At 71.6% G+C, this 336,540-nt stretch carries 310 protein-coding genes, 8 tRNA genes, 4 pseudogenes and 1 riboswitch; of the genes and pseudogenes, 179 read left to right on the top strand and 143 right to left on the bottom strand.

Features of this window, described 5'->3' with window-relative positions:
* Positions 1 to 118: 118 nt before the first annotated feature.
* Positions 119 to 3,451, bottom strand: a complete 3,333-nt coding sequence (locus ACFYM0_RS13400) for a S8 family serine peptidase (protein ID WP_388500342.1) — start codon at positions 3,449 to 3,451, stop codon at positions 119 to 121.
* A gap of 273 nt (positions 3,452 to 3,724) precedes the next feature.
* Positions 3,725 to 4,285 (bottom strand): CGNR zinc finger domain-containing protein, encoded by a 561-nt coding sequence (locus ACFYM0_RS13405; protein ID WP_388500344.1) that lies wholly within the window; start codon positions 4,283 to 4,285, stop codon positions 3,725 to 3,727.
* A gap of 121 nt (positions 4,286 to 4,406) precedes the next feature.
* On the opposite strand from ACFYM0_RS13405, the gene ACFYM0_RS13410 reads away from it, so the two are divergent.
* Positions 4,407 to 4,865 carry a VOC family protein gene (locus ACFYM0_RS13410; protein ID WP_388500347.1) on the top strand — a complete coding sequence of 153 codons (459 nt, stop codon included), beginning with the start codon at positions 4,407 to 4,409 and terminating at the stop codon, positions 4,863 to 4,865.
* A complete protein-coding gene (locus ACFYM0_RS13415) occupies positions 4,865 to 5,770 on the top strand; it encodes a pyridoxamine 5'-phosphate oxidase family protein (RefSeq protein WP_388500350.1) in 906 nt (301 codons plus the stop codon). Before ACFYM0_RS13410 ends, ACFYM0_RS13415 begins: the two co-directional genes overlap by 1 nt.
* Before the next feature lie 20 nt (positions 5,771 to 5,790).
* Here ACFYM0_RS13415 and ACFYM0_RS13420 read toward each other — a convergent pair whose 3' ends face one another.
* Both ACFYM0_RS13420 and pepN read right to left on the bottom strand, forming a co-directional pair.
* Positions 5,791 to 6,750, bottom strand: a complete 960-nt coding sequence (locus tag ACFYM0_RS13420) for a hypothetical protein (protein WP_388500352.1) — start codon at positions 6,748 to 6,750, stop codon at positions 5,791 to 5,793.
* Positions 6,751 to 6,981: 231 nt separating this feature from the next.
* The gene (gene pepN / locus ACFYM0_RS13425) at positions 6,982 to 9,537 is read right to left on the bottom strand and encodes an aminopeptidase N (RefSeq protein WP_388500354.1); all 2,556 of its coding nucleotides are present in this window, start codon (positions 9,535 to 9,537) and stop codon (positions 6,982 to 6,984) included.
* A 110-nt stretch (positions 9,538 to 9,647) separates the two neighbouring features.
* Here pepN and ACFYM0_RS13430 point away from each other — a divergent pair, with 110 nt between their 5' ends.
* Positions 9,648 to 10,295, top strand: coding sequence for a DsbA family protein (locus tag ACFYM0_RS13430; protein WP_388500357.1), 648 nt, complete (start codon positions 9,648 to 9,650; stop codon positions 10,293 to 10,295).
* Positions 10,296 to 10,345: 50 nt separating this feature from the next.
* Positions 10,346 to 11,062 (top strand): hypothetical protein, encoded by a 717-nt coding sequence (locus ACFYM0_RS13435; protein ID WP_388500359.1) that lies wholly within the window; start codon positions 10,346 to 10,348, stop codon positions 11,060 to 11,062.
* Positions 11,063 to 11,104: 42 nt separating this feature from the next.
* Here ACFYM0_RS13435 and ACFYM0_RS13440 read toward each other — a convergent pair whose 3' ends face one another.
* Positions 11,105 to 11,761 (bottom strand): superoxide dismutase, encoded by a 657-nt coding sequence (locus tag ACFYM0_RS13440; protein ID WP_388500362.1) that lies wholly within the window; start codon positions 11,759 to 11,761, stop codon positions 11,105 to 11,107.
* Between the two features lie 183 nt (positions 11,762 to 11,944).
* A complete protein-coding gene (locus tag ACFYM0_RS13445; RefSeq protein ID WP_388500364.1) occupies positions 11,945 to 13,357 on the bottom strand; it encodes an amino acid permease in 1,413 nt (470 codons plus the stop codon).
* Between the two features lie 163 nt (positions 13,358 to 13,520).
* On the opposite strand from ACFYM0_RS13445, the gene ACFYM0_RS13450 reads away from it, so the two are divergent.
* Positions 13,521 to 14,303 carry an SDR family NAD(P)-dependent oxidoreductase gene (locus ACFYM0_RS13450; RefSeq protein WP_388500367.1) on the top strand — a complete coding sequence of 261 codons (783 nt, stop codon included), beginning with the start codon at positions 13,521 to 13,523 and terminating at the stop codon, positions 14,301 to 14,303.
* A gap of 54 nt (positions 14,304 to 14,357) precedes the next feature.
* Here the strand turns inward: ACFYM0_RS13450 and ACFYM0_RS13455 are convergent, their stop codons facing one another.
* Positions 14,358 to 15,755, bottom strand: a complete 1,398-nt coding sequence (locus ACFYM0_RS13455; RefSeq protein ID WP_388500369.1) for an amino acid permease — start codon at positions 15,753 to 15,755, stop codon at positions 14,358 to 14,360.
* A gap of 284 nt (positions 15,756 to 16,039) precedes the next feature.
* On the opposite strand from ACFYM0_RS13455, the gene ACFYM0_RS13460 reads away from it, so the two are divergent.
* Positions 16,040 to 16,621 (top strand): biotin transporter BioY, encoded by a 582-nt coding sequence (locus ACFYM0_RS13460; protein WP_388500372.1) that lies wholly within the window; start codon positions 16,040 to 16,042, stop codon positions 16,619 to 16,621.
* A gap of 78 nt (positions 16,622 to 16,699) precedes the next feature.
* Here ACFYM0_RS13460 and ACFYM0_RS13465 read toward each other — a convergent pair whose 3' ends face one another.
* Entirely contained in the window at positions 16,700 to 18,139 is a 1,440-nt protein-coding gene (locus tag ACFYM0_RS13465; RefSeq protein ID WP_388500375.1) for an amino acid permease, read from the bottom strand.
* Between the two features lie 220 nt (positions 18,140 to 18,359).
* On the opposite strand from ACFYM0_RS13465, the gene ACFYM0_RS13470 reads away from it, so the two are divergent.
* Positions 18,360 to 18,845, top strand: a complete 486-nt coding sequence (locus tag ACFYM0_RS13470; RefSeq protein WP_388500378.1) for a ribose-5-phosphate isomerase — start codon at positions 18,360 to 18,362, stop codon at positions 18,843 to 18,845.
* An 82-nt stretch (positions 18,846 to 18,927) separates the two neighbouring features.
* The gene (locus tag ACFYM0_RS13475) at positions 18,928 to 19,734 is read left to right on the top strand and encodes an Fpg/Nei family DNA glycosylase (RefSeq protein ID WP_388500380.1); all 807 of its coding nucleotides are present in this window, start codon (positions 18,928 to 18,930) and stop codon (positions 19,732 to 19,734) included.
* 67 nt (positions 19,735 to 19,801) lie between these two features.
* Here ACFYM0_RS13475 and ACFYM0_RS13480 read toward each other — a convergent pair whose 3' ends face one another.
* Positions 19,802 to 21,037: a GNAT family N-acetyltransferase gene (locus tag ACFYM0_RS13480; protein ID WP_388500382.1), complete on the bottom strand. Its 1,236-nt coding sequence runs from the start codon at positions 21,035 to 21,037 to the stop codon at positions 19,802 to 19,804.
* Positions 21,038 to 21,154: 117 nt separating this feature from the next.
* Between ACFYM0_RS13480 and ACFYM0_RS13485 the strand changes: the two genes are divergently transcribed.
* The 6 genes from ACFYM0_RS13485 (at position 21,155) to ACFYM0_RS13510 (ending at position 28,555) form a co-directional block, all read left to right on the top strand.
* Positions 21,155 to 22,303, top strand: a complete 1,149-nt coding sequence (locus ACFYM0_RS13485) for a PP2C family protein-serine/threonine phosphatase (protein ID WP_388500384.1) — start codon at positions 21,155 to 21,157, stop codon at positions 22,301 to 22,303.
* Positions 22,304 to 23,005: 702 nt separating this feature from the next.
* Positions 23,006 to 23,875: an ABC transporter ATP-binding protein gene (locus tag ACFYM0_RS13490; RefSeq protein ID WP_388500387.1), complete on the top strand. Its 870-nt coding sequence runs from the start codon at positions 23,006 to 23,008 to the stop codon at positions 23,873 to 23,875.
* The gene (locus ACFYM0_RS13495; RefSeq protein ID WP_388500389.1) at positions 23,875 to 26,250 is read left to right on the top strand and encodes an FtsX-like permease family protein; all 2,376 of its coding nucleotides are present in this window, start codon (positions 23,875 to 23,877) and stop codon (positions 26,248 to 26,250) included. Before ACFYM0_RS13490 ends, ACFYM0_RS13495 begins: the two co-directional genes overlap by 1 nt.
* A gap of 133 nt (positions 26,251 to 26,383) precedes the next feature.
* A complete protein-coding gene (locus ACFYM0_RS13500; RefSeq protein WP_388500392.1) occupies positions 26,384 to 27,778 on the top strand; it encodes a pyridoxal phosphate-dependent decarboxylase family protein in 1,395 nt (464 codons plus the stop codon).
* Positions 27,775 to 28,230 (top strand): HD domain-containing protein, encoded by a 456-nt coding sequence (locus ACFYM0_RS13505; protein WP_327252751.1) that lies wholly within the window; start codon positions 27,775 to 27,777, stop codon positions 28,228 to 28,230. The genes ACFYM0_RS13500 and ACFYM0_RS13505 overlap by 4 nt, the downstream gene beginning before the upstream one ends.
* A 130-nt stretch (positions 28,231 to 28,360) precedes the next feature.
* A complete protein-coding gene (locus ACFYM0_RS13510; RefSeq protein ID WP_250739483.1) occupies positions 28,361 to 28,555 on the top strand; it encodes a hypothetical protein in 195 nt (64 codons plus the stop codon).
* Between the two features lie 276 nt (positions 28,556 to 28,831).
* On the opposite strand, the gene ACFYM0_RS13515 is transcribed toward ACFYM0_RS13510, so the two are convergent.
* The 3 genes from ACFYM0_RS13515 to ACFYM0_RS13525 all read right to left on the bottom strand — a co-directional run bounded on the left by ACFYM0_RS13515 (position 28,832) and on the right by ACFYM0_RS13525 (position 30,309).
* A complete protein-coding gene (locus ACFYM0_RS13515) occupies positions 28,832 to 29,065 on the bottom strand; it encodes a hypothetical protein (protein WP_388500395.1) in 234 nt (77 codons plus the stop codon).
* 164 nt (positions 29,066 to 29,229) lie between these two features.
* Positions 29,230 to 29,499, bottom strand: coding sequence for a hypothetical protein (locus ACFYM0_RS13520; protein ID WP_388500398.1), 270 nt, complete (start codon positions 29,497 to 29,499; stop codon positions 29,230 to 29,232).
* Positions 29,500 to 29,553: 54 nt separating this feature from the next.
* A complete protein-coding gene (locus tag ACFYM0_RS13525; protein WP_388500401.1) occupies positions 29,554 to 30,309 on the bottom strand; it encodes a GntR family transcriptional regulator in 756 nt (251 codons plus the stop codon).
* A gap of 78 nt (positions 30,310 to 30,387) precedes the next feature.
* On the opposite strand from ACFYM0_RS13525, the gene ACFYM0_RS13530 reads away from it, so the two are divergent.
* The 3 genes from ACFYM0_RS13530 (at position 30,388) to ACFYM0_RS13540 (ending at position 31,867) form a co-directional block, all read left to right on the top strand.
* Positions 30,388 to 30,666: a hypothetical protein gene (locus tag ACFYM0_RS13530; protein WP_388500404.1), complete on the top strand. Its 279-nt coding sequence runs from the start codon at positions 30,388 to 30,390 to the stop codon at positions 30,664 to 30,666.
* Between the two features lie 251 nt (positions 30,667 to 30,917).
* Entirely contained in the window at positions 30,918 to 31,142 is a 225-nt protein-coding gene (locus tag ACFYM0_RS13535; RefSeq protein WP_328298637.1) for a hypothetical protein, read from the top strand.
* Complete coding sequence (locus tag ACFYM0_RS13540; protein WP_388500406.1) at positions 31,139 to 31,867, top strand: GntR family transcriptional regulator; 729 nt, start codon at positions 31,139 to 31,141, stop codon at positions 31,865 to 31,867. The genes ACFYM0_RS13535 and ACFYM0_RS13540 overlap by 4 nt, the downstream gene beginning before the upstream one ends.
* A 143-nt stretch (positions 31,868 to 32,010) precedes the next feature.
* On the opposite strand, the gene ACFYM0_RS13545 is transcribed toward ACFYM0_RS13540, so the two are convergent.
* From ACFYM0_RS13545 to ACFYM0_RS13555, 3 genes are all read right to left on the bottom strand, one after another.
* Entirely contained in the window at positions 32,011 to 32,133 is a 123-nt protein-coding gene (locus ACFYM0_RS13545; protein ID WP_388500409.1) for a hypothetical protein, read from the bottom strand.
* A 1,177-nt stretch (positions 32,134 to 33,310) separates the two neighbouring features.
* Complete coding sequence (locus ACFYM0_RS13550) at positions 33,311 to 33,601, bottom strand: hypothetical protein (protein ID WP_388500411.1); 291 nt, start codon at positions 33,599 to 33,601, stop codon at positions 33,311 to 33,313.
* A gap of 66 nt (positions 33,602 to 33,667) precedes the next feature.
* On the bottom strand, positions 33,668 to 34,225 hold the full coding sequence (locus ACFYM0_RS13555) for a hypothetical protein (RefSeq protein ID WP_388500413.1): 558 nt from the start codon (positions 34,223 to 34,225) through the stop codon (positions 33,668 to 33,670).
* 163 nt (positions 34,226 to 34,388) lie between these two features.
* Between ACFYM0_RS13555 and ACFYM0_RS13560 the strand changes: the two genes are divergently transcribed.
* Positions 34,389 to 34,919, top strand: a complete 531-nt coding sequence (locus tag ACFYM0_RS13560; RefSeq protein ID WP_388500415.1) for a Pycsar system effector family protein — start codon at positions 34,389 to 34,391, stop codon at positions 34,917 to 34,919.
* 13 nt (positions 34,920 to 34,932) lie between these two features.
* On the opposite strand, the gene ACFYM0_RS13565 is transcribed toward ACFYM0_RS13560, so the two are convergent.
* The 3 genes from ACFYM0_RS13565 to ACFYM0_RS13575 all read right to left on the bottom strand — a co-directional run bounded on the left by ACFYM0_RS13565 (position 34,933) and on the right by ACFYM0_RS13575 (position 37,188).
* Positions 34,933 to 35,841, bottom strand: coding sequence for a hypothetical protein (locus tag ACFYM0_RS13565; RefSeq protein ID WP_388500418.1), 909 nt, complete (start codon positions 35,839 to 35,841; stop codon positions 34,933 to 34,935).
* A gap of 673 nt (positions 35,842 to 36,514) precedes the next feature.
* Positions 36,515 to 36,727: a bacteriocin immunity protein gene (locus ACFYM0_RS13570; protein ID WP_388500421.1), complete on the bottom strand. Its 213-nt coding sequence runs from the start codon at positions 36,725 to 36,727 to the stop codon at positions 36,515 to 36,517.
* Complete coding sequence (locus tag ACFYM0_RS13575; RefSeq protein WP_388500422.1) at positions 36,724 to 37,188, bottom strand: NUDIX hydrolase; 465 nt, start codon at positions 37,186 to 37,188, stop codon at positions 36,724 to 36,726. Before ACFYM0_RS13575 ends, ACFYM0_RS13570 begins: the two co-directional genes overlap by 4 nt.
* Positions 37,189 to 37,206: 18 nt before the next feature.
* Between ACFYM0_RS13575 and ACFYM0_RS13580 the strand changes: the two genes are divergently transcribed.
* From ACFYM0_RS13580 to ACFYM0_RS13630, 11 genes are all read left to right on the top strand, one after another.
* Complete coding sequence (locus tag ACFYM0_RS13580) at positions 37,207 to 37,989, top strand: GntR family transcriptional regulator (protein ID WP_388500425.1); 783 nt, start codon at positions 37,207 to 37,209, stop codon at positions 37,987 to 37,989.
* Positions 37,990 to 38,128: 139 nt separating this feature from the next.
* Positions 38,129 to 38,470, top strand: a complete 342-nt coding sequence (locus ACFYM0_RS13585; protein ID WP_052871649.1) for a hypothetical protein — start codon at positions 38,129 to 38,131, stop codon at positions 38,468 to 38,470.
* 2 nt (positions 38,471 to 38,472) lie between these two features.
* Positions 38,473 to 39,828 carry an FtsK/SpoIIIE domain-containing protein gene (locus ACFYM0_RS13590; protein WP_388500428.1) on the top strand — a complete coding sequence of 452 codons (1,356 nt, stop codon included), beginning with the start codon at positions 38,473 to 38,475 and terminating at the stop codon, positions 39,826 to 39,828.
* A gap of 78 nt (positions 39,829 to 39,906) precedes the next feature.
* Positions 39,907 to 40,557 carry a DUF2637 domain-containing protein gene (locus ACFYM0_RS13595; protein ID WP_388500431.1) on the top strand — a complete coding sequence of 217 codons (651 nt, stop codon included), beginning with the start codon at positions 39,907 to 39,909 and terminating at the stop codon, positions 40,555 to 40,557.
* Between the two features lie 9 nt (positions 40,558 to 40,566).
* On the top strand, positions 40,567 to 40,758 hold the full coding sequence (locus ACFYM0_RS13600; protein ID WP_052871652.1) for a mobile element transfer protein: 192 nt from the start codon (positions 40,567 to 40,569) through the stop codon (positions 40,756 to 40,758).
* A 17-nt stretch (positions 40,759 to 40,775) separates the two neighbouring features.
* Entirely contained in the window at positions 40,776 to 40,934 is a 159-nt protein-coding gene (locus ACFYM0_RS13605) for a hypothetical protein (RefSeq protein WP_106983073.1), read from the top strand.
* A 24-nt stretch (positions 40,935 to 40,958) separates the two neighbouring features.
* Positions 40,959 to 41,279: a SpdD protein gene (locus ACFYM0_RS13610; protein WP_388500434.1), complete on the top strand. Its 321-nt coding sequence runs from the start codon at positions 40,959 to 40,961 to the stop codon at positions 41,277 to 41,279.
* Positions 41,280 to 41,368: 89 nt separating this feature from the next.
* Complete coding sequence (locus tag ACFYM0_RS13615; protein WP_388500437.1) at positions 41,369 to 41,551, top strand: hypothetical protein; 183 nt, start codon at positions 41,369 to 41,371, stop codon at positions 41,549 to 41,551.
* A gap of 47 nt (positions 41,552 to 41,598) precedes the next feature.
* Positions 41,599 to 42,924, top strand: a complete 1,326-nt coding sequence (gene repSA, locus ACFYM0_RS13620; protein ID WP_388500964.1) for a replication initiator protein RepSA — start codon at positions 41,599 to 41,601, stop codon at positions 42,922 to 42,924.
* On the top strand, positions 42,917 to 43,120 hold the full coding sequence (locus ACFYM0_RS13625) for an excisionase family DNA-binding protein (protein ID WP_388500439.1): 204 nt from the start codon (positions 42,917 to 42,919) through the stop codon (positions 43,118 to 43,120). The genes repSA and ACFYM0_RS13625 overlap by 8 nt, the downstream gene beginning before the upstream one ends.
* Complete coding sequence (locus ACFYM0_RS13630) at positions 43,120 to 44,328, top strand: tyrosine-type recombinase/integrase (protein WP_388500442.1); 1,209 nt, start codon at positions 43,120 to 43,122, stop codon at positions 44,326 to 44,328. Before ACFYM0_RS13625 ends, ACFYM0_RS13630 begins: the two co-directional genes overlap by 1 nt.
* A gap of 69 nt (positions 44,329 to 44,397) precedes the next feature.
* Here the strand turns inward: ACFYM0_RS13630 and ACFYM0_RS13635 are convergent.
* A tRNA-Gly gene (locus ACFYM0_RS13635) sits at positions 44,398 to 44,468 on the bottom strand.
* A gap of 189 nt (positions 44,469 to 44,657) precedes the next feature.
* Here ACFYM0_RS13635 and ACFYM0_RS13640 point away from each other — a divergent pair.
* From ACFYM0_RS13640 to clpX, 5 genes are all read left to right on the top strand, one after another.
* Positions 44,658 to 44,734: transfer RNA gene (locus ACFYM0_RS13640), tRNA-Pro, on the top strand.
* A 191-nt stretch (positions 44,735 to 44,925) separates the two neighbouring features.
* The gene (tig, locus tag ACFYM0_RS13645; protein WP_388500445.1) at positions 44,926 to 46,320 is read left to right on the top strand and encodes a trigger factor; all 1,395 of its coding nucleotides are present in this window, start codon (positions 44,926 to 44,928) and stop codon (positions 46,318 to 46,320) included.
* Positions 46,321 to 46,641: 321 nt separating this feature from the next.
* Positions 46,642 to 47,259 carry an ATP-dependent Clp protease proteolytic subunit gene (locus ACFYM0_RS13650; protein WP_250739480.1) on the top strand — a complete coding sequence of 206 codons (618 nt, stop codon included), beginning with the start codon at positions 46,642 to 46,644 and terminating at the stop codon, positions 47,257 to 47,259.
* Positions 47,260 to 47,374: 115 nt separating this feature from the next.
* The gene (locus ACFYM0_RS13655) at positions 47,375 to 48,025 is read left to right on the top strand and encodes an ATP-dependent Clp protease proteolytic subunit (RefSeq protein ID WP_243334852.1); all 651 of its coding nucleotides are present in this window, start codon (positions 47,375 to 47,377) and stop codon (positions 48,023 to 48,025) included.
* A gap of 153 nt (positions 48,026 to 48,178) precedes the next feature.
* Positions 48,179 to 49,465, top strand: coding sequence for an ATP-dependent Clp protease ATP-binding subunit ClpX (gene clpX, locus ACFYM0_RS13660; protein WP_250739478.1), 1,287 nt, complete (start codon positions 48,179 to 48,181; stop codon positions 49,463 to 49,465).
* Positions 49,466 to 49,975: 510 nt separating this feature from the next.
* Here the strand turns inward: clpX and ACFYM0_RS13665 are convergent.
* Complete coding sequence (locus ACFYM0_RS13665; RefSeq protein ID WP_388500449.1) at positions 49,976 to 50,926, bottom strand: hypothetical protein; 951 nt, start codon at positions 50,924 to 50,926, stop codon at positions 49,976 to 49,978.
* A gap of 127 nt (positions 50,927 to 51,053) precedes the next feature.
* On the opposite strand from ACFYM0_RS13665, the gene ACFYM0_RS13670 reads away from it, so the two are divergent.
* Positions 51,054 to 53,675 (top strand): valine--tRNA ligase, encoded by a 2,622-nt coding sequence (locus ACFYM0_RS13670; RefSeq protein ID WP_388500451.1) that lies wholly within the window; start codon positions 51,054 to 51,056, stop codon positions 53,673 to 53,675.
* A gap of 90 nt (positions 53,676 to 53,765) precedes the next feature.
* Here the strand turns inward: ACFYM0_RS13670 and ACFYM0_RS13675 are convergent, their stop codons facing one another.
* The gene (locus ACFYM0_RS13675) at positions 53,766 to 54,383 is read right to left on the bottom strand and encodes a vitamin K epoxide reductase family protein (RefSeq protein ID WP_388500454.1); all 618 of its coding nucleotides are present in this window, start codon (positions 54,381 to 54,383) and stop codon (positions 53,766 to 53,768) included.
* Positions 54,384 to 54,536: 153 nt separating this feature from the next.
* Between ACFYM0_RS13675 and ACFYM0_RS13680 the strand changes: the two genes are divergently transcribed.
* Positions 54,537 to 55,688 (top strand): sensor histidine kinase, encoded by a 1,152-nt coding sequence (locus ACFYM0_RS13680; RefSeq protein ID WP_388500456.1) that lies wholly within the window; start codon positions 54,537 to 54,539, stop codon positions 55,686 to 55,688.
* Positions 55,689 to 55,762: 74 nt separating this feature from the next.
* Here the strand turns inward: ACFYM0_RS13680 and ACFYM0_RS13685 are convergent, their stop codons facing one another.
* Entirely contained in the window at positions 55,763 to 56,827 is a 1,065-nt protein-coding gene (locus ACFYM0_RS13685) for a rod shape-determining protein (protein ID WP_388500458.1), read from the bottom strand.
* A gap of 117 nt (positions 56,828 to 56,944) precedes the next feature.
* On the opposite strand from ACFYM0_RS13685, the gene ACFYM0_RS13690 reads away from it, so the two are divergent.
* From ACFYM0_RS13690 to galE, 18 genes are all read left to right on the top strand, one after another.
* Positions 56,945 to 58,459: a bifunctional folylpolyglutamate synthase/dihydrofolate synthase gene (locus ACFYM0_RS13690; RefSeq protein WP_388500461.1), complete on the top strand. Its 1,515-nt coding sequence runs from the start codon at positions 56,945 to 56,947 to the stop codon at positions 58,457 to 58,459.
* Between the two features lie 3 nt (positions 58,460 to 58,462).
* On the top strand, positions 58,463 to 58,822 hold the full coding sequence (locus ACFYM0_RS13695) for a DUF4233 domain-containing protein (protein WP_388500463.1): 360 nt from the start codon (positions 58,463 to 58,465) through the stop codon (positions 58,820 to 58,822).
* A gap of 105 nt (positions 58,823 to 58,927) precedes the next feature.
* On the top strand, positions 58,928 to 59,338 hold the full coding sequence (gene ndk, locus ACFYM0_RS13700; RefSeq protein WP_388500466.1) for a nucleoside-diphosphate kinase: 411 nt from the start codon (positions 58,928 to 58,930) through the stop codon (positions 59,336 to 59,338).
* Between the two features lie 296 nt (positions 59,339 to 59,634).
* Complete coding sequence (locus tag ACFYM0_RS13705; RefSeq protein WP_069923827.1) at positions 59,635 to 60,654, top strand: rod shape-determining protein; 1,020 nt, start codon at positions 59,635 to 59,637, stop codon at positions 60,652 to 60,654.
* 208 nt (positions 60,655 to 60,862) lie between these two features.
* Entirely contained in the window at positions 60,863 to 61,810 is a 948-nt protein-coding gene (mreC, locus tag ACFYM0_RS13710) for a rod shape-determining protein MreC (protein ID WP_388500468.1), read from the top strand.
* A gap of 12 nt (positions 61,811 to 61,822) precedes the next feature.
* Positions 61,823 to 62,527 (top strand): rod shape-determining protein MreD, encoded by a 705-nt coding sequence (gene mreD, locus ACFYM0_RS13715; RefSeq protein ID WP_327252738.1) that lies wholly within the window; start codon positions 61,823 to 61,825, stop codon positions 62,525 to 62,527.
* 13 nt (positions 62,528 to 62,540) lie between these two features.
* Positions 62,541 to 64,721 (top strand): penicillin-binding protein 2, encoded by a 2,181-nt coding sequence (mrdA, locus tag ACFYM0_RS13720; RefSeq protein WP_388500471.1) that lies wholly within the window; start codon positions 62,541 to 62,543, stop codon positions 64,719 to 64,721.
* Between the two features lie 15 nt (positions 64,722 to 64,736).
* Positions 64,737 to 65,939, top strand: coding sequence for a rod shape-determining protein RodA (gene rodA, locus ACFYM0_RS13725; protein ID WP_388500474.1), 1,203 nt, complete (start codon positions 64,737 to 64,739; stop codon positions 65,937 to 65,939).
* 108 nt (positions 65,940 to 66,047) lie between these two features.
* Complete coding sequence (locus ACFYM0_RS13730) at positions 66,048 to 67,574, top strand: CHAD domain-containing protein (protein WP_388500477.1); 1,527 nt, start codon at positions 66,048 to 66,050, stop codon at positions 67,572 to 67,574.
* A 73-nt stretch (positions 67,575 to 67,647) separates the two neighbouring features.
* Positions 67,648 to 69,573 carry a TIGR03960 family B12-binding radical SAM protein gene (locus ACFYM0_RS13735; RefSeq protein WP_327252734.1) on the top strand — a complete coding sequence of 642 codons (1,926 nt, stop codon included), beginning with the start codon at positions 67,648 to 67,650 and terminating at the stop codon, positions 69,571 to 69,573.
* Between the two features lie 114 nt (positions 69,574 to 69,687).
* On the top strand, positions 69,688 to 70,773 hold the full coding sequence (locus ACFYM0_RS13740; protein WP_388500480.1) for a hypothetical protein: 1,086 nt from the start codon (positions 69,688 to 69,690) through the stop codon (positions 70,771 to 70,773).
* A gap of 130 nt (positions 70,774 to 70,903) precedes the next feature.
* On the top strand, positions 70,904 to 71,695 hold the full coding sequence (locus ACFYM0_RS13745; RefSeq protein ID WP_388500482.1) for a TIGR03936 family radical SAM-associated protein: 792 nt from the start codon (positions 70,904 to 70,906) through the stop codon (positions 71,693 to 71,695).
* Between the two features lie 244 nt (positions 71,696 to 71,939).
* Complete coding sequence (locus ACFYM0_RS13750) at positions 71,940 to 75,758, top strand: ribonuclease E/G (RefSeq protein ID WP_388500485.1); 3,819 nt, start codon at positions 71,940 to 71,942, stop codon at positions 75,756 to 75,758.
* Between the two features lie 493 nt (positions 75,759 to 76,251).
* On the top strand, positions 76,252 to 76,572 hold the full coding sequence (rplU, locus tag ACFYM0_RS13755; RefSeq protein WP_214950890.1) for a 50S ribosomal protein L21: 321 nt from the start codon (positions 76,252 to 76,254) through the stop codon (positions 76,570 to 76,572).
* Between the two features lie 13 nt (positions 76,573 to 76,585).
* The gene (gene rpmA, locus ACFYM0_RS13760; RefSeq protein ID WP_030013081.1) at positions 76,586 to 76,840 is read left to right on the top strand and encodes a 50S ribosomal protein L27; all 255 of its coding nucleotides are present in this window, start codon (positions 76,586 to 76,588) and stop codon (positions 76,838 to 76,840) included.
* 180 nt (positions 76,841 to 77,020) lie between these two features.
* Entirely contained in the window at positions 77,021 to 78,463 is a 1,443-nt protein-coding gene (obgE, locus tag ACFYM0_RS13765) for a GTPase ObgE (RefSeq protein WP_388500488.1), read from the top strand.
* A 131-nt stretch (positions 78,464 to 78,594) separates the two neighbouring features.
* Positions 78,595 to 80,217 (top strand): glycosyltransferase family 2 protein, encoded by a 1,623-nt coding sequence (locus ACFYM0_RS13770; protein WP_388500490.1) that lies wholly within the window; start codon positions 78,595 to 78,597, stop codon positions 80,215 to 80,217.
* A 95-nt stretch (positions 80,218 to 80,312) separates the two neighbouring features.
* Positions 80,313 to 81,302: a UDP-glucose 4-epimerase GalE gene (gene galE, locus ACFYM0_RS13775; RefSeq protein WP_388500493.1), complete on the top strand. Its 990-nt coding sequence runs from the start codon at positions 80,313 to 80,315 to the stop codon at positions 81,300 to 81,302.
* Positions 81,303 to 81,411: 109 nt separating this feature from the next.
* Here galE and ACFYM0_RS13780 read toward each other — a convergent pair whose 3' ends face one another.
* Positions 81,412 to 82,608: a glycosyltransferase gene (locus ACFYM0_RS13780; protein ID WP_388500494.1), complete on the bottom strand. Its 1,197-nt coding sequence runs from the start codon at positions 82,606 to 82,608 to the stop codon at positions 81,412 to 81,414.
* On the bottom strand, positions 82,605 to 85,484 hold the full coding sequence (locus tag ACFYM0_RS13785) for a CDP-glycerol glycerophosphotransferase family protein (protein WP_388500497.1): 2,880 nt from the start codon (positions 85,482 to 85,484) through the stop codon (positions 82,605 to 82,607). The genes ACFYM0_RS13780 and ACFYM0_RS13785 overlap by 4 nt, the downstream gene beginning before the upstream one ends.
* Before the next feature lie 154 nt (positions 85,485 to 85,638).
* Between ACFYM0_RS13785 and ACFYM0_RS13790 the strand changes: the two genes are divergently transcribed.
* From ACFYM0_RS13790 to ACFYM0_RS13820, 7 genes are all read left to right on the top strand, one after another.
* The gene (locus ACFYM0_RS13790) at positions 85,639 to 86,640 is read left to right on the top strand and encodes a glycosyltransferase family 2 protein (protein ID WP_327252723.1); all 1,002 of its coding nucleotides are present in this window, start codon (positions 85,639 to 85,641) and stop codon (positions 86,638 to 86,640) included.
* Positions 86,640 to 87,098, top strand: coding sequence for a GtrA family protein (locus ACFYM0_RS13795; protein ID WP_388500500.1), 459 nt, complete (start codon positions 86,640 to 86,642; stop codon positions 87,096 to 87,098). The genes ACFYM0_RS13790 and ACFYM0_RS13795 overlap by 1 nt, the downstream gene beginning before the upstream one ends.
* A 107-nt stretch (positions 87,099 to 87,205) precedes the next feature.
* The gene (proB, locus tag ACFYM0_RS13800; protein ID WP_388500502.1) at positions 87,206 to 88,333 is read left to right on the top strand and encodes a glutamate 5-kinase; all 1,128 of its coding nucleotides are present in this window, start codon (positions 87,206 to 87,208) and stop codon (positions 88,331 to 88,333) included.
* Between the two features lie 98 nt (positions 88,334 to 88,431).
* The gene (locus ACFYM0_RS13805; RefSeq protein WP_388500968.1) at positions 88,432 to 88,830 is read left to right on the top strand and encodes a hypothetical protein; all 399 of its coding nucleotides are present in this window, start codon (positions 88,432 to 88,434) and stop codon (positions 88,828 to 88,830) included.
* Between the two features lie 137 nt (positions 88,831 to 88,967).
* Positions 88,968 to 90,245, top strand: coding sequence for a glutamate-5-semialdehyde dehydrogenase (locus ACFYM0_RS13810; protein ID WP_388500505.1), 1,278 nt, complete (start codon positions 88,968 to 88,970; stop codon positions 90,243 to 90,245).
* Positions 90,246 to 90,322: 77 nt separating this feature from the next.
* Positions 90,323 to 90,883 carry a hypothetical protein gene (locus tag ACFYM0_RS13815; protein WP_388500507.1) on the top strand — a complete coding sequence of 187 codons (561 nt, stop codon included), beginning with the start codon at positions 90,323 to 90,325 and terminating at the stop codon, positions 90,881 to 90,883.
* A gap of 68 nt (positions 90,884 to 90,951) precedes the next feature.
* Entirely contained in the window at positions 90,952 to 92,151 is a 1,200-nt protein-coding gene (locus tag ACFYM0_RS13820; protein WP_388500510.1) for a hypothetical protein, read from the top strand.
* On the opposite strand, the gene ACFYM0_RS13825 is transcribed toward ACFYM0_RS13820, so the two are convergent.
* Entirely contained in the window at positions 92,135 to 93,247 is a 1,113-nt protein-coding gene (locus ACFYM0_RS13825) for a M48 family metallopeptidase (protein ID WP_388500513.1), read from the bottom strand. The genes ACFYM0_RS13820 and ACFYM0_RS13825 overlap by 17 nt on opposite strands.
* Positions 93,248 to 93,388: 141 nt before the next feature.
* On the opposite strand from ACFYM0_RS13825, the gene ACFYM0_RS13830 reads away from it, so the two are divergent.
* The 14 genes and pseudogenes from ACFYM0_RS13830 (at position 93,389) to ACFYM0_RS13895 (ending at position 108,083) form a co-directional block, all read left to right on the top strand.
* Positions 93,389 to 93,556, top strand: a complete 168-nt coding sequence (locus ACFYM0_RS13830) for a hypothetical protein (RefSeq protein WP_266877591.1) — start codon at positions 93,389 to 93,391, stop codon at positions 93,554 to 93,556.
* Positions 93,557 to 93,636: 80 nt separating this feature from the next.
* Entirely contained in the window at positions 93,637 to 94,254 is a 618-nt protein-coding gene (gene nadD / locus ACFYM0_RS13835; RefSeq protein WP_243334788.1) for a nicotinate-nucleotide adenylyltransferase, read from the top strand.
* Between the two features lie 24 nt (positions 94,255 to 94,278).
* Positions 94,279 to 96,021, top strand: coding sequence for an LCP family protein (locus ACFYM0_RS13840; RefSeq protein ID WP_388500515.1), 1,743 nt, complete (start codon positions 94,279 to 94,281; stop codon positions 96,019 to 96,021).
* 140 nt (positions 96,022 to 96,161) lie between these two features.
* Complete coding sequence (rsfS, locus tag ACFYM0_RS13845) at positions 96,162 to 96,608, top strand: ribosome silencing factor (protein WP_388500518.1); 447 nt, start codon at positions 96,162 to 96,164, stop codon at positions 96,606 to 96,608.
* Positions 96,609 to 96,640: 32 nt separating this feature from the next.
* Entirely contained in the window at positions 96,641 to 97,339 is a 699-nt protein-coding gene (locus tag ACFYM0_RS13850) for a histidine phosphatase family protein (RefSeq protein ID WP_388500521.1), read from the top strand.
* Positions 97,340 to 97,451: 112 nt separating this feature from the next.
* Positions 97,452 to 97,524 (top strand) — tRNA-Ala (locus ACFYM0_RS13855).
* Positions 97,525 to 97,660: 136 nt separating this feature from the next.
* Positions 97,661 to 97,894 (top strand): hypothetical protein, encoded by a 234-nt coding sequence (locus tag ACFYM0_RS13860; RefSeq protein WP_007264019.1) that lies wholly within the window; start codon positions 97,661 to 97,663, stop codon positions 97,892 to 97,894.
* 229 nt (positions 97,895 to 98,123) lie between these two features.
* A tRNA-Ala gene (locus ACFYM0_RS13865) sits at positions 98,124 to 98,196 on the top strand.
* Positions 98,197 to 98,453: 257 nt separating this feature from the next.
* Positions 98,454 to 101,327, top strand: coding sequence for a leucine--tRNA ligase (gene leuS / locus ACFYM0_RS13870; RefSeq protein ID WP_388500524.1), 2,874 nt, complete (start codon positions 98,454 to 98,456; stop codon positions 101,325 to 101,327).
* 149 nt (positions 101,328 to 101,476) lie between these two features.
* A complete protein-coding gene (locus ACFYM0_RS13875) occupies positions 101,477 to 102,151 on the top strand; it encodes a hypothetical protein (RefSeq protein WP_388500527.1) in 675 nt (224 codons plus the stop codon).
* Positions 102,152 to 102,588: 437 nt separating this feature from the next.
* Positions 102,589 to 103,434 (top strand): DegV family protein, encoded by an 846-nt coding sequence (locus tag ACFYM0_RS13880; protein WP_388500529.1) that lies wholly within the window; start codon positions 102,589 to 102,591, stop codon positions 103,432 to 103,434.
* A gap of 98 nt (positions 103,435 to 103,532) precedes the next feature.
* Positions 103,533 to 104,558, top strand: a complete 1,026-nt coding sequence (locus tag ACFYM0_RS13885) for a helix-hairpin-helix domain-containing protein (RefSeq protein WP_388500531.1) — start codon at positions 103,533 to 103,535, stop codon at positions 104,556 to 104,558.
* 293 nt (positions 104,559 to 104,851) lie between these two features.
* Positions 104,852 to 107,065, top strand: a pseudogene (locus tag ACFYM0_RS13890) (ComEC/Rec2 family competence protein); the annotation flags it as partial.
* Between the two features lie 136 nt (positions 107,066 to 107,201).
* A complete protein-coding gene (locus ACFYM0_RS13895; protein ID WP_388500533.1) occupies positions 107,202 to 108,083 on the top strand; it encodes a YceI family protein in 882 nt (293 codons plus the stop codon).
* Positions 108,084 to 108,101: 18 nt separating this feature from the next.
* Here the strand turns inward: ACFYM0_RS13895 and ACFYM0_RS13900 are convergent, their stop codons facing one another.
* Positions 108,102 to 108,344 (bottom strand): hypothetical protein, encoded by a 243-nt coding sequence (locus tag ACFYM0_RS13900; protein ID WP_243334774.1) that lies wholly within the window; start codon positions 108,342 to 108,344, stop codon positions 108,102 to 108,104.
* A gap of 74 nt (positions 108,345 to 108,418) precedes the next feature.
* On the opposite strand from ACFYM0_RS13900, the gene holA reads away from it, so the two are divergent.
* On the top strand, positions 108,419 to 109,411 hold the full coding sequence (gene holA / locus ACFYM0_RS13905) for a DNA polymerase III subunit delta (RefSeq protein ID WP_388500971.1): 993 nt from the start codon (positions 108,419 to 108,421) through the stop codon (positions 109,409 to 109,411).
* A 223-nt stretch (positions 109,412 to 109,634) separates the two neighbouring features.
* Here holA and ACFYM0_RS13910 read toward each other — a convergent pair whose 3' ends face one another.
* Positions 109,635 to 111,050 carry an MFS transporter gene (locus tag ACFYM0_RS13910; protein ID WP_388500536.1) on the bottom strand — a complete coding sequence of 472 codons (1,416 nt, stop codon included), beginning with the start codon at positions 111,048 to 111,050 and terminating at the stop codon, positions 109,635 to 109,637.
* Between the two features lie 92 nt (positions 111,051 to 111,142).
* Here ACFYM0_RS13910 and ACFYM0_RS13915 point away from each other — a divergent pair, with 92 nt between their 5' ends.
* Positions 111,143 to 111,769 (top strand): TetR/AcrR family transcriptional regulator, encoded by a 627-nt coding sequence (locus ACFYM0_RS13915; RefSeq protein WP_388500539.1) that lies wholly within the window; start codon positions 111,143 to 111,145, stop codon positions 111,767 to 111,769.
* Between the two features lie 474 nt (positions 111,770 to 112,243).
* On the opposite strand, the gene rpsT is transcribed toward ACFYM0_RS13915, so the two are convergent.
* Positions 112,244 to 112,510 (bottom strand): 30S ribosomal protein S20, encoded by a 267-nt coding sequence (rpsT, locus tag ACFYM0_RS13920; protein WP_243334768.1) that lies wholly within the window; start codon positions 112,508 to 112,510, stop codon positions 112,244 to 112,246.
* Positions 112,511 to 112,744: 234 nt separating this feature from the next.
* Here rpsT and lepA point away from each other — a divergent pair, with 234 nt between their 5' ends.
* The 3 genes from lepA to hemW all read left to right on the top strand — a co-directional run bounded on the left by lepA (position 112,745) and on the right by hemW (position 118,048).
* A complete protein-coding gene (gene lepA, locus ACFYM0_RS13925) occupies positions 112,745 to 114,610 on the top strand; it encodes a translation elongation factor 4 (protein WP_388500542.1) in 1,866 nt (621 codons plus the stop codon).
* 255 nt (positions 114,611 to 114,865) lie between these two features.
* Positions 114,866 to 116,758 (top strand): AMP-dependent synthetase/ligase, encoded by a 1,893-nt coding sequence (locus ACFYM0_RS13930; RefSeq protein ID WP_388500545.1) that lies wholly within the window; start codon positions 114,866 to 114,868, stop codon positions 116,756 to 116,758.
* A 57-nt stretch (positions 116,759 to 116,815) separates the two neighbouring features.
* Entirely contained in the window at positions 116,816 to 118,048 is a 1,233-nt protein-coding gene (gene hemW / locus ACFYM0_RS13935; RefSeq protein WP_388500548.1) for a radical SAM family heme chaperone HemW, read from the top strand.
* 177 nt (positions 118,049 to 118,225) lie between these two features.
* Here hemW and ACFYM0_RS13940 read toward each other — a convergent pair whose 3' ends face one another.
* Complete coding sequence (locus ACFYM0_RS13940; RefSeq protein WP_388500550.1) at positions 118,226 to 119,023, bottom strand: DUF3097 domain-containing protein; 798 nt, start codon at positions 119,021 to 119,023, stop codon at positions 118,226 to 118,228.
* Between the two features lie 28 nt (positions 119,024 to 119,051).
* Entirely contained in the window at positions 119,052 to 119,777 is a 726-nt protein-coding gene (locus tag ACFYM0_RS13945; protein WP_388500553.1) for an MBL fold metallo-hydrolase, read from the bottom strand.
* 151 nt (positions 119,778 to 119,928) lie between these two features.
* Here ACFYM0_RS13945 and hrcA point away from each other — a divergent pair, with 151 nt between their 5' ends.
* The 6 genes from hrcA (at position 119,929) to ACFYM0_RS13975 (ending at position 125,438) form a co-directional block, all read left to right on the top strand.
* The gene (gene hrcA / locus ACFYM0_RS13950) at positions 119,929 to 120,945 is read left to right on the top strand and encodes a heat-inducible transcriptional repressor HrcA (RefSeq protein WP_388500555.1); all 1,017 of its coding nucleotides are present in this window, start codon (positions 119,929 to 119,931) and stop codon (positions 120,943 to 120,945) included.
* On the top strand, positions 120,946 to 122,082 hold the full coding sequence (dnaJ, locus tag ACFYM0_RS13955) for a molecular chaperone DnaJ (RefSeq protein ID WP_388500559.1): 1,137 nt from the start codon (positions 120,946 to 120,948) through the stop codon (positions 122,080 to 122,082). It abuts the gene before it with no gap.
* 191 nt (positions 122,083 to 122,273) lie between these two features.
* Positions 122,274 to 123,365, top strand: coding sequence for a nitronate monooxygenase (locus tag ACFYM0_RS13960; protein ID WP_388500562.1), 1,092 nt, complete (start codon positions 122,274 to 122,276; stop codon positions 123,363 to 123,365).
* Positions 123,362 to 124,105, top strand: coding sequence for a 16S rRNA (uracil(1498)-N(3))-methyltransferase (locus ACFYM0_RS13965; RefSeq protein ID WP_388500564.1), 744 nt, complete (start codon positions 123,362 to 123,364; stop codon positions 124,103 to 124,105). Before ACFYM0_RS13960 ends, ACFYM0_RS13965 begins: the two co-directional genes overlap by 4 nt.
* Positions 124,106 to 124,169: 64 nt before the next feature.
* Complete coding sequence (locus tag ACFYM0_RS13970) at positions 124,170 to 124,529, top strand: histidine triad nucleotide-binding protein (protein WP_388500567.1); 360 nt, start codon at positions 124,170 to 124,172, stop codon at positions 124,527 to 124,529.
* A gap of 3 nt (positions 124,530 to 124,532) precedes the next feature.
* On the top strand, positions 124,533 to 125,438 hold the full coding sequence (locus ACFYM0_RS13975) for a ribonuclease Z (RefSeq protein ID WP_388500570.1): 906 nt from the start codon (positions 124,533 to 124,535) through the stop codon (positions 125,436 to 125,438).
* Between the two features lie 88 nt (positions 125,439 to 125,526).
* Here ACFYM0_RS13975 and ACFYM0_RS13980 read toward each other — a convergent pair whose 3' ends face one another.
* On the bottom strand, positions 125,527 to 126,927 hold the full coding sequence (locus tag ACFYM0_RS13980; RefSeq protein WP_388500572.1) for an MFS transporter: 1,401 nt from the start codon (positions 126,925 to 126,927) through the stop codon (positions 125,527 to 125,529).
* 243 nt (positions 126,928 to 127,170) lie between these two features.
* Between ACFYM0_RS13980 and ACFYM0_RS13985 the strand changes: the two genes are divergently transcribed.
* From ACFYM0_RS13985 to ACFYM0_RS14010, 6 genes are all read left to right on the top strand, one after another.
* Complete coding sequence (locus ACFYM0_RS13985; RefSeq protein ID WP_388500574.1) at positions 127,171 to 128,268, top strand: carbohydrate kinase family protein; 1,098 nt, start codon at positions 127,171 to 127,173, stop codon at positions 128,266 to 128,268.
* 374 nt (positions 128,269 to 128,642) lie between these two features.
* Complete coding sequence (locus tag ACFYM0_RS13990) at positions 128,643 to 129,689, top strand: PhoH family protein (protein WP_382971137.1); 1,047 nt, start codon at positions 128,643 to 128,645, stop codon at positions 129,687 to 129,689.
* Between the two features lie 13 nt (positions 129,690 to 129,702).
* Positions 129,703 to 130,200, top strand: a complete 498-nt coding sequence (gene ybeY, locus ACFYM0_RS13995; RefSeq protein WP_266877564.1) for an rRNA maturation RNase YbeY — start codon at positions 129,703 to 129,705, stop codon at positions 130,198 to 130,200.
* The gene (locus tag ACFYM0_RS14000; RefSeq protein WP_388500578.1) at positions 130,197 to 131,504 is read left to right on the top strand and encodes a hemolysin family protein; all 1,308 of its coding nucleotides are present in this window, start codon (positions 130,197 to 130,199) and stop codon (positions 131,502 to 131,504) included. Before ybeY ends, ACFYM0_RS14000 begins: the two co-directional genes overlap by 4 nt.
* A complete protein-coding gene (locus ACFYM0_RS14005; protein ID WP_388500581.1) occupies positions 131,501 to 131,863 on the top strand; it encodes an MmcQ/YjbR family DNA-binding protein in 363 nt (120 codons plus the stop codon). Before ACFYM0_RS14000 ends, ACFYM0_RS14005 begins: the two co-directional genes overlap by 4 nt.
* A 307-nt stretch (positions 131,864 to 132,170) precedes the next feature.
* Positions 132,171 to 132,527 (top strand): cytidine deaminase, encoded by a 357-nt coding sequence (locus ACFYM0_RS14010; RefSeq protein WP_243334727.1) that lies wholly within the window; start codon positions 132,171 to 132,173, stop codon positions 132,525 to 132,527.
* Here ACFYM0_RS14010 and ACFYM0_RS14015 read toward each other — a convergent pair.
* Together ACFYM0_RS14015 and ACFYM0_RS14020 are read right to left on the bottom strand one after the other, a co-directional pair.
* Positions 132,524 to 133,051 carry an ankyrin repeat domain-containing protein gene (locus tag ACFYM0_RS14015; protein ID WP_388500584.1) on the bottom strand — a complete coding sequence of 176 codons (528 nt, stop codon included), beginning with the start codon at positions 133,049 to 133,051 and terminating at the stop codon, positions 132,524 to 132,526. The two genes, ACFYM0_RS14010 and ACFYM0_RS14015, sit on opposite strands and share 4 nt — an antisense overlap.
* Before the next feature lie 52 nt (positions 133,052 to 133,103).
* On the bottom strand, positions 133,104 to 134,354 hold the full coding sequence (locus tag ACFYM0_RS14020; protein WP_388500974.1) for an MFS transporter: 1,251 nt from the start codon (positions 134,352 to 134,354) through the stop codon (positions 133,104 to 133,106).
* Positions 134,355 to 134,542: 188 nt separating this feature from the next.
* Between ACFYM0_RS14020 and ACFYM0_RS14025 the strand changes: the two genes are divergently transcribed.
* From ACFYM0_RS14025 to era, 4 genes and pseudogenes are all read left to right on the top strand, one after another.
* Positions 134,543 to 135,583, top strand: a complete 1,041-nt coding sequence (locus ACFYM0_RS14025) for a GlxA family transcriptional regulator (RefSeq protein ID WP_388500586.1) — start codon at positions 134,543 to 134,545, stop codon at positions 135,581 to 135,583.
* Positions 135,584 to 135,715: 132 nt separating this feature from the next.
* On the top strand, positions 135,716 to 137,155 hold the full coding sequence (locus ACFYM0_RS14030) for a beta-xylosidase (protein ID WP_388500588.1): 1,440 nt from the start codon (positions 135,716 to 135,718) through the stop codon (positions 137,153 to 137,155).
* 518 nt (positions 137,156 to 137,673) lie between these two features.
* Positions 137,674 to 137,985 (top strand): annotated as a pseudogene (locus ACFYM0_RS14035) (WxL protein peptidoglycan domain-containing protein); the annotation flags it as partial.
* Positions 137,986 to 138,504: 519 nt separating this feature from the next.
* The gene (era, locus tag ACFYM0_RS14040) at positions 138,505 to 139,455 is read left to right on the top strand and encodes a GTPase Era (RefSeq protein ID WP_374213701.1); all 951 of its coding nucleotides are present in this window, start codon (positions 138,505 to 138,507) and stop codon (positions 139,453 to 139,455) included.
* A gap of 27 nt (positions 139,456 to 139,482) precedes the next feature.
* On the opposite strand, the gene ACFYM0_RS14045 is transcribed toward era, so the two are convergent.
* The 4 genes from ACFYM0_RS14045 to ACFYM0_RS14060 form a co-directional block, all read right to left on the bottom strand.
* A complete protein-coding gene (locus ACFYM0_RS14045) occupies positions 139,483 to 140,163 on the bottom strand; it encodes a class I SAM-dependent methyltransferase (protein ID WP_388500591.1) in 681 nt (226 codons plus the stop codon).
* A gap of 180 nt (positions 140,164 to 140,343) precedes the next feature.
* Entirely contained in the window at positions 140,344 to 141,201 is an 858-nt protein-coding gene (locus tag ACFYM0_RS14050; protein WP_388500593.1) for a GNAT family N-acetyltransferase, read from the bottom strand.
* Positions 141,202 to 141,228: 27 nt separating this feature from the next.
* The gene (locus ACFYM0_RS14055; RefSeq protein ID WP_388500595.1) at positions 141,229 to 141,498 is read right to left on the bottom strand and encodes a protealysin inhibitor emfourin; all 270 of its coding nucleotides are present in this window, start codon (positions 141,496 to 141,498) and stop codon (positions 141,229 to 141,231) included.
* Positions 141,499 to 141,508: 10 nt separating this feature from the next.
* The gene (locus ACFYM0_RS14060; RefSeq protein ID WP_388500597.1) at positions 141,509 to 142,564 is read right to left on the bottom strand and encodes a M4 family metallopeptidase; all 1,056 of its coding nucleotides are present in this window, start codon (positions 142,562 to 142,564) and stop codon (positions 141,509 to 141,511) included.
* Between the two features lie 376 nt (positions 142,565 to 142,940).
* On the opposite strand from ACFYM0_RS14060, the gene leuA reads away from it, so the two are divergent.
* Positions 142,941 to 144,704, top strand: coding sequence for a 2-isopropylmalate synthase (gene leuA / locus ACFYM0_RS14065; protein ID WP_388500599.1), 1,764 nt, complete (start codon positions 142,941 to 142,943; stop codon positions 144,702 to 144,704).
* A 67-nt stretch (positions 144,705 to 144,771) separates the two neighbouring features.
* Here the strand turns inward: leuA and ACFYM0_RS14070 are convergent, their stop codons facing one another.
* Positions 144,772 to 145,530, bottom strand: coding sequence for an SDR family NAD(P)-dependent oxidoreductase (locus ACFYM0_RS14070; protein WP_388500601.1), 759 nt, complete (start codon positions 145,528 to 145,530; stop codon positions 144,772 to 144,774).
* Positions 145,531 to 145,749: 219 nt separating this feature from the next.
* Between ACFYM0_RS14070 and ACFYM0_RS14075 the strand changes: the two genes are divergently transcribed.
* Positions 145,750 to 146,445: a TerB family tellurite resistance protein gene (locus ACFYM0_RS14075; RefSeq protein ID WP_388500604.1), complete on the top strand. Its 696-nt coding sequence runs from the start codon at positions 145,750 to 145,752 to the stop codon at positions 146,443 to 146,445.
* Positions 146,446 to 146,461: 16 nt separating this feature from the next.
* On the opposite strand, the gene ACFYM0_RS14080 is transcribed toward ACFYM0_RS14075, so the two are convergent.
* Entirely contained in the window at positions 146,462 to 147,373 is a 912-nt protein-coding gene (locus tag ACFYM0_RS14080) for an alpha/beta fold hydrolase (protein ID WP_388500606.1), read from the bottom strand.
* Between the two features lie 17 nt (positions 147,374 to 147,390).
* Here ACFYM0_RS14080 and ACFYM0_RS14085 point away from each other — a divergent pair, with 17 nt between their 5' ends.
* From ACFYM0_RS14085 to ACFYM0_RS14105, 5 genes are all read left to right on the top strand, one after another.
* Positions 147,391 to 147,738, top strand: coding sequence for a hypothetical protein (locus tag ACFYM0_RS14085; protein ID WP_388500977.1), 348 nt, complete (start codon positions 147,391 to 147,393; stop codon positions 147,736 to 147,738).
* Positions 147,739 to 148,213: 475 nt separating this feature from the next.
* Positions 148,214 to 149,713: a nucleobase:cation symporter-2 family protein gene (locus ACFYM0_RS14090; protein ID WP_388500609.1), complete on the top strand. Its 1,500-nt coding sequence runs from the start codon at positions 148,214 to 148,216 to the stop codon at positions 149,711 to 149,713.
* Positions 149,714 to 149,827: 114 nt separating this feature from the next.
* Positions 149,828 to 150,574 (top strand): DNA repair protein RecO, encoded by a 747-nt coding sequence (recO, locus tag ACFYM0_RS14095; protein ID WP_388500611.1) that lies wholly within the window; start codon positions 149,828 to 149,830, stop codon positions 150,572 to 150,574.
* An 11-nt stretch (positions 150,575 to 150,585) separates the two neighbouring features.
* Positions 150,586 to 151,404 carry an isoprenyl transferase gene (locus tag ACFYM0_RS14100; protein ID WP_388500614.1) on the top strand — a complete coding sequence of 273 codons (819 nt, stop codon included), beginning with the start codon at positions 150,586 to 150,588 and terminating at the stop codon, positions 151,402 to 151,404.
* 22 nt (positions 151,405 to 151,426) lie between these two features.
* Positions 151,427 to 151,990, top strand: a complete 564-nt coding sequence (locus tag ACFYM0_RS14105) for a YcxB family protein (protein WP_388500616.1) — start codon at positions 151,427 to 151,429, stop codon at positions 151,988 to 151,990.
* 34 nt (positions 151,991 to 152,024) lie between these two features.
* On the opposite strand, the gene ACFYM0_RS14110 is transcribed toward ACFYM0_RS14105, so the two are convergent.
* Genes ACFYM0_RS14110 through ACFYM0_RS14125 form a run of 4 tightly spaced genes read right to left on the bottom strand, consistent with a single transcriptional unit; the run spans position 152,025 to position 155,192 of the window.
* Positions 152,025 to 152,456, bottom strand: a complete 432-nt coding sequence (locus ACFYM0_RS14110) for a Fur family transcriptional regulator (protein WP_388500618.1) — start codon at positions 152,454 to 152,456, stop codon at positions 152,025 to 152,027.
* A gap of 59 nt (positions 152,457 to 152,515) precedes the next feature.
* A complete protein-coding gene (locus tag ACFYM0_RS14115; protein WP_388500621.1) occupies positions 152,516 to 153,382 on the bottom strand; it encodes a metal ABC transporter permease in 867 nt (288 codons plus the stop codon).
* Positions 153,382 to 154,173, bottom strand: a complete 792-nt coding sequence (locus tag ACFYM0_RS14120) for a metal ABC transporter ATP-binding protein (protein ID WP_388500623.1) — start codon at positions 154,171 to 154,173, stop codon at positions 153,382 to 153,384. The genes ACFYM0_RS14115 and ACFYM0_RS14120 overlap by 1 nt, the downstream gene beginning before the upstream one ends.
* A 35-nt stretch (positions 154,174 to 154,208) precedes the next feature.
* Entirely contained in the window at positions 154,209 to 155,192 is a 984-nt protein-coding gene (locus ACFYM0_RS14125) for a metal ABC transporter substrate-binding protein (RefSeq protein ID WP_388500626.1), read from the bottom strand.
* A 156-nt stretch (positions 155,193 to 155,348) separates the two neighbouring features.
* Between ACFYM0_RS14125 and ACFYM0_RS14130 the strand changes: the two genes are divergently transcribed.
* The gene (locus ACFYM0_RS14130) at positions 155,349 to 156,731 is read left to right on the top strand and encodes a glycine--tRNA ligase (protein WP_327252677.1); all 1,383 of its coding nucleotides are present in this window, start codon (positions 155,349 to 155,351) and stop codon (positions 156,729 to 156,731) included.
* A 70-nt stretch (positions 156,732 to 156,801) separates the two neighbouring features.
* Here the strand turns inward: ACFYM0_RS14130 and ACFYM0_RS14135 are convergent, their stop codons facing one another.
* The 6 genes from ACFYM0_RS14135 to ACFYM0_RS14160 all read right to left on the bottom strand — a co-directional run bounded on the left by ACFYM0_RS14135 (position 156,802) and on the right by ACFYM0_RS14160 (position 160,748).
* Positions 156,802 to 157,521: a VC0807 family protein gene (locus tag ACFYM0_RS14135; protein ID WP_388500629.1), complete on the bottom strand. Its 720-nt coding sequence runs from the start codon at positions 157,519 to 157,521 to the stop codon at positions 156,802 to 156,804.
* 123 nt (positions 157,522 to 157,644) lie between these two features.
* Positions 157,645 to 158,238, bottom strand: coding sequence for a TetR family transcriptional regulator (locus tag ACFYM0_RS14140; RefSeq protein WP_388500632.1), 594 nt, complete (start codon positions 158,236 to 158,238; stop codon positions 157,645 to 157,647).
* Between the two features lie 21 nt (positions 158,239 to 158,259).
* The gene (locus tag ACFYM0_RS14145) at positions 158,260 to 159,291 is read right to left on the bottom strand and encodes an aldo/keto reductase (protein WP_388500635.1); all 1,032 of its coding nucleotides are present in this window, start codon (positions 159,289 to 159,291) and stop codon (positions 158,260 to 158,262) included.
* Positions 159,292 to 159,433: 142 nt separating this feature from the next.
* Entirely contained in the window at positions 159,434 to 159,862 is a 429-nt protein-coding gene (locus ACFYM0_RS14150; protein WP_388500637.1) for a MarR family winged helix-turn-helix transcriptional regulator, read from the bottom strand.
* Entirely contained in the window at positions 159,862 to 160,278 is a 417-nt protein-coding gene (locus ACFYM0_RS14155) for a polyketide cyclase (RefSeq protein WP_388500639.1), read from the bottom strand. The genes ACFYM0_RS14150 and ACFYM0_RS14155 overlap by 1 nt, the downstream gene beginning before the upstream one ends.
* A gap of 125 nt (positions 160,279 to 160,403) precedes the next feature.
* On the bottom strand, positions 160,404 to 160,748 hold the full coding sequence (locus ACFYM0_RS14160) for a DoxX family protein (protein ID WP_388500641.1): 345 nt from the start codon (positions 160,746 to 160,748) through the stop codon (positions 160,404 to 160,406).
* Positions 160,749 to 160,838: 90 nt separating this feature from the next.
* Between ACFYM0_RS14160 and ACFYM0_RS14165 the strand changes: the two genes are divergently transcribed.
* Entirely contained in the window at positions 160,839 to 161,294 is a 456-nt protein-coding gene (locus ACFYM0_RS14165; protein WP_388500642.1) for a MarR family winged helix-turn-helix transcriptional regulator, read from the top strand.
* Between the two features lie 54 nt (positions 161,295 to 161,348).
* Here the strand turns inward: ACFYM0_RS14165 and ACFYM0_RS14170 are convergent, their stop codons facing one another.
* On the bottom strand, positions 161,349 to 162,809 hold the full coding sequence (locus ACFYM0_RS14170) for an MFS transporter (protein WP_388500644.1): 1,461 nt from the start codon (positions 162,807 to 162,809) through the stop codon (positions 161,349 to 161,351).
* 64 nt (positions 162,810 to 162,873) lie between these two features.
* Here ACFYM0_RS14170 and dusB point away from each other — a divergent pair, with 64 nt between their 5' ends.
* The 3 genes from dusB to ACFYM0_RS14185 all read left to right on the top strand — a co-directional run bounded on the left by dusB (position 162,874) and on the right by ACFYM0_RS14185 (position 168,703).
* Positions 162,874 to 164,016 carry a tRNA dihydrouridine synthase DusB gene (gene dusB, locus ACFYM0_RS14175; protein WP_388500646.1) on the top strand — a complete coding sequence of 381 codons (1,143 nt, stop codon included), beginning with the start codon at positions 162,874 to 162,876 and terminating at the stop codon, positions 164,014 to 164,016.
* 375 nt (positions 164,017 to 164,391) lie between these two features.
* On the top strand, positions 164,392 to 167,100 hold the full coding sequence (gene ppdK / locus ACFYM0_RS14180; RefSeq protein WP_388500648.1) for a pyruvate, phosphate dikinase: 2,709 nt from the start codon (positions 164,392 to 164,394) through the stop codon (positions 167,098 to 167,100).
* 517 nt (positions 167,101 to 167,617) lie between these two features.
* Positions 167,618 to 168,703 carry a helix-turn-helix domain-containing protein gene (locus tag ACFYM0_RS14185; RefSeq protein WP_388500650.1) on the top strand — a complete coding sequence of 362 codons (1,086 nt, stop codon included), beginning with the start codon at positions 167,618 to 167,620 and terminating at the stop codon, positions 168,701 to 168,703.
* A 116-nt stretch (positions 168,704 to 168,819) separates the two neighbouring features.
* On the opposite strand, the gene ACFYM0_RS14190 is transcribed toward ACFYM0_RS14185, so the two are convergent.
* Positions 168,820 to 169,980: an alkaline phosphatase PhoX gene (locus ACFYM0_RS14190; RefSeq protein WP_388500652.1), complete on the bottom strand. Its 1,161-nt coding sequence runs from the start codon at positions 169,978 to 169,980 to the stop codon at positions 168,820 to 168,822.
* 299 nt (positions 169,981 to 170,279) lie between these two features.
* On the opposite strand from ACFYM0_RS14190, the gene ACFYM0_RS14195 reads away from it, so the two are divergent.
* Both ACFYM0_RS14195 and ACFYM0_RS14200 read left to right on the top strand, forming a co-directional pair.
* The gene (locus tag ACFYM0_RS14195) at positions 170,280 to 170,801 is read left to right on the top strand and encodes a group III truncated hemoglobin (RefSeq protein ID WP_388500654.1); all 522 of its coding nucleotides are present in this window, start codon (positions 170,280 to 170,282) and stop codon (positions 170,799 to 170,801) included.
* Positions 170,802 to 170,951: 150 nt separating this feature from the next.
* Positions 170,952 to 171,359 carry a VOC family protein gene (locus ACFYM0_RS14200; protein WP_388500657.1) on the top strand — a complete coding sequence of 136 codons (408 nt, stop codon included), beginning with the start codon at positions 170,952 to 170,954 and terminating at the stop codon, positions 171,357 to 171,359.
* Here ACFYM0_RS14200 and nirD read toward each other — a convergent pair whose 3' ends face one another.
* From nirD to ACFYM0_RS14215, 3 genes are all read right to left on the bottom strand, one after another.
* Entirely contained in the window at positions 171,360 to 171,704 is a 345-nt protein-coding gene (gene nirD / locus ACFYM0_RS14205) for a nitrite reductase small subunit NirD (protein ID WP_388500659.1), read from the bottom strand. It lies immediately after the preceding gene.
* Positions 171,701 to 174,190: a nitrite reductase large subunit NirB gene (gene nirB, locus ACFYM0_RS14210; protein WP_388500980.1), complete on the bottom strand. Its 2,490-nt coding sequence runs from the start codon at positions 174,188 to 174,190 to the stop codon at positions 171,701 to 171,703. Before nirB ends, nirD begins: the two co-directional genes overlap by 4 nt.
* Before the next feature lie 110 nt (positions 174,191 to 174,300).
* The gene (locus ACFYM0_RS14215) at positions 174,301 to 175,770 is read right to left on the bottom strand and encodes an NAD(P)/FAD-dependent oxidoreductase (protein WP_388500661.1); all 1,470 of its coding nucleotides are present in this window, start codon (positions 175,768 to 175,770) and stop codon (positions 174,301 to 174,303) included.
* Between the two features lie 167 nt (positions 175,771 to 175,937).
* Here ACFYM0_RS14215 and ACFYM0_RS14220 point away from each other — a divergent pair, with 167 nt between their 5' ends.
* The 4 genes from ACFYM0_RS14220 (at position 175,938) to ACFYM0_RS14235 (ending at position 180,133) form a co-directional block, all read left to right on the top strand.
* The gene (locus ACFYM0_RS14220) at positions 175,938 to 177,239 is read left to right on the top strand and encodes a ferric reductase-like transmembrane domain-containing protein (RefSeq protein WP_388500663.1); all 1,302 of its coding nucleotides are present in this window, start codon (positions 175,938 to 175,940) and stop codon (positions 177,237 to 177,239) included.
* A gap of 566 nt (positions 177,240 to 177,805) precedes the next feature.
* Positions 177,806 to 178,582 carry a sulfite exporter TauE/SafE family protein gene (locus ACFYM0_RS14225; protein ID WP_388500664.1) on the top strand — a complete coding sequence of 259 codons (777 nt, stop codon included), beginning with the start codon at positions 177,806 to 177,808 and terminating at the stop codon, positions 178,580 to 178,582.
* Positions 178,583 to 178,631: 49 nt separating this feature from the next.
* The gene (locus ACFYM0_RS14230) at positions 178,632 to 179,624 is read left to right on the top strand and encodes a class I SAM-dependent methyltransferase (protein ID WP_388500666.1); all 993 of its coding nucleotides are present in this window, start codon (positions 178,632 to 178,634) and stop codon (positions 179,622 to 179,624) included.
* On the top strand, positions 179,621 to 180,133 hold the full coding sequence (locus ACFYM0_RS14235; RefSeq protein WP_388500668.1) for a hypothetical protein: 513 nt from the start codon (positions 179,621 to 179,623) through the stop codon (positions 180,131 to 180,133). Before ACFYM0_RS14230 ends, ACFYM0_RS14235 begins: the two co-directional genes overlap by 4 nt.
* Before the next feature lie 42 nt (positions 180,134 to 180,175).
* Here ACFYM0_RS14235 and ACFYM0_RS14240 read toward each other — a convergent pair whose 3' ends face one another.
* Entirely contained in the window at positions 180,176 to 181,594 is a 1,419-nt protein-coding gene (locus tag ACFYM0_RS14240; RefSeq protein ID WP_388500670.1) for an MFS transporter, read from the bottom strand.
* Positions 181,595 to 181,709: 115 nt separating this feature from the next.
* On the opposite strand from ACFYM0_RS14240, the gene ACFYM0_RS14245 reads away from it, so the two are divergent.
* Positions 181,710 to 182,357, top strand: a complete 648-nt coding sequence (locus ACFYM0_RS14245) for a helix-turn-helix domain-containing protein (RefSeq protein WP_388500672.1) — start codon at positions 181,710 to 181,712, stop codon at positions 182,355 to 182,357.
* Here ACFYM0_RS14245 and ACFYM0_RS14250 read toward each other — a convergent pair.
* The 4 genes from ACFYM0_RS14250 to ACFYM0_RS14265 all read right to left on the bottom strand — a co-directional run bounded on the left by ACFYM0_RS14250 (position 182,354) and on the right by ACFYM0_RS14265 (position 185,981).
* Positions 182,354 to 182,986 (bottom strand): class F sortase, encoded by a 633-nt coding sequence (locus tag ACFYM0_RS14250; RefSeq protein ID WP_327252655.1) that lies wholly within the window; start codon positions 182,984 to 182,986, stop codon positions 182,354 to 182,356. The genes ACFYM0_RS14245 and ACFYM0_RS14250 overlap by 4 nt on opposite strands.
* Before the next feature lie 128 nt (positions 182,987 to 183,114).
* Positions 183,115 to 183,663 (bottom strand): hypothetical protein, encoded by a 549-nt coding sequence (locus ACFYM0_RS14255; RefSeq protein WP_388500675.1) that lies wholly within the window; start codon positions 183,661 to 183,663, stop codon positions 183,115 to 183,117.
* A 333-nt stretch (positions 183,664 to 183,996) separates the two neighbouring features.
* The gene (locus ACFYM0_RS14260; RefSeq protein WP_388500677.1) at positions 183,997 to 185,274 is read right to left on the bottom strand and encodes an ATP-binding protein; all 1,278 of its coding nucleotides are present in this window, start codon (positions 185,272 to 185,274) and stop codon (positions 183,997 to 183,999) included.
* Positions 185,271 to 185,981 carry a hypothetical protein gene (locus ACFYM0_RS14265; protein ID WP_388500680.1) on the bottom strand — a complete coding sequence of 237 codons (711 nt, stop codon included), beginning with the start codon at positions 185,979 to 185,981 and terminating at the stop codon, positions 185,271 to 185,273. Before ACFYM0_RS14265 ends, ACFYM0_RS14260 begins: the two co-directional genes overlap by 4 nt.
* A gap of 202 nt (positions 185,982 to 186,183) precedes the next feature.
* Between ACFYM0_RS14265 and ACFYM0_RS14270 the strand changes: the two genes are divergently transcribed.
* Both ACFYM0_RS14270 and ACFYM0_RS14275 read left to right on the top strand, forming a co-directional pair.
* Positions 186,184 to 186,648: a gamma-glutamylcyclotransferase family protein gene (locus tag ACFYM0_RS14270; RefSeq protein WP_388500683.1), complete on the top strand. Its 465-nt coding sequence runs from the start codon at positions 186,184 to 186,186 to the stop codon at positions 186,646 to 186,648.
* Positions 186,645 to 186,791 (top strand): hypothetical protein, encoded by a 147-nt coding sequence (locus tag ACFYM0_RS14275; RefSeq protein ID WP_388500684.1) that lies wholly within the window; start codon positions 186,645 to 186,647, stop codon positions 186,789 to 186,791. The genes ACFYM0_RS14270 and ACFYM0_RS14275 overlap by 4 nt, the downstream gene beginning before the upstream one ends.
* A gap of 14 nt (positions 186,792 to 186,805) precedes the next feature.
* On the opposite strand, the gene dnaG is transcribed toward ACFYM0_RS14275, so the two are convergent.
* The 4 genes and pseudogenes from dnaG to ACFYM0_RS14295 form a co-directional block, all read right to left on the bottom strand.
* Positions 186,806 to 188,737, bottom strand: a complete 1,932-nt coding sequence (dnaG, locus tag ACFYM0_RS14280; RefSeq protein ID WP_388500687.1) for a DNA primase — start codon at positions 188,735 to 188,737, stop codon at positions 186,806 to 186,808.
* A 35-nt stretch (positions 188,738 to 188,772) separates the two neighbouring features.
* Positions 188,773 to 190,047, bottom strand: a complete 1,275-nt coding sequence (locus ACFYM0_RS14285) for an NAD(P)/FAD-dependent oxidoreductase (protein WP_388500690.1) — start codon at positions 190,045 to 190,047, stop codon at positions 188,773 to 188,775.
* 93 nt (positions 190,048 to 190,140) lie between these two features.
* Positions 190,141 to 191,484, bottom strand: a complete 1,344-nt coding sequence (locus tag ACFYM0_RS14290) for a deoxyguanosinetriphosphate triphosphohydrolase (protein ID WP_388500693.1) — start codon at positions 191,482 to 191,484, stop codon at positions 190,141 to 190,143.
* 77 nt (positions 191,485 to 191,561) lie between these two features.
* Positions 191,562 to 192,478 (bottom strand): annotated as a pseudogene (locus ACFYM0_RS14295) (sirohydrochlorin chelatase).
* 585 nt (positions 192,479 to 193,063) lie between these two features.
* On the opposite strand from ACFYM0_RS14295, the gene ACFYM0_RS14300 reads away from it, so the two are divergent.
* From ACFYM0_RS14300 to ACFYM0_RS14310, 3 genes are all read left to right on the top strand, one after another.
* The gene (locus ACFYM0_RS14300) at positions 193,064 to 193,678 is read left to right on the top strand and encodes a vancomycin high temperature exclusion protein (protein WP_250752247.1); all 615 of its coding nucleotides are present in this window, start codon (positions 193,064 to 193,066) and stop codon (positions 193,676 to 193,678) included.
* A 129-nt stretch (positions 193,679 to 193,807) separates the two neighbouring features.
* Positions 193,808 to 194,578: a glucose 1-dehydrogenase gene (locus ACFYM0_RS14305; RefSeq protein ID WP_388500695.1), complete on the top strand. Its 771-nt coding sequence runs from the start codon at positions 193,808 to 193,810 to the stop codon at positions 194,576 to 194,578.
* A 254-nt stretch (positions 194,579 to 194,832) separates the two neighbouring features.
* The gene (locus ACFYM0_RS14310) at positions 194,833 to 196,986 is read left to right on the top strand and encodes a molybdopterin oxidoreductase family protein (protein ID WP_388500697.1); all 2,154 of its coding nucleotides are present in this window, start codon (positions 194,833 to 194,835) and stop codon (positions 196,984 to 196,986) included.
* A gap of 69 nt (positions 196,987 to 197,055) precedes the next feature.
* Here the strand turns inward: ACFYM0_RS14310 and ACFYM0_RS14315 are convergent, their stop codons facing one another.
* The gene (locus tag ACFYM0_RS14315; protein WP_388500700.1) at positions 197,056 to 197,547 is read right to left on the bottom strand and encodes a hypothetical protein; all 492 of its coding nucleotides are present in this window, start codon (positions 197,545 to 197,547) and stop codon (positions 197,056 to 197,058) included.
* Positions 197,548 to 197,913: 366 nt separating this feature from the next.
* On the opposite strand from ACFYM0_RS14315, the gene ACFYM0_RS14320 reads away from it, so the two are divergent.
* Positions 197,914 to 199,020 (top strand): RNA polymerase sigma factor, encoded by a 1,107-nt coding sequence (locus ACFYM0_RS14320; RefSeq protein WP_388500703.1) that lies wholly within the window; start codon positions 197,914 to 197,916, stop codon positions 199,018 to 199,020.
* A gap of 73 nt (positions 199,021 to 199,093) precedes the next feature.
* On the opposite strand, the gene ACFYM0_RS14325 is transcribed toward ACFYM0_RS14320, so the two are convergent.
* Positions 199,094 to 201,019 (bottom strand): ABC transporter ATP-binding protein, encoded by a 1,926-nt coding sequence (locus tag ACFYM0_RS14325; protein ID WP_388500706.1) that lies wholly within the window; start codon positions 201,017 to 201,019, stop codon positions 199,094 to 199,096.
* Entirely contained in the window at positions 201,016 to 202,749 is a 1,734-nt protein-coding gene (locus ACFYM0_RS14330) for an ABC transporter ATP-binding protein (protein WP_388500708.1), read from the bottom strand. The genes ACFYM0_RS14325 and ACFYM0_RS14330 overlap by 4 nt, the downstream gene beginning before the upstream one ends.
* A 207-nt stretch (positions 202,750 to 202,956) precedes the next feature.
* Between ACFYM0_RS14330 and ACFYM0_RS14335 the strand changes: the two genes are divergently transcribed.
* Positions 202,957 to 203,322, top strand: coding sequence for a hypothetical protein (locus ACFYM0_RS14335; protein WP_388500711.1), 366 nt, complete (start codon positions 202,957 to 202,959; stop codon positions 203,320 to 203,322).
* Between the two features lie 14 nt (positions 203,323 to 203,336).
* Here ACFYM0_RS14335 and ACFYM0_RS14340 read toward each other — a convergent pair whose 3' ends face one another.
* Positions 203,337 to 204,776 (bottom strand): FGGY family carbohydrate kinase, encoded by a 1,440-nt coding sequence (locus ACFYM0_RS14340; protein WP_388500714.1) that lies wholly within the window; start codon positions 204,774 to 204,776, stop codon positions 203,337 to 203,339.
* A 160-nt stretch (positions 204,777 to 204,936) separates the two neighbouring features.
* On the bottom strand, positions 204,937 to 205,245 hold the full coding sequence (locus ACFYM0_RS14345; protein WP_388500716.1) for a YtxH domain-containing protein: 309 nt from the start codon (positions 205,243 to 205,245) through the stop codon (positions 204,937 to 204,939).
* A 146-nt stretch (positions 205,246 to 205,391) separates the two neighbouring features.
* On the opposite strand from ACFYM0_RS14345, the gene ACFYM0_RS14350 reads away from it, so the two are divergent.
* From ACFYM0_RS14350 to ACFYM0_RS14360, 3 genes are all read left to right on the top strand, one after another.
* Positions 205,392 to 205,464: transfer RNA gene (locus tag ACFYM0_RS14350), tRNA-Asn, on the top strand.
* 5 nt (positions 205,465 to 205,469) lie between these two features.
* A tRNA-Asn gene (locus ACFYM0_RS14355) sits at positions 205,470 to 205,542 on the top strand.
* Between the two features lie 189 nt (positions 205,543 to 205,731).
* Positions 205,732 to 205,808, top strand: a tRNA-Ile gene (locus tag ACFYM0_RS14360).
* Between the two features lie 288 nt (positions 205,809 to 206,096).
* On the opposite strand, the gene ACFYM0_RS14365 is transcribed toward ACFYM0_RS14360, so the two are convergent.
* Positions 206,097 to 206,828, bottom strand: coding sequence for a LuxR C-terminal-related transcriptional regulator (locus ACFYM0_RS14365; RefSeq protein ID WP_388500719.1), 732 nt, complete (start codon positions 206,826 to 206,828; stop codon positions 206,097 to 206,099).
* A gap of 343 nt (positions 206,829 to 207,171) precedes the next feature.
* Between ACFYM0_RS14365 and ACFYM0_RS14370 the strand changes: the two genes are divergently transcribed.
* From ACFYM0_RS14370 to ACFYM0_RS14390, 5 genes are all read left to right on the top strand, one after another.
* Entirely contained in the window at positions 207,172 to 207,495 is a 324-nt protein-coding gene (locus tag ACFYM0_RS14370) for a hypothetical protein (protein ID WP_327252613.1), read from the top strand.
* Positions 207,496 to 207,580: 85 nt separating this feature from the next.
* Positions 207,581 to 207,853, top strand: coding sequence for a hypothetical protein (locus ACFYM0_RS14375; RefSeq protein ID WP_388500722.1), 273 nt, complete (start codon positions 207,581 to 207,583; stop codon positions 207,851 to 207,853).
* Positions 207,840 to 208,739 (top strand): ABC transporter ATP-binding protein, encoded by a 900-nt coding sequence (locus ACFYM0_RS14380; protein ID WP_388500984.1) that lies wholly within the window; start codon positions 207,840 to 207,842, stop codon positions 208,737 to 208,739. Before ACFYM0_RS14375 ends, ACFYM0_RS14380 begins: the two co-directional genes overlap by 14 nt.
* Positions 208,736 to 210,319, top strand: coding sequence for a hypothetical protein (locus ACFYM0_RS14385; RefSeq protein WP_388500725.1), 1,584 nt, complete (start codon positions 208,736 to 208,738; stop codon positions 210,317 to 210,319). Before ACFYM0_RS14380 ends, ACFYM0_RS14385 begins: the two co-directional genes overlap by 4 nt.
* On the top strand, positions 210,316 to 210,822 hold the full coding sequence (locus ACFYM0_RS14390) for a hypothetical protein (RefSeq protein WP_388500726.1): 507 nt from the start codon (positions 210,316 to 210,318) through the stop codon (positions 210,820 to 210,822). Before ACFYM0_RS14385 ends, ACFYM0_RS14390 begins: the two co-directional genes overlap by 4 nt.
* A 25-nt stretch (positions 210,823 to 210,847) precedes the next feature.
* Here ACFYM0_RS14390 and ACFYM0_RS14395 read toward each other — a convergent pair whose 3' ends face one another.
* The gene (locus ACFYM0_RS14395; protein ID WP_388500728.1) at positions 210,848 to 212,017 is read right to left on the bottom strand and encodes a glutamate--cysteine ligase; all 1,170 of its coding nucleotides are present in this window, start codon (positions 212,015 to 212,017) and stop codon (positions 210,848 to 210,850) included.
* Between the two features lie 303 nt (positions 212,018 to 212,320).
* Between ACFYM0_RS14395 and ACFYM0_RS14400 the strand changes: the two genes are divergently transcribed.
* Positions 212,321 to 213,592: an MFS transporter gene (locus ACFYM0_RS14400; protein ID WP_388500731.1), complete on the top strand. Its 1,272-nt coding sequence runs from the start codon at positions 212,321 to 212,323 to the stop codon at positions 213,590 to 213,592.
* A 52-nt stretch (positions 213,593 to 213,644) separates the two neighbouring features.
* On the opposite strand, the gene ACFYM0_RS14405 is transcribed toward ACFYM0_RS14400, so the two are convergent.
* A complete protein-coding gene (locus ACFYM0_RS14405; RefSeq protein ID WP_388500733.1) occupies positions 213,645 to 214,043 on the bottom strand; it encodes a cupin domain-containing protein in 399 nt (132 codons plus the stop codon).
* Positions 214,044 to 214,092: 49 nt separating this feature from the next.
* Here ACFYM0_RS14405 and ACFYM0_RS14410 point away from each other — a divergent pair, with 49 nt between their 5' ends.
* Positions 214,093 to 214,929 carry a helix-turn-helix domain-containing protein gene (locus ACFYM0_RS14410; RefSeq protein WP_388500735.1) on the top strand — a complete coding sequence of 279 codons (837 nt, stop codon included), beginning with the start codon at positions 214,093 to 214,095 and terminating at the stop codon, positions 214,927 to 214,929.
* Between the two features lie 136 nt (positions 214,930 to 215,065).
* The gene (locus ACFYM0_RS14415) at positions 215,066 to 216,166 is read left to right on the top strand and encodes an esterase-like activity of phytase family protein (RefSeq protein ID WP_388500738.1); all 1,101 of its coding nucleotides are present in this window, start codon (positions 215,066 to 215,068) and stop codon (positions 216,164 to 216,166) included.
* Here the strand turns inward: ACFYM0_RS14415 and ACFYM0_RS14420 are convergent.
* From ACFYM0_RS14420 to ACFYM0_RS14430, 3 genes are all read right to left on the bottom strand, one after another.
* Positions 216,163 to 217,533 carry a carboxyl transferase domain-containing protein gene (locus ACFYM0_RS14420; protein ID WP_388500741.1) on the bottom strand — a complete coding sequence of 457 codons (1,371 nt, stop codon included), beginning with the start codon at positions 217,531 to 217,533 and terminating at the stop codon, positions 216,163 to 216,165. The genes ACFYM0_RS14415 and ACFYM0_RS14420 overlap by 4 nt on opposite strands.
* Before the next feature lie 311 nt (positions 217,534 to 217,844).
* Positions 217,845 to 219,470 (bottom strand): GAF domain-containing protein, encoded by a 1,626-nt coding sequence (locus ACFYM0_RS14425; RefSeq protein ID WP_388500743.1) that lies wholly within the window; start codon positions 219,468 to 219,470, stop codon positions 217,845 to 217,847.
* The gene (locus ACFYM0_RS14430; protein WP_388500746.1) at positions 219,467 to 220,504 is read right to left on the bottom strand and encodes a rod shape-determining protein; all 1,038 of its coding nucleotides are present in this window, start codon (positions 220,502 to 220,504) and stop codon (positions 219,467 to 219,469) included. Before ACFYM0_RS14430 ends, ACFYM0_RS14425 begins: the two co-directional genes overlap by 4 nt.
* Positions 220,505 to 220,746: 242 nt before the next feature.
* On the opposite strand from ACFYM0_RS14430, the gene ACFYM0_RS14435 reads away from it, so the two are divergent.
* Complete coding sequence (locus tag ACFYM0_RS14435) at positions 220,747 to 221,439, top strand: esterase/lipase family protein (RefSeq protein WP_388500748.1); 693 nt, start codon at positions 220,747 to 220,749, stop codon at positions 221,437 to 221,439.
* Here ACFYM0_RS14435 and ACFYM0_RS14440 read toward each other — a convergent pair.
* Entirely contained in the window at positions 221,436 to 222,035 is a 600-nt protein-coding gene (locus tag ACFYM0_RS14440) for a hypothetical protein (RefSeq protein WP_388500751.1), read from the bottom strand. The two genes, ACFYM0_RS14435 and ACFYM0_RS14440, sit on opposite strands and share 4 nt — an antisense overlap.
* 80 nt (positions 222,036 to 222,115) lie before the next feature.
* Between ACFYM0_RS14440 and ACFYM0_RS14445 the strand changes: the two genes are divergently transcribed.
* Positions 222,116 to 222,928 carry a hypothetical protein gene (locus ACFYM0_RS14445; protein ID WP_388500753.1) on the top strand — a complete coding sequence of 271 codons (813 nt, stop codon included), beginning with the start codon at positions 222,116 to 222,118 and terminating at the stop codon, positions 222,926 to 222,928.
* A gap of 9 nt (positions 222,929 to 222,937) precedes the next feature.
* On the opposite strand, the gene ACFYM0_RS14450 is transcribed toward ACFYM0_RS14445, so the two are convergent.
* The gene (locus ACFYM0_RS14450; protein ID WP_327252591.1) at positions 222,938 to 223,360 is read right to left on the bottom strand and encodes a MarR family transcriptional regulator; all 423 of its coding nucleotides are present in this window, start codon (positions 223,358 to 223,360) and stop codon (positions 222,938 to 222,940) included.
* A gap of 104 nt (positions 223,361 to 223,464) precedes the next feature.
* On the opposite strand from ACFYM0_RS14450, the gene ACFYM0_RS14455 reads away from it, so the two are divergent.
* The 3 genes from ACFYM0_RS14455 to ACFYM0_RS14465 all read left to right on the top strand — a co-directional run bounded on the left by ACFYM0_RS14455 (position 223,465) and on the right by ACFYM0_RS14465 (position 225,972).
* Positions 223,465 to 224,487, top strand: coding sequence for an NADP-dependent oxidoreductase (locus ACFYM0_RS14455; protein ID WP_388500755.1), 1,023 nt, complete (start codon positions 223,465 to 223,467; stop codon positions 224,485 to 224,487).
* A 66-nt stretch (positions 224,488 to 224,553) separates the two neighbouring features.
* A complete protein-coding gene (locus ACFYM0_RS14460; protein WP_266909067.1) occupies positions 224,554 to 224,976 on the top strand; it encodes an organic hydroperoxide resistance protein in 423 nt (140 codons plus the stop codon).
* 144 nt (positions 224,977 to 225,120) lie between these two features.
* Positions 225,121 to 225,972 (top strand): EI24 domain-containing protein, encoded by an 852-nt coding sequence (locus tag ACFYM0_RS14465; RefSeq protein WP_388500759.1) that lies wholly within the window; start codon positions 225,121 to 225,123, stop codon positions 225,970 to 225,972.
* On the opposite strand, the gene ACFYM0_RS14470 is transcribed toward ACFYM0_RS14465, so the two are convergent.
* Positions 225,962 to 226,873, bottom strand: a complete 912-nt coding sequence (locus ACFYM0_RS14470) for an NAD(P)-dependent oxidoreductase (RefSeq protein ID WP_388500760.1) — start codon at positions 226,871 to 226,873, stop codon at positions 225,962 to 225,964. The genes ACFYM0_RS14465 and ACFYM0_RS14470 overlap by 11 nt on opposite strands.
* A gap of 96 nt (positions 226,874 to 226,969) precedes the next feature.
* Between ACFYM0_RS14470 and ACFYM0_RS14475 the strand changes: the two genes are divergently transcribed.
* Positions 226,970 to 227,335 carry a winged helix-turn-helix transcriptional regulator gene (locus tag ACFYM0_RS14475; protein WP_388500762.1) on the top strand — a complete coding sequence of 122 codons (366 nt, stop codon included), beginning with the start codon at positions 226,970 to 226,972 and terminating at the stop codon, positions 227,333 to 227,335.
* Positions 227,336 to 227,339: 4 nt separating this feature from the next.
* Here the strand turns inward: ACFYM0_RS14475 and ACFYM0_RS14480 are convergent, their stop codons facing one another.
* The 3 genes from ACFYM0_RS14480 to ACFYM0_RS14490 form a co-directional block, all read right to left on the bottom strand.
* Positions 227,340 to 228,074, bottom strand: a complete 735-nt coding sequence (locus tag ACFYM0_RS14480; protein ID WP_388500764.1) for a class I SAM-dependent methyltransferase — start codon at positions 228,072 to 228,074, stop codon at positions 227,340 to 227,342.
* Positions 228,075 to 228,348: 274 nt separating this feature from the next.
* Complete coding sequence (locus tag ACFYM0_RS14485; RefSeq protein WP_388500767.1) at positions 228,349 to 229,158, bottom strand: carbon-nitrogen hydrolase family protein; 810 nt, start codon at positions 229,156 to 229,158, stop codon at positions 228,349 to 228,351.
* A gap of 70 nt (positions 229,159 to 229,228) precedes the next feature.
* Positions 229,229 to 229,804 carry a TetR/AcrR family transcriptional regulator gene (locus tag ACFYM0_RS14490; RefSeq protein WP_327252584.1) on the bottom strand — a complete coding sequence of 192 codons (576 nt, stop codon included), beginning with the start codon at positions 229,802 to 229,804 and terminating at the stop codon, positions 229,229 to 229,231.
* Between the two features lie 171 nt (positions 229,805 to 229,975).
* On the opposite strand from ACFYM0_RS14490, the gene ACFYM0_RS14495 reads away from it, so the two are divergent.
* The gene (locus ACFYM0_RS14495) at positions 229,976 to 232,429 is read left to right on the top strand and encodes a beta-glucosidase (protein ID WP_388500769.1); all 2,454 of its coding nucleotides are present in this window, start codon (positions 229,976 to 229,978) and stop codon (positions 232,427 to 232,429) included.
* Positions 232,430 to 232,531: 102 nt separating this feature from the next.
* Here ACFYM0_RS14495 and ACFYM0_RS14500 read toward each other — a convergent pair whose 3' ends face one another.
* A complete protein-coding gene (locus ACFYM0_RS14500) occupies positions 232,532 to 233,443 on the bottom strand; it encodes an SGNH/GDSL hydrolase family protein (RefSeq protein ID WP_388500772.1) in 912 nt (303 codons plus the stop codon).
* A gap of 250 nt (positions 233,444 to 233,693) precedes the next feature.
* On the opposite strand from ACFYM0_RS14500, the gene ACFYM0_RS14505 reads away from it, so the two are divergent.
* Entirely contained in the window at positions 233,694 to 234,188 is a 495-nt protein-coding gene (locus ACFYM0_RS14505; RefSeq protein WP_243329390.1) for a DUF3145 domain-containing protein, read from the top strand.
* 58 nt (positions 234,189 to 234,246) lie between these two features.
* Here the strand turns inward: ACFYM0_RS14505 and fabF are convergent, their stop codons facing one another.
* From fabF to ACFYM0_RS14530, 5 genes are all read right to left on the bottom strand, one after another.
* Complete coding sequence (gene fabF / locus ACFYM0_RS14510) at positions 234,247 to 235,512, bottom strand: beta-ketoacyl-ACP synthase II (RefSeq protein WP_327252581.1); 1,266 nt, start codon at positions 235,510 to 235,512, stop codon at positions 234,247 to 234,249.
* 76 nt (positions 235,513 to 235,588) lie between these two features.
* Entirely contained in the window at positions 235,589 to 235,837 is a 249-nt protein-coding gene (locus ACFYM0_RS14515) for an acyl carrier protein (RefSeq protein ID WP_327252580.1), read from the bottom strand.
* A 62-nt stretch (positions 235,838 to 235,899) separates the two neighbouring features.
* On the bottom strand, positions 235,900 to 236,904 hold the full coding sequence (locus ACFYM0_RS14520) for a ketoacyl-ACP synthase III (protein WP_243329396.1): 1,005 nt from the start codon (positions 236,902 to 236,904) through the stop codon (positions 235,900 to 235,902).
* 19 nt (positions 236,905 to 236,923) lie between these two features.
* Positions 236,924 to 237,850 carry an ACP S-malonyltransferase gene (locus tag ACFYM0_RS14525; RefSeq protein ID WP_388500777.1) on the bottom strand — a complete coding sequence of 309 codons (927 nt, stop codon included), beginning with the start codon at positions 237,848 to 237,850 and terminating at the stop codon, positions 236,924 to 236,926.
* 89 nt (positions 237,851 to 237,939) lie between these two features.
* Entirely contained in the window at positions 237,940 to 239,157 is a 1,218-nt protein-coding gene (locus ACFYM0_RS14530; RefSeq protein WP_243329400.1) for a CdaR family transcriptional regulator, read from the bottom strand.
* Positions 239,158 to 239,238: 81 nt separating this feature from the next.
* Between ACFYM0_RS14530 and ACFYM0_RS14535 the strand changes: the two genes are divergently transcribed.
* Positions 239,239 to 239,919 carry a pirin family protein gene (locus ACFYM0_RS14535; protein WP_388500779.1) on the top strand — a complete coding sequence of 227 codons (681 nt, stop codon included), beginning with the start codon at positions 239,239 to 239,241 and terminating at the stop codon, positions 239,917 to 239,919.
* A gap of 45 nt (positions 239,920 to 239,964) precedes the next feature.
* Here ACFYM0_RS14535 and ACFYM0_RS14540 read toward each other — a convergent pair whose 3' ends face one another.
* Positions 239,965 to 240,798, bottom strand: a complete 834-nt coding sequence (locus tag ACFYM0_RS14540; RefSeq protein WP_388500781.1) for a serine hydrolase domain-containing protein — start codon at positions 240,796 to 240,798, stop codon at positions 239,965 to 239,967.
* A gap of 51 nt (positions 240,799 to 240,849) precedes the next feature.
* Between ACFYM0_RS14540 and ACFYM0_RS14545 the strand changes: the two genes are divergently transcribed.
* Positions 240,850 to 241,266: a MerR family transcriptional regulator gene (locus tag ACFYM0_RS14545; protein WP_388500784.1), complete on the top strand. Its 417-nt coding sequence runs from the start codon at positions 240,850 to 240,852 to the stop codon at positions 241,264 to 241,266.
* Positions 241,263 to 242,303, top strand: coding sequence for an aldo/keto reductase (locus tag ACFYM0_RS14550; protein WP_388500787.1), 1,041 nt, complete (start codon positions 241,263 to 241,265; stop codon positions 242,301 to 242,303). Before ACFYM0_RS14545 ends, ACFYM0_RS14550 begins: the two co-directional genes overlap by 4 nt.
* 15 nt (positions 242,304 to 242,318) lie before the next feature.
* Here ACFYM0_RS14550 and ACFYM0_RS14555 read toward each other — a convergent pair whose 3' ends face one another.
* The 3 genes from ACFYM0_RS14555 to ACFYM0_RS14565 all read right to left on the bottom strand — a co-directional run bounded on the left by ACFYM0_RS14555 (position 242,319) and on the right by ACFYM0_RS14565 (position 245,287).
* Positions 242,319 to 243,155, bottom strand: a complete 837-nt coding sequence (locus ACFYM0_RS14555; RefSeq protein WP_388500790.1) for a DUF4429 domain-containing protein — start codon at positions 243,153 to 243,155, stop codon at positions 242,319 to 242,321.
* 74 nt (positions 243,156 to 243,229) lie between these two features.
* Positions 243,230 to 244,381, bottom strand: a complete 1,152-nt coding sequence (locus tag ACFYM0_RS14560; RefSeq protein ID WP_388500987.1) for an alpha/beta hydrolase — start codon at positions 244,379 to 244,381, stop codon at positions 243,230 to 243,232.
* Positions 244,382 to 244,627: 246 nt separating this feature from the next.
* A complete protein-coding gene (locus ACFYM0_RS14565; protein WP_388500990.1) occupies positions 244,628 to 245,287 on the bottom strand; it encodes a TetR family transcriptional regulator in 660 nt (219 codons plus the stop codon).
* Between the two features lie 91 nt (positions 245,288 to 245,378).
* Here ACFYM0_RS14565 and ACFYM0_RS14570 point away from each other — a divergent pair, with 91 nt between their 5' ends.
* Positions 245,379 to 246,995: an MFS transporter gene (locus ACFYM0_RS14570; RefSeq protein WP_388500793.1), complete on the top strand. Its 1,617-nt coding sequence runs from the start codon at positions 245,379 to 245,381 to the stop codon at positions 246,993 to 246,995.
* Between the two features lie 392 nt (positions 246,996 to 247,387).
* Positions 247,388 to 247,807: a peptidase inhibitor family I36 protein gene (locus ACFYM0_RS14575; RefSeq protein ID WP_388500992.1), complete on the top strand. Its 420-nt coding sequence runs from the start codon at positions 247,388 to 247,390 to the stop codon at positions 247,805 to 247,807.
* Here the strand turns inward: ACFYM0_RS14575 and ACFYM0_RS14580 are convergent.
* A complete protein-coding gene (locus tag ACFYM0_RS14580; RefSeq protein WP_388500795.1) occupies positions 247,788 to 248,615 on the bottom strand; it encodes a potassium channel family protein in 828 nt (275 codons plus the stop codon). The two genes, ACFYM0_RS14575 and ACFYM0_RS14580, sit on opposite strands and share 20 nt — an antisense overlap.
* Positions 248,616 to 248,685: 70 nt before the next feature.
* Positions 248,686 to 251,418, bottom strand: coding sequence for a pyruvate dehydrogenase (acetyl-transferring), homodimeric type (gene aceE / locus ACFYM0_RS14585; protein WP_388500796.1), 2,733 nt, complete (start codon positions 251,416 to 251,418; stop codon positions 248,686 to 248,688).
* Positions 251,419 to 251,854: 436 nt separating this feature from the next.
* Here aceE and ACFYM0_RS14590 point away from each other — a divergent pair, with 436 nt between their 5' ends.
* The 6 genes from ACFYM0_RS14590 to ACFYM0_RS14615 all read left to right on the top strand — a co-directional run bounded on the left by ACFYM0_RS14590 (position 251,855) and on the right by ACFYM0_RS14615 (position 256,473).
* Positions 251,855 to 252,280: a DUF3052 domain-containing protein gene (locus ACFYM0_RS14590; RefSeq protein ID WP_243329420.1), complete on the top strand. Its 426-nt coding sequence runs from the start codon at positions 251,855 to 251,857 to the stop codon at positions 252,278 to 252,280.
* Positions 252,281 to 252,496: 216 nt separating this feature from the next.
* On the top strand, positions 252,497 to 252,955 hold the full coding sequence (locus ACFYM0_RS14595; RefSeq protein ID WP_388500798.1) for a peroxiredoxin: 459 nt from the start codon (positions 252,497 to 252,499) through the stop codon (positions 252,953 to 252,955).
* A gap of 160 nt (positions 252,956 to 253,115) precedes the next feature.
* Positions 253,116 to 253,691, top strand: coding sequence for a TerD family protein (locus ACFYM0_RS14600; protein WP_327252569.1), 576 nt, complete (start codon positions 253,116 to 253,118; stop codon positions 253,689 to 253,691).
* Positions 253,692 to 253,858: 167 nt separating this feature from the next.
* Positions 253,859 to 254,434: a TerD family protein gene (locus ACFYM0_RS14605; protein WP_327252568.1), complete on the top strand. Its 576-nt coding sequence runs from the start codon at positions 253,859 to 253,861 to the stop codon at positions 254,432 to 254,434.
* A 25-nt stretch (positions 254,435 to 254,459) separates the two neighbouring features.
* Positions 254,460 to 255,575 (top strand): DUF475 domain-containing protein, encoded by a 1,116-nt coding sequence (locus ACFYM0_RS14610; RefSeq protein ID WP_388500994.1) that lies wholly within the window; start codon positions 254,460 to 254,462, stop codon positions 255,573 to 255,575.
* Positions 255,576 to 255,732: 157 nt separating this feature from the next.
* Positions 255,733 to 256,473: a Tellurium resistance gene (locus ACFYM0_RS14615; RefSeq protein WP_267039314.1), complete on the top strand. Its 741-nt coding sequence runs from the start codon at positions 255,733 to 255,735 to the stop codon at positions 256,471 to 256,473.
* A 39-nt stretch (positions 256,474 to 256,512) separates the two neighbouring features.
* On the opposite strand, the gene ACFYM0_RS14620 is transcribed toward ACFYM0_RS14615, so the two are convergent.
* Positions 256,513 to 257,277, bottom strand: a complete 765-nt coding sequence (locus ACFYM0_RS14620; RefSeq protein WP_388500997.1) for a TerD family protein — start codon at positions 257,275 to 257,277, stop codon at positions 256,513 to 256,515.
* A 193-nt stretch (positions 257,278 to 257,470) separates the two neighbouring features.
* Here ACFYM0_RS14620 and ACFYM0_RS14625 point away from each other — a divergent pair, with 193 nt between their 5' ends.
* The 4 genes from ACFYM0_RS14625 to ACFYM0_RS14640 are packed head-to-tail and all read left to right on the top strand — an operon-like array spanning position 257,471 to position 262,677.
* Positions 257,471 to 258,637 carry an HpcH/HpaI aldolase/citrate lyase family protein gene (locus ACFYM0_RS14625; protein WP_388500802.1) on the top strand — a complete coding sequence of 389 codons (1,167 nt, stop codon included), beginning with the start codon at positions 257,471 to 257,473 and terminating at the stop codon, positions 258,635 to 258,637.
* 8 nt (positions 258,638 to 258,645) lie between these two features.
* Entirely contained in the window at positions 258,646 to 261,171 is a 2,526-nt protein-coding gene (locus ACFYM0_RS14630) for a phosphoribosyltransferase (RefSeq protein ID WP_388500803.1), read from the top strand.
* Positions 261,168 to 261,998, top strand: a complete 831-nt coding sequence (locus ACFYM0_RS14635) for an HAD family hydrolase (RefSeq protein ID WP_388500806.1) — start codon at positions 261,168 to 261,170, stop codon at positions 261,996 to 261,998. Before ACFYM0_RS14630 ends, ACFYM0_RS14635 begins: the two co-directional genes overlap by 4 nt.
* 19 nt (positions 261,999 to 262,017) lie before the next feature.
* On the top strand, positions 262,018 to 262,677 hold the full coding sequence (locus ACFYM0_RS14640; protein WP_388500807.1) for an O-methyltransferase: 660 nt from the start codon (positions 262,018 to 262,020) through the stop codon (positions 262,675 to 262,677).
* On the opposite strand, the gene ACFYM0_RS14645 is transcribed toward ACFYM0_RS14640, so the two are convergent.
* The 5 genes from ACFYM0_RS14645 to ACFYM0_RS14665 form a co-directional block, all read right to left on the bottom strand.
* Positions 262,674 to 262,892 (bottom strand): zinc ribbon domain-containing protein, encoded by a 219-nt coding sequence (locus ACFYM0_RS14645; RefSeq protein WP_327252563.1) that lies wholly within the window; start codon positions 262,890 to 262,892, stop codon positions 262,674 to 262,676. The genes ACFYM0_RS14640 and ACFYM0_RS14645 overlap by 4 nt on opposite strands.
* Before the next feature lie 185 nt (positions 262,893 to 263,077).
* Complete coding sequence (locus tag ACFYM0_RS14650; protein ID WP_388500809.1) at positions 263,078 to 264,055, bottom strand: sugar kinase; 978 nt, start codon at positions 264,053 to 264,055, stop codon at positions 263,078 to 263,080.
* A complete protein-coding gene (locus ACFYM0_RS14655) occupies positions 264,052 to 264,669 on the bottom strand; it encodes a bifunctional 4-hydroxy-2-oxoglutarate aldolase/2-dehydro-3-deoxy-phosphogluconate aldolase (RefSeq protein WP_388500812.1) in 618 nt (205 codons plus the stop codon). The genes ACFYM0_RS14650 and ACFYM0_RS14655 overlap by 4 nt, the downstream gene beginning before the upstream one ends.
* A 59-nt stretch (positions 264,670 to 264,728) precedes the next feature.
* On the bottom strand, positions 264,729 to 265,874 hold the full coding sequence (gene dgoD, locus ACFYM0_RS14660; protein WP_388500815.1) for a galactonate dehydratase: 1,146 nt from the start codon (positions 265,872 to 265,874) through the stop codon (positions 264,729 to 264,731).
* A 151-nt stretch (positions 265,875 to 266,025) separates the two neighbouring features.
* Positions 266,026 to 266,745 carry a FadR/GntR family transcriptional regulator gene (locus ACFYM0_RS14665; RefSeq protein WP_388500817.1) on the bottom strand — a complete coding sequence of 240 codons (720 nt, stop codon included), beginning with the start codon at positions 266,743 to 266,745 and terminating at the stop codon, positions 266,026 to 266,028.
* Positions 266,746 to 266,998: 253 nt separating this feature from the next.
* On the opposite strand from ACFYM0_RS14665, the gene ACFYM0_RS14670 reads away from it, so the two are divergent.
* Entirely contained in the window at positions 266,999 to 268,357 is a 1,359-nt protein-coding gene (locus ACFYM0_RS14670; RefSeq protein ID WP_388500820.1) for an MFS transporter, read from the top strand.
* A gap of 40 nt (positions 268,358 to 268,397) precedes the next feature.
* On the opposite strand, the gene ACFYM0_RS14675 is transcribed toward ACFYM0_RS14670, so the two are convergent.
* Both ACFYM0_RS14675 and ACFYM0_RS14680 read right to left on the bottom strand, forming a co-directional pair.
* Entirely contained in the window at positions 268,398 to 268,946 is a 549-nt protein-coding gene (locus tag ACFYM0_RS14675) for a DUF4383 domain-containing protein (RefSeq protein ID WP_388501000.1), read from the bottom strand.
* A 291-nt stretch (positions 268,947 to 269,237) separates the two neighbouring features.
* Positions 269,238 to 270,485: a hypothetical protein gene (locus ACFYM0_RS14680; RefSeq protein ID WP_388500823.1), complete on the bottom strand. Its 1,248-nt coding sequence runs from the start codon at positions 270,483 to 270,485 to the stop codon at positions 269,238 to 269,240.
* Positions 270,486 to 270,601: 116 nt separating this feature from the next.
* Between ACFYM0_RS14680 and ACFYM0_RS14685 the strand changes: the two genes are divergently transcribed.
* Both ACFYM0_RS14685 and ACFYM0_RS14690 read left to right on the top strand, forming a co-directional pair.
* Positions 270,602 to 270,676 (top strand) — tRNA-Val (locus ACFYM0_RS14685).
* Between the two features lie 199 nt (positions 270,677 to 270,875).
* The gene (locus ACFYM0_RS14690; protein ID WP_388500826.1) at positions 270,876 to 271,733 is read left to right on the top strand and encodes a hypothetical protein; all 858 of its coding nucleotides are present in this window, start codon (positions 270,876 to 270,878) and stop codon (positions 271,731 to 271,733) included.
* A 67-nt stretch (positions 271,734 to 271,800) separates the two neighbouring features.
* Here the strand turns inward: ACFYM0_RS14690 and ACFYM0_RS14695 are convergent, their stop codons facing one another.
* From ACFYM0_RS14695 to ACFYM0_RS14750, 12 genes are all read right to left on the bottom strand, one after another.
* On the bottom strand, positions 271,801 to 272,943 hold the full coding sequence (locus ACFYM0_RS14695) for a tyrosine-type recombinase/integrase (protein ID WP_388500828.1): 1,143 nt from the start codon (positions 272,941 to 272,943) through the stop codon (positions 271,801 to 271,803).
* On the bottom strand, positions 272,943 to 273,140 hold the full coding sequence (locus tag ACFYM0_RS14700; RefSeq protein ID WP_362123495.1) for a helix-turn-helix domain-containing protein: 198 nt from the start codon (positions 273,138 to 273,140) through the stop codon (positions 272,943 to 272,945). The genes ACFYM0_RS14695 and ACFYM0_RS14700 overlap by 1 nt, the downstream gene beginning before the upstream one ends.
* 455 nt (positions 273,141 to 273,595) lie before the next feature.
* Positions 273,596 to 275,071 (bottom strand): ATP-binding protein, encoded by a 1,476-nt coding sequence (locus ACFYM0_RS14705; protein WP_388501002.1) that lies wholly within the window; start codon positions 275,069 to 275,071, stop codon positions 273,596 to 273,598.
* A gap of 2 nt (positions 275,072 to 275,073) precedes the next feature.
* Positions 275,074 to 275,952 carry a bifunctional DNA primase/polymerase gene (locus ACFYM0_RS14710; RefSeq protein WP_388500830.1) on the bottom strand — a complete coding sequence of 293 codons (879 nt, stop codon included), beginning with the start codon at positions 275,950 to 275,952 and terminating at the stop codon, positions 275,074 to 275,076.
* An 88-nt stretch (positions 275,953 to 276,040) separates the two neighbouring features.
* The gene (locus tag ACFYM0_RS14715) at positions 276,041 to 276,196 is read right to left on the bottom strand and encodes a hypothetical protein (protein WP_388500833.1); all 156 of its coding nucleotides are present in this window, start codon (positions 276,194 to 276,196) and stop codon (positions 276,041 to 276,043) included.
* Between the two features lie 234 nt (positions 276,197 to 276,430).
* Positions 276,431 to 278,551 (bottom strand): FtsK/SpoIIIE domain-containing protein, encoded by a 2,121-nt coding sequence (locus tag ACFYM0_RS14720; protein WP_388500836.1) that lies wholly within the window; start codon positions 278,549 to 278,551, stop codon positions 276,431 to 276,433.
* A 96-nt stretch (positions 278,552 to 278,647) separates the two neighbouring features.
* The gene (locus tag ACFYM0_RS14725; RefSeq protein ID WP_388501005.1) at positions 278,648 to 278,881 is read right to left on the bottom strand and encodes a DUF6257 family protein; all 234 of its coding nucleotides are present in this window, start codon (positions 278,879 to 278,881) and stop codon (positions 278,648 to 278,650) included.
* A gap of 74 nt (positions 278,882 to 278,955) precedes the next feature.
* Positions 278,956 to 279,123 carry a hypothetical protein gene (locus ACFYM0_RS14730; RefSeq protein ID WP_388500838.1) on the bottom strand — a complete coding sequence of 56 codons (168 nt, stop codon included), beginning with the start codon at positions 279,121 to 279,123 and terminating at the stop codon, positions 278,956 to 278,958.
* A 33-nt stretch (positions 279,124 to 279,156) separates the two neighbouring features.
* Complete coding sequence (locus ACFYM0_RS14735; RefSeq protein WP_388500841.1) at positions 279,157 to 279,540, bottom strand: DUF6251 family protein; 384 nt, start codon at positions 279,538 to 279,540, stop codon at positions 279,157 to 279,159.
* 2 nt (positions 279,541 to 279,542) lie between these two features.
* The gene (locus tag ACFYM0_RS14740) at positions 279,543 to 279,914 is read right to left on the bottom strand and encodes an RRQRL motif-containing zinc-binding protein (protein ID WP_388500844.1); all 372 of its coding nucleotides are present in this window, start codon (positions 279,912 to 279,914) and stop codon (positions 279,543 to 279,545) included.
* Positions 279,911 to 280,747, bottom strand: coding sequence for a DUF2637 domain-containing protein (locus tag ACFYM0_RS14745; protein WP_388500847.1), 837 nt, complete (start codon positions 280,745 to 280,747; stop codon positions 279,911 to 279,913). Before ACFYM0_RS14745 ends, ACFYM0_RS14740 begins: the two co-directional genes overlap by 4 nt.
* On the bottom strand, positions 280,744 to 281,013 hold the full coding sequence (locus tag ACFYM0_RS14750) for a DUF6284 family protein (protein ID WP_388500849.1): 270 nt from the start codon (positions 281,011 to 281,013) through the stop codon (positions 280,744 to 280,746). Before ACFYM0_RS14750 ends, ACFYM0_RS14745 begins: the two co-directional genes overlap by 4 nt.
* A 458-nt stretch (positions 281,014 to 281,471) precedes the next feature.
* Here ACFYM0_RS14750 and ACFYM0_RS14755 point away from each other — a divergent pair, with 458 nt between their 5' ends.
* Positions 281,472 to 282,338, top strand: coding sequence for a GntR family transcriptional regulator (locus ACFYM0_RS14755; protein WP_388500851.1), 867 nt, complete (start codon positions 281,472 to 281,474; stop codon positions 282,336 to 282,338).
* A gap of 13 nt (positions 282,339 to 282,351) precedes the next feature.
* A complete protein-coding gene (locus ACFYM0_RS14760; protein WP_388500854.1) occupies positions 282,352 to 283,029 on the top strand; it encodes an HAD family hydrolase in 678 nt (225 codons plus the stop codon).
* Here ACFYM0_RS14760 and ACFYM0_RS14765 read toward each other — a convergent pair.
* Both ACFYM0_RS14765 and ACFYM0_RS14770 read right to left on the bottom strand, forming a co-directional pair.
* On the bottom strand, positions 283,026 to 283,973 hold the full coding sequence (locus ACFYM0_RS14765; protein ID WP_388500857.1) for a hypothetical protein: 948 nt from the start codon (positions 283,971 to 283,973) through the stop codon (positions 283,026 to 283,028). The two genes, ACFYM0_RS14760 and ACFYM0_RS14765, sit on opposite strands and share 4 nt — an antisense overlap.
* 867 nt (positions 283,974 to 284,840) lie before the next feature.
* The gene (locus ACFYM0_RS14770; protein WP_388500860.1) at positions 284,841 to 285,650 is read right to left on the bottom strand and encodes a DUF6551 family protein; all 810 of its coding nucleotides are present in this window, start codon (positions 285,648 to 285,650) and stop codon (positions 284,841 to 284,843) included.
* 210 nt (positions 285,651 to 285,860) lie between these two features.
* Here ACFYM0_RS14770 and ACFYM0_RS14775 point away from each other — a divergent pair, with 210 nt between their 5' ends.
* Positions 285,861 to 286,091 (top strand): DUF2277 family protein, encoded by a 231-nt coding sequence (locus tag ACFYM0_RS14775; protein ID WP_327252556.1) that lies wholly within the window; start codon positions 285,861 to 285,863, stop codon positions 286,089 to 286,091.
* Between the two features lie 18 nt (positions 286,092 to 286,109).
* On the opposite strand, the gene ACFYM0_RS14780 is transcribed toward ACFYM0_RS14775, so the two are convergent.
* From ACFYM0_RS14780 to ACFYM0_RS14805, 6 genes are all read right to left on the bottom strand, one after another.
* Positions 286,110 to 287,012, bottom strand: coding sequence for a universal stress protein (locus ACFYM0_RS14780; RefSeq protein ID WP_388500863.1), 903 nt, complete (start codon positions 287,010 to 287,012; stop codon positions 286,110 to 286,112).
* Positions 287,013 to 287,152: 140 nt separating this feature from the next.
* A complete protein-coding gene (locus tag ACFYM0_RS14785) occupies positions 287,153 to 287,695 on the bottom strand; it encodes a hypothetical protein (protein ID WP_388500865.1) in 543 nt (180 codons plus the stop codon).
* A gap of 911 nt (positions 287,696 to 288,606) precedes the next feature.
* Positions 288,607 to 289,233, bottom strand: coding sequence for a VTT domain-containing protein (locus ACFYM0_RS14790; RefSeq protein ID WP_327252552.1), 627 nt, complete (start codon positions 289,231 to 289,233; stop codon positions 288,607 to 288,609).
* Between the two features lie 136 nt (positions 289,234 to 289,369).
* Complete coding sequence (locus tag ACFYM0_RS14795) at positions 289,370 to 291,022, bottom strand: alkaline phosphatase D family protein (protein WP_388500868.1); 1,653 nt, start codon at positions 291,020 to 291,022, stop codon at positions 289,370 to 289,372.
* Positions 291,023 to 291,162: 140 nt separating this feature from the next.
* Positions 291,163 to 291,828, bottom strand: coding sequence for an HNH endonuclease family protein (locus tag ACFYM0_RS14800; protein WP_388500869.1), 666 nt, complete (start codon positions 291,826 to 291,828; stop codon positions 291,163 to 291,165).
* A 315-nt stretch (positions 291,829 to 292,143) separates the two neighbouring features.
* Entirely contained in the window at positions 292,144 to 292,350 is a 207-nt protein-coding gene (locus ACFYM0_RS14805) for a hypothetical protein (RefSeq protein WP_388500872.1), read from the bottom strand.
* Between the two features lie 110 nt (positions 292,351 to 292,460).
* On the opposite strand from ACFYM0_RS14805, the gene ACFYM0_RS14810 reads away from it, so the two are divergent.
* Positions 292,461 to 292,913: a VOC family protein gene (locus tag ACFYM0_RS14810; protein WP_388500874.1), complete on the top strand. Its 453-nt coding sequence runs from the start codon at positions 292,461 to 292,463 to the stop codon at positions 292,911 to 292,913.
* 642 nt (positions 292,914 to 293,555) lie between these two features.
* Here ACFYM0_RS14810 and ACFYM0_RS14815 read toward each other — a convergent pair.
* Together ACFYM0_RS14815 and ACFYM0_RS14820 are read right to left on the bottom strand one after the other, a co-directional pair.
* Positions 293,556 to 294,236: an HAD-IA family hydrolase gene (locus ACFYM0_RS14815; protein WP_388500877.1), complete on the bottom strand. Its 681-nt coding sequence runs from the start codon at positions 294,234 to 294,236 to the stop codon at positions 293,556 to 293,558.
* A gap of 132 nt (positions 294,237 to 294,368) precedes the next feature.
* Entirely contained in the window at positions 294,369 to 295,100 is a 732-nt protein-coding gene (locus ACFYM0_RS14820; protein ID WP_388500879.1) for a peptidoglycan-binding protein, read from the bottom strand.
* A gap of 815 nt (positions 295,101 to 295,915) precedes the next feature.
* Here ACFYM0_RS14820 and ACFYM0_RS14825 point away from each other — a divergent pair.
* Entirely contained in the window at positions 295,916 to 297,976 is a 2,061-nt protein-coding gene (locus ACFYM0_RS14825) for a DHA2 family efflux MFS transporter permease subunit (RefSeq protein WP_388500882.1), read from the top strand.
* A 21-nt stretch (positions 297,977 to 297,997) separates the two neighbouring features.
* Here the strand turns inward: ACFYM0_RS14825 and ACFYM0_RS14830 are convergent, their stop codons facing one another.
* Complete coding sequence (locus ACFYM0_RS14830; protein WP_388501008.1) at positions 297,998 to 298,489, bottom strand: GNAT family N-acetyltransferase; 492 nt, start codon at positions 298,487 to 298,489, stop codon at positions 297,998 to 298,000.
* Positions 298,490 to 298,720: 231 nt separating this feature from the next.
* On the opposite strand from ACFYM0_RS14830, the gene ACFYM0_RS14835 reads away from it, so the two are divergent.
* Positions 298,721 to 299,116, top strand: a complete 396-nt coding sequence (locus ACFYM0_RS14835) for a nuclear transport factor 2 family protein (RefSeq protein ID WP_388500883.1) — start codon at positions 298,721 to 298,723, stop codon at positions 299,114 to 299,116.
* A 61-nt stretch (positions 299,117 to 299,177) separates the two neighbouring features.
* Here ACFYM0_RS14835 and ACFYM0_RS14840 read toward each other — a convergent pair whose 3' ends face one another.
* Positions 299,178 to 299,540, bottom strand: a complete 363-nt coding sequence (locus ACFYM0_RS14840; protein WP_388500886.1) for an antibiotic biosynthesis monooxygenase family protein — start codon at positions 299,538 to 299,540, stop codon at positions 299,178 to 299,180.
* Positions 299,541 to 299,761: 221 nt separating this feature from the next.
* Here ACFYM0_RS14840 and ACFYM0_RS14845 point away from each other — a divergent pair, with 221 nt between their 5' ends.
* Positions 299,762 to 301,702, top strand: coding sequence for a bifunctional glycosyltransferase 87/phosphatase PAP2 family protein (locus tag ACFYM0_RS14845; RefSeq protein WP_388501010.1), 1,941 nt, complete (start codon positions 299,762 to 299,764; stop codon positions 301,700 to 301,702).
* A gap of 300 nt (positions 301,703 to 302,002) precedes the next feature.
* On the opposite strand, the gene ACFYM0_RS14850 is transcribed toward ACFYM0_RS14845, so the two are convergent.
* Together ACFYM0_RS14850 and ACFYM0_RS14855 are read right to left on the bottom strand one after the other, a co-directional pair.
* The gene (locus ACFYM0_RS14850) at positions 302,003 to 302,353 is read right to left on the bottom strand and encodes a DUF6193 family natural product biosynthesis protein (protein WP_327252541.1); all 351 of its coding nucleotides are present in this window, start codon (positions 302,351 to 302,353) and stop codon (positions 302,003 to 302,005) included.
* Positions 302,354 to 302,511: 158 nt separating this feature from the next.
* Positions 302,512 to 303,756: a cytochrome P450 gene (locus ACFYM0_RS14855; RefSeq protein ID WP_388500888.1), complete on the bottom strand. Its 1,245-nt coding sequence runs from the start codon at positions 303,754 to 303,756 to the stop codon at positions 302,512 to 302,514.
* A gap of 275 nt (positions 303,757 to 304,031) precedes the next feature.
* On the opposite strand from ACFYM0_RS14855, the gene ACFYM0_RS14860 reads away from it, so the two are divergent.
* Positions 304,032 to 305,201: a steroid 3-ketoacyl-CoA thiolase gene (locus ACFYM0_RS14860; RefSeq protein WP_388500891.1), complete on the top strand. Its 1,170-nt coding sequence runs from the start codon at positions 304,032 to 304,034 to the stop codon at positions 305,199 to 305,201.
* Between the two features lie 163 nt (positions 305,202 to 305,364).
* Here ACFYM0_RS14860 and ACFYM0_RS14865 read toward each other — a convergent pair whose 3' ends face one another.
* From ACFYM0_RS14865 to ACFYM0_RS14895, 7 genes are all read right to left on the bottom strand, one after another.
* Positions 305,365 to 305,769, bottom strand: coding sequence for a transglycosylase SLT domain-containing protein (locus ACFYM0_RS14865; RefSeq protein WP_388500893.1), 405 nt, complete (start codon positions 305,767 to 305,769; stop codon positions 305,365 to 305,367).
* A gap of 357 nt (positions 305,770 to 306,126) precedes the next feature.
* Positions 306,127 to 307,050, bottom strand: a complete 924-nt coding sequence (locus tag ACFYM0_RS14870) for an ECF transporter S component (RefSeq protein WP_388500894.1) — start codon at positions 307,048 to 307,050, stop codon at positions 306,127 to 306,129.
* Complete coding sequence (locus tag ACFYM0_RS14875; protein ID WP_388500896.1) at positions 307,047 to 308,981, bottom strand: ATP-binding cassette domain-containing protein; 1,935 nt, start codon at positions 308,979 to 308,981, stop codon at positions 307,047 to 307,049. Before ACFYM0_RS14875 ends, ACFYM0_RS14870 begins: the two co-directional genes overlap by 4 nt.
* 6 nt (positions 308,982 to 308,987) lie before the next feature.
* Positions 308,988 to 310,406, bottom strand: coding sequence for an energy-coupling factor transporter transmembrane protein EcfT (locus ACFYM0_RS14880; RefSeq protein WP_388500898.1), 1,419 nt, complete (start codon positions 310,404 to 310,406; stop codon positions 308,988 to 308,990).
* The gene (locus ACFYM0_RS14885) at positions 310,403 to 311,104 is read right to left on the bottom strand and encodes an SCO2322 family protein (RefSeq protein ID WP_388500899.1); all 702 of its coding nucleotides are present in this window, start codon (positions 311,102 to 311,104) and stop codon (positions 310,403 to 310,405) included. Before ACFYM0_RS14885 ends, ACFYM0_RS14880 begins: the two co-directional genes overlap by 4 nt.
* Entirely contained in the window at positions 311,104 to 312,372 is a 1,269-nt protein-coding gene (locus ACFYM0_RS14890; protein WP_388500901.1) for a prenyltransferase/squalene oxidase repeat-containing protein, read from the bottom strand. Before ACFYM0_RS14890 ends, ACFYM0_RS14885 begins: the two co-directional genes overlap by 1 nt.
* 141 nt (positions 312,373 to 312,513) lie before the next feature.
* A riboswitch (cobalamin riboswitch) is annotated at positions 312,514 to 312,593 on the bottom strand.
* Between the two features lie 79 nt (positions 312,594 to 312,672).
* Positions 312,673 to 313,737, bottom strand: a complete 1,065-nt coding sequence (locus ACFYM0_RS14895) for an MBL fold metallo-hydrolase (protein WP_388500903.1) — start codon at positions 313,735 to 313,737, stop codon at positions 312,673 to 312,675.
* A gap of 202 nt (positions 313,738 to 313,939) precedes the next feature.
* Between ACFYM0_RS14895 and ACFYM0_RS14900 the strand changes: the two genes are divergently transcribed.
* Complete coding sequence (locus tag ACFYM0_RS14900; RefSeq protein WP_388500906.1) at positions 313,940 to 315,418, top strand: aldehyde dehydrogenase; 1,479 nt, start codon at positions 313,940 to 313,942, stop codon at positions 315,416 to 315,418.
* Entirely contained in the window at positions 315,418 to 315,651 is a 234-nt protein-coding gene (locus ACFYM0_RS14905) for a ferredoxin (RefSeq protein WP_266877329.1), read from the top strand. The genes ACFYM0_RS14900 and ACFYM0_RS14905 overlap by 1 nt, the downstream gene beginning before the upstream one ends.
* A 237-nt stretch (positions 315,652 to 315,888) precedes the next feature.
* Here ACFYM0_RS14905 and ACFYM0_RS14910 read toward each other — a convergent pair whose 3' ends face one another.
* A complete protein-coding gene (locus ACFYM0_RS14910; RefSeq protein ID WP_388500908.1) occupies positions 315,889 to 316,563 on the bottom strand; it encodes a TetR family transcriptional regulator in 675 nt (224 codons plus the stop codon).
* Between the two features lie 247 nt (positions 316,564 to 316,810).
* Here ACFYM0_RS14910 and ACFYM0_RS14915 point away from each other — a divergent pair, with 247 nt between their 5' ends.
* From ACFYM0_RS14915 to ACFYM0_RS14925, 3 genes are all read left to right on the top strand, one after another.
* Positions 316,811 to 318,148 carry a glycosyltransferase family 4 protein gene (locus ACFYM0_RS14915; protein WP_388500910.1) on the top strand — a complete coding sequence of 446 codons (1,338 nt, stop codon included), beginning with the start codon at positions 316,811 to 316,813 and terminating at the stop codon, positions 318,146 to 318,148.
* A 61-nt stretch (positions 318,149 to 318,209) separates the two neighbouring features.
* Complete coding sequence (locus tag ACFYM0_RS14920) at positions 318,210 to 318,992, top strand: class I SAM-dependent methyltransferase (protein ID WP_388500913.1); 783 nt, start codon at positions 318,210 to 318,212, stop codon at positions 318,990 to 318,992.
* Positions 318,989 to 320,089: a prenyltransferase gene (locus ACFYM0_RS14925; protein ID WP_388500916.1), complete on the top strand. Its 1,101-nt coding sequence runs from the start codon at positions 318,989 to 318,991 to the stop codon at positions 320,087 to 320,089. The genes ACFYM0_RS14920 and ACFYM0_RS14925 overlap by 4 nt, the downstream gene beginning before the upstream one ends.
* Positions 320,090 to 320,147: 58 nt before the next feature.
* On the opposite strand, the gene ACFYM0_RS14930 is transcribed toward ACFYM0_RS14925, so the two are convergent.
* A complete protein-coding gene (locus ACFYM0_RS14930; RefSeq protein WP_388500919.1) occupies positions 320,148 to 320,450 on the bottom strand; it encodes a hypothetical protein in 303 nt (100 codons plus the stop codon).
* Positions 320,451 to 320,710: 260 nt separating this feature from the next.
* Between ACFYM0_RS14930 and ACFYM0_RS14935 the strand changes: the two genes are divergently transcribed.
* Complete coding sequence (locus tag ACFYM0_RS14935) at positions 320,711 to 321,208, top strand: hypothetical protein (RefSeq protein ID WP_388501013.1); 498 nt, start codon at positions 320,711 to 320,713, stop codon at positions 321,206 to 321,208.
* A 91-nt stretch (positions 321,209 to 321,299) separates the two neighbouring features.
* Positions 321,300 to 321,800, top strand: coding sequence for a hypothetical protein (locus tag ACFYM0_RS14940; RefSeq protein ID WP_388500922.1), 501 nt, complete (start codon positions 321,300 to 321,302; stop codon positions 321,798 to 321,800).
* Here ACFYM0_RS14940 and ACFYM0_RS14945 read toward each other — a convergent pair.
* The 6 genes from ACFYM0_RS14945 to ACFYM0_RS14970 all read right to left on the bottom strand — a co-directional run bounded on the left by ACFYM0_RS14945 (position 321,797) and on the right by ACFYM0_RS14970 (position 327,951).
* Positions 321,797 to 322,807 (bottom strand): LLM class F420-dependent oxidoreductase, encoded by a 1,011-nt coding sequence (locus ACFYM0_RS14945; protein WP_388500925.1) that lies wholly within the window; start codon positions 322,805 to 322,807, stop codon positions 321,797 to 321,799. The two genes, ACFYM0_RS14940 and ACFYM0_RS14945, sit on opposite strands and share 4 nt — an antisense overlap.
* 107 nt (positions 322,808 to 322,914) lie before the next feature.
* Positions 322,915 to 323,733, bottom strand: a complete 819-nt coding sequence (locus ACFYM0_RS14950) for a hypothetical protein (protein ID WP_388500927.1) — start codon at positions 323,731 to 323,733, stop codon at positions 322,915 to 322,917.
* Between the two features lie 148 nt (positions 323,734 to 323,881).
* Complete coding sequence (locus ACFYM0_RS14955) at positions 323,882 to 324,871, bottom strand: N-acetylmuramoyl-L-alanine amidase (RefSeq protein ID WP_388500930.1); 990 nt, start codon at positions 324,869 to 324,871, stop codon at positions 323,882 to 323,884.
* Between the two features lie 145 nt (positions 324,872 to 325,016).
* Complete coding sequence (locus tag ACFYM0_RS14960; RefSeq protein WP_327252521.1) at positions 325,017 to 325,658, bottom strand: class I SAM-dependent methyltransferase; 642 nt, start codon at positions 325,656 to 325,658, stop codon at positions 325,017 to 325,019.
* A gap of 270 nt (positions 325,659 to 325,928) precedes the next feature.
* Positions 325,929 to 326,732: a hypothetical protein gene (locus ACFYM0_RS14965; RefSeq protein ID WP_388500932.1), complete on the bottom strand. Its 804-nt coding sequence runs from the start codon at positions 326,730 to 326,732 to the stop codon at positions 325,929 to 325,931.
* A 334-nt stretch (positions 326,733 to 327,066) separates the two neighbouring features.
* Positions 327,067 to 327,951 carry a LysR family transcriptional regulator gene (locus ACFYM0_RS14970; protein ID WP_388500935.1) on the bottom strand — a complete coding sequence of 295 codons (885 nt, stop codon included), beginning with the start codon at positions 327,949 to 327,951 and terminating at the stop codon, positions 327,067 to 327,069.
* A gap of 80 nt (positions 327,952 to 328,031) precedes the next feature.
* Between ACFYM0_RS14970 and ACFYM0_RS14975 the strand changes: the two genes are divergently transcribed.
* Positions 328,032 to 328,763 carry a hypothetical protein gene (locus ACFYM0_RS14975; RefSeq protein ID WP_388501016.1) on the top strand — a complete coding sequence of 244 codons (732 nt, stop codon included), beginning with the start codon at positions 328,032 to 328,034 and terminating at the stop codon, positions 328,761 to 328,763.
* Between the two features lie 89 nt (positions 328,764 to 328,852).
* Here the strand turns inward: ACFYM0_RS14975 and ACFYM0_RS14980 are convergent, their stop codons facing one another.
* Entirely contained in the window at positions 328,853 to 329,704 is an 852-nt protein-coding gene (locus ACFYM0_RS14980; RefSeq protein WP_388500938.1) for a hypothetical protein, read from the bottom strand.
* Positions 329,705 to 329,896: 192 nt separating this feature from the next.
* Here ACFYM0_RS14980 and ACFYM0_RS14985 point away from each other — a divergent pair, with 192 nt between their 5' ends.
* Positions 329,897 to 330,283 carry a hypothetical protein gene (locus tag ACFYM0_RS14985; protein ID WP_388500941.1) on the top strand — a complete coding sequence of 129 codons (387 nt, stop codon included), beginning with the start codon at positions 329,897 to 329,899 and terminating at the stop codon, positions 330,281 to 330,283.
* A 195-nt stretch (positions 330,284 to 330,478) separates the two neighbouring features.
* Positions 330,479 to 332,539, top strand: coding sequence for a serine/threonine-protein kinase (locus ACFYM0_RS14990; RefSeq protein ID WP_388500943.1), 2,061 nt, complete (start codon positions 330,479 to 330,481; stop codon positions 332,537 to 332,539).
* Positions 332,540 to 332,552: 13 nt separating this feature from the next.
* Here the strand turns inward: ACFYM0_RS14990 and ACFYM0_RS14995 are convergent.
* Positions 332,553 to 332,750, bottom strand: a pseudogene (locus ACFYM0_RS14995) (response regulator transcription factor); the annotation flags it as partial.
* A gap of 301 nt (positions 332,751 to 333,051) precedes the next feature.
* On the opposite strand from ACFYM0_RS14995, the gene ACFYM0_RS15000 reads away from it, so the two are divergent.
* The gene (locus tag ACFYM0_RS15000) at positions 333,052 to 335,181 is read left to right on the top strand and encodes an acyl-CoA dehydrogenase (RefSeq protein ID WP_388500946.1); all 2,130 of its coding nucleotides are present in this window, start codon (positions 333,052 to 333,054) and stop codon (positions 335,179 to 335,181) included.
* Between the two features lie 21 nt (positions 335,182 to 335,202).
* On the top strand, positions 335,203 to 336,390 hold the full coding sequence (locus ACFYM0_RS15005; protein ID WP_388500948.1) for a beta-ketoacyl synthase N-terminal-like domain-containing protein: 1,188 nt from the start codon (positions 335,203 to 335,205) through the stop codon (positions 336,388 to 336,390).
* Positions 336,391 to 336,540 lie beyond the last annotated feature (150 nt).

A 336,540-nucleotide genomic window follows, 5' to 3' on the forward strand; every position in this document is an offset into this window, starting at 1 on the left:
GCCCCCGGGGGCCCCCTCCCCCCCCCCCGCGCCCCCGCGCCCCCCCCCCGCGGGCCCCCCCCCGGGGGGGCCGGCGCCCCCACCCCCCCCGCCCCCGCTGTTTCAGGCTTCTACCGGGTTACGGCAGGACCTTCTCGATCTGCACGCTGCCGGTGCCGGCGGCGGTGCCGCGGGCGTTGAGCAGCTTGACCTCGCCGAAGAACTGGCGGCCTTCCGGAGCGGCGCTGTTGACCAGCACGTTCGCGGAGACGGTCGCCGAGGCGCCGTTGGCGAGGTTGACCGCGGCGGCCTCGTCGACCTGGACGGTGCCCAGGGCGGCCGAGTAGTAGACGTCGCGGTAGTCGTACGTGGTGGAGCCGGACGGGATCGCGTAGCCGAGCACCTCGATGGTGTAGGTGCCCGCGGCCGGGTTGACGAGGCTCACGGCCTCCTCGGAGTCGCCGTCGGCGGAGGTGCCGACCTTGACGCCGTCCTTGTACACGTCGAGGTCGAGGTCGGCGGCGGTGTCGGACACCTTGCCGATCGCGATGTCGAGGCGGGAGACGCCCTCGCCGATCGTGACCTCGGTGGTGTGGGTCTCACCGGTGGCGATGGTCGGCTTGGCGACCTTCGCGGAGCCGAGCGGACCACCCTGGAGCTTGCCGCCGGTGATGGCGGCCCCGTCGTTCTTCACGGTCCACTGGACCGGCGCCGGGGTGCCCTGCTTGACCTCGGGCAGGACCTTGACCGCGGGGTCGAAGGCCGCGCCGAGCACGGAGACGTCCAGCTTGTACGGGTTGTCGAGCAGCGGCGACGTACGGCGCGACTCGACCTCGATCTCCCAGACGCCCGGCTGCGGGTTCGGGTACGAACGCAGGTCGGGGCGGCACTGGTTGGCCGGGTTGTCGTAGTTCGGGTAGCACTGGGTCGTCGCGCTGTCCTCGACGCCCACGCCGTACGGGTGGATCGAGATGAAGCGCGTCTGGCTGCCCGCCGCGAGTCCGCCGAGGGAGACCTCGAGGGTCTTCGCGCCCGCCGGGACGGTCACGAAGTACGACTTGTGGCTGTTGCGCTGCACGGAGGAGGTGTCCGAGTAGCTGTACGCGGGCTTCGCCAGCGGGGTCGAGACGACGACCGTGGAGAGGATCTGCTTGTCGATGCCCTCGGTGGTCTCGTCGTCGAGCTGCAGGATGCCGCTGTGGACGCCGGCCGTCTTGGGCTTGGCCTCGACCTTGATGGTGACGGGCTTGTTCAGGGGCAGGGTGACGTAGTCGTAGCCGCCGATGACCTTGAACGTGCCGTCGTTGTTGCGCCAGCTGAGCTGGTGCGGGGTGCCGTACTTGACGCCCGTGGTGCGGGTGACGACGACGTCGTAGACCTTCTTCTGGCCGACCTTCAGGCCGCCCTCACGGTCGTAGACGCCGGTGCCGAAGCCCGGGGTCTTCAGGAACTGGTCGATCGCGGTGTCGACCGGAGCCTTGACGGTGAACTCGTTGGCCTTCGCGCCGCGCTGGATGGACTCCCACGCGCCGGGGATGTTGATCAGGCCCGCGCCCTGGGCGTGCGCCGGAACGTCCGCGATCTTCTTCGCGCTGCTGGTGAGCGCGATGCGCAGGTTCGCCGGGGTGAGGGCGATCTTCTGCTGCTTGGCGGCCGAGATGAGCAGGGCGCTGGCGCCCGTCGCCTGCGGCGAGGACATCGAGGTGCCCTGGAGCATGCCGTAACCGGCCGGCAGGTTGTAACCGGCCTCCTTCACCGGTGCGCCGGGCAGCCAGGTCTGGATGGTGTTGATCGACGCGCCGGGGGCGGTGATCGTCGGCGTGAAGCCGCCGTCCTCACGCGGACCGCGCGAGGAGAAGGGGAACATGTTGTACGCCTTGGACACGCCGGAGCCGTAGTTGGCCGCCCAGGTCTCCTTGGAGACCGACGCACCCACGGAGATGACCTTGTCCGCGAGACCGGGGTCGCCGATGGTGTTGATGCCGGGGCCCTCGTTGCCCGCCGAGATGACGAGCTGGACACCGTAGGTGTCGATGAGGTTCTTGTAGAGCTCGGAGCGCGCGTTGTTGCCGTCGTTCAGGGCCGGCAGGCCGCCGATCGACATGTTGACGATGTCCACGCCGCGGTTGACGACGAGGTCGATCATGCCCTCGGTCAGCGCGATGTTGGTGCAGCCGCCGGACCAGGAGCAGGCGCGCGAGGAGACGAGCTTGGCGCCGGGCGCCTCGCCGTTCATCGCGCCGCCGAAGAGGCCGTTGGCGGCGGTGATGCCCGCGACGTGCGTGCCGTGCTCGGACTCGATGATGCCGACGTTGACGAAGTCGGCCTTCTTGCCGACCCAGTCACCGCCCAGCGGGTCCATCGGGACGTCCTTGCGGATCTCGATCACGAACGGGATGCGCTCGGCGACCTCGGTCGCCGGGTCGTCCGTGCCGAAGTAGCCGATCTGGTAGCCGTCCTTGTACGGCTTCATCGGCTCGTTGTTCGTGAAGTCGTTGTCCTGGTCGGTGTCGACGCGGACGGTCCCGGCGACCGGGTCGTAGAGCAGGCCGAACCGGTCGGTGGTGTCCCCGTCCCGGTTGACGTCGCCCTTCATGTCACCGGTGGCGGTGATCGACTCGGTGAAACGGCTCCACTGGAACGAGCCCTCGGGAGCCTTCCAGCTGCCGCCGCCCGCGGTGAAGGTGCCACCGGCGACCGGGGTGATCTGGGCACGCCAGGTGGCGTCGCCGTCGGTGATCGGGTCGGTCGCGGTGACCCAGTCGACGATCTTGCGCTCGCCGGTGGTGGTCTTCTGGAGCGCCGGGTGGCCGAGGTCGACGCCCGAGTCCATGATGCCGATGGTCACGCCGCGGCCGTCGGCCTTCGGGTTCTTCTTGATGAAGTCCAGCGCACCCGTCTCGAAGGACGGGTTGTACGGGTTCTTCGCCGGGGTGTTCTTGTCCGGCCCGGGGTAGGTCTCGGCGGCGGTCCGCTTCACCGTCCCCGTCTCGCGGTCCGCGTCCGGACGGGGGTCCGGCAGCTGGATCTCGTGCCGCAGGTCGATGCCGTGCACGGAGGACAGCTTGGCGGCCGCCTTCAGCGCGGCCTCCGCCTTGTCGGTCGGCAGGGTGGCGCGCACGTAGCCGAGCTTGTCGTACGTCTGGCCCACCGAGGCGCCCTGGACGTCGTCGAGCTGCTTGGCGACCTGCTGGGTCTCGCCGGGGGCCGTCGCGACCATGACCGTGACGGTCTTCTCGCCCTTGGTCTTGGCTTCCTGGAGCAGTTCGGCGTCGGCCGATCCGAGCTTCTGGTCGGCCGACTTCACCGCGGGGTTGGGCGCGGGGGTATTCGTGCCGGTCGCCGCGAAGACCGGCATGGCGCCGGTGGCCGCGAGGGCGGCCACCAGGCCGGCCGCGGCCGCGACGCGTGAGACGCGCCGGGTCGCGGATATGCCGCCCTGATTTGAACGAGCGGGGGAGTCGAGGGTCATCAGCATCCCTGGCTAAGTGAAAGGTACGGTCCGGATTTCGGTGCCGGATGACCGGTCAGCCTCGCCTAAGTGACAGCTCTTTGGGGAGAGTTGTCACGGACCGATACCTGCCGTGGCGGACTCCCGCCAGCTCGGGGCATACGCCAGAAGGCTCGTACCGGATCGAACCGGTACGAACCTTCGGGGTGGAACATGGATTTGTAGACTTCCCGACCGTGCGTCAGGGGCGGGGCGGGCCCCGGTCTCAGATCAGGTGTGACAACTTCCCGGCATTCAGCGCTCGCGCGTGCGCGCGTAGTGGCGGGAGGCTTTCGCCCGGTTTCCGCAGGCCGACATCGAGCACCAGCGCCGGGTGCCGTTGCGCGAGGTGTCGTGGAAGCGCAGCACGCAGGTCTCGGAGGCGCACTTGCGGATCCGGCCGGGGTCGGAGCCCAGCAGCTCCAGGTAGTCGCGGGCCGCCGTCCAGGCCGGACCCCAGGTCGGATCGTCGAATTCGGTCCGCTCGCCGGGCCCTTCGGCGGTCAGGGTGGCCCGGATCCGGCCGTGCTCCAGAACGGCGTCGACCAGCGTACGGGCGCTCTCGTCGGCGGGGTCCGCGACCGCGCGGGCCAGCGCCTCGCGGGCGGTGAGCAGGTGGACCAGGGTCGCGGGGTCGGCGCGGAAGCGGCCGGCCAGCCCCGTGCTCTCCAGCCAGAGGGCGAGCCCTTCGACGCGGGTGAGTCCGAAGGCCCCCGCGAAGAGGTCGGCGGGTTCACCGTCCTGGACCCACCGGGTGTTCAGCAGGTCCAGGGCCACTGGTTCCCCGGTCAGGGGTCGTGGGTCCGCCGTCGTCATGTCCGCCTCCTCATGGCACTAACCCCTCAAGGGTACGTGAGCGGTTGACTCCTCCACCCCTAACCATTAATCTCAATTTAGAAGGTTAGAAATTATCCAGTTCCGGGGAAAGGGAACCGTTGTGACGACCGTCATCAGCAAGCTGCGCACCGGCCACGTGGGCCTGAACGTCACCGATCTCGCCCGGTCGCTCGTCTTCTACCGCGACGGCCTCGGCTTCGAGCTGCTCGGCGAGGGCGAGGAGGAGGACCGGCGCTTCGCCTTCCTCGGCCAGGACGGCGAGCTCGTGCTCACCCTGTGGCAGCAGGCGGAGGGGGCCTACGCACCCGGCGCGGCCGGACTGCACCACCTCGCGCTCTCCGCGGACGCCATCGAGGAGGTCAGGGCGTACGAGAAGCGGCTGCGCGGCCTGGGCGTCGACTTCGCCTACGAAGGGGTCGTCGCCCACGGCGAAGGGGCGGCCTCCGGCGGGATCTTCTTCCACGACCCCGACGGGACCCGTCTGGAGATCTCCGTGCCGAGCGGCGCCGAAGGTGCCGAGGCTCCCACCACGGGCGCCCCGACCTGCGGGTTCTTCTAATGTCCGGGTACCACTGGGGCTCGCTGGCCGTCCAGGAGAGGGTGGGGGTCCGGGAGCACGCCGTGCACGTCGGCCGGTCCGTCACCCCGCACATCAAGGACGTGGCCGCGGCCTTCCTGGGGCTGCAGCCGCACCTGGTCGTCGGCGCGGCCGATCCCGGAGGCATGCTCTGGGCCTCACTGCTGACCGGCGCCCCCGGTTTCGTACGGGCCACCGGGCCGGACCGGATCGCGGTCAAAGGGGGGATCCCCGAGGGCGATCCGCTCGCCGGGGCGCTGGCCACCGCCGGCACCCGGGTCGGGACCATCTCGCTCGACCCGCGCACCCGGCGCCGGATGCGGTTGGGCGGAACCCTGGAGGTGACCCCCGGCGGGTTCGCGCTGGCGGCCGAACGGGTCTTCGCCAACTGCCCCAAGTACCTCCAGAAGCGGCAGCCTGTCCAGCTCGTCGCCGAAGGGGCCGGTGTCGTGCGGCGCGGGGACGCGCTCACCCCCGACCAGGAACGGGCCGTCCGCGCCGCCGACACCTTCTTCGTCGCCACCTCCGCGGGGGCGGACGGGGCGGACGCGAGCCACCGGGGCGGAATGCCGGGCTTCGTCGAGGTGCTGTCCCCGGCCGAACTGGCCTGGCCGGACTACGCGGGCAACGCGATGTTCCTGACGCTGGGGAACCTGCTGGCGGACCCGCGGGCGGGGCTGCTGTTCCCGGACTGGGAGAGCGGGGCCCTGCTCCAGCTCAGCGGGCGGGCGGAGCCCGAGTTCGGGGCGGGCGGGGAGCGGCGGGTCCGTTTCCGGATCGAGTCGGTGGTGGAGAGCGTGCACCCGGGGCGGCTTCGGTGGAGCGCCCCGGAGTACTCGCCGGCCAATCCGGCGCTGCCCGCGCCGCCTTGGCAGCCTGCGGGGTAGGGGCTGCCGCGGTCGGGCCCTCACCTGGGCAGGACGACGACGTAGGCGGCGGGCTCGCGGTCGGCGGACGCCGTCAGGGCGGTCCGTACGACCGCGGCCTGCTGCTCGGGCCAGTCGCGGAGCTTGCGCGGGGTGATGTGCAGGACGGTGATTCCGCACCGCTCCAGGGTCTCCCGCTTGCGGACGGACTCCGACCACTGCTCGTCCTCGCCCTGGCGCGGGGCCCGGGTGTCGATCTCCACGGCCACGGCCTGCTCCGGCCAGTACGCGTCGACCCCGCCCAGGTGCGGGCCTCCGGGCAGCCGCAGGTCCACGTTCCAGACGGGCTCGGGGAGCTCGTGGCCGCGTACGAGCTGGTACAGCCGGTCCTCGGCGATGGCCCGGCCCTCGGCGAGCAGCGATTCGACGGCGTCCACCACGTGCGGGCGGTTCAGCAACCGGGCCACCGTCAGCTCCCGCACCACGGCGGCCGGTTCGCAGTGGCCGCCGCGGACGGCTTCGCTGAGCAGGCGCCGGACCGTACCGGCGTCGGAGAGGTGGGCGACGGCGTCGGCGACGGCGCGGGCCACGGGGGCGACGGGCAGCCCGGTGACCTCCACCGGCCGGGGCGGGGTGTGCGTCCGGACGATGCGGACCTGTCCGGCGGAGCGCAGTCGGCGGGTGTTCGGGACGAGCACGTCGATCTGGGGGAGGCCGAGCAGGGCGGGGGCGGAGGAGAACCGGTACAGGGCGAGGGCCGCCAGCCCCGTGATCATGACCTCGTCGCCGCGGCGCCCCGCGTAGAGGAGCGCCGCGTGCAGCCGCTCCTCGCTGGTCGCGGGACCGGCGTGGAGCAGGAACACCCCGGGCAGGATCTGCTGCCAGGACCGCTCGGCGGCATCGGAGGCGGTGACCCCGTGCTCGCGGAGCTGGGTCAGCGACAGCACGCGGGGGCGGTTGTCGGTGAGGTGGGCGAGGGGGAGGGGTGCGTTGTGGTTCATGACGCTGAGATTCCCTCAGGCCATGGCCTCGCTAACCCCTGTTACACATCCGTCGGCAAATCGGGACAAGACGGGGCTAAAGTACGGACGTTCGACTGCCGATGGGCTGCGCAGCGCATCCCCCTCCACCTGGGGTTCCGCACGTGAACGCCGGCGGGGCCGGAAAATCCGGCCCCGCCGGCGTTTGAGGCGGGGGGCACACCCGGAGGTGGCCGGGGGTGCCCCGCAGGGCTAGCCCGCCGCCACGTCGCAGGCCTGGGCGCGAAGGGCGCGGGCCAAGTCGTCGCGGGACTCCAGGACCAGCCGCCGCAGCGCCGGAGCCGCATCGGCGTGCGCCGACAGCCACGCGTCGGTGGCGTCCAGGGTCTCCTGGGAGTCCTGGAGGGACGGGTACAGCCCCCGCACCACATCCATGCCGATCTGGATCGACCGGTCGGCCCAGATCCGCTCGATGACGTCGAAGTAGCGCCCGGTGTACGGCGCGAGCAGGGCCCGCTGCGAAGACCGCTGCATCCCCGCGATCGTCGCCTCGACCAGCGCGTTCGACAGCGCGTCCGACTCCACCACCGCGGCCCACGCCTGGTCCTTGACCGCCGCGGACGGCCGTGCCGCCAGGCACCGCACCTGGTGCCGCTTGCCCGACGCCGTGTCGTCCCGCGCCAGTTCCGCCGCGATGACCTCCTCGCCGATCGCCCCGTGCGCGGCCAGCGGCAGCAGGAAGTCCCAGCGCAGCTCCTGGTCCACCTCCAGCCCGTCGATGCGCGCCGATCCCTCCAGCAGCCCCAGCAGCAGCTGGAAGTCGCCCTCGGTCGCCGCGCCCGCCGCGAAGAAGCGGGCCCAGGTCAGCTGGTGCTCCGACCCCGGCTCCGCGAACCGCAGCTCCTGCAGCGCGCAGGCCGCCAGTACCTTGCCGCCCTGCTCCCGCCAGTCGGGCGCCGCGTAGTGCGTGACCGCGGTCTGCGCCTGCGCGTGCAGCATCTGGAGGACGCCGACGTCCGTCTCCCGGCCCGCGTGGGCCAGTACGAGGGAGACGAAGTCCCGCGCCGGCATCAGCCCGTCACGCGTCAGGTTCCACAGCGCCGACCAGCACAGCGCGCGGCTCAGCGGGTCCGTCACCGAGCCCAGGTGCGAGCGCAGCGCGCCCAGCGACGCCTCGTCGAAGCGGATCTTGCAGTAGGTGAGGTCCTCGTCGTTGACGAGCACCAGGGCCGGCTGCTCCTGCCCGGCCAGTTCGGCGACGACCGTGCGGGGTCCCGCGACGTCCGCCTCGGCCCGCGCGTAGCGCACCAGCGCGCCGTCCGGGTCCAGCCGGTACAGGCCCACCGCGACCCGGTGCGGGCGCAGCTCGTCGCCGTCCTGGACCACGGCCAGCTCGGTCACCCGGCCGCCCGCGTCGCAGGTCACCACCGGGGTCAGCGCGTTCACGCCGGCCGTCTGCAGCCAGGCCCGCGACCACTCGGCCATGTCCCGCCCGGAGACCTCCGCGAGCACCGACAGCAGGTCGTCCAGGGTGGTGTTCCCGTAGGCGTTCGCCTTGAAGTAGCGACGCGCGCCCTCCAGGAAGGCGTCGCGGCCCACGTACGCCACGAGCTGCTTGAGCACCGCCGCGCCCTTGGCGTAGGTGATGCCGTCGAAGTTCAGCTTCGCGTCCTCCAGGTCACGGATGTCGGCCGTGATCGGGTGCGTGGAGGGCAGCTGGTCGGCCCGGTAGGCCCAGGCCTTGCGGCTGTTGGCGAAGGTGACCCAGGCCTGGTCGAAGCGGGTGGCCTCGACCAGCGCGAAGGAGCCCATGAAGTCCGCGAAGGACTCCTTCAGCCACAGGTCGTCCCACCACTTCATGGTGACGAGGTCGCCGAACCACATGTGGGCCATCTCGTGGAGGATCGTGTTCGCGCGCCGCTCGTACGAGGCCTGCGTGACCTTCCCGCGGAAGATGTACTCCTCCCGGAAGGTCACCATCCCCGGGTTCTCCATGGCGCCCAGGTTGTACTCCGGCACGAAGGCCTGGTCGTACTTCCCGAAGGGGTACGGGTAGTCGAAGATCTCGTGGAAGAGGTCGAAGCCCTGCTTCGTGACGAGGAACACCTCGTCCGCGTCGAAGTGCTTCGCCAGCCCCTTGCGGCAGATCGCGCCGAGCGGGATCGTCAGGTCCCCGCGCGTGTAGGAGTCCGTGACGTAGTGGTACGGCCCCGCCACCACGCAGGTGATGTACGTGGAGATCGGCGCGGTCCGCGCGAAGCGCCGGGTCTGCCCCTCACGGGACTCCTCTGCGCCGTTGCTCCAGACCTGCCAGCCCTCGGGCGCCGTCACCTCGAAGCGGTACGGGGCCTTGAGGTCGGGCTGCTCGAAGTTCGCGTACACCCGCCGGGCGTCGGCCGGCTCGTACTGGGTGTAGAGGTAGACCTCGCCGTCCTCCGGGTCCACGAAGCGGTGCATGCCCTCGCCGGTCCGGCTGTACGCGCAGTCGGCGTCGACCACGAGCACGTTCTCGGAGGCCAGCTCGTCCAGGGCGATCCGCGCGCCGTCGAAGACGACGGCCGGGTCCAGCGCGCGCCCGTTGAGGGTCACGGCATTCACCTTGGGCGCGATGAGGTCCGCGAAGCTCGATGCTCCCGGAGCGGCGGCGCGGAAGCGGACGGTGGTCACCGAGCGGAAGGTCCTGGGGCCGTCGGCCGGTTCGGCCTCGTCCACCGCGGACCTCAAGTCGAGGACCACCTCGTACCCGTCGACGGACAGCAGCTCGGCCCGCTCGCGGGCCTCGTCACGGGACAGATTCTCTCCGGGCACGTGCACTCCTTCGTGCGTGATCGCGATACCTGACCGAATCCTCCCACGGGGGAATGCGTGTGCGGTCGGAGCGGTTGGGCAGGGAGGAACGTTCCGATCTGAGGAGAGACATGGCTGACACCCAGGTGCGCGAGAAGACCGCCGTCGACTTCTGGTTCGACCCGCTCTGCCCCTGGGCCTGGATGACGTCCCGCTGGATGCTGGAGGTCGAGAAGGTCCGTGACGTGGAGGTCCGCTGGCACGTGATGAGCCTCGCGGTCCTGAACGAGAACAAGCTCGACGAACTGCCCGAGGTCTACCGCGACCTGCTCGGCCCCAAGGGCTGGGCCCCCGTGCGCGTGGTCGTCGCCGCCCAGCAGAAGTTCGGCGACGAGATCACCGGCAAGCTCTACACCGCGCTCGGCACCCGCTTCCACAACGGCGGTACCGGCCCGACCCGCGAGGCGATCGCCGAGGCCCTGAACGAGGTGGGCCTGCCCGCCGAACTGATCCACTACGCGGACTCCGACGAGTACGACGAGGTCCTGCGCGACTCCCACAACGACGGCATCAACCGGGTCGGCCAGGAGGTCGGCACCCCGGTCATCTCGGTGCCCGGCGCCGACGGCTCCGAGGTCGCCTTCTTCGGCCCGGTCGTCACTCCCGCCCCGCGCGGCGAGGCCGCGGCCCGGCTCTGGGACGGCACCCTGCTCGTCGCCTCCACCCCGGGCTTCTACGAGATCAAGCGCACCCGCACGCAGGGCCCGATCTTCGACTAGCTCGACCGGCTCGACTAGCAGGGGTCCGGTTCCTCCCTTAACGTCCCCCTATGGGGATTTGCCCGACACGGGAGGAACCGCTCGGCCGCAGCGGCGGCCGGGCGGAGCCCGCGATACCGAACGACAACGCCGCGCACGCCAGCCTGCCCGCACGCCCCCGAGACCGGGTGCTGCGGGCAGCCTGCGTTGCGGTGCCCCCGCTGTGGACGGCCCTCGGGGTCCGCCAGGCCGCCGGCACCCTGCGCCACTACCTCCGGGGCACGGGCCGCCCGTACCGGGTCGACGCGCGGGCCCTGCTCGCCGTGCCCGCCGTACGGGAGGACGTGGACCGCCGGCTGGCCGAGTGGCGCCGGGACGCGCGGTCGCTCGGTGAGCCCGGCGCTTATGCGGCGGACAGCGGCTGGCGCGGGGTGCTGATCACCCGGCGCGCCCGTGAGGGAGGCAGCGCGGACTGGTGGCTGGCGCTGCGCGGGGCCCAGTACCGGATCAGCGGCACGGTGCGGGTCCACGAGGACGGCTCCGTGGTGAGCGACTACCGCTTCCAGGTGCACAAGAGCTGGAACTTCGACCGGGGCGAGTCGGAGTTCGGCGTCCCCTTCACCCCGTTCGCGCGGCTCCACGAGACCGGGCTGGCCCGGGAGTTCACGGTGGTCGGCGAGGTGGACGGCCTTGTCGACGCCGCAGACCGGGCGAGAGGCGCAGAAGGCCCCCGCGAGTCACGTCCTCGCGGGGGCCTTCTGGTGGACACGCCCGCACGTGAAGGTTGAGAAGACGATCACGAGGCGGACGGGCTCTTCGGGTGGCGCCGATCAGCCCTTGACGGGGATCAGCAGCGGGGTGTTCGCCTTGGCGTCGGCGTAGCGCTGGGCGACGTCGCGCCAGTTGACGACGTTCCACATCGCCTCGATGAAGTCCACCTTCTGGTTCTTGTACTGAAGGTAGAAGGCGTGCTCCCAGGCGTCGAACACGAGGACCGGGGTGCTGGCCACGCCGACGTTGCCCTGGTGGTCGTAGATCTGCTCGACGATCAGGCGGCCGCTGACGGGCTCGTACGCGAGCACGCCCCAGCCGGAGCCCTGGGTCGCGGAGGACGCGAAGGTCAGCTGCTTCTTGAACTTCGCGAAGGAGCCGAAGGATTCGGTGATCGCGTCGGCCAGCTCGCCCAGGCCGTCGGCGGCGGTGGGCTCGCCGCCGCCCTCGCCGGTCTTCGGGCTGGCCATGTTGTGCCAGTAGATGCTGTGCAGGATGTGGCCGGAGAGGTGGAACGCCAGGTTCTTCTCCAGGCCGTTCAGCGCGCCCCAGTTCTCCTTGTCGCGCGCCTCCGCCAGCTGTTCCAGCGTGGTGTTGGCGCCCGCGACGTAGGCCGCGTGGTGCTTGTCGTGGTGCAGTTCGATGATCTGCGGGTTGATCACCGGCTCGAGAGCCGCGTAGTCGTAAGGAAGCTCAGGAAGCGTGTAAATGGCCATGCGTGTATCCGGTCCCCTCGGCGTGCCAACTGCTTATTGCAATTAATGCGCAACTGCACGCTAGCAGTATCTATTCCAGGCTTCCCATAAGGGTTGCCTCACTTGTCGGGACCTCCGCAACGCCGAAGGCCGGGCCCATGCGATCGCATGAGTCCGGCCTTCGGGGCGGTGGTCCGGCGTGTGTTACGCGGCTTCGCGCACCGCCCGGCGCTGGATGACGTAGCCGGTGACGGCGAGGGCCACGGTCAGACCGCCGGTGAAGACGAGCTGGACCCGGGTGTCGTCGCCCATGGCCATCAGGACCAGGACCCCGGCGAGTCCGGCCAGGGCGACCCAGGTGAGATAGGGGAAGCCCCACATCTTCACGACCAGCTTCCCGGGGGCCTCGCGCTCCAGGCGGCGCCGCAGCACGAACTGCGAGACGGCGATGAAGCCCCAGACGACGAGGATGACTCCGCCGACCATGTTCAGCAGCCAGGCGAAGAGGGTGTCCGGGTACCAGTACGACAGCAGCACGGTGACGAATCCGAAGCCGGAAGAGGCCAGCACCGCCCGGCGCGGCACCCGGCCGGAGAGCTTGCCCAGCGCCTTGGGGCCCTGGCCGCGGGAGACCAGGGAGTAGGCCATGCGGGAGGAGCCGTAGATGTTCGCGTTCATCGCGGACAGCAGGGCGATCAGGATGACCACGTTCATGACCTGCCCGGCGTGCGGGATGCCCAGGTGGTCCAGGGTGGCCGCGTACGGGCCGTCGGTGGTGACGGCGGGGTCGTTCCAGGGCAGCAGCGTGACGATGACCAGCATCGAGCCGACGTAGACGATGGCGATCCGCCACATGGTGGTCTTCACGGCCTTGGCGACGCCCCGGACCGGGTTGTCGGACTCGGCGGCCGCGATGGTCACCGTCTCCAGGCCGCCGTACGCGACCACGGAGGCGAGCAGGCCGACCAGCAGCCCGTCCACGCCGTTGGGGAGGAAGCCGCCGTCGTGCAGCAGGTTGGCGGTGCCGGGGGAGTCGGTGCCGGGCAGTACGCCGAGGACGGCCAGCACGCCCAGGCCCAGGAAGAGGCCGATCGCGCCGATCTTCAGCGCGGCGAACCAGAACTCGAACTCGCCGAAGTTGGAGACGGCGGCCAGGTTGGAGCCGCAGAACATCGCCATGAACACCAGCACCCACATCCACGAGGGCGTGCCCGGGAACCAGCCCGTCATGATGTGCGCCGCGCCGATGGCCTCGATGGCCACGCCCACGCACAGCAGGGTCCAGAACATCCAGCCGGCGGTGAAACCGGCCCACGGGCCGATGGCCCGCTCGGCGTGCACCGAGAAGGAGCCGGAGGAGGGGTTCGCGGCGGACATCTCGCCGAGCATCCGCATCACGAACATCACGAGGAGCCCCGAAGCGGCGTACGCGAGCACGATCGAGGGACCGGCGGCCGCGATGCCGGCGCCGGAGCCGACGAAGAGGCCCGCGCCGATGACCCCGCCGAGGGCGATCATCGAGAGGTGGCGCTGCTTGAGGCCGTTGCCGAGGGGGGACCCGGCGTCGCCGGCGGGCGGCGCGTCCTGTTCGCGGGGAGCGGCGGTCGTGTGGCTCATGGGTGGTGCCTGTCCGTTGTGCGGGGGGACGGGGTGGAGTGCCCCAGTCTCAACCGTGTCCGCTCATCGGACGGATTGCGTCCGATATCCGGACAGTCGGATGACCGGCCGTGATCATCCCCGTACGCTGGCGAACCGGACCGAACGTACGACGGAGGCTCGAATGGACCACGGCATACGGGAATTGACCGCGACGGGCCGGGGAGTGCTGGTCACCGGAGCCTCCCGGGGCATCGGACGGGCGATCGCCACCGCGTTCGCCGAGCAGGGCGACCGGGTCGCGGTGCACAGCACGGTCGGCGGGCCCGGCGCCGAGCGGACCCTCGCGGACCTGCCGGGCGAGGGCCACGTCCTGGTCTCCGGCGACCTCACGGACGCGGCGCGCGTGGAAGCCCTCGCCGCCGAGGCTGAGGAGGCGCTCGGCGGGATCGACGTGCTCGTGAACAACGCCGCCGTGATGGTCGCGCACCCGCTGCCAACGACCTCCTACGCCGACTGGCAGGCCGCCTGGCAGCACACGGCCGCGGTCAACCTGTTCGGTACGGCCAACCTGTCCCACTGCGCGGCCCGCCACATGATCGACGGCCGCCGCGAGGGGCGCATCGTCAACATCGGCTCGCGCGGCGCCTTCCGGGGCGAGCCCGATCACCCCGCCTACGGCGCCACCAAGGCGGCGGTGCACGCGCTCGGCCAGTCGCTCGCCGTCTCCCTCGCCCCGCACGGCATCGCGGTGGCCTCCGTCGCACCCGGCTTCGTGGCCACCGAACGGGTCGCCGACCGGCTCGCCGGGGAGGAGGGCGAGCGGATCCGGGCGCAGAGCCCCTTCGGCCGCGCGGGGACCCCGCAGGAGATCGCCGCCGCCGTGCTCCACCTGGCCTCGCCCGCGGCGCGCTGGAGCTCGGGCGCGGTCCTCGACGTCAACGGGGCCTCCTACCTGCGCACCTGACGCGCGAAGACCCCCGCGCGGTGTGCGCGGGGGTCTTCGCGAGGTCCGGCGGGGTCAGGACTTCGGGGTGCGCAGCTCCCGGATCCACGCCACCAGCAGCACCGCGGCCGCGGCCCCCGAAGACCACAGCAACTGCGGCCGTGCCGCATCGTCGAACAGCATCAGGACCAGCACCGTGGCCATCCCGATCAGCGCCGCCCACGTCGCGTACGGGAACAGCCACATCGGCAGCGTCAGCCGCTCCGGCATGTCCCGCTCGATCTTCGCGCGCAGCTTCAGCTGCGAGACCGCGATCAGGGCCCACACGAAGATCAGCACCGCGCCGACCGCGTTGAGCATGTAGAGGAAGATGGTGTCCGGCCACAGCAGGTTCAGCACCACCGAGACGAACCCGAAGGCCACCGACGCGAAGACCGCCCGGCGCGGCACCCCTCCGCCCGACACCTTCAGCAGGGACTTCGGCGCCTCGCCCCGCTCCGCGAGCGAGAACACCATCCGCGAGGACCCGTACAGGTTCGCGTTGAGCGCCGACAGCAGTGCCACGAAGATGACGACGTCCATGATCTGGCCGGCGTGCGCGATGCCGATCGAGTCGAGGACGGCCACGTACGGGCTCTGCCCCGGCGTCAGCGAGTCCCACGGCAGCAGGGTCACGATGACCAGCATCGAGCCGACGTAGAAGAAGAGGATGCGCCACACGGCGCTGCGCACCGCGCGGGACACCGACCGGGCCGGGTCGTCCGACTCGGCGGCCGCGATGGTGACGACCTCCAGCCCGCCGAAGGCGAAGACGACGGCCAGCATGCCGGCGACCACACCGCTCGCGCCGTTCGGGAAGAAGCCGCCCTGCCCGGTCAGGTTGGCCATGCCGACCGGATCCGTGTCGGGGAGCAGGCCGAAGACGGCCAGCGTGCCGAGGATCAGGAACAGCACGATCGCGCCGACCTTGAGGGCCGCGAACCAGAACTCGAACTCGCCGAAGTTCCGTACGGCGGCCAGGTTGCTCACGGTGAAGACCACCATGAAGACGAACACCCAGACCCACTGGTCCACCGAGGGCAGCCAGCCGTTCGCGATCTTCGCGGCGGCCGTGGCCTCCACGGCCAGCACCACGACCAGCAGGAACCAGTACAGCCAGCCCGCCGAGAAGCCGGCCCAGCGGCCGAGCGCCTTCTCCGCGTAGACGGAGAAGGAGCCGGAGGCGGGCATCGCCGCCGACATCTCGCCGAGCGCCCGCATCACCAGCATCGCGAGGACGCCCGCGAGCAGGTACGAGCAGATGATCGCGGGACCGGCGATGGTGATGCCGGCGCCGGAGCCGACGAACAGCCCGGCGCCGATCACGCCGCCGAGGCCCAGCATGGTCAGGTGGCGCTGTTTGAGGCTGTGGCTCAGGGGCTCCGGTGGGAGCTCGTCCGTGGTGCCGGGAGGGGCGGACGGGAGGTCGCGCATGAGGAGTGCTCGTACTCTCTATGGCCTGGCGGCGGTGGGGGCTCCGCGACAGTTGGAGGGACCCTACAGTCTCTCCGGAGAGCGCCCATCCGCGCAAAACGGACTTGATGTCTTTCATTGCCCGTGATGTGGATCACTGCACGTCGGGCGCGGGGCGAGGTCTTTGTGAACTCCCCACCAAACCAGGGAGTACGGCTTTGTCCCGGGCGACCCCGATGAGGCCCCGGACCCGGGACTAACGTCGGTGATCGTCCCTGTCGACCCCACCTCCCGCGGAGTCCCCGATGAGCACTGCTTCCGTCTCCTTCCGGCCCGGCGCCGTCCTCGCCGACCTGCTGCCCGCGAGCCGCGTCCGCGACATCGCGCTCGTGGCCGGCGGAGCCGCGCTCACCGGCCTCGCCGCGCAGATCGCCGTCCAGGTCGACGGCCTGGCCGCACCGATCACCGGGCAGACCTTCGCCGCGCTGCTCGTGGGCACCGCGCTGGGAGCCGGCCGGGGCTTCCTTTCCCTGGCCCTCTACACCCTGGCCGGCATGGCGGGCGTGCCGTGGTTCGCGGGCGGTTCCTCCGGCGCGGGCGGCGCGACCTTCGGGTACGTCCTCGGCATGCTCCTGGCCTCCACGGTCGTCGGCGCCCTCGCGCGGCGCGGCGCCGACCGCTCCGTGCTGCGTACGGCGGGCACGATGGTGCTGGGCTCCGCGGTCGTCTACGCGGTCGGCGTCCCCTACCTCGCGCTGTCCACCGGGATGTCCTTCGGTGCGGCCGTCGCGGGCGGGCTGACGCCGTTCCTGATCGGCGACGCGCTCAAGGCGGCGCTGGCGATGGGCCTGCTGCCGGCCGCCTGGAAGCTCCTCGGCCGCGCGTGAGCGCCCGTACCCCCACGTTCCACACGGCAGCCCCGGACCGCGCAGTGCGGTCCGGGGCTGCCGTCATGTGGGCAAGGCCTACGCGGAGGCCTTCAGGGCGGCCTTGCGGCGCAGCTCACGTGCCACGCCGATCGCGATCACCACGGCCGCGACCAGCAGCGACAGCAGGACGGTCTCGCGGTTGTCCTTGTCGTAGACCATGTAGCCGAGGACGAAGGTGATCATCGCGGCGGTGGCCCAGGTCAGGTACGGGAAGAGCCACATCTTCACCGTCACCTTCTCCGGGGCCTCGCGCATGAGGATCCCGCGCATCCGCAGCTGGGTCAGGCAGATGACCAGCCACACGAACAGCGCGATCGCGCCCGAGGCGTTCAGCAGGAAGCTGAAGACCGTGTCCTTGAAGGCGTAGTTGAAGTAGACGGCGACGAAGCCGAAGACGACCGAGCCCAGGATGGCGGCCATCGGCACGCCCCGCTTGTTCACCTTGGCGAAGGCCTTCGGGGCGTCACCGCGCTCGCCCAGCGAGAAGGCCATGCGGGAGGCGGTGTAGAGGCCCGAGTTGAGGCAGGACAGCACGGCCGTCAGGACGATCACGTTCATGATCTGACCGGCGTGCGCGATGCCGATCGAGTCCAGGGCGGCGACGTACGAGCCCTTCTCGACGATCGACTTGTCGTTCCACGGCAGCAGGGTCAGCACGATGAAGATCGAGCCCAAGTAGAAGACGCCGATGCGCCAGATCACCGAGTTGGTGGCCTTGGTGACCGCGCGCCGCGGGTCCTCGGACTCTCCGGCGGCCAGCGTGACGATCTCGCTGCCCATGAAGGAGAAGACGACCATCAGCACACCGGTGAGGACCGACCCCCAGCCGTTCGGCATGAAGCCGCCCGTGTCGGTGAGGTGGGCGAAGCCCGCGCCCGGGTTGTCCGAGCCCGGCAGCACGCCGAAGACGGCCAGCAGGCCGATGATCACGAAGCCGCCGATGGCGACCACCTTGATGCCGGCGAACCAGAACTCGAACTCGCCGTACGAGGCGACCGAGCCGAGGTTGGTGACCGTCAGCACGGCCATCACGATCAGCGCCCAGGCCCACTGCGGGACGGCCGGGACCCAGCTCTCGAGGATGACGGCGCCGGCGGTGGCCTCCACGGCCAGGACGACGACCCAGAAGAACCAGTACAGCCAGCCGATGGAGAAACCGGCCCAGCGGCCGAGCGCGCGGTCGGCGTACGCGGAGAAGGAGCCGGAGTTCGGGCTGGCGGCCGCCATCTCGCCCAGCATCCGCATGACGAAGACGACCATCGCGCCGACCAGCGCGTAGGACAGCAGGATGGCGGGACCGGTCTTGGCGATACCGCCGCCGGAGCCGACGAAGAGCCCGGCACCGATGACGCCGCCGATGGCGATCATGGACAGGTGACGGTTCTTGAGACCGGCCTTCAGGCCGTCGGAGGGCTGGCCTTCACCGGGATTGCCGGTGGGGGAGCCTTCCTTCTGAAGGGTCGTCGTGGAGCTCATGAACGGATCCTTAGGTTCTCGGGTGGCGAGCCCCGGCATTCAAACCTGAGATGAACGCAGGGCGGAAGACCCCAATCCGGATCGTTGCGTCGGGACGAACGTCCAGGACCTTGGTCCTGCGGTGTCCCATCTGCGTTCTTTGGGTTTACTTGAGCTTTAGAAGTGACTTACGCGACACCCCGCGGCGGGTCCCCGGCCCGGCTCGTGCCACACTCGGACCATGCGCGTGTACCTCGGATCCGACCATGCCGGCTTTGAGCTCAAGAACCACCTGGTGGACTGGCTCAAGAACAACGGCCACGAGCCCGTCGACTGCGGGCCCCACATCTACGACGCGGTGGACGACTACCCGCCGTTCTGCCTCCGCGCCGCGGAGAAGACGGCCGCGGACGCCGGCAGCCTCGGCATCGTGATCGGCGGCTCCGGCAACGGCGAGCAGATCGCCGCGAACAAGGTCAAGGGCATCCGCGCCATCCTCGCGTGGAGCGTCCAGACCGCCGAGCTCGGCCGTGAGCACAACAACGCCAACGTCATCTCCGTCGGCGGCCGGATGCACACCGAGGACGAGGTCGTCAGCTTCATCGACGCGTTCCTGAAGACCCCGTACTCCGACGAGGAGCGCCACACCCGCCGGATCGACATGCTCACCGCCTACGAGACCACCGGCGAGCTCCCCCCGATCCCGGCCCACCACCCGCAGGGCTGATCCCGCTTCCGGCCGCGACGCCCTCCGGGGCGGCGCGGCCGGTTTTTCATGTCCCGGTTTTCCGTTCGCGAGGAGTACTGCCGTGCCCGAGGGGCATACGATCCACCGCCTCGCCGAGGACCACACCGAGCGCTTCGCCGCCCGCCCGGTCCGGGTGAGCAGTCCGCAGGGCCGGTTCGCCGAGAGCGCGGCCCTGCTCGACGGCCGCGAGCTGGAATCCGCCGAGGCGCACGGAAAGCACCTGTTCCTCGAACTCGGCGACGCCTGGATCCACATCCACCTCGGCCTCTTCGGGAAGCTCGGCTTCGGCCCCGCCCCGGCCCCGCCCGCCACCGACACGGTCCGGCTCCGGCTGCTGAACGAGGACCACTACGCCGACCTGCGCGGGCCCACCGCGTGCGCGCTCATCGGCGACGGCGAGAAGAAGGCGATACACGACCGGCTCGGCCCGGACCCGCTGCGTCCCGCCGACGACCCCGACCGCGCCTGGGCCCGGATCTCCCGCTCCCGCACCACCGTGGCCGCCCTGCTCATGGACCAGAAGATCGTCTCCGGCGTCGGCAACGTCTACCGCGCCGAGGTCCTCTTCCGGCACGGCATCGACCCCTACCGCGCCGGCAAGGACCTCACCCGCCGCGAGTGGGACGCGATCTGGGCCGACCTCGTCCTGCTCATGCGCGAAGGCGTGCGCAACAACCGCATCGACACCGTTCGCGACGAGCACCTGCCCGAGGCCATGGGCCGCCCGCCGAGGGTGGACGACCACGGCGGTGAGGTGTACGTCTACCGCAGGGCCAACATGCCCTGCCACATCTGCGGGGGCGAGATCCGCACCGCCGGTCTCGCCGCCCGCAACCTCTTCTGGTGCCCGGGGTGCCAGGCCCGCTAGCCGGGCCCGCCGCCCAGGTCCGGTCGCCGGGCCCGTTGGCCGGGCGCCCGGGCGGGGCGCTCCCCGGCTAGAACCCGTGCGGCAGCCACGGGGCCACGTCGCCGGCGAAGGCGCGCGAGAGCGCGGCCAGCGTTCCCGCGCGGACCTCGCGCACCAGGCCGGCCAGGCCCAGCGAGTTCAGGGAGACCCCGCCCAGGTACGCCGCGCCGAGCTCCCGTACCGACAGCTCCAGGTCGGCCGGGTCCTCCGTCCGGGTACAGACCGCGGCCCCGTCCGCGCCGACGGCCAGCCGCCAGCGCCCCGCGTTCCACGGACAGAACGCGTCCTCCACCTCCAGCACCACGTCCAGCGGAGCCCCGTAGGCCCGCGCGGCCAGCGCCGCCGGCAGGTCCACGAGCCGTACGTGCAGCGAGTCCCGCAGCCGCGCCTGCGTCCGGCGGACATCGCTGACCAGGTGCAGCACCGCATCGTCCGCCGGGCGCTTGACGGCCCGTACGGTCCAGGTCAGGTCGATGGAGAACACGTACCGCCACAGCGCCGCGTACGCCGCCGGATCGAGCGCGTCGAGATCCGCCACGTCCACCCGGCCGCCCGAACCGGTCAGGTCCCACTCGGGCTTGACCCGGTAGCGGGCGTACCCGACCACCTCGCCGTCCGCCCGCTCGGCGACCACGCACTTCAGGGGAGAGGCCCCGCCCCTCGTCGCCTCCGGGTCGAACACCGCCTGCAGCTCCCAGCCCGGCTGCCGGGCCGGCATCCCGGGCCGGCCCGCGACCAGCGCCGCGTAGACCCGCTCACAGTCGGCCAGGGACTTGCGCGGATCGACCAGCCGCAGCCGTACGTCGTCGGTCCCCGGCGGCACGGAGAGCCGTACGCGGGTCTTGTCGATCTCCACGGACAGCGAGTACGCGGCGGTGCCGTAGCCGAAGCGCCCGTAGATCGCCGGATCCGAGGCCGTCAGCACGGCGATCGGTTCACCACCCGCCCGGACGTCGTCCAGTTGGCGGCGCATCAGCGAGGTGAGCACGCCCCGCCTGCGGTGCGTGGGGGAGACGCCCACCATCGTGATCCCGGCGGCGGGCACGAGCGCCCCGCCCGGCACCGAGAGCCGGAAGGAGAAGGCCCCCGCCGTGCCGACGCAGGCCCCGCCGTCCCAGACGCCGAGGGAGCGCTCCGTCTCGGTGAGCGACCGGTAGAGCTCGCGCTCCTCGGGCGATTCGGGCACTCCACCGAATGCCAGTTCCAGCTGGTCGTACCAGACATCCCACTCATCGGCCTGCAATACGCGCGTCTCAAGAGGCATACGGCCATCCCTATCAGGGCAATCCGTCCCCGGTCGATCTCTTTTCGGTTGCCGATGGGCCCATCTCAGGGGGTACCCCTGCGCGCGCACAGCCAGGATGGATAGGGTCCCGAAGCAATGGCCGGAGCACACGTGGAGTCCCTCCTGGCCCGGACCCGCATGGCGTGGCACCGGGCGCGCACCGTGCTGCGCAAATCAGCCGTCGACTACTTCCGCGGCGACGCCTCCGACTGGCTGGCCTTCGGCGGCCTGATCCTCACGATCCCGGCCATCGCCTGCGGCACGCTCATGCTGCCCGTGTGGTTCTCGCCCGCCGCGCTCGTGCTGCCCATCGTCGCCGGCGGCCTGCTGCTGCGCCCCGCCAGCCTGCTCGCCCTCTACGCGGCCTCCGCGGCCGCGCTCATCGTCGAGGCCCTCGTCCTCGGCCCGTACACCCAGGGCCCGGCACGGGTCACCCCCGGCACCGTCCTCGTCGTCGCGGCCTGCGGGTTCTTCGGCCTGGTCATCGCCCAGTTCCGCAGCCGCGTCGGCGTGCCCTGGCGGCGCGGCGGCACCATGCTCTTCGACCTGCGCGAACGCATCCGGGTCCAGAGCAAGCTGCCCTCCCTGCCGCGCGGCTGGCACCGGGAGATGGCCCTGCGCCCGGCCGGCGGCCAGTCCTTCTCCGGCGACTTCGTGGTCGCCGCCCGCACGAACGGCGGCCGCACCCTGGAGATCGTCCTCACCGACGTCTCCGGCAAGGGCATGGAAGCGGGCTCCCGCGCCCTCCTCCTCTCGGGCGCCTTCGGTGGCCTCCTGGGAGCGCTGCCCCCACACGGCTTCCTGCCCGCCGCCAACGGCTACCTGCTCCGCCAGGACTGGGACGAGGGCTTCGCCACCTCCATCCACCTCGTCCTGGACCTGGAGACCGGCGACTACGAACTCCTCTCAGCCGGCCACCTGCCCGCCCTCCAGCTCTCCGCCGGGACCGGCCGCTGGCAGGAGATGACCGGCGAGGGCCCGCTCCTCGGCGTCTACGACGGCGCCGAGTTCACCCCCGCCCGCGGCAACCTCCGCCCCGGCGACGTCCTGATGCTCTTCACCGACGGCCTGGTCGAAACGGCCGACCGCGACATCAGCGAGGGCATCGACCGCCTCACCGGCGAGGCCGACCGCTACGTCGCCGCCGGCTGGGAGGGCGCGACCTGGCACCTCATCGAAAAGGTGGCCAAGGACGTCAACGACGACAGGGCCCTCCTCCTGATCCGCCGCGCGACCTTCTCCTGACGCCCCCTCGCACCGCCGGAGTGGATGGTGGGCGGGTGCGGCTGGTTGGGCCCCGAGGGGCCGGGTCACCTACCTGCCCTTCGCCCGTTACCCGGTGCCGGGGTCTTTCAGCCGTCGGGCGTTCGAGGACGGGGGCCCGGGGCGGAGCCCTTGGGGGTCTGGGCGCAGCCCGGCGCCCCTCTCAGCCCGTCGGGCGTTCGAGGACGGGGGTCCGGGGCGGAGCCCTAGGGGGTCTGGGCGCAGCCCGGCGCCCCTCTCAGCCCGTCCGGCGTTCGAGGACGGGGGTCCGGGGCGGAGCCCTAGGGGGTCTGGGCGCAGCCCGGTGCCCCTCTCAGCCCGTCGGGCGTTCGAGGACGGGGGTCCGGGGCGGAGCCCTAGGGGGTCTGGGCGCAGCCCGGCGCCCCTCTCAGCCCGTCCGGCGCTTGAGGACCGGGGTCCGGGCAGCGCCCGGGGAACGGTGGAAGGGCGGGTAGGGGACCTCGCCCCGCAGGGCACCCCGCCCCGCAGGGGCAGCCCACCCCGCCCCGCCCCGCAGGGGCAGGGCATTCGCCTCGGCCCCCGCCGCCCACCCCCGCCCCGATGGTCGGGTTTACCCCACCCCCGGTCCGCCTGCCTCCGCCATGGCCGCAGGCCACCCGCCCTCCGTAGCGTCGAAGACACGATCACCACGAGGCGGTCGACCGGCACGGAAGGCGGCACACCATGGGGCTCCGGCGCAGCAAGCGGCAGACCGAGCAGCGAACGGCGCCGCCCGGGCCGGCCGGGCAGCCGGGGGCGTCCCACGACGCCACCGCCGCAGTCGAGCTGCGCGCGGTCCGCCGCCAGTACGGCCGCGGCCAGGCCACCGTGCACGCCCTCCGCGGCATCGACCTCAGCCTCCCCCGCGGCAGCTTCACCGCGGTGATGGGCCCCTCCGGCTCCGGAAAGTCGACCTTCCTCCAGTGCGCAGCCGGCCTGGACCTCCCGACAGCGGGCTCCGTCCGCCTCGGTGGCACCGAGATCACCGGCATGAACGAGAACGAGCTCACCGAACTCCGCCGCAGCCGCCTCGGCTTCGTCTTCCAGGCCTTCAACCTCCTCCCCTCCCTCACGGTCGAGCAGAACGTCCTGCTCCCCATGCGCCTGGCCGGCGGCCGCACCCGCACCCGCACCGCCTCCCAGGGGCAGGCCCGCGCCGCCGACTTGCTCGCCCGCGTCGGCCTGGAGGGCAAGGGCCGCCGCCGCCCCGCCGAACTCTCCGGCGGCCAGCAGCAGCGCGTGGCCATCGCCCGCGCCCTGGTCACCCGCCCCGACGTGATCTTCGCCGACGAGCCCACCGGCGCCCTCGACACCACCACGGCCACCGAGGTCCTCTGCCTGCTCCGCAGTGCCGTGGACACCCTCGGAGCCACCGTCGTCATGGTCACCCACGACCCGGCCGCAGCCGCCCACGCCGACCAGGTGCTCTTCCTCGCCGACGGCCTCATCGCCGATCGGCTCCCGCGCAGCTGCGCCGCCACGATCGCCACCCGCATGACGGCCCTGACCGCGCCCGCTCCCGCCGCCGCGCGCCATGCAGGGGCGGCCGCCTGATGCCGCTCCGCCCCCGTACCAACGGTCTGGCCCGCGCCGTGCTCCGGTTCCGGCCCGCCGCCTTCGTCGGCACCTTCGTCGCGCTGTTGATGACCGTCACCATCGTCTCCGCCTGCGGGATCCTGCTGGAGACCGGCATCCGGGCGAGCGCCCCGCCGACGCGCTATGCCGCGGCCCCCGTCGTCGTCGCCGCCGACCAGCAGGTCACCCTGCGGGTGGGCAGTGGCGAGGGCGCCTACGACGTCTCCGCGCAGGTACCCGAACACGCCCGGGTGGACGCCGCTCTCCTGGACCTGCTGGCCCCGCTGGGGCGGGCCGTGCCCGACGTGAGCTTCCCCGTACGGGACCGGGCCGGCCGCGCCTTCGACGCGTACGGCTGGGGCTCCACCGCCTTCAGCCCCGCCGGGCTGCGTTCGGGGCGGGCCCCGGACGCTCCGGGCGAAGTGGTCCTCGGCGGCGCGGAGGGGACCGGCCGGATCACGCTCGACACCCCCGCCGGACAGCGGGAGTTCCGAGTCGTCGGGCATACCGACCGCCCCGGCGCCTGGTTCTCCGACGCCGAAGCGCGCGCCCTGTCCGGACACCCCCGCACCCTCGATGCCATCGCCGTCTTCGGGGCCGACGCGGCAACGGTCCGGGCCGCCGTGGACGGTCGTGCCCAGGTCCTGACCGGCGCCGACCGCGCCATGGACCCGCAGCTCGCGGGCGCCAAGGAGATGCTGGCCGGCCTCGGCGGTTCCTTCGGCGGCATCGCCACCCTCGTCGCCGTCTTCACCGCCGCCGGCACCGTCGCCCTCTCCGTCGGGCAGCGTTCCCGCGAGTTCGCACTGCTGCGCGCCGTCGGAGCCACCCCGCGCCAGATCCGCCGTACGGTCGCCACCGAAGCCCTCCTCGTCGCACCGGTCGCGGGCGCGCTGGGCTGCGTACCCGGCATCGCGCTGGCCTCCTGGTGGTTCGGCCGGCTCAAGGAGAAGGGCGCCGTCCCGGCCGCCGTCGACCTGACCACCGGCTGGATCCCGCTCGTCTCCGCCGCCGGCATCGGACTCGTCACCGCCCTGCTCGCCGGCTGGGCAGCCGCCCGCCGGCCGGCCCGCATCCGCCCCGGCCGGGCCCTCGCCGAGTCCGCCGTGGAACGCCTGCGGCCCGGGTGGATCCGTACCCCCCTCGGCCTCGCCGCCCTGGCCGGCGGCACCGCCTGCGCGACGCTGGCCGCCGGCAGCAGCGGGCCGGACGCCGCCAACGCGGCCCTCGGCGTCGTCATGCTCTTCATGCTCGCCGTCGCCCTGCTCGGCCCGCTGATCGCCCGCGCCTGCGCCACCCTCTTCGGGCTCCCGCTGCGCGCCACCGGAGCCGCGGGCTCCCTGGCCGCCGCCAACTCCCGCACCAACGCCCGCCGGCTCGCCTCCGCGATCACCCCGATCGTGCTCGCCATGGCCTTCTCCTCCACCCTGGTCTTCCTCCACACCAGTGAGGACCGGGCCGTGATCCGGCAGCAGCAGACCGGGATGCTCGCCGACCACGTCGTCACCGACCCGCACGACCCGGACCGGGCGGTCGCGGCCGGGGCGGTCGCGCTCACCCGCACCACCGTCCTCGCCGTCGTCGGATCCGGACCGGAGCGCCTGATCCAAAGCGCCTCCGCCCAGGGGGTCGCCGGGGACATCACCACCGTCCAGGACCTGGGCGTGCTCTCCGGGGACCTCGCCCGGCTGGCCCCGGGCAAGGTCGCCGTCGACCGGACCCTCGCCGCCGCCGACCGCGCTGCCGTCGGCGACCGCATCGAGCTGCGCCTCCCCGACGGCACCCGGGCCGACCCCGAGATCGTCGCCGTCTACTCCCGCGGCCTCGGCCTCGGCGAGGTCACCCTCCCCGCCGCAGATCTGGCCGGCCACACCACCGCCGGCCGCCCGACCGAACTCCTGGTCCGCGGCCCGGCCCCCGAGGGCGTCGGTCCGGTGCTGACCGCCAAGGCCTGGACCTCCGCGCGGAGCGTGGACCGCGAGGTCAACGCCTGGGCCAACACCACCATGGCGGCCGTCCTCGGCGGCTTCGCGGCCGTCGCCGCGGCCAACACCCTGGTCATGACCGTCCTGGACCGCCGCCGCGAACTGCACCTGCTCCGCCTCGTCGGCTCCACCCGCCGCCAGGTCCTGCGGATGCTCTACGGGGAAGCCCTCCTGGTCAGCGGCGCGGGCGTCGCCCTCGGCTCGGCGATCGCCCTGACCACGCTGATCCCGCTGACGAAGGCGGTGACGGGCAGCGCCCCGTACATCCCGCCCACCGTCTACGGCTCCTTCGTCGTGGCCGCCACGACCCTGACCCTCGCGGCCACGGCCCTCCCGGCCCGCAGAGCCCTGAGACTCGGCCGAACCTGATGCGCCGACCCCCGACCAGCGCGCGCCGCAACCGCCGCCGGGGCCGCCCCGCAGGGCGGCCCCACCCCCGCCACCAGCCACTCACCCCGGATTGGCCCGCCCGGCGCGGCCCGCCGGACCATACCGTGCCCCCATGGACCGCACCCTCGCCGCCGACCTGGCCCGCCTCCCCGAGCTCCTCGACGCCACCCGCGACGCCGCCGCCGCGACGCTCGCAGCGCTGGACGCGCGTCCCGTCGTACCTCCCCGTACGGAGGGGAGCCCGACACCGCAGCGCCTCCCCGAGCACGGCTCCGGCACCGAGGCCGCCCTCGCGGCCTTCGCGGAGCGCTGGGCGCCGCGGCTGTCGGCCTCCGCCGGCCCCCGCTACCTCGGCTTCGTCACCGGCGGCGCCACCCCCGCCGCCCTCGCGGGCGACTGGCTCACCGCGGCCCACGACCAGAACTCCAACTCCGCCCTGGACGGCGGGGGCCAGGAGCTCGAACGCGAAACCATCACCTGGCTGCGTGACCTCTTCCACCTCTCCGCCGCCCACACCGGCACCTTCGTCAGCGGCGCGACGATGTCCAACACCACCGGCCTGGCCATCGCCCGCGAATGGCTCGGCGAACGCCTCGGCGTCTCCCCGGCCGAGGACGGCGCGGCCGCGCTCGGCCCGGTCCGGGTCCTGTCCGGCGCCCCGCACTCCTCCATCGCCAAGGCCCTCTCCGTCCTCGGACTCGGCCGCGCGGCCCTGGTCCGCGTACCGACCCTCCCCGGCCGTGAGGCCGTCGACCCGGCCGCCCTGGACCGCGCCCTCGCCGACACGCCGGGCCGGCCCGCCGTGGTCGTCGCCAACGCGGGCACCGTCAACACCGTGGACTTCGACGACCTCCGCGCCATCGCCGCACTGCGCGAACGCCACGACTTCTGGCTGCACACGGACGCCGCTTTCGGCGCCTTCGCCGCGCTCTCCCCAGCCCACGCCCACCTCACCGAAGGCCTGGACGCCTCGGATTCCGTCTGCGTCGACCTGCACAAGTGGCTCAACGTCCCCTACGACAGCGCCGTCCAGTTCACCCGCCGCCGCGACCTCCAGGCCCGCGTCTTCCAGAACGCCGCCACCTACCTCGGCCCCCTGTCCGAGGACCCCGACCTGGTCCACCTCACCCCGGAGAACTCCCACCGGCTGCGCGCACTCGCCGCCTGGTTCACCTTGCGCGCCTACGGCCGCGAAGGCCACCGCGAGATCGTGGAACGGGACATCGCCTGCGCCCGCTCGCTCGGCGAATCCCTCACGCAGGACCCCCACTTCACGGTCCTCGCCCCCGTCCGCCTGAACGTCGTCTGCTTCACCCTCACCCATTCCCCCACCCCGGCCCGCCTCACGGCCCTGCGCGAAGCGGCCGGACCCGAGGTGTTCGTCACCCCCACGACCTACGCGGGAACCCCCGCCCTGCGCGCCGCGTTCTCCAACTGGCGCACCACACCTGCAGACGTACGCCGGATCACGCAGGCACTCCACACGGCGGCGAAGGAGCTCGGATGACCAGCGGCCCACTCACCCTCATCGAGGTCGAGGCCCTCGCCCGCACCGCGCACGAGGGCCAGACCGACAAGGCCGGCCGGCCGTACGCGGAACACCTCGCCGCCGTCGCCGAGGGCGTCCGCGCCCGCGGCGGCACCGCCGAACAGCAGGCGGCGGCCTGGCTCCACGACGCGATCGAGGACGAGGCCCTCACTCCGGCCTGGCTGGAATCGGCCGGACTCCCGCAGTCCGTCAAGGACATGGTCCTGGCCGTCACCAAACGCCCCGGAGAACCGGTCGAGGCGTACACGGCCCGCATCCTCGCCACCCCCGGCGCCCTCCTGATCAAGGAAGCCGACCTGGCCCACAACGCGGACCCCGCCCGCCTGGCGGTCCTCGACGCCCCCACCCGCGACCGACTGACCGGAAAGTATGCATACGTCCGCTCCCTCCTCGGCCTCGCCACCCCCTGACGCAAAAGCAACACTGTCTCTTCGTCACGAGACGGATAGCCGGGGCGCGTTGGTGGGAGGATGGACCATGTGGGGGTGCGCACGGCCGCGCCCCGGGCCGACCAGGGGACGACCGAAGGTGTGATCAGAAGTGGCCATTTCGCTGTCAGTGGTAGTCCTGTTGGCGATCATCCTCGTGGTGCTCGTCCGCGGAGGCCACCTCAAGGCCGGCCCCGCGATCGTCGCGGTCCTCTTCGGCTTCTTCCTCGCGTCCAGCTCCATCGCCCCGGACGTGAACCGCTTCCTGAACTCCCTCGCGGACACGATCGCGGGCATCAAACTCTGAGCCGGCGCTTCCCGCGGCAACCCGGGAAACGCATCAGGGCCAGGCCCGAGGAAACATCCTCTGACCTGGCCCTGAGCCATCTGGAGCGGGTGACGGGAATCGAACCCGCGTAGCTAGTTTGGAAGATCGCGTACGCGCCCCCGCCCTCACCAGCCAACCCACTGACCAGCAGCTTCCCAGCCCCCACACCGTCATTCCCCGCGACTCCCCGCGCATCACTCCGCCATCAGACACGCAGAAGACACGCCGTCGATGCCCGGCGCGAGGCCTGCTCGGCTACAGGTAGCCCTCGGACGGCTGTGGTTGCGGCGGCGGTGCCGGCTGTGCCTGGCCGCTGTTCGCCTTCCACTTCACCGACTCGCGCCCGTAGCGAGCCGCCCCCACGAGGATTGCGGTCGCCAGCAAGGCGCGCGAGATCGGGTTTTCTTCTGCGATCACGAAGATCAGCAGCGGTATCAAGATCACCAGGTGCCAGCGCGGGTGGTTCCGCCAGTCGCTCTTGCCTGCCATTCGATCTCCCCCCGGGACCCTGAGGCGCGAGTAGCCCGGGGATCTCATGTATGCCGCTCTCGACCGGTTCGGCGAGACGCTCGTCCTCACCGGAAGCTGACAGCTTAAAACGCACGCCTCGCGGCCCGACGGGCGCCTACCCCAGCAGGACTTCGACCGGCGGGCTAGACGTCGTCCTGGGACCGCCCAAGGCCCTCGATGAACGCGTTGTGGAAGGCGAGCTCGGAGGCCCGACAGGCGGCGGTGATGAACATTGTCTGAGCCTCGCCGAGGCTGCACCCGACCACCTGCCTAGTCACCATGACCGCGTCCACGCCGTGACAGCCGATCTCCTTCAGGAAAACCTGTAGAGCCCCACTGTCGCGGCTCTCGTCCCAGACGGGCTGCGCCGTCACGGCCAAGTCGGCTATCCGGGCCTTTCGCTCCGCGTCCACAGCGGGTTGCCCTCTCTCGTGCTCGCCAGGTGCTCGGGATGGTGCTGGGTCGGGCTAGCGACCGACAGGGATCTCGTAGACGATCTCGCACAGCGCGGCAGGGATGACGATGTCCGCGGTCTCCACGGGCTGCCCCTGGTCGCTGTAGTACGTCCGCCGGATGTGCGTCACCAGAGCGGCCTTCTGAATTCCGAGAAGCGATGCCTCCTCGGCGGTCGCCTGCCGAGGCTCCGGCTGCTCCACGGCGTGGCTGACCGTGATCCCAATAACGGCCATCCGGTTCACCACACCGACGCCGGCATGCGGCCCACCCTCGGGCAGGACAACGAGCGTGCCGGCGGTGAGCTCGTACGGCTCCCAACTCGTCGACAGCTGCACAGGCCTGCCATCGGCAAGGAACTCGTACACCGTGCGCACGCACAGCTCCCCAACCGAGATCCCGAGACGCGCGGCGATCTCGACCGGCGCGGGAACCTTCGCCTCGGTCCGACTCTCCCAGTTCCCCTGCCTGCCCAAGGCCTGCATGTCCGCACGGAAGGGAGAACTACCCGGCTGCTCACGAGCGGACGACCGAACAATTCGCACCCGCTGCCGTGGCTCCGCGACGTACGTACCCGAGCCCGCTCGCCCCTCCAGCACACCCTGGGAGATCAAGAGCTCCTGCGCGCGACGAACGACGTTCTCGCCAACGCCACACTCCTCGGCGATCTGCGTCCGCGAGGGGAGCCGGTCACCAACGTTCCAGTCATGCTCCGCGATCCGCTGCCGGAGTACGTCGGCGATACGGAGATAAGGCGGCTGCTCAGGCATGTAGAAAATCTAGTCCACTAGCTCTAATCTAGTTAACTAGCTTCACTCAACGTGTTCACTTGGCGACGGAGGCCCTCGGTGCCCGCTTCGGAATCAACAGCCGAGAGCATCGCCGCCCGACTGTCCGCCCTGGGCCTGACCACGCGAGTGGAGGAGCACACCCGCTACACGTCGATCGAAGCGGAGGTCCCGGAAGCCCTGCCCGCCTCCGCATGGCGGGAGGTCTTGGAAGTGGTTGCGGAGGCCGACCGATTCGGGCTCCTAGCCAGCAGCTTGACCGGCCGCACCCTATGGGCCGCCGTACGCAAAGCGGTCCCCGCGACGGGCGACGTCCGGGGACCTGGCCGTCAGCGATAGGAGCTGATCAGCATGTCGAACCGTATGGTCCCCACAACCGCCCGCACCAGGGGGCGCCCCCTTCGGCCGGCATTACCGCCCGCCGCGGACCCCAACCCCTACCGGTCGAGCTCGTGCGCCATCGGCACCCACCACGAGTGCGCGCAGTCGTCCCCCACCACGGCTCCGGTAGGCGTCCCCGTGATCTACGAGGCCTGCGACTGCCCCTGCCACACCCCAACCAACCGGCCCGAGCCGCGGCAGGTGGCCCAGTGAGCGGATGGACCCCAAGCGGCGCCCTCGCCACAAATGTGGAGATCACCTCGACCACCGTCCAACGCGGCGACGTAATCCAGATCGGCGGCCAGCCATGCCGCGTCATCGACCTGATCCAACTTCCCGCCAGCGCGAAGCGACTCTGCTTCGAGTCTGGCGAACTCCTGACCATGCACGCCCGAACCCGGTTCATCGCCCTCCGGATGCGGAGGAACTGGTGACCCAACCCGCACCGTCCCGCCGCCACGCCATCGCCGACGACCTCCGGAAGCAAATCTCGAAGGGTCACTTGAAGCCCGGCGAACGCCTCCCCTCAGAATCCAAACTGGCCGTCCGTTACGCAGTCAGCACACCCACCCTGCGCAACGCCCTCGCGCTCCTCCAGGGCGAAGGCCTCGTAGAGAAGATCCACGGCAGCGGCAACTTCGTCCGCCACCCGCTCCGCAGGGTCACGTACGTCGGCGGCGGATACCCGCCGAGCGCACTCATCCCGACCGAGGAAGCCCTCCACACCACCGTCCGCGCCACCAATCTCGGAGCGCACGGCCATCTGGCCGCCCTCCTCAAGGTCTCGCCCCGCAGCCCTCTGACGGAATTCCTCTGCCTCAGCCACGAGGGCAAAACACCGCACAGCCTGGCCCGCATCTACGTGCCCCGCGACCTGGCGCCGGCCGACGTCCCGGAAGGACTTCTAACCGCACGACTGCCAGGCCAGCGCCCACCGCTGGCCGTGGTCCAGGAAACGGTCAGCACCCGCCTCCCGACTCCTTGCGAAGCGACGACCCTTCGCATCAGCCCGACCCTGCCCATCCTCTCGATCACACGCGTGGCAACCGACACTGTCGGCCGTGTGGTCGAGGCGGCCCTTCTGGTACTCCCCGGCGACCGAGCCGACGCAGTCTTCACCACGCACCACACGGCCGAAGCCAGGAGGGCGGAACGATGACACCCCACAGCGAGCTGCGACTCCTGCCGTGGCCGGGCCTCGACGGCAAACCCTGCTTCCTCAGCGCCGACGACACCGCCGGCTACCTGTCGCGACTCGCCGACAACGCCGAGTCGGCGCAACTCGGCCTGGGCTCGGAACTCCTAGACCACGCCCACGAAGTCCTCGCGGACGATGAGGCGGACACTGATGAACTCCGCCTCCTGGCAGCGGACCTGACTGGAGCCCTGGGGGACGCGGTCCGCGTAGCAACTAGCCGCGGCCACCGCCTAGCGATACCAACCCCCTACACCCGTGAAGATCGCATCGAAGCTTCTAGCCGGCCAGTAGCCTCGAACTAGTGGCACCGCACCCCAACGACATTGAGGCCCCCAGCCGATCGCTGGGGGCTTCACTGTTTGTGTGTCACTGCGACTAGCAAAGGGCTCCGGAGGGCCCGTGTGCGCCACGCGTATAGCGAGGTCAAGGGCCTGGATGCGACATCCGCCGCCTCGCCAGTCCACGAATAGGCCGCAGAGCTGGCGGGGTAGGAGTGTTGGCCGCCGGTCTGTGCCCCGACTGCCCCACGGCGGCCGGGGAGTCCCGATTCTGATGTTCGGCTGCACCGGTAGGCCAAGGTTTGGTGTGATCTGAGGGTGAGTGGAGTAGTAGAGACCATCGTCCCCTCGGCTTCGTCATTTGCGGCTGCGGGCCTTGCCGCCTGGTTGGCCGTGCGAGGGGTACGCCATCAGGCGAACACCCAGCAGGCGCTAGCGGCAGGTACCCAAGCCGCGCAACGAGACTCTGAGGCCCGTGCAGCGAGGCGAGAGGCGTACGCGAAGTTCATTTCCGCTGCTCTGCGCACAGCAGGGCTGCTTGTCCGCGTGAGCGAGGCGGGCATCACCGAGGATGAGTACCGAGATCGCCGTGAGAGTGCGCAACAAGCTCTGCACGAGGTCATCGAGCATGAGGCGATCGTCAGCGTCGAAGGACCGGAAGGCGTCGCTCTTGCGGCTCATCAAGCGCGCCGAAGCCTCGACCACGAGTTGGCTGTGATCTTGGCGCACCGTCAGGCTCAGGGATCTTGGGAAGCCGTTGGGCAAGCTGGGCGTGCTCGACTGGAGGCGGTCGGGAGAATGACCACAGCCGCACGCCGCGTCTTCAACGGGGAGAGCACCTTTGCGGCTCCGGCTCCGTGCACGACGGGATAGCCGCTCCCGTTGATGTCAGATTTGGATGCAGAAGCCCCCACCGGGATCGGCGGGGGCTTCGCTCTGGTGGGCGCGGACGGTTTCGAACCGCCGACGTCTGCTTTGTAAGCTCGCCCGGACACGCCTCCGGCCCTGAGCTCCAACGGTCAGCCACCCCCTGGAGGGACGCAGACAACTACTGCTATCCGCCATCGTTGATGTCAGCCGTGGACGTCAGCTCTACCCTCAGCCGCGCTACGACCGTCGGACTCCCTCACTCCTCGTCGCACCGCTCCAGGACCAGGCTGAGGGAACCCTCCTCCAACCCGTTGCTGTCTTCGAGGTGCAGGTGACTCCCATCGGGAACACCCTCCGCGGCAAGCACCAGCAGATGTCCAGCGAGCGTCCTGAGGCCTGCGGCGTTCGCCTCAATCACGATCTCTCCCCCCATGCCCCGCACCTCGATGCGCGCGTCCGCCTCCCAAGTGAAGACTTGCGCGACACCATCGGTCACGGCCGTAAGTCGGGTGCTCTCAACGGGGGCGCTGCTGGATTCAGGGGTCATGGAGCCATCATGCCGCCCAGCGCACTCGGCTCCGGAGGCCCCGTGCATCTCGACGATTGGACCAGGTCAGAGGTCCAGAGCCTGTTTGAGCTGCCGCGCCCGTCCACGAATAGGCCGTGGCTCTCGGGTTGGCGGTCTCGGTCGTCCCGCGGTGATGTGGGGGCAGAGGCGGCGTTGTTGGTACCCGCCGGGGACATCGGCACCAACGGCGGCCCAGAAGGCCTTGGACTCTGCGAGGTGGCCACCGAGGGTGTGCCACGTCAGGTCGGGGTGCTCGATCCGCAGCGCGGCGAGGCCGGCCGAAGCCAGGCCGCATCGCTCGTACTCGCGCATGGTGTAAGGCTGCTCGACCCAGGCGAGTCGGCAACGGCGGCAGAGCTGGTAGTCGACGCTTAACGCGAACTCGCCGTCAAGGTTGGCCGCACGCTGACGCCATCCGATGCGCTCCGCTGAGACCGTGCCCTGCCAGGGCGTGTCCAGCTCCGGTACGTCAGGCGGGCTGTGCCGCACACCGAGGCGCCCTCCGCTCACCTGCTGCAGCACCTCCCGCCCGGATACTCGTCCTACCTCTTGCACGCGACCAGCCAGGTACCGAGCTGCCTTCTTGCCGTCATCGCTCGTCATACCGCTAACACTTCCCAAACTGCTAGAAGGGGAGCCGTGCTGTGTCGGCCATGATGAGGGAAGCTCACCGCGAGGCTCTGACTGGTTCAGTCGCTGCGTCTGGGCGGCGTGGGAGTTTGGGATACGCGGGTCCGGATCCGCCAGCGCGGTGGAAGATGACTGCATGACGGATACCCCTTCGGCACCTGAAGCTGAGTCGCCCCCAAATCCCGACCACGCTTGGAAGGGGCTGAGTCTTGTCATCGACTGGATCAAGCACGCTGAGGCGAAGGCCGGAGCTACCCTCGCTGCCAGCGGAGTTACCGGTGGAGTGCTCTACAACCTCATAAAGGACGTTCAGACCCCATCAACCTGGCTGATCGTCAGCTCTATTCTGTGCGGGCTCACTGTTCTTTCTGCGGGCTTCTGCTCTGGTTTGGTGATCTGGCCCCGACTGAAGATGAATGAGGACCCCACTAGCCTTCTCTACTTCCATCACATCGCTCGCGCTCATGCCACTAGCGATTCCTATGCGAGCTCCATGGCCGCTCTGACGAACGATTTGGAATCTCTCGTTATGGAGATCGCTAGCCAGAGTTGGGCGAATTCCAAGGTGGCGCGTGAAAAATACATCTGGGGTGGTCGAGCAATCCGCCTTCTATTGGTCGCAATTGCCGCACTTTCGGTGACTGCCGGACTCCGCGTGGTCGACTAACAAGCTCCCCGGGTCAGCCGCTGATGCCGCGCCTGATCTGACGGGCGTTATTCTCGCGGTGCTTAATCACCTGTTGGTATGCTCCGAAGGCCAGATGGTTGCGCTTCGAATCCAAGTCTGGCCTCCGCCAGGAGCCCGAGCAGATCGCGTCACAGTACGAGTCTCCGCAAGTGCTACACCAGCCGCTTGTTAGAATCAGGCCCTCAGAGTCCTTCCCTGAAACCTTTTCTACATGCTGATCTGACCAAAGCGTAGTGGATGTGTCACCACACGCGCACGAATACCACAGATATTCGTTCCGGCGAATTGTATTCGCTACCGGCTTCGTTACGATCATCTGGTGTGCAGTGGCCTGTTGGGAGCATTTTGCCGCGTAGTTCACCGCCCTACCAGCCCAAACGGGGGCATGGTGATCGGTGCGTGAGATTCCGATTTTCTTGGCTAGGATATCGCTGATAGCGCAGCCAATCTTGAACCCAGTCTCTGGCGTATTAGTGGGCCACTTCTCTGTCAGAGCGGGCATTAGGACGCGCTCACCAAAAGTCTTGATTGTGATTCCTGCGCAAATGGCGCGCTTCTGTGAATGCTTCCCTGTAAATAGGCCGAACGCGGCGTCCCCTTGAACGTCGATAAATTCGGCACCAAAATCTGAAAGAATGCGCACTGCAGGTTTGATCGCAGCGTCATAGATGGAGGCAGTGGATGCTTCCCATCGGCCATTTCGCAGGCTCGTAGATCCCGCCAGGTCGGCGAACACGCATGAGACCTGTTCGTATTTACGCCACTTCGGTGCGTCGATGAAAAGGTCCGTCGCGTCGATAGGTCCGCTGGTATCGATTACCTCTGGAGTTTGCTTCAATTGCGAGGTGACATGCTCCTCGAAAAGGCTCAGCAGCTCAGATACAGGCAATCTCTCGGCCATGAGTTCCCCATTCGTTCGAAGTGTCAGTATGACGACGTGTGGGGCTCGCGGCTACTGTTTTGAGTAAGTCGAGCGTTCGTGCGAAGGTGCGCCAGGTTGATGGAGTACTTTGGCCGGCACCTTGCCCGGATTGGGCTGAGGCTGATAAGGGGGCCGTGTGCTGGTCGTTTTTTCGGGCGTGTGTTGAGCCTGACGCAACAGGGTTGAGTGCAGGTGGCCCCCGGCCGAAGCCACCCCCGCTGTCATCCCGTCTGCCGTCGTCCCACACGTAGTGGTAGCGGGGCAGTCGTCAGGGGCCCAGGTGGAGCGCCCTGCCGGACGAACGACCTGGGCCCCTGGCGGCTGGTCTGCTACGGCTTGCCCTGGGACGACGGCAGGCGGGATGACAGCCCCCACACCCCGAACCACAACGGAGCCGCGGTCGCACGACTGGCCCCCGCATCCCAGAGTCAGAGCGCCCCCGCCGGAGGCATCTGTCCTGACGGGCGGCTCACCGATCAGGCCGGGCTCATTCAGCCCATCAAGTCCTTAGCCATTGGCGCGCGGCCGGCGCCCCGGGCTGGAGCGGGGCGCAGACAGGAGCGCAGGCCCGGGACGACGGGCGCGCGACGCCGCCTTGGCGGCGGAAGCGCCCTTGATGAAGTAGGGAAACTCTTACCGCATGGCCTCGGGATCAGAGAGCGATCGGGCGGTACGCCAAGGCTCGTTCCACGACCTGCTCGGCGGAAGGGTGCTGCCCCGGGCCCGGGTAGAAGATGTAGTCACTGACGTGCGGGCACCGTAGGCCCAGTTCCAGGGCTTCGATGATCTCGCTGCCCTCGTCCTCGGTTGCTATGTCGCCATCCATGAGTTGCTGGACCAGGCGAACGGCCTCCTCGTGAGTCATGAGGTGACGAGCTGGCGGCCGTCGTGGCTGCGGACGTGGGGGCCTGCGTCGTCTAGGGCGTCCAAGAGGCGGATCGCGTAGACCTCGGACATCTGGGCAGTGACCTCTTCTGGGGTGAGCCAGGCGACCGCGGTCGATTCCTCCGACGTGCGCTCGGTGCCGCCTGACGGCTTGCAGCGGAAGACCAGGGAGACGATGCCTCGGGTGGTGTTCTTGTAGACCCCGGTGAGCTCGTCCACCTCGACCTCGATGCCCGTCTCCTCCAGGACCTCGCGGCGGACGCCGGCCTCCGGGGACTCGGCGAGTTCGAGCACTCCGCCCGGCAGTTCCCAATTCCCGTTGTCCGCGCGACGGATCGCCAGGAGTCGGCCGTCCTCGCGCAGCACTGCCCCGGCTACGGACACGGAGTGCAGTGGCGTTGACTTGGCCTGCGGGGAACCCGTACTCATGTACAGGAGCATAGGAGGAAGAGAAAGACTATGGGAACCGCAGCAGGAGGTGGCAGGGCCGCCGTGCCTCGGTACGTGCAGATCGCCGAAGACATCGTTCGGCAGATCCGGGCCGGGGTGCTGAGTGCCGGCGACATGGTGCCGAGCGAGTCGGAGCTCGTGGAGCGCTACGGCGTCGCGGGCGGGACGATCCGCAAGGCCATGGTGGAGGTTCGAGCGAGCGGGCTCGTGGAGACGCGGCACGGCAAGGGCTCGCTGGTGAAGGCCCGCCCGCCCGTGCGGCACCGGTCCTCCGACCGCTTCCGGCGTACGCATCGGCAGGAGGGCCGGGCGGCGTATCTCGCTGAGTCCGCGCAGTCCGGGGCCGAGGCCAAGGTGAGCGTGCTGTTCATCGGGCCCATGGAGGCGCCGGAGGAGATCGCGTCGCGGCTCGGTGTCTCCGCGGGGACTCAGGTGCTGGCCCGGCGTCGGCTGTACTTCCGGAATGGGACGCCCGTGGAGACGGCTACCTCGTATCTGCCTTGGGACGTCGTGAAGGACATCCCGGAGCTGTTTGCCGAGAATCCGGGGCCTGGCGGCATCTATGCCCGGCTGGAGGATCACGGCCACGTCTTCGCCGAGTACGTGGAGACCCTCCAGGCCCGGCCGGCCGCCAAGGCTGAGGCGACCGAGCTGTCGCTGACTCCCGGCGCACCCGTGGTGCATCTGCTCCGCGATGCGGTCACGGAGGAAGGCCGTGTGGTCGAGGTCTGCGACACCCTCATGGCCGCTGACCAGTTCGTCTTCGAATACCGGATCCCCGCACGCGACTGACGCTCGCTCAACTCCCCGCAACCCGCTACGAGTTTCTCTTCGTAGCGGGTTGACTCATGTATAGGAGTCAGGCACTCTTCTTCATGTCACTCCTATACATGAGTGACGGAGTTCAGCATCTATAGAGGAGTGATCCGCTGTGCGTCAGATTCCCGTCGACACCTCGGCCGCCATGGTGATGGTCGCCCAGCCCCCGGCTGTGAAGATCAAGGACCGTCGGACCGGCGAGATCGCCACCGACCCCGAGACCGGGTCCCAGATGATGACCGTGGACGTGCTGTTCGCCTCGTACGGGGAGGCGGAAGTCCTGTCGGTGGTCGTGCCGGCGCCCGGGATCTCGGGTGAGCTGGTCATGGGTACCCCCGTCGCGCTGACCGGTCTCGTCGCCCGCCCGTGGGAGAACGAGTTCAACGGCCAGAAGCGCCATGGCATCAGCTTCCGCGCCGTCGCCGTCACCTCGCTCACCGCCAAGGCGGGCTGAGCATGAACGCCTTATGGGTCACGCTGGTGGTGGTCCTCGCCCTGGCGCTCGTACTGCGCTGGCGGCGGCCCACCTGGTATTGGATGACCTTCGGGGTCACCTTCGCGACGATCCGCGTCTTGATCCGCTACCGCTCGGTGATGGACGCATGCGGGCTCACTGTCCCGGCCTCCCGCTGGCGACTGGCACTAGCTCGGGTCGCGAGCAGGATCGCCCCTGAGGCCCGTTCGCCGCGCATCCTGCGGCTACGGCCCACCTCGACCGGCCTGGTCCTACGGCTGAAACTCCGGCCCGGACAGGACGCGTTCGACTTCTCCGCCTCGTCGGACCGGCTCCGCCACTCCTTCGCCCTCCACAACGTGGTCTCGCGCGAGATCCGCTCCAGCGTCGTCGAGCTGAGGATGACTGGGTACGACGTACTCAAGCGGGTACGCATGCCGGCCGTGCCCGATGAACCGCTTCGGGTGCCGGTGGCCCTGCGCGAGGACGGGCAGGTTCATCATCGGGACTACCGGCAGGTCCCGCACGCCTTGAACGTCGGCGCGACCAAGTCCGGGGAGTCCGTCTACCAACGCACGCTCGTCTCCGGCCTGGCCTCGCAGAACGTCGCCCTCGTCGGCATCGACTGCAAGAACGGCGTGGAACTCTCGCCGATGGCCCGGCGGTTCACCGCTCTCGCCGACAACCCGGACGTTGCAGCGGAGCTGCTCGCCGCGCTCGTCCAGTACATGGGCCGCGTCTACCAGGTCATCCGGGCCGAGCAGCGGATCAGCATCGACCTGCCGGATGCGGAGATCACCGCCGACATCTGGGATCTACCCGCGCATCTTCGCCCCGTACCGGTCGTGCTGCTGGTGGATGAGGTTGCGGAGCTCGCCCTCGCCGCAGGTAAAGCAGAGGAGGCTCGACGGGACCAGATCGTCACCGACTTGGTCCGCCTCGCCCAGCTCGGCCGCGCCGCCGGCATTCACCTGGAGATCTGCGGTCAGCGCTTCGGATCCGAACTCGGCAAGGGCATCACGATGCTCCGTGCCCAGCTCACCGGCCGTACCGCCCACCGCGTCAACGACGAGACCTCGGCCAACATGGCCTTCGGGGACATCTCCCCGGACGCCGTCCTCGCCGCCGTCCAGATCGACAAAGACCGCCCCGGTACCGCCGTGGCCGGCGACTCCTCCGGCGGCTGGTCCCGCATCCGGGCCCCGCACACCACGCTCCGCCAGGCCGTGAACACCTGCAACGCCCAGGCACACCGCACCCCGAGCATCCCGGAGCTGGAGCCCTTCCGGCCCGCGCTCCCGGTACGCGTCCTGGTCGGCAAGGTCCAGCCGAAGACCGCCTCGGCACCTGCCTTCTGATCACTCGCCCCACCCGGTCGGCGCGGCCTCATCGCGCCAAGTCCCTACCCCACCCATGCCCGAAACGAGGTGAACACCATGACCCGCCTGGTCCGCCCGGACGCCGTCCTCGTCCAGGCCGTCATCGCCGGAGCCCTCTCCTTCGCCCACCTCCACGACCTCGCCGAAGCCGCCGGCCAGGACGGCTGGAAGGCCTGGGCCTACCCGGTCAGCGTGGACCTGCTCCTCGTCGCCGCCTGGCACCGCCTCCGGTCGCTCCGGGATGCGGGGGAGCCCTCCCGGTCTGCCTGGTCCTGGTTCGCCGTAGCCTTGGCGGCCTCGCTCGGCGCGAACGTCGCGACCGCCGGCCTACTCGACCTCCGCGACGTCCCGGACTGGCTCCGCATCCTCGTCGCCGGATGGCCGGCACTCGCCTTCCTCGGCGGCACGCTCTTGGTCCACCGGCCTACGCCGTCCAGCGCGCCGGAACCCGACCCTGACCCGGCGCCCCTGCCCGTAGTTGAGCGGGAGACCGGCTCCGGCGAGGCCGACGAGCTCTCCGCCATGCCCGCTCCAGCCCCGGTGCCCGCAACGGCGGTCACCGCTCCGCCCGCCCTCGTCGCCCATGCCCAGAAGATCGCCGCCGACCACCGCACGCGTACCGGCTCGGACATCGACATCGAGACCCTGCGCGCCCGGCTCGGCGTCCCGTCGCCGATGGCCGAAGCCATCGCCGCCCAGCTCGCCTGAGGAGATCCCATGCCCGCCCGGATCAACTTCCGCTCGCTCATGAAGATCGGCCCCGTCCAGATAGGCACCTACCGCGACAACCGCGGCCGCAACAAGGACACCGCGGTCTGCACCACCGACGGCTGCGGCTGGTCCTCGGACTACAGCTCCTCGACCGCCGCACAGCTCGCCGCCCGCTCCCACCGCTGCCGCGTCAGCTGATCCGAAAGGCCACCGCCATGGACGTCCCGCTCTGGTTCGCCCTGCTGGTCGTCGGTGTCCTCGGCTACAAGCTCGTCCGCCCGCCGCTCTGGCTCGTCGCCGTGATCCTCATCGGCGGCTTCCTCCTCGCGGACAGCTTCCTCGCCCCGGCCATCGACACCGCGATCAACAAGTAGCCCCGCCCCGGAAGGAGAACAGCCATGTTCAAGCCCAAGTACCCCAGCCCCGACACCTACACCCCGTCGACCATCCGCCCGACCCCCGTGCCCGTCGAGTACTCGGAGCCCGGTCCGGCGCCCGTCCCCGCGAAGTCCCCGAGCGCCTTCGGCGGCCTGGTCCAGAGCTCGCCCGGAACCGCCCTCGCCCTCGCCGCCGGCGGAGTCGCCGGAGTCCTCGCGCTGGCCTCGGTCGCCGTCTCGCTGCTCCTGGCCGTCGCGGTCACCGCCGTCGCCCTGTCCATCAGCGCCGTCGTCATGCTCTTCCTCGTCCGCGCCCTGCGCCAGGAGTTCAAGAGCCGCTGATCGGCCCCGGGACGGCCTCAACCGCCAAGTCTCCGCCGTCCCGGCGCCGCATTCCTGCCCGATCCAACGAACCGGACGGAAACACCATCATGAAGCAGAACGCCCCGGGAGAGCTCTGCCCGAACTGCGACGGCCACGCCTCCGTCGCCATCACCCTCGGCGGCCGCGACCACAACGGCCACCTCCGCACGATCACCGCCCACTGCTTCATCTGCCACGGCACCGGTACCCGCCGCTCCATCCGCCGTCCCCACCGGACGGTGACCGCGTGACCCACACCGCGACCATCGCGGGCCTGGACCCGGCCACCCTCGGGGACATGCTGAAGGTGGCCGGGGACCCCGGTTACGCACGCTGGGAAGACCAGATCCACCGCACGGGCGGCTGCTCCGACCCGATCCACATCACCGGATGGACGGTGGCCAAGGACAAGTCCTCGGGCGAGATCCTCCACCGCTACTCCACCGAGAACGAGCCCGGTTCCCGCCTCCGCATCGCTTGCGGCAACCGCCGCGCCTCCCGCTGCCCGGCCTGCGCCTGGACCTACGCCGGAGACACCTACCACCTCATCCGGGCCGGCCTCGCTGGAGACGACCGCCGAGACATCCCCGCCACCGTCCGCGAACACCCCCGCGTCTTCGCCACCCTCACCGCCCCGTCCTTCGGCCCGGTCCACAACCGCCCCACCGGCCGCCCTTGCCGCTGCGGCACGCACCACCAGGAGGACGCGCCCGAACTCGGCACCGCCCTCGACCCGGCCACATACGACTACGCCGCCGCTGTCCTCTTCAACAACCACGCGGGACAGCTCTGGCAGCGCTTCACCACTCGCCTGCGCCGTGAGATCGCCGCCTCCGCCGGCCTCACCCAACGCGAGCTGAAGGAGGAAGCCCGGATCTCCTACGGCAAGGTCGCCGAGTTCCAGAAGCGCGGCGCCATCCACTTCCACGCCGTGGTCAGGATCGACGGACCCGCAGGCCCGCTCAGCCCTCTGCCGTCCTGGGCCACCACGGAGCTCCTCGACCGCTCGATCCGGGCCGCCGTAGCCCACGCGTACACCTCAATCACCGTCCCGGCCGCTGCTGACCAACCCGGCCGCACCTTCCGGTGGGGAACCCAGCTCGACGTACGCCCCATCAAGGCCTTCGGCGACGGCTCCGACATCACCGAACAGGTAGTCGCTTCGTACGTTGCGAAGTACGCCACCAAGGCCGCAGAGAACACAGGCACCCTCGACCGCCGCATCGGCAACCGCGAGGCGCTGGTCCTCCTAGACGTCCCTGACCACACCGCCCGCCTGATCGGCGCCTGCCTCGACCTCGACGCGCTCTACCCGGACCGTCGCCTCGCCGCCTGGTCGCACATGCTCGGCTTCCGCGGGCACTTCTCCACCAAGTCGCGTCAGTACTCGACCACCCTCGGCGCCCTCCGCCAGACCCGCGCCGACTACCGCGCTGCCCAAGAACGCGAAGCCCGCGGCCTCACCGACACCGAGCCGGACACTGTGCTCGTCCTCGCCTCCTGGCAGTACGCCGGCCACGGCCACAGCCCGGGGGAGTCCGTCCTCGCCGCCACCATCGCCCGGCACATCCAACTTAACCGCCAGACCGCCCGCGAAGCCCTGCAAGGAGAGCTGCATGAATGAGCGCTACCTCAGCGTCGTCCAGGTCGCCGAACTGCTCGGCACCACCGTGCGGTTCCCCCGCCGGCTCGTGGAGGAGCGTCGGATCACCTACGTGAAGGTCGGCCGACACGTCCGCATCCCCGAGAGCGCCGTCCGGGCCTACATCGATGCCCACACGGTCGAGCCGCGTCTCCGTCGTCTGGGGGTGGCTGCCTGATGGCCGGGAAGCGTCGTCAGTTCGGCAGGGTCCGCAAACTGCCCTCCGGCCGGTATCAGGCCCGGTACCTCGGTCCGGACGGGGAGCTCCGCCCCGCGCCCGAGACGTTCCGCACCAAGAAGGATGCGGACGCCTGGCTCGCCGACGTGCAGACCGAGATGAGGAAGGGGGAGTGGCACGACCCGGACGCCGGAAAGGTCGCCTTCGGCCCGTACGCCGTTGCCTGGATCAAGGAGCGCGAGCTGACCAGCACCACGCGACAGCTCTACGGCTCGCTCCTCAAGCACCACTTGGAGCCGGTGCTCGGTGCCGTCAACCTGGGCGAGTTCTCGCCACCCCTCGTACGGCGCTGGCGTGCCGACAAGCTCGCCGCCGGTACCGGGCCCACCACCGTTGCCAAGGCCTACGCCCTGCTCCGGGCCATCCTGGGGACGGCCGTGTCCGACGAGCTGATCCGGCGGAACCCCTGCCAGGTCAAGGGCGCCAGCAGCGTGCACACCCCGGAACGCCCGACCGCCACGGTCAAGGAGGTCTACGCGCTGGCCGAAGAGATCCAGCCGCGCTACCGGGCCCTCGTGCTCATGGCCGGATTCCTCGGGCTGCGCTGGGGCGAGCTCATCGGCCTCCACCGGCGGGATGTGGATCTGGAGCAACGGACCGTACGAGTGCGGCGGGCTGTGGCCGAACTGAGCAACGGGCAGCGGGAGATCAAAGCGCCGAAGAGTGCCGCGGGCAAGAGGACGGTCTCCATCCCCGGCGTGATCCTCCCGGACCTTCACGAACACCTGAAGCGGTACGCGGAGGCCGGCGCCGATGGGCGTGTCTTCGTCGGGGCCAAGGGGGCGACCCCGCGCCGGAACCACTTCAACCTGCTGTGGCACAAGGCGTGTCGGGAAGCGGGGATCAAGGGGCTGCACTTCCACGATCTCCGGCACACGGGCAACACGCTGGCCGCGTCAACGGGTGCCAGCACCCGGGAGTTGATGACGCGCATGGGTCACAGCACCGCCCGTGCCGCGCTGATCTACCAGCACGCCAGCGCCGATCGGGACCGGCTGATCGCCGATGCCCTGAGCGGGCTTGTGAAGAAGAGCCGCAAGATCGAGAAGCCCAAGTTCTCCAAGGCTTCCAAGAAGCCAGTGAGGGCCGCCAAGGGCACGAAGGAAGATCCACAGCGGAAGGGGCACGCAGGGGGCACGGCGGGCTGATCGAAGCCCCGGGAACGACGAAGGGCCAGGTCGAGGAAACGTCCTCTGACCTGGCCCTTTGCGTCTCTGAGCGGGTGACGGGAATCGAACCCGCGTAGCTAGTTTGGAAGACTAGTGCTCTACCATTGAGCTACACCCGCAGCACGTGCGACGCAGGTCCGGGGACCGCGGCACGAACAGCATCCTAGCGGGTTCCGGCGGGGGATCGCACACGCCATTTCGCGCCCGCGTGTGGTCGCGGCCACGCCGCGGCGGCGCCCCGGCTCCCCTTTCGCCGAAACTCCGCACGGCGGAGGGTCTTCGGGCATGTACCCTACGTGTCGCACCGACGGGGTGTGGCGCAGCTTGGTAGCGCGTCCGCTTTGGGAGCGGAAGGTCGTCGGTTCGAATCCGGCCACCCCGACCAGTAGTAGGAGGATCGCGCGATCCCCTCTCCGGGACCGCGTTGATGATCGCGTTGTGGGCTGATTGCCGCTTGCGGCTACTATGCAAGCTGCGTGCCCGTGTGTCTGATGTACCGGGCCCGATCCGCTGAGAACCGCTAGACCGCGGCGATGAGCAGAGACCCCCAGCAGTCAGCCACAAGGAGACCGAACCGTGAAGAGCGCCGTGGAGACCCTGAACCCGACTCGGGTTCGGCTCACTGTTGAGGTGCCCTTCGAGGAGCTCAAGGACAGCCTCGACGCGGCCTACAAGAAGATCAACCAGCAGGTCACGGTGAAGGGCTTCCGCAAGGGCAAGATCCCGGCCCGCGTCATCGACCAGCGCTTCGGCCGCGGTGCGGTGCTGGAGGAGGCCGTCAACGACGCCCTCCCGAAGTTCTACACCGAGGCCGTCAACGAGGCCGACCTGAACCCGCTGGGCCAGCCCGACGTCGACATCACCGAGCTGAAGGACGGCGAGCTGCTGGCCTTCACCGCCGAGGTCGACATCCGTCCCGCGATCGAGATCCCGGACTACTCCGGCATCGAGGTCACCGTGGACGCCGTCGAGGTCTCGGACGAGGACGTCGAGAAGTCCGTCGAGCAGCTGCGCGGCCGCTTCGCGTCCACCAAGGACGTCGAGCGCGCGGCTGAGGACGGCGACGTCGTCACCATCGACCTCGAGGCCAAGGTCGACGGCGAGGTGCTGGAGGACGGTGTCGCCCAGGACGTCTCCTACACCATCGGCTCGGGCGAGCTTCTCGAAGGCATCGACGAGGCCGTCAAGGGCCTGGAGGCCGGTGGCGAGGCCACCTTCACCTCCCAGCTGAAGGGCGGCTCCGCCGAGGGCAAGGACGCCGAGGTCACCGTCAAGGTCACCAAGGTCTCCGCCCGTGAGCTGCCGGAGCTGGACGACGAGTTCGCCGGCATGGCCAGCGAGTTCGACACCCTCGAGGAGCTGAAGGCCGACAGCCGCAAGCGCCTCGAGAACATGAAGCAGTACGACCAGGCCACGCAGGCCCAGGAGCGCGTCCTGGAGAAGCTGCTGGAGCTCGTCGAGGTCCCGATCCCCGAGAAGCTCCTCGCGGACGAGGTCCAGACCCGCAAGCACAACCTCGAGCACCACCAGCTCGGCCAGATGGGCCTCACCATCGAGAAGTACCTGGAGATCCAGGGCAAGACGGTCGAGGAGTTCGACGCCGAGACCGCCGAGCAGGCGATCAAGGGCATCAAGACCCAGTTCGTCCTCGACGAGCTGGTCAACAAGGAGAAGCTGAACGTGAACCAGGAGGAGCTCACCGAGCACCTCATGCGTCGCGCCGCCTCCTCCGGCATGTCCCCCGACCAGTTCGCCCAGGCCGTCGTCGAGGGTGGCCAGGTTCCGATGCTCGTCGGCGAGGTCGCCCGCGGCAAGGCCCTCGCGGCCGTCGTCGAGGCCGCCAAGGTCACCGACACCAACGGTGAGGTCGTCGACCTCTCCGACGACGAGGACGAGCTCGAGACGGCCGCCGAGACCGTCGAGAACGTCGTCGAGGCCGACGGCGAGATCGCGGCCGACGAAGCCAAGTAACACCCGGGGCCACCCCCGCTGAGCAGCACCAGAGCACGGCCCGGAGGGCCCGTACGCCATCGCGTCCGGGCCCTTCGGCCTTCCCGTGGGATGCCCTCGGGGAGACCCTCCCCGAGACCCTCCGTGAGGGGCCTCTGACCTTGCGCTCCGAGCGAACAGTTCGGGAAGCGGGATGGCGTTGTCGTAGCTGCGCGTTAGGGTCCATGAATACGAGGGCACGGGAGTACCCGACGCCGGCGGACATCGTCCGCACGGCAGGTCCGCGCCCCAGAACGAGACGCTGAGACGGCACATGGCCGTCGGAGACGAGCAGGTGGATACGTGACGAATCTGAAGCCTTACGCCGCGGGTGAGCCGTCCATCGGTGGCGGCCTCGGCGACCATGTCTACAACCGGCTGCTCGGCGAGCGCATCATCTTCCTCGGCCAGCAGGTCGACGACGACATCGCCAACAAGATCACCGCGCAGCTCCTGCTCCTGGCCGCCGAGCCGGAGAAGGACATCTACCTGTACATCAACAGCCCCGGTGGTTCGGTGACGGCGGGCATGGCGGTCTACGACACCATGCAGTACATCCCGAACGACGTGGTCACCATCGGTATGGGCATGGCGGCCTCCATGGGCCAGTTCCTGCTCACCGGCGGCACCCCGGGCAAGCGCTTCGCGCTCCCGAACACCGACATCCTGATGCACCAGGGCTCCGCCGGCATCGGCGGCACCGCCTCGGACATCAAGATCCAGGCCCAGTACCTGCTGCGCACCAAGCAGCGCATGGCTGAGATCACCGCGCACCACTCCGGCCAGACCGTGGAGACGATCATCCGCGACGGCGACCGCGACCGCTGGTACACGGCGGAAGAGGCCAAGGCCTACGGCCTCATCGACGAGATCATCTCCGCCGCGTCGCTGGTCCCGGGCGGCGGCGGCACCGGGGCCTGATCCCGGCCCCGGCCCGGCGTACGGGAATCCCGTACGGGGACCCGTACGCCCGCCCCGCACCAGGCAAAGCCTCAGCCCGCAGAACGCCACCAGGACGGTGAACACTCAGATGCACATGAACAATCTTTCTCCCGCGAGCGGCCTCTACACCGGCGCTCCGGTCGACAACCGTTACGTCGTGCCGCGCTTCGTGGAGCGCACCTCGCAGGGCGTCCGCGAGTACGACCCGTACGCGAAGCTCTTCGAGGAGCGCATCATCTTCCTCGGCGTGCAGATTGACGACGCCTCCGCCAACGACGTCATGGCGCAGCTGCTGTGCCTGGAGTCGATGGACCCGGACCGCGACATCTACCTGTACATCAACAGCCCCGGCGGCTCCTTCACGGCGCTGACGGCGATCTACGACACGATGCAGTTCGTGAAGCCGGACATCTCGACGGTCTGCATGGGCCAGGCGGCCTCCGCCGCCGCGGTCCTGCTCGCCGCCGGAGCGCCCGGCAAGCGCATGGCGCTGCCGAACGCCCGCGTGCTGATCCACCAGCCCTCGGGCGGCACCGGCCGTGAGCAGCTCTCCGACCTGGAGATCGCGGCCAATGAGATCCTGCGCATGCGCGACCAGCTGGAGAACATGCTGGCCACGCACTCCTCGACGCCGATCGAGAAGATCCGCGACGACATCGAGCGCGACAAGATCCTCACGGCCCAGGACGCGCTGGCGTACGGCCTGATCGACCAGGTCGTCGCGACCCGCAAGACTTCGAACTGAACCTTGCCGCCAGTTGACGCGGGCACCTCGCCGGATTGGGCGATGTGAACCACGTCAAGGGGGCCCCGCACGGGGCCCCCGGCAAGGTACCGTCGGATATGAGGCACCAGGAGCGCTGAACCAGGCGTCTCCCAGGCGAAGGGGAAGCACCTCGTGGCACGCATCGGTGACGGCGGCGACCTGCTCAAGTGCTCGTTCTGCGGAAAGAGCCAGAAGCAGGTGAAGAAGCTCATCGCGGGACCCGGTGTGTACATCTGCGACGAGTGCATCGACCTCTGCAACGAGATCATCGAAGAGGAACTCGCGGAGACCTCCGAGGTTCGCTGGGAAGAACTTCCCAAGCCCCGTGAGATCTACGAGTTCCTGGAGAGCTACGTCGTCGGCCAGGAGCCGGCGAAGAAGGCGCTCTCCGTCGCGGTGTACAACCACTACAAGCGCGTCCAGGCCGGCGAGAACGGCGGCGGGACGGGCCGTGACGACGCGATCGAGCTCGCGAAGTCCAACATCCTCCTGCTCGGCCCCACGGGCTCGGGCAAGACGCTGCTGGCCCAGACGCTCGCCCGCATGCTCAACGTCCCGTTCGCCATCGCGGACGCGACGGCGCTGACGGAGGCCGGGTACGTCGGCGAGGACGTCGAGAACATCCTGCTCAAGCTGATCCAGGCGGCCGACTACGACGTCAAGAAGGCCGAAACCGGGATCATCTACATCGACGAGATCGACAAGGTCGCCCGCAAGAGCGAGAACCCGTCGATCACGCGCGACGTGAGCGGCGAGGGCGTGCAGCAGGCCCTCCTGAAGATCCTGGAAGGCACCACCGCTTCCGTACCGCCGCAGGGCGGCCGCAAGCACCCGCACCAGGAATTCATCCAGATCGACACGACGAACGTGCTGTTCATCGTGGGCGGCGCCTTCTCCGGCCTGGAGCGGATCATCGAATCCCGCGCCGGCGCCAAGGGCATCGGCTTCGGGGCGACCATCCGCTCGAAGCGCGAGATCGAGGCGAGCAACCAGTTCCAGGAGGTCATGCCGGAGGACCTGGTGAAGTTCGGGATGATCCCCGAGTTCATCGGCCGTCTGCCCGTCATCACCTCGGTCCACAACCTGGACCGCGAGGCCCTGCTCCAGATCCTCATCGAGCCGCGCAACGCCCTGGTGAAGCAGTACCAGCGGCTGTTCGAACTCGACGGCGTCGAGCTGGACTTCGAGCGCGAGGCCCTCGAAGCCATCGCCGACCAGGCGATCCTCCGCCAGACCGGCGCGCGCGGCCTGCGCGCCATCATGGAAGAGGTCCTGATGTCGGTGATGTACGAGGTCCCGTCCCGCAAGGACGTGGCCCGCGTGGTCATCACCTCGGACGTGGTCCGCTCCAACGTCAACCCGACGCTGGTCCCGCGGATCGTCCCGAAGGACCAGGGGCCGCACGAGAAGTCGGCGTAGCTGGCTGGCAGGTAGGCCGATCGTCGAAGGGGCGCCCCCGACCGGGGCGCCCCTTCGACGATCGGCCTACCTTGCGTGGTAATCGGACGCAGGTTCGCGATGGCCTTGTGTGGCGCCCATCTACTTGATCGTCTTTGCCTCGAACCGTTTCGATCGAGAGGTGAGGGTGTGAAGTTGAACCGTGTCTTGGGGGGTCATGGCGGTAGCTGTCGCCGCTACTGTGCTGCCGATGGTGGCGGCCACTCCGGCGTCGGCCGACCAGGGTGACTGTCAGTATTACCTGCACACGCAGGGTTATAAAAACATAGGGCCGAAGATGCAGGCTGCCTGCAAGGCGGGTAGCGTCGACCTCATGGTCAATCCAGGACGCTGGGGTGTGTGCTACTACGGGCTGAGAGGCGTTGGGGTCTGGCAGGAGCATGCCGTCACGGCGTGCAACCGCGCGGCCTGGTAGCTGTCTTGCCGCGGCGGGCCTGCATGGAGACGAGTACCCATGCAGGCCGCTGACGATCAGGCCTTAGAGCGCGCCGTGTTGTAGAGCTTCGCGGTGTAGCCCGCGGTCTGTTCCAGGGTGAAGCTCGGGGTGCCTCCCATGACGGAGGCGAAGTCCGCCATGCTCACGACGGACAGGGTGCTGTAGTCACCCCAGATGCAGACCGGGATGGTGAAGGGCTTCGTGAGCGGGTTGCCCGCGGACTTCTTCGGAGTCATCTTGAGCTCCTGGCACTTCATCACCGCACCCTTGAACCCGGCCGGGCTCATCACCTTGGGGGAGCCGACGAGTTCCGCCTCCCCGTCGTCATCGCCCTTCATCGAATTGGCCTTGGCCATGGCGAAGTAGGCGTCCACTGCTTTCTCCGGGTCGGCGATCTCGCCGTACACGCCCTGGAAGTTGAGCGCCTTGGCGGCCAGCGGGTTCGTCGGGTCACCGGACTGGTAGGCCTCGGTGACCTGGGTCGGGTTCTTCACGCCGACCGCTTCGACTTCCTTGCGGTCCTTGTCGGAGAACTCTTCCTTCGAGCTCTTCGGGTTCTTCTTGTAGTCGTCCACCGCTGCCGGAGCCACAAGCTTGTAGCCCTTGGTGTCCGCGGAGATCGACGCCGAGGCGCCGCCGCCCTGCGTGAAGTACCAGCCGCCGCCGCCGATCACGGCCACCGCCAGGACCACCGCGATGATCACGCCGGCCTTCGACTTCTTCGGGGGCGTGCCGCCGCCGTACGGAGGCTGCTGCTGGTAGCCGCCGTACGGGGGCTGCTGCTGGGGGAAGCCGGGCTGCTGCTGCGGGTAGCCCTGCTGCGGGACTCCCTGGGGGGCCTGCTGCGGATAGCCGTAGCCGGGCTGCTGTCCGTAGGGGCCGGGCTGCTGGCCGCCGTACGGGTTCGGCTGCTGCGGCTGCTGTCCGTAGGGCCCCGGCTGCTGCGGCTGCTGGCCTCCGTACGGTCCCGGCTGGTTGTAGCTCATCCCGCGTCCCCCCATGAGGTTGTTTATGCGTCCCACACATCCTGGCGGAAGCCGGGGCGGCGAAAGGCCCCGGGCCCCCGGAAACCCGGTTTCATGACCGGACCGTTACGGCCCTAAACTGTGGCTCGTGACCGAGAACACGCAGACACCCAGCAGCCCCTACTCCGAACTGCCGACTTCGTACGCGCCGGCCGATGTAGAGGGGAAGCTCTACGAGCGCTGGGTAGAGCGTGGGTACTTCGAGGCGGACGAGAAGAGCGACAAGCCCCCCTTCGCCATCGTCATCCCGCCGCCGAACGTCACCGGAAGCCTCCACCTGGGGCACGCCTTCGAGCACACGCTGATCGACGCCATCACCCGCCGCAAGCGCATGCAGGGCTACGAGACCCTGTGGCAGCCCGGCATGGACCACGCGGGCATCGCCACCCAGAACGTCGTCGAGCGCGAGCTCGCCAAGGAGGGCAAGTCCCGCCACGACCTGGGCCGCGAGGCCTTCGTCGAGCGCGTCTGGCAGTGGAAGGGTGAGTCCGGCGGCCAGATCTCCGGCCAGATGCGCCGCCTCGGCGACGGCGTCGACTGGTCGCGCGAGCGGTTCACCATGGACGAGGGCCTGTCCGAGGCCGTCCAGACCATCTTCAAGAAGCTCTACGACGACGAGCTGATCTACCGGGCCGAGCGCATCATCAACTGGTGCCCCCGCTGCCTCACCGCGATCTCCGACATCGAGGTCGAGTACCAGGACGACGAGGGCGAGCTCGTCTCCATCCGGTACGGCGAGGGCGACGCCTCCATCGTCGTCGCGACGACCCGCGCCGAAACGATGCTGGGTGACACGGCGGTTGCCGTCCACCCCGACGACGAGCGCTACAAGCACCTCGTCGGCACCGAGATCGAGCTGCCGCTCACCGGCCGCCGCATCCCGGTCGTCGCCGACGAGCACGTCGACCCCGAGTTCGGCACCGGCGCCGTCAAGGTGACCCCGGCGCACGACCCCAACGACTTCGAGATCGGTCAGCGCCACGGCCTGCCCAACCTCGCCGTCATGGACGAGCACGCCGTCATCACCGTCCACGGCCCCTTCCAGGGCCTGGACCGCCTGGAGGCCCGCTCCGCCATCGTCGCCGCGCTGCGCGCCGAGGGTCGGATCGTCGCCGAGAAGCGCCCGTACACGCACTCCGTCGGCCACTGCTCGCGCTGCAAGACCACCATCGAGCCGCGCCTCTCGCTCCAGTGGTGGGTCAAGGTCGGCCCGCTCGCCAAGGCCGCCGGTGACGCGGTCCGCGACGGCCAGGTCAAGATCCACCCCCAGGAGATGGAGAAGCGCTACTTCGACTGGGTCGACAACCTCCACGACTGGTGCATCTCGCGCCAGCTCTGGTGGGGCCACCGCATCCCCGTCTGGTACGGCCCGAACGGCGAGATCGTCTGCGTCGGCCCCGACGAGCAGCCGCCGACCGGCGAGGGCTGGACCCAGGACACGGACGTCCTGGACACCTGGTTCTCCTCCGGCCTGTGGCCGTTCTCCACGCTCGGCTGGCCGCAGCAGACCGACAGCCTGGCGAAGTTCTACCCGAACGCCGTCCTGGTCACCGGCTACGACATCCTCTTCTTCTGGGTCGCCCGGATGATGATGTTCGGCCTGTACGCGATGGACGGCACCCCGCCGTTCCACACCATCGCCCTGCACGGCATGGTCCGCGACGAGCGCGGCAAGAAGATGTCGAAGTCCTTCGGCAACGCGGTCAACCCGCTGGACTGGATGGACAAGTACGGCTCCGACGCGGTCCGCTTCACCCTGGCGCGCGGCGCCAACCCGGGTGTCGACGTCCCGATCGGCGAGGACTGGGTCCAGGCCTCCAGCAAGTTCGCCAACAAGATCTGGAACGCCACCCGCTTCGCGATGATGAACGGCGCCACGATCGAGGGCGACCTGCCGTCGGTCGAGGAGATGTCGGCGACCGACCGCTGGATCCTGTCCCGGCTGAACGAGACGGTCGCGCAGGCCGACGCCTTCTACGAGGACTACCAGTTCTCGAAGCTCAGCGAGGCGCTCTACCACTTCGCGTGGGACGAGGTCTTCGACTGGTACGTCGAGCTGTCGAAGACGACCTTCTTCGCGGGCGGTGAGCCGGCCAAGGCCTCGGCACGGGTCCTCGGCGAGGTCCTCGACGTCATGCTGCGCCTGCTGCACCCGGTGGTCCCCTTCGTCACCGAGACCCTGTGGACCACGCTGACCGGCGGCGAGTCCCTGGTGATCGCCGAATGGCCCAAGGACAGCGGTTTCCGCGACGCGGCCGCCGAGGCCGAGATCGAGGGCATCCAGACCCTGGTCCGCGAGGTCCGCCGGTTCCGCAAGGAGCAGGGCCTCGACGACAAGCAGAAGGTCCCGGCCCGCCTGGACCTGTCCGCCACCACACTGGCCGCCCACGAGGCCGCCATCCGCCAGGTGCTGCGCCTCCAGCCGGAGGGCGATGCCTTCAGCGCCACCGCGACCCTGCCGGTCGCCGGAGCCACCGTCGCGCTCGACCTGTCGGGCACCATCGACATCCCGGCGGAGCGCAAGCGGCTGAGCAAGGACCTGGCCGCCGCCGAGAAGGAGAAGCAGCAGGCCGAGGCGAAGCTCGGGAACGAGGCGTTCATCGCAAAGGCCCCGGACAACGTCGTGGACAAGATCAAGGGCCGGCTGGCCAAGGCGGAAGGCGACATCGCCCGCCTGAAGGCCCAGCTGGAGGCCCTGCCCGAGGGCTGACGGCTCGGTCAAGGACACAAGCGAAGGCCCCCACGCCGTCGGTCGACGTGGGGGCCTTCGCGGTATCTGTTCCCCGCGAGGGGGCCGGTATCACAGCAGCTGTGCGCCGAACCTCGTCAGGATCAGCGCCGCGACCACCCCGTACGCGGCCAGTGGCACCACCCAGTGGGGGAGCGCCCGCAGCCGGGAGCCGGCCGGGGCCAGGTGGCGGGTGACGTACCAGAACAGCGGGATCATCACCGCCCAGACGACCATGCACCACGGGCACAGTGCCCCGATCACGTACAGGCACTGGATGATCAGCCACACCGTGAAGGCGAACCCGGCCGCGATCCCGGCCCACAGGCCGAGCCAGAGCCGGCGGGGGAGTACCGCCCCGGCGACCAGGGCCGTACCCAGCCCGGCGAGGGCCGCGAAGCCGGCGAGGCCGAGCAGCATGTTGGGGAAGCCGAGCAGGTTGCCCTGCCAGGTGGTCATCACGTCGCCGCAGCTGAGCACCGCGTTGACGTTGCAGCCCGGGGTGAAGAGCGGATCCTCCAGGGTGCGGATGCGGTCGTAGGTGAGGACACCGGAGGACACGGTGCCGACGAGGCCGCCGATCAGCAGGAGCAGGGCGGTGCCACGGGGCGTGGCCGTTCGCCGGCGGGCGGCTGTTCCCTTGTGGGCGGCTGCTCCCTTGTGGGTGGTCGTTCCCCGGTGGGTGGTCATTCTCCCGACGCTACGAGCCCGCGTGCGGCCCCGGATAGAGCGGAAGGGCTCCCGGGCGCAAGGACCTCCGGCCTGTCCGAAGTGCCCTAAATCACGCGTTCTCGGGTCCCGGCGGCCCGGATCCGGGGGTGCCGAGCACGGATGATGGAGGGCATGCACGTCACGCCCGCCCCCTCGGCGCCCCACCGGCTCCTGGCCCTCGGCCGCCGGCTCGCGCAGGGCTGGGCCGGGTCGCCGCGCGCGATGGACCTGTTCGCGGCCCTCATGTGCCTGGGCCTGATGGCGCTCGACCTGCCGGGCCTGGCGGCCGCCGACAACTCCCTGAGCGGACCCCGGGCGGCGGTCGTCCTGGCGCTCGGCTGCTCCACGCTGCTGGTGCGGCGCCGCCTGCCCTGGGTCTCGTACCTCGCCGCGCTGCTGTTCATCGGCTGGCTGCACGAGCTGACCCTGATCCAGTTCGCGCTGTACTCGGTGGGCCGCTTCCGCGGGCGCCGGGCCGGTGTCCTCGCCACCCTCGGCTACCTCGCCTTCGCGGTGTGCCTGTTCTGGTGCGTGCCGGGCTGGCCGATGGCCCGTGCCGAGACCCTCAGCTCCTTCCTCAGCCTCGTCGTGCCCATCGGGGTCCTCGCCTCGGCAGTCGGCATCGCCGCCTACCGTCACGACCTCGTGCGCGAGCTCGACACCCGGCGCGCCGAGTCCGCCGTCCTGCAGGCCGTCCAGCAGGAGCGGACCTCCGTCGCCCGCGACGTCCACGACTTCGTCGGGCGCGAGCTGACCCTGCTGACGGTCCGCTCCGAGGTGCTGTCGATGCGCTCGCGCGAGACGGCGTACGCGAAGGACTTCGAAGAGCTCGCCGACACCGCCCGCCGGGCCCACCTGGTGCTCAACGAGATCATCGTGCAGCGCGGGGAGCGGGCGGCCACCCCGGGCGTGGAAGGGCTGGAGGCGCTCGCGGAGGAGAGCGGGCGCGCGGGTTCGCCCGTACGGCTCGCCCTGGATCCGGACGTGCACGCCCTGTCGCCGCTGCGCCAGGCGGCGGTCTACCGGGTGGTGCAGGAATGCCTGACCAACGCCGCAAAGCACGCGCGCGGCGAGACGATCGAGGTGTCCATCGCGGCGGACGGGCCGCAGTTGCGGATCGCCGTCCGCAACGGGCTGGCGCAGCGCAATCCGACCCGGGCCCCCGTCTCGGCGGGCTCGGGCACGGCGAGCATGTGCGAGCGCGTGCGCAGCCTGGGCGGCACCCTGACGGCCACGCGCACGCGGGACGCGTACGAGGTCCTCGCGACCCTCCCGAAGGGCTGAGCCCACGGGCGCCCGCCGCGGCCGGGCCGTCTCTTTCGGATCGTCCCCGGCCCGCGAGATCCGACAGGGCCGACCTAGCCCCTCGCCGGTGCCAGCAGGCTGCCGAGGGTGTCCATGTCCTCCACGCAGCGGCCCGACCCCAGCGCCACGCAGTCCAGCGGGTCGTCCGCGACGAAGACCGGGATGCCCGTCGAGGAGGCCATCCGCAGGTCCAGTCCGGGCAGCAGCGCGCCGCCGCCGGTCAGGACGATGCCGTGTTCCATGACGTCGCCGGACAGTTCGGGCGGGCACTCCTCCAGGGTGGTGCGGACCGCCGCGATGATCGCCTCGACCGGCTCGTCGAGGGCGGCCCGGATGTCGCGCGCGTCGAGCCGGAGCGTCTGGGGCATGCCGCCGACCTTCTCCCGGCCCCGCACCGTGAAGGTGGCGCTCTCCAGCTCCGGCCGGTCCGGCACCGGCCACGCCGAGCCGATGGCGATCTTGACGTCCTCGGCGGTGCGGTCGCCGATGAGCAGGGAGTGCTCCTTGCGGACCCATTCGGTGATCGCCGCGTCCATCCGGTCGCCGGCGACCCGGAGCGACTGCGAGGTGACGATGCCGCCCAGCGAGATGACCGCGACCTCGGAGGTGCCGCCGCCGATGTCGACGACCATCGAGCCGCGCGGCTCGGAGACCGGGAGCCCGGCGCCGATCGCCGCGGCCATCGGCTCCTCGATCAGGTGCACGGCCTTGGCGCCGGCCCGGGTGGAGGCGTGGATGATGGCCCGCCGTTCCACCTGGGTGACCCCGGACGGTACGCAGACCACCATGCGGGTACGGACCCGCCGTCCGGGGACGGCCTTGCGGACGAAGTGCCGGATCATCTCCTCGGCGGCCTCGTAGTCGCAGATCACGCCGTCCTTGAGGGGGCGGATCGCGGTGATGGATCCCGGGGTGCGGCCGATGGTCTCCTTGGCCTCGGTCCCCACGGCCAGCGCGGTGGTGGTGCCCGCCCTGACGGCCACCACGGACGGCTCATTGAGGACGATGCCGTGCCCCCGTGCGTAGACGAGGGTGTTGGCGGTTCCCAGGTCTATCCCTATGTCGCGGCTGGAAGCCGTCTTGTCGGGCCCTGGCTTTTCAGTGCGCGCCTGCGGCATTTGTTCCCCAATCTCCTGCCGCAAGGCTTGCATAACGATCCGGTCGCACTCGAAGCCGAAGGTCCCGATACGACCGGGCCGAAAGTCCCCCCGGTCCTCGTCCGTAGACTGGGTCCCGTGAGTGAGCAGCAGCCCGAGAGCCACGATGACAGCTTCGACGCCTTCGACAAGATCGTGGCGGAAGAGTCCGACCGCGACCCCGACCTGGCGGTGATCGAGGCGGGCAGCCGCACCCTGCGCACGCAGGCCGGTCCGCCCCAGGGCGACCCGGTACCCGAAGAGCCCGCCGACCCCGAGGTGGCCAAGGCGCTGCGGGAGGTGGAGCAGGAACTGGCCGGCCGCTGGGGCGAGACCAAGCTGGAGCCGTCCGTCACGCGCATCTCCGCGCTGATGGACGTCCTGGGCGAGCCGCAGCGCGCGTACCCCTCCATCCACGTCACCGGAACCAACGGCAAGACGAGCACCTCGCGCATGATCGAGGCCCTGCTGAACGCCTTCGAGCTGCGCACCGGCCGCTACACCAGCCCGCACGTGCAGTCGATCACCGAGCGGATCAGCCTGGACGGCGCCCCGATCACCGCCGAGCGGTTCGTCGAGGCCTACGAGGACATCAAGCCCTACGTGGACATGGTGGACGCGGCCGAGGAGATCCGGCTGTCGTTCTTCGAGGTCCTCACCGGGATGGCCTACGCGGCCTTCGCGGACGCGCCCGTGGACGCGGCCGTGGTCGAGGTGGGCATGGGCGGCACCTGGGACGCCACCAACGTCATCGACGGTGCGGTCGCCGTGGTCACCCCGATCAGCCTGGACCACACGGACCGGCTCGGCTCCACCACCGGCGAGATCGCGCAGGAGAAGGGCGGCATCATCAAGCAGGGCGCCACCGTGATCCTGGCGCAGCAGCCGGTGGACGCGGCGCAGGTGCTGCTGAAGAAGGCCGTGGAGGTCGACGCGACCGTGGCCCGCGCGGGCATGGAGTTCGGCGTCGTCACCCGCGAGGTCGCGGTGGGCGGGCAGCAGCTGACGCTGCGCGGACTGGGCGGCGAGTACGACGGCATCTTCCTGCCGCTGTACGGCGCCCACATGGCGCACAACGCGGCGGTGGCCCTGGCGGCGGTCGAGGCCTTCTTCGGGATCGGCGCCGACCACGCGCGGGCCCTGGACGTGGAGACCGTACGGAAGGCCTTCGCCTCGGTGACCTCGCCCGGCCGCATGGAGGTCGTGCGGCGCAGCCCGACGGTGGTCCTGGACGCGGCGCACAACCCGGCCGGCGCGCAGGTCACGGCGGAGGCGGTGACCGAGGCCTTCGGCTTCAGCCGGCTGGTCGGGGTCGTGGGCGCGAGCGAGGGCAAGGACGCGCGCGGGATCCTCGAGGCCTTCGAGCCGATCTTCGCCGAGGTCGTGATCACGGAGAACACCAGCCACCGGGCGAGCTCCGCCGACGAACTGGCGGCCATCGCGGTCGAGGTCTTCGGCGCCGAGCGCGTGCAGGTGGAGCCGCGGCTGGACGACGCCCTGGAGGCGGCGATCACCCTGGCGGAGGAAGAGGCGGAATACGGAGGGGCCGGGGTCCTGGTGACCGGGTCCGTGATCACGGTGGGCGAGGCCCGCCTGCTGCTGAAGAGGGGCTGAGGGATGCGCACGCTGTGTGCTTCGACGCTGATCGGCGAGTTCTTCGTGATCGGCTTCGCCGGGCTGGTGGCGATGAAGGGGGACCTGAGCCAGGCCACGGTCTGGACGGTCTGCGGGATCGCGATGCTGGTGTCGGTGCTGCTGTGCGGGATGCTCTCGCGCCCCGGGGCCGTCCAGATCGGCTGGGCCCTGCAGATCGGGCTCGTGCTGAGCGGCCTGGTCGTGCCGATGATGTTCATCCTGGGCGCGGTGTTCGCCGGTCTGTGGTGGTGCTCCATCCACTACGGCCGCCGCATCGACCAGATCAAGGCCCGCTGGGCCGCCCAGGCGGAGTCCCAGGCCGCCGCCCCCACCGAGGCGTAGTCCGCCGGGCGGCCGCGGCGCGGCCCGGGAAGGCCCCGTACGACGGGGGCCCGGGCCCCTGTAGCCTCGTCGGACCGCACCCGTTTGCCGCAAGGAGTTACCCACATGACCCAGCGCACGCTCGTCCTCCTCAAGCCCGACGCCGTCCGTCGAGGCCTGATCGGCGAGATCGTCGGCCGCATCGAGCGGAAGGCCGGCTGGACCATTCCCGCGCTGGAGCTGCGCACGCTGGACCAGGAGACCCTGGAAGCGCACTACGGCGAGCACAAGGGCAAGCCCTTCTACGAGCCCCTCATGGGCTTCATGGCCGGCGGGCCGGTCGTGGCCCTGGTCGTCGAAGGGGAGCGCGTGATCGAGGGTGTCCGCCAGTTGGCCGGACCCACTGACCCGATTGCCGCCGCGCCCGGCTCCATCCGGGGTGACTTCGGTACCGTCACCCGGGAGAACCTGATCCACGCCTCGGACTCCGAGGAGTCCGCGGAGCGGGAGCTGAAGCTGTTCTTCCCGGCGCTGTGATCACTCTTTTCTGACGCAACATCAGCCGAATAGCGCTCATGACCTGGGGCGACCGAAGTAATTTCGGTCGCCCTCCGGTATTACCGGGCACATTCGGGAACGCATGGACAGGACACGACGTCACCACTAAGGGGGCGGGTATCCGTTCCGGCGGGCTTGCCGGAGTCCCGTCGCGCGGTGGCCGTACTTGCGGCACTACGATGGGGCCTCCACCCACACACCCACCTCGCCGACCTGACAGCAGCCGCTATCAACTGGAAGGCCAGACGCTCCTCATGGGGAACAAGGGGAACAACATGTCGTTCATCGGCCGTGACATGGCGATCGACCTCGGGACCGCCAACACGCTGGTGTACGTGAGGGGCCGGGGAATCGTCCTGAACGAGCCGTCCGTGGTCGCCATCAACACGAACACCGGTGGCATCCTGGCGGTCGGCTCCGAAGCCAAGAAGATGATCGGGCGCACGCCCGGCAACATCGTCGCCGTGCGGCCCCTCAAGGACGGCGTCATCGCCGACTTCGAGATCACCGAGCGGATGCTCCGGTACTTCATCCTCAAGATCCACAAGCGCCGTTACCTGGCCCGCCCGCGCGTCGTGGTCTGCGTCCCCTCCGGCATCACGGGAGTGGAGCGCCGCGCCGTCATCGAGGCGTCCACGCAGGCCGGTGCCCGTCAGGTGCACATCATCGAAGAGCCGATGGCCGCCGCCATCGGAGCGGGCCTGCCCGTCCACGAGGCCACCGGCAACATGGTCGTGGACATCGGCGGCGGCACCACCGAGGTGGCCGTCATCTCCCTCGGCGGAATCGTCACGGCACAGTCCATCCGGGTGGCCGGCGACGAGCTCGACAACGCGATCATCCAGCACATCAAGAAGGAGTACTCGCTCCTCCTCGGTGAGCGCACCGCCGAGCAGATCAAGATCACCATCGGGTCGGCCTACGACCTCGACAAGGACGAGCACACCGAGATCCGCGGCCGCGACCTGGTCTCGGGCCTGCCCAAGACCGTCGTGATCTCGGCCGCCGAGGTCCGCAAGGCGATCGAGGAGCCGGTCAACGCCATCGTCGACGCCGTCAAGACCACCCTCGACAAGTGCCCGCCGGAGCTCTCCGGCGACATCATGGACCGCGGCATCGTCCTGACCGGAGGCGGCGCCCTGCTCCGCGGCCTCGACGAGCGGCTGCGCCGCGAGACGGGCATGCCGATCCACATCGCCGAGGACCCGCTCGACTCCGTCGCGCTCGGATCCGGCAAGTGCGTGGAGGAGTTCGAGGCGCTCCAGCAGGTGCTGGACGCCCAGCCGAGGCGCTGATCCGGCCCGCCGCGCGGCGGTGGAACACAAATGATCCGCCGTACGGGTGCTACCGGGCCCGTGCGGCGGATCGTTGATATACAGGCAAGGTCCGGTGCGAGCCCCGGCTCCACCGGAGCGGCTTCGCCGCACTGCCCGGTGCGAGCCCCGGCTCCGCCGGAGCGGCTTCGCCGCACAGGTATCTATGAGGAAGGCACGGCCGCCGCACGTGAGGGACACACGAGAGAGCCGGCTGCTCCTGGTGCTTCTGATCGCCATCGCGTTCGCTTTGATCACGGTGGACATCAGGACGGGTGAGGAGTCTCCGGTCGACGGTGCCCGACAGGCCGCCGCAGCGGTCTTCGGACCGGTCGAGAAGGGCGTGGCGAAGGGGGTCGACCCGGTCGCCAACGCCATAGGGGCGGTACGGGACTCCGGCGAGCGGCACAACCGCATCGCGACGCTGGAGCGCGAGAACGCGGCGCTCAAGGCCAAGCTCGGCAGCGACGACCAGACCCGCAGCCGGATCCGCGAGCTCGACGAGATGCTCAAGCGGGCGGGCGCGGGCCAGTACGGCATCAAGGGCGCCGAGGTCATCGCCATAGGAGCGGCCCAGGGCTTCTCCTGGACCGTCACCATCGACGCGGGCAGCAAGGACGGCATCGAGCGCGACATGACCGTCCTCAACGGGGACGGCCTCGTCGGCCGCGTCGCCACCGTCGGCCCCGACACCGCCACCGTGGTCCTCGCCAACGACCCCGACTTCACCGTCGGCACGCGCCTGGAGAAGACCGGCGAACTCGGCTTCGCCACCGGCCAGGGCGACCGGGAGCTCTCCGTGCAGATGCTCAACGGCAAGGCCAAGATCAACACCGGCGACCGGCTCGTCACCTTCGGCTCGCGCGGCAACAAGCCCTTCGTGCCCGGCGTCCCGATCGGCGAGGTGATCAAGGTCGACCCCTCGCGCGGCGACCTGACCCGCACCGTCTGGGTCCGCCCCTTCGTCGGCTTCTCCCGCCTGGACATCGTCGGCGTCGTGGTCATGCCCCCGCGCCAGGACCCGCGCGACGCCGTCCTGCCGCCCAAGCCCGAGGCGCCCAAGCCCACCCCGACGGTCACCGTCACGGTCACCCCGTCGCCCGGCGCGTCCGCGTCCGGCAAGCCGGCCGAGGACTAGGAGCCGATCATCATGCGTTTCAACCGGATCCTGCTCTCGGGCACGCTCGTCGTCGTCGCCCTGGTCGTCCAGGTCTCCATCCTGGGCCGCCTCCAACTCCCCGGAGCCGTCCCCGACCTGGTCCTGCTCACGGTCGTCGCCCTCGCCCTGGTGTACGGGTGCGTCAGCGGCGCCCTCATCGGCTTCGCCGCCGGACTCCTCACCGACCTGGCCCCGCCCGCCGACCACGCCGCCGGCCGCTACGCGCTCGTGCTGTGCCTCATCGGCTACGTCGCCGGCCTGGTCCGCCCCGACACCGGGCGGTTCCGCTCCGCCTGGGGCCCGATGCTCACCGTCGTCGGTGCCGCCTTCGCCTCCACCCTGCTCTACGCGAGCGTCGGGGCCCTGGTCGGCGACACCGCCGCCCGCCACGTGGGGCTGACCGGACTGCTGTTCACCGCGGTCCTCTACGACCTGCTGCTCGCCCCCTTCACCGTGCCGTTCATCATGGCCCTGGCCCGCCGCGCGGAGAACGACCCGATGGCCGTCGAGGCCAACGGCGGCCCGCCCGCGGGCAAGGACATCGCGTCCGGCTGGCTGGCCGGCGGCACCGGGCTGCGGATCGGCAGCCAGCGCGGCGGCCTGCGGATGAAGACGGCCCGCAGCCGTGCCAACCGGGCCGGCCGGATAAAGGGCGTCAAGGGAATCAAGGGTGTGAAGAGCGTCAAGAAGCTGTGAGGGAGGAGTCCACGTGACCAACATTCCGGAGACCGGCCGTACCTCCCGGGTGCAGATCCGGCTCGTGATCATCCAGATTCTCGTCTGCTCGATGTTCCTCACCCTCGGCGGCCGGCTCTGGTACCTCCAGATCCGCAACGGCGCCGAGTACTACCACGAGGCGAAGAGCAACCACGTCCAGCGGGTCGTCCAGCCCGCCGTGCGCGGGACGATCCTCGACGCCAGGGGCGTCGCCCTCGCCGACAACGAGACCCGCCTGGTCGTCTCCACCAGCCGCACCGCGCTGATGAAGATGAAGGACCGCGGCCGGGGCGTCATGACCCGCCTCGCCGGCGTCCTGGACATGACCCCCAAGGCGGTCATGGAGAAGGTCCGCCTCTGTGACTCGCAGACCCCGGCGCCCTGCTGGAACGGCTCCCCGTACCAGCCGATCCCGATCACCCTCGACGCCACCACGCAGCAGGCGCTGCAGCTGCGCGAACGCCCCGAGGAGTTCCCGGGTATCACCGCCGCGCCCGTGGCCGTCCGCCGCTACCCGGCCCCCGGCGGGGCCCGTACCGCGCAGGTGCTCGGCTACCTCTCGCCGGTCACCGACGAGGAGATCCAGAAGGCCAAGGACACCGACTCGCCGCACCTGCGCTCCGACCAGGTCGGCCGCTCCGGGATCGAGCGCACCTACGACAAGTACCTGCGCGGCAAGGCGATGGTCACCTCCTACGAGGTCGACAACCTGGGCCGGGTCATGCACCAGACCGAATCCGACGCGGGCGTGCCCGGCTCCACCCTCGTCACCAGCATCGACGCCCGGGTCCAGTCCGTCGCCGAGTACGAGCTCCAGCAGGCGATGAAGACGGTCCGCAACGAGACCGACAACATCACCAACCGCAAGTACGAGGCGGACTCGGGCGCCGTCGTCGTCATGGAGGCCAAGACCGGCCGGGTCGTCGCGATGGCCTCCCAGCCCGACTACGACCCCAACGCCTGGGTCGGCGGCATCGCCGCAAAGGACTACGCCTCCCTCACCAGCGAGGGCTCCAACTATCCGCTGCTCAACCGGGCCATCCAGGGCCAGGCCCCCGCGGGCTCCATCTTCAAGGTGGTGTCGGCGAGCGCGGCCGTCCGGGCCGGATACGCCTTCGACGACAAGTACAACTGCAGCGCCTCCTACAGCATGGGCAACCGGAGCTTCGCGAACTTCGAGTCCAAGGGCCACGGCCCCATCACCCTCGGCGAGGCCCTCAAGTTCTCCTGCAACACCGTCTTCTACGCCCTCGGGCACAAGGAGTGGCAGCGCGACGGAGGCCTCAAGCCCAAGAAGGACGCCCACGACTGGTTCTACCGGACCGCCCGCGAGTTCGGCCTCGGCTCCGAGACCGGGATCGACCTGCCGAACGAGGTCAAGGGCCGCATCCCCGACCGCAGGTGGAAGCAGAGCTTCTGGGCGGCCAACAAGGACGCCTGGTGCAAGCAGGGCAAGAAGGGCGGCACCTACGTCGAGCTGGTCGCCTACGAGAGCTGCCTCGAAGGCAACCAGCTCAAGGCCTACGACAGCATCAACTTCGCCATCGGCCAGGGCGACGTCCTCGTCACCCCCATCCAGATGGCCACCGCCTACGCCGCCATCAGCAACGGCGGCACCCTCTTCGACCCGACCGTCGGTAAGGCCGTGATCAGCGCCGACGGCAAGCACGTCGAGTGGATCAAGCCCAAGCCCCATGGCCGGCTGCCGATCGACGCCAAGACCGTCAAGGACCTCGACAAGGGCCTGCGCATGGTCGTCGAGCCCGGCGGCACCGCGGCCTGGCGCTTCGGCGGCTGGCCGATGGACAAGATCCCGATGCACGCCAAGACCGGCACCGCCCAGGTCTACGGCAAGCAGACCACCTCGTGGCTGGCGACCTACACCAGCGACTTCGTCATCGTCATGACCATCTCCCAGGGCGGCACCGGCTCCGGCGCCGCCGGCCCCGCGGTCCGCAACCTGTACAACGCCATCTACGGCCTCGACATGGAGGGCAACCAGGACCCGAAGAAGGCGCTCCTGCTGGGACCGGAGAAGAAGCTGCCCAAGATCCGCCCCGACGGCGGCATCGATTCCCCCGAGATCCGGCCGTACGTACCCCCGTCCCCGGAAGAACCGGCGCCGCCCGCGCTTGCCGGCCCGCCCGCCCAGCGCCCCGCGCAGCACGACTGAGTACCGAGGACCGACATGCAGACCGCCAACAAATTCTCCGTGGCCCGGTACGCGCCGGAGCAGCGGGGAGCGATGGCCAAACTCACCGCGCGCGACTCCGTGGTGCGCCGGCTCGACTGGCCGATACTCCTCTCGGCGCTCGCCCTCTCCCTCATCGGCGCCCTGCTGGTGTGGTCGGCGACCCGCAACCGGACCTCGCTGAACAACGGGGACCCGTACTACTTCCTCTTCCGGCACGCCATGAACACCGGCATCGGCCTCGTGCTGATGATCGGCACCATCTGGCTCGGCCACCGCACCCTGCGCGGCGCCGTACCGATCCTCTACGGGCTCTCCGTCGTCCTGATCCTGGCCGTGCTCACCCCGCTCGGCGCCACCATCAACGGCGCCCACGCCTGGATCGTGGTCGGCGGCGGCTTCTCGCTGCAGCCCTCCGAGTTCGTCAAGATCACGATCATCCTGGTCATGGCGATGCTGCTGGCCACCCGGGTGGACGCGGGAGACCTCGCCCACCCCGACCACCGCACCGTCGTCAAGGCGCTCTGCCTGGCCGCCTTCCCCATGGGCATCATCATGCTGATGCCCGACCTCGGCTCCGTCATGGTCATGGTCGTCATCGTGCTCGGCGTCCTGCTGGCCTCCGGTGCCTCCAACCGCTGGGTCCTGGGCCTGCTCGGCTCGGGCGCCGGCGGGGCCATCCTGATCTGGCAGCTCGGCGTCCTCGACGAGTACCAGATCAACCGCTTCGCGGCCTTCGCCAACCCCGAGCTCGACCCGGCCGGCGTCGGCTACAACACCAACCAGGCGCGCATCGCCATCGGCTCCGGCGGCCTGACCGGCTCCGGGCTCTTCAAGGGCTCGCAGACCACCGGCCAGTTCGTGCCGGAGCAGCAGACCGACTTCGTCTTCACGGTGGCGGGGGAGGAGCTCGGCTTCGTCGGGGCCGGGCTGATCCTGGTGCTGCTCGGGGTCATCCTGTGGCGCGCCTGCATGATCGCCCGCGAGACGACCGAGCTGTACGGCACGATCGTGTGCGCCGGAATCATCGCCTGGTTCGCCTTCCAGTCCTTCGAGAACATCGGCATGACCCTCGGGATCATGCCCGTGGCCGGTCTCCCGCTGCCGTTCGTGTCCTACGGAGGATCCTCGATGTTCGCCGTGTGGGTGGCCATCGGGCTGCTCCAGTCGATCAGGGTGCAGCGGCCGATGTCGGCTTGACGCGGTGTCGGCCCGGGGGCGGCCTGATCCGTCGGTTCCCGGGCCGGTTTTCCGCCGCACCCGCCGTTTCCCTTCCCGCCGTCTTCCGTTCAGGACTACGTTCGATCCATGGCGGACACGAAGCGCGAGATCGAGCGCAAATTCGAGTTCAGGACCACCAAGGCCGGACGGCGCGGGGTACCCGACCTGACGGGCACGGCCGCCATCGCGGCCGTCACCGACCAGGGCACGGCCGAGCTCGACGCCGTCTACTACGACACCCCCGACCAGCGCCTCGCCGCGGACGGGCTCACCCTGCGCCGCCGCACCGGCGGCAAGGACGCCGGCTGGCACCTCAAACTGCCCGTCGCCCCCGGCGTGCGCGACGAGATCACCGCCCCCCTCGGCGACACCGTCCCGGACGCGCTGAGCGCACTGCTGCGCTCCCGCGTCCGCGACACCCCGCTGGAACCGCAGGTCAGGCTCCAGTCCTCGCGCAAGCTCAGCCACCTCCTCGACGCCGACGGAGCCCTCCTCGCGGAGCTGTCCACCGACGCCGTGCGGGCTGAGCGCGCCGACGCCAGCGCAGCCTGGACCGAAGTGGAGGTCGAGCTCGCCGACGGCGCCGACCCGGCGTTGCTCGACGCCGTGGAGAAGACCTTCCGCAAGGCCGGACTCCGGGTCAGCGACGCCCCGTCCAAGCTCGCCCGGGCGCTGACCGAGACCGGCGGGGAACCCCCGGCCCGGGCGACCGGCCCCGACATCGGCCCCGCCGAGGACACGGTGGGCGCGCACGTGCTCGCGTACCTGCGCGAACAGCGCGACACCCTCATCACCCAGGACCCCGCCGTCCGCCGGGGCCTGCCCGACTCCGTCCACCAGATGCGGGTCGCCACCCGGCGCCTGCGCAGCGCCTTCAAGACCTACCGCCGGGTCCTGGACCCCGCCGAGACCGGCCCGATCGGCGAGGAGCTCCGCTGGCTCGCCGCCGAGCTCGGCGTGGACCGCGACCAGGAAGTCCTGCTGGAGCGGATCCAGACCCGGCTCGACGAACTCCCGCGCACCCTGGTGCTGGGCCCGGTCCGCGGCCGCCTCAAGATCTGGAACGTCGCACGCCGCACCGGTTCGCGCCGCGCGGCGCTGGCCGCGCTCGACAGCCGGCGCCACCTCGCCCTGCTCGACGCCCTCGACGCCCTGCTGGCCGACCCGCCCCTGCTGAAGGCCGCGGCCCGGCCCGCCCGGTCGGCCCTGCCCGCAGCGGTCCTCGGGGACTACGAACGCCTCGCCGGCCGGATCGGGGGCGCCCTGTCCATGGACCCGGGCCAAGACCGCGACGTGGCCCTGCACGAGGCCCGCAAGGCCGCGAAGCGCGCCCGGTACGCGGCCGAGGCGGCGGCCCCGGCCCTCGGCAAACCCGCACGCAAACTGGCCAAGGCGGTGAAGGCCGTCCAGAGTCTGCTCGGCGACCACCAGGACGGGGTCGTCGCCAGGGAAGCCCTGCGCGGGCTGGCGATCCAGGCGGCGGGCGCCGGGGAATCCGCCTTCACCTGGGGCGTGCTCTACGCCCGCGAGGAGGCCCTGGCCGAGCGCCGCGAGCGGGAGCTGCCACAGGTGTGGGCGGCGACCGAGGGGCCGGCGGCGGCGGTGCGCGGCTGATCTTGCGGGCGGGGGTGCTCCGGGCCCCGGGGTACGCTTGAGAGTCGCCCCCTGCCCGCTTCACGAAAGTCGCGTGATGACCGAGTCGGTCTTCCCTCAGCTTGAGGCCCTGCTTCCGCACGTCCAGAAGCCGATCCAGTACGTCGGCGGTGAGCTCAACTCCACGGTCAAGCCGTGGGAGAGCGCCGACGTCCGCTGGGCGCTGATGTACCCGGACGCGTACGAGGTCGGGCTCCCCAACCAGGGCGTCATGATTCTTTACGAGGTGCTCAACGAGCGCGAGGGCGTGCTCGCGGAGCGCACGTACAGCGTGTGGCCGGACCTCGAAGAGCTGATGCGCGAGCACAAGGTGCCCCAGTTCACCGTCGATTCCCACCGTCCGGTCGGGGCCTTCGACGTCTTCGGGCTCTCCTTCTCCACCGAGCTCGGCTACACCAACATGCTGACGGCGCTGGACCTCGCGGGCATCCCGCTGGAGGCGAAGAACCGTACGGTCGACCACCCCATCGTGCTCGCGGGCGGCCACGCGGCCTTCAACCCCGAGCCGATCGCGGAGTTCATCGACTGCGCGATCATCGGCGACGGCGAGCAGGCCGTCCTCGACATGACCGAGATCATCCGCGCGTGGAAGGCCGAGGGCCGCCCGGGCGGGCGCGAGGAGGTCCTCCTGCGCCTCGCGAAGACCGGCGGCGTCTACGTGCCGGGCTTCTACGACGTGGAGTACCTGCCCGACGGCCGCATCGGCCGCGTCGTCCCGAACCGCTCCGGCGTGCCGTGGCGCGTGTCCAAGCACACCGTCATGGACCTCGACGAGTGGCCCTACCCCAAGCAGCCCCTGGTCCCGCTCGCCGAGACCGTCCACGAGCGGATGTCCGTGGAGATCTTCCGCGGCTGCACCCGCGGCTGCCGCTTCTGCCAGGCCGGCATGATCACGCGCCCCGTACGGGAGCGAAGCATCACCGGCATCGGCGAAATGGTGGAGCGCGGCCTCAAGGCCACGGGCTTCGAAGAGGTGGGTCTCCTCTCCCTCTCCTCCGCGGACCACACCGAGATCGCGGACATCGCCAAGGGCCTGGCCGACCGCTACACGGACGACAAGGTGGGCCTGTCCCTCCCGTCGACCCGCGTGGACGCCTTCAACGTGGACCTGGCCAACGAGCTGACCCGCAACGGCCGCCGCTCCGGCCTGACCTTCGCCCCCGAGGGCGGCTCCGAGCGCATGCGCAAGGTCATCAACAAGATGGTCTCGGAAGAGGACCTGATCCGTACGGTCGCGACGGCCTACGGCAACGGCTGGCGCCAGGTCAAGCTGTACTTCATGGTCGGCCTGCCCACCGAGACCGACGAGGACGTGCTCCAGATCGGCGACATGGCGGTCAACGTCATCGCCAAGGGCCGCGAGGTCTCCGGGCAGAACGACATCCGCTGCACCGTCTCGATCGGCGGCTTCGTCCCCAAGCCGCACACCCCCTTCCAGTGGGCCCCGCAGCTGTCGGCCGAGGAGACGGACGCCCGCCTCGGCAAGCTCCGCGACAAGCTCCGCGGCGACAAGAAGTACGGCCGCTCCATCGGCTTCCGCTACCACGACGGCAAGCCCGGCATCGTCGAGGGCCTGCTGTCCCGCGGCGACCGCCGCATCGGCGACGTCATCCGCGCCGTGTACGAGTCGGGCGGCCGCTTCGACGGCTGGCGCGAGCACTTCAGTTACGACCGCTGGATGCAGGCGGCGGAGAAGACCCTCCCCGCCTACGGCGTCGACGTGGCCTGGTACACGACCCGCGAGCGCACCTACGAGGAGGTCCTCCCCTGGGACCACCTCGACTCCGGCCTGGACAAGGACTGGCTCTGGGAGGACTGGCAGGACGCCCTCGACGAAACCGAGGTCGAGGACTGCCGCTGGACCCCGTGCTTCGACTGCGGCGTGTGTCCTCAGCTCGACACCAGCATCCAGATCGGCCCGACGGGCAAGAAGCTGCTTCCGCTGTCGGTCGTGAAGTGACCTGCGGCTGAGGCCGCCCCGTCCATGCCCCCCACCGGGAACGGTGGGGGGCATGTTCATGCCCGGCTTCAGGCCCGGCGCAACGGTCCCGGGCCATGGTGTGTCCTTAGCGGTATGGAACTGGAGAAGGCGCTGCCGGCGCCGCAGGGCGACGGCTGCCTGGTGGGGGTCGTACGGATTCCCGTGAAGATCGTGGCGGTGCTGGTCGTGCTGCCCCTGCGGGTGGTCTGGGATCTGCTCGTCGCCTTCGCGCGGATGCTGAACCGGAGCGTCCTGGGGCCGCTGGGGCAGGGGTTGCGCTGGTTCCACGAGCGGGTCGTGCTGCCGGTGCTGCGGGGGACCGGGTGGCTGATCGGGGCCCTGTTCAAGCTGGTCTTCTACTGGCCCTGGGCGGCTCTCTGGCGGTACGCCGTGTTCCCGGTGGGGCAGGCCGCGTACAGGCATCTGCTGCGGCCGGCCGGTGTGGGGATCCGGCGGTACCTGCTGGTCCCGCTCTGGGAGTACGGGGTGCTGCCCGCCGGCCGGGGCATCGCCCGGCTGCTGTCGGGAGCCGTCCGGTACCTGCTCGTACTGCCGGGCGGCGCGCTGTACCGGTACGTCCTCGCCCCCGCCGGGCACGGACTGCGGTGGCTGGCCCGGGGGTTCGCGGCCGGTGTGGCCTGGCTGGCCAGGGCCCTGTTCGTCTGGCCGTGGGTCGCGCTGTGGCGGTATCTCGTACGGCCCGTGGTGGTGGGGGCCTGGCGGTACCTGCTGGCGCCGGTCGGCCGGGGGCTGTGGTCGTACCTGCTCGTGCCGCTCTGGCAGCTGCTCGCCGGGGCCTGGCACCTCGCCGGGCGGGTGAGCCGTGCGCTCGGGCGCGGGCTCGTGTGGCTGTGGCGGTGGGCCGTCGTGCGGCCCGCCGGATGGCTGCGCCGGCACGCGGTCACCCCGGTCGGAAACGCCCTGCGCGCGGGGTGGGCCGTCGGCCGCCGGGGCGCCCGGTCGGTGCACCGGCAGGCGATCGCTCCCGTCGGCCACACCCTGCGCGCACTGTGGCAGACCTCCCGCATCGCGGTGCGCGAGGTGCGGGACGACATGCGGAAGGTGCTGTTCGGGGGGCCGGCCCGGGAACCGGGAAGGTCACGGGCGCGTACTCTGGGTAGTAACACAGCCGTAGGCGACGCGCCCGGCCCCGATGTCTCCCTGAACAAGCAGGGATGAACCCGGCGGCCATCGGGCGCCGCCCGCAGGCCCCACAGACCTCAGGGCGACGCGCGAGCCGCGGAGCCCCGCACAAGGAGATGAACCACTGGGCAAGCGACAGCCCGAAGGCCCGCCTCCCGCACCGGTAGTGCAGCGCATCCGTCTGCGCTACACCAAGCGCGGCCGCCTCCGGTTCACCAGCCACCGGGACTTCCAGCGCGCCTTCGAGCGGGCCCTGCGCCGCTCCGAGGTGCCCATGGCGTACTCGGCGGGCTTCACCCCGCACCCGCGCGTCTCGTACGCGAACGCCGCCCCGACCGGGACCGGCAGCGAGGCCGAGTACCTGGAGATCGCCCTCGCCGAGCCCCGCGATCCCGCGGTCCTGCGCGAGCTGCTCGACGAGTCGATGCCCGTCGGCCTCGACATCATCGACGCCGTCGAGGCGCACACCTCCGGTCTGGCCGAGCGGCTGACGGCCTCCGTGTGGGAGCTGCGCCTGGACGGTGTGGAGCCCGGGGACGTCCAGAAGGCCGTCGAGGCCTTCCTCGCGGCCGAGGCCGTGGAGGTCCAGCGCCGCACCAAGAACGGCATGCGGACCTTCGACACGCGCGGCGCCGTGGTCAGTCTGGAAGTGGTTCCGGTTACGGCCACCGCAGAGGCTGATAGGCCCCTGGACAATGCTTGTGCGATACTGCGCCTGGTTGTTCGGCATCTGACACCTGCCGTCCGACCCGACGACGTCCTGTCCGGTCTCCGAGCTGTGGCCGACCTAACGCCGCCGGTCCCCGCTGCGGTGACCAGGCTGGCGCAGGGGCTCTTCGACGAGGAGTCCGGCACGGTGACCGACCCGCTCGCGCCCGACCGCGAGGCTGTCACGACCGCCCCACCCACGGCGGCCGTAACCGCCGACGCGAAGGCGCCGGAAGGTCCCGCCGCGTAGGGATCGTCGTCGTCGCGCAGCCCTGGGACTCGGGAGCCACCTGGGTCGGGCCGCGCACGGACAGACCTGAAGACTTGAAGACTTCCGCCAGGCCGTACGACTACCCGTACGGAACCGGCGGCCATTGAACTGAGCTCCCGTGTGGCGAACGCGCCCCGGAGGCCGGCTCCGCGCTCATTACGCGGAGCCGTGCCGGACCGGAAGTCAGCCGCGGCGCCCGGGAGCGTGACGGGAGAAACCCCGCATGCTCAACAACGAAAACGACACCACCGCCAACGCCGCCGACAGTGGCAGCCCGAGTGACAACCTGCCGCCGCGCAGGCGCCGACGCGCCGCGTCCCGGCCGGCCGGCCCGCCCGGTGGCGCCGTAGCCGCCGCCGAAGCCGCTCCCGCGCCCGTGGTGGCCGCAGCTCCCGCCGAGGAGGCCGCCCCGGCCGCCGCCCCGGCCCGTACCCGCCGCCGTGCCACCCGCGCCGTGGCCGCCCCCGAGGCGTCCGCCGCCGAGGTCGTGGCCGAGGTCCCCGTGGCCGCCCCGGTGGCTCCGGTCGCCGAGGTCGTCGAGGAGCCTGCTGCTCCGGCGCCGCGTGCCCGTCGCCGTGCGACCCGTGCCGTGACCGCTCCCGAGGCGCCGGTCGCCGAGGCTCCCGTGGCCGAGGTCCCCGTGGCCGCTCCGGTCGCCGAGGCCGTCGAGGAGTCCGCAGCCCCCGCGCCGCGTGCCCGTCGCCGTGCGACCCGCGCTGTGACCGCTCCCGAGGCGCCCGTCGCCGAGGCCCCCGTCGCCCCTGTGGCCGAGGCTCCGGTCGCCGCCGCCAAGGCCACCGTCACCGTCGCCGACGCCGTGGACTCCCCCAAGCGCGGCGGCCGCCGCCGCGCCACCCGTTCCACCACCGCTCCGGCCGCAGCCGCGCAGCCGGTGGCTCCGGCCGCAGCGCAGGCGGCTCCCGCCGCCGAGGCTCCGGCCCGTGGCCGCCGCGCCGGGCGTCCCGCCGTCGCGGTGTTCCAGGCCCCGGTGTTCGCCGAGCCGATGTTCCAGACCCCGGAGACCGCAGCCATGATGGCCGCGGCCGCCGCTGCCGCCGCCCCGGCCGAGGAGGTCGAGGAGGAGGAGCTCGACCTCGTCGACGCCGAGGCCGAGGCCGCCCCCGCCCCGCAGCCGGCCGGCCGTCGCCGCCGCCGTGGCCGCGGAGCCGCCGCCGAGACCGCCGCGCCCGTGGCCCCGGCTCCGGCCGCCGCCGCGCCGTCCGGCCCGGTCACGCTGGCCGACGTAGAGCTGGTCGAGGAAGAGACCGAGACCGAGGCTTACGAGGACGAGACCGACGAGTCGGGCGACCGCCCGTCGCGGCGTCGTCGCCGCGGTGGCCGTCGTCGCCGCCGCGGTGAGGCCGCCGACCTCGACGAGTCCGCCGAGGAAGAGGCCGAGGCCGAGTCCGGCGAAGAGGCCGAGTCCGCCGAAGAGGGGGACACCGAGGACGCGGAGGACGACGAGGAGAACGGGGCCCTCGGCTCCAGCTCCAGCCGTCGCCGCCGGCGTCGTCGCCGTCGCAGCGGTGACGGCGGTACGGACGCCGACGCGGCCGAGGACGACGGTGTGCGCACGGTCGTCAAGGTCCGCGAGCCGCGCCCGGCGCGCGAGCGCGCGGAGTTCGTCGCCGGCTCCGGCTCCACCTCCTCCGACGAGGTCCAGTCCATCAAGGGCTCGACCCGCCTGGAGGCCAAGAAGCAGCGCCGCCGCGAGGGCCGCGAGCAGGGCCGCCGCCGCGTCCCGATCATCACCGAGGCCGAGTTCCTGGCCCGCCGCGAGGCCGTCGAGCGCGTGATGGTCGTCCGCCAGTCGGGCGAGCGCACCCAGATCGGCGTCCTCGAGGACAACGTGCTCGTCGAGCACTACGTCAACAAGGAAGAAGCCACCTCGTACGTCGGCAACGTCTACCTGGGCAAGGTCCAGAACGTGCTGCCGTCCATGGAGGCCGCCTTCATCGACATCGGCAAGGGCCGCAACGCGGTCCTGTACGCCGGTGAGGTCAACTTCGAGGCGCTCGGCATGGCCAACGGGCCGCGCCGCATCGAGGCCGCCCTCAAGTCCGGCCAGTCGGTCCTGGTGCAGGTCACCAAGGACCCGATCGGCCACAAGGGCGCCCGCCTGACCAGCCAGGTCTCGCTGCCCGGCCGGTACCTGGTCTACGTGCCCGAGGGCTCGATGACCGGCATCAGCCGCAAGCTGCCCGACACCGAGCGCGCGCGCCTGAAGACCATCCTCAAGAAGATCGTCCCCGAGGACGCGGGCGTCATCGTGCGCACCGCCGCCGAGGGTGCGAGCGAGGACGAGCTGCGCCGCGACGTCGAGCGCCTGCAGGCCCAGTGGGAGGACATCCAGAAGAAGTCGAAGCAGATCTCGACCTCTTCGCCGAGCCTCCTGTACGGCGAGCCGGACATGACCGTCCGCGTCGTGCGCGACATCTTCAACGAGGACTTCACCAAGGTCATCGTCAGCGGTGACAGCGCCTGGGAGACCATCCACGGCTACGTGAACCACGTGGCCCCGGACCTGGCCGACCGGCTGAAGCGCTGGACCTCCGAGGTGGACGTCTTCGCGACGTACCGGATCGACGAGCAGCTCGCCAAGGCGCTCGACCGCAAGGTGTGGCTGCCCTCGGGCGGTTCGCTTGTGATCGACAAGACCGAAGCGATGATCGTCATCGACGTCAACACCGGCAAGTTCACCGGTCAGGGCGGCAACCTCGAGGAGACCGTCACCAGGAACAACCTGGAGGCGGCCGAGGAGATCGTGCGCCAGCTGCGGCTGCGCGACCTCGGCGGCATCGTGGTCATCGACTTCATCGACATGGTCCTGGAGTCCAACCGCGACCTGGTCCTGCGGCGCATGCTGGAGTGCCTGGGCCGTGACCGCACCAAGCACCAGGTCGCCGAGGTGACCTCGCTGGGTCTGGTCCAGATGACCCGCAAGCGGGTGGGCCAGGGTCTGCTGGAGTCCTTCTCCGAGACCTGCGTCCACTGCAACGGCCGCGGCGTCATCGTGCACATGGAGACCCCGACCGTGGTCGGCGGCGGTGGCAACGGCAAGCGCTCCAAGCGCCGCGGCGGCCAGGGCGGGCACGAGCACGACCACGAGATCGAGGCCGTGGACACCGCCGAGGGCGATGTCTACGAGATCGAGTCCGAAGAGGAGGTGGCTGCCGAGGCAGCCGCCCCCGTGGCGCTGCCCGAGCCCCCCTTCGTCGCCGACGAGGAGCTCTACAGCAGCCCGGCCGAGGCCGAGGCCGCTGCCGGAGTGAGCGGGCGCCGCAACCGCCGCCGCGCCACCCGCAAGGCGACCGCTCCGGCGGGCGCCCCGCGCGGTGCGGCTGCCCAGGCTCCGGCCCCGGTGGCCGAGCCGGAGCCGGTGGTCGAGCCGGAGCCGGTGGTCGAGGTCGTCGAGGTCATCGAGCCCGAGGTCGTCGTCGAGGCGGTCGTCGCGGAGCCGGTCGTCGAGGAGGCCCCCAAGGGCCGCACCCGCCGCCGTGCCACCCGCAAGGCGACCGCTCCGGCGGGCGCCCCGGCCGAGGCCGTCCAGGCCGCGGAGCCGGTTGCCGAGGCCCCCGCGGCCCCGGTGGCCGAGCCGGAGCCGGAGCCCGAGGTCGTCGTCGAGGCCGCGCCGGTCGTCGTGGAGACCCCGGCCGAGGCCGCGCCGGCCCGTCCGCGTCGCCGTGCCACCCGCAAGGCCACCGCTCCGGCCGGTTCCCCGGCGGGCGCGGAGGCGGCCGTACTGGTCGTCGAGGCTCCGGCCGAGACGCCGGTGCAGACCCCGGCCGAGTCCGCCGAGGAGGCCGCCCCGGCGGCTCCCGCCAAGAAGGCGGTCCGCAAGACGGCCGCCAAGAAGGCGACCACGACCGCGGCGAAGAAGGCCCCGGCCAAGAAGGCGGCGGCCGTGAAGAAGACCGCCGCCAAGAAGACGACGACGGCCAAGACCGCCGCGAAGAAGACGGTCGCGAAGCGGGCGACGAAGAAGACCGCGGCGGCGGAGCAGCAGACGCTGCCCTCCGTCTCGGCTCCGACCGAAGCCTGATCCGCGGATCGCGCTCCACCCCGCTCCACCCCGCTTCACCCGGCCCCGCCCGGCACCGCACTCGGTGCCGGGCGGGGCCGTTTCCCCACGCCGTACGTCCACGGCGACTGCACGCCGCCACAGGGGCCCGGCGCCTGCCGGGCGCGGAACGGGCCGACGCCGGTCCGCGACACGACGACGTACGCGTACACGGCCGTCGGGAGGCCTCGGGCGGGTCACCGACCGGGCGGGCGACGTGGGATCGGCCCCGGCGCGGAGCCCGCGGACAGCGCTGCGCGGGGGCCGGCCCGCTCGGCGGGAGCCCGCTCCGAGCCCCGGTTTGACCCCTCCGACCGGGCCCCGTAACCTAGGTCGCTGGCGTGTCTATGCGCACGCCAATCCACTGAGCACCTCACCTCCCGTACCGCCTCGCGGCTCGGGGGAGGCCGGCCTGCGGTTCCGCGGGGCCGGCTGGCTTCAGGGGTTCCCGAACTCGAGTGAGAGAGAGATCCGCGTGTACGCCATCGTGCGCAGCGGTGGTCGCCAGCACAAGGTTGCTGTCGGCGACATCGTTGAAGTTGACAAGATTCCCACTGCCAAGGTTGGCGACACGGTCGAGCTCTCGACCCTGCTCGTTGTCGACGGCGAAGCCGTGACCAGCGACCCGTGGGTCCTGGCCGGCATCAAGGTCCAGGCCGAGATCGTGGACCACCACAAGGGTGCCAAGATCGACATCCTTCGGTACAAGAACAAGACCGGCTACCGCCGTCGCCAGGGTCACCGCCAGCAGTACACGGCGATCAAGGTCACCGGTATCCCCGCGGCTGCGAAGTAAGAGGGACTGAGACATGGCACACAAGAAGGGCGCATCGTCCACCCGGAACGGGCGCGATTCCAACGCTCAGCGGCTCGGCGTGAAGCGCTTCGGCGGTCAGGTCGTTTCCGCTGGTGAGATCCTCGTCCGCCAGCGCGGCACCCACTTCCACCCGGGTTCGGGTGTCGGTCGTGGTGGCGACGACACGCTGTTCGCGCTGCAGGCCGGTTCGGTCGAGTTCGGCACGCACCGTGGCCGCAAGGTCGTCAACATCGTTCCGGCTGCCTGATTTCAGCTCCTGCTGAATCGGTAGTCCGAAGCATCCCGAGGGCGGATCTCAACTCTTCCCGGCGCGAGCCGGGAAGAGAGGTCCGCCCTCGGCGCGTTGTCACTTAGACACGTTTAATGGGTAGCAAGGCCTACCCCCCGGGCTTTCCGGGATATTCCCGCTGTATCTGGAGGAACAACCATGACCACCTTCGTGGACCGCGTCGAGCTGCACGTCGCCGCGGGTAACGGGGGCCACGGCTGCGCCTCCGTTCACCGGGAGAAGTTCAAGCCGCTCGGCGGCCCCGACGGCGGCAACGGCGGCCGTGGCGGCGACGTCATCCTGGTGGTGGAGCAGTCGGTGACCACCCTGCTCGAGTACCACCACAGCCCCCACCGCAAGGCCACCAACGGCCAGCCCGGCGCGGGCGACAACCGCTCCGGCAAGGACGGCCAGGACGTCATCCTGCCCGTGCCGGACGGCACCGTCGTCCTCGACAAGGAGGGCAACGTCCTCGCCGACCTCGTCGGCCAGGGCACCACCTACGTGGCTGCCGAAGGCGGCCGCGGCGGCCTCGGCAACGCGGCGCTCTCCTCCGCCCGCCGCAAGGCGCCCGGCTTCGCCCTCCTCGGTGTCCCCGGCACCGGCGGAGACGTCATCCTGGAGCTCAAGACCGTCGCCGACGTGGCGCTGGTCGGCTTCCCGAGCGCCGGCAAGTCCTCGCTGATCTCGGTGCTCTCCGCGGCCAAGCCGAAGATCGCCGACTACCCCTTCACCACCCTCGTCCCGAACCTGGGCGTCGTCACCGCCGGCTCGACGGTCTACACGATCGCCGACGTCCCGGGCCTCATCCCGGGCGCCAGCCAGGGCAAGGGCCTCGGCCTGGAGTTCCTGCGCCACGTCGAGCGCTGCTCGATCCTGGTGCACGTCCTGGACACCGCGACCCTGGAGTCCGACCGCGACCCGCTCGCCGACCTCGACGCCATCGAGGAGGAGCTGAAGCTCTACGGCGGCGGTCTGGAGAAGCGCCCGCGCCTCGTCGTCCTCAACAAGGTCGACATCCCCGACGGCAAGGACCTCGCCGACATGGTCCGCCCGGACCTGGAGGCCCGCGGCTACAAGGTCTTCGAGGTCTCCGCGGTCGACCGCACGGGCCTGAAGGAACTGTCCTACTTCCTCGCCGAGGTCATCGCGAAGTTCCGCGCCCGCAAGCCGAAGGAGGAGGCGACCCGCATCGTCATCCGTCCGAAGGCCGTGGACGACTCGGGCTTCACCATCACCTACGACGAGGCCGAGGACGTGTACCGCGTGCGCGGCGAGAAGCCGGAGCGCTGGGTCCGCCAGACCGACTTCAACATCGACGAGGCCGTCGGCTACCTCGCCGACCGGCTCAACCGCCTCGGCGTCGAAACCGCGCTGCGCAAGGCCGGTGCCAAGGCCGGTGACGGCGTCGCCATCGGTTCCGACGAGAACGCGGTCGTGTTCGACTGGGAGCCGACCATGATGGCCGGCGCCGAGATGCTGGGCCGCCGCGGTGAGGACCACCGTCTGGAGGCGCCGCGTCCGGCAACCACGCGCCGCAAGGAGAAGGAAGCCGAGCGGGATTCCGCCCAGAAGGAATACGACGAGTTCCGTCCCTTCTGACAGGGCCCGTAGCCAAGGGCGACGGCCGGGTCTCCGGCCGTCGTCACAGGCACGTCACAGGATTCCGGTTATCCCCCGTTCGGGTGGCCCGTCTTAAGGCCGCGTTTACCCAGGTGGCCTAGGATCCATGGGTGACGAGCACCCATACCCCCACAGTCGCCGTCGTCGTGATCGCGTACAACGATGCCGAGCTCGTCGGTCAGGCCGTCTCCTCGGCGCTCGCCCAGGGGCCGGTGGTCGCCGAGGTCATCGCGGTCAACGACGCGTCCAGCGACGGCACCGCCCAGGTGCTGGACGAGCTGGCGGCCCGCCACCCCCGCGTGAAGGTCGTGCACCGCACGGAGAACAGCGGCGGCTGCGGCACCCCCCGCAACGACGGGATCGCGGTCGCGACCGCCCCGTACGTCATGTTCCTGGACAGCGACGACGTCCTGCCCGCCGGGGCGATCGACGCCCTCGTGCGCGCGGCCGGCGAGCACCGGTCGCCGGTCACGGTCGGCTCCTGCGTCCGCCGCGAACTGCCCGAGAGCCGCGACGTGCCCTGGGTGCCCGGCCTGTACACGCCCGGCGAGGTCATCGACCGCCCGGCGGACCGGCCGGAGCTGGTCCGCGACACCCTCTGCGTCAACAAGCTGTACGAGCGGGCCTTCCTGGACATGTACGGGATCCGCTTCCCGGACGGCCGGTTCATCTACGAGGACTTCGTCTTCACCGCCCGCGTGCTGGCGGCCCGACCCCGCATCGCGGTGATCGGCGACCTCGTCTACGTGTGGCACGTGCGCCGCAACGCCGCCCAGGTCTCCATCTCCCTGGACCGCAAGGACGTCGGCAACTGGAGTGCCCGCGTGGAGGCCCACCGCGTGGCCTCCCGCCTCATGGCCGCCTCCTCGCCCGAGCTGGGCCGGGCCTGCCAGGTCAAGTTCCTGGAGTACGACCTGCGCATGTACCTGCGCGAGCTCGGCCAGGACCCCGGCTACCAGGCCGCCTGGTGGACGCTGACCCGTGACTACGTCGCCGGGTTCTCCGAAGCCGACATCGAGGCCGCCGGGGCGCACGCCCGCTGGATCGTCCGGGTGCTGCTCGCCACCGAGGCGCCGCCCGCCCCCGCCGACCTGCTGCGGCTGACCCGCTTCGCCGCCGACCCGCCCCGCCTGCTGCCCCCGTACGCGACCGGCCCCTCCGGAGCGCCGGTCTGGAGCGACACGCTCCCGGTGGAGCTGGACGGGCTGGACAAGCTGGAGACGGCCGAGCTGCCCCTCACCATCGATGCCGAGCCGAGCGGCTTCGCCGGGCTCAGGATCCGGGTGAACGACCTGTACGGGCGGCTCGCCGCGGCCGGCCCGCGCACCGTCCAGCTGCGTTTCCAGCCCCGGGGCGACCTGGGCGAGCTGCTGGTCGCCGAGCCCGTGGAGCTCGTCCCCGCCGCGGACGGCGACGGGTGGACCGCGGAGCTGCCCTTCCGGCTCACCACGCTGGCGAGCCTCGGGCGGGGCGAGGGCCGGCGGGGCCTGCAGGCGTGGGACGTGAAGCTGAGCGTGGAGTGCGCCGACGGCAGCTCCGTCCTCACCTCCCCGCGCCCCCTGCGCCGCCTGCTCCACCGGCGGGTGCTGCCCAGCAGCCGGTACGGTGTGCTGTTGGCGCAGCCCTACCGCACGACCGGCGGATCGCTCGCGCTGAGGCTCGCGCCCGGTGCCACGGGCGTCATGAGCCTGGCCCGCCACCGGTTCAACCGGGCCCGCATAGTCCGCGGCTAGAGGGACCCGGCCGCCCCGGCAGGCGGGACCGGAAGCCGGTCGAGAGCCGGACAAGAGCCGGACGAGAAGCACGAAAGAGAACTGAGGAGACACGCATGACGTTTCTGATCACTGGTGGTGCCGGTTACATCGGGGCGCACGTCGTCCGCGCGATGCTGCTCGCGGGTGAGGAGGTCGTGGTGCTGGACGACCTCTCCACCGGCAACGCCGACCGCGTCCCGGAGGGTGTCCCGCTGGTGGTCGGTTCCGTGCTCGACCGGCAGGTCCTGGACGAGACCTTCGCCCGGCACCGGATCACCGGCGTGGTCCACCTCGCGGGCAAGAAGCAGGTCGGCGAGTCCGTCGAGAAGCCGCTGCACTACTACGAGGAGAACGTGGGCGGCCTCACCGTCCTGCTCCAGGCCGTCGCCGCCGCGGGCGTGCGCAACTTCCTCTTCTCCTCCTCCGCCTCCGTGTACGGGATGCCGGACGTGGACCTCGTCACCGAGGACACCCCGTGCCTGCCGCTGAGCCCCTACGGCGAGACGAAGCTGGCGGGCGAATGGCTGGTCCGTGCCGCGGGCAAGGCCCACGGCATCTCCACCGCGTGCCTGCGCTACTTCAACGTGGCCGGCGCCGCGACCCCCGAGCTCGCCGACACCGGTGTCTTCAACCTGGTTCCGATGATCTTCGAGCGGTTCGACAAGGGCGAGGGCGCCCGGATCTTCGGCGACGACTACGCGACCCCGGACGGCACCTGCATCCGCGACTACATCCACGTCGCAGACCTCGCGGAGGCCCACGTGGTGGCCGCCCGCAAGCTCGTCGAGTGGGGCGCGCAGGGCGAGTACAAGGACCTCACCGTCAACATCGGCCGCGGCGAGGGCGTCTCCGTCCGCGAGATGGTCGAGCTGGTGAACGAGGCCACCGGGCACACCGATCCCGCCTACGCGCCCGCGGTCTCCCCGCGCCGCGCCGGCGACCCGGCGAAGGTCGTCGCCTCCGCCGACCGGATCTCGGCGGAGCTGGGCTGGAAGGCCCGCCACGACGTGCGCGAGATGATCACCTCGGCCTGGGAGGGCTGGGAGGCCCACCGCAAGGCCTGAAACAGGGACGACGTACGAAGCCGCCCGCCCCGGTCGATTCCGGGGCGGGCGGCTTCTTTCGTACGTACCACCGCGCCGGGCTCGGCGAGCGGTGCGCTGGGAGTGGTGCTCAGCGCTCCAGGAAGGAGAACAGCTCCTCCCACCGGTCGGTGATCTCGACGCTGGAGAACCGCTGCACATTGTGGAAGGCGGCGTCGCCGAGCCGGTCGCGCAGCTCGCGGCCCGCCATCAGCCGGTCCAGCTGCCCGCCCAGCTCCATCGTGTTGCCGAGCCGGGCCAGCAGCCCGTCCTCGCCGTGCGTCACGATCTCCCGGACACCCGGCGCGCAGTCGAAGGCGGCCACCGGCACGCCCGCGGCCATCGCCTCCAGCAGCGTGATCGGGAACCCTTCGGCGCGCGAGGCCTGAGCGAAGACGGAGGCCCCGTTCAGCGCGCCCAGCACGTCGCTGGTGCTGCCCATCCACTCCACGGAGTCCTCCAGGCCGAGCCCGGCGGCGTGTGCCCGCAGGGCCGGCTCCTCCACGCCGGCCCCGTAGATCCGCAGGACCCAGTCGGGGTGGTGCGGGGAGGCGTCCGCCCACGCGTCGAGCAGCAGGTCCAGGCCCTTCTCGAAGGCGAGGCGGCCGACGCTCGCCACGACCTTCTCGGTGCGCGGGGCGGGGGAGTCGGGCATGAACGGCAGCGGGTTCGGCATGCTGGAGACGTTCTCCATGCCCGAGCGGATCCAGAGGTCCGCGTCCTCGGGGGTCAGCACGAGCATGCGGTCGACCTCCCGGTAGTACCGGCGGACCCGCTGGCCCCGGGAGGACTTGTTGCTGGCCTCGAAGGACTCGTGGCTCATGCCGATGAGCGTGCACCCCTTGGTGTCGGCGAGGGCCACCCACTCCATCGCCCAGACCTGTGTGACGATCACCACGGCGCCGGGGCGAGCCGCTTGCATCAGCTCGCCCAGCCGGTCCGCCTTGGCTTGCATCGTCGCCCGGCGGGCCGCCTGGCGGCGCCGTTCGGGCGCGTTCAGCCGGCCCTTGATGCCGTGCAGCGCGCGGGCCGCCGCCGGGTGGGACTCGTACAGCGTGGTCACCGCGTAGGGAAGGTCCGCCGGGAGCTGCTGGCGGAGCTCCTCGGCGACGGGGGTGATGCCGATGACGTGGACCCGGTGTCCGCGGTCGCTGAACAGCCTGGCCATCTGGTGCGACCAGGTGGTCACGCCACCGAGCTCGTCCACGCTGTTGGAGACGAGGAAGATGTCACGGCCGCCGGCGGCCTCGCCGGGGCCCTGCGGTGCGGTGGAAGTCTGCTGGCTCACTTGCCGCTCCTGGTGAAGAACTTCTCGACGATCCGGCGGGCCGCGTCCCCGCGGTCGTACTCGCCGAACTCGGCGAGGAAACGCTGGCGCGCCTCGGCGTACTTGGCATCCGCCTCGTCGAAGGCGGCGAGGGCCTGGAGCAGCTCGTCCGCGGTGGCGACCACGGGGCCCGGGGCCTTCTCCTTGAGGTCGAAGTACGTGCCGCGGATGTCGTTCGCGTACTTCTCGTAGTCGTACGCGAAGAACAGCATCGGCCGGTCCAGGACCGCGTAGTCGAACATCACGGACGAGTAGTCGGTGATCAGCCCGTCGGCGAGCGCCAGCAGCGGCGTGATGTCGTGGTGGCGGGACACGTCGATGACCCGGCCCGCGACCGACGGCGGCAGCGTGACGCTGTTGAGGTAGTGGGTGCGCACCAGCAGCGTGAAGCGGTCGCCGAGCCGGTCGGCGAACTCCTCCACGTCGAAGGGGAACTTGAAGCCCTCCACCGTGCCGTCCGCCTTCGCCCGGAAGGTCGGTGCGTACAGCAGCACCTTCTTCTCCGGGTCGATCCCGAACTCGCCCGCCAGGGCACTGCGGACCCGCTCGCCGCTGTTCGCCTCGGCACGGTGGGCCGCGACCAGGGCGTCGTTGCGCGGGTAGCCGGTGCGCAGCAGCACCTCGTCACGCAGCCGGAAACCCTTGGCGAGGGTGCGGGCGTCGTGCTCGGAGCGGATCAGGAAGTGGTCGAAGCGGTCGATGGCCGCCTGGAACCGGCCCTGGCCGGCACGGTCCTGCGCCTTGGTGCGGGGCTCGTGGAAGCCCATGCGCTTGAGCGCCGAGCCGTGCCAGGTCTGGATGTACGTGGTCCCGGGGCGCTTGGTCAGCGCCAGCGGGAAGCCCTGGTTGTCGATCCAGTACTCGGCCTGCGCCAGTGCCCGCAGGTAGGCCCAGCTCCAGCGCCGCACCAGGGTGGCCTCCGGGGGGAAGCCGGTGGGCTTGGCGCCCGCGTAGGACCAGATCGCCTCGATCTGAGCGCCGGAGCGCACCAGCTCCTCGTAGATCGCCCTCGGGCTGTCGCTGTACTGCTTGCCCATGTGGCTCTCGAAGACGACCGTGCCCTTCTTGATGGGCAGCTTCGAGAAGACCTCGTGGTAGACCTTCACCTTCTGCTCGCCCGAGCCGAAGTTGCGGCGGGCCCGCAGGGCCTTGCGCAGGCTCCGCTTGACCACTCCGGCGGCCTTGCCGTGCATCGCGCCGTCGATCAGCGTCTGGGTGCGCACGGCGGCGGCGCCCTCGGCGGTCAGGACGTAGGAGAGGTTGCCCTTCTTGGTCATCTCCGGCTCGAAGCGGTCGGAGACCAGCCGGGTCAGCCTCGGGCGCACGCGCAGCCGTGCCGCCTTCTCCAGGTCGACGCCGCCGACGGAGACGCGGGTGGAGAGCCGGTCGGCGCCGGCCGTCAGCTTCAGGCGTACGTCCCAGACCGCGTCGATGATGCCGAGCGGGCGGACGGTGCTGCCGATGTCCGCCGTGGTCTGCCACTCGATCGTGTCGCCGGCGTGCCGAACGGTTGCCACCGGGAAGCTGAAGGAGCGGACGCCGATCTGCCGGCGCGCGCGGAACTCCAGCGAGGCCTTCAGCTCCACGTCCGGGCGGATCCGGCCGAGCGGGTTCACCACGGCACCCGACAGGGTCACGGTGCCTCGGCCGTCGTCCTCGTACGCGGTGAGGCGGTTGCCCAGCGTGAGCGAGGAGAGCGGCGCACCGGCGTAGGGCTGGTTGGTGACGTCCAGTATCCGGCGGGCCGTGTCCGCGTCGGGGCCGTCGATGTGCTGTTCGCACCAGTAGACGCGCCCGTACCGCTCGGCGAGCGCGGAGGTGAGCCGGCCCTGGTTGGTCATGGCGTCGGCGGCGGGCAGGAGGTTGTCCCAGTCCTCCTTGCCGAGCAGGTAGGCACAGATGGCCTGGAGGTTGCTGACGCTGTCGTAGGCCGCCGGGTCGATGCCGGCCAGGTAGCCGTTGGCGAGCCGGGCGAACTCGTGGCGGTAGGCGTCGTCGAGCAGGGGCAGGTCCCGCAGGTGGAGCACCAGGTCGTGCTTGAGGAACTTGATGTCCTTCGCGGACTTGATCTCCGAGTGGCCCTTGGCCGCCAGCAGTTCGTCGACGCGGCGGTGGATCTCCATCCGGTGGACGAAGTTCTCGATCTCGTGGCGCCGGTTGCTGATCGACTTCGCCGAGGCCTTCTCGATCACGTTCCAGTAGTAAACGTGGTTCGGGATGAGCGTGATGCGGCTGGCGGCGACGTAGGCCTGTGCGGAGAAGAGCAGGTCCTCGTAGTGGATGCCGACCGGGAACTCGAGGCCCTGCTCCAGCAGGAACGCGCGCCGGTAGCACTTGTTCGTGGAGAGGGTGTCGTAGACCAGCAGGTCGGGGTACTCGGTGATCGACTCCAGCGTGCGGGTGCGCGCGTAGATCCACGGGTACCACTCGGTGGTCTTGCCCGAACGGCTGTCGAGGTGGACCCTGACGCACATGCCCGAGACCAGGTCGGACCCGGTCCGCTCGGCGGCGTCCAGCATGTTGCGGCAGGCGTTGCGTTCCAGCACGTCATCGCTGTCCAGGAACATGACGTACGTTCCGGTGGCCTGCTGGATGCCGTGATTGCGCGGGGCGCCGCAGCCCCCGCTGTTCTCCGGCAGCTGGAAGGCGCGCACCCTCCCCGGATGCGCGGTCTCGAGCTTCCGGGCGACCGCGTAGGACCCGTCCTTGCTGCAGTCGTCGACGATCACGACTTCGACCCCGTGCAGGGTCTGGTCCAACACCGACTGGACTGCTGCCGGAAGACGCTCTGCGTCGTTGTAGACGATGACGACCACGGAGACGTCAGGCACGTGCACCTCGATCCCTCTGTTTCATTGCGCTTATCCCGTTAAAGCTACCGTGTGCCGCACTCACCCCCGGCAGCGCTCCCATCGGCGTGCATACTTCTATGAGAGGTGAGTGGCAGGTCCGGTCGCCGTAATCCACCCGTTCGGACCGCAGGAAGTGTTCATGAAGCTGTCGGTAGTAGTCCCTTGCTACAACGAGGAAGCTGTCATCGACAGCTTCGACACGGAGATCCGCAAGGTTCTGGATGCTCTGCCCGTCGAGTACGAGGTCTGCTACGTCGACGACGGCAGCCGTGACGGAACCCTCGAAAAGCTCCGCAAGATCGCGGCGCAGCACACGGACCGGACCCGCTACGTCTCCTTCAGCCGGAACTTCGGCAAGGAGGCCGGCATGCTCGCGGGCCTGCGCGAGGCCACCGGCGACGCCGTGGTCATCATGGACGCGGACCTCCAGCACCCGCCGGAGCTCATCGCCACCATGCTCGACTACTACCGGCAGGGCCACGACCAGATCATCGCCCGCCGCACCCGCGAAGGGGACAAGAAGCTCCGCTCCGCGCTGAGCCGCCTCTACTACCGGGGCGTCAACCGCTGGGTCGACGTGGAGCTCACCGACGGCGTCGGCGACTTCCGGCTGCTGTCCCGCCCGGCCGTGGACGCGCTGCTGTCGCTGCCCGAGTACAACCGCTTCTCCAAGGGCCTGTTCTCCTGGATCGGCTTCGACACGGTCCACTTCGACTACCGCAACGCGCAGCGCGAGGCCGGCGAGACGAAGTGGAAGTTCGGCGCCCTGCTGAACTACGGCATGGACGGGCTCATCTCGTTCAACAACCGGCCGCTGCGCATCGGCATCTGGTCGGGCGTGTCGCTGGTGGCCCTGACGGTGCTCTACGCCCTGTTCATCACCGTCATGGCGATGACCAACGGGGTGGAGTCCCCGGGTTACGTCACGATCGTGGCGCTCATCGCGGGCCTGGGCGGCGTGCAGATGATCATGCTGGGCCTGATCGGCGAGTACATCGGGCGCATCTACTACGAGACCAAGCGCCGGCCGCACTTCCTGGTGAAGGAGTCGCACGGCACCGACCGGACGGGCAACCCCACGGACATCCGCGACGCGCAGCTGCCGGAGGCCGAGGCCGTGATCGCCGAGCGAAGCAACTGATGTCCCGCACGACGAACGGGCGGCCCGCCGACGACCGGAAGACCCAGCTCGGCCAGATCGTCCGGTTCGGTCTGGTCGGCGCGGTCAACACCGGAACCTTCTACGTCCTCTACCTGCTCCTGCACCCGTGGATGCCGTACTTCGCCGCCTACTCCCTCGCCTTCGTGCTGGCGATGGTCGGCTCGTTCTTCATGAACACCTACTTCACCTACCGGACCCGGCCGACCTGGAAGAAGTTCCTGCTCTTCCCGCTGACCAACATCACGAACTTCGTGGTCCAGTCCGTCGGCCTGTACGCCCTGGTGAGCTGGGCCGGCATGAACACCAAGATCGCGCCGCTGGTCGCGGCCGTCGTGGCGATCCCCTTCACCTTCGTCATCTCCCGCAAGATCCTCATTCCCGGGACGGCCGACGCGGCCGGAGAACCGGAGCAGGCCCAGAGCGCGTCCACGGTCTGAAACCGGAGGGCGGCTCCGCCCGGCCACCCCGTAGATTGGGCGGGCAGGTGCGCAGGTTCCTGTTCGGCGAGGGTCATTCGACGAGGGTCAAGGGTCAGGGGACAGAAGTGTCAGCGGCTAGGCAGGACGTGCTCGACGCGCGCAGGATCGTGGTCAAGGTCGGCTCCTCCTCCCTGACGACGGCGGCCGGCGGACTCGACGCCGACCGGGTGGACGCGCTGGTCGACGTACTGGCCAAGGCGCGCAGCGGCGGCGAGAAGGAGATCGTCCTGGTCTCCAGCGGAGCCATCGCCGCCGGACTCTCCCCGCTCGGCCTGCGCCGCCGCCCCACCGACCTGGCCCGCCAGCAGGCCGCCGCGAGCGTCGGCCAGGGCCTCCTCGTCGCCCGCTACACCGCTTCCTTCGCCCGGTACGGCGTACGCGTCGGCCAGGTGCTCCTCACCACCGACGACACGAGCCGGCGCGCGCACTACCGCAACGCCTACCGGACCCTGGACCAGCTCCTGGCCATGGGGGCGCTGCCCGTCGTCAACGAGAACGACACCGTCGCCACCGACGAGATCCGCTTCGGCGACAACGACCGCCTCGCCGCACTCGTGGCCCACCTGGTCCGCGCCGACCTCCTCGTCCTGCTCTCGGACGTCGACGGCCTCTACGACGGCGACCCGTCCCAGCCCGGCACCAGCCGCATCGACGAGGTGCGCGGCCCCGAGGACATCGCCCACGTCACCATCGGCAGCGTCGGCAAGGCGGGCGTCGGCACCGGCGGCATGGCCACCAAGGTCGAGGCGGCGCGCATCGCCGCGGCCGCCGGCATCCCGGTCGTCCTCACCTCGGCAAGCCAGGCCGCGGACGCCCTGGCCGGACGGGCCACCGGCACCCTCTTCCACTCCACCGGACGCCGCTCGACGGACCGGCTCCTGTGGCTCCAGCACGCCTCGACCCCGCAGGGACACCTCGTCCTGGACGAAGGAGCCGTCCGCGCGGTGACCGAACGCGGAAGCTCGCTCCTGCCCGCAGGCATCGCCTCGGTCGAGGGCGACTTCGTCGCCGGGGACCCCGTGGAACTGCGCTCGGCCGACGGCCGGGCAGTGGCGCGCGGCCTCGTCAACTTCGACGCCAAGGAGCTCCCGCAGCTCCTCGGCCGCTCCACGCGCGAGCTCGCGCGGGAACTCGGACCCGAGTACGAGCGGGAGGTCGTCCACCGCGACGATCTGGTCCTGCTGCAGGGCTGAGGTTCGGTAAAACCGCCGCGCGGTGAGCCGAGGACTGGTCAACTGTGAGGGGCGGACACGCGTAGCGCAGACCAAGGAGGCGGCTGGTGAGACGAGCGCTGACCAGCGTCGGCACCGGGGACGGTGACATCGGCGGGACCGGGGAGGACCGGGACGCCTCCCGTCTGTGGCACATCACCCTGAGCGTCTCCGGGAAGCCCGCGCCGCTGTCCGACGTACGCCGCGGACTGGAGCAGCTCGCCCATGACCACCCCTTCCTGCTGACCAGCCGCTACGCCGACGACCACGCGGAAATCCGCTACTGGGAGGAAGCCCGCGACCTCCACGACGCGGCCGCCGTCGCGCTGCGGCTCTGGGGGGAACACCGGTCCTCGGCGAACCTCCCGCCCTGGGAGATCGTCGGCCTCGAAGTCATCGACCGCGCCACCTACCACCAACGCGTGGCCGAAGGCTACGGCCCGCCCCCGGCCCACCCCATGGGCGTGCACCCCTACTAGACGCGGCACTCGGCCCCGGCGGGCCGGGGGTGGCGGAAGCCCCGCCAGGGCCGAGTGGCGCGAGGGGTGCGTCGTAAAGGTGTCTCGCGGGGTGGAACCCCATCGGCCCGGGGGTGGGCGGGGATTACCCTGGCGGCATGACCTCGCTCGATGCCACGACCTCGCCCGTGATCGCCACCGCGCAAGCCGCCCGGACCGCCGCCGCGGCCATCGCCCCCCTCCCGCGGTCCGCCAAGGACAAGGCCCTGCTGGCCATCGCGGACGCGCTGGAGGCCCGTACGGCCGAGATCGTCGAGGCCAACGCCGTCGACACGGCGAAGGCGGCCGCCGCCGGGACCAGCGAGACCGTCATCGACCGTCTCACCCTCACCCCCGACCGCATCGCGGCCATCGCCTCCGACGTCCGTGACGTCGCGGCCCTGCCCGACCCCGTCGGCGAGGTCGTCCGCGGCTCGACCCTCCCCAACGGGATCGACCTCCGCCAGATCCGCGTCCCGCTCGGCGTCGTCGGCATCATCTACGAGGCCCGCCCCAACGTCACCGTCGACGCCGCCGCCCTCTGCCTGAAGTCCGGCAACGCCGTCCTCCTGCGCGGCTCCTCCTCGGCCTACGCCTCCAACACCGCCCTCGTGGCCATCCTGCGCGACGCCGTCGAATCGGTCGGCCTCCCCGCCGACGCCATCCAGCTCGTCCCCGGCGAGTCCCGCGACTCCGTCCGCGAGCTGATGCGCGCCCGCGGCCTCGTCGACGTCCTCATCCCGCGCGGCGGCGCCTCGCTCATCAAGACCGTCGTCGAGGAATCCATCGTCCCGGTCATCGAGACCGGTACCGGCAACTGCCACGTCTACGTGGACGCCCAGGCCGACCTGGCCATGGCCGTGGACATCCTCGTCAACTCCAAGGCCCAGCGCCCCTCCGTCTGCAACTCCGCGGAGACCCTGCTCGTCCACCGGGACATCGCCGACGCCTTCCTGCCGCTCGCCCTGGACGCCCTCGCCGACGCCGGGGTGACCGTGCACGGAGACGAGCGGGTCCTCGCGTACGCGCAGGACTCCAAGGTCACCGCGCTCCCCGCCACCGACGAGGACTGGGCCGCCGAGTACCTCTCGTACGACATCGCCGCCGGTGTCGTCGACTCCCTCGACGAGGCCGTCGCCCACATCCGCCGCTGGACCTCCGGCCACACCGAGGCGATCGTGACCACCTCGCAGGCCGCGGCGCGCCTCTTCACCCAGCTGGTCGACTCGACCACGGTTGCCGTGAATGCCTCCACCCGGTTCACGGACGGTGGCCAGTTCGGGTTCGGCGCGGAGATCGGCATCTCCACGCAGAAGCTGCACGCCCGGGGCCCGATGGGGCTTCCCGAGCTCACCTCGACCAAGTACATCGTCACCGGCGACGGTCACGTACGGTAGTTGCCGTCTGAACACGGTGTGGCCGGATTTCGGCGTATGCCCTGCCCAAAGGTGTCCCTCAGGTCTACGCTGGTCTCGTGCCGGACGACGTGGGGGGCAAACCGTTCCCGGACGACGGGGAGCCCGACGACGACCGCGGAGGCGCGGACAAGGACTTCGCCTCCGTGGTGTTCGACGAGGACTTCGTCCGGAACGCCGAGATCCGTGAACCGAGCGCCGCGGAGCGCCAGCGGGCCGGCGAGCGGGCGCGCGCCGAGGCGGCCGAGGCCGCCCGCGCCGCCTTCGCGGGCGGCTGGACGGGCGACGAGGACTACGACGCTTACGCCTACGGCGGCGCCGACGGGTACCAGCACGAGGACTCCGGATGGGAACACAGCCCCGGAGCCGCCTCCTCCGAGGGCCCCTACGGCGCGTACGGCGGCAGCCTGCGCCCCTATCGCGGCCGCTCGCCGTGGCTGCGCCCGGTCGCCTGGGTGCTCGCCTTCGTGATGGGCCTCGGCATGATCGCGCTCGCTTTCAGCGCCGTGTACCGCAGCGCGGCGAGCGACGCGGAACAGGCTCCGGCCCCCGCCAGCACCCCGTTGGGCGAAGTCACCGGCGCCGGAGCGTTTATGGACCGCGCCATCCGCCAACCCTGAAGGTACGACCCCGCTCCCCATCGCCGGAGCCGGGGGCTTCTCTGGAGCGGGGACAGCGGGGAGAAGCGATGGCCATGCCAGGAGATCCGCCGAACGGCACCCCCGAGGGTGCCGGCGGGGCCGACGACGAGTTCCGGGCCGACGAATACCGGTCGGTGGTGTTCGACGAGGACTTCGTCCGGGCTGCCCGGCTCCAGGAGTTCTCCGCACAGGAGCGCATGGGCGAGCACGCCCGCGCCGTACGGAGCCGGTCGATCTGGTCGAGCGGCGGCGGCCATCCGGGACCCCGGACCGGCTCCCGCGGCGGGGCGGCCCGGCAGGGCCGGATCATCGTGCTCTGCATCGCCCTGGCGCTCGCCGGCGCCGTCTACATGGGGCTGCGCAATCCCTACGTGCCGCCCGCCGGGCACCCGGCCGAGGCGATGAGCAGCACCGTCGTCCCGCTCGCGCCCTCCGAGCCCGTGCCGGGCGGCCGGCCCGCCGACCTGTACGCGCAGAGTCCGGCGGCCCAGTACCGCATCGGGGCGGCCGGGATCACCTTTCCCGGCGTGCGCCGTACCCGCCACTTCAGCGACGAGCAGGTCCAAACCGCGCTGACCATCGCCAAGGACTACCTGGTGCAGTCCTCACTGGACCCCGACGTCCTGTCCGGCGAGGCCTCCCGGCCGGTGCGCGTGCTGCTCGACCCCGACCAGCTGACGCAGTTCGACCAGAGCATGCTCGCGCCGTCCGGTAACGGGCGGCACGCCGTCACCGGCTGGCTGGTGCGCTTCGACCCGGCGACCGCCGTGGTGGCCGACACCCGGGTCCGGGTCAGCGGGGTCCTCGCCGCCGCGGAGACCGCCCCGAACGCGCTGGAGGTCACCTCCGACCACACCTTCGTCTACGCGGTGCGCCCGGCCACCGGCCAGCCGGCAGCGGCGGACGGGGCCTCGCTCTTCACCGTCCGCCGGGAGCTGCGGCTGCGCTTCGACCGCGACGACCTCACGGCCCGGCGGGCGGAGCTCGTCTCGGCCTACGTGATGGCGGGCCCGCAGGCCTGCTCGGCCGACCCGGCCGGAGGCTTCCGCCCGCTGACGGCGGGCGCCGGGCCGACCACCACCGGCCCGGCGGCGACCGACCCGTACGCCAGCGGCAGTCCGCGCCGCACGGCCGGGCTGTGCGGGGTGCTCGCGCCGACGGCCACCGCGGAGCCGCCGGAGCCGCAGCGGTCGCAGTCCCCGGCGTCCCCGGCCGCCCCGGGGCAGGGCCTCAGCCCTGCTCCGTAGCCCCGCCCTTGCCGGTGTCCTTGTTCTCGCCGGCGCCGCTGCTGGTGCCGGAAGCGCCGCCCGCACCCGCGGTGCCCATGCCCGAGAACTTGTCCCGCAGCTTGCCCCCCAGGTCCGCCGTACCGCCGGCGATGTCGCCGACCAGCTTCAGCAGCGGGTCCTTGCTCGTGCGCACCGTGTCGGCGTAGTGCGCGGCGGACTGCCGGAAGGAGTCGGTCACCGAGGTGTCCTTGTCGTCCTCGCGCCGCGGGTAGTGGCCGTCCATGATCCGCTGGTGGTCCCGGTTCTGCGACCACTTCTTCAGCTCGGCCGCCCGCACCGTGGTGAAGGGGTGCGTCCGGGGCAGCACGTTGAGGATCTTCAGGACGGAGTCGCGCAGATCGCCGCTCTTCTCGTACTCCTCGGCCTGGGCGAGGAACGCGTCGACGTTCATCTCGTGGAGGTGGTTGCCGCCCGCGAGCTTCATCAGCCCGCGCATCGAGGCGTGCACGTCCTGTCCCACCAGCAGCCCGGCCCGGTCCGCGGACAGCTCCGACTTGCGGAACCACTCGCGCAGCGCCGTCACGAGCCCCATGATCGCCACATTGCCCAGCGGGATCCACGCGACCTTGAGCGCCAGGGTCGTCAGGAACAGCAGGATCGTGCGGTACACGGCGTGCCCCGACAGCGCGTGGCCCACCTCGTGGCCCACCACCGCCCGCATCTCCTCCTCGTCGAGGAGCTCGACGAGGGCCGTGGTGACCACGATGATCGGCTCGTCCAGCCCGATGCACATGGCATTGGGCTTCGGGTCCTGCTGGACGTACATCTGCGGGACCTTCTCCAGGTCCAGGATGTAGCAGGCGTCCAGGAGCATCGCGTGCAGATGCGGGAACTGCGTCTCGCCCACCCGGACGGAGTCCGAGAGGAAGAGCAATCTCAGACTGCGCTCGGGCAGCAGCCCGCTCAGCGTTTTGAAGACCGTGTCGAAGCCGGTCAGCTTGCGCAGGGCCACGAGTGCGGACCGGTCCGCCGGATGCTCGTACGCCCGTGAGGAAATACCGGGGAACCTCTTGCGGTCCCGCGCCGGTGCCTTCTCGAATCCCGTCCCCGTCATAGCGCCCTCCCCGTTGATGTGTGCGGCTGGCCGCCCGTCTATCCTCTCCAACGCCTGAGTCGGCGTGAGCGTGCCCCAGGCCCCCGCATACGATGTGAGCGAAATCTCCGCCCGCTCCCCGACCCGATAGGTACCTGCCTGATGAGCCTCGCCTCCACCGCCCACAACCTGGTCGTCCTCGCCTCCGAGGGAGCCGAGAAGCACGGCGGCAACCACGACAGCCTGAGCCCGTACCTGACCGGCGGCGCCGCCTTCGGCATCCTCCTGCTGATGCTGTGGGTCACCACGCGCCTGAACCGGGACCGCTGAACCCCCGAGCGCCCAGTCCGTCGAGTACGCACCCGTAGGCGGGTCCCTGCCGCGCCACCGGGCCAGTAGGCTCTGCGCTCATGGGAGAGCAGGAAATGCCTACCGGCCCGGTCAAGCGCAGGCTCGGGGTGATGGGCGGGACATTCGATCCGATCCACCACGGACACCTGGTGGCCGCCAGTGAGGTGGCCGCGCTGTTCCACCTCGACGAGGTGATGTTCGTACCGACCGGCGAGCCGTGGCAGAAGTCGCAGCGGGCCGTGTCGTCCGCCGAGGACCGGTACCTGATGACGGTCATCGCGACCGCCTCGAACCCGCAGTTCTCGGTGAGCCGCATCGACATCGACCGCGGCGGCCCGACGTACACGATCGACACCCTGAGGGACCTCAGCGCCCTCAACGACGACGCCGACCTCTTCTTCATCACCGGCGCCGACGCCCTCGCACAGATCCTGACCTGGCGGAACGCCGAGGAGCTCTTCGCCCTCGCGCACTTCATCGGCGTCACCCGGCCGGGCCACGTGCTCACCGACGACGGCCTGCCCGAGGGCGGCGTCTCGCTCGTCGAGGTCCCGGCGCTGGCCATTTCGTCCACGGACTGCCGTGCCCGCGTGGCCAAGGGGGATCCTGTCTGGTACCTCGTGCCCGACGGCGTGGTCCGCTACATCGACAAGCGTGAGCTGTACCGGGGAGCCTGAGCTTCCGGAGAGAGGGGCCCCGCGGTGAACGACCGACACGAGCCGTACGACCCGTATGCCGGCCAGGAGCAGCAGCTCGTCGGCTACGACGCGTACGGGCGGCCGATGTACGGCCAGGTGCCCGCGCAGCCCGCACCCGAGCCCGCGACCTCCTACGAGCAGCAGCAGTACGAGCAGGGCTACGGCTACGACTACCAGGGGTACGGCGGACCGCAGCCCCCGCAGCAGCAGCCCCAGCAGCCCGCACAGCCCCAGCAGTACTACCCGCAGCAGACGCAGCAGCAGTACCCGCAGGCCTCCCAGGCCCCGCAGTACGGGTACGACACGCAGTCCACGCCGCAGTACGACACGCAGGCCACCCAGCAGTGGATCCCGCAGCAGGTCGCTCCGGAGGCCCCGGCGCAGGCGCCCCTCAGGAGCCCCGCGCCCGAGCCGGAGTTCCGCCCCGGCGCACAGGTGCCGGAGCCCCGCCGGGCCGACGGGCCGGGCGCGCAGGGGCAGGGGCCCTCGTACCAGACCGAACAGTTCGCCTTCATCGACCAGCCGGACGAGGACTCCGAGGACGTCATCGACTGGCTCGCCTTCACCGAGAGCCGGACCGAGCGCCGCGAAGAGGCCCGCCGGCGCGGCCGCAACCGGGTCGTGGCGCTGATCGTCGTCCTGGCGCTCTTCGTCGTCGCGGGCCTGGGCTACCTCTGGTACGCGGGCAAGCTGCCGTTCCTGGAGGGCCCCGGCAAGGCCTCGAACGGCGCGACCGCCTCGGGCCCGCAGAAGCGCGACATGATCGTCGTGCACCTGCACAACACCAAGAAGGGCGGCACCTCCACGGCGCTGCTCGTCGACAACGTCACCACCAAGCGGGGCGCCACCGTCCTGGTGCCGAACACGCTGACCGTCTCCAAGGACGACGGCACCACGGCCCAGCTGGGCAAGGCCGTCGAGGACGGAGGTCTGGGCGTACGGGAATCCCTCGACTCGGTCTTCGGCACCCACATCGGCGGCACCTGGCGACTCGACACCCCCTTCCTGGAAAACTTCGTGGAGCTGGTCGGCGGCATCGAGGTGGACACCGACGTGGCCGTCCCGGCGGACGACGCCGCGAAGGTGCCCGCCGTCGGCAAGGGCCCGAAGCAGAGCCTCAGCGGTGCGATGGCCGTCGCGTACGCCACGTACCGGGCGCAGGGCGAGCCGGAGGCCAAGCAGCTGGACCGGTTCGGCAAGGTCCTGCTGGGCCTGCTGCGCAAGGTGCCCGGCGACCCGAAGTCGGCGGCGATGACGGTGGAGACCACCGGTCAGATCCTGGACCCGGCGCTGAACGCGCAGACGCTCGGCGCGCTGCTGTCCAAGCTCGGCGAGCACGCCAAGGTGGGCGCGTACCGCACCGACGTGCTCGGGGTGAAGCCGGACGGCGGCCTCACGGACGAGGCCAACAAGAAGGTGGTCAAGGAGGTCCTCGGCGGCTCCGTCGCAGAGGCCCAGCCCGGAGCACTGCCGAGGGTCGGTCTGAAGGACGCGACCGGCGACGCCAAGACGAACACGGCGGCGAAGGCGGCCCTGCTCAACGGCGGCTACACCCTGGTGGACGGCGGCAAGGCCGACAAGACGGTGCCCACGTCGCAGATCACGTACCAGGACGACGCGCAGCGGGACAAGGCGATCGAGGTCGCCAAGACGCTGGGACTGCCCGAGACGGCCGTGAAGAAGGCCGAGAACGCGGTGAACGCGGACGTCGTGGTGACGCTGGGCAAGGATTACAAACCGTCCTGAGCCGTCCGAGGCCTACTGCGGCCTGCTCCGGCGGGGCCCTTCGGGCACGGTCCCGCCCGCGCGCCACGCTGCGCGCGGGCGGTGTCGGCGGTACATGAGACCCTTGTAAGGATCTGCCCGCCAACCCGAAAGCATGGCCAGTGACCGCCACGGACCGCTCCATCGAGCTCATCACCGCCGCCGCCCAGGCCGCGGCCGACCGGCTCGCGCACGACATCATCGCGTACGACGTCAGCGACGTGCTGTCGATCACCGACGCCTTCCTCCTCGCTTCGGCTCCCAACGACCGCCAGGTCAAGTCGATCGTCGACGAGATCGAGGAGAAGCTCCTGAAGGAGCTGGGCGCCAAGCCGGTGCGCCGCGAAGGCGACCGCGACGCCCGCTGGATCCTGCTCGACTACATCGACATCGTCGTCCACGTGCAGCACAGCGAGGAGCGCGTCTTCTACGCGCTGGAGCGCCTGTGGAAGGACTGCCCCGAGATCGAGCTCCCCGAGGACGCCAAGCTCACCAAGGGCAAGGCCGAGGAGCACGCCGCGCTGCGCGCCGCGCAGGGCGACGACGAACTGGACGGTGATCTGTTCTGAGCGCGACCCACGACGGCACGACCCCTGAGGGTGTGACCCGCGAAGGCACGGCCGGCGACGGCAGGGCCGGCGGCGGTACGACCAGCGGCAACGGCCGGACCAGCCGCAAGATCGTCCTGTGGCGGCACGGCCAGACCTCGTGGAACCTGGAGCGCCGCTTCCAGGGCTCCACGGACATCGAGCTGACCGAGGCCGGTGTGGCGCAGGCGCGCCGTGCCGCCCGGCTGCTCGCCTCGCTGAAGCCCGACGCCATCGTCGCCTCGGACCTGATGCGAGCCGCCGCCACGGCTGCCGAGCTGGCGGCCGTCACGGGTCTGGCGGTGACGCACGACGAGGCGCTGCGCGAGACGTACGCCGGCGAATGGCAGGGCCTCACGCACGACGAGATCCTGGGCAAGTACGGCGACCAGTACGCGGCGTGGAAGCGCGGCGAGGCGGTCCGCCGCGGTGGCGGCGAGCTGGAGACCGAGGTCGCCGACCGGGCGGCGCCGGTCGTGCTGGAACACGCCGACCGGCTGCCCCCCGGCGGCACGCTCGTGGTGGTCAGCCACGGCGGCACCATCCGTACGACGATCGGCCGCCTGCTGGGCCTGGACTCGTACTACTGGGAGGGCCTGGGCGGGCTCTCCAACTGCTGCTGGTCGGTCCTCGGCGAGGGTGCGCGAGGCTGGCGGCTGATGGAACACAACGCCGGCACGCTGCCCGAACCGGTGCTCGGCGACGACGACTGAGCCCACCTCGGAGCGGCTCCCACCCGGATTTCACTTTCCGGCTGGTCACAGGCTAGAGTTCTTCTTGTTCGCAGCGCAGAACACCGGAAACGGGGGGAGCGTCGCGGAGAGCGGGGCTATAGCTCAGTTGGTAGAGCGCCTGCATGGCATGCAGGAGGTCTGGAGTTCAATTCTCCATAGCTCCACAATCAAGATCCCGTCCCCAACTGGGGGCGGGATCTTTGCTTTTGTCCACAGCTGCCCGAGCGAGCACCGGCATGGCAGAATCGGACGGCCGGAGGGGGACGACGACGGCCCGACGCGGGAGGGAGTCGCTGACGGATGGGTGCACACCGGCGGCGGTGCGACTGGTGCAACAACGGCACGCCGATCGTGCGGGACATGGAGCCGGTCAACCCCGACTACCAGTACTGGTGCGAGGAATGCGCACGGGCACTGATCATAAAAGGCGACCCGATCGAGACGTACCGCGAGCTGGAGGGCGAGCCGATCTACGGGCGGCTGCTCGACGAGCACTGCACGCTGAAGCGGTTCTACCAGTTCGCGCGGGCGTGACGCGGGGACGCGGGACGGTGTGACCGGCAACGAGCCGTGACCGGCAACGAGCCGTGACCGGCAGCGAGCCAGGGCACGTGACGAGCCGGGGCATGTGACGAATCGCCATGAAACGGACATGGCCCGGGGCTCGTGGAAACCGATTTTTGGACCAGGGCCATCACCGTGTAATGTTTGGGATGTCGCCAAGGGGGACCGGAAACGGGCCGCGAAGCGGCAGGCGAGACGAGGGGCTATAGCTCAGTTGGTAGAGCGCCTGCATGGCATGCAGGAGGTCTGGAGTTCAATTCTCCATAGCTCCACAGTGAAGAAGCGGGCCACCGGAAACGGTGGCCCGCTTCTCGTTGTGCGTCCACCGGCCGGAAGGGCAGAGCGCCCCTCGGGGCCGCTGCGGTACCCTGACGCCATGCGTGCCGTACGCCTTCTGCTTACCGAGCCGCGCTGAACAGTTCCGACCCCACGAAGCGGTCGGCCCCGGCGCGGCGCCCCCTCCTGTGCGAGGGGTTTTTTCGTTTGGGCAGCAGAGACGGCAGAGACGATCGATGGAGCTTCAGGAATCATGAGCGAGACGAACACCCCGGCCCCCGAGGCGGCCGAGGCGCACCGTTACACGGCTGCCATGGCCGCCGACATCGAGGCACGCTGGCAGGACGTATGGGACGCGCAGGGTACGTACGAGGCCCCGAACCCGACCGGTGACCTGGCCGGCGACGCTGCCGTCGTGGCGCGCCCCAAGAAGTTCATCATGGACATGTTCCCGTACCCCTCGGGCGCGGGCCTGCACGTCGGCCACCCGCTCGGGTACATCGCCACCGACGTCTTCGCCCGCCACCAGCGGATGAGCGGCCACAACGTCCTGCACACCCTGGGCTTCGACGCCTTCGGCCTGCCGGCCGAGCAGTACGCCGTGCAGACCGGCACGCACCCGCGCGTCTCGACCGAGGCGAACATCGAGAACATGAAGGTCCAGCTGCGCCGGCTGGGTCTGGGTCACGACAAGCGCCGCTCGTTCGCGACGATCGACCCGGACTACTACAAGTGGACCCAGTGGATCTTCCTGCAGATCTACAACTCCTGGTACGACGCGGACGCCGCGAAGGCCCGGCCCATCGCCGAGCTGGTCGCCGCCTTCGAGGACGGCTCGCGCGAGCTGCCCGGCGGAGCCTCCTGGGCCGCGCTGAGCGCGGGCGAGCGGGCCGACGTACTGAACGGGTACCGGCTGGCGTACGCCTCGGACGCGCCCGTCAACTGGTGTCCCGGGCTGGGCACCGTACTGGCCAACGAGGAAGTCACCGCCGACAACCGGTCCGAGCGCGGCAACTTCCCTGTCTTCAAGTCCAAGCTGAGCCAGTGGAACATGCGGATCACGGCCTACGCCGACCGCCTGATCGACGACCTGGACGCGCTGGACTGGCCCGAGGCCATCAAGCTGCAGCAGCGCAACTGGATCGGCCGCAGCGAGGGCGCGCGCGTCGACTTCGCCGTCGGCGACGGCGACGCCATCACCGTCTTCACCACCCGTCCCGACACGCTGTTCGGCGCCACCTACATGGTGCTGGCGCCCGAGCACGAGCTGGTCGCGAAGATCGTCCCGGCCGAGTGGCCCGAGGGCACCCACCAGCTGTGGACCGGCGGCAACGCGACCCCCGCCGAGGCCGTGGACTCGTACCGCAAGCAGGCCGCCGCGAAGTCGGACGTCGAGCGGCAGGCCGAGGCCAAGGACAAGACCGGCGTCTTCACCGGCGCCTACGCGACCAACCCGGTCAGCGGCGACCAGGTGCCCGTCTTCATCGCGGACTACGTGCTGATGGGCTACGGCACCGGCGCGATCATGGCCGTCCCGGCGCACGACAGCCGTGACTTCGAGTTCGCGCGCGCCTTCGAGCTGCCGATGCGCTGCGTCGTCCAGCCCACGGACGACCGCGACGCCGACCCGCTGGAGTGGGAGGACGCGTTCTCCTCGTACGACGGCACCATCGTCAACTCGACGGGCGAGGGCATCTCGCTGGACGGTCTGGGCGTGGTCGAGGCCAAGGCCGCGATCACCGACTGGATGGCCGGGCGCGGCATCGGCGAGGGCACCGTCAACTTCCGCCTGCGCGACTGGCTGTTCAGCCGCCAGCGCTACTGGGGCGAGCCCTTCCCGATCGTCTACGACGAGGACGGCGTCGCCTACCCGCTGCCCGAGTCGATGCTGCCGCTGGAACTGCCGGAGGTCGAGGACTACTCGCCGCGCACCTTCGAGCCGGACGACGCCACCTCCAAGCCCGAGACCCCGCTGTCGCGCAACCAGGCGTGGGTCAATGTGGAGCTGGACCTGGGCGACGGGCGCGGGGTGCGCCCGTTCCGGCGCGAGACCAACACCATGCCGAACTGGGCCGGCTCCTGCTGGTACGAGCTGCGCTACCTGGACCCGAACAACGGCTCGGCCCTGGTCGACCCGGAGATCGAGCAGTACTGGATGGGCCCGCGCGAGGGCCAGCCGCACGGCGGCGTCGACCTGTACGTGGGCGGCGCCGAGCACGCGGTGCTGCACCTGCTGTACGCGCGCTTCTGGTCCAAGGTGCTGTTCGACCTGGGTCACGTCTCCTCGGTGGAGCCGTTCCACAAGCTGTTCAACCAGGGCATGATCCAGGCGTACGCGTACACCGACTCGCGCGGTGTGTACGTCCCGGCGGCCGAGGTCGAGGAGCGGGACGGCGGCTACTTCTACCAGGGCGAGCCGGTCAAGCGTGAGCACGGCAAGATGGGCAAGTCCCTGAAGAACGCCGTCACGCCGGACGAGATCTGCGAGGAGTACGGCGCGGACACCCTGCGCCTGTACGAGATGGCGATGGGCCCCCTGGACGTCTCGCGCCCCTGGGACACCCGGGCCGTCGTCGGCCAGTACCGGCTGCTGCAGCGCCTGTGGCGCAACGTGGTGGACGAGGAGACGGGCGTCGTCACGGTCGTCGACGCGGAGCCGGACGAGGCCACCCTGCGCGCGCTGCACAAGGCGATCGACGGGGTCGGCGCCGATATGGCCGGACTGCGCTTCAACACCGCCATCGCGAAGATCACCGAGCTGAACAACACCCTGACGAAGGCGGGCCGGCCGCTGGAGCGCTCGGTCGCGGAGCGGCTGGTGCTGCTGGTGGCCCCGCTGGCGCCGCACATCGCGGAGGAGCTGTGGCAGCGCCTGGGCCACGGCGAGTCGGTCGTCCACCAGGACTTCCCGGTCGCGGACCCGGCGTACGTCGTCGACGAGAGCGTCACGTGCGTCGTCCAGATCAAGGGCAAGGTCAAGGCCCGCCTGGAGGTGTCTCCGGCGATCTCCGACGCCGAGCTGGAGCAGCTGGCGCTGGGTGACGAGGCGGTCGTGGCGGCGCTGGGCGGGGCTGAGATCCGCAAGGTGATCGTGCGCGCGCCGAAGCTGGTGAACATCGTCGTCTGACGTCTCCGTCTGACGTCTCCGTCTGACGGCGCTGTCTGACGCGTCTAGGGGTATTCCCGTACGGGCAGGTTGGGGGTTCGATTGGAACCCGCGGCCTGCCCGTGGCGTTTACGGTGGAAGGGACGTAATCGGCTGGGGAAGGGACCCTCATGGAGGCGGCTTTTATCATCGTGGCCCTGGTGCTGCTGTTCGCCTTTCTGGGGCTCGGTGCCTACGTGACGACGAAGGTGGTCAAGGCCGCCGCGCGCGGCGTGGACCGGACCATCACCCAGGCCCGCCGCACCGTGGAGGACACCACCCTGAAGGCCCGCAGCTTCGGCCAGGTCGGTGTCGCGGGCGCGCTGGCCACACTGCGGCTGGACCTGCGGAACTCGATGCGGGCGACGCAGCAGGCGCTGTACCAGGGCGTCCAGACGGACGCCTCGCTGAAGGAGTCGATCGGGCTGTTCGAGCGGCTGAGCGCGCACGGACACGAGCTCGACGACGAACTGAAGCGCCTGGAGGCGGAGCCCGACCGCCAGCGGATCGCGGCGGTCCTGCCGGACCTGCGGGAGCGCACGGCGCAGATCACGCAGGCGTCGGACTCCCTGCGCTGGGCGGCGCGCGACCGCGCCCGGCGCTTCGCGGAGGACGACCTGTCGTACCTGTCGGCCCAGATCGACGTCGAGTCGGGCGCCCTGCGGGACTGGTCCCGCGCACCGGCCGACGACGTCCCCCACTCGACTCCCACATGGAACACCCCCGAGCCCGCGGCCCTCTCCGAACCCACCCCGCCCCCCCAGTACCCCTGGCAGAAGACCCGCCGCCCGGAAGCGACGACCTGATCCGGACCGCATCCGCCTCCAGGCCGGTCCCACCTCCGGCCCCGCCGGTGTTCGAGGTCCGGGGTCTGGGGTTGAGGCGGCGTCCGGCCTGGCCGGTGTTCGAGGTCCGGGTCCGGGCGCAGCCCCCATCCAGCCTCGCCGGCGTTTGAGGCGCGGGTCCGGGCGGAGCCCGGGGAACGGTGGAAGGGCGGGTAGGGGACCCAGCCCCGCAGGGCCGACCACCTGCTGCCGGATTCGTCCGAAGCCGGGGGCAGCAGGTCCGTGGACTGATCACAGCCCGGAGGGGCGGGGCGGCGGCCTGGCGGGGGTGGCGGCCCGGATGGGACCGGGCGGGGGCCCGGATGGGGCCCGGTGGGAGCCCCCTCGGAGCCGGGGCCCGAGCCGCACCGGCGGACCCGGGCTGCCGGAACACCCCCACTGCCGGTAACCTCCGCCTCATGTCCCGCCATGTCGCGATCGTCACGGATTCCACGGCCTACCTGCCCCAACCGGCCATGGCGCGGCACGGAATCACCTCCGTCCCGCTGACCGTGGTCCTCGGCGACGAGGCCCTGGAAGAGGGCACCGAGATTTCGGCCAGGAGCCTCGCCCTGGCCCTGCAGAAGCGCCGCTCGGTCACCACGTCCCGCCCCAGCCCCGAGGACTTCGTCCGGGCCTACCGGGCGGCCGTGGAGGCCGGTGCGACCGGCATCGTCAGCCTGCACCTGTCCGCGGAGTTCTCCGGCACCTACGACGCCGCCGTCCTCGCCGCGAAGACCGCCACGGTGCCCGTCCGCGTCGTCGACACCGGCATGGTCGCCATGGCCCTGGGCTTCTGCGCCCTGGCCGCGGCTGAGGTGTCCGAGGCCGGGGGGTCCCTCGACGAAGTCGTCGCGGCAGCCGAGAAGCGGGCCGCCGGGATGTCCGCGTACTTCTACGTCGACACCCTCGACTACCTCCGCCGCGGAGGCCGCATCGGGGCCGCGCAGGCCCTCCTCGGTTCGGCGCTCGCGGTGAAACCGCTGCTGACGCTGGACGGCGGGCGGATCGAGATGCTGGAGAAGGTGCGTACGGCCTCCAAGGCCATAGCCCGCCTGGAGGAGCTGGCCGTCGAGCGGGCCGGATCCGGCCCCGTCGACGTGGCGGTGCACCACCTCTCGGCCCCGGAACGCGCGGAGAAGCTGGCGCAGAGGCTTCGCGAGCGGATTCCCGGGCTGGTCGAGCTGCACGTCAGCGAGGTCGGCGCGGTGATCGGCGCACACACCGGACCGGGGTTGCTGGCGGCGGTCGTCTCCCCGCGCTGATCACCGGACCGAGTGAGGGAGATATCCACAACGGTCCGGTCATCCACCGGAATTGAGGCTTCCGAACGCGTGTCGCGGCACGGCCCTACCGTCGTGCCATGACTCTTCGTACGCGCACCCCAGGTCCCGCCGGCGCCACCAGTGGCCCCGGCCGTCCCCGCCTCTCCGACAGCCGCCTGCGGCATCGCCACGGCCGGCGATCAGGCCGCCCCGATCCCGCGGTGGTGCGACGCCGGGCCGAGGCCCTGCTCGGAGCGGGCCGACCCCCGGGCGATCCGCCGCCGGCGGGCACCCCGGCCGGGACAGCGCCGCCGGGGATCCGCTCCGTCGGGGTGGCTCCGGAAGCCGGGGCCGGGGTTCGGCCGGAGCCGCTGGTCGGGCCGGATCTGCTGGTCGGGCCCGGGCCGGTGGCTCGTCTCGAGGAGCCCGCCCGGGGCGGGGCGGCGGCTCCGCCCGAGGGCCGGGAGGTGCCCGCCGGGGCTTTGCGGTGGCTCGCGGTGCGGGAGCGGCTGCCCCTGTGGCTGCAAACCCGCTGTGGGGTGGAGCCGCGCACGGTGGCCGCCGTCTCGGTGGTACTGGTGGTCGCGGTCGGGTTCGCAGCTCAGCAGTACAGGGCGGACCGGCCTCGGCCGGTGACCGCACCCGCCCTGGTGGCGCCCGCGGCGGCAGCCCTGCCGGCCCCGACCGCGGCCCGGGCGGGCCCCGGCTCCGGCCCCATCCTGGTGGACGTCAGCGGCAAGGTCCGTGACCCGGGAGTGCGCAAACTGCCGCCCGGTTCGCGGGTGGAGGATGCCTTGGCCGCCGCCGGGGGAGTGCGGCCCGGGACGGACACCACCGGGCTGAACCGGGCCCGCGTCCTGATGGACGGCGAGCAGGTACTGGTGGGCGCTCCGGCCCCGCCGCCGCCGACGGGCCGGGGAGGTCCCGCCTCGGGGCCGCTGAGCCTCGGCACGGCCACGGCCGAGCAACTGGACGGCCTGCCGGGAGTCGGACCGGTCCTCGCGCAGCACATCGTGGACTTCCGTACGGTCCGCGGGGGCTTCCGCTCAGTCGAGGAGCTCCGGCAGGTCAACGGGATCGGTGAGCGCCGATTCGCCGATCTGCGCGAGCTGGTGCGGCCGTGAGCCGGGCCGGCGGCGCCGGGCCGCGACCGGCCGGGCGGGGTCCGAGCGTGCGGGGTGCGCGTGTGCGGGGTCCGAGCTTGCCGGGTCCGGCCGGGCGGGATGCGGCCGGGCGGGAAGGGGCGGGGAGCGAAGCGGCGGGGCAAGGTTCCGCCGGGCGGGAGTCGGGGCCGGTGGATCTGCGGCTGGTGGGGCCGGCTCTGGCCGTTTGGGGGGCTGCTGCCGTGGGCCTCGGGGTGCCAGTCGGCCGGAGTGCCGTGGCGGCGGGGCTGGGAGTGGGTGCGGCCGGGCTGCTGATGCTGGCGGGCCGGAGGCGCTCCGTGCCGTTCCGGACGGCCGTGGCGGCGGTCCTGCTGTGCGCGGCCGCCGGAGCCGGGGTGGCGGGTCTCCAGCGGGCCGAGGCGCGGGCCGGGCCGGTCCCGGAGCTGGCCCGGGAGCATGCCCGGGTGCTGGCGGACCTTACCGTGGGCTCCGATCCGCGGACGGCCCGCACCGGGAGCGGGCCGCCCGTGGTGCTGCTCGACGCCGTGGTGACCCGGCTGACCGGGCCCGACGGAGCCCGGACCCGGGTGTCGACCCCGGTACGGGTGCTGGCGGGGCATCCGGGGTGGGCCCGGTTGCAGCCCTCGACACGGATCGAGGTGGTGGCCCGGCTGGCCCCGGCGCGGGAGGGGGAGCGGGCCGTCGCCCTGCTCCGTCCGGCCGGAGACGCCCCGCCACGGGTGACCGGCGGTCCGGACACCGTGCAGCGGATCGCCGGGCGGCTGCGGGCCGGGCTGCGCGAGGTCACCGACGGGCTGGCCCCGGACGCCAGGGCCCTGCTGCCGGGACTGGTGGTCGGGGACACCTCCCGGGTGGAGCCCGATCTGCACGACGCGTTCCGCGCCACCGATCTGCTGCACCTGCTGGCCGTCTCCGGCTCCAACCTGACCGTCGTGCTCTTCCTGCTCATCGGGGCCCCGGCCCGCGCGCAGCAGGCCGAGCGGGGAGGGCTCGCCCCGCGCCTGGGGCTCTCGCTGCGGGCGACGGCCGTGTGCGGGGTGGCCCTGACCCTGGCGTTCGTGGTGGTGTGCCGGCCCGAGCCCAGCGTCCTGCGGGCGGCGGCCTGCGGCTCGGTCACCCTGCTGGCCATCGCCACCGGGCGGCGCAGGTCCCTGATCCCGGCGCTGGCCGCCGCCGTCCTGCTGCTGGTGCTGTACGACCCATGGCTGGCCCGGAGCTACGGCTTCCTGCTCTCCGTCCTGGCCACCGGGGCCCTGCTGACGCTGGCTCCGCGGTGGAGCGAGGCCCTGCAGCGGCGCGGCATGCGGCCCCGCCTGGCCGAGGCGCTGGCGGCCGCGGCGGCGGCCCAGGCGGTGTGCGCGCCGGTCGTAGCGGTGCTGTCGGCCCGGGTGAGCCTGGTGGCGGTGCCCTGCAACCTGCTGGCCGAGCTGGCGGCGGGGCCCGCGACCGTCCTGGGGTTCGCCGCGCTGGCAGCGGCCCCGGTGTGCCCACCGGTGGCCGAGGTGCTCGCCTGGTGCGCGGGCGTGCCCGCCGGGTGGATCGCCGCCGTGGCCCGGGGCGGGGCGGAAGTGCCCGGGGCGGAGCTGGGCTGGCCCGGCGGGGTGGGCGGAGGGTTGCTGCTCGCCGCGGCCACCTTGGCGGCGGTGCTGCTCGTCAGGCGGTTCGGCCGGGGGCGATGGCTCGCCCCCGCCCTGGCCGTGGTGCTGCTCCTCGCCGTACTGAGGCCGCCACTGGTCACTCGTACGGTCAAGGGCTGGCCGCCGCCCGACTGGGTCTACACCCAGTGCTCGGTCGGTCAGGGGGACGCCGCCGTACTCGCCGTGGGCCCGGGTACGGCCGTGGTGGTGGACGCGGGCCCCGAGCCGGGGCCGGTCGACGTCTGCCTGAGGGAGCTGGGTGTGACCCGGGTCCCGATGCTCCTGCTGACGCACTTTCACGCCGACCACGTGGGCGGACTGGCAGGGGTGCTCAAGGGCCGCTCGGTGGGTGTGGTGGAAGTCACCGGACTGGAAGAACCGCCCGGGCAGGCCGCGTTCGTACGGCGGATGGCAGCCGCTGCCGGGGTTCCCCTCGTCCGCGCCGTGGAGGGGGAGCGGCGGCGGGCCGGGCCGCTGGAGTGGCAGGTGCTGTGGCCGCCGGCCGGGGGCGCTCCCCCCGAGGGTCCCAACGATGCGAGCGTGGCCCTGCTGGTGCGCGGCGCGGGCCTGACCCTGGTCCTGCTCGGCGACCTCGAACCGGGCTCCCAGCAGGCCTTGTTGAGGAACCATCCGGAACTGGGGCCGGTCGACGTGCTCAAGGTCGCGCACCACGGCAGCGCCCATCAGGATCCCGGGCTGTACGAGCGGATCCGGCCGCGGCTCGCGATCGTCCCGGTGGGCGCCGGGAACAGGTACGGGCACCCCGCGGCGGGTACGCTCGCCCGGCTGCGGGAGTCGGGCGCGGCCGTACTGCGGACGGATGAGGACGGTTCGGTCGCCGTCACCGGCAGCGGCCCGCGGCTGCGGGCGTTCCCGGCCATCCGGCGACGGGCGCGGCACGGGCATACCAGGAGTGACCACTCCGTTTGCCCACAACCCGGCAGCATGATCGAATGCGTTTTCGCCAGAGCGGTGCAAGGCCACACAGCACGGGGGTGCATAAACCATGTTCAGTCGCAGACGGGGGATGGAGACGGCGGGAAGCGCCAGTCCCCAGACATCCGCGACACTGACGCTTCCTCATGCCGCGCGGCTGCTCAGCTGCCGGGTCCTCGACACGGTCCACCAGCCTGTACGGCAGGCCAAGTTCGAGGTGACCGACCCGATAGGCCGACGGATCGTCAGCGGGGAGACCGACCCGTTCGGCGGGTTCACGGCTGCGGTGCCGGCAGGCGAGTACCGGCTGACCGTCACGGCCGAGGGCTATGCACCCTTCCACGGGGCGACGCTGGTGGGGGACCCGGCGCAGCCGGGCACCGGGGAGATCGTCCTGGACTCGGTGGATCCGCCGCTGCTGCCGCAGCCGGGCCACTGGGAGCTCGATCCGGGGCATTCGTCGATCGGGTTCTCGGCCCGGCACATCGGCTTCGCCCGGATCAACGGCCGGTTCAACACCTTCGCCGGCGCGGTGCGGATAGCCGAGCGCATGGAGGACTCCTCCATGCACGTGATCATCGACGCGGCGAGCATCGACACCGGGCTGCGGATGCGGGACGACCACCTGCGCTCCGCGGACTTCCTGGACGCAGCCCGCCACCCGACGGTGGAGTTCTACAGCGAGCGGTTCATCCACCGCAGCGGCAGCCGGTGGTCCGTGGCGGGCGCTCTCACCCTCCACGGGGTCAGCCGGCACGTCACCCTGGACACCGGCTACCTGGGTCTGGGTACGGGCCTGGAGGGCGAGCCGAGGGCGGCCTGCAGGGCGACGGCCGAACTGAACCGCGAAGACTTCACGCTGAACTGGCAGTCGATGCTGGCGCACGGGATCGCGGCGATCGGTTCGAACGTGGACGTGACCCTGGACATGCAGGTCGTGCACAAGGCCTGACCGGGTGGGGTCCGGTGGCTACGGGGCTTCGAGCCAGCCGTCGTACTCGGCGGCGAGCTCGTCCAGGGCGGTGGCGTCCAGCCGTTCGCGCGGGTCCTCGACGACCACCAGCCACTGGGCGTCCTCGGCGTCGTCCTCGCCGGCGAGGGCGTCGCGGACCAGCTGCGGTTCCTCCGGGAGGCCGAAGCGGTCGACCACCTCCCGCGCCACCTCCTCGGCGGTGTCGCGGTCGGGCAGGACCAGTACATGTCGCACGTTCACCCGGCCATTCTCGGGCACGGGGGAGGTGGCCGGGGCGCGAGGGTCTGTCAGTGCGGCGTGGGATGCTGGAGGCGATGGCCACCAGGAAGAATTCCACCGACGATCCGCTCGCCCCGATCACCCTCGCGGTGGGGCAGGAGGACCTGCTGCTCGACCGCGCCGTGCGGGAGGTCGTGACGGCGGCGCGAGCCGCCGATGCCGACACGGACGTGCGTGACCTCGCCTCCGAGCAGCTCCAGCCGGGCACGCTGGCCGAGTTGACCAGCCCCTCGCTCTTCTCGGAGCGCAAGGTGCTCGTCGTGCGCAATGCGCAGGACCTCTCGGCCGACACGGTCAAGGAGGTCAAGGCGTACCTCGCCGCGCCGTTCGAGGAGATTGCCCTCGTCCTCCTGCACGCGGGTGGAGTCAAGGGCAAGGGCCTGCTGGACGCCGCGCGCAAGGCGGGTGCCCGCGAGATCGCCTGCCCGAAGATGACGAAGCCGGCGGACCGGATGGCGTTCGTGCGGGGAGAGTTCCGGACCCTGGGCCGTTCGGCCACGCCCGAGGCCTGCCAGACGCTGGTCGACGCGATCGGCAGCGACCTGAGGGAGCTGGCGAGTGCGGCGGCGCAGCTGTGCGCGGACGTCGAGGGCACGATCGACGAGGCCGTGGTCGGCCGTTACTACACCGGCCGCGCCGAGGCCTCGAGCTTCACCGTCGCCGACCGGGCGGTGGAAGGTCGCGCCGCGGAGGCCCTGGAGGCCCTGCGCTGGTCCCTGTCCACCGGGGTGGCCCCGGTGCTGATCACCAGCGCGCTGGCCCAGGCGGTACGGGCGATCGGGAAGCTGGCCTCGGCCCCGCGGGGGGCCCGCCCCGGGGACCTCGCGCGTGACCTCGGGATGCCGCCGTGGAAGATCGACCGGGTTCGGCAGCAGATGCGGGGGTGGTCGGCGGATGGTGTCGCGGACGCGCTGCGGGCCGTGGCCGATGCCGATGCGGGTGTGAAGGGCGGGGGTGACGACCCGGAGTACGCGCTCGAGAAGGCGGTCGTCGCGGTCGCCCGGGCGGCGCGGACCCGCCGGGGCTAGCCCAGGGTCCCAGAGCCTGGCTGCCGGCCGGTGCTCCCTGCCCCTCGCACCTCGGAGCCTGGCGCCCGGGCGCTGGAGCCGAGCCGTCTGGTCCAGGGCTGGGCCCCTGAGCCCAGGGTTCCGGGACCCTGCGGGGCTGTTCTCTACCTGCCCTTCTCCCGTTCCGCGGGCGCTGCCCGGATCCGGTCCTCGAATGCCGGACGGGCTGGATCGGGGCCCGGCTTCAGTGGGCCATTGCGTGGGGGGAGGCGGGGTCGGGGTGGCCCGGGGGCAGGAGGAAGGGCGCGGCCAGGGTCAGGGTCAGGGCCGGGTAGGCGAGGGTGGTGAAGTCGGCTGAGGCCAGGGCGGCGATGGCGAGGGCCGCGCCCAGTTCGTGCGAGGTGCCGACCAGGCCGGAGGCCAGGCCGGTGTGGGCCGGGGCCACTTCGGAGAGGGCCGAGGTCGTGGCGCACACGAACGCCGCTCCGAGCCCGAGGGCCAGCAGGGCGAAGCCGGGGACCAGGCCCGACCAGAGGCTGCCCAGGGAGGTGACGGCCGCGCCCGCGGCGGCAAGGGTGAACGCCGCCGCGCCGACCGGTCGCCAGCCGAAGCGGGGGAGCAGCCGGGAGCCGAGGTGTGCGCCCGCGGTGGCGGCCACCGCCGCCGGGAGGAAGGCCAGCCCGGTGACCAAGGGGCTCCGCCCGAGGGATTGCTGGATGTGCAGGGAGCTCAGGTAGAACGCGGTCACGAGCAGCCCGGCCGCCCCCAGCATCACCGCGCTGCCGCCCAGCAGGGAGCGCAGGCCCGGCATGGCGGGGGGCATCAGCGGGTTCGTGGAGCGGCGTTGCGTCGCCACCAGGAGGGCCACCGCGGCCAGGGCGCCGATGGTCGGGAGCCAGGAGCGTTCGGTCAGCCCGTAGACGAGTGCGGCCGCGGCCAGGGTCGGCAGGAGGATCGCGGGCACGTTCACCGGTGTCCGGCGGCCGGCGTCCGCGGCGTCGGAGGCGCGGCGGAGCGAGCGGCCGAGCAGGAGCGGGACCCCGAGCAGCGCGAGTGCGCCGACGGGCAGGTTGAGGTAGAAGATCCAGCGCCAGCCGGGTCCGTCGGTGAGGATCCCGCCGAGCAGGACCCCGAGGGCCGCACCGGTGCCGCCGATCGCCGCCCAGGCGCCGAGGGCCCGGTGCCGGGCCGGACCCTGGAACAGGGTCGTGACCAGGGACAGGGCGGCCGGCGAGAGCAGGGCCGCACCGACACCTTGTGCGGAGCGGGCCGCGACCAGTGTGGCGGTGTCCGCCGCGAGCCCGGAGGCCGCCGAGGCGGCGGTGAAGAGGGCCAGCCCGGCCAGGAACGTCCGCACCGCACCGAAGCGGTCCGCGAGCCGGCCGCCGGCCAGCAGGAGGGCGCCGAAGAACAGGGTGTACGCCGTGACCACCCAGGTCAGGCCGGAGCCGGAGAGGGAGAGGTCGGCGCCGATGGCGGGGAGGGCGACGTTCACGACGGTGACGTCGGCGATGAGCATGAACTGGGCCAGGCAGAGGAGGACGAGGAGGACACCGCGGTGAGGGTGGGGAGCCGGGTGGGGGTCCGGATCGGGGGCCGGGTGGGGGTGTACGTCCTTGTCCCGGTTCTGGTCATGGGTGTGCGGGGCGTGCGGAGGCATGGCGAAGCCGCTCCTAAAGTTAACAGGGGTGTTAGGGATTGAGTATGCGGCTCCGCATGGGGAATGTGAACAGTGGTGTTAAGTTTGCCGGCATGGCCTCCGACTCACCCCGCCCCCGCCGCGCCGACGCCGAGCGCAACGCCGCCGCGATCGTCGATGCGGGCCTGGACTGTTTTCTCGCCGACCCGCAGGCGAGCATGGCCGCCGTCGCCCGCGCGGCGGGAGTCAGCCGCGTCACGCTCTACTCGCACTTCGCGACCAGGGAAGCCCTCCTCGACGCCGCGCTCGACCGGGCCGTCGACGAGGCCGCGGCCACGCTGGAGGCGCTCGAGGGTGAGGGCGGGGGGGCCGAGATGGGCGCCGAGGAGGCCCTCGGGCTCCTCGTCCGCAGCTCGTGGCGGATCCTCGACCGGCACTCCGCGGTGTTCGCGGCCGTCTCCGCGGCGCTGCCGCCCGAGCGGCTGCGCGAGCGCCACGACCGGATCCTCGCTCCCGTGCGCCGGCTGATCGGCCGCGGCCGGGAGAGCGGCGAGCTGCGCGCCGACCTGTCCGCGGACTGGCTCGTCACGGTCGTCTACAGCCTGGTCCACGCGGCCGCCGCCGAGGTCCAGGCCGGGCGGATGGCGCCCGACGATGCTCCGGAGATCCTCACGGCCACCGTCCTCGCCGCCGTCACGGCCCGGCCCGCCGCACCCGGAAAGCCCCCGGTGCCGGCCTGAGGGGCCCCGGGCCATGCCCGAGCCCCGTGTGGCCCGGAGTTCCCGTAACGGCCCGGTGCGGCGTGCGGCCGGTGGGCCCCGGGGCCTTGACGGCCCGGGGTCATGAGCGGTCCGGAGCCCTGAGCGGCCCGGGAGGTCAGGGCGCCCCGGAGGTCAGGGCGGCCCCGGGTTCAGGGCAACCCCGGAGGTCAGGGCGGTCCGGGGCGCGGAGCGGTTCGGGCTCGGGCTGCCCGGGGGCCAGGCGGCCGGCCCGTGGGCCCGTACGCCTGGCCTCGCCGCCCCCGGGGTCCGGGGGGTCCCCGCATGCCGAAGGCCCCGGTCGCTGCCCTGGGGAAGGGAGGCGATCGGGGCCTTCGGTTACTTCTGGGGTTGCACCGCACCCGCGTGGCGAACGCTTCGTGTGCGGCGCGGAGTGCCGGTCGGGAGCGGGAGAGAGGGCCCGCTGGATCCTTGCCCGGCTATCACATCAGGGGCTCAGCCCTGAAGGGAGGCAACCTTGATCGCCAGCGCCGACTTCTTGTTGGCGGCGGCGTTCTTGTGGATGACACCCTTCGAAACGGCCTTGTCGAGCGCGCGGGAAGCGGCGCGGGAAGCCACGGTGGCCTTCTCGACGTCACCGGCGACGACGGCCTCACGGGCCTTGCGGATGGCGGTCTTGAGCGAGGACTTGACGGCCTTGTTGCGAAGGCGAGCCTTCTCGTTCGTCTTGTTGCGCTTGACCTGGGACTTGATGTTCGCCACGAAAGAGCCTTTGCAGGTTCAGAGATTTGATCTTCGGATTGCGTCCCGTAGAGCTAGAGGGCACACGAGACACAGCTGCTCAGGCTACCAGCTGCCTTCCGACCGGCCCAAACCGAGCGCACTCCCAGGTTCATGGGACCATGGGAGTCTGCGTATAGAGCCGAGCAGATCCGACTTCGCGCAGACCGACGCCCACACTTCGTTCCGACTGCGACCCGAGAATCAGGACACTGCGTGCCCGCGATCCCCAGCCACGTGCCCGAGCCGAGCCGTACCGACCCGGCGCTGATCCGCAATTTCTGCATCATCGCGCACATCGACCACGGCAAGTCGACCCTTGCCGACCGGATGCTCCAGCTCACCGGTGTGGTGGACTCGCGGCAGATGCGCGCCCAGTACCTCGACCGCATGGACATCGAGCGTGAGCGCGGCATCACGATCAAGTCCCAGGCCGTCCGGCTGCCCTGGGCGCCGAACACGGGCGAGGACATGGGCAAGACCCACGTCCTCAACATGATCGACACCCCCGGGCACGTCGACTTCACCTACGAGGTCTCGCGCTCCCTGGCGGCGTGCGAGGGCACGGTCCTCCTGGTGGACGCGGCCCAGGGCATCGAGGCGCAGACCCTCGCCAACCTGTACCTGGCGATGGAGAAGGACCTCGCGATCGTCCCGGTCCTGAACAAGATCGACCTGCCGGCCGCCCAGCCGGAGAAGTTCGCCGAGGAGCTCGCGAACCTGGTCGGCTGCCAGCCCGAGGACGTCCTGCGCGTCTCGGCGAAGACCGGTCTCGGCGTGGACGTGCTGCTCGACAAGATCGTCGCCACCGTCCCGGCCCCGGTCGGTCCCAAGGACGCTCCGGCCCGCGCGATGATCTTCGACTCCGTCTACGACTCGTACCGCGGCGTCGTGACGTACGTGCGTGTGGTCGACGGCCAGCTCAACAAGCGCGAGCGCATCCGGATGATGTCGACCGGCGCCACGCACGAGCTGCTGGAGATCGGCGTCTCCTCGCCGGAGATGACCCCGGCCGACGGCATCGGCGTCGGCGAGGTGGGCTACATCATCACCGGCGTGAAGGACGTCCGTCAGTCCAAGGTCGGTGACACCATCACCAGCCTGCACAACGGCGCGACCGAAGCCCTCGGCGGCTACAAGGACCCGCGCCCGATGGTCTTCTCGGGTCTGTACCCGCTCGACGGCTCGGACTACCCCGACCTGCGCGAGGCCCTGGACAAGCTCCAGCTCAACGACGCCGCGCTGGTCTACGAGCCGGAGACCTCGGCCGCGCTCGGCTTCGGCTTCCGCGTCGGCTTCCTCGGCCTGCTCCACCTGGACGTGGTGCGCGAGCGCCTGGAGCGCGAGTTCGGTCTCGATCTGATCGCCACCGCGCCGAACGTGGTCTACCGCGTCGTCATGGAAGACGGCAAGGAAGTCTCCGTCACCAACCCGAGCGAGTTCCCCGAGGGCAAGATCTCGGACGTGTTCGAGCCGGTCGTACGGGCCACCCTGCTCGCGCCCTCCGAGTTCATCGGCGCGATCATGGAGCTCTGCCAGCAGCGCCGCGGCACCCTCCTCGGGATGGACTACCTCTCCGAGGACCGGGTCGAGATCCGCTACACGCTGCCGCTCGCGGAGATCGTCTTCGACTTCTTCGACCAGCTGAAGTCCAAGACGCGCGGCTACGCCTCCCTCGACTACGAGCCCACCGGCGAGCAGTCCGGCAGCCTGGTCAAGGTCGACATCCTGCTGCACGGCGACAAGGTCGACGCCTTCTCCGCCGTCTGCCACAAGGACGCGGCCTACGCCTACGGCGTGCGCCTGGTCGCCAAGCTGCGCGAGCTCATCCCGCGGCAGGCCTTCGAGATCCCGATCCAGGCGGCCGTCGGCTCCCGCGTCATCGCCCGCGAGACCATCCGCGCCATCCGCAAGGACGTCCTCGCCAAGTGCTACGGCGGTGACATCTCCCGTAAGCGGAAGCTGCTGGAGAAGCAGAAGGAAGGCAAGAAGCGCATGAAGATGGTCGGCTCCGTGGAGGTCCCGCAGGAGGCCTTCATCGCCGTCCTCTCCAGTGACGAGTCCGGCGGCAAGAAGAAGTAGCCGCCGCGAACGTCATCGGACGAGAAGCAGGCCCCCGTGCTCCGGCGCGGGGGCCTGTTTCGTTATGAATCGGCGCCCCAGGGCCTCTTACGCGCCAGACGGAGGGCCCCTAGTCTGATCAATGCTCGTTGGTTACTCGCCAGTTTTTTTGGTCGGATGCGGCCAAGCCCTGACTCAGCCACCCACCCTGACCCACCACCCAGTCAGTCCGCCCCTGTGATGAACAGGCCCTGCCGAGTGGTCCGGAGGATGTCCGTGAGCGACACACAGACCTTGATCGAGAACCGCCCGCCCACCGTGGCGACCCTCTTCCTGGAGCGTGTCGCCGCCACGCCGAACGGCGAGGCCTACCGCTATCCGGTGCCCGCAGCCGACGGCCGGGGCGGCCCGGACGACTGGAAGTCGCTCAGCTGGGGCCAGGCCGCCGAGCGGGTCTTCGCCATCGCGGCCGGAATCATCGACCTCGGGATCCAGCCGGAGCAGCGCGTGGCGCTGTCCTCCAACACCCGGGTGGAGTGGATCCTCGCCGACCTCGGCGTGATGTGCGCCGGCGGCGCCGTGACCACCATCTACCCGAGCACGAACGCCGAGGAATCTGCGTTCATCCTCTCCGACTCCGAGAGCCGGATCCTGATCGCGGAGGACGCCGCGCAGCTGGCCAAGGCCCGCGAGCGCCGCGCCGACCTGCCCGAGCTCGCCCACGTGGTGGTCCTGCAGGCCGCCGACGCCGTCGCGGCCGACGGGGACCCCGAGGGCTGGGTGCTCTCCCTCGCCGATCTGGAGGCGCGCGGCCGGGAGTACCTCGCCAAGCACCCCGAAGCGGTGAAGGAGCGGATCGCGGCGATCACCGCCGACCAGCTCGCCACCCTCATCTACACCTCCGGCACCACCGGGCGTCCCAAGGGCGTGCGCCTGCCGCACGACAACTGGTCGTACATGGCCAAGGCCACCGTCGCCACCGGGCTGATCACCAAGGACGACGTCCAGTACCTCTGGCTGCCGCTCGCGCACGTCTTCGGCAAGGTGCTCACCTCCGGCCAGATCGAGGTCGGCCACGTCACCGCCGTCGACGGCCGCATCGACAAGATCATCGAGAACCTGCCGATCGTGCAGCCGACCTACATGGCGGCCGTCCCGCGCATCTTCGAGAAGGTCTACAACGGAGTGGCCGCCAAGGCCCGGGCCGGCGGCGGCGCCAAGTACAAGATCTTCCAGTGGTCCGTCGGCGTGGCCCGCGAGTACGCCAAGGTCACCCAGGACAACTTCCGCCGCACCGGCCGGGCCAGCGCCCCCTTCGGCCTCGCCACCAAGCACAAGGTCGCCGACGCGCTCGTCTACTCCAAGCTCCGCGAGGCCTTCGGCGGCAACCTGCGCGCCGCCGTCTCCGGCGCCTCCGCCCTCGCCCCCGACATCGGCTACTTCTTCTCCGGCGCGGGCATCCACATCCTGGAGGGCTACGGGCTCACCGAGTCCAGCGCCGCCTCCTTCGTCAACCCCGGCGAGGCCTACCGCACCGGCACCGTCGGCAAGCCGCTCCCCGGCACCGAGGTCCGCATCGCCGACGACGGCGAGGTGCTGCTGCGCGGCCCCGGCATCATGCAGGGCTACCACGGGCAGCCCGAGAAGACCGCCGAGGTTCTCGAGGCCGACGGCTGGCTGCACACCGGTGACATCGGCGAGCTCTCCGCGGACGGCTACCTGCGCATCACCGACCGCAAGAAGGACCTGATCAAGACCTCGGGCGGCAAGTACGTCGCCCCGGCGGAGATCGAGGGCCAGTTCAAGGCGCTGTGCCCCTACGTCTCCAGCATCGTCGTCCACGGCGCCGACCGGAACTTCTGCTCCGCCCTCATCGCCCTCGACGAGCCCTCCATCCTCGTCTGGGCCGCCGAGAACGGCCTGGAGGGCAAGACGTACTCCCAGGTCCTGGCCGCCCCCGAGACGAACCGGCTCATCGAGACCTACGTCCAGACCCTCAACGAGGGCCTCCAGCGCTGGCAGACGGTCAAGAAGTTCCGCCTCCTGCCGCGCGACCTCGACGTGGAGCACGGGGACCTCACCCCGAGCCTCAAGCTGAAGCGGCCGGTCGTCGAGCGCGAGTTCAAGCACCTCATCGAGGAGATGTACGAGGGGTCGCGCGAGGCGTAGCCGGGGGCGCGGCGCGAGCCCGTAAACGACCTTGGGGCAGTGCGGGACAATGGGCGCATGCCTTCCGCACTGCCCGACGGTGAACCCATGCCCGAAGACGGCTCGCTGCCGCTCCACGCCCTGGCGGGAGCGGGGGAGCGGCCGCTCGGGTTCTACCTGCACGTTCCGTATTGCGCCACGCGCTGCGGGTACTGCGACTTCAACACCTACACGGCCACCGAGCTGCGGGGCACCGGCGGTGTGCTCGCCTCCCGGGAGAACTACGCCGACACCCTGATCGACGAGGTCAGGCTGGCCCGCAAGGTCCTCGGGGACGACCCCAGGGCCGTACGGACCGTCTTCGTGGGCGGCGGCACGCCCACGCTGCTGCCCGCCGGCGACCTCGTACGGATGCTCGCGGCGATCCGCGAGGAATTCGGTCTGGCCGAGGACGCCGAGGTCACCACCGAGGCCAATCCGGAGTCGGTGAACCCGGAGTACCTGGCGGAACTGCGCGCGGGCGGCTTCAACCGGATCTCCTTCGGCATGCAGAGCGCCAAACAGCACGTCCTGAAGGTGCTGGACCGGACGCACACCCCCGGACGCCCGGAGGCCTGCGTCGCGGAGGCGCGGGCGGCGGGCTTCGAGCACGTGAACCTGGACCTGATCTACGGGACGCCGGGGGAATCGGACGAGGACTGGCGGGCGTCGCTGACGGCGGCGCTCGGCGCCGGGCCCGACCACATCAGTGCCTACGCGCTGATCGTGGAGGAGGGCACCCAGCTCGCGCGGCGGATCCGGCGGGGCGAGGTCCCCATGACGGACGACGACGTCCACGCGGACCGGTACCTGATCCTCGACGCGGTGATGGCCGAGGCGGGGTACTCCTGGTACGAGGTCTCGAACTGGGCCACCTCCGAGGCCGGGCGCTGCCTGCACAACGAGCTGTACTGGCGCGGGGCCGACTGGTGGGGGGCCGGGCCCGGAGCGCACTCGCACGTGGGCGGGGTGCGGTGGTGGAACGTGAAGCACCCCGGCGCGTATGCCGCCGCGCTGGCGGAGGGGCGGTCGCCGGGGGCGGGGCGGGAGCTCCTCTCGGAGGAGGACCGGCGGGTGGAGCGGATCCTGCTGGAGCTCCGGCTGGTGGACGGGGTGCCGCTGTCGTTGCTGGCGCCCGCGGGGCTGGCCGCGTCCGTCCGTGCCCTGTCCGAGGGGCTCCTCGAAGCAGGCCCGTACGCGGCCGGGCGGGCCGTCCTGACGCTGCGGGGGCGGCTGCTGGCCGACGCGGTGGTCCGCGACCTGGTCGACTAGCCCCGTCGGGGGTGCGGTGGCCCTGCGGGGCTGTCCCCTGCCCGCCCTTCGCCCGTTCCCCGGGGCTGCGCCCCGCCCCCCTGGCTGCTCCGCCCCAGACCCCGCTCCTCAAACGCCGGAGGGGCTGGAATGGCGGAAGGGTGGGTAGAGGACGCCCCGCAGGGCTGTCGTGCCCCGCTACGCCGTCACGTGGTCGATCAAGTGCTCCACCGCGCCCAGGAGGGTGGGCTCCAGGTCCTTGTACGAGGTCACGCGGGACAGGATGTGCTGCCAGGCGGCCCCGGTGTTCTCCGGCCAGCCCAGGGCGCGGCAGATGCCCGTCTTCCAGTCCTGGCCGGGCGGGATCACCGGCCAGGAGCGGATGCCGAGGGCCGAGGGCTTCACGGCCTGCCAGACGTCCACGTACGGGTGTCCCACGATCAGGACGTGCGGGGAGGTCACGGAGGCGGCGATGCGGGACTCCTTGGAGCCCGGGACCAGGTGGTCCACCAGGATGCCCAGCCGGGCGTCGGCCGCGGGGGCGAAGTCGGCGACGACGGCCGGGAGGTCGTCGATGCCCTCCAGGTACTCCACCACGACGCCCTCGATCCGCAGGTCGTCGCCCCAGACCCGTTCGACCAGTTCGGCGTCGTGGCGGCCCTCCACGTAGATCCGGCCCGCCCGGGCCACCCGCGCCCGGGCCCCGGGGACGGCGAGGGAGCCCGAAGCCGTACGGGCCGGGGCGGCGGGCCCCCGGGCCGGGCGGGTCAGGGTCACCACCGCGCCGTCCAGGAGGAAGGCGCGGGGTTCGAGGGGGAAGACGCGGCGCTTGCCGAAGCGGTCCTCCAGGGTGACGGTGCCCGCCTCGCAGGCCACCACCGCGCCGCAGAAGTCCGTACCCGCCACCTCGACCACCAGATCGGGATCGGCCGGCACCTCCGGGACGGGCTTGGCTCGCTTCCACTGCGGGGTCAGGTCGGGGGAGTACTCACGCATCCGGCCGAGGGTAGGAGAGCGGGCCGCCTCAGGTGCCCGACACGCCGAAACGAGCGGCCAGTGTGTCGCGTTGGGCACGGACGAAGGCCGCGTCGACCACCGCTCCGTGACCCGGCACGTACAGAGCGTCTTCCCCGCCCAGGGCGAGGAGCCGGTCCAGGGCCGCCGGCCACTGCCCGGGCACCGCGTCCGGACCCGCCTGCGGCTCGCCCGATTCCTCGACCAGGTCGCCGCAGAAGACCACCTCGCGGGCTCCGGGCACGAAGGCGGCCAGATCGTGCCGGGTGTGCCCCGGGCCCACGTTCGCCAACAGCACCTGCACTCCGCCCAGGTCGAGGGTCCACTCGCCCGACACCAGGTGCCGGGGGACCACCAGCAGGTCCGCCGCCTCGGCGGCCTCGGCCTCCGCGAGGCCGTGGCGGACCGCGTCGGACCGCAGCTCGTCCCGGGTCACGGAGAGCAGGGCGTCCAGTCCGACCGGGCCGTAGACCTCCGCCCCCGCGAACGCCGCACCGCCCAGTACGTGGTCGAAATGTCCGTGTGTGAATGCGAGATGGGTCACGCGCCGGCCCGCCAGCCGCTCCGCCTCGGACCGCACCAGCGCGCCTTCCCGCAGGGAGGACCCGGGGTCGATCAGGAGGGCCGAATCCTCGCCCACCACCAGTCCCACGGTGCAGTCCCACACGGGCAGGCGCTTGCGGCCGGCCCGTTCGGTGAGCCGTTCCCAGCCTGCCTCTTCCCAACGCACGTCCATGCCGCGACGCTACCTTGGCGGGCCGCCCTTGCTAGGGGTGTACCACCCCGCCGTACACTGACCGGGGGATCTCTGGCACTCGAACGCTCAGAGTGCCAGCAGGCAGGGCCTGCCGAAGCCGCGAACGACGGAAACGATGGAGGTGTGCGCGATGCTCAGCGAACGCAGACTCGAAGTGCTGCGCGCCATCGTCCAGGACTACGTCGGGACGGAGGAGCCGGTCGGCTCCAAGGCGCTCACCGAGCGGCACCGGCTCGGCGTCTCGCCCGCCACCGTGCGCAACGACATGGCCGTGCTGGAGGACGAGGGCTACATCGCCCAGCCCCACACCAGCGCCGGCCGGATCCCCACCGACAAGGGCTACCGCCTCTTCGTCGACAAGCTGGCGGGGGTCAAACCCCTGTCGACGCCCGAACGCCGGGCCATCCAGAACTTCCTCGACGGGGCCGTGGACCTCGACGACGTCGTCGGCCGTACGGTGCGGCTGCTCGCGCAGCTCACCCGGCAGGTCGCCGTCGTCCAGTACCCGTCGCTGACCCGGTCCACCGTCCGGCACGTGGAACTGCTCGCGCTGGCGCCGGCCCGCCTGATGCTCGTCCTCATCACGGACACCGGCCGGGTCGAGCAGCGGCTCGTCGACTGCCAGACCCCCTTCGGGGAGGCCTCGCTCGCGGACCTGCGGGCCCGCCTCAACAGCCGTGTCGTCGGCCGCCGGTTCACCGACGTGCCGCCGCTGGTGCAGGACCTTCCGGAATCCTTCGAGACCGAGGACCGGGTGACGGTGAAGGCCGTCCTCGACACCCTTCTCGAAACGCTGGTCGAGGAGGCGGAGGAGCGGCTGATGATCGGCGGCACCGCCAACCTCACCCGCTTCGGACACGATTTTCCCCTGACGATCAGGCCGGTGCTCGAAGCGCTGGAGGAGCAGGTCGTGCTCCTCAAGCTGCTGGGCGAGGCGAGTGAGTCGGGAATGGCCGTAAAGATCGGGCATGAGAACGCCTACGAGGGACTGAACTCCACGTCCGTCGTCTCGGTCGGCTACGGTTCGGGCGGCGAAGCAGTCGCCAAACTCGGCGTGGTCGGACCGACCCGCATGGACTACCCCGGAACGATGGGAGCGGTACGCGCAGTGGCACGTTACGTCGGACAGATCCTGGCGGAGTCGTAAGTGGCCACGGACTACTACGCCGTTCTCGGCGTGCGCCGCGACGCATCGCAGGACGAGATCAAGAAGGCATTCCGGCGGCTCGCGCGCGAGCTGCACCCGGATGTGAACCCCGATCCCAAGACGCAAGAGCGTTTCAAGGAGATCAACGCGGCCTACGAGGTCCTCTCGGACCCGCAGAAGAAGCAGGTCTTCGACCTCGGCGGCGACCCGCTGTCCTCCTCGGGCGGTGGCGGAGCCGGCGGGTTCGGGGCGGGTGGCTTCGGCAACTTCTCCGACATCATGGACGCCTTCTTCGGCCAGTCCTCGCAGCGCGGACCGCGCTCGCGGACCCGCCGCGGCCAGGACGCCATGATCCGCCTCGACCTGGAACTGGACGAGGCCGCCTTCGGCACGACCAAGGACATCCAGGTCGACACGGCCATCGTCTGCACCACCTGCTCCGGCGAAGGCGCCGCCCCCGGCACCTCGGCGCAGACCTGTGACATGTGCCGCGGCCGCGGTGAGGTCTCGCAGGTCACCCGGTCCTTCCTGGGCCAGGTCATGACCTCGCGGCCCTGCCCGCAGTGCCAGGGCTTCGGCACCGTGGTCCCGACCCCGTGCCCCGAGTGCGCGGGCGACGGCCGGGTCCGCTCCCGCCGCAGCCTCACCGTCAAGATTCCGGCGGGCGTCGAGAACGGCACCCGGATCCAGCTCGCGGGCGAGGGCGAGGTCGGCCCCGGCGGCGGCCCCGCCGGCGACCTGTACGTGGAGATCCACGAGCTGCCGCACCCGACCTTCCAGCGGCGCGGGGACGACCTGCACTGCACGGTCACCATCCCGATGACCGCGGCCTCCCTCGGCACCAAGTGCCCGCTGGAGACCCTGGACGGCCTGGAGGAGATCGACATCCGGCCCGGCACCCAGTCCGGCCAGGCGATCCCCCTGCACGGCCGGGGCGTCACGCACCTGCGCGGCGGCGGCCGCGGCGACCTGATCGTCCACGTCGAGGTCACCACCCCGAGCAAGCTGGACCCGGCGCAGGAGGACCTGCTGCGCCAGCTGGCGAAGCTGCGCGGCGAGGAGCGCCCGCTCGGCCAGTTCGCTCCGGGCCAGCAAGGCCTGTTCAGCCGCCTGAAGGACGCCTTCAACGGGCGCTGAGCCGCGCGCGGAGCAGCGTACCGGCAGCGTACGAGAACACCTGCGAGCCCGGTCCGGGGATGCCCCGGACCGGGCTCGCGGCATGCGGGACGGCAGGGCGGCGGCGGTATTCGGGCACCCCGGTGAAGGGGACTATGCCAGGCGAATGCCGTGATTCGGTCCCGTGAGCGGGACATGGCACGATGCAGCTCATGTCCTCCGCACCGAACGGTCTCTTCACGTACCCGATCGTGCAGGCGCCCATGGCGGGCGGCGCGTCCTGCCCGCCGCTCGCGGCCGCCGTGTGCGAAGCGGGCGGACTGGGCTTCCTCGCCGGCGGCTACAAAACCGCCGACGGCATGTACCAGGAGATCAAGCGGCTGCGCGCGCTCACCCGCCGCCCCTTCGGCGTCAACCTCTTCCTGCCGCAGACCGGGCACGTGGACCCGGCCGCCGTGGAGGCCTACCGCGGGCACCTCGCCAGTGAGGCCTCCTGGTACGAGATCTCCCTCGCCGACGAGGACATCATCGGCACCAGCGACGACGGCTACGACGCCAAACTGGCCATTCTCATCGAAGACCCGGTACCCGTGGTCTCGTTCACCTTCGGCCTGCCCTCACCCGCGGCCTTCACCTGCCTGCGCAAGGTCGGTACGTACACGATCGCCACCGTCACCTCCGTCGAGGAGGCCCGCGCCGCGCAGGCGGCCGGCGCCGACGCCGTCTGCGTCCAGGGCGTGGAGGCGGGCGGCCACCAGGGCACTCACCGCGACGACCCGCAGGGCGACGGCACGGCCGGGGTCGGCCTGCTCGCGCTCGTCGCGCAGGTCCGCGAGGCCGTGGCCCTCCCGATCATCGCGGCCGGCGGCCTGATGCGCGGCTCGCAGATCGCCGCGCTGCTCGCCGCGGGCGCGGAGGCCGCGCAGCTCGGCACGGCCTTCCTGGCCTGCCCGGAGTCCGGCGCGCACGCCCTGCACAAGAAGGCGCTGACCGACCCGCTGTTCGTCCGGACGGAGCTGACCCGGGCCTTCTCGGGCCGGCCGGCCCGCGGGCTGGTCAACCGTTTCATGCGCGAGCACGGCCCGTACGCCCCGGCCGCGTACCCGCAGGTCCACCACCTGACCGCGCCGCTGCGCAAGGCCGCCGCCGCGGCCGGGGACCCGCAGGGCATGGCCCTGTGGGCGGGCCAGGGGCACCGGCTGGCGCGGGCCCTGCCGGCCGGTGAACTGGTGGAGGTGCTCGCGGCGGAACTCGGCGCGGCGCAGGACGTGTTGAAGGCAATGCAGATGAGGAGTGCGTCATGACCGCCCCGGTGTTCGTGGTCGAAAAGGTTCCCGCGGGGCCGGAGTTCGTGCTGGACGGACCCGAAGGTCGCCACGCGGTCTCCGTGAAGCGGCTGGCCCCGGGTGAGGCCCTCGTGCTGACCGACGGACGGGGCGGCTGGGCCGAGGCCGTCGTGGCGGCCGCCGAGGGCAAGGACCGCCTCGTCGTCTCCGTGACCGGAGTCTTCGAGGAGCCGGAGCCCGCCGTCCGGATCACCGTCGTCCAGGCCCTGCCCAAGGGCGACCGGGGCGAGGTGGCCGTCGAGACCATGACGGAGACCGGCGTCGACGCGATCGTGCCCTGGCAGGCTTCGCGCTGCATCACCCAGTGGCGCGGCGAGCGGGGCGCCAAATCCCTCGCGAAGTGGCGGGCCACCGCCCGGGAGTCGGGCAAGCAGTCCCGCCGGGTCCGCTTCCCCGAGGTCGAGGAGGCGCTGTCGACCAAGCAGGTCGCGACGCTGCTCGCCGGGGCCGACCTCGCGGTGGTCCTGCACGAGGACCGGGACGCCCCCTCGGGCGCGCTGGCCACCGCGGAACTGCCCGCCGCCGGCTCCATCGTCCTGGTCGTCGGACCCGAGGGCGGGGTCTCCCCGGACGAACTCGCCGCCTTCGCCGCGGCCGGGGCGCACCCGTACCGGCTGGGCCCCTCGGTGCTGCGCACCTCCACGGCGGGCACGGCCGCGGCGGCGGTCCTGCTGGCGAGGACGGGCCGCTGGTCCTGATCGGTCCGGCGGCGGCGGTGGATACGATGCCCGAATCGATCACCCGTCACGAAGGGCTCAGCACATGGCCGGGGAACCGCAGGCCGACTGCCTGTTCTGCAAGATCGTCGCGGGGAACATCCCCGCGACGGTCGTCCGGGAGACGGACACCACCGTCGCCTTCCGCGACATCAACCCGCAGGCGCCCATCCACGTCCTCGTCATCCCGAAGGTGCACTACCCCGACGCCGCCTCCCTCGCGGCCGCGGAGCCCGGGATCGCCGCCGACGTCCTGAGCGAGGCCGGCCGCGTCGCCGCCGACGAGAAGATCGTCGAGCACGGCTACCGCGTCGTCTTCAACACCGGCGCCGGCGCCGGTCAGACCGTCTTCCACGCCCACGCGCACGTCCTCGGCGGGCGCGGGCTTCAGTGGCCCCCCGGTTAAGACGTGTCCGTACGAGAACTCGTGGTCCTCGGCACCGCCAGCCAGGTGCCCACCCGCCACCGCAACCACAACGGCTACCTGCTGCGCTGGGACGGCGAGGGCATCCTCTTCGATCCCGGCGAGGGCACCCAGCGCCAGATGCTCCGCGCCGGGGTGGCCGCGCACGACATCAACCGCATCTGTGTCACCCACTTCCACGGGGACCACAGCCTCGGCCTCGCCGGGGTCATCCAGCGGATCAACCTCGACCGGGTCCCGCACCCCGTCACCGCCCACTACCCGGCCTCCGGGCAGAAGTTCTTCGACCGGCTGCGGTACGCCACGGCCTACCGCGAGACCGTGCAGCTCGCCGAGGAGCCGGTGGCCGGGGACGGGATCCTGGCGCGCGGGGACGCGTACACCCTGGACGCCGTACGGCTCTCCCACCCGGTGGAGTCCTTCGGCTACCGGGTCACCGAGCCCGACGGACGCCGGATACGGCCCGAACTGCTCGCGCTCCACGGGATCAAGGGGCCGGACGTGGGCCGGATCCAGCGCGAGGGCAGCCTCGGCGGGGTCACCCTCGACGAGGTCAGCGAGGCGCGTCCCGGACAGCGGTTCGCCTTCGTCATGGACACCCGGCTCTGCGAGGGCGTCGAGGTGCTCGCGGCGGGCTGCGACATGCTGGTGATCGAGTCGACCTTCCTCGACGAGGACGTCCAACTGGCCACCGACCACGGGCACCTCACCGCCGGGCAGGCGGCGCGGGTGGCCCGGGACGGGGGAGTGCGGCACCTCGTGCTGACGCACTTCTCGCAGCGGTACGGCGACCCGTCGGAGTTCGAACGCCAGGCCCGCGCGGCCGGCTTCGAGGGGGAGCTGACGATCGCAGCCGACCTCGTACGGGTCCCCGTCCCGAAGCGGGCCTGAGAGATAGCGGCCCGGGAGGGCGGTGGAGCCCCGCGGGGCAGCCCCGCCCGGCCCCCGACGCGCCGGCGGAACCCCGTCCGCCAGTGGCCTAGGCGCTGGTGCGGATCCGCTTGCGGGTGCGCTCCCGGGCCCGGCGGGCCGCCGCGGGGGAGAGCAGCAGGACCCGGAGCGGCGGCAGCCGCAGCGGGCGGGCGCGGAGCGGCGCGAGTTCCACGACCTCCAGCTCCTGCGCGCCGACCCTCGGCACCGAACCGGCCGGCGTCCCGGCCCCGGCGGCGAGCACGGCCGCCGGGGCCCCGCCGCGCCGGCGCACCGAGCCGGGGGTCAGCGGGCGTCCGCCGACGTGCAGGGCGACCGCGGTCATCGGCCCGGCCACCGCCAGCAGCAGCCCGCCGAGGACCAGGCCCATGCCGGGGAAGCCCGCACCCTCGGCGAGCAGGCTCCCGGTGACGGGCCCGCAGGCGACACCGAGCGAGGACGCGGAACCGACCAGGACGGCCCAGCGCCCGCGCGGGTCGAGGGCGGCGGCGAGGCCGATGGCGTAGGAGAGCACGACGGGGTAGACCGCGTTCCACAGGATCTCCCCGGCCGCGAAGGACCCCAGGTCGCGGGCGTGCGAGGCCAGCACCACGCAGCACGCGATGACCGCCGTGCCCACGCCCACCGGGACCGCCCGGCCGAGCCGTGCCCCCAGTGCGGAGGCGGCGGTGACCCCGAGCAGCCCGGCGCCGAGCGCGGCCGCGAAGACGATCCCGAGGGTGACCTCGGACAGGCCCGCCTGCTGTGCGCCGATGCGGCCGCTGACGCCCCACAGGGCGTTCTGCGCCAGCGACCACAGCATCAGGGCCACGGCGAGCACCACGCCGGCGCGCGGGTACGGCAGCCGCCCGGAGACCCGTACCGCGCTGTCCGTGCGGTCTGTGCGATCCGTGCGGTCCGCGCGGGCGGCCCCTTCGAGGCGGCCCGTCGCCGGCCAGCACGCCAGCGCGACCAGGGCGATCGCCGCGAACGGCAGCCAGTGCCCTCCGCCGAGCCGGGGCAGGGTCAGGTACAGGGCCCCTGCGGTGGCCGACACCGACAGCAGCCCCAGCGAGGAGGTCCGGTGCGGGTCGCGCTGCGCCGCGATCCCGGAGGCGGCCACGGCGGTGGCCGTGCCCGAGCCGAAGCCGCCGAGGACGGCGCCCGCGATGACGAGGGGGAGCTGCGCGGTGGCGGCCGCCGTGCCGTACCCGAGGGCGGCGAGCAGCAGTCCGAGCCGGGCCAGCGGACGCGGTCCGTGGCGCGGGATGCGCGAGGCGAGGGTGAATCCCGCGGCGGCCGAGCCGAGCAGCAGGACCGAGCCGATCAGTCCGGCCTGCGCGGGGCTCAGCGGGAGGTGTGCGTCGAGCCGGCCGACGACGGTCGGCAGCAGGTACGGGGCGACGTAACCGGAGGTGAAGAGCGCGACGAGCGGCCAGGCGGCGGGCGGCGCGGGGGTGCGGTCGAGCACGGATGTTCCAGGTGATGCAGGTGGAGCATGAGATTCCGCAAGAGCGCGGGGCTCATATCTATCAAGCGGCCGGAGGCTCCGAGAAGAGCGTTCAGGCGGTGATCTGCGTCACACTATAGGCCGGGTCCTCCCGGTCGGGAGGGCCTCAAGGCGGACTCGGGTTGTGCTCAACGAGGAGTTGAGCCCAATGCAGGAACGACTCGCCAAGATCAGAACACGCGCCGACCGAACGGGGAGTACATCGTGACCAGTCGCAGCAGCCGGGACAGCCTCGATTCCGCCGTGGACCCCCTCGGTCCGCTGCGCGACCCCCAAGAACCCGGCTGCGACGTCTTCCTGACGGGCACGGTCTTCCTCGACATCATCTTCACCGGCCTCGACTCGGCCCCCGTGCGCGGCACGGAGTCCTGGGCGCGCGGCATGGGGTCCAGCCCCGGCGGCGTCGCCAACATGGCCACCGCCCTCGCCCGGCTCGGCCTGCGCACCTCCCTGGCCGCCGCCTTCGGGGACGACCACTACGGGGAGTACTGCTGGGACGCCCTCGAACAGGGCGAGGGCATCGACCTGTCGATGTCGCGGACCGTGCCCGGCTGGCACAGCCCCGTCACCGTCTCGATGGCGTACGAGGGCGAGCGCACGATGGTCTCCCACGGCCACGAGGCCCCGCTCCCGGCGGGCCCCGGCCCCTTCCCCCAGTGCCCGCCCCGCGCCCGCGCGGCCGTGGCCTCGCTCGGCCCCGGCGGCGGCGAGGCCTGGGTCGCCGAGGCGGCCCGGCGCGGGGCCAGGGTCTTCGCCGACGTCGGCTGGGACGACAGCGGGCGCTGGGACCTGGGGGCGCTGGCCGACCTGGAACACTGCGAGGCCTTCCTGCCCAACGCGGGGGAGGCGATGGCCTACACGCGCACCGACTGCCCGCGCGCGGCGGCCCGGGCACTGGCCGAGAAGGTGCCGATCGCGGTGGTGACGATGGGCTCCGAGGGCTCGTACGCGGTGGACGGGCGGACCGGGGAGACGGCCGAGGTCCCCGCGATCGCGGTCGACGCCCTGGACCCGACCGGCGCGGGCGACGTGTACGTGGCGGGCTTCCTGACCGGCACCCTCGCCGAGTGGCCGCTCGCGGACCGGCTCGCCTTCGCGGGCCTGACGGCCGCCCTGTCGGTGCAGGAGTTCGGCGGCTCCCTCTCGGCCCCGGGCTGGCCGGAGGTGGCCCACTGGTGGCGCGCCGCCCCGGAGGCCCTGCGCGGCCGGTACGGATTCCTGGACGACCTCGTTCCGCGGGCCGCCGCCCCGGCCAGCAGGCGCCGGGCGGTCCCGACGATCGGCTTCCGCCAGTCGGCGTAGGGCCTGGCCGGGCCGGGGAACGGGGGCCGGTGGCCGCGCCCCCGACGGGCCCCCCGGGGCCGCGCCCCTTGCCGCCCCCGGGCAAGGGGCCTCCTGGCCCCGGGCCCCGGCGGACGTGTGGCCCCGCCCTGGCCGGACGGTGCCGGTTCGGGAGGGGCGCGACCGGCCCGTGCGGGCTCCCCGGCCGCGTGGCGTCCGCGGGGGTGCCGGGGCCGACGCGTCCCGTACGGGGCCGGGGCTCCGCGCAGGTCCCGTAGGGGACCGCGTAAAACCCCTCGGGGATGCCCGGGCGGCGACGTAGGCTTGGAAGTCCGGTGGCCGTCGATCGGCGCGGCCCCTCAGTGGGAGGTATGCGCAGGCCACAGTGCCGGCCCATGACTCAGACACCGACAGCCAAGACCCCCGCGCCGGGGCAGGCGCGAGCCCACTTCTCCGTACCGGCCACCCATCCGATGGTGTCCGTCCTCGGCTCGGGCGACGCCCTGTTGCGCGTGATCGAGAAGGCCTTCCCGAGGGCCGACATCCATGTTCGGGGCAATCAGGTCAGCGCGATCGGCGCGGCGGCGGAAGTCGCTCTGATCCAGCGCCTGTTCGACGAGATGATGCTGGTGCTCCGCACCGGGCAGCCGATGACGGAGGACGCAGTGGAACGCTCGATCGCCATGCTCAAGTCGAGCGGCAACGGCCAGGGCCCGGACGAGACGCCCGCCGAGGTGCTCACCCAGAACATCCTCTCCAGCCGCGGCCGCACCATCCGCCCCAAGACGCTCAACCAGAAGCGGTACGTCGACGCGATCGACAAGCACACGATCGTCTTCGGCATCGGCCCCGCCGGTACCGGAAAGACCTACCTCGCCATGGCCAAGGCGGTCCAGGCCCTGCAGTCAAAGCAGGTCAGCAGGATCATCCTGACCCGCCCCGCGGTCGAGGCGGGCGAGCGCCTCGGCTTCCTCCCCGGCACCCTCTTCGACAAGATCGACCCGTACCTGCGGCCGCTCTACGACGCCCTGCACGACATGATCGACCCGGACTCGATCCCGCGGCTGATGGCGGCCGGGACCATCGAGGTGGCGCCGCTGGCCTACATGCGCGGCCGCACCCTCAACGAGGCGTTCGTCGTGCTCGACGAGGCGCAGAACACCACCCCCGAGCAGATGAAGATGTTCCTGACCCGGCTCGGGTTCGACTCGAAGATCGTCGTCACCGGTGACGTGACCCAGGTCGACCTGCCGGGCGGCGCCAAGAGCGGTCTGCGGCAGGTGCAGGACATCCTCGAAGGCGTGCCGGACATCGCCTTCTCGCGGCTCACGTCCGAGGATGTCGTCCGGCACAAGCTGGTCGGCCGTATCGTCGACGCGTACGAGAAGTACGACGACAGCCAGGACGCGAAGCAGTCGCGGAACGGCTTCCAGCGGAAGTAGAAATCAGCGCACCATGTCGATCGACGTCAACAACGAGTCCGGAACCGAGGTCGACGAGCGGGCGATCCTCGACATCGCCCGCTACGCGCTCGCCCGCATGCGGATCCACCCGCTCTCGGAGCTCTCCGTCATCGTCGTCGACGAGGACGCGATGGAGCAGCTCCACATCCAGTGGATGGACCTGCCCGGACCCACCGACGTCATGTCCTTCCCGATGGACGAGCTGCGTCCGCCGAAGAAGGACGAGGAGGAGCCCCCGCAGGGGCTCCTCGGTGACATCGTGCTCTGCCCCGAAGTCGCCAAGAAGCAGGGCGAGGACGCGCCGACGCAGCACTCCATGGACGAGGAGCTCCAGCTCCTGACCGTCCACGGGGTGCTGCACCTGCTCGGGTACGACCACGAGGAGCCGGACGAGAAGGCCGAGATGTTCGGCCTCCAGGCGGCCATCGTCGACGGCTGGCGCGGCGAGAACGGCGTGACCGGCCCGTCCCCGGCGCCGACCGTCTCATGACCGGTGATCTCCAGCTGATCACCGGGGCCGTCCTGCTGGTCGTGGTGGCCTGGTTCGCCGCGTGCGCCGAGTCCGGGATCGCCCGGATCTCGGCCTTCCGCGCCGAACAGGCGGTACGGGAGGGCCGGCGCGGCAGCGCGAAGCTGGCCCAGGTCGCCGGAGACCCCACCCGCTACGTCAATGTCGCGCTGCTGGTCCGGGTCACCTGCGAGATGGCGGCGGGCGTGCTCGTCACGTACGTCTGCCTCGACGAGTTCGGGGAGAACTGGACCGCACTGCTCGTGGCCATCGCCGTGATGGTGCTCGTGTCCTACGTGGCCGTCGGGGTGTCCCCGCGCACCATCGGCCGGCAGCACCCGCTGAACACGGCGACCGCCGCGTCCTACGTCCTCGTACCGCTCGCCCGGATCATGGGGCCGATCCCGCAACTGCTGATCCTCCTCGGCAACGCGCTCACGCCCGGGAAGGGCTTCCGCAAGGGGCCCTTCGCATCCGAGGCGGAGCTGCGCGCGATGGTCGACCTCGCGGAGAAGGAATCGCTGATCGAGGACGACGAGCGCCGCATGGTGCACCAGGTCTTCGAGCTGGGCGACACCCTCGTGCGCGAGGTCATGGTGCCGCGCACCGACCTGGTCTGCATCGAGCGGTACAAGACGGTCCGTCAGGCGACCACGCTCGCACTGCGGTCCGGCTTCTCGCGGATCCCTGTGACCGGGGAGAACGAGGACGACATCGTCGGCATCGTGTACCTGAAGGACCTGGTCCGCAAGACGCACATCAGCCGGGACGCCGAGAGCGACCTGGTCTCCACGGCGATAAGGCCCGCGGTGTTCGTGCCGGACACCAAGAACGCGGGCGACCTGCTGCGCGAGATGCAGTCGGTGCGCAACCACGTGGCGGTCGTCATCGACGAGTACGGCGGCACCGCCGGCATCGTCACCATCGAGGACATCCTGGAGGAGATCGTCGGCGAGATCACCGACGAGTACGACCGGGAGATCCCGCCCGTGGAGGAGCTGGGCGGGGACCGCTACCGGGTGACCGCACGGCTGGACATCACCGACCTCGGCGAGCTGTTCAAGGTGGACTCCTTCGACGACGAGGACGTGGAGACGGTCGGCGGCCTGCTCGCCAAGGCGCTCGGCCGGGTGCCGATCGCCGGAGCCTCGGCGGTCGTGGACCTGCCGGACGGGCGGCCGCTGCGGCTGACGGCGGAGTCCCCGGCGGGACGGCGGAACAAGATCGTGACGGTGCTGGTGGAGCCGGTGGTTGCGGTGGAGGCCCAGGAAGGGGAGACGGAGTGACGCCGGCGGAGCTGCGCGCCTTCTGTCTGGGGTTCAACGCGGCGGTGGAGGAGTTCCCCTTCACCCCGGAGACCTCGGTGTTCAAGGTGCTGGGGAAGATGTTCGCGCTGAGCGCGCTGGACGCCGACCCGCTGAAGGTCAACCTCAAGTGCGACCCGGAGCAGGCGGTGCGGCTGCGTTCGGAGCACGATGCGGTCGTGCCGGGCTGGCACATGAACAAGCGGCACTGGAACACGGTGACCGCGGGCGGGCCGGGCGCGCTGCCCGACGCGCTGGTCCGGGAGCTGGTCGAGGATTCGTACGACCTGGTGGTCGCGGGTCTGCCGAGGGCGGAGCGGCTGCGGCTCGACAGGCCGTAGCGACGGGGTTGGCCGGGGTCGGCCGGGGTCGGCCGGGGTCGGCCGGGGGCTGGGTTTCCGGCTCCCGGCTTTCCTGCTCCCGGGCTTCCCCGCCCCGGCATTCCGGCGCTCCGGCGTTCCGGGTCGTGGAATCCGGGAAGGGTCCAAGGTCATGGATCACAGGACCTTCGGGGCCGCGCCTCCGCTTACACAGCGCTTAGTTTTATCCCTGCCGCCAAGATCCCGGGGGGACACCGGGGGTGGAGGGGAGAGCGCGTCCGCGGGGTCGTCGTGCGGCCCCGCGGACGCGCTCCATATGCTTCGGGCTATGACCGACAGCACCGGGATCGACCCCGAAGACACCAAGATCATCACGTTGGCGCGCAGCGCCCGGGCCCGCAACGGCGTGCCCGAGGGGGCGGCGGTCCGGGACGAGACCGGCCGTACCTACGTCGCCGGAACCGTGGCGCTGGACTCCCTGAAGCTGAGCGCGCTCCAGACGGCCGTCGCGATGGCCGTGGCCAGCGGCGCCCAGTCCCTGGAGGCGGCAGCCGTGGTCAGCGCGGCCGAGGCCCCCTCCGACGCCGACCGCGCGGCGGTCCGTGACCTCGGCGGGCCGGACACCCCGGTCCTCCTGGCGGGCCCGGACGGCACCCTGAAGTCGACCACTCCGGCCGGCGCCTAAGCCGTAGCCGCCGGGCCGTCCGGGCCTGCGGCCCAGGTGCGCAGGAACTCCGCCGTCTCGGTACGGCCGAAGCGGGTCGCCCACTCGGCGGGGGTCAGGGCCTTCCAGCGGAGGTGCGGATCCGCTCCGTGCTCCAGCAGGACCCGGGCCGTTTCCGTGTGGCCCTCGGCCCCCGAACGGCCCAGAGGAGTGGCGCGCAGCCCATTGGCGCGGTCGGGGTCGGCGCCGGCGGCGAGCAGCTGCCGCACGATGCCGGTGTGCCCCCGGGTGGCCGCCTGCACCAGCGGCAGTTCCTCGTCGTACGGGCCCGTGATCTGCTCGGGGTCGGCGCCGGCCGCCAGCAGCATGCGGACCACGCCGTCGCGGCCCCGGTGCACGGCGATGTCCAGTCCCGTACGCCCCTCGGCGTCCCGCGCGTCAACGTCGGGGCCCCGGCTCAGCAGCCGTGCCACGGTCGCCTCGTCCCCGGCCCCCGCCGCCCGTACCAGCTCGTCCGCCACCGTTGTCCCACCCGTGTCGTCCACGGGCCCATCCTGGCAGCCCGGACCGGGCTGGCCTTCAGGGTCGGGCGGGCCGTCAGGGGCGGGCGGCGGAGGTCCGCCGGCGGATGACCATCGCCATCAGGGCGGCCATCGCGCACAGGGCGCCCGAGGCGTACCAGACGGGGTCGTACGAGCCGAAGGCGTCGCGGGCCAGCCCGCCGAGGAAGGCCACCGCCGCCGCGCCGATCTGGTGCGAGGCCAGGACCCAGCCGAAGACGATGGCGCCGTCCTCGCCGTAGTGCTCGCGGCACAGGGCGATCGTCGGCGGGACCGTCGCGACCCAGTCCAGGCCGTAGAAGACGATGAAGAACACCATCGGCGGGTGCACGGTCGGGGCCAGCAGCATCGGGAGGAAGAGCAGCGAGACCCCGCGCAGGGCGTAGTAGACGGCGAGGAGGCGGCGCGATTCGAAGCGGTCCGTGAGCCAGCCGGAGAACACCGTGCCGATCACGTCGAACACGCCGATCACGGCGAGGAGCCCGGCCGCGGCCGTCACCGGCATGCCGTGGTCGTGGGCGGACGGGACGAAGTGGGTCTTCACCAGCCCGTTGGTCGAGGCCCCGCAGATCGCGAAGGTGCCCGCCAGCAGCCAGAAGGGGCCGGTCCGGGCCGCCTTGGCCAGGACGCCCAGGGCCCGGCGGGCGGCGCCGGGGACGGGTGCGGGCTTGGGCGTGTACGGGCCCCCGTACGGGGTGGTCCCGATGTCCGCCGGGTGGTCGCGCAGCAGCAGCCAGACGAAGGGCACGACGGCGAGGGCCGCCAGCGAGACGGTGACCGCCGCGGGGCGCCAGCCGTGGTTCTCGACCAGCCAGGCCAGCAGCGGCAGGAACACCAGCTGGCCGGAGGCTCCGGCGGCGGTCAGGATGCCGGTGACCAGGCCGCGCCGGGCGGTGAACCAGCGGTTGGTCACCGTCGCGGCGAAGGCCAGGGCCATCGAGCCGCTGCCGAGACCGACCAGGACGCCCCAGTACAGGATCAGTTGCCAGGAGGTGGTCATCCACACGGTGGCCACCGATCCGGCGGCTATGACGGTCAGCGCGAGGGCGACGACCCTGCGGATGCCGAAGCGGTCCATCAGTGCGGCGGCGAACGGCGCGGTGAGCCCGTACAGCGCGAGGTTCACGGAGACGGCGAGGCCGATCGTGCCGCGCGACCAGTCGAACTCCTCGTGCAGCGGCTCGATGAGCAGTCCGGGGAGCGAGGCGAAGGCGGCGGCGCCGATGATCGTCACGAAGGAGACGGCCGCGACGAACCAGGCGCGGTGGACGCGGTGCGGCCCCCGCAGCGGTGCACCGGTCGTGGAGTCGGGGCCGGCCGCCGGGCCGGAGGCGGGCGTGGGTGCGGGGGAGGTGCCGGGGGAAGTGCCTGGGGAGGGGCCGGGGCCCGGGTCTGTCTGCGTCACGTCGACAGTTTCCGGCCGCCCGGGACCCGTACGACAGTGGCCTGACCGACACCCTTCGATATGATCGGGCCATGGAGACCCGTGCGCACCGTGTCCACCGTGTCGTCGTACTCGCCCTCGCCGGTCTGCTGCCCTTCGAGCTCGGGATCCCGCACCGCATCTTCGGCCGGGCGAAGGATCCCGCCGGACAGCCGCTGTACGAGATCCTCACCTGCGGGCTCCACCCCGGCCGGGTCCCCACGGACGCCGACTTCGACATCCACGTCGAGCACGGTCCCGAACTGCTGGCCACGGCCGACACGGTGGTGGTCCCCGCCTCCTACGAGCTCGGCCCGGTCCACGACGAGGGCCGGCTCACCCCCGAACTGGCCGCCGCCCTCGCGCACATCAGGCCCGGCACCCGGCTCGTCTCCATCTGCACCGGCGGCTACGTCCTGGCCGCCGCCGGGTACCTGGACGGCCGCCGGGCCACCACCCACTGGTCCGCCGCCGGGCACTTCCAGCAGATGTTCCCGGCCGTCCTGGTCGACCCGGGCGTGCTCTACACCGACGACGGGGACGTGCTCACCTCCGCCGGAGTCGCCGCCGGGATCGATCTGTGCCTGCACATCGTGCGCCGCGACCACGGCGCGGCCGTCGCCAACGACGTGGCCCGGCGCACCGTCGTACCGCCGCACCGAGAGGGCGGGCAGGCCCAGTTCATCGAGCGCCCGGTGCCGCAGCCGCAGCGGTCGGCCACCACCGCGGCCCGCGCCTGGGTACTGGACCGGCTGCACGAACCGCTGCGGCTGACCGACCTGGCCCGGCAGGAGGCGATGTCCGTACGGACCTTCACGCGCAGGTTCCGCGAGGAATCGGGGCTCAGCCCGGGCGAATGGATCGTCGGGCAGCGGGTGGAGCGGGCCCGGGCGCTGCTGGAGCGGACCGACCTGCCGATGGAACACGTGGCCCGGGAGGCGGGCTTCGGGACCGCGCAGTCCCTGCGCAAACACGTCCAGGCGGCGCTCGGCGTGAGCCCGACGGCATACCGGCGGACCTTCCGGGAGGCCGCACCCGGCACCATGCTGCCATCTCCTGATGGGACATCAGTTGCTGCCGGGTCCGTGCATTGACTTATCCCCCCGCCCGCTCGTGAATGGCCCCCTGGCGGGGTACGGGATCCCAGGGGGCGGTCAGTGCGGACTTCGGCGCGAACGACGGCGCGGACAACGGCGCGGCACAGAGGGTGGTCGGCGGCCGTCGGCATGGCGGTCCTGGCCGCCGCGACCGGGGGAGCGCTGAGCGCGCCCGCCGCCGCGGAGGGGGAGACGCCTCCGGGGCAGGTCGAGTTCCCGACGCACTGCCTGCCGCCGCAGGAAGCCGGGCTGCCGCCGGCCGACGGGCCCACCACCGCACGGATCACCGTCGACGACCCCACACCGCGCGTGGGCGACACCGTCACCGTCACCTACCAGGTCACCCGGACCCCCGCGCTGAACCCGCTCTCCGTCGCCCTGCCCGCCGACGTCCTCACCCCGACCGGCCGGATCGTGCTCGGGGGCGTGCAGCAGGGTGAGGTCACGGTCGTCGGGGCCAAGCGCAACGACCCCGTCGGGCCGGGCGGGGCGCTGCCCGCCGTCACCATGACCGGCACCTTCACCGTCACCGCCCCCGGCGAGATCACCCTGGCCCCGGGCGGCTACACCCTGCACACAGGCCACCTGCTCGAACTGGACACCGTCTGCGCGGGCGCCTTCGGGAGCGTGCCGCCGGGAGCGGACCCGACACCGTCCGCGGAGCCCTCCGGGTCCGCCTCCGGGGCCGTGTCCCCGGGGCCGTCTCCGGTGTCCCCGTCCCCGCCCGCCTCTCCGTCCCCGTCCGTGCCCCCGTCCACGTTGCCGCTGCCGGCCGGGCCGCCGGTCGCGCAGCGGATCACCGCGAGCCCGCTGCCGACGGCCAACCTGCGCGCCGTCGCGCTCGGTACGGCGGCGGGAGCCCCGGGCGCCAAGGTCAAGGTCACCGGAGCCGGCTTCGTCCCCGGCGCGGAGGTCACCGTGGCCGGCCGGGCGGGTACGGCCGAGACCGCCGACCGGGTCACCGCGAAGGCCGACGAGCTCGGCGTGGTCCTCGCGGAGCTGCCGGTCACGGACCGGGCGACCACCGCGGTCGTGGCGTACGAGGGGCCCGCCTGGACCCCGGAGCGGGGCTCGGGCCCGTCCGCGTACACGGTGATCGCCGCCGCCCCGCTGCCGCCGGGCAGCCAGACGGTGACGGCGATCGTGCAGCCGGGCGAGCTCGGCATGACCCAGGAGGGCGACGCCGTGACCCTGGCCGCGGTCCCGTACGGGGACGGCGGAGCTGCGGCCGGCCGGATCGGCACCGTCACCGTGAAGGACGCCCGCGGCGGGCCGGCCGGGTGGTCCCTGATCGGCAAGGTCACCGATTTCACCGGCTCCGGCGGTGTCCGCATCCCGGGCGCCTCCCTGAGCTGGACCCCGACGTGCACGGCCGCCCCGGGCAGCCCCAGCGCGTGTACGCCGGGCAGCGCGGGCACCGTCGGGCCGGACGGTGCGGTGCTGGCCTCCACCGGTGACGCCGCGCTCGTCGGCGGCACCTTCACCGTCGATGCCGCCGTCACCCTCCAGGTGCCCCCGTACACCCCGCCGGGCGCCTACACGGCGGTGCTGACGCTGACGTTGTCGTGACCCGGCCCGGCCGAGCCGGCCCCCCTGACCCGCTGCGCGGGGCGAAGTCCCCTACCCGCCCCTCCACCGTTCCCCGGACTCCGCCCGGACCCCGGTCCTCAAAGGCCGGCCGGGCTGCGGAGGGGGTCCCGGGCTGCGCCCGCACCCCCTGGGGCTCCGCCCCGGACCCCGCGCCTCACACGCCGGTGAGGCCGGATGTGCCCGGCCTCCGGCCCGCACGGGCAGGCTCGCGCCGGGAAAACCCGGCCCTTCCGGCGTTCGAGGAGCGGGGGTTCGGGGGCAGGCCCCCGGGAACGGCGCCGCACCCGGCAACGGGTCCGGGGCGGAGCCCCGGGGAACGGGGGAAGGGCGGGGCGGGGAGAGGGACCCTCCGGGACCGCCCCGCACGGGCGGCACTGGCCAGGCGGGCGCGGCAGCGCCTGGCCGGGGCGACGGCCGCCGCTGTGCTCGTCGGGCTCGGCATCCTTCTGCTCGCCGGAGCAGGACCCGCCGCGGCCGCCGACAACGGGCAGTGGTCCGTGCTGCCCGCCGCCAACAAGCTCGGGCAGCGCCCGTACTTCTACCTCGCCGCCGCCCCCGGCCAGGCCGTCACCGACTCCGTCACCATCGCCAACCGCACCGACCGGCCCCGCACCTTCCGTCTGTACGCCGCCGACGCCTACAACACCGCCCGCGACGGCGGCTTCGCCCTGCGCGGGCCCGGGGAACCGCGCACCGCGACGGGCGCCTGGACGGCGCTGGCGCGGGAGCGGATCACCGTCCCGGCGAAGACCGCGGTCGACGTCGGCTTCACCCTCACCGTCCCCGACCGGGCCGAACCGGGGGACCACCCCGGAGCCGTCGTCGCCCTGGAGGACCGGCCGGCCGACGCCGCGGTGCGCGGGACCGCCGGACAGGGGATAGGGATTCAGCAGGCCGTCGCCGCCCGCCTCTACCTCCGGGTCACCGGTCCCACCGCCCCCGCCCTGGCCGTCGAGGACCTCCGCACCGACCGCCGCGGCGCCGCCGGCGCGGAGATCTCGTACACGCTCCACAACCTCGGCAACGTCACCCTCCGGCCCCGAGCCACCCTGACCGCCTCCGGGGCCCTCGGCCGGGGCCTCCTTTTCCGCCCTCTCACCGGCCTGCCCGCCGAGCTCCTGCCCGGGCAGCGGGTCCGGCTCACCGCACCCTGGGCCGACCCGCCCGGCGTGGAATGGGCCGAGGTCACGGTGGTGGCGCGGGCCGACGGCGCGGCCGCCACCGCCACCGCCGGACACGCCGCGCACCCCGCCCTGAACGGCCTGCTGGCGGCCGCTCTCGCCCTCGTGGCGGCGGTCTGGTCGGCGCTGGGACCCGCATCGGGGAGAATGGCCCGTATGAGCGATCGTTCCCCCGAGACCACCAGCCCGCACCGTGCGGGCTTCGCATGCTTCGTCGGCCGTCCCAACGCGGGGAAGTCGACCCTGACCAACGCGCTCGTGGGTACCAAGGTCGCGATCACCTCCAACCGGCCGCAGACCACCCGCCACACGGTCCGCGGCATCGTGCACCGCCCCGACGCCCAGCTCGTCCTGGTCGACACGCCAGGCCTCCACAAGCCGCGCACCCTGCTCGGCGAGCGGCTGAACGACGTCGTGCGCGCGACCTGGTCCGAGGTCGACGTGATCGGCTTCTGCCTGCCCGCGGACCAGAAGCTCGGCCCCGGTGACAAGTTCATCGTCAAGGAGCTCGCGGGGATCAAGAAGACCCCCAAGATCGCCATCATCACCAAGACCGACCTCGTCGAGTCGAAGGTGGTGGGCGAGCAGCTCATCGCCGTGCACCAGCTCGCCGAGGAGCTGGGCTTCGAGTGGGCCGAGATCGTCCCCGTCTCGGCGGTCGGCGACACCCAGGTCCAGCTGCTGGCGGACCTGATCGCGCCGATGCTGCCGAAGAGCCCGCCGCTGTACCCGGAGGGCGACCTCACCGACGAGCCCGAGATGGTCATGGTCGCGGAGCTGATCCGCGAGGCCGCGCTGGAAGGCGTACGGGACGAGCTCCCGCACTCCATCGCCGTGGTCGTCGAGGAGATGATCCCCCGGGAGAACCGCCCGGCGGACCGTCCGCTGCTGGACATCCACGCCAACCTCTACATCGAGCGGCCGAGCCAGAAGGGCATCATCATCGGCCCGAAGGGCGCCCGCCTGAAGGAGGTCGGGATGAAGTCGCGCAAGCACATCGAGGCCCTGCTCGGCACCCCGGTCTTCCTCGACCTGCACGTGAAGGTCGCCAAGGACTGGCAGCGCGACCCCAAGCAGCTCCGCAAGCTGGGGTTCTAGCCGGTCCCGTCCGGTGCGGGGGGCGCATCAAGAAGAGAGCCGCCGCACCTTCACCGCGTTGTCCGTACGGGTCCCGGGCCGGCCGTCAGGCTGGTTCTGGACCCGTACGTGTTCCTCCGCCAGCAGGACCTCCCAGGCGCCGGCCTGCAGTTCCAGCTGGGCGAGTACCTGGCCCGGGGTCGGGAAGTCCACCTCCGGGCGGTCCTCCTGCCAGGACGGCCAGCCCGCGTGGCCGACGACGAGCAGGATCCCGCCGGGGGCCACGGCCGCGGCGGCCCGGCGCAGGATCCGCTCGCGCGGGAATTCCCCGAAGGTGTGCAGGAAGCACGCGGAGACCAGGTCGTACTCCCCGGCGGGGAAGGACTCCGCGAGGTCGTGCCGCTCCCAGGCGGTGCGGTCCGCGACGCCGGCTTCCGCGGCGTGGGCCGCCGCCCGCTCCAGGGCCACCCCGGAGATGTCCGTCCCGGTGACGTACCAGCCCTGCCGCGCGAGCCAGACGGCGTCGCCGCCTTCTCCGCAGCCGAGGTCCAGGGCCCGGCCGGGAGCGAGCGGGGCGGTTTCCCGGGCCAGCACGGCGTTGGCCTCGCCGCTCCAGATCCTTTCGCTCTCGCGGTAGCGGGAGTCCCAGAACTCCTCGCCCGCGAAGCCGGTCTCGGGGGACTCGGCGGAGTCGGCGGAGTGGGGGGCGTGGTCGTGCGCGTGCGCCATGGCGGCCTCTTTCCGGTCGGTACGGGTACGGGTGCCCGCGCCTCCGATGCTCCGCCCGGACCACGCCCCGGCCAAGGGATCTTGCCGTTCCGGCAAAACAACGGGAGCTGAGTTGCGCGGGACGCCCCCGGACCGGGCGACAGCGGCACGATCAGCCGGACACGGTGATCAGCCGGCCGATCACAGCGGCCGGTCCGCGATCAGGGCCGTGCCCACGGAGCGGAAGCCGAGGCGGGCGTAGAGGCGGGCCACGTCCTCGTCGCCCGCCGACAGGAAGATCGTGCGGGCTCCGCGGGCCAGGGCGTCGGCGACCAGGGCCGCCGTCACCGCGAGGGCCAGGCCCTGGCGGCGGGCCGAGGGGAGAGTGCCGACACCGACCACCTCGGCGACGTCGCCGACCGGGACGTACTGGCCGGAGCAGAGGACCACTCCGTCCCGGACGGCAGCGGCCAGGGCGGTCCGGCCCGACTCGATCATCCCCGCGACCCGGACCCGGCGGCCTTCCGAGGCCGGATCCTTCTCCGCCACCGCGAGTTCCGCCGGACCCGCCTCGCCCACCGCCGTGCCGGGCGCGGCGAAGGCCAGCATCGGTACGGTCACCGCGGGGCGCAGGAGCGGGTCGGCCGCGCCGAGCACGCGTACGTCGGGATGCACGGGGAGCCGTACCGCCGTGGGGTCGAGCACCATCAGCGGATGCGCATGGACGGTCAGCCCGGCGGCCTCGGCGGCGGACCGCAGGGAGGGGGTGGTTTCGGCCACCCACTCGAAGGCCTCGGGGACCTTCAGCTCCCGCTGCCGGGACAGCACCCGCTCCACGTCGGCCACCGAGACGCCTTCGGCCACCGAGACGCCTTCGGTCACGGAGACGCCCTCGGCCGAGGGAGCGGCGAGCGTGGGCCGCGCGTAGTACGGCCAGCCGTCGCTCTCCTGGACGAAGAGGGTCAGCGGGCCGAAGTCCTCGGCCCGCGCCCCTCCCGCCCGGGGAGCCGTGTCGTAGTAGCGCTCGAGCTCGGGCAGACGATCGGAAGTCGTGGTCATCCGGCCATCCAAGCAAGTGGGACCAGGTCAGGCACCCTCTTTGAGGACGCGGGAGATCAGCGAGCGCTGCGCGTCCGAGAGGTTCGGGTCCTGGCAGAGCACCGTGCGCCCGTCCACGGTGATCCGGTACGAGAAACCGTCCCTGATCCGGTCCGCCGGATCCCCCGGCGGACCGGGCCGCAGGGCCAGCATGGCCAGCGCCTGCCACTCCTCCTCGTCGGGCAGGCCCGAGGTGTCCACCTCGCCCCGCCGTTCGATCCCCGCGAAGCCGCCCGTCCGCACCACCTGAATCCGCATGACCGCCCTCCTACCCCAACCCGACCGTCGACCACGCCTTCTGCAGGGCCTGGTGTTCCGCGCCGCCGGCGCCGTACCGGGTGACGGCCGCGGCGGTCGTCAGGGCGGCGAACCGGGCGAAGTCCGCCTTCGGGCCCAGCTCCCCGCCGGTCAGGGTGTCGTACCAGATCCGTCCGGCCCGCTCCCAGGCCTTGCCGCCGAGCTCGGTCGCGACGAGGTAGAAGGCGTGGTTGGGGATGCCGGAGTTGATGTGCACCCCGCCGTTGTCGCGGGAGGTGCGGACGTAGTCGTCCATGGTCGCGGGCTGCGGGTCCTTGCCGAGTTCGTCGTCCTCGTACGCGGTCCCGGGCGCCTTCATCGACCGCAGGGCGAAGCCGCTGTCCACCGAGGGCCCGAGCAGACCGGCGCCGATCAGCCAGTCGGCTTCCCCGGCCGTCTGGTCGAGGGAGTACTGCTTGATGAGGGAGCCGAAGACATCGGACATCGACTCGTTGAGCGCGCCGGACTGGCCGTAGTACTCCAGGTCGGCGGTGTGCTGGGTGACCCCGTGGGTCAGCTCGTGCCCGATGACGTCCACGGACACGGTGAAGTCGAGGAAGAGGTCGCCGTCACCGTCGCCGAACACCATCTGGCTGCCGTCCCAGAAGGCGTTGTTGTACAGCCGGTCGTAGTGGACGGTGGCGTCCAGCGGCAGCCCGGCATCGTCGATGGAGTGGCGGCCGAAGCCCTTGAAGAACAGCTCGAAGGTGGCCCCGAGCCCGGCGTAGGCACGGTTGACACTGGCGTCCGGGCCGGCGTCCTCGCCCTCGCCGCGGACCTTCTTCCCGGGCAGCCGGGTCTGGTGCTGCGCGTCGTAGATGGTCCGCTCGGGGCTGTCGGAGGGCGCGTCGCCGGCGGGCGGCAGCACCGCCATCAGCCGCCGGACCCGGTGGGAGGCGTCCAGCTCGAGGGTCCGGCGGGCGGCGGCGGCCCGGGCGGGATCCGCGGACCGGGCGATCTTGTTCAGGAGGTGCGGCGGCACCACGGTGCAGAAGACGGGGTGGCGGGGGGTGAGGAAGGCATCCATGCCCGGCAATGTGGCAGTGGGTGATGGTGGTGTCACTAGGGGCGACCATGATTCATTCGGTTGTCTGAAAGCGCTCGCGTCGCGTTGACGGAACAACCGGACATCGAGCCGGACCGACAAGAGGTAAAGAGGCTTAGCTCACAAAGGGTGCAAAACGGACCTGCCGGTCTTGCATACTGAAACAGGTCCCGCATTACGGGGCGGCTCGGTTAGGCTCGGCCCATCATGCGTTTCGGGCTGCTCCTCCTTAGCTGCCGCGGCGAGGGCCTGTAGTCGTAGGCCGACCCCCTCCCCGCGGAGTTTGGTGTTGCGGTTTTGCGACCGTCCGTCGGCCGTCCCAGCGAACTACACGCGGACACGCGAGGAGCCCTACGTCATGAGCCAGCACACTTTTGTCGGTCGCCCCACGCCCATCACGAACGCGACCCACACCCAGAAGCCCTCCGGGATGCCCATCCACAAGTACGGCTCGTACGAGCAGGTGGACATCCCCGACCGCACCTGGCCCGAGGCCCGCGTCACCAAGGCGCCCCGCTGGCTCTCCACGGACCTGCGCGACGGCAACCAGTCGCTGATCGACCCGATGACCCCCGCCCGCAAGCGCGAGATGTTCGACCTGCTGGTGCGCATGGGCTACAAGGAGATCGAGGTCGGCTTCCCGTCCTCCGGTGAGACCGACTTCAATTTCGTGCGCTCCATCATCGAAGAGGGCGCGATCCCGGACGACGTGACCATCTCCGTACTGACCCAGGCCCGCGAGGACCTGATCGAGCGGACCGTCGAGTCGCTGGTCGGCGCCAAGCGCGCCACCGTGCACCTCTACAACGCGACCGCCCCGACCTTCCGCCGGGTCGTCTTCCGCGGCTCCAAGGAGCAGATCAAGCAGATCGCCGTCGACGGCACCCGCCTGGTCATGGAGTACGCCGACAAGCTGCTGGGCGCCGACACCGTCTTCGGCTACCAGTACAGCCCGGAGATCTTCACCGACACCGAGCTGGACTTCGCCCTGGAGGTCTGCGAGGCCGTCTGTGACGTCTGGCAGCCGTCCGAGGGCCGCGAGATCATCCTGAACCTGCCCGCCACGGTGGAGCGCTCCACGCCGTCCACCCACGCGGACCGCTTCGAGTGGATGGCCCGCAACCTGACCCGCCGCGCGCACATCTGCATCTCCGTGCACCCGCACAACGACCGCGGCACCGCTGTGGCGGCCGCCGAGCTGGCCCTGATGGCCGGCGCCGACCGCATCGAGGGCTGCCTGTTCGGGCAGGGCGAGCGCACCGGCAACGTCGACCTGATCACGCTGGGCATGAACCTGTTCTCCCAGGGCATCGACCCGCAGATCGACTTCTCGCAGATCGACGAGATCCGTCGCACCAGCGAGTACTGCAACCAGATGGAAGTACACCCGCGCCACCCCTACGCGGGCGATCTGGTCTACACCGCCTTCTCCGGCTCCCACCAGGACGCCATCAAGAAGGGCTTCGACGCCATGGAGGCCGACGCGGCCGCCCAGGGCAAGACGGTCGACGACATCGAGTGGGCGGTCCCGTACCTGCCGATCGACCCGAAGGACGTCGGCCGCTCCTACGAGGCGGTCATCCGGGTCAACTCGCAGTCCGGCAAGGGCGGCATCGCGTACGTCCTGAAGAACGACCACAAGCTGGACCTGCCGCGCCGCATGCAGATCGAGTTCTCGCGGATCATCCAGGCCAAGACCGACTCCGAGGGCGGCGAGGTCACCCCGACCGCGATCTGGAACGTCTTCCAGGACGAGTACCTGCCCAACCCGGAAAACCCGTGGGGTCGCATCCAGCTGCGCTCCGGCTCGACCGCCACCGACAAGGACGGCACCGACACGCTGACCGTCGAGGCGGTCGTGGACGGCGTCGAGGCCGTGCTGAACGGCACCGGCAACGGCCCGATCTCGGCCTTCTTCGACGCGCTGGCCGCCATCGGCATCGACGCCCGCCTGCTGGACTACACCGAGCACACGATGAGCGAGGGCGCCTCCGCCGTCGCCGCCTCGTACATCGAGTGCGCGATCGACGGCCGCGTCCTGTGGGGCATCGGCATCGACGCGAACACCACCCGCGCCTCCCTGAAGGCGGTCATCTCCGCCGTCAACCGCGCGGGCCGCTGACCCGTACGCGAGCGAACCCCGTCCCTCCCCTTCCGGGAGGGGCGGGGTTCCGCCGTTCCCGGGGGCCTCAGCGGGCCAGGTAGCCGCCGTCCACCGGCAGGACGGCGCCCGTCACGAACGAGGCCGCGTCGGAGGCGAGGAAAGCGATGACGCGGGCCACCTCCTCCGGTTCGCCGAGCCGGCCCATCGGGTGGGCCGCCGTGACCTCCTCGAGGTACTCCGGCCCGCCCGGCTCGTCCGTCAGCGCGAGCACCCGCTCCGTACGGATGGTCCCGGGAGCCACGGCGTTGACCCGGATCCCCCGCGCGGCCCACTCCACCGCGAGGTGCTTGGTCAGCCCCGAGGCCACGAACTTCGCCGGCCCGTACGCGGCCTGGCGCGCCTGCCCGGCCACCCCCGAGATCGAGGACACGCAGACCAGCGCCCCGCCGGGCCGCGGCTGCGCGGTCATCGCCTCGATGGCGTACTTGCAGGTCAGGAACATGCCCCGGCCGTCGATGGACATGACGTGGTCCCAGTCCTCCGGGGTGGTCTCCCGTACATCCGAAAGAGGGAGCACTCCGGCGTTCGCCACGGCGACGTCGAGCCGCCCGTACGCGCCGACCGCGGCCTCCACCATCGCGCGGTTGGCCCGTGGATCGGACACGTCACCGGTCACCACGGTGACCTCGCGGCCCTCGCCGGCCAGCTGGGCGGCGAGGGCCCGCAGGCCGGGGCCGTTGACATCGGACGCGGTCACCCGGGCCCCGGAGCGGGCCAGCAGCAGGGCCGTGGCCCGGCCGATGCCGCTCGCGGCTCCGGTCACCAGACAGGACTTCTCGTTCATGCGGCCGAGGGTAGGGAAGCCGGGGCCGCCCCGGGGACCGGCCGCCGGGACGGGCGGGCAGGTGGGACGGGGTGCGGGGCGGTCCGCGGGCAGGGGCGCAGATCGGCCAAGTACGGCGGCCGGAGGATGTTGTCTTGTCACACGACTGACGCATCCTCACCGATGTGGCTAACATCACGCCAACCCGGCGATGTTGCCGGAAGGTTACGGAGGTGCGACGTGCTGCCAGTTCGGGGTGGGGACGGCCGGAAGCTGACGGTCTGGGGTATCCGCACCACCTGGAGCACCGTGGGGGACGGGGAGTTCTTCTGTCCCGACTGCGGTGGCGACCGCAACTACCGCCGGCGCACGGGGCGCCGCCGGTTCACCGTCCTCGGCGTGCCGCTGGTGCCCCGTGGCCACGCGGGTCCCGTCGTCGAGTGCCAGGGCTGCCGCGAGCGGTTCGGCACCGAGGTCCTGGACCACCTCACCACCACCCGCTTCTCCACGCTGCTGCGCGACGCGGTGCACACCGTGACCCTGGCCGTGCTGGCCGCCGGCGGGACGGCCTCGCGCAGCGCGCTGGAGGCCGCCGTGGGCGCCGTACGGTCCGCGGGGTTCCAGGACTGCACCGAGGAGCAGCTGGAGTCCCTCGTCGAGGGGCTGGCCGCCGAGGAGGGCCGGCTCGGGCTCTACGACGGCCCCGACTGCTACGGCGCCGCGCTCTCGATCGAGCTGCACGAGGCCCTGGAGCCGCTGGCCCCGCACCTGGCCGGCCCGGGCCGCGAATCGATCCTGCTGCAGGGCGCGCGCGTCGCGCTGGCGGACGGCCCGTACATCCCCGCGGAGCGCGAGGTGCTGGCGACCGTCGGCGCGGCGCTGCGGATCGACATGGACGAGGTCGCGCGGCTGCTGTCGGCGGTCCGGGCGCCCTGAGGGGCCCGTACGGGCCTCAGGCCCCGCCCCGCACCACCGGGGCGGGGTGGGCCGCGATGAAGCGGCGCAAGGCCTCGCACAGCCCCTGAGGGTTGTCGAAGGGGATCAGCGTGCGGGCGTCCGGGACCTCCTCGTACACGCCGTACGGAAGCAGTCCGGCGAGCCGGCGACCCGTCCGCGGGGGCATCATCCGGTCCTCCGCCCCCCAGAGGACGAGGGCGGGCCGGTCGAAGGAGCGCAGCCGCTCGGCGGCCCGGACGTAGGTGTCCTTGCGGGTGGCGTGCAGGAACGCGCCGAGATCGCGGCGGATGGCCGGGTCGGTGAGCAGCGGGCCGTACCAGCGCAGCACCAGATCGTGCGGGATCGGCCGTTTGGCCATGCCGCCGAGGGAGCTCCGCATTCCGGCGAGGAAGGGCGAGCGGAAGGACCTCAGCAGCAGCCGGAGCGCTCCGGGGATCTTGCTCGCGGTGTGCAGGGCCTTGCCCTGGAGGCCCGGCGGGTGGTTGTCGAGGGCCTCGCAGGAGGCGAGGACGAGGCGTGCGATCCGCTCGTCGTTCACCCCCACGAGGAGCTGGGCTATGCCGGCGTCGTTCTGGACGAGGGTGACCTCGCGCAGGTCGAGGCGGTCGAGGAACTCGGCGAGCAGGCCCGCGACCCCGTGGGCGGAGAGGTCGGCGCCGGGGTCCATGGGGAGGCGGTGGCCGCCGATGGGGAGGACCGGGACGAGAACGCGGAAGTCGGGGCGCAGTGCGTCGGCGACGGGCTGCCAGAGGGAGGCGCCGAAGCCGAGGCCGGGTACGAGGACGAGCGTCTCGCGGGCGGGTCCGCCCGCCGCCGCGGCGCCGGTCCCGCCGCCGGCGCCACGGTCGGGGTCGGCGTCCGTGTCGGTGTACTCGATGGTGCCGGAGCTGAGCGCGATGGCGAGCATGGGTTCCCCCTGGCCGGATCGACCCCTGCCCGGTCGCCACGGTCGCGCTGGAGGTGGCGAGCACCCACGAGGGGCTGCGGCTGACCACCTCCGAGGTCTTCAGTTCCTGGACCGACGCGCTGGCCGCGTACTACGCGGGCCACGGCATCGGAGCCGCGCACGACACGGCCGGATCGGTGATCGCGCTGCTGGAAGGCGCCTTCATGCTGGGCCGTGCGCACCGCCGGACGGATCCGGTGCTCGCCGCGGCGACGGCGGCGCAGGCGATCGTTTCGGCCGCGCTGGCGGTTTCGGACGTGGCCGCGTCTCGCGGTGTGGGCGAAAACGGCACAATCCGAGATAACGATCGGGCCTCGCAGCCCTGATTCGGAGATCCTTCCGCGTGCCGTGAACCGCGGAGGCGTGCCATCCGTACGGGGTGTTTCCACCAGGTGGACGGGTGGAGCGGCGCCTTCTTCTTTGCGTGGCCGAACGGCCTGAGGAGTGTGAACCCGCACGTCACCACGTACGGCCTTCGCGTTCGTGCAGCGGGAAGCACTGATTTCGCGAAGCGTTGGCCATAGACGACACCGAGGGTCTCCGCCACTGGAGAAATCTCCAGATCCTGCACGCCGGAAGGTCAACATTTTGTAGAAGTCGACGATATCTGTGAGCGGCCCCACAGGCGTTCAATTCCGGTCACACGAGGAGACGCCGCCGGTAACACCGCGGAGCTTCGATTCACGTGGACGCAATGACAACCCTGTCGGATCAACGGGCTAACGACCCACTTCGGCCAGGGGCAACCAGCTTCCAATCGCTTCCTCTCGTTTACCTACCTCATTGAAGGGCAAGGCAGAGATGGCACGTGTCGCCGCACCGCTTTCCGCCACCGGAAAGCAGAGCACGCACCCGGTCGACGAGGTGCTCCCCCTCCCCAAGCTCGCGCTGTACGGCTTCCAGCACGTACTCGCGTTCTACGCCGGTGCGGTGATCGTTCCGATCATCGTCGGTGGCGCCCTCGGGCTCACCACCGAGCAGCTGGTCTACCTGATCAATGCCGACCTCTTCACCTGCGGTATCGCCTCGATCATCCAGGCGTGGGGCATCGGCAGGATCGGAGCGCGGCTGCCCCTGATCCAGGGCGTCACCTTCACGGCGGTGTCCCCGATGATCGCCATCGGTCTCGGGGCCGGCGGCGGGACGGCGGGCCTGCTCGTCATCTACGGCGCGGTCATCACGGCCGGCATCGCCACCTTCGCCTTCGCCTGGCTGCCCCCCAAGGCCTTCCGCACGATCATGCGGCTCTTCCCGCCGGTCGTCACCGGCACGGTGATCACCGTCCTCGGCATCGTGCTGATCCCGGTCGGCCTGAACGACGCCGCGGGCGGCCTCGGCAGCCCCGACTTCGGTGACCCGAAGCACTTCGCCTACGCCGGCGGCACGATGCTCTTCATCCTCATCCTGATGAAGCTCGGCAAGCCCTTCCTCAACAGCATCTCCATCCTGCTCGGCCTGGTCGGCGGCACCGCCGTCGCCTTCCTGCTCGGCGACGCCAAGTTCGGCAACGTGAGCAACTCGGACTGGATCGGCATCACCACGCCCTTCTACTACGGTGCCCCGAAGTTCGAGTGGTTCCCGATCGTCCTGATGCTCATCGTCATGCTGATCACCATGGTCGAGACCACGGGTGACACCTACGCCGTCGGTGACATCGTCGGCAAGGACATCGACAGCGAGACCGTGGCCCGCGCCCTGCGTGCCGACGGCGCCGCGACCGCCCTCGGCGGTGTCCTCAACTCCTTCCCGTACGTGGCCTTCGCCGAGAACGTCGGCCTGGTCCGCATGACCAAGGTCAAGAGCCGCTTCGTCGTGGTCGCCGCGGGCGTCTTCATGATCGTGCTCGGCATGATCCCCAAGGCCGCCGCGATCGTCGCCGCCGTTCCGCACGGAGTGCTCGGCGGCGCCGCGACCGTGATGTTCGCGATGGTCGCCCTGGCGGGCATCCAGACCCTGGCCAAGGTCGACCTCAAGGAGGAGAAGAACGCGCTCGTCGTGGGTGTCTCCCTGGCCTTCGCGCTGCTCCCCGCCACCGTCCCGGTCCTCTTCAAGGACCACATGGACCCGGACCTCTCCTCGCTCCTCAACAGCGGTGTGACACTTGGTGCCACGGCCGCCATCGTCCTGAACCTGATCTTCAACGGTCTGGGCAAGGACGGTGCGCACGACGCCCCGCTGGCAGATTCCCTGCTGGCCGACGCCCCCGCGGACGCCGCCCCGGCGGCGGACGACGACGAGCCGACGGCAGCCATCCCGGCCCAGTCGGGCGAGGGCGAGCCGGCCCCGGCACCGACCGCCTGATCCTCCCAAGGGGTGTCCCCCGCCGGGCCTCGCGCCCGGCGGGGGTCGCTGCCGTCCGGGAGCCGCTGCCGTACGGGAGTCCGCCCTGTCGGTGGGGTACGGGACAATGGGCCCATGAGTCTGTTCCGCGACGACGGCATCGTGCTGCGCACCCAGAAGCTGGGTGAGGCGGACCGCATCATCACGCTCCTGACCCGGGGCCACGGCCGGGTCCGGGCCGTCGCCCGCGGCGTCCGGCGCACCAAGTCCAAGTTCGGCGCCGGGCTGGAACCTTTCTCCCACGCCGACGTGCAGTTCTTCTCGCGCGCAGGCGAACTGGTCGGCCGCAGCCTGCCGCTCTGCACGCAGACCCAGATCATCGCCCCGTACGGCAACGGCATCGTCACCGACTACGCCCGCTACACCGCCGGCACCGCGATGCTGGAGACCGCCGAGCGGTTCACCGACCACGAGGGCGAGCCCGCCGTACAGCAGTACCTGCTGCTCGTCGGCGCCCTGCGCACCCTCTCGCGCGGCGAACACGCGCCGAACCTCATCCTCGACGCCTTCCTGCTGCGCTCCCTCGCCGTCAACGGCTACGCGCCCAGCTTCGACGACTGCGCGAAGTGCGGACTCCACGGCCCCAACCGGCACTTCTCCGTCGCCGCGGGCGGGGTCATATGCGGCGACTGCCGCGTTCCCGGCAGCGTCGTACCCTCGTCGGAGGCCATCGCCCTGCTCAGCGCCCTGCTGACGGGGGACTGGGGACATGCCGACGCGTGCGAGGCGCGTCACGTGCGGGAGGGCAGCGGGCTGGTATCCGCCTACTTGCACTGGCATCTGGAGCGCGGGCTACGCTCCCTTCGATACGTCGAGAAATAGGAGCTGGGCACATGGCACGACGCGGGATTCTGGGGCGCTCTCGCCGGGAGTACAAGGTTCCCGAGCCGCACCCCTCCGGTGAGCGCCCGCCGAAGATCCCCGGCGAGCTCGTCCCGAACCACGTCGCGATCGTCATGGACGGCAACGGCCGCTGGGCCAAGGAGCGCGGGCTGCCGCGCACCGAGGGCCACAAGGTGGGCGAGGGCGTCGTGCTCGACGTGCTCAAGGGCTGCCTGGAGATGGGCGTCAAGAACCTCTCCCTGTACGCCTTCTCGACGGAGAACTGGAAGCGCTCGCCCGACGAGGTGCGCTTCCTCATGAACTTCAACCGCGACGTCATCCGGCGCCGCCGCGACGAGATGAACGAGCTGGGCATCCGCATCCGCTGGGTCGGCCGCATGCCGAAGATGTGGAAGTCGGTCGTCCAGGAGCTCCAGGTCGCACAGGAGCAGACCGTCGACAACGACGCGATGACCCTCTACTTCTGCGTCAACTACGGCGGCCGCGCCGAGATCGCGGACGCGGCGCAGGCCATCGCGCGCGATGTGGCGGCGGGCAAGCTGGACCCGTCGAAGGTCAACGAGAAGACCTTCGCGAAGTACATCTACTACCCGGACATGCCGGACGTGGACCTCTTCCTGCGCCCGAGCGGCGAGCAGCGCACCTCCAACTACCTGCTCTGGCAGAGCGCGTACGCCGAGATGGTGTTCCAGGACGTCCTGTGGCCCGACTTCGACCGCCGCAACCTCTGGCAGGCCTGCTACGAGTACGCCCAGCGCGACCGCCGCTTCGGCGGAGCCGTCCCGAACCAGGGCGAGGGCTCCGCCTGAGCTGCCGCTAGGATCCCCGCTCATGGACGACACGGGCGGGGGCCAGCTGTACCGGATACACGAGTCGGCATCGGCGGGGCGGGTGGTCGAGCTCCGCTACACGCCGACCGTCGCCGACATGGCGGAGGGCCTGCGGGCCCGCGGCCGGTCGAAGGCGGGCCGCCGCCAGCGTCTGCCGTTCTTCCTCATCGGCCTGGTGGGGCCCGGGTACGCCGCAGTCCTCGTCGCGCAGGACGGTGAGTCGGCCGGGTCCCCCGTGGCACTGACCGTGGTGGGCCTCCTCGGCTGGGCCTTCGCGCTGTTCGGCCACCGGTTCATGGCCTGGTCGACCCGCGGACCGATGGCGGCGGCGGGGGAGTGCCGGGCGCTCGTCGACGGTCAGGGCATCACAGTCGACTCGGCGCAGGGCTCCGCCCACCTGCGCTGGAGCGTGCTGTCGGGCTATGCGGAGACCCCCGCGACCTTCATGGTCTTCACCGGCGGCAAGCCGGTCATCGGCGGGGCACTGCTCCCCAAGCGGGGCCTCGCGCCCGGGCAGCAGGACGTGCTGCGGGCGCTCTTGGACGGGAAGCTGAAGGGGATCTAGGTCTGTGGCCGGCGCCGGCCGCAGGCGGCCCCCGCTACGGCTGGGCGGCCGCGCAGTCCGAGCAGGTGCCGAAGATCTCCACCGTGTGGGCGACGTTCACGAAGCCGTGCTCCGCCGCGATCGCCTCCGCCCACTTCTCCACCGCGGGGCCCTCCACCTCGACGGCCTTGCCGCATTTGCGGCAGACCAGGTGGTGGTGGTGGTCCCCGGTGGAGCAGCGGCGGTAGACGGACTCGCCGTCGCTGGTCCGCAGTACGTCCACCTCGCCGGCGTCCGCGAGCGACTGCAGGGTCCGGTAGACGGTGGTCAGACCCACGGAATCGCCGCGGTGCTTGAGCATGTCGTGGAGTTCCTGGGCACTGCGGAACTCGTCCACCTCGTCCAGCGCCGCCGCCACCGCGGCCCGCTGTCGGGTGGATCGTCCTCGTACTGGCGCGGTATTCATCTCGCCAGGCGCAGTCGCCACCGGTTCCTCCTCGTCTAGGCCTCGGCCCATTGTGCCAGGCGGCCGACTGCCCGAGGTCGTCAGACCGTTACGCCGTCCCGCGTGCAGACTTCTTCGGCCGCGCGGGCGGCCCTGGCCCGGCGCCGGGCCAGGGGGGTGGACACCGCCGTCATGACGACGAACACGGCGATGGCGAGCAGCACGATGGCGCCCCCGGAGGGCGCGTTGACGTAGTAGGTCGCGGCCGTTCCGGAGAGCGAGACCAGGACGCCGATCAGCATGGCCAGGCTCAGGGTGGCGGTGAAGCCCCGGGTGACGCGCTGGGCGGCGGCCACGGGGATCACCATCATGGCGCTGACCAGGAGCAGGCCGACGATGCGCATCGCGACGGTGACGGTGACCGCGGCGGTGACCGCCATCAGCAGGTTCAGGAAGCGCACCGGCAGGCCGGTGACCCGGGCGAACTCCTCGTCCTGGCAGACCGCGAACAGCTGGCGGCGCAGACCGACGGTGACCGCGATGACGAACACGGCGAGGACCGCGGCGGTGACGGTGTCCTCGGCCGAGACGGTCGTGATGGACCCGAACAGGTAGCTGGTCAGGTTGGCCGTGGAGCCGCCCGGGGCCAGATTGATGATCATGACGCCGCCGGCCATGCCGCCGTAGAAGAGCATGGCGAGCGCGATGTCCCCGCTGGTCTTGCCGCGGGAGCGGATCAGCTCCATGCCGACCGCGCCGACGACCGCGACCAGCGTGGCCATCCAGACCGGGCTGGTATTGAGCAGGAAGCCGAGCGCGACACCGGTCATGGCGACGTGCCCGATGCCGTCGCCCATGATGGCCTGCCGGCGCTGCACGAGGTACGTGCCGATCGCGGGGGCCGTGATGCCGACGAGGGCGGCGGCGATGAGGGCCCGCTGCATGAAGGCGTAGTCGAGGAGGTCCATCAGCTCAGCAGTCCCGTCCGGAGGGGCTCGGCGTCGTGCGCGGAGTGGGGGTGTACGTGGTCGTGGCCCGGCAGCGCGTGCTGCCCCAGGGCCTCCGGGGGCGGGCCGTCGTGCGTGACGCAGCCGTCGCGCAGGACGACGGCGCGGTCGATGAGCGGCTCCAGCGGGCCCAGCTCGTGCAGGACCAGCAGCACGGTGGTGCCGGCGGCGACCTGGCTGCGCAGGGCGTTCGCGAGGACCTCCTGGTTGGCCAGGTCCACGCCGGCCATCGGCTCGTCCATGATCAGCAGCTCGGGTTCGCCGGCGAGCGCGCGGGCGATCAGGACCCGCTGGTGCTGGCCGCCGGAGAGGGCGTTGACCGAGGCGTCGGCGTAGGAGCCCATGTCGACGAGGTCCAGCGCGTGCTCGACGGCGGCCTTGTCGGCCTTGCGCAGGAGCCCGAAGCGGGTGCGGGCGAGCCGGCCGGCGGAGACGACCTCGCGGACGGTGGCGGGTACCCCGCTGGCGGCGGTGGTGCGCTGGGGCACGTACCCGATGCGCGACCAGTCGCGGAAACGCTTGAACTCGGTGCCGAAGAGGGACAGGCCGCCGTCGCTCAGCGGAACCTGGCCGACCACGGCGCGGACGGCCGTGGACTTGCCGGAGCCGTTGGCGCCGAGCAGCGCGACGACCTCACCGCTGCGGACGGTGAGGTCGATGCCGCGCAGCACGGGGCGCGAGCCGAGCGAGGCCGTGGCCCCGCGCAGGGATATGACGGGCTGGTCCAGGGCCTGGCCGGGCTTGGACTCCATGGCTCGCGCCTCCGATGCCGCTACTGCTGTTGCCATTACTTGCTGCCGAGTGCCTTCTGGAGGTTCTTCAGGTTGGCCCGCATGACCTCGAAGTAGTCAGCGCCCTGGGACTTGTCCGTGATTCCCTCCAGGGGATCGAGGACGTCGGTCTTCAGGCCGGTGTCCGCGGCGAGGGTCTTGGCCGTCTTGTCGCTGGCCAGGGTCTCGAAGAACACGGTCGACACATTGTCCTGCTTCGCGAGGGACTGCAGGTCCTTCATCCGGGCCGGGCTCGGCTCGGACTCGGGGTCGACGCCGGAGATGCCCTCCTGGTCGAGGCCGTAGCGCTCGGCGAGGTACCCGAAGGCGGAGTGGGTGGTGATGAAGGTCTTGGAGGCCGTGTTCTTCAGGCCGTCCTTGAACTCGGTGTCGAGCGCGCCCAGTTTGGCGACGAACTCGTCGGTGTTCTTCTTGTAGTCCGCAGCGTGGCCGGGGTCGGACTTCCCCAGGGCCGCGCCGACGCCCTTGGCGATCTCGGCGTACTTGACCGGGTCGAGCCAGACGTGCGGGTCCTCGCCGGCTTCGCCGTGGCTGTGGTCGTGGCCGTCGGCCGCGCCCTCTTCGGCGGCAGCGTCGTGACCGTCGTGGCCGGACGTGCCGTGCACCTCGAGCTTGGTGAGGGTGGCGGCGTCGACGACGTTCTTCACGCCGGACTGGGCGACGGCCTTGTCGACGGCGGGCTGCAGCGTCTTGAGGTAGAGGACGACATCGGCCTCGCCGAGCTGTGCGGTCTGCTTCGGGGTGATCTCCAGGTCGTGCGGCTCGACCCCGGGCTTGGTGAGGGTGTCGACCTTCACGTGCTCCTTGCCGATCTGCTCGGCGAGGAACTGCATCGGATAGAACGACGCCATCACGTCGAGCTTGCCGTCCTCGGCTCCGGCGGCTCCGGCCGTGCCCGAGCAGGCGGTGAGGGCCGTGGCGGCGAGGGCCACGGCTCCGGCGAGGGCGGCGGTCGGTATGAGGCGTCGTCGTACGTTCATGACATCCATTTTCATCAAAGATGGAAACGATTGTCAAAAACCCAGGTGGGAGGGGCGTGGAGGGCCTGGAGAGGGGGGTCCCGATTTGAAAGGGGGGGTGCGGGCGCCGGTAACCTTGAGGCTTCGCCGTTCGTCCTCGTAAATGAAGAGAGCACCGTGGCCGCCGACAAGATCGAAACCATCGTCAGCCTGAGCAAGCGCCGTGGCTTCGTTTTCCCGTGCAGTGACATCTACGGCGGCTCTCGGGCTGCCTGGGATTACGGTCCGCTCGGTGTCGAGCTCAAGGAGAACATCAAGCGCCAGTGGTGGAAGGCGATGGTCACCGGGCGTGAGGACATCGTCGGCCTCGACTCGTCCGTGATCCTGGCCCCCGAGGTCTGGGTGGCCTCCGGCCACGTCGGCACCTTCTCGGACCCGCTGACCGAGTGCACCTCCTGTCACAAGCGCCACCGCGCGGACCACCTGGAAGAGGCGTACGAGGCCAAGCACGGCCGCGTGCCCGCCAACGGTCTCGCCGACATCAACTGCCCCAACTGCGGTGTGAAGGGCCAGTTCACCGAGCCCAAGCAGTTCTCCGGCATGCTGGAGACGCACCTCGGACCGACCCAGGACACTGGCTCCAAGGCGTACCTGCGCCCCGAGACCGCCCAGGGCATCTTCACCAACTTCGCCCACGTGATGACCACCTCGCGCAAGAAGCCCCCCTTCGGCATCGCGCAGATGGGCAAGTCCTTCCGCAACGAGATCACCCCCGGCAACTTCATCTTCCGCACCCGCGAGTTCGAGCAGATGGAGATGGAATTCTTCGTCAAGCCGGGCGAGGACGAGCAGTGGCAGGAGTACTGGATGCAGGAGCGGTGGAACTGGTACCGCGACCTCGGCATCCGCGAGGAGAACATCCGCTGGTACGACCACCCGAAGGAGAAGCTGTCCCACTACTCGAAGCGCACCGCCGACATCGAGTACCGCTTCAACTTCGGTGGCAATGAGTTCTCCGAGCTCGAAGGCGTGGCCAACCGCACCGACTTCGACCTCAAGGCCCACTCCGCCGCCTCCGGCCAGGAGCTCGTGTACTTCGACCAGGAGTCCAAGGAGCGCTACACCCCGTACGTCATCGAGCCGGCGGCCGGCGTCAACCGCGCCATGCTCGCCTTCATGCTCGACGCGTTCAACGAGGACGAGGCCCCGAACGCCAAGGGCGTCATGGAGAAGCGCACCGTGATGCGCTTCGACCCGCGCCTGGCCCCGGTCAAGGTCGCCGTCCTGCCGCTGTCCCGCAACGCGCAGCTGTCGCCGAAGGCCAAGGGCCTCGCCGCCGACCTGCGCAAGCACTGGAACATCGAGTTCGACGACGCGGGCGCCATCGGCCGCCGCTACCGCCGCCAGGACGAGATCGGCACGCCGTTCTGCGTCACCGTCGACTTCGACACCCTCGACGACAACGCGGTGACCGTGCGCGAGCGCGACACCATGAAGCAGGAGCGCGTCTCCCTGGACCAGATCCAGAGCTACCTCGGCAGCCGCCTGCTCGGCTGCTAGGTTCCGCCGCGGAAGACGGCTGTGGCCCGGTGCGCGATGCGCACCGGGCCACAGCCGTCTTCCGGGCCGCTTACGCCGGCGCCGGACTGCCGGCGGCCGCTGCCGCCGCGGCCGCGGCCCTCGCCTGGCCCTCGGCCTGGGTGCGCTTGGAGAAGCGGACGGTCCAGACGATCAGCGAAACCAGGAAGCCGTAGATCAGGACGGGGCTGACCCAGACCATCGTGCCGACGCTCAGCGTGTACGCCAGCACCACCCGCAGCGCTGCCTCCACCAGGTACGCCACGCCCCAGACGGTGGTCATCCGCCGCATCGCGCTGCGGAAGTCGGGGTACTGCCAGAGCCCGTTGAAGTACGCCACGCCCTCCTTGGTCCCGTCGGTCCCGAACTTGCGGCCGAAGTAGAACATCAGCGGCCGGGGAGCGAACAGGGTGGCGACGCACAGCGCGCCGAACAGACCCGTCACCCCCGAGTCCTTGATGAGCAGGGCGCGCGCCGAGTGCGCGCCGATCAGGGTGACGAGAGCGGTGATCACCAGGAAGAACAGGGTGACCACGGCGAACTCGTCGACCTTGCGGCGCCAGGCGAGGTGGACGAGGGAGTCGACCACCGGCCAGCCGCCGCTGACCAGGAGTGCGGCGAACTCGCTCCAGCCCCGCTCGGTCAGCATGTTGTACGTGAGGATCGGCGCGACCACGTTGAACCCGATGGTCAGGATCCAGCCGATCGCCGCGGAGGCTCCGGACCGGGCCGGCGGCCCGGTCTGTGCTGCCGGTTCTTGCTGAGTGGACAAGGTTCCCCCTGGAACAGACCTGATGGTGTGCGGTAAGGGGAACGTAGGAACACGGCAGGTGCGCGGCAAGGGCCCGCCGCCCCAAATGATGATCAAGCTGTCCGGAGTGGCCTGTTCCGGGGCTCAGGTGCGCAGGCCCCGGATGACCAGAGCGGTGACCGCCTCGAACTCGGCGGTGATGGTCGGCGTCAGCCAGTCCGCCGCGTACTGCGGATCGTGGAAGCGGCCGGTGGCATCGAACACCGCACGGGCGGCGGCCGGTACGTCGGGCGCGGTGAGCGATCCCGCCGCGACCCCCTCGCCGATGATCCGGGACAGCTGCTCGATCAGCTCGGTGATGTGGTGCTCCACCACGCCGCTGCTCTCGCCGAGCAGTGCGATGTACGTCGCGAACAGCTCGGGGTCGTCACCGGCCTTGTGGCGCTTGGCCTCGAACAGCGCCTCCAGCCACGATTCCAGCTTGGAGGGGGCCGGCTCGGCCGGGGCCGAGGTGATCTCCTCCAGCACGACCACGCTCTTGGCGAGCCAGCGGTCCGTGACGGCCTCGCGCAGCGCGGCCTTCGAGGGGAAGTGCCGGTACACGCTGCCGTGGCTGACGCCCAGGGCGCGCGCCACGTCCACCACGGTCGCCTTGGTCGGGCCGAAGCGGCGCAGCACCTCCTCGGTGGTTTCGAGGATGCGCTCGGGGGTGAGGGGCTCGGCGGCTGCGGGTGGCATGAGTACGACCGTACAGCCGGATCAGTGCTCGCTGTCCAGGTGGGCCATCTGCGCTGCCGGGTACCGGTCTCCGGCGGCGGCGCCGGCTGGGACCGCGTCCTCGATGGCCGCGAGATCGGCGGGGGTCAGGGAGACCTGAAGGGCACCCAGTGCCTCGCCGAGCCGCTCGCGGCTGCGGGCGCCGACCAGCGGCACGATGTCCTCGCCCTGTGCGAGCACCCAGGCGATGGCCGTCTGGGCGACGGTGACGCCCTTCTCCTCGGCGACCTTGCGCAGGGCGTCGACCAGGTCGAGGTTCCGGTCGAGGTTGCCGCCCTGGAAGCGCGGGCTCATTCCTCGGAAGTCGCCCGGGGCCAGCGCCCGGTCCCGGGTGAAGTGGCCGCTGATCAGGCCGCGGGACAGCACTCCGTACGCCGTGACGCCTATGCCGAGCTCTCGGGCGGTCGGCAGGATCTCCTCCTCGATTCCGCGCGAGATCAGGGAGTACTCGATCTGGAGGTCGGCGATGGAAGCCACGGCGGCGGCCCGCCGCAGGGTGTCCGCGCCCACCTCGGAGAGCCCGATGTGCCGGACGTGCCCGGCGGCGACGGCCTCGGCGATGGCGCCGACGGTCTCCTCGATCGGGACCTCGGGGTCCACGCGGGCGATGCGGTAGATGTCGATGTGGTCCCGGCCGAGCCGCTGGAGCGAATAGGCCAGGAAGTTCTTGACGGCCTCCGGGCGTCCGTCATACCCGGTGAAGCCGCCCTCGACCGTGCGCAGCGCACCGAACTTCACGCTGGTCAGCGCCTTCTCGCGCGCCGCGGCGGGGGCGGTGCGCAGGGCTTCGTTGATGAGGAGCTCGTTGTGCCCCATGCCGTAGAAGTCGCCCGTGTCGAGGAGGGTGACTCCGGCATCGAGGGCGGCGTGGATGGTCGCGAGGGATTCCGCCCGGTCGGCCTCGCCGTAGAGGGCGGACATCCCCATGCAGCCCAGCCCCAGCGGGAAGACGCGGGGTCCGGTGCTGCCGAGGGTGCGGGTGCCGGTCTCTGAGGTGCTCTGGTTTGTCGTCATGGAACGAGAATGACATGACGGCTGACAGATTTCAATATCTGTCACTCGTTCGGGCAAGGGAGCCCCGCCCGCAAGGCGGACGGGGCTGAAGGGGGAGAGGCGGGGGCGGGTGAAGGGGCGTAAGGGGCGGAAGGGATGGGATTCAGGACTCGGGACGGGCCAGGCGTCCCAGCAGGGTGATGGCGTCCTCACGCGCGACCGGCCGGAAGAACTCCTCGTCGACCCCCTCGACGGCGGCGATCGCCCGCGGCGCCAGCTCGGCCCCGGCCGTGGTGACGCGCAGCCGCTTGGCTCGGGTGTCCGCCGGATCGACCTCGCGCGCGAGGAGCCCCTTCTGTTCCAGGGTGCGCACCACCTGGGAGGTCATCTTCACGTCGGTGCCCGCCTGGCGCGCCAGCGCCTGCTGGTTGGGCCGCTCGCCCTGTTCGTTCAGCCACCAGGTGCAGGCGAGGAGGACGAACTGCACGTGGGTCAGGCCCAGCGGGCCCAGTGCCGCGGCGATGCCCCGCTGCCAGCGCAGGGTGGCGTGCCAGAGCAGGAAGCCGGGACTCTCGCCGGGGGTCAGGGCCATCAGCCCTGGGCCGTCCGGACCAGCGCGGCCATCGTGTCGGGCCAGTCGGCCGTGATGGCCGGGCCGATCCCGGGGCCCGCTTCGGCGGCGCCCTCGCCGCTGATCTCCATCCGGTACACCACCCGGCTGCGCGCGTGGTCGAGCCGGTCGATGCGGTGGGTGGTCCGCAGGACCAGGCCGGCGAAGCGTGCCTCGTCGGTGAACATCTCGCCCTCGGCGGCCTCGGCGACGAGCAGTTCCACCGGGTCCTGGCCGGCCGGGGTCATGGTGATCTCCGCGCCCGCCGCGAAGGGGCCCCGGAGCTCGATCTTCTCGATGTCGGCGTTCCAGGTGCCCCAGTTCTCGACGTCGGCCCACAGGGCCCAGATCGCCTCGGGTGCGGCGGTGGTCTCGATGCCGTGCTCGTACTCCCACATGGGGGCCTCCTAGAGATTGTCTTCGCACAGACTATCTCTGCGCAGATTAACTGTCCAGGAGGCTGCCCGGGGGCTGCCCGGGAGGCCGTCAAGAGGGCCCGGGCGGAGTTGCGGCGCAGGGTGCGTCAGGCTGCCGCGCGCAGGATCAGGGCGGCCGCCGCGACCAGGGTGAGGACGGCCGCGGGGGCGAAGGCGTAGTCCTTCGCGCGCAGGTGGAAGACGATCGCGCCGAGGAAGTAGAGGGTCACGCCGATGGCGGCGGCCATGCCCAGCGGGGTCAGCCACAGGCCCGCGACCAGGCCGATGGCGCCGGCCGCCTTGAGGGTGGCCAGGCGGGGGAGCCAGGAGTCCGGCACTCCGACCTTCGTCATGCTCTCCGTGATCGCGGGGTTCCGCTGGAGCGTGAAGGTCGCGGACGCGGTGAGGACGAGGGCGAGCAGTCCGGCGACGACGGCGTAGGCGATGAACATGGTGGACTCCAACGATCGGCAATGGTGAATCATTGAATACCATCAACGATCGGCAGGGCGCAATCATTTCCCGGTTGTTACGATGTGGACATGACGGCGCCTCAGGACACCACGCACCCGCCGCAGCGGTTGGGCATGCTGCTGGCCTGGCACGGATCGGTCACCCAGACCCGCATGAAGCAGGCGCTCAGCGCCGCCGGACTCACCCCGCGCCACGCGATGACCCTGACCCACCTGGACGGCGGGCCCATCGGCCAGCGCGCGCTGGCGGAGCGGCTGGAAGTGGACCCGAGCGTGCTCGTCGGGATCCTGAACGACCTGGAGGGCGACGGACTCGTCGAGCGGCGCCGGGACCCGGCCGACCGCCGCCGCCACAACGTGGCCATCACCGACGCCGGCACCGCGGCCCTGGCGAAGACGAACGCGGCCCTCGACGCGGTGGAACTCGCACTGTTCGCCGGCCTCTCGGACCGTGACCAGGACACGCTGCGCGGCCTGCTGGACCGCATCGATTCGCACAGCGAGGACTTCACCTGCGGCGAGTAGCCGGCCGGCCGAGTGGCCCGCCGGGGCCGGTCCGGCAGCCGCGCGGCTCCCGCCTCAGTGCCGCGGCGCGGCGCCCGTACGCGGGGGGCCGGCCTTCGGCTCCAGGGCGCGGGCCGTGCGCAGGGCCGTCTCCCGGGCCCAGCTGCCGCTGGTGGCGAGGCCGACGCACAGGACGAGCAGTCCGCAGACCGTGATGATCCACCAGGCAGGCCGGGCCGCGGCAACGAACGCGGCGGCGGAACCGGATCCGCCCGCCATCCCGGCGGCCAGGACCGCGCCCACGACCGCGACGCCCAGCGCCCCGCCGGTCTGCCGGCTGGTGGAGGCCACCGCGGCGGCCACCCCGGCCTGGGCGCGCGGCATCCCGGAGACGGCGGTGTTGGTGATCGGGGCGTTCACCAGGCCGAACCCGATGCCGAAGAGCACGTACCCGCAGAACAGCGTCGGCGTCGAGCTCTCGGCCGAGAAGGCGGCGAACAGCAGCCCGCTCGCGCTCATCGTCACGCCCGCGAGCAGCAGCGGCAGCCGCGGTCCCCGGGTGGCGACGAGCCGCCCCGACACGGGGGCGCAGAGGAAGGCGAAGGCCGCCATCGGCAGCATGTAGAGGCCGGCGTCCAGGGCGTCCAGGCCCCGTACGTCCTGGAGGTACAGGGTGTTCAGGAACAGGAACCCGGACAGCGCGGCGAAGGCGCTGACCGCGATCACCGTGGCCCCGCTGAAGGGGGCGCTACGGAAGAACCGCGGGTCGATCAGGGGCTCCGCCCGCCGTGACTCGTAGGTCAGCAGCCCGGCCAGGGACAGGACGGCGACGAGCGCGCAGCCCAGGATCAGCGGGGAGAGCAGTCCGGCGGCGGGGGCCTCGATGATCCCGAACGTCACCGAGCCGAGCAGCCCCATGACCAGCAGCTGCCCGACCGGGTCCGGGCGGCGCGGGTGGTCGGCCCGGGACTCCGGGATGTAGCGCAGGGTCAGGACCAGGGCGAGGAGGCCGACGGGGAGGTTGATCCAGAAGATGGACCGCCAGCCGACGGAGTCCACGAGCAGGCCGCCGATCAGCGGGCCCGCGGCCATGGAGATGCCGACGACGGCCCCCCAGACGCCGATGGCGCGGGCACGCTCGCGCGGTTCGGTGAAGGTGTTGGTGATGATCGACATGGCGACCGGGTTGAGCATCGAGCCGCCGACGGCCTGGATCATCCGGAACGCGACCAGCCAGCCCAGGCTCGGCGCGAGCGAGCAGAGGACCGAGCCGGCGGTGAAGAGCATGACGCCGGCGATGAAGACCTTGCGGCGGCCGATCCGGTCCGCGGTGGAGCCGGCCAGCATCAGCAGCGAGGCCAGGACCAGCGTGTACGCGTCGATCGTCCACTGCATGCCGGCCACGGAGGCGTCCAGATCGCGGCGCATGGCGGGGAGGGCGACGTTCAGGACGGTGTTGTCCAGACTGACGATGAGCAGGCTCATGCAGCAGATCGACAGGATCAGCAGGCGCCGCCGCTGGGTCAGCTCGTCCATGGGGCCGATAGTACGCCTAACTAACGACATGCGATCAACGGCACGACTGAGCCACAATGGTGGGATGACCACGCTCCCCCCGCCTCTCGCGATCGGCCCGCACACCGTGCAGCCCCCGGTGGTGCTCGCGCCGATGGCCGGCATCACCAACGCCCCGTTCCGTACCCTGTGCCGCGAGTTCTCGGGCGGCAAGGGGCTGTTCGTGAGCGAGATGATCACGACTCGGGCGCTGGTCGAGCGCAACGAGAAGACCATGCAGCTGATCCACTTCGACGAGACCGAGAAACCCCGCTCGATCCAGCTGTACGGAGTCGACCCCGCGACGGTCGGCAAGGCGGTCCGCATGATCGTCGAAGAGGACCGCGCCGACCACATCGACCTCAACTTCGGCTGCCCGGTGCCCAAGGTCACCCGCAAGGGCGGCGGCTCGGCCCTTCCGTACAAGCGGAACCTGCTGCGCGCGATCCTGCGCGAGGCCGTCGCCGGCGCCGGCGACCTGCCGGTGACGATGAAGATGCGCAAGGGCATCAACGACGACCACCTCACCTACCTCGACGCCGGCCGGATCGCCGTCGAGGAGGGCATCACCGCCATAGCCCTGCACGGCCGCACCACCGCGCAGCACTACGGCGGCACCGCCGACTGGGAGGCCATCGCACGGCTCAAGGAGCACGTGCCGGAGATCCCGGTGCTGGGCAACGGCGACATCTGGTGCGCGCAGGACGCGCTGCGGATGGTCCGGGAGACCGGCTGCGACGGTGTCGTCGTCGGGCGCGGCTGCCTGGGGCGCCCGTGGCTGTTCAACGACCTGGTGGCTGCCTTCGAAGGGCGTCCCGAGGACTTCCACAAGCCCACCCTGCGGGAGGTCGGGCAGACGATGCTCCGCCACGCCCAGCTGCTGGGGGAGTGGATCGGCGACGAGGCGCGCGGGGTGATCGACTTCCGTAAGCACGTGGCCTGGTACACCAAGGGCTTCTCGGTGGGTTCGGAGATGCGGCAGAAGCTCGCCGTCACCTCCTCCCTGGCCGAGCTGGACGCTCATCTGAGCGAGCTGGATTTGGATCAGCCGTGGCCGGACAGCGCGGACGGCCCTCGGGGTCGTACGTCCGGAAACAACCGGGTTGTCCTGCCCGAGGGCTGGCTGAAGGATCCGTACGACTGCGCGGGCGTGAGCGAGGAAGCCGAACTGGACACGTCCGGAGGTTGAGAACTCGCTGGCAAAGCGTGCCATGTGTGGCGTGACATACGCCACGCATGGGTGAGGTTTCGCTCAGATGAGCGTATTGGTCACGGGTAAGACTTTCAAAGGGTGGCACTGGGTGCCACCCTTTGTGCGTTCAAGTCTTGAACGCAAATGTATCGATGATCGCTCATCGGAGCGGCGGCAAGCCTCAGTGGGCACCTCACCCTTCGGGATCTGAAGGGTCTTCGTAGGTTTTGGCTACTCATCAGTTACATTCGATTGGCTGGCACCCAGGTGGTTACGGCCACATGACCGCCAAGTGGACGTACCCATAGGCCTTCGATCTGGGTATGTTCCTGGCCGTCAGGGCAGCCACCGAGCCTCGAGGAGTCGAGACCCGTGTCGGAAAACAAAGATCAGAAGTTCGTCTACGACTTCACGGAGGGCAACCGCGACCTCAAGGACCTTCTCGGCGGCAAGGGTGCCAACCTCGCCGAGATGACCAACCTGGGTCTGCCGGTCCCTCCCGGCTTCACCATCACCACCGAGGCCTGCAAGGTCTACCTCGACAGCGGCGAGGCCCCGGCCGAGCTGCGCGAAGAGGTCAGCGCGCACCTCGCCGCCCTCGAGGCGAAGATGGGCAAGAAGCTCGGCCAGTCGGACGACCCGCTGCTGGTCTCCGTGCGTTCCGGCGCCAAGTTCTCGATGCCCGGCATGATGGACACGGTCCTCAACATCGGCCTCTCCGACGAGTCCGTCGCCGGCCTCGCCACCCAGGCGGGCAACGAGCGCTTCGCGTGGGACTCGTACCGCCGCCTGATCCAGATGTTCGGCAAGACCGTCCTCGACGTGGACGGCGAGCTGTTCGAGGAGGCCCTCGACGAGGCCAAGGCCGCCAAGAAGGTCACCGTCGACACCGACCTCGACGCCGCCGATCTGAAGAAGCTGGTCACCCGCTTCAAGAAGATCGTCGCCAAGCAGGCCGGCCGCGAGTTCCCGCAGGACGCCCGCGAGCAGCTCGACCTCGCCGTCGAAGCGGTCTTCAACTCCTGGAACACCGACCGCGCCAAGCTCTACCGCCGCCAGGAGCGCATCCCGAGCGACCTGGGCACCGCGGTCAACATCTGCTCCATGGTCTTCGGCAACCTCGGCCCCGACTCGGGCACCGGAGTCGCCTTCACCCGTGACCCGGCCACCGGCCACGCGGGCGTCTACGGCGACTACCTCCAGAACGCCCAGGGCGAGGACGTGGTCGCGGGCATCCGCAACACCGTGCCGCTCGCGGACCTGGAGACCATCGACAAGGTCTCGTACGACCAGCTCATGACGATCATGACGACGCTGGAGACCCACTACAAGGATCTCTGCGACATCGAGTTCACCATCGAGCGCGGCCAGCTGTGGATGCTCCAGACCCGCGTCGGCAAGCGCACCGCCGGTGCCGCCTTCCGCATCGCCACCCAGCTCGTCGACCAGGGCCTCATCGACGAGGCCGAGGCCCTCCAGCGCGTCAACGGCGCCCAGCTCGCGCAGCTGATGTTCCCGCGCTTCGACGAGGACGCGAAGACGACGCTGCTGGGCCGCGGCATCGCCGCCTCCCCGGGCGCGGCCGTCGGCAAGGCCGTCTTCGACTCCTACACGGCCGTCAAGTGGTCCCGCTCCGGCGAGAAGGTCATCCTGATCCGCCGCGAGACCAACCCCGACGACCTGGACGGCATGATCGCCTCCGAGGGCATCCTGACCTCGCGCGGCGGCAAGACCTCGCACGCGGCCGTCGTCGCCCGCGGCATGGGCAAGACCTGCGTCTGCGGCGCCGAGGACCTCGAGGTCGACACCAAGCGCCGCCGCATGACGGTCGGCGGAACGGTCGTCGAAGAGGGCGACGTCGTCTCCATCGACGGCTCCACCGGCAAGGTCTACCTCGGTGAGGTACCCGTCGTACCGTCCCCGGTCGTCGAGTACTTCGAGGGCCGCATGCACGCCGGCGCCGACGACGCCGACGAGCTCGTCGCCGCCGTGCACCGGATCATGGCCTACGCCGACCGCGTACGCCGCCTGCGGGTGCGCGCCAACGCCGACAACGCCGAGGACGCGCTGCGCGCCCGCCGCTTCGGCGCCCAGGGCATCGGCCTGTGCCGCACCGAGCACATGTTCCTCGGCGAGCGCCGTGAACTGGTGGAGCGACTGATCCTCGCGGACACCGACGACGAGCGCGAGGAGGCCCTCAGCGCCCTCCTGCCGCTGCAGAAGAAGGACTTCGTTGAGCTGTTCGAGGCGATGGACGGACTGCCCGTCACCGTCCGCCTGCTCGACCCGCCGCTGCACGAGTTCCTGCCCGACATCACCGAGCTGTCGGTGCGCGTCGCCCTCGCCGAGTCCCGCAAGGACGCCAACGAGAACGACCTGCGCCTGCTCCAGGCCGTGCACAAGCTGCACGAGCAGAACCCGATGCTGGGTCTGCGCGGAGTCCGCCTCGGCCTGGTCATCCCCGGCCTGTTCAAGATGCAGGTCCGGGCGATCGCCGAGGCCGCGGCCGAGCGCAAGAACGCCAAGGGCGACCCGCGCGCCGAGATCATGGTCCCGCTCGTGGGCACCGTGCAGGAGCTGGAGATCGTCCGCGAGGAGGCCGACGCGGTCATCGCCGAGGTCGAGGCCGCCACCGGCACCGACCTCAAGCTGACCATCGGCACCATGATCGAGCTGCCCCGCGCCGCCCTCACGGCCGGCCAGATCGCCGAGGCCGCGCAGTTCTTCTCCTTCGGCACGAACGACCTGACCCAGACCGTGTGGGGCTTCTCCCGCGACGACGTCGAGGCCAGCTTCTTCACCGCCTACCTGGAGAAGGGCATCTTCGGGGTCTCTCCCTTCGAGACCATCGACCGGGACGGCGTCGGCACGCTGGTCCGCAGCGCCGTCGAGGCCGGCCGGGCCACTCGCCCCGACCTCAAGCTCGGCGTCTGCGGAGAGCACGGCGGCGACCCCGAGTCCGTCCACTTCTTCCACGAGGTCGGCCTGGACTACGTCTCCTGCTCGCCGTTCCGGATCCCGGTCGCGCGCCTGGAGGCCGGCCGCGCCGCCGCCGAGGCGAAGGGCAGCGACAGCCGCTGACCGCCCCACGGCCCCGTTGCGGGGCCCCATCGACCGCGCCTGCCCCCGGGTTCCCTGACGTCCGGTGGCAGGCGCGCTCTATTTCCCCGGCGTTCCCCGGTGTTCCTCGGCGTTCCCCGTCCTTCTCTGACGTTCGAGGGCGTTCCCCGGCCTTCCCGGGCGCCGTTCCCCGGCGTTCCCCGGTGTTCCCGGGGCTCAGTATTGGTTCAATGTTGTTCCAGATGCCTTAACGGCAACAGGCGGTGGACGGATCCCCACCCGTCCACCGCCTGTCGCCAATCCGCCGGACACGTCGGCGCTTCCCGGTGCGACCGACCGCCAGGCCCCGCAAAGCCCCCCACGGCCTTCGCGGAGCGTTTCGGTCGCGCCGGAGTGTGCCCGGCGGAGTACAGGATTTCGGTTGTCACACCTTCGCCGAAAGGGGTTTCAACTGTGGCTGAAAGGCCATGGTGACCACGTGTGACGGCGTGCATACTCGAGGGGCGGGGGGATTGCGGTTGCACAGGTGGGGGTTCGGGTGCTGCGTATCCATTTCACTGGAGTGGACCTCGCGCGCGTAAGGATGGCAGGGCGTCCGGATGCGTTGTGGGAAACGATTCTGAGTTTTCACCGTTTACGGGACCGGCGGGATACGCGACTCTTCGGCGATTGGCGTGCGGAAACACGCACCAGGTTGAATGGTGAAACACGACTTCTCGGTGCGCTGATACCGAGCCGCGGGTATTTCCCCGATTTCCTGACCCCCGTGGAGGGGCAGTACGGGTGGGACGTGGGCCTCGACGCACTGCGCGGGATCCGCCCCGAGCGGCTGCGGCGCGAGCTCACCCTGCTCGGCCGGGGCGTGGAGGCGGGCTCCGGCATGGCCGCCGCCTTCGGGATGCCCGCGGCGGCCGGCGGGGGCGCGTACCGGGGCTCCGAGGTCCTGGTCCCCAGGCGGCTGCGGGACTTCATGGAGGGGGACACCGCGCACCTGCCCCGGCTGATGGGCGAGCTGCGCGGGTACCACCGGGCGGCCGTGGAGCCGTACTGGAGCCACATCCAGGCGCAGATCGAGGCCGAGCGGGCCGCGCGGGGGCGGGCGCTGCTCGACGGGGGAGCGGACGAGCTGCTGGCCTCCCTGCCGCCGATGCTGCGGTGGCGGGCGCCGGTGCTGGAGTGCGACTACCCCGTGGACCGGGACGTACGGCTACGGGGGCGCGGGCTGCTGCTCCAGCCCTCCTTCTTCTGCCGGCGCACGGCGGTGACCCTGCACGATCCCGAGCTGCCGCCCGTGCTGGTGTATCCGGCGGCGGCCGAGCTGTCCTCGGCGCAGCCCGGCGGCGAGGGGGCCCGCCCGGCGGAGGAGCGGCGCCGGCACCGCCAGCACACCCTGGGCAAGCTCGTCGGGCACACCCGGTCGGTGGTGCTCCAGGCGATCGGCGACGGGGCCACCACGAGCGAGCTGGCCCGGCGGGCCGGGGTGTCGCTGGCCTCCGCGAGCCAGCACGCGGGGGTCATGCGGGAGGCCGGGCTGGTCACCACGCTGCGGCGGGGCAACGCCGTGTTGCACACGGTGACGCCGCTGGGAGCCGCGCTGCTCAAGGGCGGGGCAGTGATGTCGTGAGCGGCCGCGCCCCGGCGGGTTCGTGACCCGTCGGGGCGCGGCCGGTGGCGGGGCCGGATGCGACCCCGGCCCCGGTCCCGGCCGCGGCCGGGGCCGGTGGCGGGGCCGGAGCGGTGTCAGACGCGGAACGGGCCCGTGACCTCGTACGTGATGCCGCCCGTGGAGCTGCCGCTCGTGCCGCGCTGGCTGCTGAAGTAGAGGCGGTTGCCGGCGGGGGAGAAGGCCGGGCCGGTGATCTCCGAGGAGGACTGGCCGGTGACCCGCAGGAAGGGTGCGACGACGTCGTCCGGGGTGATGACGCAGATCTCCAGGTTGCCGCCGTCCTCGGCGACGTACAGGTCGCCGTACGAGGACCCCGTGACGTTGTCGACGCCCGTCAGGGGGGCGCCGCCGCCGGAGACCAGGGAGTCGTCGTAGGCGAGCTCGTAGGTGCTGTTCGCGAGGTTGAGCTGCCAGACGCGGTTGTCGCCCTTGGTGGTGAACCAGACCGTGTCGTTGGCGTAGTGGCAGCCCTCGCCGCCGTTGAACTTCTTCGAGCCCGAGACCTGGGTCCGCGTGCTGGTCGGCGAGCCGTCCGGGTCGGGGACGTTGGCCCAGGTGAAGGAGCCGGAGGTGGCGGTGCCGGCCTTGAGGACCTGGAGGGTGCCGGAGGAGAGGTTGCCCCAGGTGGTGGGGATGAAGCGGTAGAAGCAGCCGCTGGTCTCGTCCTCGGTCAGGTAGACGACCTGGCGCACCGGGTCGGCGGCGGCCGCCTCGTGCTTGAAGCGGCCCATCGCGGGGCGCTGCACCGAGGCGTTCACCCCGTACGGGTCGGTCTCGTAGACGTAGCCGCGGTCGACCTCCTCGCAGGACAGCCAGGTGTTCCACGGGGTCTTGCCGCCCGCGCAGTTCTGCCGGGTGCCGGAGAGGATGCGGTAGGCGCCGGTGACGGTGCCCGAGGAGTCGAACTTCACCGCGCTCGCACCGCCGGAGGGGTTGATCTCCGAGTTCGACACGTAGATCCAGCCCGTGCCGTCGGCGAAACAGGCGCCGCCGTCGGGGGCGCTGTGCCAGGCGTACGAGGTGCCGGGGACCGTCTGGCCGGAGCGGGCTATCACCCGGCTGCTGAAGCCGGCGGGCAGCATGATGCCGTTGGCGTCGGCGGCGCCGAGCGCCCCGTAGGGTCCGGCGCCCGGCTGGGCGGGGGCCGCGTAGGCCGCGCCGTGCATCAGCGTGCCGCCGAAGGCGGCGGCGGAGGAGCCGATGACGGCCCCGCGAAGGAAGGTACGACGTTCCACGGTCACTCCTGTGGGAGGAGAGGCTCCGCGCCCGGTCGGGCGAGGAGTCACGCACGCGTCGAGGAACTTAGAACCGCTGAGTTGACGTGACGTCAATTCCATATGACGCGGGAGCGACCGGCGCGAGGTCAATCCTCCCGGGGGGATTTCCCGAAGAATCGGAGAGGAAGTGGAGAGCGGTCGGAGAGCGACCGGAGATGCAGCCGAGAGGCGCCGAAGCGGTATCGAAGCGTCCGGGACGGCGTAATGCAGGACTTTCTGCCCTGGGGAGGGGAGTGGTGCGGGAGGATGGTGGGGTGATGAGCCACACCGCTGCCGACACCGCCGACACCGCCGACACCGCCGACACCGCCGACACCGCGAACGCCGGGACCGCCGACTCCGACATCGCCGGCCGCGCCGACCTCGACGTCGTGCTGCGCCGCTTCTACACGGCGGCCTTCGCCGACCCGCGGATCGGGCCCTTCTTCACCGAGATCGCCGGCACCGACCTCGACGTGCACCTGCCCCGGATCACCGACTTCTGGGAGCGGGCCCTCTTCCGCAGTGCCGACTACCGGCGCAACGCCTTCGCCCCGCACGCGGCCCTCCAGTCGGCCCGCGAGATGACCGCCGAGGACTTCGGCCGCTGGGTGCAGCTGTGGCGGGCCACGATCGACGGACTGCACCGCGGGCCGAACGCCGAGCGGGCCAAGGCCCAGGGCGAGCGGATCGCGCTGACCCTGCACAAGCGGCTGGCCGGCGCCGGTGCCTCGATGGAGAGCGCCGACGGGCTGGGCTTCGTACCGCTGGCGGCCCTGGAACTGCGCTCGTTCGCCTGACCTGTCCGGCCCACCTGACCCTGCCTGACCTGCGAGTTCGTCCCTCGTCGAAAAAATCCGAAAAACTTCGCCGGGAGCGATGAGTTCCCCGGGGCCCCGCGGTCTACCTCTCGAAAGCAACGCCGACGCACCGAGAGAAGAGAGACCGCGATGTCCTCCACCATGATCTTCGTCAACCTGCCGGTCAAGGACCTCGAGGCCACCAAGACCTTCTGGGGCAAGCTCGGTTACACCTTCAACGCCCAGTTCACCGACGAGAACTGCGCCTCGATGCCCATCACCGACTCGATCGTGGCCATGTTCCTGACCGAGGCCCGGTACAAGGACTTCACCCACAAGTCCATCGCGGACGCCACCACCACCTCCGAGGTGCTGCTCTGTCTGAGCGCCGAGAGCCGCACCGCCGTCGACGAGTTCGTCGACGGGGCCCTGGCGGCCGGCGCCACCGAGCCCCGCCCCGCCCAGGACCACGGCGTCATGTACGGCCGGGCCTTCGACGACCTCGAGGGCCACACCTGGGAGATCATGTGGATGGACCCGGCGATCGTCCAGGGCTGATCAGACGGAGGCCGGGGAGGTCGCGGCGGTCCGTACCGGGTACGTCCGGACCGTCACCTCCTCGTCGTCCAGACAGTGCCCCGACTCCAGGTCGAAGCGCTGCTTGAGCAGCGGCGAGGCCACGAAGAGCCGTCCCGCGGCCGAACCGACCAGCCCGCGCGAGAGCACCTGCGCCCCGGTGAAGGGGTCCCGGTTGGCGATGGCGTACGGGCGTCCCGCGCGGTCGACGAACACGGCGGCCTGGCTCCCGTCGGGCAGCAGCGCCGCCACCCCGCGCCCGGGGATCAGCGCCGACAGCTCGCACACGGTGAGCCAACCCTCCGTCACCTGCAGTTCCACGGTCATCGGGTGCCTCCCAGGGGTTCCAGGGTGAGGACGGTCAGGTCGGGCTTGACCTGACCGCGTTCGGGGACGAACTTCACGCTCGGGTCGGGTGCGCCGGGGGCGTTGACGAAGGACACGAACCGGCGAAGCCGCTCCGGGTCGTCCAGGGTCTCGGCCCACTCGTCGCGGTAGTGCGCCACGTGGTCGGCCATCAGCGACTCCAGCTCCGCGCACAGCCCGAGCGAATCGCGCACGATCACGTCCCGCAGGTGCTCCAGGCCGCCCTCCAGCCGGTCCAGCCAGGTGGAGGTCCGCTCCAGCCGGTCGGCGGTGCGGATGTAGAACATCAGGAACCGGTCGATGAGCCGGACCAGTTCGGCGTCGGACAGGTCCTGTGCCAGCAGGTCGGCGTGGCGCGGAGTGGCGCCGCCGTTGCCGCCGACGTAGAGGTTCCAGCCGCTCGCCGTCGCGATGATCCCGAAGTCCTTGCTCTGCGCCTCGGCGCACTCGCGGGCGCAGCCGGAGACCGCCGACTTGAGCTTGTGCGGGGCGCGCAGGCCGCGGTAGCGCAGCTCCAGGTCGATGGCCATCCGTACGGAGTCCTGGACCCCGTAGCGGCACCAGGTCTGGCCCACGCAGGACTTCACCGTCCGCAGGGCCTTGCCGTACGCGTGCCCGGACTCGAACCCGGCCTCGACGAGCCGGGCCCAGATGAGGGGGAGCTGGTCGATGGCGGCGCCGAAGAGGTCGATGCGCTGCCCGCCGGTGATCTTCGTGTAGAGACCGAAGTCGCGGGCCACCTCGCCGATCACGATGAGCTTGTCGGGGGTGATCTCGCCGCCCGGGATGCGCGGGACGACCGAGTACGAGCCGTTGCGCTGCATGTTGGCGAGGAAGTGGTCGTTGGTGTCCTGGAGGGCGGCCTGCTCCCCGTCGAGGACGTAGCCGCTCGCGCCGAGGGTGGGAGCGAGGGAGGCGATGATCGAACCGACGGTGGGCTTGCAGACCTCGCAGCCCTCGCCGCCGCGCGCCTCCTCGCGGCCGTGGCTGTCGAGGAGCCGCTCGTACGAGGTCACCTGCAGGGTGCGGACGATCTCGTAGAGCTCGGCGCGGGTGAAGGGGAAGCAGTCGCAGAGCCCTTTGTCGGCGGCGGGCGGCATCAGCTGGCCGATCACCTTGAGGCAGCTGCCGCAGCCGGTGCCGGCCTTGGTGCACTTCTTGACCTCGGGCACCGTGCTGTGGGCGGTGATCGCCTTCTTGGTGACGTTGTGGCAGGAACAGATCACCGCGCTGTCGGGCAGCGAGGAGGGGCCGAGGGCGACGGGCGCGCCGGCACCGGCCGGCAGCACCAGCTGCTCGGGGGTGACGGGCGGTACGGAGCCGGTGAGCGGGCGCAGCAGACCGTAGGAGTCGGCGTCGCCGACCAGGACGCCGCCGAGCAGGACGCCTTCGGCGGAGACGACCACCTTCTTGTAGACGCCGGAGCGGGAGTCGGAGTAGACGACGTCGAGGCTGCCGGCGGTGGCGCCGTGGGCGTCGCCGAAGGAGGCCACGTCCACGCCGAGGAGCTTGAGCTTGGTGGAGAGGTCGGCGCCGGTGAACTCCTTCTCCCGGCCCAGCAGGTCGGCCGCGGCCGTCTCCGCCATCTCGTAGCCGGGGGCGACGAGCCCGTACACGCGGCCGTCGGAGGCGAGCGCGCACTCCCCGATGGCGTAGACGTGCGGGTCGGAGGTGCGGCAGCGGGCGTCGACGGAGATGCCTCCGCGTTCGCCGACGGTCAGGCCGCTCTCGCGGGCCAGCTGGTCGCGGGGGCGGACACCGGCGGAGAAGACGACCAGGTCGGTGGCGACGGTGGAGCCGTCGGACAGCTTCATGCCGCTGACCGCGCCGTCCTCGCCGGTGAGGACCTCCTGGGTGCCGACGCCCGTGTGGACGGTGAGCCCCATGTTCTGGATCGTGCGGAGCAGGGCCGCGCCGCCGCCCTCGTCGACCTGGACGGGCATCAGGCGGGGCGCGAACTCCACGATGCTGGACGTGAGTCCGAGGCCCTGGAGCGCGCCGGCGGCCTCCAGCCCGAGCAGGCCGCCGCCGACCACGGCGCCGGTGGTCCGGGTCTTGGCGTACTCCTCGATCGCGAGGAGGTCCTCGATGGTGCGGTAGACGAAACAGCCCGGGGCGTCCTTGCCGGGGACGGGCGGCACGAAGGGGTAGCTGCCGGTCGCGAGCACGAGCACGTCGTACGGGAACACCTGCCCCGTGCGGGAGGTGACGGTGCGGGCCTCGCGGTCGATGGTCTCGGCGGGGTCGTCGAGGTGCAGGGTGATCCCGTGCTCCTCCATGAAGGAGGCGGGGGTGAGGGAGAGGTCCTCGGGGGTGCTGCCGGAGAAGTACGAGGTCAGGTGCACGCGGTCGTAGGCGGGGCGGGGCTCCTCGCAGAGCACGGTGATCCGGTGCGTGGCGGTGGCGCCGAGTTCGGCGAGCGCCTCCAGGTAGCGCTGGCCGACCATGCCGTGGCCGATGAGCACGAGGGCGGGACGGATACCGGGGGTCGTGGCGATGGCCTGGGCGGTGGCCTGGGCGGTGCCCGGAGCGGGCTGGGGCGTGGCTGCGGCCATGATCAGGAGCCTCCGTCGTCGGTGAGCAGGTGGTGCAGGTCGATCAGACCGTGCTGGTCGGTGAGGGGGGCGCCGTCCTCCCAGCTGCGGGCGAGGGCGCCCACGCTGGAGAGTTCGCCGAGCAGGACCCCGCCGACGAGGCGGTCGCCGCGGACGACGACCTTGCGGTAGGTGCGGCGGGTGGCGTCGGTGAGCCGGACCACGTCGTCGCCGGGGAGCGGGGTGGTCTCGCCGAAGGCGGCGAGGTCGAGGGGCCGGTCGCCGCCGGCGGTGAGGGTGAGGCGGGTCAGGGCGCGGGTTCCGCCGTAGGCGGGGTCCGCGGCGAGTCCCCCGCCGGTCCCGAGGAGGACGCCGGCGAGGGCGTCGGCCTGTTCCAGGGCGGGGCCGGCCAGGCCGTACACCCGGCCCGCGTGCTCGGCGCAGTCGCCGACGGCGTGGATGCGGGGGTCGCTGGTGCGGAGCTCGTCGTCGACGAGGATGCCGGTGCGGACGTCGAGGCCGGCGGCCTGGGCGAGGCCCGTGCGGGGGCGGACGCCGCAGGCGAGGACGACGAGGTCGGCGTCGAGGCGGTAGCCGACGGCGAGGTCCACGCCGGTGACCCGGCGGGGCCCCTGGGTGGGGGTGGCGCCCGGCCGCCGGGCGGGGGCTTCGGGAGCGGCGGCCCTGCCGGGCGCTCCGGGCTCTGCCCGGACCCGCTCCTCGAACGCCGGTGGGGCTGGATTCGGGCTGATGCCGCCGGCAGGGTGCGGCCGGGTTGCCCGCAGGGGCGGCGTCGGACTCGAGGCCACCGCGGGCACGGGGCCCGTCCAGGCCCCCGCCGGCGGGGCCTCGGCCGTCGTGGAGAGGCCCCGGACGCGGCATTCCGTGTGGATTTCCACGCCCAGGTCGGTCAGGTGGGTGCGCAGGAGCTCCGAGGCTTCCGCGTCGAGTTGGCGTTCCATGAGGCGCTCGCCCTGCTGGGCCAGGACGACCTGGGCGCCCCGCTCGGCCAGGGCGCGGGCCGCCGAGACGCCGAGGAGGCCGCCGCCGATCACCACCGCTCGCACGCCGGGACGTACGGCCGCCGACAGGGCCAGGCAGTCGTCCATGGTGCGGAACGCGTGGACTCCGGCGGGGAGTTCCCGCCCTTCGGGTTCGAAGAGGCCGCGCAGCGGAGGGAGGACCGGGTTCGATCCCGTGGCCAGGACGAGGGTGCCGTACGGCTCGACCGTGCCGTCGTCGCAGTGCACCACCTGCTCCGCCCGGTCGATCCGTACCGCCCGCACGCCCCGGCGCAGCGCCGGACCGGGGGCGGGGAGGGAGGTCACCTCCGGTGCGTACCGGCCGGCCAGGACCTCCGCGAGGAGGACCCGGTTGTAGGGGGCGTGCGCCTCCTCGCCGAGGACGCGTACGTCCCCGCCCAGCCGGGCGGCGAGCCGCAGGCCGGCGAGGCCGCCGCCGATCACCACCACGCGTTGCTGTTCCGAGGTCATGACACGAGAGTGCGCGGCTGCTGTTTCCCCACGACATCGCCACTGTTTCCCCGACGGAACGCCGACCTCAGCGTGCGGGTTAAGCCTCAGTGAGGCGTCCCTCAAGGCCGCCTTAAGGATCACCGGGAGGGCCGGGGAGCCCGCCGGACCGCCCGTAGCGTGGCCGTATGCGAGAGCGAGACATGGCGGTTCGGGTCAAGGGCGGGATGCTCGGCGGGGCGGGGATCATGGCCCTGCTGTGGGCCGCCCAGGTGCGGCCCTCGGCCCGGCTCGACGCGCTGTTCGCCACCGCCGCGCACTTGTCCGGCCTGCTCGCCGGGTACGGGGTGCTCGTCCTGCTGTTCCTCATGGCCCGGGTCCCCGCCGTCGAGCACGGGGTGGGCGCGGCCCGGATCGCCCGCTGGCACGCGCTGGGCGGCCGCCACGTCCTGCTGCTCTGTTTCGGGCACGCGCTCTTCGCGCTCTGCGGCTACGCCGTGCACGAGGGGGTCGACGTGCTCTCGGCGGTCCGGGAGCTGCTCGGATATCCGGCCCTGGCCGCCGCGGCGATCGGGACCGCCCTCCTGGTCGCCGTCGGCATCACCTCCGCCCGCTCCGTACGCCGCCGGGTCAGCCACGAAACCTGGCGGGGGGTCCACCTCCTGGTGTACCTCGCCGCCGCCCTCGCCTTCGGGCACCAGCTCGCCGGGCCCGACCTGGGTCCCGTCGCCTGGTTCTGGGCCCTCGCCCACGCGGTGGTCGCCGTCCTGCTGCTCTGGTACCGCGCCGTGGTCCCCGTACGCCAGGCCCTGCGGCACGCGCTGCGCGTCGCCGAGGTCCGCGTGGAGGGTCCCGGGGTGGTCTCCGTCCTCGTCTACGGGGAGCACCTCGCGGAACTGCGCGCGGAGCCGGGGCAGTTCCTGCGCTGGCGGTTCCTCCAGCGGCGGCTGTGGCACACCGCGCTGCCGTTCTCGCTGTCGGCGCCGGTCCGCGGGAACACCCTGCGCATCACCGTGAAGGCCCTCGGCGGCCACTCCCGCCGGATCCGCCGGCTGCGCCCCGGCACCCGGGTCCTCGCCACCGGCCCCTTCGGGGCGCTCACCGCCGCCCGGCGGACCCGGACCAAGGTGCTGCTGATCGCCGGCGGGGTCGGGATCACCCCGATGAGGGCGCTGTTCGAGACCCTGCCGGGCGGGCCGGGGGACATCACCCTGCTCTACCGGGCGGGCGCCGAGGAGCACCTCGTCCTGCGCTCCGAACTCGAGGCCATCGCCGCCGAACGGCAGGCCGGGCTGCACTACCTGCTCGGGCCGTCGGGCGCCGCCTTCGACCCGCTGGCCCCGCAGGCGCTGGCCGCGCTGGTCCCGGAGCTGGCCGAGCACGACGTGTACCTGTGCGGGCCGCCCGGGATGGCGGACGCGACCCAGTCCGCGCTGCTGCGGGCCGGGGTGCCGGCGGGGCGGATCCACGCCGAGTGCTTCGGGCTCTGAGGCCGGGCCCGATTCCGTCTCCGCCCCGCTCCGCCCCGTCCCCCTCCCCGAGAGGTCGCCGCCCCGTGCGTCACCCGCTGCACGTCGCCCTGCCCGTGTCACTTGCCGCTGCGCGGGGTTCGTCCCCTACCCGCCCTTCGCCCGTTCCCCGGGGCTCCGCCCCGGACCCCGGTCCTCAAACGCCGGACGGGCTGGATTTGGCTGGGCTCGGGGTTGGTCTCCAAGCGCCGGAGGGGCTGGGTTTGGCTGGGTTCGGGGTCGGTCTTCGAGCGCCGGACCGGCCGCAGGGTCCGCCGTCCGCTCCCGCGGCCGCGGCACGGCACCGCAGGCCCCGTAGTTCCCCGGCTCGGGCGGTGCTGGCCGCGCTGGGAGCCGTACCGCCCGCCCGGCGGCTGGCGGCCGGGCTCGGGCTGGCCAGTGTGCTGGCGGCGAGCGTGCTGACGGCGGCGGTGGATCCGTCGGCTCCCGTGGCCCCGGACCGGGTTCCGGCCGGCCGAAGCTCAACCTTTGCGCAAGTTTCCGGGGATTGATGGCCGCTGCACCCAACCGCTCCATAGGGTCGGGCCGTGCCTGACATATCGACAACCATGATCATCATGCTGTGCGTGGCCGCCGCCGCGGCCGGCTGGATCGACGCCGTCGTGGGCGGCGGCGGCCTGCTGCTCCTGCCCGCCCTGCTGCTCGGCCTGCCGCACGCCCATCCCGCCACCGTCCTCGGCACCAACAAGGCCGTGTCCATCGTGGGGACCTCGGGCGCGGCCGTGTCGTACCTGCGCAAGACCTCGGTGGACGTGAAGCTCGCCGTCCGCATCGGCCTGGCCGCACTCGCCGGCTCGATGGGCGGGGCCGCCCTGGCCGGCGGCATCAGCAAGGACGCGCTGCGCCCGCTGATCATGGTGGTCCTGGTGGTCGTCGCGGCCTTCGTCCTCTTCCGCCCCGGCTTCGGAGTCGCTCCCGGAGCCGCCCCCGTCAGCCGTCGGCGCGTCCTGCTCACCATCGCCCTGGCCGGGCTCGGCATCGGCTTCTACGACGGGTTCATCGGCCCCGGCACCGGCACCTTCCTGGTGCTGGCCCTGACGGCCCTGCTCCACCTCGACCTGGTCACCGCCTCCGCCACGGCGAAGATCGTCAACGTCTGCACCAACGGCGGGGCGCTCGCGATGTTCGCCTACCAGGGCATGGTGCTGTGGCAACTGGCGGCGCTGATGGCCGTGTTCAACCTGGCGGGCGGCATGATCGGCGCCCGGATGGCACTGAAGAAGGGCAGCGGTTTCGTCCGCGGAGTGCTCCTGACGGTCGTCGGCGGCCTGGTGCTGAAGCTGGGTTTCGAACAGTGGGGCTGACCTGGGACGCGCATGGGCAGGGCCGCGGCGGCGGGATAAAGTTGCCGACGTGCCCCACCTTGAGATATCCGACCTGATCACCGTCACCGATCCGCTCAGCGGGGCGCGACTGCCGGTGCGCCGGGGTGACGTGGTCCGCCGGCTCGACGAGGCGGGGGATCCGCGCGCGGCCCGGATCGTCGCCGGGCTGCCGGCCGGCCCGGACGACGTGCTCGACCCGCTCGCCGTGGACCGGCTGATGATCGGCGTCCACACCGAGCTGCAGCGGCTCAGCGAGGAACTGCGCATCGGGGAACGGCTGGTGCACGTACTGGACCCGCTGTTCGAGGCCATCCGTGAGATCGCGGGCCGCCGGGGCCGGTTCCGCCTGGTCGACATCGGATCAGGGCTCGGCTACCTCGTCCGCTGGCTGGCGTCCACCGGAGCCCTCGGCCCGAACGTCGAGCTGATCGGCGTCGACCTCGACGCCGCCCTCGTCGCCGAGGCCGACCGGCTGGCCCGCGCCGAGGGTCTCGACTGCCGGTTCGTCCACGGCAATGCCTTCGACCTCCCGGAAGTCGCCACCGTCTACGTCTCCACCGGGCTGCTCCACCACTTCCGCGGCCCCGCGCTCGCGGAGTTCTTCGAGGCGCAGGCCGACTCCCAGGCACTGGCCTTCTGCCACTTCGACATCGCCGCCACCCGGCTGGCACCCGTGGGCGCCTGGATGTTCCACCGCGCCCGGATGCGCCATCCGCTCGGCCGCCACGACGGGGTCGTCTCCGCCCGGCGCGCCCACTCGGACGAAACCCTGCTGCACGCCGCGACCGTACCGGGCATCCGGGCGCTGCTCTACGAGCCCCGGGGCCTGTCCAACCCCTTCTGCACCACCCTGCGCCCGGTCCTCGGCATCCGCCCCTACTTGGAGGACCCGCTGCGCCAGGCCCTCGGCCGCGCCTCCCGCAGGCTCGTGGGCGCGGAGGACCTGACCCGCGGCGGACCACCGAGGCACGACGCCGCGTCCTGGTCCGCCTCCGCCTCCGGGTCCGGGGCCGCGCGATGAACCCGGTCCTGCCCCTCGCCGTCCTCGGCCTCGTGGACGCGGCGTTCAGCGGCTTCCGTGCCTACGCCGGCCGGGACGCCCGGATCCGCAAGCACCGTGCCGTCCTGCGCGCCTCCCTGCGCGGGCTGGCGGTCGGCTCCGTCCTGCTGCTGGCGCCCGCCCTCGCGGCGGGCTCCGTCCTGCTGCTCGCCGAGGACACCGACCGGGCGTACGGGGCCCTCGCCGACGGTGGGACCGGCTTCCTCGTCCCGCTCGGGGCCTACGCCCTCGCCGTCGGGCTCTCGCTCGCCGCCTACTTCGCGCTGCCGTACCGGGCGAGCACCCTCGCCATGGTCGTCGGGCTCGGCCCGCTGACGCTGGCCCGGCCGCTGGTCGTGGCCGGAGCCTGCGCCGGTGCGCTCGTGGCCGGGGGCGGCTGGACCTCGCTCCTGGTGGGAGCCGTGGCGGGCGCCGCGGTCCTGTGCGTCGAGCCGTACGTCCACCGCCGCTGGTACGCGTTTCCCGCATAGACCGCCGAGGTGCCCGGCCCGACAGGCCCGCCCGGGCAACGCCTAAGCCGTCCCTTTCGGATCCGGCCGGACCACGGAGGCCCGGGCCACCACGAAGAGGAACAGTCCGCAGGCCGTCACGAGCAGCCAGCCCGGCCGGGACGCCCGGGCGAGGCCGTCCGGGCCGGCGTCCGCGGCCAGGGCCCCCGCGACGGCGATGCCGACCGCCGATCCGACCTGGCGGGCGGTGGAGGTGACGGCCCCGGCCACACCGGCGCGGGACGGCGGCAGTCCGCCGACCGCGGTGTGGGTGAGCGGGGCGTTGGCGAAGCCGAACCCGATGCCGATGAGCAGCTGGGCCGACAGGAGCAGCGGCACAGCGGTGTCGGGGCCCAGGTCCAGCATGCAGAGCCCGCCCGCCGCGGTGAAGCCGCCCGCGAGGAGCAGCGGACGCCGCGGTCCGAGGCGCCCCGTCAGGCTGCCGGACCACGGAGCGCACACCGTCGCCCCGAGCGCCATGGGCAGGGTCGCCGCACCGGCCTCGAGCGGGGTCCAGCCGCGGGCGTCCTGCAGGTACAGGGTGGTGAGCAGCAGGCCCACGCTCAGCGCGGCGAACACCGCCACCGCGCCCAGTACCGCCGAGGCGAAGGGCGGCCGCCGGAACAGCCCGAGGTCGATCAGGGGCTCGGACCGGCGGAGCTCGACCCGGACGAAGGCCGTCGCCGCCGCCGCGACGACGCCGTAGCAGGCCAGGGCCGCGGGGGAGGTCCAGCCGATGCCGGGGCCTTCGATGAGGACGCCGACCGAGACGCACAGGGCCGTCGTCAGGAGCAGCTGGCCGGGCGGATCCAGCCGCCGGGCGCGCTGACCGCGGGACTCCGGCACGAACACCGAGACCAGGACGAGCGTGCCGGCGACCACCGGGGCGTTGATCCAGAACACCGACCGCCAGCCGAAGGCCCCGATGAGGGCCCCGCCGACGACCGGGCCCGCGGCCATGCTCAGTCCGAAGACGGAGGCCCATGTGCCGATGGCCCGGGCCCGCTCCCGCGGGTCGGGCATCGCGTTGACCACGATCGCCAGGGCCACCGGGCTCAGCATCGAGGCCCCGACCCCCTGGACGGCCCGCGCCGCGACGAGGAAACCGAGCGACGGGGCCAGGGCGCAGGCGAGGGAGGCGAGTCCGAAGACGGCCAGCCCGCACCGGAACACGCGACGGCGTCCGAAGCGGTCCGCGAGGGCGCCGGAGGCGATGAGGAGGCTGGCCAGGACCACGGTGTAGGCGTCCACGACCCATTCCAGACCGCGGGTGCCCGCCTCCAGACCCCGTCCGATCGCGGGCAGCCCCACGTTGACGATGGTGGTGTCCACTCCGATGAGGAACATGCTCAGCGCGCAGACGGCCAGTACCGTCCACCGGCGGCGCGCGCCGAGGAGGGGCCCGGGCCCCGCTGCCGCCCCTGCCGGGATCGTCGTGGTCATGGGTCCGCCTTCGGTCCGCGACGGCCTGTCGGCCGCCGGCTTCGGATGTCGGCCCATGCTCGGACCGGGCGGTGACGGCGGACCAGGAAATTTGCCGATACCGCAAAATGGGCCCATGAACAGGGACGCCGAATCCGCCGAGACCCCCGAATCCGCCGAGACCCCCGGAGCCGGTGAACCCCCCGGACCCGCGGAACCGGCCGAGCTCGCGCGGACCCTCGACGCCATCGGCCCGCGCCTGCGGGCGCTGCGGCGCGAGCGCGGCCTCACCCTGGAGGCGCTCGCACGGGCCACGGGGATTTCCGTGAGCACGCTCTCCCGCCTGGAGTCGGGCAAACGGCGTCCCGCGCTCGAACTGCTCATCCCGCTCGCGCGGGCCCACCGCGTGGCCCTGGACCAGCTCGTGGCCGCCCCGGCCACCGGTGACGCGCGCGTCCACCTGAAGCCCCGCCGCCGGGACGGGAGCGTCCTGGTCCCCCTGACGACGTACCCGGGCCGGGTCCGGGTGTTCAAGCAGGTGCTCGCGTACCGGGAGCCGAAACGGGTGACCCACGCCGGATACGAATGGCTCTACGTGCTCGCCGGCGAGCTCCACCTCGTCATCGGCGAGCGGAGCCTCACCCTGCGCCCCGGCGAGGTCGCCGAGTTCGACACCGGTGAACCCCACTGGTTCGGCCCCGCCGAAGGCGAGGTGGTGGAGATCCTGCACCTGTTCGGACCCCACGGCGACCAGGCGGTCGTCCGCACCGGCCGGACGGTCTAGTAGGTGCCCGTCAGGTGGGCGAAGACGACCACGTTGCCCTGGTAGCCGGTGCGCGGGGAGAAGCCCCCGCCGCAGGTGATGACGCGGAGCTCGGCGCGCGGCGACGACCCGTACACGCGGGAGTCGGGGAAGGCCTTGGCGTCGTAGACCTCCACCGCGTGGACGGTGAACACCGCCGTACGTCCGTCAGCGCGGGCGATCTCGATCTGAGCCCCCCGGCGCAGTGCGCCGAGGTGGTAGAAGACCGCGGGCCCGGCCGCGTCGTCCACGTGCCCGGCGACCACGGCCGTGCCGGTGGCGCCCGGGGTGGTGCCCTCGCGGTACCAGCCCGCGAGGTCGCGGCGGGCGGGCGGCGGTACTTCGAGACTGCCGTCGGCCTGCAACCCCAGCCCGGTGAGCGGGGCGTCCACCCGGATGGACGGGATCCGGATCCGGGTGGGCGGGGAACCGGGGAGCGCGGCGATGGCCCCGGGGAAACGGGCCTGGGCGCTCAGCGCCTCGCCGGGTGAGGGCAGCGGCGGCCGGACGGGCTCGCCCGAGCCGCTGCCGATGAGCCAGACGCCGATGCAGGCGGCGAGGGCGACGAGCCCGCCACCGCGGGCGCGGGCGCGGCGTGCCTCTGCCTCCATGCGGCCCCCTCGGCTTGGTGACGTGGTGACTGGCCGTCGCCCGGCCCCGCGAACGGGGGGGACCTCGCGGGGCGGGCGACGGGGGACGGTACCGGTCGGACCGCGGCCGGAGCCGCGGTGGGCGTCCGTCAGTTCCGCGTGCCGCTCGCCCGGCGACGCAGGAACCAGGTACCGCCGACGGCGGTGGCGGCCAGCACTGCCGCTCCCGCCGCGATCTTGGCGGGGTCGGTGGTGGTGGTCGTGCCACCGCCCACCCCGGTGCGCACGTGGCCCTGGGGGGCCCGGTCGTGCTCGGTGACGATCAGGTCGCCGGTGGCGAACTTGCCGTTCGCGCAGGTGGCGCCGATCGCGTGGGTGCCCGGGTGGGTTCCGCGGGCGACCTGGAACTGCCCCACGACCACCTCCTTGTGGGTGCCCGGAGTCAGCTTGAAGCGGCCGCCCCCGACGGTGGTGGCGTCGCCCTCGGCGTGACTGCCCGGGCCGCAGGCCTTCGTGTTCACCGTGACGGTGGTGCCGGGGGCGGCGGACTTGGGCCACACCTCCAGCGGGGCGAAGTCGCCGGCCGCGAAGCCCGTCATGCCCAGGTCCGCGGCGGCGACCGCGCCGGCCACCGGGCCGGTGAACGCGGCGGCGGTCAGCGCGGTGGCGGTGAGCACGTGGGCGGTGCGTCGTCGCATGGGGGGTCTCCTGTGGACACGGGGTCGTGTTTCCGAGGTAACCCGGGAGCCGGGGCGGGCGCCTGCTGATGCAGTGTCAGATTGATCCGGGGGGAGGGGGTGGCGGGGTGTTCCAGCAGGTGGGGATGGGTGAGGGGGCATCTGTGGGGCACCACCCCGTCTGGGTGACGGCGGCCTCGCCGGCGCGGGTCACCGCTGCGCGGAGCCTGTCCCCGCCCCGCCCTTTCTCCGTATCCCGGGGCTCCGCCCCGGACCCAGCGCCTCACACGCCGACGGGGCTCGAAGGGCTGGGCTCCGCCCCGGACCCCGGCGGGCACGGAAGGGGTGGCGGGGTCACGCCGGCGGGAGGGTGAGGGTGGCCGCCGCGCCGGTGGGGGCGGGGTTGGTGAGGATGATCCGGGCGCCGATGACCTGGGCCTGGCCCAGGGCGATGGTCAGGCCCAGGCCCGTGCCCTGGCCGCGTTCGGTCGCGCCCGTCAGGAACCGCTGCGGGCCGTCCCGCAGCAGGGTCTCCGGGAAACCCGGACCGTGGTCCCGGACCGTGACGGTGTTCCCGGTGACCGTCACGGTGATCGGGTCCCTGCCGTGCCTGCGGGCGTTGACCAGCAGGTTCGTCAGGATCCGCTCCAGTCGCCGGACGTCCGTGCGGACGCGGGCGGTGCCGTCGGCGGCGCCCAGGACCCGCGCCTCCACCCCCGAGCGCCGGGTGACCTCCTCCACCAGTGGCCCCAGGAGGTGGACGTCCAGCTGGGCCACCTCCCGGTCCCCGTCCAGCCGGGCCACCTCCAGGAGGTCCTCCGTGAGGCCGCGCAGGGCCGAGACCCGGTCGCGCACCAGCTCGGTGGGCCGCCCCGGAGGGAGCAGTTCGGCGGCCGTGTGCAGTCCGGTCAGCGGGGTCCGTAGCTCGTGCGCCACGTCCGCCGTGAACCGCTGCTCCGCCACCAGCCGCCGCTGCAGGCTCGCCGCCATGGTGTCGACCGCCGCGGACAGTGCGGCCACCTCGTTCCGCGTCCCCGGCACGCCCGACGGGCCTATCCGCGCGTCCAGTTCGCCCGTGCTGATCCGCCGGGCCGTCTCGGCCGCGGACCGCAGGTCCTTGCTCAGCCGACTGGCCAGCGCCGCCCCTCCGGCCGCCGCGAGGGTGACGACGACCGCGCCGAAGGCCATCAACTTCTGGTCCAGTTCCCACAGTTCCGCCTGTTCCCCCGCCAGCGGCTGGCGTACGGAGAGGATCTGGTCGCCGCCGACCGGCCGGGCGGCCCACACCGCCGGATGGAGGCCGTGCAGGTCGAGGTAGGTGGTGCGCTCCCCGGCGAGGGCGGCCTGCCGCAGGGGTTCCGGCAGGCTCGGGCAGTCGAGGCGCGCGTCGGCCTCCCCGACCTTGTCGAAGTCCAGCTGGCCCGTGAGCTCGTACACCTGCCGCACCCGGACGAGCTGCGCGAGGGCGCTCTTGCGCGCCGCGTCGGCCACCTGGCTCGCCCGGGCCTCGTGGATCAGGATGCCGATGGTGAGCGCGACGAGCGAGCAGCCGACGGCGAGCAGGACGGAGATCTTCCAGCGCAGGCCGAGGGAGTGCAGGAGCCGGCGGCAGCGGATCAGGGCGCGCTTCACCTGACGGCCCGGTCCGTGGGGGCGGGGGATTCGGAGCCGGACGGCCGCTGGGCCGGACACGTGCCCGAGCCCGGGCCGGAGATGGCGTTGCCGAACCTGTGCTCGTCGCTGAGGACGCTCATCCGCCGGCCGTCCCAGTGGTAGCGGATGTCGTGCGCGGATCCGTCGTCGTCGGTGGTGCGGACCAGCAGGTCGGTGCCGAGGATCTCGGCGCTCATCCGCCGGCCGCTGGTGGCCAGGATCGGAACGACCTTCCCGCCGGCCGCGGTGTAGACGCTGAGCATCGAACGCCCGGTCTGGGTGTCGGCGGCGACGATCAGTTCGGGTTTGCCATCGCCCGTCAGGTCCGCGTACCGGGCCGGCCGGACCCCGGCCTTGCCCGGGCCCTCGATCTTCTTCCCGTTGCCGAAGCGCTTCATCGTCTTGTCCGCGCGGAGCACGGCCGCCACGTCGACCTTCTCGATCCCCTCCGGTCCCACGGCCGGGGCCCCGTCGAGCGGCTGCGGCGGAGGTTCCCGGCCGGCCACCGCCGTACCGCTGGAGCTCGGGGACTCGGTCCACGACGGCCACAGCGGCTTGGGCAGGGGCTGGGAGGACACGGGCGGCGCGACCTCGCGCTGCCCGAGGCCCCCGGGTGCGGCGCAGCCGCCGAGGCCGATGCAGAGCAGGGCGGCCGCGGCGAGGCTGCGGCGGGTCGGTCGAGTCATGGAAGGCGGAACCGTCGGGTGGTGGGGGAGGGCGGGGCGGGGGCAGGCAGACTGACGGTAGACGGCGCCGGTCACGGGGACCGGGCGGTTGTGTAACAGCGGTGCGTACGCGGACTTCCGCGGCCGGATCCGGGACTTCCGGCCCGGCCCGCGGCCTACGGGAGTCCGGTTCGCAGCCCAGCCTGAATCGAGGGAGGCCCGCATGACATCGGCCGATCGGCCGGAAGGCCAGGGCGAAGGAACGATTCCGCCGAGGGAGGAGCTCCCGTTCTTCGTCTACGGCACCCTGCGCCCCGGCGAGGTCAACCACGACCTGTTCCTGCGCGGCCGCACGGCCGCCGAGGAGCCCGCCCGCCTCCCGGACGCGGCCCTGTACGAGGGCCCCGGCTACCCGTACGCGGTGGACCGCCCCGGCTCCGCCATAGCCGGAGAGCTGATCACCCCGGCCCCCGGGGCCTACGGGGAACTCCTCGTGGCGCTCGACCTGCTCGAGGAGTACGCGGGCCCCGGGCACCCCGCCAACGTCTACGACCGCACCGCCCGAGAGGCCCTGCGCCCCGACGGCACCCCCGTCCGCGCCTGGGTCTACCTGGCCGCCCCACCCCTGGCCCGCCACCTGGCCCGCTCCGGCACCCGGATCCCGGGCGGCGACTGGCTGTGCCGATGATCCGGGCCGGACTGGCGGCGCCGCTCCAGGCTGCGCCCGGCACAGAGGCGGCCGGGGAGGGCGAGGACGCCGTGGCCCGTGCGGCCGCCACCGAGCGGATCCTCGCGGCTTCGGTGGAGGGGCCCGGAGACCCGGAGGTCTAGAGGCCTTCCGGACGCTAGAGGCCTTCCGCGCCGCGGTTGCGCAGGCGGCGGCCGTACTGCTGGAGCACCCACAGCTCCTCCTGGACCGCCGCCAGTTGCTCCGGCGCGTCCTGGTGGCCGAGGCGGGACAGGGTGCCCTGGATCTCGTGGACCCGGCGGTCGACCGCGCGGAGGCGGACCTGGACCAGCTGGACCCCGGCGTAGACCTCGTCCACGGTCTTGGCGTGGATGGCCTCGACGACGAGCTCGGTGACCAGCGCGCGGACGGTGTCGTTCGGGGCGGCGTCACGGACCCGGGTCACGTAGTCCTCGGTACCGAGAGAGGCGCCGCCGGCGTCCATGATGGCCTGGCGAACGGCCGCGTAGGGCGGGGCGGTGAACTCGTCCATCCCGTACGCGTCGAAGGCGGGCGAGACCAGGGCGGGGCGCTGGAGCGCCAGCTTGAGCAGCTCGCGCTCGGTGATGTGCGCGGGGCTGCGCAGGTTCAGCGCGGGGCCCGTGGGGCCGGCGGACGGAGCGGGGATGTCCTCGTACGAGTGGCCGGAGTGGCCGGAGCCGCCGGAGTTGCCGGACTGGCCCCGGCGCTGCTGCTGGGGCTGGTTGCCGCGCTCCCGGGCCCAGCGGTCGAGCTGGGCGATCCGCTTGACCACGAACTGCTCGTCGCGCATGCCCAGCATGCCCGCCAGCTGGACCGCCGACTCGTGCTGGATCGCGACGTTCTTGATCTTCTTGATGATCGGGGCGGCTTCCTCCAGCGCGGCCGCCCGCCCCGCCGGGTTCTCCAGGTTGTGCCGGGCCACGATGTGCTTCAGCGCGAACTCGAACAGCGGGGTGCGGGCCTCTACCAGCCCCGATACGGCCGCGTCACCCTTGGCCAGGCGCAGGTCGCAGGGGTCCATGCCACCGGGGGCGATGGTGATGGAGGTCTCCGCGGCGAACTTCTGGTCGTCCTCGAAGGCCCGCAGCGCGGCCTTCTGCCCGGCCGCGTCCCCGTCGAAGGTGAAGATCACCTCGGCCGTGGCGTTGTCCATGAGCAGCCGGCGCAGGATCTTGATGTGGTCGCCGCCGAAGGCGGTGCCGCAGGTGGCGATGGCGGTGGTGACCCCGGCCATGTGACAGGCCATGACGTCCGTGTAGCCCTCGACCACGACGGCCCGGGAGGTCTTGGCGATCTCCTTCTTGGCCAGGTCGATGCCGTACAGCACCTGGGACTTCTTGTAGATCGCCGTCTCGGGGGTGTTCAGGTACTTGGGGCCGTTGTCGTCGTCGCGCAGCTTGCGCGCACCGAAGCCGACGACCTCGCCGCTGATGTCGCGGATGGGCCACATCAGCCGGCCGCGGAAGCGGTCGATGGGCTTTCCGCTGCGGCTGTCCTGGGCCAGGCCCGAGGTGATCAGTTCCTTGTCGCTGAAGCCCTTGCCGCGCAGGAAGCGGGTCAGGTGGTCCCAGCCGGCCGGGCTGTAGCCGACGCTGAAGTGCTGGGCGGCGGCCTGGTCGAAGCCGCGCTCGGCCAGGAACTTGCGGCCGATCTCCGCCTCGGCGCTGCCGAGCTGGTCCATGTAGAAATCGGCCGCGGCCTTGTGCGCCTCGACCAGCCGGATCCGCTCGCCGCGCCCGCTGGTGCCGGCGGTGTAGCCGCCCTCTTCGTACCGCAGGGTGATGCCGGCCAGGCCGGCGAGCCGCTCCACCGCCTCCGAGAAGGAGAGGTGGTCGATCTTCATGACGAAGTCGAGGGTGTCCCCGCCCGCCTGGCAGCCGAAGCAGTGGTAGAAGCCCTTGCTGGGGCTGACCTGGAAGGACGGGGACTTCTCGTCATGGAAGGGGCAGAGGCCCTTGAGGTTGCCGCCGCCCGCGTTGCGCAGCTGGAGGTACTCCGAGACCACGGCGTCGATCGGGACCGCGTCCCGTACCGCCTTCACGTCGTCGTCGTTGATCCGTCCTGCCACACGCGCCAGTCTACGGCCGGGCGGCGACTATCCCGTCAGGCCCCCACTGCGGGAACGAGGGCCGAAAGCGGAATGGACGGATCCGCCAGCTTCTCCCGGTCCACGGGCGCCTTTGACCTGATCAGCGCCTGGATGTCCTCGGTGACGTCCCACACGTTCACGTTCATCCCGGCCAGGACCCGGCCGTCCGAGAGCCAGAAGGCGATGAACTCCCGCTTGCCCGCGTCCCCGCGGATCAGCACCTGGTCGTAGCCGCCCGCCGGGGCGTACCCCGAGTACTCAAGACCCACGTCGTACTGGTCGGAGAAGAAGTACGGCACCCGGTCGTACGAGACCTCCTGCCCCAGCATCGCCCGCGCGGCGGCCGGACCCCCGTTCAGCGCGTTCGCCCAGTGCTCCACCCGCAGCCGGGCCCCCAGCACCGGGTGGTGCGCGGCCGCCACGTCCCCGACGGCGAAGACGTCCGGGTCGGAGGTGCGCAGCGAGGCGTCCACGGCGATCCCGCCCCCGTGCTCCCGGTCGACCAGGGCCAGGCCCGAGGTCTCCGCCAGCGCGGTCCGCGGGGCGGCGCCGATCGCCGCGAGGACGGCGTGCGCCGGGTGCTCCTCCCCGTCGTCCGTACGGGCCGCCAGCACCAAGCCGTCGTGCCCGACGATCTCCGTCAGATGGGACCCGAAGTGGAAGCGGACCCCGTGCGCGGTGTGCAGGTCGGCGAAGAGCCGGCCGACCTCCGGACCGAGCACCGCGTGCAGCGGGGTCGGCGCCGGTTCGATCACGGTGACCTCGGCCCCGTACCCACGGGCCGCCGCGGCGACCTCCAGGCCGATCCAGCCGGCGCCCGCGATCAGCAGGTGCCCGTTGTCCCGGCCCAGGCTCGCCAGGGCCCCCCGCAGCCGCTCGGCGTGCGAGAGCCGGCGCAGGTGGTGCACCCCGACCAGCTCGGTGCCCGGGATGTCGAGCCGGCGCGGTTCGGCGCCGGTGGCGAGCAGCAGCTTGTCGTAGGGCAGCGCCGTGCCGTCGCCGAGGACCACCTTCTTGGCGTCCCGGTCGAGGTGGACCGCGGGCTGGCCGAGGTGCAGCTCGATGTCGGAGGCCGCGTACCAGGACGGCTCGTGCACGAAGACGCTCTCGCGCTCCTCCTTGCCCGCCAGGTACCCCTTGGAGAGCGGCGGCCGCTCGTAGGGATGCTCACGCTCGTCTCCGATCAGGATCACCCGCCCCGTGAACCCCTCGGACCTCAGCGTTTCGGCCGCCTTAGCCCCGGCGAGCCCTGCGCCGACGATGACGAACGTCCGGTGTGCGTCGACCACCTGATGCCTCCTCATAACCTCTGCGCCACATGCGAGCACATGCGAGCGTCCCGCACCGAGCCTGCCGCGTGAAGGGGGAGTGGCCCGATCGGCTCACCCTTCGGCGCGTCGCGCGCGCTGGGTGAGGCGGGCGTGAAGGGAGCGCGCGGAGGCGTCCGTGAGGGCCGCGATCTGGTCCACGACCGCCCGCTTCCTGGCCCGGTCGTCCGGCGCCTCGTCGAAGATGGCACGGAATTGGGGGTCCAGACCCTCGGGTGCGCGGGCGCTGACGGCCTCCGCGAGTTCGGCCAGGACGATGCGCTGATCGGCTCGGATCCGCTCCTGCTCGTCGCGCTGTATGACGTACAGGTCGGCGACCGCCTTCAGCACGGCGCACTCGTTGCGGGCCTCGCGCGGCACCACCAGCTCCGCCGCGTACCGGGTCAGCCGGCCGGTCCCGTAGGCCTGCCGGGTGGCGCCCTCGGCGGCCAGGCAGAAACGGCCGATCAGCTGGCTGGTCGCGTCCTTCAGCCGGGCCTGGGCCACGGCCGAGCCGTCGTACCCGTGCGGCCACCACTCCTGCTCCATCAGGCGGTCCAGGGCCTCGCGGAGCTCCTCCGGCTCGGTGTCGGAGGGCACGTACCGGCCGATGGCCACCCGCCAGATCTCGGCGCGCTCGGGCTCGGCGAAGAGCAGGTTCGGGTCGAGGTGGCCGGCGTGCAGGCCGTCCTCGAAGTCGTGGACGGAGTACGCCACGTCGTCCGACCAGTCCATGACCTGCGCCTCGAAGCACTTGCGGTCCGCGGGCGCGCCGCGGCGCAGCCACTCGAAGACCGGCAGGTCGTCCTCGTAGGCGCCGAACTTCACGGAGCCCGGGTCGGTGGGGTGGTCCCCGCGCGCCCAGGGGTACTTGGTGGCGGCGTCCAGGCAGGCGCGCGTGAGGTTGAGCCCGACGCTGACGAGGGTGCCGGTCTGCGGATCGGGGACGAACCGCTTGGGCTCCAGCCGGGTCAGCAGGCGCAGCGACTGGGCGTTGCCCTCGAAGCCGCCGCAGTCCTTGGCGAACTCGTTGAGCGCTTCCTCGCCGTTGTGGCCGAAGGGCGGGTGCCCCATGTCGTGCGACAGGCAGGCGGCTTCGACCAGATCGGGATCGCAGCCGAGGGCGGCGCCGAGCTCGCGGCCGACCTGGGCGCATTCGAGGGAGTGCGTCAGCCGCGTACGAGGACTCGCGTCCCAGTCGTACGAACGCGTCCCCGGTGTCACCACCTGCGTCTTCCCGGCGAGCCGTCGCAGGGCGGCGGAGTGCAGCACACGGGCGCGGTCGCGCTGGAAGGCGGTCCGCCCGGGCCGCTTGTCGGGCTCGGTGGCCCAGCGCTCGGTATCGGCGGGATCGTACGGCTCGCCGGGCAGATCGAGATCGGGTCGGACAGGTGCGGTGGTGCCTTCCATGCCTTCCATGGTCCAAACGGTAACCGCACGAACCGACAAGACGAGTCAAGAGGAGCAATCCGAGCGATTGGGAACCAACCAGGCCGTCAGGCGGTGGCCAGTTCGAGCGGATGCTCCCGGGCTACGGGCGCTGCGAGCGCGGCGGCGGCTTCGTCGTAGCGCTGCAGCACCAGCCGGGCCAGCGCCGGGTGGGCGCCCAGCGGGGCGGCGGCCGGGCCCGGTGCGGCGGCGGCGCTCGCTGCGGCGAAACGGCCCGGGGCGGTGAAGTAGGAGGCGACCGCGACCCGGTGGAGGCCCCGCGCGGCCAGGGCCCGTACGGCGGCGGGAACCGAGGGTGCGGTGCCCGAGGCGTAGGCGGCCACCACGGGAACTCCGCCGAGGCGTTCCGAGAGCAGGCGGGCGGTGGCCCGCACATCGGCGGCGGAGTCGGGGTCGCGGGACCCGGCGGCGGCCAGCACCACCGCCGACCCGGCGCTCCAGCCGGCCTCCACGAGCCGCTCGTACAGGGCCTCGACGAGCAGCGGATGCGGCCCGAGCGGGGCGGCGACACGGGTCCGCAGGTGCCCGGCGCGGGCGGTGGCGGCCGGGAGGTCCCGCTTGACGTGGGTCCCGCGGCCGAGCAGCAGCGGCACCAGGACGGCGGCCCCGGCGGCCCGTTCGAGGGTGTGGTCCAGCAGCGGGTGGTTCAGCTCGATGTGACCGAGCCGGACGTCGAGGCGGGGGCGGAGCTCGCGGACCCGTTCGAGAAGGGCTTCGACGGTGTGGAGGGCGCGCGGATCGCGGCTGCCGTGGGCCACGGCGACGAGGGCGGGCTGCTGCATGGGGGGACTCCTGCGTGGTGTCGGGGGCGCAGACCGCTGAGCTGCGTACCGAGCTGGGCGGTGATCCGGGTCAGCAGCTCCGCCGTGGTCGCGGGCGGCAGCGGGGGGTGCGGTAGGGGCAGGGGCAGGGGCAGGGGAAAGGGCGGGGGCGGGGATTCGGGAGGGTGCGCCGGCTCCGTCATGAACCGATCCTGCGTGCGGCAGGTTGCGGCTGCGTTGCGCCGGGGTGACGGGTGTTTTCCGCCTGCTCACAGGGGGGTGGACGGCGAGGGTGGGGTCGGGCCGTGCTTCCCTGATCCGTGATCCGGCCGCCGCCCGGTCGCGCGGTGGGGCGCCGGGGACGGACGGGGGATGCGGGATCCACGGGCGGGCTCATGGAGGGGCTCTCGAACCGTGCGGTGCGCGGCAGCGCGTTGTTGTCCGGTGGGGCTGCCGCCGTCGCCTGCGTGCCGTCGCTCGGCGCGTGGGGCGCCGGTGACCTGCTCGGCCGGCGCGGTGCCTGGCGTGCGGCTGCGGGCGGGGAACGGCCGGGCACCGTCGCGACCTGGGGAAACCGCCGGGACCGCCCGTGCGTCCGTAGACGAGGGGACCGACAGCAGGACCGGCAGTAAACCGACAGCAGAACCGACAGCAGGACCAGTAGGGGGATCGCATTGAGGCGCGCAACGGTACGAGGTCTGCCAGGGGCGGCATGGGAGCGGCTGAAGGCCGTACGGGTCACGCCGCCCCGGACCGTACGGGCCCGGCGGCGGGCGGTGCAGGTGGTGATGGCCGGCTGCGTGCTGGCCCTGCTGCCCTCGGCGTGGACGCACGCGTCCGCCGGGCCCCGGCTGCGGACCACCGCCGACGCGCCCGCCGCCGAGGTGGCCGTGGTCTTCGGCGCCGGGCTGTGGAACGGCCGGCCCACCCCGTACCTCGCGCGCCGGCTCGACGCCGCCGTCGAGCTCTACCGTGCGGGGAAGGTCAAGGTCGTCCTGGTCACGGGCGACAACAGCCGTACCGATTACGACGAGCCCGATGCGATGCGCGCGTACCTGACGGGCCACGGGGTGCCCGACGCCCGTGTCGTCAGCGACTACGCCGGCTTCGATTCGTGGGACTCCTGCGTCCGGGCCCGGGAGGTCTTCGGCGTGCACCGGGCGGTACTGATCAGCCAGGGCTTCCACATCCGCCGGGCCGTCGCGCTGTGCCGGGCCGCGGGCGTGGACTCGTACGGGGTCGGGGTGTCCGACGTCCACGACGCGACCTGGTACTACGGCGGGGCCCGCGAGGTCTTCGCGGCGGGCAAGGCGGCACTGGACGCGGTCTTCGAGCCGGAGCCGAGGTTCCTGGGGCCGAAGGAGGAGGGGGTGTCGCGGGCGCTGGCCTCTCTGGCAGACTGACGCCGCGATCGGTGTATTCCGATTAGTCATATAGCTCTTAGGGCTATCCGGCCCGCAGGGCTGTCAGCTGTCAGCTGTCAGCTGTCAGCTGTCCGTCGTGTCCGTCGTGTGCGTCAGGGGTGTGGAACCGTGGCTCTTGTGGATCTGAGCGGCAAGGTCGTCGTCATCACCGGTGGGGCCCGCGGCCTCGGCGCGGCGGCCGCGCAGGCCGTCGTGGACGGCGGCGGCAAGGTGCTGATCACCGACGTCCTGGAGGCCGAGGGTGCCGGGACGGCGGCCAAGCTCGGCGAAGCGGCGCGCTTCCTGCGCCACGACGTGACCAGCGAATCCGACTGGGACGCGGCCCTGGCCTTCGCCCTCGCCGAGTTCGGCCGCATCGACGGACTGGTCAACAACGCAGGGATCGCCACCGGCCAGTTCCTGGAGCACGAGAGCGTCGAGCACTTCCGCAAGGTCGTCGAGATCAACCTCGTCGGCGTCTTCATCGGCATCAAGGCCGCGATCCCGCTGATGCGGGAGAACGGCGGCGGTTCCATCGTCAACATCTCCTCCGCCGCCGGGCTCACCGGCCTCGCCCTGACCGCCGGCTACGGAGCCTCCAAGTGGGGCGTGCGCGGGCTGTCGAAGATCGGCGCGGTGGAGCTCGCGGAATCCCGGATCCGCGTCAACTCCGTACACCCCGGCATGACGCTCACCCCGATGACGGCCCCGGTCGGCATCCAGGCGGGCGAGGGCAACTACCCCGGCGCCCCCCTCGGCCGCGTCGGCCTCCCCGAGGAGATCGCCGCCGCCGTCGCCTTCCTCCTCTCGGACGCCGCGGGCTACATGACCGGCGCCGAGCTCGCGGTCGACGGCGGCTGGACGGCCGGCCTCACGGTGAAGTACCTGACGGGCCGGTGACCCGGCCGCCGGGCCACGGTCCGGCCCGCGGACACGCCCCCCTGAGCGGGCGGGGCACGCTGATCGTCGACGTCGACGTCGACGTCGTGGTCGTCGGCGTCGTCGACGGCCGGATCGTGTACGTGGAGATCCTCGACCGCCTCCCCCGATGCGCGGGGCCTCACCGGAGCCGGCGGGGCGCGCTGAGGCGGAGCACGCGGAGATGTAACGGGAGGCGGCGGCCCGCGTAACACCGCCGACGCACGCTGGGCTCCATGCACACGCCGGACGCCGTCACCGCTGCCACCGCCACGCACTGTCCGTACTGCGCGCTGCAGTGCGGCATGAACCTCCGCCCCGAACCGGGTGCGGTCGGCGGTGTGGCGGTGGAGGAGCGGGCCGACTTTCCCGTGAACAGGGGTGCGCTGTGCGGCAAGGGCCGCACCGCCCCCGCCGTGCTCTCCTCCCGGGTGCGCCTCACCGAACCGCTCGTCCGCACCCACGCAGGGCGGCTGGAGCCGGCCACCTGGGAGGAGGCCCTCGACGCCGTCGCCGAGGGCCTCGCCCGCACGCGGCGGTCGTACGGGGCCGACGCGGTCGGGGTGTTCGGCGGCGGCGGGCTGACCAACGAGAAGGCGTACGCCCTCGGAAAGTTCGCCCGCGTCGCGCTGGGGACCTCGCAGATCGACTACAACGGCCGGTTCTGCATGTCCTCCGCCGCCGCCGCGCACCAGCGGGCCTTCGGGCTCGACCGGGGGCTGCCCTTCCCGCTGGAGGACGTCCCCCGGACCGGCTGCGTCATCCTCGTCGGCTCCAACCCCGCCGACACCATGCCGCCCGCACTGCGCTTCTTCCGGGAACTCCGTGAGAACGGGGGCACGTTGATCGTGGTGGACCCGCGCCGCACGCGCACCGCCGAACAGGCCGACCTGCACCTGGCCCCGCGCCCCGGCACGGACCTGGCGCTGGCGCTCGGCCTGCTGCACCTCGTCGTCGCGGGCGGCCACACCGACGAGGAGTTCATCGCCGAGCGCACCACCGGCTGGGAGGAGGCCCGCGCGGGCGCCATGGCGCACTGGCCGGAGCAGGTGGAGCGGATCACCGGCGTGCCGGTCCCCAAACTCCGCGAGGCGGTGGCCCTGTTCTGTGCGCCCGAATCCGCGATGGTGCTCACCGCGCGCGGACCCGAGCAGCAGTCCAAGGGAGTCGACACCGTCGGAGCCTGGATCAACCTCTGCCTCGCCACCGGCCGGGCCGGCCGCCCGCTCTCCGGCTACGGATGCCTCACCGGCCAGGGCAACGGCCAGGGCGGCCGCGAGCACGGCCAGAAGGCCGACCAGCTCCCCGGCTACCGGAAGCTGACCGACCCGGCGGCCCGGGCCCACGTCGCCGGGGTCTGGGGGATCGACCCCGACAGCCTCCCGGGCCCGGGCCGCAGTGCGTACGAACTCCTCGACGCGCTGGGCTCGGACGTCAAGGCCCTCCTCCTGATGGGCTCCAACCCGGTGGTCTCCGCCCCCCGCGCCGGCCACATAGAGGACCGCATCCGCTCCCTGGACTTCCTGGCCGTCGCCGACGTGGTCCTGTCCGAGACGGCGGCCCTGGCCGACGTGGTGCTCCCGGTCACCCAGTGGGCGGAGGAGACGGGCACCACCACCAACCTGGAGGGCCGCGTCCTGCTCCGCCGCCGGGCCCTCACCCCGCCGCCGGGGGTCCGCTCCGACCTGGAGGTGCTGCACGGCCTGGCCACCCGGCTGGGCATGCCGAAGGCCTTCCCGACCGACGCGGAGGAGGTCTTCGAGGAACTGCGCCGCGCCTCGGCCGGCGGCCCGGCGGACTACTCGGGCATCACGTACGCCCGCATCGAAGCGGAGCAGGGCGTCTTCTGGCCCTGCCCTTCTCCCGCACGCCCGGGGGAGGCCGGCTCTGCGGAGGCACCCCCCGCGGAGGCCGGCCCGGCGGGGGAGCAGCACCCCGGCACCCCGCGGCTCTTCCTGGACCGCTTCGCCACCGAGGACGGCCGGGCCCGCTTCGTGCCCGTCATCCACCGCGAAGCCGCCGAGGTCCCGGACGCCGAGTACCCGATCCTCCTCACCACCGGCCGGGTGGTCGCCCAGTACCAGTCGGGCGCGCAGACCCGCCGGGTGGACGAGCTCAACGAAGCCGCCCCCGGCCCCTTCGTGGAACTCCACCCGCGCCTCGCGGCCCGCATCGGCGCGGTCGACGGAGCCCCCCTCGCGGTCACCTCCCGCCGCGGCCGCGCCGTCGCCCCGGCCCGCATCACGGACGCCATCCGCGCGGACACCGTCTTCATGCCCTTCCACTGGCCGGGCGAGGGTCGCGCCAACACCCTGACCAACCCGGCGCTGGACCCGGTGTCCCGCATGCCGGAGTTCAAGGTCTGCGCGGTCCGCGTCGAACCGGCCTAGCGCGGTCCGCATGGAACCGGCTAGCGCCGTCCGCGTCGAAGCGGCCCGGGCCGCGGCCGTCGGCCCGCCTCAGGGCGTGATCCGGTCCACCTTGATCACCTTGCAGGTGATCTCGTTCTCCGTCAGCCGGGCGAGAGCTCCGGCCTTCACTTCGGCCCGTTGCCCCGGCGCCAGGCTGTTGCTGATGCCCGCGCCCTCGGCCAGCCGGGTCCCGGTGGGGCCGAGGAACTCGATGCTCGCGATGTAGGTGGTGGTCCGCCCGCCGCTGTTGGTGATGGTCAGCCCGGCGGAGGGCCAGCGCGTGGTGGGGTCCACCCCGCACGAGTCGATCTTCACGTCGTGGACGGCCCCCCGGTCGGGTTCGGTCCGCGGTTCGGGTGCCAGGGAGCTGGGTGCCCGGGAGGGGAGCGCCTGTGACCGGGACGCCACGGTGACGGGTGACGCGGCCGGGGAGCTCTCCCCGTCGCGGTCCTTCGTACCGTCGCCGCCCGGACCGATGGTGGTGATCAGCAGACCGGTCAGGGCCACCGCGATCACCCCGGCGAACAGTCCGAGGACCACGATCACCGCGGTCCTGCGCCGCGTCGGCGGAGCGGGCGGGGGCGTCAGGGGCCCGGCCGGCGGGTGGCTGTCCCGGGGACGCCACCCCGGAGGCGGGTCCGAGTGCGGCACGGACACCTCCAGGGGGCTGGACCGGTGATCGTGCTGATCAGCATCGCACCCGCCGGGTTCCCCCACACGTCGGAGCCTGAGGGCCCGTCCTCCTCGGACATGCGTCCGATCCGCATCGGGGTTCTGGTCCAGGGGTAACCATGGGTCACGTGCCGGACCCAGAAAGTGGTCGCACGCCCCTCGTGGCAGCGATGTGTCGTACCCCACACTGAGGTGCGGTGCACCCGTCCTCGGAGCCCTGTGGAGGTCGCCCCCGTGCAGACCCAGAGCTTGACCGTCACCGTCAGCCCGCCCGCCGGAGTGCCCGCGGCCGAAGAGCCCGAGCCCGAGCCCGAGGCCGACGCCATGCACGAGGAGGAGGCCGGAGAGGCCGAGGAGTCGGAGGGCCCGGAGCTGCTGGAGAAGGTGCCCACGCCGCGCAAGCGCCCGGCGGAGGGCTCCGGCGGAGCGGGACCGTCCGCCGACCTCTTCCGGCAGTACCTGCGCGAGATAGGCAGGATCCCGCTGCTCACCGCCGTGGAGGAGGTCGAGCTCGCGCGGCGCGTGGAAGCCGGACTGTTCGCGGAGGAGAAGCTCGGCAGCGGAGTCCCGCTGGACCTGCAGCTCACCCTCGACCTCGACAAGCTCGTGGTCATGGGCCGGATGGCCAAACGCCGCCTCATCGAGTCGAACCTGCGGCTCGTCGTCTCCGTGGCCAAGCGCTACGTCGGCCGCGGACTGACCATGCTCGATCTGGTCCAGGAGGGGAACCTCGGACTGATCCGCGCCGTCGAGAAGTTCGACTACGCCCGCGGCTACAAGTTCTCCACCTACGCCACCTGGTGGATCCGCCAGGCCATGTCCCGGGCGCTGGCCGACCAGGCCCGCACCATCCGGGTCCCCGTCCACGTCGTGGAGCTGATCAACCGCGTCGTACGCGTCCAGCGCCGCATGCTCCAGGAGCGGGGGTACGAGCCCACCGCCGAAGAGGTCGCCGTCCACCTGGAGCTGACCCCCGAGCGGGTCCTGGAAGTGCTGCGCCTCGCGCAGGAACCGGTCTCGCTGCACGCACCCGTGGGCGAGGAGGACGATGTCGCGCTCGGCGACCTCATCGAGGACGGGGACGCCGCCTCCCCGGTCGAGTCGGCCGCGTTCTTCCTGCTCCGCGAGCACCTCGAAGCGGTGCTCTCGACACTCGGGGAGCGGGAGCGCAAGGTCGTCCAGCTCCGCTACGGGCTCGCCGACGGGCGACCGCGCACCCTGGAGGAGATCGGGCGGATCTTCGGGGTGACCCGTGAGCGGATCCGGCAGATCGAGTCCAAGACCCTCAACAAACTGCGCGACCACGCCTTCGCGGACCAGCTGCGCGGATATCTGGACTGATGCCCGGACCGATGCCCGGGCCGACGGAAAAGGGGCGCCCCTCCGGGCGCCCCTCCCCGCACGGCCGTACCGGTCAGTCGACCTCGGCCACCGCCTGTGCGAACTGCGCCGCGTAGAGCCGCGCGTACGCGCCGCCCGAGAGCAGCAGCTCCTCGTGCGTGCCCTGTTCCACGATCGAGCCGCTCTCCATCACCAGGATCAGGTCCGCGTCGCGGATCGTGGACAGCCGGTGCGCGATCACGAAGGACGTACGGCCGTGCGCGAGGCGCGCCATCGCCTTCTGGATCAGCACCTCGGTACGGGTGTCCACCGAGCTCGTCGCCTCGTCGAGCACCAGGATCACCGGGTCGGACAGGAACGCCCGCGCGATGGTGATCAGCTGCTTCTCGCCCGCGCTGACGCCGGCGCCCTCGTCGTCCAGCACCGTGTCGTAGCCCTCGGGCAGGGTACGGACGAACCGGTCGGCGTGGGCCGCCCGCGCGGCCTCCTCGACCTCGGCGCGCGTGACCTCGCGCGTGGCTCCGTAGGCGATGTTCTCCGCGATGGTGCCGCCGAACAGCCAGGTGTCCTGGAGCACCATGCCGATGCCACCGCGCAGTTCCTCGCGGGTCATCTTCGCGATGTCCACCCCGTCGAGGGCGATCTCCCCGCCCGTGACCTCGTAGAACCGCATCAGCAGGTTGACCAGCGTGGTCTTGCCCGCGCCGGTCGGGCCGACGATCGCGACCGTGTGCCCGGGGTCCACGCTCAGCGACAGGTTCTCGATCAGCGGCTTGTCCGGCTCGTAGCGGAAGGCGACCTTGTCGAAGGTGACCTGACCGCGCAGGGCCTCGGGACGCTCCGGAACCTCCGCGTCCGGCTCCTGCTCCGGCGCGTCCAGGAGCTCGTAGACCCGCTCCGCGGAGGCGACGCCGGACTGCACCAGGTTCGCCATGGAGGCAACCTGCGTCAGCGGCATCGAGAACTGGCGCGTGTACTGGATGAAGGCCTGGACGTCACCGATCGACAGGGTGCCCGAGGCCACCCGCAGACCGCCGACGACCGCGACGAGCACGTAGTTGATGTTCGAGATGAACAGCATCACCGGCTGCATGATCCCGCTGACCAGCTGCGCCTTGAAGGAGGCCCGGTACAGCGCCTCGTTCTGCTCGGCGAACAGGGCCGCGGACTCCTTCTGCCGGCCGAAGACCTTGACCAGGGTGTGGCCCGAGTACATCTCCTCGACGTGCGCGTTCAGGGCGCCCGTGGACTTCCACTGCGCCACGAACTGCGGCTGCGACTTCTTGCCGATCTTCGCGGCCACGTACGCCGACACCGGGATGGTCACCAGCGCGACGAGCGCCAGCAGCGGCGAGATCCAGAACATCATGGCCAGCACGCCGACGATCGTCAGGATCGAGTTGAGCAGCTGCCCCATCGTCTGCTGGATGGTCTGCCCGATGTTGTCGATGTCGTTCGTGGCCCGGCTGAGCACCTCGCCGCGCTTCTGCTGGTCGAAGTACGACAGGGGCAGCCGCGACAGCTTCGCCTGGAGCTCCTCGCGCATCCGGTAGACGGTGCCGTTCATGATGTGGTTCGACAGCCGGGTGGCGACCAGCATCAGCAGACCGGCGAGCGTGAAGACGAGCAGAGCCCACAACGCCACCGATCCGACCGCACCGAAGTCGATGCCCTTGCCCGGGGTGAAGTCGGTGCCGGACAGCATGTCCGCCATCCCGCCGTCGCCCCTGGCGCGCAGACCGTCCAGCGCCTGCTGCTTGGTGAGGCCCTTGTCGAAGTTCCGGCCGACGATCCCCGCGAACACCAGGTCGGTTGCCTCGCCGAGGATCTTCGGCCCGGTCACCGACGCGGCGACGCTGCCGACGACCGCGAGGATCATGCCCCACAGCTTGGCCCGGTCGCGCGCCAGCTCGGCCAGCAGTCGCTTGCCCGAGCCCTTGAAGTCCATGGACCGCGTCGTCGGCGGTCCCATCATCATCCGTCCTCCGGGCCCGCTCACGCCGCCTCCGCTTCCGTCAGCTGGGAGAGCACGATCTCCCGGTAGGTCTCATTGCCGGCCATCAGCTCGTGGTGGCGTCCCTCGCCCACCACCTGCCCCTCGTCGAGGACGATGATCCGGTCCGCGTCGCGGATCGTGGAGACCCGCTGGGCGACGATGACCACGGTCGCCTCCTCGGTCTCGCGGGCGAGCGCGGAGCGCAGCGCCGCGTCCGTGGCGTAGTCCAGGGCCGAGAAGGAGTCGTCGAACAGGTAGATCTCCGGGCGCTGTACGAGCGTGCGCGCGATCGCGAGCCGCTGGCGCTGGCCGCCGGAGACGTTGGTGCCGCCCTGGGAGACCGGAGCGTCGAGCCCGCCCTCCAGTTCGGACACGAAGCCCTTGGCCTGCGCGACCTCCAGCGCGTGCCAGAGCTCCTCGTCGGTGGCGTCGGGGCGCCCGTAGCGCAGGTTGCTGGCGATGGTCCCGGAGAAGAGGTACGGCTTCTGCGGCACCATGCCGACCGTCCTGGCGAGCAGGTCGGGGTCGAGGCGGCGTACGTCCTCGCCGTCGACGAGCACGTCGCCGCCGGTCGCGTCGAAGAGCCGGGGGATCAGCCCCAGCAGCGTGGACTTGCCGCTGCCGGTCGAGCCGATCACCGCGGTGGTCTCGCCGGGGCGGGCCACCAGGTCGACCCCGCGCAGCACGGGGGCCTCGGCGCCCGGGTAGCGGAAGTCGGCGCCGCGCAGTTCCAGACGGCCGCGGTGGAGGAGCTTGCCGACCGGGTCGGCGGGCGGGACCACGCTGGAGTCGGTGTCCAGGACCTCCTGGACGCGCTCGGCGCAGACCTCGGCGCGCGGCACCATCATGAACATGAAGGTGGCCATCATCACGGACATGACGATCTGCATCAGGTAGGCGAGGAAGGCCGTCAGCTGACCGATCTCCATGTCGCCCGAGTCGATGCGCATCGCGCCGAACCAGACGACGGCGACGCTGGAGATGTTCACGACCACGATCACCGTCGGGAACATCAGCGCGAGCAGCTTGCCAGCCGCCAGCGAGACGCCGGTGAGGTCGGCGTTGGCCTCGCGGAAGCGTTCCTTCTCGTAGTCGTCGCGGATGAAGGCGCGGATCACCCGGTTGCCGGTGATCTGCTCGCGCAGGACCCGGTTGACCGTGTCCAGACGCGTCTGCATCGTGCGGAACAGCGGCCGCGTCTTCAGCACGATCGCGCCGACCGACAGGCCGAGGACCGGGACCACGGCGAGCAGCACGCCCGAGAGCTTCACGTCCAGTGAGAGCGCCATGAAGATGCCGCCGACGCACATGATCGGAGCGGAGACCATCAGGGTGAAGGTCATCAGCACGAGCATCTGGATCTGCTGCACGTCGTTCGTCGTGCGGGTGATCAGCGACGGGGCGCCGAAGTGGCCGAGCTCGCGCGCGGAGAAGCTCTGCACGCGGTCGAAGACGCCGGCCCGGAGGTCGCGGCCGAAGGCCGCGGCGGTGCGGGCCCCGTAGTAGACGGCACCGACGTTGCAGACGAGCTGGACCAGCGAGACGCCGAGCATCAGCGCGCCGAAACGCAGGATGTAGCCGGTGTCGCCGTTGACGACACCGTTGTCAATGATGTCGGCGTTCAGCGTGGGGAGGTAGAGGCTCGCGCTGGTCTGCAGCAGCTGCAGCAGGACCAGCACGGCGATCGGTTTCCGGTACGGCCCCAGATGGGTCCGCAGAAGTCGTATGAGCACGCGCAGGCTCCGGTCGGCATGATCGAGGGGGTTCACTCCATCTTCTGCCAACGGGAGGCCGGAACCCACCGGTTTTCGTAAAGCCCGGTCAAAAGGAGTAGTCCGGGCGCGGCAGGGCGTAGGCCGGGCCGCCGCCGAGCCGGCGGCGGGTGCCGGGAGGACGATGGGGGAGGGGAAGTCTCGGGACGGATCGGCCGTGGAGGAACCATGACGGCAGCCAAACGGGAGCAGATCCCCGTCCTCTTCGAGGGCAACGGCGCCGAACTGCGCGTGCTGGAGCTCGGCGGCGGCTTCTCCGTTGCCTTCGGGCGCTTCGACAAGGGCGTGGACATGACCCCGGCGTTCAAGGGCCTGCCCGGCGACCTGTGCCCGTGCCCGCACTACGCCTACGTGATCAAGGGCCGGATCATGATGCACACGAAGGACGGGGACGAGGTCTACTCGGCCGGGGAGGCCTGCTACTGGGCGCCCGGCCACGCCCCGGTGGCCTTGGAGGACACCGAGTACCTCGACTTCTCGCCCACGGAGGAGTTCCAGGCGGTCGTCGACCATGTGAAGGCGCAGTTGGGCTGACGCCCGGCCTGCCGCTAGAACGCTCCCGGGTGGATCTGGTCCCGGGTCGCGATGTACTGCTGGCGCGCTCCCTGCCAGGCCGGGTACTCCTCGTCCGGCTCGAACAGCTGCGCCGCGGGCGCCGGCCACACCGGCGGGGTGTTCGGGGCCGCGCTGCCCTGGGCCACACCCAGCGCCCACGCTGCCTGCCGGGCCGCGCCCAGGGCCGCGTAGTCCGCCGGCGCCGGTACGAGGACCTGCGTGCCGAACAGCCCCGGCGCGAAGGCCTGTACGGCCGGCAGCTCGGCGGCGGCGCCGAGCAGGAACACCCGGCGGATCTCCACGCCGCGGCTGCGCAGCACGTCGAGCGCGTCCACCAGCCCGCACAGCATGCCCTCGAAGGCGGCCCGCGCGAGGTGCTCCGGCTTCATGGAGTCCCGGCGCAGCCCCGACAGCGTCCCGGCGGTGTGCGGCAGGTTCGGCGTCCGCTCACCCTCCAGGTACGGCAGGAGTACGAGTCCGTGCGCGCCCGGGGTCGACTTCAGCGCGAGCTCGCTCAGCCCCTCCAGATCGGTGCCCAGCAGTTCGGCGGTGCCGCGCAGGGCCCGAACGGCGTTCAGGGTGTTCACCACCGGCAGGTGCAGCCCGGTGGCGTCGGCGAGGGAGGTGATCAGCCCGCCCGGCTCCGACAGCGCCTCGTGGTGCACCGCCATGACCGATCCGGACGCGCCCAGCGAGACCACGGCGTCGCCGGGTCCCATGCCCAGCCCGAGCGCGGCCGCCATCGTCTCGCCGGTGCCGGCGGAGATCAGCAGCCCCTCGGGCGTGGTCCCGGCGGCTTCGGCGGGGCCGAGCACCTCGGGCAGCAGCGCCCGGTGGCCCAGCGCGAGCTCGACCAGGTCGGGGCGGTAGGAACCGGCGGCCGCCGACCAGTAGCCGGTGCCGGAGGCGCCGCCGCGGTCGGTGGTGCGCCGGGCCGGGCGGCCCAGCAGCTGCCACACCAGCCAGTCGTGCGGGGACATCAGCACGGCCACCCGCCGGGCCGCCTCGGGCTCGGTACGGGCCAGCCAGGCGAGCTTCGCCACGGGCTGCGCCGAATGGGGGACCGAGCCGACGGCCTCGGCCCAGGCCTGCCGGCCGCCGAAGGACTCGATCAGCTCCGCGGCGGCGGCCTGGCCGCGCTTGTCGTTGCCGATCAGGGCGGGACGGACGAGGCCGCCCTGCGCGTCCAGCGGCAGCAGCCCGTGCTGCTGCGCGGAGACCCCGATGGCCTGCACCCCTTCGAGGAGCCCGCCGCCGGCGGCCTCGCCGAGCGAGAGCAGCCAGGCCTGCGGGTCGGTCTCGTGCGGCACCGCCTCGCCGGTGGGCTGCGGATGAGGGGCGTACCCCTGGCGCAGCACGGCGCCCGTCTCGGTGTCACAGACGACGATGCGTGTGAACGCGGAAGAGCTGTCCAGCCCGGCGACTATCCCCATGCGGAGAATTCTGCCGCACGCGGGGGCGGTCTCGACCGCCCCGGCGTGCCCGGGACCCGGCCCGTCCCTTATGTGGGACCGGGCGGGACCCGCGCACGGGACCGGGCGGGGCCCCGGGGCGCGGCCCGCGCGGCGGGACCCGCACCCCGGACCGGGTCGGTCAGGTGTTGCTGGTGCCCCAGTCGTCCTCGCCCGCGCCACCGCCGCCGACCCGTGCCCGCAAGCCCCGTACGCGTCCGGTCAGGGCGTCCGGCATCGCGTCGCCCACCTTGTCGCTCACCGCGGCGTAGGCCTTGCCTGCGAACTCGCGACCGCTCTGGCCGGCGCTCTCGGCGGCGTTGCGGACCGCGGGGTTCTGCGCGAACTCGCGCGCGGACTTCTTCAACTGTTCATACCGCTCGCGTCCGGCCCGGGTCCCGAGCACGTACCCGAGGGCCAGCCCGACCGCGAACGTGACCTTGTACCGCATGCCTGCCACCCTTCGTCGTGTGGTGCCCGGCCCGCTGGCGATACCGATTGGCGGAGCACCCCCCTGCTTGCGCTAATCTATGACTCGCAACGGGCGCTCGCCCCCTGGCCAAGGCCGGAGGTGGGCTGTTCGGTGCAACGCAGCAATCCCCTGTAGCTCAATTGGCAGAGCAGCCGACTGTTAATCGGCAGGTTACTGGTTCGAGTCCAGTCGGGGGAGCGCGGTCCCCTGTAGCTCAATTGGCAGAGCAGCCGACTGTTAATCGGCAGGTTACTGGTTCGAGTCCAGTCGGGGGAGCAAGAAGGAACGAGGACCCCAGGTGGGTCCTTTTTCTTTTTTTCTGCCCTCCTCGCGCAACCGGGCACGGCCCGATGCGGTCTCTCTGGGCAGGCGAAGCCGATCATGCGAGGCATCCGAGGCAGGAGATCGTATGAGCGGCTATGCTGCGGCAGACGGCGCGCACACATGTACGCGCCACGCCGTGAAGGGGCGGTAGCTCAGCCGGTTAGAGCAGCGGACTCATAATCCGTCGGCCGTGGGTTCGAGTCCCACCCGCCCCACCACAGCACGGTGTAGCAGAATCGTTCTGATCAGGCGGTTCCCTGGTCAGGCGATTCCCGCCGAGCGACGGCCCCCGTCCGCCTGCGTGTTTGCCCGCAGTGCGTGGCCGCGAGTGGGCCGACACGCCCCGGTCACCCGGACGTCGCACCACCAACTCCTGCCGGCAGCGGGCACCCCCGTCCCGTTCGTGGGTCAGGCGAACGAGACGGGAGCGACGCTGCTGCCGGTGTCCTGTGCCCCGGCCCCGCCTCACCGGGAAGCAGGCGACCGCCGCGGCACCGCCGGACGGGTCACGCGATGCGCGGTCCCGAGCGGGCGCCGCGCGTCGGAGGCAGAACCATCGCCGCGGAGCCGGGCATCGTGGTGTCGGCGTAGGCCGCGACGTACCCGGCCGGAGCCGGCAGATCGATGCCGTGGGCGAAGAGGGCGGCGCGGACCCGGTTGTCGACGCCGATCTTGAAGTAGATGTTGCTGACGTACGCCTTCACCGTCGAGGTGGTGAGCCCCAGGCGGCCGCTGATCTCCACGTTCGTCAGGCCCCCGCCGATCAGGGCGAGAATCTCGCGCTCGCGCAGGGTCAGCAGCGAGGGCGGCGTCTTCTCTTCGTGCCCCAGCTTCGGGCTCCGCATGAACGAGCACCACAGCATGGCCAGCGGGAGCACGGCCGCGCCGGCGGCCATGGTGTGCACGGCGTGTGCCAGAGCCCGGGGTTCCACGTCCTCGGGGAAGAACCCGGAGACGCCGGGCGGCAGCGGCTGGGGCCGCTGCGCCATGGTGTCCGGGTCTCCGATCAGCGCGACCGGCACGTGCCGGAGTTCCCGCCCTCCCATGGCGGTGAGGAGCCGATCCAGTCCCGGCAGCCCGTCGGCGGCGAGAACGCTGGTCCTCGGCCGATCGTGCACGGCGGCGATTCCCGCCTCTGCGGAGGAGCACACGGAGACCGCGAACTCGGTTTCGGTCAGGGCCTGTTCGAGGCCCCTGCGAATCCATGGATGGTGGTGAATGACGGTGACGTGGTCCAAGGTGAATCCCCCTGAGTACTGCATAAGCCGTGGTCGGGAGGAAACCTACCCCAGACAATCAGCCACGCCCCAGAGGCATTTCGGTGCGGATTCAGGCCCGAACGGGTGCGGTCCGACCGCTCCGGCCGCTCCGATCGCGCGGGATTGCAGCGGACGGCCGGGTATTGGCCGAATTATCCCGCACACCAACCAAAGGAGGCGCGCGATCGGCAGTGTCCCCGGCCGGGCCGAGCGCAGAGGATCAAGGCATCCCGGCGGTGCTGCCGCCGGGCGAGTGCCCGCCCCGCTCGAATCGGGGCGGGCACCTGCTCGATCGTATCGATCCCATCGAAAGGAACGACAGGTGCTCACCGCCCTGCGCGAGACGCCGCTGCGTCTTGCCACCCAGGCCCAGATCCTCGCCACCAACGCCCCCGACGCCCTGGCCCAGCACGCCTCCATGGCGCTGGCCAAGGCCAAGGGCACCGAGGACGAGCCGCGCTTCCTCGCGCACCGCATTTGGCAGATCGTGCTGATCATCGCCATCGCCGTCGTCCTGGTCGCCGGCATCGTCTCCTACGCTCTGGTCGCCTACCAGTGCGTCAGCCGTGGCTACGACCGCGTCAAGTGGAGCGGCCCGAACGGCTGGCGCGTCTGGGAATTCAAGATCATCTGCGAGAAGTTCTGAGCCGTATGACCGGCTCGCCCCCGCGTCCCTGACGCGGGGGCGAGCCTCCCCCCATTCCCCCGTACCACAACCTCTTGGACCCAGCGTGAAGAAGATCGTCAAGTCCGCCCTCCTGGCGCTCCTGGGCGGGTCCGCCCTGAGCCTGGCGGCTCTGGTGCTGTCCATGATGTACGCGATGTCCCGGGACGGGTCGGTCAGCGTGCCGGGCTTCATCGAGTACGTGCAGACGGACGCCCAGCTGAGCATGCAGCCCTCCGCGTCCTTCCCCCTCGTCATCGCCGCGCTGGGCGTCGCCTGTTTCCCGGTGGCGTACGCCGCGCTGTCCAGGAGGCGGGGTGACGGCCATGCCGCTCGGTGACGCCGCCGTCTTCGAGAGCGTGTCCGAGAGCGACTCCGAGAGCGGCTTTGCGGGCGGCCTTGCGAGCGTCTCCGCCACGGCCCGCGCCGGCGACTCCGCGGGTGACTCCGCACCTGCGGTCCCGCTGGCCCTGGACGGCTTGAGCAAGCGGTTCGGCAGCCGCCACGCACTGCGCGACGTGACCGTCACCATGCCCGCCGGCGCCGTGTGCGGACTGGTGGGGGCCAATGGCGCGGGCAAGTCGACCCTGCTGCGCTGCGTCATAGGGCTGACCGAACCGAGCGGCGGCAGCGGCCTGGTCTTCGGGGAGAAGCTCGGCACCGACCGGGCGAAGCGCATGGTCTCGTACGCGCCCGACGAACTGCCCATGCCCGACATGCTCACCGGCCACGAGTACCTGGGCCTGATCGCCGGCCTGGAAGACCGCCCCCGGAGCCTGATGCGCAATGCCGAGCGGCTGGCCGAGATCTTCGGCATCGACGGAGCCCTCGGCAAGCTCGTCGGCTCGTACAGCCACGGCATGAAGCGGCGTCTGCAATTCGCCGGAGCCTTCAGCAGCGATGCCCCGCTGCTCATCCTCGACGAGCCCTTCTCCGGCCTCGACGTCGAGGGCTCCGTGCTTCTGCGGCTCGCGCTGCGCACCTGGACGCGCTCCGGACGGTCCGCGCTGGTGACCATCCACGACCTGCACACGGCCGAGCGGGAATGCGACTTCATCGTGGTGCTGTCCGACGGACGGCTCGTCGCGCAGGGCGCCCCTCGTTCCATCAGTGACACGGCCGGGACGTCCACGCTCGAAGCCGCGGTGCTGCGCTTGAGCGGCCTCGAGAACGTCGGCGACACCGCGGACGACATCTTCGCCGAGCTCATGGAGCCGGGCTCATGAGGGCAGCCCCCGCCCCCGCCCCCCCACTCGCGGCCGCGCGCGTACGCGACCCCGCGTCCCGCAGGCCCCCGAACCGGCGCTCGCTCCGGCCCGCCCTCGCCATCGCCGGGGCCACCGCACGGTCCCAGCGCAACACGGTGCGCCGGATGCTGGACCGTTCCCCCGTCATCACCTCGGCCGTACTGCTGGTCCTGTTCGTGTTCGGGCTGGCCATGGTCGCCTTCCAGGTCCAGGCGCTGGCCCCACTGGTGCACGAGCAGACCCTCACCGTGCTCCAGGACCGCCAGCTGAAGGAGGTCAACCGGGCGGCGCTCGCCGGCATGGCGGCCGCGGCCTCGGGGGCCACGCTGATCCTGGACATCCTCGGTCTCCAGCCGGCGGGCGTCCGCGTCCTCGCCGTATCCAAGGGAGTCGGCCGCTGGAACCGGGCACTCGGCGAGCTGATCCCCCCGTACGTCACGGCGATGACCGTGTCCTCCTTCCTGGTCGGCCCCGTCACCGTGCTGTCCCTCACGCGCGTGCAGGCCTCCGGCGGAACCTCGTTCTGGCTCGCGCTCGCCGTGGCCCTGCTGTTCTCGGCGCTCACCGCGCTGGTCGCCACCGTGACCACGCTCGCCGTGCAGGCCCTGACGGCGCTGGTCATGCGGTCCTCCAACGACGCGCTCGGCGTGAAGTCCGTCAGCGCCTCGCTCTGCGGCATCCTCCTCATCACCGGAATCGGCCTGGTCCTCGCCGGACGCACTTCGGGCCTGTACGTCCTGTGCCCGCCGCTGGCTGTGACCGGAGGCGTCCCCGAGACCCTCCCGGGCGTTCTCCTGGCGGTGTCCGCGAGCCTCCTCTGGGGACTGCTCTGCGCCTACGTCCTCTCCTGCGCGGGCACGACCGCGCGCAACAACGAGAGCGGCGCCCCGTGGCAGCTGCGCTTCGTCCGGCTGCCGGGAAGGGGCACCCGGACAGAGGCGCGCCAACTGCTGCGCGACCCCCTCTACATCTCCGCCACCTGCGTCTCCCTCGCCGCCGCCGCGGCCGTCGCGGTCCTGTACCACCTCGGCTATCTCCAGGACGCCACGGCCTCGCTGCTCCTGCTCGGCGTCTGCGGGATCTCTTCCCTCATCACCGGTCTCGCCCCGTTCCGACTCGCCGGCAACGCCTGGATCTACGCCATCCACCCCCGCGGCTTCTCCCTCTGGGGGCGGCAGAACGCCTTCGGGGCGATCGCCGTGGGGCTGCTCACCGTCGTCGCCGTGCGCGTCGTCAGCCTGGTGCCCTTCGAAGCGGGCCGGGACGTGGTGATCCTCTCCATGGCGCTCGCCGGGAGTGCGCTGAGCGTGCTGTTCGGGCTCGCCACGGTGACCGCCGACTTCGCGGAGAAGCGGGTGACACTGCTGGTCAGCGGACTGATGAGCGGAGCAGCCCTGGGTGGGCTGTTCTGGCTCGCCTCCTCCGTGGAGGCGCTCTCCACGGCCACGGCCACGGCGACCGCGGCCCACTGGCTGCTCGTCTGCGCGGCCGCACTGTGCGCCGTCCAGCAGGTGATGCGGGTCAAGGACCGTGACTTCGCACGGACGGCGGAGCGGTGATACTGCTGCGCCTGGTCCTGGTCGCCCTCGTCCACGGCCGCAGGCCCCTGGCCTGGCTGGCCCTCGCGACCGGGCTGATGCTGGTGTGCGTATGGCCGGCGGGCTGGGCGTTCCGGTTCCCGGTGCTCGCCGGGTTCGTCGCCGTCCCGCTGTGTGTCGTCGTACACGAATACGGCCACGCGCGGACGGCGCTGCTCCTCGGCGCGCGAGAACTGCGCGCCGAGTGGCAGGGCGGCTCGATGGCCGTGGCGCACGAGGACCTCGGGGCCGCGCGGAACCTGGCGGTGGCGCTGGGCGGACCCGCGGCCTCGGGTGTGGTCGGCGGAGCCGCCCTGGCCGCCGGCCTGACGTACGGATGGCAGTCCCTGGTCCTGCTCGGAGCGATCGTCGCCTTCCCCGCCGGCACTCTGATTCCGCCCGGTCACGACGGGCGGACGTGCCGGCGGCAGGCCCGGGAATGGCTGGCCGGCCGGTTCCCGGCCGACCGGGAACCCGCGGCCTGAGGAGGGCGGCGGGCCGCGGAGGGGGTCAGGGGGCCTCCGTCTCGTCCGCCAGGTGGCGCAGGACGTCCTTCAGGTCGCCGCGGCGGGCGAAGGCCGTGCGCTGGCGGTGGGCGCCCGAGCCGTCGCGCAGGAGGCCGGCCAGGGTTCTCGCCGCGTGGTCGAGGTCGCCGGAGGCGGCCAGTTCGGGGGCCACCAGGTCGAGCAGGGCCTCCGCCAGGTCCGCCGCCGGGAGTTCGACGCCCGTGTACGGGTCCAGTCCGAAGCCCTCCAGGCCGTCGTGGGCCGCCCGCCAGCGCGCGAGGCGCAGTACGTCTTCCCGTACGGGTGGGTCGGGGCGCTGCTCGGCGATCTCGCGCAGGGCCGTCGCAACGAGGGCGCGGGCCAGTTCGGCCTGGAGGATGGCCGAGTCGATGTCCGGGGACATGTCGGGGGCCCGCAGTTCCAGCGTCGGCCAGTTCCCCGAGGGCCTCAGGTCCCAGTAGACCATCTTGGTGTCGAGGGCCGCCCCGGAGCCGAGCAGGGTCTGCACGGAGCGCCGGAAGTGGGCCGTCGAGTCGAAGTGCGGGGGCAGGCCCGCCGAGGGCCAGCCCGCCCAGGCCATCGCCCGCCAACTGGCGTGACCGGTGTCGCGGCCGCCCCAGAAGGGGGAATTGGCCGCCAGTGCGATCAGCGTGGGCAGCCAGGGCCGGACCCGGTTGGAGACGGCCACCGCCGTGTCCACGTCGAGGGTGCCGATGTGGATGTGCCGGCCGCAGCTGACGAGGGTGTCGGTGAGCGCGCCGAAGCGCCGGGCCTGCTCGCGCTGGCGCGGCTCGTCGTCGGTCAGGTGGAGCGGGCCCTCCACGGCGAGCACCGGCGAGGGCGCGGCCAGCAGCCGGCAGCCGTGGGCGCGGGCCGCCCGCGCGAGGGTGCGCCGCAGGCCGGCCAGTTCGCTGCGCAGGGTCGCGGCCGAGTCGGCGACGGGGGTGGAGATCTCCACCTGGTAGCGGGTGCCTTCGGGGTGCAGTTCGTGGGGGAGTCCCGCGGCGGTGGACAGGACGAGCGGGGCGGCCGGGACCACCCGCAGGGTGCGGGCGTCGACGAGGAGGAATTCCTCCTCGACCCCCAGCGTGAGGGGGAAGGCCGGAACGGCCGCGCGCGGTGCCTCCGTCTTCGTGGTGCCGGTGCTCGTGGTGCTGGTGCCAGGTTCGATCACTGCGCCTCCCTGGACATACGAGTCTTTTCATCATGAGCTGAACCCCAGGCGAGGAGCGCACGTCTATTCGGTCAAATGTCCGGTGATAGTGGCGAGTTAGCGGCAAGGAATGTGCCGCCGCGGGGCCCGGGTTCCGGGTGGGGTGAGTGGTGCGCATGCGGGGAAAGCGGAGTCCGCTCGACCGGGATCGGAGGGCATGCCGACCGGGCTCCGACCGGGCTCCGAGCGAGTGCCGAGCGAGTGCCGAGCAAGTACCGACCGGCCCCCGAGCGACTCCCGAGGCGTGGCCGCCTATCATCCGTTGTGACTCGTACCATCGCTCCACCCCCGTCCACCCGCCCCCGGCGCCGCATACTGGCCGACCTCACCCCGCTGAGAACCTCCCCGGACTTCCGGCGGCTGTGGGTCGGCGGGATCATTTCCTGGCTGGGCCAGGCGATGACGGCTCTGGCCATCTCGCTCCAGGTCTACGAGATCACCGGCTCCAGTTTCTCCGTCGGACTGGTCGGGCTCTGCTCGCTCGTCCCGCTGGTCACCTTCGGGCTCTACGGCGGGGCCATCGCCGACACCGTCGACCGCCGCAAGCTCGGTCTCTTCAGCGCCCTCGGCCTGACCGGCCTGTCGTTCGCCCTGGCCGGCGCCGCGCTCGTGGACTACCACCGGGTCTGGCTGCTGTACACCGTCGTCGCGCTCCAGTCCCTCTGCGGGGCGCTCAACGGGCCCGCCCGGTCCGCGATGATCCCGCGGCTGCTGCCCGCCGAGCAGCTGCCCGCCGCCAACGCCCTGAACTCCGTGGTCCTGACCTTCGGGATGACGGCCGGCCCGGCGCTGGGCGGGGTCATCGTCGGCTGGTGGGGCTACCAGGCCGCGTACCTGATCGACGCCGTCACCTTCGGCGCCGCCCTCTACGCGGTGTGGCGGCTGCCGTCGATGAAGCCCGAGGGGGCGGGGGAGCGCACCGGGCGGGCGTCCGTACGCGACGGCCTGCGTTTCCTGGGGACCCGGCCCAACATCCGGATGACCTTCTTCTCCGACCTGGCCGCCATGGTGCTGGCCCAGCCGAAGGCGCTGTTCCCGGCCGTCGCCGTGCTCTGGTATGGCGGCGACGCCAAGACGGTCGGGCTGCTCGTGGCCGCCCCCGCCGTCGGGGCGCTGCTCGGGGGCCTGTTCTCCGGCTGGCAGGGCCGGATCCGCCGGCACGGGGTGGCGATCCTGCTCTCCGTCGCCGGGTGGGGGCTGGCCATCGCGGTGTTCGGGCTGACCCGGGACCTCTGGCTGGGGCTGCTCTTCCTGGCCCTGGCCGGATGCGCCGACAGCATCTCGATGGTGTTCCGCACCACGATGCTCCAGGCGGCGACCCCGGACGAGATGCGGGGCCGCCTGCAGGGAGTCTTCGTCGTGGTCGTCGCCGGCGGGCCCCGGCTCGGGGACTTCCTCACCGGGGCCACCGCCGAGCTCACCTCCTCGACCGCCGCGATCACGGGCGGCGGGCTCGGCTGCGTCCTCGTCCTGGCGCTGCTGGCCCTGCGCTGGCGGGGGTTCGCCCGCTACGACGCGCGGTCGCCGCAGGCCTGAGGCGCAAGCGCCGTTACAACTGCGCCGCTACGACGGCGCCGCTACGACGGCACTACGCGTCCACCGGCTCGCGGGTGCGGTCGCCGGCCTCCCCGCCGGTGTTGGCGGTGCCGACGGGCTCGAACAGCAGGATCGCCGTCTCCCCGTCGGCCTGCGGGCAGTGCTCCAACCCGCGCGGGACCACGTAGATCTCTCCGGGGTTCAGTACGACGTTCCCGGCGCGCAGCCGGATCGTCAGGGTGCCGCTGACGACGAGGAAGAGCTCGTCGGTCTCCTCGTGGGTGTGCCAGATGAACTCGCCCTGGATCTTGGCGACCTTGACCTCGTAGTCGTTGACCCGGGCGATCCGGTGCGGGGCCCACTGCTCGGTGAAACCGGCGAGCTTCTCCGCGATGTTCACCACGGCCGCCGCCGGGCGTCCGTACTCGTGCGTGCTCTGGGATGTCGTCATACGGGCAGGCTGCCCGAGTGCGCGCCGGCCGGTCTTGTACGTTCCTGACATGTCAGCCGCGATGCGTCCGCCCAGTACGGTCTCGGCCTGGCACCCGCCGGTGCCGGGGATCGCCGAGGTGTTCCACGCCCGGTTCACCGACCACGCCTACCCCGCCCACGTCCACGACACGTGGACGCTGATGATCCTCGACGGCGGCCGCGTCGACTTCGGGCTCGACCGCGAACGGCACGGCGTAGGCGGCTCGGACACGGTGGCCCTGCTGCCGCCCGGGGTGGTCCACGACGGGCGGACCGTCACCGAGGCGGGCTTCCGCAAGCGCGTGCTGTACCTCGACGCGTCCGTGCTCCCGGAGTCGCTGACCGGGGCCGCCGTCGATGCGCCGCTGCTGCTCGACGCCGCCCTGCGCGAGCGGGTCCACGGACTGCACCGCGCACTGGGCGAGCGGGAGTTGCCCGCCGGTGCGGTCGAGCGGCTGGAGGCGCAGTCGCGCCTCGCCTTCGTCCAGGAGCGGCTGCGCACGTGGCTGGAGGGGCGCCGGGTGGTCCCGTACGGGGCTCCGGGCCCGGAGACGGCCGTACGACTGCGCGAGCTCCTCGATGCGCGGGTCCTCGGCGGGATCACCCTGGAGGAGGCTTCCGCGCTTCTGGGACACTCCCATCCCACCCACCTGATCCGCAGCTTCCGGCAGGCGTTCGGGCTCCCTCCGCACGCTTACCTCACCGGGCTGCGGGTCGCGAAGGCGCGGCGGCTGCTGCTGGCGGGGATGCGGCCGGCGGAGGCCGCGGTGGCGGCGGGCTTCTACGACCAGGCGCACCTGACGCGGCACTTCGTGCGGCACGTGGGGGTCGGCCCGGGGAGGTTCGCCCGATCCGGGCGGGTGTGAAGGGAAGTTGGCGGGTTCGTTGCCATTGCGTTGCCGGGTCTTCCATTTTCTTTCGATTCGCCATATGACAGTTAGGAAGTTAACTGCCACCTCCCCCCGCCTCGCATCTCCCCTTTGATCCAGGAGGAAGGCCTTCATGCGCCTTCGTACGCTCGTCTCCACCGCCGTGGCCACCGCCGCGCTCTGCGGAGCTCTCGTTCCGCAGGCCCTCGCGGCCACCGGGGCGCCCGGGGCGCCGGAGGAGGACCGTGCCTGCTCGCCCCACCTCTCGGTCGCGGGCTACTCGGACTCCCTCGACAAGACCCTCCTCGACGGGAAGCTGGTCGGCGGGCTCTCCGGGCTCTCGGTGGACCGGGACGGCAGCGTCGCCGCCATCTCCGACAAGTCGGTCCTGTACAAGCTGAACGTGGGCCGGGGCGACACCCCGACGGCCACGGCCGCCGCACGGCTGCCGCTGACCGACGGCGCGGGCAAGGCCCTGGATTCGGAGGGGATCGTCGTCGACCGCGACGGCACCTACCTGGTGACGGACGAGACCGCCCCGGCGATCCGGCGGTACGCCCGCACCGGTGAGGTACTGGGCTCGCTGCCGATCCCGGACGGGTTCAAGCTCGCGCCCGCGGGCCGGGCCACCGCCAACCAGACCTTCGAATCCCTGACCCTGCTGCCCGGCGGGCACACCCTCGTCGCCGGAGTCGAGGGCGTGCTGACCGGAGACGGCAAGGACGCGCGGGGGCGGACGCTCCAGCGGATCCAGACTTGGGAACGCCGCGGCCGGAACGGGGAGTTCGTCCTGGGACGGCAGTACGCGTACCCGGTGGACGCCGGACACGGGCTGGTGGAGCTCGCGCCGACGCACGACGGCCGGCTGCTCGTGCTGGAGCGCGGCTTCACGCAGCAGTTCAAGATCACGGTGCGGCTGTACCTTGCCGACCCCCTGGGCGCCACGGACACCTCGAAGGTGGCGGCACTGGCGGAGGGACCCGGGCTGCGGACCGCGCGCAAGACGCCGATCGGGGACCTCGACGGCTGCCCGACGCTCGGCGCCCCGTCCAAGCTGCCGCAGAACCACCCGCTGGTCGACAACGTCGAGGGCATGGCGGTCACCGGCCACGACGGGTTCGGACGGGTGCGGCTGCTGCTCGTCAGCGACGACAACGAGTTCCCGCAGGAGATCACCCGGCTGTACCGGATGGACGTGAGGCTGCCGGCGCGGAGCTGGGGGCAGTACACCTAGGCAGTCTCTTCGGTCGCTTCCGCTTTCTCTGCGGGGGAGACGATGCCGCGGGCGACCCCCAGGGCGACCAAGTCCTGTGGGCGGACGTGAAGTTGGTCAGCCGTCGCCGGGGCCGACTCCGGGGGGCGCTTGAGGATGGCCGCCGCCAGTTCGGGGGCGATCACCGAGAAGTAGCTGTCCGGGGTGACCCAGGTGTTGCCCGGCGCCGCGAGGGCCAGGGCCCCGCCCGAGCCGCCCTCGCCGATGAGGAGGGTGGTGACGGGGACCCCGGCCGAGGCGAGCGCCGCGAAGGCGTCGGCGATGGCCGCCCCGGCGCCCGCGTGCTCGGCGGCGGCATCGTTGGCCGCGCCGGGGGTGTCCACGAGGGTGAGCACCGGGATCCCGAGCCGGTCCGCCAGTCGGATCACACGGGCCGCCGTGCGGTACCCGGCCGGGCGGGTGGCGGTGCCGCACTGCGCGGCGTAGGCCACGGCCCGGCCCTCTCGGAGCCCGAACCCGCACAGCATCCCGGGGTCGGTGCCGCCCGCGCGGTCTCCGGAGAGGTGGAGGCGGAGCTCGAAGTAGGAGTCCAGGTACTGCTCCGCGCGCGGCCGGCCGGGGTGACGGGCCTGCCGGACGGCGTCCCACCCCGTGCGCGGCAGCTCTGCGCCGGACAGCGCGGCGGGGGGTTCCACGGGTCCGGCGGAGCGGGGCGCGGAGAGCACCCGGAGCCAGGCCGCCAGGGTCACCGGGAGCTGCACGGCGGGGACGAGGGCGTCCACGTGCCCGGCGGCGTACTGCCCCTCGGCGGTGTAGGCGGCAGGATCCGCGTCCGGCGGCCGCACCCGGGACCCGGCGAACCCGACCTGCGCCCCGGGCAGCGCGAGGATCACGTCGGCCCCCGCCCCCAGGGTGGCCCAGCCGCCGCCGGTGGTGGGGTCGCGCAGGACGGCGATCTGCGGGAGGCCGGCGGCGCGGGTGAGGGCGGACTGGCGGGCCACGCGCTGCAGTTGGGTCAGTGCGAGCATGCCCTCCTGCATGCGGGAGCCGCCGGTGGCGATGAGGGAGACCAGGGGGAGGCGGTGGGTGCGCGCGTGGGTGTAGGCCGCTTCCAGGCGGTCGCCGGTGCGGTGGCCCAGGGATCCGCCGAGGAAGCCGAACTCGAAGGAGATCACGGTGGCTTCGCGGCCACCGATGCGGGCGGTTCCGGTGACGACGGACTCGTCCTCGCCGGTCCGCGCGGTGGCGCGGGCGCGGGAGTCGTCGTAGCCGGCCCAGCCGAGGGGGCCGTCGGGGGCGGAGTTCCCCGGCGGGGCGGGGAGTTCCGTGAAGCTGCCGGGGTCGGTGGCGGAGGCGATGGCGGCGCGGGCCGAGGGGCGGGTCGTCACGCAGCCAGCGTACGGGCCGTCGCCTGGTGTGCCGCTCGTGTGGTGCGGGGACTTCGGCCCTGCGGGGCGAAGTCCCCGACCCGTCCTTCGCCCGTTCCCCCGGGGCTCCGCCCCGGACCCGTTCCCCCGGGGGCCGGCCCCCGGACCCCGTTCCTCAGACGCCGGAGGGGCTGGATTTGGGGCCGGCGCCGGCCCGTACGCGCACACGGCTGGATTGCCCGCAGGGCAAGTCCAGCCCCGCCGGCCTTTGCGGCGCGGGGTCCGGGGCGGAGCCCCAGGGGGTCCGGGCGTGGCCCGGCCGGCCCACGGCGTCAGAGCGGGGCTTCCCAGGTCAAGGTGGTGCCCCGGGTGCCGGAGTCCGTGCGGCCGTCGTCGGAGACGGTGAGCCGCACGCGGGCGGGCACCGCGTCGACTTCGACGTCGATGGAGGTGACCTCCGCCCGGCGGTGCGCCGCGGCCAGCGCGCCGCGCAGGGCGGCGAGGAGGTCGCCCGCGACCGGGTCCGGCAGCAGCGCGTCCACCGTGCCCGCGAAGTGCACCGACGGCTGGAAGCCCAGCAGGACCGCCGCCCCGCCGGTCTCCCGCAGGACCCGGCCGCGGAAGGTGGTCGGGGCGTCCGTCGGCGGCTGCTGGAGGGCGAAGATGGCCGTGCGGACCTCCTGGATGGTGGAGTCGAGCTCGTCCACGGCGCGGCTCAGCTCCTCGCCGACCGTGTCCCCGGTGGGTGCCTTGGCGGAGCGCCGCCGGGTGCTCTCCAGCATCATCTCCGTCGCGAACAGCCGCTGGACCACCAGATCGTGGAGGTCGCGGGCGATGCGGTCCCGGTCCTCGTAGACGGCCAGTTGCTCGCGGTCGTGCTGCGCGTCCGCAAGGACCAGGGCCAGCGCGGCCTGGGAGGCGAACTGCGAGGCCAGCAGCCGGTCGACCGCGTCGTAGGCGGGGCCGCCGCGGACGCGCGGCAGGGCGAGCGTGCCGATGAGCTGCCCGCCGCTCTGGAGGGGCAGCATCATGCTGGGGCCGAAGCGTTCCCGTACGTGCGTGGTCATCCGGGGGTCCGTCGCCGAGTCCTCTATGAAGACCGGCTCACCGCCCAGGAGCTGTTCCAGGACCGCCGAGCCCGGGGCGATGGACGTGCCCACCAGGTCGCCGGGGTCCCCGTGCGTGGAGGCGGCCACGATCTCCATGCCGCCCTCGGGGGTCGGCTGCAGGACGACCCCGGCCGCCGCGTCGGCGAGCAGCCGGGCCCGTTCGGCGACGCACATCAGCGCGTCGGCCGCCGGCCGGCCCGCCAGCAGGGTGGTCGTCACGGCGGCCGCGCCCTCGATCCAGCGCTCCCGGCGGCGCGCGGTCTCGTACAGCCGGGCGTTGCCGATCGCTATCCCCGCCTGCGAGGCCAGGACGCGCACCAGCGCGAGGTCCTCCTCCGTGAACGGGCCGCCGCCCTGCTTGTCGGTGAGGTAGAGGTTGCCGAAGACCTCGGTGTGGACCCGGATCGGGACGCCGAGGAAGCCCTTCATCGGGGGGTGCCCCGGTGGGAAGCCCGCCGCGCGGGGATCCTGGCCCAGGTCCTCCAGCACGAGCGGGCGCGGATCGGCGATCAGGGCGCCGAGCAGGCCGGAACGGCCGTCCGGCAGGTGGGGGATCGCGGCCTTCTCGGCCTCGGTCATGCCGGAGGTGAAGAGCTCGGTCAGCCGGACGCGCTCGGGGTCGACGACCCCGAGCGCTCCGTACCGTGCCGCGCACAGCTCGGTCGCCGAATCCACGATGTGCTGGAGGGTGGTCCGCAGTTCGAGTTCGGAACCGACGCTGAGGACCGCCTCCAGGAGGACGGGCAGGCTGGCGGCCTGGCGGGCGGCGACGTCCTTCCCGTTTCCGTTCTTCACGTCCCCGCCCTCCCCGTCTCCGGGGGCTGCCGGGGACGACTCGGCGTGCGTCATTCGGCCAGGGGGTTCAGAACCATGGGGGAGATCTTCCCTTCGAGCATCATGCCGAGGCCCAGTACCGCGCAGACGTCCGGCCGTTCGGCGATGGCCACGGGCATCCCGGTGGCATCGCGGAGCATCTGGTCCAGGCCCGGCAGCAGGGCGCTGCCACCCACCATCATGATCCCTCGGTCCGTCAGATCGGCCACCAGGTCCGGCGGGCAGTCGCGCAGCACCTTGCCGATGCCGTCGAGCACGGCGGTCAGCGGGGTGTGGATGGCGTCGCGGACGGCCGCGGTGTCCACGTGGACCGAGCGGGCGAGACCGGTGGCCACGTCGCGGCCGTGGATGAGGGTGGAGGTGGGTCCGCCGGCGGTGATGCCGTTGCCGTGCAGGGCCAGTTGGAGGGGGCGGACGGCCTGGCTGGGCAGCATCAGCTCGTGCGCGTGGCGCAGGTGCTGCACGACGGCGTGGTCGATGGCCTCGCCGCCCACCGGGATCCGTACGGCGGTGACGATCGAGCCGAGGGAGAGGACGGCGACCTGGGTGGCGGCGGCCCCGCACACCATGATCATCGTCGCGGTCGGCTGCTCCACGGGCAGCCCGCAGCCGACGGCCGCCGCGATCAGGGTGTCGACGAGTTCGACGCGCCGGGCTCCGAGTCCGACCATCGTCTCCACCGCCGCGCGCTGGGCGAGGGGGTCGGCGTCGTGCGGGGTGCAGGCGGCGGCCCGCAGCCGGGGCTTGCGGCGCAGGGCGCGCCGCAGCTTCTCGCCGAGCAGGTGGCGCAGCATGCGCTGGGCCATCTCGATGTCCACGACGGTGCCGCCGGAGACGGGGCGGACCACGCGGATGTAGTCGGGCGTGCGGCCGGTCATCCGTTCGGCGAAGGTGCCGACGGCGATGAGTGCACCGGTCCGCGTGTTCACGGCGGCGACGCTGGGCTCGTCCACGACCAGGCCGAGGCCCTTGACGTAGACGCGGGTCCTGGCCGCTCCGAGGTCGACGGCCACGTGGCAGCGGCGCAACTGCTCAAGACTGACGGTCACGGCAGATCCTCCCGAGAGCGCTGACGCAAGAAGACCGGCGGGTGCCGGTCACACTTCGTATCTTCTCGGGTGAATTACCCGTATTGCCCGATTTGATGCTCCGGGTGGGGGGTGTCTTGAGATACGGAAGGGTCACGAGGGGCGCGGGTGAGTGCTGCACGGGGGTGGAATTCTGCGACGCCAGGCGCGACCATGCCCGCACCGATCGTGCTACTCATGCGTAACAAGGTAAAGGGGACTCGATGCTGACGGTTCGCCAGAGGCTGTTCGCCCTGCTGACGCTCTGCCTGGCGCTCCTCGTGGCGCCCGCACTCCCGGCCCGGGCCGCCGGGGATGCCGCCGCGCGCAATCCGGTGGTCTTCGTGCACGGCTACAACGCCGACCCCGGCGTCTGGGGCTCCCTGCGCGAGGACCTGCGCGCCGACGGATACGCCGACTCCGAGCTGTTCTCCTTCGGCTACGACACCCACCAGTCGGTCAACGAGGTGCTCTCCGGACGGCTCGCCGCCTACGTGGACGAGGTCCGCCGGCAGACCGGCGCCGCCCGGGTGGACCTGGTCGCGCACTCCTTCGGCTCGCTGGTCACCCGCTGGTACGTGAAGTTCGGGGGCGGAGCCCCGTACGTGGAGCGCTGGGTCTCCCTCGCCGGCCCCAACCGCGGCACATCCACCGCATGGGCCTGCGCCCTGTGGGACCAGGCCTGCCGGGACATGACCCCCGGCTCCTACGTGGTCAAGAACCTGAACTCCGGTGACGAGACCCCCGGCACGGTGCGGTACTCCACCTTCTGGTCCAACTGCGACGAGGTCATCAACCCCGACGACAGCGTCCCGCTCACCGGGGCCGCGAACACCCCGGTCGGCTGCCTCAAGCACAACGACCTGCTCGGGGACGACCCGACCTCGGCGGGCGTACGGGCCTTCCTGCGCTCCTAGGGCGTCTCCGACTCCACGACGGACACCTCCTGGAGCAGGCCGTACGTGAACTCCGCGACGCAGGCCCGCCCCGACGCGGTGAACGCCAGCCGCCACCGCGTCGGTGCGGTCCCCTCCATCGGGCGGACGGGCGCGAAGGCCCGCGCCACCTCGTCGACCGTCGCCGACCAGGGCAGCAGGTCCTGCGGCGACTCCAGTACGGGACCGGGCGCGCCCGGGGCCCGGACCAGCCACTCGTTCCAGACGGCCCCGTCCGGCGCGGCGAGCACCTCGAAGCGCAGGTCGGGCCAGAGCGGCACCGGCCACAGCAGGGCCTCGCACGTCAGATCGCCGATCGTGCGGGAGGAGACGGTCTCGGGCGGGCCGAGCACCGAGCGGTAGCGCGCCAGGGCACCCCGGGACCGGGGGGAGCGGACCATGGCCTGCCAGCGCTTGTTGGCCTCCCGCTGCTCGGCGAGGGAGGCGCCGAGCTGCCGGCGGGCCTCCTCGGCGAGTCCCGGCTGGAAGTCCGCCATCCGGCGCAGCAGCACCAGTTGGAAGCCGGCGGGGCCGAAGGGGCCCGGGGTGAGGGGCGGTGTCCCCGGAGTCTTCGTCATGGATCCGAACCCTTCCACACAGGATCCTCACGATCCCGGTATACGGCCGTTGTGAGCGAGCGCGTAGCCTGCGGGGCGCCATGGACTATTGCATCGCCTGCCGCAGGTACCTCAACGGCGCGCTGGCGTGCGCCGGATGCGGGACCCCGGCCGAACGCCTGATATCCGCCGCGCCCGCCGCACCCGCCCCCGGCTCCACCGCCGGATTCGGAAGCGACCCGGCCGCGCTCGCCGACGTGTACGCCGACTCGCTCGTCGTGCTGTCCGGGGAACGGGGGCAAGGCCAGGGCCGGGGGCGGGCCCAGGGCCGCGCCGCCGCCCGCCGCCGCACCGGGCACCGCCGGCGCCGCCGGACCGCGCTCACCGTGGGGCTCGGGCTGGTGCTCGCCGCCGGGGCCACCCTGGGCCTGGCCCGGCTGGCGACCGACGGGGAGCGCACCGACCGGGCGGCCACGGTGGTGCTGACCGACGACGCGGGGCCCGCGGAGCCGGCTCCGCTGCCGGGCCTGACGGGGGATCCGGCCGCACCCTCGGGGACGGCTTCGGCGAAGGGGCCGGGCGCAGGCTCCGCGAGGGCCACGGCCGGGGGCGGGAAGCAGGGCGGGGCCGGTCGCAGTGCCGGGGCCGCCACGGCCGGGCCGTCGGGCTCCGCCTCCGGGGCGGGGCCGTCGCGGAGCGCCTCCCGGACTCCCACGTCCGCCGCTCCGACCGCATCGCGTGGCGGTGGCTCCGCGACGCCCAGTGAGAGTGCGAGCTCGAAGGGGCCCAAGGGGAAGCCCAGCAAGAAGCCGACCCGGGATCCGGACCCGGATCCGGACCCGGAGCCGACCCCGGAGCCCAGCCCGGAGCCCACCACGGGCTGCGACGACTGGTGGAACCCGCTGTGCTGGTGAGCCGGGAGCTCAGCCCAGCATCCGCCTGAGCAGGTCCCGCAGGACCGCGCGCTCGGCCGCGGTGAGCCCGGCGAGGGGCTCCCGGGCGAAGTCCAGCGACTCGCGCAGCCGGTCGGCGGTCTGCAGGCCGTCCTCGGTGGGCGCCGCGAGCTTCACCCGGCGGTCGGCCGGGTCGGGGCGCCGCTCCACCAGGCCGCGGCTCTCCAGGCGGTCCACGATGCCGGTGATGTTCGACGGCTCGCACCGCAGCTTCTGCGCGATCTTGCGCATCGGCATCGGCTCCAGGGACAACAGGTTCAGCACGCGGGCCTGGGCGCCGGTGAGCTGGTGGCTGGAGGCCGCGTGCTCGTACTCCTGGTGGTAGCGGGTCACGACGTCGCCGATGAGCTCGACGACTTCGAGGGTCAGGGGGTCTGCGCGACGGCTGGGCATGGATCCAGCGTACCCATTTACTTGACAACATGAAATATCCAGGCGCATGGTTGTTTCACGTCCTGAAGCATTTTGCACTTCTTCCCCCATCCAGGAGTGACGCCATGTCCGAGATCCCCGCCGTCAGCCGTGAGTGGCACCTCGTCCGCCGCCCGCAGGGCTGGCCCGTCGCCGAGGACTTCGCCCTGCGCGAGGTGCCGGTCGACGCCGAGCCCGCCGCCGGCCGGATTCTGGTGCGCAACCTCCACATGTCCGTGGACCCGTACATGCGCGGCCGGATGAACGACGTGAAGTCGTACATCCCGCCCTTCCAGCTCGACAAGCCCATGGACGGCGGCGCGGTCGGCGAGGTCGTGGCCTCGGCCGACGAGCGCTTCGCGGTCGGCGACCACGTGCTGCACGGTCTGGGCTGGCGCGAGTACGCGGACGTCGACGCGAAGCACGCCACTGCGGTGGACGCCTCGCTCGCCCCCCTCTCCGCCTACCTCGGCGTCCTCGGCATGCCGGGCCTGACCGCCTACGCCGGGCTCTTCGAGGTCGCCTCCTTCAAGGAGGGCGACTCCGTCTTCGTCTCCGGCGCCGCCGGAGCGGTCGGCAGCCTCGTCGGCCAGTTCGCGAAGATCAAGGGCGCCTCCCGGGTGATCGGCTCCGCCGGCTCCGGCGAGAAGGTGACCCTCCTCACAGGGAAGTACGGCTTCGACGCCGCCTTCAACTACAAGAGCGGCCCCGTCGCCGAGCAGCTGAAGGAGGCCGCGCCCGAGGGCATCGACGTCTACTTCGACAACGTCGGCGGGGACCACCTGGAGGCCGCCATCTCCTCCCTGAACGTCCACGGCCGGGCCACCCTGTGCGGGGCGATCGCCCAGTACAACGCCACCGAGCCCGTACCCGGCCCGCGCAACCTCGCCCTCGTCATCGGCAAGCGCCTGCGCCTGCAGGGCGTACTGGTCGGAGACCACGCGGGACTGCAGCCGCAGTTCGTCCAGGACGTGGCCGGCTGGCTGCGTTCCGGGCAGCTCGTCGCCGACGAGACGGTCGTCCGGGGAGTGGAGAACGCCACCGAGGCCTTCCTCGGAATGCTGCGCGGCGACAACACCGGAAAGATGATCGTTTCTTTCACCGGTTAGGCTCACTCCACACCGCCGTGACGCGTGGGCGCGAGTCCCGGCGATTTACCAGGAGGATTTCCTTACATGTCCATCCAGCAGTCCGACGTCGCGTACACCGCTGTTGCCACCGCCGAGAACGGCCGTGACGGTCGCGTCGCCACCAACGACGGTCGCCTCGAGGTCGTCGTGAACCCGCCGAAGGAGCTCGGTGGCAGCGGCGAGGGCACCAACCCCGAGCAGCTGTTCGCCGCCGGCTACAGCGCCTGCTTCCAGGGTGCGCTCGGTGTCGTCGCCCGCAACGAGAACGCCGACATCACCGGCTCCACCGTCACCGCCGAGGTCGGCATCGGCAAGAACGACGACGGCTTCGGCATCATCGTCAAGATCTCGGCCTCCATCCCGAACGTGGACGCCGCCACCGCCAAGGACCTCATCGAGAAGGCCCACCAGGTCTGCCCGTACTCCAAGGCGACCCGCGGCAACATCACGGTCGAGCTCGCGGTCTGATCCACGACCCGCTCGACTGGTTCGTCCGGTTCGTTCGGTTCGTCCGGAACGACTGGTACGTCGAAGGCCGCACCCCGGCACCGGGGTGCGGCCTTCGACATGCCCGGCGTCCGCCGGCCAGGACGCCCGCCCTAAACTGGAACCATGCGTGATCTTGCGGGGGGATTCGGCTATCTGCTGGCCGGACAGCGATGGGTACTGCGCCACGGACGGTGGCTGGGCTTCGGGCTGCTGCCCGGGCTCGTCTCCCTGGTCCTGTACGCGGGCGCGCTCATCGGCCTCGGCTACGGCGCCGACGACCTGACCGCCTGGGCGACCCCCTTCGCCGACGACTGGTCCTCCCCGTGGCTGGGGTTCTTCCGCGGCTTCCTGACCGCCCTGGTCTTCTGCCTCGGGCTCTTCCTCGCGGTGATCACCTTCACCGCCGTGACCCTGCTCGTGGGCCAGCCGTTCTACGAGTCCCTCTCGGAGCAGGTCGACCGCACCGAGGGCGGCGAGGTCCCGGAGTCGGGCCTCACGCTCGCGCAGGAGCTGTGGATCTCCGCCCGCGACAGCCTGCGGATCCTGGGCCGGGTGCTGCTCTTCGGCATCCTGCTCTTCGGGCTCGGCTTCGTGCCGGTGATCGGGCAGACCGTGGTTCCGGTCCTCGGCTTCTGCGTCTCCGGCTTCTTCCTCGCCCAGGAGCTCACCTCCGTCGCCCTGATGCGCCGCCGGGTCCAGCTCACCGAGCAGCTCGCGCTGCTGCGCGGGCGGCGGATGCTGGCGCTCGGCTTCGGAGTGCCGCTCGTCGTGTCCTTCCTGGTGCCGCTCGTCGCCGTGTTCCTGATGCCGGGCGCGGTGGCCGGGGCGACGCTCATGGCCCGGGACCTGGTGGGCGAGGGCGCGGGCGCGGAGCAGGATCAGACGGAGGGGCCGGGCCAGGAGCAGGGCCAGGGTCAGGGCCCGACACCGGGCCAGGGCCAGGGGCAGGCTCAGGGCAAGCGGCTCAGCGCCTGAGCAGGGTGATCGCCCCGGCGGTGTCCTCGCCGCCGTGGGCCTCAGGATCGGCTTCCAGGCGCTCCCGCATCAGGTCCAGGTACGGACTGATCAGCTCGGTGCTGACCCCCTGCTCCGCGGCGGTCTTCAGCAAGGTCGCGCTCGCCGTGACCTGCATGGCCAGGTTCGACTCGACGCCCGTGGTGAAGTCCCCCGAGACCAGCCGCTCGGCGGCCGCGCCCGCGAAGAAGCCCATCGCCCCCAGCCACTCGGTCAGCAGCGGAGCCAGGTCCTTCGGAGAGACGTCCTCGCCCTCGATCAGCGCGTAGGCGTGCGAGATCCCGGCGAAGAGCCCGGTCATCGCGCTCAGCAGGGCCACGTCGTGCAGGGCCGCGTGGCCGGGGTCGGAGCCGACGAAGCGGGCGCCGGCCGGGACCTCCAGGGTGCTCCGGTGCTCCTCGAACAGCTCGGCGGAGCCGCTGTAGAAGACGTACCCGCCGGCCGCGGGGACGCCGATCATCGACGGAGTGGCCATGATCCCGGCGTCGAGGAACCGGGCCCCGCGCTCCTCGGCCCACGCGGCCCGGGCGCGGCCGTCGGCGGGCGTGCCGGTGGTCAGGTCGACCAGGTCCTTGCCGGTGAGGTCCAGACCCTCCAGAGCCGAGCCGACGCCGGCGTGGTCCAGCAGGCAGACCACGACCAGGCCGTTCGCCGCCACCGCCTCGGCGGCGCTCGCGGCGACGACGGCGCCTTCGGCCGCGAGGGCCTCGGCCTTGGCGGGGGTGCGGTTCCAGACGGTGAGGGGGTGCCCGGCGGTGAGCCAGGTGCGGGCGAGGGCGGTGCCCATCGATCCGAGTCCGAGGAGGGTGAGAGGGGTCTTGGTGCCGGTCGTCGTGTCGGTCTTCGTGCTGGTGTCGGTCATGCCGTTTAGCCTGGTGGAGGGCTGTCAGGTGCTCAAGTACGCACTTCGGAGTGGGTGGTTACCCCGAGGTGAGCGAACAGGTGGGAGGGGTGCGTGATGGCTTTGACACAGCGGCCGGGCGCGGATCACTGCGGCATCGCCGCGGCGATGTCCGTGATCGACGGCAAGTGGAAGGTGTCGGTCCTGTGGGAGCTGGGGCAGTGCCCGCGCCGCTTCGGGGAGCTGCGCCGACTGGTCCCGGGGGTCTCGGAGAAGGTGCTCGCGGCCCAGCTGCGCGAGCTCGAGACGGACGGCATCGTCCACCGCGAGGTCTACGAGGAGGTTCCGCCGCGCGTGGAGTACTCCCTGACCCCGCTCGGCCACGAGCTGAACGGGGCCCTGGAGGCCCTCGGCGCGTGGGGTGCGAAGAACCTGCTCCCCGACGCCGCCCGGACCACGGGGAGCGGGGCCGCCTCTCCGTGAGGGGTCACTCCGGGCGGCGGAACAGCGCCGTCCAGAGGAAGGCCTCCCCGAAGGCGCCGGAGGAGGCGGGCTCGTCGTTCATCCGGCGCAGCTCCACCTCGGTGAAGCCCTCGAAGACATGACGCAGCGCCTCCGGCGTGTACGCGAGCCCGCCTTCGAGGCGGGCCCTGCCGTAGAACTCCGCGTCGGGCAGTTCGGAGCCCATCGCGCCGGAGGCGAAGCAGGTCAGGGCGAAGCGGCCGCCGGGCGCCAGCAGCCGGTCCAGCATGGCCAGGTAGCTGACCCGGCGGTGCGGGGGCAGGTGGTGGAAGCAGCCCGAGTCGTAGATCAGGTCGTACGGGCCCTCGAGCCCGGAGCCGGCCGCTCCGAAGGCGTCCCCGTGGTGGAAACGGATCCGGGCCCCGGCGGTACGGGCACGCTCCTCGGCCCAGGCCAGGGCCGTCGGAGAGAGGTCGACGGCGTCCACCTCGAAGCCCCGCTCGGCCAGGTGCAGGGCGTTGCGGCCGGGGCCGCAGCCCAGGTCCAGGGCGCGGCCGCCCGCGGGGATCAGCCCGCGGTCGAGGCAGGAGACCAGGTTCTCGTCGGGCTTCGCCGCGAAGAACGGCACCGGCCGCTCGCGGTCCGCGTAGAACCCGTCCCACCAGGCGGAACCGCCGTCCGTCCAGCGGTCCGCTTCGGGTGCGAAGAGCCCGTCCATGAGGGCGAGCACATCGTCGACACTGCGTATGTTCCGGTCCATCCGAACCCCCTTCACCTGTCCCCGATTTTATCGGCGAAAAGGGTGAAAGCCCAGGTCAGACGCTGTGTGGGGGATGGTCGGCGAGCCTTCTGCCGCCCTGCGACGGGGCGGCCGGTGCCCGCCCCGCGGGTGGGGAGGCCAGGTGCCCCAAGGGCCCCTCCAGGGCCCCCGCGCACCCTTTCCCGGCCGGTCCCGGGCCTGTTTCCGTAAGGGTTCCGGAGCCGCGCTCTGCCGCACGCGCCCCCGCCCGCCGGGTGCGGCCCCTGAGACCTCGTCAGGCCCGTCCCCGCGTCGTCAAGGCGCCCGGCCCGTCCGCCCGGCCCGCACTCGCGCCCTCGGCCAGGCCCTCCGCCTCCGCCTCCGCCACCGCCTCCGTGGGCACCTCCGCCACGGCGACCGAAGGCGTGTGCGCGTCCGCCTCGGCCAGCAGGGTTCCGCCCGGGGCCCAGATCGCCGCGCCCCCGCAGCCCGTCCACGGCCCGGCGGGCCCGACGTGATTGGCCAGGGCCACGTACATCCCGAAGTCCCGGGCGATCCCCGGGTGGACCGTCGCACGCTCGGCGACGCCGTCGCCCGTGCCGTAGAGCGAGCTCGCCAGGTGGACCCGGCAGCCGGCCGCGGCGCCCGCGCCGGGCACGTCCGCGAAGTGGTTGTCGAAGCAGATCCCCAGGGAGAAGCGGATCCCGCCGAGCTCGAAGCGGCCCGGGACCGTCCCCGCGGCGAAGACCTCCTGCTCGTGGCGGAACAGGTGCTGCTTGGCGTACGTGGTCACGTGCGCGCCGTCCGCGTCGTGGACCAGGGTCGCGATGACGGGCCGGGGGCCGTCCGTGCGCAGCGCGACGTTGACGGCGGTGGCGATCCCGGTGGAGCGGACGGGGTCCAGCCGTGGATCCTCGGCGTCGGCCAGCCACAGAACGGGGTCGGCGGCGAGCGCGGCCAGCTCGTAGCCGGTCAGGGTGAACTCGGGGAACACCACCAGCCCGGCGCCCTCCTCCCGCGCCCGCACGGCGAGTGCGGCCGCCCGGGCGGCATTGGCGGACACGTCGGCGGGGGCGCAGCTGAGCTGCGCGGCAGCGATCTTCACCCGGCCCAGCATGCCAGCCCCGCCGGCCGGGGAGTCGCGGCCAGGCAAGATCCGAAAGAGACGACAGGCCCTAGGTCCGGGGCCCCTGGATCAGGTCGAGGAAGGCGCGGAAGGTGCCGGGCATGTCCACGGACTCGGGGGACAGCAGCCACTGGTACTGGAGGCCGTCCATCACGGCGGCCAGCAGCGGGGCCGCGTGCTCGGGGGTGAGGCCCGAGGGGAGCCGCTCGCCGAACTCCGCGCGCAGGACCGCCGCCATCGCGGAGCGCACCTGCGCGTACCGCTCGGCGAAGAACTCCCGGGCCGGGTGGCCGTCGGTGACGCTCTCGCCGAGCAGCGCCGAGAAGGTCTGCACGATGCCCGGGCGCATGGCGTTGTATTCGACCAGCGAGGCCAGCAGGTCGGGGCGCCAGGCGTCGGCCAGTGTGTGGGTGCCGCCGCCGGTGTCCCAGCGGTCGCGCTCCTCCAGGACCGCGACCAGCAGTGCCTCCTTGGTCGGGAAGTAGTGCAGAAGTCCCTGCTGGGTCAGGCCCACGCGCTCGGCGACCGCGGCCAGGGCCGCGCCCCGGTAGCCGCGCTCGGCGATCACCTCGACGGCCGCGCGGACGATCTCCACGCGCCGTTCCTCGCTCCTGGCCCTGACCATCGCCCCGCCACCCCTTCCGTTCCGTACCTGCCAGCAGGACCGTACGGCATCTCTAGATTACGAACAGATTACGAACCCTACCGCTCTACAGGTAACAGGTCCACCATGGGGTCACCGCACAGCGCTGCACCGCACAGCACCGCACCGCGCACCCGCACTCAACGAGGAGGCATGGCCGTGACCGATGCCGATCAGGTCCGCAACGACGCCGTAGAGACGGCACTTGGCAAGCTGGACCTCGACACCAAGGCCCGGCTGCTGGCCGGCCAGGACATGTGGTCCCTGCCCGCCGTCCCCGAGATCGGGCTGAAGTCCCTGGTCATGTCCGACGGCCCGATCGGGGTGCGCGGCGTGCGCTGGACCGCCGACGACCCGTCGATCGCCCTGCCCTCGCCGACCGCGCTCGCCGCCGCCTGGGACCCCGAGCTCGCCCGCCGGGCCGGCCGCCTCCTCGCCCAGGAAGCCCGCCGCAAGGGCGTCCACGTGCTCCTCGCGCCCACCGTCAACCTGCACCGCTCCCCGCTCGGCGGCCGGCACTTCGAGTGCTACTCCGAGGACCCTTACCTCACCGGCGCGGTCGGCAGCGGCTACGTGAACGGCGTCCAGGACGGCGGAGTCGGCACCACCGTCAAGCACTTCGTCGGCAACGACGCCGAGACCGAGCGCTTCACCGTCAACAGCGTCATCGCCCCGCGCCCCCTGCGCGAGCTGTACCTGGCCCCCTTCGAGGCCATCGTCGCCAACGCCCACCCGTGGGGCATCATGACCGCCTACAACCAGGTCAACGGCACGACGATGACCGAGCACCGCCACCTCGTGGGCGAGGTCCTGCGCGGCGAATGGGGCTTCGACGGCTACAACGTCTCCGACTGGATGGCAGCCCGCTCCACCACCGGCGACATCCTCGGCGGTTTGGACGTGGCCATGCCCGGTCCCGTCACCGTCTACGGCACTCCGCTCGCCGAAGCCGTCCGGGCCGGTGAGGTCCCCGAGTCCGCCGTCGACGAGGCCGTCCGCAACGTGCTGCGCCTCGCCGCCCGCGTCGGCGTCCTGGAGGGCGCCCCGGCCGTGGTCGGCGAGGTCCCGGCCCCGATCGACGGCCAGGCGCTGGCCCGCGAGCTGGCCGTGCGCGGCTTCGTCCTCGTGCGCAACGAGGCCGCCGCCGACGGAAAGCCCGTGCTCCCGCTCGCCCCCGGCCGCACCGTCGCCCTCAGCGGCGCCGCCGCCCGAGACGCCCGCGTCCTCGGCGGCGGCAGCGCCACCGTCTTCCCCGAGCGGATCGTCTCCCCGCTGGACGGACTGACCGCCGCCCTTCCCGAAGGCGCCCTGAGCTTCGCGGTCGGCGCCGACCCCAGTGACGAACTGACCCCCGCCGACAAGGGCTTCGAGCTCCGCGCGGTCTGCCGGGACGCCTCCGGTGCGGTCCTGGGCACCGGATCCCTGCCCACCGGCCAGGTCCAGTGGATCGGCGACGACCTGCCTGAGGGCGTCACGTACGAGACGATGGCGAGCATCGAGGTCACCGGTACGTTCGTGCCGCGCGAGAGCGGCGAGCACGCCTTCGGCACCCGCGGACTCGGCGCCTTCACCCTGGCCGTCGGCGGCGAGACCCGCTTCGACGGGGTCCAGCCGATGGGCGACGAGGCCGACCCCTTCGAGGCCTTCTTCGGCGCCCCCCAGGTGCGGACCCGTCTCCCCCTCACCGAGGGCGAAGCCGTCGAGGTCTCGCTGACCTATCAGGTCCCCGACATGACGACCCTGCCGCTCAAGGCGATCATGTTCTCCTTCCTCCACCTCGGCCCGCAGCGCTCCGCCGAGGAGCTCATCGCCGAAGCCGTGGAGGCCGCGCGCGCCGCCGACACCGCCGTCGTGGTCGTCGCCACCACCGAGCGGGTGGAGTCCGAGGGCTTCGACCGCAAGGACCTCACGCTCCCGGGCCGCCAGAACGACCTGGTGCGCGCCGTCGCCGCCGTCAACCCGAACACCGTGGTCGTCGTCAACGCGGGCTCCCCGGTGGAACTCCCGTGGCGCGACGAGGTCGCCGCCGTCCTGCTGGCCTGGTTCCCCGGGCAGGAGGGCGGGGCCGCGCTGGCCGACGTACTCCTCGGAGAGGCGGAGCCGGGCGGGCGGCTGCCCACCACCTGGCCCGCCGCGTTCGCCGACGCGCCCGTCACCGAGGTCACCCCCACCGAGGGGCGGCTGGAGTACACCGAGGGGCTCTTCATCGGCTACCGGGCCTACGAGAAGCACGGGATCGCCCCGGCCTACTCCTTCGGGCACGGCCTCGGCTACACGGACTGGGCCTACGAGTCCCTGGAGGTCACCCCCGCGCAGGCGAAGGTCCGCGTCACCAACACCGGTACCCGGCCGGGCCGCGAGACCGTGCAGGTCTACCTCGCGCCCGTCGCCGACGGCGTCGAGCGCCCGGCGAGCTGGCTGGCGGGCTTCGCGAGCGTGACCGCGGGCCCCGGCGAGAGCGTCGACGTGGAGATCCCCCTGCCGGAGCGCGCCTTCGAGATCTGGGACGAGCCCTCCCGCTCCTGGCAGCGGATCGGCGGCGGCTACGAGGTCCGTGCGAGCCGTTCGCACGGCGACACGCGGCTGACGGCGGCCCTCGACCTGTAATGGCCGGAAATCACCCCTGCTGATCACAAGCCGTGGTGATTCACACAAGCCGGACCGGGGGCGGGCCCTGACACCCGCCCCCGGTCCGATCTCCCTGCGGCGTCAACGCGGAGGCTCTGCGGAGGTCACCTGTCGGTGCGCCAGTTCCGCGAGCCGCGCCTGCCCGTCCTTCCCCGGATGGAACCAGTCCCAGCGGCTCAACTGATCCGCCGAGAAGGGGTACTGGAACACCGCGCCGCCGTCGTAGCGGCACAGCTCGTCCTTCGCGCAGACCTCGCGCAGTACCTCGTTGTACTCGACCACGCGCGCCCGCACCTGCTCCCGCCGGGCCGTCGCACGGGCGGCCGCCGAGGTCGGATCGGCGAGCATCGACTGGCAGATGCCCAGCTTCCAGATCCGGCGCACCATCGGGTCGTCCTTGCCCTGCGCCCACAGCCGCTGGAGGTCCGGAATGCTGGAGACGTACACCTGCGAGGCCGGCGAGGCCGCCCGCAGGCCGGCCAGCGCCTTCTCGAATCCGGAGCGGAAGGCGGCCACCGGAGTCATCGACGAAGCCGAGGGCCGGCAGGCGTCGTTGGAGCCCACCATCACCGTGACCAGGCCGGGCTTGTGGCCGGCCGCCGAGGCCAGCTGCCCCGGGAGGTCCGCCATCCGGGAGCCGGTCACCGCGTAGTTCCAGCTGCGCGCGGGCACCTCGGCCTCGCCGAGCAGCCGGGCCGCCAGTGAACGCACCTCGGGGTCGTCACCGGTGGCCCAGGAGGCTTCGGGGCAGTCGGCCAGGACCGAACAGGCGTCGAAACCGCGCGTGATGGAGTCGCCCACGGCGGCGACCGAGGCCGGCGCGGTGTTCCACCGGGGGGCCGCCTGCGCCCCGCGCTCGCCCCCGGCGTTCGCCCCGTCCGCCGAACACCCGCTCAGTGCACCCGTCGCCAGGAGCAGCAGGGCGGCCGCCGCACCCGCACCCGTGCCCGCGGAGGTCCGACGCGCGCGGCGGCGTGGGGCGGTGGTGCGCATGCGGAAGGTCCCTCCTCGTGGCCGCCGCGTCAATCGGTGGCGTCCTGCTGAGTGAATGCTCTGTGTTTACGGCCCTCGGAGCGACCGTACGTCACACCATGACCCCCGGCGCACGGTAGCTTTTTCCCGTGGCGTTTCGGCCGCAAGTCCCGCAACGCAATGTCAAATAATTTCCGTTACATTACATCACGTCACATACTGTCCGTTTTCTGGAGTTTATTCCCGACCTCGTCCCACACTGGAGGTCCCGGTGACGACACGTGGAGTCCTGTACGTGCACTCCGCACCGCGCGCGCTCTGCCCGCACGTGGAATGGGCTGTTGCGGGGGTGCTCGGGGTGCGGGTGAACCTCGACTGGATCCGTCAGCCCGCCTCCCCGGGCACCTGGAGAGCCGAGTTCTCCTGGCAGGCCGAGGCGGGCACCGCCTCGAAACTCGCCTCCGCGCTGCGCGGCTGGCACCTGCTCCGCTTCGAAGTGACCGCGGAACCCTGCCCGACCGCCGAGGGCGAGCGCTACAGCTCCACCCCGCACCTGGGCATCTTTCACGCCGTCACCGGCATGCACGGAGACATCCTGATCCCGGAGGACCGGCTGCGCGCCGCCCTCGCCCGGTCCGCGCACGGCGAGACGGACCTGGAAGCGGAGATCGCCAAACTGCTCGGCAAACCCTGGGACGACGAGCTCGAACCCTTCCGTTACGCGGGCGAGGGCGCCCCGGTGCGCTGGCTCCACCAGGTGGTCTGAGGTACGCGGAAGGCCCCGCCCGGCAGATGCCGGGCGGGGCCCTTCGTGCGTGGTGGACTCAGACGGTCCGGAAGGCCAGCGAGACGTTGTGGCCGCCGAAACCGAAGGAGTTGTTGATCGCGGAGATCGGGCCCTCCGCCGGGAGCTTGCGGGGCTCGTCGCGCACGATGTCCGCGTCGATGTCCTCGTCGATGTCGTCGAGGTTGATCGTCGGCGGGGCGAGGCGGTGGTACAGCGCCAGCACCGTCGCGACGGTCTCGATGCCGCCGGCGCCGCCGAGGAGGTGACCGGTCATCGACTTCGTGGCCGAGATCGCGATGTGGTCGAGGTCGTCGCCCAGCACCTTGCGCAGGGCCTTCAGCTCGGCCGTGTCACCCTGCGGGGTGGACGTGGCGTGCGCGTTCACGTGGACCAGCTCGGCCGGGTCCAGACCCGTGTTGTCGAGCAGGTTCTGCAGTGCGGCCGAGACGCCGCGGCCGGTGGGTTCCGGCTGCGCGATGTGGTGGCTGTCCGCGGAGAGGCCCTGGCCCAGCACTTCGCAGTAGACCCGGGCGCCGCGCGCGGCGGCGTGCTCGGCGGACTCCAGGACCACGACGCCCGCACCCTCGCCGAGGACGAAGCCGTCGCGGGCCTTGTCGTACGGACGGGATGCCGTGGTCGGGTTCTCGTTGTTCTTGGACATCGCCATCATGTTGGCGAAGGCCGCGATCGGCAGCGGGTGGATCGCCGCCTCGGTACCGCCGGCGACGACCACGTCGGCACGGCCGGTGCGGATCATCTCGACGGCGTAGCCGATGGCCTCGGCGCCGGAGGCGCAGGCGCTGACCGGAGTGTGCACACCCGCGCGGGCGTTGACCTCCAGGCCGACGTTGGCCGACGGGCCGTTGGGCATGAGCATGGGGACGGTGTGCGGGGAGACCCGGCGCACACCCTTTTCCTTCAGTACGTCGTACTGGTCGAGCAGGGTCGTCACGCCGCCGATGCCGGAGGCGATGACGGTGCCCAGGCGCTCGGGCGCGATCGACGCGTCCTCGCCCGCCGGGGCGGTGTAACCGGCGTCGGCCCACGCCTCACGGGCCGCGATGATCGCGAACTGGGCCGAACGGTCCAGCTTGCGGGCCAGCGGCCGCGGGAGGACCTCACTCGGGTCCACGGCGGCGGTGGCGGCGATACGGACCGGGAGTTCGGCGAAGCGCTCACCCTCGAGGGGCTTTACGCCGGAACGGCCGGCAAGCAGACCTTCCCAGGTCGAAGCGCTGTCGCCACCCAGCGGAGTGGTTGCGCCGATACCGGTGACGACCACGGTGCGATTGGTCGGGCTCACAGGAATTCTTTCTCCACGTTTCAGGGGGTGAATTGTCACGGCGCCACCGCCAGGTGGCGACAAACGCTCGTCAGGCTCAGGCCTGGTGCTTGAGGATGTAGCTCGCGGCGTCGCCGACGGTCTTGAGACCCTTGACGTCCTCGTCCGGGATCTTCACCTCGAAGCGCTCTTCGGCGGCGACGACGACCTCGACCATGGACAGCGAGTCGACGTCCAGGTCGTCGGTGAAGGACTTCTCGAGCTGGACGTCCTCGGTCGGGATGCCGGCGATCTCGTTGACGATCTCCGCGAGACCTTCGACGATTTCATCCTGGGTGAAGGCCATGTTGGCGCTCCTTCTATAGCTAGCTGGGGGTCAAACGGAGTCCGGGATGTGGATCCCGGGCCCTAGGGGAGGGTAACGACCGTGGCGGCGTAGACGAGCCCCGCCCCGAAGCCGATGACGAGCGCGGTGTCGCCGCTCTTCGCCGCTCCGGTCGCCAGGAGCCGCTCCATTGCGAGCGGGATCGAGGCGGCCGAGGTGTTGCCGGTGGTTTCGATGTCACGGGCGACCGTGACGTGTTCCGGCAGCTTCAGAGTCTTCACCATCGAGTCGATGATCCGCATGTTCGCCTGGTGCGGAATGAAGACGTCCAGGTCATCAGCGGTGATCCCGGCTGCGTCGAGCGCCTGCTGGGCCACCTTCGCCATCTCGAAGACGGCCCAGCGGAAGACCGCCTGACCCTCCTGCGTGATGGCGGGAAACTTTTCGCCGCCGTCCTTGCCGAGGTACTCGTCCCACGGCACGGTCTGCTTGATGGTCTCCGACTTGTCGCCCTCCGAACCCCACACCGTGGGGCCGATGGCCGGCTCGTCCGAGGGGCCGACGACCACGGCGCCCGCGCCGTCACCGAAGAGGAAGGCCGTCGCGCGGTCCTCCAGGTCGGTCAGGTCCGAGAGCCGCTCCACGCCGATGACGAGGACGTACTCCGCGGAACCCTCGACGACGAGCCCCTTCGCCAGGGTCAGGCCGTAGCCGAACCCGGCGCAGCCCGCGGAGATGTCGAAAGCGGCGGGCTTGCCCGCACCGATGCGGTGCGCGATCTCGGTCGCCACGGCCGGGGTCTGCTTGAAGTGCGACACCGTCGAGACGATCACGGCGCCGATCTTCTCCGGAGCGATCCCGGCGTCGGCCAGGGCCTTGCCGGAGGCCTCCACCGACATCGCGGCGACGGTCTCCTGCGGGGACGCCCAGTGCCGGGTCGCGATGCCCGAGCGGGAGCGGATCCACTCGTCGGAGGAGTCGATGGTTTCGAGGATGACCTCGTTCGGCACCACGCGGGTCGGACGGTAGCCGCCGACACCGAGGATGCGGGCGTACGGGGAGCCCTTGGCAGGCTTGATCTTCGACATGCTGAGTGGGCTCCTTCTCTCAGACCGCGTGCTCGGAGACGAGCGCCGCGGCCTTGTCGAGATCGTCCGGGGTCTTCAGCGCCACGCTCGGTACGCCCTTCAGCGCGCGCTTGGCCAGACCCGTCAGGGTGCCACCGGGAGACAGCTCGACGATCCCGGTGACGCCCAGTGCGGCGAACGTCTCCATGCACAGGTCCCAGCGGACCGGGTTGGCCACCTGGCCCACCAGCCGGGCGACGACATCGGCGCCCGTGGTCACGACCTGACCATCCTTGTTCGATACGTACGTCAGCGCCGGGTCGGCCGGGGAGAGGGCCGCCGCGGCCTGCTCCAGACCGGCGACCGCCGGAGCCATGTGGTGCGTGTGGAAGGCGCCCGCGACCTTGAGGGCGACGACCTTCATGGAACCTTCGGGCTTCTCGGCCACCAGGGCCGCGATCTGCTCCGCGGTTCCCGCGGCCACGATCTGGCCCGCGCCGTTGACGTTCGCCGGGGTCAGACCCAGCTTCTCCAGGTGCGCCACGACGACGTCCGGGTCACCGCCGAGGACGGCGGCCATGCCCGTCTCGGTGATCGCCGCGGCCTCCGCCATGGCGAGTCCGCGAGTGCGTACGAAGGACAGCGCGTCCTTGTCAGACAGGACCCCGGCGTACGCGGCGGCGGTGATTTCGCCGACGCTGTGGCCCGCCACGGCGCCGAAGGCGCCGGGGCCGGCCTTGGAGGTCAGCTCGGCCGCGGCGAGCAGGCCGGCGGCCACGAGCAGGGGTTGTGCGACGGCCGTGTCACGGATCTCGTCCGCGTCGGCCTTCGTGCCGTAGTGGGCAAGGTCGAGCCCGATGGCATCCGACCAGCCGGCGACGCGGTCAGCGGCGCCGGGCAGTTCGAGCCAGGGAGTCAGGAAGCCGGGCGTCTGTGCGCCTTGGCCGGGAGCGACGAGTACGAGCACCCTCACACTCTCTCTTGTGTTCGGTCCGCGCCGCCCGTGGGGACAGGGACGAAGAACCATCGGGGTAATTGTTGATGTCCGACAAAAGCTTAGGACTGAGGATCGCCGTCGGCCAGACGTCCGAGGATCAAAGCGATCCTCAGCGTGAACGCGGAGCGGACATCGGAGGGCGACCAGCCGGTGACGTCTGTCACACGTCGGAGCCGGTAGCGCACGGTGTTGGGGTGCACGAACAGCATCCGGGCCGCACCTTCGAGGCTGCTCGCCTGCTCCAGATAGACACTCAGCGTTTCCAGCAGGGCCGAGCCGGCCTCTTCGAGCGGTCTGTAGATCTCCTCCACCAACTGCTCGCGGGCCGAAGGGTCGGAGGCGATCGCGCGTTCGGGCAGGAGATCGTCCGCGAGCACCGGCCTCGGAGCGTCCTGCCACGCCGTGCAGGCCTTGAGTCCGGCCGCGGCCGCCTGCGCCGATTTCGTGGCGTTCAGCAGGTCCGGGACCACCGGCCCGGCGACCACGGCGCCCGCCGCGAACGGCCCGATCAGCGACTTCGCCACCTGCATCGGATTGTCGCTGCCACCCGCGATGACCACGAGCCGGTCGCCCAGCACACCCGTGAGCACCTGCAGCTTGTGGTGGCGGGCGGCCCGCCGGATCGCCTCGACCGTCAGCTCGCTGTCGCCCTCCGGAGCCGTGCCCAGCACCACGCACACGTGCTCGGGGGAGTTCCAGCCGAGCGCCGCGGCCCGGGACAGCGCGCCCTCGTCGGCCTCCCCGGACAGCACCGCGTTGACCACCAGGGACTCCAGCCGGGCGTCCCACGCACCACGGGCTTCGGCGGCCTGGGCGTAGACCTGGGCGGTCGCGAAGGCGATCTCCCGGGCGTACACCAGCAGGGCCTCGCGCAGGATCGACTCGTCGCCGGGCGCCGCGACCTCGTCGATCGCGGTCTCCATGACCTCGATCGTGGTGCGCACCATCTCGACGGTCTGGCGCAAGGTGATCGCCCGGGTCAGCTCGCGCGGAGCCGTCCCGAAGACATCGGTCGAGATCGCCTGCGCGGTGTCCGGGTGCCGGAACCACTCCGTGAACGCGGCGATGCCGGCCTGCGCGACCAGGCCGATCCAGGACCGGTTCTCCGGTGGCATCGCCCGGTACCACGACAGCGTCTCGTCCATGCGCGCGATGGCGTTGGCGGCGAGCCGGCCGGAGGACTTCTCCAGCCGTCGCAGCGTCGCGGCGTGCGGATGGGGCGGAGCCGGATGCGCGGGGTGGACCGCGGGGGAATGCTCACGTTCGGGTTGGGGCACGTGACAAGACTGCCTTATCGGGGCCGCTGCGCGGAGTCCGGTCTCATCCCGGGCCGCGCCCCGGGGGCTACGGTTGCCCCCATGATTGATGTACGCCGAGGCTCCGACCGGTACGAGGGCGGGGAACCCCCCAAGGGGATCGTCACCCGGCACGCCTTCTCCTTCGGCCCGCACTACGACCCCGACAACCTGCGGTTCGGCCCGGTCCTGGCGTGCAACGAGGAGAGCCTCGCCCCCGGCGCGGGCTTCGACGAGCACCCCCACAGCCACACCGAGATCGTGACCTGGGTGGCCGAGGGCGAGCTCACCCACCGGGACGCCACGGGCGCCGCGACCCTGGTGCGGCCCGGCGACGTACAGCACCTCGCCGCGGCGTCCGGGACCCGGCACGTGGAACGAAACGACGGCCCCGGGCCGCTGCGCTTCGTCCAGATGTGGCTGGCCCCCGCCGATCCGGCCGGGGAGCCCTCGTACACGCTGGTCAGGGGGATCGCCGACAGCACGCCCTACGCCGTGCCCGCGGCCGGGGCCGTCCTGCACGTACGGCGTCCGGGCGCGGGCGAGCGGGTCGCCGTACCGGCCGCCGCGCGGGTGTACCTGCACGTCGTACGGGGAGACCTGCGGCTCGACGGCGGGTCGGCCGGGTCCGCCGGGGACGCCGAGGAGCTCAGTCCCGGGGACTCGGCGCGGATCACCGGCGAGGGGGAGCTGGAGCTGGTGGCCGGCTCCCCGGCCGAGGTGCTGATCTGGGAGCTTTCCTAGGAGGGATCCCGTCGCGGCGGTCCCGCAGGCGGCGGCCGCAGGGTCTCAGCGGGTCCGGGTCCCGAGCTCGGCGAGCACCGCGTCGGTGAACGGGGGCCAGGCCTCCACGGCCCACGGACCGAAGGCGCGGTCCGTCAGCGCCACGCAGGCGGCGCGGGCGTCCGGGTCCACCCACAGGAAGGTCCCGGACTGACCGAAGTGGCCGAAGGTGCGCGGCGAGGAGCCGGCGCCCGTCCAGTGCGGGGCCTTGCCGTCGCGGATCTCCAAGCCGAGTCCCCAGTCGTTGGGGGACTGGTGGCCGTAGCCGGGCAGCACGCCCTTGAGGCCCGGGTGGACCACGGAGGTGGCCGCGGCGACCGTGCGCACGTCCAGCAGCCGGGGCTGCTGGAGCTCGGCGGCGAAGCGCAGGAGGTCGGAGACGGTGGAGACGCCGTCCTTGGCGGGAGAGCCTTCCAGGCTGCTCGACGCCATGCCCAGCGGCTCGAAGACGGCCTCCGCCAGGTACGCGGCGAAGGGGATGCCGGTGGCCTTCGCGATGTGGTCGCCGAGCTCCTCGAAACCGGCGTTCGAGTACAGCCGGCGCTGCCCGGGAGGGGCCGTCACCCGGTGCTCGTCGAAGGCCAGGCCACTGGTGTGGGCGAGCAGGTGGCGCACCGTGGAACCCTCGGGCCCGGCCGGCTCGTCCAGCTCGATCGCGCCCTCCTCGTAGGCGACGAGGGCGGCGTACGCGGCGAGCGGCTTGGTGACGGAGGCCAGCGGGAAGCGGTGGTCCACCGGGCCGTGGGTGCCGAGCACGGTCCCGTCGGCGTGGACGACGGCCGCGGCGGCGGTCGGCACCGGCCAGTTCTCGATGTTGCGCAGACTCTGCAGGCTCTCCATGCGGCCGAGGGTACTTGCTTGGAGTGCACTCCAAGGATTTAGCGTGGAGCCATGAGCCCGACCCGGACCCCCCTGCAGGCGCAGACGCGGTACACGATCAGCGAGGTCGAGGCCCGGACGGGTCTGACCCAGCACACCCTGCGCTGGTACGAGCGGATCGGCCTCATGCCGCACGTGGACCGTTCCCACTCGGGTCAGCGGCGGTTCACCGACAAGGACCTCGACTGGCTGGGCTTCGTCGGCAAGCTGCGCACCACCGGAATGTCCGTGGCGGACATGGTCCGTTACGCCGAACTCGTCCGTGAGGGCCCGCACACCGCCGCCGACCGGCGCGAACTGCTGGAGCGCACGCGTGACGAGGTGCGCACGCGGATCACGGAACTGACCGACGCGCTCGCCGTCCTGGACTACAAGATCGATACGTATGCGATGCGCACCACCGTCGCGGGAGAGGGAGACCGGACATGAGCGGCAACACCGTCGGGACAGAGCGGGCCGAGCAGGTGGGGCAGGTCGAACTGGGCAAGGGCGGCCCGCTGGTGGGCGTCCAGGGGCTCGGCTGCATGGGCATGAGCGAGTTCTACGGGGACACCGACGAGGCGGCCGCCCGGCAGACCCTGGGCGCGGCGCTGGCCGCCGGGGTCACCCTCTTCGACACCGCCGACGTCTACGGGCGCGGCGCCAACGAGGAGTTCCTCGCGCCGTTCGTGGCCGCGCACCGCGAGCGGATCACCCTGGCCACGAAGTTCGCCATCGAGCGCACGGACGACCCGGTGTACCGGGGCGTCCGCAACGACCGCGCGTACATCCGCGGCGCGGTGGAGGGCAGCCTGCGCAGGCTGGGCACCGAGGTGATCGACCTCTACTACATGCACCGGCGCGATCCGGCCGTTCCGTTCGCCGAGTCGGTGGGCGCGATGGCGGAACTGGTGCAGGAGGGCAAGGTGCGCCACCTCGGGCTCAGCGAGGTGACCGGGGCCGAGCTGCGCGAGGCGCACGCGGTGCACCCGATCGCGGCGCTCCAGTCGGAGTGGTCGCTGTTCAGCCGCGACGTGGAGCGCAGCGCGGTGGGCGCGGCGGCGGAGCTGGGCGTGGCCATAGCGGCGTACTCCCCGCTCGGGCGCGGCTTCCTGACCGGGGCGTTCGCGGACGCGTCGGCGGAGCTGACGGCCGGTGACTTCCGGCGCCACCAGCCCCGGTTCACGGGTGACAACGCACGGACGAACGGGGCGCTGCTGACGCCGGTACGGCAGATCGCGGCGGCCCACGGGGCCACCCCGGCCCAGATCGCCCTGGCGTGGGTGCACCGGCGGGCGGCGGTGCACGGTCTGACGGTCGTCCCGATCCCGGGCACCCGCAAGCCCTCCCGCCTCGCGGAGAACACCGCGGCGACCCGCATCACCCTGACGGATGCCGACCTGTCCCTCCTGGACGCGATCGCCGCGGGGGTCGCGGGCGACCGGTACCCCGACATGAGCTCGACCTCGGCGGCCCGCGAGGGGTGAGTCCGGCCCCGCCGGTCAGGCTCCGGCCGTGAAGCGGTCGCGCAGCGCCAGGTACTCGGCGTCCGTGAGGAGCCCCGCGCTGTGCAGTTCGGCGAGATGCTGAATCCGCTCCCAGGAATGCTGCGGGGGCACCGAGGCGACCGGGCTGCGCGCCCGCAGGGCCGCGAGCAGCGCCGCCGCGAAGGGCAGCGACTCGTGCACGGCCCCGTACCCCACGCCGAAGACGGCCGAGGCCAGGTCGTGGTCCGGCCGGGGATCACCGGCGGCCTCGCGGGACCACAGCCGCAGGTGGCCCCCGGGCCGTTCCGGGGAGTGCCAGGTCAGACCGGCCAGGGCGGCCAGCGGGTACCGCTGGTCGCCCGCCTTCCACTTGGCGCTGGTGGCCCCGGTGCGCGACCAGCGGAAGGTGACGGCGCCGCCGTCGAAGGTGAGCCGGGCGTCGTACGCCTTCAGCGTGGCCCGCGGCTCCGGGACGGAGACCAGGAACCGCTCGGCCGGCCCGGCCGGACCCAGCCGCTCGCGCAGCGTCTCGCCGAAGGCCGTGGCCCGCGCGGTCCCGCCACCGCCTCCCGGCAGCACCAGCCGGTACGGGTCGCAGGCTTCCCGCAACTGCCCGGCCGCGGCCTCCATCAGCGGATCCGCGCCGACACGCACGCGGGCGTGCAGCACCACGGTGTCCCGCCGTCCCACGGTCAGGCCCACCCCGGACAACGCTTCGAGGGGAATCCGGCGTTCCCCCAGGGCGTGCCAGAGCCTGGGCGTTCGCATCCCCCGTGCGAAGCGGATGATGAGCGAGTCCGTGGTGCGGTCGAACTCCCAGACGGCATGGTTTCCGGCCAGTACGTCACCCATGCGGCACATCGTAAAGGGACGCACCCCCGTGCGTCCCCCCGCTGTGAGGTCCGATTTCGGGTCGGCCGAGCGGGTCAGGAGCCTTCCGTCGCGGATGTCCCGCGTCGGCACGAGTCGTCCCCGGTGGCGCACACCGTGGAACCGAACGCCCCGGTTCCGATTTTGGCGAAGTTGTCCAGGGATTCGGTACCTGGCTCGAAGTAGCCGGTGTGGCTCTTGGCTCCCGCGGCCGACAGCACCCGAGCGCCGAACTCCCCGGAGACCGGATCCGCGCCGTGTCCCAGGCCGCCGAACTCCAGGTGGGGCACGTCGGCGATCCAGTCACCGGCGTCCCGCATCGCCCACACCCGCGCCGAGGTGCCCAGTTCACCGGCGTTCGCGGCGCGCATCCCGGGGCTGCCCGCCACCACGATGTCCGTGACCCGTTGCGGCAGTTCGTGGGCGGCCACCCCGCACACCACCGAGCCGTAGCTGTGGCAGAACAGCGCCACGCTCGCCCGCCCGGGCAGTGCGGAGGTCAGCGAGCGCAGCCGGGCCGCGCCGTCCACGGCGAGGCGCCCGGTCGCCGCGTCCATGCCGACGCCGGTCGGGGCGGTGTAGCCGGCCCAGGCGATGACCGCGGTCCGGCCGGCCGGGGCGGCCGCGCGCTCGGCCTCGTAGAGGGACTCCGCCATGCCGACGGGGGAGGTCAGCCGGCGCACCGTGCGCTCGAAGGTGAGCGCGTCGGTGTCGACCCCGGGGACGACCACCGAGACCCGGCGGGCCCCGCCGAGGTCGCCGAAGACCTCGGCCGCGAGGCCGCCGCCGGTGGGGTCGAAGACGAGGATCTGCCGGCCGGGCTCGGCGAGGGACTCGAAGCGGTGCGCGCGCCGGGCCGCGGTGGCGCGGTCGGCGGGGGCCAGCGTGATGTCGTGGGCGCGGGCGTCCTCGACCCGCGCGGCCTGCTGCAGGGTCATCCGGTTGGCCCGGTAGCGGAGGCTGGGCGGCGCGCCGTCGAGATTGCCGACCACCAGCGGGTGGCCCTCGGCGAGCCGGACGCGCTGGGCCCCGTCGAGCCGCGCGAAGAACCGTGCCACCACGGACGGCGGGGCATCGGCGGCGGGCAGGACCCGGCCCTCGAAACGCGATCCGGTCCAGGAGGCGAGCGCGGCCTCGCGCGGGGAGGCCCCGCTCGCGGGCCGGTAGACGGCGGTCCAGCCCGTGGTCGTGAGCATCAGGAAGACCACCGCCAGCGCGAGCAGGGTGCGCAGGGCGGCCGGGCGCGCGGGGGCGTCGGCGGAGTGGGTGTGGGCGGGGCCGGGCAGGTTCACTGCGCCCAGACTAGGAGACCTCGGCGGCTGCCTGCGCGCCGGGTGACGGGAGTCACCGCCGACCGTGGGACGCACGGCCGGCGGATGCGTCCGTACGGGACCCGCGTGCGGGCACCCGTGCCCGTAAGGGACCTTCGCCCGGCCGGGAGACGACCGCGCCGGTCAGGCGGGCCGGCGCCAGTCGGCGGCCAGTGCCGGGCCGATCTGGTCGAGGTAGACCTCGGTCATCCGCCGGATGGTGGCCACGCTGATGTCCTCACCCTGTCCCCAGAGCCGGCCGGTGACGCGCATCACGCCCGTGAACGCGGCGACGGCCACCCGCGGGCGCGGGTCGGCGTCCACGTCGAGGCCCTCGCGGTCGGCTATCAGCCGGGCGATCTGCTCCTCCAGCTCGGTGGAGCGGCGCAGGTGCACGGCGAGCAGGGCCGGGGTGGACTCGATCAGCCGGTAGCTGCGCATGTACAGGTCGATGGGGACCAGGTCCGAAATGGCCTCGTCGACGGTGTCCCAGGCGTCGAGGACGGCCGAGCGCATGGCCTCGAAGGGGCCCTCGGCGGGCGGGCGCGCGCGCAGCGCCGCGACGAAGTGCGATTCGACCAGGTCCTGGACGGCGAAGGCGACCTCTTCCTTGTTGGCGAAGTACCGGAAGAAGGTGCGCTGGGAGACGTCCACGGCGTCGGTGATCTCGTCGACGGTCGTCTCCTCGTATCCCTGCGCGATGAAGAGGAGGAGGGCCGCGCGCAGCAGTGCGTCGCGCGTGCGCTGTTTCTTGCGCTCGCGCAGTCCGGCGGCCGGTGCGGGCGCGGGCCGCTGATCGGTCATCACGGCGGTCAGGGTACCTGTGACGGACCTGACAGTGGCTGTCTGACGAACCGCCCTGTGAAGTGTCAGTCGCTGTCACTAACCTGTCCGCATGACTAGTCAGATCACCGTCGACGGCGATGACGCACTCTCGCTCAGCAAGGAACCGGGCCCCACGCCGGGCCGTACGGGCCTCCGCGGCCACCCGTGGCTCACCCTGTTCGCCGTCGCGATCGGCGTCATGATGGTCACCCTCGACGGCACGATCGTCGCCGTCGCCAACCCGGCCATCCAGAAGGACCTCGGCGCCTCGCTCGCCGACGTCCAGTGGATCACCAACGGCTACCTGCTCGCCCTCGCGGTCTCCCTCATCACCGCGGGCAAGCTCGGCGACCGCTTCGGCCACCGCCAGACCTTCCTCATAGGCATCGCCGGTTTCGCCGTCTCCTCGGCGGCCATCGGCCTCTCCGGCGGAGTCGAGCTCGTCATCGGCTTCCGCGTCGCGCAGGGCGTCTTCGGGGCGCTGCTGATGCCCGCCGCGCTGGGCCTGCTGCGCGCGACCTTCCCGGCCGAGAAGCTCAACATGGCCATCGGCATCTGGGGCATGGTCATCGGTGCCTCGACAGCCGCCGGGCCGATCGTCGGCGGTCTGCTCGTCGAGAACGTGAGCTGGCAGTCGGTCTTCTTCATCAACGTGCCCGTCGGCATCGTCGCGCTCGCCTTCGGCCTGTTCATCCTGGTCGACCACCGGGCCGAGAACGCTCCGCGCTCCTTCGACGTCCTGGGCATCCTGCTGCTGTCGGCCGGCATGTTCTCGCTGATCTGGGCGCTGATCAAGGCCTCCGAATGGGGCTGGGGGGACGCCAGGACCCTGGCCTTCCTCGGTGGGTCCGTGCTCTGCTTCGTGGCCTTCGCCCTCTGGGAGAACTCCGTCTCCGAGCCGCTGATCCCGCTCGGGATGTTCCGCTCGCTGCCGCTGTCCGCGGGCACGGTGCTGATGGTCCTGATGGCCTTCGCCTTCATGGGCGGGCTGTTCTTCGTCACCTTCTACCTGCAGAACGTGCACGGCATGAGCCCCGTCGACAGCGGCCTGCACCTGCTGCCGCTGACCGGGATGATGATCATCGGATCGCCGCTGGCGGGCCTCGCCATCACCAAGGTCGGCCCGCGGCCGCCGCTCGTCGCGGGCATGGTCGCCACCGCCGTCGCCTGCTTCGGGATGGCCCAGCTGACGCCGGGCACCTCCACTCCCACCATGTCCCTCTGGTTCGCCCTGATGGGCCTCGGGCTCGCGCCGGTCATGGTCGGAGCCACCGAGGTCATCGTCGGCAACGCCCCGCTGGAGCTCTCGGGCGTGGCCGGCGGGCTCCAGCAGGCCGCCATGCAGGTCGGCGGCAGCCTGGGCACCGCCGTGCTCGGCGCGGTCATGGCGAGCAAGGTCGGAAGCGTCTTCGAGGACAACTGGGCCGGGGCCGGGCTGCCGCCGCTCACCCCGGAGCAGGCGGACCTCGCGGAGAAGGGCATCCAGGTCGGCATCGCCCCGATCCCGCCGGAGGCGCCCGAGCAGCTCGCGGCGACCATCACGGGGGTCGCGCACGACACGTTCGTGTCAGGGATGAGCACCGCCTTCACCGTCGCCGGAGTGGTCGCGGTCCTGGCCGCGGTCGTGGCCGGCTTCACGAAGCGCGGCGAGAACGCGGAGGCGGGGGCCGGAGCGGCCCACATCTAGCTCCGTCCCGGCCGCCCGTCCGGACGCGGTGCCCCGCTGGCGCTGTGTCTCCGGCCGCGCGGCCGTGACGGTCACGGTGGTCGCGGAGGCGTCAACTCCGGGGCCGCGGCAGCCCCGCCGGACAGTTCCGGCGGGGCTGTCGCCTATCAGGGTGGACCCGCTCGCGGCCCCTTCCGCCGGGACGTCCGCGCAGGTCAGCGTGGTGCCGACGGAGCTTCCGGAAACGGTCCGGGGCCCGTACGTCCACCAGGAGTTGACCCGTCATGCGTACGTGGACCACCACTTTCTCCGGGCGCACCGCCGCCGCGGTCACCGTGCTCGCCGCCACCCTGCTGATCCCCGGCACCGCGGAATCCGCCCACGCGGCGGGCCGGGCCCCGGGCCGAACGCCGGTGCGTGCGCCGGCCCTGATCCCCGCCCAGGCGCACGCCCAGCCCCGGGCCCAGGCTCCCGGGCGGGCCCGGGCCGACGCCCCGGCTCCCGTACGGGCCTCCGGGCGGACGAAGGGGCGGGCCGCCGGGCCCCCGGCGCTCGGGGCCTGCGCCACCGGGCAGCTGTGCCTGTGGGCGAAGCCGGAGTTCAAGGGCGCCCGCACGACCCACGAGCTCAGCACCCTCGACATCAACAGCTGCACCGCCCTGCCCGCCGGGACCACCGCCCAGTCGCTCACCAACCGGACCGGCCGACCGGTCACCACGTACCAGTCGGCGGAATGCGCCGAGACGGGCGAGTTCCAGACCTACCCGGGCGACGGGGTGTGGCTGCCCCAGTCGCCCTACCAGGTCAGGGCGTTCAAGGTGTGGGAGCGCTGACGGCGCCGCCCGCCGCGGGCGCCCCGGCCGGCTCGGCCGTCCCGCCCCGGGCGCCCGGGGCGGGCACGCCGGCCCCGGCGGGGGCCGGTCCGCCGAGCCGGGCGACCTCGGCACGCAGGGCCCGTACCTCCGCGGTCAGTTCGGAGATCGCCGCCGTCTGGGCGCGCTCCACCAGGTCGTCGCGTTCGAAGCGGGAGATGAACCAGGCCGCGATGTTGGCGGTCACCACACCCAGCAGCGCGATCCCGGACAGCATCAGCCCCACCGCCAGCAGCCGGCCGAGCCCGGTCGTGGGGGAGTGGTCCCCGTACCCGACCGTCGTCATCGTGGTCACCGACCACCACAGCGCGTCCCCGAGGTTCTTGATGTTGCCGTCGGGGGCGTCCCGTTCCACGCTCAGCACCGCCAGCGAGCCGAACATCAGCAGCCCGACCACCGAGCCCGCCACGTACGTGGTGAGCCTGATCTGCGGGGCCATCCGCGCGCGCCGCCCCACGAGCATCAGGGTGGAGACCACGCGCAGCAGCCGCAGCGGCTGGATCATCGGCAGCACCACCGCCATCAGGTCCAGCCAGTGGGTCCGTACGAAGGCCCTCTTCGAGTGCGCCAGGCCCAGCCGCACCAGGTAGTCGGCGGCGAAGGCGGCCCACACCACCCACTCGGCGTGCTTGCAGGCGCTGTGCACCGCCGGGCTCGCGTCGGGCAGGACGATGGGCACCGCGTAGGCCACGGCGAAACCCAGGGCGAGCACCAGCAGCGGGGTCTGCGTCCGGCGCTCCCACCGCGCCTGGGGAGAGGGTTGCTTCATGCGAAGCATCGTAAGGAACGGATAAGGGGCGCCGGGACAGGTGTCCCGGCGCCCCTCACCGCAAAGGACGCTACGCGTCGCCCCCGGCCGCGCCCGGGTCGGCCGCCCGGACGTCCAGCAGCTGGTACCGGTCGATCGCCTGCTTCAGCGCCGAGCGGTCGATCTTGCCCTCCTTGGCCAGCTCGGTCAGCACCGAGAGGACCACCGACTGCGCGTCGATGTGGAAGAAGCGCCGGGCCGCGCCCCGTGTGTCCGCGAAGCCGAAGCCGTCCGCGCCCAGCGAGGTGTACGTGCCGGGCACCCAGCGCGAGATCTGGTCCGGGACCGCCCGCATCCAGTCGGAGACCGCCACGAACGGACCCTCCGCGCCGGACAGCTTGGTGGTCACGTACGGCACGCGCTGCTCCTCCTCCGGGTGGAGCAGGTTGTGCTCCTCCACGGCGACGGCCTCGCGGCGCAGCTCGTTCCAGGAGGTCGCCGACCAGACGTCCGCCTTGACGTTCCACTCGGCGGCCAGGATCCGCTGCGCCTCCAGCGCCCACGGCACCGCCACGCCCGAGGCCATGATCTGCGCCCCGACGGAGCCGGAGGTGCCCTGCGAGACCCGGTGGATGCCCTTGAGGATGCCGTCCACGTCCACGCCGGCCGGCTCGGCCGGGTGCTGGATGGGCTCGTTGTAGACCGTCAGGTAGTAGAAGACGTCCTCGGCGTCGGGGCCGTACATGCGCCGCAGACCGTCCTTGACGATGTGCGCGATCTCGTACCCGTACGCCGGGTCGTACGCCACACAGCCCGGGTTGGTCGAGGCCAGCAGCTGGGAGTGGCCGTCGGCGTGCTGCAGGCCCTCACCCGTCAGGGTGGTGCGGCCGGCGGTCGCGCCGAGGACGAAACCGCGCGCCAGCTGGTCCGCCATCTGCCAGAACTGGTCACCCGTGCGCTGGAAACCGAACATCGAGTAGAAGACGTAGACCGGGATCAGCGGCTCGCCGTGCGTCGCGTACGCCGAACCCGCGGCGATCAGCGAGGCCGTGCAGCCCGCCTCCGAGATGCCGTCGTGCAGCATCTGGCCGGTCGGCGACTCCTTGTACGCGAGCAGCAGGTCGCGGTCGACCGCCTCGTACTGCTGGCCCAGCGGGTTGTAGATCTTGGCGCTCGGGAAGAACGCGTCCATGCCGAAGGTGCGGTACTCGTCGGGGGCGATCAGCACGAAGCGCTTGCCGATCTCCTTGTCCCGCATCAGGTCCTTCAGGATGCGGACGAAGGCCATGGTGGTGGCGATCGACTGCTGTCCCGAGCCCTTCTTGGCCGCCGCGTACGTGGCGTCGCCCGGCAGCTGGAGCGGCTTCGCGCGCACCACGCGGGTCGGCACGTAACCGCCGAGCGCGCTGCGGCGGTCGTGCATGTACTGGATCTCGGGGGAATTGCGGCCCGGGTGGTAGTACGGCGGCGCGCCGTCCTCCAGCTGGGCGTCCGTGATCGGGATGTGCAGACGGTCGCGGAAGCGCTTGAGGTCGTCGGCCGTCAGCTTCTTCATCTGGTGGGTCGCGTTGCGGCCCTCGAAGTTCGGGCCCAGCGTCCAGCCCTTGACCGTCTGCGCGAGGATCACCGTCGGCTGGCCCTTGTGGGCCTTGGCCGCCGCGTACGCCGCGTAGACCTTCTTGTGGTCGTGGCCGCCGCGGCCCAGGTGCTGGATCTGCTGGTCGGTCATGTTCTCGACCATCGCGCGGAGCCGGTGGTCGCCGCCGAAGAAGTGGTCGCGGATGTACGCGCCCGTCTCGGTGGCGTACGTCTGGAACTGGCCGTCCGGGGTGGTGTTGAGCTTGTTGACCAGGATGCCGTCGCGGTCCTGGGCCAGCAGCGGGTCCCAGGAGCGGTCCCAGATCAGCTTGATGACGTTCCAGCCGGCACCGCGGAACTGCGACTCCAGCTCCTGCATGATCTTGCCGTTGCCGCGGACCGGGCCGTCGAGGCGCTGCAGGTTGCAGTTGACGACGAAGGTCAGGTTGTCCAGGTGCTCGCGGGCCGCGATGGAGAGCTGGCCGAGCGACTCGGGCTCGTCCATCTCGCCGTCGCCGAGATACGCCCAAACGTGTGACTTGGAAGTGTCCGCGATGCCACGGGCCTCCATGTACCGGTTCATCCGGGCCTGGTAGATCGCACCGAGCGGGCCGAGGCCCATCGAGACGGTCGGGAACTCCCAGAAGTCCGGCATCAGCCGCGGGTGCGGGTAGCTGGAGAGGCCGTACGGGGCCTTCGACTTCTCCTGGCGGAACGCGTCGAGCTGCTGCTCGGAGAGCCGGTCCAGGAGGTAGGCGCGGGCGTAGATGCCGGGGGAGGCGTGGCCCTGGAAGAAGATCTGGTCGCCGCCGTCACCCTCGTCCTTGCCCCGGAAGAAGTGGTTGAAGCCCACGTCGTAGAGCGAGGCGGAGGAGGCGAACGTGGCGATGTGACCGCCGACGCCGATCCCCGGGCGCTGGGCGCGCGAGACCATGACGGCCGCGTTCCACCGGGTGGCGTTGAGGACCTTGCGCTCGATCTCCTCGTTGCCGGGGAAGAAGGGCTCGTCCTTGGTGGCGATCGTGTTGACGTAGTCCGTGGAGCGCATCTCGGGCACGGCCACGCGCTTCTCGCGGGCCCGCTCCATCAGCCGCAGCATCAGGTAACGGGCGCGCTCGCGGCCCCGCTCGTCGACCGCGGCGTCCAGGGAGTCGAGCCACTCCTGCGTCTCTTCCGGATCGAAGTCCGGTACCTGACTCGGCAGGCCACCAATGATGATCGGATTGCGATCGGATGCGGAAGCCACGCTGTTCCTTCGCTGTCGGGGGAGTCGTGCCTTGGGTTCGCCGCCTCCCATGGTCTTACGCTCGGCAGAAATCGTCATCTTTACCGCTGGGTAATCCCTGGAGTGTGGAGGGATTGCGCCGACCGTGGCGACGACAACGCCCAAACCGCAACCTTACGCCCAGGACGATCACCCCCTTCGCAAGGCCGTTCGTCCCTCAAACAGGTGCGAAAGTCCCGAGGCCGTGCCGAATGAGGTGGAATGGTGTGGGATGAATCACCAGGGGTACATCCGGAAGGGCTGAAAGTTGCGGCGAGACGGCCGCAATCGTCACCGTTTCGACGGTCTCGGCGGCCGGGTACTTGCGCGATCCGCCGCGCCCGTGTGGACTACGCCCAATGCTGCGCGTACGCGCGCCGCCGAAGAACATTCACCGAACATGAGCAGGAGGCACCCCGTGAGCGCGACCGCGGACCACGCGGAGAACCTGGCCGCCAGGCTGGGTTTCCAGTCCGAACAGGTGGTCCAGGAGATCGGCTACGACGACGACGTCGATCAGGAATTCCGTGATGCCGTAGAGGATCACGTCACCGAACTCGTCGATGAGGACTACGACGATGTCGCAGACGCGGTTCTGCTGTGGTTCCGGGAGGACGACGGCGACCTGACGGACGCCCTGGTCGATGCGACCGAGCTGGTCGAGGACGGCGCACTGATCCTGCTGGTGACTCCCAAGACCGGCAAGGACGGTTTCGTCGAGGCCAGCGACATCAGCGAGGCCGCCGAGACCGCCGGCCTCTCGCTGGCCAAGGGTCTCCCCGTCGGCAAGGAGTGGACCGCCACCAAGCTGGCGACTCCGAAGACGGCCAAGTCCAAGCGCTGAGCCGCGCCCCGCAGCCATGCGGACACACGCACCCCGTTCGCCGGAAGCTTCCCGGTGGGCGGGGTGCGTGCGTTTCGCGGCGGGCTGACCGGGGCCGGACGCGCGGTGGACCCACAAGCGGCGGACCCACAAACGGCGGACCACAAGCGGCGGACCCATAAGCTGGGATCACCCGAACAGCCCAACGCAGGGATGCGGGACGAAGGGATGCGACAGATGGCGATCGAGGTCGGCAACAAGGCCCCGGACTTCGAGCTCAAGGACAACCACGGCAGGGTCGTGCGGCTCTCCGACTTCCGCGGGGAGAAGGCCGTCGTGCTGCTCTTCTACCCGTTCGCCTTCACCGGCGTCTGCACCGGCGAGCTCTGCGAGCTGCGCGACCAGCTCCCGCGCTTCCAGAACGACGACGTGCAGCTCCTCGCGGTTTCCAACGACTCCGTACCGACCCTGCGCGTCTTCGCCGAGCAGGAGGGGCTGGAGTACCCGCTGCTGTCGGACTTCTGGCCGCACGGGGAGGCCTCCCGCGCCTACGGGGTCTTCGACGAGGAGAAGGGCTGCGCGGTGCGCGGCACCTTCGTCATCGACCGCGACGGCATCGTGCGCTGGACCGTAGTCAACGGGCTGCCCGACGCGCGTGACCTGAACGAGTACATCAAGGCTCTCGACAGCCTCTGAGTCCGTGCCGCAGGCTCATGGGCGCGTGCCGTCGGGCACGTGGGCCCGTTCGCCTCGAATAAGCCCGTACAGGCGGGAACCCGTCACTAGGATCGAAACGTTGATCCGGTAGCAACCGCACGACGGGGCCCTGCCCCACACAAAACCTTATGGAGGACCCGTGGGAGTCAGCCTCAGCAAGGGCGGCAACGTCTCGCTGTCCAAGGCCGCGCCGAACCTGACCGCGGTCATCGTCGGTCTGGGCTGGGACGCTCGCACCACCACCGGCGTCGACTTCGACCTCGACGCGAGCGCGATCCTGGCCAACGACCAGGGCAAGGTCACCGGCGACGCGAACTTCGTCTTCTTCAACAACCTGAAGAGCCCCGACGGCTCGGTCGAGCACACCGGTGACAACACCACCGGTGAGGGCGAGGGCGACGACGAGGCGATCAAGGTCAACCTCGCCGGCGTGCCCGCCGACGTGGCCAAGATCGTCTTCCCGGTCTCGATCTACGAGGCCGAGAGCCGCCAGCAGAGCTTCGGCCAGGTCCGCAACGCGTACATCCGCGTCGTGAACCAGGCTGACAACACCGAGCTCGCCCGCTACGACCTGTCGGAGGACGCCTCGACGGAGACCGCCATGGTCTTCGGCGAGCTCTACCGCAACGGTGCGGAGTGGAAGTTCCGCGCCATCGGCCAGGGCTACGCCTCGGGCCTGCGCGGCATCGCGCAGGACTTCGGCGTCAACGTCTGAGCCTGCTCCACCAGAGCAGTCGTCCCATCCGTCCGGCGCCGTGCACTCGTGTGTACGGCGCCGGACCGGCTTTACGGCCACACCGCCGCACGGCCGACGGCCACACCGCCGTACCGTCACACCGCCGTACCGTCACATCGCCACCGTCGTCCGGGGAGGACTACAACATGGGCGTCACACTCGCCAAGGGGGGCAATGTCTCCCTCTCCAAAGCCGCACCGAACCTCACCCGGGTTCTGGTCGGCCTCGGATGGGACGCGCGCTCGACCACGGGCGCCGACTTCGACCTCGACGCCAGCGCACTGCTGTGCAGCAACGGCCGGGTGCTCGGGGACGAGTACTTCGTCTTCTACAACAACCTGAAGAGCCCGGAAGGCTCCGTCGAACACACGGGGGACAACCTCACCGGCGAGGGTGAAGGCGACGACGAGTCGCTCATCATCGATCTCACCAAGGTTCCGGCCGGCGTGGACAAGATCGTCTTTCCCGTCTCGATCCACGAGGCCGAGGCCCGCCGGCAGAGCTTCGGCCAGGTCAGCAACGCCTTCATTCGTGTGGTGAACGAGGCGGACGGCCAGGAACTGGCCCGCTACGACCTCTCCGAGGACGCCTCCAGCGAGACCGCGATGATCTTCGGCGAGGTCTACCGGTACGGGGGCGAATGGAAGTTCCGTGCGGTGGGGCAGGGGTACGCGTCGGGGCTCCGCGGCATCGCTCTAGACTTCGGGGTCAACGTTTCGTAAAGCCGTACAACACGATGGGATGCCAGTGGTTCTGAAAACCTTCGGCTGGTCGTTCGCAGTCACTGCGCTCGGGCTGGTCGCAGCGGTGCTCTACGGGGGGTGGGAGGCCTTCGGGATCGTTGCGATCCTGTCCATCCTGGAGATCTCGCTGTCCTTCGACAATGCGGTGGTCAACGCCGGAATCCTGAAGAAGATGAATGCCTTCTGGCAGAAGATCTTCCTCACCGTCGGTGTCCTCATCGCCGTGTTCGGCATGCGCCTGGTCTTCCCGATCGTGATCGTCGCGATCAGCGCCAAGATCGGGCCGATCGAGGCCGTCGAACTCGCGGTGCGCGACCAGGACATGTACAAGCAGCTCGTGACGGACGCCCATCCGTCCATCGCCGCCTTCGGTGGCATGTTCCTGCTGATGATCTTCCTCGACTTCATTTTCGAGGACCGCGACATCAAGTGGCTCGCCTGGCTGGAACGCCCGCTCGCCAAGCTCGGCAAGATCGACATGCTGTCGGCTTGCATCGCGCTGATCGTCCTGGTCGTCACCTCGATGACCTTCGCCGTCAACGCCCACCAGCACGGCGGCACTCATGTGGACAAGGCGCAGACGGTCCTGATCTCCGGCATTCTCGGTCTGATCACCTACATGATCGTCGGCGGCCTCTCCGGCTACTTCGAGAACAAGCTGGAGGAGGAAGAGGAGCACGAACACGAGGTGGAGGAAGAGGCGAAGAAGAGCGGCAAGCCCGTCTCGGCCGTCGCCATGGCCGGCAAGGCCGCGTTCTTCATGTTCCTCTACCTCGAAGTCCTCGACGCCTCCTTCTCCTTCGACGGGGTCATCGGCGCCTTCGCCATCACCAGTGACATCGTGATCATGGCCCTCGGCCTCGGTATCGGTGCCATGTACGTCCGGTCGCTGACGGTCTACCTGGTCCGCCAGGGCACCCTCGACGACTACGTCTACCTGGAGCACGGCGCGCACTACGCCATCGGCGCGCTCGCCGTCATCCTGCTCGTCACCATCCAGTACGAGATCAACGAGGTCATCACCGGCCTCGTCGGCGTCGTGCTGATCGGGTGGTCCTTCTGGTCCTCCGTGCGCCGCAACAAGCGCCTGGAACTGGAGGGTTCCACCGCCGAGGCATGATCGCGTCGGTAATGCGGAACGCTCAAGTGCGGGGCGGTCCGGCGGGTCCACGGACCTGTCGGACCGCCCCGTCCGCATGTCGGTACGTCGCCGTGCCGGCGTGCCGCCGGGGGACCGAGGGCGCCGAGGGCGCCATGGGAGCAGGGGGGTTGTGGGGATGGGATTCTTCGACGGCATCAGGGGCAGCCGCGGCACGCAGTTCCAGTCGGGCAGTGCCTCGTCGAACGCGATCGAGCTGACCAAACGCCATCCGACGGTATCGCTCACCAAACAGGGGGCGGTGCACGGCAATCTGCGCGTGAACCTCTCCTGGCGGATGCGGACCTCGGACATAGGCGGCCGCAGTACCGGCCAGAGCGGCCAGCTCTTCCGGCATCCGTTCAAACTGTTCAAGCCCGACATGGTGCAGGCGCACACCCAGGGCATGGTCAATGTCGACCTCGACATCGGCTGTCTCTACGAGCTGACCGACGGCACCCGGGGCGTCGTCCAGCCACTGGGGAACCTGCACGGGGACATCAACAGTCCGCCGTACGTGAAGCTCAGCGGCGACGACCGGTTCGGGGCGCCCTCCGGCGAGACGATCTTCGTCAATCTCGACCACGCCGAGGAGATCAAGCGGCTGCTGGTCTTCGTCTACATCTACGACCAGACCCCGGCCTTCGACCGGACGCACGCCCTGGTCACGCTCTACCCGATCACCGGGCCGCGGATCGAGATCCCGCTGGAAGAGCGCCACCCGCACGCCCGCTCCTGCGCGGTCGTCTCCCTGGAGAACGTCAAGGGAGAGCTGATCGTGCGGCGCGAGGTCACTTTCGTCTACGGGTTCCAGGCCGAGCTGGACCGGCTGTACGGGTGGGGCCTCCAGTGGGGCCGCGGCTACAAGACGAAGACCTGACGGGGCGGGCCGGGCCGGGCCGGTCGGCCCGGCCGCCGCTCACCGGCGGATGAACTGCGGGCCCTGCGCCGGCAGCCGGAAGGCCCCGTCCGGGGCCGGGGCCGGCACCGGGGCCTGCGATACCGGCTGCGGGTAGCCGTAGGCGGGCTGGGAGGCCGGCGGGGCCTGGGTGGGCGGCGCCGGAGTCGCGGGGGAGGCCGACGGGGCCCGTCCCTGTGCCTGCGCCTGGCCCTGCCCGTGCTCCTGGGCCTCGGGGGCGTTCTCGTCCACGGAGATCCCGTGGTCGGTGGCCAGGCCGACGAGCCCGTTGGAGTAGCCCTCGCCGAGCGCGCGGAACTTCCACGCGTCGGCCCGCCGGTACAGCTCGCCGCAGATCAGCGCCGTCTCGGCGCCCGTCTCCGGCCGTACGTCGAAGTAGGCCAGCGGTTCGGAGCCGCCGGCAGCGGTGGCGTCGTAGAGCAGGATCCGCAGGTCGTGGACCCGCTCGAAGGGAACGTCCTCGGCGGAGGCGACGACGAGGATCCGGTCCACGGCCGGGGTGACGGCCCTCAGGTCCGCCTGGACGGCGTCGGTGATCCCGTCGCCGAGCTGCTTCTTCCCGAGCCGCCAGACCGCCCCCGAGGGGTGCCGGGGCTGGTTGTAGAAGACGAAGTCCTCGTCCGAGCGCACGCGCCCGTCCGCCCCCACGAGCAGCGCCGAGGCGTCCACGTCCGGCACGTCGGGCCCCCCGGTCCAGCGCAGCACCGCGCGGACCGCCAAAGCGGCCACGGGGATGTTGGAGCCCTTCTGCATCGCGTGCGTCATGCCGGTCATCCTGCCCTCCCGGGCGCGACCGGGACAATGCGGCCCCCCGTAGACCTTGTCCGGATGGCGAGACCTGGGCATGGTGCAAGAGGGTTACCTGGATTTCATGTGCTTGAGGAACTCTTGACTCACGTTCGTACGTACTATTACCGGCCATGCCAGATCGGCCGCCGAGCCTGTACGGGGGAAGCACATGCGTCACTTCGGGCATATTTCGCCCACCGTCCGCAAGGACCTCTTCCACCAGGAGCCGGCAGAGTTCACCGCCGCCTCCCCCTCCGCCACGCTCGCCGCCGCCCTGGGGGCCACGCTCTACAGCCCGGCCACCCGGCCCCAGCTCGCCCGTGACATCCGCAAGCAGGCCGGTCTCGGCGTCGTCTCGATGGTCCTCTGCCTGGAGGATTCCATCAGCGACTCGGACGTCGCCGGCGGCGAGGAGAACCTCGTCCGGCAGTTCGCCGCCCTCCACGAGGACCCGGCGGAGCTCCCGCTGCTCTTCATCCGCGTCCGGGAGCCCGAGCAGATCCCCGACCTCGTGCACCGGCTCGGCGGCTCGGCGGCGCGGCTGGCCGGATTCGTACTCCCCAAATTCAGCGAGAGCCGGGGCGTCGCCTTCCTCGACGCCGTGGCGCATGCGGAAGCCGAGAGCGGACAGCCCAGGCTGTACGCGATGCCCGTCCTGGAGACCCCCGAGCTGCTCCACCTGGAGACCCGGGTCGAGGCCCTCGCGGGGATCTCCCGCACGGTCAACAAGTACCGCGAGCGGGTCCTGGCGCTGCGCCTGGGCGTGACCGACTTCTGCTCCGCCTACGGGCTGCGGCGCACCCCCGACATGACCGCCTACGACGTCCAGATCGTCGCCGGGGTGATCGCCGACGTGGTCAACGTGCTCAGCCGTGCCGACGGCACCGGCTTCACCGTCACCGGGCCCGTGTGGGAGTACTTCCGCAGTCAGCAGCGTCTCTTCAAGCCGCAGCTGCGCCGCAGCCCCTTCCTGGAAGAGGGCGTCGAGGAGCTGCGCACCGCGCTGATCGAGCACGACCTGGACGGGCTGCTGCGCGAGATCGAGCTCGACCGGGCCAACGGGCTGCTGGGCAAGACCTGCATCCACCCCGCCCACGTCACCCCGGTCCACGCGCTCTCGGTGGTGTCGCACGAGGAGTTCAGCGATGCTCAAGACATCCTGCGCCCCGAAAGCGGAGGCGGCGGAGTGATGCGTTCCGCCTACACGAACAAGATGAACGAGGTGAAGCCCCACCGGGCCTGGGCGGAGCGCACCATGCTGCGCGCCGAGGTCTTCGGTGTGGCGAAGGAGGAGGTCGGCTTCGTCGATCTCCTCACGGCCGGGCTCCAGGTGTGAGCGGGCCGTTGACTGCGAAGAAGGGCAAGAAGATCGAAGCGGTGTGGTCGGGAACGTGGGTCGCGGACCGGCTGGGCGTGAGCCTGGAGGACGGGACGGGCAACGGGACCGGCGGGCCGGCGCTCGAAGAGCTGCTGGGGCTGGCGCTGCGGCGCAACCCCAAGCGGGCCCACCTCCTCGTGTCCCGGGTGCTGGGCAAGCACGTCCCGCAGTCCCCGGCGGCCGTCTACGCCGCCGGCTACGGGCTCGGCGAGCGGGTCCGGGAGCTGCTGGGCGAGGCGGGGGCCGCCTCGGCCGTGGTCCTGGGGTACGCGGAGACCGCGACCGGGCTGGGCCACTGCGTGGCCGACGGCCTGGGCAGCGCCCCGTACCTGCACTCCACCCGCCGCCCCGTGCCCGGCGTGGAGGCCGCCGGAGGCTTCGAGGAGGCCCATTCGCACGCCACCTCGCACCTGCTGCTGCCCGAGGACCCGAAGCTGCTGGCGGGCCCGGGCCCGCTGGTCCTCGTCGACGACGAGTTCTCCACCGGCAACACCGTGCTGAACACCATCGCCGACCTCCACGCCCGCCACCCGCGCGGCCACTACGTGGTCGTCGCCCTGGTCGACATGCGCTCCCCGGCCGACCGCGACCGCCTGACGGCCTTCGCCGCCGAGCTGGGCGCCCGGGTGGACCTCATAGCCCTGGCCTCGGGCACGGTGTCCCTCCCGGAGGGGGTGCTGGAGAAGGGGCAGGCGCTGGTGGAGCGCTACGAGGCCGAGGCCGCCTCGGCGGCTGCGGCCACCGCTCCCGCTCCCGCCGCCGGCGCCCCGGCCGACGGCCCGCGGGTCGACACGGTGGCGCTGGACTGGCCGGCCGGGATACCCGACGGCGGTCGCCACGGCTTCACCCCCGCGCACCGCGCAGCCCTGGACGCGGCGCTGCCCGCCATGGCGGACCGGCTCCAGGCCGCGCTGGGTGACGGCCCCGCGAGGGTCCTCGTACTCGGCAACGAGGAGCTGATGTACGCCCCGCTGCGCCTCGCGCAGGCCCTGGAGGCGTCCGGCGCCGCCGCCGAGGTGCGCTTCTCCACCACCACCCGCTCGCCGGTGCTCGCCGTGGACGACCCCGGCTACGCGATCCGCACCCGCCTCGTCTTCCCCGCCCACGACGACCCGGCCGACGGCCCCGGAGACCGGTACGCCTACAACGTCGCGAGCACGGCCGGCGCCGGCTTCGACGCCGTGGTCGCCGTCGTGGACTCGGCCGGAGACACCGCCGAGCTGCGCACCGGCCTGCTCGCGGCCCTCGCGCCGCACACCGGCCGGGTCGTGCTGGCGGTCATACCTTCGTACGTACCCGACCGGCAGGAGCCGATCATGACCGAGCCCCCGCGCGAAGCACCGGGCGAGGCACTGGGCGACCCACTGCGCGGGCCCGCCTTCTCCTCCTACGCCGCCGAGGACGTCGGCTGGCTGCTCCAGGACCTCTCCGACGTGGAGCTGGAAGCCCCGACGGAGGAGCGCGAGGAAGCCATCCAGGCGGGCGGCGCGCACTACGCGGAATCGCTGCCGGTGGAATTCCAGCCGTCCCCGGAGTACCAGCAGCTCTACCAGAGCGCGCTGACCGCCTCCGCCGCCCGGATGGCCCGCGCCGTCGGAACGGTCACCGAGACGGTCCTCGCCGAGCGTTCACCCTCCCCGGTCCTCGTCTCCCTGGCCCGCGCCGGCACCCCCGTGGGCGTGCTGATGCGGCGCTGGGCGCAGGCCCGGCACGGCCTGGACCTGCCGCACTACGCCGTGTCCATCGTGCGCGGCCGCGGTATAGACGCCAACGCGCTGCGCTGGCTGGCCGCCCACCACGATCCGGCCGACGTCGTCTTCGTCGACGGCTGGACCGGCAAGGGGGCGATCACCCGCGAACTGCGCGAGGCCCTGGGCGAGTTCGAGGGCTTCAACCCGGAGATCGTGGTCCTCGCCGATCCCGGCTCCTGCGTGGAGACGTACGGTACGCGCGAGGACTTCCTGATCCCCTCCGCCTGTCTCAATTCCACTGTTTCCGGACTGGTCTCGCGTACGGTGCTCAGGTCCGACCTGGTCGGGCCCGCCGATTTCCACGGCGCGAAGTTCTACCGCGAGCTCGCCGGGGCCGACGTCTCCGTCGCGTTCGTCGACACCGTCTCCGCGCACTTCGAGGAGGTGGCCGAGGCCGTGGACGCCGAGGTCAAGGAGCTCCTCGCCGCCGACCGCACGCCGACCTGGGTGGGCTGGCGGGCGGTGGAGCGGATCAGCGAGGAGTACGGCATCCACGACGTGAACCTGGTGAAGCCCGGCGTCGGCGAGACCACGCGGGTGCTGCTGCGACGGGTGCCGTGGAAGATCCTCGCGCAGCGCGGCGCCGGGGCCGACCTGGACCACGTACGACTGCTCGCGGAGCAGCGGGGGGTGCCGGTGGAAGAGGTCGACGGCCTGCCCTACAGCTGCGTAGGACTCATCCATCCCCGATTCACGCGCGGTGCCACGGGCGCCGACGGAAAGGCTGTGGCCACCAAGTGACCGTTCTCGTAGCCAGTGACCTCGACCGTACGCTCATCTACTCGACGGCCGCGCTCGGCCTGACCATGCCCGACCCGGTGGCCCCGCGGCTGCTGTGCGTGGAGGTGCACGAGAGCAAGCCGCTGTCGTACATGACGGAGACGGCGGCGGGGCTGCTGGCGGAGCTGTCCGCCGATCCGGGCGCGGTGTTCGTGCCGACCACCACCCGGACCCGCAAGCAGTACCAGCGCATCCGCTTCCCCGGACGGCCGGCGAAGTACGCGATCTGCGCCAACGGCGGCCAGCTCCTGGTGGACGGGGTCCCGGACCGGGACTGGCGCCGCCAGGTCGCGGCGCGGCTCGCCGCGGAGTCCGTCCCGCTGGAAGAGATGCACGCGCACCTGATGTCCGTCACCGACCCGGCGTGGCTGCGCAAGGCCCGGGTGGCGGAGGACCTGTTCGCGTACCTGGTCGTGGAGCGGGCACTGGTCCCCGCCGAGTGGATCAAGACGCTGGCGGAATGGTCCGAGGCGCGCGGCTGGACGGTCTCGCTCCAGGGCCGGAAGATCTACGCCGTCCCGCGGCCGCTGACCAAGAGCGCGGCCATGCACGAAGTGGCCCGGCGCGTGGGGGCCACGAGCACACTGGCCGCCGGCGACTCGCTGCTGGACGCGGACCTGCTGCTCGCGGCGGACGCGGCCTGGCGGCCGGGCCACGGCGAGCTGGCCGACGCGGGCTGGACGGCGCCGCACGTGACGGCGCTGGCCCAGGCGGGCGTGCTGGCCGGTGAGGAGATCGTGCGCGCGTTCACCCGCGAAGTGGCGCGACTCGGCACACCCGCCGCCTGATCATGGGCACACTGGGCCCATGACCAAGGGCAACAGCACCAAGATCACGGACGAGCTCTACCAGTACATGCTCGCTCACAACCCCCCGCTGGACGAGGTCCAGCGGGGGCTGGTGGCGACGACGTACGCAGTGTTCCCGGACGCGGCCGGAATGCAGTCGGCGGAGGAGCAGGGGCCGCTGCTGGCCTTCCTGGTCCGGCTGACCGGCGCGCGCCACATCGTGGAGATCGGCACCTTCACCGGCTTCTCCTCACTGTCGATGGCGCAGGCCATGCCTGCGGACGGACGCCTCATCGCGTGCGACGTCTCGGAGGAGTGGACGGCGTACGCGCGCGAGGCCTGGGCGAAGGCCGGCGTCGCGGACCGCATCGACCTGCGCATCGCGCCCGCGATCGAGACGCTGCGCGCGATGCCGGCGGAGCCGCACATCGACATGGCGTACATGGACGCGGACAAGCAGAGCCAGATCGCCTACTGGGAGGAGCTCGTGCCGCGGCTGCGCCCGGGCGCGCTGCTCGTCACGGACAACACGCTGTACCACGGCGAGGTGCTGAACCCGTCGGCGACCGGTGGGGCGGCGGGGGTCCAGGCCTACAACGACCACGTCGCGGCGGACCCCCGCATGGAGTCGGTGCTGCTGGCGATCTCCGACGGCATCACCCTGTCCCGCAAGCGCTAACCGCACCCGCCCCCACCACAGCAGCCTCCGCCGCCGCCCATGGGTGCGGCCGCGGCGGGGGCCGCGCTGGACCCGCCGACGGCGACGGCGGAGAGCAGCCTGACGGTATCGGCGTGCCCGGCGGGGCAGTCGGCGGGCGCGGAGGACTCGGCCATGGGCCGGCTGACCTCGAAGGTGTCTTCGCAGGTCCGGCAGCGGAATTCGTAACGGGGCATGCGGTACAGGCTACGCAGTGCCCGCCCGGCCGGGAAGCGCCGCCGTGTCAGTGCTTGCTGCTGAAGGGAGAGCCGCCGGGCCCGGGACACACCCCCGTGTCGTCCCGGACCCGACGAGATCATCAGCGGACCCGACGGGATCATCAGCGGACCCGACGGGATCGTCAGCGGACCCGACGGGATCGTCAGCGGACCACCGTGCCGGCCGGGGCCGACAGGAGACCGAGCTCGGCACGGGTGGGCGCGCCCTCCCAGTCGCCTGCGGAGGCCACCGCGAAGGCGCCCGTCGTGACCGCACGGTCCAGGCGGGCCTCCGTGGCGGACCCGTCGAGGAACGCCGAGAGGTAGCCCGCCACGAAGGAGTCCCCCGCACCCACCGTGTCGACCGCTCGGACGGGCCGCGCCGGGGCGTGCACCGTCCGGCCGTCGTCCGTGTAGGCCGTCGCGCCGGCCGCGCCGAGCTTGACCACCACTTCGCCGACTCCGAGGGCGAGGAGCTCCTTCGCCTGGAGGGCCGTGTCGGCCGGGGCGCCGGAAGGCAGGCACAGGGGGAGTTCGTCGTCGGAGGCGATGAGGACGTCCACCGAAGGCATCCACGTGCGCAGCACCGCCGCCGCTTCCTCGGAGGACCACAGCCGGGACCGGAAGTTCACGTCCAGGCAGACCAGCGCGGAGTGCTCGGCCGCGAGGCGCAGCGCGAGGGTGCAGGCCGAGCGGGCCGAGCGGGAGAGTGCCGGGGTGATCCCGGTCAGGTGCAGGATCTTGGGCGGGGCAGCCGTGAAGGCCCGCTCCACCGAGCATGCCTTGAGCCGCGAACCCGCGGAGCCCTCGCGGTAGTAGTGCACCCGCGTCACCTCCGGCAGCCTCGGCTCCGCGAGCATCAGCCCGGTCGCGGCCCCGCCGTCGTCGAGACAGGCTCCGCGGACGTCGACGCCCTCGGCACGCAGGGTCCGTAGGACCAGCTCGCCGGCCTCGTCCTCGCCGACCGCGCCCGCCCAGCGCACCGCGTGCCCGAGCCGGGCCAGGCCGATCGCGACGTTCGATTCGGCGCCCGCCACCGAGACCTGCATGCTCCCGCCCAGGCGCAGCGGGCCGCTCCCGCGCAGGGCGAGCATCGTCTCCCCGAAGGTGAGCACCTCGGGGGCGGCTTCGGGCCCGGTCACGCGCAGACCGCCTTGAACTCCGCCGCCCGGCGCCGCAGCGCGAACAGGTCGCCGCCGTCGGCCGCATCCCCGATCAGCGGGGAGCCGACGCCGACCGCCACCGCGCCGGAGGACAGGTACTCGCCCGCGGCGGCCGCGTCCACCCCGCCCACCGGCACGAACGGCAGGTCGGGGAAGGGCGCGCGCAGGGCCCGCAGGTACGCCGGACCGCCGATCGAGCCGGGGAACAGCTTGAGCGCGGCGGCCCCCGCCGCGTCGGCCGCGATGACCTCGGTCGGGGTGATGACCCCGGCCAGTACCGGCAGCCCCTGCCGGACGGATTCGTGCACGCCCGCGCCGAGCCCCGGCGTGACCATCAGATTGGCTCCGGCGTCGGCGGCCCGCTGGGCGTCCTCGGCGGTCAGGACCGTGCCGGCCCCGAGCCAGGCCTCGTCGCCGAGCTCCTTGCGGGCCCGGCCGATGACGTCCAGCGCGTCGGTCCCGCTGAGGGAGACCTCGATGAGCGGGACGCCCTCCTCGACGAGGGCCATGACGGTACGGAAGGACGCCTCCGCGTCCCGCCCGCGGACGATGGCGACGAGCCGCTCCTGCCGCAGCGCTGCGCCGAACTCCATGGGAATGCCTGCCTTCTGGTGTGTGGGGGGGAGGGGAGATCGCGAGGGGTGGTGGGGGCTCACCACTCGGCGAAGGAACCGTCTTCGTGGCGCCACACCGGGTTGCGCCAGGCGTGGCCCTTCCTGTCGGCGGCCCGGACGGCCGCTTCGTCGACGTCGACGCCGAGGCCCGGCCGCTCGGTGCGGACCAGGGAGCCCGCGTGGAAGCGGAAGGGCTCGGGGTCGGTGACGTAGTCGAGGAGCTCGGCGCCCTGGTTGTAGTGGATGCCGATCGACTGTTCCTGAATGAGGAAGTTCGGGGTCGTGAAGGCGACTTGGAGGCTGGCGGCCAGGGCGACCGGCCCCAGCGGGCAGTGCGGCGCGATCTGGGCTCCGTAGATCTCGGCGAGGGAGGCGATGCGGCGCAGTTCCGAGATGCCGCCGGCGTGCGAGATGTCGGGCTGCAGGATCGCCACGCCTGCCTGCAGCGGGGCGAGGAACTCCCGCCGGGAGAAGAGCCGTTCGCCGAGCGCGAGGGGGACGTTGGAGGCGTTCACCAGATCGGGGACGGCCTGCATGTAATCCGAGAGGACCGGCTCCTCGACGAACATCGGGTCGTACGGGGCCAGCAGGGGCAGGATCCGGCGGGCGTTGGCGGGGGAGACCCGTCCGTGGAAGTCGAGCCCGAAGTCGCGGTCGTCGCCCAGGACTCCGCGGGCCGTCTCGGCGCGCCGGAGGCAGTCGCGGACCTCGGAGCGGGTCGCGAGGGGGCTCATGCGGCCGCAGCCGTTCATCTTGACGGCGGTGAAGCCCGCCTCGATCTGCCGGACCAGCGCGTCCTCGATCTCGTGCGGTTCGTCGCCGCCGACCCAGGCGTAGGCGCGGATCCGGTCGCGGACCGGCCCGCCGAGGAGCTGGTGCACGGGCATCCCGTACGCCTTGCCCTTGATGTCCCACAGCGCCTGGTCGAGCCCGGCGACGGCGGAGGACAGCACGGGGCCGCCGCGGTAGAAGCCGCCCTTGGTCATGACCTGCCAGTGGTCCTCGATCCGCATCGGGTCCCGGCCGATCAGGTACTCGGACAGCACCTCCACGGCCGCGCGCACCGGCTCGGCACGCCCTTCGATCACGGGTTCGCCCCAGCCGACGACGCCCTCGTCGGTTTCTGCGCGCACGAACATCCAGCGCGGTGGGGCCATGAACGTTTCGATGCGGGTGATCTTCACGGGTGACGGTGTCCTCTCCTGGTGAGGGTGGCAGGACGGTGTCTGTGTGGGGTCGGTCTGCGGGCCTGCGGGCCTGCGGGCCTGCGGGCCGGTCTGCGGGGCCGGTCTGCGGGTTCTGCGGGTTCCGCGGGTTCTGCGGGTTCTGCGGGTTCTACGGGTGGTCGCGCTGCGCCATGTCGAGGAGGTCGAGCACGGCCCGGTGCGCCCCCTCGGGGTCCCCGGCCCGGACCCGGTCGACCACGGCCCGGTGGATGGCGTGCGGGTGCTCGAAGTCCCCCTTGTGCACCGTGCGGTCGCGTTCCACGAGGGCCGGGATGATCACCCGGTACATCTGCGCGAAGAACAGGTTGTGCGAGGCGGTCAGCAGCGCCAGGTGGAACGAGGCGTCCGCCCGGACGTGCAGCACCGGGTCCGAGTCGCTCGCCGCCATCGCGGTCAGCGCGGCGTCCAGCGCGGCCAGGTCCTGCCCGGTGGCCCGTACGGCGGCCAGCGCGGCGGCGGCCGGCTCGATCGAGCGACGCAGTTCGAGCAGGTCAGAAAAGAAGCAGTCGGGTGCGCCGGCCGCGAGCTTCCAGCGCAGCACGTCGGCGTCGAAGAGGTTCCAGTCGGTGCGCGGCCGCACGAAGGTGCCGCGCTTCTGGCGGGCGTCGAGCAGCCCCTTGGCCATGAGCACCTTGATGGATTCGCGGAGTACCGTCTGGCTGACGTCGAGCTCCTCCATCAGGAGCGGGAGGTCGAGCGTGGCTCCCTCGTCGTACGTGCCGTCGAAGATCCGGCGGGCCAGCTCTTCCACCGCTGCCTTGTGGACCCCGCGTCCGGCGTACGCGGCCTCGCCACCCCTGGTACTGCCACCGCCACTGCTGCTGTTCATTCCGGTTTCCCCTCTCCCTGCCGGGGCTTTGGTCCCTGCTTGCTCCCCTGAGTCGCCCCTGGCATGGCAAAGACTTGCACAAGTAATCGTTAATTAGCAATTATTGCGAGCGTCGCCGGAGCGGCTGGTTCCGCCTGCTCGGCGCTGCTCCTCCGTGCCGCCTGCGTGCCGCCTTCGCGCTGCTCCTCCGCGCCGCTCGGCGCCCTTCACCCGCGCTGCTCAGCGCTCCTCACACGTCCTCCGGGAGACACCGATGTCCCTCAGCCACGACCCGGCCGCCGCGACCACGCGGCCGGGCACCGGCACCGGCGCCAGCCCGTCCGGCCTGCCGAAGCGCAGGATCGGCAAGTACCGCTTCGCGATCCTCGCCGTGCTCTTCGTCAGTACCGCCATCAACTACCTGGACCGCAGCGTCCTGTCGATCGTGGCGCCGGACGTCTCCAGGGACCTCGGCATCTCGCCCGAGATGATGGGCTGGCTCTTCTCCGGCTTCGCCTGGACCTACGCCCTCGCCCAGATCCCCGGCGGCCGCCTCGTCGACAGGTTCGGCCCGCGCATCGTCTACGCCTGGGCGCTGGTCGGCTGGTCGGTCATGACCGCCCTCGGCTCGCTGGCGAAGGGCTTCGGCTTCCTCTTCGCAGGCCGCATGGGCCTCGGCCTCTTCGAGGCCCCCGCCTTCCCCTGCAACGGGCGCGTCGCCGCCTCCTGGTTCCCGCGCGCCGAACGCGGTCGCGCGGTCGCCGTCTACACCTCGGGGCAGTTCATCGGCCTCGGCGTGGCCTTCCCGCTGATCGCCTGGATGGCCGCCGCCCTCGGCTGGCGCCACGTGTTCTGGATCCTCGGCGGCATGGGCATCGCCTGGGCACTGGTGTGGGTGAAGGTCATCCGCAACCGCCCCGAACAGCACCCCCGGGTCGGCGCGTACGAGCTCGTCCACATCACCGAGGACGAGGTCACGGCCGACGGCTCCGACCGGGCCCGGGAGAAGGGCGCCTTTCGCCGGGACATGGGCTTCCTGCTGCGCCGGCGCCGCATCTGGGGCGTCTTCCTCGGCCAGTTCGCCATCGCCTCGACGCTCTACTTCTTCCTGACCTGGTTCCCGACCTACCTCACCAACGAGCGCGGACTGAGCCTCGACAAGGGCGGCCTGACCGGAGCCCTGCCCTTCGTCGCCGCTCTCGTGGGCGTGCTGTGCGGCGGCAGTTGGTCCGACTGGATGGTCAAGCGCGGCATGTCGGCGTCCTTCGCGCGCAAGACCCCGATCGTGACGGGCCTGGGCCTGGCGGGCGTCATCGTCGCCGCCAACCACGTCACCTCGAACGCCGCGATGATCGCCATCATGTGCGTGGCCTTCTTCGCCAACGGCCTGGCGTCCTTCTCGTGGGTCCTGGTCACCGAGATCGCCCCGGAGCGGATGCTCGGCGTGGCCGGCGGGGTCTTCAACGTCTTCGGCAACCTCGCCGGCATCGTCGTACCGATCGTCATCGGCTACATGATCGGAGGCGGCGACGGCTCCTTCGCCCTCCCGCTGATGCTGATCGGCGGCATCACGATCGGCGGCGCCCTGTCCTTCCTCTTCCTCGTGGACAAGGTCGAACGCATCGAGGCGTAGCACGGACCCGGCCGCCGGGCCGGGTCCGTGCCCCGCTCTCCTACGCAGGCCGGCCGACGGGCCTCGCGCTCGTACGTGCCCGCTGCTCCGCCCGCTGCTCCCGAGCCGCCTGCTCGGGGTGGCGGGCACGCCAGTACGGATTGTCGTGAGGGAGGGCGCTGCCCACCCGCCCGTACATCCCGAACCACATCAGCATCACGCCCACCACGAAGCTGAACAGCACGTTGGGGATGTGGAAGGCCAGGAAGTTCATTCCCGTGTCGAGCAGCGCGAGGTTCACGAACCCGCTCGCGATGAACAGCACACCCAGCACGATGTTGAGCGTCGAGGCGAAGCTGCCGCCGATGACCATCCCGGCGAAGAGCAGCAGCCCGATGCAGATGGACAGGACGCTCAGCGCGCCGTTGGTGTTCAGCGCGAGCACCGTGTCCCCGCCGGTGTCGAAGAACCCGATCCGGTCGATGAGCCCCATGATTCCGAAGGCCACGAGCAGCAGTCCGGTCAGGCCGGCCCCCACCCGGTAGACCTTGCTGAGCCGGTGATCGCTGGGCAGGTGCTCGTCGAGGCTCGCGTTCACGGGACGCATCATGCGGTGCAGGATCCCGGGGGAGTCCGGGGGTGGTGCCGCCGTCGCGTACGGCTCGTGGGCCACGTAGGGCGCGTAGTTCTCGTGCGGCTCGTGGCACCCGTAGAGCGCGTGCGGTCCGTACGAGTCCTGCGGCGCGGGGGACTCGTCGGTCCCACGGCGTGCGGGGGAAGCGTGGGCGGCCATGGCGCCCTCCTCTGCTCCGTTCCTGGCCCCTCCAGCATCCGCCCGATGCCCCCACCCGGACAAGTCCGGACGGGAAGCCCCGGCGCGGGCCCGCCCCGTGCGCGGCCCTCAGGCGTGGCCGCGTTCGGTCCGGATGTCCGTCACCACCCGCTGCACGGAGGACCGTACGGCCTCCATCTCCTGGAGAAAGGCCCAGTAGTCCGGGTGGCGGTCCTCCAGCGCGGCCAGCGCCCGGGCCACCCGGGCCACCGCCTCGTCCAGCGGGCGGGCGTGCCGGTCCTCGGGGACCGTACGGCCCTCCATCGCCAGGCGCTGCGCGTCCCGGATGGCGAACCGGGTCCGCTGCACCTCCGCCTGCGGATCCCGCGCCACCGCCTCCAGCCGGGTCAACCGGTCCTGCGCCGCCGACACCGCCTCGTCGGTGGCATCCAGCGAAGCCCGAACCGCCTCGACCAGGGCCGCCACGACCGCCCACTGCTGCTGTTCGCGTGCCCGGCCGGCCTCCGCGAGCCGCTCCTCGGCCTGCGCCACGTCCCGCACCGCCTGCTCCGGCACCTGCTGGAGGTCCTGCCAGCAGGCCGCGCTGAAACGCCGGCGCAGCTCGCTGAGCACCGGATCCACCCGGTCCGCCCGGTTGCGCAGAGCCTGCGCCCGGGTCCGCAGGCTCACCAGCCGCCGGTCGATCTCCGCGGCCCGCTCCGGGAGCCGCGCCGCCTCGGCCCGTATCGCCTCGGCGTCGCGCAGGATCCGGTCGGCCCGCTGCACGGTCTCCTGCACCCCGTGCTGCGCGGCGCCCTGGTTCAGCTTGGTCAGCTCCGGCCCCAGCGCGGCCAGCCGGGCGGCCAGGTCGTCGGCCCGGATCCCCTTGCCGCGCACCTCGTCCAGCGCCGTGCTCGCCGCGATCAGCGCGGCCCGGGCCCGCTCCCGGGCCGGCGCCACCCGCGCCAGCTGCGTCTCGGCCCGGTCGAGCAACGGCTGCAGCCCGAGCGCGAACCGGTCGAGCTCGCCCTTGACCCGTACCAGCTCCTCCTTGGCCCGCGTCAGCTCCTCCCGGGCCCGCGTCGCGGCGGACGCCTCCAGCTCCACCCGATCGAGATCGTGCGCGTCGACGGCGTCGATGTAGACATGACTCACCTGGTCGATGCGCTGCCCGAGCGCTGCGAACCCCTCACCCACCCGACGCGCCTCCGGCGAGCCGTCCGCGGCCGCGATCGTCTCGATCGAGATCCGCAGATCCCGCTGCGCGCTGTCGAGCTCGTAGAACGCGGCCGCGGCAGCATCCTTCGCCGCCTGCGCGTCCGCCCGCCGACTCTCGTCCCGCCCGCCGCCGAACCACCGCCGGGGTGCCGTCGTCACAGTCGCCTCTCCCGTACCCGGTCCGTCCGCAATTCCCCTGCCCCGGTCCATTCTCCCCCACGCGAACGGGTTTGCGTGGGGGGTGCGCCCTGCATGTAGGCTGTCCACTCATCCACGGGTGCGTAGCTCAGGGGTAGAGCGCTGCTCTTACAAAGCAGATGTCGGCGGTTCGAAACCGTCCGCGCCCACCAGCCAAGACGCCCTCGCAGCGAGCCGCTGCGAGGGCGTTGACGGTAGAAGCTGACGGCAGTGGCCCCCATGCGGTGCGGCCCGCCCCACAGGCCGAGTCAGTCTGCAACGACCTGCCCTAAACGTCAGCGCGAGGGCGACGGCGCTCCTAACATGCACGCCAAGTGCCTGCACCGAGTAGGCCGCTTCGCTGGGGGACGCATGTCGGATGATCTGGACTGGCTCACCCGGACGCCAGAGCAGGCCACAGAGGCTGCATTCCGGTTCTATGAGCAGCACACACGCGACATGCAGCACGTGGCCTCTGGTGCCGTTATTTTCCGAGAGTATGAGCGCGTATTGCGTGGGCTGGCGGCTGCCTTCTCTGAGATTGCCCCAAATGGCGACACTGAAATTCTCTTTCCGGAATTCCATGCGGCTCGTAGGCGTATCGAGAAGAACCTGAATGAACTGACGCCAGTCAGTGCCGGAGTTGGACTCACGCGTTGCGTTGAGAATTTTCTTTCGTATGTATCGGACGTAATTACCGATGCCCTCATATCCCAACCGGATCTCTTGCGGTCGCAAGAGCAGGTGACCTTGGAAGAGGTCCTCCAGCACGACAGTATCGAGGACTTCGTCTCCTGGGCGGCGGAGAAGCGTGTGGCGCAGCTGTCGTTCAAGGGCCTAAATGAGATTGCGCAGTACATCAGCAAGCGACTGGGCCTTGAGCTGCACCAGGGTGAGGTTGAGTGGCTGGAACTCAAGAAGGGCGTGGCGATTAGAAATCTAATCGTTCACCGGCGAGGTCGCGTAGATCAACGCTTCATCCATTCCACTGGCGAGCAGGGTCTCATCAAGGGAAGCGTGTACGAGGTGGCGATGAGAGATTATGTACGCACTGCTGCAAGTGCTATGAAGATCGTTGGGGAATTTGACGCCAAAGTTGCCCAAAAATTCCCTCTTACTCGCCGATCGACGACGGGGGAGAGCTGGTACAGCCAAGGCCGGTGGGGTCCCGAAGGTCGAGAAGGCGGTAAGGGAATCTCTCCGGAATCTGTGGAAGGGGCGACCGAATAGCCTCGTCACGGTTGGAGTACCTCTGTCATTGCTCGGCCGCATGCTAGGCCGAGCAATGACGCAGGTTTTAACTCCTCGGGCGTCGCCGCAGCATCCGGTCCATGTGCCCGATGGCCTCCCGCCGCGTGTCCTCCGAAACGTGCGTGTAGATGTTCATCGTGACTGCGATCTGCGAATGCCCCAGGATCTCCATAACCACCCGCGCCGGCACACCCGCCGCGAAGAGCAGGGTGGCGCACCCGTGCCGGGCGTCGTGAAGGCGAATCCGGGGGAGTCCCGCCTCTTCCCCGATCCGCTCGAAGGACCGGCTGATGTTTCGCGGCTCCACCGGGCGGCCGGTCCGCGTCGTGAACACGTAGTCGCTCTCCTGCCAGGCCGCGCCGCCGGCTTCCCGCTGGGCGGCCTGCCGCAGACGCTGCCACCGGAGCGGGGCCACGGACATGAGCGGGATCGGGATGACCCGGCTCCGGCGGTTCTTGGTGGAGTCCGCGTAGAGCTCCTTCTGCACCCGCTGGATCTGGTTCCGCACGGTCAGGGTCCGCCGCTCCAGGTCGATGTCGAGCCAGCGCAGCCCCAAGACCTCCCCGCGTCGCAGCCCCATCGTCACGGCCACCACGAAGGCCGCGTACAGGGGGTCGCGCCGCGCGGCCTCCAGGAAGGCCACCGTCTGGTCGAGGTTCCACGGCTGGACTTCCCGGGGCTGCACCCGGGGCGCCGGCACGAGCTGGACGACGTTCCTGCTGATGAGTTCCTCCCGGCAGGCTGCGGAGATGGCACTGCGGAGCACGCGGTGCGACTCCTTGGCGGTGGCGGCCGACGTCTGGGTGGTCACGGCGGCGAGCATGCGCCGGACGTCCGTGACCGAGAGGGATTCGAGACGCTTGGAGCCGAGGTTCGGGACCAGGTACCGCCGGACGTGCGTTTCGTACTTCGCGTACGTCGTCTTCTTCCGCTCGCTCCGCACGAACTCCTCCAGCCAGTGCGGCAGCCACTCGGAGAGGCGGGCGGACTTGGTGGGCGTCGGAACGCCCTGCCGGTCCCGAAGAACCAGCTCCTGCCGCTTGGTGTCGCACTCGTCCCAGGTCTTGCCGTACACGGTCTTCCGAGCACGGGTCCCGTCGGGCTGCGGCACGTAGACCCGGGCCTCGTAACGACCGTCCGAACGCTGCCAGATGCTGCCGGCGCCGTTCGGGTTCCTCTTGCGTGCCATCAGGCTGCTTCCTCCAACTTGTGCTGCATGAAAGTGCGAAGGGAGTCGGCGGGCACCCGGCGTGCCCGACCGATGGTGATGCTCGGGAGCTGCTTCGAGCGGATGAGGTTGTAGACCATGAAGCGGCTGAGGCTGAGGGCCTCCATGACTTCCGGGACGGTCAGCGCGATGTGGGTCGTGGGCAATGGCGAACTCACGTCTGCCTCCATGGCGGGGGTCCGGGTGCGTCCAAGGTGCGGATTTCTGCGTCACCGCGTCGCCTGTGTCATTTGCTGGTCTGACCTGCGACTTTCGATGACGTAGCGCGTAGGCGGTGTGTCATCGGCCTGTGTCACCGTCACCGGGGCGACGCAGAGCGGTGACGTGGGTGACGCGTGATGACGCAGCCGTTAGCCGTCTGCGTCACCGGTGTACCCGCAGGTCACGGGCAGTTTGGAGCCCGCTGGTGACGTGGGTGACGCAGCGTCTCTTCTCTTAGGGAAAAGAGAGGGTGGTTTCTGTTGTGGTGCGGTGCGTCTTCGAGCGCGAAGGGGGAGCCGCTGCGCGGCACGTTCTTTGGAGCGGCGGCGAGCCGCCGGAACAGCAAGAGGAGCACGCCCCGCCGGGGGTGGGTGCTCCTCTTGCTGTTCCGGACCGGTCGCGGTGGCGCCGGTTAGAACGCCGCCTCTTGCACCCCCGGGGGCTCGGGGGCCGGTCGGGTCATCTCGATGTAGCGGGCGGTTTTGGTGCGGCCCCAGTCGACGAGCACGCCGCGTGCGGCGAGGGTCGGTTGCAGGCGCTTGAGGCGGTCGGAGAAGACCTTGCCGGTGGTGGGCCATCCCTTGGGCAGGGGCCGGAAGTCCTCGCCCGCGTAGAGCTGGGTGAGTGCGTGCAGCCACTCGGTGGAGGTCATCTTGACTTCGGCGCCCGGGTCGAGTCCGGCGGCGTGCTTGAGGACGGTCTGAGCGAGGAGGTCGCCCTCGATCACGTCATCGTTCAGTTCGTCCAGGCCCGCCCGGTAGGCATTGAGGGCCCCGAAGCCGCTGGCGGCGTCGAGCTGCGCGCACAGGTGGGCGAAGTCGGCCATGCGCAGGTCTGCGGGAATGTCGGCTTCGGCGGCCCGGACGTTGACGGTGAGGTCGAGGACGGATCCGAGGATGACCGGCAGGGCTTCCGTGTATTCCGCCCACAGCTCGGCTTCGGTTCGCCTTACGAGGGGGCGTTCGAGGCGCAGGGGGAGGAGGCGTTCGGCGAGGTCGGGGCGGATGACGCCCACGTCGATGCCGGTCAGCAGGAGCGGGCGGCGGTAGCGGGAGCGATAGACGTCGCCGTCGCTGAACAGGGCGCGTTTGATGGACTCGGCTCCGGTGACGATGCAGCACATCAGGTCGGACAGGTCCGGGGGCAGGTGAGAGAGGTTGTCGAGGGCGGTGATCCAGCCTGCGGCCACAGCGGTGATCAGGTTCTCTTCGTCCTTGGGGGCGCGGCGCAGGTCACCGGTCATCCCTTCGATGATCCGCATCAGCATGCGCGCCGCCGTCGACTTGCCGGCGCCCTGGGGGCCGGTGAGGAACGGGGCGGGGACGGGGACGGACGGCTCCAGGCAGCCGATCACCCAGGCGATGGCCAGGCACTCGCTCTCGGCGCTGGCGTAGTTGCACAACCTGAGCAGCCGGTCGATGCCCTTGCCGTTGGTGTTCTTCTCGGGGAGGGGGAGTTCCCCGGTGAGCTGGGTGCGCCGCCAGCACACCTCGCGCGGGTCGGGGGTGAGGATGTCCCAGCCGGTGGGGTGGATGCGGACGGACTGTCCGTCGTCGCGGCCCAGGTCGAGCCAGGTCGCGCCGTCGAATCCCGGGGCGACGCGGATGTGGGTGGCCTGTACGTCCTTGCTGAGGGCGAGTGCTTCGATCAGGTCCAACGCCTCTTTGAGCGCAGTGCCGTTGAACACGCCGAGCCCATCGTGGAAGAGACCGACCATGAGTTCCTGCCGGTGGCTTCCGGTGGTGCCTTGGGAGCGGATGGGGCGGGCGACGGGATGGCCGTTCTTCTGTGCGTAGACGGTGCCTTCGGTGGTGCGGAAGTACCGGAAATGCTGCTGCGCGTAGTCGGTGATGATCTGGCGTGCCGGGTTCTTGTCCTCGTCGGGCATGGTCACAGCCCCAACGTGGTGCGGGCGTTGGTCCAGGCGTCCTCGCAGTGCCGGGCGGACTCGCCCTTGCCCTGCGCGGCCGTGAACAGGCGCGCGGTGTGGGCCTCGGTCAGGCAGCCGCACCGGCCGTGGGCGGAAAGCACGGCGAGGAACGTCCGGTACACGGTCGTGTGGATAACTGCGGCCGCCTCTTTGATCCGCTGCTCGGCCATGGCGATGCCCCGTTCCAGGTAGACGGGCGAGCGGTGCGGGCACTGCCCGCCCCCGGCCGGCACCGCCGCAATGACGGGGCGGGCCTGCCGGACGGTGGGTTCCTTCACCACGAGCGCGCGCACGACGTCCGGCAGTACGGCCATCGTTCCGGTGCCGGGGCCGCGCCAGCGGACGTAGGACATCGTCGACTTCACGTCGACCCCAGGGCGGACCCCGTTCTTCGACTGCATGGCGCCCCGGTAGATCCAGTGCTCGCCCCGCGTCGTCAGAACGACCTTCGTGGCGGGCAGGCTCCGGCGGGCCCAGGCGACGGCTTCGGCGTCGTCCAGGTCCACCACGGTCAGACCGGCACCGCCCGGGTGGTAGGCCACGGCCTGAGCCTGACGCCAGGCACGCGCCCAGACCGGGCCGGTGAGGATGTCCGGGTCGGTGGTGGCGGCGGCCCAGGCGTGGCAGGGCGCCGCGCACTCGCAGGGGCCCGGGGTCTTCATGTTCGGCCGGCCGCCGCAGGCGTTCTTCTGGCAGGCGCGGCAGTTGCCCACAGGGCCCTTGTCCTCCCGCAGAGGCAGCACGGGCAGGCCCAATTCGGCGAGCCAGAGCGTGGTCCGCAGGTGTGGAGGCAGGGCAGGTCGGCTCGGGTCTCGCGGGAAGTCGGTCGGGTGGGTCATGCTGGTCTCTCCAGTTCTTGAGCGTTCTGGATGAGGGCGGCCCGGACTTTGGCGAGAGCGGGCCGCCTTCGCGCTGTGCGGGGTGCTGCTACTGGTCGGCGGTCGCGGTCTCCGCCATGTCGTCGAGCTCCAGCAGGAGCTGTGCGAGCTGTCGGCGGGTGACGGTGCGCCGGTAGGGCTGGTCGAGGTCGTTCCAGTTGAGTTCGACCGTGACCAGTTCGGTGGCTTCGTTGTCCTCGTACATGGACGCTCCTGCTTCATCGGATGTGGTCGGATCCGGAATCCCTGCCAGCAGACGGGCAGGGAGGCGTGGGTACCCCTCTGGGGAGGCTCGGGGAGGGGGTTTCGGGGGTCTGACCTGCGGCGCCTCCCTGCCTCCCTGACAGATCATTTGCGCTGGTCAAGGCCAGGGAGGCGGGTCAGGGAGGCGGTTAGGGAGTTCTCCCTGCCTCCCTGGCCTGATGGGGGTCGGCTCCCTCTACTCGGCGGCGGAAGCGGAACCGGCGTCGGGGCGGTTGGCGAGGACGCGGGCGATGCGGTCGCGGCTGATGACCATGCGTCCGTCGGACTTGTAGGGTTCGGCGCCGGTGTGTTCGAGGACGCGCTTGAGGTCGAGGAACGACCAGCCTCCGTACGTCTTCTCGTTGAGGGTGGCGAGGCGCTTGAGGACGTCCTGGGTGAGGACGCGCGGCTCGTTGCCGAGCACGGACAGGATGTCCGCGAGCGGGTCGAGGGCCGGTCCTTGGTCGACGGTGTGCGCGGTGGTGACCCCGTTACGCAGGGCCGTGGCCCGCTCAGCGATCAGGGCGGCGGTTTCGGTGTCGATGTGGTGGGTGCGGACCGTGATCGCGGCCTGCCCGGCCGGGATGGCGATCCCGTCCGACGCGACAACGACGGTGCCCTTGTCGAGGCCCTGGCGGAGCAGGTGCGGTGCGGCGCCGCCGTCGACGGCCTTGTCGCCCAGCGCCATGCGGGCCTGCGACTCGGTGCCCAGGGCGAGGGAGATGCGGGTGTGTGCGCCTTCCCGGACGAGCTTGGGGAGGTTCTGGTCGGTCGGGTCCTGCGTGCCCTCCCACAGGGTCACGTCCACGGCCCGGCCCTGGTTGTGGATCTTCCGTACGGCCATGAAGTAGCGGGAGGTGGCCTTCGACCCGCCGTACGGGCGCTTGTCCGCGCCGACGGCCGGGCACATGAACGCGACCTGCGCCTCGTCCACGATGCCGACGAGCGGCGTGAACACGGTCCCGGGCGGTGCCTGGATCCGGCGCTCCATCTCGGCGACCATGCCCTCGGCCATCTCGGTCGCGGCGATGACGTGGTCGTCGGTCGGGCCCTGGATCAGGATGGTGGCCAGGCCATCGAACATGCCCCAGTCGCCTACACCCTTGAGGTCGGCGATCCGGAACTCGACCGTCTTGTCCAGGGCCAGCCACAGAGCCAGCGCACGCAGAGCGGCGGTCTTGCCCTGGTTCGACAACCCCGTGATCAAAAGGTGGCGCTGGTAGAGGCTCAGGGTTGCCGCGTCGCCGCGCAGGTCCTGACCCCAGGGGGCCTTGCCCGTCTTGTAGTTCGCGGTCATCGTCTCGTCGGTGACCAGCGGGGACGGGCCGATCGGCTGGTCGAGGGCGCCGGAGTCGGCGATCCACAGCCGCACCGTGCGAGCAGCGGCCGGCAGGGTGATGAACACCTCGTGCTCGTGCCGGGCAAGGTTCTCCGCGAGCTTGCGGCGACGTCCCTGGACCTCGGCGGTGGAGACGCCGGAGGGGAGCGTGACGTCGACTTCGACACCGCATCCGGCGATCCGGATCGGGCCGAGCATCGCGGCCCCGGCATCCCCCATGTCCTTGATAGCGCCCCGCAGCGGGGCGATACCCAGGTCACGCAGCGCGGTGACGACGATGGACGGGGTGATCGGTGCCCCGGCGTCGTCGCGCTGCTGCGCGGGCAGCGTCCACTGCGGTGCCGTCTGCCGCCGTCGGCCGACGCCCCACAGGGCCAGTAAAGCCAGCCACGGCCCGGCGACCAGGGCGGGTCCCCACACGACGGTGGCCACGACCACGATCATCCGGATCGCCTCGATCACCGCGCCGATCGGGGCGAACAGCCACGAGATGTCCTTGTTCGCTATGGCCAGCACGATCCCCAGCAGCAGCAGGCCACCGACGGTGAGACCGGTGCCGACGCCCACGCTTTTGGCGAGGTCTGGGGCGGAGCGGAGCAGGTCCATGCGGCGGTGGTGGCGGCCGGAGCGGAAGCGCTGCAGCCGGTCCTCCCACTCCTTGGCCTCATCGAAGTTCCCGCCCGCCTCCGCCGCGCGGATCATCCGCTCGTACCGGGAAGCGGTCCGCCCGTCCCACGTCCGCTTCGCCGTGATCCTCGTACCGCCGATCACGTACATGCCGTGCCGGGCCACCAGCCGGGCGGCGGTACGGGTCTGCTCGCTGGTCACGGCCGCACGTACACCGCGCGCGGTGCGCTTCCACACCCGCACCGGCCGCACCGCCCCGTCGGCGGCCGGGGCCGGGGTGGGGGAAGCCGCGGTAACCGTGTCGGTCGAACTCTCAGGGGTCTTGAAGAGGGGCACGACGTTGTCGGTCATGCTGAAAGCTCCTGCTCTCACTGACTGGCTCAGAGTGGGTGGGGACCGGGGCGGCCGACGTTCTTTGGCGAGAGGGGCGGCCGCCCCGGGGCACAGCTACTTCGTCTTGAGGTTCTTGGCGCGGGCCTTGCGGGCGGCCTTCTCGGCCTCCGCCAGGTCGGCGGCGTGCTGGGCTTCGCGTTCGCGGGCGCCCTCGACGATCCGCTCAAACTTGCGCTCCAGATCGCCCTGGTAGACGGTCTGGCTGGCGATACCGCGCTTGGCCATCCGAGCGGTCAGCCACGCCATCTTGGCGACCTCGCCAGCGGTGAACTTCGGGTCCTTCGCCATCACGGGCTCCATTCCGGGGCCGGTCTGTCCGGCTCCCCTCACCACCCGCACTGGTCGGGTGGATCGGGCAGCCGTCAGCGGCGGCGCGGGAGCAGGATGTGGACCACGAGGACGACTTCCACGGCGAGGAACGCGGTCCAGCCGATCTGGTGGCCCCAGGTGCGGGACATCCACAGCAGGGCCATTCCGAGCGCGAGGCCGAGAACGACGATGAGGACGTAGCGGCCGACGATCGAGAGCATGCGAGAACTCCTCACGAGAGGCGACGGGAGAGGTCAGCCGCGCCGGCGGCGGGCCTTGCGCACGTTCTTCACGGCCTGCGTGCCGCTCGGGCTGCCGACCGACTTCACGACGGTGTGGACGCACCAGCCGAGAACCAGCGCGAGGAAGGCCAGGAACGCGATGTTCGCGGCGATCGCGGTCAGAGCTGCGATCAGGAGCGGGCCGAAGTACACGCCGGCCGCGACCGCCCCGGCGCCGACTCCGGAGCCGAGCGCGATGCGCTGGACGGTGCGGTCGGGCGGGGCCTGGTGGATGTGCTGGTGCACGACCTGCGGCCCGGCGTACGCGGCCGGGAGCTGGTCGGGGGTGGCGTAGACGTGGGTGCCGTCCGGGAGCCTGACGACGCTGGCGTGCAGGGGTTCGGGCAGGTGGTTCATGGTCAGCCCCCTTCGGGGTAGGCGCAGGGAACGCACATGCCGAGCGAGGCCGGTATGACGTATCCGGCGTCGTGGCGGCATTCGGGGCAGGTGCGGCGGGCGGTGTTGGCCTTGGCGAGCGCGGCGGTCTTGGCAGGGGTCATGGGCCGGACGGGCTTGGCCCGGTCGACGCGGTACAGGAACGCGATCAGCGGGCCACGGCGGAAGCGCGGGCGCAGGACCTGGCCGGCGATGTCCTGACCGCCGGGGCGCAGTCCCAGGGCCCGTAACTGGCGGCGGGTGGCGAGACCATCGGGAGCCAAGCGCCACGGAAAGGTGGGCAGGCCGTGGACTCTTCCCATCGGGTCGTGGCAGTCGGCGAACGTTAGGCTCATCCGGCCACCGCCGCCGCGTCCCGCTCACGTTCTGCCTTCAAGGCCTCCCGCACGATCCGGGCTTTGGCCGGGGATGTGCGCAGGGCCTTGCGGATCCCTTCGCCGGTCAGCTTCTCGATCGGCCACGACTCCGTCAGGCTCCGCGCCTCACCGAGGAGCTCGACGTCCGTGCGGGTCGGGCGGGTCGATCGGGCTGCCGCCGGGACTCGACCGGTCGCCCGACGAGGACGCGGTGACTCAGCCGCCGCAACGAGCTGCGGACGCTCCTCGATCGGCTCGATCGGGACGGTGGCGGAAGAGTCCACCTCCCGCTTCGGCTCCGGCAGCTCGACCGGCGGTTCTCCCTGCTCAGGGGTGGACCGATTTGCGGTGATCTGTACAGATTCTTGAGCGGTCGGTTCGGTCGGGGGCTTGTGGTGAAGGACTTTGGCGACGAGGTCGGAGCCGAAGTAGATCGACCCGACCGGAAGCGACGTCGCCAGCAGCACGAGAGCCCAGTTGGCGGGATTCCAGTCGGCCAGTCGAGTCCAGTCGATCGACTCAGCGTGCAGCTCGGGCAGCAGCCCGTGGACGTAGTTCAGAACCAGCGAAGCGAGCGTGTACGCGGCCAGGACCCGCAGGGCGAACCGGCGGGCCTCATCGGTCAACACGAGTGCGGCGACCAGCGCCAGGGCCATCAGGCCGTCGACGACGAACGGGTACAGCGTTGCCGCCGTGCCGTCTGCGCCGATCGCCCTGGCCACGTCCCGCAGGGCGTTCCAGGAGACCCGGAAGGCCATGGCAACCACGACGACCAGCGCGAGGACTAGTGCGGCTTTCGCCTCGCGATTCATGCCGCGTCACCGGAGGACGGGAGGTGAGCGGCCCGGTTCTCCAGTGCGGTCCGTGCCGCCAGCACCTGCCGGCACGCCCGGCGCAGCCGCTGCTCGTCCACCTCGGTGGGCATCCGGTCCAGCGTCATGATCTGCGCGTCCAGCAGGTCGCGCTCCGCCAGGATCAGCGGCATCTCCTGCTCGATCGCGTCCAGCTCCGCATCCGACGGCTCCAGGCCGTCGGACCACGGGGTAACGAGATTCTGAAGTGCTGCGATGGACTTCATTGGGTCTTGCTCCTTCTAGAGAGGAACGGGGCCCGAACAGCGGCCCCCGGCGTTCGAGCGCCGGGGGCCGCACTGTGTTGGGGGTGAAGCAGGAAGGACTCCGGCTCCCCTCGACCCCGTCCGTACGGCGCCGAAGCGCCGGACGGACGGAGGAGGCAACCGGCCGTCTCCCATAGGGCGACGGTGGGTTGGTCAAGTGCATGTGGTCGTCTCTTTCCAGGAGCGCGCTCCTGGGGGTAGGCAGAGACCAGCCGTCCGGTTGACAAGGGGAGCCGGCGCCCTCGGCCAATAGGCCTCCGCACCCTGATCTGCACGCATAGGCACAGATCACCCGTTCAAGCCTGACCAACTTGGCTAGCCCGGTGGGCACAGGAACAACGTAGCCAGCCTGGCTAGTCACGTCAAGAGATGGATAGCCAGGCTGCCCAAATAGTCAGGTTGGCCGTACCATCGGAGCCATGACCTTTGCGCTTGAGCCTCTGGACCCGGACGACGATCGGCCGCCGTACGAGCAGGTCGCGCGCAGTCTCGGCGCGGCAATCCGAACAAGGAAGCTGGCTCCCGGTGAGCGGCTCCCGTCACACAAGATGCTGACGGACCACTACGGCTTCGCCCGCGCGACGATCCAGCGGGCCCTGCGCGACCTGGAGGACGAGGGGCTAGTCGTGTCCCGGAAGGGCAGCGGCGTCTTCGTCCGGAACCGCACCGAGCGGCCGGCCGGACTGCGGCCGTACGTCGAGCAGGCCTTCGCCAGCCACAACGTGACGATCGACTTCGCGGGATTCTCCAGCGAGACCTTGCACGGAGCCCTGCAAGAGCCGCTTGACAAGATCCGCGTGGGTCGCCTGACCCCGTCGAGCATCCGGATCCGCATCCTGGTACCCGACATGGCGGTGCCCCAGGCCGCTCCGGTACGTCGAGAGGACTGCGAAGATGACCCGCGGCTTCGTGCCCGCATGCACGACATCATGGTCGGCTACACGCGCAGCATCTCCGATGCCATAAGCGAGCTGAGCCACCTCGGGCTGGTCCAGGAGAGCAGCGTCGACGTCCGGGTCCACAGCGGGACGCAGTTCTTCAAGCTGTACGTGATCAACAACGAGGATGCGTTCTTCGGGTACTACCCGATCCGCCCAAACAGGGTGGTCGCCCAGGGAGAGGCCATCGAGATCTACGACCTGGTCGGCAAGGACACGATCCTTTTCCACCACTCGCTCAACGAGGGTGACGCCTCCAGCGGGGCGCAGCAGGTAGAGCAGGCCCGAATGTGGTTCGACAGTGTGTGGGAGACGATCGGGAGGGACGCCAATGCCGACGCGAGCTGACGTACTCGGGGGTGTGTTCAGTGCTTCGCAGGCCGTCCTTTTCGACTTCGACGGACCCATCTGCGACGTATTTCGCGGCCTGCCAGCGCCGGCCATCGCCGAAGAGCTGGCCAGCCTCCTCAGCGCGCTGGCCCCAATCCTGTCACCCCTGGCCCGGCTTACAGATGACCCCATGGAAGTCCACCGCCTCTCGCAGGAGGGGGGCACCGCCGTCTTGGCCGCCGTCGAGGCCGCACTCACGGCGGCGGAGATTCGGGCTGTGAAAGTGGCTGGGGTGCCAGTGGCGGGGGCGGTAAGTGCCCTCCACGCCGCGCGGGATTCAGGTCGGCATGTGGCGATCGTGAGCAACAACTCGGCGGAGTGTGTGCGGGAGTACCTCAGCCTGCACGGGCTCGTGGGAGCCGTAGACGAGGTCGTCGGGCGCCCCAAGCTTCGACCTGAGCTGATGAAGCCGTCACCGCACCCCTTGCTCACCGCAGCGTCGGCGTTCGGCGTAGCGCCCAGCAGAACGGTGTTGGTGGGCGACTCAATCAGCGACATCGAGGCGGCATACGCGGCTGGCGCAAGAAGTATTGGATTTGCCAACAAGGCCCCGAAGCAGACGTCGTTGGTCAATGCTGGCGCCGATGTGGTGGTACTTGAGATGCAGGAACTCGCAGACTCTCTCCGCCTAGCGAGCAGGAGTAGCTAGTCATCCGACTCCGGTACTTCCGGTCGCGGTGTCGCAACGGAACTCCCTTCCCGAATCCAGGCGGCAAGGTGGGGTTCGTGCGATTTCAGAGCCCGATGCATATTGAAGGCAATCCACCCGAAATAAGGCTGCGGAATTCGCAGAGTATCTGAACTCGATTTGAGTACTTCCTCCAGTTGGTCGACATCTGGCATTTCTGTCAGTGCCATCCTTGCTCGGTGGAGAATCATTTGGAGGCGCCCGAAAGACACCTCGCCCTCGTCGACCCGGCTTGCTCCGGAAGTGCGGTATTCCCGATAAAGCTCGCGCCACATAACCGTATATGCGTCGACTTCCGTAGCCCCGGCGCGGGAACTCCACGCCTCATTCGGGATTTTCCATGCGCGACGACGGCTCGATTTCTGCGGCTTCCTGCGGCCCGCGACTCTGACCATTCCTCGCAGTCGAATAGTTCCGCCAGCGGCCTCCCCTCTAAGGCTCGGAATGACACGCCAGTAGTCCAACAGGTAGGTCACCCTGCTGTAAGGTTCAAGCCTGAAGAGACTTTTCGTCGAAATGGTGTCATCGGCGTCGAACTCAAAAGTGGAAGGGCCTACAGAGTAATGGCCCTCCTTGACGCCGGATATATCTAGCGCAGGATTGTAAATCGTGATGCTGGAGCGACCGGGATTCTCGATCACCAGCTGTGCTACTTCAATATTGGCACTAGGAGGGCCCCCGTCGAATGGATAGGGTGTATCCCATTTGCCGGTATCGTTGACGACAATCGAATTCTCGCTAAGGATTCCCGCGTTTAGATAGACGCGAACGCGCCCCCCGTCAAGAACGTGCTTAACGATCTGCCACCCAAGCGAAAATGCAGCTGCGGAAAAGCTGAGCAGGGAGACGCCGAGGGCTAGAGTCGGGATTTGAATTCCAAGGAATTCTGCTGGGTTCGCGCTCATTGAGGCATGCTAGCGATCCGATGCCGTGCGGGTCAGCTGGTCCGCAGGATCCGAATCGGTCGGCCGCTCCCGTGTGTACCGCACCTGACGGCAGTCACTGACGGCAACGTGGACGTACATCTACAGGTCCGTGCTGACTGAACTAGCCCTCCGGGGTAGTGGGAGCTGGTTGGGTGCCTGGCCCCATGCGTAGCTGGGCGAACTTACAAAGCAGATGTCGGCGGTTCGAAACCGTCCGCGCCCACCAGTGGAAGGGCCCTCCGCCGATCATGGCGGGGGGTCTTTTGCATCCCGTGAGTTCGTCGAGGCTGGCCCTGAGAGATGAGCGCAGAGTCCCGCTGACATCCATGGCTGACATCAGCAGCAACACACGCTGACACCACTGCGCTCCCCGGCTCCCGGCTCGGCCGGCTCGGTCTGTCGGATCCGCAACTGGGCCGAGCCGTGATCGAACTTACGAAGTAGATGTCGGCGGTTCTGAATCGTCCGTGCCCACCGGCCAGCGAGAAACCCCCCTGCCGATCATGGCAGGGGGGCTTTCATCCCGATGTGACGTCAACAGCGGAGGGAGGGGTGCCCGGGAGCTGCTGCCTGAGCAGCCGGCTTTCGTGGGGCGAGAGCGAAGCCTGGCTGAGGTCCGGGGCCCGATGGGCGGATAGGTTCAGGTGATGAGGATGTAGTGCGCTCCTGCTCTCCCTGGCCTTGACGGCATCTCAACCTGCTTCATCCGCTCCTGCTTACAGGGGAGCGACGTGCTGCCGGATTGGGTGGACTCCGGGGTTGCTCGAGGTCGAGGCGCCGCCATTCAACCTGCAGGCCGAGTGGCTGCGGCGTTGCCCCTAAACCTCTTGGGCGTGGCAGCAGTGGCTAGCTCCCGATGCGGTTCTCTTTCCGCCTGCCCTTGTCCCATTCAGTAACGATCAGTGTGTAGCACGTGCTGATTCTGGACCCAGTGCCGCTGTGGCGCGTCCCGCCGGCGGACGCGAGGGCCGTGATGTTTGCCCGCCAGCGGAAGGCGGGATCCTTCTTCCCGATCTTCTCCGAAAGGAGCCGGTCGTCGATGTCATCTCCATGCTTTCCGAGGAACATGCCAATGCCGCCCAGTAGCATGCCGTCCCAGGTTTCCTTGGTTCGCCCCCATGCGTCTTCTGCGACCTTCAGCGTCCGCTCGAGGGTCTCGGGGCCGTAGAGGTCGGTGATCCGGAGGACGCCTGCCACGGCACCCACCATGTTCGTTCCGGTGGAGCCCATGGCGAGATTGCGTTTCCGCAGCGCGGAGTCAGTGTCGACGAACAGCGGAATCTCGGCCGTGAGTCCGATCTTGTACTCGTCGAGCGGGGTCGGCTTGCTCGACTCTCGGTTCTTGATGAGGAACAGGACCGCTTCCTCCTGCTGGTCCAACCCGTGATGCACCTCGGCCACGATCTCCGGGATGCCGGTCAGCTTGCAGACGTGCCACCGGTGCATGCCATCGACGATGTATCGATCGCCGTTGGTTCGCTGGGAAACGACGATGGTGCCGAGCGCCTCGGGTACCAAGTTGTTGGCCATGCTCCGCGCGCGAGGCTCGTTCAGCACACGCTGAGCCTTCTCGTCGATCTTCAGGTCTTCGATCGGGATGTGGACACCGTGGTCGACCTGATGTTCCGGCAGCTGGTAGGCGTATTTTTTGGGCATGGCTGCGCCCCCTCTGCATCGCGCTTAGGAATGTTGGCGGACTGCCAGATGTGGGATGCGATGCAAGATCCAGAACTTAATCTCCCCGTTATTCGGATAGGAAGATTAATACAGGCCAGCCTCTGTCCTATTTGCGCTGCCCGACTTGGGTAGTCAGGCCGGGGGATGTGGGGTGGTGACGGGGGGTTCGTGGGGCGGGATAGTGGGGGTATGTGCCGATCGATTAAGACGTTGCGTCCGCCCGCGATTCCGGAGAAGGCGACCGAGGAGGAGATCCGGGCCGCCGCCTTGCAGTACGTGCGGAAGGTGTCCGGTTTCAGGGCGCCGGCCGCGCACAACCAGGAGGTCTTCGCCGCCGCCGTCGACGCGGTCGCGGAGGCTACGAGGGAGCTGCTGGAGGGGATCCACGTCAGAGGGGCGGGGGCGGCCGTGGCCGGGTGAGGTCGGGGCGAGCGACGGTCAGGCGGCTGCCGGGACGGCGTCTTCTTCCAGGGGGACCACCGCGACGGGGCAGCCCGTGTGGAGCAGTACCGCGTTGGTGACGGAGCCCGGGCGCGGGGAGAGCGGGCGCTTGCGGTGGCGGCCGATGACGATCAGGTCCGCGGCCCGGGAGGCGGCGACCAGGTGGCCGGCAGCGTCGCCGGGCGCCGATACCTGCTCGATCTCCACTTCCGGGAACCTTTCGGCGTACGGGCGCAGGTGCGCGGCGGCCAGGGCCGTGACCTCGTGGGCGTTGGAGATCTCCTCGTGCGCCGCCGTGGCGATGGCGCCGGCGGTGGTGAAGGTCGGGCCGGGCCAGGCGTACGCGACGACGGCCTGGAGCCGGGCCCCGCGCCGGGCCGCCTCGCGGAAGGCGAAGTAGGTGGTGCTCGGGTCGGGGGCCGCGCTGTTGAGGCCGAGTACGACTTGTCCGTACAGGTCGTGCACGGGCGGCTCGGCGCGCGGGACGACCACCACCGGGCAGGCTGCCTGGCCGGCGCAGGCGATGCCGTTCGAGCCGAGGAGGAGGCCGGCGAAGCCGCCGCGGCCGCGCGAGCCGAGGACCATCAGCTGGGCGTCCCGGCCCAGGCCCGGCAAGACCTGGTGGGGGGCGCCGGGGTGCGAGGCGTACTCGATCGGGGGGAGTCCGGCGCGGCCGTCGAGGGCCTCACGGACCCGGATCAGTACGGGGTCGTCGTCGAGGCCCGGCTCGCCGAAACCTGGGGAGAGGGCCGCCTTGGTGCTGTTCATGTAGAGGCGGGCGTGCACGATGCGCAGCGGAGATCCGGCCATCAGGGCCTGGGAGACGGCCCATTCCAGGGCCCGGTTGCCGTGTGCGGAACCGTCCACGGCGGCGATCACGGGGCGGGGGGTCTGGTCCATGGCGGGCTCCTTGGGGGCAGCGGTGCGTGGACTCAGCCTTGCGGGAGGGGGCTCCGGGCGGGAGTGGGGAAAGTCCCGAGTGGGGCGGGACCATCGGCCACTCCCGTGGTGGGGAGCGGAGCACGGGTTCGGGGCTGTGGTCAGGAGGCGTGGCCCGTGCGGCGGCGCAGGATCCAGGCGCCCGCACCCAGTGCACCGGCTACGAGGGCTCCGCCGAGGGCGATCTGACCCGGGCTCATGGAGCCGACGCTGCCGCCTAGTCCACCGCGGGCGGCGCCCGGGGTGATGTTCAGCGCCACGATGACGCGCTCGCCGCCGGGGCCGCCGCATTCGAAGGTGACGGGATGTGAGCCGGCGCTGATGTTCTGGGAGGTGGTGGCGTAGCCGAAGAGGTTCGTGGCCTGGGCGTTGCCCGGGGTCAGCCAGACGTCGCCGAAGGCGCGGGAGGTGGCCTTGCCGGTGCGCGTGCCGCAGCCGGTGACGTTGAGGCTGACCCGGCCCCCGGGGGCGACGTTGGTCGGGGAGACGCTGCCGGAGGGCTGGGCCTGGGCGAGGGTCGGTGGAGCCGCCGCGGCGAAGGCGACGGTCGCGGCGGCGACGGCCAGCAGGCGGGGGAGGGTGCGGTACCGGTGGGGGGTGTGGGGGCTTTGGGGGCTGCGGGGGGTGTGGGGGGTGGCGGGCATGGAGAGGACTCCTCGGGCTCCGGGAACGGCGCGGTGCGGCGCGGATTCGAGTGCGCACCGTTCTCTCGACGCTAGGAGTCCGGCGCGGCCGCGGCGATCGCTGCCGGGTGAACGGGTGAGCCACTGCTCCGCTTGGGGGAGGCGGGGTGGGGTGGGCGGCCCGCCGGGTCCAGTGCGGAACCGGCCTTGGGGTCGGGCCCCGGTCTCCGGTCCGGGGGCCCGGCTGGGGGCGAGGCTTTGGCTCTGGCCCCGGGTCTCGGCCTCGGGTCTCGGCCTTGGGGGGTTCGGGTTGAGTCGTGGGCTTCGGCCTCGGGCTTCCCCCCCCACCCGGCCTGATGCTGGGCCCGAGGCTGGATCGTTTGAGGGGGGCGGTGGGGCGGTGGGGCGGTGGGGCGGTGGGCACTGCGGGGCGAAGTCCCCTACCCGCCCTTCCTCCGTTCCCCGGGCGCTGCCCGGACCCGCGCCTCAAACGCCGGCGGGGCTGGAGATGTCGTGCCGCCGGGTGCTCGGAACGGGTCCTCAAGCGCCGGGCGGGCTGAGGAGGCGGTACCGGGCTGTGCCCGGATCTCCTGGGGTTCCGGGTCCGGATGCCGGTCCCTAGGCGCCGGATGGGCTGGTGGGGTGTCGGGCTGTGCCCGGACTTCCAGGGGTTCCGCGCCGGACGCCGGTCCTCAAGCGCCGGACGGCTGGAAGGGGCCGGGCCGGGGCGGGAGCGGCTCGCGACGGGGAGCCGCAGGTTCGGCTTCGGAGCCATGCGGTGGCTTGTCGAGGGAGTGGGGCCGGAATGAGGGGGGCGAGCACGGGCGGCCGGAGGGGGAGTGTGGGCCGGAGTGGGTGTGCTGGCTTGAGGGGACGTGTGGGATGCGTCCGGGGGGTTGGGGCGGGCGCCGTGAAGGGGGGCGGGTGGGGGGTTAGGCCGTGGGTGTGGGGGTGGGGCGGCGGACTACGTAGGCTGCCAGGGCGCCTGCGGCGAAGAGGGCGATCAGGGAGACCGCGGTACCGAGCCAGGTGGTGCCGAGCCACTGGGTGCCGAAGTAGCCGAGGGCGATGCTGTAGCCGGCCCAGGCGATGGCGGCCAGGACCGACCAGGGCAGGAACTCCCTGACCTTGCGTTGGGTCTTGCCCGCGCCGAGGGAGACCACCGAGCGGCCGGCCGGGGCGAAGCGGGCGATCACCACCAGGGCGCCGCCGCCGCGCGCGAGGGCGGTGCCGAGGCGCTCGTGGGCCCGGGTGAGCCGGCGGGAGCGGGCGATGGCCCGGTCGAGGCGGGCCCCGCCGCGCCGGGCCAGCCGGTACGCGGCCATGTCGCCCAGCACCGAGGCGGTGACGGCCGTCACCAGCAGCGCCAGGATGTCCGGCACCCGGGACTGCACGGGCACGGGTCCCGCTGCCCCGGCGGCCGCCGCGGCGGCCGCCGCAGCCGTGATCACCAGTACCCCGCTCGGCAGCACCGGCAGGAACACGTCGAGCAGGATGGACAGCGCCACGAGGGCGTAGATCCATGGGCTCGAAGTCAGCGAGCCCAGAGTCTCAAGCAAAACGGGACTCCCCAGTCCGGTTGACGTGCCTCGGCGTGAGGCGCCGCGACGTCGCGGGGAGCGGCAGGGGCGGCTGACAGCGGAACAGCGTACGCCGGGTGTCCACGGACCGGACGCCCGGGTCGGTGCTCCGGCGTCAGCGGGGAGGCGTGAGGTCGCGGTCCAGGACCTTCACCAGGCGGGGGCCCTTGCGTGCCTGGTCCAGGCGCAGCCGCGCGGAGCGCCCGGACAGCGCGAGCGTCATGAGCTGGTTGCCGAACCACGGGCCGCCCGTACGCCGCCAGCTCAGCGGGGGCCGGCCCGTCCGGCCGTGTCGGGAGAAGCCCCGGCCCAGCCATCGGCCCAGCCGTGACCAGCCCAGCCGGAAGCCCCATTTCACGGCTGTGTGGATGGAGTTGTGGACCGGGGAACAGGTGAGCTGGAACACCTGCGCCGTGCTCGGTATTCGCGGTTCGGCCACGTACGCGTGGTGCACGTCCCCCGAGAGCACGCACACCGTCGCCGGCGCCCGCGGGCCCGTGCCCACCTCCTCGATCAGATCGCTGAGCATCGCGAACGATGCCGGGAACGCCGCCCAGTGCTCGAGGTCGCTCCGCCGGCGAAGGTTCTCCCCGATACGGGCCCACCTCGGGCCCCGCTCCCCGCGGCACAGCGCGGCATTCCACACCTCCGCGTCGTGTACGAGCGGCGGCATCAGCCAGGGCAGTGACGAGCCGATGAGGAGGTGGTCGTACCCCCCGTGTCCGGCCAGGGCGTTTTCGCGGAGCCACTGCCGCTCCGCCGGGTCGAGCATGGCCCGCCCGTCCTCGGCGAGCACCCGGGCCGCCCGGGTGTCCACCATCAGCAGCCGGGAACGGCCGAAGTCGCGTCGGTAGCTCCAGCGGACCGTGGCCGGGTCGGCGTCCGCCGAGGTGGCGAAGGCCCGTAGCGCGTCGGTGCCGTCGGGGGTTGCCCGGATCGCCTCGAAGACGGGGTCGGCCGCCAGTTCGGCGGGGGAGAGGTTGCCGAGATGCTGGTACACCCAGTACGACATCAGGCCGCTGACCACGCGCTCCTGCCACCACGGCGTGGCGCGCATCTCCGCCTGCCATGCGGCGCTGGTGTTCCAGTCGTCTATGACGTCGTGGTCGTCGAACATGTGCAGGCTCGGGACGGTGGACAGGAGCCAGCGGATCTCCGGGTCGAGCCAGGACTCGTAGTAGAGCCGCGTGTACTCCTCGAAGTCCGCGACCTGGGCTCCGGGCGCCTCGCGGAGGTCCCGCCGGGCCGCCAGCCACTGGCGGGTGGAGCGGGAGAGCTGGTCCGCGTACACCTGGTCGCCGAGGAGGAGCAGGACGTCGGGCCGCACCGCCTCCGGGTCGGCGGCCAGATCGGCGGCGAGGGTGTCGAGCGCGTCGGGGCCGTGCGGTCCGCGCCGGTCGGCCGGCGGGGCGGCCTGACGGCAGGACCCGAAGGTCAGGCGGAGGTCGGGAGCGGTCGTGGAGCCCGGCCTGCCCGCGGGCGGGGTGGTGATGGTGCTCGCGGGGAACGGGCTGTCGGGCAGCGGCCAGACCCGGAGACCGTCGAGGAGGACCTCGTAGGCCGTGGTGGAGTCGGGGGTGAGGCCGGTGACGGTGATCAGCGCGTAGTGGTGGCCGGCTATCTGGAAGGTGTGGACGCTGCCGCCGGAGCCGTCGGCGCAGCGCACCTCGGCGGTGCACGGGCGGTCCGCCTCGATCCACAGCGTGGCGGAGCCGCCCGCGTCCCAGTCGACGTGGCGCAGCAGCGGTCCCAGGCGCAATGTCCCCATGCAACTCCCCCTCCTTCTTCCGGCATTGCCGTTTGATCACCGTACGACGGGGAGGGGGTGGTCCACCTCCCCCTGGCGGGGGAAAGATCCTTGGCCAGGGGTGGGGTGGGGTGCGTGGGGGTGCGGTGAGCGTGTGGGTGTCAGCAGGCGTTGAGGATGTTGACCAGGGCCGACTTCTCCGTCGAGTCCATGCTCAGGGCCCAGTACTGCTTGACCTCGACCCACATGCGCGCGTACGTGCAGCGGTAGGCGGTGCGCGGAGGCAGCCACTTGCCGGGGTCGAGGTCGCCCTTCGCCTGGTTCACGTTGTCCGTGACAGCGATGAGCTGGGGGCGGGTGAGGTCGTTGGCGAACTGCTGGCGCTTGGCGGTGGTCCAGGAGTTGGCACCGGAACGCCAGGCCTCGGCGAGGGGGACCATGTGGTCGATGTCGATGTCGGAGGCGGCCGTCCAGGTGGCGCCGTCGTACTCGGAGTACCAACTGCCGCTGACGGCGGCGCAGGCGGAGTCCTGGACCACGCCCGAACCGTCGCGCTTCAGGACGGTCTCGCGGGTGTTGCAGGTGCCGGAGACGGTGCTCCAGTGCGGGAAGAGGTCGCGGCTGTAACCGGAGGTGGTGCCTTCGGTCTTCGGGGTGACGGTCGCGAGGTAGGAGCGGGCGGCCGCGGCGCTGATGGGGGTGGGAGGGGAGGCGGCGGCGGTGGGGGCGGTGAGGAGGGTGGTCAGGGAGGCCGCCGCGAGTATGGAGGCGAGCGTGCCGAGTCGACGCGCGTAGACGGAGGGCGTGGAGGAAGGCTTGGAGGGCATGAGGGGCTCCGGGTTCTCGGGGGAGGGCAGGGGTGGGGTGCGTGGGTGTGTGGGTGTGCTGGGGGGGCGTGGCCATGCTGGCCGTGCCGGGTTTCGAGGGAGTGGGCGCGAAGTGACAGTCTGAAGGCATGAGCATGTCATGGCGAGGTGAGTGACTGGCCCTGGGGTGGAGGGAGTTGGCGTTTGGGGTTGGGGTGGGGGTGTTTGGAGTGGGGTGGGGTCAATGTCCCCGCCTTGGTTCCGATGCAGTGGCGGTAGTGGGCATGGCAACGGCGCCGCTCCCGGTCGTTCCGGGGGCGGCGCCGTGATCCGGAATCAGAGTCCGGTGGTGAAAGGGTTGTTGTGGACGGAGTTGGAGCTGTAGGTGATGCGGTCCTTGCGCAGTTGCTCGGTGCGCTCCAGCTCGGCCAGGAGGCCGGCCGCCGCATCCGAGCGGTTGCGCCTTTCCCGGCGCACCACCTTGACGACGGCGTACAGTCCCACGATCCCCATCAGGGAGAACAGGACGATCAGTTCGGTCATGGCATTTCCCCCGTGGTCATGCGCGTGTGCGCGGCCGCGCGTTCCGGCCGTCCGGTGTGTCATCGCCGACCGTACCTTCCGTTGTCAGACCTCCCTGCGAGGCTGAAGTCATGGAGACCACCTTGCAACTGACCATCGACTGCGCCGATCCGCGGGTGATGGTGACGTTCTGGACCGAAGCATTGGGTTATGTGCCGGAGCCGGCGCCGGACGGGCATGCGACCTGGCGCGCGTACTGGGAGGGCATGGGGGTGCCCGCGGAGGAGCTGCCCGAAGGGGTGGGAGAGGCGCCGGAGTCGATCGTGGATCCGTCCGGGCGGGGGCCCCGGGTGTGGTTCCAGCAGGTTCCGGAGCCCAAGGCCGGCAAGAACCGGGTGCACTTGGATCTGAAGGTCAGCGGTGGGCGCGGGGTTCCGATGGAGCTGCGGACTCGGCGGGTCGACGAAACGGTGGAGCGGCTCACCGGGGCGGGGGCGACGGTGCTGCGCGTGCTGGACGAGTTGGAGACGCACTACGCGGTGGTGCTGCAGGACCCCGAGGGGAACGAGTTCTGCGTCGCTTGAGCCGGCTCGGGGTGGGGTGGCGGTGAGGGTGGGTCCGGCTGTTGCGGCGGGGGACGCATGAGTCGGCCGGAGGGGGCCTGGCCGCTTGGCTGAGTGCCCGGGCCTGACTGTGCGGGGTGGGTCCGTGGGGCAGGTGGACCTGGTCTGCTTGTTCGGGGTGGGCTTGGCGGGCCGTCGGGACTTGGCGGGTCGTCTGGGGGCGGTCCCCCGGGCCTCGGTCCGCTGGGCTTGGCCGTCAAGGTCGGGTTGTTCAGAGGGCAGGCGCGCGGTGACCTCGGCGATTCGGTCCTCGGCGACCAGGAACTCCGGCAGGGCGCCCGTGGCCGGCCTCCTGGGGCTGGTGGCCCGGGTCAGGCTCGGTGGGGAAGGGCAGCCGGTTCACGTCGACCGGGCTCGGCTGCTCGGAGGCGGGGTGAACGGTGCACGGCGACCGGCTTTGGCTGCTCGGGTCGGGGCGGCCGGTTCGCGTCGGCCGGGCTTTGGTTGCTCGGGTCGGGTGGCGGGTTCGCTTCGACCGGGCTTGGCTGCTCGGGTCGGGCCGACCGGTTCGCCGTGACCAGGTTTGACCGTCACCGTTGCGGCGGTCGGTCTGGTGACCGGGATTGGCCGCCCGGTCGGGGTTGACCGGGCATGCCGTTTGGGTCAGGCCGTCTCGAGGGTGAGGGTGATGGAGCCGTCAGGGGAGGCGGTGATGGCGACGGCGGTCAGGTCGAGGACGTGGGCGGTGGGGCCGTGGGCGGCGGCGCGGGGGCCGACGCCGATGACCCGCATGCCCGCGGCCTGGCCCGCGGCGATGCCGGCGGCCGAGTCCTCGAAGACGATGCAGTCGGCCGGGTCCACGCCGAGGGCGGCGGCGCCCATCAGGAAGCCCTCCGGGTCGGGCTTGCTGGCCTGCACGGACTCGGCGGTGATCCGGACCTCGGGCATCGGCAGGGCGGCGGCCGTCATCCGGGCGGTGGCCAGGGCCGTGTCGGCGGAGGTCACCAGGGCGTGCGGGAGGGTGCTGAGGGCGGCCATGAAGGCGGGAGCGCCACCGACCGGGACCACGCCGTCGGTGTCGGCGGTCTCGCGGGCGAGCATCACCGCGTTCTCGGCGAGGTTCTCCTCCATCGGGCGGTCCGGGAGGAGGATCGCCATCGTGGCGTAGCCCTGGCGGCCGTGGACCACCTTGAGGGCTTCCTCGGGATCCAGGCCGTGGGCGACGGCCCAGTCGTACCAGCAGCGCTCGACCACCGCGTCGGAGTTGACGATGGTGCCGTCCATGTCCAGGAGCAGGGCCTTGGCGGTCAGGACGGCGGGGGCGGTGGTGGTGCTGGCCGGCATCGGAGGGGCTCCAGACGGGACGGGAAAGAGAACAAGTGGTTCCGTCCACCGGTCAGGGAGTGAGGACGGAACCACTTTGTTCCTGAACAATACAAAACGAGGTGGGGTGCTCGCCACCGGATCCGGTGTGTTCTATCCCTCCAAAGCGCGGCGGGTCGCCGGACCGTAGACGCCCCAGGGGTCCTCGTCGATGCCGTTGTACGCCTGGAACGTCGAGACCGCCGATTCCGTACGGGCGCCGTACCGGCCGTCGTACTTGCCGCGGTAGATGCCCTGCGCTGCCAGCAGGCGTTGGAGCTTCTCCACCTCGGGGCCCGAGTCCCCGTACCGGAGCGTCGGCGCCGCGGAGGGCCGGGGGGTCGGCTTGGAGGAGCGGCTCGGGGTGGGAGACGGGGTGGGGGACGGGCTCGACGAGCGGCTCGGGGTGGGAGACGGCGAGGGCGACGGGGAAGCGGACGCGGATGCGGATGCGGATGCGGACCGGGAGGGGCTGGGGGTGGGTGACGGGGGAAGGCCGGTGCTCTCGGTGGGCCGCGACGGGGCGACCTGGGTGAGGCTGCTCAAGGGAGAGGACGGCTTCGCGTCGAGGAGGGTGGTCTCCGGCGCGCCGGAGCCCGAGAAGGCCCGCAGGACGAGGATCGCCGCGCCGATCACCGCGGCGGCGGCCGCGGTGATGGGGAGCGTGCGTATGCGGCGCTGCGGGGGCCCGGAGGAGTGCGGCCCGTCCGCCCCGTCCATGCCTTGGGTCCCGTACCCGTAAGCCGGGCCGGCCTGGTCCCACGCGGGGGCCTCGGGTGACCCGTGCGGGCCGCGGGGTCCGGGCGCCGCGTACGGCTCGTACGCCGGGATCGGGCGCAGCTGCATCGTTTCTTCGGGCGGGGAGGCTACGGGTGTCCCGTACGCGGGAGTCTCCGCCCCGGGCGGCAGCGGCGCGGTGCGGTTGGGGCCTGTGGGGCCCGTGGGAGCCGGCGGGACGTCAGCCGGGCCGGGGTAGGGCGATGTGGCATCCACCGGGCCGGGGTAGGGCGGCAGGGCGGCCGTCGGGGCCGGGTTGGTCGCGGGATCCGGGGTGGCAGGGCGCGTGGTGGTGCCGGCCGGGTTGGCGTGTGGTGGCGGGCCGGGCGTCCGGGTCGGGTGTGCCGTAGTGCCCACCTGGTCGGGCCGCGGCGCAGTGCCCGGGGCGGGGCTCGGCGTGGTGCCGACCTGGCCGGGGTGCGGCGGAGGCGGGTCCGGCCAGCCTGTGTGCGGGGGCGTGGTCCCTGCCTGGTCGGGGTGTTCCGGCGTGCCCGGCCGGCCGGGGCTTCGTGGGGTGGCCGCCTGGCCGGGGTGCGGCGGGGTGGTGTCCCACTGGCCCGTGTGCGGGGGTGTCGTGCCCGCCTGGCCGGGGTGTGTGCCCGGGTGCGCCGCGGGGTTCGGCGGGGTGGGGGCGGGGCTGGGTGGGGTGGGGTTCGGGAGGGATACGTAGGGGCGGACGCGCAGGGGTTGGAAGCCTGGTGCGCAGTCGCAGGCCCCTCCTGTTCTGCTGCATTCCGGACATTGCTCTGTGCTCACTCGAATCCCTCCCCTGGCCGCTGCCTGCGATTATGCAGACCCCCGGTAACCCGCCCAACCCGCCCGACAGGCCATAACCGGACACACCGCTCAGGATGGAGGAGTCGATCAGTCCTGAGGAGGAGCCGATGGTGCAGGACGTGACCACGGAGCCCGGCCCGCGGAAGCGGACATCCGGCCCCAGCGCCGAACACGCCTCACGCGAGGTGCTCGTCTCCATCGGTGCGCTGCTGCTGGGGCTGCTCATTTCTTCGCTCGACCAGACGATCGTGTCGACGGCCCTCCCGACGATCGTCAGCGACCTCGGCGGAATGTCGCACCTGTCGTGGGTGGTCACGGCCTACATGCTCGCCTCGACCGCCGCCACACCGCTGTGGGGCAAGCTCGGGGACCAGTACGGGCGCAAGAAGCTCTTCCAGTCCGCCATCGTGCTCTTCCTGATCGGGTCGGCCCTGTGCGGCCTGGCGCAGAACATGCCGCAGCTCATCGGCTTCCGCGCGCTGCAGGGGCTGGGCGGCGGCGGGCTGATGGTGCTGTCGATGGCGATCGTCGGAGACATCGTCCCGCCGCGCGAACGCGGCAAGTACCAGGGGCTCTTCGGTGCGGTCTTCGGAGCCACCAGCGTGCTGGGTCCGCTGCTGGGCGGACTGTTCGTGGACCACCTGTCATGGCGCTGGGTCTTCTACATCAACCTCCCCATCGGTCTCGTCGCCCTCGTCGTCATCGCAGCGGCCCTGAAGATCCCGGTGCGCACCGAGAAGCACACCATCGACTACCTCGGCACCTTCCTCATCGCCTCGGTCGCGACCTGTCTGGTGCTCGTGGCCTCGCTCGGGGGCACTTGGGGCTGGAGTTCCCCGGAGATCATCGGGCTCGCGGTACTGGGCCTGGTCCTGCTGGTCGCCTTCGTGACCGTCGAGCGGCGGGCCGTGGAGCCGGTCCTCCCGCTCAAGCTGTTCCGGATCCGGACCTTCACCCTCTGCTCGCTGATCAGCTTCATCGTCGGCTTCGCGATGTTCGGCGCGATGGTCTACCTGCCGACCTTCCTGCAGGTGGTCCAGGGCGTCTCCCCGACCATGTCGGGCGTCCACATGCTGCCGATGGTGCTCGGGCTGCTGATCACCTCCACCGTGTCCGGCCAGATCGTCAGCCGCACCGGGCGCTGGAAGGTCTTCCCGATCGCGGGCACGGCCCTGACCGCCGTCGGGCTGCTGCTCCTGCACCAGCTGGAGCGCACCAGCTCCACCTGGGAGATGAGCGTCTACTTCTTCGTCTTCGGCGCCGGCCTCGGACTCGTCATGCAGGTGCTCGTCCTGGTGGTGCAGAACTCGGTCAGCTACGCCGACCTGGGTGTCGCCACCTCGGGCGCCACCTTCTTCCGCTCCATCGGCGCCTCCTTCGGCGTCGCCATCTTCGGCACGATCTTCACCAACCGGCTCGACGACAAACTGGCCGGTGCGCTCAAGGGGGTCCCGCTGCCTCCTGGGCTGGACGCGAGCAGGCTGGAGGCCGACCCCCGGGCCATCGGCGCCCTCCCCGCCGTGCTGCGACCGCGGGTGCTCGACGCCTACTCCACCTCCATCACCGACGTCTTCCTCTACGCGGCGCCCGTGGTGCTGGTGGCCTTCGTCGTCGCCTGGTTCCTCAAGGAGGACAAGCTGCGCGGTTCGGTGACGGCGCCCGATGTCACCGAGACCCTCGCCTCCAACCCCGTCCAGCGCTCCTCCCGCGAGGAGGTCGCCCGCGCCCTGACGGTGCTAGGGACCCTCCAGGGCCGCAAGCACGTCTACGAGAAGATCACCGCGAAGGCCGGCTACGACCTGCTGCCCGCCGCCAGCTGGCTGCTGCTGCGGATCAACAGGTACGGCAGCGCCGACCCGGCCGTGCTGGCCGAGAAGACGATGGTGCCGCTGCGGGCCATCACGGACGCGGGCCGCCAGATCGAGGAGCGGGGGCTGGCCGTCCGCGACGGGCTGCCGCTGGTCCTGACGGAGACGGGGCGCGCGAGCGCGCAGAAGCTGTCCGCAGCCCGGGAGGAGTCGCTCGCCGAACTGCTCGGCGACTGGTGGACCGCCGACCGCCCGACCGACCTGTCAGAGCTGGTCGCGGAGATCAACTCGGAGCTCTGCGGTTCCGTCGACGAGGAGCCGTACGAGGCCTTGCCCCGCCGGGACCACTCCGCCAGGTGAACCACCCCGCGGGGTGACCGGTCAGACCAGGCGCTTCTCGAACCAGTGCTCGGCGTAGGGACCGGAGCTGTACGCGGGTATCTCCGCGTACCCCTGGCGCGCATACAACGCGCGGGCCTCCACCAGGTCGGACCGGGTGTCCAGCCGGACCCGCTCGGCGCCCAGCGCGCGGCCGGCGTCCTCCAGGACCCGGAGCAGGGCCGCCCCACCGCCCGTGCCGCGGGCGCGCGGGTCCACGTACACCCGGGTGAGCTCGGCAGTGACGGGGTCCAGGAGGCGTATCCCCCCGCAGGCGAGGGGCCGGCCGTCGAGTCTGCCGACCACGAACCGGCCCGTCGGCCCCGTGAGCTCGTCGTCGGGGAAGTCCAGGAGGCCCTGGTCGATCTCGGCCTCGGTGACGGACCGCCGCCAGTACCTGCCGGCGACCTCCGCGTAGTACGCGCGGCGCAGCAGCGTGGCGTCCGGGGTGGTGAACGGCTCGGCGGCAACCTGCCAGGTCCCGGCCGGGGACAGGGGTGAGGACGAGGGCGAGGACGAGGACGAGGACGAGGGCGGAGTGGTGGTCCCGGTATTGGCAGCGGTTGTGGGGGAGGTCGTGGGTGTGGGCGTCTTCGTGGTGCGCGTCTCTCTGCTGGTCATGACGTCATTGTGGAGCCGGTCCCGGCCGCCCGCGTTGGAATATCCACAGGACCGGGCCGATGATAGGAAAAAGGGCAAACCGTTCGCACGAAGGGCGTGACCGTCATGTCGGAGCATCCTGACTGCGCCTTGATCCGCCGCGGCTACGAGGCCTTCGGCCAGGGCGACATGGAGAAGCTGAGCACGATGATGACGGCCGACGTCATCCAGCACGTCCCCGGCAGCAGCCCCATCTCCGGGCACCACAAGGGTCGCGAAGCCGTCCTCGACCTCTACCGCCGGATGGGAGAGGAGACGCACGGCACAATGCGGCTCCACCTGGACAAACTGCTCGCGGACGGCCGCGGCCACGTCATGAGTTTCCACACAACGCGCGCCGATCGCGGCGACCGCGGGATCGAGATCCACGAGGGCATCTTCTTCACGATCGTCGGCGGGAAGATCAGCGACCTCGACGTCTGCATCGAGGACATCGACGAGATGAACGCCTTCTGGAGCTGAGCCGGACCGAAGCGAAGGAGAGAGGGTCCCGGAGCCGTGGCTCCGGGACCCTCTCCGTACGTCAGCCCTGCTTCGGCGCCGCCTGCTGCACGACCTCGAACGACCACACCGACGAGCCCGTGGCAGCGGGCTTCGGCCGCTCCGCGCCGCCTTCGGCGCCCGCCGGACCGCCGCCCGGGCGCCCCGCGCCGCCACCCTGGTGGGCCGCCTTCATGGGCCCGTCCATCCACGCCTGGAAGTCCGCCTCGGAACGCCACCGCGTGTACACGAGATACTGGTCCGTGCCCTCGACGGGCCGCAGCAGCTCGAACCATTCGAAGCCGTCCGAGCTCTCCACAGAGCCCGCACGGGAGGCGAACCGCTGCTCCAGAACCTCCCGCTGTTCCTCGGGGACGGTGAGGGCGTTGATCTTCACGATGCTCATGCCCGCCATCCTAGGTATCGCGCGGGGGATATCGTCGTCCGGGTAAATGAAGCACGCGGTATGAAACGCGGTACGAAACGCGGCAGCCAGGCGAAGTCAGGGTTGCGGTCAACAGGGCGGGAGGCCGGCGAGGCGTGGCTAACGCGGCGGAGCACAGTGGTGCGAACGGACATGCCGGGGTCATAGGCGGTAGCGGCGGCAGGCTCGGGGCGGCGCGCCTCATGCTGTGGGCGCTGGCCATGCTGCTCGCCGTCAGGCAGGCCGCGGTCGTGCTGCGCGTGCCACCTGGCGAGTGGCTCAGCGGCTTCCACCTCCCGGGCAGCCTGCCGGGCTCGCTCTACACGAGCGGCCAGTTCACCGGGACGCCCTTCGCGGGGCTGGTCCTCAAGCCGCTCCTCGGCCTCGCCGCGCCCTCCCTGGAGGTGGCCTGGACCTGCGTGACGCTGCTGCTCGTGGCCGCCATCGGGCTGGTGGCCGCGCGCGCCCTGCCCGACCCCGTGCCGCGGCGCACCGCGCTGCTCGCCGCGCCCGCGCTGGTCGCGCTGATGATGGTCTCGCTGCCCGTCCGCGAAGCCGCGCTGCCCGGGCAGACCGCCGTACTGCCGGTGCTGCTGGTGCTCCTCGCCGTGTTCCGGGTCCCGGGCGAGCGCCCCTCGGGCTTCCTGATCGGCCTGGCCGCAGCCCTCCAGCCCGCGCTGCTGCTCTTCGCGCCCCTGCTGTGGCTGTCCGGACGCAGGGCCACCGCACGCTCCGCCGCCGTGACCTTCGCCGGTGCCACCGCCCTGTCCTGGGCGGCCCTGCCCAGCGACTCGTGGACGTACTGGGTCCAGCACCTGGCCGGCACCGGCCTCGGTGGCGCACCCGGCAGCATCGCCAACCAGTCCGTGCACGGCGCCCTCCTGCGGCTGGGCCTCTCCGGCCCCGGCGAGATCCTGCTCTACGCCGCCCTCGCGGCCCCGATCGTCTGGATCGGCCTGCGCCGCGCCGCCCGCTACGCCCGTGACGGCCAGCTCCTGCTCGCCGTCGCGATCACCGGCTGCGTGGCCGTCGCCGTGTCCCCGACCGGCTGGCGCCACCAGATGCTGTGGGTGCTGCTCGCGGTCGCCGGCAAGGTGGGCAAGCGGGCCGCCGACCGGCCCGTGTGGCCGGTGGCCGTGGTCCTCGCCATGACCCTGCCGAGCGACGTGCTGCTGCCCAACCTGGTCGCGCTGGCCCCCGTACGGGACAACGTGCTGCTGCTCGCGGCCCTCGCGGCGGCCTGCGCCGTGCCGTTCCTGCCGCGCTCCTCCCCGTACTGGCGCGAGCCGGTCGCCACCGCCTACGGGCGGCCCGCGCCCGCGCGGTGGGCGCGGGTGCCGCTGCTGCCGTTCTGGCGGCGCGTGCTGTCGCGTCCGAACCTGCTGCTGGAACTGCTCCTGATACGGGTCGGGTACTCGCTCTACTCGCACATCCGCGCCGCCGCGCCCACCAGCCGCACCCTCGCCGAGGGCAACGGCAGCCAGATCCACGGGATCGAGAAGGCGCTCGGCATCGACATCGAGCACGCGGTGAACCACGCCGTCGTGAACACGCCCTGGCTGGAGGCGTTCTTCAACTTCTACTACACCTCCTTCCACTTCGTGGTCCCGCTGGCGATCCTGGCCGTCCTGTACTGGCGCCGCCCCAAGGACTACCGCTGGGCCCGGGCCTCGCTGGGGCTGGCGACCGTGCTGGCACTCATAGGTTTCTGGCTGTACCCGTTGGCGCCGCCGCGGCTGATGCCGGGGCTGGGTTTCGTCGACACCGTGCACGGGGTGCAGGACCTGGCGAAGCCGAGCTACGGGGCCATGACCGCGATCTCCAACCAGTACGCGGCGATGCCCTCGCTGCACTTCGGCTGGTCGCTGTGGTGCGGGATCGTGATCGTGATGATCGCGCCCAAGGGGTGGCAGAAGCTGCTGGGGGCGCTGCACCCGACGATCACGGTGTGCGCGATCGTCGCGACCGCCAACCACTGGGTGCTCGACGCGGTCGGCGGGGCGCTCGTCGTCGTGGCCGGGTTCGGGCTCGTCTACGTGCTGTCGGGCCCTCGGGGCGATGCGGTGCCGGCCGGGGTGGCCGTGCCTCGGCCTCGGCGGCCCGAGCGGGTCGGAGCGGGGTCCGCGGAGCGGACTCGGGCGTAGCCCGTCTGTCGACGAAGGGGTGCCGGGGCGGTGTAGCAGCCCGCCCCGGCACCCCTTCGCGATGGATCGCCGCGTTCTGTCAGGATCCGCCTGTGGGGCGGCTTGCGCCACTCGGGGGCGGGGTCGCGCGGGGCGGGCGGGCCCTGCGGGGCTGTCCCCTACCCACCCTTCGCCCGTTCCCCGGGGCTGCGCCCCGGACCCCTTCGGGGCTGCGCCCCGGACCCGTGCGGGGCTGTGCCCCTAACCCCTTCGGGGCTGCGCCCCGGACCCGGCGAGGGGCTTCGGGGTGGGGCCGTAGGGCTATTGCTGCGGGAGGTGGGCGACTACCAGGGCTATTGCCGCGCGGGCCGTGTCCGCTTCGCCCAGGACTGTGGTCTGGCGGGGGCCGCGGACGCGGAAGCGGCCGTCGGGGAGGGGTTCCACGGCCGGGGCGGTCACCGCGAAGGGGTGGCCGGCGGAGGCGCTGAACCACAGGGTGAAGTGGCTGGTGTACGGGTACAGCCGGCGCAGTTCCGGCTCCTCGCGGGCGGCCTCGATGAGGGCCAGGACCCCCTGGCTCATGGGCTCGGAACCGCCGCCGAGATCGACCATCCGCTGCCACGTCGTGGGCAGCCGCTGCCACCGTCTCGCGCTCGGGTCATCGAGGTTCATCCGGGCAGTCTGGGTCCGGTTCGGCCCCAAGGCAATGATCCCGCAGGCGGCGAGACGGTAACGACCGGCGACCGGCCGGTAACAACCGAGGAGCGGCGGCCGAGGGACGGCAGGGGCCGGGCGTGGGAGGTGGGGCCCCTGCCGTCCTGGATCACGGGTCAGCCGTGGCTGACCCGCAGTTCCTTGATGCCGTTCAGCCAGGCCGCGCGCAGCCGGCGCGGGCCCTTCCCGGCGAGGCGCAGGTCGGGCAGGGCGTCGGCCAGGGCGTTGAACATCAGGTCGATCTCCATGATGGCCAGCGACTTGCCGAGGCAGAAGTGCGGGCCGCCGCCGCCGAAGCCCAGGTGCGGGTTCGGGTCGCGGGTGATATCGAAGGCGTCGGGGTTCTCGAAGACCTCGGGGTCGTGGTTGGCGGAGGAGTAGAACATGCCGACACGGTCGCCGGCCTTGATCTTCTGCCCGCCCAGTTCGGTGTCCTGGGTGGCGGTGCGCTGGAAGGACACCACGGGGGTGGCCCAGCGGACGATCTCCTCGGCGGCGGTGGAGGGCCGGGTGCGCTTGTAGAGCTCCCACTGGTCGGGGTGGGTCAGGAAGGCGTGCATGCCGTGGCTGATGGCGTTGCGGGTGGTCTCGTTGCCCGCCACCGCCAGGAGGAGGACGAAGAAGCCGAACTCGTCGGAGCCCAGGTTGCCCTGGCCCTCGGCTGCCACGAGCTGCGTGACGATGTCCTTGGCCGGACACTCCTTGCGCTCCGCGGCCAGGTTCATCGAGTAGCCGATGATCTCCGCCGCGGCGTTGCCGCCGACCTCGGCGGTGATCGCGTACTCGGGGTCGTCGTACGCGATCATCTTGTTCGACCAGTCGAAGATCCGGGACCGGTCCTCCTGCGGTACGCCGATCAGCTCGGCGATGGCCTGCAGCGGGAGCTCGCACGCCACTTGGGTGACGAAGTCGAAGCTGCCGTCGGCCGAGGCTTCGAGGGCCTCCGCGACGATCTTGCGGGCCCGGTCGCGCAGGGCGTCCTCCAGCCCGCGGATGGCCCGCGGGGTGAAGCCGCGCTGCACGATCTGGCGTACGCGGGTGTGTTCCGGCGGATCCATGTTCAACATGATCAATCGCTGGGCATCTATCGCATCGCGCTGGATGTGTTCGTTGAAGCGGATGATCGCCGTGTTCGTCGTGGAGGAGAACAACTCCGGGTGCGTGGAGATGTACTTGACGTCCGCGTGCCGGGTGACGGCCCAGTACCCCTCGTCGTCGAAGCCGGTGATGCCCCGCGGCTGCGGGCACCACCACACGGGTGCGGTCTGCCGCAGTTGCGCGAACTCGGGGTAGGGCACCCGGTCTTGGAGTACGTCAGGGTCGGTGGCATCGAAGCCTTCGGGCAGTGCGGGGCAGGTCATCGGGCGGCTCCAAAGTCTGACGGCCCATCAGAAGTTGGCTTGAAGGTAGTAACGAGTTCTAGAAGTGACAAGGGGCCCCGCGCCAACTGTTGCGTGTGGAATCCGTGGAAGCCGCGTGCAAGACCCTTGCGTACCGGGTGTTCTGGTCATAAGACTGCGGGGAGAACTAGAACGCGTACTAGTTCGGGTGGGGCGCCGGGACGGCCCGCCCGTCAGCTGAGGCGCGCTAGCCGATGCGCGCTGTGCGCTACGCAGGAGCAGGAGAGGACGAGCTCATGGCCGCGGAACCCGTCATCGTCGAAGCCGTACGCACCCCCATCGGCAAGCGCGGGGGCGCGCTCGCCAATCTTCACCCCGCCTACCTTCTCGGCGAGACCTACCGCGAGCTCCTCGCCCGCACCGGCATCCAGCCCGACTGCGTGGAGCAGATCGTGGGCGGCACCGTCACCCACGCCGGCGAGCAGTCGATGAATCCGGCCCGCAACGCCTGGCTGGCCATGGGCCTCCCGTACGAGACCGCCGCGACCACCGTGGACTGTCAGTGCGGCAGCTCCCAGCAGGCCAACCACATGGTCGCCAACATGATCTCGGGCGGGGTCATGGACATCGGCATCGCCTGCGGGGTCGAGGCCATGAGCCGCGTGCCGCTGGGGTCGGGATCGAAGCACGGCCCCGGCAAGCCCTTCCCGGACGAGTGGAACGTCGATCTCCCCAACCAGTTCGAGGCCGCCGAGCGCATCGCCCGCCACCGCGGCCTGACCCGCGAGGACGTGGACAAGCTCGGGGTCCTGTCCCAGCAGCGGGCCGCCACCGCGTGGGCCGAGGAGCGGTTCAAGCGCGAGACCTTCGCCGTGCAGGTGCCCACCACGGAGGCCGAGCAGGCCGCGGGGCAGGGCATGTGGCGGCTGGTCGACCGGGACGAGGGCCTGCGCGACACCTCCATGGAGGCGCTCGCCCGGCTCAAGCCGGTCATGCCGACCGCCGTGCACACCGCCGGGAACTCCTCGCAGATATCCGACGGCGCCGCGGCCGTGATGTGGGCCTCGCGCAAGATGGCCCGCGCGCTCAAGCTGCGGCCGCGCGCCCGGATCGTCGCCCAGACACTGGTCGGCTCCGACCCGCACTTCCACCTGGACGGGCCGATCGACGCGACGCGGGCGGTGCTCGGCAAGGCCGGCATGTCCCTCAAGGACATCGACCTCGTCGAGATCAACGAGGCCTTCGCCTCCGTCGTCCTCAGCTGGGCCCAGGTCTTCGACCAGGACCTGGAGAAGGTCAACGTCAACGGCGGCGGCATCGCGCTCGGCCACCCCGTCGGCGCTACGGGGGCCCGCCTGATCACCACCGCGCTCCACGAGCTGGAGCGCCGGGACAAGGAGTTCGCGCTGATCACCATGTGTGCGGGCGGCGCGCTGGCGACGGGCACCATCATCCAGCGGCTGTAGCCGCTCACCGACCCTGTGGGATGGGATCGCGAAGGCCCCGGTGGCCGGACCTGGGGAGGTCGGCCGCCGGGGCCTTCGCATGCGCTGCGCCGGTGTGGCGTCGGCCGCTCGGGTGCTGCTTCGGTGCTGCTCAGGTACTGCTTCGTCTGCTGCCGCTGGTGGTTTAGTACCAGTGGTGGTTCTGCCAGAAGGTCCAGGCGCCGGCGGGGCTGCCGTAGCGGGAGTTCATGTAGTCCAGGCCCCACTTGATCTGGGTGGCCGGGTTGGTCTTCCAGTCCGAGCCCGCCGAGGCCATCTTCGAGGCCGGCAGGGCCTGGACCAGGCCGTAGGCGCCCGAGGAGGAGTTGGTGGCGGTGTGGTCCCAGCCGCTCTCCCTCGAGACGATGTTGTTGAACGCCGCGAACTGGGCCGGGTCCTTGATCATCTGCTGGGCGATCGCCTTGGCGCTCAGCGGGGCGGCCTGCGCGGGAACCGCGGCCAGCATGGAGCCGGCAACGCCCAGGGCGAGGACGGTACCCGCGAGGGTCTTCTTGGAAGCGGCGATGCGGCGGATGACTGCGTTGGACACGGACGGACCTTTCGACGGGGACAAGGGCGGTCGCGAGCACGCCGGAGACGTGCGTGAGCCACTCACGTGAAAGAGAGGGGTTCGTCGGCGGGAGCGGGAGAACCGGGGGTGAACCCGGGGGATCCCCGTCCGCCTTGCGACTCATCCAGTTCTACGGGGGTAGAGCGCGCCTGGCAACGACCCCTCTTACTAGTGGTCCTCGCAGCCGGGGCGCAACGGCCCCCCTCGGGGCGGGTGGGTATCACCGCTGGTGGGGGGTGGTGCGAGGGGGCGGGCAGGGGCCGTTCAAGGACTACTATCCCGGTTCGTATGTGACCTAGGTCCTGTGGGGCGGGTCACCGGCGGACGGCCCGAATCTCACCCTCCGTGGCTGCCCGTACGCCTTCCAGGGGAAGGTTTGGGGTGATTCGCTCCCCCCGGATCGAAGGCCACGGGCGCATCGAACGCCGCTTTCCGGGTCGCCCGCCGCAACGCCTTCAGCAGGGTCGCGCCGAGCGTGAGGGTCAGTACGACGGTCAGCGCGGCCCGGCCCAGGTCCCAGCCAAGCGAGGTCGCCAGGCAGTACGACAGGAAGCGCGCGAGGTTCGCCGGGACCGGGTCCCCGGGGTGGAAGGAGATGCCCTGGCCCATGCCCTGCAGGATGATCCAGCCCTGCAGGTTCATGATCGTGCCGTACGCGAACGAGCCGAGGAACCCGTACAGCGCGAGCATCGCCAGCTCGGCCCGCCCCCGGATCCGGTCCGGCCCCGGCAGTAGCCCGGCACCCAGCGAGAACCAGCCCATCGCCAGCATCTGGAACGGCATCCACGGCCCGACACCGCCCGTGAGCAGGGCCGACGCGAACATCGTGACCGCGCCCAGGACGAAGCCGAAGCCCGGGCCGAGGACCCGGCCGCTCAGCACCATCAGGAAGAACATGGGCTCCAGGCCGGCCGTGCCGGCGCCGAGGGGGCGCAGCGCGGCCCCGACCGCGGCCAGTACGCCGAGCATGGCGACGGCCTTCGCGTCCATCCCGTCGTCGGCGATGGTCGCGACGACCACGCCGACCAGGAGGGGGAGCAGGGCCGCGAAGAGCCAGGGGGCGTCCTGGGAGTGGGCGAAGCCGGACTGGCGGTCGGCGAGGAGCGGCCAGCCGAAGGCGGCGAGACCGATGAGGCTGACGAGGATCAGGGCGGCGGCGGCGCGGGGGCCGATGCGGAGGGGGCGGGAACGGGGGTGGGCGGCCGGGGTGGCCGGGGCCGGGGTGGCCGGGGCCGGGGTGGCCGGGGTCGGGGTGGTCATGAGTCCGCCCGGGCGGAGAGGGCCGCTGCGACCTGGGAGACCGTGAGCCAGTGGCCGGGGGCCAGGATCTTGGCCACCTGTGGGGCGAAGGCGGGGGAGGAGACGACGACCTCGGCGGTCGGCCCGTCCGCGACGATCTCGCCGCCGGCCAGGATCACCACGCGGTGGGCCAGCTCCGCGGCGAGCTCCACGTCGTGGGTGGCCAGGACGATGGCGTGGCCCTCGGCGGCGAGCCCGCGCAGGATCTCCACGAGGCGGGCCTTGGCGGCGTAGTCCAGCCCGCGGGTCGGCTCGTCGAGGAGCAGCAGGGCCGGGCGGCCGGTCAGGACCAGCGCCAGGGCGAGGGCCAGGCGCTGGCCCTCGGAGAGGTCGCGCGGGTGGGTGTCGTCGGGGACGTCGGGGAGGAGCGCGGCGACGAGGGCACGGCAGGTGCCGGGCGCCTGGCCGGCGTCGTGGTCGGCGGCGGTGCACTCGGCGGCGACGGTGTCGGCGTAGAGGAGGTCGCGGGGCTCCTGGGGGACCAGGCCGACTCGGGTCACCATCTCGGGGGGCGGCGTGCGGTGGGGGGTGCGGCCGCTGACCGTCACCTGGCCGGTGGTGGGCTCAAGGGTGCCGATGAGGGTGGCGAGGAGGGTGGACTTTCCCGCGCCGTTGCGGCCCATCAGGGCGATGGTCTCGCCCTTCGCCACGGTGAGGGTGATGTCGCGGAGGACTTCGGCGCGGCCGCGGCGGAGGGAGACGGCCGTGAGTGTGGCCGGGGTGGGCTCCGGAGTCCCGGTCGGGGCCGGCTGGGGGGTGCGGAGGTTGCGGTGGCGCAGGCGGGCGAGCAGGCCGGGGCGGCGCGGTCCGGTGTCGGAGCGGGGGCCCTGCGGGCGGCCGTCCCCTACCCACCCTTCGCCCGTTCCCCGGGGCTGCGCCCCGGACCCCTTGCGGGGCTGCGCCCCGGACCCCTTGCGGGGCTGCGCCCCGGACACCCCCTGGGGCTGTGCCCCGGACGACCCCTTGCGGGGCTGTGCCCCGGACACTCCCTGGGGCTGCGCCCCGGACCCGGGCTGGGGCTGCGCCCCCGACACCGCCCCGGGCTGCGCCCCAGGGAGTGTCCGGGGTGGGGTGGTGGTGGACAGGCGGGTGAGGAGGGGCGTTGCTCGGCGGCGGGCGTCGCGGACGGAGAGGGGGAGGGGGGACCAGTGCGCGAGGCGGCCCAGGGCCACCACCGGGGGGTGGACCGGGGAGACGGCCATGATCTCGGACGGGGTGCCCAGGACGGGGGGTGCGCCCGGGGAGGGGAGGAGCAGGACGCGGTCGGCGTACTGGACGACCCGCTCCAGGCGGTGCTCCGCCATCAGGACGGTCGTGCCCAGGTCGTGGACCAGGCGTTGCAGGACGGCCAGGACTTCCTCCGCCGCCGCCGGGTCGAGGGCAGAAGTCGGCTCGTCCAGGACGAGGACGCGGGGGTGCGGGGTCAGGACCGAACCGATCGCCACCCGCTGCTGCTGGCCACCGGAGAGGGTGGCGATGGGGCGGTCGCGGAGATCGTTCAGGCCGAGGAGGTCGAGGGTCTCCTCGACGCGGCGGCGCATGACGGAGGGCTGCAGGCCCAGTGACTCCATGCCGTAGGCGAGTTCGTCCTCGACGACGTCCGTCACGAAGTGGGCCAGCGGGTCCTGGCCGACCGTGCCCACCACGTCCGCGAGCTCCCGCGGTTCGTGCGTGCGCGTGTCGCGGCCCGCGACCGTGACCCGGCCCTTGAGGGTGCCCCCGGTGAAGTGCGGGACCAGGCCCGAGACCGCGCCGAGGAGGGTGGACTTGCCGACGCCGGAGGGGCCGACCAGAAGGGTCAGCTCGCCTTCCGGGATCGTGAAATCGGCGTGCGCGAGGGAGGGGGCGGCCGCGCCCCCGTACGTCACCGATACGTCTTCGAAGTGGATCACGGGGGCCTATGCCTCCTTCGGTAGTGGGGCCACCAGCGCCGGGAGGAGGCCCAGCAGGATCGCCGTCGCCGGCCAGAGCGGGAGGGTCGGGACGACCAGGGGGACCACGCCGGGGCGCAGGGCCTCCGGGTCCAGGGACGCGGCCCGGATCAGCAGCGCCGCCACCGCCGCGCCCGACCCGGCGACCAGCCAGGCCCGTACGCCCCACCGGTCCGGCCGGTACCGGGTCCGGATCGACCGGCGGCCGCCGAGCCGCAGCCCGGCCAGGGCCAGGAGGAAGGAGCAGAGGAGGAGCGTGAGGCCGTATCCGGCGCCCTCCGCCGCCAGCAGCCCGTACGTGCCGGCGCAGATGCCGAGCAGCCCGCCGAGGGTCAGCACGTTGGTGGTGTGGCGGACCGCGGCCGGGACCTGCGCGGTGCGGCCGTAGCCGCGGGCGTCCATGGAGGCGGCGATGGCGACTGAGCGTTCCAGCGCGCCCTCCAGCACCGGCAGGCCGATCTGGAGGATCGCCTTGATCCCGCCGGTGGGGCGGCCGCGCAGGCGACGGGCCGTACGGAGGCGGACCACGTCCGCGACCATGTTCGGCGCGAAGGTCATCGCGACGACCACGGCGACGCCGACCTCGTACAGGGCCGCGGGCAGGGACTTCAGCAGCCGCGCCGGATTCGCGAGGGCATTGGCGGCGCCGACGCAGATCAGGAGCGTGGCCAGCTTCGCACCCTCGTAGAAGGCGAAGACGAGCTGCTCGGCGGTGACCCGGCCACCGAGCCGGATGCCCTGCGTCCAGTCCGGAAGCGGGACCTCCGGGAGGGTGAAGAGGACGTGCGCGCCGGGGATGGGGGAGCCGAGCAGCATGGAGAAGACGAGGCGCAGTCCGATGACGAAGAGCCCGAGCTTGACGAACGCCCCGTAGGAACGCGCCCAGGGGGCATCGGTACGGCGGGCCGCGACCACGTACCCGGCGACGCCGACGATCAGGCCGAGGAGGAGCGGGTTGGTGGTGCGGGAGGCGGCGGTGGCGAGCCCGAGGGCCCAGAGCCACCAGGCACCCGCGTGCAGGGCGTTGCCACGCGTGGCCTCGGGGGCGTGCCATTTTTTGTACGTCGGCACGCGCGGGCTCCCGGTTGCCCGGTCGGCGCCTCGGCCGGTCGGGGACGGGACGTCGCGTGCGGGGCCGTGGCCGGCGCCGTGGGGGCGGGTGGCGCGTGCGGCGCCGTCGTGGGTGCGCCCGGCCTGCGGCCGGGCCGGGTTCCCACCCGCACCACCCGTGCGGATCGACGGTCGGGTGCGGGTGGCCCTGGTGGGTGGCTGAGCGCCGTCGGCGACCGCCCAGCCGCCGCTGGGGACCGCCCCGCCGCTGGCGACCGCCCCGCCGTCGGGGCGTGGCGGGTCGGCGGATGCCGGGTCGGCGGGGTTCTGCGTCATCGGGTGCGGCGGCGGCGGGACTGCCAGAAGGCGGCCGCGCCCAGGGCGGCCACCGCTGCGATGCCCGCGAGGAGGCCCGCCGACGGGCCACTGCTGTCGGAGCCGGAGCCGGAGCCGGTGGTGGGCTTGTCCGCGGCAGGGGCGGTCGGGGTGGCCGGGGCGGTGGCCGTGTCCGCCACAGGCTCGCCGCAGCCCTGCTTCGGGTAGCCCGAGATCGCGCACAGCAGGGCCGCGCTGTTGTAGCGCAGCGGCTTCGCGACCTCCGCCAGCGCCTCGGCCGTCGTGGCGTCCGGGCCGACCTGCGCGCACGCCGTACGCGGAGCGTCCTGCGGCGGTGTCTCGCCGGCCTGGGCCTCGGCGGGCGTGCCGAAGTCGATGACCAGCGCGATCCGCTTCTTGCCCGCCACCGGGGCGGTGCCCGAGCAGATGGCCGCGAAGTCCGCGTCCGCGCGCGGCGGGGCGGCCTGATCGGCCGCGTCCTTGCTCACCACGAAGTGGAAGCCCTGCACGGAGCCGTCCGCCGGACGCGCCGAGGAGGGGCCCTGGGTGGCGTACGCCCACGTGGCGCCGGCCCCGTCCCAGAACGACCAGTAGCGGTAGGTCGAGGCCAGGGCGGGGGAAGCGGCCAGCAGGGTCATGGCCAGGGCCAGGACCATGCCGGTGACGACGGACGGCAGCGACGGGCGGCGTCCGCGCATCAGAGCTGGTTCTTCTTCCGGCGCCCGCTGAGCACGATGCCGATGCCCATGCCGGCCGCCGCGCCCGCGAGGATCATCCACCAGACGTTGCCGCCGCCGGAGTCCTTCTCCTCTTTCTTGTCCTTCTTGTCCGCCGGCTGCTCCGAAGCCTTCGCGGAGGCGTTCTGCGGCGCCGGGCCCGTCGCGTTCAGCGCCGCGACCAGGTCGGTGCCGCCGAAGGCCTTCGGATCGGTGCCCGTCGCGTGCGCGGCCAGGATCAGGGTGGCGAGACCGGCCGGGTTGCCCTTGGACCACTCGGCCGAGTTGCCCTTCAGCCACTCCAGGGCGCCCGCCGCGGACTGCTTGTGCCCGGCCGCGGCCAGGGCGATCACCGCGTCGGCGGTGTTGCCGTTGTCCGCCGTCGACTGGTCGGCGCCCGGGGTGAGGGCGGTGAGGTGGCCGTCCTTCTTCAGGGCCTGGGCCAGGTACCCGGCGGCGCCCTGGGCCGCCGCCACCGGGTCACCCGCGGTCGCCGGGCAGGTGAGCGGGGCCGCGGGGGTGTCCGTAGGGGAGGGGGAGACGACCGGGCCCGTGCCGAGTCCGGCCAGGACGACGGCGGCCGTCGCGTCGGCGCTGGCGGACAGCTTGCCGCCGGCCGGCTGGAAGGCGAAGGCGCCCCGGTCGGCCGCCGGCTCGGCCGAGCAGCCGAGCTGGAAGCCGAGGAGGGACTCGTACGGAGACTTGCCGGACTTCGACTTGACCTCGGCGGGCTTCTCGCCGGCCGCCTCCAGGGCCCTGATCACGAGGGCGGTCGAGTTGGCGTCCGAACCGCCGTCCAGGGCGCCGCCGGGGTTGTTGCTCCAGCCGCCGTCATCGTTCTGTACGGACTTCAGCCAGCCCACCGTCTTCTTCACCGTCCCGGTGTGGCCGCCGAGCGCGGCCAGCGCCTGCACGGCGACCGAGGTGGCGTTGGAGTCGATGAACGCCGAGGCGTCGCAGGCCTTGGCCGTGTCGGCGCGGAAGGCGGCGAAGGAGCCGTCGGCGCACTGCTGGCCGACGAGCCAGTCCACGGCCTGCTGCGCCGGCTTCACGCCCACGGTGTGCTGGGCGAGCAGGGCGAACGACTGCCGCCACACCCCGTCGTACGTCGGGTCGTTCTTGCCGTAGAGCCCGGAGGGGATGACGGGCGCCGGGGAAGGGGTGGCGACATCGGCGAGGGCCGCGGGGGCCGCGCCCACGCAGAGCACGGCGGAGACGGCGAGCGTGGCGGCGCTGCGGCGGACGTTCATGGCGGGGCGGGTGCCTCTCGTGCTGGGGACCCGGAGGCAGGCAGCACAGCAGCGGGGCTGGCACCGGGCTCCGGCTCCGTTTACCTCGACGGTGCCGGCCGCCGGAGGACCCGGCGGCACGAGCCGCGCACCTCCGGCACGGGGCAATCCGGCTCCCCGCCCCGGTGCTGCGGGGGAGGGTCACGGTTGCGGGTCAGCGCCGGATTCGCACCGGCTTCCCCCCGTACGGAAGTGTGGACGACGCCCATACTCTACCGGCCCGTAGCTCCGGTACCGGGTGGCGCCGCCCACCCGCACCCCTTACACGGCGCGGTACGTCACGGGGTCGGTGCCCGGTACCGCCTCCGCGCGGCCCTGCTTCACGAGACGCCGCAGATGGGCCTCCGCTTCGGAGACGGCGATGTTGCGGGAGCCGTACGGGATCTGCTCCCAGGGCCGGTTCCACTCCATCCGCTCCGCCAGCGCCCACGGGGTCAGCGGCTCGGCGGCGAGCAGTTCGCGCAGCCCGGCCAGCCGCTCCTCGTGGTGGTCCAGGAGCTCCCGTACGCGGCCCTGCGCGTCGGTGAAGGCGTGCTGGTGGGCCGGGAGCACCTCGGCGGGCTGGAGGCGGCCGATGCGTTCGAGGGAGTCGAGGTAGTCGCCGAGCGGGTCGGTGATCCGCTCGGAGGAGGGGTCCTCGTAGAGGCCGATGTGCGGGGAGATCCCGGGCAGCAGGTGGTCCCCGGAGAAGAGGCGGCCGTTGCCGGGCAGGTTCGCCGGGTGCTTCTCCTCCAGGTGCAGGCAGACGTGCCCGGGGGTGTGCCCGGGGGTCCAGATCGCCCGCAGCCGGCGGCCGGCCAGGGGCAGCAGCTCGGCGGGCACGATCTCCCGGTCGGGGACGGCGGCCCGCAGCCCCGGAAGGGTGCTCATGCGGCCGCTCGCGCGGGCGGCGCGCAGCGGGGCGATGTGCTCCTCGGGGGCTCCGGAGGTGGCCAGCTTCTCGCTCATGTAGTCGAACCAGACGCCGGGTTCGGAGGCCCGGGTCCGCACCACGATCTCGCTGTCGGCGGCGTGCATGGCGATCCAGGCGCCGGAAACCTCCCGGACCTGGCCGGACAGGCCGTGGTGGTCGGGGTGGTGGTGGGTGATGACCACGCCGTGCACGTCGGCGATGGCGATGGAGAGGGCGCCGAGGCCGGCGACGAGGGTGTCCCAGGACTCGGGGTCGTCCCAGCCGGTGTCGATGAGGACCGGGCCGCGGTCGGTGTCGAGGACGTGGACGAGGGTGTGGCCGAGCGGATTGTCGGGGATGGGGACCTTGATGCCCCACACGCCGCCGCCGTGATCGGTGACGTGAGGTGCCACGTCCGGGGTGTCCTCTGCCATGAGGGGCTCCGCTCTTACGGGCTCTAACAGGAACGTGTTGCAATAGTCGCCCAAGTCGACCACTTTTGCGGGCTCCTGACTAGTCGTTGGATCTTCGGGGTGCCGGGTGAATCGATGCGCGAGCGGTTCGGTCGGCGCCGTGGACTCCTAGAACTAGAACTGGTATCAGTTCTGGAACGCCAAGCCGCAGGAGGCATCAGCCATGACCGAGCTCGTGGAACACGGAAAACTGTTCATCGGCGGTGAGTGGACGGATCCGCTGGGCTCCGACACGATCAAGGTCGTTTCGCCCCACACCGGTCAGGTCATCGGCAGCGTCCCGCACGCCTCGAAGGCGGACGTCGACCGGGCCGTCGCCGTGGCGCGCAAGGCCTTCGACGAGGGCCCCTGGCCCCGCACCACGCTCGAAGAGCGGATCGCGGTGGTGACCAGGATCAAGGACGCCATAGCCGTCCGCCACGAGGAGATCGCCCGCTCGATCAGCTCCCAGAACGGGTCCCCGTACTCCTGGAGCATCCTCGCCCAGGCCCTCGGCCCGATGATGGTCTACGACGCCGCGATCACCGTGGCCCGCGACTACCCCTACGAGGAGTTCCGCCAGGGCGTCCTCGGCCCGATCCTCGTCCGGCGCGAAGCCGTCGGCGTGGTCGCCGCCGTCATCCCGTGGAACGTCCCGCAGTTCGTGGCCGCCGCAAAGCTGGCGCCCGCGCTGCTCACCGGCTGCACGGTGATCCTCAAGCCGTCCCCGGAGGCGGTCCTCGACTCCTACATCCTCGCCGACATCGCCCGCGAGGCCGGACTGCCCGAGGGCGTGCTGTCGATCCTGCCCGCCGACCGGGAGGTCAGCGAGTACCTCGTCGGCCACCCGGACGTGGACAAGGTCGCCTTCACCGGCTCCGTGCCCGCCGGCCGCCGGGTCATGGAGGTCGCCTCGAAGAACCTCACCCGCGTGACCCTCGAACTCGGCGGCAAGTCCGCGGCCGTCATCCTCCCGGACGCCGACCTCGACGCCGCCGTCTCCGGCATCGTCCCCGCGGCCTGGATGAACAACGGCCAGGCCTGCGTGGCCCAGACCCGCGTCCTCGCCCCGCGCAGCCGCTACGAGGAGATCGCCGAGGCGCTCGCCGCCGCGGCCTCGGCGCTGGTGGTCGGCGACCCGCTGGACCCCGCGACGCAGCTCGGCCCGCTGGTGGCCAGGCGGCAGCAGCAGCGCTCGCTCGACTTCATCCGGATCGGCCAGGAGGAGGGCGCCAAGGTCCTGTCCGGCGGCGGACGTCCGGCGGGACAGGGCCTGGACCAGGGCTGGTACGTGGAGCCGACCCTCTTCGGTGACGTCGACAACTCGATGCGGATCGCCCGCGAGGAGATCTTCGGCCCGGTCGTCTGCCTGATCCCGTACGGGGACGAGGCGGAGGCCCTGCGGGTCGCCAACGACTCGGAGTTCGGGCTCAGCGGCAGCGTCTGGACCGGCGACGTGGAGCACGGCATCGACTTCGCCCGGCAGGTGCGGACCGGCACCTTCAACGTGAACACCTTCAGCCTGGACATGCTCGGGCCGTTCGGCGGCTACAAGAACAGCGGCGTCGGGCGGGAGTTCGGCCCGGAGGGGCTGAGCGAGTACCTGGAGCACAAGATGATCCACCTCCCGGCCGGGTACGCACCCCCTGCGGCCGGTGCGTGATGGGTGACCGCTGGCACGTCGAGGTGGACCGCGGGGTCTGCATCGGCTCGGGGATGTGCGTGAACCACGCCCCGGAGGGCTTCGCCCTCGACTCGGCGCGGCAGTCGCATCCGCGGGCCGCGGAGACGGACGCGAGCGAGCCGGTGCTCGCGGCGGCGGAGGGATGCCCGGTCGAGGCGATCGCGATCACCTTGCTGGGCAGTGGCGAGGCGGTGTTCCCTCCGGAGGAGTGAGGGGGCCGCGGGGGCCCGGGTCCGGGGCCGGAGGTGTGGGCCCTGGCCCCCGCGGCTCCGGGCCGTGGCCGGCCCTGGTCGGCCGCCGGTCCCCGGATCCGTTGGGTCGGGTGTGCCGACGGCGTCCGTGGCCGCCTCCGGTGCGCCCGGTGCGCCCGGGGCCTTCGGCAAGGAGCAGGCCGCGGCCGAGGGACCGCCCGGGACCAGCCGCGGCCGGTGCCCGGCCGAACAGCTGGATCAGGACTTTTTCGGAGGTGCCGGCGGGGTCGCCGGCCCGGGCCCGGCGTCCGGGGCCGTGAGGTCGATCAGGCGGCAGACCGTTTCGATGTCGATCTTCACCTGGGCGATCGAGGCCCGGCCCGAGAGCCAGGTGATCAGGGCGGAGTGCCAGGTGTGCTCGATCACCCGGACCGCCGACAGCTGTTCCGCCGTCGGCGGGGCGTCCAGTCCCATCGCGTCCAGGATGATCGCCGTCGTGAGGCGGGACACCGTGTCCACCTCCGGGCTCACGCTGCGGTCCGCGAAGGTCAGGGCCCGGACCATCGCGTCCGCCAGGTGCGGCTCGCGCTGCAGCGCGCGGAAGGCCCGCATCAGGGTTTCCGCGACCCGGGCCGCGGGCTCCTCCCCGGCCGGCGGGCGCTTGCGCAGCGTTCCGTGCATGTGCTGGAGCTGGTCCTGCATGGTCGCGACGAGCAGGTGCACCTTGGAGGGGAAGTACCGGTAGAGGGTGCCGAGGGCCACGCTGGAGGACTCCGCGACCTCCCGCATCTGCACCGCGTCGAAGCCGCCGCGGCTCGCGAGCTGGGCGCTGGCGTGCAGGATCCGCCTGCGGCGTGCCTCCTGGCGCTCCGTCAGGGGCGGAGACGCCGGTGTGGTGACGGCTGGGGTCACGGCCTTCGCTTCCGCTGTCATCTGTCCCGTTCCGGTTCCAAGGCGTTCCAGTTCCAAGGCGTTCATGCGTGTGCGGGGGTGCCGCCGGGTGCTCGCGCGCCCAGCATGGCAGGCGCCCGAGCCGTGGCGCGAATCACCCGCCACCCCTCTTACGGTGTGGTTTCCGGCCGGTAGATTCAATGCTCTTCAACGGATCAAGTCTGAAACTTGTTCTACATTATCCGAGCGGTTACGCTCCGGCGAAAGTGCAGGGAGAAGGGGGCCGAGAGTGACCGCAGAGGCCATGGTGACGAGCCCTCTCACGGGTTCGGCCGCCGACGGAAGCCGCCCGTTGCGGATCGCACTCCTCACCTATAAGGGGAACCCGTTCTGCGGTGGCCAGGGCGTCTACGTCCGCCACCTCGCGCGCGAGCTCGTGAAGCTGGGCCACGGCGTCGAAGTCATCGGCGCGCAGCCCTACCCGGTGCTCGACACCGACGCCCTCACCGGCGCCGGCGCCACCCTCACCGAGCTGCCCAGCCTGGACCTCTACCGCAGCCCCGACCCGTTCCGCACGCCGGGGCGCGACGAGTACCGCGACTGGATCGACGCCGTCGAGGTCGCGACCATGTGGACCGGCGGATTCCCCGAGCCGCTGACCTTCTCGCTGCGAGCGCGCAGGCATCTGGCCGCGCGCGCCGGTGAGTTCGACGTCATCCACGACAACCAGACCCTCGGCTACGGGCTGTTGGCCGACCTCGGCGCCCCGCTGGTCACCACCATCCACCACCCCATCACCGTCGACCGCGAGCTGGACCTGGCCGCCGCCAAGGACCGCAGGAAGCGTGCCTCCGTGCGGCGCTGGTACGGGTTCACGCGCATGCAGGGCCGCGTGGCCCGCCGCCTGCCCTCCGTGCTCACCGTCTCCGGCTCCTCCAAGAAGGAGATCGCCGAGCACCTCGGCGTCCGGGACGAGCGCATCCACGTCGTCCACATCGGCGCGGACACCGACCTCTGGTCGCCCGACGCCTCCGTGGCCGAGGTGCCCGGCCGGATCGTGACCACGTCGAGCGCCGACGTCCCGCTCAAGGGGCTCGTGCACCTCGTCGAGGCCCTCGCGAAACTCCGTACCGAACAGCCCGACGCCCACCTCGTCGTCGTCGGCAAGCGCGCCGAACAGGGCCCGGTGGCCCGCGCGATCGAGACGTACGGACTCCAGGACGCCGTCCGCTTCGTCAAGGGCATCACCGACACCGAGCTCGTCGACCTCGTCCGCAGCGCCCAGATCGCCTGCGTGCCCTCGCTGTACGAGGGCTTCTCGCTCCCGGCCGCCGAGGCCATGGCCACCGGCACCCCGCTGGTCGCCACCACCGGCGGGGCGATTCCCGAGGTCACCGGCCCCGACGGCGAGAGCTGCCTCGCCGTGCCGCCCGGCGACGCGGGCGCGCTCGCCGCCGCGCTGGGCCGGCTGCTGGGCGACGGCGAACTGCGCACCCGGCTCGGCGCCGCCGGCCGCGAGCGGGTGCTGTCCCGCTTCACCTGGGCCAGGGCCGCCGAGGGCACCGTCGTCCACTACCGCGCCGCCATCGAGCGGGCCGCGGCCGCGCAGTCCCGTACCGCCCGGTGACCTCCACCTTCCGTCCGATGCAGTTCCCCTCCCCACCCCGCGACCGCGAAGGCAGGACCACGTGCTGACCGTCGATTTCTCCCGGTTCCCGCTCGCCGCAGGCGACCGCGTACTCGATCTGGGCTGCGGCGCAGGCCGGCACGCCTTCGAGTGCTACCGGCGCGGCGCCCAGGTGGTCGCCCTCGACCGCAACGGCGAGGAGATCCGCGAGGTCGCCAAGTGGTTCGCCGCGATGAAGGAGGCCGGCGAGGCCCCGGCCGGCGCCACCGCCACCGCCATGGAGGGCGACGCCCTCGCGCTGCCCTTCCCCGACGAGTCCTTCGACGTCGTCATCATCTCCGAGGTGATGGAGCACATCCCCGACGACAAGGGCGTCCTCGCCGAGATGGTCCGGGTCCTGAAGCCCGGTGGACGCATCGCCATCACCGTGCCGCGCTACGGCCCCGAAAAGATCTGCTGGGCGCTCTCCGACGCCTACCACGAGGTCGAGGGCGGCCACATCCGCATCTACAAGGCGGAGGAACTGCTCGGCAAGATGGAGTCCGCGGGCCTCAAGCCGTACGGCACCCACCACGCGCACGGCCTGCACTCGCCGTACTGGTGGCTCAAGTGCGCCTTCGGCGTCGACAACGACAAGGCGCTGCCCGTCAAGGCGTACCACAAGCTCCTGGTCTGGGACATCATGAAGAAGCCCGCGCTCACCCGGCTCGCGGAGCAGGCGCTGAACCCGGTCATCGGCAAGAGCTTCGTCGCCTACGCGACCAAGCCGCACCTCCCCGTGGGCGCGGCCGGTGCCGTGGCGGAGCCCGCGGCGGAGTCTGCGGCCGTGGGCGCCGCGCAGTGAGCTCTCCCGGGCGCACCGCACCCGAACACCTGGTCCTGGACGGCGTGCTGACCGCCGAGCAGGCCTCCGCCACCGTCGCCGGGATCCTCGCCGCGCAGCGCGCCGACGGGGCCATCCCCTGGTTCCGCGGGCACCACCTCGACCCGTGGGACCACACCGAGGCCGCGATGGCCCTCGACGCGGCCGGCGAACACGAGGCCGCCGAGCGGGCCTACGACTGGCTGGTCCGCCACCAGAACGAGGACGGCTCCTGGTACGCGGCCTACGCCGACCGCGAGGACGGGGTCGACACCCGCGAGCCGCAGGACGCGAGCCGGGAGACCAACTTCGTCGCGTACCTCGCCGTCGGCGTCTGGCACCACCACCTGTCCACCGGCGACGAGGCCTTCCTCGACCGGATGTGGCCCGCCGTGTACGCGGCCGTCGAGTTCGTCCTGCGGCTTCAGCAGCCGGGCGGCGAGATCGGCTGGAAGCGCGAACCGTCCGGCGAGGCCGTCCGGGACGCGCTGCTCACCGGGTCCTCCTCCATCCACCAGGCACTGCGCTGTGCGCTGGCCATCGCCGAGTACCGGGGCGATCCGCAGCCCGACTGGGAACTGGCCGCGGGCGCCCTCGGGCACGCGATACGACGCCACCCGGAGCGGTTCCTGGACAAGTCCCGCTACTCCATGGACTGGTACTACCCCGTCCTCGGCGGGGCGCTGACCGGCGCGGAGGCGAAGGCCCGGATCGAGGAGCGGTGGGAGGAGTTCGTCGTCCCCGACCTCGGCGTCCGGTGCGTGCTGCCGAACCCCTGGGTGACCGGCGGGGAGTCATGCGAACTGGCGCTCGCGCTGTGGGCGACGGGGGAGTCGGACCGGGCCCTGGAGATCCTGCGCTCGATCGGCCACCTGCGGGCCGACAACGGCATGTACTGGACCGGGTACGTCTTCGACGACCGGGCGGTCTGGCCCGTGGAACAGACCACCTGGACGGCGGGCTCGCTCCTCCTCGCGGTGGCCGCGCTGGGAGGCGACGAGGCCACCGGCACGGTTTTCGGCGGGCTGGCGCTGCCGTCCGGACTGGAACCGGACTGCTGCGCCGGGACGCCCGCCTGAGTACGGCACGTCCCCCGGCACAGGTCGGGGGACGGACACCGGCACGGGCCGGGGTCCGTCAGCGCCGGTAGAGCCGGCCCGCGATGGCGTGGCCGATGACCAGGTAGGCGACGGCCGCGATGCCGTAGCCGACCACCACCTGGATCCAGTCGCGGTCGAAGGTGAACAGGTCGTAGGACCAGCCGGCCAGCCAGCTCGCCGCGTCGTGGATGAAGTCCACCAGGGAATTGCCCTGGTTGGCGTCCAGCAGGTACAGCAGGATCCACAGGCCGATGACGAAGGCCATGACGTCCGCCACGACCGCGACGGCGCGGCCTGCCTGGCTGCTTCCTCTGGTGTGCACTCGCGTGTGTGTGGGCATGCCGCGCTTCTGGCCGGTTCCCGGCGGGATAAACCCGAACGGGTCCCCCGGGTGGCGGAGTCGGGTGGCCGGGGCGAGGCTGCGGGGGACGCCTCAGTCCCCGGAGGAAACCCGTGTCCCTACCCACCACAGCCGTCCGTTTCCGCCGTGCCCTCACGGCGGTTCTCCTGTCCTGCGCCCTGCTCGGCGGTGCCACCGCCTGCGGCTCGGGCGGTGGCGACAAGACCGCCGCCGGTCAGGCCGACGAGGTCTCGGTGGCCATGGCCGCGTTCGCCGAGGCCGACGCCGCGGCCTCCGCCGAGGACGCGGAAGCGGCGGCCGCCTCGCCCTTGCCCACCAGCCCGGCGGAGAAGCAGAAGTTCGCCAAGGCCCGCTTCGTCGCCAACGCGGGCCTCGCGGCCGGCGCCACGTACCAGTGGATCATCAAGCCGTACAAGGCCGGCAAGTTCAAGAAGGGCGCCAAGGGCCGCACCTTCGCCCTGGTCAAGGCGGGCCTCGCGGGCGCTTTCGCCTACAACCGGCTGAAGGCCGCCACCGAGAACGCCAAGGGCGATCCGCTGCTGTCGAAGGCCGTGGGCCCGCTGACCGCGGGCATCGACTCCCTCAAGGGACTCGGCTCCAAGCTGCGCAAGGGCCAGGCGGGCGACGCCGACATCGGCGCTTTCGAGGACGTCATCAACAGCGTCAAGGAGGCCGGGAAGAGCGCGGGCGCCACGGTGACCGACAAGATTCCGAGCGCCGGGCAGCTGACCGGCTGAGCGCAGCCGCCGTCCTCCCGAAGTCGCCGCCCTGGAACAGGCCGGACCGGAGCATTCCGGTCCGGCCTGTTCCACCTGTTTGAATGGGGTGGTGATCGAGTACGTGGTCCTCGCCGGCGCCGCCGCCGGAACCGGCTGGCTGATGCGCCGCAAGCACCTGCGGCGCCGGGCCGTCGCGCCCGTGCCCGGCATCCCGTGCATGGCGCGCCGGCCCGCGGGCGCCGGCCGCTGGCGCAGCGGCCGGGTCTACGCGGACCGGGGCGCGGCCCGCTGGGTGCCCGGCCGGGGCGAGCCCGTGATCCTGACCGGCGGCCGGGCCACCGGCGTACGGGTTCCCTCCGTGAAGGAGGGCATCTCCATCAACCCGGGCTCGCGCATCGTGACCTGCGCGTTCGAGGACGGCGGGGCCGGGGCCGCGGGAACCGCGGGAGCTGCCGGAGCTGCCGCAGCCGCGGGAGCCGCCGGGGGCATGGAGATCGCCGTGATGCCGCTGGACCTCCGGGAACTGCTGGCCGCGCTGGGGCAGGCCGTCCCGGAAGCGGCCCCGGAGGAGCCGGCCGCCCCGGATGCGGCCCCGGAGGAGCCGGCCTAGCTGTTCAGCTCCGCCAGGACCCGCAGGGTGTGCGGGTCGGGGGCGGTCAGGAGCAGGTCGGTGACCGGGCCCTTGCGCCACAGCTCCAGGCGTTCGGCGATCCGCTCCCGCGGGCCGATCAGGGAGATCTCGTCCGCGAAGGCGTCCGGGACGGCCATGACGGCCTCCTCCTTGCGCCCGGCCAGGAACAGTTCCTGGATCCGGTGCGCCTCCTCCTCGTAGCCCATCCGCCCCATGAGGTCGGCGTGGAAGTTGCGTGCCGCGTGCCCCATCCCGCCGATGTAGAAGCCCAGCATCGCCTTGACCGGGAGCAGGCCCTCGGAGACGTCGTCGCAGACCTTGGCCCGCGCCATCGGGGCGATCATGAACCCCTCGGGGAGCTCGGACAGCGAGGCCTGGTAGACGTCCGTGCGGGTCGGCGACCAGTAGAGGGGGAGCCAGCCGTCCGCGATGCGGGTGGTCTGGGCGATGTTCTTCGGTCCCTCCGCGCCGAGCAGGACCGGCAGGTCCGCCCGCAGCGGGTGGGTGATGGGCTTGAGCGGCTTGCCGATGCCGGTGCCGTCCGCGCCCCGGTACGGGTGGCTGTGGAAGCGGCCGTCCAGCGCGACAGGGGCCTCGCGGCGCAGCACCTGGCGGATGACGTCCACGTACTCCCGGGTCGCCGTCAGGGGGCTGGAGGGGAAGGGGCGCCCGTACCAGCCCTCGACCACTTGCGGGCCGGACAGGCCGAGGCCCAGCATCATCCGGCCGCCGGACAGGTGGTCCAGGGTCAGGGCCTGCATGGCGGTGGCGGTCGGGGTGCGGGCGGCCATCTGTGCGATGGCGGTGCCCAGGCGGATCCGCGAGGTGTGCGCGGCGATCCAGGTGAGCGGGGTGAAGGCGTCCGAGCCCCAGGCCTCGGCGGTCCACACGGAGTCGTAACCGAGGTTCTCGGCTTCGGCGGCGAGGTCGAGGTGGTCCGGATTGGGGCCGCGGCCCCAGTAGCCGAGTGCGAGTCCGAGGCGCATGTGACGGTCCCCTCCACGAATCTGACGATGCGTCAGGTGACTGTAGGGCAACGGCCCCCCGCCCGGAAGGGCGGGGGGCCGTCGTGGCGCCGTACGGGCTCGCGGGATCAGCCGCGCTGGATGCCCGAGGTGTCGTTCAGGACGCCGCGCCGGCCGTCCTGGGTCTGGGCGATGAGAGTGGCCGGACCGCGCTGCTCCACGGCCAGGTACCAGGTGCCGGGCGCGAGCTCCGCGATCGGGGCGGGGTTGCCGTCCTCGGCGAAGAGCGGACGGGCCACCGGAACGGCGAACCAGAACGGAGTGAAGTCCGCCGCCGGGGCCGGCTGCGGGGTCGCGTCCTGCGGGGGCTGGGGCTGCTCGTGGCCGCCGCCGTAGGGCGGGGCCGGCTGCGGGGCGGCCCCGTACGGCTGCGGCTCCTGGCCGCCCGGGTACCCGTACCCGGCGCCCGGCTGCTGCGGCTGGCCGCCGTACGGCGGGACGGCGGCGGTGGCGGGCTTCGGGTCCGGCACCAGCTGCCCGGCGAGCGCGGGCACCTTCGCGCCGAAGAGGGTCACGCCGGCCAGCACGGCCGTGGCGAGGAAGCCGAGGACGGCGCCCGCACCCAGGTCGGCCCCGGTCGGGCAGGTGATCAGCGCCCAGAGCGCGGACCAGGCCGCCGCGACGGAGAGCACCGTGCCCCAGGCCTGGAAGGGCAGGCCCAGGAGCTGGCGTCCGGCGGGCTGCAGGCGGGCCGCGACGAGCAGGCCGACGGCGATGAACGCGAGCAGGAAGATGCTCGGCAGCGCCAGGCGGTACACGTCGGTGTCCCATGCGCTCGGTGCGTCGACGCCGGGCGCGGAATAGAAATCGAGGAACGAGGCGATGAACAGCAACGCCGCTGCTCCGATCACCACGCCGTCGCCTCGAGTGAGGGATCGGATGTTCACGTCTCAGGTGTCCTTCTCGGTCTCGTCGTCTCGTGGTGCCGTGGGTGCCCGCCGTGACGCAGGGGGCGGGCGGCACCATGGTACGGAGCTTTGCCGCGGCCGAGAGGATCGGGGCTGCGGGCCGTCCGGAGGGACGGTCCTGGTGGCCCTACCCGCCGAGGAAGCCGACGATGCCGTCCGCGATGCCCTGGGCCGCTTTCTGGCGCCATTCCGGACTCGACAGCTGCGCCGCGTCCTTGGCATCACGCATGTTGCCGCATTCGATGAACACCTTGGGCCGGGTCGAGAGGTTCAGTCCGCCCAGATCGTCCCGGACGACCAATCCGGTTCCGCTGCCCAGGTAGTTGGCGGGCGCGGAACCGGTGGTCCGGGCGAAGTTCCCGGCGATGCGCTCGCCGAGCTGCCGGGAGGGTTCGATGATCTTCGCGGTGTCGGCGCCGCCGCCCTTGACCTTGGCGGGGAGGATGACGTGGAAGCCGCGGCTGCCGGCCGACACCCCGTCCGCGTGGACGGAGACCACCGCGTCGGCGGCGGCCTCGTTGCCGATCCGGGCGCGCTCGTCGATGCACGGGCCGAAGGGGCGTTCCTTGCCGGCCTCGTGGGTGAGGAGCACCTTGAGGCCCTTGGCTTCCAGGGCGGTGCGCAGGCGCCGGGACACGTCCATGCTGAACTCGGCTTCCATGTAGCCGGAGTTGGTGGTCGTGCCGGTGGTGTCGCACTCCTTGCGGTTGGTGCCGATGTCCACCTGGCGGTTGATCTCGGTGGTGTGCTTGAAGTTGCCCGTGTTGTGACCGGGGTCGATGACGACCGTGCGGCCGGCGAGACCCTTGGCGGCGGCCGGGGCCGGGGTCCCGGCGGGGGCCGCGCTCGCACCCGGTGCGGGCGTCGGCGCCGCCGATGCGGAAGGCGCGGAAGGCACCGCCGCCGACGCCGCGAGCGGCATCACGATCCGGGGCGGCCGCGAGTCGTCGCCCGCGCCCCCGCTCAGCACCTCGGTCAGTACCCACCCCGCCAGGGCGGCCGGGGCGATCGCGGCCGCCGCGACGACCAGGGTGGACCGGCGGGCGTACCAGGGCCGGTCCGGACTGACGGACGTCGAGGACTCGGGGAGCGGCGGGGAGCTTTCGTCGTAGCGCACCCGGCGATGCTAGACCGGAGGTCGGTCGGGTGTACGGACCCTGCGCCATCCGGGGGCACGGTGAGGTTATATGCCGAGGTGGGGGAGGGGGTGGGGGCGGGATGCGGCCCGGAGCTGGGAGCCCGGCGCCTGGACGATCGGATGGTCAGATTCCCTCGCCGGTGCGGCGCAGCACGCGCAGGGAGTCGGTCACCGAGACCTCCTCGAAGGCGCCCGAGGCAAGGGCGCGCACGTAGATGCGGTACGGGGCCTGGCCGCCGTCGGCCGGGTCGGGGAACACGTCGTGGATCACCAGCGTGCCGCCTTCGGCGACGTGCGGGGCCCAGCCCTCGTAGTCACCCGTGGCGTGCTCGTCGGTGTGGCCGCCGTCGATGAAGACCAGGCCGAGCTTGCCGCCCCAGGCCGCGGCGACCTGCGGGGAGCGGCCGACGATCGCGATGACGTGGTCCTCCAGGCCGGCCTTGTGCAGGGTGCGGCGGAAGGTGGGCAGGGTGTCCATCAGCCCGATCTCCGGGTCCACGACGCTCGGGTCGTGGTACTCCCAGCCCGGCTGCTGCTCCTCGCTGCCCCGGTGGTGGTCCACGGTGAGCGCGCTCACCCCCGCCTCGCGGGCGGCGTCGGCGAGCAGGATCGTGGAGCGCCCGCAGTAGGTGCCGACCTCCAGCAACGGCAGCCCGAGCCGCGCCGCGGAGGCGGCGGCCTCATACAGGGCGAGCCCTTCCCCCACGGGCATGAACCCCTTGGCGGCCTCGAAGGCGGCGAGGGTCTCCGGCTTGGGGCTGGCCATGGTGTTCCTCCTGCGGGGGGTGGGCGGCATACGGCCCGGATCGGCGTACATCGGCGGCCCATGCTGCCTTACCCGCTGGTAGGACGCCATGCCCGGGCCGCGGCCCACCGCGCCGGGGCTCGTGAGGTAGCGGCGGGGCGGTGGTCCGCGTGGCCGCCGGCGCCATGGACGGCCGTGCTCGACGCGGTCCGCCCGCCCGGCATGCCTCGACGCGTGCCGGCCCACCGCACGGCCGGCACGTCCTTCGGCGCCGCCGATCGCGCGGTGCGCCTACGCACGCTTGCGATCCGGCTGGATCTGCGCACCCGCAACACGCTGCCCATTCGAGTCGGTTCGCTCGAAGAGATGGTTCCTCCATTCCACATCGGCAATCGAAAGACCTTCCGGAAGGGGCAGTCCACTCACGTGGGCGGACCCTGCCCAGGAAGTTCCGAACAACCTCCCCGGCCCCTTCCTGTAGAGCCCGACGATTTGCGGAGCGCCTCCGCTCCGGGGATCGGCGCCGCCCCCCAGAGCTTCACAGAATGCGCCGAACTCGGCGCGGCTCGTACCGCCCGCATCCGACCGCTTCCACTCCGCCGCAGCCTCGTTCAGGGATCCCTTTCCGCTCCCCAGTAGCACCAGCCCAGAACTGCAGTCCGGCATCGGAGGGTGCTCGGATGCCCAAGCCTCATCGGCGGCGCTGTACTTCAACACTTGAAACCCGAACTCGCAGGACACGCCCTCCCCCTCCCTCGTCGCGTGCACGAGTTGCACGTCCCGACGCTCGGGAATCGGGAGGGCGGACCACGCGTGCTCGACTATCGCCCTGAAGAGCGACTGGCTGGAAAGGATCCCTCTGGGGGCCGTCGATTCGTGACTCAGGATTTCGGCAACAGTCGGGAGCACCAGGGCGGGAAAGAGCACATCGCCCACGTACCCGAAGACATCCGGAGAATTGGTGGAAGAGAATGTCTTCCTGACCCCGTCCCAATGATGGGACGAGTTGGCCCAGGAGACTCTGCTGTCGGTCGCGACATAAACCGAAGCCGGGCCTCGCTGATCAACTCCAACCCAAGCGGCAAGACTGGTCAAGTCGCCTCCTGTCCTTGACACTTGCGCCGAACTCCTTGGAAGATCGGCAGGCAACTCCGGGGGCTTCCATTACGAGGGAGCGGCGAGGTGCCCACAGTGGCGGTGGTGACACCGCCTGGATCCTGTGCCCGCGGTTTTGGTGGCCGGCCGCACCCGTGCGGCCGGCCATTTGGCTCTGCGCCGGGCCGGCATCAGGATGATCGCCCCGCGCGACGCTCGCGGCAAGTACCGGCCGTCGCCGCTGACCGGGCGGGTGTACCGGTGCCGCAGCCGGCTGCGAGCTCCTTCGCGGAACCGGCACCCAGGCCAGGCCGCCGGTTGGACGCGGGCTGCCCTACCCGCCGTCCGTGAGCAGGGCCGCCAGGCGGGCCGTGTGGGGGGTCGGGGACGTCGGGTGGAGGAGTTCCGTGCGGTGGACCAGGCGGGGGGTGCGGACCGGGACCGCCGTGGTGCCGGGGAAGGTGGCGGCCAGGGAGAGGGGGAGGGCGGTCAGGCCGTGGCCGGCCGCGGTCAGGGCCGCCAGGGCGTGCGGATCGGTGCCGTGATGGCGGATCCGCGGCTGGAAGCCGGGGGTGTGGCTGACCTCGCGGAGCCGGGCGAGGGGGACCGCCGTGTCGGGGGCGTCGATCCACTGCGCCTGCGCGAGGTCGGGCAGCCGGACCGAACTCCGCCGCGCCAGGGGGTGGTCGTGCGGGAAGAGCACGGCCAGGGGCTCCTCGGTGACGGCGAGGGTGACGGTGGGGCCGAGGTCCGGCAGCGGGAGGGGGTCGCTGGGCGCGGCCACCCCGTCCACGAGGCCGAGGTCGGCGCGGGCGGTCAGGACCGCCTCGATCACCGCGTCCCTGCCCAGGACGTGGAGGTCGACTTCCACCGGCCCCTCGGCGCGCAGCCGGGCCAGGGCCCGGGCGAGCGCCGGGCCGAAGGCCGCGGGGGAGCAGGCCGGCGTCAGCCGGGCGTCGGGGGCCCGGTGCAGCCGGGCGATGTCGGCGCGGGCCGCATCCAGGCGAAGGAGCAGCGCGGGGGCGTGTTCCATCAGCCGGGCCCCCGCCTCGGTGGGGGCGACGGGCCGCCGTTCGACCAGCCTGGCGCCCAAGTCGGCTTCGAGCGCCGCGATGTGCTGGGACACGGCCGACTGCGTGTAGCCGAGGACCGACGCGGCGGTGGAGAAGGAGCGGTGTTCGAGGACCGCGACGAAGGTGCGGAGGAGATGCGGATCCATGCCCATCAGTATCGCTTATGCGGGTAGCACGGATCATCGTTGGACGTGATGGGCCGGTGGCTCGGAGGATGGCCGTCATGATGAACGTGAACCAGACCGCCGGCACGCCAACCGCCCGCATCGCCCTGATCGCCGACCGCTCCGATGCCGTACGTTCCCACGCCCGCGTCCCCGGCCTGCTGGAGGCCCTGCGCCTGCGCGAGGGCCTGGACCTGGACGCCTACTGGATCCCCACCGAGGAGGCGGGCGAGGGCGTGGACGGCTTCGACGCCGTCTGGGTGCTGCCCGGCAGCCCCTACCGCAGCGAGGACGGGGTGCTCGCGGCGATCCGGGGCGCCCGCGAGAACGGCATCCCCTTCCTCGGCACCTGCGGCGGCTTCCAGCACGCCCTGCTGGAGTTCGCCCGCACGGTCTGCGGCCTCGAGCGGGCCGCCCACTCCGAGAACGACCCCGGGACCGCCGAGGCGGACGCGGTGGTCGTCCCGCTGGCCTGCTCGCTGGTGGGCCACGAAGGCACCGTACGGGTCACCCCCGGCTCCCGCGCCGCCCGGCTGCTCGGCGCGGACCGCACGCAGGCCCGCTACCACTGCAACTACGGCCCCAACCCGCTCCACCTCGACCTGCTCCGCGCCCATGGCATGACCTTCACCGGCGCCGACGAGTCGGGTGACATCCGCATCGCCGAACTGGCCGAGCACCCCTTCTTCCTGGCCACCCTCTTCCAGCCCGAACTGGACGGCGACGGCACCCGCGCCCACCCGTTCGTGGCGGGCCTGGCGGCGGCGGCCGTCGAGCACGCGCGGGTCCGCTGACCGCGGGGGCGGAAGGATTCCGGGTGAGGGGCCTCCCCCGGAGCGGTCCGGCTCGACGGAAGCACCCGTACGGCCGGTGGTCCAGGGCGTCAGGGGGCGGTGCACATCGTTTCGGCGAAGAGGGTGTTCTGGGCGGAGCCCGTGTTCTCGGCCCGGACCGTCCAGCCCGTCTCCGTCGGGGCCGAGGTGGTGAGGAGGACGTCGAGGCTGCCGGATCCGCCTCCTCCGCTCGGCACCTGCCCGGTGGGGCACTCGGCGTGGGCCGTCCCCACCTCGCCGGGATCCAGCTTGACGCTGCCGCTCGTCGCGAGGGCGGCCGCCGTGTCGGAGCAGCTGATGAACGCCCTGACGAACGACAGCGGGGCGTCCGGGTCGTAGTTCGTGTACTTGGCCCGCGCGGTCCAGTTTCCGTTCGACCAGTGCGACGCGCTCGCGTAGGTGCGGTCCCCGGCCTGGAACCCGCCACCCACCACGTACTGGGAGTCGCCGCACCTCGCGGTGCTGGGGTTGTTCGGCTCCCCGGGCTCGAGGGGCGAGTCCGGTCCGACCTGATGGGTGATGGTGCTGTCCGTCGAACAGACCACGCGGGGATGCACGGTCAGCACCTCGTCGGTGCTGTTGTAGACCCGCACGCGCCAGAGGTTGCCGGACGGGGCGGATTCCTTGAAGAAGACCGCGCCCAGGGGATTGAAGCCGAGCGTCGCGCCTCCGCCCGTGGGTTTCGTTCCCTCCGGGCAGGGGGCCACCGCGGTCCCCTGCCGGCCGGGGTACAGGATGATCGGGTGGCCCGGCTGCTGCGTCACGCCGCGGGTCGTGGTCGTCGTGGCCGTCGCCGCCGGGGCTTCTAGGGCCCACGCGTACGGGGCGGAGCCGGGAAGGGCTGCGGCAACAAGGGCACTCGTCGTCAGCGCGGCGGTCCGGAAACGGCGCGTGCGGATCATTGCGGCCTCCTCGTGGTGGTGCGGTCGAAGGCCACACGTCCCCCTGCCGCGGTCGTGCGATGCGTGGGGTCACTCGTTCGGTATACGCACATACGTTTCTTCCTGCGCCGGACGGGTGGCCGGGCGGATCGCCCCTCGGGATCGGGGAAGTCCAGGGCTGACCCGAACCCGAGTGTGCAAAGGAAGGCCGCCATGAAACCCGCCCGCTCTCTCGCCCTGGCCGCCGTGACCTCGATCGTGCTCCTCGCCGGCAGCGCGTTCTCCGCCAACGCGTGGGACTCCGGCGGCGATCCGCCCAAGCCCGCGCCCCCCGTCGACCCCGGTGTCGTCGCGCCGCAGAGCGCGCACCCGCAGTACCGCGGCGACAACGTCACCATCCCGCCGGGCGGTTTCGGCTTCGCGCACGTCTACTGTCCCGCGGGCATGGTGCCCACCGGGGGAGGCGGCCAGACCGCCAGCACCCTCACGTTCGTCACCGACTCCCTGCCCAGTCCCTCGGGTTGGATGGTGGGGGTGAGGAACACGGACACCAGCCAGAGCAACACCGCCTCGGCCTGGGTCGTCTGCACCGCCGCGTAGGCCGTCGGCCCGCCCCGCTTCCGGGAGGCGCGGCACCCGTCCGTGCCGCGGCTCCCGTCCGGTCCCGGGGGCCGGAGCCCCTCCGTGCGGTCGGGGCGTAGCTTCATCCCGAACGTAACTGGCTTTACCCTGATGCGGGTTCGGCCGGACATGCCGGTCCGGCCGACCGCGGCGGACCATCGGGGGACGGGCAGTATGAGCAGCGCGCGCAGGGATGACGACAACGTCGACGGCGGCATAAAGCCGCTCGCGGCCGGTGATCCGAGCCGGATCGGGCCGTACCTGCTCCTCGGCCGCCTCGGCGCCGGCGGGATGGGCCGGGTGTTCCTGGCCCGGTCCGAGGGCGGGCGTACGGTCGCGGTGAAGGTGGTGCACGAGGAGCACGTGGCCGACGCGCAGTTCCGGGCCCGCTTCCGCCGCGAGATCGACGCCGCCCGGAAGGTGGGCGAGCGGTACACCGCGCCCGTCCTGGAGGCGGACCCCGACGCCGAACGGCCCTGGGTGGCCACCGGATACGTACCCGGGCTCTCGCTGGAGCAGATCGTGCGCCGGTACGGCCCCCTGCCCGTGGACTCCGTACACGCCCTCGCGGACGGGCTGCTGCACGCGCTGAAGGACATCCACACCGCCGGGATCGTGCACCGCGACCTCAAGCCGTCGAACGTGATGCTCACCGTCGAAGGCAGCCGGGTCATCGACTTCGGGATCTCGCGCGCCCTGGAGACCTCCGTCGAATCGCTGCTCACCAGCACCGGCATGGTCGTCGGCTCGCCCGGTTTCATGTCGCCCGAGCAGGTGCGCGGGCAGCGGGCCGGGGCGAAGAGCGACGTGTTCACGCTCGGCTGTGTCCTGATGTACGCGGCCACGGGCGAGCTGCCCTTCGGGCACGGCGCCAGCAACCAGCACGCGGTGATGTTCCAGATCGTGGAGGGCGAGCCGGCCCTGGAGCGGGTGGCGGACCCCGCCCTGCGCACGCTCATCGGCCGCTGCCTGGTCAAGGGCGTCGAGGAACGGCCGGGCGTGGACGAGCTGCTGGAGGATCCGGAGCGGGTCCGCCCGGCGGTGCGCGGCGGGGCGTGGCTGCCGCCCGAGGTGGTCGAGCGGCTGGCCCGGCAGGCGGCACGGCTGCTCGACGCGGAGGCGGTACCTGTCGAGGAGCCGGTGCCGGCGTCGGCGCCCGTGCCCCCTTCCGTGCCGGTGGGGGAGGCGCAGACCCCTGACCGGGGGACGCTCGGGCTGCGGCCGGAGGCGGGGGCGGAGGGGGCCGGCGGGTCGGGAGGGTCCGGCGGGTCCGGCGAGCAGGTCGTCGTGGTCGTCGATCCGGCGGGCGGGGCGGTGCCCGCATCGGCGACCGGTCCGTCCGCAGGTCCGGCAGCCGGACCGGCCACCGGCGGCGGTGCCGCGCAGCCCGAACGGCGACGGGCGCGGCGGCGGTTGACCGTCGCGGTGCCGGTGGTCCTGGTGTTCACCGTCGGCGGGGGCACGGTGGCCCTGCTCGAGCCGTTCGGCGGTGGTGGTGGCGGGGCGCAGGCCTCGCCCCCGGCGAGCAGTGCGCCCGTGACGCCCGGCGCTTCCTCGGGCTCCCCTTCGGCGGGGAGCGGTTCGCCTGCCCCGGGCTCGCCCGACCCCGCCAACCCCGGCGGCACCGAGAGCCCCCAGGTCTCCCAGAGTCCTCCCATACCGGGGCCCGACGGACAGGCCGCCGCGGCGGGCGCGGGGACCCCCGGCGGCGGCTCCGGAACCCCGGGCGGCAGCAGCGCGAGCCAGGGCGGCGGCGGGGGCCCGGCCGGCGGCGGCACCGGTACGGGCACCGGCCCGAGCGCTACCCCGGGAGGCTCGGGCTCGCCGAGTGGAGGCGGCTCCCCGAGCGGCGGTGGCTCGCCCAGTGGCGGGGGCTCGCCCAGCGGCGGCTCCGGCGGCGGCGACGCGGTGCCCGCGTACTTCACCGGGACCTGGACCTACAAGGGCGACTTCAACATCGGCCAGCCGGGCACGGTGATCATCACCCGGTCCGGGGCGGTCCGCCTGATCAACGAGTCCCAAATGGGGCACTGCGAGAACATCGCCAAGGTGACCTCCCTGTCCTCCGGCGGGACCCGGATCAACATCGGCTCGGCCGCGGTGGACAAGTCCAAGTCCACCAGCCAGTTCTGCGGGGTCCTGGATCCCTCCTTCTTCACCAAGAGCCTGCCGGCCGGCCTCCAGCACAACGTGGGCCCCTCGCACGGCGAGGGCTACTACTACGAAAAGTCCTGACGTCCGTGCGGTGTCAGGTGCCGCTCGCCAGGCCGGTCTCCCCGGACCACGCGGCGATGCCCACCCGGTTGCGCACCGCCGGCTTCGCCTGGATGCCGGCGACATGGGTCTTGGCGGTGCCCGGCGAGATGAACAGCTCGGCACCGATCTCGGCGTTGGTCGGTCCGCGTGCGACGAGCAGGGCGATCTCGCGCTCCCGCACGGTCAGGGGGCCTGCTGGGAGTCAGGGGGGCCATCGGCTGGCACGACCCGGGGAACAGGGGCGCCCCGGTTCTCCCACGGGCGCGGCGTACTGGGGGATGACGGCCTGCTACCTGCCCCTGGTGGCCTGGGGACCGCTGCTGGCGGTCGTCACCGCGGCCTACCACCGCCGCCGCCGCGTCGCCGCGCCCGGCCGCCGGCTCGTCGCCGCCTGACCGCCGCTCCGGTCCGGCGGCGGCGCCCCGCCAAAGCGAGAACACGTTTCAGTTCCGACCTTCCATCGGAATGGAACGTGTTCTACTCTGCCGCGCATGGGCATCGGAATCACAAAGGAACAGCGGGAGTTGGCCGAGGCCGTACGCGGCTGGGTCGCGCGGGCCGTGCCGCCCGAAGAGGTGCGCAAGCTCCTCGACACCCCGCCGCAGACCGGCTCGCGGCCCGCCTACTGGGACGGGCTGCTCGCCTCCGGGCTGCTGGAACCCCACCTGGAGGGCGGCACCCTGCTCGACCTCGCCGTCGTGGTGGAGGAGGCCGCCCGGGCGGCGCTGCCCGGGGCGTACCTGCCGAGCGTGCTGGCCTCCGTACTCCTGGACCGGGCCGGGGCCGAGCCCCTCGGCGGTCGGGTCGGGGCCGTGGCGCTCGGGCCCGGTGACCTGACCGCCGTCGCCGTGGAAGGCGGGTACCTCCTCGACGGGACCGCGCCGCCGGTGCTGGGAGCCGGCGAGGCCGACGTCGTGCTGCTCGCCGCCGAGACCGCGCACGGGACCCGCTGGTTCGCCGTCGACGCCGCCGCGCTGGACATCCGTACCCAGGACAGCGCCGACCCCACCCGGCCCACCGCCGAGGTCCGCGCCCGCGGGGTCACCGCCGGGCCGGGCGCCCTGCTGGAACTCGACGCCGCCCTCGTGCGGGACCTCGCCTGCGTGCTGTTCGCCGCCGACGCCTGCGGCACCGCCGCCTGGGCGCTGCACACCGCCGCCGAGTACGCGAAGGTCCGCGAGCAGTTCGGGCGGCCCATCGGGCAGTTCCAGGGGATCAAGCACCTGTGTGCCGACATGCTCGTGCGGGTGGAGCAGGCCCGGGCGCTCGCCTGGGACGCCGCGCAGGCCACCGAGGAACCGGCCGAGGTGCGCTCGCTGGTGGCCGCGCTGGCCGCGGGCACCGCGCTCGACGCCGCGTACTCCTGCGCCAAGGACTGCGTCCAGGTGCTCGGCGGCATCGGCTTCACCTGGGAGCACGACGCCCACATCTACCTCCGCCGGGCCCTCGTCGCCCGCCAGCTCCTCGGCTCCGGCGACGGCCACCGGGTCCGCGCCGTACGGCTGGCCGCCGCCGGCGCGCGGCGCGAGCTGCGCCTGGAACTGCCCGCGCGGGCCGAGACCCACCGCGCGAAGGCCCGTACCGCCATCGCGGACGCGGCCGGCCTCGACCCCGCCACCGCCCGCCGGGTGCTGGCACCCACCGGATACGCGGCCCCCTACCTCCCGGCCCCGTACGGGCTCGGCGCCGGACCCGTCGAACAGCTCGTCGTCCAGCAGGAGCTGGCGGCCGCCGGGGTCAAGGTCGCCGACCTCGGGATCGCCACCTGGGTCGTGCCCTCCCTGCTCGCCTACGGAACCCCCGAGCAGCAGGAGCGCTACCTGCTGCCCACACTGCGCGGGGACGTCACCTGGTGCCAGCTCTTCTCCGAGCCGGGAGCCGGCTCCGACCTGGCCTCGCTGCGGACGAAGGCGGAGCGGGCGCCGGACGGGGCAGGCTGGCTGATCAACGGGCAGAAGGTGTGGACGAGTTCGGCGCACAGCGCCGACTACGGGATCCTGCTCGCCCGCACCGACCCGGACGCCCCCAAGCACAAGGGGCTCGGCTACTTCATCGTCGACATGAAGACCCCCGGGATCGACATCCGGCCGCTCAAGGAGATCACCGGCGAAGCCCTCTTCAACGAGGTCTACTTCGACGACGTGCCACTGCCGCCGGACGCCCTGGTCGGCGCCGAGGACGGGGGCTGGAAGGTCGCCCGCAACACCCTCGGCAACGAACGCGTCCACATGGCGGACCAGATGACCTTCGACACCGGCCTGGAGGCACTGCTCGCCCGCTCCGCCGAACTCGAAGGCGGGTACCGGGTGCGGATCGGGGCCCTGGCCGCCGAGGCACACGCCCTGGCCTGCATCGGGCTGCGCACCACGCTCCAGCAGGTCTCCGGACTGGAGCCGGGCGCGGGCGCGTCCGTACGCAAACTCGTCCAGACCCCGCACCAGCAGCGGACCGCCGAGCTCACGCTCGAACTGCTGGGGCCGGCGGGCGCGGTGAGCGAGGGGGCGGGGAAGCGGGCCGTGCACGGCATGCTCATGTCCCGCTGCCTGACCATCGCCGGGGGCACCACGCAGGTCCAGCTCAACGTCGTCGCCGAGCGGATTCTCGGCCTTCCCAGGGACTGACCGAAGGGCAGTGGGACACATATGAAGTCGTACATCGTGGGCGTCGGCATGACGAAGTTCGAGAAGCCGGAGTCGAGGGACTGGCAGTACTGGGACATGGCCAGGGAGGCCGGCGACGCGGCGCTCGCGGACGCGGGCATCGACTACGGGCTGGTCGAGCAGGTACCGGTGGGCTACTGCTTCCAGGCCTCCACGGCCGGCCAGCGGGCCGCGTACGAGCTGGGGCTGAGCGGGGTACCCGTCTACAACGTCAACAACAACTGCGCGACGGGCTCGACGGCGCTGATGCTGGCGCGGCAGTTCGTCGAGGGCGGGACCAACGACTGCGTGCTCGCGCTGGGCTTCGAGAAGATGAAGCGCGGCGCGCTGGGCGGGGGCGCGGACGGCGGGGACTTCAAGACCTCGCCGGTGGCCCGGCACTACGGGATCATGGCCGCCGGGCACGGCTTCGAGATGTCCCCGCCGACCGCGCAGATCTTCGGGAACGCGGCGCGCGAACACATGAAGCTCTACGGGACCACGGCCGCGCAGCTGGCGGCCGTAGGGGCCAAGAACCACCGGCACTCGGCGAACAATCCGAACGCGCAGTTCCAGGACGTCTACACGGTCGAGGAGATCCTCGCCGCCAAGACGATCCACGAGCCGCTGACCAAGCTCCAGTGCTCGCCGACCTCGGACGGGGCGGCGGCGGCGGTGGTCGTGTCGGAGCGCTTCGTGGAGCAGCACGGGTTGGGGGACCGGGCGGTGGAGATCGTCGCGCAGTCGATGACGACGGACACCGAGGCGTCCTTCGCCTCCGGATCCTGCATCGACGTGGTCGGCAAGCCGATGACGGCGGCGGCGGGGCGGGCGGTCTTCGCGGCGTCCGGGCTCGGGATCGACGACGTCGACGTCATCGAGCTGCACGACTGCTTCTCGATCAACGAGCTGCTGACGTACGAGGCGCTGGGCATGTGCGAGGACGGCGGGTCGGGGGTGTTGGTGGAGTCGGGTGCGACGACGTACGGCGGCCGGTGGGTGGTCAACCCCTCGGGCGGGCTCATCTCCAAGGGGCACCCCCTGGGCGCGACGGGCCTTGCGCAGGCGGCCGAACTCGTCTGGCAGCTCCGGGGCGAGGCGGGTCCCCGGCAGGTCTCCGGGGCGAGGGTCGGGCTGGCGCACAACATAGGGCTGGGCGGTGCGGCGGTGGTCACCCTCCTACGGAAGTAACTCCGCGGGCCGGGCGGGGCTGGGGTTGGGGCCGGGGGCGGGGTGGGGTGTCGGTCTGGACTGCATGATTTAGGCGCCCTGGGCGTGGCTTCGACAGGGTGTGGGGTGTACCTGCGCCACACATCACGCTTTACGTCCCGGCCAACACCC

The organism is Streptomyces sp. NPDC006487 (genome assembly GCF_042870555.1).
Taxonomy (GTDB): domain Bacteria; phylum Actinomycetota; class Actinomycetes; order Streptomycetales; family Streptomycetaceae; genus Streptomyces.

Excerpts from the sequence above, each read along its gene's own strand:
- ACFYM0_RS14805 (WP_388500872.1), bottom strand. The coding sequence starts at position 292,350 with ATGACCGAACTGATCGTCCTGTTCTCCCTGATGGGGATCGTGGGACTG.
- ACFYM0_RS14710 (WP_388500830.1), bottom strand. The coding sequence starts at position 275,952 with ATGACCCACCCGACCGACTTCCCGCGAGACCCGAGCCGACCTGCCCTG.
- ACFYM0_RS14840 (WP_388500886.1), bottom strand. The coding sequence starts at position 299,540 with ATGAGCATCGTGAAGATCAACGCCCTCACCGTCCCCGAGGAACAGCGG.
- ACFYM0_RS13915 (WP_388500539.1), top strand. The coding sequence starts at position 111,143 with ATGGCCTCCGACTCACCCCGCCCCCGCCGCGCCGACGCCGAGCGCAAC.
- nirB (WP_388500980.1), bottom strand. The coding sequence starts at position 174,190 with ATGGTCGGCCAGCGCTACCTGGAGGCGCTCGCCGAACTCGGCGCCACC.
- leuS (WP_388500524.1), top strand. The coding sequence starts at position 98,454 with ATGAGCGAGACGAACACCCCGGCCCCCGAGGCGGCCGAGGCGCACCGT.
- ACFYM0_RS14270 (WP_388500683.1), top strand. The coding sequence starts at position 186,184 with ATGACATCGGCCGATCGGCCGGAAGGCCAGGGCGAAGGAACGATTCCG.
- ACFYM0_RS14640 (WP_388500807.1), top strand. The coding sequence starts at position 262,018 with ATGACCAAGGGCAACAGCACCAAGATCACGGACGAGCTCTACCAGTAC.
- ACFYM0_RS14945 (WP_388500925.1), bottom strand. The coding sequence starts at position 322,807 with ATGCGCCTCGGACTCGCACTCGGCTACTGGGGCCGCGGCCCCAATCCG.
- ACFYM0_RS14545 (WP_388500784.1), top strand. The coding sequence starts at position 240,850 with ATGAGCCCGACCCGGACCCCCCTGCAGGCGCAGACGCGGTACACGATC.
- ACFYM0_RS13505 (WP_327252751.1), top strand. The coding sequence starts at position 27,775 with ATGACCAGCGGCCCACTCACCCTCATCGAGGTCGAGGCCCTCGCCCGC.
- ACFYM0_RS13575 (WP_388500422.1), bottom strand. The coding sequence starts at position 37,188 with ATGCTCCTGTACATGAGTACGGGTTCCCCGCAGGCCAAGTCAACGCCA.
- ACFYM0_RS14815 (WP_388500877.1), bottom strand. The coding sequence starts at position 294,236 with ATGCCGGCCAGCACCACCACCGCCCCCGCCGTCCTGACCGCCAAGGCC.
- ACFYM0_RS14820 (WP_388500879.1), bottom strand. The coding sequence starts at position 295,100 with ATGCAGCTGCGCCCGATCCCGGCGTACGAGCCGTACGCGGCGCCCGGA.
- ACFYM0_RS14450 (WP_327252591.1), bottom strand. The coding sequence starts at position 223,360 with ATGCCCAGCCGTCGCGCAGACCCCCTGACCCTCGAAGTCGTCGAGCTC.
- dusB (WP_388500646.1), top strand. The coding sequence starts at position 162,874 with ATGACCACGCTCCCCCCGCCTCTCGCGATCGGCCCGCACACCGTGCAG.
- ACFYM0_RS14195 (WP_388500654.1), top strand. The coding sequence starts at position 170,280 with ATGAGCCACACCGCTGCCGACACCGCCGACACCGCCGACACCGCCGAC.
- ACFYM0_RS14625 (WP_388500802.1), top strand. The coding sequence starts at position 257,471 with ATGCGTCACTTCGGGCATATTTCGCCCACCGTCCGCAAGGACCTCTTC.
- ACFYM0_RS14850 (WP_327252541.1), bottom strand. The coding sequence starts at position 302,353 with ATGAACCTCGATGACCCGAGCGCGAGACGGTGGCAGCGGCTGCCCACG.
- ACFYM0_RS13595 (WP_388500431.1), top strand. The coding sequence starts at position 39,907 with ATGACCCGCCTGGTCCGCCCGGACGCCGTCCTCGTCCAGGCCGTCATC.
- ACFYM0_RS14880 (WP_388500898.1), bottom strand. The coding sequence starts at position 310,406 with ATGACGCAGAACCCCGCCGACCCGGCATCCGCCGACCCGCCACGCCCC.
- ACFYM0_RS14435 (WP_388500748.1), top strand. The coding sequence starts at position 220,747 with ATGCTGACGGTTCGCCAGAGGCTGTTCGCCCTGCTGACGCTCTGCCTG.
- ACFYM0_RS13820 (WP_388500510.1), top strand. The coding sequence starts at position 90,952 with ATGGCCATGCCAGGAGATCCGCCGAACGGCACCCCCGAGGGTGCCGGC.
- galE (WP_388500493.1), top strand. The coding sequence starts at position 80,313 with ATGACGTTTCTGATCACTGGTGGTGCCGGTTACATCGGGGCGCACGTC.
- ACFYM0_RS14765 (WP_388500857.1), bottom strand. The coding sequence starts at position 283,973 with ATGAGCGCGAACCCAGCAGAATTCCTTGGAATTCAAATCCCGACTCTA.
- ACFYM0_RS14740 (WP_388500844.1), bottom strand. The coding sequence starts at position 279,914 with ATGAGCCTAACGTTCGCCGACTGCCACGACCCGATGGGAAGAGTCCAC.
- ACFYM0_RS14900 (WP_388500906.1), top strand. The coding sequence starts at position 313,940 with ATGACCGAGCTCGTGGAACACGGAAAACTGTTCATCGGCGGTGAGTGG.
- ACFYM0_RS14495 (WP_388500769.1), top strand. The coding sequence starts at position 229,976 with ATGGCCGTGACCGATGCCGATCAGGTCCGCAACGACGCCGTAGAGACG.
- repSA (WP_388500964.1), top strand. The coding sequence starts at position 41,599 with ATGCTGAAGGTGGCCGGGGACCCCGGTTACGCACGCTGGGAAGACCAG.
- ACFYM0_RS14425 (WP_388500743.1), bottom strand. The coding sequence starts at position 219,470 with ATGACGCACGCCGAGTCGTCCCCGGCAGCCCCCGGAGACGGGGAGGGC.
- ACFYM0_RS14705 (WP_388501002.1), bottom strand. The coding sequence starts at position 275,071 with ATGCCCGACGAGGACAAGAACCCGGCACGCCAGATCATCACCGACTAC.
- ACFYM0_RS13610 (WP_388500434.1), top strand. The coding sequence starts at position 40,959 with ATGTTCAAGCCCAAGTACCCCAGCCCCGACACCTACACCCCGTCGACC.
- ACFYM0_RS13605 (WP_106983073.1), top strand. The coding sequence starts at position 40,776 with ATGGACGTCCCGCTCTGGTTCGCCCTGCTGGTCGTCGGTGTCCTCGGC.
- ACFYM0_RS14775 (WP_327252556.1), top strand. The coding sequence starts at position 285,861 with ATGTGCCGATCGATTAAGACGTTGCGTCCGCCCGCGATTCCGGAGAAG.
- ACFYM0_RS14970 (WP_388500935.1), bottom strand. The coding sequence starts at position 327,951 with ATGGATCCGCATCTCCTCCGCACCTTCGTCGCGGTCCTCGAACACCGC.
- ACFYM0_RS14090 (WP_388500609.1), top strand. The coding sequence starts at position 148,214 with ATGGCACGTGTCGCCGCACCGCTTTCCGCCACCGGAAAGCAGAGCACG.
- ACFYM0_RS13880 (WP_388500529.1), top strand. The coding sequence starts at position 102,589 with ATGTCCCGCCATGTCGCGATCGTCACGGATTCCACGGCCTACCTGCCC.
- ACFYM0_RS14535 (WP_388500779.1), top strand. The coding sequence starts at position 239,239 with ATGATTGATGTACGCCGAGGCTCCGACCGGTACGAGGGCGGGGAACCC.
- holA (WP_388500971.1), top strand. The coding sequence starts at position 108,419 with ATGGCCACCAGGAAGAATTCCACCGACGATCCGCTCGCCCCGATCACC.
- ACFYM0_RS14720 (WP_388500836.1), bottom strand. The coding sequence starts at position 278,551 with ATGACCGACAACGTCGTGCCCCTCTTCAAGACCCCTGAGAGTTCGACC.
- ACFYM0_RS14835 (WP_388500883.1), top strand. The coding sequence starts at position 298,721 with ATGTCGGAGCATCCTGACTGCGCCTTGATCCGCCGCGGCTACGAGGCC.
- ACFYM0_RS13450 (WP_388500367.1), top strand. The coding sequence starts at position 13,521 with ATGGACCACGGCATACGGGAATTGACCGCGACGGGCCGGGGAGTGCTG.
- ACFYM0_RS13460 (WP_388500372.1), top strand. The coding sequence starts at position 16,040 with ATGAGCACTGCTTCCGTCTCCTTCCGGCCCGGCGCCGTCCTCGCCGAC.
- ACFYM0_RS13400 (WP_388500342.1), bottom strand. The coding sequence starts at position 3,451 with ATGACCCTCGACTCCCCCGCTCGTTCAAATCAGGGCGGCATATCCGCG.
- ACFYM0_RS13405 (WP_388500344.1), bottom strand. The coding sequence starts at position 4,285 with ATGACGACGGCGGACCCACGACCCCTGACCGGGGAACCAGTGGCCCTG.
- ACFYM0_RS13940 (WP_388500550.1), bottom strand. The coding sequence starts at position 119,023 with ATGCGTGAGTACTCCCCCGACCTGACCCCGCAGTGGAAGCGAGCCAAG.
- ACFYM0_RS13515 (WP_388500395.1), bottom strand. The coding sequence starts at position 29,065 with ATGGCAGGCAAGAGCGACTGGCGGAACCACCCGCGCTGGCACCTGGTG.
- ACFYM0_RS14570 (WP_388500793.1), top strand. The coding sequence starts at position 245,379 with ATGACTAGTCAGATCACCGTCGACGGCGATGACGCACTCTCGCTCAGC.
- ACFYM0_RS14405 (WP_388500733.1), bottom strand. The coding sequence starts at position 214,043 with ATGACGACATCCCAGAGCACGCACGAGTACGGACGCCCGGCGGCGGCC.
- ACFYM0_RS13480 (WP_388500382.1), bottom strand. The coding sequence starts at position 21,037 with ATGCCTCTTGAGACGCGCGTATTGCAGGCCGATGAGTGGGATGTCTGG.
- ACFYM0_RS14800 (WP_388500869.1), bottom strand. The coding sequence starts at position 291,828 with ATGCCCTCCAAGCCTTCCTCCACGCCCTCCGTCTACGCGCGTCGACTC.
- ACFYM0_RS13910 (WP_388500536.1), bottom strand. The coding sequence starts at position 111,050 with ATGCCTCCGCACGCCCCGCACACCCATGACCAGAACCGGGACAAGGAC.
- ACFYM0_RS14100 (WP_388500614.1), top strand. The coding sequence starts at position 150,586 with ATGGCACGACGCGGGATTCTGGGGCGCTCTCGCCGGGAGTACAAGGTT.
- ACFYM0_RS14620 (WP_388500997.1), bottom strand. The coding sequence starts at position 257,277 with ATGACGCACGCGATGCAGAAGGGCTCCAACATCCCCGTGGCCGCTTTG.
- ACFYM0_RS14080 (WP_388500606.1), bottom strand. The coding sequence starts at position 147,373 with ATGCTCGCCATCGCGCTCAGCTCCGGCACCATCGAGTACACCGACACG.
- ACFYM0_RS14605 (WP_327252568.1), top strand. The coding sequence starts at position 253,859 with ATGGGCGTCACACTCGCCAAGGGGGGCAATGTCTCCCTCTCCAAAGCC.
- ACFYM0_RS14150 (WP_388500637.1), bottom strand. The coding sequence starts at position 159,862 with ATGGCCCTGACCCCCGGCGAGAGTCCCGGCTTCCTGCTCTGGCACGCC.
- ACFYM0_RS13885 (WP_388500531.1), top strand. The coding sequence starts at position 103,533 with ATGACTCTTCGTACGCGCACCCCAGGTCCCGCCGGCGCCACCAGTGGC.
- ACFYM0_RS14745 (WP_388500847.1), bottom strand. The coding sequence starts at position 280,747 with ATGAATCGCGAGGCGAAAGCCGCACTAGTCCTCGCGCTGGTCGTCGTG.
- ybeY (WP_266877564.1), top strand. The coding sequence starts at position 129,703 with ATGTCGATCGACGTCAACAACGAGTCCGGAACCGAGGTCGACGAGCGG.
- ACFYM0_RS14470 (WP_388500760.1), bottom strand. The coding sequence starts at position 226,873 with ATGACCGACACCAGCACGAAGACCGACACGACGACCGGCACCAAGACC.
- ACFYM0_RS14310 (WP_388500697.1), top strand. The coding sequence starts at position 194,833 with ATGCACACGCCGGACGCCGTCACCGCTGCCACCGCCACGCACTGTCCG.
- ACFYM0_RS13470 (WP_388500378.1), top strand. The coding sequence starts at position 18,360 with ATGCGCGTGTACCTCGGATCCGACCATGCCGGCTTTGAGCTCAAGAAC.
- ACFYM0_RS13440 (WP_388500362.1), bottom strand. The coding sequence starts at position 11,761 with ATGGCCATTTACACGCTTCCTGAGCTTCCTTACGACTACGCGGCTCTC.
- ACFYM0_RS13555 (WP_388500413.1), bottom strand. The coding sequence starts at position 34,225 with ATGACGAGCGATGACGGCAAGAAGGCAGCTCGGTACCTGGCTGGTCGC.
- ACFYM0_RS13415 (WP_388500350.1), top strand. The coding sequence starts at position 4,865 with ATGTCCGGGTACCACTGGGGCTCGCTGGCCGTCCAGGAGAGGGTGGGG.
- mreD (WP_327252738.1), top strand. The coding sequence starts at position 61,823 with ATGCGTTTCAACCGGATCCTGCTCTCGGGCACGCTCGTCGTCGTCGCC.
- ACFYM0_RS13825 (WP_388500513.1), bottom strand. The coding sequence starts at position 93,247 with ATGACGGGGACGGGATTCGAGAAGGCACCGGCGCGGGACCGCAAGAGG.
- ACFYM0_RS14025 (WP_388500586.1), top strand. The coding sequence starts at position 134,543 with ATGGAGACCCGTGCGCACCGTGTCCACCGTGTCGTCGTACTCGCCCTC.
- leuA (WP_388500599.1), top strand. The coding sequence starts at position 142,941 with ATGAGCCAGCACACTTTTGTCGGTCGCCCCACGCCCATCACGAACGCG.
- ACFYM0_RS14520 (WP_243329396.1), bottom strand. The coding sequence starts at position 236,904 with ATGTCGAAGATCAAGCCTGCCAAGGGCTCCCCGTACGCCCGCATCCTC.
- ACFYM0_RS13630 (WP_388500442.1), top strand. The coding sequence starts at position 43,120 with ATGGCCGGGAAGCGTCGTCAGTTCGGCAGGGTCCGCAAACTGCCCTCC.
- ACFYM0_RS13970 (WP_388500567.1), top strand. The coding sequence starts at position 124,170 with ATGGCCGGGGAACCGCAGGCCGACTGCCTGTTCTGCAAGATCGTCGCG.
- ACFYM0_RS13680 (WP_388500456.1), top strand. The coding sequence starts at position 54,537 with ATGCACGTCACGCCCGCCCCCTCGGCGCCCCACCGGCTCCTGGCCCTC.
- ACFYM0_RS14845 (WP_388501010.1), top strand. The coding sequence starts at position 299,762 with ATGCTGTGGGCGCTGGCCATGCTGCTCGCCGTCAGGCAGGCCGCGGTC.
- ACFYM0_RS14030 (WP_388500588.1), top strand. The coding sequence starts at position 135,716 with ATGGCGGTCCTGGCCGCCGCGACCGGGGGAGCGCTGAGCGCGCCCGCC.
- ACFYM0_RS14255 (WP_388500675.1), bottom strand. The coding sequence starts at position 183,663 with ATGCGACGACGCACCGCCCACGTGCTCACCGCCACCGCGCTGACCGCC.
- ACFYM0_RS14675 (WP_388501000.1), bottom strand. The coding sequence starts at position 268,946 with ATGATGCGTCCCGTGAACGCGAGCCTCGACGAGCACCTGCCCAGCGAT.
- ACFYM0_RS14735 (WP_388500841.1), bottom strand. The coding sequence starts at position 279,540 with ATGAACCACCTGCCCGAACCCCTGCACGCCAGCGTCGTCAGGCTCCCG.
- ACFYM0_RS13455 (WP_388500369.1), bottom strand. The coding sequence starts at position 15,755 with ATGCGCGACCTCCCGTCCGCCCCTCCCGGCACCACGGACGAGCTCCCA.
- ACFYM0_RS14465 (WP_388500759.1), top strand. The coding sequence starts at position 225,121 with ATGCGTGATCTTGCGGGGGGATTCGGCTATCTGCTGGCCGGACAGCGA.
- ACFYM0_RS14240 (WP_388500670.1), bottom strand. The coding sequence starts at position 181,594 with ATGACCACGACGATCCCGGCAGGGGCGGCAGCGGGGCCCGGGCCCCTC.
- ACFYM0_RS14565 (WP_388500990.1), bottom strand. The coding sequence starts at position 245,287 with ATGACCGATCAGCGGCCCGCGCCCGCACCGGCCGCCGGACTGCGCGAG.
- ACFYM0_RS14125 (WP_388500626.1), bottom strand. The coding sequence starts at position 155,192 with ATGAACGTACGACGACGCCTCATACCGACCGCCGCCCTCGCCGGAGCC.
- ACFYM0_RS14120 (WP_388500623.1), bottom strand. The coding sequence starts at position 154,173 with ATGGAGTCCAAGCCCGGCCAGGCCCTGGACCAGCCCGTCATATCCCTG.
- rodA (WP_388500474.1), top strand. The coding sequence starts at position 64,737 with ATGCAGACCGCCAACAAATTCTCCGTGGCCCGGTACGCGCCGGAGCAG.
- ACFYM0_RS15000 (WP_388500946.1), top strand. The coding sequence starts at position 333,052 with ATGGGCATCGGAATCACAAAGGAACAGCGGGAGTTGGCCGAGGCCGTA.
- ACFYM0_RS14645 (WP_327252563.1), bottom strand. The coding sequence starts at position 262,892 with ATGCCCCGTTACGAATTCCGCTGCCGGACCTGCGAAGACACCTTCGAG.
- ACFYM0_RS14290 (WP_388500693.1), bottom strand. The coding sequence starts at position 191,484 with ATGGAAGGCATGGAAGGCACCACCGCACCTGTCCGACCCGATCTCGAT.
- ACFYM0_RS14580 (WP_388500795.1), bottom strand. The coding sequence starts at position 248,615 with ATGAAGCAACCCTCTCCCCAGGCGCGGTGGGAGCGCCGGACGCAGACC.
- ACFYM0_RS13875 (WP_388500527.1), top strand. The coding sequence starts at position 101,477 with ATGGAGGCGGCTTTTATCATCGTGGCCCTGGTGCTGCTGTTCGCCTTT.
- ACFYM0_RS14975 (WP_388501016.1), top strand. The coding sequence starts at position 328,032 with ATGAACGTGAACCAGACCGCCGGCACGCCAACCGCCCGCATCGCCCTG.
- ACFYM0_RS14250 (WP_327252655.1), bottom strand. The coding sequence starts at position 182,986 with ATGGAGGCAGAGGCACGCCGCGCCCGCGCCCGCGGTGGCGGGCTCGTC.
- ACFYM0_RS14245 (WP_388500672.1), top strand. The coding sequence starts at position 181,710 with ATGAACAGGGACGCCGAATCCGCCGAGACCCCCGAATCCGCCGAGACC.
- hrcA (WP_388500555.1), top strand. The coding sequence starts at position 119,929 with ATGCTCAGCGAACGCAGACTCGAAGTGCTGCGCGCCATCGTCCAGGAC.
- ACFYM0_RS14140 (WP_388500632.1), bottom strand. The coding sequence starts at position 158,238 with ATGCCACCCGCAGCCGCCGAGCCCCTCACCCCCGAGCGCATCCTCGAA.
- ACFYM0_RS14160 (WP_388500641.1), bottom strand. The coding sequence starts at position 160,748 with ATGTTCATCGCCTACGCCGTCGTCGCCGGACTGCTCGCCCTCGTCCTC.
- ACFYM0_RS14550 (WP_388500787.1), top strand. The coding sequence starts at position 241,263 with ATGAGCGGCAACACCGTCGGGACAGAGCGGGCCGAGCAGGTGGGGCAG.
- rpmA (WP_030013081.1), top strand. The coding sequence starts at position 76,586 with ATGGCACACAAGAAGGGCGCATCGTCCACCCGGAACGGGCGCGATTCC.
- ACFYM0_RS14380 (WP_388500984.1), top strand. The coding sequence starts at position 207,840 with ATGCCGCTCGGTGACGCCGCCGTCTTCGAGAGCGTGTCCGAGAGCGAC.
- ACFYM0_RS14385 (WP_388500725.1), top strand. The coding sequence starts at position 208,736 with ATGAGGGCAGCCCCCGCCCCCGCCCCCCCACTCGCGGCCGCGCGCGTA.
- ACFYM0_RS14910 (WP_388500908.1), bottom strand. The coding sequence starts at position 316,563 with ATGACAGCGGAAGCGAAGGCCGTGACCCCAGCCGTCACCACACCGGCG.
- ACFYM0_RS14170 (WP_388500644.1), bottom strand. The coding sequence starts at position 162,809 with ATGGACGAGCTGACCCAGCGGCGGCGCCTGCTGATCCTGTCGATCTGC.
- ACFYM0_RS14540 (WP_388500781.1), bottom strand. The coding sequence starts at position 240,798 with ATGGAGAGCCTGCAGAGTCTGCGCAACATCGAGAACTGGCCGGTGCCG.
- ACFYM0_RS13750 (WP_388500485.1), top strand. The coding sequence starts at position 71,940 with ATGCTCAACAACGAAAACGACACCACCGCCAACGCCGCCGACAGTGGC.
- ACFYM0_RS14145 (WP_388500635.1), bottom strand. The coding sequence starts at position 159,291 with ATGACGACAAACCAGAGCACCTCAGAGACCGGCACCCGCACCCTCGGC.
- nirD (WP_388500659.1), bottom strand. The coding sequence starts at position 171,704 with ATGACCGTGGAACTGCAGGTGACGGAGGGTTGGCTCACCGTGTGCGAG.
- ACFYM0_RS13810 (WP_388500505.1), top strand. The coding sequence starts at position 88,968 with ATGACCTCGCTCGATGCCACGACCTCGCCCGTGATCGCCACCGCGCAA.
- ACFYM0_RS14665 (WP_388500817.1), bottom strand. The coding sequence starts at position 266,745 with ATGAACAGCAGCAGTGGCGGTGGCAGTACCAGGGGTGGCGAGGCCGCG.
- ACFYM0_RS13730 (WP_388500477.1), top strand. The coding sequence starts at position 66,048 with ATGGCGGACACGAAGCGCGAGATCGAGCGCAAATTCGAGTTCAGGACC.
- ACFYM0_RS14445 (WP_388500753.1), top strand. The coding sequence starts at position 222,116 with ATGGACTATTGCATCGCCTGCCGCAGGTACCTCAACGGCGCGCTGGCG.
- ndk (WP_388500466.1), top strand. The coding sequence starts at position 58,928 with ATGACCCAGCGCACGCTCGTCCTCCTCAAGCCCGACGCCGTCCGTCGA.
- ACFYM0_RS14750 (WP_388500849.1), bottom strand. The coding sequence starts at position 281,013 with ATGAAGTCCATCGCAGCACTTCAGAATCTCGTTACCCCGTGGTCCGAC.
- ACFYM0_RS14810 (WP_388500874.1), top strand. The coding sequence starts at position 292,461 with ATGGAGACCACCTTGCAACTGACCATCGACTGCGCCGATCCGCGGGTG.
- ACFYM0_RS14870 (WP_388500894.1), bottom strand. The coding sequence starts at position 307,050 with ATGACCACCCCGACCCCGGCCACCCCGGCCCCGGCCACCCCGGCCCCG.
- ACFYM0_RS14335 (WP_388500711.1), top strand. The coding sequence starts at position 202,957 with ATGACGGCAGCCAAACGGGAGCAGATCCCCGTCCTCTTCGAGGGCAAC.
- ACFYM0_RS14725 (WP_388501005.1), bottom strand. The coding sequence starts at position 278,881 with ATGGCGAAGGACCCGAAGTTCACCGCTGGCGAGGTCGCCAAGATGGCG.
- ACFYM0_RS13895 (WP_388500533.1), top strand. The coding sequence starts at position 107,202 with ATGTTCAGTCGCAGACGGGGGATGGAGACGGCGGGAAGCGCCAGTCCC.
- ACFYM0_RS13790 (WP_327252723.1), top strand. The coding sequence starts at position 85,639 with ATGAAGCTGTCGGTAGTAGTCCCTTGCTACAACGAGGAAGCTGTCATC.
- ACFYM0_RS14905 (WP_266877329.1), top strand. The coding sequence starts at position 315,418 with ATGGGTGACCGCTGGCACGTCGAGGTGGACCGCGGGGTCTGCATCGGC.
- ACFYM0_RS13500 (WP_388500392.1), top strand. The coding sequence starts at position 26,384 with ATGGACCGCACCCTCGCCGCCGACCTGGCCCGCCTCCCCGAGCTCCTC.
- ACFYM0_RS13615 (WP_388500437.1), top strand. The coding sequence starts at position 41,369 with ATGAAGCAGAACGCCCCGGGAGAGCTCTGCCCGAACTGCGACGGCCAC.
- ACFYM0_RS13705 (WP_069923827.1), top strand. The coding sequence starts at position 59,635 with ATGTCGTTCATCGGCCGTGACATGGCGATCGACCTCGGGACCGCCAAC.
- ACFYM0_RS14215 (WP_388500661.1), bottom strand. The coding sequence starts at position 175,770 with ATGACCTCGGAACAGCAACGCGTGGTGGTGATCGGCGGCGGCCTCGCC.
- ACFYM0_RS14730 (WP_388500838.1), bottom strand. The coding sequence starts at position 279,123 with ATGCTCTCGATCGTCGGCCGCTACGTCCTCATCGTCGTTCTCGGCCTC.
- ACFYM0_RS14410 (WP_388500735.1), top strand. The coding sequence starts at position 214,093 with ATGTCAGCCGCGATGCGTCCGCCCAGTACGGTCTCGGCCTGGCACCCG.
- ACFYM0_RS14795 (WP_388500868.1), bottom strand. The coding sequence starts at position 291,022 with ATGGGGACATTGCGCCTGGGACCGCTGCTGCGCCACGTCGACTGGGAC.
- ACFYM0_RS14045 (WP_388500591.1), bottom strand. The coding sequence starts at position 140,163 with ATGGCGCACGCGCACGACCACGCCCCCCACTCCGCCGACTCCGCCGAG.
- nadD (WP_243334788.1), top strand. The coding sequence starts at position 93,637 with ATGGGAGAGCAGGAAATGCCTACCGGCCCGGTCAAGCGCAGGCTCGGG.
- ACFYM0_RS13665 (WP_388500449.1), bottom strand. The coding sequence starts at position 50,926 with ATGAGCTACAACCAGCCGGGACCGTACGGAGGCCAGCAGCCGCAGCAG.
- ACFYM0_RS14165 (WP_388500642.1), top strand. The coding sequence starts at position 160,839 with ATGACGGCGCCTCAGGACACCACGCACCCGCCGCAGCGGTTGGGCATG.
- ACFYM0_RS14455 (WP_388500755.1), top strand. The coding sequence starts at position 223,465 with ATGTCCGAGATCCCCGCCGTCAGCCGTGAGTGGCACCTCGTCCGCCGC.
- ACFYM0_RS14460 (WP_266909067.1), top strand. The coding sequence starts at position 224,554 with ATGTCCATCCAGCAGTCCGACGTCGCGTACACCGCTGTTGCCACCGCC.
- ACFYM0_RS13675 (WP_388500454.1), bottom strand. The coding sequence starts at position 54,383 with ATGACCACCCACCGGGGAACGACCACCCACAAGGGAGCAGCCGCCCAC.
- ACFYM0_RS14890 (WP_388500901.1), bottom strand. The coding sequence starts at position 312,372 with ATGAACGTCCGCCGCAGCGCCGCCACGCTCGCCGTCTCCGCCGTGCTC.
- ACFYM0_RS14885 (WP_388500899.1), bottom strand. The coding sequence starts at position 311,104 with ATGCGCGGACGCCGCCCGTCGCTGCCGTCCGTCGTCACCGGCATGGTC.
- ACFYM0_RS13860 (WP_007264019.1), top strand. The coding sequence starts at position 97,661 with ATGGGTGCACACCGGCGGCGGTGCGACTGGTGCAACAACGGCACGCCG.
- ACFYM0_RS13485 (WP_388500384.1), top strand. The coding sequence starts at position 21,155 with ATGGCCGGAGCACACGTGGAGTCCCTCCTGGCCCGGACCCGCATGGCG.
- ACFYM0_RS13590 (WP_388500428.1), top strand. The coding sequence starts at position 38,473 with ATGAACGCCTTATGGGTCACGCTGGTGGTGGTCCTCGCCCTGGCGCTC.
- ACFYM0_RS14345 (WP_388500716.1), bottom strand. The coding sequence starts at position 205,245 with ATGCGGTACAAGGTCACGTTCGCGGTCGGGCTGGCCCTCGGGTACGTG.
- ACFYM0_RS14895 (WP_388500903.1), bottom strand. The coding sequence starts at position 313,737 with ATGGCAGAGGACACCCCGGACGTGGCACCTCACGTCACCGATCACGGC.
- obgE (WP_388500488.1), top strand. The coding sequence starts at position 77,021 with ATGACCACCTTCGTGGACCGCGTCGAGCTGCACGTCGCCGCGGGTAAC.
- ACFYM0_RS13550 (WP_388500411.1), bottom strand. The coding sequence starts at position 33,601 with ATGACCCCTGAATCCAGCAGCGCCCCCGTTGAGAGCACCCGACTTACG.
- ACFYM0_RS14155 (WP_388500639.1), bottom strand. The coding sequence starts at position 160,278 with ATGTGGGAGTACGAGCACGGCATCGAGACCACCGCCGCACCCGAGGCG.
- ACFYM0_RS14935 (WP_388501013.1), top strand. The coding sequence starts at position 320,711 with ATGGCCGCGTTCGCCGAGGCCGACGCCGCGGCCTCCGCCGAGGACGCG.
- ACFYM0_RS13960 (WP_388500562.1), top strand. The coding sequence starts at position 122,274 with ATGTCCTCCGCACCGAACGGTCTCTTCACGTACCCGATCGTGCAGGCG.
- ACFYM0_RS14985 (WP_388500941.1), top strand. The coding sequence starts at position 329,897 with ATGAAACCCGCCCGCTCTCTCGCCCTGGCCGCCGTGACCTCGATCGTG.
- ACFYM0_RS13965 (WP_388500564.1), top strand. The coding sequence starts at position 123,362 with ATGACCGCCCCGGTGTTCGTGGTCGAAAAGGTTCCCGCGGGGCCGGAG.
- ACFYM0_RS14300 (WP_250752247.1), top strand. The coding sequence starts at position 193,064 with ATGGCCGGCTGCGTGCTGGCCCTGCTGCCCTCGGCGTGGACGCACGCG.
- ACFYM0_RS14200 (WP_388500657.1), top strand. The coding sequence starts at position 170,952 with ATGTCCTCCACCATGATCTTCGTCAACCTGCCGGTCAAGGACCTCGAG.
- ACFYM0_RS14265 (WP_388500680.1), bottom strand. The coding sequence starts at position 185,981 with ATGACTCGACCGACCCGCCGCAGCCTCGCCGCGGCCGCCCTGCTCTGC.
- era (WP_374213701.1), top strand. The coding sequence starts at position 138,505 with ATGGCCCGTATGAGCGATCGTTCCCCCGAGACCACCAGCCCGCACCGT.
- recO (WP_388500611.1), top strand. The coding sequence starts at position 149,828 with ATGAGTCTGTTCCGCGACGACGGCATCGTGCTGCGCACCCAGAAGCTG.
- ACFYM0_RS14000 (WP_388500578.1), top strand. The coding sequence starts at position 130,197 with ATGACCGGTGATCTCCAGCTGATCACCGGGGCCGTCCTGCTGGTCGTG.
- ACFYM0_RS13490 (WP_388500387.1), top strand. The coding sequence starts at position 23,006 with ATGGGGCTCCGGCGCAGCAAGCGGCAGACCGAGCAGCGAACGGCGCCG.
- ACFYM0_RS13495 (WP_388500389.1), top strand. The coding sequence starts at position 23,875 with ATGCCGCTCCGCCCCCGTACCAACGGTCTGGCCCGCGCCGTGCTCCGG.
- ACFYM0_RS13740 (WP_388500480.1), top strand. The coding sequence starts at position 69,688 with ATGGAACTGGAGAAGGCGCTGCCGGCGCCGCAGGGCGACGGCTGCCTG.
- ACFYM0_RS14490 (WP_327252584.1), bottom strand. The coding sequence starts at position 229,804 with ATGGTCAGGGCCAGGAGCGAGGAACGGCGCGTGGAGATCGTCCGCGCG.
- ACFYM0_RS14595 (WP_388500798.1), top strand. The coding sequence starts at position 252,497 with ATGGCGATCGAGGTCGGCAACAAGGCCCCGGACTTCGAGCTCAAGGAC.
- ACFYM0_RS13830 (WP_266877591.1), top strand. The coding sequence starts at position 93,389 with ATGAGCCTCGCCTCCACCGCCCACAACCTGGTCGTCCTCGCCTCCGAG.
- ACFYM0_RS13560 (WP_388500415.1), top strand. The coding sequence starts at position 34,389 with ATGACGGATACCCCTTCGGCACCTGAAGCTGAGTCGCCCCCAAATCCC.
- ACFYM0_RS13945 (WP_388500553.1), bottom strand. The coding sequence starts at position 119,777 with ATGGACGTGCGTTGGGAAGAGGCAGGCTGGGAACGGCTCACCGAACGG.
- ACFYM0_RS14440 (WP_388500751.1), bottom strand. The coding sequence starts at position 222,035 with ATGACGAAGACTCCGGGGACACCGCCCCTCACCCCGGGCCCCTTCGGC.
- ACFYM0_RS14770 (WP_388500860.1), bottom strand. The coding sequence starts at position 285,650 with ATGCCCAAAAAATACGCCTACCAGCTGCCGGAACATCAGGTCGACCAC.
- ACFYM0_RS14235 (WP_388500668.1), top strand. The coding sequence starts at position 179,621 with ATGAACCCGGTCCTGCCCCTCGCCGTCCTCGGCCTCGTGGACGCGGCG.
- ACFYM0_RS13420 (WP_388500352.1), bottom strand. The coding sequence starts at position 6,750 with ATGAACCACAACGCACCCCTCCCCCTCGCCCACCTCACCGACAACCGC.
- ACFYM0_RS14220 (WP_388500663.1), top strand. The coding sequence starts at position 175,938 with ATGCGAGAGCGAGACATGGCGGTTCGGGTCAAGGGCGGGATGCTCGGC.
- ACFYM0_RS14715 (WP_388500833.1), bottom strand. The coding sequence starts at position 276,196 with ATGTACGAGGACAACGAAGCCACCGAACTGGTCACGGTCGAACTCAAC.
- ACFYM0_RS14825 (WP_388500882.1), top strand. The coding sequence starts at position 295,916 with ATGGTGCAGGACGTGACCACGGAGCCCGGCCCGCGGAAGCGGACATCC.
- ACFYM0_RS14105 (WP_388500616.1), top strand. The coding sequence starts at position 151,427 with ATGGACGACACGGGCGGGGGCCAGCTGTACCGGATACACGAGTCGGCA.
- ACFYM0_RS13435 (WP_388500359.1), top strand. The coding sequence starts at position 10,346 with ATGGGGATTTGCCCGACACGGGAGGAACCGCTCGGCCGCAGCGGCGGC.
- ACFYM0_RS13445 (WP_388500364.1), bottom strand. The coding sequence starts at position 13,357 with ATGAGCCACACGACCGCCGCTCCCCGCGAACAGGACGCGCCGCCCGCC.
- ACFYM0_RS14655 (WP_388500812.1), bottom strand. The coding sequence starts at position 264,669 with ATGGAGTTCGGCGCAGCGCTGCGGCAGGAGCGGCTCGTCGCCATCGTC.
- ACFYM0_RS14515 (WP_327252580.1), bottom strand. The coding sequence starts at position 235,837 with ATGGCCTTCACCCAGGATGAAATCGTCGAAGGTCTCGCGGAGATCGTC.
- ACFYM0_RS13685 (WP_388500458.1), bottom strand. The coding sequence starts at position 56,827 with ATGCCGCAGGCGCGCACTGAAAAGCCAGGGCCCGACAAGACGGCTTCC.
- ACFYM0_RS14960 (WP_327252521.1), bottom strand. The coding sequence starts at position 325,658 with ATGGCCAGCCCCAAGCCGGAGACCCTCGCCGCCTTCGAGGCCGCCAAG.
- ACFYM0_RS13655 (WP_243334852.1), top strand. The coding sequence starts at position 47,375 with ATGAACAATCTTTCTCCCGCGAGCGGCCTCTACACCGGCGCTCCGGTC.
- ACFYM0_RS14690 (WP_388500826.1), top strand. The coding sequence starts at position 270,876 with ATGTCGGATGATCTGGACTGGCTCACCCGGACGCCAGAGCAGGCCACA.
- ACFYM0_RS13525 (WP_388500401.1), bottom strand. The coding sequence starts at position 30,309 with ATGCCTGAGCAGCCGCCTTATCTCCGTATCGCCGACGTACTCCGGCAG.
- ACFYM0_RS14055 (WP_388500595.1), bottom strand. The coding sequence starts at position 141,498 with ATGCGGATTCAGGTGGTGCGGACGGGCGGCTTCGCGGGGATCGAACGG.
- ACFYM0_RS13570 (WP_388500421.1), bottom strand. The coding sequence starts at position 36,727 with ATGACTCACGAGGAGGCCGTTCGCCTGGTCCAGCAACTCATGGATGGC.
- ACFYM0_RS14980 (WP_388500938.1), bottom strand. The coding sequence starts at position 329,704 with ATGATCCGCACGCGCCGTTTCCGGACCGCCGCGCTGACGACGAGTGCC.
- ACFYM0_RS14050 (WP_388500593.1), bottom strand. The coding sequence starts at position 141,201 with ATGACCACGACTTCCGATCGTCTGCCCGAGCTCGAGCGCTACTACGAC.
- ACFYM0_RS14340 (WP_388500714.1), bottom strand. The coding sequence starts at position 204,776 with ATGGGGATAGTCGCCGGGCTGGACAGCTCTTCCGCGTTCACACGCATC.
- ACFYM0_RS13565 (WP_388500418.1), bottom strand. The coding sequence starts at position 35,841 with ATGGCCGAGAGATTGCCTGTATCTGAGCTGCTGAGCCTTTTCGAGGAG.
- ACFYM0_RS14275 (WP_388500684.1), top strand. The coding sequence starts at position 186,645 with ATGATCCGGGCCGGACTGGCGGCGCCGCTCCAGGCTGCGCCCGGCACA.
- ACFYM0_RS15005 (WP_388500948.1), top strand. The coding sequence starts at position 335,203 with ATGAAGTCGTACATCGTGGGCGTCGGCATGACGAAGTTCGAGAAGCCG.
- ACFYM0_RS14860 (WP_388500891.1), top strand. The coding sequence starts at position 304,032 with ATGGCCGCGGAACCCGTCATCGTCGAAGCCGTACGCACCCCCATCGGC.
- hemW (WP_388500548.1), top strand. The coding sequence starts at position 116,816 with ATGCCTTCCGCACTGCCCGACGGTGAACCCATGCCCGAAGACGGCTCG.
- ACFYM0_RS13465 (WP_388500375.1), bottom strand. The coding sequence starts at position 18,139 with ATGAGCTCCACGACGACCCTTCAGAAGGAAGGCTCCCCCACCGGCAAT.
- ACFYM0_RS14555 (WP_388500790.1), bottom strand. The coding sequence starts at position 243,155 with ATGGGTGACGTACTGGCCGGAAACCATGCCGTCTGGGAGTTCGACCGC.
- ACFYM0_RS14060 (WP_388500597.1), bottom strand. The coding sequence starts at position 142,564 with ATGGATGCCTTCCTCACCCCCCGCCACCCCGTCTTCTGCACCGTGGTG.
- ACFYM0_RS14010 (WP_243334727.1), top strand. The coding sequence starts at position 132,171 with ATGACCGACAGCACCGGGATCGACCCCGAAGACACCAAGATCATCACG.
- ACFYM0_RS14990 (WP_388500943.1), top strand. The coding sequence starts at position 330,479 with ATGAGCAGCGCGCGCAGGGATGACGACAACGTCGACGGCGGCATAAAG.
- ACFYM0_RS14500 (WP_388500772.1), bottom strand. The coding sequence starts at position 233,443 with ATGCGCACCACCGCCCCACGCCGCCGCGCGCGTCGGACCTCCGCGGGC.
- ACFYM0_RS13580 (WP_388500425.1), top strand. The coding sequence starts at position 37,207 with ATGGGAACCGCAGCAGGAGGTGGCAGGGCCGCCGTGCCTCGGTACGTG.
- ACFYM0_RS14785 (WP_388500865.1), bottom strand. The coding sequence starts at position 287,695 with ATGCCCGCCACCCCCCACACCCCCCGCAGCCCCCAAAGCCCCCACACC.
- ACFYM0_RS14415 (WP_388500738.1), top strand. The coding sequence starts at position 215,066 with ATGCGCCTTCGTACGCTCGTCTCCACCGCCGTGGCCACCGCCGCGCTC.
- ACFYM0_RS14695 (WP_388500828.1), bottom strand. The coding sequence starts at position 272,943 with ATGGCACGCAAGAGGAACCCGAACGGCGCCGGCAGCATCTGGCAGCGT.
- ACFYM0_RS14780 (WP_388500863.1), bottom strand. The coding sequence starts at position 287,012 with ATGGACCAGACCCCCCGCCCCGTGATCGCCGCCGTGGACGGTTCCGCA.
- ACFYM0_RS13625 (WP_388500439.1), top strand. The coding sequence starts at position 42,917 with ATGAATGAGCGCTACCTCAGCGTCGTCCAGGTCGCCGAACTGCTCGGC.
- ACFYM0_RS14755 (WP_388500851.1), top strand. The coding sequence starts at position 281,472 with ATGACCTTTGCGCTTGAGCCTCTGGACCCGGACGACGATCGGCCGCCG.
- ACFYM0_RS14670 (WP_388500820.1), top strand. The coding sequence starts at position 266,999 with ATGTCCCTCAGCCACGACCCGGCCGCCGCGACCACGCGGCCGGGCACC.
- ACFYM0_RS13430 (WP_388500357.1), top strand. The coding sequence starts at position 9,648 with ATGGCTGACACCCAGGTGCGCGAGAAGACCGCCGTCGACTTCTGGTTC.
- ACFYM0_RS14480 (WP_388500764.1), bottom strand. The coding sequence starts at position 228,074 with ATGGACCGGAACATACGCAGTGTCGACGATGTGCTCGCCCTCATGGAC.
- ACFYM0_RS14475 (WP_388500762.1), top strand. The coding sequence starts at position 226,970 with ATGGCTTTGACACAGCGGCCGGGCGCGGATCACTGCGGCATCGCCGCG.
- ACFYM0_RS14615 (WP_267039314.1), top strand. The coding sequence starts at position 255,733 with ATGGGATTCTTCGACGGCATCAGGGGCAGCCGCGGCACGCAGTTCCAG.
- ACFYM0_RS13990 (WP_382971137.1), top strand. The coding sequence starts at position 128,643 with ATGACTCAGACACCGACAGCCAAGACCCCCGCGCCGGGGCAGGCGCGA.
- ACFYM0_RS14115 (WP_388500621.1), bottom strand. The coding sequence starts at position 153,382 with ATGGACCTCCTCGACTACGCCTTCATGCAGCGGGCCCTCATCGCCGCC.
- ACFYM0_RS13600 (WP_052871652.1), top strand. The coding sequence starts at position 40,567 with ATGCCCGCCCGGATCAACTTCCGCTCGCTCATGAAGATCGGCCCCGTC.
- ACFYM0_RS14930 (WP_388500919.1), bottom strand. The coding sequence starts at position 320,450 with ATGCCCACACACACGCGAGTGCACACCAGAGGAAGCAGCCAGGCAGGC.
- ACFYM0_RS13795 (WP_388500500.1), top strand. The coding sequence starts at position 86,640 with ATGTCCCGCACGACGAACGGGCGGCCCGCCGACGACCGGAAGACCCAG.
- ACFYM0_RS14070 (WP_388500601.1), bottom strand. The coding sequence starts at position 145,530 with ATGAACGAGAAGTCCTGTCTGGTGACCGGAGCCGCGAGCGGCATCGGC.
- ACFYM0_RS14855 (WP_388500888.1), bottom strand. The coding sequence starts at position 303,756 with ATGACCTGCCCCGCACTGCCCGAAGGCTTCGATGCCACCGACCCTGAC.
- ACFYM0_RS13695 (WP_388500463.1), top strand. The coding sequence starts at position 58,463 with ATGCGCACGCTGTGTGCTTCGACGCTGATCGGCGAGTTCTTCGTGATC.